Origin of the sequence: Chryseobacterium viscerum, assembly GCF_025949665.1 — a bacterium.
In the GTDB taxonomy this organism is placed as follows: Bacteria; Bacteroidota; Bacteroidia; order Flavobacteriales; family Weeksellaceae; genus Chryseobacterium; species Chryseobacterium viscerum_A.
This window is the reverse complement of the sequence record NZ_JAPDFT010000001.1, coordinates 2249191-2710563: the sequence shown is the minus strand read 5'-3', so window position 1 is coordinate 2710563 and position 461373 is coordinate 2249191. Positions and strand designations below refer to the sequence as shown.

Here is a 461373-nt window from a genome sequence, read left to right as displayed (position 1 = left end):
ACTCCGGCAGGTTTCAAACTGATGGAAAGAGCACCGGGAGTTTCAGTAGAAGATATTATAAAAGCCACAGAAGCAGATCTGATCATTGAAGGAGAAATTCCTGAAATGCAGTTCTAATCTTATTACAATAAATAATTTCGGCCTCACAAAGTGAGTCCGAAAATTTTTATAAGCGACATAGGAAATCGCAGCGTCAAAAAAATAACTCCTGTGAACGTTAAGAAAATTCTATTGTCCGAAGCACGAGACTAGTTACGAACCGATTCAACAATAATGAATTCGCGCAAGTTTAGAATTTTTAGAGAACAGGATTTATTTTTAGCGGAGAGATCCCGGTCTTGAATTTTTGTTTCTTTTGTTTGACTCCGTCGAATCTTCGATTTCAAGACAAAAGAAATTTAAAGCCTAACCAAAAAGCTGCCTCATCAATGAAACAGCTTTTATATTTTAACAGTTAGTTGTTAATCTAACTTCTTATTTTATTTCCCATCCTGCGCCCCAAACACCTTCTGCAAAATGCTCGTTGTTCTCATTGCAGGTGTATTTCTGATGCCGCTTTCTTTATCGGCTACCATTTTGAATACACCGTTGATGGTTTCTGTAGTAACATATTCGTTAAGATCTGTGGTTACAGACTGTCCTGTAAAAGTATTGTATTTTGAAATCAGATTTTTCCAAAGTGTATCAGCACCTACTTTTCCTAATGATGCTTTTACTTTAGGCTGAAAAGCACTGAACAGCTGAGATTGGGTTTTTCCCTGAAGATAACTTGTTGCTGCGTTGTTACTGCCCAATAAAATATTCTTGGCATCCGTAATGGTCATAGAAGTAATAGCATTGGTGAAAATAGGAGCAGCTTCTGTTACGGCATCTTCAGCAGCTCTGTTTAATAATTTTACGCCTTCATCAGCAAGACTTCCCATACCGATAGAACGTAACGTGGTATCGATCTTTCTTAATTTTTCAGGCATTAAAATTTTTACTGCTTCATTTTTGAAAAAACCATCTGTAATAGCCAGTTTTTTGACTCCATCCGTTACTCCCATGCTTAAGGCTTCTTTTAATCCTGAAGAAATCTGGGTGGAGGTAAGGTTTCCAAGATTGGCAGAAGATTTAGTATTTTGACTGGAAGTTGTTGTTGCAGTAGTGGTTTTAGTCCCGTTATTTTTTACAGGAACATTCAGGTCTACGCCTGTTTTATCTTTAACGGTAGATTTTATGATATCTAAAAGTTGTGCCTGTGTAGACATTGAGAATAATAATCCGGCTATAAGAAAAAAGTTTTTTTTCATCGTATTTTTTTACAAATTTAAATCTTTTAATTTTTTTAAGTCGTTTAAGTTGATCAAAAAATAAACCATAGTGTACAGAATATAATAGAACAATATCTAAGAAAATAATTTGGCAAACTGTAAATTGTCCACTCACAAGAATTTAAACAATTGAAAATGTCTAAATTTTGTTTTAAAAAGACTCCAGGAGTTTTGAAAATTAATTATCTTAGCTCAAACCTTAATTCCATCCAATGATACGGACTTTTTTAGTATTTTTTGTATTGATTTCAAACGTAATTTTTGCTCAAAATAAATTGAATATAATTCCTTACCCTCAAAAAGTTCAACTTTCACAGGGAGAGTTTGTAATCCCTAAAACTTTTGTATTAAGTGGTGATCTCCCGAAAGAGGAGACAGAAAATTTCAAAAAACAAATAGGCTCTCACTTAGAATTTCAATATGCTCAGAAGGGTGGCGGGATTCATTTAACGAATTCGATAATTCCTCCCGCTTCAAAAGCAGAAACTGAGCAGAAGAAAGAATACTATTCAATAGAAATCTCTCCAAAGCAAATTCATATTAAGTCTTATACTAAACAAGGATATTTTCTGGCTCTTCAAACTTTAATTCAGATTATTGAACAGTATAAAGATGGTAAGAAAATTCCAGCAATGACAATTGAAGATCAGCCAAAATTTGCTTGGCGTGGAATGCACCTGGATGTGTGCCGTCATTTTTTCACGGTGGAAGAGGTGAAGCAGTATATCGACTATCTGGCGATGTATAAACTGAATACTTTTCACTGGCATTTAACAGATGATCAGGGATGGAGAATTGAAATTAAAAAATATCCAAAACTGACTCAGATAGGTTCAAAACGTAAAGAATCCATGATCGGGGCTTATGTTGACAATACATTTGACGGAAAGCCTTACGGACCTTATTTTTATACTCAGGAACAAATAAAAGAGGTGGTAAAATATGCTCAGGACAGACATATCACAGTAGTTCCGGAAATCGAAATGCCGGGGCATGCTTTAGCCGCATTATCTGCATATCCTGAGTTGGCCTGTACAAAAGGGCCTTTTGAACCTGCTACAAAATGGGGTGTTTTTGATGATGTTTTCTGCCCGAAAGATGAAACATTTACATTCCTGGAGAATGTTTTGGATGAAGTGATCAAGTTATTCCCATCCCAATACATTCATATTGGCGGTGACGAGTGTCCGAAGACGAGATGGAAAGAATGTGCACACTGTCAGGAATTGATTAAGAAAAACAATTTAAAAGATGAGCATGGCTTACAAAGCTATTTTATTCATAGAATTGAAAAATACGTCAACAGCAAAGGCCGAAAAATTATTGGCTGGGACGAAATTTTGGAAGGAGGATTGGCCCCTAATGCCGCTGTAATGAGCTGGACTGGTGTAAACGGTGGTATTGAAGCAGCAAAATCAAAACACTTTGCCGTAATGACTCCCGGAGCATACTGTTATTTTGACCATTATCAGGGAGATCCGCAGTCTGAGCCTAATGCTTTTGGTGGTTTTACTCCTTTAGACAAAGTATATTCTTACAATCCTATTCCTTCCGAACTGACTTCCGAACAGGCCAAATATATCATGGGAGTTCAGGCTAACTTATGGACAGAATATATTTTAGACTTTAAACAGGTGCAATATATGATCTTCCCAAGATTAATGGCACTTTCTGAAGTAGGTTGGGGAACATCAGACCCTAAAAATTATAAAGAATTTGAAAACAGGGTGATCAATCAGTTTAAAGTTCTGGATAAGATGAAGGTGAACTATGCAAAAAGCATTTATAATATCACCGGAAAAGTAATTCCCTCAAATAATGGGATTGCTTATGAACTGTCTACCTCACAGAACTCAAACGGAATCAGATATACTTTAGACGGAACAGATCCTTCGATCAACTCTAAAACTTATGAGAAAATGGTTCAGATTCCTAATTCTTTAACGATAAAATCAGCTTATTTTGAAGATGGCCAGCTGAAAAGTGCTGTTTCTACCCAGCAATTTACCATTTCAAAAACTACTGGGAAAAGCATAAGTCTTGAACAGCAGCCAAGTGAAAATTATTCTTTTGGAGGTGCTTTTACTTTGGTAGATGGTATTATCGGAAATGTAAAACAGCTTGGTAAAACATGGCTTGGCTTCCAGGGTAAAGATGTTGTGGCAACCATAGATTTTGGTCAGAAAACAGCTTTTTCAGAAGTTTATTTCAATATTCTAGAAAATAAAGGAAGCTGGATTCACCTTGCAAAATCTGCGAAAATTTTCGTTTCTGATGATAATAAGAATTTTAAAATGATCAAGGAAATTGCGGCTGCAGAAATTCAAAATACCAAAGGAAAAATCAGATTGAATGTGGGAACACAGAATGCAAAATACCTGAAAGTAAGCATTGAAAATGCTGGAATCATTCCGGCAGGAAATCCTGGAGCAGATTCAAAGGCATGGCTGTTTGTAGATGAAATTGGCGTAAATTAGCCTTATTAGTTGCAATATTATCAGACTTATGTACAAATCAATTTCCTTCATTTTATTGTTTTTTTTTATGTTTTCATGTAAGCCTGAGAATGTAAAAGCAAAAGAATTTAAAATAGGAAAAGTTAGTTTTAATTATCCTTCTGATTGGAAATTAATAGAACCAAAGATGATTGATTCTTATAGTGCATATTTAACTAATAATGAAGATACTATATTTATAAATTATGGAAGATATAATCATAAAATTTACAAAAATAAATTAAGTGAAAATTTAAGGGAACAAATTGAAATAAATGGGAGAGAAGCAGTCATTGAAATTCCAAATTTTAAACAAGGATTTTATAATATTTATGTTCCAAAATTAGATTCATTAGATGGAGTTATTATATCGTCATCTTTATTAAAAGATAGGGAAAAAGTTGCTACAATATTATCTGGTTTTAAAATAGACAATATTGGCAATTCAAATATTTTAGATAAGAAGAATTTCTCAAACAAAAACAAAGAAACTGGATTAACTAATTATGAATACAATTGTCTAAGCTGTCACTCTGAAAATAATCGAGTTATTGGGAGGTCATTAGATAAAGCTTTTATAAATTCCAAGAGCAGTGAATGGCTGACAAACTATCTATACTCAGATAAAAAAAGTTATTATACTGATATTAAATGCTTTCAATTTGATAAAAAAGATTCGATATTAGTAAATCAAATGGTAAATTACCTAAAACATAAATAATTTAGAATTAAAATTATGCAGAACAATACCATACTTTCTTCCGAATTTTCATCACCGGACCTGGTAGAAAAGCTGTATCAATATGGTACAACCAAAAACTACCATGAAGGAGATATCATATTAGATGAAAATGCTTCCATCCGTTCTATTCCTATTGTGATGAAAGGAATGCTGAAGGTCATCAGGACTGAAGAAGACGGGCGTGAAATTTTACTGTACTACATCAAAGCGGGAGAGAGCTGTATCATGTCTTTTCTTGGTGGAATGCATAACGAAAAAAGCATCGTAAAAGCCGAGATTGAGGAAGATGCTGAAATCCTTTTTCTTCCTGTAGACAAAGTGTCTTTATTTATCAAGGAACACCCGGAATGGTTAGACTATATTTTCAGATTATATCATAAAAGATTTGAAGAACTATTGGATATCATCAATGCCATTGCTTTCAAAAAAATAGATGAAAGACTGTTGAATCTGCTTCAGAAAAAATCTGAACTTACCCATTCTGAAACCATCAACACAACTCATGAACAGCTTGCGAATGAATTGGGAACGGCAAGAGTAGTAGTTTCCAGACTTCTCAAGCAACTGGAAGAAGACGGAAAACTAAAGCTTGGCAGAAACAAAATTACCCTCCTGAAAACCCTCAATCCATAATATTTACCTCAATTTCATAAAAGGTAGACATATTCCTCTTCTCTGGAGGGGTGGCAAAAAATCAGAGAATTTTTGACAGGGTGGTCAACCTATCATTTGCAAACCAAAGGAAAACCAACCTCGGATAATTTCCTTGTGCCCTTTGTGAACATGTTAGTGTTCATTCGTGTTAAATCTTCCCTTATGTAACAAAAGTAGCTGTAGACTTTCATTCACTTTCCCATTTTTGCATCAGAATTATTTGAATAGTGAAATGGAAATTATAGGGTATGCAGCAGCAGTTTTAATCGGGGTGTCACTCGGTCTGATCGGAGGTGGCGGAAGTATTCTCACCGTTCCCGTTCTGGTTTATCTCTTTGGAGTTGATGTCTTTCTGGCAACGGAATATTCCCTTTTTATAGTGGGAGTAAGCAGTTTGGTGGGATCAATGTCATATTTTAAAAAAGGTTTGGTCGATTTTAAAATGGCGTTGATATTCGGAATTCCTTCTGTGGTTTCCATCTTTCTGACCAGAATATATCTTCTCCCTTTCATTCCGGAAGAGGTAATTAAAATACAGAACTTTACCATCACCAGAGACATTTTTTTATTATTGATTTTTGCTGGACTGATGATTCTGGCTTCTTATAAAATGATAAAAAGCAATGTTTCAGAAAGGACTACAGATAAGAATAATGCTTTGCTGGCAGCTGGGCAGGGGGTTATTGTAGGTGTTCTAACCGGATTGGTAGGTGCAGGAGGTGGTTTTATGATTATTCCGGCATTGGTCAATCTTTTAAAAATTCCAATGAAGATGGCGATTGGAACTTCTTTAGTCATTATTTCCTTGAATTCTTTGATAGGCTTCTTCTCTTCTGTAAATCACGTAAAAATAGAATGGGGGCTATTGATTTCTATTGCCACAATTGCCATTGCAGGAATTATAATAGGTTTACAATTATCAAAAAAGGTAGATGGCAAAAAGCTGAAACCTGCATTCGGATGGTTTATCCTGATCATGGGTATTTATATTATCACCAAAGAAATATTCTTTTAAATTTCTTGTGTAACAAAAGTAGCTGTAGAGGGAAAAAGAAAGCAGGAGATTTGTATCCGATAACAATATCAAAAAATAAATAATATGAAAATAGAACAGATTTATACAGGATGCCTGGCACAGGGAGCTTACTATATCACTTCAGCCGGAGAAGCGGCCATCATTGATCCTTTAAGGGAAACACAACCTTATATCAACAGATTAGAAGAAGATGGAGTACAGTTGAAATACATTTTTGAGACCCATTTTCATGCTGATTTTGTCAGCGGGCATCTTGATTTAAGCCATAAAACAGGTGCCCCGGTTGTGTATGGACCGACCGCAAATCCTGAGTTTGAAGCTATTATTGCAGAAAATGAGCAGATATTTGAAATAGGTGATATTAAAATTAAAGTTCTTCATACACCTGGGCACACTCTTGAGAGCTCATGCTATCTCCTGATTGATGAAAATGGCGTTGAAAAAGCACTTTTTAGCGGTGATACTTTATTCCTTGGAGATGTAGGCCGTCCGGATCTGGCACAGAAGGGAACGAATATGACTCAGGAAGAACTGGCAGGACTTTTATACGACAGTTTATACCATAAAATCTTGCCTTTACATGATGATATTATTGTATATCCTGCTCATGGAGCCGGCTCTGCCTGTGGTAAAAATATGCAGAAAGAAACGGTAGATACCCTGGGAAATCAGAAAAGTACGAATTATGCTTTGAATCAAAAAGACAGACAGAGTTTTATAAAAGAAGTAACAGATGGACTTTTACCTCCTCCTGCTTATTTTGGAATGAATGTGATGATGAATAAAAAAGGATACAGCAGCTTTGATGAAGTGCTTTCACAGGGACTACATGCACTGTCTCCGGAACAGTTTGAGGAAATTGCTGAAGCTTCAGGAGCTTTAATTTTAGATGTAAGAAACAACAGTGAATTTGCCAAAGGTTTTATCCCCCAATCAATAAATATAGGTCTGGACGGTGATTTTGCCCCTTGGGTGGGTGCTTTAATTGCTGATGTGAACCAATCTATTCTTCTGGTAACGGAAAAAGGAACTGAAGAAGAAGCTGTAACAAGATTAAGCAGAGTAGGATTTGATCATATTTTAGGGTTTTTGGATGGTGGTTTTAAAGCCTGGGAAAAGAGCGGAAAAGAAACAGACATTGTTAACCGTATTTCTGCAGAGCAGTTTGAAACCGAAATCAAAGAAAAAGAAGCAGAAATCATTGATATAAGAAAAGAAAGTGAATATAATGCAGAACATATTCATGAAGCCTACAGCATGCCTTTAGCATATATTAATGAATGGATTAATCGTTTACAGCCGGAAGAACACTTTTATATGCATTGCGGAAGCGGATACAGAAGCACCATGGCCGCAAGCATCCTTCAGGCAAGAGGTTACAGGAATTTTACAGAAATTGAAGGAGGATTTAAAGCCATTGCATCCACAACAAATATTCCTACAAGTGATTTTGTGTGTCAGACTAAAATTTTAAATAAATTAGATTAAAAAAAGAAGAAATGTTGGAGATTATAAAAGAACCGTGGCCATGGTATATTGCAGGTCCATTAATTGGTCTTACCGTTCCTGCTTTATTAGTGATGGGGAATAAATCCTTTGGAATCAGTTCCTCGCTTAGGCATATCTGCGCAGCCTGTATACCTGCCAATGTAAACTTTTTCAAATACGACTGGAAAAAAGAAGCCTGGAATTTATTTTTTGTCCTGGGAATTTTCTTCGGTGGAATGATTGCTGCCAATTTTTTGCTTAATCCAAATGCAATAACAGTAAATCCCAGTCTGAAAGCCGAACTGGCAGGCTACGGAATCACAGATTACAGTAATCTGGTTCCGGGACAGCTGATGAACTTTGAAAGCCTGTTGACCTGGAGAGGGTTTATCACAATGGTTGTTGGAGGTTTTTTAGTAGGTTTTGGAACAAGATACGCAGGAGGATGTACCAGCGGGCATGCAATCATGGGGCTTTCCAATTTGCAGTGGCCTTCTTTAGTGGCAACAATCTGCTTTATGATAGGTGGCTTTTTAATGGCCAATCTTATTCTGCCAGTGATCCTTTCCCTGTAAGTTTAATTTTTAAAATGAATCTGAAATAATGATAAAAGAAAAAGAAAAAGAACAGAACATACATCAGCAGGATACTGTTTGTGTGAATGAAAATACGGTTACTCATCAATGGTATCATAACCTGAAGTACCTTGCTGCAGGAGTTATATTCGGGATTATATTTGTGAAAGCAGAAGTGATCAGCTGGTTCAGAATACAGGAAATGTTCCGTCTGCAGTCTTTCCATATGTACGGAATCATCGGAAGTGCTGTATTGGTAGGAATGATTTCTGTGTGGCTGATCAAAAAATTCAAGATCAAAACAATATATGGTGAACCCATTACACTTACCCCTAAGAAGTTCAACAAAGGTCAGATTTACGGAGGATTGATATTTGGTTTTGGCTGGGCCATTACCGGAGCTTGTCCAGGACCTCTTTTTGCCCAGATCGGAACAGGTGCTTTGGCAGTATCTGTTACGCTGCTGAGTGCTGTTGCCGGAACATGGGTATATGGATATTTCAGAGACAAATTACCTCATTAATACCTTAAAAAAAGACTGTAGAAAATAATCTGCAGTCTTTTAAGTATAAAATTATGAATAAATGAAGTTCTCTGCGCCTAGAGCCATATAAAGATTAATACGCTCTATTCTGTACTGAAGTTCCAGACTGATAAGGTTCATTTCATTTTTCAGGAGATCCCTCTGTTTACGGATCAGTACAAAGCTGTTGTTGGTACCTACCTTTATTTGTTTCTCGGTGAGGGTAATATTATTCTTCAGTTCATTGACAGCGTTAGTAGTGTACGTAATCTGCTTTTCAATGGAACGGAGATTGGCTAAAGAAGATTCCACTTCGTTCAAGGCATTCAGAACAGCTTTTGAATATTCTTCAACAACCTGTTTCTGCTGAGAATTTTTTATCTCCACATTCTTTTTTAGTTTTCCGCTGTTGAATAACGGTGAAACTAATCCACCGCCTACTTTTAATAGTGGATTGGAAAATAAAGAATTAATAGATTCCACATTACTTCCGGCAGAGCCAAGAGAAGAACTGATGCTCAATGAAGGAAGTCTTGCCGCTTTTGCCTGCTGTACTTCATAAAAAGCCTTTTCAATCTGAAAATGACTCGCCTGTATATCTGATCTGTTTTCTAAAAGTTCAAGAGGAAAAGATTCCGGAATACTATTCCCTGCAGGACTGAAAAAATTCTGAGTCGCCAGTTTCCCTTCCGGATACTTTCCGGTGAGCAGTTCCAGAGATCTTCTGGATTGTGTATTCGCATTTTTTACCTTTTCAAGATAACCCTGCAGGGAAATAATCTCTGCTGTTATATTGGAGATATCCAGAGCATTTGCCGTTCCAACTTTCTTTTGAATGACATACAACTTTTCCAGGTCTTTAGACTTCTGAATATAACTTTCAATCTTATCTTCCTGAATATTTCCTGCGATATTCAGAAAATAAGCCTTAGCAATCATCCCTGCGACAGATTGATGCAGTAAGGTGTTCTGGTGTTTAGCAGAAAAATAATTGCTGGTGCTTGCCATCTGTGAAGATTTATTTTTCCCCCAAAGATCAATCTCCCAGTTAGCTTTTAACGCAAGACGCTGAATCTGGGTATTGCTGACTAAATTATTGGAAGTATTGGCTACTGCGCTTACACTGGGATAAAGATCACTTCCTGCAATTTCCATCGCCAGTTCAACCTGATTCAGTTTTTCCTTGGCAATAATGAGATCAGCATTAAAAAGCATCCCTTCATTAATCAGGGTTTCCAGTTGAGGTGTTTTAAGATCATTGATCCAGTCATAGGAAATTGATCTTGCATTTGCTTTTCTGTCGAAGATCCATTCATCCGGGATTTCTATGTGGGAAGCGATTTCACTCTTTTCTTTAAGCTGGTCTATATTTTCCTTTGTGGGCTCTTTATAACCGATGCATGAACTTAAACTTACGGAAAGTACACCCAATAAAATTAATTTCTTGTACATGTTAATGAAGTTTAGGAATCAGATAGTTGACTTTACTGTTGACACGCACCATTACTTTTCGGATGAGATGAAGCGGTTTGATATGGTCAGAATAAATGACAGCTGTTCCTCTTGCTCCAACAGTAAGCTGTTTCTGGCTGTCTTCCAATACAAACTTGGCAATAAGTTTCCCATCTGTTTCCGGCAATTGTCTGGCTGTGTCTGGAAGTCCGGCCGTAGAACCGTTTCCTCCCAGCATTCCTCCTGCATTATTCATGATTCCCTGGCTGGTAGCATCTATTACATATTCAAGTTTTGCTTTCACTACTTTTCCCGGTTCCGTTTTAAGAGCCAGCTCCACTTCATCACCGTTTTTTACTGTTTCCAGTTCGTTTTGGGCAAAAAAACCAATCACAGACTGTTGCTTCTGAATCAGGACGAATGCAGATTTAAAAGGTGCCATGATAGCTCCTTCATTCAGCTGAACATTAGGAATTACACCATCAGTAGGAGCCAGAACAACTGTTTGTGATAGATTCCATTTCGCCTGGTCCAATTTTGCCTGAATTTCAGATACTGAAGAATTTTCTCCACCATAAGATGCATTGGACTTCGTTTCCAAAGATTGCTGCTGTGATTGTGCAGCACTGATTCTGGACTGCAGATCCTGTACATTGGTGACTGCCTGCTCAAGATCAAACTTATTGGCTGCTCCTGCTTCCACCAATTCTTTATACTGAGCGGTTCTTTTATTAGCCAGTTCCAACTGTGACTGTAAACCTGCAATATTTTTTCTGGAAGCTGAGATGTCTGTATCATAAGAACTTACAGTAGCTTTCATATTGCTTAGCTTAGCCTCCAGAGACTTTATTTCCTGTATGTAAGGCTCTCTGTCCAGTACAAATAAGGTATCTCCTTTCTTTACTTCCTGATTGGTGCTGACATATACTTTTTTCACTTTCCCCAAAACCTGAGTGGTAATATCCACACTTCTGTTTCCTACCTTTACATCAGAAGTAATAGGGCAGTAGTAATTTAAGCTTAATATCAAAGCAATAGATCCGAAGATAGGTAATGAATAGACAACAACCTGTGTGGTGAACGTCCAGGGGATCAGTTTTAATTTTTTAATAAGAAGCCAGCATATTCCGGCATATATTGCAACTAGTAATTCCAGCATGTTTTTTTAATTTTCGATTGTTTTAAATTCTTCTTCAGTAAGGTTCGTGTTATCTGTTTCTTTGTCAGGAACATTTTGGTTGCCATAATCATAGTTAGCCCAGATTAAAGCAACCGGCCATAAAAGGCCTCCAAAAACAAGGGAAAGGAGGCACATACTTTTTATGGCGTTCAGTTGAGGGTGTTTCTTTTTTTCTGCTACTTTTTCCGGGTAAATATGAACTTTCCAGAAAAGATAGATTCCTGCAATAGGTAAAACCAATAAGATTAACCATGATGCGGCGTTAGCTATATTGTCTTCCAAATTGCCTGTTGATGCCTGAACAAAATTGCATGAAAATAACAGGCAAAGAAGTAAGGATGTTCTTTGCATAAAATAATTGTATAAGGTAATAATGAAGTGTAAACAAGGTTGTAACCGGCCGTCAGTATAGACCCGCATGGTTACTATAAATCTTAAGAAAGATTAAAGATGATTCAATAATAAGGTGCTTTTTTAGATGATATTTTTCTCATTTTGCTTTTAATTGTTGGTGTAACAGTATTTTCAGTAAGCAAAAATAGGATGAACAAAGTGAGAAAAAGTATTCCTAAGTTATTTTTTTCTTTCGTTCCTTTTTTTATGGATACGGGCTGTCATCCTTGAAAGTGAGTTCGGAGTAATGCCCAGAAAATTGGCAATATACTTTCTGTTGGCATTCTGTGAAGTAAAAGGACGGGTTTCCAGAAATTCCTCATATCGGGAATGCGGAGAAGTGGAGCAAAACTGTTCTGTACGTACTTTTAATATACTGATGATTTGTTTTAAAGATTTGAGATATACATTATAAATACCTCTGTTCTGAAATGCAGCTTCTTCAAATTCATTTTTATTGAACAGGAAAATCTGACTTTCCAGTACGGCTTCTATAGTATATTTTCCTTCATTTTCATTAGCATAAGACTCCGGTCTTTCCATAATGGCAGCCTCCTTTTCGGATGGGAGAAAAAGATTGCTTTCAACCCCGTTTTCATCATCAAAGAAAAATCTTAATAATCCATGGGAAAGAATAAATAATTGATTGAAAGACTTACCAGGTTCTGCCAGCTTCTCTTTTCTTCGGAGCAGTTTCGGAGTGCTGATATTGACCAAAATAGCAATTTCCTCATCAGAGAGTTCCTGAAAGAAAGAGATATTTCTGAAAGTTTTGAATGAGTGCATCACAGCAGTAAAGATAAATAAAAATAATACACGGATATTCATTGAGCCGCCATGAGGATTTCATAGAAGTTTTTTTTAGATTTGTGGGTATTATACAATTTGAGATACCATGAACAATAACCGAAGAAGTTTTATTAAAAAACTGGGAATTGCAACAGCAGCACTTGCCGTAAACCCATTGGATTTAATGGCTGCTGAATTACCCGAACCCACTGCTAAAGCTGTCAACAAACCGATTGTCCTTTCTACCTGGAATTTCGGATTAAAAGCTAACGAAGAAGCATGGACAATCCTCGGAAAAGGAGGAAAAGCTTTGGATGCTGTTGAAAAAGGAGTTCGTCTTGTAGAATTAGATCCTAAAGAAAGAAGTGTAGGGTATGGTGGCCGTCCGGACAGAGATGGGAGAGTAACGCTGGATGCCTGTATCATGGATGAAAATTATAATATTGGTTCAGTAGCATGTCTGGAACATGTGAAAAACCCGATTTCTGTTGCCAGAGCTGTAATGGAAAAAACACCCCACGTGATGCTGGTAGGTGACGGAGCATTGCAGTTTGCCCTTTCACAAGGGTTTAAAAAAGAAAATCTTCTCACTCCCGAATCCGAAAAAGAATGGAAAGAATGGTTAAAAACCAGCCAGTATAAACCCATTGCCAATATTGAAAATCACGATACCATAGGAATGATTGCGCTGGATGCACAGGGAAACCTTTCCGGTGCCTGTACTACCAGTGGAATGGCTTTTAAAATGCATGGAAGAGTAGGAGATTCCCCGATTATCGGAGCAGGCCTGTTTGTAGATAATGAAGTAGGAGCAGCTACAGCTACAGGTCATGGTGAAGAAGTGATAAGAACGGTAGGAACCCATCTTGTAGTTGAACTCATGAGACAAGGCAGAAATCCTCAAGAAGCCTGTAAAGAAGCTGTAGAGAGAATTGTAAAAATCAATCAGAGAAGAAATAAAAACCTTAAAGATATTCAGGTAGGCTTTATTGCGATCAATAAACAGGGAGAATATGGATCTTACTGTATTCAGGACGGATTCAACTTTGCGGTATATGACCAGAAAGGAAACCGCCTTGAAAAACCGGAATTTGCTTTGAAATAAGTATATAATAGAAGCAACATTGTAAAAGTGCAGAGTTATATATAAATTTTATCGGAGATAAAATCCTTGTACCTTAAAGAAGTGCCAGAAGAAAAATCTTTGCGCCTTTGCATTATTCCAACAACGAAAATTAAAAATTCAATAGAAATGGGCTTTAGCCCATTTAAACAAATCAATGAAACCTATTGGCTTTAGCCAAAACATAAAATATGAAAAGAACGATTATCGCTTCTTTATTTCTCATTATCGCATGCAAGGAAGAAAAGAAGGAGATTAAAACACAGCAGATACAAGAAAAAGTAGTTTTGCATAATGAGTCCAATGAAGCTGAAGAAGCCCAAAAATGGCTGAAGACAAGCATCGTTGATTATTTTAAAGCTGATATCGGAAATGAAGAAAAGAATATGCAGAAGATCACAACCAAAGATTATTTCGATTATAAAACGGATGCAACTAATGTAGATCTGGATGTAGACGGAAGCCTTACTGAAAAAGAATTCCAGGATAAATGGAAATCGAAATTTGATACCAGTAAAGCAGGAATTGGAGTTGGTTTTCTGATCTCAGCACAGGATTGGGATAAAATTGAAGTCGGAAGCTGTGAATTAAAATCTTCCTCAAAAGATGAATATATCTTTAATGTAGTGTTGACTGATAATAGTTTTAAAGCTCAATATCCGTCAGTGATAAAAGTAATAAAAGAAAACGGTTCATTTCTGATTGCAGATGTTTTGCAGGATGAGCCAAAATAGAATTAAACAGATACATACAATGTCAAAAATAGAAATAGCTTGTTTTAATCCTGAATCAGCAATGATTGCTTTTGAAAACGGAGCGGATAGAATAGAATTATGCGACGGTCTCAGTGAAGGTGGAACAACCCCGGATTTTGAAACCATGAAAAGGCTTCGTGAAAAAATGAATATCCCGATTTTTGTAATGATCCGCCCAAGAGGAGGAGATTTTACCTACTCGGATTCAGAATTTGAACAGATGAAAAAAGATTTGGTTCATCTGAAATCATTACAAGCAGACGGTTTTGTATTCGGTATTCTCGATGATAATGATGAGGTGAATATAGAACAGAATAAAGCTTTAGTTGAATTAGCTGCACCACTTCCATGTACTTTCCATCGTGCTTTTGACCGTGCTGCAAGTCTTGAAGAATCTTTAGAAAAAGTAATTGAATGTGGTTTTACAACCATCCTTACTTCCGGCCAGAAACCCAATGTATCAGAAGGAAAAGAAAACCTTAAGAAATTAGTTGAGCTCTCTGATGGAAGAATAGAAATTCTTGTTGGAGGTGGACTTCGCTCATCCAATATTGAAGGAATAAGAGCCGTTACCAGTGCAGGTTACTTCCATTCTTCGGCCATTACTGATGGTGGTGCTTTTGCGAACCCCGCTGAAGTGATTGCATTGAAGAGTAAATAATATAGCTGTTTATTAAATGCAAAGTTTAAAAAATAAACTGTATTATATTTTGAGAGAGCAAAGAGTTGCGGCAATGCCGCTGATTAAGCTTATGAAAAAACAGTTAGCTTCATCCGATCGATTTTCAATCCATTCTGTCTTAGCTTCCTTAAAATAAAGCATAATAGTAATAAATACTTTGCGTTTAAATAACATAATTAAAAAATACACAAATGAATGACCGAAAACGAATTATCATACAAAATAATAGGAGCTGCTATAGAAGTACATAAGAACTTAGGAGTTGGCCTTTTAGAAAATGCATATGAAGCAGCTTTAGCTTATGAATTAAAGATGCAGGGGCTTAATGTTAAGCAGCAGTTATCCTTACCTTTAAGGTATAAAGAAGTATTTATAGAACATGCATACAGAATTGATTTGATTGTAGAAGATAAAGTTATTGTAGAAGTGAAATCTGTATTAGAGCTACATTCTATTTTTCATTCACAAGTATTGACGTATCTGAAACAGACTAATATAAAATTAGGATTACTTATTAATTTTAATAATGAACTTATTAAATATGGAATCCATAGAATTGTAAACAAATTTATTGATGAATAGAACGATCCTTTTTGCTTTCCTTTTCACGCAGAATATCCTTTCTGCACAGTTTTCCCAAAGAAATTTGTCTTCTGAGAGCTGGCAGTTCAAAAATTCAAAAGATCATAGCTGGCTTCCTGCGAAAGTACCGGGAACAGTTCATCTGGATTTAATAGATAACAAGATTATTCCTGATCCTTTTAAAGATGAAAATGAAAAGAAAGTACAGTGGATAGAAAATGAAGATTGGGATTATCAGACAGCATTTACTGTTTCTTTCCAGGAATTAAAGAACGATAATATTGATTTGGTTTTTAACGGATTGGATACATTTTCAGAAATTTATCTTAATGGTAAGCTCTTAAAGAAAACAGATAATATGTTCAGGAAGTGGAATATTCCTGTGAAAGAGTATCTGAAATCGGGAAATAATACATTGCAGATTAAGTTTACATCTGCGGTAAATACGGGAAAGGAATTAGCGAAAAAAGTTCCGTTTACAATGCCGGAATCACCAAGAAGTTTTGTGAGAAAAGCACAATATCAGTTTGGCTGGGATTGGGGACCGAGACTCGTGACAGCAGGAATATGGAAAGACGTTCAGTTAGAATTCTGGAATAATGCCAAAATTATTACCGTTAAAGACATTCAGAACAGATCTGATAATTTACATTTTGATGTAGAGATTGATGCACAAAATGCCGGAGATTATACCTTGGATCTTAATAAAACCCACCAAAAGATAACTTTAAAAAAAGGAATCAATACAATTACGGTACCTTATAATACAAGTGGGATGAAGCTTTGGCAGCCTAACGGACGTGGTGAAGCCAATCTTTATGATTTTGAAATAAAGCTTTTAAAAGGTCAGAAAAATATTGATGGTAAAAATATCAGAATAGGATTAAGAACGGTCGAATTAGTTCAGGAAAAAGATGAAAAAGGGAAATCATTCTACTTTAAAGTCAATGGGCAACCATTGTATATCAAAGGAACCAACTGGATTCCGGGAGATAGCTTTTCACCCAGAATGACCAAGGAAAAATACCAGAAACTGATCAGAGATACTAAAGATGCCAATATGAATATGATTCGTATCTGGGGCGGTGGTATTTACGAAGATGACGAATTTTACAGGGCCTGTGATGAAAACGGAATCTTAGTATGGCAGGATTTTATGTTTGCAGGAAGCTTTTATCCGGCAGATGAAGCGTTTTTAAACAATGTAAAAGAAGAAGTGAAAGATCAGGTCAATAGACTTCAGAATCATCCGTCAATTGCCTTGTGGTGCGGGAATAATGAAATTGATGAAGCTATTGTCAACTGGGGATATCAGAAACAGTTCAAATATTCAGAAAATGATTCGCTGCAGGTTTGGAAAGACTATAAAAAGTTGTTTCATGATGTGATTCCCAATGCATTGGCAGAAAATCTGAAATCAGATAAAAATATATATTGGCCAAGTTCTCCGTCTATCGGCTGGGGACATAAGGAAAGTCTTACAGAAGGAGATTCTCATTATTGGGGAGTTTGGTGGGGTGAGCAGCCCTTTGAAATTTACAATGAAAAAGTAGGACGTTTCATGTCTGAATATGGTTTTCAGGGTACACCCAGCCTTCAAACTACAAAATCAATGTTTTCTGGAACTCCGGACTTAAATCTGCAAAGCTCAACAATCAAGGCACATGAAAAGCATGCCCGAGGTTGGGATATCATTAATGAATATCTGAAACGTGATTATAAAGTCCCTGTAGATTTTGTACAGTATAATTATGTTTCACAGCTGTTGCAGGCAAGAGGAATGCAGATCGCTATCGAAGCTCACCGTCGCGCAAAACCTTATAATATGGGAACGCTATATTGGCAGCTTAACGACTGCTGGCCCGTAGTTTCATGGTCGTCTATTGATTATCTCGGAAACTGGAAAGCCTTCCATTACCAGGCAAAAAGAAGTTTTGAACCTGTATTGGTATCAGTTGCAGAGACCGAAAAAAGTTATGACGTTTATCTGATCAGTGATTTATTGAAGGAATTTAAAACAGACATAAAGTTTGAATTAATTGATTTTAAAGGAAAAACACTTTGGAAAGCGAATCAATCAGATGATATTAGAGCTGATGTAAGTAAGAAAATTCGAAATATCAGTAAGTCAGAACTTGCTCAATTTGATTTGTCCGGAGCAGTTTTAAAGGTCAGTGCTGAAAAGGATACAAAATTTGAAAAACTTTTCTTTTTTAATAAACCTAAAGAATTAAAACTTTCAAAACCTGAGATTAAAATCAGAAAAGTATCCCCAACTGAAATTGAAATATCAACAGATGTCCTGGCAAAAGATGTCTATCTGATTGGAGATGCTCATTTCAGTGATAATTTCTTTGATCTGTTACCGGGAACTTCAAAAAGAATTATCCTTTCAAAACCTTTGGAAAAAATTGAAGTAATAAGTCTTTGGGATGTAATGAAAGATTAAAATATCTTCTGAAAAACTCTATCAGGTAGTCAAACCATGTCAAGGTTCATAAGCCTCTGAGATGCTGTGAAAGTTTAAAAGTAGAAGATTTAAGAATAAAAAACCATTTTATTTCAATATCAGCTTAATTAGAAATCTTACCAAAAAAAATATAAATTTTACCCTTCCAACTCAAAAATCAGCCTTAAATTTGCATTATATTTCTTTATAATTATGGTAAATTTTGTTCTGATTGCAGTTTGCATTATTGCAGGAATGATATTCAAAGCAACAAAATCTATCCACCCCGATGCCCACAAAGGTATCAACACCTGGATTCTTTATCTTGCTCTTCCGGCAGTTTCATTTAAATACCTGCCTAAAGTAAAATGGACAACAGAGATGCTGTTCCCGATTGCAGCCACATTTTTAATTTCTGTGTTCTGTTTCTTCTTTATGATGTTTTACAGCAAGAGCAGGGGATATTCAAGGCGTTCCAGAAGTACTTTAGAGCTGGCAAGCGGTTACAGCAATACTTCATTCATAGGATTTCCTTTAATCAGTGCCTTTTATGGAGAAGGACTTCTGAGTATTGCCATTATTTGTGACCAAACGATGTTTTTTGCACTTTCTACACTCGGGATTATTGCTGCTGTGAAAGGAGGAAGCAGATCAGGAAAAGTGAGTGCAATGTTTATTTTAAAAAGACTTGTCACGTTTCCACCATTAATTGGCTGTATCTCTGCTTTGGTATTGTCACAGTTCATTGATTTTACGGTTGCAGAACCTTTCTTTGATAAACTGGCGGCTACAGTAAGTCCATTAGCTTTGTTTTCCGTTGGATTACAGCTGAAATTCAACGGATGGAAAAAACTGATTCCACAGATGTCGATGTCAATGCTTTATAAACTTATTCTGGCACCGGCAATTGTTCTGGGAATGGCTCTGCTATTTGGAATAAAAGGAGATGTGGCTAAAATTACTGTATTTGAAGCAGCAATGCCTACATTGGTTACCTCAAGTATTATCGCAGAACAGTTCAGACTGAATACAAAACTGACCAACCTGATCATTGGAGTCAGTATTATTGTAGGGTTTTTTACTTCCGCATTTTGGTATGAGATGACAGAATACTTTTTTAGTTATCCATAAATTCTTTCTTCGATACTTTCGAATTTGTGCTGTTCTTTTATCCACACGCTTTGTCATTCCGTAGGAATCCAGCCTCTCATACCATTGTTTTTGATCAATAAAATTCTGGACATTAAAAAATATCTGATTGTTTAGATTCCTACGGAATGGACAAAAGAGGAAGTAAAAACATACAACAGCCTTAGTTTCTAGTTCTGTTAAAGATCACGAAAGAATCTCCACAAAGTTGCAGTTCTCTGAAGAAAAATTTAATTTTACACTTTAAATATTTCCCTTGCAATACGCTCAAATTGTTTTACCACTGAACCTCAAAGGATCTTTCACTTATAAAGTTCCCGAAGAAATGATGTCCGAAATTCAGCCCGGAATGCGTGTTCTGGTACCGTTTGGAGGAAAGAAAATCTATACAGGAATAGTATTTGAGCTTCATGACAATGCACCGGAAAACTTTGCAGCTAAGGAAGTCATCAGCATGCTGGATGATCAACCTATTCTTCCTGAAGAACAAATCAGTTTCTGGAACTGGCTTTCCGGGTACTATCTGTGTAGCCTTGGTGAAATTTACAGGTTTTCATTTCCTTCTTCTTTGAAACTGGAAAGTGAGACCTATTTAAAATTAAAACCAGGGGCGGTGGTTGATTTTGAAAACCTGGATGTCAATGAAATGTACCTTATTCAGGCGTTGGAAGTACGGCAGCTGATCAACCTGACAGATATTGAGGCTTTTATTCCTAAAAAAGACATCATCAAGACCATCAACTCATTGATTGATCTTCAGTATATTGAGATTGACGAAAAAATCGCTGAAAAATATAAGGCTAAAGAAGTAGCATATGTAAGAATTAATGATGAGGTTTTAGCCAATCAGAACCTTACAGATATTCTTTTAAAACTAAACAGAGCTCAAAAGCAGAAAGATCTGTTCCTCCTTATTTTAGAAAAACAAACCGAAAATCCTGATGCTCCTATCAAAAAGTCTGAACTGTTTGAGGATGGTTATTTCGGAAGTTCCCATTTCAAGCCTTTGGCAGACAAAGGTCTTGTAGAGGAATATTATATGCAGAAAGACAGAATTGAAAGCTATGAAGGGGAGATTGAAGAGCTGGAAGAACTTTCAGAACAGCAGAAAATTGCTAAATCTGAGATTGATGAAGCTTTTGAAGAAGGGAAAAATGTCCTGCTTCATGGGGTAACTTCATCAGGAAAAACACATATTTATTTAGAAAAAATTGAAGAATGTGTCAAAGAAGGAAAAAATGTTTTGTTTTTACTTCCTGAAATTTCCCTGACCAAACAAATTACGCAGAGATTAGAAAAAAAATACGGACGGCAACTAGGATTTTATCACCAGAAACTGACTGATTTTGAAAGGGTAGAAGTTTGGAGAAGAATCAAACAGAATGATATCCGTATTCTGATAGGAACCCGTAATGCTTTGTTTTTGCCTTATCAGAACCTTGGACTTATTGTTGTTGATGAGGAGCATGATTCAGCGTACAGACCAAGAGAAGTTTCTCCTTATTTTAACGCTAAAGATGCAGCATTGGTTTTAGGTGGATTTTATAATGCAGGTGTGATTTTAGGATCAGCAACTCCTTCTGTTGAAAGTTACTACAGAGCCCGAAAAGATAAAATGAAATATATTTTCCTGAATGAGAGATTCGGGAATGTGAATCTGCCGGAATATGAACTGATCAATTTCAAAGAAGCCCTGGAATCTAAAAAGGTTTCCGGAAATTTCTCCCTGAAACTCGTTGAAGAGATTAAGAAAACGGTGGATGAAAAAAAACAGGCTATTGTTCTGCACAACCGTCGTGGCTATTCCAATGTAATAGAATGTGAGAGCTGTGGTTATGTCAATTACTGTTCCAATTGTGATGTGGTGATGACCTATCACAAAGCAGCTAATGAAATGAAGTGCCACTATTGCGGGCAAAGAGCTTCAAAACCGAAGACCTGTCCAAAATGTAATTCCGAAAAGCTGAACGAAAGAGGAGTCGGAGTAGAGCAGATTCATGAGGAAGTTTCCAAGCTGTTCCCTGAAAATGAGGTGGACAGAATGGATGTGGATTCTATGCGTAAGAAATTTGCCTACGAAAAGCTGTATGAAAAGATTGAAGACGGAGAAACAGACATTATCGTTGGAACTCAGATGATTTCCAAAGGACTGGATTTTGATCATATTGAACTTGTTACAATTCCAAAAGCAGATTCCTTATTATATGTACAGGATTTCAGAGCAGAAGAAAGAGCCTATCAGCTGATTACACAGGTTTCAGGAAGAGCCGGAAGGGTTTCAGGAAAAGGGAAAATCCTCATTCAGACCTTTAATCCTGATCATTCTGTATTTCAGCTGATCAAGATGAATAATCCTGCAAAGATCTATAAATATATCCTTACTGAACGTCAGAAATTCCATTATCCGCCGTTTACGAAACTCATTATGATTGAAATGAAACACAGAAAGGAAGATAAAGTAGACCGTGCTTCTCAGTTTCTGGGTTCCATTTTAAGAAAATATCTTCCGGAAGATTGTGTTTTAGGTCCTGAAAGAGCTCAGATTGCAAGGCTGAATAATCTATATCAGTTTCAGATTATGCTTAAGCTTCCCCGTGGGAAAAACTATGAGAAATTCAAAAATCTGGTTTTAGTAAGTTTAAAAGAATTTGATGAAATCACTGCGTATCAAAGCATTAAAAAAGATGTTTTTGTGGATTTTTAACAATTTTTAACAAACTTTACACTCTTTTATAGGGTGGCGGTGGCTCGTTATATAACAATAATTTCTACTTTTGGACGTTGATTAAGTGTTTGGCTCTTTTCTTGAATGATTTAACCTGTCATTTTTTATAGAGTCAAAACTATAGAACAAAAAGAAGATAGATGGTAAATTTCAGAAAATATATTTCAAGTGCGGCGGTGTTGGCTTCTGGTCTTTTCCTGGCTCAATCTACCGTTTCTACCGTTCTTTATTCTCAGAATTATGACAGTCAGAAAAGCAGCTTAAACCTGCCTTCACCCGTTAGTACGATGGTGGAGAAAACTGTGTTGTCAGCAAAAGAACTTGTAGACATTAACGTAAACACAATGATGGCGGATCCTGTGCTGAAAAATGCAAGCTGGGGATTCGTAGTGTACGATCCGAAAACGAAGAAAGTAATTTCTTCGTACAATGAAAATACCCCTTTAGTACCTGCTTCTACTACAAAGCTGCTTACAACGGAAACAGCATTAAACCTGCTGGGTGAAAACTACCGTTGGATGACTCAGCTGGAGTACTCAGGAACTATAGATGAAAATGGAGTTTTAAATGGAAATCTTTATGTGATAGGAAGCGGTGACCCTTCTTTGGGAACCAACAAAGCAGGTGCTTCATCTTATAGAGATATTATTTCAGATTTCGTAGGCGGAGTTTCAAGAGAGGGAATCAAAAAGGTAAATGGTGATATTATCATTCAGACAGCGCTTTTCAAAGGTAATATTTCAGTGCTTCCGGAAAATGTTGTATGGTTGGAAAACAATAATTATTACCTGCCTGCAGGAAGTACCCGGGATATTAACCCAGCTAACGAAAAACTGATTGTTAAAAAAGGAAGCTTTTCTACAGATAAGAAATTTTTCTACGTTTCTCCTTACAATCATCAGATGGTATATGCTGATAAATATGAAGGAAACGGAGCTTTAACAACAAAACTTCCTGATGCTCCGGCTTATCTTGCCAATTCTTTCAGAACTACATTGGTAAAAAGCGGAATCCCTGTTACCGGAAAAGTAAGTCCGAAAATGACAGATTCAGCTCCGGAAGGCAGAAAAATGCTTTCAGCTTATAAATCTCCAACCTTAAGTGACATTATTTATTATACTAATCAGCACAGTGATAATTCATTGGCAGAAGCTTTATTAAGAACAGTAGGTTATCAGAAAATGGGTGACCAGACTTCAGAATCAGGAAGAATTGTAGTGACCAATCACCTGAAGGATGCTGGTTTTGATATGAATGGTCTTACTTATATGGATGGAAGCGGGCTTTCAAGAAGCAATAATGTAACGCCTATTTCTCAGGCGAAATTTCTAACCTCTTTGATGGATCAGAAATACTATAGATCTTATCTGACTTCTTTACCGATCGGAGGACAATCCGGAACTTTAAAAAGAATGTTCATCGGAGGAGGTAACGGACAGGTTTTTGCTAAAACAGGAACTTTAAATAAAGTAAAAACATTAGCAGGCTATCTGAAAACAAATTCCGGAAAAACATTAGTGTTTTCTTTAATGGTGAACAATTATTCCGGATCTGTAGATATGGTGAAAAAGAGAATGGAGAAAATTCTTGAACCTGCACTGGATCTTTAAAAATTTTTTATTTTATATATTATAACAGCCTTTTAATCATTGATTAAAAGGCTTTTTTTATATTTGATTAAATTTTTCTAAACATGACAAAATTGTACCTGTTGGTGTTGGGATTTTTATTATCTCAACAATTTTATGGCCAGAAGCATGGGCAAAATACCGATATGAAAGGGTTGATCGAAAAAGAGAAACAATCCTTTACTCAGAAAATGAATATTGGGAATACGAACCCCAATACACTGAATTATGACTTACAGTACCAGAGAATGGATGTCAGCCTGGATCCTGCGGTGTATAATATTTCAGGATCTGTAACTTCTCACTTTAAACCTAATCAAAGTATGGGAAGTATTTATTTTGATCTTTCCAATTCTTTAACGGTTTCTCAGGTAAAATACCATGGGACTAATATCACAAGTTTTCAGCAGCTTCCTTCAAAAGAACTGAAAATTGATTTTCCTGCTTCTATTCCTGCCAATACATTAGATTCTCTTACCATCTATTATGCAGGGGCGCCATCTACAAGTAATGATGCTTTTAAAACGGCACTTCAGAGCGGAACTCCGGTGCTTTCTACTTTGAATGAGCCCTACGGTGCACAGGACTGGTTTCCTACAAAACAAAGCTTAAATGATAAAATTGAAAGATTTGATTTCAAAATTACAACACCCTCTAATTACAGTGTTGCAGCCAACGGAAAACTGATGTCCGAAACTTTTCCTACGGGATCAACGAAGCTTACTTTCTGGAGAACGATGTATCCTACACCGGCTTATCTGATTGCGTTATCTATTACTAACTTTGTTAAACTTACCGATACAATAGGAAACCCACCTTTTCCTTTTGTGAATTATATTTATCCATCCACGAATTCAAATGCCACCAGTATAGCAAATATTAACTGGACAAAGCAGGTTATGAATACTTTTGAGACCTATTTTGGGGCTTATCCTTTCCGTAATGAAAAATATGGTCATATGGAATTTATGTATGGTGGAGGGATGGAACATCAGACGATGTCTTCTATGGGAGGCTGGAGCAAACAGCTTATTGCTCATGAGCTTACCCACCAGTGGTTTGGTGATAAAGTAACTTGTGGAGCTTGGAACGATATCTGGCTGAATGAAGGTTTTGCAACTTTTGGAGAGCACCTTGCCAATGAAAAACTACTGATGACCAGTACCGAATTCCTGAATTATCTGCAAGGTCAGTCCAACTACATTACAGCAAGTACAACAGGAAGTGTATATGTACCAGATTCCGGACTTTCCAGCATCAACAGAATATTTGATAGCAGATTATCTTATTCCAAAGGAGGATATGTATTGAGAATGCTGAAGTGGATTTTAGGGGATGCTGCTTTTTATCAGGCACTCAAAGACTATCACGCAAGACCGAATCTGGCATACAGCTATACACGTACTGCTGATTTTAATGCTTCATTGCTTCAGTCTACCGGAACAGATTTTACGGAATTTTTCAATGACTGGGTGTATGGAGAAGGATATCCTACTTATACTATAAAATGGATGCAGGGCGGTAATCAGGCTTTATTTAAAGTTTCTCAGACACAAAGCAGTTCTAACGTAACCTTTTTCGAAATGCCTTTACCGATAAAAGTAACCGGAACTTCAGGACAAACTGCTTATCTGGTCCTTAACAATACTTCAAATAACCAAAGTTTTTTAGAATCTGTACCATTTCCCATTGCAAGTGTTCAGTTCAATTATGAGTACCAGATTCTGGAGAAAAACTCTACCGTTACTCAGGATAATACCTTAAGTGTTTCTTCTGTTGAGAAGGAAAGCTTTGGACTCTATCCGAACCCTGCAAAAAATGAAATTAATCTGAAAGGAATAAACAGAGCTGAGGATTTTACGATTCATGCTGTAGACGGAAAACTGGTAGGAAAAGGAACTTATCAGCCAGGTAAAGCGATTGGGATTTCAGAATTGGTTCCGGGAACTTACTTTATTACGATTGATGAAAAAAGCATCAAATTTATCAAGCATTAAATTAATTAATGATCGGGAAGTATGACTAAATACTTTGCTTATCATTGACAATAAAATAATAAGAAGCTTTCAGATCTGAAAGCTTCTTTCTTTTCTGGCTGCTTTAGCTCCTCTTTTCCTGGCGATCTTTACTTTGTATTCAAACCATTTTTCTTTGAAGAGTTTGCGCATGAGATTATCAAAATGTCTGGTGATAACTAAGTTTTTAAATCCTCGCCATTTTTCAAGCGGGCTTGATGGAAGTGCCCTCACAGAGATGGAATAGCCTTCCGTATCATACTGAATATAATGCCACCACCCGGAAGGAATATAAAGTGTTTCACCAGGATGGATGGCTGCTTCATAACCGTTTAAATAGCGCAGAGCCGGATATTTTCTGTAATCCGGATTTTTAATCTGGGCCAGACTGTGAAAATTGTATGGAAGCTTATACATTAAATCGGATTGTTCCCACGGGAAGAGCCAAATTCTTTTGATTCCCTGAAACTGGGTTATAAAAACATGCGACATATCAATGTCAATATGATTTCTGGTTACGGAACCTTCACCACCAAAAAACATAAAAGGCAGCCATTTCAGTATTTTACCACTTGTAACATCATTGTAGATAATATCATTCTTAAGTTCGGGTTTTATTTTTAATAAATTAAATAAGAAAAGGCGGTGTTCTGTAGGAGCAGACTGTATAAGGTTGAGATATTCTGAAAATGTGCTTTGGGCTATAGGATCACTTGCCACTCTGTCAAGGGAATCAAGTTCACTGCCATAAATATTTACCTTATGATCTCCTGCAATTTCTTTGAAATATTCATAATTCCATTTTTTGAAGGCAGGACTTTCCGGATGTATAAAATCTTCAATAATAATTGGAACTCTCGGCTTCATATGGTCTTTAATAAAGGTTTCTGTACTGTTTGTCTTTATTTTTTGTACCGGCTTTAATCTCATTCTTTCAAATTTTAAACAAATATAAATATTATCCTACTAAATTTATAGACTAATAGTGTTAAAACTCGAAACTGAATTGATTTTTTAGAATTAAACGTATAAAAGGTTTTATTTTACTGCCTTTTTAGTAAATTAGCACATCTAAAAAATTACTAAAAATGATCTCTGAAAAATACCTTCAACATTTACAGAATGAACTTCAGAATATTGAGAATGACGGACTTTACAAAAGAGAAAGAATCATCACGTCTCAGCAAAGTGCAGAAATAGAAGCTAACGGAAAAAAGCTTTTGAACTTCTGTGCAAATAATTATCTGGGATTATCCAACAATCCGGAAGTGATGAAAGCGTCTCAGGAAATGATTCAATCTCATGGATATGGGATGTCATCGGTACGTTTCATTTGCGGAACACAAGATATTCACAAGGATTTGGAGAAAAAAATCGCTGAATTTTTAGGTCTTGAAGATACTATCCTTTATGCTGCAGCATTTGATGCAAACGGTGGTGTTTTTGAACCATTGTTTACTGAAGAGGATGCTATTATTTCAGATGAACTGAATCATGCTTCGATCATTGACGGTGTTCGTCTTTGTAAAGCAGCGAGATACAGATATAAAAACAATAATATGGAGGATCTGGAAGCTCAGCTGATTGCAGCTTCTGAAAAGAACCACCGTTTCAAAATTATTGTAACAGACGGAGTGTTCTCAATGGACGGTATTGTGGCTGACTTAAAAGGAGTGTGTGACCTTGCTGACAAATATGACGCTTTGGTAATGGTAGATGATTCTCACGCAACAGGTTTCATTGGGAAAACGGGTCGTGGAACCCATGAAGCTAATGAAGTAATGGGTAGAGTAGATATCATCACTTCTACATTAGGAAAAGCTTTAGGGGGAGCCTTAGGAGGTTTTACTTCCGGTAAAAAAGAAATTATTGATATGCTGAGACAGCGTTCAAGACCTTATTTATTCTCCAACTCTTTAGCACCTGGAATCGTAGGAGCTGCTTTGAAAGTATTGGATATGATTTCTGATAATACTTCTCTTCGTGATCAGGTAATGGAAAATGCAGAATATTTCAGAACAGAAATGAAAGCGAAAGGCTTTGATATTCCTGACGGAGATGCTGCTATTGTTCCGGTAATGCTTTATGACGCGCCTCTTTCTCAGAAAATGGCTGAAAAACTTATGGATGAAGGTATTTACGTAATCGGGTTCTTCTATCCTGTAGTACCAAAAGGAAAAGCGAGAATCAGAGTACAGCTATCTGCTGCTCATACCAAAGAACATTTGGATAAAGCGATTGCTGCTTTTGAAAAAGTTGGAAAAGAATTAGGAGTGATCTCTTAATTGTTGAATTGGTTACAACAATGAAAATATAATGTTCGGCTCGGGCAGCTTTGCTGCCCCGAGCCGAACTATTTTTTATAGAAACCCATTTTACTTATATTTTCCTGATCAAAATAAATTTATTTTTAACAATTATATAATAAGCTTATCTTTGTGCCTGATTAAAATTGAGATGTTTTTAAAGTCCAAATATCAAGTTCTATTTTCGAAGCCAAAGAAATCTGTGCTATATAAAATTGAAGAGAGTATATTTAAAAGCTTCCCTGATTATAATGGCAAGAAATTTAAAGGAGAAGTAACTGGTAACGGATTTGAAGTAAAAGTAATGGGAAATGAATACTTGTCTTTTATAGGAAAATTTGTTTCAGGAAAAAATAATGAAGAAATTCTTGAAGTATCTATAGGAGTTAAATATTTTGATGTACTTATTCTTGTTTTTCTTTTGGGGATTTTTATTCCTTTTTATACAGATGAAAATTCTGGAACTACGTACGGAATTATATTTGTCTGTCTGGGGCTAGCCACTTTTATGGGATATTCGTATTATAATAATTCAAAGAATATGAAAAAGATTTTTTTTGATGTATTGAAGAATTTAGACCAGGATTGTAAAATTATTTCTATCAATAAATTTATTTATTAAAAATGCTTTATACAATAATCAAAGCGCTGCACATTATTTTTATGGTAAGCTACTTTGCGGGAATTTTTTATCTCGTGAGGATTTTCGTTTACTATAAGGATACTGATGAATTTTCTGAAGAGAAAAAGAGAATTCTGAGAGAGCAGTACACCTTTATGGCCAGAAGACTGTGGAATATTATCACCGTTCCTGCGGGGGTAATCATGGCAGTATGCGGATTGGTCATGATCTTTTTAAATCCGGGGCTGATGAAAATGCCGTGGTTTCATTTAAAACTTACCTTCCTGATCGGACTTGCTATTTACCATTACTGGTGCTGGAAAAAAGTGCTTCATTTGAAGGCGTTGAATGGAAATACACTGCCAACTGCCAATATCAAACTGAGACAGGCCAATGAAATTGCTACATTTATTCTGTTTCTGGTGGTATTTACCGTTATTTTAAAATCGATGGTGATCGAATACTGGTGGCAATTAATTGCAGGATTTTTCGTTCTTGTATTTCTGATCATGATGACAGTAAAACTGGTTAATAAAAATAAAAAAAACAAATAATTGTGGAGTAGGGCGTATGTCTGAGAATATGCCTTCTTTTTACATCTTACAAAAAAACTATGATTGCAATTTTAAAGAAAGAACTTTGGAGTTACTTTGGAAACTGGAGCGCATGGGTAATCATTGCCGCTTTCAGCTTGATAGCCACTCTTTTCCTGTTCTTTTTCGACAACGATTCTAATATTTTTGAAATCGGAATGGCCTCGCTTCAGAGCTATTTCGTATTGGTTCCATGGCTGCTGATGTTTATTATTCCGGCCCTTTCTATGAAAACTTTTGCGGAAGAACAGCAGACCGGAACATTAAACTGGCTTTTTTCACAACCCTTAAAAGTTTCAGAACTGGTGACCGGAAAATTCCTTTCTGTATGGATTGTTGGAATTTTATGCCTTATTCCTTCACTGATTTACCTTTATACAGTATATGTGCTTGGAGTTCCTGCAGGAAATATAGACCTTGGAATGACCTTGGGGAGTTACCTTGGGTTGATTATTTTAATTGCGGCATTTGCTGCGGTGGGAATTTTGGCTTCTTCATTGTCACAGAACCAGATTATGGCTTATCTGCTGGGTGTTTTCATGTGCTTTATCATGTATTTCGGAATCGAGCAGCTGGCGAGTTATAAACTGTTGGGAGGAGCAGATTTTATCCTTCAGAATATAGGTTTCTATCAGCATTTCTTAGGTTTTACAAGAGGCCTTATTGATTTTAAAGATATCGCTTATTTTGTCCTTGTTATAGGAGCTTCATTAGTATTGTCCAATCATTTTATAAACAAAAAGAAGTAGAATTATGAAGAAGATCAATGCTAAATCTCCACTGGGAATATTCTTATTTGCAATTGTTCCTTTAGTAATTATCCTGACGTATTCAGGAATCAGATTAGACTTAACAAAAGAAAAAAGATATACTCTTTCTGATAACACCATCAAAGTACTGGAGTCCGTTAAAAAGCCTCTGACTGTTGAAGTGTATCTGGAAGGAGATTTTCCGGCAAGTTTCAAACAGCTTCAGAGCGAGACGAAATTCATGCTGGAAGAATTCAGAAAAGTTAATCCGAAGATCGATTTTAAATTTATCGATCCGATAAAAACAAAAATGTCCCAGGACACCCTGATGGCAATGGGAATGCAGCCGTCTATCCTTCCGGATGTAAAAGATGGAAAGATTTCACAGATTACGCTTTTCCCATACGCTGTTATCAAATATGGAAATGATGGAGCTTCTATACCTTTAGTAGTTCAACAAGCAGGAATTGATGCCGATCAGCAGCTGACAAGATCTATTGAAGGATTGGAGTATAACCTTGTTTCCAACATTAAAAATATTGCAGCAGCAAAGAGAAAGAAAATCGGAATTCTGATCAATCATGATGAATTGAACCCGGATGAATTCCAGGGATTTGTGCAGCTTGCAATGGAAAATTATGATGCAGGACCTATTATTCCTAAAAATCAGACTGAGCTTTCATTGGAAGATATTCCTTTATTAAAGCAAATGAGTGCTTTGGTGATTGCAAAACCAAGAAAAGCCTTTACAGATAACGAAAAAGTAATTCTTGACCAATACATCATGAACGGAGGAAAAACCCTTTGGATGATTGATGCGGTAAATGCTGAAATGGATACCTTAACAAGATCCAAAAAAGTAATGCCCTTCCCGGTAGACATCAATATGACAGACTTCTTTTTCAATTATGGCTTGAGAATTAATCCTGCTTTGGTAAAAGACGTTAAAAAGTTTGCCCTGTTAAGACTGGTTACGGGAGAGGTGAGTGGAAATCCACAATACACAAGCTTACCTTGGCCTTATTATCCGCTTGGAATTGCTGAAAATAATAATCCGGTTACAAAAAATATCAACCCTGTAAAATTTGAATTCCCGACTTCTATTGATACTTTAGGAGGAAGAAAAAACATCAAAACAAAGGTTCTTTTTGAATCCAGTGAAAGAACTCTATTGAAACAGGTTCCGAACTATGTAGACCTGAAAGAAATTGCAAGCGTAGACAGTCTTGGACAAATGGAAAAACCAAGTACGCCAAAGATCTTTGCTGTGGCATTGGAAGGAAAGTTTAATTCTGCCTATGCATCCAGAATTGAAAGAAAATCGTATCCTGGTTTCAAAACTTCAAGCCCTGAAAACAAAATGATCGTCATTGCAGACGGTGATGTGGGAAGAAATAAAGTGATCAAAGGAAAACCGCTTCCACTGGGTGTAGATCTGCTGACGAACGAGCAGTTTGGAAACGAGCAGTTCCTTAGAAATGCTTTAGATTATTTGTTGGATGACAGCAACTTGATGGAGCTGAGAAACAGAAATATTGAAGAGAGACTTCTTGACAGACAACGAATTACTGAAGAGAAATCTACATGGCAGTGGGTGAATTTACTGCTTCCGCTGGTAATTATCGGCCTTATCGGAGGATTGTTCTTCTGGTTGAGGAAAAAGAAATTTGGATAAAAAAATAAAGAGAGAGGTTGATGTACTTCTCTCTTTTTATGTACAATTGTTAACTTTTCCTTACTTCATATTCTTTAATACTAAGTTTTCTACCTTTAAAAAATATTTTAGTTTTCTCGCTCATAACTTTTTCTAAGGCCTCTTTTTTTTCAAATTCTATTATAGCAAAACCACGTGGTTTATTGGAATTATAGCCTTTAGGGATGCTTACTGAGGAAACTTCACCATATTTTGAAAATAAAGTTTCTAATTCTTTTTCAGTACTTTGGAAAGGGATATTATTAATAAATAATTTTGCATAATCTGAATCATCAAATAAACTTAGATCAGTTTTTGTTTGTTTTTGAGGAAGTTTATTAAATGATATTCCCAAGTTATTATTTGGTATTGAGATCTTAAATCTAGGTATTGATTTTCTATCTTTTATTCTAGTTTTACGTACAATAGCTAAGGCTTGTGTTTTTGAAACTTCACTCGAAAGAATCCCTTTTTGTTTTAGGGATTCTAAAAGTTGTCTGTAAACATCTGTATCAACGATTCCAACACTATCCCAAATTAGTTTTGGAGATATTAGCTCTCCTTTTGCTCCTAATCTAACTATAGTTCTTTCTTCTCTACTTAAATCAACATCAATAAAATTTTCCAACCAAATTTTCTCCTCATTTGTATAAACAAGTTTTTGACTTAATGTAACTAAGAAAGATTTATCTTTTGATTCTAAAATAGGGGCAGCTAAATCGTTACTTTCCATTAAGTCAAAAATTCTTCTAAATCCTTCGCCTAATTCTCTCATGTATCCAATTTCTCTTAATACTCTTGCTACGTAAGTATTTCGTGATTGATGTATTCCTGTCCTTTCTTGGATATCTTTTATTTTAACTGAAGATAATAGTAAACCTGGTGATTTAATATCAAGTCTGTCATCAAAAACAAAAATTTCAATTCCTCTTCCTTCGATACTATAATCTCTATGAGCAATAGCATTTATTAATGCTTCACGACATGCTAATTCAGGATATACAATTTGTGATTTAAATATTGCATCAGTTGAAAATTTAGTCTCTGTTAAATAAGGCCTTAGTAAATCCCAAGCTCCTTCAACTAGTCTCAATATATTATCACTTATTTCCTCATCTTTTAAAACATTAAAATCTTTACCACTTTTTAATTCTATTCCTTTTACTTTTATTACTCTAACTTGTAATCTTGGGTGCCATTTTTGTGGATTTTTTGAAAATAGTAACAGTGCTGCTCTACGTAGTCTTAACTTAGTTCCATCAAATTCAGCTAAATCTAGATGTTGCAAAAACTTCTCAGCAGAAATTGTTTTTGAAAATTCTTTAGCAGCAAAACTTAATAATGTTGAATCTAAATCATTTATATCTGCACCATCTAAAAATTCTCTATCATATTCTCTAGATTGCTTTTCATTACGTTCTATCTGAATAGATTCTGGAGAAATAGGTATAGATTCTAAATCCCTCCTTTTTAAGCATTTGCCATCAGATGTTATATAAACATAATCTGTCCCCTTTGGTAAAATAAAATATGCTATTTTTTTACCATTATAATTAATTATTTGCGATTTAATTGTTGGTAATGGAGTGGTATCAAGTACATATGATTTAGGAGAGTTAATTAAAACATTCAATAAATCTTCTGAATATTCTAATCCAGTAACAGTACCATCGTCTTCAACACCTACTAGTAGTTCTCCTCCATCTGCATTAGCAAATGCAACTAGAGTTTTAGATATGTCTTGGCAAACATCTTTAATGGGTCTTTGTGTTTTCTGATTTGCCGGACCTTGAAATGCGCTTTTAAATTCTCTGAAATGACTTTCACCCATTTCAATTGCAATTTCAATTCTTTCTGTAAGTTTCAATAAATCCATTAGTTAATTTAGTTTTTACTAATATAAGTTTTATTCTTGTATAAATATGTTAAAAATTAATAAGTGAAAAGAAGTAATTATATTTTTCTATTTGATCTGTTGAATAAGTAGTAGTATCTTATAGAGCTCAGAGAGGACATTGAAGAAAGACTTCTTGACAGACAAAGAATTACCGAAGAGAAATCCACATGGCAGTGGCTGAGCTTACTGCTTCCATTGGCGATTATCGGTCTTATCGGAGGATTGTTCTTCTGGCTGAGGAAAAAGAAATTTGGATAAAAAATAAAAAGTCCGGAAGAAAATATCTTCCGGACTTTTTTATATCTGGTTTATAGTTTCAATTGATATTTCTCCAGTACATTCCAGATCCCATAAAAAGCATCATTCCCTTTCTTATCAGAGAAATTGGTGTTAAAGATCATAATCCTTCCCAGATTATTTTTAGGATCAAAAAACAGCATAGACATTACTCCCGGATCACCTCCTGTGTGGCCAATATATCCTGTATAACCAAAGCCGATGAAGATTCCTGTATTATAAGATTCGCTATAAGGATTTTTATCATTTCGTTCCGTAAAATTGGAAGCTGTAAGCTGGGGAGTAAAATATTCTTTATAGTTTTTCTGAGTCAGAATTGTTCCTTTGCCATTGTAACCTTTGATGAGTTCGGTTAAATACTTACTCAGATCGTTGATATTTGTAATAAAACCACCATCAGGATACGTTGCAGATTGATAATAGGGAAGAGGAGTATTAGGGTTTTCATACAGCCTGGAAAATTTCGAGAACTTTATTTCTTCAAATGACCAGCCTGAATCTTTCATCTGTAAAGGCTTCAGAATATATTCTTTTGTGAAACTATTAAAGGATTGTTCGGTAGCTTTTTCAATAATAAAAGCAGCCAGAGCAGTTCCTACATTTGAATATTTATAGATTGATCCCGGTTTGTGGGTGGAGAAACTGTTTTTATTCCATTTTCCGTTTTCTGCCAGTACATTTTCTAAAAATACAGACATTGAAATTATTGAATCTGCAGGATTGAATATCTGCTCATCGTCGAAATTGAGCTTTATACTATTCAGGTTCTGATCAGATTTCAGGAAATAATTTTTAGATAAATAAAATTCATTGTCCAGAATAGATGAAGTATGAGTTGCAAGTTGACGAATGGTAATCGGTGTTTGAGGAAAATTAGGATTAGTTATTTTAAAGGGAACATATTTTTGAACAGGATCATCTAGATTCAATTTTCCCAGTTCCTGAGCTTTAAGAAGAGCAATTCCAACAAATGTTTTGGAAACGGATGCAATATTCTGTATCGTATTTTCAGTATACAATTTTTTTGCTTCTACATCTGAAAAACCAAATCCCTTTTGGTATAATGTAGACTTTTTATTTACAATAGAAACTGCAAACCCGTTGAATAAGCCTTGCTGGTATATTTTGTTGATATCTGCATCCACAGAATCTCTGACATCATGATTAGAATGACGAACTTCTTTCATAGAGTGGCATGATATCAATATCCATGAAATTACCATTAATAATAAAATCCTTCCCATATGTTTTTAGTAATAAGACACTTGATAAGGTTATTTTGTTACAAATAGAAGTATTTAAAAAAGAGACTGCCCCAATCCTGGAACAGTCTTTATTTTTATTTTTTCTGAGATTCGATTTGTAAAATACTGATAGCAATCTCCAAAATAATTTGTAAGATCACTAAATTCTGGTTTCAGTTATAAAAAGTTGAGTTCACATCTATATTCAATAATATTTAAGGTTATAGTTTTTAATAGCATAGATTATTGCTGGTAAGCTTCTTTTGGGAGCAAAGCAGCAGTTTTATAATAGCTGATATCACTAGGTATCTGTGCCTGAAGATCCTGAAAAGTATCATAATCATATTGAACCCAGTTTTCTTCATGGTCGGGATCAGGAGTCTTATCTATAGCCAGTTCCAGTTTTCCGTCTTCCTGGTAGCTGCATTCTATAGCTGCATATTTTTCACCGCTTTCGTCCTGTGTATACCAACATTTCACGGTTCTTTCGAGCTGGGGTTCATAAGTTTCGTTATCGATGACCTGTGAACAGATAAAGTTTTCAGGATCGTCCGCTTTGAAAACGGTTTTAGAAATTAAGGGTAGCTCATCTACGGATAAGGAATAGAGTTTATTGGTGGAAATAATAAATCCATCGCCTGTTTCTTTTTTTTCAATATCAAAAAAGTCAGATTTTTCCTTAAGATAATCTACTACCTGCGTTTCGTCTTCTTCGTCACTTAGAAAATAATTGATGTTGTAAACACTGTCTTCATTGATGAATTCAATTTCTTTTAGGAAATCGGAACCTTCCTCATAATAATACAGATGATATTCGTTTAGCTTCACAGCTTTACTTTTGGAGATAATTTCTCCAAAAATGTTTTTGTACACTTTTCTCATTTTTAATCATGTTATTTAGTTTCATCTATTAGTTTAAGTGGTGCTACAAAGATAAGTTTTCTTTTTTATCTAAGCTTGAAGCGTAAAACAGTATTTATTTCGTAAGTATTCTATATATCCTTTATAAAATCCTCATATTCATAGTAAAACCTTTCGAAACCATCCATTTTGTCCACAAAAAACTCAAAAATTTCTTGCCATGTATTTTTGTTGAAAATAGAAACACCATGTTTTTCTATCCATATTCTACTGATAATCTTACCGTTATCAAGAGTAAAGTATTCTTCTTTTTGAAAATCTCCGGTGAAATCTTTTAAAATATCTTCCAATGACCAGATCTTTTCGTAATAAGCATTTCGGAAAATTTCGTCTTTCATTTCGATATCCAGAGAAACTTCTGTTTTTTTATTGTCGGCAGAAAATTTAAATGCCATATCCTTGATTTTGGTATCATAAAGAATCCATTTTCTGGGAAATGATCTTCCAAAAGCTGTCCAAAATTCCTTTTTTAACTGCTGTGCTTCTTGTTTGCTGAACATATGGCAAACATAATGATTTAATAGGAGAAAGGCAAAAATGTGGTACTGAAACCGTAAAATTACGGATAAGCCGTCTAAGCAGAAATACGTAAAGACAGACTTTAAATTTGCAATTTATCTTTCCGCTTTATCTGTCTTTTTCAAATGTTAAACAATTTTCTTATTTTTGCTGTAATGCTTTCAAAAAAATCTCAATATGCGTTTAAGGCACTTTCATATCTTGTAGAAAAAAGAAATGAAGGTCCAATTCTTATTTCTGAAATTGCGGAACACAAAAAGATTCCTTTAAAGTTTTTGGAAAATATTCTGCTTGAACTGAAAAAAGCGGAAATTCTTGATAGTAAAAAGGGAAAAGGCGGAGGATATTTTCTGAAGGAAAAACCTGAAAATGTTAAACTGGCCAAAATCATTCGTCTTGTAAACGGACCTATTGCTATGCTTCCTTGTGTAAGTCTGAATTTTTATGAAAAATGTGACGACTGCAATGAAGACCACTGCGGACTTCATGATGTACTGATAGAAGTTCGGGATGCTTCACTGAATATCCTGGAGAAAAAAACTTTAATGGATCTGGTCGACTGACCTGATCCTTTTTTTTGAATTATTAGTCTACTTATTTTGTAGAATAAATATTTTTATCAGATATTTGCAATACTTCAAAGGAAGAAATTATGATTTCAAAAGAAGAAGAACACCGATTACAAAAGCTTACACCTTTCAATACAACAGTGAATACAGCTGCTGCATTCACCTTATCTGAAAAAAAATCTATTTGCAGAAATGCGATTGGCAGACAATTGTTAAATGTCTTTATTCTCGATGATTTTGATAATGAAGTAGTATACTCTAAAATGATTCTGTGATATGGTGATTTCAAGAAAAATTCAGGTAAGGCTTAATGTCCTTTTTGTGACAGCTGTCATTATATCTATTGCTGTTTTTTCAATGTATGAACTGGGATATCTGGATGAACTCCTGAACATTTTAGCAAAAGATAATTACATTTTTTACTGGATGCTTCTGGTAGGAGTTTTTGCAGAAATTGTAGCAGGATCAATGGGAATGGGGTATGGTGTGATCTGTACCACCACACTCATGCTTCTGAATATTCCGCCGCATATTGTGAGTGCAAGTATCCATTCGGCAGAAAGTTTTACGACGGCTGCTGGAAGTCTCAGCCATATCAGATTGAAAAATGTAAGTAAAAGTTTAGTGAAGAAACTTGCAGTACCAGCAGTTATTGGGGCCATTATTGGTGCGATAAGTCTTACTTACCTTGGAGAATATTATGCTAAGATCACCAAAACGCTGATTGCTTTTTATACTTTATATCTAGGGATTCAGATTTTATCGAATGCTTTTAAAGAAAAACAAAATAAAGCATTGAAAAGAAGAACCAATCTTACCAGGCTGGGAGTGATAGGAGGTTTTATAGACTCTTTTGCAGGCGGAGGCTGGGGCCCTCTGGTAACTGGAACCTTGATTAAAAATGCGTTTACTCCAAGATTTGCTGTAGGAAGCTCTACCGTAGCCAAATTTATTCTCACCATAACAGCTGCTGTTACCTTTTTCTTTACTCTGGGAATTCAGCATTGGAATATCATTCTCGGCCTTTTGATAGGCGGAATTATTACGGCACCTTTTTCAGCGATGCTTACTGCAAAACTTCCTGTGAAGAAAATGTTTGTGATTATCGGAATATTGGTGATTGTGATGAGCTCTATAACTATTTATAAATCAGTTTTTAATTAAAAATTATGCATTGTATTGAAAAATAAAGGGTCTAAAAAGATATTCGGTTTTGAAAATATTTTACTTTTACATCACTAAATATTAGAACATGAATTTACATATCATTGCACTTTTTAAGTTTAATGAAAATTATCTGATGGATGCCGTAGAGCTGTTTCAGAACCTTGTGAAAGAAACAAGAAAAGAAGAGGGCTGTCTGCAGTATGACCTTATTGAAGATAAAGATAATAAAGGAACTTTTTTCCTGATTGAGCTTTGGGAAAGTGTAGAACATCACAACAGACATAATGGCCAGGACCACCTTTTGGATTTCCGTAAAGATGCTTCCAAAATCATGGAGAGCTCAGCAGAGGTTTATAAAGGGTTTAAAATATATTAATGCTATAGAAGAATTTAAAAATTTAAAGATTGAAAGATTTAATGGATAGTGCATAAACTATTCGTTTCATGAATCTTTAAGTTCACTCATAGCTGGAAAAATAAAAGGCGGTTTCAATACTCTGAAACCGCCTTTTTATTAGAAAAAATAGAAAGTATTAAAATAAAATATTTATTTTACGATAAGCTTTTTCGTTTCCGAATGGCCTCCGTAAGTAATTTTTACAAGGTAATTTCCTGATGTAAGTGTAGAAAGATTCAAATCTTGTTTGTAGAATCCTGCCTGGTTGGTAAGTTCAGCAGAGTATACCTTTTTACCGGTAAGATCATAAACTTCTACATTTCCTTTGTTGCTTGCCTTTTCTTTAACATCAAAAAGAACAGTTACTTTTTTATCAGCTGTTGCCGGGTTAGGATAGATTCCAAAAGATGCCTTTTTTCCAACTTCAGTAATACCTAATGTTTCAGTAATCTTCTTGTATTTGAAATACATATTTCCTGTAGTTGCACCGCCGTTTGTGGTGAAGTACATTCTGTAGTAATCATTTCCTTTTTTGACGTAGTATACAACATCACTTTTAACGGTTCCGATCCCTTTCCAGGAGTGTCCTACAGTAGTAATAGCTGATGAGAAGCTTGCTGTGGCAGGAATTGTATAAGCTGTTGTAGCCTGAGTTTCCGGCTGCACCATGGCCACTTTGATATTTGGGCTCTGGATTGCTCCTGAAAGCGGATACATCTGTACACCCATATAGAATGTGTAATATTTAGTAAATATGAAATCCCATGCAGTTCTGGACGGCTCCAGACTAGGAACTTTTGCTCCTGTATCAAATGAGAAATAATTGAAATAAGAATCATCCGTTCCGTTAGCGATTGTTCTGGTTTCTGTAGCTCCCCATGAAGTACCATTCCATTTTGAATATTTAAAAGTATATCCTGCAAAAGCATCTTCAATGGCAAATTTGATGTATGTTCCTGAAGGGTATTTTAAAACAAAAATAGCTTTTCCCTGAATATGGTGATTGATTGGGTTATAAACTCCCCATCCTGTTGAAGGGATATTAGGGTTTGGTGATGTTACAGGCCCTTGTTCAAAAGCTCCCTGGCTCCAGTCAGTTGTCTGGTCCGGGTTATAAAGAGGAGCTCCCCATGAAGATTCGTTGCTGATGCTGATGTTGTCCCAGTCAGCTAAATTGGTTGAGGCAGTGAATACTTCGATATCTTTTGCATCATTTATTCTTGATCCGAATGCGTAGTTTGAATTTCTATAAAAAGCAACATCCCAGGTATTGGCAGGCTGAGAAACCATATTACCATCTGCAAGGTTTACGAACACTCTGTTTTGGTATCCGCTCCCCATTGTCATATTTACCTGTGAGTATCCCTGTGCGTCAGTTTGTGCCAAAACAGTCTGCTGAACAGACATTGCCAATACTGAAGCCAATAATAGTTTTGTTTTCATAACTTATTTTTTAAATCCTTATTTAGAATGATTCCACAAAAATATATAATTATTTTTAATGATTCTAAATAAAAACATGATTTTTATCGTGTTTTTATTTTAATCATCTATTGGCTAAGGGAAAATAAGAGCATAAAAAAGCCGGAAGGAGACATCCCGCCGGCTTTAAAAAAGGCAAATAATAGTCTAATAAACCTTATTTTTTAATGAATTTTGATTGGATCAGTTTCCCTTCCGCAGTTTCAATATTCATGTAATATACTCCAGTCTGAAGAGTACTGATGTCGAATTTTTGTCCGTTGGGTTTTCCTTCTGCTGCTTTTTGTCCTGCAGCAGAGTAAATAAGTACATTTTTAAGGCCTTTTTTTGATATAAATTCCAATGCTGTTTGATCAGAGTTTAAGGCAAATCTGATGTTTTCTGTTACTTTATTGTGATCATTTACTCCTAAAGAAGCTGTAGTATTATAGACTACATTATCAACCTGAATTGCAACGTGTGTAGCAGTAGGAGTGAATTTAAATACAATATATGAACCTGTGGATGCCGGAATATTTACGCTGATATTCTGAACCGTACCAATAACCGATACATTGATAGGGTTTCCTACAGGAACAAAAGTTGACATATCCGCCGGATTGGATGCTACTCCTATCTGGATACTTCCCGGACCGGGAGATGGAGATACCAAAGTAGTATCAAAAGTTAAGGTTTTATTTCCGGTTGGAGTTTCAACCTGTGGAGAAATCAGGTAAGAAGAACCTGTTGCATTATTTCCTGCATATGACTGAACGAATCTGTTGGAATCTCCTGCTACAATCATTCTTGGAGGTACAGGAGGAAACTCGCCGGTTATTGGTGCAACGATGGCAGACCATCCAAACTGAGGGAAAGTAGTATTCCCCGCTGTAAAATTATTGAAATTTTCATTGATGTTAGATACCTGAGCATTCGCTGTTAAGGCTGTAAACATCAGAGTTCCTAAAAGTAATTTTAATTTCATGAGATTATTTTTATTTAGAATTATTCCACAAAAATATATATTTATTTTTAATGAGTCTAAATAAAGTTTTATATTTGTCGAAAATTTGTGCCCTTATGAAGAAGAAAGTGCTTTCCGTTCTATCATTATCCGTAGCCATATGGATGAATGCGCAAGAAAAGGATTCTCTTAATCAAAAGAAAATTGAAGAAGTTGTTATTACAGGACAGTACATGCAGCAGTCTATTAACAAATCCATATATAAGGTTGATGTCATTGATGCAGAACAGATTAAAAATATGGCAGCCACTAATGTTGCCGAGGTTTTAAATCAAAGTCTTAACATACAGATCACTCCGGATACCCGTTCAGGAAATTCCACCGCCAATATCATGGGACTTAATGGAGATTATGTGAAAATTCTTATAGATAATATTCCGGTAGTAGGAGATACAGGACTGGGAAGCAATATTGACCTTACCAAAATTACCTTAAGCAATATCGAAAGAATTGAAATTGTAAAAGGAAGTATGGGTGTAGAATATGGAAATGGTGCTGTTGCCGGGGTAATCAATATTATTACAAAGAAAACCAGTACAAAAAAAGTAAGTGTAAGAGGCTCCGTACAGGAAGAAACAGTGATAGACAATTACGATCTTAAGAAAAGAGGGAACGGAAGACATATTCAGAACCTGAATATAGATTATAATATCAGCAACGAATGGTTTGCAAGCATCAATTTCAACCATAATCAGTTTATGGGATATGAAGGAGAAAGCAAAGGCTACAAATATTTCGGACAGGATAACCAGAGAGGGTATGAGTGGAACCCGAAAGATCAGTATGATGCCTCAGCATTGTTAAGGTATACAAAAAATAAAACAACATTTTTCTACAAACTGTCCTATCTTAATGAGAATTTTAACTTCTACAACCCGGAAGTAAGCCGGAACCCGCTTAATGACGGAATGGGTGGAGTATCTTATGAAAGTAGAGACAGAAAGTACAATACTGACCGCTGGGTGCACCAGTTCAATATACAGACCAATCTGGGACATATCCGATACATGGGAGACTTCTCGTATCAGAATCAGGACAGAAAATATTATGACTACAATTACGATATTCCAAACAGAGCGATAAAGAGCCGTCAGGACGAAAAATCTTACTATAAAACAGATGTTATCTATTCAAGAGGAATGTTCAGTAATTTTCTGGATAGTAAAGTTTTTGATTTCCAGCTGGGTTATGAACTGGATTACACTAATGGTTATGCTGCTTTGATCGCCGGAGACTTCTTTGGTGAAGCAGTAAAAAGAAAGATATTCACCTATTCCAATTTCCTTTCTGCAGAATGGAACGTTTCAGACAGATTTTCTTTAAGACCGGGAGTAAGACTTTCCCTTAGTGAGAACTTTAACAATCAGTACAACTACTCTTTATCAGCAAGATATAAAACTTCCGAGAATTCAAATCTTAGAGCCATCGTGGGATCTGCAAACCGTTTTCCTAAATATGATGAGCTGTACACCTATTTTGTAAATCTTAACCATGATGTACAGGGAAATCCGGATTTAAATCCTGAAAAAGGGTTCTCAGCAGGACTTTTCTGGAATCAGAATTTTTCTGTAGATAATGGCTGGAAAATCGCTTACGGAGTGGATGCATTATATCTGGATGTGCGTGACAGAATTGAAATGGTAGTGGTAAAACAACCTTCTACCTACAAATACATGAACCTTAATACCTATAAAAACCTATTGTTCTCAGCCAACGTAGATGTCAGAAAAGATCAGTTTGCCCTGTCTTTAAGAGGTTCTGTAAACGGTACGTCGGTATCAATGAATGAATTAACATCTTCTTCTCCTACAGATTTCCAGTATTTGGTACAGGCAGGAGCTTCAGCAACCTATAAACTTAAAAATACTGATACCAATTTTGCTCTTTACTACAAATTCACAGGTCCGGACAGAATTTATGTATCTGACGGAACAGGTGGTTTCCGTCTGGGAAAAGTAGACAGCTTCCATATGATGGATTTTATTGTAAGCCAGCCTTTCTGGAATAAGCATTTTGAAATTTCTGCCGGGGTAAAAAATATATTTGATGTAACAAGATTAAACTCTACAGCAGTTGCCGGCTCAGCCCATACAGCAGCGAATGGGTTTGTTAATTTATACTATGGCAGAAGCTATTTTGCCCGATTAATGTTTCAATTTTAAATAAGTTACTGTTATGAAGTATTTAAAAATATTATCTGTTCTTTCCATCATGGCTGCCACACAGTCTTGCCTCTCTGCAGATGAAGACCCGGTTCCGGTTCCTCCTATGACCGGATCAGAAGTGAATGTAAAAATCGGTGGCCCTACAGAACCTAATCAGGTTTGGATTGATCTGAGTGATTACACCAATCCGGCTGTTAACAGCAGAACAGATTGGGATCTTGGTTTTTATACAGGAGATGAATTTCGTGTAATTATGAACGGATCTCTTGCCATGACGGTTATTAAAATACCAGATGCTACCGATATCAGTAAAGTAAAAGATACTGATACAGCAAGCTTGAAAGAAATAGCTCAGGTGGGAACATTTGATGCTGCCAATATGAAATATATTGACAATCCTAACGGTAATTTTCTGACTCAGACTTCAGGAATTGATGCTATCAAAGAAAATGACGCTGATAATCCTGTTTATCTGATCAATCTTGGAAGGGAAATACCTTCAGCAGCCAATATCGGGGCAGGTTCCGTTTCATTGTCCGGTGATCCGAGAGGGTGGAAAAAAATTCAGATTCTAAGAGTTCAGAATGGATATAAAATCCGTTATGCTGATGTGAATGCAACAGGAGCTGATATCAAAGAATATATCATTACTAAAGATACAGAACACAACTTTTCGTTCTTCAACCTGAAAACAGGAACTCCGGTAAAAATTCAACCTAAGAAGAAAAAATGGGACATCGCGTTCACAACATTTACCAATGAAGTATTCATGGGACCTACAACCAGTGCAGGAAGCTACTTCTACGCAGATTTTGTAACTACTAATACATTGAATGGAGTAGGTGCTTACCAGGTAAGCGTTACAGGAAATCTGGATCAGGCTTACACTGCATTTAAACTGAAAGACGTTGAGCCTGCCAAATTTGTTTTTAATGATCATAGAGCCATTGGAGATAAGTGGAGAACTACTACCGGTACAGCAACCAATCCGGTTCCTTTTGTGTATTCAGACCGCTTCTTTGTGTTGAAAGACGCTGAAGGTTTCTACTTTAAACTGAGATTCAACAAAATGAAAGACGAAAACGGAAACCGTGGTTACACCAATTTTGAATTTGAACCTTTATAAATAATCAAATAATAGTATATCATGAAAAAATTCATCCTTGCAGCTTCTGTACTTGTAGCAGTATATTCCTGCAAAAAAGCAGAAGCATCAACGAAAGAAAATACAACAGAAGCTACTTCTGAAGCACCAAAAACCAACAATAAAATAGTAACATTAAACGGTGGAATTACTGAAATCGTAGCTGCTTTAGGCCATGAAAAAGAAATTGTAGGAACGGATGTTACCAGTACCTATCCCGCATCTTTAAAAGCTACGGCTAAAGATTTAGGGCACATGAGATCAATGACGATTGAGCCCATCATGGCTGTTAATCCTACTTTGATTCTGGCTTCTGATAAAGATATCAATCCGGAATTAATGGGGAAAATCAAATCTTCAGGAATTCAAACCGAAGTTTTCAAACAGGAATATACAGTAGAAGGTACTAAAAAACTTATTGAACAAGTAGCAAAAGCGATCGGAAATACAGATTATCAGAAACTAAATGATAAAATTGATGCTGACTTAAAGCAAGTACAGCCCATTGCTAAAAAACCAAAAGTATTGTTCATCTATGCAAGAGGAAATATGCTGATGGTAAGTGGTAAGAATACGCCAATGGCTTCATTGATCGCTCTTGCAGGAGGAGAAAATGCTGTAACTGATTTTGAAGACTTCAAACCATTGACACCTGAAGCCGTTGTAAAAGCGAATCCTGATGTACTGTTCTTCTTTGAAACAGGCCTGCAGGGAGCAGGAGGAAATGAAGGAGCTCTTAAAATGCCGGGCGTTTCCCAAACCAATGCCGGGAAAAATAAAAAGATCATAGCAATGGACGGAGGTTTAGTATCAGGTTTCGGACCGAGACTAGGAGAAGCAGCAGTAGGATTAAACAAACTTTTAATTGAAAACACAAAGTAAACTATACTTTTATCTTATTATAAGTGCCATATTGTTGGGTATTCTGGCAGTGGTGGCACTTTATATCGGCGTTTATGATTTTAACGGGGTATCACCGTTCACGGTTTTAAGCAAGTTTATTGAAGGAGATCCGGATCTGTCGCTAAGTGATAAATATGTCATCTGGGAAGTAAGAACTTCCAGAATTATCATGGCCATTCTGGTGGGGAGTATGCTTGCCGTTTCAGGAACCACATTGCAGGGACTTTTTAAAAATCCATTGGCAACTGGTGAAGCAATTGGTTTAACGTCGGGAGCAACATTATTGGCTGCATTTGCTATTGTTTTGGGAGGGCATTTTAAGCAGTATCTTCCTGAAATTGTACAGTTTTCCCTGGTAGGGATTTCGGCTTTTTTAGGAGCTTTGCTGGCGATGATGCTGGTGTACAGAATTTCTACAAGTGCAGGAAAAACAAATGTGGTGATGATGCTTTTAAGTGGTGTTGCCATTACCTCCATAGGGTTTTCAATTACAGGATTCCTTATTTATATTTCAAAAGATGAACAGTTGAGAGACCTTTCATTCTGGAATATGGGAAGTCTGGCTGCTGCCACATGGACAAAAAATATCGTTTTAACAGTAGTTATGGTCATTTCTTATGCAATTTTACTTCCTAAAGGAAAGGCGTTGAATGCCATGATGTTGGGAGAAAGAGATGCTCAGCATTTGGGAATCAATGTAGAAAAACTGAAAAAACAGATTGTTGTTATCACTTCATTAATGATAGGTACATGCGTTGCATTTTCAGGAACAATTGGTTTTGTAGGTCTTATTGTACCTTATATTTTAAGACTTTTATTTAAATCAAACTACGTGTTCATTTTGCCGTTGTCAGCAGTTATGGGAAGTATTTTGCTTCTGATTGCCGATACCATCAGCAGAAGTATTGTGGCACCGTCAGAACTGCCTATCGGTATCTTAACCTCTTTGATCGGAGGGCCTATTTTTATTGCTATTTTAATTAAATTTAAAAAATCACTCTAATGATAAAAGCACATCAAATTAATTATCTGCACAAGAATTTTAAAATTCTTGACAGTGTTGATGTCTCTTTAGGGTATGGCGAGTTTTTAGCAATCGTTGGACCGAATGGAGCAGGGAAGTCAAGTCTTTTAAGTGTTTTGGCAAATGAAGTAAAAGAAGGAAAAACTAATATTGTATTCAAAGAAAAATCTATTGCAGACTGGGCAGTAAAAGAGCTGTCTCAGCATAAAGCCAAGTTTTCGCAGCACAATTCCAATGAAATTCCTTTACAGGTAAAAGATGTAGTCATGATGGGAAGATATCCTTATTTTGACGCTCAGCCCGGTAAAGAAGATCTGGAGGCCATGAATAATATGATGTATGAAACAGATATTTTTCATCTGAAAGACAGAGATTACAACACCCTGTCCGGAGGAGAAAAGCAACGGGTACATCTTTCAAGAGTAATGGCACAATTACAGAACGAGATTACCCATAAGCTGGTTTTTCTGGATGAACCATTAAACAATTTGGATATAAAACATCAGTACAAGGCGTTGGAAATTATCAAAAATTTTACGAAAAAAGCCAACAGCGCCATTGTTGTTTTACATGATCTGAACCTTGCCGCACAATTTGCAGACAAGATTTTATTGATGAAATCAGGAAAAGTTTCCGCCTTTGGAACTCCACAAGAAGTTTTTACGGCAGAAAACATCAGCAAAGCCTATAATTTTCCCTGTACCATCTGCGGACACCCCATTACGAATAACCCAATGATCATTTTTGGATAACTATGGAAAAAGAAGAACTTAAAATCCTTGCACAGAATCTTGCCAATCCTCAGGGCGGAAAAGGTATTGAGATTGGTGAGATGATGAATGCTACAAACATCAGCATGACGCTAGAAAGTATCAGAACCCTTGTAATGGAAGACGATCAGCATATCCTTGAAATAGGACACGGCAATGCCGGGCACCTGAAAAGTATCATGAGTCTTGCTAAAAACCTCAGATATACTGGGATTGATATTTCTGAAACCATGCATAATGAGGCCAAAAGACTCAATAAAGAATTTGAAAGACAGGCAGAATTCGTCTTGTATGAAGGTAAGAAGCTTCCTTTTCAGGACAGAACTTTCGATAAAATATTTACAGTCAATACCGTTTATTTCTGGGAAAATCCGGTAGAATTTTTAAATGAGATCTACAGGGTTTTAAAAGATGACGGAACATTCGTTCTTACATTCGGGCAAAGAGATTTCATGGAGAAACTTCCGTTCACAGAATATGATTTCACCCTGTACAGCAACAATGAAATGGAAGAACTGATTTCCAAAAGCCATTTTAAAAGAATGAAAATTTCCGAAAAAGAAGAAGAAATAAAAAGTAAAACAGGAGAAGAAACAATACAAAGAATTTATACAATTTTAACCATAAAAAAATAAAATAATGAGCACATTAGTTAATGATTTAAAGGAAAAATGGGAGGCTCTGAAAGCAGAAAACCCACACATAAGAATAAGAAATGCCGCTGCACAGTTAGGGGTAAGTGAAGCAGAATTATTATTGACCAGTGTAGGAGAAGAGGTAACTGTTTTAAACGCAGATTTCCCGGGAATTCTTACAGAAGCTGAGCAATTGGGAAAAGTAATGGCTCTTACCCGTAATGATGAATGTGTTCACGAAAGAAAAGGAACTTACCTGAATGGAGATTTCAGCAGCCCGCACGCACAGCTTTTTGTTGGAGAAGACATTGATCTTAGAATTTTCCTTAACCACTGGAAGTTTGCTTTTGCAGTAGTGGAAGGAGATAAGAAGAGTCTTCAGTTTTTTGGAAAAGATGGTCTGGCATTGCACAAGATCTATCTGACAAAAAACAGTAACGAAGAAGCTTTCGATGCATTGGTTGGGAAGTTCAAAGCAGAAGATCAGAATCAGGCTTTTGTATTTGAAGCGGCGGCTCCAAAACAGGCTGAAAAAGCAGATACTGAAATAGATGTGGAAGGCTTCAAAAAAGCCTGGACAGAATTGAAAGATACTCATGATTTCTTCATGATGACAAGAAAATATGGTGTAAGCAGAACACAGGCACTAAGATTAGCTCCGGAAGGATTTGCTAAGAAAATTGATAATGCTAAAGTGGTCAACATCCTTGAGGATGCTTCTGAAAAAAATACACCGATCATGGTTTTCGTTGGAAACAGAGGAATTATTCAGATTCATACAGGGAACGTGAAGAAAACACTTTGGCACCAGCAATGGTTCAACGTAATGGATCCTGATTTCAACTTACACCTTGATGTAACGAAAATTGCAGAAGCATGGATCGTTAAAAAACCAACTGAAGACGGAGAAGTAACAGCTATCGAGGTATTCAACAAAGAAGGAGACTTTATCGTTCAGTTCTTTGGAAAAAGGAAACCTGGAATTCCTGAGCTTCAGGAGTGGAAGGACCTTGTAGCAGGATTAGAAAAATAATAATTAGATGATTTTGAATGAGACCGTTTTGTTTGTAAAATTCAAAGCGGTCTTTTTTATGACAAGTGATCTGCAGTGCCGGAATATTTGTGTAATTTGTGATTAAATATAAAATAAAATGAAAAATATTTTCATAACGATACTGCTTGCCGGTTTCTGTTCTCTGAAGGCACAGGACTTTAAAGCTTATCAGTTTTATGATAAGAAAGGAAAGGAAGTAAAAACGGAAAAACTGGTGAAAGAACTGGCAGATTATGATGTGGTCTTTTTTGGTGAAAACCATAACAGTTCTATCAATCATTGGCTTCAGCTTAAAATTACAGAAGCTCTGTTTGCAAAGAAGAACGGGCAGCTTATTTTAGGAGCTGAAATGTTTGAAAGAGACAATCAGACTCAACTGGATCAATATTTAAACGGAAAATTTGATGCTAAAACATTCAAGGACTCTGCCCGTTTATGGAACAATTATGCAACAGACTACAAACCTTTGGTAGATTTTGCTAAAAACAAAAAATTGAATTTTATTGCTACCAATATCCCAAGGAAATATGCTTCCCAAACCGCTAAAGAAGGTCTTGAATCCCTGAATAAATTAAGTGAAAAAGAGAAAACTTATATTGCTCAGTTACCTATAAAAGTTACGTTAGATACTCCGGGATACCCGGAGATGAAAGCGATGATGGGGGATCATGCAGAAGGAACAAAAGTGATGAATTTTATTTCAGCCCAGGCAACGAAAGATGCTACCATGGCAGAATCTATTCTGAAAAACTTCCAGGCCGGAAAAACCTTTATCCATTATAACGGAAACTATCACAGTAAAGAATTTGGAGGGATCTATTGGTATATCAAACAGAAAAATCCTAATCTGAAAATGGCAGTGATTTCTGTTTTTGAATCAGAAGATCCCGAATTGAAAGTTCCCTCAAAAGACTATATCCCAACAGATTTTAATCTGATTATTCCGGGAGACATGACGAAGACTTTTTAAATTTTTAAGTGGTTAAGAAAAAATATTCAATAGGAACGGGTTTTAGCCCGTTCATTTTTTTATCAAAATTCCACCGGCTTTAGCCAAAACATATTTATTGATTTACTTTAACCGTCATTTTTATTCCACAATATTTACCTTTGTACAACATTCAAAAAAACATGAAAAAATTACCCATTCTGCTGATCTTTTTTATTGGACTGATCAATGCCCAGAAACTTACTTCTAATGAAATTTCGGTAATCAATCAAGGTGATACAAATACCGCATTGCCAATCTATCAGACTACAGATACCAATCAGCATAAAACATTGCTGAATATTTCTTCAGAAATTGATCCTCTGGATCCGAATACAGCTGTTCTGGTAAAAAGAATGAAAGAGTCTCTTCTTTCAACAGACGGTGGAGTAGGAATTGCAGCGCCTCAGGTGGGTATCAATAGAAAGATCATTTGGGTACAGCGTTTTGACAAAGAAGGAACCCCGCTGGAATACTTCATCAATCCGGTCATTGTATGGCATTCCGATCTACAGAATCTTGGCCCTGAAGGAGACCTCTCTATTCCGGATTTCAGGGATCAGTTTTACAGAAGTAAGGTGATCCAGCTGGAGTATGTGGATTTGAAAGGCCAGAAATATTCAGAAATTGTAGAAGGATTTACAGCCGTTATTTTTCAGCATGAGATCGATCACCTTTTCGGTATTCTGATTTCCGATAAAAAAGAAAAAGAGAAAAATGATTCTTATAAAAAAGTAGATGCTTATCAGAAAAGTGATGTAAATAAAGACAGAAGGTGATGATGAATTATAAATTATAAATTATGAATTATGAATGATGACGAACTGTTACTAAAAATATCCTCAATCATCTGTGTCCATTTGCAAAATCCGTGGGAAAATTAAAAATAAAAAAAGGAGCTGTTTCCATGGAAACAGCTCCTTTCATTATAACTATGCTTAAAAAAATTGGATTAATCGTTGTTGGTTACTGAAAGCTTCACCTCCATATTATTTCTGGTTGCATTAGAATAAGGACAGATCTGGTGTGCCTTTTCTGTTAATTCCTGAGCTTCTTCAATAGAAACTCCAGGGATGTTCACATCCAGTTCTGCTGCCAATCCGAAACCTCCATTTTCAATTTGGCCAATGCTCACCTGTGCAGTAACTGTTGTTTCTCCGGTTTTCACTTTAGAAAGACTGATTACTCTGTTCAAAGCGCTGTCGAAACAAGCTGAATATCCGGCTGCAAAAAGCATTTCAGGATTCGCAAAATCATCATTGGCTCCTCCCAGTGCTTTTGGCATTCTTACTTCAAGATCTAAAACTCCGTTCTCACTTTTTACATGTCCGTTTCTGCCTCCTTGAGCAGTTACTTGAGTGGTATATAGCGTTTTCATTTATTTTTCTATTTTGTTTAATATTTTTAGTACTGTGTCTTTAAGATGCAGCAGTTCTTCCGGCTGTATACCCAGTCTTTCCTGAATTTTTCCCGGAATTTCACATGCTCTTTGCTGAAGCTTTTTCCCAGCTTCATCTAAAAATACTTCAACCACTCTTTCGTCCTCTTTTTTTCTTTTTCTGATAATAAATCCTTTAGACTCCAGTCTTTTAAGAAGAGGTGTCAAAGTACCGCTGTCCAGAAACAGTTTTTCTCCAATGTGGGTTACTGTAAGCCCGTCACCTTCCCATAATACCATCATAACAAGGTACTGTGGATACGTTATGTCCAGTTCATCGAGGAAAGGACGGTAAAGTCCTGTAATCTCTTTGGCAATCACATACAGCGGAAAGCAAATCTGGTTTTCTAGTTTGGGGGTTTTCGGATTTTCCATAAGTTTGAGTACGAAAGATTCGATGAAGGTATTACTTTTTTATGATAAATTCATCCATTGGAATTCTGACTTTTTTCATAGAAGAAAGCCAGTCATTAGCTTCGTCACGGTATCCAAGATATAAAAGACTAACACTTTTTAATCCTAGTTCTTTTAATCCCAGTACTTCATCCACTACAGCATTGCTGAATCCTTCTGCCGGAGTACTGTCGATTTTAAGTTCTGCTGCCTGTGCCAGAGCGATTCCTAAGGCAATATAAGTCTGACGGGCAGTATGCGCAAAATGTTCCTCAGGGGTCTGTGCGCCATACATTTCTTTGATTTTATCAGTATAGCTTCCGAAACGGCCTCTTGGAAGGTCTCTTACATCGGTATGATAATCATAAACTTTGTCAATTTTTTCATTAGAATAGCTGTCCCATGCTGCAAATACCAAAACGTGAGAAGAATCTCTCATTACTTCAGGGTTTAAAGCGCCTGCTACCATTTTTTCTTTCAGTTCCTGATTTTCTACCACAATGATTCGGAATGGTTGTAATCCGGATGAAGTAGGAGCCAGTCTTGCTGATTCTAAAATAGTATTAAGGTCTTTCTGTGAAATTTTTTTGTTCGGGTCATAAGCTTTTACAGCATGTCTCCAGTTTAGATTTTCTATTAATGACATTTTTCTTTTTGTTTTAAATTAAACTACTTGACGGTTATTGAACTTCCTGTTTTTGATATTGAAGTAAAATAACAGTACAAATGTATAAACAATTTAATTGTGTGCAATTTAATTTTGAAAGATTTTATTTATGAGAATTATTGATAAACTAAAATAGGGAAGAAAATAAAAATTTCTTTTATCCATTTCCGCATGATTCGGATTTTTTAAGACTGTCTCTATTCCAATCTTTGCAGGAGAAATTTAAACTAAAAACAATGCAGAGATTTAAAAACAAAACCGCTTTAATTACCGGGGGAACCAATGGAATGGGTTTGGCCACTGCTCAGAAATTTATCGAAGAAGGAGGCTCAGCCATTATCACAGGAAGAAGTGAAGAGACGGTGAACATTGCCCTGGAAAAACTTGGAGAAAATGCTTTTGGAATTGTTTCCAATGCAGGAAATATAAAAGATCTGATGAATCTTCAGCAGGAAGTCAGAAAACATACTGAACATATTGATCTTGTCTTTGCCAATGCCGGATACGGAAAATTTGCTCCTGTAGAATATGTGGATGAAAACCAATTTGACGATCTTTTTAATCTACTGGTAAAAGGTCCGTTTTTTACAGTACAGCAATTATTGCCATTGATGAAAAGGGGAAGCTCTGTTATTTTTAATACTTCTGTAGCGACAGAGATTGCAATGCCTAATTTTTCGGTGTATTCTGCGGCCAAATCAGCAGTGCAGTCTTTCATTAAAACGTTTGCAGTAGAGCTTACAGAGCACGGTATCCGTGTCAACGGAGTGAGTCCGGGACATATTAAAACCAATATTTTTAATAATACAGGATTAACCGGAGAACAGATTGAAAGTGCCATTGAGGATATTATTCCTACGATTCCTTTTAAAAGACAGGGAGAACCATCAGAAATAGCCAATGTAGTTCTGTTTCTTGCTTCAGAAGATGCTTCCTATATTCATGGAGCTGAAGTAAAAGTAGATGCCGGAATTTCTGTGATCAGATAATGACAGACTATTTCAGAGAGATTAAAGATTATTTGACCTCTTTGATTTCTTTGATGATATTGGTTTTATTTTCAATACCAATATTATAAGTCTTGCTTTTCTTAAAGCTTTGAGTTGCCTTTTCTATAAGAGTCTTGTAATCAGGTGATTTTTTTGAAATATAAAATACCTGAGCACTGATCCCTATGGCGACACGTACCACTTCATTCGGCTTGTCCGGATCTTCAATGATATTTGAAATAGTGGCATTATTATACCAGGTTAAATTCTGTGAACTGGAATTACCGGAACAGGATGTAATCATAATAAAAAGTAATAATAGATAGGACCAGGCTTTCATAAGGAAAAGTATTAAGTAAAAAGCTCCTGCAATGTATCAAAATAAATGCAGGAGCTCTATATAAATTAGTTAAAATCCACAGCTTCCTACGCTAGGTGCAGGAGAAGGAGAACATCCGGAAAGGGATGAGAATATGTTTAATACACAATTGGTATTTACGTAGTTGTTATCATACAGTAAAGAACCTGATGGACTTCTGTAGTAAACGTTTCCTGCTGTATTGGCAAAAGAAGATACAGACGCAGATCCACAGCTTGTGTTTGTACATGCAGCTCTCCATGCCGTATCGGTTACCGGTCCGCTGGAGAATAATGATGGATCAATGATTCTTTTCTCAACAATTCCGGAAGCATTTTTAAAGCTTACCAATATCGCTACATGATATACCCATGATACGCAGCATGTTCCTGTAGATGCTCTCAGGTTACCATACACGAATTGTTTTTCACAATCATATCCTGCATTCAATAGTATTTGTCTCATCTTGTGAGCTCTTGCGTAGCAGCCATCCACAGGGTATCTGAATGTGATACAAGGGGAAGAAGCTGTAGAAGTTCCGCAAGCCTGATTTTTAATTTGGGTAAACAGACTGTTTAACGTTGCAAGATTAGGAATAACACTGACTGCTTTTTTGCTGTCACCTCTCTCTTCTTTATTGAATACAGACTTGAAATAACGGATGTCATCAGCTGTTGCTTTGTCTACTTTTGCGATTTCGTTAGAATTGGCCTTCAGGAAAATATGAACGGGAGTTTCGTTTTCTACAGCATCCTGGATCATGGAGATAAATCCCGCATTTTCCTTAGTATCTTTAATGAGATACGGCTGAGCCGAAACCATAAATGAAACTTTAAACTTTCCATCTTCTTTTTCAATCCCTACCGGGACAGTTTTGCCGAAATCTTTCATTGCAATTTCGTTTGACTCTTTAGCTACTAGATTAGGATCCTGATTGGCATTGGAATCTGAACAGGCATTGAATGACAGCATCGTCACGAATACCATCATGGATAACAGAAATTTTTTCATAGTTTTTATATTTTGGTGTTAATTTGTAGTGAACTTTATAATGATGATAGTTCACTATTTTGTGATATTAAAAGTAATAAAAATTAAAATATATGCAAGGCTTTTTTTCAAAAAAACACATAATTATGTTATATTTTTAATTTTATGATATTGAAAACGATTAAAACCTAATGATTGTGATGGTGAATTGAGGAAAATAGATATTTTTGATTTTGCATTATGGATTCCTCCGGAATGGACAACGCAAACAATGGTATGTACTAAAACATTAGTATTTTAAGTAGATTATCCATCTATATTGTCCATTCCGCAGGAATCTAAACTTTTATTTTATCCTCATTTATTATCACAAGCTTTCTGTGTCTGGATTCCTGTGGAATGACAAACGTTGTGGATAGTCTAAGCGAATAAAAATAAAATCATCATAAAACTAAAAAACCAGTTTCAATACCTGAAACTGGTTTTTATGATCATTATATATTAATCTGTACCGATTATTTATAAATCAGTTCTGCCTGGAAAACGTCTGCAAAATGTTTTCTGATTTTTGCTTTCAGTTCTTCCATTTCTTCAGGAGTAAGTTCTCTTTCAAGTTCTCTTTTCAGGGAGGTAACCTGCTTGTCTTTAATACCACATGGAATAATGTATTCAAAATAACGCATATCCGTATTTACATTCAATGCAAAACCATGAAGGGTAACCCATCGTGAAGCTTTCACACCCATAGCACACATTTTTCTGGCATAAGGTTTTCCAACATCCAGCCATACTCCTGTTTCTCCCGGAGAGCGTTCTCCCTTAATGCCATACTCGGCAATGGTTCTGATAATCACTTCTTCCAGATTCCTCATATATAAATGAATGTCTGTAAAAAAGTTTTCAAGATCCAGAATAGGATAGCCTACAACCTGCCCGTAACCATGATACGTAATATCTCCGCCACGGTTTACCTTTACGAAAGTGGCATCAATTTCTTTTAATTTATCAATACCGGCAAGCATATTTTCTTCATGTCCGCTTTTTCCTAAAGTATACACATGAGGATGCTCTACAAAAAGAAGGTGGTTGGGAGTAGTAATATGTTGTTCCACAGGAAGATCCCTGTTTTTTATTTTGGTATCAATGATGTTTTTCATCAGCTGCTCCTGATAATCCCAGGCTGGCTGATATTCTCTGATCCCTAAATCTTCAAATTCTACTGATTTATTTTGATTTGTATTCATTTCAATTTTTGATATACAAATTTAGTGAATTTTAGGCTTTGATGGAATGGATAAAATCTATAGCACTTTTCTTCCAGTCTCTATCCTGAAGCAGAATATTCACAAAGGCTGTTCCTATGATACCGCCATCCGCTTTTTCTGTTACATTTTCAAAATCCTCTTTCGATTTAATTCCGAATCCGATCATCACAGGATTTTTAAGCGGAAGAGATGCTATTCTGGAAAGGTAGCTCTCATTTTTTAAAACTGCATTTTCATTCCCCGTTGTGGAGGAAGAACTTACCGCATACAGGAAGCCTGAACTTAAAGAATCCAGATACACCATCCTTTCATCAGACGTTTCCGGAGTGACCAGAAAGGTGAAATTAAGATTATACTGCTTTAAGACAGACTGATAATTTTTCTCAAACTCAATAGGAGGGAGGTCGGGAAGAATCAATCCTGAAACACCACTTTCAGAACATGCTGCACAGAATTTTTCAAACCCGAAACTCAGTACAGGGTTGATATAACCCATCAGAATAATCGGAATTCTGATTTCATTTTTGATGGCTTTTAATTGTGATAACAGTTTTTCAATGGTCATTCCGTTTTGTAAAGCCAGTTCATGAGCTTTCTGAATTACCGGCCCGTCTGCCACAGGATCAGAATAAGGCATTCCGATTTCGATCATATCTGCCCCGGAATCCTGAATCAGTTGTATAATATCAGCGGTGTTTTCCAACTGCGGAATTCCTGCTGTGAAGTATATATTTAGTTTTTTCATTTTTTTTATTGTATTGATGTATTCATGTAAAATGTATTTATGATCAGGTTTTATCTGTTAAAGTCATTTTACATTAATACTTTTTACATTTTACAAATTCTTCAGATACGTTTCCATATCCTTATCTCCACGTCCGCTCAGGCAAATAACAACAACATCGTTTTCTCCAAATTTCTTCTTGTCCAGAACAGCCAGAGCATGAGAACTTTCCAATGCCGGAATAATGCCTTCCAGTTTGGTTAATTCAAAAGCACATTTTAAAGCTTCATCGTCATTAATGCTAAAAAATTCTGCTCTTTTTTCTTTAAATAAATGGGCATGAAAAGGCCCGATTCCCGGATAATCCAGTCCTGCGGAGATAGAATGAGGCTCTATCACCTGGCCGTCTTCCGTCTGCATTACAAGACTTTTACTTCCGTGAAGTACACCCAGAGTTCCTAGAAATGTAGTAGCCGCAGATTTTCCGGAATCTACTCCCAGACCGCCGGCTTCAGCAGCAATGATTTTTACTTCTTTTTCTTCTACAAAATGATAGAAAGTTCCTGCTGCATTGCTTCCTCCGCCTACACAGGCAATCACATAATCCGGGTTTTCTCTACCGATTTTTTCCTTAAGCTGTTCTTTAATTTCTTTTGAAATGATGCTCTGAAATCTCGCTACAAGATCCGGAAAAGGATGAGGTCCTACCACACTTCCGATTACATAATGAGTTGTCAGAGGATTGTTGATCCAGTCTCTTAATGCTTCATTCACGGCATCTTTAAGGGTTTTTGATCCTGAAGTGGCTGGTACAACTTCTGCACCCAGCATTTTCATTCTTGCAACATTCGGAGCTTGTCTCTGGATGTCAATTTCTCCCATATAGACGATGCATTCCAAACCAAGCAAAGCACATGCTGTAGCAGTAGCGACACCATGTTGTCCGGCTCCGGTTTCAGCAATAATTCTGGTTTTTCCAAGGCGTTTTGCCAATAGAACCTGTCCCAGAGCATTATTGATCTTATGAGCTCCGGTATGGTTGAGGTCTTCGCGTTTTAAATAAATCTGAGTCTGGTATTTCTGACTTAGGTTTTTAGCAAAATATAGCGGTGTGGCACGGCCCACATAGTTTTTCAGCAAATCCTGATATTCAGCCTGAAAATCGTCAGATTCTATAATTTCAAGATAGTTTTTTTGTAATTCTTCTACATTAGGATAGAGCATTTCGGGTATAAAAGCACCTCCAAACTCTCCATAATATCCGTTTTCATCGGGGTTTTTATAATTCATTTTTTTATTCTTTAGTAATTAAATAAGCATTATTCTGTGCGCTTAGCTGATTGAGCAGTTCTTTTGTTTCCTGTGAAGCATTAAAAATCAAAATATCATCATCTTCAGAATTCACCCATTCAGAACCGATACTTTCTTTGATCATTTTGGCTTTGTCATGAAGAATTTCAATTGAACACTTTTCATAAAAAAGACGGAGATTCGAATGACAAAATCCAATAGTGTCCTTATTTCTCTGAATCGCATTTTCCTTGAAATTACGGACTAAAGCAGTTCCATACCCTTTCTTTTTATGAGTGGAAACAAGTCCTACAGCTTCAGCAAAGGAGTAGCTGGTTCCAGCTATTTTTAACGTAAAATCAAAATTTACACGGATAACTGCTAGTATATTTTCATCTGTATCCAGCATAAAATGAAATTCCGAATCTTTGAAAAAAGTCCGGAAATAGGCAGACTTCATGGTATTCCAGGCAGAGATATCCCAAAGCAGCAAGATATGTTCGATCTCTTTTTCCGTTAAATCCTTAGTTTCTTTTATCTGATATTTCATGGGTTTAAACTATTAATAAATGTAAGATGATAATCGTATTGTTGTTTGGTAATCAGTTTTTTATAATGTAATAATTCTATTTTATGCATTAAATCAATTAAGGTTGCTTTATCTATTTTGGATTGGTACATGGTAATTGCAATTTCCAGGTTGTCAATCAGATAATAAGAATCAGAGTCTTCATACAGCAGAAATATTTTAGCATAAATCAATCCTAAGTCATATTTGATAACTGATCTTACATGGTTTTCCAGAAATTTATCTGAAATAACAACAAGATAGTAGCTGTTCCATAAACTGATTCTTTCAAAAAAATACTGGATATCACTTTCCTGAAAATCTTTAATAATATCAATGAACTCAGACAATAATCCGCCAACTTCCCAATGCTCTATATTGCCATCATTCTGAGCAACAAAATGGTACAGAGCCTGTATTTTTTCATTCCCGAATTTAGGAGGAAATAAGGTTTTATAAAATGTCTTTTTTAGCAAGTGTATGTTCATCATTGTGTTTTTTTAGTTGTTATATCTTTTACTGATATAGGTTTTTAAATTTTTTTATACGGCCAATATCCTTATTTCCAGGTTCCGTTTCAAATTTTGAATTGATATCTAAAACAAAAGGCTGCTGTTGCAAAGCCTTGATATTTCCGATGTTTTCTTCTGAAATACCACCACTTAAAAAGTAGGGCAGTGGAATCTTAAGATCGTTCAGCAAAGTCCAGTCAAACTGTTTTCCCGTTCCACCGAATGCTTTCCCGTCTGTATCAAACAGGTAGTAGGTGATAGGCTGTAGGTTGCAGGTTGCAGGCTGCTGACTGAAGGTTTGTAGTATTTTATTTTTGGTTTCTGAATCATTGTTGCCTATTCTTATCACTTTAATGATCTTGACTTCGGGATCCAGTTTTTGTCTTAATTCAGCAATGAAACGATCACTTTCGTCGCCATGAAGCTGTACAAAATTTAATCCTGCTTTTTGAACAATCTGTAGAATGATGTCTGCTTTTTCATTTACGAAAACCCCGGTTTTCCCTTGATGATCAATAGCAGATATCTCTTCCAGGCTCAGATGATGCAAAACATATCTCGGTGATTTTTCATAGAAGATAAAACCAAGGAAATCTACATTCATGGCCATCAGCTCTTGAATCTGGTTCAATTGTGTTAAACCGCATACTTTGAGTTTAGGAGTGCTGGAAGGTTGCTGGTTCATGATCAGATATTATTGATAGATTAAATTTGTACTGAGAAATTTTCAAATGCTTTAGCCGGATTCGTATTCTTCATGAAATATTCTCCCATCAGGAAGCCGTCAAATCCTTTTTCTTTTAAAAACTGAAAATCTTCAAGATTGTAAATACCACTTTCTGCTACAGATAAAACTTCTTTTGGAAGCAGGTTTTTCAATTGAACAGAGTGCTGCAGATCCACTTTGAAATCCTTAAGGTTTCTGTTGTTGATTCCCACAAGGTCAATTTTTGAATTACAATGTTTCAGTTCATCTTCCGTATGGATTTCCAGTAAAACTTCCATATCCAGTTCATGGGCAAGTGCTGTGAATTCCTCTACCTGAGCAGGTGAAAGGCAGGAAGCGATCAGTAAAATGACATCAGCCCCGATACTTTTAGCTTCATAGAATTGGTATTCATCAATCATGAAATCTTTACGGAGAATCGGAATTTTAATATCATTTCTTACGCTTAGAATATCATTTAAATTTCCTCCAAAAAAATCATAATCAGTAAGGATAGAAATTCCGCTGGCTCCAAAACTTTCATAAGCTGAAACCACTTCTAAGGGCTCTGCGCTATTGTTGATAATCCCTTTGGAAGGAGATTGTCTTTTAAATTCAGCAATGATCCCGTTTTTATTTTTGATGGATTCTTTCAGAGAATATGTAGGCCTTTCAAAAAAGGCTGTGCTTTTTAATCGGTCAAGAGATATACGTAATTTTGCTCCTGCAACTTCCTCTTTTTTTCGTTCAATAATTTTATCAAGTATGGTCATTTTTTTGTGTCTAAATTGAATCAATGGTGAATTTTAATTAATCAAAAGATTAAAACTGTTCAATGCTTTTCCACTTTGCAGACTTTCCTTAGCCAGTAGAAGACAATCATCATACGTTCCGAATTGATGAGTGTTATAAAGAGCTACCGAAGCATTTGCCAAAATCACGGAATTTTGTTGTTCCGTACCTTTTCCTTCCAGAATATTCATAAATATTTTTGCCGTTTCCCGGATGGAGGTTCCGGCCTTAATTTCTTCCAGCGTTACCGGTTTGAAACCTAAATCTTCTGCAGAATAGATTTCTTCCCCGTTTTTTGTAATGATCTTGCTGTCGTCGGTAAGACTTATTTCATCATATCCGTCAAGACCATGTACCAGGATAAACTCACGTTCTTCTTTTTGCAGCAGATACTGGTAAATTCTTGCAATTTCCAGATTGTACACTCCAATCATTGAATACCTTGGTTTTGCAGGATTAACCAATGGCCCCAAAAGATTAAAAAATGTTCTTAGTCCCAAAGATTTTCTCAATAATCCAACCGATTGCAGCGCGGGATGAAAATAAGGAGCATGTAAAAAGCAGATGTTTGCTCTTTCAAGATCTTCATTCAATTGTTCTGAATTATTTTTGAACTGATATCCCAGTTCTTCCAGCACATTGGATGAGCCCGTGGTAGTGGAAGCTCCATAATTTCCATGTTTGGTTACCTTCTGTCCGGCTCCGGCCACCACAAAGCTTGCTAATGTTGATATATTGATGGTATCTTTTCCATCACCTCCTGTTCCCACAATGTCAATGGCATTACTTGCATCTATGTGTGCAGGAACAGCCATCTGAAGCAGAGCCTCTCTGAAGCCTTCCACTTCCTTCAGGGTAATATTTCTCATCAGGAACACACTGATAAAGGCTGTAACCTCTGCGGCATTGAATTTATTCTGTGCAATCTCAATCATGGTAGCTTTAGCTTCTGATTTTGATAACGTATTATGATTGAACAGATATTGCAGTATTTCTTTCATTTGTGGAGTTTTTATTGTTGTTGAAGGGATCTCTAAGGTTTTCATGACAATAGAAAATTTTTAATGATTACTTCTCCTTCAGGTGTTAAAATACTTTCTGGGTGAAACTGTACTCCATGTACATCATAGGTTTTGTGCTGTAAAGCCATGATCATACCGTCTTTATCTACAGCTGTGATTTCCAGTTCTTCCGGGAAACCTTCTGGATTTACTGCCCAGCTGTGGTACCTGCCCACTTCCAGTCCTGAGCTTAGATCTTTGAATAATTTTGTATTCTCTTTTACCAGTTCAGTGGTCGTTGCTACTCCGTGGAAGATCTCAGTCAGGTTAATAAGATTTCCCCCGAAAGCTTCAGCGATAGCTTGCTGTCCGAGACATACTCCGAGAATACTTTTCGTAGGAGCATACTCTTTAATAAGGTCTAATAAAATACCTGCTTCTTCAGGAATCCCAGGTCCTGGAGAGAGAATGATTTTGTCATATTTTCCAATCTCTTCCAAAGTAATTTCATCATTTCTTACCACATCCACTCTTTGATTCAGAATTCTTTCGATAATCTGGACGAGGTTGTAAGTGAAGCTGTCATAGTTGTCAAAAACGAGAACTTTAAGTGGCTGCTGAGTGTTTATATTGTTGTTCATTTCTTTTTTTTGTTAGGTTGTTACTAGTTGCTAGTTGCTAGTTGCTAGTTGCTGGTTGTTGGGACTTGTTTTATTTTTCAACTATTTTTTCTGCTTTTTCAACTGCTTTTTTAAGAGCATTCAGCTTGTTATTAACTTCCTGCAGTTCATTTTCCGGAACTGATTTTGCCACAATACCGGCACCCGCCTGGTAAAAAAGTGTATTGTTTTTACTTAGGAAAGTTCTGATCATAATAGCCTGGTTGCAGGTGCCATTCAAACCGATCATTCCTATACAGCCGCCATAATATCCGCGGGAATCTTTTTCATATTGGTTGATCAGCTGGAGAGCTCTATGCTTCGGTGCACCGCTTAGTGTTCCCTGGGGAAAGGTTGCAGATACCATTTCAAGAGGATTGATATCAGTGGAAACATCCGCTGTCACTTCACTTACCATATGAATAACATGAGAGAACAGCTGGATTTCTTTAAGTTTGGTAACCGTTACATTTTTTCCGAGCTTTCCCAGATCATTTCTTGCCAGGTCAACCAGCATGGTATGTTCTGCATTCTCTTTGGGATCAGCCTTTAATTCTTCAATAGCTTGAAGATCAGCTTCAAAGTTTCCTGTTCTTTTGGATGTTCCGGCAATCGGGTGAATAATGGCTTTATTGTCTTTTATAATTAACTGGCTTTCAGGACTTGATCCGAATAATTTGTAATTTCCGTAATCAAAATAGAATAAGTAAGGAGAAGGATTGATATTTCTTAAAGCACGGTATACATTGAATTCATCACCTTTGAATTTTTGTTCAAATCTTCTGCTCAGAACCAGCTGGAAGACATCTCCGCGCATACAGTGCTTTTGGGCTGTTTTTACCAGTTCAATATAATCTTCATTTGTAATATTAGATGTTTCCTCGCTTATTTTTTTAAAAGGATATACCGGAGTATTCTGGTTTTTAATAAGGTTTTCCAACAGATGAAACTCAGATTTTACGCCATCAACAGAGTTTTCAATAATATACATTTCATCATTGAAATGGTTGATTGCAATCACATATTGGTATAATCTGTATCTCAGAATAGGGATTTCAACTTCCTTGCTTTGTGCTTTAAGATTGATGTTTTCGAAAAACTGTACCGCTTCAAAGCTTGTATAGCCAAAAAGACTCTGAGCCGTTTGTTCTATCGGGTCGTTGGTTTCTTCACATATAAAAATTGTCCGGAATTCTTCAAAAATATCTGTGATATTGCGTTCCATCATCAATTGCTTTACAGGAGCAGAAGCAGGAAGCTTGATTTCATATTCGTTGAGGTTTTTCACTTCAATTCCTGCAATGGCATTCACTGCAATGAAGGAAAAGTTATTATCTATACTTTTTGAATCCGAGCTTTCCAGAAGAATGGTATCACGGAATTTATCCCTGATTTTAAGGTAAATATTCATGGGAGTATGAAGGTCTCCCAGTGTTTTTTTCGAAACAGTTTTTATTTTAATGGTGTCAGTATGCATTTTGTTTTTTTGTAAGATTAAAGAATAAAAAAAGGCTTCAACGGTATCCGTCAAAGCCTATATATTGTTTTTTGATTATTTCTGCTGTATGATTAGCAACATGACAATACCTTCAGACCCGACGAAGAGTTTGAAAGCCACCACCAAATATTGTTGCTCATTTTAAACATGGGACAAATTTAGAAATTTTTTTAATACAAAAACTAAAAAAAACTAAAAATTAAAAAAACTTAATATAAGAATCTCCTATTTAAGCTCCTTAAGCTCAAGTTGTAATTCTTTGATTTTTTCTTTGTAAGTCTCATCATCATAATGTTTTACATACTCTTCCAATGCCGCGATATATTCTTCAATGAATTCCTTATTGGTTCTGTCTGCTTCATATTTGATTTTTGCAGAATTGACAGGAGCCAATTTTGAATATTTAAGATTAGCCTGTCCTTCATCAGACTGGTTATAGAGAATCACTATGTTTTTTTCATAGCCCGGAATGTATTTTACGGGAAAAGAAACCTCTGTTTGCGGGATTCTGATTGCATTTTCAATCGGATAGATAGAAGCAGTTGTAGTAGAGAAAAATGTTGAAATATATTTCCCGTCCTGTTTCTTTACAATAGCTTCATAATCATGAATATACATTTCATTTAGGGTAGAATTGGTTTCTACATCAGACGTGATAATAGCGGTACTTTCTACTCCGTATTTGTTTAAAAACCATGCGTTTATAAATTGTCCCCCAAACCCATTTAATATAGCCAGAGGAATAATAGGGATCAGAAACCACACTTTTTTAGTCAGATAAGAAAGAAGTCCAAAGAACACAAACAGCAGGGCCACAGTGTAAAAACCGTGATGGCTGGTGAAAAACAGAATTTTTGAAATTAAAATCATAACAGGATTATCTTTTAATATAAAATCTGATTAAACTTATCAAAAAAATATAAAAGGGACAACGTTTATTTATTATAGCCTATTTATATTAAATTCAACATCATACCCGCAAAGATTTTGACTCGGTGATCTAGCGGGCAGGACGTTAAAAATATCTAATGTACCGGTTCGGAAAGTGGAATGTCAGGAGTTCCGCTGTAGAAAACAATCAGTGTTGCTCCTTTATCTCCGGTTTTTCCTCTGTGGGCAATGTTGACCATTTCAGGTAACGCCTGGCCTTTCCTTACCCACTGTGTTTTGCCATCTTCTTTTCTTTCGATCTGTATTTCTCCTTTTTCCACATAAGCTGCATTAATGACAGGATGCTTATGCCAGTCCAGAGCTTTGTTGGGAGGGACAGCAATTTTCAGAACTGATATTTCAGGCTGTGTTGTAGGATAAGCAGGATACACAGTTCCATCCCAGGACTTTGTCGTTTTTAAAAGCGTTACTGATTCAATTTTATCAGAATATTCTGATTGTGGCTCGTTTGATGAATTATCACAGGAAAGGAGCAGGGAAGAGTGTACAGCAAAGAAAGCTATACCCAATAGATTTTTTTTAGTCATAAACTTTTCAATTAATAGATTGTTTTGGTTCGGATCATCCGTGATACAAAAATAACAAGCTGTTTTTTAATTTCCCTAGTGTTTGAATTATTTTTTTATGGATCTGATTGCAATTAAACCTTAAAAAAATATTTATCAAAGAAAACATTTGTCATAAGTTTAAAACTTTATTTTTTATATTTTTGCTTCCAAATTAGAAAAAAATGAAAAAAGTATTAGCAATCGCATTTATCGGAGGTTTATTATTAGCAAGCTGCAAAAAAAAGCCAGATCATTCTTTACAGGATAGCAACACTATGCTTGAAGAACCGGAAGCAACTACTGTTGTAGATTCTACAGCTAAAACAGCTGCTCCTGCTGCTGCAACTCCTGCTACAACTGCTCCTGAAGCTGCTAAAACAGATTCTACAGCGAAGAAATAATGAAAAAAATACTTTTGGCAGGAACACTCGGTCTTTTGATCATTTCCTGTTCTAAAAAAGAAAATACAGCAGAAGTGGCTCCTTCTTCTGAGACAGCTGTTTCAGAACCGGCTAAATCTAATCTTTCTGGTGATCAGATCATGGAAACCTTGGATTGCTCAGGATGCCACTCTGTAAATGAGAGAATGATAGGACCTTCTTATAAGGAAATTGCAGGAAAGTATTCTGAAAAGGATACCGAATTGCTGGCTTCCAAGATTATAGAAGGCGGTAGTGGGGTATGGGGAAGTGTGCCTATGGCAGCCCATCCACAGGTATCTAAAGAAGATGCCAAAAAAATGGTGGAATATATTTTAAGCCAGAAGAAATAAAATATGTCTGCTGAAAAATCCAGTCTGCACACAAGAAATCTGCATCGCAATCCCTATGATTTTGATCAGCTTATTTCTTGTGTGCCTGAACTGAAACACTATGTTTTCATTAATGCTTATCAGACGGTAACCATCAATTTCAGCATTCCAAAAGCGGTGAAACTGCTCAACAAAGCCTTACTCTTACATTTTTATCATATTAAAGGCTGGGATATTCCGGATACCAATCTTTGTCCGCCCATTCCCGGACGTGCAGATTATGTACATTATATTGCCGATCTTTTAGCCGAACAGCTTGATGAAATTCCGGCAGGAAATTCTGTAAAAGGCCTGGATATAGGAACAGGAGCCAATCTTGTTTATCCTTTAATCAGTCACAAATCTTATGGCTGGACCATGCTGGGAACAGATATCAATCAGAATTCTTTGACCAATGCCCAGCATATTTTAGATCAAAATCCAGATCTTTCATCTGTTATTCAGTTGAAAAGGCAGCCCGATGCTGAGCACATCTTTAAAAATATTATGGGTCCTGAAGACAGATTTACTTTTACTATGTGCAATCCTCCTTTTCATGATTCTGAGGAAGCTGCATTGAAAGGGAATATCAGAAAAATAAAAAATCTTAAAATATCAAACTCCCAACAGCCTTTGCTTAATTTTGGCGGCCAACAGTCGGAACTTTGGTGTGAAGGAGGTGAACTGGCTTTTATCACTAAGATGATTAATGAAAGTGCATTATTTTCATCACAGGTTCTTTGGTTTACCTGCCTGGTTTCCAAAAAAGACAATCTCAATAAGCTGACTCATTTTCTAAAGAAAGTAAAAGCAATAGAAGTGAAAACTATTGATATGGCTCAGGGACAAAAGGTTAGCAGAATGCTGGCGTGGACGTTTATTCCTCAGAAGGAGAGGAGAAGGTGGTTTGTTTAAAGTTTAAGGTTGCTGGTTGCTTTTTTTTTGTTGCTGGTTTTATTAGGTTATCATTATCTTGATTCTCCATCAAAATTCACTATGGACATCACCCCGGATCGCGAATCTCAGCACCTCGTTTTCCGCCTCTCAACACCATTCCCCTTTACATTTTGAAATTTCTGAAAAAATCAATTGACGGTCAACTCAAAAATGCCTAAATTTGTACGCTTTTAGAAAAATAAGAAATGCAATTATCAGAACAAGAAATCATTAGAAGAGAAAAGCTGAATAAGCTTACTGAAATGGGGATTAATGCGTTCCCTGCGGATGAGTATACCATTACAGATACTACAGAATCTATAAAACAGGACTTTTCTGAAAGTAAACAGGTAAAGATCGCTGGTAGATTGATGTCCCGCAGAATTCAGGGAAAGGCTTCTTTCGCAGAATTGCAGGATTCTAAAGGAAAAATTCAGGTTTACTTCAACAGAGACGAGATTTGTCCGGGTGAAGATAAAGAGCTCTATAATGAAGTATACAAACACCTTTTGGATATCGGTGATATTATCGGTATCGAAGGAGAATTATTTACAACTCAGGTAGGAGAGAAGACTGTTTTAGTAAAGAACTTTACACTTCTTACAAAGGCTTTACGTCCTCTTCCTCAGGCTAAAACTGACGAAAATGGTGTTGTACACGACGGCTTTACAGATCCGGAACTAAGATACAGACAGCGTTATGTAGATTTAACGGTAAATCCACAGGTTAAAGAAATTTTCGTGAAAAGAACAAAATTGTTCAATGCCATGAGAACATTCTTTAATGATGCAGGATATTTTGAAGTGGAAACTCCAATCTTACAGTCAATCCCTGGTGGTGCTGCAGCAAAACCATTCATTACGCATCACAATGCGTTGGATATTCCATTATATTTAAGAATTGCCAACGAATTATATCTGAAAAGATTGATCGTAGGTGGTTTTGACGGAGTATATGAGTTCTCAAAAAACTTCAGAAATGAAGGGATGGACAGAACGCATAATCCTGAGTTTACCGCTATGGAAATCTATGTAGCGTACAAAGATTACAACTGGATGATGGATTTCACTGAGAAATTACTGGAATTCTGTGCCACTCAGGTAAATGGAAATTCAGAATCTACTTTCGGTGAGCACACTATCAATTGGAAAGCTCCTTATCCAAGAGTTTCCATGACGGAAGCGATCCTGAAATATACAGGGTTTGATATCACAGGAAAAACGGAGAAAGAATTATATGATTTTGCCAAATCTATCGGTATTGAGGTGAATGAAACGATGGGTAAAGGAAAATTAATTGATGAGATCTTCGGTGAAAAATGTGAAGGAAACTTCATTCAGCCAACTTTCATTACAGATTATCCGATCGAAATGTCTCCGCTTACAAAGAAACACAGAAGCAAAGAAGGCTTAACAGAGCGTTTTGAATTAATGGTGTGCGGTAAAGAAATCGCCAATGCGTATTCAGAGCTTAATGATCCTATCGATCAGAGAGAGCGTTTTGAAGCACAGATGACTTTATCTGAAAGAGGAGATGACGAAGCAATGTTCATCGATCAGGACTTCTTAAGAGCATTGGAATATGGTATGCCGCCAACTTCAGGGTTAGGAATCGGTATGGACAGATTAATTATGTTCTTGACGAATAATGCGTCTATCCAGGAAGTATTATTCTTCCCTCAGATGAGACCGGAAAAAGCGGTTCCACAGATTGAACTGGGAGAAGATGAAAAGGTTATCCTTGAAATTCTTAACTCTCAGGAAGAAGCAATGTCTTTAGCTGAAGTAAAAGAAAGAAGCCAGTTATCTGGTAAAAAATGGGATAAAGCTTCCAAAACTCTTACAAAGAACAATATTGTGAAAGTAGAGAAAATTGACGAGAATCTTTTGATGAAACTAGCTTAAGATTTCTCAGAAAATATAAATATAAAAGGTACAGAGCTATTCTGTACCTTTTTCTTTTTTCCATTTCCGAAGTTGTGTTCTGAAGTTTTTAAATGGAGCCACAGTATTAATATGAATCCATTTCCAAACTGGCCACTGAGCGGGAGTTGTAGCCCATTTTCTCTGTCCGGGAGAGAATAATGTTTCATCATCAAGGCTTTCTATCCAGTTCATAATTTCATTAACCTGATTTCGCAGCAGTTCTCTCTGCTGTTGTAAACTATAAGAGTCATACTGATCATAAAAAGATTGGTATAGTCCTTTCAGATTATTCCATTTATACTCAGACGTAGGAGTTTTTACATCAATTCCTTTGCTTTCATCAGATTCCCATTGTAAAAGCAGATGTGTCCAGCCCAATTGATAGGAAATATTTTGTGATGGAGTTTTGTCAATTCCCGGTAGTAGAAGATCCTTTTCCTCTTCTTTTATAGTATCAAATTCCTGATCATACAGCAGATATCTTTTCTTGAGTTCCTCAATGAGCTCTGTTTTATCCTTATAGCTCTGCATATTTCATCTATTTTCTCAGTTTACTGAAAGAAGCCATCAGATAAAATAAAAACGGAAGAATAAATAAGGAGCCCAACATCAAAGCCCAGCCCAATGCTGCAATGGTTTTTTCGGGAGCCATATGTTCCAGTAATGAAAGATGTTGTCCGTTTCCTAATAAAATAATATTCGGATTATGCTGATACGTTGCGGCCACTAAAATCATAACCATCTGGAATCCTGCCAATGCACGTACAGGAAGTAGTTTTTGACGGTTCAGAGCTCTTAAAATAAGTAATAAGGCAATGGTTGCAAAAGCAATAGCCATAATACCCAAAGGTTTGGAAAATACCCACATCAAAAGAGGAATATCTGAAATATAAGCAGTCACAAACACTAATATTCCTGTAATCACAACAAAAATCATTGTCTGCTTGGACTTTCTTATCATCAGTAAAAGGTCCACTTTATCACGGGTTTCTCTTAATGAAAAGATAGAAGCAAGATAGGCACACAATGCAACAGTGAATAGTCCCACAGAAACCCCAAACCAGTTCAGCCAGCTAAAAATATATAAATCTACAAAACTTACCGCATCAGGATTGATAGAGTGGGAAACCGTTGCAGCAGCTATTAATCCTAAAAAGAACGGCGTTAACAGACTTGCATAGTAGAAAATCTGGGTGTATAAAACCTGCCAGTTATCTTTCACAGCATCATAGTGTCTGAAGGTAAATGCGGTTCCTCTTGCAATAATACCCACAAGCATCAATACCAAAGGAATATGAAGATAGGTAGACATGGTGGTATAAATTTCAGGAAATCCTACAAAGAGAATTACAATGGCAATAATCAGCCACATATGATTTGCTTCCCATACAGGAGCAATTGACTCATACATGATTTCATGAGTCTTGTGTCTGGCTTTTTTATTGGTGAAAAGTTCTACAATACCAGCTCCGAAATCAGCTCCTCCCAAAATAATATAAAGACAGATAGAAAGCCAGAGAAAACCTATTACAACGTAGATCATGATTTTTTGTTTTTATCGTTAAATTGAGAATCAGTAGGATCATAAAGTTTCGGTACCATTTGGATCTGTCTCTTTAAAAGGAAAACAAGAATCAATGATAATGATATGAAAATAGCAGTAAAGAAATAGAATGAATACTGTATTCCAGGCATGGGGGTTACCGCATCTATAGTTCTCATTACTCCATAAATGATCCATGGTTGTCTTCCTACTTCGGTCACTGTCCATCCTGCTTCCAGAGCAATATACCCAAAAGGGGTTGCTATTAAGAAGGTTTTTAACAGCCAGTGCTTACTCAGCCATTCTTTTCTGAAGAAAAAAGAATATAAATAAACGATTCCAATACCAATCATTACCACCCCGAAAAAGATCATAATCTGAAAGGCATAGTGAACAACTGCAACCGGTGGCCATTCATCTCTTGGGAAATCTTTAAGACCCTTTACTTCAGCATTGAAATCATTACTCACCAGAAAACTTAAAACCTTTGGAATTTTCACAGCATATTTCACTTCTTCTTTTTCTTCATCAGGAATTCCTCCGACAATAAAAGAAGCCCCTTTTTCAGTTTCAAAATGAGCTTCCATAGCCGCCAGTTTAATAGGCTGTCGTTCTGCTACTGATTTTGCCGCAATATCACCACTTAAAGGTGCTCCGAATGCTCCGATAAGGGCAAAACCTACCGCAATTCTAAACGCTTTGGTATGAAATTCAATATTTCTTTTCCGCATGATCATAAAGGCATGAACTCCGGCTACCGCAAATCCTGTCGCACAAAATGCAGCAACCGTCATGTGAAGAGCCTGGGGGAACCACGCATCATTGAACATCGCTTTGATCGGATCTATATTAATATACTGTCCATTGATATAATCAAAACCTGTTGGAGAATTCATCCATGAGTTGGCAGCTACTACAAGAATTCCGGAAGCCAGTCCGCTTACGCCAACCAGAAATCCACAAAACCAGTGAAACCATTTGTTGAATCTTTCCCAGCCATATAAAAAAAATCCGATGGCAATAGCCTCAATGAAAAAGGCTGTTCCTTCAAGTGAAAACGGCATTCCGAAAATAGGACCGGCATGTTTCATAAAACCGGGCCATAAAAGCCCCAGTTCAAAAGAAAGCATTGTTCCTGAAACGGCTCCTGTAGCAAAAAGGATAGCTACCCCTTTGCTCCATGCTTTTGTTAATCCTTTATATACTTCATTATTGGTCTTTAGGTATTTCCAATGGGCAAAAGCCATCAGAAAAGGCATCACCATACCCACACAGGAGAATATGATATGAAAGCCCAGAGAGAGTGCCATCTGAGCGCGTGCTGCTATAAAATCATCCATAATATCAACTTTTCAGTAAATAAATTTACGCATAAATTATTGATGTTGAATATGATTTACGACAGTTGGTATTTCACCAATAGATTTTAATTTTGATTCTTTGACCTGGTATCCTATTCCTTATGTTTTCAATAAGAAAACTCTACATTTTTTTGACACTTTTTAACTTTCATACCTCGAAAAAAATCACGATATTTGTAAGTCTTTGCATATAGCAAGATTTTTAATATTTAATATGAGTCAAAAACAATATACAGCTAGTAGTATTCAGGCATTGGAAGGAATGGAGCACGTTCGTATGCGTCCTTCAATGTACATTGGTGACGTAGGAACAAGAGGTCTTCACCATTTGGTTTATGAAGTAGTAGATAACTCTATTGACGAGGCATTGGCAGGATACTGCGACACGATCTTCGTTAGCATCAAGGAAGGAAACGGAATTGAAGTAAGTGATAATGGTAGAGGTATCCCGGTTGATTTCCACGAAAAAGAGCAGAAATCAGCCCTTGAAGTTGTAATGACAAAAATTGGAGCCGGTGGTAAGTTTGATAAAGACTCTTACAAAGTTTCAGGAGGTCTTCACGGAGTTGGGGTATCATGTGTGAATGCACTTTCCAACGAAATGGTAACTACTGTTTACAGAGACGGAAATGTTTATCAACAGATTTATTCTAAAGGAAAAGCACAGACTCAGGTTGAAGAGATCGGACATAGTGAGAAAAGAGGGACAAAGCAGTTTTTCCAGCCGGATGATACCATTTTTACGGAACTGATTTACAACTATGATACATTAGCAAGCCGTTTAAGAGAACTTTCTTACCTTAATAAAGGAATTACGATTACGCTTACTGATGAAAGAGAACAATTGGAAGATGGTTCTTTCCGCTCAGAAATTTTTCATTCTGAAGGAGGATTGAAAGAATTTGTTGCTTATATCGATGGTAGCCGTGAATCTATCATGGAGCACGTGATTTTCATGGAAGGTGAAAGAGACGATATTCCTGTTGAAGTGGCGATGCGTTATAATACGTCATTCAACGAAAATCTTCACTCTTATGTTAACAATATTAATACCCACGAAGGAGGTACTCACCTTGCAGGTTTCAGAAGAGCTTTAACAAGAACTTTAAAGAAATATGCAGATGAATTGGGGCTTCCGGCAAAAGAAAAAGTAGAAATTACGGGTGATGACTTCCGTGAAGGATTAACAGCAGTAATTTCTGTAAAAGTAATGGAACCTCAGTTTGAAGGGCAGACCAAAACAAAATTAGGAAACTCTGAAGTTTCTGGTGCTGTTGATAAGATTGTAGGGGAAATGCTTACGAACTTCCTGGAAGAGAACCCTAATGAAGCGAAGATAATCGTTCAAAAAGTTGTTTTAGCTGCCAAGGCAAGACAAGCTGCGAAAAAAGCCCGTGAAATGGTTCAGAGAAAATCTCCAATGGGAGGTTCTGGTCTTCCCGGGAAACTTTCTGACTGTTCATCCAAAGACCCGGCTGAATCCGAACTTTTCCTTGTAGAGGGAGATTCCGCAGGTGGAACGGCTAAACAGGGAAGAGACAGACACTTTCAGGCTATTCTTCCTCTGAGAGGTAAGATTTTGAACGTAGAGAAATCTATGCTTCATAAAGTATATGACAACGAGGAAATCAGAAACATCTATACCGCTCTTGGAGTTTCTGTAGGTACGGAAGAAGATAGCAAAGCATTGAACATGGCTAAGCTAAGATATCATAAGATCGTGATTATGACCGATGCTGATATTGATGGATCTCACATTTCTACACTTATTCTTACCTTCTTCTTCAGATATATGAAGGAACTTATTGAGAACGGGTATATCTATATTGCTCAGCCGCCTTTATACCTTTTAAAGAGAGGTAATAAAAAAGTGTATGCGTACAATGAAAAAGAACGTGAAGAGTTTACATTAGAGATGTCTCCGGATGGGAAAGGAGTAGAAGTGCAACGTTACAAAGGTCTTGGGGAAATGAACCCTGAACAGCTTTGGGAAACAACCCTGAATCCTGAACACAGAATTCTGAAGCAGGTAACCATTGATAATGCAGTGGAAGCAGACAGTGTTTTCTCAATGTTAATGGGAGATGAAGTTCCACCGAGAAGAGAGTTTATCGAGAAAAATGCGAAATATGCAAAAATTGATGCATAACGTTTTTTAAAATATAATAAAAAAAGCTTCTAATTATTTAGAAGCTTTTTTTATATTTGGATAAACCAAAAAAACAATAATATGCTAACTCTTTTACAAACAGACCCTTATAATGGGACAGATGCAGTATCTGGTGCAGCCGCTGCAGGATTAGGGATCGGAACAATGTTCATCAGCTTACTATGTTATATTTTCTATGGATATTGCATGTACAAAATCTTTCAGAAAGCAGGAAGACAAGATGCCTGGGCTGCTTTTATCCCAATTTATAATTTAATAGTGTTGCTGGAAATCGTGAAGAAACCCATATGGTGGATCATTCTTTTCTGTATTCCATTGGTAAATATCTATGCGTGCTGGGTTGTATATGACAGACTAGCCAAAGGTTTCTCCAAAGAGACTCCTCTGTATACCATTCTGATTCTCTTTTTGGGATTTATCTTTATTCCTGTATTGGCACTTGGAAGTGATCAGTACGATAGTAAGTTGATCCCAAATGATTAAAAACAAAATTAAAAAAAATAAAAGACTTCAGAGATGAGGTCTTTTTTTATGAATAGTTCTTTATATTGTAGAATTAATTGTACTACTGTTTGTTATTAATTCTACAGCTTTTGAATTATATAAATCATAATTTATTTTAAATTTGAAACGCAGACAATATGAAGTTTACCACTTCATGCACAGAATAAATATCTAGAATAAGTATAAATATTCTGTTTTAACTTTTCAGAATTTAAAAATGAAAAGTTGATAATGTGTTCATATCCTTATAAGTACATCTAAAAAAGTACTTTTAAAGTATTAGGTTTAAGGCTTCACAATGTTGGAGCCTTTTATATTTTTTTTAACAGTTATTAAGATTTTCTTATTTTTGCTTAATTTTAATAACTATGATGAAAATATTAGTTCTTGGGGCCTTCTCTACAGCCTCATTATATTTTGCACAAAGCTATCCTGCTTCTGCAATTCCTGAGAATTCCAAAAAATAATAACATTCCATGAAAATTAATACTAAAATTGCTGTAGCAGTGAGTTGTCTTGTGTTTAATGTATTTTTTACACAACATAAATTCCTCTCTCCACCTGTCTTTGATGAAGCTGATCTTAAGAAAACTAACTCACTGATAGAAAAAGATGCTCCTGCTGAGATTCTCTACAATAGTGTTCGATATAATATCATGAATGATAATTCTTTGGAGAAAGAATGGTATTCAAAAATTAAAATCTATGATAAAAAGCGTTCCGAAGATTGGCTTAATATAAGCATCCCTCTTCTTACCGATGAATCTCTGAGTAAGTTTGAAGTCAGAATATATAATTTATCCGATAATAAAGTCGAAAAAATCTTAATTGATAAAAAAGAGCAATTAAAAGAGAATTTTACAAAAGGAATAAATATTTATAAGCTTGCCTTACCTAATATTTCAGACGGATCTGTGATAGAATACAGCTATAAAGTGACAAGTAAGAATATATCCAATCCTGTATATTTTCTGGAGTACAATATTCCCGTTGTTTATCAGGAATATAATTTGGAATACCCAGACGAGCCTATTACTTATTCTTTCAACAGTACAGGAAACGTTATCAAACCAAAATATCATGTCTCCACTACTGAGGATCGTTTAGGAGCTTTGTATAATGTTTTCAGATTCGGATATTCGGATATGAAATCTATGCAGAAGGAAAAATATGTAAAAGATTTGGATAGATTCAGGGGGAAAATTAAACCTGAACTTAAAAGATTTTCAACCAAATATTTTACTTATAGTGAGTTTAAAGATTGGAACAGTCTTGCAGACAAGCTTTATAACTTTGATGATTTTGGAAGTTTTTTAAAAGGGAATGTGAAAGATGTTCTTCCTGAGAATATTAAGACATATTATGATCCTTTAGGAAGAGCAGATAGAATTTTCAATTTTGTCAAAGAAAATTATAAGTGGAACGAGAAGACGGGAATAATGGCTTCCCAAAACTTAAGACAACTTATAAAAACAAAATCTGGAAATAGTGCAGATATTAATCTTCTTTTGATTATGCTTTTAAGAGATGCCGGAATTGAAGCTAATCCTCTTTTGATTTCTACAGTTGATAATGGTATTTTAAATATTATTTCGCCTAATATTAATAATTTGAATTTTGTATTAACATCAGTTAAAATTAATAATCAGATTTATTTTTATGATGCGACTTCCTTTAATTCTAAGGTGAATATGTTACCGGAGAGGGATTGGAATGATTTCGGAATTTTGCTGGAAGGAAAAAAAGGAACCTCTCTTTCATTCTCCAATACTAATATAAGTAAAAAAGAGATGTCTATTAAAGCCGGCATAGACCTGCAAAACTCTTTAGTGAAAGGAATATTCACACAAAAGGATAGCGGGATGTATGCAATAAACTCTTATGATGAATTTGATATAAGTAAGGATAAATATAAACAAACGTTTCCTTTGCAATATAATATAGATGGGAAAAATGTGGAACCAAAGCTCTTGGCCAATGGTGATTTTGAGACTCAGATGACATTTTCCGATACGAATTTGATGGATGTAATTGGAGACAAAATAGTGATCAACCCAATCATGTTTTTAAATGCTGAAAAAGAATTGTTTGATCAGTCCCACGAAAGAAAACATCAAATTGATTTTATTTCAGCTTTTAATAAAGAAAAAAGAATAGAATTGGAAATTCCTGAAAATTATAAAGTTTTGAGCCTTCCAAAAGATAAAAAGATGGCTACAGATGACCAGGAAATATCTTTTTTATACAAGGTTGAAACGCAAGGTAACAAAATAATAATAACTTCAAAAATGGGGGTTGCCAGCCAAAATTATCCTAAAGAATACTACCCGTTTTTTAAACAAATCTGGAAAACAATCTCTGAAACGGAAAATCAGGTGATTAGTTTAGTAAAAAAATAAGATAAAAATTTTAATAATTTATTTAAAATTAACAGTAATGATGAAATTTTTAATTTTAGGGGCTTTGTCTACAGCCTCATTATATTTTGCACAAAGCTATCCTGCTTCTGCAATTCCTGAGAATTTAAAGAAAAATGCAAATGTTGTTATACGAAAAGATTTTACAACGGCTCAGATAAATAAAATTGATCAGATAAAATACCAGTATAATACGGTTACTACAGTTTTAAACAAAGACGGAAATGATCAGGCTGCAGCCTATATTCCTTATGATAAGTCAAGACGTATTTCAAATGTAAAAGTGATTATTTACGATGAAGCCGGAAAAAAGATTAAAAGTGTTTCAAAGTCTGATTTTCAGGATATAGCAAATAACCCTCAAGGAATTTTTTATTCAGATAACAGAGTTTTAGTATATTCTTATACACCGGCTCAATATCCTTATACGGTTGACTTTTCTTATGAGACTGACGATGAAAATACAGTTTTCATTCCTGATTTTGTACCCTTTACTTCTATCAAAACATCCCTGGAAGAAGCACAGTTTAAAATCATTAATACTTCAGGGATTGAACTGCGTACCAAGATCTATCCGTCAAAATACAACTATGCTTCCGTTGTAGAAAGTGGCAGCGCAAATGATAAAACGTATTCATACAAAAACGTACCTGCTATAGATGATGCTTTTATGATTCCGCAGCCCATTAAAATATTACCTGCAGTAAACTTTGCCCTGGCAAAATTCAGTTTGGCAGGAAAGCAGGGAACTTTGAATAACTGGACAGATTTCGGAACCTGGATTTATAATGATCTTCTGGTACCTGTTTCAGCTTCTACCTCTGCTATCAAGGCTGAAGTGGCCTCTTTACAACTGCAGGGATCTGTAGAAGATAAGGTGAAGAAAATTTATCAGTACATGCAGAACAAAAGCCGTTATATTGCTGTGGCATTAGGAATAGGTGGCTGGCAGCCTATGATGCCGGATGAGGTTCAGAAAAAAGGTTATGGAGACTGTAAGGGACTTACAAATTATATGAAAGTCCTTCTGAATGAGGCAGGGATTCCTTCCAATTATTGTATCATTACCTCGGGCCGTTCACAGGTTTCCTTTGATCCTGAATTTCCTTCTATGGGTGGAAACCATGTTATTCTGATGGTTCCGACTGAAAAAGGAAATATCTGGCTTGAAAATACTTCTCAGCAGATCGCTTTTAACCATTTAAGCTACAGTACAACTGATAGAAATGCGCTGGCCGTGACCCCAAAAGGAATCGAACTTATCAATACGCCGGTGTATAAAGCCGAGCAGAACAAAGAGAAGCAGGTATTGAGAGTTAATCTTAACGAGGATAACAGTATTACCGGAACAGGGAACTTTTACTATACAGGAAATCAGTATGATTATAATTTAAGGTTCGCAAATCTAAATCCAAAAGAGAAAAATGATGCGGTAAAAGCCAACTTTGACATTTTGAACTTTGAAAAAGTGGAAATGAAAAACTTCAACAACGACAGAGATAATGCTGTTATTACCTATGATCTTGATTTTAAAACGAATAATTTCTCTAAAAAAGCAGGAAACAGCCTTTTATTCAGATCTGTACCCATTTTTTCTGATGTTATTTATAAAACAGACGAGAACCGTGAACTTCCTTTTGAAGTCAATATGTCCTTTGAAGATGAATATGAAATTGCTTTTATTCTTCCTATGGGCTATAAAGTTGATGAAACTCCGGATAATTCAAACATCACTTCTGAATTCGGGTCCTACAAGCTAAGCTTTGTTAAAAGTGATAATCAGATAAAAGTGACAAGAAAAATGCAGATCAATAAAGGTCTGTACCCAAAAGAAAAATACAATGATTACATCAGTTTCAGAAAGAAAATTCTGAACATGGATAATTCAAAAATTTTAATAACAAAAATATAACCATGAAAAAACTAATAGTATTGGTCCTTTGCTCTGCCAATACCATAATGATTAATGCTCAGAAAAAATACGAATTTCTGAATCCTCCGAAATTTAATGATGCAGATTTGTCTAAGCCAAAATCGTTACTGGATGAAAATGCTCCTGCAGAAATTCTGTATAAATCCGCTTACTTTATGGTGGATGCAAATACAGGGAATCTGCACAAAAGATATTATTACAGAGTTAAGATTTATGATAAAGATAAGGCTGAAGACTGGCTGAATCTTGAAATCCCTATTTATAATGTTGGAACGAACAGAGAATCACTGGGTAAATTCAAGGCTTTTACATACAATCTTGAAAACGGAAACACAGTTCCGGTGAAAGTGGAAAAAAGTTCACAATATAGAAGTAAGGAGAATAAATATGTTACTCTGACAAAATTTGCTTTTCCAAGTGTGAAAAATGGATCAGTTTTAGAATATCAGTATGAAATTATATCTCCGTTCCGGTTTATGATTCCAGAGGTATTGATAGAATCTGACACTCCTTCACTGAACACAGAATATGTTTTTGATACACCTATTAATATGTCATATAATGTAAACTATACCGGAGGGATTTCACCTAAATACAGGGAAATGGAGGAAAGGAACCTGTATGGTGCCCAGTATAAAACCTTCAGATTTGCTTATGAAAACCTAAAAGGCTTTAAAACTGAAAAGTTTGTAAGAAATGACAGAAACTTCAGGACGAAAATCAGTGCAGAGTTGAACTCTACTAATTTTGGTGAGCTTAAACTCTATTCATCATCATGGGATCAGATTGGGAAAAGACTTTATGAAAGCGATGATTTTGGAGGAGAGCTGAAGCGAACAAAACTGGCAAAAGAAAACATGCCGGCAGGAGTTTCAGAAATGAAAACCGATCTCGAAAAGGCAAATGCTATTTTTTCTTACGTCCAGAAGACTTTTACCTGGAATAAAGATAAAGGGATTTATACAGAAGATGGTATCAAAAAATTGTTGGAAACCAAAGTAGGGAATGCAGCAGAAATCAACCTTTTTCTGGTAATGATGCTTCGCGAGGCGGGCCTTAAAGCTGATCCGTTGGTAATTTCTACCGTGGAAAATGGATTGATTAATTTGGTGTCGCCCAATATTTCCAACATGAATTTTGTATTGGCTTCAATTAATATTGATAACCAGCTGCATATTTATGATGCTACCTCAAAACAATCTTCTCTGGATGAAATACCTCTTAAAAACTGGAATCAATATGGAATTTTGGTCACTAAGGAAAAGACTCTGCAGATTCAAATGGCGAATATAAAATCCAGCAATACTTTCCTTACCGTGAATGGTAAGATCAATGATGACGGGAGTATTTCCGGAACTTATTCAGACAGAGATACGGGTGCCTATGCGATGTATGTGAAAGACAGCTATGATGACAACGCAGAAAAATATAAAAAGCAATATAAAGAAAACTTTTCTATGGACTTTACGGATATTGATTCAAAAGTTTTGGAAAATGGAGATTTTGAAAGCAGTATGAAATTCTCTTCAATGAACCTTATTGATAGAGTAGGAAAGAAAATGATCATCAATCCAATGTTGTTTTTAAATAAAAATTCCAATGAATTTGATCAGACGGAAGTAAGACAATATCCCATTGATTTTGGATCGCCTATCACCAAAGTGAAAAAAGTTATTCTCGAAATTCCTGAAGGATATGTAATTGAGGAAATGCCTAAAGAAAAAAGAATCGTTACAGAAGATAAAGAAATAGCATATACCTATTCTGTAGAACAAAAAGGAAATAAACTGGAAGTAACTACCACAACAAAAGTCAGCAGTTCAGATTATCCGAAAGAATATTACCCTGCATTTAAACAAATCTGGGGAGTAGCTTCTAAGTTTGAAAATCAGGTAATAAGCCTTGTTAAGAAGTAATATTTAAGAGTTTTTAAGCAAAACTTACAAAAAAAATAAAGTTTTTTCAAAAACCATTCATCTTTTGAATGGTTTTTGTATTTGATATCAAAAATCAGAATTATGAAAAATACGATTGCTGTTATAGCATTATCTTCTTTCCTTGCAGTGACGGCCTGTAAAAAAAATGAAAAGACAGGGCCGGCAGAAAAAACAGAAAATAAAACCGCTGAAGGATTTGTGGTAGACTCTGTGAAAGTGAATGATTCTACAAAGATTACAGATTCTTTAAAAGTGAGTTATACTTCAAAACTGTTGGTTTTTCCTTCATTAAAAGATAAAAAGCTATTAGACAGCATCTATTTCCAGAATGAAAAAATCAAAGACTTTTCCAAAGCAGGGCTTCAGGCTTATCTTGATAAAGAAAAGAATGATTATTTCAATTCTATAAAAAATGATAATAAAGATTGGGTTTCAGATGTTACTTATGCCCAGAATTGGTATTCAAGCTCACATATGAATTTGATTTCCAATACCAACAATTATATGCATATTCAGTATGTAAGAAGCGGATACGAAGGCGGAGCCCATGACAACTATGGTTTTTCAGAAAGAGTTTTTGATCTTAAAAACAGTAAAAAATTAGAACTGAAAGATATTACTTCAATGCCTAAAAATAAAATTGAAGCTATTCTGATGAAAAATATCGATAAAATCAACAGTGGAACAATGGATGGTGATGGAGAAGTAAAAAACTCAGAAATGCTGCTGGTTGAGAAAATTCCGGCATCCGATAACTTCTATTTTGATGATAAAAACCTGTATTTCCATTACAGTCCCTATGAAATTGCCGCTTTTGCAGCCGGAGATATTACAATTCCTGTTTCATGGGAAGACCTGAAAGGAACTTTAAATGCTGAATTTAAAGAAAGAATGAAAATTAAGTAAATTAATGCTTCCAGATCAGGAAGCATTTTTTAATTTTGCGGTAATGGAAAAAGTAGCTTTTATTATCAACCCTTTTTCGGCCAAAAAAAACTATCAGCCGTTTTTGAACGAACTTAAAACAAAGGTAAACAACCCGTTGTATTATGTATCAGAATCTATTCCCGGAACAGATGAGTTTATCCAGGCCCATTTTGAAGAAGTGGATATTTTTGTGGCCATTGGAGGGGATGGAACCATTTCTACAGTAGCCAAAAATCTGATTAATACAGAAAAAATTCTGGCTATTTTTCCGGCGGGTTCAGGAAACGGATTTTCTAATGAAACCCAGTTCAGCAAAAATCTGGATGAACTTTTAGAAAAAATAAAAATCAAAAATTCCCGAAAGATTGATACTTTTACGGTGAACGACAGGTTGTCTATCAATGTTTCAGGAACAGGATTTGACGGTAAAGTTGTTAAGGAATTTGAAAAAACAAGCCGTGGATTCAAAAACTATATCAAAGTTTCCCTGAAAACCTTCTTCAACTACAAACCCATCAAAGTAAAGTTTTTTGATGAAGAATACCAACAGTACAATGGGCGTTATCTGATGATGAATATTGCCAATACCCGTCAGTTTGGCAACAACGCTTACATTGCTCCGAAAGCAAGCAAAAGTGATGGCCTGGTAGATATGGTTTTGGTGAAAAAATTTCCTCTGACCTATTCTGCGCTGTTTGCTTTCAGAATGTTCACCAAAAGACTGAAAGATGATGAATATGTCACTTATCTTCCGGTTTCCGAAATATCATTTAAAGTCAATACCAAAAACTGGCACCTGGACGGTGAATTCAATAAGATCAAATCACCGGTTCATGTGAAAGTACAGCCAGCGAGTTTGAGTATTTTGGTTTAAGGGTACGGGTTTCGAGCATACGAGTTGCTGGTTGTTTGGCTACGAGTTAATTTTGTTTTGAGGGTTCGGGTTGCGAGTTGCTGGTTTCTTTTGTTTCGAGTTTACTAGTTGCTGGTTACACACAACCTTAAACTTTGAACTTTAAACTTTGAACCTTGAACCTTGAATTCTCCCTAATCCCTGCAACCTACAATCTGCCACCTGTTTACACTTCCAGCTTTTTCTCAACTTCGGCCGGGTGATCCAGACAATATTGAAGCTGTTTTTTATCAAGCTGTTTTTCCCAGTTGGCAACCACTACAGTCGCTACAGAATTCCCAATTACATTCGTCAGCGCTCTGCATTCACTCATAAATTTATCTATTCCGAGGATTAATGTCATTCCGGCAATTGGAATTTCCGGAACTACTGCCAGGGTTGCTGCCAGTGTTACAAATCCTGCACCTGTAACTCCTGCTGCACCTTTTGAACTCAACATTGCTACAAGAAGAAGCATCAGCTGTTTTTCAATGGGAAGATGAATGTTTAATGCCTGTGCTATAAACAGAGAGGCAAGGGTCATATAAATATTGGTTCCATCAAGATTGAAAGAATATCCTGTGGGAACTACAAGGCCTACAATGGCGCGTGAACAACCCGCTTTTTCAAGCTTTTCCATAATTCCTGGAAGAGCAGATTCTGATGAGCTGGTTCCCAAAACAAGAAGAAGTTCTTCTTTAAGATAAAAAAGAAGTTTAAAAATATTAAATCCGTTATACCATGCCACAGCTCCTAATACCAAAACAACAAATAGTATAGAGGTAATATAGAAGGTACCTACCAGAAATATAAGATTCAGTACAGAATGAAGCCCATACTTTCCAATAGTAAATGCCATTGCTCCAAAAGCTCCTATCGGGGCCAGTTTCATAAGCATATGAACGATTTTAAATACCGGAGTTGACAGATCCTGTAAAAAATCAGTTACTTTCTGACTTTTTTCTTTTGTTAAAACCAAAGCTACTCCCATTAAAATAGCAACCAGCAGAACCTGAAGAATATTATCACCCACCAAAGGACTGAATAAAGTCTCAGGAATAATATTCATAATGAAACCCGTAAGTGTTGATTCATGAGCTTTTGCCTGGTATTGTGAAACATCACCCGAAAGAGTAGAAGGATCTATATTTAAACCATGACCCGGCTGTAAAATATTTCCTATCAGTAATCCAATGATAAGTGCAAGAGTTGAAAATGTGAAAAAATAGATCATTGCTTTAATAGCAATTCTGCCTACCTTTTTCAAATCGGTCATATGGGCGATTCCTAAAGTAAGGGTAATAAAAATTACCGGAGCAATAATCATTTTGACTAATTTGATGAACCCATCTCCAAGAGGTTTCATTTTCTCTCCTAATTCAGGATAAAATTTTCCAAGAAGAATACCGGCAACAATGGCTATAATCACTTGGAAATAAAGCTGATTGTGTATTTTTTTTGCTTTCAAAGAACAGTCGTTTTGTTTTTTTAAGGGCGAAAATTAAGAAAATTTATCTGAAAACATGACAAAAGTCATTGGAAAGATCTGGGGCAGTGGGTTGATGAATAAAAAACTCCGGCTTCATTCGTAAAAAGGCAAAAGCCTTTTAGAATGAAGCCGGAGCTGTATTATAATATAGGTATAGGATATTATTCCACTGCAACAGAGTCATCTCCGCGGCCGTCTGCTACTGCATGGATGCTTCCGTTTTCATCAAGAACAATCATTTCTGTTTTTCCGATATATTTCGTCTTTTCAATGATGTAATTCTTGCTTTTCAGTTCAGAAATTGTGCTTTCAGGAAAGTTGTTTTCTACTGTAATGGTTTCCGGAAGCCACTGGTGATGAAATTTTGGTGTATTCACAGACATATTGGCATTCAGTTTAAAATCCACAACATTCACAATAGACTGATATACTGAAGTAGGGATTGTAGTTCCTCCAGGAGTTCCTACCACCATATAAGGTTTCCCATTTTTAAGGAGAATAGTTGGAGTCATGGAAGAAAGCATTCTCTTGTTAGGCTGGATAGAATTGGCTTCTCCGCCCACTGCCCCGAACATGTTTGGTACACCTGGTTTGATAGAAAAATCGTCCATTTCGTTATTTAAAAAGAATCCGGCTCCCGAAACTAAAACTTTGCTTCCATAGTAACCATTAAGGGTTGTTGTTACAGAAGCAGCATTTCCATCCTTATCCAATACGGAAATATGAGTAGTCTGCATAGATTCCTGAGGCTGTGCTATGATTTTGCCAACTTCTGCACTTGGTGTAGCTTTATCAAAACTAAAACTCTTCCATCTTCCTTTCAGATAGTCGTCAGAGATAAGGTAAGAAGTTTTATCCTGAATAAAATCCGGGTCACCCATATATTCTGCTCTGTCTGCAAAGGCTCTTCTTTCCGCTTCAGTCATGATCTGGACAGCTTTTGTAGAGTTTTGCTGATATTTTTCGAGGTTTTCAAAACTTGCCATTCTTAGCATCTGAGCCAGAAGAACTCCACCGCTTGATGGCAGGGGCATGGTTACCACATTGTTTCCTTTGTATTCAAATTCAAGGGCTTTTCTTTCCGCAACCTTATAGTTCTTAAGATCTTCCAGCGTGATGATTCCGTTACCTCTTTTCATTTCAGCCACCAAAAGATCAGCGGTTTTTCCTTCATAAAAGCCTTTTGCTCCCAATTTCTGAATCAATTTCAAGGTTTCGGCCAGGTCTTTTTGAATCAGCAGATCTCCGGCTTTCCAAGGAGCATCTTTTACAAAAATGATTGAAGATTTATTATGTTTCTGGAATTTTTCCCTTTGGTTATTCAGCATTTCTGCTTCCTTATCTGTAATGGCAAATCCTTTTTCGGCAAGATCAATGGCGGGCTGAATAATCTTTTCCATAGGTAGTTTGCAGTATTTCAGGGTAGCAAAAAAACCTGCCACACTTCCAGGAATACCTACTGCCAGCCTTCCGTTTTGGGAAAGATCTGTATCTGCTTTTCCTTTTTTATCAATGTACATGTCTCTGGAGGCTTTTTTCGGTGCAGTTTCCCTGTAGTCTAATGTAAATTTTTCCCCGTTATTTTTTACACCTACTAAAAATCCACCACCACCAATGTTTCCTGCCTGAGGATACACCACAGCAAGGGCATATTGTGTGGCTGTAACAGCGTCATAGGCATTTCCACCCATCTTTAAGATTTTGGCTCCAGCTTCACTGGCTAATGGATGTGCAGATACTACAACACCTTTATTTTTTACCTGTGCTTCCTTGATGATATTGAAATTGGTAAACTGAGCCCAGCTAAGCGGACTGGCCAGCAAAATCGAAGCAATTAAAATCTTCTTCATATGATTGTTTTTTCTTTGAAACAAAATTATTGAATTTTAAGTTAATCATGAGGTATGATCAATGCATTTGATATTTTCTATTGTTTAAGGAGAATTTTACCTGTTTGAATTGAATATATCCGTATTCATTATTAGAGGAGTGTTTTTAAATACACCTTTTTTATTATGGTTGGCATGTTTTTTTTACTTTTGTACAATTCTAAAAAAATCTGAAAAATGGAATCCTATACGGAAAGAATACTGATTACAGGTGCCTTGGGACAAATTGGTACCGAACTTACGAACAGACTTGTTGAAATCCACGGAGCGGAGAACGTTGTTGCTTCAGGATTGGACAGATGGCAGGAAGGAATTACTTCTGCCGGACACTATGAAAGAATGGATGTTACCAATACACAATTGGTAAGACAGGTGATTCATGATTACGAGATTACTACAGTGTATCACTTGGCATCGCTTTTATCCGGGACTTCGGAAAAGCAGCCTATTTTTGCATGGAAACTGAATCTTGAGCCACTGCTTCATTTTTGTGAAATGGCGAAAGAAGGGCTTCTTAAAAAGATCTTCTGGCCAAGTTCTATTGCTGTATTTGGAAAAGGAATTCCAAAACATGATGTAGGACAGGATGTAGTGTTGAACCCAACAACTGTTTACGGGATCTCAAAAATGGCAGGGGAGAAGTGGTGTGAATACTATTTCGATAAATATGGTGTAGATGTAAGAAGTATCAGATATCCCGGATTGATCTCATGGAAAACTCCGGCAGGTGGTGGAACTACTGACTATGCTGTTGAGATTTTCTATAAGGCAATTGAAGATGGAAAATATACAAGCTTCATTTCCGAAGATACAGGAATGCCGATGTTGTATATGGATGATGCCATCAATGCAACCTTGAAATTAATGGACGCTCCTAAAGAAAGTTTATCTGTTCGTTCTTCCTATAATTTGGGTGGAATGTCATTTACTCCGAAAGAACTGGCGGCAGAAATCAAGAAAGAAATTCCGGATTTTGCTATCGACTATAACCCGGATTTCAGACAGGCAATTGCTGATTCATGGCCGGCTTCTATTGATGATTCTGTAGCTAAAAAAGACTGGGGTCTGACTTATGATTTCGGAATTTCTGAAATGACAAAGGACATGATCAAGAATCTGAAAGTAAAATTAAGCAAGGATTAATAATATAAAGTAATGCTTTAATTAATAATTGTTTTAACGTCTGATTTTTAATATTTTATAGAATTTATATAAATTTTAATTTAAATGGTATTGTTAACTTTTAACATCACTTGTATTGAAGCTGAAGTAAAAAATGGCTCTCAAATTACTGATGATGAACGATTGAAAATTATAGAAAATAATACCAGAGCAATTCTTAGGATTTTAGATATTCATGATATCAAATCAAGTTTTTTCGTAGAGGTTTCTCTTGTCGGAAGACTTCAAAATTTAATAAAAGCAATTTCATCCAAAGGGCATGAAATTGCTTTTTATAATAAAGACTCCAATCCTGAAGAAATTGAAAATGCCAAAAAGGATATTCAGGATCTGCTGGAAAAACAGATCAGGGGAATCCGTCAGAAAGATGTGAAAGTTTCACAGGAAGTTTTGAAACTGATGGAATTTAATTATGTCTCGAACATTGATAATGCTAATATTCTTTTTCCTTTCAAAAGGCTTAAAAGAGATACAGAAATTACAGAAGAGGACGGGCTGAGTATTGTTCCTGAAAGCATCTCTCCTTACAGCCAATTGCCCTATAATGATTTTGTGTTTCAGATCCTGCCGATGAAGTATTATCAGAATATGGTTCTGGAAACATTGCAGAATGAGGAATTTGTTCTGATTTATCTGAACACATGGCAGTTTACAGACTTTAAGAAATACCGTTTTGATATTCCTTTTTACCGAAGCTTATTTTCGGGCAAAAAAATGGAGGACAAATTAGATGCCCTCCTTACTTTTCTTAATGACCGGGAAATGGCTACTTCCCGTATGAAAGATTATATTTTTTAGGTTGCAGGTTGCAGGGATTAGGGAGAATTCAAGGTTCAAAGTTTAAGGTTCAAGGTTCAAAGTTTAAGGTTGTGTGTAGCCAGCAACAAAAAATTAGTAACAAAAAGAAACCAACAACTTAAAACCCAAAACAAAATTAACTCGCAACCAAACAACCAGCAACTAATAACTAGCATCCCGAACCCCGCACTTCTAGCTCAGTTCAAAAAGTGTAATCTCCGGCAATACACCCACTCTTCCCGGATATCCCAGTACACCAAACCCTCTGTTTACGTACAATAGTTTCCCTTCGCTTTCATATAAATCGGCCCATTTTGGGTATCGGTATTGAACCGGTGACCATTTTACATTTTTAAGATCTAATCCAAACTGCATCCCATGCGTATGTCCTGAAAGGGTCAGGTGGATGTTTGAAGGGTGCTTTTTTACCACATAATCAAAGTGGGTGGGGTCATGGCTCATTAAGATCTTTGTGGCGGATTCCGGTACTCCTTGTAAGGCATCGTCTATTTTTCCGAATTGAGGGAATGGTTTTAATCCCCAGTTCTCAACGCCAAGAATATATAACTTTTCTCCGTTTCTTTCGATAACTCTGTGTTCGTTTCTCAGCATATCAAAACCAGCCTGTTTTTCATAACCGATCAAAGTATCAAGATTTTCTTTTTTAGCTGCTGGTGATGCCCAGGTTACGTAATCTCCGTAATCGTGGTTTCCTAATACCGCAAACTTGCCATCTTTAGCCTGGATTTTTGAAAATAAAGGAATGAAAGGTTTGAACTCATCAGCAACGTTGTTCACCATATCTCCGGTAAATAATACCAGATCAGGTTTCTGCTCGTTGATCAGGTCAATCGCATGCTGCAATTTACCAGGATCGGAGAAACTTCCGCTGTGAACATCTGAAATCTGAATGATTTTGTATCCTTTGAAACTTTTCGGAAGATTGTTGAATTTTACTCTTACCCTTCTTACGGTGTGACGGTATTTGCCAAAAGTAATCCCATCTATGAAAAGAGCGGAAAGAACACCTCCCATTCCCAGGCCTACAATACTCAGGAATTTCCTTCTTTCCGGGAAGAAATTTTCCGTAGACTGGGTAAAGCCGATCAGGTATCCTCCGGTTCTGATGATATCATCAATTAATAGAAACAGAACTACGAAGATTTTAGGAAGGATGAATATCAAAAATAAAGAGATCATGATCTGAGCTCTTACCGTACTTCTGTCTGATCTTTGGAAGTGAGTGACTTCGTAAGCGAAAATTCCATACACGGCTAGAGAGAGTACCCAATATCCGATTCTTATCCATGAATTATCAGTGAGTGTTCTGATAGCCTGATAAATATAAACTTCCAAAAACAGGAAGATTCCCGCAATGATTAAAAAATTCTTTTGCATGTTCTGATCAAAAAAGCACAAAGAATAACTTCCCTGTGCTTTTATATTTTTTTTATTTATTAAATATTTATTTAAGGAAATCTGTAAACGATAGCATTAATGTTCATTCCGGCACCTACCGAAGTCATCACAACGTTACCTTTTTCTTTAAACGATTGACCTGCCATTTTTCCTTTAATTATTAAATCATACATGGTAGGAATTGTTGCTACAGAAGTATTTCCAAGATCCTGAATTGTCATAGGAGAGATCGCATGATCGTATTCTTTCACATCATAAAGCCTGTGAAGTCTTTCAATCATGGCGTAATCCATTTTAGCATTAGCCTGGTGAATTAAGATTTTGTCTATATCTTCAATAGAAAGGCCTGCATCTGTAATGGTGTCCTTGATGGCATCCGGTACATTTTTAAGAGCGTATTCGTAAATTTTTCTTCCTAACATTCTTACATAAAGGCGCTTTTGGTCTACTTCTTTATTGATGGAAGGTTGATTTTCAAGGTAGTTTAATTCCGGTCCGTTGTCACAAATTGTGTTGTGGGCAATAATTCCTACATTCTCTTCGTCTGTTGCCTTTACAACTACTGCTCCGGCACCGTCAGCAAAGATCATTCTGTTTCTGTCATGCGGGTCTGTTACTCTGCTTAAAGTTTCAGCGCCTATGACAAGAATGGTTTTGGCAACCTTAGCTTTAATTAAATTATCAGACAAAATCATAGCTTCTACCCACCCAGGACATCCGAAAACCATATCATACGTTACGCATTTTCTGTTTTTGATCCCAAGCTTATTCTTTACTCTAGCTGCCATTGTAGGCATAAAATCAGCATATCCGTTTTCAGTAACTTCTCCGAAATTGCTTGCATAAATGATATAATCCAATTCCTCACCGTCTACTTTTGCATCCTCAAGGGCAATTTTTGCAGCTTCATAACCGATTTGTGAGTTGGAAAGATCATCCTCAATGAATCTCCTGTTTTCGATTTCTGTAATCTCTACAAATTTCGCAATGGTCTCTTCCACAGGCTTTTCAATCTTTACTCCGTCTTCAGTATAGAACTCGGAATTCATGAAGTAATCTCTACCAATAACTCTGTTCGGAATATAAGATCCAGAGCCAATAATGATCGTATTCGGCATTCGTTTATATGATTTTTTTAAAGATGCAAAGTTAATAATTAATATTAATAACGGAGAATTAAAAATATTATTAAATTTGCAAAAATTGTACTTTACAATCTATGAAAAACAACTCGTCCTTAAAAGGCTTACTTATTGCAGCTGTGGCGTTTATCGTTGCCTTTGGGATCTACTTCCTTTTTTTAGCCAAGAAGAATTATTATGTTGTAGATAATCCTACCCCGAATACGTATTACTTTAAGATCAATAACGGATCTGAAGGAATCATCTCTGCCGGGCAGTATGTGCATGTAGATTTGAATAAAGGGAAAAACTCTATTCAGGTTTTTGATCAGAACAAAAAGATGCTGTATGATTCAGCATTTGAGGTGAATAAACTTCGTGGTCTGATTAATATTACACACCAGGATTACTATGTAAATGATCAGTACTACGGATACAATCTTAAGAAAGATTCGTTGCTGGCGAACCTTGATAAAACCGTTATTGACGGAAAGGATTATTACGGAGGAGCAAAGCGCTTCAATAAGCTTTACACAGAAGATTTTTATTACAATGTGGATGAAGATTATGATAAAGTGATTAAGAATATCCAGAAAGTGGAATCACGATCTAAAATCTTCAGAAAGCAGGATTACCTAAATTATTATAAAGAATATTACAAGTTTTAAGTTTTGACAAAAGATATCACCAAAGTTACTCCCTACAATTCAGAGGCTACAAAAAAAAGCCAAGTAGAGGATATGTTCGACAATATTGCACCGAAGTACGACCTTCTGAACCGTGTTTTATCCATGAAAATTGACATTCTGTGGAGAAATAAACTGGTAAAATGGATGAAAAATGATAATCCGCAGGAAGTGCTGGATGTGGCTACAGGAACGGGAGATCTGGCAATAACCATTGAAAAAGGAACCGGTTCTAAAGTAGTTGGATTAGATTTATCACAACAAATGCTGAATGTTGGCGTTATTAAAATAAAAAAACTTAAATTAGACGGCAAAATTTCCATGCAAAAAGGGGATGCAGAAAATTTACCTTTCGAGGACAATAGATTTGATGCTGTTTCCGTTGCATTTGGAGTAAGGAATTTTGAGAATCTTACCAAAGGTTTAGCAGAGTTAAGAAGAGTAGTTAAAGATAACAAAAGTGTTTATATACTGGAGTTTTCAAAGGTTGAGGGTTTCATGGGGCCATTTTATATGTTTTATTTCAAAAATATATTGCCTGCCATTGGCAGATTGGTTTCTAAGGATAATAGGGCGTATACATACCTTCCGGATTCTGTAAATGCTTTTCCTTTCGGGGAGAAGATGAAGCAAATTCTTTTAGATACGGGATTTAAGAAAGTAGAATATAAAAAATTAAGTTTAGGTATAGCCACAATTTATAAAGCAACAAAGTAACCTATGAATAAATTTCTATTAAAAGCACTGGTTTTAACCTCAGTAAATGTTGCCGTTTTTGCAAACGCGCAATTCAGAACCCGAAACAGAATGGATAAGTTGGAAGATTTCGACGAACAGAAATTCAGTTGGGGGTTTTATTTGAACGGGAACAGACTGGATTACCGCATTGTTTTGCATCCAAAGTACGGGATGAATGATAATGAAAACCTTGTTACATCCAAGGAAAGCTATAGTTTCGGTGCCGGGCTTATTGCAAAATGGAGACTGAATGATTATCTTGATGTAAGGGTAGAACCAGGTTTACAGTTTGCTCAAAGACAGTTGACTTTTAATACTCAATCCAATGACATTTATGCAGGTGGTTCCTTAACCAATCCTCCTTTTATGCCATTCCCTTTACAGGAAAAGGATAAAGTAAGAGAAATTAAATCTACACTAATTGACATTCCAGTAATGTTGGAACTTCACGGACAAAGATGGTACAATTCAAGACCTTACGTTGCGGCGGGGGTAAACTATGTTGTTAACCTTCAGTCTAACTCAACTTCCACAGATGATAACATGCAGGGGATCTACAGATCAACTACCCATAACTTTGCATGGTCTGCAGAAATGGGAATTCAGTTTTATTTCAACAAATTTAAACTGACTCCTGCCATCAGAGGAACATTCTTCATGAACAATGAGAAAGTGGCAGATAATGCTACTACACCTCCTTACTGGGCATCTGCTATTTCTACATTACAGACAAGAGCCGTAATGTTTGTTCTGAAATTTGAATAAAAAATATCTCATTGAAAAATAGACCGGAGGTGCATTAGCACCTCCTTTTTTGTTGTTATATCAAAATATAGAGTGTTTTATTTTTGTTAGTGTTATTATTTTTTTATTTTTGCTTTTAGTTAGAATATACAAACCTGAAATGCTTCAAGATTTAGAAAACAATTTTTCAGAATTAGAGAGAAAGATTTCGACTCTGCAAAAGAACTATAAAAATCTTACGGAAAATTTAAAAGAATTAAATATTGAGCATGAAGAGTTGAAGAAGAAATATGATGAGGAAAGAAGAAAGAATCAGGTATTAGCAGAAGAACAAAAAAATATAAAACTTTATTCAGCAATATCAGGAAATCCTGAACACAATAGATTAATGAAAAACCATATCAACAGATTGGTGAAAGAAATTGATTTCTGTATTGCTCAGCTTCAAAACAGTGGATTATAATGGAGGTAAGGAGAATAACCGTCAACATTGCAGGAAGAGTGTATCCGCTGAACGTACCGGCAGCAGAGGAAGAAACTTTGCGTAAAGTAGGGAAGCAGATCGAGAATATGATTAAAGATTTTGAACAGAACTTCGATGTAAGAGATAAACAGGATGCTTTAGCTATGTGTGCCCTGAAACTGGGAACCAATGCAGAAGTAGTTTCTCTGAACTACGAAAAAAATATTAATTCTACCAACGAAAGGTTAACGCAGATTAATCAGTCGTTGAATGAAATCGGGAAATAGATTTTTTTTCCTGAAAAATTACTGCCTACAATAATTCTAACACATTAAAGGTAAACTCAACGCTAAACAATTACCGAACAAATGTCCATCGAATGGCGTGCCGGATTTCCGGATTACAGACAGTGGAAATCAGTTCAAATCGTGTTGATTAGGAGTTTACTCTCAATCTCTGGATTATTGTGGGCTTTTTTTATTTAACAAGGATATGAATACAATTAAAACTCAATATAAATTATGATAGAAGTTATAGTCGGTGTTGTTTGTTTAGTAATCGGGGCTGTAGTGGGAATGTTTTTCTCAAAAAGCTCTCTGAATACTAAGGCAAAATTCATCATAGATGATGCTAAGAAAAACGCCGAAAACCTTATAGAAAAAGCTAATGTACAAGCTGAATCCATAAAGAAAGAAAAGAACCTTCAGGCAAAAGAAAAATTCCTGGAACTGAAATCTCAGCATGATGCAGACATTCAGTCCCGCGAAAAGAAAATGCAGGAAGTTGAAAAGAGAACGAAAGACAAGGAGCATAAGCTGAATGATGAACTTAGCAAGACTGGGAAACTTGAAAAAGATCTGGACAAGCAGATTGCAGACTATGCTAAGAAAACCGAAATCCTTGAAAGAAAACAGCAGGAATTAGATACAGCTAACGCTAAGAAAGTAGAAATACTTGAAAAAATCTCTAATTATACAGCTGATGAAGCTAAAGCAGAATTGGTAGAAACCATGAGAGCAGAAGCAAAAACAAGAGCACAGGCACACGTTCAGAGCATCATGGAAGAAGCTCAGATGAATGCCAAAAACGAAGCGAGAAAAATCGTTATCCAAACGATTCAGAGAATCGGAACTGAACAGGCCATCGAAAACTCAGTATCAGTTTTCAATATCGAGTCTGATGAAGTAAAAGGTAGAATTATCGGTAGAGAAGGTAGAAATATCCGTGCTTTAGAAGCCGTAACAGGAGTAGAAATTATTGTTGATGATACTCCGGAAGCAATTCTTCTTTCATGTTTTGATCCTGTAAGAAGGGAGATTGCAAGACTATCCCTTCACAGATTGGTTACCGATGGTAGAATTCACCCGGCAAGAATCGAAGAAGTAGTTGAAAAAACTAGAAAACAAATTGAGGAGGAAATCATTGAAGTAGGTAAGAGAACTATCATTGATTTAGGAATTCACGGATTACACCCTGAATTAATCAAAATCGTTGGTAGAATGAAATACCGTTCTTCTTACGGACAAAACTTGCTACAGCACTCAAGAGAAGTAGCAAACATTGCTGCAACTATGGCTGCTGAGTTAGGATTAAACGTAAAATTAGCAAAAAGAGCAGGTCTTTTACATGATATCGGTAAAGTTCCTGAGCAGGAATCAGAATTACCACACGCGCTTTTAGGAATGCAGTGGGCTGAGAAATACGGTGAAAACCCTGAAGTAGTAAACGCTATCGGAGCTCACCACGACGAAATTGAAATGAAATCGTTATTATCTCCGATCATCCAGGTTGCCGATGCAATCTCAGGAGCAAGACCGGGAGCAAGAAGACAGGTATTGGAATCTTATATCCAGAGATTGAAAGATCTTGAATCTGCTGCACTAAGCTTTGATGGAGTATCCAGTGCTTATGCAATTCAGGCTGGTAGAGAGCTAAGAGTAATGGTAGAGAGCGGAAAAGTGAACGATGAAGTAGCTTCTCAGCTTTCTTACGATATTTCTGAGAAGATTCAGAATGAGCTGACTTATCCGGGACAGGTAAAAGTAACAGTAATCAGAGAAACGAGAGCTGTGAATATTGCCAGATAATAATCAGAAAAAGATATTTGATAAAAACCTTTCAAGAAATTGAAAGGTTTTTTATTTTTATCAAAACTTAAAAATGCAAGAACTGTCCATGTCTTCAAAACTGAAGTACATTTTCTCAATTCCCGTTATTATTTCTGCTTTAGGCTATTTTGTAGATATTTATGATCTCCTTTTATTCGGAATCGTTAGAATACCAAGTTTAAAAGCTCTGGGACTTAATCCGGATGCTGACGGAACCTTTATTCTGAATTGTCAGATGGTGGGACTTCTCATCGGAGGTGTTTTCTGGGGTATTTTCGGAGATAAAAAAGGAAGGCTTTCCGTACTCTTCGGATCTATTTTAGTGTATTCCTTAGCTAATATCGCTTGTGGTTTCCTTCCTTATTTTCCAAAAGAACATTTATTATACCAATATGCCGGTTTGAGGTTCATTGCAGGTATTGGTCTGGCCGGAGAGCTTGGAGCGGGAATTACGCTGGTTTCTGAAAGCCTGCCGAAGAGTTTAAGAGCAATCGGGACCTCGGTTGTTGCCGGTTTTGGATTAATGGGAGCTGTAGTGGCTCAGCTTACAGTAGAACTGGCTGGTGGCTGGAATATTTCTTATATTATCGGTGGGATTATGGGAATTATGTTATTGATACTGAGAATAAGTGTATCCGAATCCGGAATTTATAAGAATATTGAGCACAAAAACGTTTCAAAAGGAAATTTTCTATCCTTTTTTACCAATAAAAACAGATTGACAAGGTATTTAAAATGCATTGCTGTAGGATTGCCTACATGGTATTGTATAGGGATTCTGGCTGTTTTAGCCAATCAGTTTGCTCCTGAATTAGGAATTAAAGAGATCAACCCTGGAAAAGCAATTATGTGGGCGTATGTAGGGATTTCTGTCGGTGATTTATTAAGTGGATTTATTTCCCATGCTTTAAAATCCCGTAAAATGGCTATCTTCTATATGCTGATCTTTACCCTGATCGGAGTGGCGATTATGCTTTTTGGCAATACCAATACAGAAACAAAATACTATTTGTTTTGTGTATGGCTTGGCTTCGGGACAGGATATTGGGCTATGTTTGTGACACTGGCAGCAGAACAGTTCGGGACCAATATCAGAAATACAGCAACGACAACCGTTCCCAATATGGTAAGAGGATTGGTGCCGGTTATGATTTTTGCTTTTGACTCCCTTAAAGGTCATTTTCCAGTTGTAGAAAGCGCAGCCATAGTGGGAGTGGTGGTATTTGGGCTTGCATTTTATTCCTCACTTACCATTTCGGAAACCCACGACAGAGACCTGGAATTTACGGAATAATTTAAACTGTTTAAATAATAGGGCTGTGCTATTCCTTATTTTGAATATAATAATCACATTATAATCAATAAATTATTAATTTTTGCATTAATTTTTGTTGCGTGTAATTAATATTTGTTTAACTTTGGAAGGTAACTAAAAACTATATTGTTTAATCAAACTAAATCTCATGAACATTATGAAAAACGCTAAAAAATTAAGAAAGCAAGACCTTAAAAACATCGCTGGAGGAATAAGCGGAAACCCTGATTTATCTCTTTGCGGATGCAGCTGCTCAGGAGCAGTAACAGGACCATGGTATTGCGTACAGTATATAGGTTGTCCACAGGTGTATACTTGTGGTGAAGCCGCAATCTAAAGAAAATTATTTCAATACGAAATAAACATTTCCACATTTAATATGCAGAACCCTTTTGATATCAAAAGGGTTCTGCTCATTTTAATGAATAATGTAAAGAAGGCTGCCAATACTTATGGTAATCCAAAGGAGCACAGCGGTTAGTAAAGGTTTTAATCCTATTGATTTCAGGGTTTGAAGAGAAAGAGTAGAGCCAATGAAAAACAGGGTCAGATTCAGTCCGGATTTTGCTAAAACAGTTATTGAAGTACTGAAACGGTCAAGAAACGGGAAATACGTATTCAGAAGAATGGCTATGATGAAATAACCAATGAACCACGGTATTTTTATTTTGGAATCTTTACTTTTAAAAATGAACATCGTAATCAATGAAACCGGAATGATCCATAGGGCACGGGCCAGTTTTACAGTCGTGGCAATTTTCAAAGCCTCATCCCCATATTTACTGGCGGCCCCCACCACAGAACTTGTATCATGAATTCCCACTGCACACCAAAGTCCAAACTGTTCCTGTGAAAGATTCAGCAAATGCCCTATGGCAGGGTATACAAACAATGCAATAGAATTTAATGTAAAAACAATAGCCAGTGCAAGTGAAATCTGTTTCGTACTCGGTTTGATAATAGGAGACACTGCAGCAATGGCACTCCCTCCACAAATAGCTGTTCCTGCAGAAAGAAGATAAGATAAAGGTCTTTCCAGTTTAAATACTTTTCCCAGGAAATATCCCAATACCATTACTGTAACAATACTTACCACCGTTAACATCAATCCTGTTTTTCCGGCATGAAGAGCTTCATCCAATTTTAACCCGAATCCCAGACCGACAATTGAAATCTGCAGTAGCAAATGAATATAGTGATGAAGGTGTTTCTCAAATGGATTTCCTATAAAAACAGCCAGGGCAAATCCCAAAGCCAGAGCAATTGGTGAAGATATAAGCGGAGTAAGGCAGAGAACGGCCAATACAATAAAAAATACTTTCCGGGTCATTTCATTTTGGATGAAATCTTTCATAATGCGAACTTTTAAAATCTGCATCAAAATTCCGGAAAATAGTATTACAAAGTAAATTGTATTTTGTTATATTGGATAACTAAAAGTTATAATTAAATGTAAAATGTATTTTGGATAATCAACCACAGCAGTCAGATCATTAATACTCTTTACATTAATACTTTGTACATCAAATCTCCTACTCTGCAAATCTCAAAAAAAGCTGAATCAGTTCAGATTGTTCTCCTTTAGGCAGAATAAAATGAAAATCTCTTTCAATGCTGAAGCTTTTAATGTCAATGACAGCCAGTACATTGTTTTTAAGTTCATTCAGGATGGTGCTGATGGATAGAAATGCCATACAATCTGAGTGAAGAAGATAGTTTTTGATACTTTCACTGCTTCCCAGCTGCATGACGGTATTCAATTCATGAATGTTGATTTCTTTCTCTCTAAGTCTGTTTTGTATAAACTCAAGAGTTCCGGAGCCCTGTTCTCTGAAAATCAAATCCAAATGATAGAGATCTTTTAAGTTTAAAGTTTTATGAGCAAGAGGATGATCTGATTTTGCTGCCAAAACAATTTCATCAGGCTTAAAAGTCCTGTATTCAAAATAAGAAGACTGTGATTCTCCTTCAATGATACCCAGATCTATTTTTTCTTCTTTTAAAAGAGTTGAGATCGTTTCCGTATTTCCAGTAAGAAGCTCAATTTTAATATCTTTATAATAAGAATTGAATTTAGCTAAAATTTCAGGTAAAATATACTGTGCAACGGTTGTACTGGCTCCGATAATCAGTTTTCCTTTATGCTGCTGATTGATCTGGCTGATCTCAAATTCGATGTCACGATAGATACCTCTAATCTTTTCTGCATGTTCATACAGAATTTTTCCACTCTGAGTCAGCTGAATAGAAGTTCCTTTACGGTCAAATAGCTTGGCGCCTATCTGAGTTTCAATTTCTTTAATATGCTTGGTAACAGCGGGTTGTGAAATATGAAGCTCTTCTGAAGCTTTAGTGAAACTTAATCGGGAAGCCACTGTATGGAAAACTTTTAATCTGTAATCGAACATGCGGTAAAATTACGAATTATAGTTGGAAATGGAGAAAGGGTATTGGTGGGTTTGAGAGTGGGAGGGTGATGGGATTCGAGGTTCTGGGTTCGTGGGTTGGGATACGAGTTGGTAGTTGTTTGTTTATTTATTTTGTTGCTGGATGCTGTTTTTTTTGTTGCTGGTTACTCAGAACCTTAAACTTTATATCTCGAATCCCGCAACTCGCAACACCTCATAAAAAATCCGAAACAGACTTATCCTGCTGGCTTTCAAATCTTCTGTTTTTTGCTTCTCCAATTTTCTGTTTGGTATAAATACTGTTGTGCCCTGAAAGAAGATAAGATACAACACAGGCAATAGCGACATACACACCGCATTCTGCTCCAAATAATTCAATTCCCATCAACATACAGGCTAAAGGAGTATTGGTGGCTCCTGCAAATACCGCAACAAATCCCATTCCTGCTAATAATCCGAACGGCAAAGGAATAAAGAGAGACAAAGCGCTGCCTAATGTAGCTCCGATAAAGAATAAGGGAGTGACTTCTCCACCTTTGAATCCAGCTGAAAGTGTAACAATCGTAAAAATCATTTTTAAAGCAAAATCATACAAAGGAAGCTGCTTCTCAAAAGATTCTACAATCACGGGAATTCCCAATCCGATATATCGGGTCGTCCCCATCGCAAAAACAGCTAAGGCAATGATAACTCCACCTGCTACAGGACGAAGCGGAGGATATGTAATTTTTGATTTGAAAACGGAACCCATCCAGTGGATAGTTTTACTGAAAGCTGCGGCACAGATTCCGAAGACGATTCCTGCCAGAATGCTGTAGAGAATTGGTAAAAACTCAAGTTTTGGGATGAAATCAATATGATAATGGGTATGTTTTACATTCCATAGATTGGTAGCCCAGTCCGCCAGAATTGCAGAAGCAAATGCAGGAAAAATGGCATTATAACGAATTCTTCCGATCAGAAAAACCTCAAGACCAAATACTGCTCCTGCCAGTGGAGTCCCAAAAACAGAACCAAATCCGGCAGCAATAGCAGCGATAATTAATATTTTTCTTTCATTTCTGTCAAGCTTAAAAGGTTTTGTAAACTGATCAGCAATAGCACCTGCCATTTGAAGAGCTGTTCCTTCACGGCCTGCAGAGCCTCCGAAGAAATGGGTTACCATCGTTCCGAGATAAACAAAAGGTGCCATTTTAAACGGAATAATTCCTTTGGGCTCATGAATGGTATCAATCAACAGGTTGTTTCCTGCTTCAATATCTTTTCCGAAATAATAGTAGATAAGTCCTATCAGGAATCCAGCTGCCGGAAGCAGTGCGATCAGCCAGAGATGATTTTCCCTGAAATTCGTTGCCCATTCCAATGATTGCAAAAATCCTGCTGAAGCGCTTCCTACCAAAGCACCAACAATAATACTGATGAGCAGCCATTTGAAAATATAAAGCAGAGCCGGAAATTTTCTGAAGAAAAAATGAGTGTGAAAAACTGCTTTTTTACCAAGTGTTCTTTGACTTTTTGACATAATAATCCTGATTAGTTATTTGTTAATAATCTTTTAATCAGGCGTCATCAGCTTTTGTAAAGCGGTTGGGTAAGGAAGAACACCATTTCCTTTGATACTGCAAATATAAAAAGAATTTGTTTTTCAAAAAGAAAAATAAATACAAATCTAATATTGAACTTTAATTTGTTTTGTGCTGTTTATGGAAACATCTGTGGCTTTTGTGTTGAAATTTTATTCTTTATAATGAACCGCCTTATCGATCTCTAGTGGATTATTGTATTTTCTTATCACTTCCTGCATGTTTTTGGTTTGGGTGTTCAGCTCATCCACGGTGTGAATTTCTTTTCCATTGATATTAATTTTAAGATCATTGTTAGCTTTGTTGAAATTGTTTCTTTCAAAAGCAAAAGGATCATTATAAAACTCCATGATCAGTTTATACTTCTGCTTTTCATTGATAGAAATAGCTTTATTTCCGAAATTGGATTCAAGAAAATCATCTGTAGGGTAAACTTGTGTTAGTTCCTGACTTTTGATAAGGTGATAAATGAAATTTTTCTTTGTGTCAGACAGTTCAAAGATTAAACCTGGTAATCCGCGGAATTTAAAAGGTCCTTCATTAAAAGGAATATCTTTACAGAACCATGCGGTCCAGTTTCTTCCTCCGAATCGGGTAGTTGCCTTTTGTAAAGTGTAATTTTCTACTTTTTTGGTTTCATTGGAAATGGTCCAGTTTACTTTATCTGTGGTTTTAAAAGAATAATATCCGTTTTTGATATTGATGAAATTTTCGTTATCAAAAGAATTGATTTTTCTTTTCACTACCTGCCCTGACATGTCGGTATGGCTGTTATTCGTCCCGAATTTTTTATTTAAAGAATCTGTTGTGATCAGATTTCTTCCGTAAAACTTAACCTCTTTTGGGGTAATATCCAGAATCATATTCAGTTTTTCATAAGTGGTTTCTGTAGAATCCATCTTATATTGCAGTTCATAAATAAACCGATGCGTCTGAGCCTGGACCAAAGCTAAAATAAGCAATGCCATTAAGGTGGAAATACGTTTCATATAATGTGGTTGGTTGTTTTTTTGTGCTGGTTGCTGGTTGTTCTTTGTTGCTAGTTGTTGTGTTTTGTGGTTCGAGTTACGAGTTATATTCGTTGCGGGTTATGAGTTTCGAGTTGCAAGTTATATACCCACAACATTAAACCCTCAAACCCTCAAATACTCCGACTCTCAAACTCCCGAACCTCGCATCCCTTACAAAAAAGGTTTCATCTCATCCTCAATCTGCGTTCTCAGTTCCATCAGGCGTCTTGCATACATTTCCAGTTGCTTTTCTTCGTTTGTTTCTGGTGTCCACTTGGGTACAGGCAGTTTTTTGCCATTTTCATCTACGGCAACAAAAACGATGATACAGTGAGTTTTTTTCTCAAAATTTGGCTGTTTCAGGTTTCTTGAAAAGACATTGATGGCGATATGCATGCTTGAAGTTCCTGTATAAATTACCTGAGCATCTACTTTTACTACTTCCCCGATTTTGATGGGGTCATAAAAACGGATTCCGCCTACATAAACGGTGACAGAGTAATTACCACTCCAGGTAGTTGCACATGCATAACCGGCCTGGTCAATCCATTTCATAACACTTCCTCCATGTACATTTCCTCCGTAATTAACATCTGAAGGCTCTGAAATAAACTGAAAAGTAATAGGCTTGTTCTGCATCTTTATAAAATTTGAATAAAGTTATTTAATAATTTCCAAAGTTTTAGATTAAATCCTACTTTTGAAAGACGAAACTTTCAATGAAAGGGAATTTTAACAAATAACAGATTTAGAAATCGTAATGAAGAAAGTATTTTATCTCAACACCTGTGATACCTGTAGAAAAATTTTAGCCCAATTTGATCTTACAGACTGGGAACTTCGCGAAATCAAAAAAGAGCCGATTACCAAAGAAGAGCTGGCTGAAATGCATAAAAAAACAAAATCATACGAAGCGTTGTTCAGTAAAAAATCTACTCAGATCAAATTGAGAGGTCTGGATGTGAAATCTTTGACCGAGAAAGATTTTAAAGAACTATTGCTAGATCACTATACCTTCCTGAAAAGACCAGTATTTATTACTGATAAAGAGATTTTCGTAGGAAATGATAAGAAAAATGTTGAAGAGCTGCAGAAGTTCTTTAGAGTAAATTAACTCGTAAGATTTTAAATAGTTAATCTGTCCTGCTCAGTAATGATACTCCTCATTATTGAGCAGGACATTTTTTATTCTAATTGAAATGTTATTAATTCGTAAGTGATTGATTATTATTTAGTTTTTGGTTTTAATTTTTATATTTGTAATCACCAAAATTTACAATATGAAAACAAACTTTTCAAAAACAAAGAATCTGAACAGATCAGCCTTAAAGGAAATTAACGGTGGATTAATACCTCCTCTTGCCAACTGCTTTACTTTATGCGGACCCGCAGGTGGAGTGATTTCCAATACACCGGGAGTAGGCGATGCCTGTAGTCCCGATAGAAAAGTCTGCTGTATCTGTAATTAAATGTAAAAAAGAGGCTGTAATTTTATTTACAGCCTCTCTTATTAATAATATCTTATTGAACAATTATACAAAAGGAGCTTTTACCACTTTTGCAGGAATGTTCTTGTTTCTTACCTGAATAAAGATTTCAGATCCTAATTTGAAATGAGGCTTGTCTACATAAGCAAGACCTAAACCAATCTTTTTCATTGGAGACTGTGTTCCCGAAGTTACTTTTCCAATCACATTTCCTTCAGCATCTACTACAGGATAATCATGTCTTGGAACCCCTTTGTCAGTAAGCTCAAAACCAACTAATTTTCTTGTAACCCCTTCTTCTTTCTGTTTTGCGAAAGTATCTTTAGAAACGAAGTCTTTATCAAACTTAGTAATCCATCCTAAACCAGCTTCAATAGGAGAAGTAGTATCATCAATATCATTTCCGTAAAGACAGAATCCTTTTTCTAATCTTAAAGTGTCTCTGGCAGCTAATCCACAAGGAATGATTCCTTCTTCTTTACCGGCATCCATTACTGCATCCCAAAGTTTTTCAGCACTTTCGTTATTGAAATAAATCTCAAAACCACCGCTTCCTGTGTATCCGGTGTTTGAAATAATCACATTATTTTCTCCTGCAACACTTCCCACTGTGAAATGGTAGTAAGGAATTTCTGAAAGATTTACCTCTGTAAGCTTTTGAAGGATTTCAGTAGCTTTAGGCCCCTGAACTGCCAATAATGACATCTCATCAGAAGCATTGGTCATTTTAGCTCCGAAAGTATTGTATTTTGAAATATGATTCCAGTCTTTGTCAATGTTGGATGCATTTACAACCACGAAATATTTGTCATCTTCCATTTTGTAAACGATAAGGTCATCTACAATTCCTCCGTTTTCGTTCGGAAGGCAAGAGTACTGAGCTTTTCCGTTTTCAAGTGCATCTACATTATTGGTAGTTACAAACTGTAAAAGGTCTTTTGAACCCGGCCCTTCGATGAAAAACTGTCCCATGTGGGAAACATCAAATAATCCTGCTTTTTCTCTTACTGCAAAGTGCTCTTCTGTAACCCCTGAATATTGAACAGGCATTTCAAAACCTGCGAAAGGTACGATCTTAGCTCCCAAAGAAACATGTTTGTCGTACAAGGCTGTTTTCTTCATATTTAATTCTTATTTCTTTATTTTAAAACTGTTAAAAGTCTCATTAAATTGGGTCATGTAGTTTCCGTTCCAGAATTTCTGGCCACAGTTGATGGAAACCAAATATAAATTTTTGTCTTTTTGAAAAACTTTGGTGATCCAGAACAGCTTCTCTTTTTCATCAAAGTGTTCATAGAGATATTCTGTATATCCTTTTTGGCTTCTTTTATCTTTTACTTTGGACTCTTGGTCTTGTGAATGATAAAGTGCCAGGATGAATTTTTTAACTTCATCTTTTGAAAGTGCTAAATCATGGTATTCAGAAATCGTAATAGCACCGATCTGGCTGGTAGGAAAAATATTGATGATCTCACTGTCATTCGTAGATCTCCAGCCATCAGGAACCTGAATAGAGTAGTTGGAATTTTCATATACTTTTGCTTTTTGGGCAAAAAACAGACTTCCTGTTACAATTGCAGAAAACAACAATATTCTTTTCATCATTAAAAATGGTGTTTATATTCTTCGAGGATGATTTTGAACCATTCTGTAAAGTTTTCAGGATGTTCTGAGATTTCTTTATCCAGATTTTCCGGGGAAATGAACCTTACATCTTTCACTTCTTCTTTATTTAGATTGAAATCAGCTTCATGATTTCCCACAAATACATGATCCAGTTCGTGCTCCCAAAGGCCGCCACCTACATCTGCTTTATAAATAAAATTGAATTTTTCCGAAAGTTCTGCCTCAATTCCGAGTTCTTCCTTTAATCTGCGTATTGCTCCTTCCTTATAAGTTTCCCCATGTCTTGGGTGAGAACACACTGCATTGGTCCATTGATTGGGAGAATGGTATTTTCCTGAAGCTCTTTTCTGAAGGAGCATCTCTCCTTTACTGTTGAACAGAAATACAGAAAAAGCACGGTGTAGCAGGCCATTGATGTGAGCCTGCTGTTTTTCCATCAGCCCTAAAACTTCATCTTCAGGATTTACTAAAACTACAAATTCTTCCATTCCTACAAATGTAAGAGTAATAAATGTATTTTGGAAATTTTTAGATAAACATCATGCTTTTTGTAATAATGTTGAGAAGGCCGTGAATGTTGATCAGTAAATCTGCAAATTCACTTTGTCTTTTTTGTAGATTCTTATTATATTACTCATAAAAAGAAATATCAAAACGAAAAATTTTAACTATTTGTAATGAAATGACTAATAAAATATTAATATTATTCATTAAATAATAGTTTTTATGGTATATTTTTAACATAAACTAAGATTAACGTGCCTGATAGTTGTAAAAACGCTAACTTTGTTACTTAATATTTAGTAATGGAATTAGAATACATTGAACACATTAGTCCTATTCTAAAGGATGGCGTAAAAAATTACTTAATAGATATCGACGGAACCATTACAGATGATGTTCCCAACGAAGAACCGGAAAGAATGGTTACCTGCGAACCTTATCCTGATGCATTGGAAACTGTCAACAGATGGTATGATGAAGGGCATCAGATCTGCTTTTTTACTTCAAGAACCGAAAATCTGAAACAAATCACCATAGACTGGCTGGATAAGCATGGTTTCAAATACCACAGCGTACTTTGCGGAAAACCAAGAGGGGGAAATTATCACTGGATAGACAATCACCTGGTAAGAGCTACAAGATACAAAGGAAGATTTACGGATTTGGTAGAAAAGCAAGTGACCATTGAAGTATTCAAAGAAGACGGCGAATAAAAATATAATTCAAAGATTTAAAGATTAAATGTGAACCGGTTCCTTTAATTTTTAAATCTTTCATTTTTTAATATACTTGATATTTTATGAAAGTTTTAGCAAACGACGGCCTGGATCAATCTGGAATAGACGCATTGACAGAAAAAGGCTTTGAAGTGATTACTACAAAAGTTCCACAGGAATTTTTGGTAGATTATATTAACGAGCACAAAATCCGTACTCTATTGGTGAGAAGTGCTACACAGGTAAGAAAAGATATTATTGACGGCTGCCCATCTATAGATATTATTGGAAGAGGTGGAGTAGGTATGGATAATATTGATGTGGATTATGCAAGAGAAAAGGGGATCCACGTGATCAATACTCCTTCTGCTTCTTCGGAATCGGTGGCTGAACTTGTTTTTGCTCATTTATTTTCCGGAGCAAGATTTCTTCAGGATTCCAACAGAAAAATGCCTCTGGTAGGTGATACTGAATTCGGAAGTCTTAAAAAAGCATATGCTGCCGGTATTGAACTGAGAGGAAAGACAATTGGTATCGTAGGAATGGGAAGAATCGGGCAGGAAGTGGCCAGAATTGCTTTAGGTCTTGGGATGAGAGTGGTTGCAGCTGATAATAATGTAGGAAAAGCAAGCATTAAAGTAAAGTTTTACAACAACCAGTTTATCAATGTTGATATAGAAACAGAACCATTACAGGAGGTTTTAAAACATTCAGACTTTATTACACTCCATGTTCCGGCTCAGAAAGACGGCTATATGATTGGCAAGAATGAATTTGAAATAATGAAAGACGGAGTAGCTGTTGTCAACTGTTCCAGAGGAGGAGTTATTGATGAAGCAGCTTTAATTCAGGCATTGGATTCCGGTAAAGTAAGATTTGCTGGATTGGATGTTTTCATTAATGAGCCAACACCTTCTAAAGATATCCTTAATCACCCTAAAATCTCTCTTACCCCTCACACGGGAGCTTCTACTCTTGAAGCACAGGACAGAATAGGACTTTCCCTGGCTGAACAGATTTCGAGTATTTTACAGATTCAATAGTCTGGAATGATATAGCAAAAGATAAAAAGCACCTCCATGGAGGTGCTTTTATTTTGTAGACTGTTATCAGGTTTACTGATTATATATTTTTGCTTTTCAACAAATCTCTGATCTCTGTCAGTAATTTTTGATCTTCTGTAGGTCCTGCAGGAGCCGGAGCTTCTTTTTTGTTGACTTTATTGGCGAATTTAATGATCCAGAAAAGAACCATAGCAATACAAAGGAAACTGATTACGGCTGAAATAAAATTTCCGTAAGCAACACCATTCCATGAAAGTTTTGCAATGTTTTCTGCACCGGCGGCTTTCAATGCCGGGTTGAGTATCAGAGGGGTAATGACATCTTCCACTAAAGACGAAACAATTTTACCAAAAGCTGCACCAATGATCACACCGACAGCCAGATCGAGAACATTCCCCTTAAAGGCAAATTCTTTAAATTCTTTTACAAATCCCATAATTTATATTTTTTTAATTAGTATATACACAAAAATATAATTTAAAAATGTAAAAAACACTAATTTCTATAGTTTTTTATTCCCAAAATATTGAATTTTATGATGAATTCTTAGAATTTGTTTTAATGAATATTTCAGCTTTTTACAGATACTTTACTTCATTAATGAGGTCTCATTATTTTTGTTATTGACGTGGCATCATAATGAAAAATCTTTTGTAATTTGCTTAAAAGTTTGTTTTACCTATGAAAATTTTTACTGCAGAACAGATACGCGACTGGGATCAGTTTACGATTTCCCACGAGCCGGTTTCATCCATACAATTGATGGAAAGGGCTTCGATGGCAGCGGCGCATTGGATTTCGGAACATTGTAAAAATCATAAAAAGCTGGCTGTATTTTGTGGTAACGGAAATAATGGAGGAGATGGATTGGCAGTAGCAAGAATACTGTATCTGAAAGGTTTTGATGTAGATGTATTTGTAGGTGATTCCAAACGGAAATTTTCGGAAGACGCTTTGGTGAACCTGAAAAGGCTTCGTGATATATCAGGAATTTCGGTCAGAAAATTTGATCAGATTGAACACTATAATTTTGATGATAAAACAATCATTATTGATGCTCTCTTCGGAACAGGTTTATCCAGACCGTTGGAAGGTGAGTACAAAGAACTTGTTGAGCAATTGAACGCCAGAAAAAATATTAAAATATCCGTTGATATTCCGTCCGGATTGCCTGCTGATGAAATCTTTGATAACGCTCCCATTATTCTGAAATCTGATTATACCCTGACTTTTCAATGCTGGAAAAGAGCTTTTCTCCATCCTGAAACAGGAAAATATACCGGAAAAGTAGAAGTGCTGGATATTGATTTAAGCAATACCTATGCTGATACAACCAACGTGGAATACTTTGTTATTGATGATCAGCTGATAGAATCTATATTCAAGCCCAGACACGAGTTCTCTCATAAAGGAAGCTATGGGAAGGCCATTATCATAGGAGGAAGTTATGGGAAAATAGGAGCTGCTGTTCTTGCTACACAATCCGCCTTAAAAACAGGAGCTGGTCTGACATTCACTCTGGCACCGGAATGTGGATATGAGATACTGCAGACCTCATGTCCGGAAGCCATGTTTATAGCGGGAGGAAAACAGTTTGTAACAAACTTTGAGGTTGATAAAGACTTTACCTGTGGCATAGGACCCGGACTGGGAACTCATTCAGATACTGAAAAAAGTTTTCTGGGTTTTCTTAAAAACTATACAATTCCACTCATTCTTGATGCCGATGCATTAAATATTATTTCAAAAGATCCGGAAAATCTGGAATTAATACCCAAAAAATCAATCCTAACTCCTCATCCGAAAGAGTTTGAAAGACTTTTCGGAAGTACAGAAAATTCTTTTAAAAGACTTGAATTAGCCAGAGAAAAAGCAAAAGAACATAATATTTATATTGTATTGAAAGATCATCATACACAAGTCATAACTCCGGAGGGAAATGTATTTTACAATATAACTGGGAATGCAGGTCTTGCAAAAGGTGGCAGTGGAGATATCCTTACCGGAATTCTGACTTCCCTTTCAGCACAAGGATATTCTGAAGAAGAAACCTGTATTTTAGGAGTGTGGCTTCACGGAAGATCTGCCGATCTTGCTTCAGAAAGGCATTCAAAAGAATCTATGCTCCCTACGGATGTTATTGGTGAATTCGGAAATGTTTTTGAGGAGCTGAACAGGAAAGTTGCAAGGAGTTTGTAATAGAACAAATAATGGCTCTTTAAAATAGAATTAAAAGAAAAAGGCAAATCTGTAGTGATACAAATTTGCCTCTTTTATCTTAAAACCGGAGTTTTTCAATTTCCCGTATGTGCTTACGCTTTTTCAATGTATTCAGGTTTCTCGTTTTCTTCCGGAGTGATCTTAAATTTCTTAGAAACGATCATGATAACAACTCCTGCAATCATAAACGGAATAGAAAGTACCTGGCCTGTATTCAGGCCGCCAATCTGGATGAATTCGTCACCTTGCGGCTCTTTAAGGAACTCAACAAAGAATCTGATGGCCCAGAGAATGATAAAGAACAAACCGAACAACCATCCCTGCTGATATTTTTTATCTGTCTTTCTGTAAAGTATCCATAATAAAATGAAAAGAAGAACGTATCCTACAGCTTCAAATAGCTGACTTGGATAACGGGGCACAGTAAGACCATATTCACTGCTTTGCTGTGGGAAAAGCAAGGCAAAAGGAGAATTTGGATCTGCAGGTTTACCTACGATTTCAGAATTGAAAAAGTTCCCCATTCTTACAAAAGCACCTCCTAAAGCTACTACAATACCTAATCTGTCATAAACCCAGAATGGATTTTTTCTGATGACTTTAAATGAATAATAAAGGGTGGTGAAAATCAAAGCGATAGTAGCACCGTGGCTCGCCAGTCCTGAAAATCCGGTGAATTTTAATCCATTCTTTGTACTGATTGGTAAAAATACACTCCAGAAATCCTCTTTAAACAATTCAGGCTGATAAAAAATAACATGTCCTAATCTTGCCCCAAGGATTGTCCCAATTAATGTCCATGTGAAAAGAGGTTCAAGATATCTTTGGTTAATATTGTCAATCTTAAAAATTCTGGTCATTAAAACATATCCGAAACCAAATGCAAATACAAACATCAAACTATAAAAGTGAAGGGTAAATGATCCGATATGAAGTCCTTTTGAAGGGTCCCATATTTTAAATGGAGTTTCAAGTTCTACTTTATCAGAATCTGTGATAGGTTTTGCAGATTTTACTGCATATTTGAACGTTGTAACATTTTCTTGAGTAGCAGGAGTATTGATCAGCTTAAAGTTTTTATCAAAAAACTGGTATTTGGAATCTTTGAATCTTGCTAATGCTGAAGCTGCATAATTATAATAAGAAGGTTCAAGGCTTGATCCATTCAGAATAACCACAACATTATTATTAATGGCTCTGTCCGGAAAAGCTGTCAGGTCTCCCATTTCTGTAGTAGAATAGATTTTCACGGGAACGTTGCTTCCGTTGATATCTAAAGTTCCGTCAGATAAACCTCCAGGGTATTCCTGTGCAAAAAGAAGCTGCGTTGTGAACGCCAACAGCACAAGATAAATTCTGAAAAAAATAGTATTCATTTTTCTATTGATTTAATAGTTTGATTATTGACATTTATGTTTGGGTGGAACGGGATCATAACCGCTGCCTCCCCATGGCTGGCACCTTAAAATCCTTTTAAATCCCAGCCAGAAACCTTTAAAGATCCCATGAACCCGGAGAGACTCAATCATATAATGAGAACAGGTAGGTTCGTAGCGGCAGTTTTTGGGAAGTAAGGGCGAGATGAACCATTGGTAAAATTTTATCAAAATTACCAGCGGAAATGTAATGATTTTATTGAATGTAAGTTTCAAAACAATGCAAAAATAGGGTAAAAAAATGAAAATTAGTTTAATTTTGTTATAAGTTTCGGAGATCAAAAATCCGGAACATTGATCTTAAAAAATAGAATTACTTTGAATCAAAATATTCCATTAGCTGAAAAATTAAGACCCAAAACCCTGAATGATGTATTGGGACAGGAACACCTTACCGGCGATAAAGGAACAATCAGAAAAATGATTGAAAATAATACCCTGAATTCGCTGATTCTTTGGGGGCCTCCAGGAACCGGGAAAACAACATTGGCTGAAATTATTTCAGAACAGTCAGGAAGGAAATTCTATAAACTTTCTGCGGTTTCTTCCGGAGTAAAAGATGTTCGTGATGTCATTGATGATGCTAAAAAACAGAATCTGTTTTCAGGAAAATCACCCATCTTATTTATTGATGAGATTCATCGCTTCAATAAATCTCAGCAGGATTCATTGCTGCATGCAGTAGAAAAAGGCTGGATTGTTCTGATAGGAGCGACTACGGAGAACCCAAGCTTTGAAGTAGTTTCAGCTTTGCTTTCAAGAAGTCAGGTCTATATTTTAAAAGCCCTGAGTTATGAAAAACTGGAGGAATTGATTGATATTGCTTCTGAAAGATATAATAAAGATGAAGGAACTGATTTTAAAATCCTTGAAAAAGAAGCCTTCATTCAATATTCGGGCGGTGATGCCAGAAAGTTAATCAATTCTGTAGAGTTGGTTTTGAATCAATATAAAAATTCAAACACAACAGAAATCATCAATACTGATGTTCTTGAAGTTCTTCAGGAAACAATGGCGCTGTATGATAAAAACGGTGAGCAGCATTATGATATTATTTCAGCTTTTATCAAGTCAATGCGTGGTGGTGATCCCAATGGAGCGGTGTATTGGCTGGCAAGAATGATTGCCGGGGGAGAAGATATTAAATTTATTGCCCGTAGAATGCTCATTCTGGCTGCTGAGGATGTGGGACTGGCTAATCCGAATGCGCTGGTGGTTGCCAACAATTGTTTTCAGGCGATCAATGTGATCGGAAATCCGGAAGCGAGAATTATATTAAGTGAAACAGCCGTATATCTTGCGGTTTCTCCTAAAAGCAATTCTGCTTATATGGCCATTAATGAAGCGCTGGCTTTAGTGAAGCAAACCGGAAATCTGCCGGTACCGCTTCATTTGAGAAATGCTCCTACAAAACTGATGAAAGACCTGGACTATGGAAAAGAATATAAATATGCACATTCTTATGAAGGGAATTTTGTAGAACAGGACTTTCTTCCTGAAGAAATCAGGAATGTGAAATTGTATGAACCCGGAAATAATGCTACGGAAAAGAAGATTTATGAGGAACTAAAGAAAAAATGGAACAATAAATATTAAAAATAAAGAAGGATGCTGAAAAACGGCATCCTTCTTTTATTGTATTCAATAATTTATTCGGTAGTGTAAATAAATAATGTTTTCTTACCGTTGTAATCTTTTGTTTCCGCTCTTTTCTTGATCTCAGGATAAATCATTGTGCTGGTATCTGTAAATTCATAGCCTTCAATAAATACCGGATTGTCTGCCGGAAGATTATATTGTGCATTGAAGTTGGATAATGACATTCTGTCAAATATATTTTCTCCGTTTTTGAATTTGTATTCAGTCACCCCTTTTGTAAAAACAGAACTGTATTTTTTTAAACTTTGGGGAAGGCTTGCCGGAGTATTGTATACTTTAGAAACCTGCAATACGTTCTTTTTCGCATTGAACAATTCTACTGTTCCGATAGCGTTGTCAGCAACTGCAAACCTTACAGCAGGATTTTTTTGCTGTGCAAATAAAGTAGCAGAAGATAGTATTAAAAAAGAATAGAGTAATTTTTTCATAATCAGAATATGTAACTGTTAAAAACGTGATAAATATAGTTATTTTTTATAAAATGTGAATGAAATCTTAGATTGTTTTACATTTTAATTATAATAAAAACTTTTATCTTGATTATCAGTCTGTGGTTTCCTCACTTTTATCTTTTTTATCCATCATATTTCTGATGATGTTTTTCAGACGTTGGAAAGCGAAAGAACTTAATAACAAGATAATTCCGAGAGCAATAAAGGCGCTGATCCTGGAAATATTATCCATTTGCCATACATCATAACTGTAGAGTTTTAAAACCATGAGCCCTACCAATACAAAACCAATCTTGCTGTATTCCTGAATATCCTTTTTCAAACCTGTATAAATAAAAATACTGGCAAGAATGGTCCATACAATAGGAAGGTAAAGAATATTGAAGTGTTCGCTTGCTTCATAAGAATGAGGAATATCATCAGAAGCCATTAAAACATAGGAATGATGAAGTTCACAGCTTGCACAAATAATAAATGCCAAAGACATTATCCAGTAAGAAATCTGGCGTTTATGAAACTGCGATGAAGAGATAATCCTGAAACATATATATATAAAAGGAATCAACTGAAGCAAATGAAGTAAATAAAAACTTAAATGCAGTCTTTTTGTTAAAATATCAGGGACAATTGATGAGACTGAAACAGATAGGTTAACAGTTGCCAGGATAAAAAACAGATAAATCAGAGCGGTCTGAATATCACTTATGATATGAAGTTGCTTTCTGATAAGTAATAATATAAAGATATAATAAATAGTAAATAATAATCCTACACCAGCAATTGCTGTCCATGGCATGTCTGAAATGTGGTAGGTGATCTCAAGAAGAAAAGTGATATAAATAACCCCATAACTTACTACCGTAATAAGATCCTCAAAAAAGTTATTGGTTTTTTCGTTTGATTCCTGTTTTGTATTTCTTAATAAATATAAATTGGCAATAATAGAAGCGATAGTAAATGAACTGGTGATAAACGGAGGGTTGAAGATGATATTAAAGTCGCTGGTTCCAAAATATTCTGTCCAGGTTACAATCTGAGCGATCATGACCATTGGAAATAAAAGATAGAAAAAGGTTTTGAAAATGCTATGACCTGTTTTTTTCCAGATGAAAAGCAGCAGGGTGGTTTCTATTGCCCAGATACTGGTAATAAGGTGGGTTTTAAACTGAATGGCTACAGCTGTAGTGATAAGGCTGGTAACAAGTCCTGCAAATACAGAATAAGCAACTCCGAAGTTTTTTCGTCCATGCTCTCTAAAGAGCAGAATGGAATTGACTGCTGCGAAAATAAGTGGAAAAATAATTGGAGGTTCATAGGCTAAAGTATCAAAAATATAGAGGAGTCCAAGAATACTCGAAAAATTAGCAAAAGCAAGTATTAGAATATCAGATGTTGAAAGTATGTTTTTCCTGATGTAATCATGCAGGGCAAAAAGATAGAAAATCACATAACTTATCATGTAAAAAGTAATGCTTAAGAGTTCCGTGCTCTCATTTGTCCAATAAAAAAGATAAGCGGTTGTGAAAATATAGGCAGTCCATCCAACACTTTTCCAGTGTTGAAGAAAAGAGACTACAAGCATTCCAACATTTAAAAGAGTGAGATAAATAAAAAGAAAATGGTAGTTACTTTGCCCTGTGCTGATCATCAAAGGAGCGCTGAAGCCTCCTATTAATGAGAAAATAATTAAGACTTCACTTTTATAATAATAGGATAAAATAATAGATGCTGCCGTAATCAGTACGGTGATTACAAAAGATGTATTCTGTGTAAAAAGATGATATTCCCGGAAGGCAATCGTGGCGGTGAAATACAATACGGCAATTCCACCTCCGGTTATAATAGATGCAAATACTGTATAGTTCTTTCTAAGGAAATGTCCTATAATGATGATTCCAGCTCCGGTACAAAAACCAATTCCTGCTCTTGCTGTTTCTCCAATCCAGTTTTTATCAATAGCATACTTCACAAAATAACCGATTCCGAGAACAAGAGTAAAAATACCAATGATGGTAAGTGCATTTTGTTTTAGGAAATCAAAAACAGGAGTTAGCCAGTCTTTTTGAACTGATGGTGGGATTTCTTTATTTTCTTCCCTGTATTTTACTTCTTCAGGAACAATTTGATGAGGTTGTACTTGCTGAGGAACAATAGTTTCTTCTGTTGAAGTTTTTTTATGGATTACTTCAGATTGAGCCGGGGCCTTATTGATTTTGTAATTAAGGTCGGTGATTTCCTTTTCAAGTCTTCTGATTTTGGTATTCAGATTGTTGAAAATGATGAAGATTACTATAAATATGATGACAGCAACAAGTTCATTCATTTCATTAGTTTTATCAAATATAAAGAAATGTTTGAAAAGCTATTTAAAAAAATTAACCCATCACAGTATAAGTGGTGGGTTAAATGGTATAGATAACTAACAATATGTTTTACTAGTTTGATATTTTGTAAATGGAGAAAGATGTAGTACTCGTTGATAATAGCGATAAGCTGATACCTGGATCAATAAATCCAAAGTTTACTCTATCACCTGCCTGGAAAGAATATAGAGCATTAATATAACTGTCCGAGATAGTTAAGCTAGCCACAATAAGATTGACACCACTGAAAATACGGGAGTCTATTAATGTAGTAACGCCGGCTCCGGCTCCTCTTGTTCTGGTGATTCCAATACCGGTACCACCACTTAATAAAGAAGCTTGAAGTCCTGTTCCAAAACGGAATGAATATGATACAGCATATATTCCATCTGATGGTATTGTATAAGCTGAAGTGGCATCATTGAATAAAGCTGCACTACCTATGGTTCTTTCGGCTGCTAGAAAATTAACAGGTTTGAAATCTCCCAATACACCTACAGTAAGGAGACTGATGCCGGTGCTTTTTTTTGCAGAATATACGGTAGTGTTAGTTCCTGAAGCGGCTATTAATAATGCTGGGTCTACTGTGTAAACCTGAGTGCTTCCCTGGTTAATTGCTAAAACCTGATAGCCAGGTAATGCTGTAGCTGCGGGTGTATCTCTAACTTTCAGTGTTCCATTAACATCTAAAGTTGCAGATGGAGTAGCTGTATTGATTCCAACTTGTGAAAATAAAGGTAAGGTTGCGCATGCTAACATTAAGCTGTAAAGTTTAGTTTTCATGATCAAGATTTTTAATTAGTTGCTAAGCAAATATACAATAAAAATTACACTCACCATTGTGAAATTTATAATTTTAATATTAATATGGTGTAATATATTTAAACATATGTTTATATTTTATATAATATTACTACATAATTTAATTACGAGTTATTATATTTATCTTGTAATTAATCGTCTGTTTATAAGGTGTTTAAGGAAAATTATTTCTCCCCAATGTGTGGGTTATTTTTATGGTAAAAGGAAGGTGCTGGACGCCGGATATTTTTTTATAAAAATTGTGTTTTTTTCGGTTTTTAGTCGGTTTAAAAGCAAAAACACTGCTTTAATAGCAGTGTTTTTAGTGTGTTTATTGACTTTTTTCTAGCTTTCTAAGAGGAATTCTTTATAGTTTCCAAGAAAATCAACATTAGCATTGATAGATTCAAGCTCTTTGAGTGCATTTCCATGTAAGACTTCTTCCCAGGGTCCTTCTACGTTGATAAAGAAGAAATAATTGCCCAGTCCGGTCTTTAATGTTCTGGATTCAATTTTACTGAGGTTCATCTTCCGCCATGCAAAAACCGATAAGACCTGATGTAATCCACCCGGATGATCTTCCGGAAGAGTTATCAGCATTCCTGCTTTTTCTCCCAAAGTTTCCAGGTTATTATTTTGGTATGTATCCTGTTGCTTAGAGATAATGATAAACCGGGTATGATTCTGTTCGAAATCCTGAATATTACGGTTGATAATTTTCAGCCCATATAAATTGGCGGCAAACTGGTTGGCCACTGCAGCAATAGCGGTCTCCCTGTTCTCTGAAACAAATTTTGCAGCTGCTGCCGTAGAAGAAAAGTCCTGCTTTGGAATCTCCTTATAATGGGTGTCCAGAAAATGGAAGCTCTGAGCCAGCGCTTGTGGATGTGAATATATTCTTTCAATATTCTCAATAGAGTTTTCCGGGTGAATCATCAGGTGATGAGCAATAGGCATTACCGCTTCTGCCTCAATTTTAATAGACGGGGTTTTATATAAATAGTCCAGCGTCATAGAAACTGTTCCCTCAATAGAGTTTTCCAAAGGTACAACAGCCTTTACTGCTTCTCCGTTTTCAACAACATTAAAACAATCCAGAATACTGGCCTGTGGTAATAACTCTTCATCAGGAAACAGCTGCGCTGCGGCAAGCTGGGTGAAACTGGCATGAGGTCCCAAAAATGCAATCTTCATAATATAATATATAAGGGATGATTAAAATAAAGGTACAAAGGTGCGAATTAATTCATAAATAAGATTCAAAGTTCGATGTTTAAAGTTTAATGTTGTGGAGTTGTTTTGTTTTGGGTTCTGTGGTGCGGGTTATTGTTGCTGGTTTATTTTGTTGCTTGTTGCTTGTTGTTTGGTTGCTGGTTTATTTAGTTGGTTGATAGTTGGAGATAAATATTTTGGCTTCATTAAAAAATTCACTCTTCACTTGCGAAGCAAAATTCACTATTGACCTTTACAAACTTTGATCACTACTTCACAGAAAATTTACCTAATCCCTGCAACCTAATCCCTATTACCTGATCTCCTCCCAATTCTTCTCTATCATTTCCATCAGAAAATCGGGACACTTGATGATCTTATTGGTTTTCGCATCCAGAAAGAATAGAGTAGTGGAAGCTTCTGTTATTTTAATATGCTCTTCATTGTAAATTTCATATTCAAATTCGATCCTTACTCCAGGTATTTTTTTAACATAAGTATGAATTTCTAATTTTTGATCATATAAAGCTGGTCGGATATACTTAATTTTATAGTCCGAAACAGGGAGCCAAATTCCTTGGTTTTCAATTTCATCGTATGAAATTCCTATGCTTCTGAAGAGCTCAACTCTCCCCACTTCGAAGTACGTTGCATAGTTGCCGTAGTATACGTATTTCATAGGATCTGTTTCTGCGTAACGTACTCGTATTGAGTGTGTTGTGTGTATCATTTTAGGTGCTAAATTATACATACAAATATATTTTTAAATAATCAATACCTGCAATATTTTTTTTTGAAAAGAAAAAATTGGACCTTTGTCTTCCTTCTAAACACAGTACAAACAAAGAATAATCGGGGCATAAAAAATGGATGACAATTTAATGATGATATGGCAGAAATGCCTTCAGTTTATGCGTGATAACCTGAACGCAGCTGAAGACAATTCTGACCTGAAAAAACTTGAAAAATCTTTCGATATGTTATTCGATAAGGTTCAGCCGCTTTCATTAGTAGCAAACAACCTTACGTTGATCGTACCGAGTGATTTTTACAAGGAATATATAGAGGATAATTATCTGTCCTTACTTTCTGCTGCCCTGAAGAAAAATATTGGAAAAGGAGTGAAATTATGGTATTCTGTGATGGAAAACAGACCAAAAGGTGAAGAAAAACCAGTTACCATGAACATCAAGGGACAAAGCGTTCCTACTCCAAAAACACAGGAAACAATGCCACAAGGATTCTCTGCTAATATTGTGAACCCTTTTGTAGTTCCTGGAATTAGAAAAGTAAATATAGACTCTAACCTGAAACCAGACTATTCATTTGATAGTTATGTAGAAGGAGAAAGTAATAAATTTGCAGCCACTGTAGCCAGATCTATTGCCAAAAGACCTGGAGCAACAGCCTTCAACCCGTTATTCTTATATGGAGGTTACGGAGTTGGAAAAACCCACTTAGGACAAGCTGTAGGCCTTGAAGTAAAAAACCAGTTTCCAGATAAAGTAGTTCTTTATTTGTCTTCTGAAAAGTTTATCCAGCAGTTTATCTCTGCTGCCAAAGCACACAAGCAGACAGAATTTGCAAATTTCTACCAAATGGTGGATGTACTGATTATTGATGATATTCAGTTCTTATCCGGAAAATCAGCAACACAGGATAGTTTCTTCCATATTTTTGATCATCTGCATCAGAATGGAAAACAGATTATCCTTACATCAGATAAAGCTCCTGCCGATATTATGGATATTCAGGACAGAATTGTTTCCCGTTTCAAATGGGGGCTTTCTGCAGAAATCAAATCTCCGGATCTATCCACAAGAAGACAAATCATTGAAGATAAACTAAGCAGAGACGGAATTGTTCTCCCTGGAGATATGCTTGATTTCCTTGCTGTGGAAACGAAAACCAATGTAAGAGAACTTATCGGAGTAATTAACTCTGTAATCGCTTACTCTACAGTATACAAAAGAGATCTTAGTCTTGAATTGCTTAAGGAGACTATCAACAGGATTGCCGCCAACCAGAAAAAGATCATCAACATTCCTTACATCCAGGAAGTAGTATGTGATTATTTTGGAATCAAAAAAGAACAATTGCTGTCAAAAACAAGAAAAAGAGAGATTGCATTGCCAAGACAGCTTGCTATGTACTTCTCTAAAGAATTCACCAATTCTACATTTACTAAAATTGGCGAAGAAATGGGAGGTAAAGACCACTCTACAGTAATGTATGCATGTGATACTATCAAAGATGTATCGAAAATTGACAAAGAAATCAAGAAGTACGTAAAAGACCTTACAGAAAGAATCAAGCAATAGTATTGCTGAACAAAAATAAATTGAAATGAAGGATAGTTTTATTCTTCATTTTTTATTTAGTTTTGTTGGGACAAAAGACTCTTTTTTAAATAAACAGAATATGAAAATATTAATGGTTTGTCTGGGGAATATATGCAGAAGTCCGCTGGCAGAGGGGATTATGAAAGCAAAAGTACCGGAAAATTTTGTGATAGACTCAGCAGGAACCATTTCAATGCATGAAGGAGAGCATCCAGACAAAAGAGCCATTAAAACTGCCGCTAACCATAATATTGATATCTCAGAACAGAGATCAAGACCTATTACCAGAAAAGATTTTGAAACCTTTGATAAGATCTACTGCATGGATATTGATGTATTTGAAGACGTGGTTTCTAAAACCAGGAATGAAGAAGAACGACAGAAAGTATCTTTGTTTCTGGAAGTATTGGGAGATCATAAAAATGCTGAAGTTCCGGACCCTTATTGGGGAGATATGAGCGATTTTGAAAAGGTCTTTCAGCTTCTGGATAGAGGATGTAATGCTATTAAGAACCAAATATCAAAATGATAAGCATGAAAATACAAAATATTTCCCGCAACCATAACTTAACGAAAGAACTAAAAAAATAATACAATGCTTTTTTTACTCCCTGCTTACTTATCAGAAAATACTTCTATCAACCACTTTTCACCTGTTTTGAAGGATTATATCATGCAGACAGACTATTTCTTTGTGGAAAATGAAAAAACAGCAAGAAAGGTTGTTAAATTTTTTGCTCCTGGAAAAAAACAGGCTGATCTGAAGTTATTTTTATTAGATAAATACACAGAAAACGCAGATATCAAAGAAGCTCAAGAACTGATGCTGAAAGGGCAGGACTTCGGATTGCTGTCAGAAGCAGGATTGCCTTGTATTGCAGATCCCGGAAACCTGATTGTGAAATGGTGTCATGAGAAAAACATCAGAGTAATCCCTATTTCAGGACCTTCATCCATTATACTTGCTTTGATTTCCAGCGGATTCAATGGACAGGAATTTACCTTCCATGGTTATCTTCCTATTGATAAAGGAGAGAAAAAGAAACACATCACGAATCTTGAAAACCTTGTTCAGAAAACAGGATATTCACAGATTTTCATGGAAACCCCATATAGAAACAATCAGCTTTTTGAAGATTTGTGCAAGTTTTTATCACCTAATACCAAATTGTGTATTGCTGCCAATATCAATGATCCGGAGCATGAATTCATTAAGACAAAATCTATAAAAGACTGGCAGAAGCAGAAGCCGGAACTTCATAAAATACCTGCAGTGTTTGTGCTTGGGAAATAGTAATATATGGTAAAATAAAAATGATAGTAAAAAGCTGCTTGTAACGGATCATTTTGTCTTTTTACAATGTAACCTTTCGCTTAGAAAATATTTAACAGCCCTTAACATGGCTATTGCATTATTATTGTTTTTAACAGCTTACTGGAAACAGTATAAATTGTTGATAATGCAGTAAAAATCCGGGCATCGAAGATGCCCGGATTTTTAATAAGTTAATTTTGAATCTTTTTCTTTGATTTCCATTTCCTCCAAAGAACGATAATAACAGGAATGAGCAAGAAGAACGGCCATAATGAAACCATTCCCAACAGAAAACTTACAAAACTGTTCCAACCCTCAGTCAAAGAATCTACAAACCGGCTTCCAAATCCAATTTTTGAGGTAGTTGAGCTTCTTACTTTTTCTTTATATAAGTTTAAATTCAGAGTACTGTAATTTACACGGTCATCAATAAAACGAAGACTGCCTTCAGCAATGTCGATCTCATCTTCCAGCTCACGGATATTTTCCTGGATTTCTAACATATCCTTCGTGGTAGCAGCCTTTTTAAGCATATCACGGTATTTTTCAAGATATATTTTTTTGTTGGCAAGCTTTATGGCTATATCGGTATATTCTTCTGTGACGTCATTAGATGAAATGTTTTTAGACAAAACGGTTCCTACACCATCTGAAAAAGAATTAATTAATGCATCAAAATTTTTATGGGGTACACGGATAATCAAAGTAAGGTTATCATCCATATCCGTATTCTGGAACTCTTCTTTCTGGATGTAAGCATTGTTTTTCTTGATGATCTCATTGACCTGATTCTGAGTTTTTTTAATATCACCTACCTGAATCTTCATATCTCCTTTTTTGATGATTTTTTTGGAGATCGTATCTGTTTTCTTTGATTTATAAGCTTCTTTGTTTGTTCCATTTTCATCAGGAAGAAGTTTTTCGGAAACAGAAAATGATGGAGGTATAGGTGCTGCTGCTGCAGAAGGTGCTTTATCTTCGGTCAGAACTTCCATCAGGTCGGCTTTCACTTCCTGTTTTTCACCACCAGATTTGCTGCAGTTGATCAGGATAAGACCTGATAATAGAAAAATAATTTTTTTCATGGGTTAATTAGTTTTTCATGGATATAATCAAAAAGCGTGCTTAAAAGTGACTATGTTTCAGATTTATTTAAAATTTTTAAACAAAAGATCAAAATACATATTGAAAAGCAAAAAAATGAAGAGAACGAACTCAAAATAGGTCCTGAAAATTGTTGAAACAGTAAATTATTTCTATTTTTAATTCATGAAAAAAAGTCTTTTAGCATTTGTGTTTTCTCCATTTTTGATGTATGCCCAGGAAGTTCCGAAACTTACAGACGAGATGGCGATGAAATTATCTGATAAACCACTTCATTGTATCAATCAGGAATATCCGAATAAAACGGCCCATATCATCAACAATGCAGGAGAAGTTCCTTTGACTCCCAAAGATCTTCACCCTAGTTTTTATGGCTGTTTCGACTGGCATAGCTCTGTTCATGGACATTGGATGCTGACAAGACTTTTAAAAACAAAACCAAATCTGTCTAATGCCAAAGACATTGAAAAAATTCTGGATGAATCATTTCAGAAAGAAAAGCTGCAGACAGAAGCAGATTATTTTACAAAATATCAGTTAACCGGAACTTTTGAAAGAACCTATGGTTGGGCGTGGATCTTAAAGCTCGATGAAGAGCTGACAAACTGGGATCATCCGAAAGCTAAAATATGGCACAAAAACCTGAAACCGTTAACCGACCAGATTCTGAAGTCCTGGAAAACATATCTTCCCAAACAAACCTATCCCAACAGAACTGGAGTTCACCCTAATACGGCATTTGCAATGTCTTTTGCCATAGACTGGGCTAGGGCAAATAAAGATAAGGAGTTTGAAAACCAGCTGATGGAAAAGGCTAAATACTTCTTTTTAAAAGAACAGAAAACACCTGCTTATCTTGAGCCTGACGGATCAGATTTCTTTTCGCCAAGTCTTGAAATTGCAGATCTTATGCGCAGAGTTCTTCCTCAAAAAGAATTTGTACAGTGGCTGAATGCTTTCTACGAAAAAAGAAGCCTGGAAAATGTTGAAAAAATTCCTGTGGTAAGTGATCTAAGCGATTATCAGACCGTTCACCTTGTGGGATTATCCTTTTCAAAAGCATGGTGTATGAAAGGAATTTCAAACGCACTTCCCGCCAGCCATCCACTGAAAAAAGAATTCAGGAAAACGGCAGATGTATTTCTAAATAATGGGTTGCCACTGCTTTTCCAAGGAAATTATGGTGGAGACCACTGGCTGGCAAGTTTTGCCGTGTATGCTTTGGAAGATTAATATTTGATTCCGATTTTTTTCAGAATAAAGCCTAATAACCAGATAGGTCCTATCAGAAGAAACTTAAGATCTTTGAGAAAAGTAGGCTTTTGTCCTTCTATTTTATGGCCTATCAACTGGAAAATCCAGGTGATAATGAATACAGAAAAATAAACCATCCATGATTGCCTTCCGAAACTGATATTGGTCAGATAGATAAAATGCTCCATGACAAGCATTATTATGATCATTATAAGTGAGATCAAAAAAGACAGTCTTATATAGAACAGGGTGATCAGAATAATCATAATAAGGCTTATGATACTGACACATCCAAAATAAGAAGCACAGAAATGAGGGGAGGGAATCAGGGAAGCAAAGCCTAGAATTGACCAGAAAATTAAAGGCACACAAATCCAGCGAATGAACTTGTTGGCCGCATTTCTATGGCTTTTACTGTATTCGGCAAATAATAGATCAACCTTTCTCATACTGAAGGGAAATTGGATTGATGCTAAAATAATAAAATTTTGTAATCACTGGTAAGATTGCTTACATTTGCCTTATGTCTGCCCTAGAAAAATTTGGAGTTGATATTTTCACGGAACGTAATATTTTCGAGCGAATAGCTGTGGGTAAACCGTTTCGTCCCGATAACCCAGCTTTTATATTTATTAAATCAGGAACTATAAAACTTCGCCAGCATTTCAGTGATCTGGAAGTTTCTGCTAATATGTTTATGGTAACTGATCCACAGACCATTTATGAAGTGGTGGGAGTGACTGATGATTTTCAGTCGAGGATGGTTTCCTATAAAAGAGAATTTATTTCAGCTTTGTCATTGAAATTTAACCGCCTCATTACCTATCGTTATTTCAGGCAGCAGATGAATAAGGGGGTTCCTTTTCCCGAGGACGAAATGGAAGTCGTCTGGAAAAGCGTCAATTTCCTGAAGTATATCCTGGATTCTGAAACAGAAATGCTTTACAAGAAAGAAATGGTAGAGCATCTTTTCTCTGTTTTCTGCTATCAGATGGCAGGAATCATTTCCAAAGAGGATAACAGTTCTATGAATCAGATGTCCAGACAGGAAGAAATTGTATTTGTATTTCTTACTGATATTGCAGAACATCATCTTACACAAAGAACCGTTGAGTTTTATGCCGAACGGCAGTCAATTACAACCAGACATCTGTCTTCTGTGGTAAAGACCATTACAGGAAAGTCTGCAAGCCAAATCATCGCTTTAATTGTGATCAATGAAGCAAAAGTACTCTTAAACTCCTCCAATAAACCGGTTTCAGAGGTTTCCTCTATTCTCGGATTCAGTGATCAATACTCGTTTTCTCACTTTTTTAAGAAGCATCTGGAAGTAAGCCCCTCCCAGTACAGGCATCAGTTTGAAAATTAAAATCTTACATTTGAACATCTTTTTCCAAAAATCAAACATTTGATTGATTTTGTTATTGACCTAACTTTGCATCTGTAAAACAAGGTAAAATGACAAAGAAAATAAAAACAGCACTATCTGTACTGATAGCAGCTTTTCCTGCGCTGTTTTTTTCCCAACAGATCAAGCAGATGACCGCAGGTGAGGTGGCGGAACTCGCTGTTCAAAATCACCAGCAGCTCAAGGTTTCTGCACAGAACATTGGTATTGCAAAACAAAATACAAATGTTGTTAAGCTTCAGAAACTTCCTACGATCACGGCTTCTACAAGCCAGTTTTATTTAGGAGATGCGGTAGCTATCGATAAAGACTTTTCAAACTCTACCAATGTTCCAATGCCGCATTACGGAAGTTCGTACGCGGTGCAGGCAACACAGTTAATCTTCAAAGGAGGATTGGTGAATAAATCTATTGAAATGGCGGGGCTTCGTGAGCAGCTTTCGGAACTGGATTTAGAGAAAAATAAGCAGGATGTGAAGTTTTTAGTGATTTCCAACTATCTGGATGTCTATAAAATTATCAATCAGGAAGAGGTATTTCAGAATAATAAAAAACTGGCTCAGGAACGTCTTAAAAACATTCAGAAATTCTACCAGCAGGGAATGGTAACCCGAAATGAAGTGATTCGTGGAGAATTGGCCATTAAGAACCTGGATCAGGGAATTCTTACTCTTACCAACAATAAGAAAATTCTTAATTATAACCTGAATATTGCTTTAGGGTTATCTTCTGACACGGAGATCGTTCCTACAGAAAGTTTAGAGAATAAAGAATCCGGAATAGGCATGGAGTATTATACAGATCTTGCCCATGAAAGCAATCCATTATTGAAATCAGCTCAAAAAAATATTGCGGTAGCAGATAAGAATATTGAGATTATCAAAACGGATAATGCACCTACATTAGCTGGATTTGGAGGATATACACTCCAAAGACCTATTACGACAAGAAATCCTGTTTTGGATATGTACTCAGGAGGCTGGCAGACCGGGGTTTCTTTGAGTTATAATATAGACATGCTTTATAAAACAAAAGAAAAAGTAAAATTAGGTGAGCTGCAAAAGAATCAGGCGAATGATGCCATGACTCTGGTACAGCAGAATGTAGATATGGGAGTGAATGCAGCCTATACAAAATATCAGGAAGCAATTCAGCAGGCGAATATTCTGAATGACTCCAAAAGACTGGCGGAAGAAAACTACAAGATTACGGAGGCCAAATATCTGAATCAATTGGCTGTGCAGGCAGAAATGATTGATGCTCAGAACCAGAAACTACAGTCAGAACTTGATTATGCCAATGCAGAAATCAATGTTTTGTATCAGTACTACAACCTTTTGAAATCTACAGGAACACTTTAATTTTAAAACTGACAATCAACACAATGGAAAACAAGGAACAAACTACCCAAAATACAACACCAACTCCGGCAGCATCTGCTGCAGAAAACAAGAAAAAGAAAAATAAAACCAATAAAATCAGAGCTATTATTTCTAATATCATTGTTTTTCTGGTGATCGGTTTCGGATTATTCTGGTTAATACGTGAATATTTCCATATCGGAAGCAAAACCTATACGGAAGCGGCACAGGTGGAAGAATTTATTAATCCTATCAATACAAGGGTTTCTGCATACATCAAAGAAATTAAGTTCATTGAACATCAGCGTGTAAAGAAAGGAGACACATTGGTAATCCTTGATGAACGTGAAATTCTTACCCAATTGGGACAGGCAGAAGCTGCTTATCAGAATGCAATGGCGCAAAAAACAGCAACAAGTTCTTCTGTGAATACGGTTTCCAACAATATCAACGTGATGCAGTCTAATATTGCGGGAGCAAAAGCCAGATTGTGGAATGCTGAGCAGAATTTAAACCGATATAAAAATCTTTTATCAGCCGAAGCGGTTACAAGACAGCAATATGATCAGGTGAAGACAGAATATGATGCGCAAAAGGCCGCTTATGAAACTTTAGTGAATCAAAAACAATCTGCAAACCTTTCCACTACAGAAGTGAAAAGCAGATTGGGGATTAATGATGCTGAAATTAAAAGAACAAAATCTGCCTTGGATATGGCGAGAATCAATCTTTCGTATACGGTTATTACAGCGCCTTATGATGGAGTAATGGGAAGAAGAACAATTTCTGAAGGGCAGTTGATCCAGCCAGGACAACAGGTTGCAACTATCGTTCTGAACGGGCAGAAATGGGTAACTGCTAATTTCCTGGAAAGCCAGATGCCAAATATCAAAGTAGGAGAAAAAATTTCCATGACAGCTGATGCTTTAGGAGGGAAAAAATTCGAAGGAGTCGTAACAGCGGTTTCTGCAGCTACGGGATCAAGATATTCAAGTGTACCAACAGATAATTCTACCGGAAACTTCATTAAAGTACAGCAGAGAATTCCTGTAAGAATAGAATTTACGGCTTCCAATAAAAAAGAAGATCTGGATAAACTGAGCGCCGGAATGAATATGAATGTGAATATCGGTCAGTAATTTAAAGATTTAATCATTGAAAGATTAAAAGATTGGAAAAATATAGAAGTTAAGCGGAAAACTTTCAGCCACTAATTTCTAGTTTCTAACCTCTAATTTCTAAATTCATCATGTACAACAAAGGATTATATAGCGATTGGGTACCGAAACCCGTACAGCTGCTGCTGATTGTATTACTGCTTGCCGTGGTAATGCCCATCGGTGGAGTGTATACCGGAAATATCAGTTCTCTGGTAAGCGGTACCGGTGCCATGACAGAATATTTTATGTGGGCTAACTATGCAACTACCATTGGGATGGGAGCCTGTATGCCTGTTGTTCTCAGAATCAAAATGAGATTCAAAGTAAGGGATAAGATGGTTTTACTTCTGGTGCTTTTAGGATTGCTCAGTTATGTAAACGGAACTACTTTACAGCCAATGATCTTCATATTTACTTCTTTAGTGATAGGCTTTATGAAAATGATGGTCACCATAGAACTGTTTCTGCCACTGATGGTCATGATTGGAAACCGGGGAATGTTTTACGGAGCATTCTATACCTTCGTTCTTGTAATGAATCAGGTGGCTACTTATTATGCGGCTGAATTTGCTCTTATCTACAACTGGCAGCAGTTTTATGTGTTCACGGCGGTTTTATGCTTTACACTTGCATTAATACACTGGATTTTTATGCATAATAAATATTTTGCATTAAAAGTTCCCCTGCATTATATTGATTGGCTAAGTATTTTACTTTTCATTTCAACTTTCATGTTTTCGGCGTATGTGTATTCATTTGGGAGACAGCAGGACTGGTTCAATTCTAAGAATATTATATATGGAAGTATTGCTGCTTTTGTGAGTTTTGCACTGCTTTCTATCCGTCAGCTAACTTTAAAGCGACCGTACCTTTCATTCAAAATTTTTACAAAAAATAATGTACAGCACGGTTTATTCATGCTGTTTTGGCTGGGAATGTTTTTAGGAACAGCTTCTATTCAGAATACTTTTGCGGTGGGAGTTTTGGGCTATGATCAGGTGACCAATACCAGACTGAGTTTACTGATGATTCCCGGGATTATCCTGGCCGGAGTCATTGCCATTTTCTGGTTCAAAAAAGAAAAGCCTTTGAAAATGTATATTTTTTCCGGATTTTCTGCAATGATTGGATATGCCATTATTATGTACTTTTCTATGGTATTGGAATTCAATTATGATAACTGGTATCTGCCTATGTTTCTAAAGGGGTACGGAATGTGTTCACTGTTTATCTCCGTATGGTTTTATACGCTGGATAAGCTTGAAATGGATGAAATGCTGGCAGCCATCGGGCTTGTATTGGTTTGGAGAACTTTTCTTGCCGTAGGAATTTTTTCAACACTCTATTCATGGTTTCAGTACCGTTTTCAGGTTACAGCAATTGGTGATCTTGCTGTTTATATGGATGGAATGACCGTTACTCCTCAGAATGTAGCAGCCAATATGAAAGCCATTCAGCTCAATGCCATTATCATAGCCACCAAGAAGATATTCGGATATATTATTTTAGTTGGATTTGGAGTGCTGATTTATGTTGCTACCCATCATTTCGGAGCAAAACGTTTCCAGTATTTCAGGTTTATAAGAGTTTTGGGAGGTAAATCCGTTATCGCAAGAAGACGACTCCGTGAAAGAAGAAAACTGTTAGAAGAAATAAAAGATGCAGCAGGGCCTGCAATATAAAAAATACCTTGTTTTTCACTAGTAAAATCCTGGTCCTTCGTTGGGCTGGGATTTTACGTTTTTTAATGGGGAAGCTGGACGCTGGAAGAGGGAAGTAATGAAAGACGGTTTATAGCTGTTGTTTTATTTAAAATCTTTACTTCAAAAGAAGTTATTATAACTTTCCACTCCCTTCTTCCTTTTTCCATTTTTTTTTAAAAAAGGAAAAATCTCATACATTGTTATTTTTATTCTTTCTAAATAAGAATTATCTTTGTGAAATTATAAAACTTTGAAGTAGAAAGAATGAAAAAGCAGTATGCGTTCATAGGTCTTTTGGTTTCGGGATTGATGATTTCCCAGACCGTGAAAGATTCTATTGCCTCTAAAGGTATTGAAGATGTGGTGATCGTAGCCTCCAGAAAACCTACAAAAATCTCTGAAGTTCCGGGAACGGTTTGGGTCGTACAGAAAGAAAAGATTCAGGAACAGGCTAAAAGTGGAGTTCCTATCAAAGAAATGTTATCGATTCTGATACCTTCTATGGATATCGGTCCGCAGGGAAGAACCAATTACGGACAGAATATGAGAGGACGTTCAGCGCTTGTAATGATCGATGGAGTTTCCCTGAACAGTATCCGTGCCATAAGCCGTCAGCTGGATGCAATAGATCCTTTTAATATCGAAAGAATTGAAGTACTTTCTGGAGCAAGCTCAATTTATGGAGGTAATGCTACCGGTGGAATCATTAATATTATTACAAAAACACCTTCTAAAAAAGGAATCAGCGGCGAAACTGAATTGGGGGTACGTACAGGATTTATGGGAAAAGATGACCATGATTTCCGTGCCGCTCAGTCTATTGCTGCAAAAGGAGATAAGTTCTTTGGAAGACTGGGAGTGGCTTATCAGCAGAATGGTGGAGTATATGGAGCAGATCAGAAACAGCTTTTTACAGATATTACACAAACTGACCTTCAGTATAATCAATCAATAGATATCCTTGCGACAGGAGGATATCAGTTTAACAATAAACATAAAATAACAGCCTCTGTTCAGTATTACAATTCTAAATTTAATGGAGACAGAAGTTTATTTTTAGGTGAAAATCTAAGTGCATTTACTACAAAAAATGCTTCATTACTCGAAATGAGAGATGGTTTCTCATCCGATAAAAATGTAGGAACAGAGCGTTATATGGCAACCGTAGCTTATAATGGCAACGGAATTTTAGGCGGACAGGATTTGTATGTACAATTGGCTACCCGTGGTGAAAAATTAGGATTCTATCCATTCCCGGGAAATGTTACTTTACAGACAGGAAAAATACCTTATATGTCCTCTTCACAGCAGGATACCTATTATTCGGGGATTAAAGCTTTATTATCAAAATCATGGCGAGGATTGAATGTTACCTATGGAGCAGACTTTGATTTTGAGAAATTTGAAGGAACACAATCCGTTTATGATATTGCCAAAACAATGTCCAGCGGAGGTTTGGTGAATGAAACAAAATACAGTCTGGGAAGATACCCAACCAATCACTCACAGAGCTACGCAGGATATGTTCAGGCAAAGTACAATGTTTTCCCAAAATTACAATTGAATGCCGGAATCCGTTATCAGCACATCAACGTAAAAATGGATGATTTTGTAGGTTCAGAACAGCAGACACAGATTGCTATGGGTTATGGAAGTTCAGCATCGGCAATTCCCGGAGGTGAAAGTTCTTATAATGTGACCCTAGCCAATGCCGGATTGTTGTACAAATTCAATGAGCAGCATCAGGTTTGGGGAACTTTTTCCCAGGGAGCAAGCTTAGCAGATCCTGCTAAATTTTACGGAATCGGACAGTATAAATTGGTAGGAACAAACTGGGATGTAGTATCCAGTATCAATGTGAAAGAACAGCCTCTTCAGGCTATCAAAACCAATCAGTTTGAGGTAGGGTACCGTGTCAACAGAGGTGGTTTAAGAGCTCAGATTGCCGGATTTTTGAGTAATTCAGACAAAACCGTTGCTGTAGATAAGAAGACTTTCCAGATTCTTGTGAATGATCTGAAATTAAGAAATATGGGAATTGAAGCTGAGGTTTCTTATTCGTTAAATAATGGCGTTTATTTTGGGGCAAGCGGACTTTTGATTAAATCTGAGGTAGATAACAAAGGAGAATGGCAGAAACAGGAGATTTACAATGCTTCTCCTTCAAAATTGGTAACCTATATCGGATATAATATTCAAAACTGGTCATTCAGATTCCAGTCTTTGCAGAATTTCAAACAGAAAGACGAGCTTAATAATGTGGTGGAAGGCTATAATACTTCAGATCTGATGATAGGATACAGATTCCATTTTGGAAAATTCAATTTAGGAATCCAGAATCTATTCAATACAGACTATCAGACGATATGGAGCAAGCGTTCTCAGGTACTGTATTCTACTTACGGACTTCCGGAACTGTTTAATTATAAAGGAAGAGGAAGAACATTTAATCTGTCTTATACTTTTGAATTTTAAAAATAAGATGAAGGTAAAAATGCCTTGATCTGAAAACATATTGTATTTCAAATCCGGTTTCTGAATTAATCGGAAACCGGATTTTAACTTAAAAAAAATCAGTTATGGCAAAAATTTCAACAGGGCAGATCGTTGCCGAAGTTACCAGAAAAGAATACATTACTGACCATTTTATCAGAGTGTATTTGTACTCACCAGAAGTTCAGTTGTTCAAAAATACGATGGTGGGAGACAATAATAAAATTGCCGTTCCTCCGGCAGGACTGAATGAGATTCATTTTCCGACATTGGACGAAAATCATCAGTGGGTGTATCCGTTAAAAGAAGTGGCTCCGGCCATCAGAACCTATACCCACAGAGGAATTGATCTGAAAAAAAATGAATTAATCATCGATTTTGTAGATCATGGAGACGGCGGTCCGGCTTCTAAATGGGTGAGAGAAGCTGAAGCAGGTTCAAAACTGGGAGTGATGATGCGTTTGGAAGGTAAGGAGTTGTACCCTGCTGCAGATTGGTATTTGTTGGTAGGAGATGCTACGGCCATTCCGGTGATCAGTGCTATTTTGGAAACGCTTCCTGAAACGGCAAGAGGTACATGCATTATTGAAGTTCATGGAAAAGAAGACGAGCAGCTGCTTGAAACGAAAGCCCAAATTGATTTTAAATGGTTACACAATGCGCAGCCTCAGATCAGCAGTGAAATTTCAAATGCTGTAAAAAGTATTGATCTTCCTGAGACTACAAAATTTGGCTATGTTGCATGTGAATTCTCAAGCGTGAAAGAAATCCGTACTTATCTGAGAAAAGAAAAAAACTGGACCCCTCAGGAATTATATGCTTATTCTTACTGGAAAGCAGGTGTAGCAGAAAATGAGTCGCAGGCAGATAGACATAAGGAGAAGGATTCGATGGAGTAGATGGTGGGGGAGTTTGAGAGTTTGAGAGTTTGAGAGTGGGAGAGTTTAAGGTTTAAGGTTTAAAGTTGTAGATATGCCACATCTCGAAACCCGTACCTCGCAACCGCAGCATTCAACCAACTAAATAAACCAGCAACCAGCAACAATAACTCGCAACAAAAACCAACAACAAAATAACTCGCAACTATCACCCCGAACCCGTATCTTTGCACCCATGAAAGATTTAATGGGCAGAGCGATCTGGGATTATTACCATAATGACAATCCTGAAGATCTGCAGACTGAAACGTCAATTTCTGAGCTGGATGAACTTCCGGTGGATTATTTATTCAGAGATTTTGAAGACATGAATGATATTGAGCAGAAAGCACTGCAATTATCCGAAGGAAAAATTCTGGACATTGGAGCAGGTGCTGGTTCTCATTCTTTATATCTTCAAAATGAAAGAAACCTTGAGGTGACCGCATTGGATATTTCCCCAAAATCAATTGAGGTTTGCAAGCTGAGAGGCATTGAAAAAGCAGTTTGTGAAAATATGCTTGACTTTTCAGGAGAAACTTTTGATACCATTTTATTACTGATGAACGGTACCGGAGTTTTTGAAAGCCTTGCGAAAATTGATACCTACCTTCAGAAGCTGCAGACTTTACTGAACGATGGCGGACAGGTTCTGATTGACAGTACAGATATTCTTTATATGTTCGACCGTGATAAAGATGGCGGAGTATATATTCCGGCTGGTGGATATTACGGAGAACTGGAGTATGTAGTGCATTATAAAGGAGAATCTGAGGAACCGATTACCTGGCTGTATCTTGACTTCAATACCTTGAAGAATGCAGCCAAAAACAATGGCTTCAAAATAGAAAGAGTTTTGAAAGATGAGGATTCTTACTTAGCAAAACTGACTAAGAAATAATTGACAACAAGTCATTGCGAACTGAAAACGATGCAATCTCATAAATTCATATATTGTCATTCTGTACACCGGGATGACTTTTTTTTGTACTATTTCTAGCCCCGATAGAAACGGTTACCCCACAGCATGCGGTTGGCTCTTTGGCCAGGCGCGAGGAGTAAAAGTGGATAGCGGGAATAAGCTCCTTATTACTGTTTGAATAGATGGACGGCCTTTGCCAACGGATAGTAAGAGAACCATTCCTGGGAATAAAAATACATCAGAACCGCGGTTCCGGCACATAAAACAACAGGAAGAATATAAGATTCTGCACGGTAAGGAAGTTTTTTTGGAGTTGCTAGAACACTGATGACAAGTAAACCTAAAGCTCCTATTGAAATAACTCCAATTTCGGGACTGTATCTGGAAGTTGTACCAAAGTCAAAATGGGAAAGCAGAACATACTTCTGAAATATAAAAAACAGCAATCCAAATACAAGTGTAAGGAAGGCAGGGAAGTATTTTTTGAGTTTGATTAGATTAAAACACAGTAAAATTGCTCCGGGAATCGTACTGAAAAAAACACTGGTGACCAAAATTGTCATCCGTGAATAAAGCCTTATGGCCTCAGGATCTTCTGTGATATGATCTTTCCAGACCTCTACTTCTTCTGCACGTTTTGCCTCCTCAATTTCTTTTTTATGCTGGATCAATTGCTGAACAGCCATTTTTTCCTGTTCGCTGAAAATACGTCCTCTTTCTTCCAGAATTTCAAATGCGACCTGAACAGCTTCAGGAACAAAGCGGTTGCCTTCCTTTAAATATCCTTCCAATTCCTGATTGGAAAGTTTTCGTAAAACATTTTTACTGACCATAAGCTGTATATAAAAGAAAGGCTGCTTCTTGTGAAACAGCCTGTTATCTTTATAAGGATTTTAATTATCCGATTTCAATACCGTTCTCAACATTGCTGTCGTCCGGTGTTACGAAAGATAATTTTCCGTCTGGTTTTGTTGTTAATAATAACATTCCCTGAGATTCAATTCCTCTGATTTTTCTTGGAGCAAGGTTCAGAAGGATCATTACTTGCTTCCCGATTACTTCTTCAGGAGTGAAACTTTCTGCAATCCCGGAAACAACAGTTCTTACATCTACTCCTGTATCTACAGTAAGTTTTAATAATTTATCTGCTTTTTCTACTTTTTCAGCTTCTAAAATGGTTGCTGTTCTAAGGTCTATTTTAGTAAAGTCATCAAATGTGATCTCTTCTTTCATAGGGTTTGCGTTAGGATTTGTTTTTTTATTGTTTTGTTTTGTGTTTTCAAGCTTTTGGATCTGAGCTTCAATGACATCATCTTCAATTTTTGAGAAAAGAAGAGATGATTCGTTGATTTTACGGCCTGTTTCGATTAATACTGATTGATTCTCAATAGAACTCCAGTCTTTCTTTTCAACATTGAACATGTTCAATAGTTTTTCAGAGCTGAAAGGCATGAAAGGTTCACATAACTGAGCTAAAGCAACAGCAATTTGTGCTCCAACGAATAAAGATTGAGCTGCTTTTTCCGGGTTATCTTTAATGGTTTTCCAAGGTTCTTCTGTCTGAAGGTACTGGTTTCCAAAACGGGCAAGATTCATTAATGCAGTCAATGAATTTCTAAACTCATAATTTTCAAGGAATCCTGAGATTTCTTTTGCAGATTTACTTATTTCCTGCAGTTCAGGACTGTTTACATCTCCTTGTGGAACAACACCATCATAATATTTATGGATAAGAACGGCAACTCTGTTGATGAAGTTTCCGAAGATACCTACCAACTCAGAATTATTCTTAGTCTGGAAATCCTTCCATGTAAAGTTGTTATCCTTTGTTTCCGGAGCAGATGAAAGAAGAGCATATCTTAAAACATCCTGCTGTCCAGGGAAGTCTTCCACATATTCATGAGCCCATACTGCCCAGTTTCTTGATGTTGAGATCTTATCGTTCTCAAGGTTCAGGAATTCAAAAGCAGGAACATTTTTAGGCATAATATAATCTCCGTGCGCTTTCATCATCGAAGGGAAAATAATACAGTGGAATACAATATTATCCTTTCCGATAAAATGTACCAGATCACTGTCTGGACTCTGCCAGTAGTCTTTCCAGTCTTTTCCGTTTTTCTCTGCCCATTCTTTGGTGAAAGAAATATAGCCGATAGGAGCATCAAACCATACGTATAATACTTTCCCTTCCGCATTTGGAAGTGGAACCGGAACACCCCAGTTAAGGTCTCTGGTCATCGCACGAGGCTTAAGGCCGTCATTTAACCATGATTTTACCTGTCCGTATACATTAGGTTTCCAGTCATCTTTATGGCCCTCAATGATCCACTCGTTTAAAAAGTCTTCGTATTCGTTTAATGGCAGATACCAGTTTTTTGTTTCTTTAAGGATAGGAACATTTCCGCTAAGCATTGATTTCGGATTGATCAGCTCAGAAGGAGAAAGGGTAGAACCACATTTTTCACACTGGTCTCCATAAGCATTTTCGTTTCCACAGTTAGGACATGTTCCTACAATATAACGGTCAGCAAGGAATTCTCCTGCCTGCTCATCAAAATACTGTTCAGAAATTTCTTCTGTAAATTTTCCTTTCTCGTATAAAACCTTGAAGAAATCCTGGCTGGTTTCGTAATGGTTTTTAGACGTTGTTCTTGAATATTCATCAAATGAAATTCCCAGATCAGCAAAAGATTTTTTAATGATCCCGTGATATTTGTCAACGATATCCTGAGGAGTTACTCCTTCTTTTTTAGCTCTTATGGTAATAGGAATTCCGTGCTCATCCGAACCACAGATAAACGCTACATCTTTTCCTAATCTTCTCTGAAATCTTGCGTAAACATCCGCAGGAATATAAACACCTGCCAAATGTCCTATATGAACCGGCCCGTTTGCATAAGGCAAAGCTGCCGTAATCATCTTTCTGTTTGACATTTATAGTAAAGTTTTAACTGCAAAGATAAGGAATATCTGTTGAATACCGCTATTGGTGGTGTTATTATGCTGCAGAAAGCAAATTTTGAAGATTGAATATGAATTTAAGTTAAACGGTTGTTTAACTAAATATTAAATTAATTCAAATGTTATGCAATGCATAAGACGGTGCAAATTATTGAAATTTAAAAAACTAACTAAAAAGTGTTTCGTAATATACATAATTTTAACTAAAATTATATTAAAATTACGATAATTCTATTTTTTTTTTAAATTGCGAGTCTGGCTACAAGCCGAATTAAGACTGAAAAAACGAAACTATAAAAAAATATGATTGTGAATAATTTTACAACAGTATTGAAAATTGCACCTGCTTTTTTATTGGCCAGTACAATAATGCATGCGCAGAAAAAAGACTCTGTTCCTCAGGAGAAGAAAATTGAGGAAGTTGTATTAATCGGATATGGAAAGCAGAAAAAATCTGATCTTACCGGTTCTATAACTTCTGTTACGGCAAAAGACTTCAACGGAGGGGCAACTTCTGCAGGACAGTTGATCCAGGGGAAAACTCCAGGGGTACAGATTACCAATAACAGTGGAGCTCCGGGCTCCGGGACCAAGATCAGGATCAGGGGAACATCTTCTTTAAGTGGTGAAAACTCTCCTTTGATTGTAATTGATGGAGTTCCCCAGGACTTTGTAGGAATGAATGGTGTTTCTGATCCTTTATCATTAATTAACCCGAATGATATTGAAACATTTGATATTCTTAAGGATGCTTCGGCTACTGCTATCTATGGTAACAGAGCTTCTAACGGGGTTATCCTTATTACTACCAAGAAAGGAACGGCAGGAAAGTTTAAGTTGAATTTTTCAACGGTAACTTCAGTTTCTACTAAAATGGGAAAGGTAGATGTGTTAAATGCTCAGGAGTTTAGGGATTTTGTTAATACTTATGCACCTGCCGGTTATAAAACTAAACTTGGAAATGCTGATACCGACTGGCAAGATCAAATTTACCAGGCAGCATGGGGTACAGATAATAATGTTGCCCTTTCAGGAGGTATTAAAGGTCTTCCATACCGCTTATCATTAGGGTATAATGAGCAGAACGGTATTGTAAAATCAAATTCTTTCCGCAGAACTTCTGTAGGATTGAACTTAAATCCTAAATTCTTAGATAACCATTTATCCGTAAATGTGAATGCAAAAGGAACATTTACCGATAATAGATTTGTAGATGGTGGAGTAATTAAAGCGGCTACTTATTTTGACCCTACACAACCAGTATATTCAGGAAACTCTAATTACGGAGGATATTATGAATGGCTGGATTCCGGATCTGCAACAGGATATAATGTAAATGCCAACTCCAATCCGCTTGGACTGATCAATGGAGTAAGAGATGTGTCTTCTGTCCTAAGAGGATTGGGAAATATTCAGTTAGATTATAAGTTTCACTTTCTTCCGGACCTTCATTTCAATGTGAACGCCGGATACGATTATACAAAAAGTGATGGACACAAATTTAAAGACGCCCGTCTGAGACCAGGTTTTGAAGATAAGGGAAGCTCTAATTTCTATTCTATGGAAAAGAAAAACAAGCTTTTGGAAACCTATTTTAATTATGTAAAAAACATCAGTGCTATTAATACTGGTGTGGATATTACTGCAGGGTATTCTTATCAGGATTTCAATATTTATCTTCCAGGTGCTATCACTTATAGAGGAACAGGAATTAACTCGCAGGATTTAGACTTCAAAACTCGAAATACACTGATTTCATTTTATGGAAGAGCTATTTTTACCATAGCTAATAAATATGTTATTTCAGGATCGGTTCGTAAAGATGGTTCTTCCAGATTTTTCAACGGAACCAGAGATAATGTATGGGGAGTTTTCCCTGGAGTTTCCTTAGCATGGAAGCTTAATGAAGAAAATTTCATCAAAAATATATCCTCAATCAGCACATTAAAACTAAGAGCTGGATGGGGTAAAACAGGTCAACAGGAATTACCTGCGCTTAACGGTAATAAACCTAATAATTATCCTGCTTTTGCAGCATACAACCCAAGTTATCAGGGAGCGGGCTATCAGTTTGGAAATGAATTCTATTTTATGTTCAGACCCGCCAACTATAACCCGAATCTTACCTGGGAAACAACTACTACGAAGAACTTAGGATTAGATTTTGGTTTTAATAAAAACAGAATCACAGGATCAATAGATGTCTTCAGAAAAGATACCAAAGATCTTCTTGTATATGCTGATGAACCTGCAGGAGGTCTAAGTAATGCGAGCTGGCAGAACGTGGGTGATATGAAAAATGAAGGGATTGAAGGAAGTATTACAGTAATTCCGGTTAAAAACCAAAATACAACCTGGGAAGTAAGCTTTAATGCTACTCATTACAAGCCGGTCATCACGAAGCTTAAAGACAGAGCGGATGAATCATTTAATATGGAAGTAGGAGGTATTGAAGGAGGTTCTGGAAACAGAATTCAGGCTCATGCAGTAGGATATGCACCTAACTCATTCTGGGTATACCAACAGGTATATGATACTAATGGAAAGCCTGTGGATGGAGCTTTTGTAGACAGAAATGGTGATGGTGTGATCAGTACAAAAGATATGTATTATTACAAATCTACAACACCTGATGCAATTTTAGGTTTCTCTACTAAAGTATCTCATAAAAACTGGGATTTTGCGTTAAGCGCAAGAGCAGTATTAGGAAACTATGTATATAATAATGCTGCTTCAAATAGTTCACTGCAATCTGCATCTACCAACGAATATCTTCAGAATGTATTCACTACGGCACCTCAGTATAAGTTTGCCGTTCCTCAATACAAATCTGATATTTATGTTGAGAATGCTTCATTCCTGAGACTGGATAATATCAATGTAGGATACAATTTCGGAGAAATTTTCACTAAAGGAAGTAATCTGAAAGTATATGCAATGGCGCAGAATGTTTTTGTGATCACTAAATATTCAGGAGTAGATCCTGAAGTTTTCGGTGGAATAGATAATGGTTACTACCAAATGCCTAAGATTTATTCTTTAGGTTTTAACTTCCAATTTTAAATAAGAATTCAATGAAACTAAATAGAATTAAACTTAAAAATATAGTATTGCCTCTTTCAGCAGTATTTTTATTGACAACAGCTTCTTGTGTGAAAGATCTTGAAAGAGAGCCCATCACAGATGTTACTTCAGCCAGTATATATAAGGATTTTGCCAACTATAAAAATGTGCTGGCAAAACTTTACGGAGGACTTGCTATGGGAGGTCAGATCAGTGGAGACGGTGATCAGCCGGATAGTGATATTAACGGCATCAATGGTGGTTTTTCTCAATATACCAGATTGATGTACACCCTGAACGTGGTTACCACCGATGAAGCTGTGATTGGCTGGAATGACGGAAATCTTCATACGCTTCACAAAATGAGCTGGGATGCATCTAATGAATTCATCGCTGCAATGTACTATAGAGTATATACAGAAATTGCTTTTTGTAATGAATTTCTGAGAAATGTAACAGATGAAAAATTGGCTTCCAATAATATTACCGGGGATAATCTTGCTCAGGCTAAATTAATGAGAGCTGAAGCACGTTTCCTGAGAGCGCAGTCGTATTATCATGCGATCGATATGTTCGGAAATGTTCCTTTTGTAGATGAATCCTACTTGCCGGGCTCTGTCAATCCACCACAAAGAATAGAAAGAAAAGCATTATTTAATTTTATTGAGTCCGAATTGCTTGCTGTAGCAGGTGAATTGAAAGACCCTAAAACCAATGAATACGGAAGAGCAGATAAAGCTGCTGTATGGTCATTATTGGCAAAATTATATTTGAATGCAGAAGTATATACCGGAACACAGAGAAATACAGACTGTATCACTTATTGTAATAAAGTGATTGCAGCAGGGTATTCTTTAAAACCAAAATACGATGATCTGTTCCTTGCAGATAATAATATTAATAACCCGGAGCAAATTTTAAGTGTAAATTTTGACGGAATCAATACGCAGACCAACGGAGGTACTACTTATCTAGTTCATGCCGCAATAGGTGGTGATATGAAAGCTGCTGATTTTGGAGTGAATGGCGGATGGAGTGGTTTAAGAACTACAAAAGCATTTGTAGGCTTATTCCCTACTAATGGAAGTGACAAAAGAGGAAGGTTCTTTACTTCAGGGCAAAATTTAGAAATTAATGATTTAGGTTCATTTACTGATGGTTATGCTTTTATCAAGTTTAAAAATGTGAAAAGTAACGGATCTGTTGGAGCGCACACCAACTGGGTTGAGGCAGATATTCCTTTATACCGTTTAGCAGACATCTATCTGATGTATGCAGAAGCTGTATTGAGAGGAGGTACTGGTGGAAGCCAGGCTACAGCAATCGGTTATATTAATCAGCTGAGAGAACGTGCGTATGGAAATACAAGTGGAAATGTATCTTCAATCAATCTCAACTTTATTCTAGATGAGAGGGGAAGAGAACTATCTTGGGAAATGACCAGAAGAAGTGATCTTATCCGTTTCAACAAGTTTACTACAGGAGATTATCTATGGCCATGGAAAGGAAATGTGAAAGATGGTAAAGCTGTAGAGAGCTACAGAAACCTTTTCCCTATTCCTGCTAAAGATATCGTAGCCAACCCTAATCTGATTCAAAATCCTGGGTATTAATTTAAAAACGTTTGAAATGAAAAATCTATTCAAAATATTGGCAGCTGTTTTTATCGGAATTTTAATGGTTTCCTGTGAGAAAGATGAAGATAAGGCAGTTCTTGAAGTAACCAAAAACCCTACTTTAACAGGAGATGTAGCCACATTAGTTTTGCTTAAAGCTAATGAAAATGATAAAGCAGTAAAATTTACTTGGACAAATCCCACATTTAATCTTGCTGTTGTTAATAGTAACACTCTTGAGTTTGCAAAAGCAGGAACCAGTTTCGCAAATGCTAAAAGTGCGGATTTAACAGCAAATGATCTGTCCAAAACTTATACTGTTAAAGATTTAAATAAAATTATTCTTGATGCAGGATTTCTTCCGGGGGTTGCAGCAAATATTGAAGTAAGAATGAAAGCTTCAGTAGGAAATGCTGCATCTTATTCCAACGTAATTCCAATGAGTATTACCCCGTATCTAACAGAATATCCTTCTTTTTATATTGTGGGAGAGGCATCTGCTGTTGGATGGAATGCAGGAGCTGCTCAGGTATTATATAAAAATGAAAATATTTCTACAATCTATACCTATCTGGAAAATGGGAAAGCATTCAGATTTTTAGGACAGAAAGACTGGAGTCCTTTGAACTATAGTTTAGATACAGCAGGAATGCAGGATGCTAATAAATATTTCAAAACATGGTCTTCCAATCTGGTAGCTGCAGCACCTGAAAATATGCAGTTTACAGGAGCTTCAGGAATGTACAAGATTACAATTGATTCTGATCTTGCCAAAAAAACAATAGATGTGGTTCCTTCCGCAATCAATAACTGGAACCCTGCTAATCTGTATATGGTAGGTACGATCAACGGATGGAATGCTGCAGGAGCTATAGCTATGACCAATTTAGGCGGAGGTAAATTTGAGCATACCATTATACTTTCTGCAGGTTCTCAATTTAAATTCCTGGGTCAGCAGAGCTGGGGAGATCTTGACTGGGGAAATATCTCTGGAGATGGAAACTCAGGCCTTATAGCTCCTAAAGGAAGCAATGGAAATATTAAAGTTGATGGTACTGGAGGAAGCTATAAAATTTCTGTAGATCTGAAATTAGGGACTTATAAAATAGAAGCATTATAATAATTAAAGAATAATAAATGGGTAAAGTGCTGTTACAGCGGCACTTTATCTATTTTTAAGTTAATAAATAGTCATTATGAAGAAAATTACAGTTGGAGCGCTTTTGCTCTCAATGATGTTTACAGGTGTGAAAGCCCAATCTTTAAAATCTCCGGACGGGAAGTTTGAAATGAGCTTTCAGCTGAAAGAAGGAGTACCTTACTATAACCTGAAATATAATGGTACAGTAGTAGTTGAAGATTCTAAATTGGGATTGAGATTATTTAAAGACACAGCCATAAAATTCGCTTCTGAGATTGCCAAACCAGAAGATGCAAAATACGATCTGAACAACGGTTTTGCAAAGACAGATGAAAAAAGAGACTCCAAAAATGAAACCTGGCAGCCGGTTTTAGGAGAAAAGAAAAACTATATCAATAACTACAATGAGCTGGCAGTTACCCTGAACCAGGCTTCTACAGACAGAAGTATTGTGGTGAAGTTCAGATTGTTTAACGATGGTCTGGGATTCCGATATGAATTTCCACAACAGAAAAACCTTAATTATTTCGTCATCAGAGAAGAAGATTCTGAAATTGATTTTCCTACTGATATGAAAGCATGGTGGATAGTTGCAGATTATGACTCTCAGGAATACCAGTATCAGGAAACAAAAGTATCTGAAATTCCTGCAAAATGGGATAAAGCATACGATGCGAACGCTTCACAGTCATTGGTGAAAAATGCAGTTCAGTCTCCTTTAATGCTTAAAAAAGAAGGAAAAGAACCATTGTATATCAACGTTGCTGAGGCTGCTGTATTAGATTATCCGGCTTCCCATCTGGAAGTGGATGCACAGAATTATAAGTTCAAAACGCATTTAACGGCTGACAGACAAGGGGCAAAAGGATACATTCAGACTCCGTCGGTTACGCCTTGGAGAACAATTATTGTAGCTCCGAAAGCAGAACAGGTAATGGATTCTAAAATGATCTTCAACCTTAATGAGCCTACAAAATATACTGATACTTCTTACATTCACCCTACAAAATACATGGGAGTTTGGTGGGAAATGATCATTGGGAAATCTCAGTGGGCGTACTCTACAGCTGAAAATGTTCATTTAGGTAAAACAGATTTTGCAAAATTAACTCCAAACGGAAAACATGCAGCCAATAATACAAAAGTTAAAGAATATATTGACTTTGCTGCAGAAAACGGATTCCAGGGATTATTGATCGAAGGATGGAATATCGGTTGGGAAGACTGGTTCGGACACTCAAAAGAATATGTTTTTGATTTCATTACCCCTTACCCGGATTTCGATATCAAAATGTTGAATGAATATGCCCATTCAAAAGGAATAAAGCTGATTATGCACCATGAAACTTCAGGTTCTGCAACGAACTACGAAAGATGGGCAGACAAAGCATTCCAAACGATGAATAAATATGGCTATGATGCTGTGAAAACAGGATATGTAGGAGATATTATTCCTAGAGGAGAACATCACTACTCTCAATGGACAATTAACCATTATTATAGAATTGCAGAAAAAGCAAACGACTATAAAATTATGGTCAATTCTCATGAATCTGTAAGACCTACAGGAGAAAGCCGTACCTACCCGAACTATATTTCTGCTGAAGCAGCACGTGGAACAGAATATGAAGCATTCGGAGGAAACAAGCCTGATCACCAGACGGTCCTTCCGTTTACAAGATGGATGGGTGGTTCTATGGATTATACGCCGGGTATTTTCCAGACAAAGTTAGATTATTATTTCCCTGGAGATAACCGTTTCGTAAAAACTACGCTGGTAAAACAGCTGGCTCTTTATGTAACAATGTATATGCCGCTTCAGATGGCTGCGGATCTTCCTGAAAACTACAAAAAGCATATGGATGCATTCCAGTTTATCAAGGATGTAGCAGCAGACTGGGATGATACAAAAATCTTATCTGCAGAACCTGGTGATTATGTAATTACAGCAAGAAAAGCAAAAGGTACTGAAAACTGGTTTGTAGGAGGTATTACTGATGAAAACAAACGTGAGTATACTGTAGACTTCTCATTCCTGGATAAAGGAAAGAAATATGAAGCAACGATCTATGAAGATGGAAAAGATGCTGATTATATAGATAATCCTCAAAGCTATAATATCTACAAGAAAGAGATTACAGGCAAATCAAAAATTAATTTTAAAATGGCAAGAAGCGGCGGTTTCGCAATTTCTATCAAGCCTGTAAAATAATTTTAAAGAGACACTAAGGTGCCCCGGTTCATCGGTTTTTCGATGTCCGGGGTATTTTTTGACAGATTATTTATCCCCTGCTGGCTGGTTCAGTTGTGAGTATTGATAGTCAGTATCAGGTGTCTGCTCCTTTAAGGATGCATTTTCGTTTTTTATTTTTTCCTTGTGTTTATATTCCCTCTGATATTGTTTTACCGTTTTTCCGGTTCCATCATGTCTCCATCCCGGTGAATAAAAAAGATACTTTATACGGTCTTTGAAAGAAAGTCCGGGCTGTCTGATATCTTTTCCTATTCTTCTCCATTCATAGAAAAGCATTGTTGCAGGATCTTTGGACTTTATTTTTGGATAGACACCATACTTCACAGGCACCTCTGGATCTTCTTTTTCAAAAGTTCCGAAAATCTTATCCCAGATAATCAGCCCCATTCCCATATTACGGTCAAGATATTTGATGTTGCAGGCATGATGTACCCTGTGATGAGAAGGGGTAACCAGAATATATTCTAAAAATCCCATACTTTTAATAGACTGTGTATGTACAAAGGTTCCGTAGATCTGTATCGCAGAATACGCTACCAGGATATGCCATGGATGAAAGCCCATAAACGCTAACGGAGAAAAAAACAAATACCTGTACAATGGCTGAAATACAGGACTTCTGAATCCTGTGCTGATGTTGAAATAATCAGAATTGTGATGCGTAATATGTACGGCCCAGAAGACACGTGAATGATGATCTACATAATGATGAACATAATAAGCGAAGTCCTGAGCGAGAAATACAGCAATCCAATACCAGATTCCCTCTTGCCAGTCGAAGATGCGGTGATGATAAAAAAACATCATGACAAATAAAGAGAAGCCTTTCATGATGATATCTAATCCATAGTTGAGCAATGCAAAAAGGACATTAGTTGCTACATCTTTGGTTTCGTAAATTTTTTCTTTATTGAAGTGACTGTAGGCCATTTCTGCGAAAATAATTACCGCAAAAACAGGGATAGTCCATGTGTAAACAACATCCGGACCCTCAGCGTGGAACATACTACTGAAATCAAACATTTTTTCTGTAAAACTAAAGATAAAAAGGGGGATAAATTAACTTTTAAGATGAATTTTTTATGAAAAATTTAAGTTTTTTCTATATAAGTTAAAAAATGAATGCCAAATTTTGAAAAATTGTAGGTATGAGGATGAAAAAAAGAGGACATTCTGCTATATTTTGAATGTCTATATGAAAATTAAATGCTAAATTGAACACTAATATGAAGACAATATTTGCCGCATTAGCCCTTTCAATAGCTTCTGCAGCCTTTTCCCAAAAAGTACTGGAAAGAATAGAACCGGCCTTCTGGTGGAAAGGAATGAAAAACCCTGAACTTCAGATTCTTGTGTACGGAAAAGACGTTGCCCATAACGAGGTTGTACTTTCGGATGGAATACAGATCAAAGACATCCGGAAAGTTGATAATCCGAATTACGTTTTTATTACCGTAAATACCAATGAAATAAATGTTCCGAAGTTTACTATTACTATTAAAAAAGGACGTAAAAACCTGAGTTCTTATGCATATGAACTGAAGCAAAGGAATCCCGGATCTGCCAACCGCGAATCTTTTACCTCAAAAGATGTCATGTACCTGATCATGCCAGACCGCTTTGCCAATGGTAATGAGAAAAATGATTCAGAACCGGAACTTACAGAAAAAGCAGATCGAAGTCTGCCTAATGGAAGACATGGCGGAGATCTTAGCGGTATCATCAAGCATCTTGACTATATTCAGAATCTGGGAGCAACAGCAGTCTGGCTGACGCCAGTAAATGAAGACAATGAAAAAGTATATTCCTATCACGGATATGCCCAGACAGACCTGTATAAAATTGATGGCCGCTACGGAACCAATGAAGACTACAAAACTTTATCCAAAGAACTGAATAAACGGAATATGATGCTGGTGATGGATTATGTGACCAACCACTGGGGCGGCTCACACTGGATGATCAAAGACCTTCCTTCAAAAGACTGGATACACTGGTTTGATGAAGGAGAAAAAGGATTTAAACGTTCCAATTATAAAACGACAACGCAATTTGATACCAATGCTTCAGATATTGATAAAAAATATGCACTGGACGGATGGTTTGATACTACCATGCCGGATATTAATCAAAAAAATCCATTGGTTCTGAAATATCTGATTCAAAATGCAATCTGGTGGATAGAATATGCAGAATTGGGAGGATTCCGGGTAGATACCTATCCTTACAATGATAAAGAGGGTATGGCAAAATGGGCTAAGGCAATTACCGATGAATATCCAAAATTCAATATCGTAGGAGAAACCTGGCTTTATACAGCAGCACAAATTGCAGCCTGGCAGAAAAATTCTAAAATAGGAGAGATAGAAGGATACAATTCAAATTTACCCTCGGTAATGGATTTTATGCTGTTTGAAAATATGCCTAAAGCTCTTAAAGAAAAAGAAGGTTGGGATAAAGGGATGATCCGCATTTACGATTCCTTTACCAGCGATTTTCTTTATCCGGATATCAATAACCTTTTGGTTTTCTTTGAAAATCATGATACAGAAAGATGGAATGAAATCTTTAATGCAAATCCTGATGCTTACAAAATAGGACTTGCTTTGATCTCAACCGTAAGAGGAATTCCTCAGATCTATTACGGATCAGAAATAGGAATGAAAGGAGATAAGACGAAGGGAGGTGATGCAGATATCCGAAGAGATTTTCCGGGAGGCTGGAAATCTGACTCTCAGAATGCTTTCAATCCATCTGCTCAGACTCCGGAGCAAAAGGAATTTTTCCAGTTTACTCAAAAACTTCTGAACTGGAGAAAGGGCAAAGATGTGATTCATAACGGGAAAACTAAAAATTTCGTTCCTCAAGATGGCGTTTTTGTGTATTTCAGATACAATGAAAAAGAAAGAGTAATGGTGGTCATCAACAATAATGAAAAAGATCAGACGTTAGACTTGAAACGGTTTGCCGAATCACTTAATGGGTTTACAAAAGGAAAAGAAGTAATTTCAGGAAAAGAAATTTCATTACAAAACAGTATGAATATTCCTGCTAAAACACCATTAATCATTGAACTTGAAAAATAATTAATACATATGAAAAAACTAACGACTGCTTATACATTAATCCTCTTTGTACTGGGATTTTCTTTATTCAGCGCTCAGTCAAAAAATACATTTGAAAAAGAAAAATCGGAAATCAGTACAATGTTGGATGCATTCAACGTAGCTGCTGCAAAGGCAGATTACACAGGCTATTTTAATTTCTTTGCAGATGAATCTACCTTTATTGGAACAGATGCTACCGAAATATGGAATAAAAAAGAATTCATGGTATGGGCTAAACCTCATTTTGACAAGAAAAAAACCTGGAATTTTAAAGCGCTGAAAAGAAATATTTACTTCAGCAAAGATGGGAAATTGGCGTGGTTCGATGAACTATTGGATACCCAGATGAAAATATGCAGAGGTTCCGGAGTGGTAGAAAAAATCAACGGAAGTTGGAAGGTAAAACAATACGTTCTTTCTGTGACGGTTCCTAATGAGGTAGTGGATAAAGTGGTGATAGAAAAAGCACCTATCGAGGATGCATTAATCCAAAAACTGAAGTCATAATGGCAGAAATGTTGGGGAGATATAATACGGGACCGTTTGGAAAAAGAAAAAAGCCAGACTTATCCATGCTTCAGATTATTAACATGAGTATGGGATTCCTTGGAATTCAAATGGCGTTCGGATTACAAAATGGAAATGCAAGCCGTATTTTAGGTAATTTAGGAGCGGATGTTCACGAATTATCCTGGTTCTGGCTGGTTGCTCCTGTTACAGGTTTGATTGTTCAGCCTATTATCGGCCACATGGGAGACAATACCTGGAGCCCGTTGGGAAGAAGAAAACCTTACTTTTTAATTGGAGCCGTTTTGTGTGCTATAGGGCTTGTGCTTCTTCCGAATGCAGCTTCTGTGACTCAGATGTTCGCTGCCAATGCTCTTTTATTAGCTGTAATATTCCTTGCCATGATGGATGCTTCTGTAAACATCGCAATGGAGCCTTTCCGGGCATTGGTAGGAGATATGCTCCCGAAACATCAGGGCACAATAGGATTTTCAGTACAGACAATTCTGATTGGAATCGGGGCTGTATTGGGCTCTTATTTGCCGGATTGGTTAACAAAAATGGGAATTTCCAATGAAGCCCCGGCAGGGTTTGTAGCAGATAATGTGATTTATTCTTTTTATATAGGAGCAGGTTTGCTTATCATATCAATTCTTTACACTATAATGACAACCAGGGAATACTCTCCACAGGAGTTTGCTGATTTTGAAGATGGAAAAGAAGTTGAGAGGCAGGAATCTAAGTTTTCAGATATTTTCAAAGACTTTGCAGCAATTCCTGTACAGATGAAAAAGCTGGGAATTGTTCAGTTTTTTTCATGGTTTGCTTTATTTACCATGTGGGTTTTTACCACCAGCGCATTAGCTACCCATCATTTTGGACTTTCTCCGGAAGATACCCATTCCAAAGCATTTAATGATGCCGGGGACTTAACCGGAAAGCTTTTCGGAATGTATAATTTATGGGCAATCCCATTTGCTTTTTTATTGACACCTATCGCGAAACTGATTGGTAAAAAACAGACTCATGCTTTGGCTTTGCTATGTGGAGGTTTGGGACTTGTTTCAATGTATTTCATTAAAGATATCAACAATTTATGGATCTCCATGATCGGGTTAGGTTTTGCCTGGGCAAGTATTCTGGCAATGCCTTATGCGATGCTTATTGAAGTAATTCCACAGAGAAAAATGGGAGTTTATATGGGAATATTCAATTTCTTTATTGTTATTCCTCAGATCATCAATGGATTATTCGGAGGTCCTGTTGTAAGCGGTGTTTTCGGAAAACAGGCGATGGATTATGTTGTGGTAGGAGGTGTTTGCATGCTGATAGGAGCTGTAGTGACCATGATTTTTGTTAAATCAGAAGATGAAACCCCTAAGGAAATTGAAGAGGAGATCAAACAGGTGCATTTTTAACTAGAAACTAGAAGTTAGAAGTTGCGTAGAAAACTTTAATTTAAAACTGAAATAGTATAAACATATTCAATAGGAGCGGGCTTTAGCCCGCTTTCTCTTTTAGCTCCTATCAGCTGGCTTTAGCCAAAACTTAAATTGATTAATATTCAGAATCTATTAGTTTCCCGCAGATCTCCCAGATGACATATCATCTGTTCAATCTTCAGAAGAAAAAATATCCTGTATAAAATTTTATTGCAGATAAAATCCTTGCGCCTTAAAAAACATATTGAAAGTAAAGAAATCGCATCTTTGCGTAATCCAACCTAGCCGATATTTTCACTTTCTCAACTTTTTTACTTCCCCAATTTCCTTTCTTAACCTACATCAACTTTTAAAATACCCGCATACCGTACATTTGTACTATAAATAATCACAGAAAATGAAAACAGTATATCATAAAGCAGATTCAAGAGGCCACGCCAATCACGGATGGTTAAATTCTTACCATACATTCAGTTTTGCCAACTATCAGAACAGAGACAGAACCAACTTTGGTGTTTTAAGAGTATTGAACGATGACACCGTTTCTCAGGGAATGGGTTTCGGAACACATCCTCACAGGGATATGGAAATTATATCTATTCCTTTGGAGGGGGATTTGGAACATAAAGACTCAATGGGAACTACAGCGGTAATCAGAAAAGGAGAAATTCAGGTGATGAGTGCCGGAACTGGTGTTAAGCACAGTGAGTATAACAAAAATAAAGATGAAGAGGTAAAGTTTCTACAGATCTGGGTTTTTCCAAGAGAACTGGATGTTGAACCACGATATGATCAGAAAAGTATCAAAGAAGGTGAAAAAATCAATGGATTCCAACAGATTTTATCTCCCAATAAAAATGATGACGGAGTTTGGATTCATCAGGATGCATGGTTCAACCTGGCCAACTTTAAAAAAGGAAATGGTAAAAATTATATGCTCAACAAAAAAGGAAATGGAGTCTATGCATTCGTTTTAAAAGGAAGTGCAAAAATAGGAGACCGTGTCCTGAATGAAAGAGACGGATTAGGAATCTGGGATACTCAGAGCTTTAATATAGAAGCCGTGGAAGACACCGAAGTATTATTAATGGAAGTACCAATGGAACTGCCATCTTATCTTAAATAAAAAACTAAATTTGTAATCTTAAAAATAAACCCCACATATGAAAATTTTAGCAATAGCAGGAAGTAACTCCGAAGCTTCAATGAACAAACAGTTGGTAGCCTATGCATCAACATTATTTGAAAATGCAGAAGTAGAAGTAATAGATCTGAATCCTTTTGAAATGCCAATCTATAAGCATGAAAGAGAATTGGCTGGTGGTGTTCCTCAGGAAGCTCATGATTTTGCAGCAAAAATTGATGGCGCAAATTTATTATTGGTTTCTTTAGGAGAGCATAACGGAACATATTCTACAGCATTCAAAAATGTATTCGACTGGGTGTCCAGAATCAAAGACAGAACAGTTTGGAATGAAGTGCCAATGCTATTGATGTCTACATCTCCAGGAGGCAGAGGTGGAGCTGGAGTTTTGGAAGCAGCATCGAAGCGTTTTCCTTTCCATGGAGGAAATGTGGTGGAAACTTTCTCTCTTCCTTTCTTTAATGATAATTTTGATAAAGCAGGTCAAAAGATATCTAATGAAGAGAAAGACAGTGAGTTAAAAGAAAAAATAAAGAAGATTGCAGCCATTGAAACAATCCTTGAAAAATAGAATTTGAATTTGTATTTACATAAAAACCACTCAAAATGAGTGGTTTTTTATATTAAGAGCTATTTATAATGAGTTTGAATAGGTTAACTATCCATTAATCCAACTTCTTTTAATTTTTGCAAAAGATTATTAAAATCTGTAACCAAAGTTGTTATATCTGTGGCTGATGAATTCATTTGATTCATCTTTTTTTTATTGATTTTATCTACTTTAATTGGACGAATACTACCATCTGTGACAATCCAGCTTTGTCCCGTTTCTGAATATAAGATATCTCCTGTCATAGCTCCTGCTGTTCTGTTTTCTATGAGATTTGATGGAGGTGTTGTTGTTATTTTATATCTGCCATTAGGAAGATTTCTTGATATATAACTTGAAATACTCTCGCCTTTTTCAAAACTTAATATTTCGTTCAATGATATAAACTTAAAGTCAAATTCATTTTGATTTACATTATATTTACCTAATTCTATCTTTAAGTATTTTGTCTGGGGTGCATATTGCTCAAATTCTAAAATCGCAATTTGATTTGTGAAACCCGTTGAGCCTTCTGTGGTTAAAGGAAAACGAAATGCACTACCCACTATATTTTGAAACTGGGTGTCTATACCTGCTACCGGTTTGGTTATCGTAATTAACTGTTGGTTGGAATCATATAGCTCTATTCGGAAACATCTGGCGATATTGCTTATTGTACCAAAATAATTGGCATTGCCGTTAAGCATAAACAGATATTTAGAGGTGGCATTTACAGGTATCAGTTTAGATTTTATAGTAGTAGAGTGATTAGCAATATTCCTATTACCTATTCTTGTGTAATCTTTATTAACTCTATCTATCACAAGTGAAGTTGCCGTACCGAAAACCCATGACCGTACCGACTCGGAATAATCAAAATCTATCAAATAGGGATCAGGAATTAAATTAGGTCCAAATCTCAGATTCAGATCTAAATTTCCCATAGGTATATTGACTACCTCTTGATTTGTTATTTTCTTTATTTGTGATCCAATTATTTCACAGTCTGCCCCATCGTACATCAACCAATCTATTTGGCAGCCGATAATAGTCATATTTTGTACAGGATTTGCGGATAATGTATTTACTAATAAATTAATTCTTCGATAGACACCACCCTGTAATTGAATGTTTTGATTTATTTCTATCGAATTGGGCTCAATATTCAAATACATCCCATTATCAATGGTATTTACAGGATTAACAATTTTGATATTATTACAGTTATCTACAATTGAAAAATCAGATTGACCGTTATTACCGAAAAAACAATTGTCAACTGTCAGATCATTTGTGTTTTTTGCATACAATCCCCATGAATTACCATTTGTTTGATTTTTAAAATTAAAAAAACCGCATCTTCTTAGATAAATACGATTTCTGGACTCTGTAGTGGCACGTTGAGAATCCAGTTCTGTTTCTAAAGAATAAAAGTTGATATTTTCAATGTAAGCGTCATCCCAGAACTGAACCATTGTGGGAGTACTATTCTTTTTAAGATAAAAATTAACAGTCCCTTTTCCTATGATGTTGATTTTCATTTTGTTAATAGCGTATCCGGTTCTGAAAATGTTAACCGAATAGTTACCACTGTCAAAAACCAGATCTAAATTATGATCTATAGCATAATTTCTTACCTTGTCAAATAAAGCTTGTTGAGTATTAAAATTATTATAGTTTGGAGCTGTTGAGACTGGAAACAGAGAGAAGTCTTTTGAATTAAATTGTTGATTTTCAAAAATAGCAATCCAACTTCCACCTGTACCATTAATAATACTTCCGCCATTATCAATTGCTGTACTATATGTCCATTTATATATTAAATGTCCTTTATCGCCTGGAATATAATAGCCTAACAATAAAATAGATTCCCCTTCTGATTGCCCATTCGTATTTCTTAATTCTGAAATACTGTCAATTGTTTTTAACATATACATATTTTAATAATTTAAGTAAGCCAAAAATAAGATTTAGCTTATATAATCAACTATCTGAATGTTTATTTTTTCTTTGTATAAAAGGAATATCAGGAAGAATATACTACAGTTTATTATTTATCAAATACTTAATAAGTCTTAATTTAACGATAATTTTGTGGCTCAATTTAATTATTAAGGAGATATAATTTTTTTCAATGATAGCTTTAATGAAGTTGTTTTAATAGAAATATAACATGTATAAAAACAGTGAGTTAAAAGAAAAAATAAAGAAGATTGCAGCCATTGAAACAATCCTTGAAAAATAGAATTTGAATATTCATTTAAAATTACTATTTTTGCAAAAAGAAAAGAGATGAAAATTCAGACCTCCTATAAACAATGTTTTTCTCATAAAGGGAAAATTGTGGGCTCTGAAATTCTGAGATAAAATAACGGCCGATAATCTGAAAAGATTGTCGGCTTTTTTGTTTTCTAAAATCGAGTATAAAAGTAATTGAAATATTAAAAGATAAGAAGACGCAAGACGTCAGATACAAGATAAAAATCATCTGAAATCTGAGATCTGAAATCCTATATCTAAAAATCTAAGCAGACATGAGCAACACTTACAAATCAGCAGGAGTAGACAAAGAAGAAGGATACAAAACGGTTGACAAGATCAAAAAAGCGGTCGGTGAAACCCACAATTCCAATGTACTGAACCACTTGGGAAGTTTTGGTGCTTTCTATGAGATCGGTGGATACAAAAATCCGGTTCTTGTATCAGGAACAGATGGAGTAGGAACAAAGCTGAAAGTAGCTTTAGATACCAGAAAATATGATTCTATCGGGGTAGATTGCTTCGCAATGTGTGCCAATGATATTCTTTGTCACGGAGCAAAACCTTTATTCTTCCTGGATTATCTGGCTTGTGGAAAGCTTGATTCAGAAATCGCAGCAGAAATTGTTTTAGGAATGGTAGCCGCTTGTAAAGATAACAACTGTGCGCTGATTGGGGGAGAAACTGCTGAAATGCCGGGAATGTACCAGCCTGGAGATTATGATGTTGCAGGATTCTGCGTAGGAATCGTAGAAAAAGATCAGATTATTGATGGTTCTACAATCAAAGCAGGTAACAAAATTATTGCATTACCAAGCTCAGGATTCCACTCAAACGGATTCTCTTTAGTAAGAAAAGTATTCCCGAACTTTGAAGAAGAATTTGAAGGAAAACCTTTATATGAAACCCTTTTAGTTCCTACGAGACTATACTACAAAGATATTCACAAAGTATTGGAAGAAGTAAAAGTAAGTGGAATTGCTCACATTACCGGAGGCGGACTTTATGAAAACGTTCCAAGAATTATTCCTGAAGGACTTTGTGCTTCTATTGACGGTTCTAAAGTGAGAATCCCTAGCGTAATGCTTGAGCTTGAAAAGAGAGGAGGAGTAACACGTGAGGAAATGTACGGAACATTCAATATGGGGGTAGGTATGGTAATCGTTGTAGATGCTGAACATACTGAAAAAGTATTACACCTTTTAGATGACGCTTACGAAATCGGAGAAATCACAGAGGGAGCAGAGAAAATCAATTTATCACTATAAATGTAGTAACGTGAAAAGTATTTCTGATTTTTAAGTCATTAATACATGAATACTTTTTACATTTTACAAAAATATGAAGAACATCGTTGTACTCGTATCTGGTTCAGGAACCAATCTGCAGAGAATCATTGATACCATTGATGCTGGAGAAATCCAGAATGCAAAAGTATCTTTGGTAGTAGCTGACAGAGAATGTTTCGGACTGGAAAGAGCAAAGAATCATAATATAGAAAACATACTCATTCCAAGAGGAAAGAATTTCAGCAGTGAGTTGGCTAAAGTAATCCCTGAAAATACCGATCTGATTGTCTTGGCAGGATTTTTATCCATCTTAAAATCTGAATTCTGTGAAAACTGGAATGGTAAAATAATCAATATTCATCCAGCTTTGCTTCCGAAATTCGGAGGGAAAGGAATGTGGGGAATGAACGTTCACAATGCAGTTATTGAAGCCAAAGAAGTAGAGAGTGGGGCGACTGTACATTTTGTGACACCAGGCATTGATGAGGGAGAAGCTATTCTTCAGAAATCTTTTGAAGTAACAGCTGACGATACTCCTGAAACCCTGGCTCAGAAAGTTCACCAGATTGAATATGAAATATTTCCGATAGCGATCAATAAGGTCCTGGGAAATTAATAAATATAACAATGTACTAGTGTAACAGTTTACCAATATTAAAGGTATTGTTACATTGCTAGATTGTTACATTGATAAAAAAAATCTAAGTAAAATAAAAGTAAATTCGGAGGTGAAAGACCCGGATACAGTTTGAAATAGCTGTAAAAAGTAAAAAATTGAAAGTAAAATGAGTAAAAAGAGAGTTTTAATCAGTGTTTCTGACAAAAGTGGATTAATAGAATTCGCGCAGTTTTTGGAGGCCCAGAATTATGAGTTGATCTCTACAGGAGGAACGTTCAAACATTTGAAAGACGCTGGTTTAAATCCTATTCAGATCGATGAGGTAACCAATTTCCCTGAAATGCTGGACGGAAGAGTGAAAACTTTACATCCGAAAGTTCACGGTGGATTGCTGGCTGTTCGTAACAATGAAGAGCACATGAAAACCGTTCAGGAACACGGAATTGATCTGATTGACATGGTGATCGTAAATCTTTACCCTTTCTTTGAAAATGTAAACAAAGACATTTCTTTACATGAAAAAGTAGAGTTTATCGATATCGGAGGTCCTTCAATGCTTCGTTCTGCAGCTAAAAACTTTGATTCTGTAACAGTAATCACAGATGTAGAAGATTATGCAGCAGTGAAAATTGAAATGGAGCAAAACGGTGATACTTATATCGAAACCCGTAAAAAACTTGCAGGAAAAGTATTCAATCTTACCTCTGCGTATGATGCAGCTATTTCAAGAATGCTTTTAGATGAAGAATATCCTACTTATCTTAATGCTTCTTATAAAAAAGTGGCTGACTTAAGATACGGAGAAAACCCTCACCAGACAGCAGCTTACTATGTTTCCACTTTCGAGAATGGAGCAATGAAAGACTTTGAACAGCTTGGAGGGAAAGAGCTTTCTTTCAACAATCTTCGTGATATGGACCTTTGCTGGAAAGTAGTCACTGAGTTCAAAGAAGAAATGGCTTGTTGTGCTGTAAAACACTCTACACCTTGTGGTGTTGCGATCGGAACTTCAGCTTTGGAAACGTACCAGAAAACTTTCGAATGTGATCCTGTTTCTATCTTTGGCGGAATTGTTGCAATGAACTATAAAATAGATGCAGCAACGGCGGAAGAGTTGAACAAAACATTCCTTGAGATTGTAATGGCTCCTGAATTTGATGAAGAAGCTCTTGAAATTTTAAGAAAAAAGAAAAACCTGAGAATTATCAAAATCGTAAACCCTGTTTCTGATAAGCAGACCTGGGTGAAGGTAGATGGCGGTATTCTTGTTCAGGATAATGATACTCACTTCTCAGACGATATCAAAGTAGTTACAGAAGTACAGCCAACAGAAGAGCAGAAAAAAGCTTTACTTTTCTCTCAGAGAGTGGTAAAATATGTGAAGTCTAATGCAATCGTAGTTTCCAACGGAATTCAGGCATTCGGTATCGGTGGCGGACAGGTAAACAGAATCTGGGCGACTCAGCAGGCTATCGAAAGAGCAAAAGAAAAATTCTCCGGAGATTTGGTATTGGCTTCAGATGCATTTTTCCCTTTCCGTGATGTGGTAGATTTCTGCGCTCAGGAAGGTATCAAAGCGATTATTCAGCCAGGTGGAAGTGTAAAAGATCAGGATAGCGTAGAGGCTGCAAATGAGCACGGTATCCCAATGATGTTTACAGGTGTTAGACACTTTTTCCACTAATTAAAATAGAATTAAAAAATAATTAGGGATTGTATTTTTAGCATTCAAAATTATATATTTGTAAAATAAGACTAGATAATAATATAAAGTATGAGAATATTAATCATAGGTGAAGGCGGTAGAGAATCTGCTTTAGCGGCAAAGCTTCAGAATGACTCAAGAATTTCTAAAATGTTTTTTGCCAACGGGAATGCTACTACCGATGTAATAGGGAAAAATGTTCATTTATCGGAAATCAAAGAACTTAGAGATTTCGCCATTAAAGAAAAGATTGATCTTACGATCGTAGGTCCGGAAGCTCCTCTTGTAGCGGGTATCAAGGATGAATTTAAAAAACACGATCTTAAAGTTTTCGGTCCTACTCAGAAAGTAGCAAGCCTTGAAGGAAGTAAAGCTTTCTCTAAGAAATTTATGCAGACCTATGATATCAAAACAGCTAAGGCGGTAGTATTTGATTCATACAACGATGCTAAAGAATATGTGCAGACACAGCAATATCCTTTGGTGATCAAAGCCAGTGGTTTAGCAGGTGGAAAAGGTGTTGTTATTTGTGACAACCTTGAAGAAGCTGAAGCTACCATCCATGACTTCATGATCAGAAGAATCTATGGAGATGCAGGAATCCGTTTAGTTATTGAAGAATATTTACAAGGTTTTGAAGCGTCTATTATTGCTTTCTCTAACGGGGATAAATTATTCCCATGTGTAGCAGCAAAAGACTATAAAAAAGCCGGAAATGGAGATACCGGACCTAATACAGGAGGTATGGGTTCTATAGCACCAAGCCCGGAATTTACTCAGGAGCACTATGCAGATTTTGAGAAAAATATCTTAGAGCCTACCATTACAGGGCTTAAAGCAGAAGGTTTCGGATTCAAAGGAATCATTTTCTTCGGATTGATGGTTACAAAAAACGGAGCTTACCTTCTTGAATACAACATGAGATTCGGAGATCCTGAAACTCAGGTATTGATGGCACTTATGGAAAACAATCTTCTTGATGTAATCCAGGACTGTATGGAAGGAAAAGACATTGAACTTAAATTTAAAGACGAAAAAGCAGTTTGTCTTGTAATGTGTTCAGGAGGTTATCCAAGAAATATCGAAACAGGTTTCGAAATTACAGGAGAAGATAAACTGAAACATAGCAAACTTTTATACGCAGGAGCTATCAGCAAAGGAGACAAAGTAGTTTCCAACGGTGGTAGAGTTCTGAACATTGTAGCTACAGGTGCTACTTTTGAAGATGCCCGCAAAAAGGTTTATGAAGACGCAAGTCATGTACATTTCGATTACGGCTTCTATAGAGACGACATCGGAAAGTTTTAATAAAAATCACGAAAAAAGATTTGGAGCCATTCCAAGTCTTTTTTTGTAAAGCAGTTAATATTAAAAATAAGAGTTCAGATACTAGATTCCAGGCTTCAGACCAAAATCTGAAATCTGATGTCTGAAATCTGATATCTTTCAAACAAATCAATTATCAACAATGAACAACGGTATTATTATTTTAGATTTCGGATCCCAGTACAACCAGCTTATCGGAAGAAGAATCCGTGAGATGGGGGTATATTCTGAGATCTTACCTTACAATACACCATTACAAGATATTTTAGCAAAACAGCCAAAAGGAATCATCCTTTCCGGTGGACCAAGCTCTGTAAATGCAGAAAATGCCCACCTGGTTGAAAAAGAATTATACGAGCAGGGAGTTCCTGTATTGGGAATCTGCTACGGAATGCAGATGACAGCTCACCTTTTAGGAGGAAAAGTAAACAAAGGAGAAAAAGGAGAATACGGTAAAGCAAACCTTGAGATCGTTAAAGAAAGCTCTTTATTGAAAGGAGTTACTCAGAACTCTGTAGTTTGGATGAGCCACTTTGACGAAGTAGGAGAATTGCCTGCAGGTTTTGAATTGAACGCAAAATCAGGAGTAATTGCTTCTATTGCTAACGAAGAAAGTAAAATCTACTGTGTTCAGTTTCACCCGGAAGTGTCTCATACAGAAGAAGGAGGGAAAATGCTTGAAAACTTTGTTTTCGGAATCTGTAATTCAGAGAAAAACTGGAAACTGACCAACTATATTGAAAAAACAGTTGAGGAAATCCGTGAGAAAGTAGGAGACAACAAAGTAATCCTTGGACTTTCCGGAGGGGTAGACTCTTCTGTAGCGGCTGTTTTGATTCACAAAGCAATCGGTGATCAATTGACTTGTATCTTCGTAGATACGGGATTATTGAGAAAGGATGAAGGCAAAAAAGTAATGGATCAGTATGGAGAGCATTTCCATATGAACATTAAAATGGTGGATGCTCAGGATAGATTCCTTACAAAATTAGCCGGAGTAGACGATCCTGAAGCGAAGAGAAAAATCATCGGAAACGAATTTATCCACGTATTTGACGAAGAATCTCACAAAATTGAAGGAGCTAAATTCCTTGCACAAGGTACTATTTACCCTGACGTTATCGAAAGCCAGTCTGTAAACGGGCCATCTGCAGTAATCAAGTCTCACCACAACGTGGGAGGACTTCCTGAAGATATGGAATTTGAATTATTGGAGCCATTAAGAGAGCTTTTCAAAGACGAAGTAAGAAGAGTTGGAGAAGAATTAGGAATTCCTCATCACATGGTATACAGACACCCTTTCCCAGGTCCTGGACTTGGAATTAGAGTATTGGGAGCTGTAGATGCTAAGAAAGTAAGAATCCTTCAGGAAGCTGATGATATCTTCATCGAAGAATTATACAAAAATGACCTTTACGAAAAAGTATCTCAGGCATTCGTAGTTCTTCTTCCTGTAAAATCTGTAGGAGTAATGGGAGACGAAAGAACTTATGAATACACCGCTGTAGTTCGTTCTGCCAATACCATCGACTTTATGACAGCAACTTGGAGCAGACTTCCTTACGAGTTCTTGGATACTGTTTCAAGCAGAATAATCAACGAAGTAAGAGGAATCAACAGAGTAGCTTACGATATTTCAAGCAAACCACCTGCAACTATTGAGTGGGAATAATTTTTGACTTGAATTTTACATATAAATCCTGCCCTTTTGGGTGGGATTTTTTTGTTAAGATTGATAATCTGAGAAAATTGTAGAATAATCTTCACTGAAAAAGAACATTCTAGCCATTCCATCATATCTTGCAATGACAAACTTGATATTTTCATGAGATTGCTGTTTTATAAGGCAGAAGTCATCATGAATTTTTTGTGTCAGCTTCTTTACATCTTCAGTTTTTGCGATCTCATTTCTAAATCTATATAAACTAATTAAATCATCTATTGGCAAGGTATGATCAGTAAATGAAATTTCAAAATTTCCCATTTCTGTATCATATTCCCGAATTTTTTGCTCAATCAGCTCTTCCATAATTTATAATATGAATGTTGTCTATTTAGAGAAATTTATTAAAACTGTTTTAATGAAGAAATGATCAGTAAAATATTTAAAGCAATTAACAAGCAATATACCAGTTTGAAAAGTATATGCTTATGGAAAATAAGATAGTTTAAAAATATTGATCCAGCCATATACACATAAACAAAAGTTTTCACTTCTTGAGTATTGAGTTCAGATGCAGAAAACAAGTTGAAATTATGTAAAAGATTAATAATTGAGGCAGGATAAAAAAATCTTAAAATAAAAATAATTGAGGCACTTATGAGTAACGTTACTGCGTATGGTTTCATTTATAAATAAAAGATAGAGATAAATTGGTTATCGTTTTAAACAGTATTTGTTTAATATTTTCACTAAATTTAAGTAAAATTACATCAAATGCAAATAGAAACAAGAAACCTGACTCTTCAGGATTATGATGAACTGGCGGAAACGATGAAAAGAGCCTACCCGCAGATGTCGGAATCCATTTGGTCCAAAAAAAGTATTGATAAGCTTACAAAAATGTTCCCTAATGGACAGATTTGTATTACGGTAGACGGCAAGCTGGCTGCTGTAGCGCTTTCCATTATAGTCAATTATGAAGAATTCGGGGATGATCATACCTATAGCGATATTACAGGAAATTATACATTCAATACCCATTCTTCCACAGGAAATGTACTATATGGAATTGAAGTTTTTGTAGATCCTGAGTTTCGTGAACTGCGTTTGGGAAGAAGACTGTATGATGCCCGGAAAGAGCTTTGTGAGCACTTGAACCTGAAATCCATTGTGCTGGGCGGCAGAATCCCGAATTATCACAAATACAGCCACGAGTTTTCTCCAAGAGAATATATCAGAAAAGTAAGAGATAAAGAGATTTATGATCCGGTATTGTCTTTTCAGCTTTCCAATAATTTTCTTCCGATAAGAATCCTGAAAAAATATCTTCCTGAAGATGAAGCTTCGAGAGAAAATGCAGTTCTTTTACAATGGAACAATATCTATTACAGCAGAAAACCAAATACGATGCAGGACAGCATTATCCGCCTTGGATTAGTTCAATGGCAGATGAGGCACTTCAAAGATATAGAAGCTTTTTATGAACAGGTGGAGTTTTTCGTAAACGTAATGGGAGATTATAAATCAGACTTTGTTCTTTTCCCTGAACTCTTTAATACCCCTTTACTGGCGCCCTTCAATAACCTTTCTGAAAGGGACAGTATGATAGAGCTGGCCAAACTTACTGAAGAGATCAAAAATAAAATTTCAGACCTGGCGATCAGTTATAATGTGAATATTATTTCCGGAAGTATGCCTGTTTTTGATAATGACAATAATGATCTGTATAATGTAAGTTATCTTTTACACCGTGACGGCCGTATGGATGAATACCGGAAAATTCACATTACTCCGAATGAAAAGAGATATTATGGAATGAAAGGTGGAAATGAAATCAAAGTTTTTGATACCGACTGTGGTAAAATAGGTCTCGTGATCTGCTATGATGTAGAATTCCCGGAATTACCAAGAATTTTGGCTGATCAGGGGATGAAAATCCTGTTTGTTCCTTATCTGACAGATACTCAGAATGCTTATATGAGGGTACGCCACTGTGCTGCTGCAAGAGCTATAGAAAATGAATGTTATGTAGCCATTGCCGGCTGTGTAGGAAATCTTCCGAAGGTAAACAATATGGATATCCAGTTTGGACAGGCTGCTGTATTTACTCCTTCAGATTTTGCTTTCCCATCCAACGCAGTAAAAGGAGAAGCAACTCCCAATACAGAAATGACACTGATTGTGGATGTAGACTTGAACTTATTGAAAGATCTCCATCATAACGGCTCTGTCCAGGTAATGAAAGACCGTCGGAAAGATCTGTATGAAACCTATCTTAAATAAAGATGATCTATGTCAAAAGGTATTCAGATAGATTTTTATATCAATAGAAGCGGGCTTTAGCCCGCTTATTATGTATTTATCTGTAATAAAGGCTTTAGCCAATACTTATGATCTGTTGCCGTTTGACATTGTTTAAAGTTGTAGCCATGCTATAAAAAAGACTGTCCGGAAAGACAATCTTTTTTTATTTTACCTAAAATTTTCTTTGAGTGTACAGATTACATGTACTGAGGACATACTACAGCAGGGCAGATCAGTTTTGGACATCTTGGTCTTCCGTCTGTAGGGCAGCATTGATTGGAGCAGTTTCCGATAATGATTCCGCTTCCTGCAATCCCTTTTAATTGCTCTCTTGAAAGTTTGTTGTTACGTAAATTTTTCATGTTGTAATACTTTTGGTTTGTTTTATTTGTACGTTGTAAATATATTAATTTTTATGATATATGATGGTTTTTGTTATTATTAATGAAATTTATTCTTTAAAACATTGATTATGTGTTGTTGTTTTTAACTTTGCGGATTGGTATTGTTGTCAATAATTCTTTTCATAAAGGAACAATTTTTGGAGTAAATTGCACCTACTATTATACACTATGTTTGACAAGCAGCAAAGAAAACTGAAAAGATCCGCAAGACTGATTTCCGTATTGAGTAAATATGGATTCAAAGATATGCTGGCAAGGATGAATGGAGGAAATAAGCAGGAAGACACTCCCAATTCAGATGAGATTATTTCAAAAGGAACCGTTTACGAAAGAATAAGGCTCGCTCTCGAAGAGCTTGGGCCCACCTTTGTGAAGCTTGGTCAGACATTCAGTAACCGGGAAGACCTATTGCCGCCGGAACTGATTCAGGAGCTGCAGAAACTTCAGGACAAAGTGGAAACAGTAGATATGGATGTAGAAGAAGCACTGGAGAGCGAATTCAATATTTCCGTGAAAGATTATTTTCTTGAAATTCAGAAAGAACCTTTGGCTACAGCTTCCATTGCTCAGGTGTATAAAGCTGTTTTGAAAGATGGCAGTCCTGTGATTTTAAAATTGAGAAAACCAGATGTACAGTCTGTTATTGAAGATGATTTACTGCTTATCAAAGATATTGAAAAACTGATTTCTGCCTATTCAGAAATAGGAGAGAAGCTTAATATGAAGCAGGCCATTTCCACTTTTGAAAAATCATTACTGGAAGAAGTTTCTCTGATTAATGAAAGAAATAATATACTGCAGTTCCGTCTCAATTTTAAGAATAATAAAGAAACGTATGTTCCTAAAGTCTACGAAGAATTCTGCAACAACAATATTCTTTGTATGGAATTCATTGATGGAATAAAGGTTACAGATAAAACAGTACTTCTGTCAAATAATATAGACCCTGTAAATGTTTCCGAAGCAGGTTTAAGGCTGTTTGTATCACAGATCTTAGACTATGGATTCTTCCATGCAGATCCTCACGCCGGCAATATTTTAGTAAAAAAAGATGGTAAAATCGTTTTCATAGATTTTGGGGCGGTAGGAAAAATTCAGCCTAATGATAAAGAAATTCTTGAAAATCTTATTGTAAGTTTTGTCGCTAAAAATTCGCATAAAATAGTCCGGTCACTCAAAAAAATGGCCATAAGCTATGAAATTCCTGATGAAAGACGGTTTGAAAATGACGTAGATGATATTCTGAATTTTGTTCACAGCTCATCATTACAGGATATCAATGTGCAGGTGATTATCAACAAGATGAAGGATATTTTAAAGGACAATAGGCTTTATATGCCAGATTATTTCTATCTTTTATTCAAAGGAATCAGCCTGATAGAAGGAGTTGGAAGGAGCATCAACCCTGATTTGGATATTGTAAAAAGTCTTCACCCTTACACAAAGAAAATTTTTACCAAGAAAATCAGCCCTAAAAATCTTTTAAAAACAGGAATGGACAGGATGATGAATTTCACAGATAATGTGGATGAAATCCCGAAAGAGCTTCGTTCCGTACTCCAAAAGCTGGATGAAAATAAGTTTACTATTTCCAGTGAGATTAAAAATATAGATAAAACCAACCAACTGATCAAATCCAGTGTAGTCAATTTGATTTTGGCTATGATTTTAGGCGCGAATATAATTGCAACAGCCATTGTTTTTAGTTCAGAATCCGGTCCGAGAATAGGTGAGTTGTCTTTGGTAGCAGTCTTAGGATTTGTTTTTTCAATTATTCTGGTGTTAATACTTTTACTGAGAGTTACAAGAAAGTGATGCACGAAATAAAAATAGAAAAATTGCAATTTTTCCATTCCGAACTATAAATCCCGAATTCCGGAACCCGAATTAAAAAAACAAAAACCATAATGAGAACACTTGTTATAACAGCAATTACCTTTTTCAGTTCATACTGTACTGCACAGCAAGGAAATGAAGAGAATCTTCAAGGAGATTTTGATGGGAACGGAACCAAAGAATATGCTTATACAAAAGTAAGCGATTGTGGTGACGAATGTGAAGGAAAGTGTGAAACGACGATTTATTTCAGTGATAAAAACATACAACCTATAACGATTACCCCTGCGAACCAAGGGAGTCTGTATAATCTGGGAGACCTTAATGGTGACGGCAAAGAAGAGATTGGTTTTTATCCCAATTGGTGTACCAGCTGCTGGCATCCGTTCTATGTATATACTTTAAGTAAAACGGGCTGGAAACCATTATTACCGCCTATTTCAACTCATTGCAATCAGTGGGAAGAAGATAAATTCCCTATCAAAAAAGACCCGAAAAAGAAAGGGTACGTTATTGTTACCTCCAGTAAATGGGAAGATGATGATATTAAAATTAAGGTCAATAGTGTAAAAGTGAATTAGATGGTTAGACTATTGCTGGTTGTTTTTGTTGCTGGTTTAACGTATTGTATAAATGAAATTGTGTTAATCAAATATAGTCAGGTAATCATTTCCTAATAACTAGTTCCTGCAAGCTGCTGCCTAATATCTGCAGCCTCTAATTTTTAACTTGTAATTAAATACCTATCTTTGCAAAATGGAAAAACTCACTTTTGCAGATTTTGACCTTCCGGTTAAAATTCTTGATGTTTTGGCGGATTTGGAATTATTTGAACCTACACCTATTCAGGAGAAGAGCTTAAAACCTATTCTTTCAGGAAGAGATGTAATGGGAATTGCACAGACAGGAACCGGGAAAACATTAGCTTATCTTTTGCCCGTTCTGAAAACATGGAAATACAGCAAGACAGGAAATCCAACTGTTTTAGTGCTTGTGCCTACAAGAGAATTGGTGGTACAGGTAACCGAAATCCTTGAGAAACTGACAGAAAATATTACTGCAAGAGTAATCGGAATATACGGTGGGAAAAATATCAATACTCAAAAACTATTGTTCAATGATGGTTGTGATATTTTGGTAGGAACACCGGGAAGAGTGATGGATCTTTCCATAGACAACGCCATTTCTCTTAAAGAAGTTCAGAAATTGGTCATTGATGAATTTGATGAGATGCTTAATTTAGGTTTCAGACCGCAGCTTACTCATATTTTTGAAATGATGAAAGCGAAGAGACAAAACATTCTTTTCTCTGCAACCATGACGGAAGCGGTAGATGAAATGCTAGATGTATACTTTGCAAGTCCGATTGAAATTTCATTAGCAAAATCCGGAACACCACTTGAAAAAATTGAACAGACTGCTTATAAAGTAGAAAACTTCAATACTAAAATCAACTTACTTGAACATTTACTGAAGAATGATACAGATATGTCCAAGGTCTTGATTTTTAATAATAATAAAAGACATGCCGACATGCTCTTTACTAAAATTGATGAGCTTTTCCCTGGACAGTTTGATGTGATTCACTCTAATAAATCTCAGAACTACAGACTTAAGGCTATGAAAAGCTTTGAGAATGAAGAAGTCAGAGGTTTGATTACTACGGATGTAATGGCAAGAGGTCTTGATATCTCAAATGTCACACATGTTATCAACTTTGAAACACCGGATATTCCTGAACAGTATATCCACAGAATTGGTAGAACAGGTAGAGCAGACAAAGAAGGAAAAGCGGTTACTTTTGTAACTAAAAAAGAAGAACCTTTGATTCTTGATATTGAGCTATTGATGGATAAAGAATTGAAATTTAATGAATTCCCGGAAGGAGTTAAAATCAATCCTAAAAAGATTGCTTCTGAAGAAGATCAGGTTATTATGAAAAACCCTGCACAGGTAAAACTGAATGATGGAGGAGGAGCTTTTCATGATAAAAAAGCTAAAAACACAAAAGAAAATTGGGGTGGCCCTTCCAAAAGAAAAGCACCTAAGAAGTTTGGAGCCAACAGGGCCCAACAGAAAGCAATATCAAAATCGAAAAGAAAGAAATAAAATAAAAACGATTCCCATATCAGGAATCGTTTTTTATTTTTAATCAAATTGGATATTGTTATTTTTTAAAATTTCTTTAAACTTCTCTGCTTTGCCCTCCTCTTTCATACTCTTGTAAATATAGCCTATCATTTTTTCAGCATCCGACCGGTAAGGTGATTTTTGTTCGGAATAAATCCTGTATGCTTTACAAATATTATCAAGACCTTTCTCGTTATTCTTCAGATGAGTAAAGTAGACTTGCCCCATTCCATAATAAACTTCCGGATCACCGGGATATACTTTGTCAAAATCATTATAGGCATCAATAGCTTTCTGATATTCCTTTTTATAAACATACGTGATTGCTATATTCTGTAAAGGCATTTTACCTGTTGGATCAGCAGCCAATGATTGTTTATAAGCATTAAGAGCTTTATCATATTCTCCAATTCTTCTGTAACATATTCCCAGATTATCCCATGCATAAATGAATTTTGGATCAATCTTTACCGCTTGTTCATAATTTTGAATAGCTTCTTTCCAGTTTTCCTGTTTGGATGCGTCAATGGCCTTCTGATAGAAATCAAGTGCGGTTTTATTTTTTGAGAACTTGTCATAACTGGTTTCTGAAGTAGTGGTAGCTCTTTTTACACTTTCGCAGTTTTGCATCAGATATCGCTCAAGTTCATTATAGCTGTCCTTATATTGTTGTGAATCCTTATTCGTGTTAAAAGTTAGATTGATCTGTTTTTTCCCGTTTACTTTAGGGGCATTTTCAGATTGTTTTTCTGCTCCTTTCAAAAGGGTAGATATTTGAAGAGCTCCGGTGTATTTGTCAATACATTCATGAACATCTTTTATAATATCTTCCTTCTTCCTGTTAGACAGGGAAATAGAGTCAGCACATTTACAGGCGTTTTCTGAGAGTTCCTGAAGAACTGTTTTTTCATTCGATTTCTCCTGAGAAAATGAAAGAGAATACAATAAAACAGAAAATAAAATGGTTATTGGTTTTTTTATCATGGGTTGTAGTTTATTTCAGGTAAGGAGTGATCACCTTTGTCCAGATTTTATATCCTTCTGGTTTAAAATGAAGCATATCTTCCACAAAAATATCTTTTCTTACATTTCCATTAGCATCTTCCATTGCTTTAGTCACGTCAATGTATTCAGCATTGGGTTCTTTTTTCATAAATGCAGCAATCTTTTTGTTGGCAATTTTCATCTGAGGCCAGATCACTTCTCTGCTTGGAGAGTACTTGATAGAAATATAATCAACTTCAATATTGGGAAATCTTTCACGTATTTTTTTATAAAAAGCTTTATATCTGTTAACCACTACTTTTGCTTTTAGCTGATGGTTGTCTGCAAAATCATTTTCACCACAGTAAATAATGATCTGTTTAGGCTGATATGGAGCTAAAAGATCCTCCGAAAAATCATTAAGGTCTGTAAGTCTGGATCCTCCGAATCCTCTGTTGATAATTTTTTTATCAGGAAAATAATCTGCTATATCAGTCCATTTTGTGAATGATGAGCTTCCCAGAAATAGAATAGCATCCTTGGGTGGCGGATTTTGCTGATCTTGTTTTTTGAATTCCTGAATGTCCTGCCAGAACATTGGTTTTTTTTCCTGAGAAAAGGTAATAGCAAAGTACAGCAATAGAAATGCTGATAGAATCTTCTTCATTATATTCAGTTTTAAATTAGATATAAAAGTAATAAAAAACTCCCGATTAACGGGAGCTTTATGATTTATCTTTTGTAAGTAACGTAAGTAACTTCAGGAATTTTGTCTCCATCCAGATCAAAATTTCCAAACTGCTGGGCAAGCCTAAGTTCTTTGCCTGTTAAGACATCCACTCTGTAATTTGCCGATGCTTCTTCATCACCAAGCTTAATTCCCAAGACTTTTGAGTCAGCATCATAAGTGTATCTTCCTTCACTTTTTTGATCCATTTGACAGTCTGCACCTACTCCTGTATATGCTGTATAGCTTACGTAATAATCTGTTCTGAAGAAAAGAGTGTTTTTAGTTGCACATCCAGTGTTTGGATAGCTTTGAAGCACTGTTTTATTATCTTTTCCGGAAATTATTTCCCTTTTAACTTCCTTCCAATCTCCCTTCATGATATCCATTTCATATGCATCAAGATTGTCATCTTTACAAGAAGTAAGCGCCAGGGCAGAAAAGGCAAATAAAAGTAGCTGTTTTTTCATTTTCACAAATTTAAGAATATGCTAAAATATAAATAAATTTGAAATATCTATAATGAAATAATGATTTTTTAAACGAATGTTTGTAAATTGAATAATTTTGAAAGTGGAATCAGTATTTTCAATCGTATAAAACTGCTAAAACTTAAGAAATTGATTAAAGAGCATACAACACCATACCTGTGAATATCATCAAAATCAAAAGAAGCGGGCTAAACCCGCTTCCCATATAAATTAATTGCTACTCCGGCTTCAATCAAAATTTTAAAGACTCAGTATAATCTTAAACTTTAAATCTTAAATTTTGAACTTTGAATTTCTAGTAGCTCATCTCTACAATCTTATAAGCGTCCTGCGGAGTTAGTTTTTTATACTCTCCAAGACCTAGCCATTTTCTGTCTGTAAAGGCTTTTTCAACCTTTTCAGCTGTTCCTTTAAAATCTTCTGTATATTCAGAAAGTTTGGTTTTGATATGAAGGCTGTGGAAGAATTCTTCCATTTTTTTGATTCCCAGTTCTGCTTTTTCTTCTACACTTCCGTCTTTTATTCCCCAGACTCTCTCTGCATATTGAGCCAGTTTTCCTTTTTTATCATCAAAGTTGTAACGATAGTGGGATGGAGCAATGATTGCCAGCGTTCTAGCATGATCAATACCGAAATAAGCAGTCAGTTCATGTCCCATCGCGTGTACTGCCCAGTCTGTAATGACTCCTTTCTGGATCAGTCCGTTCAGGGCCATTGTACAGCACCACATAAAGTTTCCGGCAGCATCATAGTTGAAATCATCAGCCAATACTTTAGGAGCGGTTTCCTGAAGACTGATCAGGATACTTTCTGCAATTCTTTCCTGAAGGTCGGCAGAAGAAGGAGCTGTCATATATTGTTCCAATACGTGGGTATAGGCATCTGTAATCCCGTTCACAATTTGATTTTTTGGAATGGATCTGATTACTTCCGGATCCAATACAGAAAACTGTGGGAAAAGCCCTGGTCCTCCTGAAGACAATTTTTCATTCGTTTCTCTTCTTGAGATGACATACCCTGAATTCATTTCTGAACCGGTTGCAGGCAGCGTTAAAATACTTCCGAACGGCATTCCTTCTCCTTCAAAAGTTCTTACCGAATTTCTCAGAATATCCCATGGTTCTCCAGCATAATTAGCTGCCGCAGAGATAAACTTCGTTCCGTCAATCACAGATCCGCCACCAACAGCGAGAAGATAATTGACATTGTTTTCTTTAATAAAGCTTAAGGCATGGATTAAGACTTCATATTCCGGATTGGCAGGAACTCCGCCAAATTCATACACTTCATGATCTTTCAAAGCCTCTTTTACCTGGTCGTAAACACCATTGTTTTTGATGCTTCCGCCCCCGTAAATCATTAATATTCTGGCGTCTTTAGGTATTTCTTTGGAAATTTTAGCAATTTCACCTTTTCCGAAAAGTATTTTTGTTGGATTCTTAAACTCGAAATTAAGCATTGTTCTAAATTTATTTTACCCAAATTTACGGAATGAAAAAGGAAAATTGAGTTAACGAACTTTTAAAATTGCTATTATTATATTTTATGAAAGCTATTACCGTTAAAGGTTCTGAAACCATGAATTATATTTCCCTTTGAAGTCTATTAAGCCTCAGATGAAAGATAGGCTTTAGCTCTTTTGATAAAATTTTCCTTATCCTTTTTAATCTCCTCCAGCAATTTTTTCCGGTCATCAGGAATAGTAAGGTATTGGTCTCCCCAAAGATTGATTTCAACAATCACCGGAATAAGATCGATGCCTTTTTGAGTCAGAAAATAGAGAATTTTCAATTTGCTGTCCGGATGGTCTTTTTTATCAATAATCCCATTGTCCAGAAGATTTTGAAGCCTGGAAGCAAGAATATTGGTGGCAATTTTTTCATCTGCCTTGAGGAAGTCGCCATACGTACATTCCTTTTTCAGCATAAGGTCTCTTATGATTAGCAGGGACCATTTATCACCCCACATTTCCAGAGAGCAACTGATCGGGCAGTCTGATCTTTTTTTACTCATATTGTTAATTTTAAAATAACACTTGCAAATTGAAAGTGTTTGTTTTAATTTTGCTTTTATTTTGCAAGTAAATTTAATCATAAAAACTTAATAAATCAAATGGATTATTATGACATTGCCGTAATTGGCTCCGGACCTGGTGGATATGTAGCAGCGATAAGAAGCGCACAGCTTGGATATAAAACAGTAATTATAGAGAAGTATGATACACTGGGAGGAACATGCACCAATGTGGGCTGTATTCCGACTAAAGCTTTATTGGACAGTACCCACCATTATACAGAAGCACAGCATAAATTCAACGAACATGGCATCAGACTGGATAAGATAGAGCTTGACTTTTCCCAAATGTACAGGAGAAAGGCAGACGTAGTCTCCAAAAATACCGGAGGTCTCGATTTTTTAATGAATAAAAATAAAATTGTCCGGTTGAAAGGAACTGCAGGTTTTGTTGATAATTCTACTGTGAAAATCGTCAACGGATCTGAAATAAAAGAAATTACGGTGCAGCATTATATCATTGCCACAGGTTCAAAACCATCAAGTATTTCCGGAGTGGAAATTGATAAGAAAAGAATCATTACCTCTACGGAAGCACTGTCTCTAACAGAAAAACCTGAATCTATGGTGATTATTGGTGGTGGAGTCATTGGAGTAGAAATGGCTTCTATTTTCAACCGGATTGGGACCAAAGTCACCATTCTGGAATATGCCGATCACCTGATTGCTTCAATGGACCATGAATTGGGAAAAAGCCTTCATAAAATCCTTAAAAAAGAAGGAATTGATATCCATCTTAACCAGGCTGTTTATAAAACTGAAAACAAAGGTTCTTCAGCCCAGGTCTTTTTTAAAGATAAAAACGGAACAGAAGGAGAGCTGGAAGCAGAGTATATTTTGGTTGCTGTGGGTAGAAGTCCTTACGTAAAAGGTCTCGGTCTTGAAAATACAGACGTAAAGCTTGACGAGAGAGGGTTTATTAAAGTGGATGAAAATAACCGTACATCAGCTTCCAATATCTATGCAATTGGAGATGTGATTGGCGGGGCAATGCTGGCTCATAAAGCTGAAGAAGAAGGTGTCTTTGTAGCAGAAACCATTAACGGACAAAAGCGCCACATTCATTACAACCGGATTCCTTCTGTAGTGTATACATGGCCTGAAGTAGCTTCAGTAGGATATACCGAAGAATACCTGAAAAAAAATAATATAGCTTACAACGTTGGAAAATTCCCGTTTTCTGCCAGCGCTAGGGCCCGGGCCTCCATGGATATGGAAGGTTTTGCAAAAGTTCTGGTAGATCCGAAATACGGAGAAGTGCTGGGAGTTCACATCATTGGGGCCAGAGCTGCCGATCTGATTGCTCAGGGTGTTATTGCTCAGGAATATGAAGTAACGGCAGAAGATATGTTCCGTATTTCCTATGCCCATCCCACCTATTCTGAAACTTTAAAGGAAGCTTATCTGATGGCATCCGGACAGGGAGCGATTAATATATAAACGAATATATTAGAAATTAAACCATTAAGAGTTGCGAAGAAAATAAGAATAATTAAGCTTCATCGTTGATGGAGAAATAAGGCATATCGTTGAAAAAGCTTTAGCTATTTCCCTTAACTGCTCTTATCATCTTAAAAATCTTAATGGTTTAAAATATGAAATTATCAATTTTATCGCAGATAAAATCCTTGCGCCTTAAAATATGAAGCATAGGAAACTATTTTGCGTCTTAGCGTTTACCAAAAAAATAATTATAAAGAAGTGCAGTTCTCATCCTTTGCATACATACCATTACTTTTCGCTTCCAACTTTCCGGTTTTTCTATTGATTTTAACCAAAAAAGACTCTTTCACAACCGGACAGCCCTTAGACTGCATAAGGTACATAGAAATATGACGGTCCTCAATTTTATAAGCGCCCGTAAAACGGTTACTCGTATCAACTGAATAACCATAGGTCTTTGCCAGCAAAATAGCTTCCGGAAGATTATCTACCGTTCCGATAAAATCTCTTAACTGCTGTTCATTGGAAAAATAAACAGATCTTTCATTTTTGCATGCAAGAATGTATGAAAAACAGTTGTTGCCTATACATTTCTGGAAAAAGCCTCTTTCTGGAAATGGTTCATTGATGGTCATAAAATCGGGAGCCTGGCTTTCATAGATCACTGCTTTTTCATAATCAGTATCATTGCTGAGTACCCGCCAGTAGGCATAGTCCTTGTCAGGAACAATGAAGGGGTAGAGATAATCTACCGTATCAAGGATATCAGGGATTTTTTTATAATCATCAGGAACCTTGATCTGGCCAAAAAGCAGATTGGAAAGGATCAGGGAAAAAGCGATGATGATTTTCATAGAGAAGGTGTTTTTCAGTGCGAATTTAAAGAGAATTATTCCAATACAATTTTATAATATCCTTTTTCATCAGTTACTTCAATATCTATCCCTGTAAAAGTCAGTTTATTGATTTGATATCCATCGCAAGCTCCTTTAAATTCTGAGGACTCTATTGAAAGATCAAGGTTTTTAATATTGGAATAAAATTTATAATTTTTTGTTCCATTATAGGCGCCTACATTTTCTACAATAACCTTGTTGTCGGATGTTTTGGTTAATTGTACATTAACATTGTTTTCATCCAGAATTGAATAGGTAGTCAATGCCCCGTTGGCAATAAGATTTTCGTTGTTGGAATTTACAAACTCAAAAACTATTGGCAGAGGAGGATTATAACAGTCTTTTTCACAAGAGATGAACAATAATGTTATGAGTAAAAAAGTAAATATTTTTTTCATGGATTATGGATGTTGTAAGAATGAAATTAATTATTGATGTCCGATAATCAAATTTATAAAAACTTCATTGGATATCCCACCATAATTTTTCCATTAGTAATTTTCTTAAGCTTAGATTCCATCATTTTTTTGGTCAGAGGTTTCAGATGGTCTGTATATAGAATTCCAAGAGTATGATCATATTCATGCTGAATGATTCTGGCAGTTAATCCTGTAAAAGTTTTAGTATGTTTTGTGAAACTCTGATCCAGATACTCAATAGTAATTTCCCAGGGTCTTTTTACCTTTTGAGATAGCCCGGGAATACTCAGGCAGCCTTCATAATCTTCCCAGGTTTCTTCTGAACTGTGGATGATTTTGGCATTGATAAAAGTTTCTTTAATACCTTTATCATCTTTCCCGAAATATAAAATCTGATCCTCTGTATCCAGGTTTTTATAAGTGATCTGGCTGTCAACTACGAAAAGTTGTAATATTTTTCCAATTTGGGGAGAGGCAAGGCCGCAGCCATTGGCATTTTCCATCGTAATCCACATATTCGTTACAAGTTCCCGTATTTCCGGAGTGTTTTCCTTGATCTGTAAACATTTTTGTTTTAAAATAGTATTGCCGTAAGCCAGAATAGATAAATTCATTGTTGCATTTTCCTGCAAAGTTCTGCAGAAGAGAAAAGATATACAATGAACCTATGTTAATTAATGTGTCTGCGGATTCGGCTTAAAGCCTGTGGTGTAATTCCGATATATGAAGCGATATATTTTAAGGGAACACGCTTGATCATTTCCGGCTGTTCGGTAAATAATTTCAGATAACGTTCTTTTGCTGAAAGCTTTAGCAGAGAAAGTTCTCTCTTGCTTTTAGCCAGAAACAGTTTTTCAGAAGCAAAACGTCCCAAATGGTTACCCACATTGGTCTGGCTGTAAATTTTCTGAAGATCATCATAAGAAATCTGCCATACTACAGTTTCTGTCAAAGCCTGCATTTCATATTCAGAAGGAGTTTGCGTAAGAAAAGAGTCATACGCACAGCTGAATTCTTTTTCAAAACTGAAGCTGAAAGTATAACCATATTCATCATCAGGAATATAAAATCTTACCAATCCCGATTCAATAAAAGATAAGTGATTTTCCGTATGACCCTGCTGGGTAATGATCTCATTTTTAGTAAAAACCTTTCTGTGAAAATGTCCTGCTATAAATGCCCATTCCGATTCCTGCAGTTTGACGATCTGTTCGTAATATTCTCTGATGTAGCCCATTGGGTTGAATTATCCTGCAAAGGTAGCGAAATCCTGCTAAAGCTTCAGAATTTGCTTTTAAACAAAAAGAATACTGAAAAGAATTAGTCGAGCATATGTTCCACAAACGGAACAATTCTATTATTCTCAATTTTCCCTTTGATATAAACCGAATCACCATTCTTGAAAATATATTCATTGACAAGAAGATTGTTTAGCCCTTCAGGCTCAAAAAAAGACTGAATCCAGAGATGCTGATCTTTCAATAAAGAAATTTTTTGAGTCCCCCTGGGTTTATAATCTTGCAGATAGTAAGGCGTTTTATCGCTGGTAGTATAAGTTTCGTAAACAAAAGGCATGTTTCTTTGATCGGGATTTTTTATGATACACCTATTAAAATCAATAGGATATAGTTGCCCATTGATTAAAAGTTGAGCCCCTTTGGGATAGCCTGCTGCCATAACGTAATCGAATTTTTCGTAAATTTCTTTATATCGTTTGTTTCGTTTGACGGTGCCCACACGCAGCAGATAGAATGCCGCATCTTTTCCTGATAGAGGAGCTGAGATTGTTTGGTCTGTATAAACAGTGCATTTAAGAACCGGTAATGAGTGGATGACATCTACCTGCTTATTATACTCATCAACTCTTTCCTGCATTGATTCCATACTGCCAAAAGCAAAAGAGCTAAAAGTTATTGCTGAAAAAACAAAGACCAGCATAAACACTCCAAATATGATTAAAATAGTTTTCAGTCCCTTTTTGTCAAGCTGGGTTCCGTTAGTTTTAATATTCACATTGGCGTTAAAATTGAATTTGATCATGGTTCGTTTAAATAGTTTTCAAAACTAAGTAATTACTGAATAAAAATTAATATAGTTTTTGCTTTTAATCCTTTAATTTTTTGTCATTTGTCAACCCAACTCATTCCAAAATCACTTACATTTGTTATTATGATACACGACCAACGCGCAGAAAAATTCAGGCAGATCGTGGAAAATAAGTTCCAGATCTACAATTCATTATTTATGAGCCTACCTTATGATAAAATGACGAATATAGGAATGCTGCTTCCGTTTCTTTACGAGGAAAGCAGAACCGGCTATGAAGCAGGAAAAACTCCCGAAAACATCGTCGAAGAATTTTTTAAAAACCATACCGATCTTCAGACCGAGGAGCAGAAACTCGAACTGCTTTTCAAGATCATTCAGTATATAGAAAGACAGGTAGTTTTGTTTGATAGTATTGAAGATGCTGCTTTTCCGAATCTTCACTCTGAAAGTGACAGTGGTACCGTAACCAATCTTTTTGAACGCTCTTTTCAGGACCATAAAATTGAAAAAGTACGCGAAAAATTAAAAGATTTCAGTGTAAAGGTTGTATTTACCGCGCACCCTACTCAGTTTTATCCAAGTTCAGTACAAAGGATTATTCAGGACTTAAGAGGAGCTATTACCAGTGACTCTGTTACGCAGATTGATATGCTTCTGCAGCAGCTGGGGAAGACCCCATTTGTAAACAAAGAAAAACCTACCCCTATAGATGAAGCATTGAGTATCATTTCATACCTGAGATATGTGTATTATGATACCATTGGCGAATTGTTTACGAAGATTAAAAAGACTTTCGGAAACGGGTATTTTCACCTTCATGAAGATATTATCCAGCTTGGATTCTGGCCGGGAGGAGATAGAGACGGAAATCCTTTTGTGACAGCAGATGTAACGAAAAGAGTAGCGGAAGAACTTCGTTCAGCCATTCTTAAGTCCTATTACAGCCATTTGAAATTCATCAGAAGAAGATTGAGTTTTAGAGGAGTTTCAGAAGTTTTAACCCAATTAAGTGAAGAGCTGTATGCTGCTATTTTTGATGGAAGAAATATTACAGCTGAAGATATTTTAAAGAAAACTGCAGAAGCAGAAAAAATATTAGTGAATGAGCATAATTCCTTGTTTTTAGATCTTCTGGCTAACTTCAGAGATCGTGTAATGATCTTCGGAACTCACTTTGCAACGTTGGATATCCGTCAGGACAGCAGGATTCATCAGAAAGTGATTGATGAGGTTTTTTCAAAAGTATATGGAAGTGGAGATGCAGATAATGAGCATAAATTCAATCAGTTGATTCAGATTTCAGAAACAGTAAACGCTGAAGATTTTGAAGACATTGTGAAAGATACATTGTTAACGGTTTCACAGGTTACGGACATTCAGAATCTGAACGGATTAAGAGGAATGAACCGTTATATTATTTCCAATTCCGATGCAGTGAAAGATGTGATGAATGTTTATGCATTCTTTAAGATTTGCGGGTATAAAGACGAAGATATCAATATGGATATCGTTCCGCTTTTTGAAACGATGGAAGGTCTTGCCAACGCTGAGAATGTGATGAATGAACTGTATCACAATCCTGTGTATAAAAAGCACCTGGAAAAAAGAGGAAACCAGCAGACCATTATGCTTGGATTTTCTGATGGAACCAAAGATGGTGGATATTTAAAAGCCAACTGGGAAATTTATAAAGCAAAAGAAGTATTGACTAAGCTTTCCGAGCAGAATAACATCAAAGTTGTTTTCTTCGATGGCAGAGGAGGACCGCCAGCCAGAGGAGGAGGAAAAACCCACGATTTCTACGCTTCTCAGGGAAAAACTATTGCCAATAATAAGATTGAACTTACAATCCAGGGCCAGACCATTACCAGTATTTTTGGAAATAAAGAGCAGGCAAAATACAACTTTGAACAGCTTCTGACGGCCGGAGTGGAAAATGATGTATTCAAAAATGCAAAAAAAGAGCTTACCGAAAAGGAAAGAGCTTTGATTATCGAATTGGCAGATATCAGCTATGGAAAATATTCAGATTTAAAAGCCCATCCTATGTTTGTTCCATACCTTCAAGAGATGAGTACCCTTGAATATTACGGGAAAACAAATATCGGAAGTCGCCCCTCAAAAAGAGGAAACGGAAGTGAACTGAAGTTTGAAGATCTGAGGGCTATTCCGTTTGTAGGCTCATGGTCACAATTGAAACAGAATGTTCCTGGTTTCTTTGGTTTTGGATATGCCATGCAAAAGATGAAAGAACAGGGAAGATTTGAAGAAGTAAGGGAACTGTATAAAGGTTCTGATTTCTTTAAAACTTTAGTATTGAACTCCATGATGAGTATGAACAAGTCCTATTTTCCTTTGACTTATTATATTAAAAGCAATCTGAAGTTTGGTGCATTCTGGAATATTCTTTTTGATGAATATGAGCTTTCAAGAGAAATCATGCTGGAACTCACTGGTTTCAAAATGCTTCAGGAAGAAGATCCTTTGTCAAGAAAATCGGTGAAGATCCGTGAAAAGATTGTACTTCCGTTATTAAGCATTCAACAATATGCCCTGATGAAAATACAGAAAGGAGAAGGAAATAAAGAAGCTTATGAAAAGCTGGTAACACGTTCTTTATTCGGGAATATTAATGCAAGCAGAAACTCTGCATAAGCCATTTTATATCATTTTTTGTACAAATTGCACAGCAATATATCAATAGGAATGGGCTTTAGCCCATTCTTTTTTTATTAAACCAATCCATCGGCTTTAGCCAAAACATATTGTATGCTGTGTTAGAAGAATATCTCCCGCAGATTACGCAGATCACACAGATGTTTATGTTGTAATAAATCTGCTCAATCTAGGTAATTTGCGAGAGACAAAAAAATTATTCCTTTAAGAATTTCTCATAGTAAACTTTGTCCTTCATCTGAATTTTCAGATAATAAGTTCCTTTTGCAAAATCCTCCACTTTTATAGATTTCTGATGGTCACTTTTTCTGATTAGTCTTCCAAGGTTATCATAAATTTCCAAAGACAGAACTTCCTGCTCTGATGCTATATTCAGGATGTTTTTAACAGGATTTGGGAATATAGAAAATTGTTCTTTTTTTACTATTTCAGATGTATTCAGAACGAGATTATACAAACTTCCGAAATTAAGAATACCATATCCTGTCTGATCTGAATGGGCAGGATAAAGTGAAGCAGTTTGTCTTAGCTTTGTTCTCATCTGTTCCCTGTTCATCGTTGGAAATGCCTGAATAAGACATGCCACACCACCGGCAGCAATAGGAGTGGCAATAGATGTCCCGTTCACAACTGTAGTAGCATTATCATACACTGTGATTGTAGCGGTTCCCTGAGTACTTCCGTCAGGTTTTACCACTCCAAGTGAGTTTGGCCCGAAAGAAGAAAATCCGGATGCATTTCCGGCCGAATCTACAGATCCGATAGAAAATACTTTAGCATTGTCAGACGGTGTCATCAGATAATGCCATGGCTGAAGTCCGGAATTTCCGGCAGCAGCAAGAACAAAAATTCCTTTTTCAGCAGCAATACCTGCTCCCCGGGCGATGAAAGAAGTACTTCCGTTCATATTTGCATACGTATAATTGTAACGGCTCTCATCAAAAACATTATATCCCAGTGATGAGGTTATGATTTCCACCCCTTTTCTGTCTGCTTCCTCAGCAGCTTCAATCCAGTATAGTTCTTCTTCAGGAACTTCTACATTGGCATTTTCACTTCGGTAGAGATAGAAATCGGCATCGGGAGCAGCGCCAACAAATATGTTTTCCAGATACCCGCCAATAGCTCCTAAAACAACAGAACCATGAGGACTGAGTGCTGTATTATAAATATCTCCGGTTTTGGTAACAAAATCATAGGCTGCTTTGATATGGTTACCGTTCCATAATCTTGAAAAAGCAGTTCCCGTATTCACCGTTGGGAATCCGGCATCAATGACTGCTATGGAAATCCCTGTTCCGGTATAACCTGCCAGGTGAAGCGGGCGGATATTGACCTGATCAATTTGGCCGGCACCAGAACCGTAATTAAAGGTGGTGAGTGTTTTATTGACATTGGCCTCGTCTTTCCATTTTACAGGTAATGTTTTTACAGTAGTTGAACTGTTTCTTGCAAAACTTTCAACGGATAAAACAAAAGACTGAGCCTGCAGCAGTGTTTTTTGAGCAGGAGTAGCATTCACGGCAGCTCCGTTAAGCCATTTTGAATAATCTGTAACGGTAAATCCTAAATTTTGAAGATTCTGAAGATAAGACTGTTCAATAGGGGCATCCTGATCGTTGAGAGGAATTCCCAACGCTGTACGCCTGTTGAGTGATTTCTGGCTGAGTTCAGAAAGCGGATTTGCATAAAACGCAGCTTTATTGGGCTTATCCGTAAAGAAAACAAACACAAGTTCTGTTTGGGCGGATACATTAAGATAACCCGTTAGGAAACAAAAGAGTAAAAGTTTTTTCATAAGATTATTTTGTATAAAGATAAAAACAAAATCAATAAAATTTTTGATAGGATATTAAATTCCTTATTTTTACAGAAATATTTGTTATATGAAAAAAATTCAGATGGTTGACTTGCAAAGTCAGTATTACAAAATAAAGAATGATGTAGACAATGCCGTTTTGAATGTAATGGACTCTGCAGCGTTTATTAACGGACCTGAAGTAAAGTCTTTCCAGAATGAATTGGAGTCTTATTTAGAAGTAAAACATGTGATTCCATGTGCCAATGGTACAGATGCATTACAGATTGCCTTAATGGCTTTGGATCTGAAAGAAGGAGATGAGATCATCACAGCTGATTTTACTTTTGCGGCAACGGTAGAAGTAATTCACCTGCTTAAGCTAAAATCTGTATTGGTAGATGTAGATTATGATACATTTACTATTTCTACAGAACAGATTAAAAAAGCCATTACGCCGAGAACAAAAGCGATCATTCCGGTACATATTTTCGGACAGTGTGCCAATATGGAAGAAATTTTGAAAATTGCTGAAGAGCACAATCTATATGTTATTGAAGACAACGCTCAGGCAATCGGTTCAGAATATACATTCTCTGACGGAACTGTAAAACAGGCAGGAACAATGTCTACAGTAGGAACAACTTCTTTCTTCCCTTCAAAAAACCTTGGATGCTACGGAGATGGTGGGGCTATTTTTACCAATAACGATGAATTAGCACACCGTTTGAGAGGAATTGTAAACCATGGAATGTACGAAAGATATTACCATGATGAGGTAGGAGTAAACTCCCGTCTGGATAGTATTCAGGCTGCAGTTTTAAGAAAAAAACTTCCTCACCTTGATTCTTACAACGAAGCAAGAAAAAGAGCAGCTGATTTTTACGATGAAGCATTTGAAGGAAATCCAAATATTCTGACTCCAAAAAGAGCTGAAAATTCTACCCACGTATTCCACCAGTATACTTTAAGAATTCTGAACGGAAAACGTAACGAACTTCAGAAGTTTTTAACGGAAAAAGAAATCCCGGCAATGATCTATTACCCGGTAGCACTAAGAAAGCAGAAAGCGTACTTCCAGGAAAGTAATGATGCAGACTTTGTGAATACAGATAAGCTGTTGGATCAGGTAATTTCTTTACCAATGCATACAGAATTAGACGAAGAGCAACTGAAGTATATTACGGATGCTGTTCTTGAGTTTATGAAATAGATATGCTTCACGAAGAAAGAATATTAAAGCATAAGTTCGCTTATTTTTTTACAATTATTTTCGTTCTTGTTTGGATTATTTATTATGGAGCAGTAGTTATTAATATTCTGCTTAAAGGATACAGAGTAAAAGATGAATATACTGGATTTGAAATACCCTATTATTCATTAACATTTATAATATTTACATTATTAATTATGACCTTTATAAGTATTTTTAAAGAATCAAAAAGAATGTTCTTGTATCTTAATATCTCTATGTTTTTAATAATGATTGCAGGGTTGGTTACTTTTTATGCTAAGTTGGGAGAGACTTCAGCAAAGTCTATTTATTCACTTTTAGTAACAATAGCAGTATTGGTTATCGGACCCGCAATTTTAATTAATTATTTAAAACATAATCCGGCAAAAAGCGAAATAGAAAATATAGGAAAACACGAAGATTAAAAAATAAAAATGGCAATACTTGTTACGGGAGGACTTGGATATATTGGTTCTCATACGGTGGTAGAACTTATCAATAGCGGCTTTGAAGTAGTTATTGTAGATGATTTGTCCAATACGGAAAGATTTATTTTAAAAAATATAGAAGAAATTACAGGTAAAAAGCCGGCTTTTTATCCTTTTGATCTAAGAAGGAAAGAACTTCTTACTCAGGTTTTTGATGCTCATCAGATTGATGGCTGTATCAATTTTGCTGCTTCTAAAGCGGTAGGAGAGAGCCAGATAAAACCTGTGGACTATTACGAGAATAATTTGTTCTCATTAATCAATATTCTTCAGGAATTTAAGACAAGAGAAATCTCTAACTTTATTTTCAGTTCATCCTGCACAGTATACGGACAGGCAGATGTAATGCCGATTGATGAAAATACCCCTCTGAAAGTACCTGAAAGTGTGTATGGGAAGACAAAACAAATGGGAGAACAGATCCTGATTGATTTTGCAAATGCCTATCAACGTAAAATTTCGTTATTAAGATATTTTAACCCGATTGGAGCACATCCTTCTGCAAAACTTGGAGAACTACCAATAGGAATTCCTAATAACCTGGTACCTTATGTGATGCAGACAGCTTCAGGAGTACGTGAGAAACTGAATGTCTGGGGAGATGATTATGCTACAGAGGACGGAACAGCCGTTCGTGATTATATTTATGTTGTTGACCTGGCAAAAGCACACGTTGCAGCATTAAAGAAACTGATGGAAGACTCTTCGGCTGAAGCTGTGATTGATACCTATAACCTGGGAACAGGAAAAGGTTCATCTGTACTGGAAGTGGTGAAAGCATTTGAAAAGGCTAATAATGTAGAAGTACCTTATCAGATTTGCGCCAGAAGAGAAGGGGATATCACTATTGCGTATGCCAACGCTGAAAAGGCTGAAAAAGAACTCAACTGGAAGTCTGAAACGTCTCTGGAAGAATCTTTAAGAACGGTTTGGGAATGGCAGAAATATCTGAATACAAGAAACGTATAGTTTCAATGGTTGTGAATTTTTCCTGACCATATGAAAGAATAATTAAAGAACGAATTATATAAACAAATTACAAAACGTCTTCCTGAATCTTCTGTCTTTTATCCTTATTTAAAAGAACATTTATTTCAGTGAAGTTTTTAATTCAAAATTAATATGAAGACACAGAGAATAGGGATTACATTTTCCTCCTTTGACTTATTACACGCTGGGCATATCAAAATGCTTGAAGAAGCTAAAACGGTATGTGACTATTTAATCGTTGGGCTACAGATTGATCCTTCCCACGATCGTCCCAACAAGAATAAGCCAAGCCAGACTATCGTTGAAAGGTATATTCAGCTGAAAGCAGTAAATGCTGTGGATGAGATCATTCCTTATTATACGGAAGAAGATCTGCTGGATATTTTAAAATCATTTGTGATTGATGTAAGGATCATTGGGGATGATTATATGGACAAAGACTTTACAGGGAAGAAATACTGTGAAGAAAAAGGAATTGAGATCTTTTACAACAAAAGAGACCATAGGTTTTCCACCAGTGATCTGAGAAGAAGAATCTATGAAGCTGAAAAAGAAAAAGATTCAAAAGCTGAGCCTGTAAAATAAATTTCCAGGCAAAGTATATCAAAGATTATAAATAAAAAACAGTTGTAAACAAGAGCTTTACAGCTGTTTTTTAATTTTACCGGAAGCCGCCGGAAATTACTTTTTTTAACTATATTTTCTATTTAAAATCTTTGTCAACAAGGTTTAGAAAGTCAAAAAACATTTCTTTCCAATGGCTTATTTGGGTTCCGTCTTCTTTTATTTCTTCAAAATTATGATTGCAGTTCAGATAAACTTTGCTTTTCAGATTTGTTTTTCTGTGACGGATGAATTCTGCGGTAATTAAATCACTCGTTTCTACCGGAACCTTATCATCATGACTTCCAATGGTGACTAAAACCGGGATTTTTAACTTTAATAGATTTTCTATTGGAGGTTCGTTGATAGCAGTATTCCATTTGTAAGTGTCGCCGTTGAAATAGTCTTTTACAGAATCTGGATTTTGATAAACCTGTTTGTATCCCCTCATCAATTCGTCAATTTTATCCTGAGCCTGGCTGGCACTTAGTTTCGATTCCTGCATTTGTCTTCTGATAAAGAGTATATCGTTAAATATCTGAGAGGTTGCATTCCCTGCTGAAAAACAAATGTGGGTGATGTTTTTGTTGAGAGTAGCCAGCTTTGCTACCACGTCACTGCCTTCCGAGTGCCCGAGTACAGCAATTGCTTTTGCATTGGGGTAGATTCTTTTCTTTATGAAATTAATCACTTTATTGGCTACTTCAGCTCTGTCCAGTACATTATTTCTAAGTGTGAATGCTGGGGAGGGTGTGTAATTATTTAAAGTTTTTGTGTAATAAGGAAGTCCGACTTTTTGTATATAAACAAATGCATAGTCTTTTGGAAACTCCGCCATTAATTTTTTTGGATAATTATTAAAACAGCAAGGTTCTGTATCATCACCATTGACGATGGGTAAATCACCGCTGCCCTGCAGATAAAGAAAAACTTTTTCCTTAGGTAAAGTATCTGATGTATGGATATAAAAACGGATTGTATCTCCTTTATCCGGAATAATGTATTCTTTTAATTTTTGTTTGTCAGGAGTCTGTGCCCATGTAAAGATGGGAAAAAAGAGTAGGATTAACTGGATTCTTTGAATTGGTTTCATCGCTTATTTTTAGCAATGAAGATATGATTTTATGGATTACGATTTTACATATCAATACCAAAGAAAAAACATTAATAAAAAATCCCGAAAAGTACTTTCCGGGATTTTTGTTGTATTACATCGGACCGCCTTGCTGGTCGTCTCCGGCAGCATTGGAATTGATATCCTTTTTCTTTTTAGGCTGATCTATTTTTTCACCCTGCTTAAATCTATAGGTTAAAGAAATAGAAAACTGTCTTGGCTGCCACTGCATATAGTTTCTTCGTGTATAATCCTCATTGAAACTTAATACTTCTCTGCTTCTCGTATTGAAGATATCCTGAATATTGAAGGAAATTGTTCCGTCTCCTTTCCAGATCGTTTTGGAAGCACCAAGGTTCAGAGCATACATATCCTGAGTATTTTGGTTGGCAGATTTCTGAGCTCCTCTATAGAATCCCTGTAACTGTACACTTAATGTTTTATCCAGTTTAAATGTTGTGTTAAGACGTGCTCTGGTAGAGAAACCATCTCCGGTAAAATCCATACTGCGGGTTTGCTTCTGCTTATTCTTATCAAGAGCATTATAATAAGCAATTCCTTTCGTTTTATATCCGAACATATCTAAGCTACCCATTATTTTTAACCATGCAAAAGGATCGTACGTAAAGTTAAGATCCAAACCATAACGGTCGTCATTTCCAAGGTTGATAGGTTTTGTATAGAATACGCCCAGATTTTCATCAGGTCTGTAGACTAACATTTTAGTATCGTCAGTAGCGTGCCTGTAGTATAAGGTAGGGTTAATAGTAAACTTTTTTCTTGTAATATTATATCCTACTTCAAATGAATCTACATATGATGGGTTAAGATCTATATTTCCTTCAAAAATATTCTGGCTGTTGCTGTAATTTGGGAAGGGAACCATGAAGAAAGATCTTGGTCTGTCTATTCTACGGGAATAATTAACTAAAATCTGATTGTTTTTAGATACATCATAGCTTAAGAATACACTCGGAAATAAATTGTTGTAGTTCTTTGTTTTATTTAATTGCGGATCATTAGGGTTTTGATTGATGTAATTAATCTTTACATTGGAAAGTTCATCCCTCAAACCAAGCTGATAAGCAAATTTTTCTCCGATTTTACTTTTAAACTGTAAATAGAAGGCATTGAAGATCTCTCTGTAATCTGTATCGTTATTATAGTTCGGGATATAAGGATTATTGGAAGTGCTGCTTACAAAATTATTATAAGTATTATCATTTACATCCAATCTGTATCCTGCTTCAATCTTAGACTTTTCTCCTATTGGCAATTCGTAATCTGCTTTCCCGATAACCGTTTTGCTTACAGAATGTCTTCTGGTAATATCCTGTATATCCGGAACCAGGTCATTGGTTTCAAGAATGTCTGCATTATTGTTACTTCTGTTTCTCTGTAAACTTAATGATACAGATAAATTCTGACCATTATCATCAAATTTGTGATCTACACCTATATCTCCCTGGAATGCAAGGTTATTAAATATCGTTTTAGATTCTCTTTGTCCGTAAGGGTTTAATAATTGCCATGTTCCGGCAACCCCATTTGGATCTGATGAATCTTTGAAAAATCTGTGAAAACTGTCATAAGTCTGCAGAAGTTCATTTCCGTCTCCTTCAAAAGTTCTCACCAATCCTGTTACGTTGATCGATGTTTTGTCAGACAGATCATATACAAAACCTGCACTTACATTATAATTTTTGTTATATGTTTTGCTGGTGGAGTTTTGCAGCTGATGCTCAAGAACATCATTAGGCTGCGTATTAGGAAGGATCTTAGGAAAAGTAATATTGTGATAAGTAGTTTCCGAATTATTTTTAGTTTTGTTTTCCGTGTAGCCGCCGCCTCCGTTTACAAACCAGGTCCAGTTATTTTTTCTCCAGCTCAGATTGGTGTTAAGTGATGTTCTCGGGAAATATCCTAAAGACCCTACAACACTACCGTTAAATCCGATTTTTTTGTTCTTTTTAAGGATGATATTCAGAATACCGGAAGTTCCGCTTGCTTCAAATTTAGAAGAAGGGTTGGTAATCACTTCAATTCTTTCAATCTGATCTGCCGGGATACTTTGTAAAGCATTGGCACCATCATCTATTCCTAGAAGGGCAGAAGGCTTTCCGTTGATCAGAAACTTTACATTGGTACTTCCTCTCATAGAAACCGTTCCATCCGTATCTACAGAAACTGAAGGAACATTGGTCAATACATCCTGAAGACTTCCTCCTTTGCTTACAATATCCTGTGAAGGATCATATGTTTTCTTATCAAGCTCTACTTTATAAGGTTTGGCTGCTGAAGCAGTGATCACAACACCCTGGATTTCTTTTGTTTTTCCATCAATGGTAGTAGTCGCTTCAGGCTCTAAAGATAACGCCCCGATATTACCTGCTATTGCAATATTTTTACTGATTACATTTTTTTTGTAATCAATAGCTTCTACCGTGATATCATAATCTCCCGGCACAAGCTCAAGTTTATACTGTCCCTTTTCATCGGTCAGTACAGCATCACTTAATGCTTTATTCACTTTATTACTGAAAGTTACAGAGGCATAAGGAACCGGTTGGTTTTTTTTGTTGACAATAGTCCCTGAAACTCCAGCCTTCTCCTGTGCAAAAGCCATCGCCGCCGCTGAAAGTACTAACGTAAGTCCTAAAGTTTTTCTGGTGAAAATATTGACAATTTCTGTCTTATTCTTCATAGGTTATTTTTTTGTATAAAATCGTGAAAGTATAACCCCTAACATTTTGAATATCCATATCAATTTGATCTTCAAAATATTATGATTGTTTATTATTTTTCTAGCTGTATAAATTTTTAGGTGCTTTCTAAACTTATTTTATATTTTTTGAGTTGAGCCAGTCCTGGTAGGCCTTTGCATTCACAGCATGTTCTTCAGCACTTGCCGTAAACTTATGGTATCCAAATCTTGCCGGATCAGCACACATAAATATATAATTGTTGTTTTCAGCATTTAAAACAGCATCAATCGAATTCTTATCCACTACACAGATCGGTCCCGGAGGAATACCTGCATTTGCATAAGTGTTGTAAGGTGATGGTGTAGACAAATGCTTATATAATACTCTTTTAATAGATTCTTTAAAATTAGTCTGCTTATTGATTGCATAAATCACAGTAGGGTCAGACTGAAGTTTCATCCCTTTTCTGTAACGGTTTAAATATAATCCGGCAATCGTTTTCATCTCATCTTTTTTTCCTCCGGATTCTTTATAAACAATAGAAGCCAATGCATAGATCTGATCTCTTGTAAGGCCAGACTGTTGCTCTTTGTTTTTTCTTTCACTCGTCCAGAAATCATTATACTGATTTTCAAACTTTGCAAAAAATTCTCTTGGGCTTACAGTCCAGAAGAAATTATAAGTATCAATGAAGAAATATTTTTTTAAATCCTCAACATTTTTATAGCCTTTCTCCTGTGCCACAGCATCCAGATCATTGATAAAATGTAACGAATCAATTTCTGTTTTTTTGGTCACCTTACCGATCATCTGATACATATCTCCAAAATCCCCGATTCTGTAAGAGTTTGCTGTTTGGTTACCTGCTTTGATCATATTGACAAGGTTCTTATTTCCTGTTCCGCTCTGGATATGATAACGTCCTGCTTTAAAATTAGCATCAAGACCTTTCTCTTTAGCTACAGCTTCAAAAGATTCCCTGTCTTTAATATAAGGAGCAATAGAGTCGAGGATCTGTTTAAAACCTGCTCTATGAGGAATCAGAACATAGCCGTCTTTTTCTACGTTATTTCCTAAATATTTATTATAAAATCTCAAACCAAAAAATCCTGCAGCTACAAAAACCAGCAGAATGATAATGAGAATAGCTTTTTTCATTCTTATAAATGTTGATTAAAAGTTTTTTGTTTTTAAAGAAGATCTGTTTTACCTCTAAAAACTTGCTTTGCAGGACCTTCCAGCCAAATGTTCTGGAATGTATCTCCGCTTTTTTCAGCATGTACTTTAAGATTTCCGCCTAAAGTTTTAACTTTTACAGAGGTTAGATTATGTTTTTGAAGAAAAGTTAAAGCAGAAGCTGTAACTCCTGTTCCGCAACTGTAAGTTTCGTCCTCAACGCCTCGTTCATAGGTTCTTACAAAAATCTCATCATCAGAAATTTTTTCTACAAAGTTTACATTGATTCCTTTTTCTTTATAGTTTTCCGAATTTCTGATCCCGTTTCCTTCAGCATACACATTATAGTCCGGAAGATTTTCTACATATTTTACATAATGTGGAGATCCTGTATTCAGAACAAAGTCATTCCCATCTTGTGAAATGGTGTCCACATTAATCATTTTCAATTTAATAATCCCGTTATGGATTTCAGCTTCATGCTCTCCGTCTGTTGCAATAAATTTGCATTTATCTTCAAAGATGTCAAGGAAAAAAGCAAAAGCGACAAGACATCTTCCTCCGTTTCCACACATGGTACTTTCTCCTCCGTCAGAATTGTAGTACACCATTTTGAAGTCATAGTTTGGATCGTTTTCCAGCAGAATAAGACCATCCGCACCTATCCCAAAACGTCTGTCACATAGTTTTTCAATAATACCTTTGTCTTTAGTAAATTGCAGATCACGGTTGTCTACCATTACGAAATCATTCCCTGTTCCCTGATATTTATAAAATTCCATATTTTTTTGTTAAATGAAGAAGCAAAATTAATATATTTAAAATGAAAAACGAACAGTGTTAACTGTTCGTTTTCTTATTTATAATCGTTTTATCTAAAGCCGCCTCCGCCGCTCTGCTGTCTGCTTGAACTAGTGCTTTGGCTGCTTGAGCTGTTTCTGAATCCACCACCGGAAGATTCTGATCTGACGCTGTTTTGACTACCACTGTTTTGGTTTCTGAACCCACTGTTATTTTGGGTACCTTGGCTATTCTGGTTACCACTGCTTTGGTTTCTGAATCCGCTGTTGTTTTGGTTTCCCTGGTTGTTCTGATAACCATTATTCTGGTTTCTGAATCCACTGTTACTATTGGAGTTTCTATTATTATTGAAGCCTCCGTTATTATTGTATGAACCGTTACTATTCGTTGTACGTGTATTCTGGAATCCGTTTTGAGGTCTTGAAGAAGAAGAAGATCTTCTTTCTACATAGACTTTTCTTCTGGAGTTATTATAACTGTCATAGTAATAAGGAATTCCATTATCATAGTAGTAATTAACATTATTTCTGTAATAATAGCCGTCATTACCATAATATCCGCCGCTTCCGTAATATCCGGAAGGTGCATAGTAATACCCGTTGTTATAATAAGGATCACCATATCCATAACCACCATTATTGCTTCCGTATCCGTCGGTATATGCTAAACAAGATGTTAGACTGGTAATAGCAAAAATACTGACTGCTATTTTAAATAAATTTTTCATGACTTTATTGTACTTTTTTTTCTTTAAAACTTTTTTTCCAATTAAGGTATCCTAAGATAGCCATTATAGTAAATACCAAATATTGAACCGAAGTGATTCCAAGTCCCTTAAAAATCATCATAGGGATACAGATAATATCTCCGATAATCCAGAAAATCCAGTTCTCAATGCGCTGTTTGGCCATAAACCACATTCCTACTAAAAATATTGAAGTTGTAAAAATATCCATCCAATTTGCCCAGTCCAGATGATACAATCCTAAACTGGTTCCTTCCATAGAAAACTGATTATCAATATAAGGTTTATAATAATAAATAAGAGTAACAAGTGCCAGACTTAGTATGAAAAGAATACTTGCATATATCCATTCTTTTCGGGTAGCCCATGTAACTTCTACATGAACATGATCTTCAGAATTTCTTGCCCACAGAACCCAGCCATAAATACTCATGACGGTATAATAGACATTAATCATGCAGTCTCCTAGCAGCCCGGCATTGAAAAGGAGGTATACATAAATTAGGGTTGAAATAATGCCGGTAGGGTATACCCATATATTTTTCTTAATGGAAAAAAATACGCTCAGTATTCCGAAAACAGCACCTGATGCTTCTAACGTAATTTGTAAAGAATCATAGCTTTCATAAGGCTTTACAAAAAGATCATATAAATTCATGTAATCAAAAATAAGCAAAAAAATAGACTTTTTAAAATGGATTATATAATATGTTGTTCAGGTTTTTAAGGGCTTTAATGTAAAATAAATAAGGAAAGTTTAACGATAAACGTGGGAGTTCCTAAATTTTTTATATTTTCGTAAATCCTTAATAAATAAAAAAACATGTCGAAAATTTGGGTTAAAAAGCCACTAAGTGCCTATGAGGCAGATATGAAGAAAAGTGAGCTGAAGAAAGTCCTTGGAAAATGGAGTTTAACAGCAATTGGAGTGGGTGCTATCATTGGTGGTGGAATCTTTGTTCTTACCGGAACAGGAGCCTATTATCACGCAGGACCAGCACTTGCCATTTCCTTCATCATAGCAGGTATTGCCTGCGTTTTTGCTGCATTATGCTATGCAGAATTTGCATCCATTATTCCTGTAGAAGGTTCAGCTTATGCCTATGCATACGGAACGGTAGGAGAAATTTTTGCATGGGCCATGGGGTGGTGTCTCATCCTCGAATATGCCATGGCGAGTATGGCAGTTTCCGTGAGTTGGTCCGGATATTTTAACAAATTTTTGAAAATCTTTAATATTCATTTACCGGCCTATCTTACATCAGATCCTGCCAGTTATACAGGAGATGGTTTTTCAATGAACCTGCCGGCATTTATTCTTGTTCTTTTAATTACTGCATTATTGGTAAAAGGTACTAAAGAAGCAGCAGGGGCTAATAACCTGATTGTTTTGATGAAAACTTCTGCCGTTATCTTTGTAATTATTGCAGGAGTCTATATTATTTTTTCTAATACTGATCTTTACAACGCTGTAGATGGTGTTAAAAACTGGAAACCTTTTATTCCGGATCAGGTACAGATCAAAAATTCTGAAGGAGATTTGGTTTCTGCCTATGGGATTAAAGGAATTATTTCCGGAGCAGCAGCTATTTTCTTTGCTTATATTGGCTTTGATGCTGTTTCTACACAGGCTGGAGAAGCTATTAATCCTAAAAAAGATGTTCCTTTTGCAATTATTGCCTCATTATTGGTGTGTACAGCGCTTTACATTTGTGTATCGTTGGTATTAACGGGTATGATGCATTATACAGACTTTAATCCGGAAGGAAAATATCCTGATGCCATTAAAGCCCCTGTAGCTTATGCTTTTGAAATTGCAGGGAAACACTGGGCTAGTAATGTAGTAACAATCGCTGCTACTGTAGGATTAATTTCCGTAGTAATGGTAATGATGATGGGGCAGTCAAGAATTTTCATCGGGATGGCAAAAGACGGATTGATTCCCGGATTCTTCGGTCAGCTTCATCCAAAAACAAAAACACCTTACAAAGGAATTATCTTGTTAGGAATTGTAGTGGCACTGATCGCAGCATTTACGCCAATTTCAACATTGGCAGATATGACAAGTTTCGGAACCCTGTTTGCATTTACACTGGTTTGTATTGCCGTTTGGGTGATGAGAAAAAAAGAACCTAATTTAATCAGACCTTTCAAAGTTCCGGCTTACAAAATAGTGGTAGCATTGGGAGTATTTATCAATATTTATTTGATATTTAACTTAAGTGCCCATGCATTGGAACTTTCTGCCGTATGGTTGTTCTTAGGAGGTTTAGTCTATTTCCTTTATGGAAAATCAAATAGTAAACTTAATAATCCTGAAAAATATCAGGACGCAGAATAATAACAATATAAACCGCTTCGGCGGTTTTTTTTATCTTCCTATAATTCTATAATATGAAAAATATTTTTTCCATTTTATGTTTGTCTATCGGGTTTACAGCGTTTTCCCAGCAAGTGGAAAGCTTTGAAACCGTTCTTAATGATAAAATCAGTATCAGAGCTCTTGAATTATACAACAACAAGGTCTGGTATAGCGGTACAGATTCCAAATTCGGGTTTGTAGATCTAAAAGATTTTAAAAATCAGAAACAGATCAAACTATCTGAAGAGAAACTTCAATTCAGAACATTAGCTCAGGACAAAACTTCTTTCTACGCCATCAATATTGAAAGCCCCGGACGTTTTTTTAAAATAGATAAAAAAGATCTGAAATCACAGGTTGTTTTTAAAGATACAGCAAAAACTGCTTTTTATGATGCTCTGCATTTTGTTAACGATAAAATAGCCTATACTTTCAGCGATGCAGATAAAGATCAGATGCTGAAGCTGGCCATATACAAAGAGGGTAAATGGAGTATGTTTAAAAATAATGTAAAATTAAACGAGGGTGAGGCTGCATTTGCCGCCAGTAATACTAATATTTCATCATCTAAAAAATACCTTTGGATAGCGACAGGAGGAAAAGCTTCACGAATTTTAAGAATGAATCTGAAAGATGAAAAGTTTGAAATTTTCAATACACCAGTTGTACAGGGAGAATCTTCTCAGGGAATGTATTCTATTGATTTTTTTGACGATCATTTCGGGATTGCAGCAGGAGGGGATTATACAAAGCAGGATGCCAATATCAATAATATTGCAACCACTAATGATGGCGGAGAAACCTGGCAGATTCAGGCTTCAGGACAGAATGCAGGATATACAACCTGTGTAAAAATTAAGCCCGGATCAAAAGGAAAAGAAATCATTGCAGTAGGAGACAAGCACATCAGTTATTCTTCAGATTTTGGAAAGACATGGAAAAAAATTTCTGATGAAAAAGGTTTCTTCGTCTGCCAATGGATAGATGGTAATCATGTGGCGCTTGCAGGGAATAGCAGAATTGCAGTAATGAAATTAAAATTTTAAATATAAGATATAGAATTTATCACTATCTGCCAAAAGGCTGATCATACGTATTTAGACTCATTATAAAATAGAACCTAATATAATTCATAGGTTAAAATTCATAACTAATGGTTAATTTTGTAAGATGAAATTTAATGGTGTTAAATTTCATACCCTTATAAAATTTTAATTTTCAAGATGAACTCTTTAATAGATAAGTATAATATTCCCGGACCGCGTTACACTTCTTATCCTACCGTTCCATATTGGGATGAATCAACATTTTCACCGGAAAAATGGAAGGAAACTGTAATCAGGTCTTTTCATGAGAGTAATGCAGAGGAGGGGATTTCTATTTATATCCATTTGCCTTTCTGTGAGGCTTTGTGTACCTTCTGTGCATGTCATAAACGTATTACCAAACAGCACAGTGTTGAAGTGCCTTATCTGGAAAGTGTTTTGAAAGAGTGGAAACTTTATCTGGACCTTTTCAACGAAAAACCTAAACTGAAAGAATTACACTTAGGGGGTGGTACTCCTACGTTTTTCTCTCCTGAGAACTTAAAAACATTATTGGAAGGAATTTTTTCAACAGTAGACATTGCGGAACATCCGGAATTTTCTTTTGAAGGACATCCTAACAATACAACGAAAGAACATCTTCAGACTTTATATGACCTTGGCTTCAGAAGAGTAAGCTTTGGAGTTCAGGATTATGATCCTAAAGTTCAGAAAGCAATCAACAGAATCCAGCCCTTTGAAAATGTGAAAAATGTTACAGAATGGGCAAAGGAAATCGGGTACAGAGGAATCAGCCATGATCTTGTGTTTGGACTTCCACATCAGAACTGGGAAGCGATGGAGCATACGATCAGAAAAACAATGGAACTGAAGCCGGACAGACTTGCTTTCTATTCTTATGCACATGTTCCATGGGTGAAAGGAGTTGGACAGAGAGGCTTTGATGAAAATGATCTTCCAAGCGGAGAAGAAAAACGCCGTTTGTATGAAGATGGTAAAAGACTGCTTCAGGATTTAGGATATATCGAGGTTGGAATGGATCATTTCTCTCTTGAGCATGACGATCTGTATCAGTCTTTGATTCATAAAAAACTTCACAGAAATTTCATGGGATATACTTCAAGCAAAACCCAACTGATGGTAGGACTTGGTATGTCTGCTATTTCAGATTCATGGTATGCTTTTGCCCAGAATGTAAAAACCGTGGAAGAATATCAGAAAATGGTTGAAGAAGGTGAAATTCCTGTTGTAAAAGGACATGTTCTGAGTGAAGAAGATCTGACTGTAAGAAGACATATTCTGAATCTGATGTGCCAGCTTGAAACAACTTTTGATATCAATAATTCTTTCCCTGAGCTTGAAAACGCTTTGGAAATGCTGGAAGAAATGGAAAATGACGGATTGGTGGAGATCAATGGAACTGAAGTGAAAATTACAGAAGCCGGAAGAGCTTTCACAAGAAATGTAGCTATGGTTTTTGACCTGAGAATGATGAGAAATAAACCCGAAACAAGGATTTTCTCCATGACAATATAAAACAAAAGCGGTTCAGATCTGAACCGCTTTTTTATTGCTTTAAAATTTTAGTTGAGGTATTTTATTGCCCTTACGACTTGTAGTTCGATCACTGTCATACTGAGCATAAACTGAAAGTTTACAAACGTAGTTTAAGAATCGTTCTACTTGATAATTAATTTCTGACTGTAAGACTTCATCTCTCCGGATTTCAGATTGATATAGTAAACGCCGGCAGGTATTCCTGAAATATTAATACCTTTTTCATTAGAGATCTGGTCTGCTTCCAGTACTTTTCTTCCTTCTGCACTGATAATTTCCAGGATTGCTTTTTTATCTGTAACGCCATCAATGAAAATTTCTTTTGAAGCAGGATTAGGATAAACTTTTATGGTTCCTAGAGTATTTTCCTGAGTACCTAAAGTTCCTGTGGATATTTTAAAGACTTTTCCACTGTTCACAGCGGCCACATACAGCCCTTTCTGATAATCTTCCCCGAAAGTAGAAAAATTATTTCCCGAATAAGGACTCGTCCATGTGATGGTATTATTGCTATCCAGAATTCCGATCTGGGTAGAACAGTAGTCTGCAAAGAAATATTTTCCCTGAAGTGACGGATATTGAGTTCCTCTGTAAACATAACCACCCGTGATAGAGCATTTTCCACCTGAATGATTATATACCGCAACGGGAAATGTCATTGTAGACTGTGCGGGACATCCTGCTGTATTGTACGTGTTGTTTCCTTCATAGCAGCGCCATCCATAGTTTAAGCCGGCTTGTGTAATAGGAATTTTATTGATTTCTTCTATCGCCCCCTGACCTACATCTGCAATCATCGCATTTCCTGTAGTCAGGTCAAAGGAAAATTTCCAGGCATTTCTTAGGCCATACGCCCATATTTCATCAGCACCATCTGTGGTTCCTGCAAAAGGATTATCGGGTGGAATATTATAGGGGCCGGTAGCATCTACATCTATTCTCAGCATTTTTCCAAGCAAAGAATTTTTGTTTTGGGCATTATTATTCGGATCTCCGCCGCTTCCTCCGTCTCCGGTAATGATCCATAGTTTTCCGTCAGGAGCAAAATGAATGCTTCCTCCATTGTGATTGTCGAATGGTTTGGGAATGTTTAAAAGGATTTTTTCAGAAGCAGGATCAGCTACATTAGAATCAGTTGAGCTGACACTGTATCTTGCAACGATGATATTGCCCGCCGGATTGTTGTAGTACACAAAAAAATACCCGTTGGAAGAGTATTGTGGGTGAAATGCAAGTCCAAGAAGACCTCTTTCTCCACCAAAAATAATTTTTGAACCGATATCCAGAAAATAGGTGGTATTAATTGTCCCGTTGGGTTGAATAATTTTTATAATTCCGTTCTGTTGAACAACAAAAAGCCGGCTGTCATTGGCGTTCGTAATCTCTACCGGGCTGGTGAGTCCCGTGGCAAATTCTTCCAAATTAATGCTTTGAGAATTAGCAATTAAGGAAGAAAAGATACTCATGGTAAAAAGTAATTTTTTCATAATATTTTGATAGTTAAGGTGTTGATATAATGAATGAAAATTTTGTACCAATCGAATTTTGAAGACTTCATTATGATACTATGAAAAAATTGTTAAATCTTAAATAGAAATCGGAATACCAATATATCTGAAAATAAACCATTTCTGTTGTTAAAAATTCATAAAATACAAGAAAATCATTATATTTGCCGACTTAATTTAACGTAGTTATAACAAAATGCAAGGAAAAGGACTTATTACAATTGTCGCTATTGTACTAGGGTTGATTTGCTTAAACGAGCTATTACCAACATGGTACGCCAGCAAAATTGAAAAGCAGGCGACTGCTATTGCAGGAGACAATCCGGAGAAGTATCAAAAAGAAATCGCAAGACTTTCTAAGGATACTTTGAATTTAGGATTCACAAAACTTTATTACACTAAAGCCAAAGACAAAGAAATGAAACTTGGTCTTGACTTGAAAGGAGGGATCAACGTTCTTTTGGAGATCAACCAGAGAGACCTTGTGAATGATTTAACGAATTATTCTACAAATCCTGTTCTTATTGAGGCTTTAAACAAAACTGATGAAGCACAGAAGAATTCTACAAAAGCTTACATCGATAATTTCTTCGAGCAGTTCGATGTAGTTAACAAAGCTAAAGGTACCAATCTTAAGTTGGCAGATCCGGAAATTTTCGGAAATACAACACTTACTGAAGTGAAGTACAACACTCCTGATGAGCAGGTGAAAAGCATTGTTAAAAGAAAAATTGATGCATCTGTAGGAACAGCTTTTGAGGTAATCAGAACGAGAATTGATAAAATGGGTGCTGTGCAGCCAAACGTTCAGAGAGTACCTGGAACAGCTAGAATTTCTGTAGAAATGCCTGGTATGAAGGACATCGATAAAGTGAAAAAAATGCTTCAGACTTCTGCAAAACTTCAGTTCTGGGAAGTACAGCAGGTTCCTGAGATTGCACCTTATTTCCAGACCTTGACAACTATGGTTGCTGCAAAAGGAGATTCTATGGGAGTGGCAAAGAATGTGAACTTCATGAGCCTTTTACAGCTTGACAAATTAAGAACGAATGGTGTTGCTAACGTAAAATTATCCGATACTGCTGTTGTAAATAAAATTTTAAACAGCAAAGTAGGGCAGTCTTTACGTCCGGCTAACATTAAATATACACAGTTTATGTGGGGTTACAAACCTGAAGCAACAGATACTGAAAGCTTAGTATTGTATGCAATCAGAGGTAATATCAACCAAAAAGCTCCGGTAGACGGTGCCGTAGAAACTGCAAACATCAGCTATGATGAGCTGAGCAGAGTAGTAGTTGATATGCAGATGGACTCTAAGGGGGCAAAAGACTGGAAAACATTAACAGAGAAAAATGTTGGTAAGCCGGTTGCTGTAACGCTTGACGGTAGAGTTTATACTGCACCAAACGTTGTAAATGCAATTCCGAACGGTAGAACTCAGATCTCTGGTAACTTCTCTCAGGAAGAGGCTAAAGAATTGGTAGACGTTTTAGGAGCAGGTAAATTGCCTGCAGGTGCAAAAGTAGTTCAGGCTACGGTTGTAGGTCCTTCATTAGGACAAGAGTCTATTGATGCTGGTGTTTTGTCATTTGGTATCGCATTCTTAGTAATTATTGCTTATATCATTTTCTACTATGGTGGAGCTGGTGTATATGCGGTAATTGCAATGATAATCAACTTATTCTACATTTTCGGAATTATGGATTCCGTGGATGCTACACTTACGCTTCCTGGTATCGCAGGTATTGTACTTACAATGGCCATGGCGGTAGATACGAACGTAATTATCTATGAAAGAACTAAAGAAGAACTTTTCGCAGGAAAAAGTATTCTTGAAGCATACAAAGACGGTTTCAAACATGCATTAAATGCAATTGTTGATGGTCACTTAACGACATTATTAACGGCAGGTGTGCTATTCCTTTTTGGAACAGGGCCAATCAAAGGTTTTGCATTAACATTAGGAATCGGTATCTTGATGACATTCTTTACTTCAGTATTGATTTCAAGAGTAATGATTTTCTCTAGATTGAATAAAGGAAAACACCTTTCTGTTTGGACAGGTGCTACCAAAAATCTTTTCAGAAATACTTGGATTGATTTTATTGGAAAAAGAAAATATGCTTACATCATTTCCGGTATTTTAACTGTTGTTTGTATCGCATCTATTGCAATCCACGGATTCAAATATGGTATCGACTTTACAGGAGGTAGAAACTATGTGGTAAGATTTGATAAGGCTGTAAATGCGGAAGATGTTGAGGCTAAATTGGTGAAAATGTTCCAGACTGAGGATGGTAAAAACTCTTCTGTAGAGGCTAAAACTTTCGGTAACGACAAGCAGCTTAAGATTTCTACAGATTACCTTATCGAGGATGAATCTCTGAAAGCTGACCAAACTGTTGAGCAGAAGTTGTATGAGGGATTAAAATCCAGCTTACCTGCAAACATGACGTTAAAAGATTTCAAATCTGCAGATAAAGACCATTCAGGAATTATTTCTTCCGAGAAAGTAGGACCTACTGTTGCAGACGATATCAAGACTCACGGTATTCTTGCTGTGGTTGCAGCATTAGCAGGTATTTTCATCTATATCCTTGTAAGATTTAGAAAATGGCAGTTCTCTCTTGGTGCTGTTGCAGCGTTATTCCACGATGCTGTTATCATTTTGGGAGCTTATTCATTACTTCATAAGTTTATGCCATTCAACATGGAGATCAATCAGGATTTCGTTGCTGCAATCCTTACTGTATTAGGTTACTCAATCAATGATACAGTAATTATCTTCGACAGAATTAGAGAATATCTGAGAGAGAAAAAATCTTTAACATTAGCTGGTCTGTTTGATGACTCTATCTCAAGTACATTGGGTAGAACATTCAACACCTCATTTACAACGATTCTTGTTATCCTTGCGATTTTCATTTTCGGTGGTGATAACCTGAGAGGATTTATGTTTGCTATGTTAATTGGTATTGGATTCGGTACATATTCATCTATCTTTATTGCGTCTGCAATTGCTTATGACTTCCTTAAAACAGGAAAAGAAGAAGAGGTACATGGAAAAACCACTTCTACAAAAGAAGAACTTGCTTCAAAGTAATACAAACTACAATAAATTAGTAAAGACCGTTTCGAAAGAAACGGTCTTTTTTTTATCCTTCCAGATGTTTCTACGTTTTGAAGAACTTATCTTTTAATGGCAAATAATACATCTCTATATGCTATTTTGTATATTTTAATAGTAAATGAATGATTTTTTATTGAATTTGTGATTATTTTATTTTTTTTATATGAGTAATTATTTATTTGTGTTTTTGTAATTTGATTTTCATGATTATTTTTATGAATTTAATTTTTTATAAATTAATGTAAAGTGGAGTTATGTATAATAAGTCAAATTTAAGAGATTAATTTATTTGCGTGTAATCATTGAATAATAAAGGATTTTTGTGAGTTTCTAACAAAATAATTGTTTTGGTTAAAAATTATTAAAAAATAAGAGTTTTATGTGGTAAATTATTTTATATTTACTGAAAACAAAACAAAAATGAAAGTCGAAAAATTATTCGTTGCTGCAGCATTATGTGTTGCCAGTTTCCTTTACGCGCAGGTAGGCATTAGTACCTCAAACCCTGACAAAAGTTCTGCACTAGATGTTACCGGTACCAATAAAGGTGTATTGATCCCTAGGATTTCCGATCTCACAACAATAGCTACTCCAGCTAATGGTTTGCTGGTTTATGATCTCAAAAGACAGGCCTTGACACAGAATGTCGGGACACCTGCCAGTCCAAACTGGATCCCGATCAGCGGGAATATTGTTAAATTCTTTTACATGCCTTCCATCAGTATAGATACTTCTACGTTAGGTACAGGAAGAACAAAAGACTTATTCCAGCTTTATAAGGCTCAGTTTTCTACCCCAAAAGTTTCCAGTACGGGAGCACCGGGTGGAATCCCTTTCTTTGCAAATGCATCGGATCTGTATTATTACGTGACTGATTTTGACAGTACGGTTTTAAGCAATGTAAGCATTGATGCCAATGGTATACTTCGCTATGATGTAATAGGATCGGCTACTGCCTGTTCTTTCGTAAATATTGTATTTGTAATCAAATAATTTAAGAGGCATACAGCCATTATGATCATCCTTGTTCAGGGATGAATATCCTGTGTATAATTAATTTAAAAATTATTGATGATGAAAACAAATTCAATATTACGATATATGCTTATAGCATTTTGTCTTTTTGCATCCGGTAAAATGACAGCTCAAGAGATGGTAACACTTCCCAACGGGGGATGCGGAAGGCTATTGGATACAAATACATCCAGTTCAAGTGATGGTGGTATTCTTTGTTTCAGATTGGGAAAAGAAGCCGCTAATCCTAACAATATGACTGATACTGATGTCAATTCATTCGCCTCTTTAAAGCCGGGTACAGGTGCTGGTCTTTTCTGTAGTATGTACGTAGGCGTAGGAACCAATGGATCAGATTTTCAGGCTAATAAACCTGTGTATATTGATTTTGCTTCAGATGGTTTCAATTTTAATCCTAGTTTTAATGGGGGAAATTTTGTGTTCTACAATAATGGACAGGAAATCTATCGTACAGGTATCAATGGACATTTCTTCTTTGATTTTGGTGATAATCAGGGGCGCCGGATCATTAAAGTAATTCCCACGGCAGCATGGGATGAAATAAGGCTGGATTTTGGAGAAGCTATAGGGGTCGGATTCTCATTCAGCCAGATGAGAGTGTATAACATTCTTTCAGAGTATTATCTTGCTCCTATGACTTATCTGTCTCAACCTTCTGATAAAACTGTGGCCGTCGGTGGATCAACAACAATGACTGCAGTGATCAATAATACTCCTACAGATGAAACTCCGGATAATATTACTTACCAGTGGCAGGTTCTTAACGGAAGTACGTGGACTAATCTGACGAATGGTACCAACTACAGTAACGTTACTTCATCCACTCTTACTATCAGCAACGTTCCTGTAGGATTTAATAATAATCAATACCGTGTAGTAGCCAATTCCAGCTTCCATACATGTTCTTTCCAGGCAATTTCTACCGTAGGAAGACTTTTTGTAAACTCTGTAAATGACCCTGGAGCTATTGCCGCGGATCAGACCTTATGTATGGACGTCAGTAATGATCCGGCTGCGTTCACCCAGACTACGGCTGCGCAGGTAAGCGGTTCAGCAGAATATCAATGGCAAAGCTCGGTGGATAATGTAACTTTTACAAATATTACCAATGCAACATCTGCTGCTTATGATGCACCACCAGTTACACAAACTACTTATTACCGAAGAGGCGTGAGATCTGTACTGAATGGGAATACAACGGCCTATCTGTATGGTAATGTGGTTAAAGTGACTTTAAAACAAAGCTGCCTGATCAAATGTATTATCACCAACAGAGTGCTTTATACAAAGCTGAATAGCAATTAGCAAAATGATTTCTAATTAATTATGAGAGCCTGTTTCAACAATAAGTCTGAAGCAGGTTTTTTTATGTATGTTGTGCATTTTATTTTACTATTTCATATTATGCTTATTTAATACGCTATAATTTAGAATCATTATTTTCCAGATTTGATTAATTTTGCACCATCATGGAAAATTCAAAGAAAAAAGCGGCTATAGGCTTCATATTTATTACTTTACTGATAGATATTACGGGATGGGGAATCATCATTCCCGTTGTTCCCAAATTAATTGAGGAACTCATTCACGCAGATATTAGTGAGGCTGCAAAATATGGTGGCTGGCTTGGATTTGCCTATGCATTTACACAATTTATATTTTCTCCGCTTGTTGGAAACCTGAGTGATAAATATGGGCGCAGACCTATAATCCTGATCTCTCTTTTCGGATTTGCCGTGGATTATATTTTTCTTGCACTGGCTCCTACAATCTGGTGGCTGTTTCTGGGAAGAATTATTGCCGGGATAACGGGCGCAAGTGTCACCACTGCCAGTGCCTATATTGCAGATATTTCCACTGATGAAGACAGAGCCAAGAATTTTGGACTGATAGGAGCTGCTTTTGGGCTCGGATTTATTATAGGTCCGGTCCTGGGTGGGGTACTTGGCCATTATGGTGCCAGAGTTCCTTTCTATGCAGCTGCGGGCTTATGTCTGCTTAACTTCCTGTATGGATATTTCATTCTTCCTGAAAGTTTGGATAAAGATAAAAGAAGAGCGTTTGACTGGAAACGTGCTAACCCTATAGGTTCATTTAAATTTTTAGGTAAACACCCTGAAATTTCCGGACTTATCCTTTCCTTAATATTGATTTATATTGCAGGACATGCTGTACAGAGTAACTGGAGCTTCTTTACGATGTATAAGTTCAACTGGACAGAAAGAATGGTGGGGATTTCATTAGGGGTAGTAGGATTACTGGTTGGTCTTGTGCAAGGTGGGCTTATCAGATGGACTACCCCAAGGCTTGGTGAGCAGAAAAGTATTTATTATGGGTTGGCTTTCTATGCAGTAGGAATGTTGCTGTTTGCTTTTGCCTCTGAAGGATGGATGATGTTTGTGTTTTTGGTTCCCTATTGTTTAGGTGGAATCTGCGGCCCGGCTTTACAGTCTGTCATCACGAAAAGTGTGCCTTCCAATGAGCAGGGTGAACTTCAGGGAGCATTAACGAGTTTAATGAGTGCAACATCTATTATTGGACCTCCAATGATGACGAATTTATTTTACTTTTTCACACATGATGAAGCGCCATTTAAGTTTTCCGGTGCACCTTTCTTTTTAGCATTTATTTTAATGGCTGTCAGTGTAGTGATTACCTATTCTGCTTTTCAGAAAAAAAATAAAAATTTAGCTGATGTAACTTCAGAAAAAGATTTTCGGAAACAATAGATTTGTTCTATTCCGAACATATATGCCGTTCCGGGTTCAATCTATTCAATAATTTTACAGTAGTAGTTTTTCTGCTTTTTAAAACAAAAAACAAATTATGAATACATTTAACCTGGAAAAGTATTTCGAACGAATTCATTTCTCCGGAACTCCGGAAATGAGCATGGAGGTATTGAAAACAATACATCGGCTTCATCCCAAACACATTCCTTTTGAGAATATCGACCCTTATACAGGAACAGTACCTTCTCTGGATCTGGATGATGTTTTTAAAAAACTGGTTACAGAATTGAGAGGCGGGTATTGCTATGAACAGAATTTACTTTTAAGGGAAGTACTTTCCAGATTGGGATTTCATGTTGAATTACAATTGGGGAGGGTAGTGTGGAAAAGAGAAGAAAACAGCAGTGCTGCTAAAAGTCACTTGATGCTGATTGTCGATGTAGAAGGACAAAAATATCTAGTAGATTGCGGTTTTGGAACGACTACACTTACCGCACCTTTATTGTTGAATAACCAAGAACCGCAGCAAACACCCAACGGACTCTTTAAGATTTCACAAAAAGAAGGAGTATATTTTCTTTGGATCTGGAAAGAAAAATGGCTGCCAATTTATCGTTTTACATTAGAGGTGGTAGAACATGTAGACCTTGAAATTTCCAACTGGTATTTGTCTACATATCCAGAATCCAATTTTAAGAAAAATCTGGTGCTTTCTAAAGTAGATGAAGAAGCCCGGTATACTTTCAGTCAAAATACACTGAATATAAGATATGAAAATGGCGGAAAAGAATCTGTTTTGATTACTAATAATGAAGAGTTGTTTGACATGCTGAAGAATACTTTCGGACTGAAAGAAAATGCAGTAGAAATATTGAAATCAAAACCTGGAAACTGATACCTTCAAATACAGTCTTGCTATAAAATACAAACGGGAAGCTCAGCAGGCTCCCCGTTTTTTTGAAATCTGATTTTTATGAAAATTATGGATAAAGGGATTTTGTCCCATTACTTACAATATTACTGCCCAATCCTGAGAATGATACCGAGAAATTGCTGCTGTTAAAACTTAAAGAACCTGTAGGAGTACAAAGTCCCAGCGCATAACGACATTGTCCGTAAGCTCCTGTTCTCTTGGTAATCTTACTCTCACTTTTCGCTTTTCCTAAACTGATATATCCCCAATCGCTTACATCTGCATTGGAAACTGTAGAACCGGAATAATAAATTGTAATCTGATATCCGGCTTCACCTCTCTTGGAACCCCATAGCCAGCTTGCTGTCCACCATTGTTTATACCAGCTAGAAACTACTTTTGCTGCCTGATTGTTGTTGGAAGCTTCCATATTTCCACGCGGATCCATCATAATAAGACCTCCGAAAATATTGTCCCAGATAATCCCTGAATCTTTGTAGAAACACAATGTAGTAAATTTTCCGTTTTTGCTGTTCCATGTTACTTCCATAACGTTTGTACCGGACTTTACTTCTTCAGTGACAGCCTCTTTCAATCCCTGCTGGGCTGTGGTGAGATCATCTCCGCTGTATAAATCTCCAATTTTTCCAATCTTTACTGAAGACGGATCCATGATATTCCCTGTTGCAATAAACTGGTCTTTATCAGTGATCAGGCTTTTGGAAAGGTCAATGCCTTTTTGGGTTGAAATTTTTCCCAATACTTTCACTTCCGCAATCTGCAGGTCATTGTTCAGATAGGTTTCAAGGTTTTTTCCTGATTCATTCAGTTGAAGCTGTACTGATTCAGGAACAATTTGAGAGGAAAGAGGAGTGATCTCTTTTTTTAGATCAGCAGCGGTTATTTTTGCCTGAACTGTTTCCTGCTGATTCATTTCGTTGTTTTCATTCTGGCAGCTGTTGAATGCCAATACCGATAATACGGCGAAAACTTTAAAAGTAGTCAATAGTTTTTTCATAAAATATTTATTTGGTTGTGCATTATAAATATACTGAATTGTTATGTAATTCTCATTGTTTTGAATTAATTATTTGTTAATTGATAAATTTTAGGGATTACATGATAGGTAGCAGATAGAAGGTATCAGGGATTAGGGATTAGGGATTAGGGATTAGGGAAAATACCCTGTAAAATATTGGTGAAGGTTTATTGAGGTTAATAGTGAATTTGCTTCGCAAGTGAATGGTGAATGTTGGTGGAGAGATAAGATTAAAGATAATGACAGCCGAAATGAAACTAGCAACCACCAACAAAAAACCTTAAACCTTGAACCTTGAATCAAGATAATGACAACTGAAATAAAACCATCAACAAAAAGCAACTAGCAACAAAAAGAAACCAACAACCAGAAACAAAAGCAACCCTGAACTCAAAACTCTGAAATTTTACAAAATCTTAAAATTTGTTTAAATTTTTAGTTTGCCATCCATAAATGCAATAATCTTTCGTAATTTTACGCCATGGAATTAAGCATTGGAGAAATGGCACTCATTGCCATTGCAATCGTTGTATTATTCGGACCGGATAAACTGCCTCAGATTGCGCGTGACTTAGGTGCAGGCGTTAGAAAAATGCGTGGAGCAGTAGAAGATATCAAAACTGAAATCATGAAGGAGACAGATAATCCTGTTTCTGAAATAAAGCGTGAGATTGAAAAGGTAAAAGATGCTGCCAAAGATTTCAACCCGATGAAGGATATTGAAAAAGATATTCTTACAGAACCTGGTACTCTTGCTTCTAATGAACCTCCAAAGCCGAAGCCGGCTGATGATGAGACTTATGAAGGACCTGTAAGCAGATAATCATGGAGGAGATCATTCAGGAAGATAAAAAGGTATTCCTTTACCTTAATAATTTGGGCGACTCATCTTTCGACCAGTTTTGGATGCTGATTTCCAGTACCTGGATCTGGGTACCTCTTTATATTATTTTTCTTTATTTTTTATACAAAAATTATCAACTAAGAACTTTAGTTTTTATTCTTATATTTATTGGGCTTGGAGCTGTAGTTTCTGATCAGCTTGCCAATATTTTCAAATATGGGGTAGCGAGGTTAAGACCATGCCATGACCCTACTTTGGAACATCATATGAGAATTGTGAAATGTGGCGGACAGTTTGGGTTTTATTCTGCTCATGCTTCCAATACCTTCTTTTTGGCAACTTATTTAGGTATTTTACTGAAAAAGAAGATTAAATGGTTTCCTTATGCTATATTTGCATGGGCTCTGGTTGTTTCTTACAGCCGAATCTATTTAGGAGTGCATTTCCCAATTGATATTTTGGTGGGGGCGTTTGTTGGAACTTTATTGGGAGTGATATTTGGTGCGCTCGCCAAAAAAGTGATCAATAAACAAACTATAACCTCATGAAAAAAACTTTATTATTAGTAACTTCCCTTTGTTTTTCTCTTAATTTCTATGCTCAGGATAAAAAACTGGCAGAGGACTGTTTTAATAAAGCTGATTATAAGTGTGCCGAAGAGCAATACTTAAAACTGGCAGAAAAAGAACAGATTCAAAAATTTCAGTCGGAATATTATGATTATCTCGGAACAGCTCAAAGAAGGCTGGGGAAGACCATTCAGGCTTTTAAATCCTACGATTCTGCCTTAAAAGCAAATCCTATGTCAGTTTCCGTTTATGTAAACCTGTCGTCGCTTTACAGCCAGAAAGGGAATAAAGCAAAAGCATTGGAATATGTAGAAAAAGGATTGAAAGTGAATCCAGAAACGCCGGATTTATATCTTACTCGTTCCAAAATCTATGACAGCCAGGGAAAAAAGGATCTAGCCATCAAAGATCTTAATCAGATTCTGGCTTTTGCACCCGATAATATTTTTGCCAAAACAGGATTAGCCAATCTGAAAAAGAATAATGGTGATCTGGACGGAGCTTTAAAAGATTACAATACACTTATTTCTGAAAAACCAGAATCATTGCTTTACAACGGCCGTGCTGATGTGTATTTTAAAATGAAGAAATATAAAGAAGCACTTACCGATGCCAATAAAGCTATTTCCATAGATCCGAAATTTGCACAATCTTATGTGAGCAAAGCCATGATTCTACTAGATACTTCCAAACTTAAAGAAGCCTGCACAAATCTGGATAAAGCGGTTGCTTTGGGCTATGAAAAAGCATTACTGACAGATTCCTATGCTAAATGCGGCAAAAAATAAACTGAAATTCAGAACCCTGATTATTTAAATAAATCCCAATTAAAATACTAAACCAGATTTAACTGTTTTAAAAAACGAATAAAGAAAAAGAGAGATGTTGAATATTGTTCTTGTAGAACCCGAAATACCGAATAACACAGGAAATATCGGAAGATTATGTGTAGGAACCGAAAGCAGATTACACCTGGTTCACCCATTTGGATTTGTAATTAATGATAAAAACCTGAAGCGTTCCGGACTGGATTACTGGGTACATCTCGATGTTTCTGAATATGCAAATGTTGAAGAATGGATTCAACAGATCCCTGATAGGTCCCGTGTTTTTATGATGAGTTCACGTGCTGAAAAATCATATCTGGAAACCGATTTTCAGGATGGGGATTGGTTGGTGTTCGGAAAAGAGAGTGTAGGCCTGAGCAAAGAGATTCTGGACCGTTTTGAAAATCATCTTACAATTCCTATGTCAAAACTGATCAGGAGCTTTAATATTGCCAATTCCGTTGCTTTTGTAGTGGGTGAGGCAAAAAGGCAGATTGGACTGAAATAGAGATAAGTTAGCTCAAAAGTCAAATTATTTGGCTTTTTTCATTCTGAATACAGACTGAAAGTCTGCGAACGTAGTTCAGAAATGTAGCGAAGAATCTCAGAAATTGTATTGGTGAGATTCTTCCTTCGTCAGAATGACATTCATGAGAGCCTCTTTTCTTTTAATCGTTATGATAAGGCTTACCCTGTAAAATCTGATCAGCACGGTAAAGCTGTTCTACAATAAACAGACGGATCATCTGGTGGGTAAAGGTCATTTTGGATAAAGACATTTTTTCATTTGCCCTGCCGTAAATCTCTTCAGAAAAGCCATAAGCGCCCCCAATCAGGATATGTACTTTTTTTACAGAAGAATTCATCCAGGTATCAATTTTCTGCGAAAATTCACGGCTGGTAAACTGTTTCCCTTTTTCATCAAGAATCACTACCAGATCGTTTTTGTCGATATGATTTAAAAACAATTTGGCTTCTTCCTTTTTAAGAAGATCAGGAGATAGGTTTTTAGCATTTTTAACATCCGGGATTTCAGTGATTTCAAAATTCCAGTGTTTAGGTAAACGGTTGAGATAATAATTAATTAAAGACGTAATTTCTTTATCGTCTGTTTTACCGATACAAAGTAAACTGATTCGCATTGTAAGAAGTTTCAGAGAGCAAAGATAGGGCTTCGGGGAGTAAAGTTCAAAGTTTTGGGTGGAATGTTGCAGGTTGTTTAAAGTTCAAGATTCAAGGTTTAAGGTTTTTTGTTGCTAGTTGCTGGTTTCTTTTTGTTACTGGTTCTATTACCTCTTGAATCTTGTCTCTCTATCAAAAAATTCACCATTCACTTGCGAAGCAAGATTCACTATTGACTTCATAGACATGTATTACTATTTCACAGAATATTTTCCCTAATCCCTAATCCCTGCTACCTAATTCCTACCACCTATCACCTTCTATCTTTTCCTTATTTAATTTAATTCCCCTACATTTGTATAAAGACAAACAGATCGATGAGTGTAAAGGTTCCCAGATTTATTTTGAAGATTCAAGAGTTTTTTGACAGCATCCATATTCCTGTTTTGGGAATATCGCTTTGGCAGATGTTTCAGATCTATATTTCGGGGATTTTCAAAGGGAAAATAGGAAGAAAAGCGGCCGCTATTTCTTGGAGTTTTACCATAAGTTTGTTTCCGTTTATCCTTTTTTTGCTTTCCGTTTTGCCTTATATGCCGCATTATGATAAACTGCAGTTCTATATTTTTGATGTACTGATGCATAATGTTTTTCCTTCAAATATGGAAGGAGATGTAAGGGGATATATAGAAAGCAATATTATCCCCAATATGAGAGGGATCAGTAACCTGACCATTGTTCTGGCCCTTATTTTTGCCACGAATGGTACATTTTCCCTGATCAATGGTTTTAATGAAAATACAGATGAAAAACTGAGTGATGTAAAGGAATTTATTCTTTCATTTTTTATCACAATAGGCTTTATCACCATTGTTTTTTTAGCTCTTTTCGGGGTATATTATGTGGAGGTTGTAATGAAGCTTTTTACACCGGCTTATGATATTTCCTGGTTGGTGGATAACCTTTCCAGTATTATTGGATTTGTCTCTTTTCCTCTTTTTTACTTTATCCTTCTGACTTTATTTTACTGGTTGGGAACCGTGAAAATTACACGATTCCGTCAGGCGGTTCCGGGGGCTATTTTAACCACGATACTCTTCGTCGTTACTACTTACATCTTTGCTATTTATGTAAAGGATATTGCCCGGTATAACGTTCTTTACGGATCCATCGGAAGTATGATTCTGCTGATGGTTTGGGTGAATGTAAATGTATATCTGCTTTTATTCGGAAATGAACTGAATATGGCCATCAGAAAGCTCAGAATTGAAAAACTGCTGTCTGATGAAATTCAGAGAGAAACCATACACTATCATACCCAGATTACGGAACCTGACTTCGATGGTGATGAAGAGCATAAGAGAAAACTGGAAACCCGAAAGAAAGATTAATTCTCTTCCAGTTCAGGATTTTCTTTTGAACTTATACTTAATATGGTAAATCCTGCAATAGCAGCTATAAAGGAAGCAATCAAAATAGCAAATTTTGCTTCATCCTGAATAGGAATTTCTCCTTTAAAGGAAAGCAGTGCAATAAAAATGGACATGGTAAATCCAATTCCGGCCAGCAGACCTACGCCAATCATTTGAAGCCAGTTACTGTTTTGAGGCAGAGAACTAAGTTTTAATTTGATAGCAATCAGTGAAAACAGATTGATACCAATCAGCTTACCCAATACCAAACCGCAAATAATTCCCAATCCTAATGTACTTGTAACGCCGGCAACCATTTCACTGGAAAAAGTAATATTGGTATTCGTCAAAGCAAATATAGGCATGATCAGAAAGCTTACCGGAATGTGAAGCTGATGCTCCAGCTTTTCCAATGGTGATATTTCTACATTGGAAGCGTTGGTAGGTATTGAAAATGCAAGTAACACACCTGCTATGGTAGCATGAATTCCGGAGTGATGAAGGAAATACCATAAAAACAGTCCCGGAATAATATAAAAGATAGTTTTGGTGACTTTTAAAAAATTTAAAATAAACAGCAGGGCAGTTACTCCAAAAGACAATAGGAGATAGCTCCAGTGAATTTGGTCAGTATAGAAAATTGCAATCACAAGAATAGCTCCAAGATCATCTACAATAGCCAATGCCGCTAAAAATATTTTAATAGAATTGGGAATCTTTTTCCCCAGCATCGAAATAATCGCCAGTGAAAAAGCAATATCTGTAGCCATAGGAATTCCCCAGCCATTGCTATATTCTGTTCCGGTATTGAAAATACTGTAAATCGCTGCCGGAACAAGCATTCCGCCTACAGCAGCAAAAATGGGAAGCGAAGCATTTTTAAAGGATGAAAGTTCACCTTCTACAAGTTCCCGTTTTATTTCAAGGCCTACCAGAAGGAAGAATACTGCCATCAATCCGTCATTGATCCAGATGCTGACAGGGTATTCCAGTCCAAAAAGATGGATGCCCACTTCCTTGTCTAAAAAATGCTGGAAGTTTTCTGCAGCTGATGAATTGGCAATAAGCAATGAGACCAATACACAGAAAATAAGAATAATTCCTGAAGACTGGCTGTTTTTGAAAAATTTTTTAAAATATAGAGATAAATTCATGTTTATGATTGTAGTCGTCTCACTCTTGAAACACCATTAATATTTTTAAGTTTTTTGAAGGTTTCTTCCAGTTGTCCTTTATTTTTAACTTCGAGAATGATATTTCCTGTGAAAACTCCATTATTGGATTCAATAGAGAGACTTTTCATGTCCATTCCCATACTTCCGCTTATGACTGTAGTGATATCATTAATCATACCCATTCTGTCAAGTCCTTCAATTTCAATTTTCACTCTGTTTTTAAAGCTTTCAGCATTTACCCATTTGGCAGGAATGACGCGGTAGTCATATTGTGCTCTTAGATTGATGGCATTTGGGCAGGTATCACTGTGAACTTTAATTCCGTCTGAAATGGTGATGAATCCGAAAATTTTGTCTCCTGGAATCACTGTACAACATTTTGCATAAGTATAGTTCAGCTTCTCTTCGTCCTTTCCAAAGACAATCATGTCAAGGTTTTCCTCTTTCGGCTCCTCGAAATGCTGATTTTTATTAGGTGATTTTCTGAATCTTGATAGTAAATTATTAAATACGTTTTTGCTTTCAATGTATTTTCTCAAGCTGCTGACATCGAGTTCGTTGCTTTGAAATTTAAGAAAAAGCTCTTGAGACGATTTTAAATTAAAGAATTTCTGAAGTTTATTAATCTCTTCATCATTGAAATTGATTTTTGCATGACGCAGTTTTCTTTGCAGAATTTCTTTTCCTTCCTCTACCAGTTGATTTTTCTGAGAGTTCAGATAACTTTTGATTTTGGATTTGGCTTTTGAAGTTACTACAAATTCCAGCCAGTCAGATTTTGGTTTCTGATTCTGTGAAGAAAGAATATCCACCTGATCCCCATTTTGAAGAATATAGGAAATAGGAACCAGTTTCCCATTGATTTTAGCTCCCAAACATTTCATCCCTAAGTCGGAATGGACTGAGAAGGCAAAATCCAGGGCAGTAGCATTGGTTGGGAGAATTTTAATTTCTCCTTTCGGGGTAAATACAAATACCTCTTTGGAGTATAAATTAAGCTTAATATTATCCAAGAGCTCTGAAGTAGAAAGGTTCTGCTGCTGTTCCAGTACTTCACGGATTTCGGTTACCCATTTTTCAAAGTTTCTGTCATCAGAACTCTGTTTGTAGCCTTCTTTGTATTTGTAATGGGCAGCAACACCTTTTTCAGCGATTTCATCCATGCGCTCAGAACGGATCTGAACCTCAATCCATTTTCTATCCGGACCTAAAACCGTTAAGTGTAAGCTTTCGTATCCTGTAGAACGGGGCTGTGTAATCCAGTCACGCATTCTTGACGGGTTACTGTGGTATACATCTGTAACGATAGAATAGATTTTCCATGCAAGAAATTTTTCATTTTTTGCATCCGATTTATAGATAATCCTGATAGCATAGTTATCAAAAACTTCTTCAAAGGAAACTCCCTGCTTCAGCATTTTTCTGTAAATAGAGGAAATAGCTTTTGCGCGGCCTTTAATTTTAAAGTTTAAGCCTTCTTCGCCAAGTCTTGCCGATACTTCTTTGGTAAACTCGTTAATATATCGCTCACGGTTTTCCTTGGCAAGTTCCAATTTTTCCGTGATCTCATTATATACTTCAGGACTATTATATTTTAAGGAAAGATCCTCCAGCTCAGATTTAATGTTGTATAATCCAAGACGGTGGGCCATCGGAGCATAGATATAAACCGTTTCTGATGCGATTTTTTTCTGTTTGTCCGGAGCCATACTTTCCAGAGTCCTCATATTATGAAGGCGGTCGGCAATTTTGATCAGAATAACTCTGAAATCCTCGGATAAAGTCAATAGCAGTTTCCTGTAATTTTCAGACTGTACAGAGATATTCTGGTGGTTCATGATGGAAATCTTAGTCAGTCCATTCACGATACTGGCGATCTTTTCTCCAAAGATTTTTTTCAGATCTTCGTAAGTATAATCGGAATCTTCAATTACGTCATGCAAAAGGGCACATGCAATAGAAGTAGCTCCCAAACCAATCTCTGTCGCTACAATTTTAGCAACAGCAATAGGGTGGTAGATGTAAGGCTCTCCGGATTTTCTCCTTTGATCCTTGTGGGCATCCAATGCAATGTCGAATGCCTTTCGGATGAGCTTATTATTCTCCTCATCCAACGTTCTGTATGTGTTAGAAATCAGGTCCTTATATCTTGCAAGGATCTCTTTATTCTCTTGTTCTAAATCGTAACTCATTTGTGCACATGCCTATAAGAAGACGAAAATACGAAATTTTTTAGTTTTTTCAAACATAAAAGATCCGCAGAATACACTGCGGATCTCCGGCTATTAGATTTTATATCGATTAGAATTTCACTTCAGAGTTCATGCCGTCACTTGACGTTTTAATCTTAATTTCGGGACTGCTGTGGATTTCAGCTCTGTTTCTTGCATCAATATACCTTTTGATGGTGTCATAATTGGTTTCATTGATGTTCATGTTTTCAAATAAATATGATTTCAATGCTGCATTCTGAACAAATGCATTTCGTGCAAGATCTATCTGGTTAAGATCATTTACGGTAACGCTTGCCAAATATTGGGAATTACCGGAACCATCATTAAGGTATACAATGTAATCTGAAGTTCCGAATCCTGAGTTTTCCAGATCACTTTCCAGTTTTTTGTAGTCGCTGTGATGACCAAATACTCCAGCTAATATATGTGACATAGTTAATTGGTTTTAAAGTTCTCATTAAAGTTAGTAATAATTTTCTGATTATCATTGCGTTTAAGGCAATATAATTTGTTAATTAATATTTCATTTTCAATAGAGTGAAGCAATATTTAAGAATAATTATTGAACAGGTGTTTAATTTTAACAATTGAATAATACTAGGTTTGATAGAATCATAACAGTGATATTGTATATGTAATCACAAATTTTCAATATTTTTTTGAATTTCCTTATTCTATTTTTTGCTACTTCCTACTATTACTCTAATATCATCAAGATTATATGGATCATCATGGTTATTAGGGAAAGAAGATCTTTCTATAAAGTGGGAATGTTTTATTATTTTCAAAATGCATTTCATATCATGTGAATTCGCATAGTTGTGATCAATCCAGCTTAGCGAAGAAGAACTATTATACCACAAGAAAGCCCCGGAAAATAACTTCCGGGGCTTTCATTGGTTAAAAAATTAGATAAATTTAAATTCTTTCGTTTTTGATCTCCTCTACAATTTCAGGGTTTAAAAGAGTACTGATATCTCCGAAATTACTGAAGTCACCTTCTGCAATTTTTCTAAGAATTCTACGCATGATCTTTCCAGAACGTGTTTTTGGAAGTCCGGAAACAAACTGTATCTTATCCAGTTTGGCAATCGGCCCGATCTGATCAGCAATAAGCTGATTGATTTCTTTCTTCAGATTTTCCTTATCACGTCCTTCTCCGGTTTCTTTAAGTGTTACATAACCGTACAATGCATTTCCTTTGATATCATGAGGATAACCTACAATAGCAGACTCCGCAACGGCAGGGTGTTGGTTGATACTGTCTTCGATAGGAGCAGTTCCCAGATTATGTCCGGAAACAATGATTACATCATCTACACGGCCAGTAATTCTGTAATAACCTACTTCGTCTCTTAATGCACCGTCTCCAGTGAAATATTTCCCTGGGAAAGCTGTAAAATAGGTTTCTTTATATCGTTGATGGTCCCCCCAGATGGTTCTTGCGATTCCCGGCCATGGAAAACGGATACAAAGATTTCCGGTCACTTGATTTCCTGTAATTTCATTTCGTTTATCATCCATCAAAACAGGTTGTACGCCTGGCAGTGGGAGAGTGGCATAAGTAGGTTTCGTTGGGGTTACAAAAGGAAGCGGTGAAATCATAATTCCTCCTGTTTCTGTCTGCCACCAGGTATCTACGATCGGGCATTTTTTCTTTCCTACATGGTCGTTGAACCAATGCCATGCTTCATCGTTGATAGGTTCACCTACAGAACCAATGACTTTCAAAGAGCTAAGGTCATGTTTATCTACCCATTCCGCGCTTTCTTTCGCTAAAGAACGGATGGCAGTAGGAGCTGTATAAAACTGAGTGATTTTATGTTTTTCAATCACTTCCCAGAAACGATCCGGTTCAGGATAGGTAGGTACTCCTTCAAAAATTACGGTGGTGGCCCCATTCAATAGTGGTCCGTAAAGGATATAAGAGTGTCCTGTGATCCAGCCTATATCTGCCGTACACCAATAAATATCATTTTCCTTATAATTAAATACATTTTTGAAAGTGTAAGCGGTATACACCATATAACCCGCACAGGTATGAAGCATTCCTTTGGGTTTTCCTGTAGATCCGGAAGTATATAAAATGAAAAGCGGATCTTCAGAATCCATAATTACCGTAACGAAATCAGGGGATGCTTTTTCATATAAATCAGCCATCCAGTAATCTCTTACTTCTTTCATTGTAATTTCGTTGTGGGTTCTCTTTACAACAAGAACTTTCTCAACAGTCGGCGTTTTTTCCAGTGCATCATCCACAATGGTTTTAAGATCCAGAACTTTATTTCCTCTATAGCTTCCATCCGACGTGATCACCATTTTGGCTTCACAATCATTTACCCTCGAAGCTACTGCGGAAGCCGAGAATCCTGCAAAAATCACAGAATGCACTGCTCCCAGTTTTGCACAGGCAAGCATTGTAATAGCCAATTCAGGAATCATGGGAAGGTAAATACAGACTCTGTCTCCCTTTTCAATACCCATATCACGTAAAACATTAGCTGTTTTATTAACGCGTGTATAGAGTTCGTTGTAAGAAATATGCTGTGCTTCCTCCTTCGGATCGTTGGGTTCCCAAATAATAGCTGTTTTTTCTCCTCTTATGGTAAGATGTCTGTCTATACAGTTTTTGGTAATATTGAGTTTTGCGTTTTTGAACCAGGTGATCTTCGCTTCATTCATATCGTACTTAACAACCTTGCTCCATCTTTGGTACCACACGAAGTTTTGATCTGCTACCTTATCCCAGAATTTTTTAGGATTTTTGATAGACTTTTTGTAATCTTCAAAATACTGTGGTAAATCTTCTATTAAGTAATTTCTCATATCCCTTTCGTTTTTTGAAATTTGAATTTATTTTATTTTAAATTTATGTTTAATTTCTGGCTTATGCCTTGTATTCCTTGATTTTTTCCTGAATTTCATCAATGATTTTTTCGTCGTCAATCGTTGAAGGAACCTGGAAATCTTTTCCGTCGAGTAAAGTTCTGATCAGTTTTCTTAAAATCTTTCCGGATCGTGTTTTAGGTAATCGTTTGACAACCATAGCATTTTTCAGAAAAGCTACAGCTCCTATTTTGTTGCGGATCATCTGGATAATATCTTTTTCAATGTCTTCTTCAGAAATAACGGAACCGTTTTTCAAAACAACAACAGCAAAAGGCACCTGTCCTTTTAAATCATCATCAATACCTACCACAGCGCATTCTGCGACATCCGGATGTGAAGAAACAATTTCCTCCATTTCAGAAGTGGAAAGTCTGTGCCCCGCAACGTTGATTACATCATCCACCCTTCCCGTGATAAAAATATAACCGTCTTCATCTTGTATCGCACCGTCTCCTGAGAAATAGTAGCCTTTGTATTGAGACAGGTAACTGTTTTCAAAACGGTCATAGTCTTTCCATATTCCAAGCATGGCCCCGGGTGGGAGAGGAAGTTTGATTACAAGATAGCCTTCGTGATGAGGATCGAGTTCCAGTCCGTTTTCATCAAAAATTTTAATATCATATCCCGGAACAGGTTTTCCTGCGGAGGCTCTTTTAATTTGATAGTTTTCATTATGAGTCAGTAATCCAAGCATAGGCCATCCGGATTCTGTCTGCCACCAATGGTCTATGGCCGGAACTCCAATATGTTCTGCAAACCAGTCCAGAGTAGCAACATCACATCTTTCACCAGCCAGAAACTGCTTTTTGAAATGGGTTAAATCATATTTTTTCACCAGTTCTCCGTTCGGGTCTTCTTTTTTAATTGCCCTGATAGCGGTAGGTGCAGTAAACATGACCGAAACTTTATATTCTGAAATGATTCTCCAAAATGTTCCTGCATCAGGAGTCATGATAGGCTTTCCTTCAAAAATAATAGTTGTATTTCTGTTGATTAATGGTCCATACACGGAAAAACTATGTCCAACTGCCCATCCGAAGTCTGAAGCTGCCCAATACGTTTCTCCCGGTTCTACACCATAAACATAAGTCATTGAGAATTGTAAGGCGGTGGCGTAACCTCCGGTATCACGAACAATGCCTTTGGGTTTTCCGGTAGTTCCAGATGTGTAAAGAAGATAAAGCGGGTGAGTAGATTCTACAGAAACACAATCTGCCGGAGCTGATTTTTCTGCCAATTCTTCATAATCAATCAGTCCTTCGAACATTTCATCCTTATTATCGACCAGCTTTCTGTTGTACACGATGATATTGTCTACTTTATCTTGTGCCAGTTCAATCGCTTTTTCTACCAACGGCAGGTAGGGAATTCTTTTGGCAATTTCCACACCGGCTGTAGCAGTAATTAAAACTTTAGGTTTACAGTCATCAATTCTCACAACAAGTTCATGTGGAGCAAAGCCTCCAAAGACCACATTATGAATAACTCCGATTCTCGCACATGCAAGCATAGCAAAAAGAGTCTGAGGAATCATTGGCATATAGATAACCGCTGTGTCTCCTTTTTTTAAACCTAAAGAAGCCAGTCCTCCAGCGAATTTTGAAATTTCCTCTTTCGCCTGGTTGAAAGTATAGGTCTTCTTCTGATTGGTGACAGGTGAATCATAGACAATAGCGACCTGATCTCCGAAACCATCTTCGACGTGTTTATCAATACATAAGTAACACATATTGAGCTTTCCATCGGAAAACCATTGTGGGTAATTATTTTCGTCGTTAGAAAGAATCTGAGTAGGAAAATCAAACCACTTTATTTGTCCGGCCTGTTCTTTCCAAAAATTTTCTTTGTTTTCTATACTTTGTTTAAATAAAATATCGGTATCCATATCAATAATCTTGTGTTTGATTTTTTTTGCGAGCCAAAGGCGGAGCAATCTCTTAATGATCTTAATTCTACATGTTAAAACATTTCCTCAATCTGCTGCATCAGTTTTTTAATCGAATAGGGCTTAGTTACGTAAGCATCAGCGCCCATTTCCAGTCCTCTTTCAATATCTCTTGGATTGTTTTTGGCACTTAGAAAAATCACTTTGGTGTCTTTCAGTTTTTCATCCTGTTTAATGAGGTCTAGGGTACTGTACCCATCAAGATTAGGCATCATAATATCAAGAAGGATCACGTCCGGAACCATTGTTTTAAGAAATTCAAGGACTTCTGTTCCGTCACGGGCAATATAGACATCGTATCCGTTTTTCTTAAAGCTGTATTCTAACGACATTAATATTTTGTGTTCGTCATCCGCAATGATTATCTTTCTCATAAGAAGGTTTTAATGGTGTTCAACTTCATCTGTAATCTCTTTTTTAGTTTTCGGGAATGCTTATGGTGAAAGTTACGCCCAGTCCGCTGTTTTCTGCTTTTATACTTCCTCCGTGTGCCTGTACAATTTTTTTGGAAATGGCCAGTCCCAGTCCGCTTCCTGTAGGCTTTAAAATATTTTGGTTTTTCGACTGATAAAACTTGTCAAAAATCATTTCCAGATCCTCTTCCGGAATGTGTTTTCCGGTATTGAATATGGTGATGGTGAGCTGATTGTCTTTTTTTAATAATTTGGTCTGGATTGTTCCCTGTTCTTCTGTGAATTTTAAAGCATTTCCCCAGATATTCTGAAACAGCTGAATCATTCTCGCTTCATCATATTCAAATATAAAATGATTCAGGAGATTAACTTCACTTAAATGAATATTTTTCTGCTGTATCAGGTGTAGAAGTGGATTTAGTGCTTTTTTATAAGTTTCAATAATATTATTTTCCTGAATATGTAATGAGATTTCACCATGCTGTAATTTGTCCAGATAAAGAATATCGTTGATGATTTCACTCAATCTGTCAGATTCTGTAACGATGTTGTTTAAAAATTCCTGTTTGATGTCAAAAGGAATATCGTCATCATCGGCTAAAATTTCTCCGGCAGAGCGAATGGCGGTGATGGGAGTTCTCAATTCGTGGGCGACAGAGTCCAGAAAGTCGTCTTTTTGACGGTCTTTGACAATCAGACTTTCGTTGGCGGTTCGTAGATCATCCGAAAGTTTCTGCAGTTCCTCAGATTGCTCGGTAAGTTTTTTATTTAAACTGATGTTTTCTTTTGATTCTTCAAGGATGTTTAAAACCTCTTTTAAAGATATTTTATCTTCTTTGGTTACCCCTTCGATCAATATTTTTGCTGAAGCCGTACCAATTCTTCCTGCTAAAAGATTTTCTGAGAATTTGATAAATCTTGAGTCAGCTGTTTCCGTTTTGGAATCTATGTTATATTTTAAATTAAAAATTCGGAGTGCCTGCTCTGTTTTATTTTTGCCTAAAAAACGTTCAAGAATATTCTGTATGTCTGAAATATAGGCTGTTCCACGCCAGATAAAAGCATTTTCATGATTTTGAATATACTTGTCTATATCTACATAAAGTTCTGCAAAGTTTCTTTCACGGTAGTTTCCTTTAGAGCTTACGGAAATAATGGTAAACAGGCTTATATTTACGAGCATCGACCAGAAAAAGATTTGCGGAATTCTTCCCAGATAAGGAATGGTGAAAAAGCCGAAAGCGTCATACATATCCCTGATTACCCCTTTGAACTCCTGGTTGTACGAAAAATAATACTGCGGAATAATCAGCCCGAAATAACAGATCACTAATCCGGCTAAAAGTCCTGTAACAACACCTTTGTAACTTCCTCTTCTCCAGAATAAGGCTCCGAAAAATGCAGGAGCAAGTTGTGCAATCACCACAAATGAAATCAATCCTACAGAATCCAGTGAGGTTTTCAGAATGAAATACTTATAGAAGGCAAAGGCCATAATAATCAGTGCAAAAATGCTGAATTTTCTGATATTGGTAATACTTCTTGTATTTTTTTCTTCACTTTCAGATTTCAATTTTCCAAGCAATCCATATGGAATGATGAGGTTGTTGGAAAGCATAATCGAGAGAGTGATGGCAGAGATAATGATCATGGAAATGCATGAGCTCAATCCACCAAGAAAAACAAGCACTGTGATTAAGGTATTATCAAAATGCTGTGGGATCAGAATAGAGTAGAACTCAGGATTTACTTTCTGTCCGTCAAAAATCAACCTTCCTCCCCAGGCAATCGGGAAAATAAAAACAGTAAAAATCAAAAGATAAAGCGGGAAAAACCAGATGGCTGTTCTGATGTGCTTCTCCTGTCTGTTCTCAACAATTGCGGTGTGGAACTGTCTGGGTAAAATGCAGATCGCCGTAGCGGAAATCATACATAAAATCATCCAATTCAGAGCACCTTCAATCCCGTTGAATGTGTTTTTTTCTTTAAAATCTTCAAACTTACTGGCTTTCTCATAAATATCTGAGAATCCATCGAAGGCATAATAAATCACAAAAAGTCCGAGAATAATAATAAAGAACAGTTTTAAAAAGCTTTCCAGAGCAATGGCAGAAATAATTCCCAGACGTTTTTCAGAGGCGTCCACATATCGGGTTCCGTAATAAGAGGAAAATAAGGCAATTAAAACCACCACAAAAGTTGCATTATCGGTCAGAATATCTTTGGACATCGGAGTTTCCGTCACTAAGTGGAAGGTTTCCGAAATGGCTTTGATTTGCAGTCCAATATATGGTACGATTGCCAGAAGACAGACTATGGTAATGATAGCACTCAGACTTCTGCTGTTACCATATCTCAAAGAAATAAAATCAGCAAGACTGCTTATTTTATTAACCCTTGAAATCCTTACAATCCGGGTATTGATATAGATCCATGCCGGAATAATCATAATAGGGCCAATGTAAATCGGCAGGTAGTTTAATCCGCTTGTAGCTGCCACACCAATACTTCCATAATACGTCCAGGCGGTACAATATACTGCAAGAGACAAAGCGTAGATGTAAGGATTGTTGATCCATATCTTACTCCTTTTCTTCTCTGCCAGATAAGCAACTAAGAAAAGAAGAGCGAGGTAAAACAGAACGACAAAAAACAACGCAAAACTACTCATCATGCCTTTTTACAATTACAAAAGAAATCACAATGGAAATCATCCAGACTGTAAACAGGTAGATAAGCATCATAGGATAACCTAAAACTTCCTTTTCACTGTTGAAAAGTAATGAAATAGGAATGCTGAAAGCAATCATAAGTCCTACGCTCAGTATGATAAGTTTTTGCTCATGTCTCTTTTTCATAATTATCTTAGTTCTTTACTGAAGCATACTGCTTCTTCACGTCCGGTGTAAATTCCATAATTTTCAATAACCTTATATCCCTTTTTCAGATAAAACTTCACTGCATTATCATTTTTTTTACGGGTTTCCAGGTAAATGTATTTGTAGTCAAATTGTTTTGCTGCTATTTCTAATGCTGAGAGAATCTTTCCGCCTAGTCCCATGTTTTTTTCCAGAGAAAACATGCGTTTAACTTCACATATCTCCGGTGAGAGAGGGCGAAAACCTCCGCAGGCAATAGCTTTTTCATCACTTACAGCAATTAAAAACAAAGCTTTCTCCTGAGTAAAGTCGTCAAGGTTTGCGCTTTTGCTTCCACTCTCACCAGAGACTGTAATAAGAGAAGTATTTAATCTGTGGATTAGATCAATAACCCTTTTATCTTCGGAGGGGATGGGAATTGCTTTAATTGTGATGTCCATTTTTTTATTTTCTAATAATTGATAACAGATAATTGATGAATGTGACATTCATCAATTATCTGTTTTATATTGATTTTAAATTTTATCGTCAGAATATTCTCCTTTTAAGGCATAGTAACCGAAAATGACCATTCCGCCCGAGATAATCGGCATCAATACAAAGAGAATGATGATGCCGAAAACAAGGTCTTCCTGTTTTCCGGATGTTATTTTCGGGATTCCCAATACTGTAATTCCGAAATAACCTACAATTACTGCAATTGCAATCCAGACAATGCCTAATATTTTTTTTAGTCCGTTCATTTTAGTAGTTTTAAAATTAATAAAAATTTGAGTGATTCAGTACCTAATCGTGAAGATTATTGTTCTTATTTTTAAGATAAAATAATCCGATGATCAAACATACTGCGGCAACTCCAATTGGATACCAAAGTCCTTCCAGATACCATGTCGCATGTCCCGCTTCTTTTCCGGTGGTTACCAGATAAGTTGCTACTGCCGGAAGAAGTCCTCCGAATACTCCGTTTCCGATGTGATAAGGTAATGACATTGAGGTATAACGAATTCTCACAGGGAACATTTCAACAAGGAAAGCTGCGATAGGTCCATATACCATGGTTACAAATATCACCTGGATGAATACAAGAAAGACCAGATACCACTTGGTATTATCACTTAACTTTAAACTTTGAGAAACTTTGGCTTCTTCCGGTTTGCCGTCTTTCATAACAGCTCCAGCAGGTGACCAGTGCACGATACTGTCTTTTTTGATTAAAGTTCCGTCTGTATAAAGAGTTTCTTTGTGAAAAGTGACCAGACTGTCTGTCGCAATATCACTATGGATTTTTGCAGTTCTTTTTTCTGTAATTCCATTCGCTGCAATCGTTTTATTTTCAAGGTTTACACTTTTGAACATACTGTCGTAAATAGGTCTGTAAGCTAAAATAGCAACCAGCATTCCGGTCATCATTACAGCTTTTCGCCCTATTTTATCAGACAGCCATCCGAAGAATACAAAGAATGGAGTTCCTAAAAATAAAGCGGTAGCCATCAATGAATCCACCTGTGCAGACTCTACGTTCATTACCTTTTGCAGGAAACTCATAGCGTAGAACTGACCCGTATACCAGATTACCCCTTGTCCCATTGCAGCTCCGAATAAGGCCAATAACACAAACTTGAAATTGTATTTATTTCCAAAGCTTTCTTTTAAAGGATTTTTGGATGTTTTTCCCTCGCTTTTAGCCTTAGCAAAAAGTGGAGATTCTTTCATGTTTTTTCTGATGATATAAGAAACGGCTACCATTAAAATGGAAATCCAGAAAGGGACTCTCCATCCCCAATTGTCAAATTCTTCTGCAGAAAGGGTTGATTTTGTGATTAGAATAACGATCAGTGAAATGAAAAGTCCGGCTGTTGCGGTAGTCTGAATCCATGAAGTCCAGTAACCTCTTCGGTGAGGCTGTGCATATTCTGCAACATAAGTAGCAGCGCCTCCGTATTCGCCTCCCAGAGCAAGACCCTGAAGCAATCTTAAAATTAAAACTAAAACCGGGGCCATAAATCCAATGGTTTTATAACTTGGAATACACCCGATCAGGAAAGTAGAAAATCCCATGATCAGTAAAGTAACAAGGAAAGTGTATTTTCTTCCGATGATATCTCCCAATCTTCCGAAAAATAAAGCTCCGAAAGGTCTTACAACAAATCCGGCAGCAAATGTGGCCAGGGTGGATAAAAATGCAGCGGTAGGATTATCAGCAGGGAAAAATTTGGTTGCTAAAACTATAGCTAAACTTCCGAAGATGTAGAAGTCATACCATTCTATCAGTGTTCCGAGTGATGACGCGGTGATCACGCTCCAGATGGTGCGGTTTTTCTGCCTGTCAGTCATATTTTCGTAGCTTTCGTGATGATTTTCGCTCATATAGATTAGTTTTTGATATTAGTGGAATAGGATATTAATTTGATTTTTTTGAACCGTTAAGGACTTTATGATTAAGTTCACTGCTTTGGGGTTATTTCAATCATTCTGAATGAAATGTAATGAAGAATCTCATGTGTGTCTGGCTGTTAGTAAGATTCTTCCTCCGTCAGAATGACAAGAGTCAAATTATTTGAATTTTGGGAACGTATCCTTAATTCATCTTACAATCTTTATTTTTCTTAATAGTTTAAATTTTACAAGTAGATTTGAAACTGTACAATAAATTCCCCTTTAGAAGAAGGACTTTCGGTAGGACTTGTATAAACAGGTCGTGTTGAATATTGAGTAGTGATTTTCGCATGATGTCCGTCTATAAACCAATTGGCTCCTACATCAAACTGTGAGGAAGATTTATCGAAAGCCTCAAAACTTTTGTGAGTATAGGCTGCAAAAGGCTGTATTCTGATTTTTGGCTTTTCTGCTTGACTTGGTAATAGCAAACCTGCCTGTGCATAGATAATATTACCTGTCCCGATGGTTGGTTGCAGGTTTCCTGGTCCTGCGATGGCTTTATTTCCGATGAAATTGGGATCTGAAGCTGCGATATTCATTGTTCCCAGATTTCTTACATAGTTTGGCCCGAAATTGTAGTTATAATATCCTGCATAAGCAGAAACGGCCATTTTGTTTTTCGCTTCTCCCAAAGGAATATCTGCAAAAGTATCTACTGCAAAAAGAGTAATGTCATGCTTCTCAATGTTTGAGTTTACAGAAGTTCTTGTTCCGTCTGCCTGATGATAGAAACCGGCTCCTATATTGAAGACTTTCTTTGTTCCCAGATAAGATCCCACTTTGTATGGAAGCGTGTTTGATTCCTCATCAAGGAACTGATATTCCACATATCCCGCTTTTGAAAAACTGGGATTTCCATTGTTGTCTACTGCAACAGCTTTTGAAGGATCTGTTACATTTACAGGGATAAGATCTGTTGCAAAAGGTTTGTTTAAACTGAAACGATATTCCAGTTTACCGTATTTACCTTTCGCAAACATTCCCAGCTGCCTCGCAAATTGGTCCGAGTTATCAATCAAAGGCCATGAAAAAACGGGAGAATCTAATGTGAGAAAATTAAGTGTAGAAGCCATCGTCATGCGGGAAAGTCCCATGTAGTAATGAAGTCCTGCTCCTAAAGATAAACTGAATTTTCCCGCTTCTCCAGGTAAAATAACTGCATATTCGTTCCAGGCATCATGAAAAAATAACTGGGTTTTCTTTCCGTTTCCGTAACCTCCTGTACCGGAAGTACCTGTGGCTCCACCATTGATGAAGGTTTGGTTGTTGATTCCGAAATGAAGGAGGATCATGTATCTTTTAGAGACTTGTGCATAGGCTAAAGCGCGTAATCGCCTGTTTCCTATACTCCAGGAGTTGTCTGTGGGCTCACTGCCTACCATACTTCCGGGATTCATAGAGGTGTTTCTCAGCCAAAGCTGGTCCCATAAAATAAATCGGACGAATTTATCACCATCCGGGTTGAGGTTTATTTTTAAGCCATTGCCATAATCAGGAGAACCTTGTGAGTATACAGAACTGCTGATTAAAGCTAATCCAATGAATGTGAGTAATTTCTTCATAAATTATCAATTTTTGGCGTTGTTTTTTGTGAATGCCAAATTGTAATTAATAATTTATTTATGAAAATTTAATATATATTAGTGGTAATAGTATATATATGATGTGAATAATATGTCAAATGTATTATTTATCAGTCTATTATCTCTTAGTCTAATGCACTCATTTTTCTACTTATTTCTTAAATCTTTCCCACTTGATCAACATATACTTATCAGCAAACTGAGTAATAATAATCCCCGAATTTTTAATGTTTTCTTCCTGAGCAATATACTCAATGAGCTCGTTCTGCTTTAATATTTTATAAACAGGATGGAATTCGGAGTGGGGAGGTCTTGTAATATTGTATTTTTTAATCCAAGAGCTTATCGTAACGTGCGAAACTCCGATAATCCTTTCAATTTCGCGGTAGCTGAGTCCTTCCAGATACAGCTGAAGTGCCTTGGTGACATAATAATCATCAATCTGTTTTCCCAGTTTTTTAACGGTGAAATAATATTTGCAGTCTTTACAGTGGAAGCGTTGTTTTTCATTGATAATGCCGCTTTTTACTACTTTGGTACTGTTGCATTTAGGACACGTATTTTCCATAACTATATTATTTTAGCAAATATATAATAAATTAGCAAATGTATATTTTTCTATAAAGATAATTTTACCTGTATAAATTTTTAAAACAAAAAAAATATCTTTTTTATTTGGATTTAAAAGAAATTATATTTTAAATTTGCCAAAAAAATTAGATAAATAAATGGAAATAGAAATTTCCTCATGCGAACATCTAATGTATGTGAGTGAAATACAGCAGGAAATGTACGATTCTGCACAGCGCAGAGGAACGGGAATCGCAAAACGTTCCATAGAATATTTGAGTAAGAAGATTTCAGAAGGCAATGCTGTGATAGCTACTGAAAACGGTGAATGGGTAGGTTTCTGTTATATAGAGACCTGGTCACATGGGAAGTTTGTGGCCAATTCGGGACTGATTGTGTCACCGAAATTCAGGAACGGGGGAGTAGCAACTCAGATCAAGCAGAGAGTTTTCCAATTATCTAGAGATAAATATCCGGATGCGAAAGTATTTGGACTAACAACAGGTTTGGCAGTGATGAAAATCAATAGCGATTTAGGCTATAAACCGGTTATCTATTCTGAACTGACTCAGGATGAGGAATTCTGGAACGGCTGCAAGAACTGTGTGAATTATGAGATTTTAATGATGAAGGAACGCAAAAACTGTCTGTGTACAGCCATGTTATTTGTTCCTGAAAACGATAAAAAAAAAGATGAGGTAGTGCGTAATCTGCCTGAAACTAAATATAATGAAATGAGCCAAACCGATTTTGGGTATTCTGCACAAAATTCCGTTGGTGAGTTCCATTCGATAATTAATAAAATTAAAAGAAGTCCAGATGAAAAAGAAAGTCATCTTAGCGTTTAGCGGAGGTTTAGATACTTCCTACTGTGCTAAATATCTTAGTGAAACACTAGGATATGATGTATATGCAGTTACTGTAAATACCGGAGGTTTTTCAAAAGAAGAGGAAAAAGAATTGGAAAGAAAAGCTTTAAACCTTGGAGTAAAAGAATACAGGTGTGTAGACGCTCAGGAAGATTATTATAATTCATGTGTGAAATATTTGATTTTCGGGAATGTACTGAAAAATAATACGTATCCTCTTTCTGTAAGTGCTGAACGTACTATTCAGGCGCAGGAAATTGCAAAATATGCGATTGAAGTAAAAGCAGATGCTATTGCTCACGGAAGTACAGGAGCTGGAAACGATCAGGTTCGTTTTGACTTGATTTTCCAGGTGATGTGTCCGAATATTGAAATCATTACACCAATTCGCGATATGGCTTTATCTCGTGAAGAAGAAATTGAGTTTTTGAAAGGACACGGTTATGAAATGGAATTCCAGAAAGCTCAATATTCTGTCAATAAAGGACTTTGGGGAACATCAGTAGGAGGAAAGGAAACTTTAACTTCAAGAAATTATCTTCCGGAAGAAGCTTTTCCGTCTCAAATCAAAGAAACTAAGCCTTCAGAACTGGAGATCGAGTTTAAAAGCGGAGAAGTAGTAGCAGTAAACGGAGAAAGCTTTGAACATTCAGTATATGCTATTCAAAAAATAGAAACATTGGCTTCAGCATATGGAATCGGTCGTGATATTCACGTTGGTGATACGATTGTAGGGATTAAAGGACGAGTAGGATTTGAAGCTGCTGCAGCATCGGTAATCATCAAAGCCCATCATTTATTAGAAAAGCATACCCTTTCAAAATATCAGCAAATGATGAAATCCCAGTTGTCAGATTGGTATGGAAACTGGCTTCACGAGGCACTTTTCTTAGATCCTGTGATGAGAAATATTGAGTCTTTCTTAGTGGATTCTCAGAAAACAGTAAGTGGAAAAGTATTTGTCACCCTTCATCCTTACAGATTTATTCTTAATGGAATTGAATCTGATCATGATCTGATGTCTGATAAATTCGGAAGTTATGGAGAAGCTAACAGAGCATGGACCGGAGATGATGTGAAAGGTTATACAAAGATTGTAAGTAATTCTTTAAATATATACCACCAGATTAACCAAAATATCAACTAGTTCCGAAGGGACGATTTAATGAAAGGCAGAACAAAATTCTGTCAGAATCAAAATGAAGAAAACAGTAGGAATCATTGGTGCCAACGGTTATACAGGAAGTGAGCTGATACGCTTACTGGCTTTTCATCCCCATGTGACATTGAGTTTTTTATATAGTCGTTCGAATTCGGGAACAAGAATTTCGGATCTGTACCCGGATTTAACGACAGTTTGTGAAATGGTTTTGACAGATAAACCTGAAGACGTAGATATTCTTTTTCTGTGCCTTCCCCATAAAGAAAGTCAAAACTGGCTAACTCAAAATCCTGTTAAAGATGAAACGTTGGTTATAGATCTTGGAAATGATTTCCGTTTAGAAGGAAATTTCGGAAACAGAGATTTTATCTACGGATTACCGGAAATCAATAAAAAACAACTGGCAGGTGCAAAAAGTATTGCGAACCCGGGATGTTTTGCAACAGCCATTCAATTGGCCTTATTGCCATTAGCAGAAAAAGGAGCATTAAGTGAAGTTTTTACCACAGGGATTACAGGTTCTACAGGAGCCGGACAGTCTTTGCAGGCTACCACTCATTTTACCTGGAGAAATGATAATGTCTCAGCATATAAAACATTAGCTCATCAGCATGTAGATGAGATTTTGCAGCAGCTGGTTTTATTTAATAATAAAGAAATAAACCTGAATTTTGTTCCATGGAGAGGAGATTTTGCAAGAGGAATTTTTACAAGTTCCACCATGAAGACTGATTGGGAGCTGGAGGAAATAGAACAATGGTATCAGGATTTTTATGCAGAGGAGCCTTTCGTTACAGTCAGTAGCAGGGCAATTGATTTAAAGCAGGTTGTCAATACCAATCGCTGTGTGATTCAGATTGAAAAGAGTGGAAATGTTGTCGTTATTCACTCAGCGATTGACAATTTGTTAAAAGGTGCTTCAGGACAGGCCGTTCAGAATATGAATCTGGCGATGAACTGGGAAGAAAATGCAGGATTGAACCTGAAACCGATAGCATTCTAATTTATTAATAAGGTAGAAGGTTGCAGATGATAGGTTGCAGTAGTGCGAAGAATAACTTTTAGACCTGCAAGCTTTCAGCCATCAACCATCAAACTAACAACTAGCAACAAAAATGAATTTATTCAACGTATATCCATTATTCAACATAAATCCGGTAAAAGCTCAGGGATCTTTTCTTTGGGATGATAAAGGAGAGCAATATCTTGATTTTTACGGAGGTCATGCTGTGATTTCTATTGGTCATAATCATCCACATTATCAAAACAAGCTAAAGGATCAGCTGGAAAAAATATCTTTCTATTCCAACTCTGTTCAGAATGAATTACAGGTTGAACTGGCGGAAAAGCTGGGGAAACTTTCAGGATATGAGGATTATAATCTTTTCTTATGTAATTCCGGAGCTGAGGCGAATGAAAATGCATTGAAGCTGGCTTCTTTTCATAACGGAAAAAGCAAAGTGCTTTATTTTTCGGGTTCATTCCACGGAAGAACTTCTGCAGCGGTTTCGGTAACTGATAATCCGAAGATTGTTGCTCCGGTTAACTTCTCTGAAAGATTTATCAAATCAGAATGGAACGATTTGCAGCAGCTTGAAGAGACCTTTGAAAAATTTGGAAGTGAAATTTCTTCCGTTATCATCGAAGGAATTCAGGGAGTAGGAGGAATTATGATTCCAACACCGGAATTTTTATCTAAAATCAAAGAACTGTGCAAAAAATATGACGCTGTTCTTATTTTGGATGAAGTTCAGTCCGGATATGGAAGAAGCGGATATTTCTTTGCCCACCAGGAATTTGGAGTAGAAGCAGATATTATTACTACAGCTAAAGGAATGGGGAACGGATTTCCTGTGGGGGGAGTTTTGATCCATCCTAAATTCCAGGCAAGCAACGGTTTGCTGGGAACTACATTCGGAGGGAATCATTTGGCTTGTGCAGCTTCAATTGCTGTTCTGGATGTTATGAAAGATGAAAACCTTATCGAAAACGCTCAACAGATGGGCGAATATATTGAAAATGAAATTAAAGATTTACCACATATTAAATCCATCCGAAGGAAAGGATTGATGATCGGAATAGAACTCGATAGAGACTGTTCGGAAGTAAGGAAAAGCTTATTGTTCGATCATCATATTTTCACAGGAAACTCGAATGATAAAACAGTATTAAGGATTCTTCCGGCACTCAATATCAAAAAAGAGGAAACAGATATTTTCATCAATGCTTTGAAAGCAGTGCTTGGGAATATTTAAAAGGCAATATGGCGAAATAGCAAAAAGGTTAAAAAGCTTTAACGCAACGTTTGTTATTCTGAATGTAACGAAGAGAAATGAAGAATCTCTTAAAATATAACAATGCAAGATTCTTCCTTCGTCAGAATGACAAAAACAAACGTCAATTGCTGAGTGAAACGCCCTTGCGAACGAAAAAAGCATCAATGAAAAGCGTTGCGCCCTTGCGTTAAAACTCTCAAAAATGTGTAAACAAAATCTTTAAAATTAATTAAAATGAAAAATTTTACCTCTGTAAGTGATGTAGAAAACTTACAGGAAATCATAAAAAAAGCTTTACAGATAAAAGCAGACCCGCTTACTGAAACAGAAAAAGGAAAGGGGAAAACAATTGGACTTGTATTTTTAAATTCAAGCCTGAGAACCCGTCTGAGCAGTCAGATAGCAGCTCAAAATCTAGGGTTGAATGTATTGACACTAAATGCAGCACAGGAAGCCTGGAATCTTGAATTTGCTGACGGAGCTGTGATGAACGGTGATACTGTAGAACATATCAAAGATGCAATTGAGGTTTTAAACCAATATTGCGACATCATTGCAGTACGTTGTTTTGCAGGAATGAAGAGTAAAGAAGACGATGTGAATGAAAGTATCTTAAGTCAGTTTGAAAAACATGCAAAAGTTCCTGTCATTTCATTAGAATCAGCTACTCGCCACCCGCTGCAAAGTTTGGCAGACTGTATCACCATTACAGAAAACTGGAAAAAAGATTATAAACCTAAAGTGGTACTGACCTGGGCACCGCACATCAAGCCTATTGCCCATGCTGTTGGGAATTCTTTCGCAGAATGGATGCAGGAAATGGATGTGGAATTGGTAATTACCAATCCCGAAGGGTATGATTTAGATAAAAACTTCACAAAAGATGTAACAGTAATTCATGATCAGGATGAAGCGTTGAAAAATGCGGATTTTGTTTATGTAAAAAACTGGTCTTCTTTTGATGATTATGCAGCAATGCCTGAAGTAAAAGGCGACTGGATGCTTACCAATGAAAAATTAGCACATACCAATGACGCAAAAGTAATGCACTGTCTTCCGGTGCGTCGTAATGTGGAATTGAGTGATGAAGTTATGGATGGAGATCATTCTATCATCTACCAGCAGGCAAAAAACCGAATTTTCTCAGCACAAGCTGTATTCAGTGAAATTTTAGATGAATTAAAAGCTTAAAATAATCCTTGTCAAGGTTCAAAACCTTAACAAGGATGAAAAAGGATCCCAAAAAGTTGACAAATGAAAGAAAAGTTATACATCATAAAAATTGGAGGAGCTTTAATTGATGATGAAGAATTATTAACCCAATTCTTAGAACAATTTTCTGAAATCCAGGAAAAGAAAATTCTTGTACACGGTGGTGGAAAATTGGCTACAACACTTGCTGATAAACTGGGGATTGAGCAGAAAATGATCAACGGAAGGAGGATTACAGATAAAGAGACATTGGATATTGTAACGATGGTGTATGCGGGAGGAATCAATAAAAATATTGTTGAGAAACTGCAGCATAAAAAATGCAATGCTATAGGATTTTCTGGGGCTGATGGAAACTTAATTAAGGCTAAAAAAAGAGAACATCCTGAAATTGATTTCGGATTTGTAGGGGATATCAGTAAGAAAAGTGTGAATAGGAAGCTGGTTTCAAAGCTCATGAAACTCAATCTTGTTCCGGTGTTTTCAGCGATTACCCACGATAGAAAAGGAAATCTTTTCAATACCAATGCAGATACTATTGCTTCTGTGATGGCGCAGGCTCTTTCGGAGAAATATGAAGTTGAATTGTTATACTGTTTTGATAAAGAAGGAGTCTTAGAAGATGTCAATGATCCTGAATCAGTCATTAAAAGTGTAACTGAGGAAGATTTCACCACATTAAAAGAAGAAGGAAAGCTTCACAAAGGGATTTTACCCAAACTTGAAAATGCTCTTGGAGCCATAAAAAATAATGTAGATAAAGTGTTTCTGATCAAAGAAACAGAATTGAAAAACCATATAGAAAATCATCATGCAGGAACTGAAATCTGTTTATAATAAAGAAGAGCTATTGAATAATGCGGTCGGATTGCTTAAAAATTTGATTGAGATTCCTTCATTTAGTAAAGATGAGTTTAATACTTCGGTGGAAATTGAGAATTTTTTCAAAAAGCACCAGATTCCTACCAAACGTTTTAAAAACAATATCTGGTCGGTAAATAAACATTTTGATGTTTTTAAGCCTTCCATTTTACTGAATACACATCATGATACAGTAAAGCCTAATAAAGCTTATACGCTGGATCCGTTCATTCCTATTGAAAAGGATGGAAAACTGTTCGGATTGGGAAGTAATGATGCAGGTGCTTCTTTGGTTTCTATGGCACAGGTTTTTTTACATTTTTATAATAAAGAAGATTTAAAATATAATTTAGTTATTGCTTTGACGGCAGAGGAGGAGATCTCAGGATTTGATGGGATAGAAGCCTTGTTTCCGCAGCTACCCAACGTAGAACTCGCCATTGTAGGAGAACCCACGCAGATGAATCTGGCGATTGCAGAAAAAGGACTTCTTGTGATAGATGGAGAAATGAAAGGTACTCCTTCTCATGCCGCTCATCCTAATGATGATAATTCTATTGTAAAATGTATGCAGGATCTGCAGAATATCCTTGACTTTAAATTTCCAAAGGTTTCAGAATACCTGGGAGAAGTTAAGGTTACTTTATCCGGAATTCATGCAGGTGTACAGCATAACGTTGTTCCGGAATCATGCTGTTTCACACTGGATGTAAGAGTGACAGATGAATATTCTAATCAGGAAGCATTCGATATTATTCAGTCTCAGATGAAATCTACATTAACGGCAAGATCGTTCAGGCTAAATTCTTCAAAGATCGAAATGGATCATCCATTCGTAAAAGCAGGAATTGAAATTGGAAGGACAACTTACGGTTCACCTACCTCTTCAGACCAGGCGATTATTCCATGTACATCCGTGAAACTGGGACCTGGAGACAGTAGGCGCTCTCACACAGCAGATGAATTTATCTATATCCAGGAAATAGAAGAAGGAATAGAAATCTACATCAGAATTTTAGAAAAAGTGTTATAAATAATGGAAGATGGGTGTAGGAAGAGGAAAGTTATTAGCTTCCAGCCTCCAGCCTCAGGCTTCCAGCTCAATATATGTTTTGACTCCGCCCGGCAGGCATTGAAGTTTAGTTTTTAATAAGATTTATGCAAAAAGAAAATTAGAAATGAAAGCTTTACATAAGGAAATGTTTTTTTATAGTTAATAGTAATAAGGATTGCCTTGCTGGGCATGTCAAAACCCATCAGTATTTTAAATCAGAATATTATGAAAAAAATATGGCAGAAGGATGACCTTGCCACCAATATATTAGTCAATAACTTTACAGTCGGTAAAGATCTTGACTTTGATGAACGTTTAGCGAAATATGATGTGAAAGGTTCTATGGCACATTGCAAAATGCTGGCAGAAACCGGAATTATCACTCAGGAAGAATCAGAACAGATGTTATTTGTTTTGAATACTATTTTAAATAAAATTGAAGAAGGTAGTTTTGAAATTGATAAAGATGCTGAGGATATCCATTCTCAGGTAGAAGCCATTCTCATTGAAGAATTAGGAGATACAGGAAAGAAAATCCATACGGCAAGATCCCGGAATGATCAGGTTTTACTGGATATAAAATTGTACTTACTGGATGAAATCCGTGAGATCACTGCTCTTACTGATGAGTTTTTCCAGATTTTAATTCAATTGGCAGATCAGCATAAAAATGTTCTGCTTCCGGGATATACCCATTTGCAGATTGCAATGCCTTCATCATTCGGATTGTGGTTCGGAGCTTATGCAGAAGCGCTTTTAGACGATGTGGAAATGCTGTTTTCGGTAAAGAATATCATCAATAAAAATCCATTAGGATCAGCAGCTGGTTATGGTTCATCTTTCCCGATCAATCGTGAAAGTACCACTTATAATCTGGGCTTCCAGTCGATGAATTATAACTCGGTGTATGCTCAGATGACCCGTGGAAAGTCAGAAAAAATGTTATCAATGGCAATGGCAACTTTAGCTGGAACACTTGGGAAGTTTGCTTATGATGTTTGCTTGTATCTGAGTCAGAATTTTGATTTTATCAGCTTTCCAAAGGAATTTACTACAGGAAGCAGTATTATGCCTCATAAAAAGAATCCGGATATCTTTGAGCTGGTTCGTGCACGATGCAACAGAATTCAGTCACTTCCGAACGAATTGATTCTTTTGACAAACAATCTGCCTTCCGGATATCACAGAGATGTACAGCTTACGAAAGAAATACTTTTTCCGGCAATAGATTCTTTAAAAGAATGTCTGGAAATTCTAAGTTATACTTTACCGAATATTAAGGTAAAAGACGGAATTCTGGAAGATGAAAAGTACAAATATCTGTTCAGTGTAGAAAAGATTAATGAAGAAGTGAAAAATGGAAGTTCATTCCGTGATGCTTATGTGAAAGTAGGACAGGAGATCGAAAACAATGAGTTTGAATTTGAATCTGGAAATCTTGAACATACCCATCAGGGAAGTATCGGCAATCTTTGTCTGGATAAAATAGAATATCAGTTCAATAAGCTGAAAAATAAATTATTGGGTTAGAATCTAAGCCATTAAGGTCATTAAAAACTTAGGCAAAAATCAGTGGAAATTCTAAAATTATTTTAGCCTGCTGTCTTTTCGTTGTGAAAGCCTTAATCTTAAATCTTATCTGCTTAAGTGATCTTAATGGTTTGATTTTACTCTGCTCTTTGAATTTGATGATTGATAAATTGAACCATTAAGGAATATAAAGGTTTTAAGGTAAGTTAAGAAGATACCTATTTTTTAGCTGCAATGTTTTAAAATTCGCTTGCGAATTATTTAATTATTCTTCACCTCTTAAAATCTCTTAATGGTTTAAAATAGAAGGATTATTCCAGATCAATTTTAAACTTGGTAGATTTTTTTACCTCATGAAGTACAATGGAGCTATGGTATTGTCCAATGTTGGGAAGATTTGAAATTACACTCACCGCAAACTCATTATAAGAATTGATGTCTTTTGCGATAATTTTCAGCATATAATCATATTCTCCGGAAAGGCTGGTGATTTCCTGAACTTCATCGTATTTGGAAATATTGTCCTCAAAGGTCTCCAATACTTTTTTGGATTGTTCCTTAAGACGTACATTACAATAAACGATAATATTAAGTCCCAGTTTTTCACGGTTTAAAAGACCAACGTATTTTTCAATGATCCCATGTTTCTCCAATTGTTTGATTCGCTCATACGTAGGAGTAAAGGTAAGACCTATCTTTTCGGAAATTTCTTTTACCGATAATGTAGAGTCTTCCTGAATAATACTGAGAATCATTTTGTCTTTTAAATCCATAGAATAAGGTTGTGTGTTAACAAAAATATTAATTTTAAATGAGAATAAGGAAAGACTGAAGTTTTTAATTTATTTTAAACATAATTTTTGTAGGTTCATAAAATTGTTGTATCTTTGCACCTAATGAATAAAAAAGCATTTATATCATTAGATTTACCGGGCGAAAGCGCCCTTTACGATATTTATTGTTATTAAGCGAAGATAGTTGTCTTCGCTTTTTTTATGCCCAAAAATTAGAATTATGTTTACGATTACAGAACTAAGCACCGAGAGAATCAACAGTATACTGACAGAAGCAATGGCTTTTGCAAATGGTAAAACTGCTAAAATTGAAGGAGAAGTTTTTTGCTCAAACCTTTTCTTCGAAGACAGTACAAGAACGAAAACAAGTTTTGATCTTGCAGAAAGAAAACTGGGACTTCAGGTAGTTCCTTTTGATGCATCACACAGTTCAGTAAACAAAGGTGAGAGTCTTTATGACACCGTAAAGACGATTGAAAGTATAGGAGTAAATCTTGTGGTGATCCGTGATAAGAAAGACAGATACTTCGAGGAACTGAAAAATATTAAAATTCCGGTAATCAACGGAGGAGACGGTACAGGAAACCATCCTTCACAATGTATGCTGGATCTGATGACCATCTACCAGGAATTTGGAAAGTTCGAAGGACTGAAGGTAGGAATTGTAGGAGATGTAAAGCACAGCCGCGTTGCCAACTCAAATGCAGAAGCATTAAGAAGGTTAGGAGCTAAAGTATACTTCTCAGGGCCGGAACAGTGGTTTGACGAAGGAGCTCTGATCAACGGAACGTATATGTCAGTAGATGAGCTGATTGCGGAAGTGGATGTTCTGATGTTATTAAGAATCCAACATGAAAGACATGATGATGCAATGAGCTTCACTGCCTCAGAATATCACAGAAGATATGGACTGACTAAAGAAAGAGAACAAGCCATGAAAAAAGAAGCAATCATCATGCATCCGGCTCCGATTAACAGAGGAGTGGAGATAGATTCAGATCTTGTAGAATGTGAAAGATCAAGAGTCTTCAAACAAATGCAGAATGGGGTATTCGCAAGAATGGCCATTTTAAAAGAAGCGCTGGAAGAAAAAGGGTTTACCTTTAAATAAGTTGTAAAAAGTAAAATGTGAAAAGTATTCATGAATACATTAGTACATGAATACATTGTACAAGAAAAAAATAATAGAAAATCTAATTTTTAAAAATGAAGAAAAAATTAATACTGGAGTCCGGTGAAGTGTTTCATGGAGAAGGTTTCGGAGCAGAGTTGGAAACTGCAGGGGAAGTAGTTTTCAATACCGGAATGACCGGATATCAGGAATTGATTTCTGACCCGTCGTATTGTGGTCAGATAGTTTGTATGACCTATCCGCTTATCGGAAATTATGGTATTAACCGTGATGATTATGAAAGTATTGAGCCGGCCATCAAAGGGCTTATCGTCAAAGAACTTTGCGATCTTCCTTCCAATTTCCGTACTCAGATTACTTTAGATGAATTATTTAAAAAGAAAAACCTTTCAGGAATTTCAGGAATTGATACAAGAAGACTGACAAGAATTCTTCGTAACTCCGGAGTGGTGAAAGGAAAAATTGTAAATGCTGATGCCGATGAAAATGCAGTAGCTGCAGAACTGAAATCAACAAATTTCCCAACTAATCAGGTAGAAGAGGTTTCTACAAAAACACCTTATGCTAACCCTAACAGAGGTTTCAAAGTGGTACTGGTAGACTTCGGTGCAAAACTGGGAATTATCAGAGAGTTATCTCAAAGAAACTGTGATATTATTGTGGTTTCTCATGATACTACAGCAGAAGAAATCCTATTGATGAATCCGGACGGAATTATGCTGTCAAACGGTCCTGGTGACCCGGAAGATGTACCACACGCATTGGATATGATCAGAGGATTATTAGGAAAAGTTCCAATCTTCGGAATCTGTTTAGGACACCAGTTAATTGGTCTTGCTTGTGGAGCAAAAACTTTCAAACTGAAATTCGGACACAGAGGAGGAAACCACCCGGTATTGGATCTGGAGAAAAATACAGTTGCCATTACTTCTCAAAACCATGGATATGCGGTAGATCAGGAAAGCTTAAAAGGAACAGACCTTATCGAAACTCATATTGCATTAAACGACAGAACCAACGAAGGATTAAAACACAAAATCCACCCTTGTTTCTCTGTTCAGTATCACCCTGAAGCGAGCCCTGGCCCGGAAGATGCAAACTACCTGTTTGATGAGTTCATTCAAATGATGGAGGACTTTAAAAAGTAACACGACTATCTGTCATTCTGAAAGAAGCGAAAGCGGAGTGAAGAATCTCAACAATAAAGTTAGATTCCTCGATTCCTCGGAATGACAAAATACAATCGTAAGTCTTATAAAAGTAAAAATACGAAGTTTAAGAATTTTGATTCTTGACTCTAATAAAAAAAGAAAAATGGCAAAACGTACAGATATAAAAACAATTTTAGTAATCGGTTCAGGACCTATCATCATTGGTCAGGCAGCTGAATTTGATTACGCAGGAACGCAGGCTTGTCTGTCTTTGAAAGAAGAAGGTTACAAGGTAATTTTGATCAACTCAAACCCTGCAACAATTATGACAGATGTGGAAATCGCTGATAAAGTATATATTGAGCCGATTTCATTACAGTTTGTAAGCCACATCATCAGAAAAGAGCGTCCTGACGCATTATTACCAACACTGGGAGGTCAGACGGGGCTTAACATGGCGGTGGAATTGGAAAAATCAGGAATTCTTGAAGAATGCAAAGTGGAAGTACTGGGAACGAAACTTTCTGCAATCAACAGAGCAGAAGACAGAGACCTTTTCCGTGAGTTGATGAGAGAATTGAACGAGCCGGTACCGGAATCTGATATCGTAAATACGGTAGAAGGGGCACTTGCTTTCGCAGATGAAATCGGTTATCCTGTAATTGTTCGCCCTGCCTTTACAATGGGAGGAACAGGTGGAGGTATTGCTTCCACAGAAGTTGAATTGAAAGAAATTGCCGAATTAGGACTAAAGCATAGCCCGGTTACCCAATGTTTGATTGAAAAATCAATTGCTGGTTTCAAAGAAATAGAATATGAAGTAATGCGTGATGCAAACGACAATGCCATTGTGGTTTGTAACATGGAAAATATTGATCCGGTAGGAGTTCATACAGGAGACTCTATTGTAGTAGCGCCTTCTCAGACGCTTTCAGACAGAGAGTATCAATTGCTGAGAAATGCTTCATTAAAGATCATCAGAGCTTTAGGAATTGAAGGAGGATGTAACGTACAGTTAGCTTTAGATCCGCATTCATTCGAATATTATATCATCGAAGTAAACCCGAGAGTTTCCCGTTCATCAGCTTTAGCAAGTAAGGCAACAGGATACCCGATTGCAAAAATTGCTGCAAAAATTGCTGTAGGATTAACGCTTGATGAGATCATGAATCCGGTAACAGGAAAAACATATGCATGTTTTGAGCCGGCTCTTGATTATGTGGTAACAAAATTCCCAAGATTCCCATTCGATAAATTTGAAACTGCAGACAGAAGACTTTCTACTCAGATGAAAGCAACTGGTGAAGTAATGGCTATCGGAAGAAACCTTGAAGAATCTTTACAGAAAGCCATCCGTTCATTAGAAACAGGAATCAAACATTTAGGATTAAAAACAAAACAAGCTGAGGCACTTACTGCTGAGGAAATCGAAAGAAGAATCAGAGTATGTGATGATGAGAGATTATTCATCATCGGAGATGCTTTAAGAAGAGGATATGATTGGGAACAGATTGTAGAATGGAGTAAAATTGACAAATTCTTCATCTGGAAACTGAAAAAGCTTGTTGACTTCGAGAAAGTAATCGCTGCCAACAAATTTGATAAAGAAACATTAATTGAAGCTAAGAGATTAGGTTTCGCAGATATCAACATTGCAGTTCTTTGGGATGTAAAAGAGCGTGAGATTTTCAACTTTAGAAAAGAAAACGGAATAATGCCGGTTTTCAAAATGGTAGATACTTGTGCTGCTGAATTTGAAAGTGAAACCCCTTATTTCTACGGAACTTACGAAGAAGAGAACGAAAGTGTTGTTTCAGACAAAGAAAAGATCATCGTACTTGGTTCAGGACCTATCAGAATCGGACAGGGAGTTGAGTTTGACTACGCTACTGTTCACTCAGTATGGGCGATCAAAGAAATGGGTTATGAAGCGATTATCATCAACAACAACCCTGAAACTGTTTCTACAGACTTCTCCATCTCAGATAAACTATACTTCGAGCCGCTTACAGAAGAAGATGTAATGAACATCATCGAGCTTGAAAAACCTAAAGGAGTAGTAGTACAGTTCGGAGGACAGACCGCAATCAACCTTGCAGATAAATTAGCCTCTCACGGAGTACAGATCTTAGGAACTTCACTGGAAGATCTTGACAGAGCTGAAAACAGAGATAAATTTGAAAAAGCACTTCAGGAGCTGGGTATTCCTCAACCAAAAGGAAGAACTTCAACTTCGAAAGAAGAAGCTATAAAAATTGCTAACGAGATCGGTTACCCGGTATTGGTACGTCCAAGCTACGTTCTTGGAGGTAGAGCAATGGAAATTGTATACGCAGAAGCAGAGCTGGCTCACTACATGGAAAATGCGGTGGAAGCAAGCCCGGAACACCCTGTATTGGTTGACAAGTACATGGTAGGAAAGGAGATTGAGGTAGATGCCATCTGCGACGGTGAAACTGTAGTGATTCCTGGAATTATGGAGCATATTGAAAGAGCAGGAGTTCACTCCGGAGATTCAATCGCAGTATATCCACCACAGAATATCTCTCAGAGCGAGATTGACACTTTGGTAGACTATACACAAAGGCTGGCAAAAGGATTGAAGGTTATTGGATTAATGAACATCCAGTACGTCCTTTTTGAAGGAAATGTATATGTGATCGAAGTAAACCCTCGTTCTTCAAGAACAGTTCCTTTCTTATCTAAAATTACAGAAGTTCCAATGGCAAACCTTGCAACAAAGGCAATCCTGGGACAAAAACTGAAAGATTTAGGATATAAAAACGGATTGGTTCCAAACAAAGAAGGAGTATTTGTAAAAGTACCGGTATTCTCTTTCTCTAAACTAACGAAAGTTGATATCTCTCTAGGCCCTGAAATGAAGTCTACAGGAGAAGTTATGGGGAAAGATACGACCCTTGAAAAAGCACTTTATAAAGGATTGGTAGCAGCTGGAAGAAAAGTTCCTATGCACGGTTCTATCCTTTTCACAGTAGCAGATAAGCACAAAGAGGAGGCAGCAGCGCTTGCAGCAAGATTCCATGAAGTAGGATTCAGAATCTGGGCTACGGAAGGGACAGCGAAGTTCTTCGGAGAAAAAGGAATTCCTTGCAAAATCGGATACAAAATAGGAGAAGAAAGTGTAAATCTTATTGACCTGATCCAGAAAGGAAAAGTTCAGTATGTTGTGAATACCACTACAAAAGGTAAACAGGCTGAAAGAGACGGATTCCAGATCAGAAGAATGAGCGTGGAAAACGGTGTTCCTTGTTTGACTTCAATGGATACAGTAGAAGCGATCTTAAAAGTAATCGAAAGCATGAGCTTCAAAATGGAGACGATGTAATTTCGAGCTATAATAAATATTGTAAACCTCATAGATTTCAAAAATCTATGAGGTTTTATTTTATGCAAGAATACTGTCCTTAATGATAATTTGAAAGCAATTAAGATAATTGCAAATAGTTATTAACCTTTTTTATTATACCAGCTTAAAAATTGCATTATTTTTACCGAATTATTTATAAATTAGAGCGTTAAAATTCAGGCTGTTATTATTATTTAAAATAACTAATAAAAACTCCACCAAACCAAAATATAACCATGGCAGAATATTACGCAAAATCAAGCAATTCTTTATCTTTTGAAGTTACAAGAGAAGAAAAATTAATTGGAAAACTTACTTATACAAGCTGGTTTAAATTTAATGCGGCCATTGAAATTGCAGGTGGACAAACCTATCAGATAGAGCCAAAAGGTTTTTGGGGAACCACTATTGAGCTGAAAGATCATGAAAGAGTACTTCTGAAATTCAGAATGAACTGGAATGGGGAAATTGTGGTTCAGACCTATTTTGATGGGATTAAAAATGGCTATCTTTTTAAACACAGAGGTATTTTTAAAGAATCATTTGTCCTTACAGATCAGGAAGGGGTTGAGCTGATGATTATAAAACCCCATCTTAAATGGACTTCCCTGAATTATGAATACCAGATTACTACATCTGATGCTTTTGAAACCTTTCCGGAAAACGAGATTGTTTTAATTAATGCTCTGCACTGCGCCAATTATTATATGTCGATGATAGCATCTGCCGTGATTTAAAAGATAATTTTAAACCTTAACAGAAATGTCATTCTGACGCAGGAAGAGTCTCATTAATGATTTATAAGTTGTTATTAATAAGATAAATATTTTTAACTACTTATCCAAAGCCTTTGAAACTGCCAGACTATCTTCCAGCAGTCTGTAGCGAGTAATTTTATTATTTTGAATATGCATCTGAATACAAAATAAAGACTCTACAATATTACCTGTTGCAAGCATTTTTGTTGCAAATTCTCCCGTAATAACAGCATTTTCAGCATCATTGAAAATATGGTCTATTTTAGCATAAACGGGTTCTGTATTTTTCCATAATAGTTCAAAAAAATCGGATACTTCTTGTTTATTATTTCTGATGCCTAGCCAGGGCGCTTGTTGTTCATTCCCAGGTATATACCAGTCTACTGTATCAGAAAACAGGTTTGTTAATTCTGCCAGATTTCTTTCCGAAAGAAACTGAAGAAATTGCTGCGTGGTTTCTTGGATGTTGTTGCTCATTGTAATTTATAATCAAGAATAGGATTTATATAAAGGTCTTAAGATAAGGAAAATATAAATCCTAATTACCAGAAATACAATTTTTCAGAAGAGATAATCAATAGTTGTATCATTATAGATTTTAATAAACTCTTTATTGATGAGCTATTTAATAAAGTAAGTTTTATGATTTGTATCATGTTTTTATTTAGAATTAATAAAAATAAGATAATTTTGCCAAACTAACTTAATTATAAACATGAAAAAAACAATTATTTCTGCAGCTCTATTAGCCGTAACAATGCTGAGTGCCCAGGAGACGGATACGATTAAAGTGGCTGAGATCCAGTCCGTATCACTTCAGGGAACCCACAATTACAGAACGAAAAAATCTGAATCAATTGCAAGACTTCCTCTGGAAAACCTTGAAAATCCTACCGTTTACAACTTTGTTCCCAAAGAAATCATCAGTGAAATGGGTGCAATGGATTTCAACACAGCGATGGCTTCTGCTCCCGGTGTAGTAGTAAGCAACAGTGTTAATGACAGTGGAAATGATATTTTTATGAGGGGTTTCAGTTCCAATGCAAGTTTCAGAAACGGACTGGTCCAAAATCCAAGAGTACAGTCCGAGATCGCTAATATCGAGAGAGTAGAAGTAATTAAGGGACCATCCGGAACCTTATTTGGAGGAACACTAGCCAATTATGGAGGTGTTGTAAATATTGTGACTAAAAAACCACAGGAAAACTTCGGGGGAATTATCAATTATACCACCGGAAGCTGGGGAATGAACAGAATTACAGCAGATGTGAATACTCCATTGAATAAAGAAAAAACAGCATTAGCTCGATTCAATGTTGCAGCATATTCTCAGGATTCTTTCCAGGATGCGGGTTATAACAAAGGATTGTTTTTCTCAGGAAGTGTTTTGTACAAAGTAAGCGACAAAACCACAGTAACACTTGATACCGAGTTCCACGCTCCGGATAAAACATTGAATGCTTATGTAAGAAACTCAGAAAAACTGACTTTACATTCAATGAAGGACCTGGAAGTAGCCTATAAAAGAGCCTTTACAAGTAATGATATCGGTTCCAAAAGAACCAATTTTGTGACGATGGCAGAGGTTACTCATAAATTCAATGACCAATGGACCTCAAGAACATCTTACCAAAGAGGGGAAGCGAATGAAAACGAATCTATCTTTTTAGTGCTTAGATATCTTAATAATAATCAGGTAGAAAGAATGATCCGCCCTTTCGACAGCTTTAAAGTGACCACAGATAATATCCAGCAGAATTTCACAGGAGATTTTAAAATAGGAGGCCTAAGAAACCGCCTCGTTGTGGGAATAGATTATTTCCAGCAAAGAACAAAATATCAATTCCCATACTATGAAGCCAACGGATACAGCAATGTTTTCATGCCTTATGACAAAGTGAATCTCGACAGCTCTTCAGCGTGGGATCCTATCTCAAGAAACAAATTCATGAACAAAGAAAGAAAATCCACAGAATCTGATATCACAACATTCAGAACCATCAGTGGTTATATTTCTAACGTTTTGAATATCACAGATAATTTGCTGGTAATGGCCAGTTTGAGAGTTGATAGCTATAAAAATGATGATACGGTTGTAAACGGTGTAGAAATTTCTACGAAAAACGGTTATCCGGAAAATAAGGTTACAGGGTACAGTCAGACCCAGTTTTCACCAAAATTCGGATTGGTTTATGAAATTATAAAAGATCAGATCTCATTCTTCGCCAATTATGTGAATGGATTTAAAAACTATGCTCCATCACTGAATGAAGTCGGTGTTTTAACAAAATGGGATCCGGAACAGGGAAATCAGATTGAAACAGGTTTTAAAGTAGATCTTTTCCATAAAAAATTACTGACAACGGTGAGCTATTATACTATTAATGTTAAAAACAGACTGGTTGCAGATCCGGGTGGGATTGGAAGTATTCAGGATGGTAATATCAAAAGTCAGGGATTGGAAATAAGCATTATTGCCAACCCTTTCAGAGGATGGAATATCGTTGCCGGATATGGATATAATGATAATAAATATGATGACCGAAGCAAAGACAGCGGAAAAAGAATCGCCTGGACTCCAAAACATGTAGCTAATCTATGGACAAGCTACAAAATTATGGATGGTGCTTATGAAGGACTTGGTTTCGGAGCCGGATTTAATTTTGTAGACCAAACTTACATCAACATTGTGAACCATTTTCTTGCTCCATCTTATACAACAGTAGGCGCCACTATTTTCTATGACAAGAAAAAATACAGAATCGGTCTGAAAATGAATAATGCTTTGAATGAAAACTATTGGAACTTCTACGGACAGCCACAAAAGCCAAGAGAAATCCTTGCCAATTTTGCCTTCAAATTTTAATGATTAAAAAACAAAAAATAATCTCAACGAAAATATAAGGATGAAAACCGCAAAGGTGCAAAGCTTTGATTTATAATACATACCTATTTCTGATGTCTTCAAATATGCTAAAGTAAATGGCAGCAGGAATAACTCTTTTCACTTTACAAACATGCCGTTATAAATTTTCTTGCGCCTTTGCATTTTCTGCAATTACATTCTTGAGTAGATGAAAACGATATGGAGAATAAAAAAACTAATCCTAAAAAAAAGCAAGGGAAATCCCTTACCAAAAGGATCACTGGCTGGCTGCATCTCTGGCTCGGACTGGTTTCCGGAATCATTGTGCTTACCGTTACACTTTCGGGGACTGTATTTGTCTTTTGTGATGAAATCATAGACCTGTGTGGCGGAAATGCTAAATACGTTCAGGCGCCGGCTCATGCTGAAAAAATGACACCTGAAGAATTGCTTGCCCGGTTTCATCAACAGGTTCCGGACAGAAAAGCATTCTATTTTGATACTTATAAAGAAGGAGACAGGAGCTTTAGAGTAGCATCGGCAACGAAGCCGCCTAAAGATAAAAACGCAGATAAAGCAGAAAAATCAAAGAAGAAAGGTCGTGGCCCAAGAGGAGTATTTGCCTATCATTATCTTGATCCTTACACCGGCAAAGTCATAGGTTCTACAAAAAGCTACGAGTTTTTCTATGTTGTAGCACATATTCATGCCCAGTTGCTGGCAGGGAAGTTCGGAAAAACCGTTGTCGGAATTGCGTCAATCATCTTTTTTGTCCAGCTCATCAGCGGATTGATTCTTTGGTGGCCTAAAAAATGGAACAAAACAACGAGAACAACAGCTTTTAAAATCAAATCAGGAACAAAATGGCGTAGGAAAAACTACGATTTTCACAATGTTTTTGGGTTTTATTCATTACTTCCGGCAATATTTATTACCATTACAGGACTGATTATGGCCTATGAAGTTTTAACAAATCTTACCCAGCAGGCTTTCGGTGGGGCTGTGGATGCCCATACCATTACAGAAAAATATGAGCCGAAATTTGATTCTGAGAAAAAAGCTTTGTCATATACTGATTTTGTAGACAGAAAATTCAAAGAGTTTCCCGATGCTAAGCAGTTCAGAATGAGTATTCCAAGAAATGATTCAGCAACAGTCTATCATGTGGTTGCAGCTCAGTTTATTGGCTTAAAAAGCCTTGTCAACGGGAAAAGTATAGAAACGAACAAATACACAGGAAAAGAAATTGATTATCCTAAAGAAGTTCAGATGCATGAAGTGATTGAACATATGAATTTTGATCTTCACGTAGGATACTGGGGCGGAATGTTCGGGAAAATATTCACCTTCATCATCGGAATAATCTGTACCAGTCTCCCGATCACCGGATTTCTGATCTGGTGGGGACGAAGAAACAAATCACCCAAAAAGAATAAAGAAATTAAAAATATTCATCAACACAGAAAAGATTCACACCATGAACAATTTGTTTAAAATTATATTCCTCCCATTATTTTTTCTCTTCACATTGGGAAAAACTCAGGAAAAACTGACGATAGGAGAGAAACAAAACCTATTTTCAAAAGTTTTAAATGAAAACAGGGAAATCTGGGTTCACCTGCCTAAAACTTATAACGATAATACAATCAGCCCTGCAAAATATCCGGTGATCTATCTCTTAGACGGAGAAATCAATTTTGAATATTATACAGGATTAATGGATTTCATTGCCAGAACTCCGTATGCCGATATTCCGGAATGTATTGTAGTAGGAATTAAAAATACAGAAAGAACAAGAGATCTTACTCCTACAAAATCTGAAAAGAAAAGTCCCGTAAATCCTGCTCTTACTCTTTTTGCAGACAGCGGAGGAGGTGAAAATTTTGTGAAATTCATGCAGGAGGAACTTAAGCCGTTCATCAGTAAAGGCTACAGAACTCAGGACTATTCTGTGTTGGTAGGGCATTCTTTCGGAGGATTGTTTGCCATCAATACATTTCTTTTACATCCTGATTATTTCAACGCCTATGTTGCTAATGATCCAAGTTTATGGTGGGATAACAAAATCACGATTTCAAGAGCAAAAGACTATTTAGAAAAGAATAAAAAGTTTCCTGCAAAGAAATCCTTATATGTTTCTCAGGCAGATAATGAAGAACAGCAGAAAAACTGGAATTCTGATATGACGCAGGCCATTGAAGAATTTAAAGGGATCATAGACAAAAATGGATCTCTGAATTATAAACATAGTTTTTTCACAGGAGAAACCCACGGAACTGTTTCCTATCCCGGAAATTACGAGGCTTTAAAATTCGTATTTAAAGGCTTCAGAACAGATATAAAACAGTTATCCAAAAATCCAAAACTGCTGGAAGAAGATTATAAAAAGTTTTCCGAAAAAATGGGAGCAGATTTTACTCCTTCAGAAACTTATCTGAATGTAGTGATCAAATTCATGAAGAGCAATAGTTTTAAAGAATCCGAAACTTATTTTATGAATCTGAAAAACAAATATTATTCTAAGAAATAGTACCCAAAAAAGCAAATCCGTTCATCAACAGATTTGCTTTTTTTATATATCTTAATTCTAAATTAAGTTTTGGCTAAAGCCAATGGAATGTTGATGAAAAGTAAAAACGGGCTAAAGCCCGTTCCTATTGATTGTTTTTCTCGCAGATTTTGTTGGTTGAGTAGATTTATTCTAAAAGCCTATCCACCCAGTTTGTCATTCCGTAGGAATCTAAATACTGTATTTAGCCATGGAAAAGAATTAAGGCATTTTTGGGATTGGAATTGACTTTTATGGATTAGAGTGTTGATATTAAGAGTATAGATTCCTACGGAATGGACAACTAAGTGTATAATTGATTATTCCGGTAGAAACCTAAATAGATTCTTTTTAAGAGCCCTTTGTTAATGCCTGTTATCACAATTGATCGGAAAATCCTTCTCTTTATTATCTAAAAAGCTAATGGAAGGACAGCCAAAAGACTGGGCAATAAACCCAAAAATAACAGGAGGTTTTCCTTTAAAAAGATGACCTGTCCATTGGGAAGCATTGACTTCATCGGCATCTATTCCATAAAGAGGTCTGAATTCTCCACCATCACTTCCTGCAAGACTAAATGTCTTCTCAGCAATCTTTTCTTTACGATCATTGGTAATGACTAATTTACGTTCTACAGTATTTCCTTCTTCAAGATAATCCTGCAGATAATAGGTCATATTTTCATACTGTGCCTGATAAGTCTTTCCCTGAATCAATTTTGAATGGGTAAAGTATTTTTTTGGAATATCTGTGCCTGCTTTTTGCCATTTTACAGCTTTCATTTTATTTTCCACAAAAGGGTTTTTATTCCCAAAATAGGCGATGGCATTATCGTATTTATCATAGTCTGTTATTTTTTGATGAGTCTCCACCTGAAAACCAAGCATGTAAGAGTCCGGATCTACCTCTTCACTGTCAGACATATAAGGACTTAAATAAGCAACTGCTTTTAATTGGCTGACAGGCTTTTTTTGAAGCGTATTAGACTGATAATTATAAATATACAGGGAATCATTTTCCGTGAGATGAATTCCATTAAGCAGTTTCTTTCTGCTGGGAGCATCCAGTTCAAAATGCTGTAGTTCTTCAAAAGACATCTGCTTCTGATCTTTAATGATATCCGCAGGAATAGGCTGAGCACCTTTATAAATATCCGAAACAGAAATGAAAATATCCACATCAGAATCTTTTTCTGCTGATGAAATGGTAGACAGGCTGAAAATATTAAAATTGGTGTAATCTATTTTCTCTTCAGTTTTTGTAAGTTTTATAGAATCATTTGTGGTTTTTGTTTCTGTGGTAGCTGTTTTCTTCTCTTCTTTCTGACAGCTCACAATAACGAGTTGAAAACATAAAAGTGCAGCAGCAGTTTTGATCTTCATTCTCTTTCTTAATAGCAGGGTATTTATCATATTTTAATTCATTTTGTAATAAGGCTCTGAAAAGTATTTGCTGGGTTTTATATAAGCCATCTTTCTCTCAGCATCAAAGATCCATATGAATCTGCGGAGCATATCGGCACCGAGATAACTGACATTTTGTGTTTTAAGTTCTCCTGAGAAAAAACCTACGGAAATATCTTTAAATGTATTATTTCCCAACTTAAAAAAAGGGAGAACGGCCTGTTTGGTAGTTAAAGTTTTTCCTTCCGAATTTTTCAGCGTTTTCTCTCCGGTTACCTTTAGTTTTTTATCCAGATGTTTTTCTTCAGCGAATTTGTTGCTGTAAAGAATTGCTCCTGAAAATCCGGATTGCAGTACAAAATAAGCTTCCTGCTGTTGGTCATCAATGATATTATCTCCGGCAAGGTAAAACCCGTCATGGTCTAAAATGATATTGATCGGCTGATACCCTTTCAGATCTGGAATTTTATCGTATATCACAAATCGGTTGTTGTCATAATCAATTTGAAATGCTTTCCCGCCAAAAATTCCTGTTCCTATCTTTCCGTCAGCTTCATGTCCGGTTAATTGATTATCAAAAAAGCGCACATTTTTCTGAGTGATTTTCCCAATTTCTATGGTATTATGGTCACTGACTTCGTCTTTGTTAAAAACAATATGATCCGCTTTCCGCTTTCGTTCGGGGGAAATTGAACAATCCTTCATTGCAATCTGAAACATCAGATCCAGTGAATCTTTTTTGTTGACAAAGGTTTTCACAATGATATTATTGTGTTTTGTAATCCGGAAGGGGATGGTCTGCTGTGCTTTCATACCATAAAATCCGGCAGAAAGCAGTATGAAAAGTACTGTTCTTTTGAGCATTATCAGTGATTAGTGTTTTAAAACTTTAAAATTACCTATTATCTTTGGAAAAGCAAATAATAAAATGAAATGGTTGAACAATTGCTTCAAAGCGGTATCTATTGGGAGAAGAAAGAATTCAAAAGAAATGAGTTCCTGAAGATTTCGGACAGTACTGATACCTCTATTTATTTTATTGAAAACGGCAGTGTCCGGATCTTTATGATGGATGAAAATGAAGAAAGGATTATTCGTTTCGGATACACCGGAAATATTATTGTCAGTCTGGATTCCTTTTTATCGGGAAAACCTTCAGATCTTTATATTCAGGCGATTAAGAAAACAACAGTAAGAATAGCTTCAAAAAAGGATTTTTATGAGTTTATACAATCCAGTGAAGAACATTTGAAATTTTGGATGGATATTCTGGAAGATCTGGTATTGCAGCAGCTCGAAAGGGAAAAAGATTTACTCATCAATGCTCCGGGAGAACGTTTTGAGAGGGTTTTAAAACGAAGTCCGAGGCTGTTTCAGGAAGTTCCCAATAAATACATTGCCAATTATCTGAGGATGTCGCCGGAAACTTTATCAAGGCTTAAAAAATCTTGAGTTCAGTCAAGATTTAAGAATGATCTGTTCAGGATATTTGCATAAAAAACGTAATGAAAATTTCAACCTTAGCATTATTAAATGAATTAAAGGACAGAACCAGCCAGCATTTAGAATATGCACAAACCCTCACCCTAAAAACAGAAGAAGAGCTGAACTTCAGAACTTCACAGGATAGCTGGAGTACATTGGAATGTCTGGAACATCTCAATCGCTACGGAAATTTTTATATTCCTGAAATCAGCCGCAATATTTCTTCTGCCGGGAAGTCTCCCCAACCTTATTTTAAGCCTGGAATTCTTGGGAACTATTTTGCAAAAAGTATGCTTCCCAAAGAGAAACTGAATAAGATGAAAACGCTTAAAACAATGAATCCTATCCACAGCAAATTGAATAAAGATGTAGTAGATACATTCATAAAACAGCAGGAAAGAATGCTTGAATTATTGGAAGCAGCACAGGATGTTGATCTGGAAAAAATAAAAACGAGTATAAGTATTTCAAAGCTGATCAAGCTTAAGCTGGGAGATACTTTCCGTTTTGTTATTTACCACAATCTAAGACATATTGGGCAGATAAAAAGAATTTTACCCCATTAAAAAGAAGCTATGATTTCCAAAAAAGCTTAATTTTAAACTAATGGAAATTATACATCAAAAAAATATATCAACCCCACTGGGAGAAATGATTGCCTGTGCCGTAGATCAGGGAATCTGTCTGCTGGAATTCACAGACCGGAAGAATATTGAAAAACAACTGAAGGCTTTATCAAAGGTTTTGAAAGCTGAAATTGTAGTGAAAGAACATCCTCATTTCAGACAGCTGGAAGAAGAACTGAAAGAATATTTTGAAGGAAAAAGAAGTCATTTTGAAGTTCCATTGTTTACTACAGGAACAGAGTTTCAGGAAAAAGTCTGGCAGCTTCTCCGTGAAATTCCGATGGGACAAATAAGAACGTATAAGCAGCAGTCAGAAATATTGGGAAATCCAAAGGCGATACGTGCCGTAGGAACAGCCAACGGAATTAATAAAATTGCCATTCTAATCCCCTGTCATCGGGTGATAGGTTCAAACGGAGAGTTGGTGGGTTATGCCGGTGGTATCTGGAGAAAACAAAAGCTGCTGGAGCTTGAAAAAGCTATTTTATTTTAAAGCTGAAGTTCCAATTCAGAAAATTATTGAAAAAAATAGATGTTCATTTTTCGGTTGTAAAACACGCTGCAATCTTTCTAATTTTGAATAAAAAAATTATGATCAGTTTTAAACAGTTACATCATGATGAAGAACCATTACTATTGGGTAATGTATGGAATGTAGAAAGTGCAAAAGTATACAAAAAAATGGGGTATAAAGCATTGGCAACCTCAAGTTCGGCAGTAGCACTTAGCTTAGGATATGAGGACGGAGAACAGATGACTTTTGAAGAATATTTTTATATGATTAAAAGGATCAAAGCTTCTGTTTCAATTCCTTTATCTGTAGATCTGGAATCCGGATATGGTCATGAAACTGATACCGTAGTGTCCAACATCATGAAGTTGATAGAAACAGGAGTATCCGGAATTAATATTGAAGATACATCCGTTATTGACGGAACCCGAAAGTTGACAGACAGAAACGTTTTTAATGAAAAACTGAAAGATATTTTTATAAAACTGGGTGAAAGCAGAGATAAAGTCTTTATCAATGTACGCACGGATCCCTTTTTATTGAATATCGAAAACGCGCTGGAAGAAACTCTGGAGAGGATAAAATTGTTTGAAGCGCTTAATGCTGATGGCGTTTTTATTCCTGGAATGACTTCTGAAAATGATATCAGGACCATTACAGAAGCTACTTCTCTTCCTGTGAATGTAATGTGTCTTCCTGATTTACCAGATTTTGATAAGCTTAAAAAACTAGACGTCAAAAGAATTACTTCAGGTGCTTTTATGTATAGACATATCTACAGAGAGCTTGAAAAAGCAAGTCAGAAGATTACAAATGAAAGAAGTTTTTCACCATTGTTTATTTAATCATGGAACTCACAGAAAAAATAATGTACGAGGCATCTTATACTAAAGATGTTTCATTTGAAGGGATATTCTGGATGGGCGTAAAAACCACGGGAATATTTTGCAGACCTACCTGTACAGCACGGAAGCCTAAATTTGAAAATGTAGAATTTTTTTCCAATACCAAAGATGCGATGCTAAAAGGCTATCGTCCCTGTAAAGTATGCAGACCCCTGGAAAATCTCAACGCAACACCACCGCATATTAAGGAATTACTGAAGGAAATTACCAATGATCCTACATTGAAGCTTAAAGATTATGATCTTGTAAAAAGAGGATTGGAGCCTGCAACAGTCCGCAGATGGTTTCTGAAACATCATGGAATAACTTTTCATGCTTTCCAGAGAATGTCAAAACTTAATACAGCATTTAAAAAACTCCAGCAGGGAGAATCGGTTACAGATGTAGCATTTGATACGGGGTATGACAGTCTGAGTGGTTTTAATGAGAGTTTTAAAAATATTTTTGGGGTATCTCCTAAAAATAATACGACGGAAAAGATCATTGATCTGAAGAGGATAGAAACTATGCTGGGAACCATGATAGCATGTGCCGATGAGCACGGGATCTGCCTTCTGGAATTTTCTGACAGAAAAGCGCTTCCCACAGAGCTGAAAAGTATCTCGGAACATTGTAAAGCTAATATTATTCAGGGAGAAAATCCACATTTTGATACTCTGGAAAAAGAGCTGAAAGAGTACTTTGAAGGAAAAAGAACCGAATTTACCGTTCCTCTTTCTCCGGTAGGAACCGCTTTTCAGAAAGAAGTCTGGAATATTTTACAGAAAATTCCTTACGGAGCAACAAGAAGCTATCAGGAACAGGCTGATATTCTGGGAAATCCTAAATCTGTAAGAGCAGTAGCTAATGCCAATGGCCTGAATAAGATATCCATTATAATACCTTGTCACCGTGTGATTGGAAGTAATGGACAGTTAACGGGGTATGGCGGAGGAATCTGGAGAAAACAAAAATTACTGGAATTGGAAAAGGCTATTTTGTTTTAGTATTTTTTTTAATATTTTTTCATTCAATCCAGCTGATAAAAGGAAAACTGATTAAAAAGAAGTAAAATCTTCAATGACTTGATATTGATTTTAAAAAAGGATTTGGCCGGAATAATATGTTAATAGAAAAATATCGGTAAAACAAAAATTAACGAAGTTTGGGAAAGATATTTCGTTCTGAATTTTGTAATTTTAAGCAAAAATTTACACGTGAAAAAGTTATTAGCAGCAGTTTGCATTTCAGTTTCAGCATTCAGTTTTGCCCAGGATTATTCTGTGCCGGCAGCAAGCCCGCGTCAGAAAGTGGAGCAGCAGTTTTCAATGTCCAAGATCTCTATCGACTACGGAAGACCAGGAGTGAAAGGGCGTAAGATTTTCGGAGAATTGGTTCCTTATGGTCAGGTTTGGAGAGCTGGAGCGAACTCGTCTACAAAAATTACTTTCGGACAGGCCGTTAATTTCGGTGGGAAAATGGTGCCTGCAGGAACTTATGGATTATTCATTGTTCCTACAGAAAAAGAATGGAAAGTGATTCTGAATAAAGATTTCCAACAGTGGGGAGCTTATACTTATGATCCTAAACAGGATGTAGTAGACGTTACCGTACCAGTAAATAAACTGACAGACAAACAGGAGTGGTTTGAAATCACCCTGAATCCTACAGACGAGAACACAGGAAACCTGGTAATCAAATGGGATATGGCTCAGGCAGAAGTTCCTTTGAAGCCATCAAAATTAGACACTGTGATTAAGATTTCTGACAAATTGAAAGAAATCAAGAAAATAGAATCAGATTCTACTAAAAAGAGCTAAACAATGAATTTTTCTGTTCAGCCTGTTTTAGAGAATGAAGAATTTCAATTAATTCCCTTGCAGCAAGGGGATTTTGAATCTTTATATGAAGTAGCTTCCGATCCCAAAGTCTGGGAACAACACCCAAGCAAAGACCGTTATAAGAAAGAGGTTTTTGAAAACTTTTTTACTGGAGCTATGGAGAGTAAAGGTGCTTTCAAAATTATTGAGAAAGCCTCCGGAGATGTATTGGGAAGCAGCCGTTATTATGATTTTGATGAAGAAGACAATCATATTTTCATCGGGTATACTTTCTATGGAACAAAATCATGGGGAAAAGGAATCAATCCTCAGGTTAAAAAACTGATGCTTGATTATATCTTCCAGTTTGTAGATAAGGTTCATTTTCATATCGGAAAAGAAAATTTTCGTTCACAGACAGCATTGGAAAGACTTGGAGGGAAAAAAATTGCTGAAGAAGAAGTTGCTTATTTTGCAGAGCCTACAAGAACCAATTTTGTATATGAAATCACAAAAGAAGCCTGGGTATGAAAAAATATAAAATTCAACAGTCACCATTTGTAGTCCCTACTACAGACGGAAAATTGATAGAAGAACATTGGGGAAACTCTACCGGAAATTCTAATGTTTCTATTGCTCATATGGTGGCACCTCCGGAATGGAGCGAGCCACACCAGACACCTGAATTTGATGAATTTACGTATATTATTTCAGGAAAAAAACAATTTGAAATTGATGGTGAGACTGTTACTCTGGAAAAAGGCCAGAGTATTCTTATTGAAAAAGGAGCAAGAATCCGCTACAGGAATCCATTTTCAGAACCTTGCGAATACCTTGCTATCTGTCTGCCAGCATTTTCTATGGAGCTGGTCAACAGGGAAGAGGAAGGAGTAGATTAAGGAAATTTTTAAAAAATAGAAAAGGCAAATCCATAGATTTGCCTTTTTTTATTGGATGTTAAATTAGAGTTATTTTTTTGAGATGCCCATGAATTCTATATTTTATTAAAGTTTTTTCAAAATTGATATTAATTGTTTTAAATTATTTTGTAAGTTCGCGGACTTAAAAAAATGAACTAATTAAATACATGAAAAACAAATTATCAATTGTGCTGTCACTAGGTATCGTACTTTCTACTACTTCATGCGCAACTATTTTTACAGGAACTCAGGATTCAATAGCTTTTTCTTCAAGCCCTGAAGGCGCAAAAGTATTTCACAAAGGAATAGAAAAATGTACAACACCTTGTACAACTAAAATCCCAAGAGCCTTGGGTAAGCAGATGGTGGCATTTGAAAAAGAAGGATTTGAGAAGAAAGAAGTGAAGCTGACAAAAAACTTTAATGCAGTAACTTTACTTAATATTATTCTGGGTGGTGCAATAGGAGTTGGTATCGATGCTGCAACAGGTTCTCTTACCAAATATTCTCCAAAAAAATATGACGTTGAACTGCAAGCTAAACCATAATTAAGCTAAAAATATAAAAGTAAAAAGGCAAATTCATTAATTCACGAATTTGCCTTTTTTATGCTTATTTCAAAATCTCTTTCAGGAACATCAGAGTGTGGTTCCATGCTCTTTTGGCCATGGTTTCATTATAATCCGGAGATTTGGGATCTGTGAAGGTATGTTTAGAATGGGCATACGTGATAATCTGCCAGTCGGCATTTCCTTCATTCATCTCTTTGATGAGGTTATTGTAATCATCTGGAGTTACTCCTCTGTCATCAGCTGGGTTTTCTACCAGGATCTTAGCAGTTAATGCTTCATTTTTTCGGCTCTGATCTCTTCCCAGACTTCCATGGATAGAAACCACTCCTGCAACTGGCAGATGTCCTCTGGCTGATTCTAATGCTCCGGTACCGCCAAAACAATAGCCAATAACAGCTGTTTTGTCAGAAATTGCTCCGTTTTTCTTCAGCTGTTCCAAAGCCAGAGAAATTCTTTTCTGGTATTCATTATAATTCTGTTTGTAGTATCCTGAACTTTTAGCAGCAGATTCATTGTCTGCAGGAATTTTTCCTTCACCATAAATATCAGCGATAAAGGCAATATAACCTTGTTTTTCTAGTTCAAGAGCTGCTGTTTTAGCTTCTTCATCAATCCCTTTCCAGGCTGGGAGAATAAGAACTCCGGGCAGTTTCTTTCCCGCATTGGAGGTAATTAAACCATTCAGTTTCTGTACTCCGTCCTGATAGGAAACAGTTTTAAGTTTCTGACTGAATAGGGTGCCTGAAGCCATGATCATTGTAGTTAATAAGATGGAACGTATCATAATTAATTATTTGTGAATTAGTGATTGTAAAACAGATTAAAATTAAGAAAATATTTAAATGAGTTAAACGTCAATTCCAAATTTCTTCAATTCCTTTGCTAAATCGGTATCAGGAAAAACCTGAATGGTAATGAAACCCAGAGACTGTGCTACTTCAATATTCTTCGGATTATCATCAATGAAAACCGATTCGTCAGCCTTGATATTGTATCTTTCTAATAGAACATGCCAAATTTCAGGATCAGGTTTTATAAGCTTTTCGGTTCCTGAAACTACAATTTTGCCCTCGAATATCTGGAAGAAATCATAGTTTTCCAATGCATAAGGGAAGGTTTCTTCAGACCAGTTAGTGAGTCCGAACAGGTGATAATCCGTGTTTTTCAGTTTTCTCAGCACTTCTACATTTTGTGGGATCTCACTTTTCAGCATAACGGTCCAGTTGTCGTAGAAAGCCCGGATTTCTTTTTCCCATTCAGGAAACTTTTTTACCTGGATTTCTGTTCCTTCTGCAAGACTTCTTCCTCTGTCCTGTTCTACATTCCATTCATCCTGGGCGATATTTTGCAGGAAGTATTCCATTTTTTCGTTATCGTTAAAATAATCTTTGAAAAAATATCTCGGATTCCAATCCATCAGTACCCCTCCGAAATCGAAAATAATGTTCTTGATTTTCATATTAATTGATATTGCTGTGAATCACCCCGTCAAAAAAATGAATTTTCGCCACTTTTTACGTTTTCAGTGGTAATAATTTATGAAAACGGAGTGTTTTGTGTTTTTACTTATTGTATATTTAGTCTTAAATCAGGCTTTATTTATTCTGGTCTGTAAAACTGATACTGTCCGTCTTTATAATACGCATTGATATGCTGAAGTCCATTGGTCAGGATGATTTCCCTGGCTCCGATAATTGAGTTATATCTGGCTGTCTGTTCGAATGTTTTTTCCGTTAATTTGATCTGCGGTGCTTTGCATTCTATCAGAATTATAGGTTCTGTTTTCTCGGTCACCAGGAGGTCAATACGTTTGGTCAGTCCATTCAGAACAATCTTTTTTTCGGTGATCAGGGCTGAGGTGGAATAGGATTTTACAGTAAGGTAATAATGTATCCAATGCTGCCTTACCCATTCCTCAGGAGTGAGCAGAAGATAAGTTTTACGAACCAAATCATAAATAAAAAACTTATCTTTGTCTTTCTTGAATTTAAAATCAAAAGTTTCCTGAAAATTCAGTTTTGGAAGTTCCATTAATAAGATGAAAGAATTAGATTTAATCCTCAAAAATATTAAAAATAAAGAAGTTTTACCTATTTATTTTTTCCACGGAGAAGAAGCCTACTTTATTGATGTTGCTGTGAAAGCCCTTGAACATAACTTTTTGGAAGAAGATGAAAAAGCTTTCAACCAAACGGTTACCTACGGAAAAGATACTTCTTATCAGGAAGTCCTTTCTCTGGCAAGACAGTTTCCGATGATGGGAGATAAGCAGGTGATTATAGTGAAAGAAGCTCAGGATTTACGATTCAATGAAGAAGAAAACAGAATTTTAGAATCTTATGTAGAAAACCCTGTTCCTTCTACAGTATTGGTTTTTGCACACAAGCACAAGAAACTGGACAGCCGGAAAAAGGCTGCTAAAGCTTTAGATAAAGCCAAAGCACTTTTTCTGAGCGAATCTGTAAAGGAAAGCAATCTTCCTAAATGGATTTCAGATGAATGTACAAAACTTAAGATCAATACTGCGCCCAATATTTCTCATCTTCTGGCAGAATATCTTGGTAACGACCTGTCAAGAATTGTCAATGAACTCAACAAATTAAAGATCATTCTTAAAGAAGGAGAAATCCTTGACGGTACCATTGTTGAAAATCATATAGGAATCAGTAAAGAATACAATATTTTTGAACTTCAAAAGGCTTTAGGAACCAAAAACGCCAATGCAGCCTTTAAAATTGCCCATTTTATGGGAAAGAATCCGAAGAACAATCCTTTTGTAATGATGCTGGCAAGCCTTTACAATTACTTTTCAAACGTTATTATCTACCAAACGATGGCTGGGCAGCCTCCACAGGCAATTGCATCCCAGATGGGGGTAAATCCTTACTTCATCAAAGATTATGCGGAAAGTGCCAGACTTTATCCTTTAAAACATGCCACAAGAGTCATTTCTATTTTACGGGAATTCGATATGAAAGGAAAGGGGCTTGGAGCTGTGAATATGGGGGAAGCGGAACTGATCAGAGAACTCGTATATAAGATCATCAATGTAGATAAGATTAAGATGAAGGTGTGAGGCGAGGTGACGAGATGCGGGGTATGCTAATTACGGGAAATGAAAACAGAAGTTTTTAATTTTTGTTACCCGAATCAAATAACTCGAATCGCGAACCCCGAACCCCACAAAAGTTACCATCGAAATTCAACATATCAGATATTGACAAGTATCATTAAAATAACTTTAAAAAGACGGTAAAAATTCCGAAATTAGCAGTCTTAATTCAAATTAAATCTTTTCGAACAAAGTAAATTATGGAGCAAAACATTTTAGATTGTGTGATCGTTGGATCTGGGCCTTCTGGCTTTACCGCTGCTATCTATGCAGCAAGAGCAGACTTGAAACCTGAATTGTATACAGGTTTGGAGCCGGGCGGACAATTAACCACCACCACAGAAGTTGACAACTTTCCAGGGTATCCAGCCGGGATTACAGGTCCTGAAATGATGATGGATCTGCAAAAACAGGCAGAAAGATTTGATACCAAAGTTCATTATGAAATGATCACTAAAGCTGAATTTTCTAAAGAAGTAGGCGGTGTTCACAAATTATATGCGGGAAACAAAGAGATCCTGGCAAAAACAGTAATCATCTCTACAGGAGCTACAGCAAAATATTTAGGTCTTGATGATGAGAAAAAATATGCAGGAGGCGGAGTTTCTGCTTGTGCTACATGTGATGGATTCTTTTACAGAGGAAAAGATGTAGTAGTAGTAGGAGCAGGAGATACAGCAGCTGAAGAGGCTACTTACCTTGCAAAACTATGTAAGAAAGTAACGCTATTGGTAAGAAAAGACGTTTTCAGAGCTTCAAAAGCAATGGTTCACAGAGTGGAAAATACTCCGAATATTGAAGTGAAATTCCACCATGAATTAATCGGGATTGAAGGAGAAAACAGCTTAGTAGAAAGAGCTGTGATCATCAACAACCAGACTCAGGAGAAATCTACAGTAGATGTTGAAGGAATCTTTATTGCAATTGGTCACAAACCGAATACTGATATCTTCGCAGGTCAGATAGATCTTGATGAGAATGGATATATCTTAACAGAGAAAGGTTCTTCAAGAACAAATCTTCCGGGAGTATTTGCAGCCGGAGATGTTCAGGATCATATCTACAGACAGGCTATTACAGCTGCAGGAAGCGGGTGTATGTCTGCAATGGATGCAGAAAAATACTTAGCTGAATTACATTAATACTATTCAATTTATACAATACAAAGCGTACCCGATGGGTGCGCTTTTTTCGTTTGTTTTTGTTGGAGAATCGCAAAGGGGCAAAGTTTTTCTATCCATTATGTATAATTTTAAGGCGTAAGAAAATCAAAGATTTTTAGCGAGAGATATAATAAGTATCCCGCAGATCAAGAAGATTACGCAGATTTTCCACTATCATCTGCGCAATCTGCAAAATCAGCGTGAGACATTTTACAGTATACAATTTTATCGGAGATAAAATACTTGCGCTTTATAAACGGTCTTTTTACTATTACTTGCGCCTTTGCGTTTTCCCAACATCTTCCATCAAACTTCAAGAAAAATCGTGAGAAAGCTAATGAAAACATTGATATATTTGTGAAATTGCAAAACGACTCGGAATTGCATGTAAGAAACTATAAACTGAACAAAAACGAATAAAAAATGAAAAGAGTAACCGCCATTGGAGGCATCTTCTTTAAGTGTAAAGACCCGGAACAAGTAAATGAATGGTATAAAACCCACCTGGGATTACCAACCAGCCCATACGGAGCCAAATTCGACTGGAAGGAAGCGGAGTCTGAAAAGAAAGGATATACACTATGGAGTCCTTTTAAAGAGTCTACCCAATATTTTGAACCTTCATCCAAAGAATTTATGATCAATTACCATGTAGAAAATATTGAAACACTGGTAGAAGAGCTAAAGAAAGAAGGAGTAACCGTCCTGGATGAGGTGGCTACTTACGAGTATGGAAAATTTGTACACATCCTTGATCCGGAAGGAAACAAGATCGAATTGTTTGAACCGGCAGGGGAATAAAAAGCAGAGAATGCTGTGATTGAAAATCCGGTACTAATAAATACACGTAAAGCTTGTCATTCAGAGCGGGACAAAGTGAAGCGTGGAATCTAAATGTTTTAATAAGTTTAGATTCCTGCGGAATGATAAACGTTATGGATAAACAATCATTCAATTGTGTCATTCCATAGGAATCCAGCTGGCTTTAAACACAAAAATGCTGTTCTGACTCATACCCCAACTGAAGACGTAATTATTCCCATCCTCTGGAGGGGTGGCGAAAATTCAAAGAATTTTTGACGGAGTGGTTTTCCGACACATCTTCCATATTGTTTTTCCGGCGAAAGAAGAATCTCACACATCCAAAAGATTCTTCCTTCGTCAGAATGACAGTTGTACTATATTGTTATAATTCTTAATCCAAAATATAGATCTTTTTCTCTTTAAGGTTGAATCCCAGTTTTTTACCCAGCCAGTTGATACTCGTCTTACCTTCATAAATAAGACCTTCCACAAAAGCAACTTTAGGCTTTTCAACACTAGCAAAAGGAGTAGAAACAGAGCCAATATTACCTGTATAAAACTTGGTGGTCAGATCAGGGTTGAATTCACTTTTCTTTTCTATCATTTGCAGGGTTTCTTTTTTGATGTCGAGCGTATTCATCAGGCGTTCACTCAGCCAAAAAGAATCTTTACCAGAGCCGGAATCCAGGAGAACATTAATCTTGTATTTATTGTTTAATAGCACATAAGTAGTAATATCCATGGATTGGTCTGCGTTGGTAGACAGCTGAATATCCATTACTTTTTTAGCATTCAGTTTTTCTTTAGGAAAGATAAGTTCATTGGTAGTATAATCGATGATAAATTCTGTGTCATAAAGCATGGGCAGGGAAATCAAACCATCTATTCCTTTGATTTCCATATCATGAGTGGAGTACCAGGTATCTTTAAACTTTTTACCATTAAAAATAATCTCTTTTGATTTGAAAAGGGGAATAGTCATTTTTTCACCGGTAGCCCGGAAAGCCGTCAGATAATTATAAGTCTCTTTTGGGCCGAGCTCTTTGGGGAAATTTCCCAGAAAAAGATTGATTCCTCCTCCGGTATCAAAGATAAAATTTCCTTTTTTGCCATCCACTTCGGCACCTACTACGAGGTGGCCGGAAGGAAGTACAGACATGGGCATTTTCTGGGCAAAAGCCATAGAGGAGAAAGCCATAGAGGCGGTAACCACCGTGTTTTTAATAAAAGATTGAGTAAACATTTGAAAAATAGTGTTATTAGTTTTTAATATTGGCATGAATTCTTACAAATATAAATTATAAAATGTAAAATCGGGAACTGGAAATCAGATAGTTTTATTATTCATGATTTGTTATAATATTTTTGAATCATTTCTAAAAGGCTTTCTGTTCATGGTAATAAATGGCTCATACTTAAAGGAAAATTCCTACATTTAGCAACTAATCAAAAAAGAATATGGAAACAAAAGTCATCAAAATAACGCATGTTACCGGGACCTACATCATTGAGGCTCCTCATGGAAAACTTAATGAACTGAAAAGCCAGCTGGACAAATGCCTGAACGATGAGCAGGGGGCTATTGTGGTAAAGGGAGAAGATGGAGATCAGTTTGTATATCCATCAGGCCTTTTAAAAAACAGTTTCATAGCAATTGTAGACAAAGAATAGATGACGTTTCAGGAAAAATAATTCCCTTGATTTCTAGTCTATTATTAAGTTTTGTTAAAATTTGTGTGGGAAAAGTTTTGCAGAAATTAAAAATCGTTCTATATTTGCACCACTGAAAACAACGGTATAGCCGGAGTTTAGGGAGAGTTGGCAGAGTGGTCGATTGCGGCAGTCTTGAAAACTGTTGACTGTAACAGGTCCGGGGGTTCGAATCCCTCACTCTCCGCAAAAACAGCCTTGAATCATTTGATTCAAGGCTGTTTTATTATGTATTCATGGCATGTTAACTTTATTCGATGGGATTGATTAAGTATTTATACTTATTTTAGTGGTCAAATAGAATATGAAAGTTCTATTTAAAAACTAAAGACAATGCATAAGGACGGTTTTCCCATCCTCAATAGACAATAACCGCAAAGAATTCAACCATGAAGCAAACTCTTCTGATAATTTTATTTTCCGTGTGCGCATTGAATATAAAAGGGCAAAAGCAGATGATTTCCCATGACAGTATCGCTGTTTATTTTAATGAGCTGAAAGCAGCTTCAAAGAAGAATATCCAGCTTTGGAATAAAGATTTATATGGTCCTGTCATTTTAATAGATCCGAAAACCAGAGAATTATATGCCAATGAGCCGGATACAGAAGGAATTCTGAAACGTAATGGAAATATATACTCCGGAATTCTGCCTGCGAAGATTAATATTGCCAATACTGCTGTCAATTGGGCAGGCAAAAGATGGGCGATGATCATGCTTCCCCTCACTTCCAACAGAAACAACAGAATCAATCTGCTGGCACATGAATCATTCCACAGCATTCAACCTTCATTGGGGTTTACGCTTAACAATGTAGAAAATAATCACCTTGATCAGAAAGAGGGAAGGGTTTATCTCCGGCTGGAACTTGAAGCACTGAAACAGGCTGTCCGGTCAACTTCAGAAAAAGAATTACAGAAACATCTTACCAATGCACTTACTTTCAGAAAATATAGAAATATACTTTATAAAGATTCGGGGAACACAGAAAACTTATTGGAGCTGAATGAAGGAATGGCTGAGTTTACGGGAATCATTGTAAGTGGAAGAAATAATGAACAGACAAAATCTTTTCTTTTGAGCGGGATAGATGATTTTATGAAGAATCCTACATTTGTGCGTTCATTCGCTTATCATACGACTCCTGTTTACGGATATCTGCTCTATCAGAGAGACCCAAACTGGAACAAAAAAATTAATGCAAAAACTGATCTTACAGATTATTTCATCAAAGGTTTTAACATCAGGATTCCAGCTGTTCAGCAAAAGGCAGTTGAAAAATTATCCGGAGATTATAATGGTAAGGCAATTATGAAAGAAGAAGCTGAGAGAGAAGAAAAAACTAAGAAACTGATTGCGGAATATAAACTGAAATTCATCCAGCGGCCCCATTTTGAAATCAAATTTGAGAAAATGAATGTTTCTTTTGATCCCAGAAATATTGTGCCGCTGGAAGATAAAGGGACGGTATATCCTAATATCAGGGTTACAGATTTATGGGGTATTCTGACTGTTGAAAACGGAGCATTAATGAGTCCTAATTGGGATAAAATTTCAATATCAAATCCTGTGAAAACAGAGAATAAAAAGATATCGGGAGATGGCTGGACTCTCGAATTGGCTGACCATTATGCCATAGTAAAGGATGAAAGCAACGGAAATTATAAATTAATTAAAAACTGATATCATTCAGATAAAAAAGCATCACTGTTTCGGTGATGCTTTTTTTTCCAGTTTATTGGTTTTTTATTCATGATACCATTTTCTTTTCAATAATAACCCTGCCTTTACCAGAAGTATTAATACCGGAACTTCTACCAGTGGTCCAATCACTCCTACAAATGCTTGTGGTGAGTGAATTCCGAATACTGAAATTGCCACTGCAATAGCCAGTTCAAAATTGTTTCCGGTAGCTGTAAAGGCAATAGATGCATTTTTATCATATGGAATTTTTAACGCTTTATTGATCATGAAGCTCACGAAAAACATAAGAATAAAATAGATAATCAGTGGTACAGCTACCTTAACTACATCCATGGGTAATTCCAATATTTGGGAGCCTTTTAAGCTAAACATCAGTACGATTGTGAATAACAAGGCATACAGCGTAACGGGTGATATTTGAGGAATAAATTTTCTGTTGTACCATTCTGTACCTTTAGATTGTATCAGAAAATAACGGCTGAGAAAACCTGCCAGGAAAGGGATTCCCAGATAAATCAGGACACTTTCTGTAATATCTTTCATAGAAACATTTACATTAAAACTGGCCAGCCCCAGTTGATTGGGAAGTACATTGATAAACAGCCAAACCATAAAACTATAAGTAAATACCTGAAAGATACTGTTTAAAGCAACCAGCAGGGCTGCATATTCCCGGTTTCCTTTGGCCAGATCATTCCAGACGATGACCATAGCAATACATCTTGCCAGCCCGATAAGAATCAAACCTACCATATAATCGGGCTCATTCCTTAAAAAGAGGATCGCGAGACCAAACATCAGAACCGGACCGATGATCCAGTTGAGAAATAAAGAAACACCGATGGCTTTTTTATCTTTAAATACCAATGGCAGAAGAGAGTAATCAACCTTTGCTAACGGAGGATACATCATAAGGATGAGTCCAATTGCTAATGGAATATTAGTAGTCCCTATAGACTGAGAATTGATAATAATAGGAATAGCCGGGAAAAAGTGTCCTAAAGCAATCCCTATACCCATGGCCAGGAAGATCCATAAGGTAAGATAGCGGTCAAGAAATTTTAATCTGGGCTGCATGATTATTTTTTGATTTTAGAAAAAACATAAAACATTTCTTCTGCAATTTGTAAACTTCTTTCTCTATATACTGCCGTTTGTTCCGGAGTATTGTCTGAAATTTTAGGATCTTCAAATGTGATCGGAATTCTTTTTTCTGCACCGGGAATAAACGGGCATCCGCCATCTGCCTGCGAACAGGTCATAATTGCTGCGAATCCTGAAACAGGATTGAAAGAACTGTCATATTTTTTGGAAAAACCTATAACAGGCAGGCTATTATCATTATACTTGATAGCATACACCGGATTTTCTGTTTCTGAAATATTGAAGACTGTAAAACCCTGCTCAGCTAAGGTTTCTGCTATTTTGGGGAATAATGCTGTTGTTTCAGTTCCTCCGGAATAGCAATGAACTCCCGGAATCGTAAAGAAAGTAGCCGCTGTCTGTGCCCAAATCTGAGCCAGATGACTGCGGCGTGAATTGTGGGTGCAGATAAAATTCAGATTGATTTCTTCTCCATCATTTACTTTTTGCTGGATGAAACTGATCAATGGTTCCATGATCTCTTTTCTATTGGTATCTATATTTTCCCATTTCAGAGATTGAACCGTATTTAATAATTCTTGATACATGAGATTTTAATAAAATTAATTAGCAGCATCCTGATCCCGGAGTGCAGGCTGATGCTGGTTTTGCAGATAGTTCAGAAAGATTTTTCTTTTGTTTTTCGGAAGGAATTCCACAGGCTTCCTGGGCAAGACAGGCCGTTGTCTTATTTTTCAGGACGAAATTTTTACCGTTAAATTCCAGATCATATTTACCGATGGTCTCTCCCTGATATTCTACTTCAATTTCTGAATCTTCTATTCCCAGTTTTTCTTCAGAAAGTTGAATGATGTGAAGCAGTTTCCCCGGTTTCAGGCGGTGTTCATAATCATCAGCATCCCATAGCTGGAAGTTGACTGCTTTCTCATTTCGGATTACGCCGCCGCAATCAATGAATTTTTTTACAATCTGTCCCACTTCTGTTACATGGAAATGTTCAGGAACAAAAGTGCCGTTTTCCAATTGAAATTCTACATTTCCCAGTGTTGGAAGAATTTCTTTGATTTCTGATAGTTTCATTAGATTTAAATTTATTAGTGTTATATTGCAATATTACGATATTTGTTTTCAAAAAAAATGCCTTAACAGCATTGTTTTATCGTGACATCCTGATTAAAAAACAGGTTAAACTCGTTTTGAAATTGTTTCCAGATGCTTTCATTAATACAGTAGCATACAGACTTTCCTTCAATTGAACCTTTGATGATTCCAATATTCTTCAGTTCTTTTAAATGCTGAGAAATGGTAGCCTGAGCCAATCCGAGTTCTTCAACAAGATCATTGCAGATGCACGCTTTCTGATTGATAATATACTGTAAAATGGCTATTCTTGCCGGATGTCCCAAAACTTTAAGAAGTGAAGCCAGTTTATTTTGTTCTTCAGTATAGATTTCGGTTTTAGTAACTCCCATTGTTTTATTTTTATATTGCAATATTACGATGTTAAATTAATATAAACATAAAAAAAATTAATTAATTTCAATGATCGTGTTTTAAGTGATTGATTTTCAGTTGTTTAAATTTATTTAATGAATAATACTATCGAAAATAAAAAAGATGAAACAGAGATATGCTTCATCTTTTGATTTGTTTTTATGGTAAACTGATCTTTTTGCCCTGTTCCGGGAAAATATAATTTACTTTCAGGGGATTGTTTTTCAACAGTTCTTTTTTAATCAGTTCGGGGTTATCACCCGTTGGTTTTCTATGGGTAACTACAATGTTGAGTCCCTCAAGGCTGTTTTGTCCGGTTTTTTCTTTCAGCTTACTTAGTTCCTCAATCAGCAGGTTAGGAGTAAGGTGTCCGAACAGCAGATGTTCAGGCTGGCTGTTTGGGAAAGAAACTTCAATTAATATGGTATTTAACTGTCTTTTTTTAACAAGTGGAGTTATAGTGTTCCAAAGGTTATCAAGACGGTCAGATTTTTCTATACGGTCAGCACCTGTATCACCCAGATAAAGAAGGTAATGATCATCTCTTCTTACCAATGCTGCGCTGCTTTTATAGGGATTTACATGGCTCAGTTCATATCCGGTTATGAAAAATGGCGTTTTGGGTGCCGGGATTTCATGTCCTTCCTGAAGCTCATTATAATGGTATTTCCCAAGGATAGGTTTTTGTCCCTGATCAGCAAAATTGATCCAGGTATCTGTGATAAAGTAATGATTCTGCAAAATCTGAATGACCGGAGCTATAGCGAAAATATCCTTTTTAGAATCTGCCGGGGAATTGATGATAAGCCCGGATAAATGGTCCAAATGACCATGTGATACAAAATATCCTTTTATCTGATCCTTAAGAATTGTTTCTGCGGATCCGTCAAGGCTTTTCAGTTGAATAGCTTTTCGTATTCCGGCATTTACCGTACCGGCATCAAGGCAAAGAAATGCATTGTCTTTCGGAGCACCTACCAGATAGGCAGATAAATTATCTTCCTGCTCACCACCATAGATCCCTAAGGGAATAACATCAAAATTTTGTGCATGGCAAACAATATTCAGAAGAAGGGCCAATAAAGAAACTGCTGTTTTTTTCATAATACTTAAACTGGAAACCATCCTTTACAAGATGGGCAGGGCAAATTTACGCTATTTTTTGGCGACAGCCTTTTAGTTGTATTAACAAATAGAGCTTAACGAGGTTAAATATTTAAAAATCTGGCTAAACAATACTTTAGGTTATAGATGAATAAAGCCTGCAGAACAATCAGCAGGCTTTTATGTATTGGGAAAATTGTTTTATTGTGGCTGCTGCTGCGTTACACAGTGTATCATTCCACCATTGGCAAATAAGTTACGGCAGTCTATTCCAACAACCTGTTTACCGGGATACAGCTGTTGGATAATATTGTTGGCAACGGCATCATTCGGATCATTATAATTAGGTACCAATACGCGGTTGTTTGCGATATAATAATTGATGTAAGAAGCACGGCCTACATTTTTTCCGTAAGTGGTTATCACATCATTTCTGGTTAATGGAACTTTTACAAACTGGTAAGGAGAGCCATTTTTTGTGGTGGCATCATATAATTTATCAATGTCGCTGTCAGGAACCTGCCAGTAGTTAAGATCATCAGGATTCATCGTAATAATAGTAGACGAATTTGCGAACCGGGCAAAACCGTCAATGTGCATATCGGTGATATCAAGACCTGCTTTTCCATTCAGCCAGATAAATTTGGTCACGCCTAAATTTTTAGTAAATATGGCTTCTGCCTGCTGCTGGGTCATCCCCGGATTTCTATTGTTATTAAGGATGGAACTTTTACATGCCATCAATACTCCGTTTCCATCAATTTCCACACTTCCGCCTTCATTGATCATCACCGAATTAAGATTGATTTTTGGGATATTGGTATCTGCTGCTATTTTGGAAGGAATTGCATTGCATCTGCTGTAATCGGCTTTGTTACCCCATCCGTTAAATCCCCAGTCCTGAATAAATAACTGGCCATTTTGATCCTTTACATAAATAGGACCGTTATCTCTAACCCAGAAATCATCTGTCTGATAAAGTCTGAAATTGATATTGGTAAGAGGAACTCCGGCACTGTTTAACAACTCTGTAATACGGTTTTTTTCGATGTTGTCATAAGCAATAATATGAACTTTTTCACTCTGTACCAGTTCTTTGGTCATTGCTATCCAGGTTGCATCCAGCCGGTTGCGGTAGGTGGTTCCATATTGGTACTGATGTGGCCATTGAAGCCAGGTTCCTTCATGTGTTGCAGATTCTTCCGGCATCTTGTAAACAACAGTGCCGGGATTTGTTGTATCTGGAGGTTCTGGTAATTCTGTCTGAGAGCATGAAAGTAAAAGAGCTGGTAATAACCTGAACATGATTTTCTTTTTTTGCATAATTTATCTTTTTTACAGGGCAAAATTAGATGGATAAAAATTTGAAAACTTGTCCCAAATTGACAATTTACTTCAAAGGCAGTAAAATATAAGTCAGCTGTTCTTCCTGATGATTTTCCTGTTCCGCATGTCTTTCGTATTTTTCTATGATAGGAGAGTGTGAAAATTCAAGGCCAGAATTAAAAATCCAGCGGGAATAGATTTTAGTGTACGTTTCATCTATTGTTTCATAGCTGCCTGTATGGGCAAAGCGGGCATATTTACCTCCAAATATTATTTTTGAGGGTAATTTTTTGTTTGCAGACTGAACGGAAGCACAAGAGTCATACCGGCAGTTAATTTCAGTTTTAATTAATGGTTCATCTGCTATTACACCAAAATATTCTGTTCCGGAATCGGGAAACTCATTTTTCATGAATTTTTCCCACAGTACTTCAATTTCTTCATTGTTATAATAGGTTTTAATGCTCTGATAGTACACCTGAATTGGTTTAAGATAGACAATTTCCGGCTCCAGCAGTTCGTCAGAAGTTATCGGAATGATCTTGTCTTCGCACAAAAGTTTTTCTTTACTTAATCTTGCTGCTTTTGGAGAAACCCCGAAATGCTGTTTAAAAGCTTTGGAAAAAGAAGCGATATTGGCAAAACCTACTTCAATAGCAATTGTAGTGAGATTTTCCTGAGTATAAAGAATCCGCTTATAAGCATTTTCTACCTTTAGTCTTTGCTGAAAGGTACCTATTGTTTCTCCACAGCTGTACTTAAAAATACGCTGGATATTCCGGTAAGAATAATGTGAGATATCTTCCAGTTCCTTTACAGAAACAGGCCGGTCATAATTCTTTTCCATAAAATTGATAACTCTGTAAATAGAATTCAGGTTGTCTTCCATAAGCTTTGAAATTTTCAGAAATAGACAGCATGAAATAAATTACAAATAAAAGAAATAAAAAAATGTCTCGGCAATATTGTACTTTAGCTTTCGGTAAAAATAAATTTCAGAATAATAATTTTTGCCATTTTAAAAACCTAAAACTAACCCAAAAAACTTGAAATAAACTATGGAAAAAGATTTATCTGGATTAACAGATCAGGAACTTTTAGAGAAAAAAAGAACAATTGAAGACAGAAATACTATAAATGCTGTAATCCTGGGAGTATTGGCTGGTATTGCTATTTATAGTACGATAGCCAATGGTCTGGGCTTAATGACCTTTTTACCCATCATTTTTGCTTTTTTTGCAGCTAACAGCTGGAATAAAGATAAGAAAGCATTGAAAAGGGAAATAGAATCCCGAAATATGAAATAATGGAGAATTTTGACAGAAGAACAGAAACCGGTGCAGTAGCCTATTTCCGTGACTGTATAAAAAACGGAGATACCAGAGGAGCATTAAGTTGTTTTCACCCTGAAGCAGTCTATATAGACAGAGATGGGAGAGAGCTGAGAGGACTTAAGCAGATAGAGCTTGCAATGAATGAGATTTGCAGACTAAAACTGGATATACAAGGCGAAACTCCATATGTAACCGTTGTGAATGATCTAGCGATGTGGATTGATCAGTGGGAAATGACGGGAACAGCCCCTGACGGGCATTTAATACACATGACAGGCCATACTTCCTGTATTATGAAAAAAAATGAAGACGGAGAATGGCTGTGGCTGGTAGACAATCCTTTTGGTTCTGCCGTACTTAAAGGCAGCAATATGGTATAAACTTTAAAGTAACATAGCGTATTTCAATATAATAAGAACCCTTCAGATCTGATCTGAAGGGTTCTTATTATCTATTGGATATTAATGAATCTAGTTTCGTAGAAACTCACCAATACCCGGTGAATCAAAAGTAAAAGTATTTTGATTTTCAGACTTATCAATTTTATTGCTGATGGTTAATGCCCAAAGAATTAATTCTTTACAGAAATTCTGATCTTCCGGGCTGAATCCGGAAGCGTTTTCTTCCACTACGGCTGCCAGAGGAGCTATTTTATCAAGCTTAGAATAAAACTCTTCATCACTATCATTGTAATAAAGTTCTAAATGGTTTTTGTTAAACCATCTGATCAGGTCAGTGTATGGAGTTTTGATCCCTTCTTTTTCCAGTTTGGAAATACGTGGGAAAATACTTTCAAATTGGGTCATAACCGCTTTGTCAATCAATATTTTGGCGACATAATCTGCGCCTTCCTGTTCTCCTTCATAAACCAGTTCAATTTTTCCTGTGATGGATGGGATAATTGACATAAAATCAAGCAGGCGGACGGTGGTTCGCTCAACCCCGGATTCAATCAGACGCAGTTTGGCTGCTGCAATTAAATTCTCCATAGCACTGATGGTAAGACGGGCGCTGACACCGCTTTTTGCATCTACATATTCACTGATACGGGCTGCAAAAGCAACTTCCTCCAAAAGATCCTTTGCCAGATCAGGAACTAGTATCTGTGCTTTATCTTCAGCGGAAATCAATGCTTCCTGTTCTGTGATCTGTCGGGCAAGAGCAATTGTTTTTGGATAATGGGTGAAAATCTGGGACCCGATTCTGTCTTTCAGCGGAGTTACAATACTTCCTCTGTTGGTATAATCCTCCGGATTGGCTGTGAAAACAAACTGAATATCAAGAGGCATTCTCAATTGAAAACCACGGATCTGAATATCACCCTCCTGCAAAATATTAAACAGGGAAACCTGGATACGTGCCTGTAAATCCGGTAATTCATTTAAAACGAAAATAGAACGGTTAGCACGCGGAATCATTCCGTAATGTAAAACACGTTCGTCGGAATAGGGAAGTTTTAAAGTAGCTGCTTTAATGGGGTCTATGTCACCAATTAAATCAGCAACATTCACATCCGGAGTTGCCAGTTTTTCGTAGAAACGGTGAGAGCGGTGTACCCATGAAATCGGAGTTTCGTCACCCAGTTCTGCAATGAGATCTTTGGCAAATTTTGAAATCGGATGAAACGGGCTGTCATTGATTTCTGATCCTTTTACAATAGGCATGTATTCATCCAGTAGATTGACCATGCTTCTTGCAATTCTTGTTTTTGCCTGTCCGCGTAAACCTAATAAATTGATGTGGTGGCCGGCAAGAATGGCTTTTTTCAATTGGGGAACCACAGTGTCTTCGTAGCCCCAAAGTCCTTCAAATACAGGCTCTTTAGCTTTAATCCTGGCAATCAGGTTCGTCTGAATTTCCTCATTAATCGTTTTATGGGTATAGCCGGAGTCTTTTAATTCTTTGAATGTAATATCGTTTTTCATTTTCTTATACTGCTAATTATCTGGTAAGATTTTATTTTTAATGCTTTGATGAAGTTTGAAATCCAACCTCTATATTCTTCTTATTCTGTTTTTTTCGTAATCCTCGAAAATCATCTGGCCTAAACCTGATAGCCCTGTCAGAAATGCTTTCCCTTTGTTCTGAGCGGTAAACTCTTCTACAAACTGACGCAGATAGGGATCCTGGGCAATCATAAAAGTAGTAATGGGAATTTTCAATTTTCTGGCCTGTGCTGCTCTGTTGAGACATTGGTTAACAATCTTTTCATCCAGGCCAAAACTGTTCATATAAAACTCTCCGCTTGGCAATTGAATACAGCTCGGTTTTCCGTCGGTGATCATAAAAATCTGTTTGTTGGTATTTCTTTTTCTGCGGAGAATATCCATTGCCAGCTCCAGACCAGCCACTGTATTGGTATGGTAAGGGCCTACTTTTAAATAGGGAAGGTCTTTGATCTTAATGGGCCATGCTTCATTTCCAAAGACGATGATATCAATGGAATCTTTGGGGTATTTCCGTTTAATCAGTTCCACGAGTGCCATGGCAACCTTTTTTGCAGGAGTAATACGATCTTCACCATATAAGATCATAGAGTGGCTGATGTCGATCATAAGGACGGTACTCATCTGTGCCTTATGTTTGGTTTCTTCTACAATAAGATCGTCTTCTGTAAGACGAAGGTCTGAAATTCCGTTATTGATCTGTGCATTTTTTAAGCTTTCAGTCATGTTTACGGCTGCTAAGTCGTCTCCATATTGGAAAGAACGGTTTTCACCATCACGTTCGTCACCAATTCCTGTTTTGGTAGTGCGGTGATTTCCTGCTCCATTTTTCTTCAGTTTTCCAAAAATCTGATCTAATGCATACTCACGAAGGGCTGCTTCCAGTTTTGGAGTTAATATATTTTTGCCTTTTCCACTTCCGGTATTGCCTTCTTCAGGGTCTTCCTCTTTGATATAACCTCTTTTTTTCAAATCTTCTTCAAAATCCTGAAGGGTATATTCCTCGTCAAAAATATCATATTCCTTGTCAAGCATATCAAGCCATTCAAAGGCTTCCTCAATATCTCCGGAGGTATGGGTGAGCAAATCTTTGAAAACATCAAAGACCCTGTCAAAATGCGATAATTCCTCCGGCACATGTTTGCTGAATATAAAGCCTTTCTGAGGATTAAAATTTTTATCTGTCATAAGATGATGAATCTGTTTTGCTGTTATTTGCTTTTGAATATTTTAGTTTATTATAAAATGAAACGGTTAGAAATATTCTGTATTCTTTTACTTTGTTTCAAACTGAAAAGTTAGGAAAATATCACCTCAAGATTCCTTCTGAGAAATAGAAAAAACTAATGATGGTGATATGGAATTAGTATATAACAGCTAATATTTTAACCAGAACCGAGATAATGAATATTTATATAAAAAATGCACAAATAAAAAGATTTGTGCATTGTAGTATGATGAGAAGAAAATGGGTTCTATGACTGTATAGCAATCATCGTTGCTGTCATTTTTGCAATAAGTTTTTCCTCTTTTTGATCATAGACATAGCCTTCGCAAATGGTAAGTGTTTTTCCTGCCTGCAGAACTTTTCCAATGGCAACAAGCTGATCTGTATTGGCAGGTTTCATAAAATTAACCTTGAATTCCACTGTAAGGACATTGGCATTTTCAGGCATAGTTGTTAAAGCTGCATATCCGCAGGCACTGTCAACAATTGTTGTTAGAACTCCGGCATGAAAAAATCCGTTGTGCTGTGTAAAGTTTTCAGAAAATCTGCAGGTAATTTTTACCTGTCCCTGTTGAACTTCTTCTAATTGGGCACCAATTGTTTTCATGATTCCTTGCCTGTTAAAGCTTTGTTGTATTCTATCGTACATAATAATTGGTTTTATTCATGAAATTTTAGTCCATCCAAAGCCTTATCTACCTTTTTATTTTCGCCATACACGATAATACCAACCAGATCCAGTTCATCAGCACGATGTTTTGCTATTTCAAGAACATTCTCTTCACCTGACCGGGTTTCAAAAAGCTGCCGGGTATAAATTCCAATGGCCAGATCACGGTCTTTTGAGCGGCGGAATGCTCTTTGAATTTTTTCTGTAGTTTCTGCTTTGTAAACAAGGGTAGGATGCTTTATAAAGGGTAAAAACGTTTCCTGATCTGCGGTTATGAATTTTTCCCCGTGAGTTTCCGGGAACTCAATAGCAATACTTCCTGCCAGAAAAGAGGCAACATTAAGTTTTTGCCATGGTAACAGGTCATCTTTTATAACGATGGCTACTTTTTTATCATACATATTTTAATCGTTTACATTTAATTCCATTTGAATATTACAGCGCTGATAAGGAGTTGATCGTCCGGATACTTTCTTAAAACCCAGTTTGTAATACAGATTGATAGCAGGTTTCAATATGGTATTGCTTTCTAGATATATTTTTGATGCTCCGGATTCTTTTGCGGTTTTGATGATCGCTTGTCCCAGAAGCCAGCCTATATTCTTTCCCTGTGCTTTTGGGGAAACAGCCATTTTTGCCAGTTCAAAATCATAATCCGGATCTTCCATTTTGATGAGAGCACATACTCCCAGCGGCTCTTCATTGTATAAAGCGACAAGAATTTTTCCTCCCTTATTTAAAATATATTCTTCCGGATTGTCCAGGGCTTTATAGTCTGCTTCTTCCATTTCAAAATAAGTGAAAATCCATTCTTCATTGAGTGCTTTGAATGCGGATTGGTATTTCGGATCATATTCAACGATCTTTACATTTTTGCTTTCACGGGCCTTTTTCTGTTCTTTTACCCTTGCGAGCAAAGACTTCTGTTCAAAAAGGTGCTCCCATTCTGCAAGTGCTTCCCAGAGATTGTGTGTGGCTTCGCTAATCATTTCATCAATAGCATGGTCAATATCTGTACACTGAACTTTTATTTTGGCAGAAAACTCTTTTCCCTTTTCAGCCAGTGCAGCAATATTTCTCCTTTTATCCTGGGACTTCTGGTTATCCTTCACCAATCCCGCTGTAGTCATTTCTTTGATGATTTTGGTTACAGAAGGTTGAGAATGTCCTATTTCTTCTGCAATCTCGGTTATTGTTTTTGAACCTTCTTCGGAAAGAACAAAAAATACCGGAAACCATTTCGGTGAAAAATCAACATCATACATTTCATAGATCTTCGCCGCTTCTTCTGTAATATTGGAAGCCATAAACCGCAATCTGCTGCCTAATGCAATTTTTCCTGTTTTTTCAAATAAATCCATAAATATAATTGATTATATAACTAGTTATGCAAATGTAATAAATTAATTAATACTCCAACAAATATTTTGATTTAAAAAAAATATTAAATGAATTAAGATGCTTACATTGAGTGTGTTATATGGAATTCTGATTTTTGATTAATAGAAACAAAAAGCTCCGAAAAAGTCCGGAGCTTTATTTACATCATCATCTTATTATATATTCAGGATTACCATCCTAAATAATATTCAGGATCCAGCCAGTACGGCCAGTCTAATTTAAAATGGGTCTGAAGCATTTTTTCAGCTTCACAGAAAGCACCTTCCACCCAGCCCTGCTGATCAGAGTAAGCTTCCCCGATAATGTGGATTTGCTCATCTGCCAATGGCTTTCTCATGTAAGGCATGACATCTTTCACAGAGAAACCTGCTTTCCATGCATGGTATCCTGCACCATATGGATCATCTGTCCAGTCTCTGAAATAAGTTACATAAGGCTGTGGTATATCTATACCGTGTAATTCTTTCAGCTGGTTCATCAATTCATTCACCATGAATTCTGTAGCCTGAACATCATCAAACTTATGCAATTCTTCCAGTGATGCAGATCTGGCAGCTCTTACTTTAAACAAAACTTTGTCATCAGAAAGTGCTTTCCAGAATGTTTCCGTTTCCATATCTCCGTAGCTTCCCAACAGCATAGAATTTTTAGTTTCTTCATCAGTACCGAAATAATAACATTGTCTCATAGGCAAGTCTGTAATAGAGTGCCCGGAATAAATATCAAGATCTCTCCACCATGGACCTTCAAAGCCCATAAGGATTTTAAATGCAGGCTCCATGATGATAGAGCGGATGTTTTTATTCAGTTTCTGATGTCTGTTAGCGTCAAAAAAGAAGTTATTCTGATCCAGAAGTTCAAGTGATTTTCTTGGCATACCCAATACTATTGAATTGGCGTACACTTTCCATGTTTTGTTACTTTGGATATTCAGGAACGTGAGTTCGTATTTATGAGTGGCTGTTAAATTATGGTCTTTGGTGAAAGTAATCAGTTTGTTTTCAGACCAGATGCGGGCTCCCTCGTATTCCATATAAGTGTTAGCTACTGCATAGGCAATGCTGTCATATCCTTCCTCAATGGTTTTGTAGGTGGTGTCGGCAGAAAAATCTCCTACCATATATGGAAATGCCTCAGCAGAATTCCAGTTGATAGTATTGGAATAATACCCTCCGGCATTGGCTAAGAATTCATACCCTTCCTGAGAAACCTGATCCTTTATTAAGTTCCAGAAACCAATATCATTTACCAGACGTTTGTCATAAGGGGAACCGGGAAAATTGTAGATCATTCTTGGTTTTATAGCATCCCAGTCCCGGCTGGTCAGTTTAAATGTATAATCATATCCGTTAGGGTCTGCAATGATCAGTTCTTTATAGGTTTCAGCCACCCATGCATCTGCCATTAGAACATTGTAAATGATTTTATTAAATAGCTGATCAGAACTGAACCCTTCATCCCCTTCATTCAGATAATAGCGGGTAATCAGTTTGTTGTCATGTTTTTGTTCTTCTGTCCAGGCATTCTGTTTGAAACGCTCTTTTCTGATGTACATCAGGAGTTTTTCAGGTTCTCCCATGTGGAATGGGATAGGAGTCATCTTATCTTTCAGAACAGGGGTTCTTTTGCTTAAGTCCTGTTCTTTCAATGGGTACCCTTCTATCAATGTGGTTACAATTTCCTGAGAAGTCAGATAACGCATTCCTCCCAGCTCACCCCAGAAGTTCATTCCCGGCATAACTACGGATTCCAGTCTTCCGCCTAATCTGTCACTCATATCGAAAATCTGGACTTCATGACCTTTATATTTATTGTCTGCCACCAAACGAAAAGCAGTGTACAGTCCGGAAGTTCCGGCACCAATAATGGCTACTTCTACTTTCAGGTCGGGCTGCATTCCCGGATACAGCGGTGTATCTTTGTTTACGTTTTCTCTGTTCATGGTTTTATAATTTTTTAAAGTGCTAAGAAATATTTATATCCTAATCGGAAAGGGGTAATGTCAAAATCAGTATGTCCGTCTAGTGCTAGATCAGACATGATTTTACCTAAAAAGGGTGTGAATTTTGCAGCCCATCCTGTGGCATATACTACAATGTTTTTATGGTTGGGTACATAAGAAGGTGCAAAATCAATCAGTAATTCTTTATTGGGAATTGTGCTTAAAGCGATAAGACATGTTGAGGTATATTCCGGTGCAATGCTCAGCCCGGTCATATGGTTTTGTATCCATTGGGAAGTATAGGCGAGTTCCTTCGGGTTTGGAATCAATGTTCTGTCGCTTGGTTCCTCCAAAGGGTTGATGACAAAATCCGGTGCTACGCGGATGTATTCCGGATGATCCCATTCAACGGAAGGAAAACCGTAAAACTGATTGCCGTTATCTCCCGTTGCATTCTGGAACACAAACCAGGTTGGATATTGTATCGTAGGATCGGTCTTTTTAAAATAAGCAGAGGACATATTCCAGTAGGTAGCTTCTATTTTAAAATCCAGTAAGTTGATCACACTGTTGATGTAAGGCCCGGGAATAATGGCCAGCTTTTTGGCAATATATATTCCGTTGGGAGTGGTAAGCTCAAAAAGTTCACCATTTTGTTTGATCTCAAGTACGGGAGAATCTTCTCTGAGCTCTACGGTTTTTTCTTTCTGACAAAGGCTTAGAAGCGTTTCAATAGTTGCTTTAAAATTAATGCTGGCTCCATCAGGTTGAAATAGACCTACATAATTATCCGGCAGGTTTTTGAAATGATACTGCTCTTCAATTTCTTTTGAAGTTAAGTTGGTATAAGGAACTCCTAAGGCTTCTAAAGCTTTCTCTGCCTCAGCAATGTTTCCTTCGGTAGAATGTACTTCAGGATCTCCAAACCAGAGTGTGCCTACTTTATCAAGCAATGGGGTACCGGTCTTTTTTTGGAGCTCATCCCAGTAAGGTTGAGAGTCCAAAGCCATTTGTACCATATATTCATCCGGATAGGGGATCCGGAACTGGCGGGAAACTCCTGCAGAGCTGCCCAGCTGATTCACAAAAGTATATTGTTCCAATACCAAAGTCTTAGCCTGGCGCTGACCGAGATGATAGGCTGTTGCAAGACCTATTGCTCCTCCGCCAATGACGATTACGTCGTAGTTTTCAGTAATCATAGGTTATTTGTTTTTATTTTTTATAGTCGTATTGTAGAAATAGAGAAAAGTAAAGACAGCAATAAGTAGAAATGTATCATCATTGCTGGTCTTCAATACTCTCCGAATTTCATTCATACAATGGATGAAGTGTAGAGACGAATTTTCCGGTACATCTGAATATCATGGTTTTCCATGGAATATTATCACTATTAATAAGCATTTCAAAGTAACAAAGAAGAGGATATATGTTCTTAGAGTGTAAATTACCAATTGTGGTATTGAGTAGAAATACTGAATGGCCGGAAAGTTTGTTAGACAGAGGAAGAATGGTTCTTTAAAATGATCAAATACAGGAGTGAAAAGTTGTTTTTTTCATTCTCTATTTGATTAGATATTATTCAGTAGATATAATAAAATAAGCAGATGCAGAATATTTTACAGAGCATCAACTTTTGCAATTGATCTAAAAAAATAGATTTACGTAAATAAAACTAAATGTTTACAAAGCATTTTAATAGTAAAAAAAAATAAATTCTGTGAGTTTTATCAAATATTCATTATTATAAGAAGACAAAAATTACTTTAACTTTGCGAATCAGATGATATACTGTTATTATGAAATTGTTGAAAATAATAGTATATTGTTGAGGGCTAATATCTAATGGACTTATGTAGTCAGGAAATTAATTTAACTGATAAACAAATATGAAATATAAATTCTTAAATTTTAAATTGAGAAAACTTGTTCATTACTCATTGATCCTTTGTATTTTACTGATACAGGTCATTATCGCCATATTTTTTTATAACGAATTTGTCAACGGTAAGAAGCTGAAGTTTATTAAAGACCAGCTGGAGCAGAGCCGTGCATTGGGAGGATTGACGGATAACTCCAGGAAAGATTTTCTGGATGCCCAGGAACATCTTCAGAAATATATGGCTACTCAGAATAATAAAGAGCTGCAGTTATATTTTCAATCGTTGAGAAAACTTAAAATCAATTTTGATAAGATTGGTGAATATGAAAATACAAGTCCGAGGTTGAAAAAGAATCTGGCAGCTCACAGTCAGGATACCTTAAAGACTGCAAAACTGAAAACATTGATAGATTCTGTATACCAGACTTCCCTGAATCCACCATCAAAAATTGAGGATAAGCAGTACGAACCTGCCAAATATAAAAATGATTTTGAAGATTTCAAGATTCAAACCCGAACCTATGCAGACACTGTTAAAAAGAAAGGTTTTTTTGGCCGTTTAAAAGATGCTGTAACAGGTAAAGTGGATGTTCAGAAAGAAAGTACGGTAATCACGATGACCAACAACAAAACGCTGGATCTTTCTCAGGTTAAATCTAAAATGGACAACACAATAAAGTCTATGGATAAGCATTATGCTGCTGAAGTAAAGAAAGTACAGATGCTTGCTGCCCAAAAACAGAAAATCAACCTGCAGTTTTACAGCAATTTCAGTAAACTTCTGGTGTATAGTAACGGCTTAATAGAAGTCTACGAAAATGCCATCAAAGATTTTAAAACCGAACTGGAAAAAGAATATAACGAGCAGAGCTCCAATAATAACAGAATTAGGACATATCTGGTATTGGGATTGATGATTCTTATGTTTATTGTATCCATTCTGATCATGTATTTTACAAGAATGGCGTTTGTTTATGAACAAAAACTAGATGCTGCTAATAAAGAGATTAAAAAGAACCTTAATTTTAAAAACAGAATTCTGGGAATGCTGAGCCACGATCTGAGATCCCCGTTAAAAATTATTAATATTTTTATAGATAAGATCCACAGAACTACAGAGGACGAAACAATAAAGGATTATCTTAAATCTATCAAGTTTACGAATAGCACCCTGCTGCTGCAATCTAACCAGATCCTGGAATACACTAAAAATGAGAATGCTGAAAAAGAACTTATAAAATCGGTTTTCAACCTTAAAGATGAGATCAGTTCTATTGTGAAGGTAATTACTCCATATCTGGAAACCAGAAACAACAGGTTTGTGGTAACAGACAGGATTCCTGAAGAAGTACAGGTATATTCGGATAATATCAGAATCAACCAGATTTTTATGAATATTCTGGGGAATGCCAACAAGTTTACAGAAAACGGACAGATTGATCTCGTTATGGCCACTGAACCTATAGGAGAAAATCAAATTTCCCTGATTACAACGGTAGGAGATACCGGAGTAGGAATATCAGAATCTGATCTTGGTAAAATTTTTGATCCTTACTATCAGGGAATGGTATCTGATGAAGTAGATAATCTGGGGGCGGGACTTGGTCTTAATCTTGTAAAGGAAATCGTAGAGCTTTTTGATGGTGATATATCAGTAGAAAGTAAACTGCACAAAGGAACGAAAGTGACATTCAGGATCAATTTAAATATTAATAATAATGGAAACACCAATTCAAAATAAAGAAATTATATTCCTGCTGGCAGACGACCACAGCATTGTGCGCCAGGGAATGGAAATTGTTATCAGTGATATTGTTCCCAACGCTAAAGTTTATCAGACTTCATCATTACATCAGGTATTGGAGCTGATAGAATCCAAAGGAATTGAAATGGCTATCATTGATGCTCATTTCCCGGACGGAAACAGTCTGCATATTCTGCCTCAGATGAAAAGTATAAATCCTGATCTTAAAGTTTTGATTTTTACAGGACTTGAAGAAGATCTGCATGGCCTTAAATTTATTAAAGCGGGTGCTAACGGATATCTGAGCAAACTGAGTGAAGAGGAAGAGGTAAGAGAAGCGATCACAACTTTTATAGAGAAGGGAGAATATTTTTCTGATCTTTTGAGGAATTTATTGGTACAGCTTGTTTACAATCCGGATCTGATAAGCCCTCTCAACAGTTTGACCAAACGGGAACTGCAGATTGCAGAACTTTATGCTGAAGGATATGGAAACCTGGAAATTTCAAACAGCTTGAATATCAAACAGAATACAGTAAGTACAATTAAAAAAAATATCTTTGAAAAACTAAAGATAGAAAATATGGTTGAACTGGTGGACCTCATTAAAACACACCACAAATTATAGCAGTCTGTAGGATATTCTTCACTTTTTATTATCAGAGAATTTGTTTTATCGATAAATATCTATAAGTAAATCGAGATGTATCGATGGGGTTTATAGAGGATTTTATTTTGTAATGTTGTTCCTTTGTACTGTGAAATTTAAGTAATGAAAAAGTAAATGAGAAAGCTTATTCGGATTTTAAATTTCATACACAAAAAACAACAAATGATTATAACTATACAATTAATAAACGATAGTTATAAAAACACAAATGATGAAATTAATAAACACTGATGAAATTAAATGTGGTGATGAATAACCTTAAACGGGCTTCTTAAAAAGCCAAATGAAAAAAACACAAATACATATAAAGAGGTTCAGTTGACAGGTTACAATTACAAAACAAAAAAGAAGGCACACAGCCTTCTTTCTTGTTTTTTATCATTTGATAAACTGCTGCTGCAATCTATATCTTAGCTTTGTACCAAAAAGATGACAGGAGAAAAAGATTTGGCCGTTCTGCTTCAGAATATGGAACCGGTATTAAATACAGGAGAATATGTGTTTGGCGCCGTTGAAAACCTTAGTGAGATACCGGATATAGAAAAGGTTTTATTTTTCTTTCGGGAAGCTGAGGCGGTTACCATAGTTTTAAGAAGAGAAGTTGCAGATGAATGGAGTATCACTTACAGTTATATTGCTTCATGGATTACTCTTAATATTCATTCTTCTCTGGAGGCTGTAGGGCTCACAGCAGCCTTTGCAAATGCCCTGAAACATGAAAATATCAGCTGTAATGTAGTTGCTGCTTATTTTCACGATCATATTTTTATTGCAAAAGAAGATGCTGAAAAAGCAATGAAAACACTCAATGCCTTGAAAACGGCTTAGGGGGTAAAAATTGTCTTTACACTTTCCACTTGTAATTTTCACCTTCAAAAATGTCTAATTGAATTCCTAAAATGTCCTGTTGATAAAGCTTTTGAGTGTTCTGCCTGTTTGTGTGTTTTATGTTTGCACCATAATCAAACAAAAATAAACTACAATGAAAACAATCAGAAAAATTTCAGCCGTTAGCCTATTATGCTTAACTCTTTTTACCGTAGCAACAGTGTCCTGCACTGAAGAAAATGAACCTCCCACGGTACAGGAGGTACAAAACAGAAACCACCAAACTGCCAAAACCCAATTTATAAACGTTAAAGGAAATGCCATTGCATACCGCGTTTTAGGAAAAGAAGATGGAATTCCATTGGTGCTTCTGCCGGGCTTGGGTGGTTCAATGGATGACTGGGATCCTGCAGTGACAGATGGACTGGCAAAAAAATATAAAGTCATTATCTTCGACAATAAAGGAGTGGCTTCTTCCAAAGGAATTACTCCAAATACCGTTCAGGCAATGGCCGATGATGCAGTCGATTTTATCAATGCGCTGAATTTAAATAAAGTGAATATCATGGGGTTTTCCATGGGTGGTTTTATTACTCAGAGAATAGTGCTGACGCATCCCTCATTGATTAATAAAGTGATTTTAACCGGAACAGGGCCTCAGGGTGCAATCGGATTATCTAACTTACCTAATATTGTTGCAGGAACAGCGGGGTTAAGTCCTGAAGCTTCCTTCCTGAAATTCGGATTTACAGAGTCGGCTCAGAGTACAGCAGAAGGAAAAGCAGCTTTTGCAAGAATTCAGCTTCGTACAGCAGACAGAGATCTTCCATTAAATGATAATGCTTCAAATTCACAATTTACCGCTGTATTGAGCTGGGCTCAACCCAATGCTGATGCTCTTACGGAAATACAAAAGATCAAAAATCCGGTATTGATTGTTCATGGTGAAAATGACCTTCCTGTGTCTGTTCAGAATGCTAAAAATATGGCTCAGAACCTAGATCATGCAGAATTGGTGATTTTTCCGGATTCAGGACATGCCTCTTTCTATCAATACCATGATACCTTTGTAGCGAAAGCAATTGAGTTCCTTGGGAAATAGATTTAATTTTTAAAACTCATATGAAAAACAACTCGTTGTGTGTACAGCGAGTTGTTTTTTATTGATGAAAGACTTAGTTGAATTTTTTCACAGCTTCCACGCTCACCGGAGTAAAAAAGTTAATCATGTTTCCATCCGGATCACAGAATAGAAGAGATCTGTTTCCCCAGGGCATTGTTGTAGGTTCCTGGATAATTTCAGAGGCTATACTTTTTATTCTTTCATATTCTTCATCTACATTTTTAACCATAAATTCAATAATGGTTGATTTTGTTCCTGTGAATTCTGTAAGACCTTCCGAAAACATCTGCATCGTTCGGGTACTTCCTATGGCAATGGTTATGGAATCTGCTGAAAGTTCTGCAAAATCTTCAGTATACCATCTGGCAGTTGCTCCCATGGTTTGTTCGTAAAATTCTACTGCTGCTTTGATGTCTTTGCTGATGAGTCTTAATGAGGTAAGTTTCATAAGGTATTTTTTTGTTTAAACTAATTTTAAACAAAGGTAACAGGTGGTTATGACAACAGGTTGTCAGTAGAAAATTAAAGCTTTTAAGCTAAATTATTTTACTAATAAAAATTAGCAATATGAATTAACCGCTTAAAGTCAATAATCTGTATTTTTCGTCCTTCAGATCTGATGAGTTTTTCCTGTTTAAAATCATTGATGATGCGGGCTAATGTTTCTCTGGCTGTTCCTACCATATTCGCTAGATCTATACGGGAAAGGGAAATGAATACTTCCTGATCAGGTTCATCATTGGATTTGTACTTATCATGGAGAATAAGCAAACTCAAAGCAGCCCTTTCTCTGACTGTTCGATGAGACAAAACAGCAATAAGATTGGCCATGACACTGAATTCATGACTTAAAGATTTCAGAAGCAGCCTTGAAAGTACTGAAGACTGGCTGAGGATATCCAGAAAACTGTCTTTTGAAATAAAGGAGATAACAGAATTTTCCAGTGTTGAGGTAGTGTCTCCATAAGATTCATTACTCAGAATGGCAGAATAACCGAAAAATTCACCGGAACTGTAAATGTAAATAATCTGCTCCCTTCCGTCATTATCAACTTTGTATTTCTTTATTTTTCCTTCATTGAGGTAGTAAACGCCATTGGGTTTTGTTCCGTCCGTAAATATAGGCTCATTTTTACGATAGTTCCGGGTTTTCATTGCTTCTGTGAGCAGGTTCTTATCATATTCAGGGAGCTCATCAAAAAGATACTGATTATTGAAAATAAATTTTGAGATCATAATTTTTCTATACAGATTAGTGAATAAACGCTCCGTTTTTTAACTTAAATCACATTTTAAACTGATGCAGATCACCAGGTTTTTTTCCTAAACGAATTACTTTTACAAAAGTAATAAAATTGATTTTGAATTAAGAAACAGAAGACTTCAGAAAGCTGTAGAGAAGCTGTTTTTACTTTCTATAAGGTCTGTAATTTATTACTTAGAATACATAAAAAGGGATATAGTAACTCTATAAAGAACACTGGATAAATATTTAAGCGGACATGTTTTTCACAGCTTTACGCTGACATTTCTAAATTATTTTTTTTTTTACTTATTTATTTTATCCAGTTGTTTTTTTGATAATAATATCCAGCTTTTATAGAGATTTAAAATGTTCAGACACAAAGGGAAAAACAGAACCTATTTTCACAATCTTAAACTGGCATCAGCACTTTCATTCGTTGCCGGAATAGTGAATATTGTAGGTGTTTTGTCTGTTAAAGTGCTTACAACCAATATAACAGGACACTTTGCTTTCTTTTCTGAAGAGATTCTTCTGGATCATTACAGCGAAGCACTTACTTATTTTCTGTTTATTATCTGTTTTCTCGGTGGAGCTTTTTGTTCCAGCTTCCTGGTTGAATTTTCATCAGGACACAGGACAGTTCGTCCGCATCTCATCCCTTTAATAACCGAAATCTTAATATTAGGATTTGTAGGAATGTCAGGCTATGATGAATTAAAAATTTCGGTATCTTCTCATGCAATTGCAGGACTTTTGCTGTTTGCAATGGGAGTTCAGAATTCATTGGTGACAAGAGTATCTCAGTCTGTAGTGAGAACTACTCATCTTACGGGATTATTTACTGATCTGGGAATAGAATTTTCAAAGCTGTTTTTTAAAGAAAGGAAAAATGAACAGCGGCAGCTTAAAAAGAATATTACCCTGAAACTGGTGATTATTGCCTGCTTTTTTTCAGGATGTATCATTGGTGGTTTTGGTTACAGCATGATTCAGTTAAAAACACTGATTGTTATTGCAGGATTATTGTTCTGTGTAATCCGGTATGATAAACTGCTGTACAGATATTATTCCTTAAAAAGAAAATTGAGATAAAGCGGAATAAAAAAGGATATTCCGTTGATTGGAATATCCTTTTTAAAATTTATGGAGTGACAGGCTGGATCACAAAAGTTTCCGTATCTGTTGTATGGGCGGAAAAATAGCCCAAAGCCCCATTGTTGATATTACTTGGTGGATTGGCTGGAGTAGTACCTCCGCCATTACCTCCGGAAATCTGAAGCAAAGCACTATAATAAGTGAATATATTGTTATCAATAGACTGCATTTCTACATGGATTTTATCCCCCACAATCACTTCATGATCTCTGCCTTTGTTATCGTCATTAGGTAGAATCAGAGGTTGCTGGTTAAGCATTCCGTTATTTACATTGTCTGAAAAGGTATTCATGTATTTTTTAGGAAGATCATTGATCGTAAAACTAAAAAGATAACGGTTCCCAAGCGGCATAGGATCTGTAAAGATTGGTAAGAGAGTATATGTAATTTTATCACCAAATTTGAACGAGCTCTGTTCAAGTCCATCAAAATGAACATTTTCAGGCATTCTGCTCTGAGCGGTATACTGCTTTCCTTCCGCCTGTACTTTCAATGTGTAAGTTCTTCCGGGCTGTCCTACAAAAGCGGTTGTCTGATACATTCCGTTTCCTGTATACTGAAGGGTTTCAGTCTGACCCATATCATCACTTAAAATAACCTGAGCTCCGGTTACAGCCGGATACTGGTTAGGTTCTGAGAAACTTACTGATTTTGTGATTTTTACCGTATAAGGTCCTGATTGATTCGTTACATTCCCTTCAATGACAATATTTCCGCTCTGATCATTCAGATCCAGATCGATCTCTTTTTCACAAGAGGTTAGTGCAAAAAGAGATAATATGATATAAAAAGTATTTTTCATGATTTAGAATTTGAAGTTATAAGTGATATTGGGTACCCAGCGGAACAAAGAAGTCTGCATCGCACGTGTTGTTCCGGGACGGTCAGGATTGTCTTCGAAATTGATGGTATAGGCATTCTCTCTGCCGTACAGGTTATAAATACCGAACGTCCATGAACCGCGGAATCGCTTATTGGAAACTGGTTCATAAGTAGCACTCAGGTCCATTCTGTGATAGGCAGGCATTCTGTCAGCATTTCTGTTGCTGTACTGGAATATGGTTTGACCGTTCAGCTCATATTTTCCGGTAGGGAAGGTAACGGCGTTTCCTGTGCTGTAAACAAACAATCCTGAGAAGCTCCATTTTGGATTAAGCTGGTAAGTGGCAACAATGGATAGATCGTGGGTTTTATCCATTCTGGCATTGTACCATTCATTATTATTAATTCCGTTGATCTTTCTTTCCGTTTTAGAAAGGGTATAGGAAATCCATCCTGTAAGTTTTCCGCTTTTCTTTTTAGCAATAAGTTCAAGACCATAAGCTCTTCCTTTTCCGAACAACAGTTCACTTTCTACATCAGATCCGGCATCAAATCCAATCTGAGCCCCGTTTTTGAAGTCGATCTGATTTTTCATGGATTTGTAATAAACTTCAGCATTCAACTCATAATTATTGTTGTTGAAATTCCTGCTGTAGCCCACACTGATCTGGTCTGCAATTTCAGGTTTTACCGTATAGCTGCTTCCTATCCACTGGTCAGTAGGGTTTCCGCTGTTGCTGTTGCTCAAAAGGTGAAGATTCTGCGTGTTGCGTGAATAGCCTCCTTTCACACTGCTTACTTCATTGATTCGGTAGTTTGCGCTAATTCTTGGTTCAGGATTCACATACGTTTTTCCGAATTTTCCTTTCTCTAAGAATTCACTGTCGGTAAGTACCCCGTTTTCATACGTATTGAATGTATCTCCTCCCAATACACTGAACATGGCAAGTCTTACCCCGTAATTGATGGTTAACTTTTCCGTTGCTTTAAAATCATCGTTGATGTAAACCGCATTTTCCCATGAATATCTCGGATTTCTTGGAAAGCTGCTCACCGTAGTACCAGAAGCACTGCTTGGAGTAAGAGTATGATAAATAGACTGGAGGCCGAAACGTACAGAATGCTTGTTCCCGGCAAACCAGGTGAAATCCTGCTTAAGATTCCAGTCACGTATTTTTGAATTTAAATCAAATACAGTATCATCGTTTTTCAGACTGATTTTATAATCATAATTACTGTAGATAAATGAAGTATTGGAGAATAACTTACTACTGATAATGCTGTTCCATCTCAAAGTAGCTGTTGTATTTCCCCAGTCTGTATTGAAGGTGTCTCCCAATCCCAGAACATCTCTTCCAAAGTATCCTGAAAGATAAATACGGTTATTTTCATTGATCTGATAATTGGCTTTCAGGTTGAGATCATAAAAATATAACTTGTTGTCTTTATAATCTTTGTTGGTTTTAAGAAACAAATCGGCATAAGTTCTTCTTCCTGAAACAATGAATGATGATTTTTCCTTCTGAATAGGACCTTCTACACTCAGCCTGCTGCTGATCAGACCGATTCCACCATTCAGGTTGTAGTCCTTATTATTTCCGTCTTTCATTTTGACATCCAGTACAGACGAAAGCCGGCCTCCGTACTGTGCAGGACTGTTTCCTTTGATGATACTGGCATCTTTCAGAGCATCACTGTTGAAGGTGCTGAAAAACCCAAGAAGGTGGGACGCGTTATAAACCGGGGCTTCATCCAGTAATATAAGATTCTGGTCGGTAGCGCCGCCTCTTACACTGAATCCGCTGCTTCCCTCACCGTTACTTTTGATACCCGGTAAAAGCTGTATGGTTTTCATCACATCCTTTTCCCCAAAAAGAACAGGGAGCTTTTCAATACTTTTTATATTCAACGTTTCTGCTCCCATTTGAGCAGAGGTTAAATTTTTATCCTTTTTAACAGCAGTCACAACTACTTCGTCAATGGCCTTTGTTGTCTCTTCCTGAGGCAGAAGAGGCAGATCAAGTTTCATATTCTGATCTACTGTAATCTGTTGTTCAAAATCTTTATATCCCGGATTGGAAATAATGATGGTATAATTGCCTGCAGGCAGGGAAAGAGAATAAAATCCATATTCATTGGCTGCAACGTTGATGGAAGGATCTTCACTTACTTTTACCGATACTCCGATTAACAGCTCACCGTTTTTTTTGTCTTTCACAGTTCCACTTACAGAATAGGTTTGTTGGGCTATTGCCAGGGTACTGAAACAGAGCGCTGCGGTGGCAGCGGTAATTTTTAAAAAGGATGTTTGCATTAGTTTATTTTAAAGTAGTAGATCTCTTGTATAGGAATTAATGTTTTGATGATGTACGATTAGTTAGATGAATAGGAGATTTGTTACATGTAACAAATTAATTATGAAATAAATCCACTGAAAAAGGATGTTTTTGAAAATGGTAAAAGCAAGAATAAAATAAGACTGTTACATAAAAAATAATATTATGTATTGTATATTGATTTATTAACTGTTTTTTAGTCAATTATGTTAAAAAATAAATTATTAACGATTGTTGTGTGAACTTTATTGCTGGTTATTATAAAAATTATAGACCTAAGTATTTAAAGAGCTTTCATTGCCTGCCTGCGATGTAAAGACTTTTTTGACTTAAAAAACTTCTTCAGAACCTTTGATCAGAATTTTAATCTTATCTTGGCTAAGAATTAAGAGGAAAGAGCATGGAAAATGTAAGAACGTGATCAGGAAAAATGGTTCCACTGCAATACTGACAATATTGTTCATTATCGTATTGGTGAATAAAGATGCAAAAGCATGGCTGATGAGACAGGTGGCTTCCACGGGAATTCTCAATTCCAGTATATCAGAATCAAAAAAGAATCAGAATGCTTCAGCAAGGGTTTCCTATGCCGGATTTATGCTGAAAAGTGAAGGTGGAACCATCATTAATACTTCTGATTTACAAAATAAAGTAGTCTTCATTAATTTTTGGGCTTCATGGTGTCCTCCCTGCAGAGCAGAATTTCCCTCTGTTCAGAAGCTGTATGATCAGTATAAAAATAATCCGGACATTGTATTTCTTACCGTAAATCTTGATGATAACACAGCTCTTGGAAAATCTTATTTAAAGGAAAAAGGCTTTACAGTTCCTTTTCTGGTGCCGGCTGGCAATATTCCGGGTGTACTTTACAGTGGGTCATTGCCTACAACGGTAGTGCTGGATAAAAAAGGTGACATCCGCCTGCATCATAAGGGGCTGGCAGATTACAGTAAAGACTCCTTTTACAAACAGATCGATGAACTATTGAAACAAAAGCCTTAATTTATACCTTAAAAAATAGAATATGCTGCATCAGCTGAGGTCTCATATCGAAAAAATACTACCCCTTAATGATGATGAGTTTGAATTGATATCATCCTGTTTTATCTATAAAAAATATAAAAAACATCAGTTTTTAGTACAGGAAGGAGAATCAGTTCCTTACAATTATTTTGTCCTGAAAGGTCTTTTGAAACTGGTTTATTCTGATGAAACCGGAAAAGAGCATATTATCGGCTTTGCCATGGAAGATTGGTGGGAAACAGATTTTCCTGCTTACTATCAGCAAACTTTGGCAACCATGTCTTTGGAATGCCTTGAAGATACAGAAGTATTGTGCCTTCAGTTAGATGACTACAAAAAGCTCTGTACCCAACTGCCAAAACTGGAACATTTTTTTCTGGAAAAAGCATACATGGGATTTATTACCGCTCAGCAACGAACTATTTCCATGATGACAACCGGAATAAAAGAACGGTATGACCAGCTTTTGAAAAAATATCCTTCTTTAGTTCAACGGGTACCGAAATCTCTTTTAGCAGCTTATTTAGGCGTTTCCAGGGAAACTTTAAGCCGTCTTCCACTGTAAAACCGTGATGGAGCTCACACAATAATTGTGATCAGAATCACAGAGATTTACTGTAGTTGTTCTGCAATTTTGTACAGTAAAATATAACAAATTCGTACAATGGAAAAAAGAACGGTTAACCCATGGAAATGGCAGGATGAGAGAAGCTATTCTCAGGCTGTAGAGGTAAAAAATGTTGAATGTACTTTATACTGCTCAGGACAGGCGGCTATTGATCCTGATGGAACATCCAGTGATAAGGATATGAAATCGCAGCTGGAACAGGCTATTGCCAACCTGGAAGAAGTGATCACTACAGCAGGGTATGAATGCAGCGGTATTGTAAGATTAAATATCTATACAACTTCTACGGAAGAACTCTGGCCTTATTTTCCCATTCTTCAGGAATGGATTGGCAGACATAAAATTCAGCAGGCCGTAACGATGCTTGAAGTAACAGGCTTGTTTGAAACTTTAAAAGTGGAACTTGAAGCTACAGTTGTAAAATAAATGAGAAACCAGGCTTAAAAAAATAAACCTCCAAAATATAATCTGGAGGTTTTTTCCTAAATTTATCCTATACCAATTACTATATCCAAAGATCTTATGAATATTCAACTTTTTTCAAAAAATGCTTTAGTAGGTGGAGCTACCCAGGGAATAGGCGCAGGAATTGCCATAGAGCTGGCAAAATGCGGGGCCAATGTTACCGTTATGGCCCGTAATGAAACAAAACTTAAAGCCTTCGTTTCTTCACTGCCGGTAATTAATCCGGAACAGAAACATGAATATCTGGTGGCTGACTTTTCAGACTTTGAAGAGTATAAGAAAATTATAACAGGATATTTTAATGACCATTCGGTTGATATTTTGGTAAACAATACAAACGGTCCGGAACCAGGTTTGGCACTCGATAAAACGCCGGATGATTATCAGAAAGCGTTTGATCTTCTTTTTAAAACGGTTTGCGAAACAACGTTATTGGCTTTACCTCATATGATCCAACAGAAAAAAGGCCGTATTATCAATGTTTCTTCTTTATCAGTTAAGGAACCCATCGGAAATCTGGCGCTGTCAAATTCTATCCGTTCTGCGGTAATTGCATGGGCAAAAACCCTTTCGAATGAAATTGCACAACATAATATCACCGTAAATAATGTTCTGACAGGATATTTTGACACCGAACGAATCCAAAAACTTGTTACCCATGAGGCTCAGCAAAGCGGTGCTCCGGCGGAAGAAATAAAAAAGACAAGAGAAAATAAGATTCCCATGAAAAGATTCGGGCAGCCGGAAGAATATGGACATCTTGTTGCCTTCCTTGCATCAGAATATGCCGGATATCTCACCGGAACCAGTATTCCTCTGGACGGAGGGCTAAATAATACCTATTAGATGTAATAAACCCTTTCCCCCAGTTGTCATATCAATATTGAAAATATTATATGAAAAACTGGTCTTTTAAAAAGTGGAACACCGTGCTGGGATGGTTCCTTTTTGCTATTGCACTTATCACTTATCTTTCAACAATGGAGCATTCCCTGAGTTTTTGGGACTGTGGGGAGTATATTTCTTCTGCAGTAAAACTTGAGGTGACCCATGCTCCGGGAGCTGCCTTATTCCAGATTATGGGAGCCGTGGCGAGTATTTTTGCTCTGGGAAATGGTGAAAATTATTCCATTGTGATCAATGCTATGTCAGCTTTGTTCAGTGCACTTACCATTCTATTTCTGTTCTGGACAATTACCCATTTTTTAAGATGGATTTTACACAAAAAATTTGAAGAGATTACCAGATCTCAGGAAATTTCAATCCTGTTTGCCGGGGTTATCGGGGCTTTATGTTTTACGTTTTCAGATACATTCTGGTTTTCAGCCGTAGAAGGGGAGGTATATGCAATGGCTTCTCTGTTTATCGCATTGTTGGTCTGGCTGATCACCAAATGGGAGAATGAATCTAAAGCTGCTGACAGCGAGAGATGGATCATTCTTATTTTCTTTATAATAGGACTTTCTGTGGGCGTGCATATGATGTGTATGCTTGCAATTCCGGCCATATGTCTGGTATACTACGCCCGAAACTATAATTTTTCCTGGAAGAGCTTCATGACTGCCAATCTGATTACATTAGGAATTCTTGCATTTGTATTCAAGATTATCTTTCCTTTGGTCATGACAATGTTTGGTAAACTTGAGATTTTCTTTGTGAACGGGTTGGGACTTCCATTCCATTCAGGGACAATTGTGGCGTTTGTTCTTATGACGGCATTCAGTTATTTCTTGATTAAATATGCAAGAAATACAAAAAGAAAAGTGTATCAGACCATCGTTTTATCCCTTGTGTATATGATGATTGGTTTCTCTTGCTGGCTGGTGATTCCCATCAGGGCAAATGCCAATCCGCCGATGAACCTTAATGATCCGGATACTGCAATAGGAATGAGAGATTATTATAACAGGGTACAATATGGTGACTGGCCTACAATTTACGGACAGAACTACACCGCATTTCTTGACAAAAATGGATTGGAAAAAGATGAGGACGGAAGCTATAAAAAAGATGTGACAGGAGATATTTATGAAAAAGATGAAAAAACAGGTACCTACAGAAAAACCGGGGAACAGTTCAATTATGTGTTTAATAAATCACATGTCAGTTTCATGCCGCGGATGTTCAATCAAGATAAAGAGATTATTGCAAATTATATTACCTTGTATGGCGCTCCTGATTTTACCTTCAATTATGATAATGAAGACGTGGCAGACAATCCGGAGGCCAAAAGAATTTTTGATGAACTGAGAGCAAAATATGAAGGAGACTCCATCACAGCAGAAGATTACCTGAAAGTAAAACCTTATGATCTTATCAAGGTACAACGTCCATCTTTTGCTCAGAATATGGATTATTTCATCTCTTTCCAAAACGGATACTATTTTGTCCGGTATCTGATGTGGAATTTCGTAGGAAGACAGAACGATCTTGAGGGACATATGGAGAATACCAATGGTAACTGGATCTCAGGATTTTCTTTTATTGATAATGCATTGTTGGGTGATCAGGATCATATGCCGGCTAAATTTAAAAATGAAAGTACCGTTAAGTTTTTCTTTCTTCCATTGATCTTAGGACTTATCGGTTTCTTTTTTCAGCTGAACAGGGACTTCGGGAGATTTTATGCTATTCTTTCGCTGTTTGTGCTGACAAGTATGGGAATTGTCTTCTATACCGGAGTAAAACCATTTGAAGTGAGGGAAAGAGATTATGCGATGGTAGGTTCTTTCTATGCCTTTGCCATCTGGATCGGCCTGGGAGCAGGAGCAGTACTTTGGCTGATTCAGTCTAAACTTCAATCTAATGCGGCTCATATTATTCTGGGAGTAGTATTGTTGGGAATTCCTTTTATGATGGGATTCCAGAATTATACTTCGCATGACCGCAGTAAAAAGACCGCAGCCCGTGATTATGCTTATTCATTTTTACGTTCGCTGCCTAAAGAAGATATTATTTTTATTTATGGTGATAATGATACTTTTCCCGTATGGGCAATCCAGGAGACGGAAAGATTCAGAGATGATGTGAAAACAGTCAACTTTACTCTTTTAGCTACTCCATGGAATATAGATCAGGTGAAAAGAAGAACATACAATGCAAGGGGAATTCCGGGTGAATTAACGCATGAAGAATATAGAGATGGGGTAAATGATCAGGTATATCTGATGAAAAAAGAGGATTGGGAAGGTTTTTTCCAAATGTTGAAAGAACAGGGAGCGCCAGACACTGCTTTCCGGGAATTCAGAAAATATCTGACTCAGGATTCATTGACCCTGAAGGATGCTATAAGATTCCTTCGACTTAAATCATCTGAAAAAGATGAATTGCTGAAGATGTATTTCGGGGAAAAGCAATATGAAAAATACAATATTCTCCCGGTAAGTAAATTTATCCTTCCCGTAAATAAGCAAAATGCTGTGAAATCAGGGATCATCAATAAGGCTGATCTTTCCAAAGCGGTAGATCAGATTATAATCAATTATGAAGCGAATACTCTTTACAAAAGCAATCTGATGATGTTGGATATGCTGGCCAATTTCGACTGGAAGCGTCCTATAAATTTCTCATCAGGTGGAATGTATGAAAGTGAGAATATTTTTTATCTTGATGAATATCTGCAGTTTGATGGATTCAGTTACAGATTGGTTCCTATTCATACGCCTCAGAGTCCGGATGGGGATAAAGGAAGGGTAGATGCCAATTCACTTTATCAGGTGGTGAAAAACTTCAGATGGGGGAATTTTAAAGACCTCAGTGTTTATTATAATGAAACGGCAACTTCCAATATTTTAGGCTACAGAATGTCAGTAAGCAGGGCTGTATCTGCACTTGTGGTCAGCGGGCAGAAAGCTAAGGCACTAGAGCTGTTGGATCTTGCGGCAAAAGAAATTCCTGTTGAAAAATACAATGACCCAAGATCATTAAGTTCAATGGTAACCGGATATATTGTTGCAGGGCAGGAGCAGAAAGGTCTTCAGCTGGCAGAAACCCTTAAGAAAGGGATATTTGAAGAATATGATTATTATCAAAATCTTTCTCCGGCATTTAAAGCAGCAGCAAGAAAACAGATGAGGTCAAAACCAATGGAATATGCGTTAGTGGTTTCTGCAGTTATAGAAGCCTACAAAACGTTGGGACAGAATGAAAAAGCATATGCCTATCTTTTGCAGTCAATAGAGCCAATTGATAAGAAATTCAGTGTTTTTATAAAAGGACTGCAGCAAATGGGAAAAGAAAAAGCGATTAAAGAATCGGAAAATATCCGCCAAATTGCTCCTTTTTACCAGTATTTATTCAATGTCATGGAGCCTTTTGATTCTGCTTATTCCAGAAAAAAGGAAATTGAAATTACCAATGCTATGATGAAAGCAACACAATAAATTATAAATAGAAAAAGCCTTTAAATTCAGTATTTAAAGGCTTTTTTAATATCAATAAAATAAACTCAGACTTATTTTCAGAATTCATCTTCATAATTGCCCTTCTCATCTGTATGAATATCATTCAGCTCATTGCTATTTTCTCCTGAAATGCTTCTTCAGATGACAATCATCATTTAGTTTAAGATTCAATGGCAAATTCTTTCTCCAGTCGGATCGCTTTTGGGAAAAGGATATTATTCTCAAGATGAATATGTTTATGTAAGTCATTTTCAAAATCCTGAAGCATGGCAAATGCTACCTTATAGGTGTTACAGGCATCAGAAGGGGGAAGATATTCATCTGTGATTTCGGCAATTCTTCTGAAGCGGTCACCTTCCACTGTATGTTCGTGTTCCATCATATGAACAGGATTTTCTACGGTTCCAAAATGAGGCTGGGAAAGTGTACTGCCAGATATTTTGGCTTTTACCATATTTTTTACAAACGGGAACAGGATCAGTTCTTCTTTCTTCATATGGGCTGCAAGATCGTGAGCAGATTCATTGAATAATGCATTAATTTCAAACAACTCCGGATGTCTGTCTCCGTGAACTTTACATAATTTATCAAGGAAAGCTTGCAGAACAGGTTTTTTTTCTTCTACATAACGGTGATGGGTTTTCTCAATATAATCTGTCAGCAAATCTAAGGGCCAGCTGTTGAAATCTATTGTGGATCCTTCATTCTTCGGAAGCGCTTCCAATTCTTCATAAACCTTTTCAGGAGCAAGTTTCTTATTGCTGCATGCCTCTTCAATGGTTCTTCCGCCTTTACAGCAGAAATCAATTCCATGTCTTTTAAAAATTGCGGCTGTTCTGAAATCTTCAGCAACCATATTTCCTATAAAGTCTGTTCTTGTATCCATAATATAATACTTTTTTGTCTTTTTATTATTTAAAATTTTTTAATTACTTTTTGAGAGATAAAATATATTTTACCATCTGTTTTGCATTCTCCTTACTTAATCCTGTGTGAGGTGTCATCGGAATTTCTCCCCAATTGCCTTTACCTCCGTCAATTATTTTTTGTGCCAGCATATCAAGATCTTTATCCGTATACTTTGCTGCAACTTCATGATAAGAAGGGCCTATTAATTTAGAATCTATTTTATGGCAGGTAAGACAATCTGTTCCTTCTATTAATTTCAATCCTTCATGTTTTGATTTATCAGCGGAAGAGGAAACTTCAGGAACTGCTTCAACTGGCTGTGGTTGGGCAACCTGTTGTGCAGAATATGGTTCAGGCTGTGGGATAGGAGTTGTTTCCGTTTTGGAACAGGAGAATAAGAGCGTGGTTAAGGTCAATACGCTTATGGTATTTAGAAGGAGTGTTCTCATAATGAATAGTGTTTGTTATTGAACTGTATTTCTTTTGAATTGTAAAATGATGGCTGCTATGAGCATTAATGCTTTTGTGGTTTCGGCATAAATAAAATAGTCGTGCAATGGAGTAGGAGATAATGCGTTTCCTGATGAAAGCAGGTCTACACGAGAATCAAGTACCGGCAGCAGCCAGAATTGTTCTAAAGCAAGTATAGAAATTAGAACAGTAAGAATTATAAAGTCCGTTTTTGTATAATTTCTTCGGCTCATAAGCATCAGCACAAGAATTATAAAAATAAATCCCCATTGTATTTTTGAAGATATTCCAAACATGAGTTTTCCTAATCCTAATGCGGTAGTAAGGGTGATGCCCTGAACCTGAAACTTTAATGGGGTCTCCAGAAAGCTGATAGTCATAAACATCCCGGTCATCAGACAGAGAAAGAGTAGTACCAAAGGATTTTTGAGAAATAGTTTCATTGTAAATTATTTAATATATAAAGATCTTTTTATCTTTTATTTGGTCAAATTTTTTTAGACCTTCAGATGAGTAAGCTGTAAGTCCAGATTGTCAACAAACATTTGAATTTTTGAGGTTTCAAGCATGATTCGCAGATCCTGTCGGATGCTTTTGAACTGATCATGAAGCGGGCATGGATGTGTTTCTGAACATTGATCAAGTCCAAGTCCGCAACCGATGAAAAGCTTATCCCCGTCAATTTCTCTTACAATATCAGCAATGGAAGTGTTCAGATTTTTCTGATCCATATAAAAACCTCCGTTTGGACCTTTGGCAGATTGTACAAATCCTTTTCTGCTCAGGTCCTGTAAAATTTTGGCGATAAAGTGTTCCGGTGAATGGATGCTCTTTGAAATATCTTTAATCCCGACCCTGCTGTCATTTTTAGACTGTTGGGCAATGTAGATCAAAGCTCTTAAGGCATATTCACAGGTTTTTGAAAACATTTTTCTGAGTTTTATAAGGCAAAGATAGAAAGATATTTTTAATAAAAGATAAATTTATCTTTTATTTTTTTTTAAACTGATGAAGGTCATATCTAAAACAGATTATCCAATGGAATTTTGAGTTGTTTTATTGCTTTTCCTCAGATCTGAAGGCCTGGACTGGGTAAATTCACGAAAAGTATCACTAAAGGCACTAATGGAGCTGTAGCCTACATCATCAGCAATTTCATTGATAGGCTTGTCCGTATTTAACAATAATTCAATGGCTTTGATGATTCTTAACGTTTTCAGATATTGAAGAAAAGAAATATCCATATCTGATTTGAAAAGCCGGGACATAGAACGTTCACTCAAGCCGAATCTGCTGCTTACATTGGTCAAAGTAAGTTTTTCCCCGATATTCCATTCCAGATAAGATACAATTCTCATCATCTGTTTGTTGTGTGTAGCAGGAAGAATAATAGGTAATGGCTGTTGATGAGTTTTTGGCAGGATTTTTTTTAAAGCTACCAGAAATTCAAAGTTTTCGTCTTTCGCAGTTACGTGTTTTTCATCCCAGATTTCAGTATACTTAATCATCTGGATCAGAAGTTCTGATGCCGGATATATTCCCAGTCTGCTGTAGAAAGGATCTGAGAGATCATCATGAGCATAGAAATAAAGAGAGCGCAGAACTGTTGCCGTATGTCCGATCTCTAAAATATGTTCCATTCCCTGCGGAATCCAGAAGAAATGCCGGGCCGGAACCACATATGTTCTGTTGTTGATTGTAATATAGGCAATACCGCCTTCTACATAGCTCAGCTGTCCTTTTGTATGCTTGTGGAAGGGAATTAGTTTTTCCGATTTTTCGTGCATAACAAATACACTTTTGTCGTCCTTATCAATATCAGGAAGTGCAGCAATTAATCCCATAAAAAAATAAAAGTACCAATGAAAATGCAAATATAATGATTTGGCCGGAATCATGTAAAAGTTGACTATTTTAGATAAATAAAATTTCCGGATTGCCAATAAATTTGCAGTGCAATAATTCAAAAATTCAAATGAAAATTTATGTCGCCGGATTGCTGATACTGGGAATTTCCTATACAATATCAGCTCAGACTGGCAACCCAACAAAGGATACTCTACGACTCTCCTTAAAAGATGCATGGCAGAGAGCTGAAGAGAACAGCCGTCACATCAGAATTAATACCATCAACCTGGACATAGCGGAAGCTGAAGTAAAAGATGCAAAAAGAGAACGGCTTCCGGAAATAGAAGTTAAAGGTTCTGCCGAAAAAGCGTCTAACATTCCCATCTATGAAAACGGAATTTTTTCCAAACCGACCCAGCATGAAGTCATTCATACGCTTTACCGAGCCGGAGCAGATTTTTATCTGAATATTTATAATGGAAACAAACTGAATCTTAAGATTAAAGAAAATCAGACTCTTCAGAAAATTAAGGATATCCAGAAAGAACAGTCTGTTTCTGATATTCATTACAAAACGGCAGCGCTTTATCTTGAACTTCAGAAAACTTTAATTTTCAGAAACCTTATACAGCAGGATATTGCTGATCAGAAAACACAGCTTAAAGAAATTCAGGCCCTTTATAAAAACGGGGTCGTTTTAAAAAGCGATGTTTTAAGAATTGAGCTTGAACTGTCAAAGCGGAAGATGGCTTTGGTGACTATAGAAAATGATATTCTCATCGCGATGCAGAAATTGAATATTATTCTTGGAATTCCGGATGAGCAGACTGTTATTCCTGAAGCACCGTTTAATCAATGGAATGAAAGCACAACTTACAATGAGTACCTGAAACTGGCAATGGATCATTCTTTCAATTATCATGTCTCTGAACAACAGACAGAACTGAGCAAGATCAAACTGAAGCAGGTAAAAGCCAATGTAAGACCTAAAATTGGGATGTATGGTGAATTCTATTATGCCAATCCGCAGATTTTTCTTTATCCCTACAATCCTTATTGGTATTCATTGGGAATAGTAGGAGTTAAAGCTTCGTTTTCCATTTCATCCCTTTATCACAATACTCACAAAGTGAAAGCGGCCCAACTGGAATTTGAAAAGGAAGAAGAAGCACACAAGGATACAGAGGATAAAGTAAGACAACAGGTAAAAGAAGCCTATCTGAGGTATCAGGAAGCCCTTGAGCAGATAAAAGTAGCGGAAGCCAATGTCACCCAGGCCAAAGAGAATGCACGCATCATTAAGAATACTTACTTCAGCCAGACTTCTCTTATTACAGAACTGCTGGATGCTGATATACAGCTTCTTCAGACAAAATTTGAACTGGAAGCAGCAAAAATTATGGCACAGAACAATTATTATTTACTACAAAACATTACAGGCGTTTTATAATACAATGAAAAAAAAATATACTCCCACAGATAGGCTGATCACAAAGATCACAGGATGGATTTCAGTCTTAATTGTTGCCGCACTTGCCATATGGGGCGGTTTTACTTTAAAGAATTACTATGCCTATGAACAGACCAATGATGCACAGGTTCAGGAATATGTGAATCCTATTATTTCAAGAGCAGGAGGATTCATTGTAGCCGTGAAATTTGAAGAAAACCAGGAAGTGAAAAAAGGGGATACGCTTCTGATTATAGATAACCGTGAATATGTTCTTCAGGAAAAGCAGACTCAGGCTGCCCTTCAGAAAGCCCATGCCCAATTGAAAGTATTGGAAAGTACTACAGGTACTACAGAAAAAGAAGCTGCAGCAGCGATGGCTCAGGTGGACGCCAATAAGGCAAAAGTTTGGAAACAGCAACTTGATTATAACAGATACAAAAAATTGTATGACGAAGAATCTGCTACTAAACAGCGGCTTGAAGATGTAAAAGCAACGTTGGATGTCAATGAAAGTGATTACCAATCTTCCCAGGATAATTATGCTGCTTCAATGTCTAAAATAAATGATATCCGGGCGGAAAAAACGGTTGTTATCGCAGAAATTGCCAGATTGGAAGCATTGCTGGACCGTCATCAATTAGATGTAAGCTATACCGCAGTCACCGCAGCTTATGATGGAAGAATGGGAAGAAGAACCGTTGAAGTAGGGCAGATGATTGATGCCGGAGAAACGCTGGCGTTTATCGTCAATAATGAAACAGATAAATGGGTGGTTGCGAATTATAAAGAAACGCAGATCAGGGATATGCATATCGGGGATCATGTGAAAATTGTAGCAGATTCTTATCCTGACAGGGAATTTAAGGGAACAATTATCTCACTTTCTCCTGCAACAGGTTCTAGTTTTTCATTACTTCCTCCGGATAATTCCACCGGGAATTACGTGAAAATCGTACAGCGTATCCCTGTGAGAATAAGATTGGACGGTAAAAGAAGAGAAATTGATGTTCTGAAAGTAGGAATGAACGTGAATGTATATGCCAATAAAAAACATTCTAATGGCTAAAAGACAAATGCCCTTTTTCAAAAGATGGGCACCGGAATGGCTGATCAAGATCATTCTCTTTTGGATGACTCTTCCGGGAATCATTATATTTTTTCTTCCTTTGGCCAATGTGAATGCCGCAGCGGGATATTATGGGAGTGAACCTGCGGATATTCAATTTTCTGTAGCATTGTTTTATGCAGGATATGTAGGATTTTACAGTCTGGAAAGAAGGTTTTTCAGCTTTCTTGCTGCAAAGGAATACTTTCTTCTGTTTACCACGCTACAGATTTTGGCCTGTCTGGTATGTTATTTTACCCGTGAAATTTATATCCTGTTTCCTGTGCGATTCATACAGGGAATGCTATTTGCAGGAAACGTGAATCTGTCACTGACTCTCATTTTTACGAGACTGAGCAGTGAAAGAGGAAGGGAAATTAGTTTTTCAGTATTCTTCGGAATTCTGATCTGTGCTCTGCCGTTCAATAATCTGATCACTGCAGATCTTATTGATTCATATAATTTTAATATTGTCTATAAAACTGCTATATTCTCTTACCTGCCTGGGCTTATTTTCCTCACTCTTGCCATGAGCAATTACAGAACTCATGCTAGATTTCATCTGTATAAACTCGACTGGCAAAGCTTTGGACTTTTCAGTACTCTACTTGTACTGATAGGATATATTACCATTTTTGGACAGGAATATTACTGGCTGGAAGATAATCGGATTCTTGGAAGTGTCATAGGAATTGTTGTTTTAGGAGGAATATCCATTTTCCGCCAGCAGGCCATTAAAAGACCTTATATTGATCTGCGGATTTTTAAATACAGAAACTTCAAAGTAGGTCTGCTGATCCTTTTTGTGATGTATATCTGCCGGTTTGCATCAGGAATTGTCAACAATTATTTTGCATCAGAACTGCATTTGGATCCGTTTCATATTTCCTATATAAATATTTTTAACCTTGCAGGATTGGTTTTTGGAGTTATTATCGCCTGTTGTATGGTTTTGCAAAAGAAAAATATACGGTACATCTGGAGTTTTGGATTTTTAATGCTGTTGATCTTTCATGGATTAATGTATTACTCTTTTGATGTGCAGGCTGATGAGTTTAATTATTATATTCCGTTGTTCCTTCAGGGATTGGGCGTAGGTTTGATTATGGTTCCAACGATTATTTTTATTATCTCGTCAGTTCCTGCTATTATTGGTCCTTCAGCGGCGGCTACAGCTCTGGCTGTCCGATATCTGGGGTTTTGCATCAGTATAGCGCTGATCAATTTTTTTGAATTGTTTGAAAAAAGCCGCCATTATAATGCTTTTCAGGATCATTTAAGTGCTATAGATCCGGCAGTCAAAAATTTTCTTCATCAGCAAACCGCTAAGCTTATTTCCAGAGGGATGCCTGAAGGGAAGGCTGCAAAAGCTGCCAACAAGCTGCTGATAGGAAGAATGAATGTTCAGGATCATGTCCGTTTTGCTATGGATTATTATGAAATGATGGTTTGGCTTCTGGCAGCATCATTGTTACTAATTCTTCTTTTTCCCTATCTGAACCGTACAGCTCTTTATTTGAAATCCCGAAGACTGTCGCCGGCTTAGATGGAATTTTAATTTTTAATATTTGGAAAAGTATAGCTTGTTAAGCTAATTTTATAGTTGAGTGCTGAGGCTGTCTTATAAGGCAGTCTCTTTTTAATTACTAACGGAATTCAAAATTTTTATATTCAAAAAGCTCTTTCATTGGCAAATCCTATTATTCCTAAGATTTTTATTGAAAAAAAATAATTAACGTAATTAATTTATAAACAGGTGTTTGACTTTTTGGCTATAAATTTTATTGTAAAAAAGCCCGGAAAAATTTGGAATTAAAGACTGTTTTTCTATCTTTGCAGTCCCTTAAACAAAGGGATTTACTTAAAAAAGTAAGTGGCCGACTCGGTAGCTCAGCTGGTAGAGCAATACACTTTTAATGTATGGGTCCTGGGTTCGAATCCCAGCCGGGTCACTTGTTGGGACAAATCTAAAAAAGATAGATTTGTCCCATTTTTTTTACCATTTAATTTGTTGGTATCCTGATAGATAAGTTCGACTGCTGAATTCATTCTTAGAGTTCGATGTCGTGTTCCGTCAAAAACCAAAAAATCAGGGAATATCGAACTTATGATATGTCTTTTTTCTTCTATATTCCCCTTCTGATAGCGTATGTCAAGATTAGCAATCTTTTTTAGCCCAGACTTAAATAGGTCTTTGATTTCGGTGTTTACAGAAGATAAATTATTCAATCTTACTTCTAATTGTTCAATTTTTTCAGTGGTATATTTTTTCAGAAAAATATACTCATCAGCTTCAATACCACCATCAATCTTTTGGATAAGAGCTTTCCTTTTACGATTGTTTAATTCTGCAATTTGATTTAATATATTCGTTCTTTCTGCGTTTTGAGTTTTCGTTTGTGCATTAAAATCTTCAGTGAATGCTTCTATAAAAACATCAATCATTCCTTTTTTAGGTATTAAGGATTTAAGTTGTTTGAGAAAAACATCATTAGCAATTTCTGCTTTAAATCGGACACCACATGAGCTTGAACAGTGATAATAGTTGTAATAGACTCCCATCTTTCCTTTTGATGCACTTCCGGTGAGCATTTTACCACATTTATTACATTTCAAGAATCCTCGTAGAGGTAGGTTGTCAATTGAAACTACCTTTGGCTTGATTTTTCTCTTCCTTCCATCAAGTATTTGCTGAACTTCATTGAACATACTTTCGGTTATGAGTGGTTCATGCTGTCCCAAAACAAAATGTGCTTTTTCATCTTTATGAGCCGGGATAAATATTTTTCCGCAATACAGCGGGTTTCTTAAAGCGACCCAAAAATTATTTTTACTGAATCTGTATTTGCCATCTGTTCTAAAGCGCAGCATTTTCCATATTTGTTCAGTATTGTAATTGTTCAGAATAATCTGTTCAAAGGCCCATTTTAATAAAGGTCCTTCGACTTCATGTATACCGATATATTTCTTATTATCTTCTGTTATTTTATTGCTATAGCCTAAAGGTGCTGTCCCCATATATCGGCCTTCTTTTTTAGCACGTCTCATTCCGTAAAAAGTGTTCAGTGATCTACGATCATTTTCTACTTCAGGAGTGGCAAGATAAAAAGCGAGCATTATCTTGTTTTCTGGAATGTCAAAATCAAGGGGTTGTTCAATGGCTTCGGGCTCTACGCTAAAGGAGCGTAGCAGATTGATCATTTGGTATGCATCACCAGCATTACGGCTAAACCTATCCCATTTTGTGAATAGTAATAGTGAAGCAGTTGTATTCTTTTTTATTTTCCGTAGTGCTACTAAGTACTTTTGCCACTCAGGTCTATTAAAGGTTTTAGCTGAATAATCTTCAATGTAAACATTCCTTATTGTGATACCTTTGATTACACAGTACTTTCTCAAACGATCTTCCTGATTTCGTTGAGAGTATCCTTTATCTGCTTGTTCATCTGTAGATACACGTATATATAAGTCAGCTTGTCTCATAACATCAGCATTATTGTTTGGGATTCATAAAATCCAAATCACGTCCACTAAGATGCTGATTTACTGCAATATTAGCAATTGCCTTAATAAAGCTGAGTATTGCCTTAGCCTCTTCGATATTTACAATTGTTCCTTTTTCTTTCAGGACTTTAACTACTTTTTCAGGAGTTAGTTCTGTTACCTCTTCTCTTTTCATCTTACCTCCATTTACCCTTAAATTATAGAATAAAGGTTTTAAAATTACAAGATGATTTTGTTTGTCCGTAGGAGGTCTTATTTGGCAATTGTATATAATCGAATTTTAAATTCATGTTAAGAAGGAACAAAGGATAAAAACTCCTTCTATAAATGAATATGAATTTTTGTTAGCCCCAACGGATGATTTCTCGAATTTTTTTAAAGAAGATTTATTGAAAATAGAAAGTATATATGAATTATCTTTAGTCATGACCTATTGATATGTACACATTGTTTTTTACGGATTCTTTGTAATTGCTTGATATATAGTTCAACAGGATGGAGCAGGATGCTCAATATTGGTTTTGTGGATAGATTAGTTAATACAAAATTAATATTTATGAAAAATAAATCTTTACTGTTTAAATCATCTCTTAAATCTTTATTGTTTTGTGGATTAGCATTATCCACTGTTGATTTGAGTGCTCAGACATTAGCATTTCCTGAAGCAACCGGTTTTGGAAGATATACTACAGGAGCAAGAGGGGTAGCAAATCCTCAGATCTATCTGGTTACCAATTTAAATGACAGCGGCCCGGGTTCATTCCGTGACGCGGTAAGTCAGCCGGGTCGGTTTGTTATATTTAAAGTGGGAGGTATTGTTAACTTACAATCAATTGTTGCTGTGGCGGCTAATACTACAATTGCCGGACAAACCGCTCCCGGAGAAGGAATTGTATTTTTGGGACCCAGAGTATCATTTACAGGAGCCAATAATACGATTGCGAGATATCTTCGTATCCGTTATGGCGGGACATCTCAAAATCAGGATGCATCAGGAATAGCCAACGGGGCCAATATCATTTTAGATCATATGACTTTTACATGGGGTACAGATGAAGTATTCTCGGTTAACTGGGATAACAACGGCACAAGTCCCGATAATATAACGATTCAGAATTCTATTATAGGACAAGGAATGCACCGTCATAATCATTCTGCGGGAGGATTAATGCAGCCTCCACCAGGGGGGAAGATCAGCTTAATCGGGAATTTATATATCTGTAATAAAACCCGTAATAATAAAATAAAAGGAATCAACGAGTTTGTAAATAATGTAGTTTACAACTGGGGTAATTATGGAAATACCTATGGCCACACCCAATCCGGGGAGGCATACATCATGGGAGGAGATTCGGCAGGAAGCTCTTTTGCCAATATTATTAACAATTATTTTATCGGAGGTCCCAATACGAGCAATACGGTTACCACACCTTTTAGCGTAGGAAATGCCAATTTCAATTTATATGGTTCCGGTAATTATTTTGACAATAATAAAAATGGTGTATTAGATGGAGCTGCAGTTCCTCAAAGCTTAGTGGGTTACCCTGTCGGAGATCCGGCCGCCATAATGGCTACTCCGTATGATTATCCGATGAAAACCCCTGCATTAACTGCTCAGGAGGCATACAGTAATATTGTTACAAGTGTGGGAGCATCATATCCAAGACGTGATCAGGTAGATGGTCTAATGATTTCAGATTTAATGTCGAAAGGTACAACAGCTACTTATGTGTATGTACAAACTGATTTAACAGCCCAATTTGGTTTTACTAATGGTGGTGCAGGGCACGTTTACGGTGCGCCGGCTCCTCTGGATACGGACAATGACGGGATGCCTGATGCATGGGAAACGGCCAATGGACTAAATCCAAATGTCTTCGATGCTTTGGCAGTAAGCACAACACATGCTCCGTATTTGAATATTGAGGTTTATATCAATAGTTTACCCAATACAGTTCCTCCGGATTTCATTATTCCGCCTACAAATGTGAATTTTACCAATACAATCACAACTACAGGAACTTCACCTTCAAGCTCTTTAACTGTTAATTGGAACGATAATGCGACAAATGAAACTCATTATATTGTAGAACGTTCTTCCGATGGTACGAATTTTACTGTCATTGCAACCTTGGGGGCGAATGCAACAAGTTATAATGAAATCGGTTTAACGCCTGATACTCAATATTATTACAGAGTTAAAGCAACAAATGCAACAGAATCTTCAGTTTACACATCAGATACATCAGTAACCACACCACCAATCCCGTCAGCTCCGGCAAAAGCAAATAACCCGATTCCTTCAACTGGCAATAATAATGTTGAGTTGAACGGTGGAAACCTGCTTTTAAAATGGAATGGAAGTCCAAATACAACAATGTATACAGTTTATTTTGGAACAGATCCTTCAAATTTAAGCAGTATTGCAACTGTACCTTATTCTACTGCACCCGCATACCAGTTTAATAATTTAAATCCGGCAATAAATTACCATTGGAGAATTGATGCGTCCAATACTCTTGGCACTGCTGTGGGAGATGTATGGAATTTCCGTGCACTGACTCCGGGTATTGTCGGCAACTGGCCATTTGCGGAAGCTCCTTCCGCTGGTGAGCAAATTGCAGACATAACGTCTTTTGCTAATCATGGAGTATTAGATACAGCTTATGACAATGCCAATGTAAGAATACCGGGAAAAGAAAACAACGCCCTTGATCTGGCAACGTCGTCCGGTAATATGTACATCGCCAGTATTCCTCATCAGAATCATATTTTATTTGATAATCATTCGTTTACTGTTTCATTTTGGATGAAGACACCAATCAGTATGATACCATCGTCTTCATCTGCAAGTCTTTATATATTATGTAAAGGTTCTTTCACTAAAAATACGGCAACAGGAGCCACAGGGAAACGTTTTAATATAGAAATTAAAGGAGGCCAGCTGCGATATGCTATTGATGATGACATTACGAAAAAAGAAATCACATCACCTATTGCCAATTATTTTACTGGTAACTGGGTACATGTTGTGATTCAGAGGGATATTGCCGCACATAAAATGAGAATTTTCACCAATGGCGCTTTAATCACTGAAGGAGATGAAACTTCAGTTACGGGTATTGGTGAAGCAAGTGATCTGATCATCGGGAATATAGGTGAGCTTGAGTTTTTGTCAACCGCCAATGCTCCGGCTCCCTATAAAGGAGCATTCGACGAACTTAAGTTGTACAATTATGCTTTATCTCCAACAGAAATATATACTTTATACAATCAGGACGTGTTGGGTAATGATGAATTCAGCATCAGCAAAAATGTTGGAACAGTATATCCGAATCCTGCAAAAGACCAGATTTTCATTACGCTTCCAGAATATAAAAAATCCAGTTTAACAGCAACAATTATTGATCTGACAGGAAAAATCGTTGTCAAAGAAAAGATTAATGCTGATGGAAACGGAGTCTTTACATTAAATATTGCAGACAAAAAAGCCTCAGGAAACTATATTCTTAATGTTTCAGGAGAAGATTTGAATAGTAATTTTAAAATTATTATTAAATAAAAGGAATTACCAAAGTTTAATTTCATTCCTATTCAAAAAGTGTCCTTTCAAATTATTTTGAAAGGATTTTCTTTAATTATAAATGGTATTTCAAATATTTTTCTAAATCAACCTGTTAGATTTAAAATTTGATTATTTTTTTGATGTTCATAAGAAACTTATCATTATTTTTGATTTTTACAACTCAATTGAATAATTATGTTCAGATCAAAATTTTTAATTTTCGGATTTACTTGTGCAATCGTTTGCGCTAGTTCTTTTCTGAAAGCACAAAATTCTATTCAGGTAAAAAATACATTGAATTTTTCAAGAAATGAAGTCGTTTCAATACCTGTTTCTCAATTAGCTCCTTTTCTAAGTAGAAACAGTGAATCTGACCTCAGGATAAAAGATAGTGGTAAAAACATTCTGCCCATCCAATGGATCGACTATGATGGAGACGGAAAAAATGACGAATTGCTTTTTCAGGTGAATATTGAAGCTAAAAAAGCAAATACTTATACCATTATTGCAGATGCTACAATTCCAATTCCTGAAAGCAAAACTTCAACATATTCAAGATTAGTTCCTGAAAGAGCAGACGATTATGCGTGGGAAAATAATAAAATAGCATTCCGTGTTTATGGCCCGAAAGGTCAGAAAGAAGCACTGGAAGGGATAAAAGGAAGCACGCTATCCAGTGGAGTTGATATCTGGCTGAAAAGAACAGATAAGCCAGTGATCAACAAATGGTATAAAGGCTATCAGACAGATCCGTTGTACTATCACAAAGATACGAGAGGCGAGGGGTATGATCCTTACCAGGTTGGAGACAGCCGCGGAACAGGTGGAATCGGGATTTGGGTTAATGAAAAGCTTCAGGTGTCACAAAATTTTGTAAGTTCTAAAACCATTGCGGAAGGTCCTTTAAGAACGGTTTTTGAATTAACCTACAATCCGTGGAGTGAATTCGGAGTAAAAGAAACAAAACGAATTTCTCTTGATCTGGACTCCAATTTTTCAAAGTTTGAATCCAATTTCCAGGCTGAAAAGCAGGTTCCGAATTATACAATCGGAATTACTTTACATAAAAACGAAGGTGAAACAAAACTGAACGACAAAAGCGGATATTATTTGCACTGGGAAAAAATTGATGATGCTTTTGTAGGTGAAGGAGTTGTAGTGGATCCTGAAATTGTTGAAAAATCTGTTGCCCTTAAATCCGAAACTCCGGACCAGAGCAACCTGTTAGTTGTGACAAAACCTCAAAATAAGCTGATTTATTATGCCGGATTTGCATGGCAGAAAAGCGGGCAGATTCAGACACAAAAAGATTGGGAAGCTCTATTGCAAAAACAATCTCAGATAATTGCAAACCCATTAATGATTAAAGTCGAATAATAATGAAATTAAAACTTTCAGCAGCTGTCTTTTCCTTAACAACAGCCGTTCTTTCTGCTCAGATTAAAGATACTTTAGCCGAAAAAATGCTTGTATATCAGCTTCCCATTGGCGGGTGGGGCAAGCAGCTGGACGATAAATCTGTAGTGAATTATAATTTGCCGCTCGATAAGGATCTTTTGAAAAAGATAAAGGCAACGGGTGACGATCATGCAACCATTGATAATAACGCGACGTCAAGGGAAATTAACGCCTTAATAAAAGCATATTCCACCACAAAAAATCCTGAATATCTGAAATCTGCAGAGAAAGGAATTGGTTATCTTCTTTTAATGCAGTATAAAAATGGAGGTTTCCCACAATATTATCCTAATTCCGGATTGTACAGAAAGCAGGTGACCTACAATGACAATGCGATGATTAACGCTTTGAAGGTTTTGTATAATGTGGCGGAAGGGAAAAATGATTTTGATGCTGTTGATTCTAAATTAAAGGAAAAATCAAAAATAGCCGTACAAAAAGGAATTGAATGCATCTTGAAAACTCAGGTTTTACAAAAAGAAACCCCAACAATCTGGGGCGATCAGTACAACGAAATCACGCTTCGGCCAGATAAAGCAAGAACTTTTGAACCGATTTCTCTGGCAACAGGAGAATCTGTAGGAATTATAAGATTTTTAATGCTGCAACCCGTAACTCCGGAAGTTGAAAAATCGATAAAATCTGCTGTAAAATGGTTTAAGCAAAATAAAATTAAAGGCTACAGCTACAATGTTTCAATAGTAAACGGAAAAGCTGTCCGGACTTTGGCAGAGGATAAAAATTCTGTAATCTGGGCAAGATTTTATGATATTAATAATAACAAACCTCTTTTCGGTGACCGTGACGGAAGCGTAAAATACAACTATAACGAGGTTTCTGAAGAAAGAAGAAACGGCTACAGCTGGTTTGGAGATTTTGCCGATAAGCTGATCAATAAAGAATATCCAAAATGGCTTGAGAAAAATAAAATTTCTGAATAACAATTTTAGATTATAAAAAAGACTGAGAATTTCTCAGTCTTTCTTGTTCTAATTTATTGACTAAAAATTATAATGAATTACAGATATTTCCTGTTAATGTTGCTCCTGCATTGGCTGTTACGTCAGACTTTACAGAAGATAAGGACAGCATCGGGATTGTATAAGGAGGAGTAAATGCAGTACCGCTTCCTGCTGTGTTTCCGGTAACATTGGTAAATGTATTGTTGGAAGTAACCGTAACTGCTGTGTAACCACTCATCAGGTTAATAGGTTCTTTTACATTCTCAAAAACGTTTCCATCGACACGGATATTCGCCTGAACTCCTGCTGCAATACATTTGTTGCTTACAGAACTGTTGAAATAGCTGTTAACAATATGTATTTTACCAAATCTCACTCTCGGCATACGCTCTCTGCATCCCGGAGCCCACCAGCAGCGAACGAATGTTACATTCAGTTTTCCTGCATCTGCTGTTGCCCCGTCACCTGATCCGATAAGGTTGGAGAATCTGTGGTCGTCTGTTCCGCCTGAACCGCCAGGTTTCGGAGCTTTCAGATAATGAAATTTCGTATAAGAAACTGTAACGAAGTCGGATTTGTTTTTAATGTCAAAATTCCCGTCTACACCGTCTCTGAATTCACAATGATCGATCCATACATTTCTGCAGTCATCTAAAATGGCATTGTCCCAGCCATCTGTATCATAAGCTCCCGGACCTTCGAAAATCAGGTTTCTGATCACGATATTGTTGCATCGTTTAATATTGATAATTCCTGATCCGCTTGCAGTCTGATCCGTAGAAACCAATTTAGCACCGCTTGTCCCATAAAGTGTTTTTCCTGTTTGATCCTGTAGCGATAAACGAGTTGTAATAGTGATGGTTCCTGTCACTTTAATGACTTTTACTGCTGTGTTTTCGATCGCAGCTTTTAATTGTGCATAGGTGGCCACGGTAGTTTCAGCGGCTGTTCCTCCACCGGTTGTTCCCCCGTTTTGAGAAGCCCATCCCGGGGCTACACAATTTGCTAAAGGAACTACGGCATTGGCAACGAGTTTGTTTCCGAGACTAAGTTCGTTTGGGTTTTCCGCTAAATCTGTTTTAATGTCTTCCTGCCCGCAACCAGTCAGGGCAAAGGTAGAGCTTAGAGCTACCATAAGAAAGGCAGCTTTAAATGTTGTTTTCATAGTAATGATTTATGTTATTTGATTCGGTTGTAAAATTATATATTTTATATTTAAATGTTTTATATTTTAATATATTAATATTTATATAATTATAATATTATTAAATTTACTTATTCAATCGGTTGCATTTTGTTATTAATTAAAAATTATTTAATCAATTGGTGTTTGTAAATAAAACTCCCGCAGATTTCAGAATTAAACAGGTTATTTACTGTGAATTCTAAAATCTGCGGGAGATTTTCTGCTTACTATTTATTACCTATTATTTTGATTCAAAAATATACGTTTGTCCTTTTTCAGTATCAAAATCAAAAATTTGTGTTTCAGGAATTGAGTAACCTTTTAATTCCGCTTTATCTGAAACTAATGGCATTTTAATAGCATTCACCTGGTAATACAGATTCGGATTTTCTCCTTTTGCTGAGGTTAAACCGGTCTTTGATTTAAACTGAATATCTTTCGCAACTCTGATTCTCGCATTTCCTCCCAGAAAAGATTTTATAACCAGTTTCTTTAGTTTAGAATTCTTCCATTCCATATCGATTTCAAAACCGCCTCTTGCTTTTAACCCTTTCACAGAACCATTAGGTAAAGCATCAGGTAGGGCGGGCAAAATATAAATATATCCATCATAACTTTGCAGTAATAGTTCTGCAATTCCTGAAGTACATCCAAAATTTCCATCAATTTGGAACGGAGGATGCGCATCCAGAAGATTCGGATAAGTTCCTCCCGACTGACCTTTTGTTTCCATAGGTGCGGGAATCAGCTGATCAGAGATTAATTTAAAAGCTCTGTTTCCGTCCAGTAATCTTGCCCACCAGTTTACTTTCCAGCCCATCGACCAGCCTGTGGATTTGTCACCGCGATACGTCAGCGAATTTTTTGCAGCTTCTGTTAAATCAGGATTTCTGAAAGGAGAGATTTGTCCCGACGGAAAAAGTCCGTACAAATGCGAAATATGTCTGTGTTTATCATTGGTTCTGTCCATATCTGTAAGCCACTCCTGCAGTTGGGTGTGTTGCCCGATCTGCATGGGCGGAAGCTTATTTAAAGCTGATTTTACTTCATCCGAAAGGCCTTTATCTTCATTTAGAATTTTTGAAGCATGAATAAAATTATTAAAAACATCAAAAACCAATTGGTTATCCATTGTTGTTCCTGCCGTAATTCCCACACTTTTCATATAGGTATTTTCAGGGGACATAGAAGGGGAAACTACCAGATATTTTTTCGAAGGATCCTGTTGCAGGACATCGAGATAAAATAAGGCACAACCTTTCAGAGCAGCATAATGTTTTTTCAAAAACTGCTGATCTCCGGTGTATAGATAATGATTCCAGATGTGCTGAGTCAGCCATGCTCCGCCCATCGGCCACATTCCGTAAAACCCGCCGTCTACAATTCCGGTGATTCGCCACAAATCTGTATTGTGATGCATATTCCAGCCTCTGGCATGGTACATTTCCTTCGCAGATTCCTGTCCTGTCACCGATAAATCCTGAATCATATCGAATAAAGGTTCGTGCATTTCACTGAGGTTTGTATTTTCAGCAGGCCAGTAATTCATTTCTGTATTGATGTTCACGGTGTATTTGCTGTCCCAGGCAGGATGCAGCTGATCATTCCAGATTCCCTGAAGATTGGCTGGCTGGGTTCCCTGTTGTGAAGAAGATAGTAAAAGATAGCGTCCGAACTGGAAATATAACGCGACCAGATCAGGATCTTTTGAGCTTCCAAATTCTTTAATTCGAATGTCAGTGTTTTTTTTCGTCTGTTCGGTAGTTCCTAAATCTAATTTTACACGCTTGAAAAATTTCTGATACTTTTCAATGTGTGCTTTTAGTTCAGCATCATATTTCTGATGCAAAGCAGATTGTATATATTCTGAAACTCTTACATCCGGATTTCCGGAAATATCATTATACTTTTTAAAATTCGTAGCAATGGAAATATAAATGATCACTTCATCTGCTCCGGAAATTTCAAGCTGATCTTTTGTTGAGGTCAATTTTCCACCTTTTAAAACCGGAAAAGCCACTGTTTTAAAATTAATTTTTCCAATTTTATTATCGGAAGAACCGCTTGTTCCGTTAATCACCAATTGGTTTTTCTCTGTAAAAATTGATTTTTTCAAGTGTGGAGTGGAAGCATGAATAGAAAAATTCAGACTTCCTTTTTTGCCGGAAGATAATTTAATCATAATCACATTATGCGCAAAAGATGAGAAAATCTCACGTCTGAAAGTCACTCCATTTACTTCATAGGAAACACTACTGACTGCCTTTTCAATATCTAACGTCCGGGTATAATTTTTAAAATTTTCATGACCTTTAAAATCCAGAAACAGATCGCCCATCGTCTGATAAGGCATTCCGTAATTCAAATCTTTTGGAGCGGCTCTTGGATAGGTTGTATTGGATAGTTTTTGAGCTTTTTCAAACTGACCTTCATTCAACAGTTTTCTGATTTTCTGGATACTGTCGAATGTGTTTTTCGAAACATTATTCCCCGGTTCTCCCGCCCAGATTGTTTCTTCATTAAGTTGAAGATGCTCCTGCGAAGCCCCGCCAAAAATCATAGCACCTAATTTTCCGTTTCCAATTGGTAAAGCCTCGTTCCAGTTTTCTCCAGGCCTGTTATAAATCAGTTTTAAATTTTGCTGTGCCTGAACTGAAACTGAAATTACCGTTCCAAAAGCCAGTAAAAAGATTTTATGTTGAATGATTTTGAACATTTTTATATTTTGTTAAAGTGATTTGATTTGTTGGGAAAAATGCAAGGGGTAAAGGTTTTCAATTATAATAATGCTTTAAGGCACAAGAAAATCAAAGATTTTCAGTAAGTTTTTTATAATAATCAATTTTATCAAAGATAAAATCCTTGCGCCTTAAAACGTAATAACCTAAATAATTTTTTACGCCCTTGCGTTTTTCCAATATATTTTAATTACCCATTACTTATTACTTATTGATTATGGCTTTAAGCCAGTCTGAGCAAAGTTTTTTCCAGTTATCCGTCAGTTCAGATTTATTCGTAATTCCGATTTTATGTTCACCTTCAGCGAAAATAAACATTGCACCTTTTACTTTGTTTTTAATCATTTCCTGATAGTATAAAATACTGTTCATGACAGGAACTGTTTTATCATTTTGAGCATGAAATAAAATCGTGGGTGGAGTTTTTTCCGTTACCCGGTTTTGCATTGAATATTCTTTGATTTTTTCAGGAGAAGCATTTTCACCCAGAAGGCTATTGCGGCTTCCGACATGGGCAAATTCTCCTAAATCAATAACCGGAGAAATCAAAATTGCAAAATTGGGAATAGTTGGAATTGAAGTCCAGTCTCCTTTTAATTCCGTATAATCTGTAGGAATATTACTCACAGATGCAGCCAGATGTCCGCCTGCGGAAGTTCCGATAACGCCAATCTGTTCTGGTGAAATGCCGTACTGCCCAGCGTTTTTTCTAAGATATTTTATAGCTGCCTGAATGTCCTGTAACGGGGCAATTTCTTTTTGTTTCAAGTCTGGAGAAGTCGGCAACCGGTAATTTAAAACAAAGGCCGAAATTCCTTGAGTATTGAACCATTTTGCGATCTGGTAACCGCCTAAATCATAAGTAAGTTTATAATATCCTCCACCGGGAATGACGATTACAGCCATCTGTTTCCTATCTTCCCTTGGAGGTAGAAAAGCAAAAAGTTCGGTCTCTTTTATCTGTATGATTCTTCCGTCTTTTTCTTCCGTTTTCAATGGTAATCCTTTGGAGTTCGGCATCTGACCTTTCGGCCAGACCCTAATTTTCTCCTGTGCAGATAATTGAAGAGTTAGGGAAATTAATAAGAGGAACGCAATTTTTTTCATAGCAAAATAATTTAGCGAAATGCTTTTCTAAATCTTGAAGATTTGATTTTTTAATCTTTCAGGAAATCTTCTCTAAAAGGAGCGAAAGCATCAATTAATTGTCCTGCTTCCAGACATTTTACTCCATGGAAAATATTCGGCTGCGCGAAAAATCCGTCACCTTGCTGTAAGATCTTTGTTTCACCATCAACCATCACTTCAAACTTTCCTGAAGCAACATAGGTGATCTGAGAATGAAAATGCTGGTGTAAAGCTCCAATGGCATCTTTTTCAAACTTTACAATCACCATCATTACCTGAGAATTATACCCCACAAACTGTCTGGAAACTCCTGCTCCTAAATCTTCCCACTCTGAATTACCATCGAAGAAGGGTTCTTTTCTGAATTTCATTTTTTATGTTTTTGATTTTTTAACTAATTTTTTTTACGCTTAGTTTGTCATTTGGACGAAGGAGAAATCTATCTGAACTTCATTCGTAAGTCTTCAACTTGTGTTTTTGAATGACAAACTGATTTTTTAATTATCAGGATTGAAGAACTATTTAATATATTTCTCTAACCCGATTTTTAAACTCTTCAAATTCTTCAGTGCTAATTTTGCAACTGATTCTGCGCCTAAGGTTGATAAATGAGTATCATCGTCTTTTCCTTTTGGATAGTAAGGATTTTCTCTTTCTTTATAATGCAGATGAAGTTTTTTTGAATTTTCAGGACCGTAAGAAATTTCCAGTTGTTCTGTCAGTAACTGCATATCTACAAACGGAACTTTCAGATCATTGGCCACCATTCTTACTACTAAAGGATATTCTTTATGGGTATCAATCAAAACTCCGTTTTCATTGAAATTTCTTCTTACAATAGAAGTCATCAGAATGGGGGTTGCTCCTTTTGCTCTGGCTTCATTTACATACCTTTCCAGGTTGGCTCTATATTGTGTATATGGATTGGTGAATTTCGTAGAATCTTTTAATTTCTGGTCGTTATGTCCAAACTGAATAATGACAAAATCTCCTTTTTTCAGCTGTTTTTCCACTTTATCCCATCTGCCTTCAGTCCGAAAGCTTTTTGAACTTCTGCCATTCATCGCATGATTCTGAATTTCAATTCCTGTTAAAAATTGTGGCAAAACCTGTCCCCAGCCATGTTCTGGATTTTTATCCGGATTTTCTTTGTTGGCCATAGTAGAATCACCGATGAGGAATAGGGTTGGTTTTTGTGCGAATGTTATTATTGATAAAAATAATAATAGTAAGGTTAGCTTTTTATTCATTTTTAAATTCATTTAATTAAACTTAAAAATGCTTTGACTTTGCTCAGTATAACACGGGTAAACATTACGTCATTTAAGCGAATATTAAAACAGTTGGTATTAGCGATGTCATGCTGAGCGAAGTCGAAGCATCTCAATTATTTATTTGGATTCCATCCATCAAAAATTTTTTCAAGGGTATAATTTTTCAAATCCTTTTTCGTCACCTGATGCGACCAGCTTACTCGTTTGGAGATATCTCCTCCTTCGCCTTTGCTGCCGGATTCTGCATAATAAGCGGTCCTTTCTTTATCAGGAAACATTTTGTCGCCTTTCCATGGATTCCAGCCTTCGGGAAGGATGTGTTTTCCCATTTCAGTGTTAATGAAAACAGTTCTGGCGTAAGGTCTCCAGGGTCTTCCCAAATAAACTTTTGTGATGCCTTCTTTTGCACTTAATTTACAGTCGAAAAAAACAAAACCATACGGTCTGCCGGCTTCTGTAGCGGCTGCGGTAATATAAGAATCGGCCAAACTTTTAATGGTGCAGTTCTTAAAAACAACGGTTGCCTGTCCAAAAATGAAATCAGTTGTTCCTTCAATATAGCAGTTTTCAAAATATTGCCTGCTATGGTTGGTTGCGGAATAAATGGTGTCCTGACAGCCCAGAATATTTGAGTTTTTTATCACAAAATGGTCTCCTTCCACATGGAGAGAAACCGCCTGTCCTTCATTGCACGAAGAATTTTGAATTGTCAGATTACTGATTTTAATATCGTCACCCATTACCAGTAAAGTATAGGAATTGAAGGTTGTCATTTTTTCATTAAAAGCATCCGGTTTCCCTGAAAAATCATTATTGCTGATAATGGTACTGCCTTTATTTTCGCCTTCTAAGGTAATTTTATGTTTTGAAGAGGGAATAGTCACTTTTTCATTATAGATTCCGGATTTAATGAAAACGAAAGCTTCTGCAGGCCCTAAATCTCTGATAGAATTTATGGCTTTCTGAATGGATGTGAAATCTCCGCTTCCGTCTTTGGCTACGGTAATTTTTATGTAAGGATCATTTCCCGCAAAGAGAAAATTTGCCGTCGATATGAACAGAATTAAAAATAACTTTTTCATAAACTGGATTATTGTTTTTTAATGCAAAGATTTTTATGAAACCTCATAATTTTTAGAAAGCAAAGGCGAATAAAATTTACTTCGTGAAGCTGTGACGATAACTTTACTAAATCACTTCGTTGATTCATCCTTGCTCGCTAAATATTCATTAATATTAAATTAAATCTTTGCGTTTAAAATCATAATTAATACTATTTCAAAACTTTATTTAAAAAGTCAATTGTTAAATTCAAAGTTTCTGTAAACCAAGGTTCTGCCGACCAGAAAGAGTGCGGAGTATCTTTGATTTCATGAAATTCTGTCGGAATATTATAACTCTTTAATTTTTTCATCATATCGTCTCTTCCTGCATGAAAACGGGGTTGAGAGCTATTAATGAAAAGGGTAGGAGGTGTATTTTTATCCACATATTCGAGAGGTGAAGCTTCTTTCCAGATTTTTGGATTGTCTTTTTGTGGATACCCCAGCCAATAGGCATCGTAAGTTCCTTCTTTTCCGGATTCTTCATGAACAAAAGAAACTACGCCATCTACATTGACGATAGCCTGTAATTTAATATTTTTCCTGACTCCGACTAAAGTAGCGATCTGAGCTCCGGCAGATTCACCCAAAACCGCCATTTTCTTTTTGTTTAATGAATATGTTGAATGGTTTTTCTTTAACCATTGTATACCTGTTTCAATGTCTTCAACTCCGGCAGGGTATTTCGCGACATCAGCCAACCGGTATCCGATAGCAATCACAACGTATCCGTTTGAAGCCAGTTCCATCGCCATAAATTTTTCATTTTCCTTACTTCCGGAGATCCAGCCACCGCCATGTACCATTGCAATTCCCGGATATTTTTTTGACTGATCGAGAGGATAGTATACATCGGCTTTTAAAGAAATTCCGTTGATATTGGCATATTCTACATCGTTATCTATTTTGATATTTTGCGGTACAGGTCTGTCAATGGGTGTGATAAAAGGATATTTTTTCTTAAACTTTTCAAAAGTGCCTTCGTTGGTGTAAGGAGTGGCATTCGGTCTCTTTACCTGTCCAAATGCCATTGTCCCTACAAAAAAAATAGAAATATAAGTATGTTTTTTGCTAAAATTCATGTTATCAAATTTTAAAATTTTGAACCATTAAGAATATTAAAGGAGTTAAGTTTAATTAAGAAAATCATTTTGATTTTAAGTATTATTCAAACCAAAGCTCAGCTTAATATTCTTAAAGACTTAATCAATCTTAATGGTTTTATCTTATCCTTGATGCATTTTATTTAACTGCGTTTTTTGCCACATCTTTTCCGATGGAAAGTGAATTTTTATCGGATGTCACTTCTTTAGGAACCAATACTGCTCCTGTTTTGCTTCCTAACACTTTCACAACAGGCTTACTGGCAGATTCAAACTTCACTGTTGAAAGGTTGATGTTTTTACTGTTGTAAATGGTTGCTCCCGTTCCTTCTGAATATTTCAGTTTTACATTTTTCAATTGAATTCCGTCTGCGTCTACGATGGTTAATGCTTTTCTGGTATTAAACTGTGAATCTTCAATGACTATATTTTTAAGATTCATTTCTGCTAAACCGAATAACGTAATGGCTTCATCAGAATTGACGGCATTGATATTTTTAAAGAAAATATTTCTGAAAACAGGTGTTTCTTCTGTTACCGGATACACTTTTTCCGGCGCTTTGTTGCCTTCCTTCTTTTGGCCATCCTCTAACACAGGAGAGGCTCCTTCATAGAACATATTGAAACCAATGGTCTGTGTCGGAATATTAATCATGTCAATATTTTTAATATAAATGTTTTCAACAATTCCGCCTCTCCCGCGGGTTGTTTTAAAACGAAGACCGATATCTGTTCCGATGAAGGTACAGTCGGAAACATGGATGTTCCTTGCTCCGCCGGACATTTCACTCCCGATAACAAAACCTCCGTGACCGTGGTATACGACATTGTTTTTGACAATTACATTTTCAGTGGGTATTCCTCTTTTTCTGCCATCCAGATCTTTTCCTGATTTTATACAGATGGCATCGTCACCCACATCAAAAGTATTATCGTAAATCAAAACATTTTTACATGATTCGAGATCTACACCGTCCCCATTTTGTGAAAACCATGGATTTCTAACCGTAAGATTTCTTAAAATAACGTTGGTACACATCAATGGATGAAGATTCCATGCCGGGGAATTCTGGAAGGTAGGTCCGTCTAACAACACTTTATCACAACCGACTAAACTTACCATTACCGGACGAAGAAAATCTTTAACTGTCGTTAATTCATCTTTAGAAATTTTATCGGGGACATTGAAACTAGAACTGCTTTCAAATCCTTTTTTATAACTTTCTGAAGGGAACCATGTTTTTCCGTCTGCAGATAATAATCCGCCAGATTTCACTATATTTTTCCATTCAGATTCTGAAACTTTGCTTTTTTTGATGGCTCTCCACGCATCACCGCTTCCATCAATTACCCCTTTTCCTGTGATGGCAATATTGGTTGCATTTTTCGCGGAAATAGGAGACTGGCAGCGAATGGTGTTTAATCCTTCAAAACTTACGTCGACCAAAGGATAATCTGCTTTATCTTTACTGAAAATGATGAAAGCACCTTCTTCCACGTGAAGGTTGATATTGCTTTTCAACTCAATGGGACCCGTTAACCACATTCCGCGGGGAATAACCAATTTTCCACCGCCTTTTGTACTAAGGTCTTCAATTGCTTTTTTGAAAGCTTCCGTATTTTTTACATTTCCGCCTGCAATGCCACCATATTGTGTGATAGAAACGGTGTTGGCTGCAAATGAAGTTTCTGCCACCTGAGGCATTTTAAACTCAATGTTTTTATAAATATCCAGGTTCTGAGCATATGTTTGTCCTGAAAATATCATGACTGCAGCTAAACCGATAATTGTAAGAGACTTCTTCATTTTATTTTTTCTGAGTTTTAATTACTTTTTTAAATTCCTGGTAAACAATGGAGGCCATTGCTTTTGCGCCTTCCGGCTGAAAATGGGTATTGTCTTTTTGACCCTTCGGATAGGCTTCATATACATTCTCAGGGAGATTCATGAAATAGTGATTCGTTGTAAAGTCCTGTCCTTTCTTTGTAAAATATTCCATGGATAATTTGTTTAAATCGATGTAAGGAACATTCATTTCTTTAGCAATTTCAATGGGTGCCTGAGCATATTCTCCGTGTACATTTTCCAGTTTGCCGTTTTTCCATGGATAATTTCTGGCAACGGGTGTTAAGATGATAGGATTTGCACCTTTTTGTTTTGTCTGCGTTACAAATAATCTTAAAAATTCTTTATATCCTTCAATGTTTATATACCGCTCTGTATGCTTTTCAGAACCGTCATTATGACCAAACTGCATAATGACGTAATCGTTCGGCTGCAAATGTTCATACACATATCTCCATCTTCCTTCCTGAAAAAATGTTCTGGTACTTCTTCCGCCATGCGCTCTGTCAATAACAGCAACAGAATCTGTTGTAATTGCGGGTTTCAGAAAAGCCAGACTGTCTTTTGTAAAATAGGGCTGAAAAACCTGTCCCCATCCGGTAATCGGGTAGCGGACTTTCATATAATCTTTTCCCGGTTCGTAATCTCCGGTATAATCTGCCATTGTGGAATCTCCGATAAGATAAATATGGGTGACCTTTTTATTGTGTTTTGCCATTGTCTTTTGGACGTTGTTTTGTGATTGACAGGCAGACAACAGCAAAACGACGAATAAAAATGAAACTATACTATATCTTTTTTTTGTCATTGATTTTAATGAATTAGGCTCTAATTTTATCAAACCTAACAGGTTTTAAAAACCTGTTAGGTTTCTATATTGTTAAATGAAATTAATTTTTAGTAATTCTGAACCAGGCAAAATCTGCATAGCCACCACGATTTGCTTTTTGTGTGCTTACAGAATACAGGCCGACTTTTGCCCCAATCCATTTTCCGGGTTTCGCCTGGAATACATCGCCCACTGGGGTGAAATTTTTTCCGTTTTCACTGTAGCTGAACTGGCATAGGCCGTTCGGCTCACTTACATTTACTTTTAAATAGACTTCGTTTCCTTTTAATTTTGTTTCAAACAGAACCTTCTCTTCACCTCCTTTATCTGCTTTTTCGGCTCTTCTTAACTGAATATAAAATCCATCGGGTTTATTGGTAATCACAATTGACTCATGATCTAATCCCATTACTAATAAACCTGCAGTTTTGCCTTCTTTAGCATCTTCGGGAGTTAATTTTACTTTGGTAGAAGCTGCAAAATTCGGGGCAGGGAATTTTTGGGTTAACAGATTCGGAACATTCCATAGATTTTTTTCACCTTCAGGAACTTTTATTGAAAATAATCTTAAAAATTTCTGTCCGGGAAGTTTAGAAGACCACACGATATTTTCGTTGGCGCTCCATTGCCATTGAATTCCCAATTTCGCTTTATCAAATTCATCTGTTTCAGGAGGAGTAGCAACAGGGTAGGATTTTCCCACGTTTGGTTTTTTATAGGTTAAAACCGGTTCTCCGATTCCGTTTTTATTATTATCGATCCCGATAACAGGCCAGTCTTTTTCCCACTTCATTGGTTGTAAGTGAACGATTCTTCCGCCCGTATCCACATCCTGAAAATGATAGAACCAATCTTCCCCAGAAGGTGTATCTACCCAAGCACCCTGATGCGGTCCGTTGATTTTTGTTGATCCCTGTTCCAGCACTACTTTTTCTTCGTAGGGTCCGTCAATATTTTTTGATCTTAATACCAATTGCCAACCGGTTGCTACACCACCTGCAGGAGCAAAAATGTAGTAATAACCGTTTTTTTTATACATTTTCGGACCTTCCACTGTTGGATGTGCATCGTGGCCATCGAAAATGTGAACTCCTTTATCGAGGACTTTTGTTCCTTCGGGATTCATTTTGTTAAGAGTCAGAATACTTTTCACCCCGGCGCGGCTTCCTGCCCAACCATGCACTAAATAAGCATTTCCATCCTCATCCCAAAACGGACAAGAGTCGATTAAACCTTTTCCTTCCATTACCAAAATAGGCTTCTCCCAGGTTCCTATCGGATCTTTAGTTTTCACCATGTAAATTCCGAAATCGGGATCGCCCCAATAGATGTAAAATTCACCTTTGTGAAATCTGATACTGGGTGCCCAAACTCCGTCACCTCTTTTGGGTGTGGAAAAATGGTTGTTTGGAAGTACATCAGGAAGTGCATAATTCACCAGTTTCCAGTTGACCATATCTTTTGAATGAAGAATGGGCAGCCCTGGAGCTTCATTGAAACTTGAAGCGGTCATATAATAATCTTCACCAATGCGAATAGCGTCCGGATCAGAATAATCAGCGTATAAAACCGGATTTCTGTAACTTTTTCCCTGATCGGCAGTCCAGACTTCGGAAACGTAGTTTTTCTCCTGTGCGGTGAGGTATGTTGAAGCAACTGAAAATAATGTGATTGCTGCTATATTTAAAATTTTTGTCTTCATAAAATCAGATTCATTATTTAGGTAATAGGAATCAGGTTGTGGTTCTTGATTTATTTTTCAAATTCTAAACTTGCCAAAATGAATGGTCCTGTTCCTTTTCCGTCATTTGAACGGACTTCTTCGTTTACATAATATTCGTAAGAACCGTCTCTGTAAGGTTTTCCTCCTAATCCGGCAACGGCACAGCATTTATTTAAATTAACCACGCCGTTTTCATCAACCGTGATTAAATTTTTGATAATTCCGTCGTAACCTTTTTTTGCAGCAGCTTTGTATGATTTTGGAAGATAACCCTCGTTAACCGATTTAATGATCGTATAAACGAACATAGCTGATGCTGTTGCTTCTTCATAATTACCTTTTTCCAAAGGCTTGTCTAGGATCTGGTACCAAAGACCGGATTTTTTATCCTGAACTTTAATGACTGCATCTGCGTAAGATTGTAAGTAAGAAATTAATCTTGCTCTTCCCGGATGGTCTTTGGGTAAATAATCCAATACATCCACCATGGCCATTCCGTACCAGCCCATCGCTCTTCCCCAGAAATTTGGGGAAAGTCCGGTTTCTTTATTGGCCCAGGCTTCTTTTTTACTCTCATCCCAGGCATGATAAAGAAGTCCTGATTTTTTGTCTAAAAGATTTTTCTGAACGGAATCAAATTGGAAAACAATATCGTCATATGCTTTCTGAGCATCTGCATTTTTGATAAAATCTTTCGTATAGTGCGTGTAGAAAGGCATTCCCATATAAAGGCCATCCAGCCAAACCTGGTAAGGATAGATTTTTTTATGCCAGAAAGATCCTTCATCGGTTCTTGGCTGCCCATCGATTTGTGAACGTAAAGTTTGAAGTGCCTTCAGGTATTTCTCTTTTTTCTCTTTTTCATACAGGTAAAGAAGAACATTTCCGCTGTTGAGCATGTCAATATTATATTTAGAAAGGTCGTAGGTAAGGATTGTACCATCTTCTTTAATCAGGTCTTCACCAAAACCGCTGATATAGTCGTAATATTCTTTTTTGCCTGTTTTTGCATATACTTTTTCTGCACCGTCCAAAACTATTGCTGACGGATAGGTCCATTTCGGACTTTTACTGAAATCAAGCATCCACGCTTTTGGGAATCTATGCATTTCAGAAAGCAGCATTCTTTCTGACCATTTCAAATTGGAAGGAATTATTTTTCCTGATTTTGAAGTTTCTGTTGAAGTTTTTGCTGCGGTTACATTTTTCGTTTGAGCACAAGCGAGGAACATTCCTGAACCTAGAATGACCACCGCATATGCTTTTATTGTATTATTAATGAAATTCATGATCCTAAACTTTAAAGTTGATTATTTTTATCTAAAATTTCCAGTTTTTTATCTAAATCCTGATAAAATGCTTCTTCTGTTACCAAACCGTTTGGTTCCCATGACCAGGCTCCCAAAAAGTAATAAGAGACATTCTTTGTTTTCTTGAAAACTACAGTATGCGTTGATTTTATTTTTACATATTTATCAAAACTTTCGAGAGAATAGAAGATAGCCATGCCCAGATTATCATCTTTTTTCGTTTCGGTTTGATTGCCGTAAGAAGCAATGTAGCCCCATTTCTTATTTTTACTGATTCCCTGTTTTAACGGGATATTTTTAAAAGCAACAATTCCTGTACATAATCCTGAAATGGTATTGCTTAAGTTTAAATCTACTTTTACAAACCTATCTCTGTTGAAAATCGTCAGTTTTGACTGTAAATCGATGGGATTTCCCCAGGTTTTCCAGCCTTTATAATCGATAGATGCGTAAGACTGGTCTTTTTCATTAACAACTTTTACGGCTGTATTTTTTACAATTTTAAAAGTTTCAACAAAATCATTTTGTTCATCATATCTTCCATAAGAACCGATGCCGATTGTACGTCCGGATTTCAAAATGTCCTGTCCCCAGAAGGCATCGTGATGATAGGATTCAAAGCCGTCTTGTCCGACTTCAGGTAAAACCAAAGTGTTTACTTTTTTACCGAAAATATCCGTAGCGTTTCTCCAGTCCAGATATAATCTGTAGCCGATCTGGTTGTTTTCCAGTCCGATACCTTCATATCGGATATAGTAAGAATGATCGGTATGAGATTCAGGAAGAGTGATTTCCTGAACATTTTTGAAAGTTCCTCCAATGTACTGATTATCTTCCCATTTTCCTCCTTCTTTTACGGAAAGTTCCGCATAGGAAAAGGGAGCTTTTGGATTTTTCTTAATTTTTTCAATTACAGAAGTCTGAGCCAGAGAAAATGCTGAGCTCAAAAATGCTCCTGCTATTAATATCTTAAACAAGTTGAATTTCATAATATCTCTTTTTTAGATAACTGGTTTTTTAAACTAAAAGTTTTCATGGTTATTGGTATTGTCTTTCGGTTATTTTTTTAACCAGATCGTTAAAATATACTTCAATATTATCGTAGTTTTTATCCAAATTCCGTTCGTTGGAATTGGCAACTTTTGGATTTAATTTATTCTTAATTTCCCATTCATCAGGCATTCCGTCGTTGTCTGAATCGGGTAGGGGTTTTCCTCTTTTTAAATCCGGAAATCCGCCGACATCTTTTTGAGAATCTATGATTCCGCTGGAACTTCCTTTTGAACCGCTGTAAGTGAAGCTTCCGTTTTTTACATCTTTTAAAACATGTAAATCCACAGCATCCCTTACTAAACTGGCACCGCCGATCTGTAAAATTTTATCATAAGCTGCTTTTGCAGGATCAGTTTTTACATTATTCTGAATATCATGAGGCTTGTTGATTTTTATTTCATTTTTATCTTTTTCCATCAGGTTATAAGAAGGTTTCATCTGTGCGAAAACTCCTTGTGCCCAATTGTCTTTTGTTACTTCTGCATTTCCTTCAATCACATTTCCGCTGATGTAATATTTCCCCCAGATATTGTAAACTTCTGTCTCTGGTTTTTCATTTTTATCAATGGCAACAATTCTCTGTCTGGTCATGGTTGCAGGTCCAGGTTTGTAGTAATTATTAACCATATTTACGTTCATTCCTTCACCACCGTAGATATTGTTGTGTCCCCAGTTGTAGATCACATTATTTCTGAAATCGGTAAGATCGGTCAGGGCAAATTCACTTCCCGCATATTCTCCCAATCTCGGGTTTCTGCTGTCGTGATGAGCATAGAGATTATGGTGAAAACTTGCAAATTTTCCTCCTGCAATTCCGCCATATCCGTGAGCGCCTTTCCGGTGAGCAGAATTTCTTAAACTTTCTGCGATCACGCACCATTGAAGCGTGGTGTTTTCATTCACATAAATGGATACTGTTTCATCTGTTGACCAGCTCATAGAGCAATGATCAATGATTAGATTTTTGACAAATCTTGCCCCTAACGCATCGCCTTCAAAATTTTTCTGATCGCCCATTCTGAATCGCATGTAACGTATAACCACATTGTCTGCGCCTATGAAAGTTTCGTAATTGGCAACTGTAATTCCATCTCCGGGAGCGGTTTGTCCGGCAACGGTAACATCGCCTTCCTTTATCTTTAAAGGGGATTCCAGATAAATGGTTCCGCCGGTTTTAAACACAATATATCTCGGACCTTTTTGGTCTAAAGCATATCTTAAAGTGCCTTCTGAGCCATCATCTGTTAGTTTTGTTACGAAATAAACCCTTCCGCCGCGGCCACCTGTTGTATATCTTCCGAAACCTTCTGCTCCCGGAAAACTCAAGACTTCCTGAGCATTGGTCAACATTGCAATACCACATAAGGTCCCTATCGTGAACATTTTTTTGAAGTGCTTTTCAAGATTGAAAATTTTTTGGTGTTTTGGATTTGGATTAGGTTTATTTCAAACTTTTTTTGATGTTCCAACGGTCGTTTCCTTTTAAAATAATTTCTGTAGTGTACTTTTTTCTTTCTCCTTTTGTTAATTGATGTGACCACGGAACTCTTTTGGAAATATGGGCTCCGCTTCCTTTTGAGTTGAATTCTGCGTAGAAAGTGGTCTTTTCTGCATCAGGTTTGCTCCAGTTGTGCCATCCTTCAGGTTTTATGGTAGAATTGATTTCGCAATCAATGTAAACGGTTTTTGCAAAAGGTCTCCAGGGTCTTCCTAAATACACTGAGTTTTCTTTGGCATTTCCGATGATTTTTGAATTGATAAAAACAAATCCGAACTCGTTTTCCTGTGGGGTAGAAGCGGCTGTAACGTAGCTTGCCGTTTCTTTAGAATAAATGGTGCAGTTTTCAAAAACGGCAGTTCCGGCTCCGAAAATATAATCGGTTGTACCTTCGATATAGCAGTTTTTAAAGTAATTTCTTGATGGTTTTGTCTTGTCAGTGGAATCCTGAGCTCCTTTTAAGTACAATGTATCCTGATTTCCTAAGAATCTGCAGTTTTCAAAAGCGATTCTGTCTCCTGAAGTCAGTACGGCAACGGCCTGCCCAACTTTTCCTGAGCTGTTTTCAAATGAAATGTTTTTCGCTGTGAAATCATTTGAATAAATAAAAATAGTAGAAGAACCTGTGGTTCCGATATCTTTTCCTTCTGCATTCTTTTTTGAAGCAAAATCATCATACGTAATGTTGGTGTTTTGAGGGTTTTCTCCTTCTAACACAATGGGACCTTTTGTTTCAGGAATGGTAATTTTTTCTTTGTAAACTCCGGGTTTAATTAAAATTTTTGTCCTTATAGAAGAATCATTTTCAATGGCATCAATGGCTTGTTGTATGGTGGTAAAGCTGCCTTTTCCGTCTTTTGAAACCACGATCGTTTTATCGGCAGTTTTAAAAGAAAGAAGGCTTAACAATAGTATCGAAAGTATTGAAATGAAGTTAAAATTTATATTAATGAGAGGAGCTTTCATAAAGGTTTAATTTGATTTAAAATACAGACTTAGCCAAGGCCAAGCCTGTATTCTCAACTTAATATGAATGTATTTTTAATTTCTAGTAGCCGTAATCTTGTGTAAGGTTATAATTGGACATAATGATATCACTGTAAATAGGCAATAATTCTCTTTTGTTGGGCTGGAAATATTGCGCAAAACCTTTTACAGGATCGCTGATATATGTTGGTAACACTGCGGCTCTCCACGCTATTTTAGTATATCCTGCTGGAGTTGCATCCTGAGAAGGCAGATAAAATACCTGGGATTTATCTCCTCCTGTAAAGAAAATATCGATATCATTAATATTTTGCTGTGCCGTTTTTGTAGGGTCGTAAACTGATTTCTTATAATAAAGATTCAATGGTACGTTAGCATACTGACCTGTTCCGTTGGCAAAAGCCGTTAACTTTTGTCTTGTTTCCGTAATTTTAGCATCTAATAAATTCCAGCGGATCAAGTCATATTTTCTGATCCCTTCACAACCCAGTTCCAATAATCTTTCCTGAACAAGATAATTGAAGAACCCATTTTTATCGGTAGGAATTGTTCCAACTTGTCCTAAATTTCCTGTGTAAGCCCTGTTTCTTACCGCTTTTACCGCATTGATGGCATCTGAAGAAGGCGCTCCGTGAAGTTCATTATCTGCTTCAGCAAACATTAATAATACATCTGAAAAACGCAGTAAAGGCCAGTCAACAGCAAGATTTTGAGAAGGTCCTGTTACATTGGTCCATGACTTTCTGTATTTAGAATCTGTGAAAGAAATGGCATTTACGAGTTCAGCCTGATTAGAATTATTCACTTTGAAAATTCCAACGTTCATATCTCTTCTCAAGTCATATTTACTGAATTCGTAGAAATAAGTCGGAAGGGCATTGATTCCTCCTCCGCCTTTCCAGCTGGAGTTGTCATCATGCTTTAAGCCATTATAGTAACCGATTTTACTGTCTGTTCTTGCGTTTCCTCCGAATGCTCCTACACAGAAAATGATTTCGTTGGTGGTGTCTTGCGAGTTTGAATGTAAAGCTTTGAAAACTTGCTCGTAGCTTGGGTTTAAGCTATGTTCACCAGTATGATTCATGATGTCTTTACATTCATCAAGAGCAATTTGATAATAGGTTTGAGGATTGGTTCCCTTCACCATCTGCTGTGGATTTCTTCTTAAAGAATATCCTGCTCTTGCTAGTGCGATTCTTGCTCTTAATCCTTTTACAAAACCTTTGGAAATTCTGGCATTGGTCGTGCTTCCTTCGGATCTCCACGGAACTAAGGTTGCAGCCTGGGCAAGATCAGCAATCATTTTTTCGTAAATAACGTCCCTGTCAGTTTTCGCTAAATAAAGATTGTCATAATCTGCAGATGGTTTGTCTTGAAAAGGTATATCACCCCAGTTTCTGATCAGTTCATAATAAAACTGAGCTCTTAATGTTAAAGCTTCTCCAAGGTATCTGTCCATTAATTTTTTATCAGCGTCAGAACCTGTCTTGTAAACAGGAGACAGCGGAATGTTTTTAATGCAAAGATTGGCTCTTTCAATTCCTGAATATAATTTTAAGAAAGGCTTATTTAATTCTGTATTGGTAGGGCAGGCACCAAATGTTGCGAGACCTCTTCTGTCATTACAGTTGTAATCTCCCGAAGTTCTGAAATCATCACTTGAATGCGGATATATTAATGCTAATCTCTGCCCGTATCCGTCATCACCTGCAAGCTGGCTGTAAACTCCCACTAAAGCGGTAAATGTGTCGGATACACTATCGAATTGCTGAGCTTCTGCAACACTTGAATAGTTTTCAGGTTCAAGATAATCACTACATGAATGGATGGTGGTAAGAGATAGAATGCAACTTATTATAATTATTGTTTTTTTCATGTTAATTTTCAATTAAAAGGTTAAATCAATACCTGTTAAAATAAATCTGCTTCTAGGATATGCAGCGTAATCAACTCCCGGAGTTAAAGGGTTTCTTCTTGTACTGGCTTCAGGATCATATCCTTTGTAACCTGTGATGGTAAATAAATTATTTATCGTAGCATACAGTCTGAAATTTTTGATACCAAGCATTTCCAGTGAGTTTTTTGGCAGGGTATATCCTATTGTAACATTATTCAGTCTTAAGAAAGATCCGTCTTCGATGGCGTAAGAATGAAGGATGTAATTTCCTTGTGGCGGTGTCCACATGGTTGTGTTTGCATTTAGCGCTGCCAAAGCAGTAGGATCTGTAACTTTTACCCCCTGATCATTGAACCATCTCCATCTGTCTGCAACATCGGCAGACATGTTGTTGTCTCTGTATAAATATTGAGTGGTAAACTCGATTTTATTGGCATTATACACTTTGTTTCCGATAGAGAAATTAAAGAATAAACTCATATCCCAGTTTCTGTATCTGAAAGTCTGGCTGAAACCTCCGAAGAATTTTGGCTGTGCATTTCCAAGTTCGGTCTGGTCGGCTGCGGTAATTTGTCCATCACCGTTCAGGTCTCTCAATTTAAGATCTCCCGGCTGGATTGGTTTTGAACCGTTAGCTACAGAACTGCTGCTTGGAACTCCGTTTTTTAATGTATAAGCCTGAGTGGTCGGGTTGAAATCGAAATCACTGATCTCATAGCGTCCTTCAGTTACGTATCCATAATAAGTTCCTACAGGATTTCCCACTTTAGCAATGAAGTCATACAAACTGTTTACCCATCCTGAAGCCACCAGATAATAATCATTTCCTCCCGAAACATTCGCCCCCAGGCTTTTAATAATATTTTTGTTGGTAGAAATGTTGAAATCTGTTTTCCATGTAAAGTTTTCTTTATTGACAATAAGTCCTCCCAGTGTAAATTCCAGACCTTTGTTCTGTGTTTTTCCTGAGTTTTGATACTGATACTCATATCCTGACGTCTGAGGAATTTTTGCTAAGACCAATAAATCTTTTGTATCAGTAATATATCCATCAATGCTACCATATAATCTTCCGTTAAAAAAACCGAAGTCGAGTCCTAAGTTTTTAGATACGGTAGCTTCCCATGTTACGTTTTTGTTTGCCAAAGTATTTCCTGTAGTAGCTCCCGGAGTTACACCGCTTCCGAAGGTATATCCATAGTCGGTGGAAGTCGTGAAGAAAGTATCATAAAGGTAGGCCGGAATTCTGTTGTTTCCTGCAAGACCATACCCGAAACGTAATTTAAGCTCCTCCAGCCATTCTTTATTTTTAAGGAAATTTTCTTCTTTAAGTTTCCATGCTACAGAAACTGCAGGAAAAGTTCCCCATCTATTTCCTACTCCGAAGACATTGGATGCATCTGCTCTTATAGAGGCTGTTATGATATATTTATTATTAAAAATATAGTTTGCTCTACCAAAAAAAGAAAGAAGTCTGTCCGGAGGTAATGCACCGGTTTTGGGAGCATCCTGAATCATCCCTGAAGGTGGAGTTGCAGATTGGATATTAGCAAAAGCCTCATTAGGTGTAATAGATACTGGTAGCCATTTGGTGTATGTACTTGAGGTTTCTCCGTCAGTCTGTACAGTTTCTTCTCCCAATAATAAGTCTAATTTATGACTTCCAAATTTTTGGGTATAATTTAAAGTGTTGGTATTGGTAATTCTTCTGGTCTGGTTTCTCGTTAACTGTACAATCGGCTGATTGTTATTCGATCTTGCGTCACTGGTAACGGTGCCCCAGAACTGATTAATAAAATTATCTTTCTGAACATATCCTACAACACTTCTGAAAGTTAAGTTTTTGGTAATGTTATAATTCAAATATGCATTTAACAATAAATCATTTGTTCTTGCTTCTTTTACTTCGTTATCATTTAAAATTAAAGGATTTACAAGATTCGTTAATGTGGCGTAGTTAGGATCAAAATCATCAATAGGAACAGTGCTGCCTCCTTCGAAAGGTTGATATCTTACAGCGTTTCTTAATCTGTTGGTACCCTGAGATCCACTTGCAGAAGTTCCTGCTCCTGAAATCAGCTGACGGCTGTATCGGACATTAAATCCAACCTTCAGTTTTTTTGAAATATCATAATCATATTTGAAATTAGCCATGCTTCTTCTGAAGCCGGAGGAGAGCATAATCCCATCTTCTTCCACATGATTTAAAGTCAATGAAAAAGCAGATTTATCGGAACCGCCTGTTAAGCTTAAATTATGAGTGAAGTTGAATGCTTCTTTTCCGAAAAGCTCATCCTGCCAGTCTCTTTTCTTTATATTTCTGTATTTCTCAGCAAGCTCATTGAAACTACCATATCGGGTTGTAAATGCTGTAATGTCATCGGCAATACCATTTTTATTGTAAAGCTCATACTGATACATTACAAATTCATAAGGGTCAAGAACAGGAATCGTGTTTGTGATTTTTCTTACCCCTGTGTAACCGCTGTAATTGATTTGAGCACTGGTTTTTTTGCGGCCGCCTTTTGTGGTGATCAACACAACACCGTTGGCACCTCGCGATCCGTAAATAGAGGTAGAAGCAGCATCTTTTAAAACTTCAATAGATTCAATCTCTTTAGGAGAAATGATTGACAGAGCGTTATCCATCTGGATTCCGTCTACAATATAGAGAGGAGCATTACTTTGTGTAATAGAAGTACCGCCCCTTACCTTAATTTCAACTTCAGCGCCAGGCGAACCTTCACTGGCCGTGATCTGAACACCGGCAACTCTTCCCTGAATTGCCTCTGCCGCACTGTTTACAGGCATATCTTTTACTTCGTCAGCCTTTACAGAGCCAACAGCATTGGTAACATCTTTTTTTGAAACTTTAGAATAACCAACCAAAACCACTTCATCAATGTTTTTTTCAGTTTCCTTTTTAGTTTCTTTTTCTTGAGCCGTAGCAAGGACAGGAAGTAGAAAGACAGTTAAATATAACCACTTTATTGAATGTACTCTTTTATCCATTTTGTATCCTTATAGTTTTAATTTTTGGTTGAAAGTTTTTTTCAATCGTTTTGTTTTGTGTGGATTTGTAAAGTATTCTACTGATTTTTAGCGGCAAATATTTTCTGAAAGATTATACACATTTTAGAGTGCAATCGATTGCGTAAATTTTCATGATAAATATCCTGGCTTCTAAACTAATATTATTTTTTAATACACAAAGAAAAAAATATTATTTTTTCATTAATTTGATTGTTGAAAGATAAATGAATTTGCAAAATAATGGACAGTTGTAATGTTATAAATCGCTGTAAATTAATTGTTTGTTAATTTAATCTTAGCTTGGGATATTGATCCGAAAGAAATCAAATTTCTTTATTCTTTATTAATTTAAAGCTTAAATTTTACTTAAAATTTATCCTTTTTTGCACCTGAAAATTTCCCAAAATGACAGTCAAGAATATTTTTTTATAATATTTCTGATTTTTATCATCTTTTCAGATCAATATTTTTAATCAAATTTTATACTTTATATTAATTTTTCTTATTGTATACAATATATATAGTTGTTTTTGTTTATTATTATCAAATCAATATCTTAATTTTGCTATATTGTTTTGGCATAGTTTTATATTTAAAACGCTGTTTAAACATTAAATTTGGTTAATATTATCCATGCAATTTCCTAGATATTTTCCCATTTTTCATATTGTTTTTAAAATTAATAGGCTGTAAATTAGTTATTTATGGATTTGAATTAATTTTTTGTTAACTAATTAAAGAATAATTATATATTTATCCCACAAGTATTTCTATCAGATTTTAGTGTAATTTTATGCAATCGATTACACAATGTTTAACAGGTTTTGATAAAACCGCAAAAGAAAAGTATAAAGTAGTATGTCACAATCAGAATTTCGTTACGCCCATCATCCCGAAGATGTAAAAAAGTATACCACTGAAGATCTTAGGAGGGAGTTTCTAATCAATGATTTATTTAATGAAGATAAGATAAAATTAGTCTATTCTATGTATGACAGGCTGATTGTAGGAGGTATTATGCCTTTAGCACAGGCTTTGAAGCTGGAACCTACGGACGATTTGAAAGCCCAGCATTTTCTTGACAGAAGAGAGTTGGGAATCATCAACGTTGGTGGTGCCGGAAAAGTAACAGTAGACGGTGACGTATATGAGCTAGGAAACAAAGAAGCTTTATACATCGGGAAAGGAGCTAAAGAAGTAGTTTTTGAAAAATCAGGTGATGCACAACCTTATTTTTATATCAATTCAGCGCCCGCACATCATACTTATCCAACTAAAAAAATCACGAAAAGTGAAGCCGAAATTGTAGAATTGGGTGAAGAGAAATATGCCAACAAGCGTACGATCAATAAACTGATTGTAAATTCTGTACTGGAAACCTGCCAACTTCAAATGGGAATGACGGAACTTCACCCTGGAAGCGTTTGGAATACAATGCCTGCGCATACTCACACCAGAAGAATGGAAGCCTATTTCTATTTTGATCTGGAAGAAGGGCAGACAGTAAGCCACTTCATGGGACAACCTGATGAAACGCGTCATATTTTTATGACCAACAGACAGGCGGTATTGTCTCCGGAATGGTCTATCCACTCAGGAGTCGGAACTTCCAATTATACTTTTATCTGGGGTATGGCCGGAGAAAATATGGACTACGGTGATATGGACGGTATCAAAACTAACGAACTAAAGTAATTTTTCCAATGAATTTATTTGATTTATCCGGTAAAGTAGCAGTCGTTACAGGCGGTACTCACGGATTAGGAATGGCAATGGCAGAAGGTCTTGCCGCTGCAGGTGCTGAACTGGCGATCACAGGTACAACACCGTCAAAATTAGAAGAAGCTTTAAACTACTATCATTCAAAAGGGTATAAAGCATCCGGTTATCTTTTTGATGTGACAGACGAGCTGGAAGCCGCTCAGAAAGTAGCTTTAATGGAAGCTGCCCATGGAAAAATTGACATCCTTGTCAACAATGCAGGAATTATCAAACGTATTCCGGCAATCGACATGGAAGTGGAAGACTTTAGAAAAGTAATCGATGTAGACCTTACAGGACCTTTTATCATGTCGAAATTAGTTGGCAAATACATGATCAAAAGAAGATCCGGTAAGATCATCAACATCTGCTCGATGATGAGTGAACTGGGACGTGACAATGTAGTAGCCTATGCTTCTGCAAAAGGCGGCCTTAAAATGCTTACCAAAAATCTGGCGACAGAATGGGCAAAACACAATATTCAGGTAAACGGAATCGGTCCCGGATATTTTGCGACTTCTCAGACAGAACCAATCCGGGTAGATGGACATCCTTTTAATGACTTTATCATCAGCAGAACTCCGGAAGGAAGATGGGGAAATCCGGAAGATCTTGCAGGAACAGCTATTTTCTTAGCTTCTGACGCAAGCAGATTCATCAACGGACAGATCATCTACGTGGATGGAGGTATTTTGGCAACCATCGGGAAGCCTGCTAATGAGTAACAACAGAATCAGATTAGAATGAAACCTTTTATTACAGATAACTTTTTATTACAAAATAAGTACGCAGAAGAATTATACTTCAGATACGCGGAAAAACAACCCATCATTGATTATCATAATCATTTGATTCCTAAAGATATTGCGGAAGACACTGTTTTCGATAACATCTCAAAGGTTTGGATTGCAGGTGACCATTACAAATGGAGAGCCATGCGTACCATGGGAGTGAACGAAAAATTCATCACAGGGGACGCTTCAGATAAAGAAAAATTTGAGGCATGGGCAAAAACAGTTCCGTATACATTGAGAAATCCTTTGTACCACTGGACACATCTGGAATTAAAAAGATATTTCGAAATTGATGAATTGTTAAATGCAGACAACGCATCGGAAATCTACGAAAATATCACCGCTCAGCTTCATACTCCTGAAAAATCAACAAGAGGCTTATTAAAAATGATGAATGTTGAATCTCTGTGCACTACGGAAGATCCTACAGATCTATTGAATTATCACCAGGATCTAGCAAAAAGCGATTTCACCATTAAAGTAAGTACTGCTTTCCGTCCTGATAAAGCAATTTTAATTGAAAATCACAACTTTGCGGATTATATTTCAAGATTAGGCGAATCTGCCGGAATTGAAATTAATTCCTATCATACTTTATGTGATGCTTTAATCAAAAGAATTGAATACTTCCATGAAAACGGCTGCAGATTGTGCGACCACGGATTAAATAATATTTCTTTTGAAGAAGCTTCACAAGCGGAAGTAAACGCAATTTTTAATGATAAAATTTCAGGAAAAGTAATTGCTGAAAAGCAGGTGAATCAATTCAAAACTGCCATTTTATTATTTTTAGGAGAAGCGTACCACAAATATGGTTGGGTTCAGCAGTTTCATCTTGGAGCATTGAGAAATAATAATGAAAGAATGCACAGAATTCTTGGTCCTGATACGGGATGGGATTCTATAGGTGACTTCGTTCAGGCTGAAACCCTGTCTAAATTACTGAATACATTAGACGGAAAAGATAAGTTAACAAAAACCATTTTATACAATTTAAATCCTGCTGACAATGAGATTTTTGCGACAATGATTGGGAATTTCAATGATGGAAGCATCAAAGGAAAAGTACAGTTCGGATCAGGATGGTGGTTTCTTGATCAGAAAGACGGTATGATCAAGCAGATGAATGCCCTTTCAAACATGGGGTTGATCAGCTGTTTCGTTGGAATGCTGACAGATTCCAGGAGTTTTCTTTCTTTCCCGAGACACGAATATTTCAGAAGAGTATTGTGTAATCTTTTCGGAGAAGAAATGAAAAACGGTGAATTACCTGATGATATCGAACTGATTGGTAAGACCATTTCAGATATTTGTTATCATAACGCAAAAAATTATTTTGATTTTTAAATTTCAAATTAAATAAAAATCTCTCGCAGATTGAGCTGATTATACCGTTTTTTTAACATAATAATCTCAATTTGCAAGAGGTAAAAATAGATTTAAATCATTAAATAAATTGAAAAGATTAAGCTGAATTAATAAAAAGTCAAATTAATTCTACATAATCTCTTCAATAAATCTTAATGATTTAAAAAAATTAAAGGTTGATTAAAAAAATGAGCAGCAAAATAGTCACATTCGGGGAAGTCATCATGCGACTTTCACCACCCGGAAATAGAACCATGAAGCAAAGCCATGAAATGGAATTCTTTTTCGGCGGAACGGAGCTTAATGTAGCATCTTCATTGGCAACAATGGGTTGTGGTGTAAGACATATCAGCAGCGTTTCTGATGATTTTGTAGGTGAATCGGCCATTTCCTTCATTAAAAGTTTTGGGATTGACACCGCATTTATCAACAAAAATGAACATCCTTTAGGTTTGTACTTTTTAGAAGTAGGCTCATCAGTTCGTGCCAGCAGAATTGCTTACAATAGACTGAACGGTTCTTTTGCCAATAGTAAGCCTGAACAGATTGACTGGAAAAAAGCCCTTGAAGGCTGCCAGTATTTCCATTGGACAGGCATAAGCCCAGGAATTTCCGAAGCCGCTTATAAAAGCCTGAAAGAAGGTTTACAAACAGCCCGTGAATTGGGAATCGAAATTACAACCGATCCTGCTTACCGTTCAAACCTTTGGAAATACGGTAAAAACGGAAACGAAGTTTTGAAAGAACTGATTTCTTATTCAACGATTTTTATCGGTGGAGTGAATGAAATTAATGAAATTCTCGGAACTCAGTTTCCCTCAGATAAAGAAGGCTTTATTGAAGCATGTAAAGAATTAAAACAGCAAATTCCTTCTATTCATAAAATTTTCGACAAAATAAGAATTGGTGTTACAGCAAGTTCTCAACAAACACAGGGAAGAGCTTTAGTTGGCGATAACTATTTTGAAACTGAATTGTTGGAAGTTAATCCTGTGGTCGATAGAATTGGGACAGGAGATGCTTTTGCAGCAGGTTTGATCTATGGGTTAATCAATTTTGATGACGAAAAAGCATTGAAATTCGCTAATGCAGCCTGTGCGATAAAACATACCATATTAGGGGACATCAATTACAGTAGTGTCGAAGATATTCTGGAAGTCATGAACGGAGGTTCAGGCGGAAGAATAAAAAGATAGCTGACTTTTGGCAATTGGCTTGTTGATAAAACTAAAAAAATGTAGACTTCGCTGAGTGAAACGCCTTTGCGAACTTGAAAATATACATCAAGCACTAAAAAGAAAATCTTTGCGCCCTTCGCATTAAAAACAAAAGATTAAGATAAAATTTTGAAGGGACAGCATACTAAAGGATGGATAAAACCCCTTCAATGATTATTTTCAACAAAGTAATTCAACAAAATGACAAAAATTCAATTGGTTACAAATACGATCATCAACCAAGGGGTTTTGCCTCTATACTATAATGCTGATGAAACAGTAACTCTGGAAATACTGAGATCACTTTACAAAGCAGGAGTTCGTGCAGTGGAATATACAAGCCGTGGTGATGCTGCGTTAAGTAATTTTACAAAAATGGTAGAAATCCGTAATGCAGAAATGCCGGAAATGCTGTTGGGAATTGGCACAATAAAAAATATAAAACAAACTGAAGAATACTATAAAGTAGGAGCAGATTTCTTTATCAGTCCGGGTTTCGTAGCTGAGGTTGCAGAATTTTTGATTCCGAAAGATCTGTTGTACAGTCCGGGTTGTATGACGCCGACTGAAATTATCGAAGCTGAAAATGCTGGCGTTACTTTCATTAAACTATTCCCCGGGAACGCATTAGGAACCGGATTTATGAGTGCGATCAAAGATGTTTTCCCCAATCTGAAATTTATGCCGACGGGTGGAGTAGATACCACTAAAGAAAGCATCGAAAGCTGGTTTAAAGCCGGTGTTTCAGCAGTAGGAATGGGAAGCAAATTGGTAAGCAAAGAATTAATGCTTGCTAAAGACTATACAACTATAGAAAATGAAACGGTAAAAGTGCTGGAAATTATTCAGACTTTAAAATAATAATGAGTAAGAAAACTGGAAACACCTTGTGATCCTGGCTGAGTGAAACATCTTAAAAACATTCAAACAAAACTAATTCTAAAATTAATATGAGTTCAGTTAAGTCTCTTAAACCGAGCAACTTCAGATGGACGATATGCTTTTTGCTGTTCATTGCAACAACAATCAATTATCTTGATCGTCAGGTTTTATCTTTGACGTGGAAAGATTTTATCGCACCGGAATTTCACTGGAACAATAATGATTATGGAAATATCACGGCATTATTCTCTATTTTCTATGCAGTAGGAATGCTTTTCGCTGGAAAATTTGTCGATTGGATGGATACTAAAAAAGGTTTCCTGTGGGCAATCGGAATCTGGTCTGTCGGTGCAGTTTTACATGCATTTTGCGGAATTGCAACTTCAGGAATTCTTACCGGAAACTGGTTGGCAGGCTTTCACGGATCTAAAGAATTGATTTCTACAGTTTCCAATACCTCTGCCATCATCAGTACGAGTGTAACGCTATTTATTTTTGCACGTTTCGTATTGGCTATTGGTGAAGCAGGAAATTTCCCGGCAGCAATTAAAACTACAGCGGAATATTTCCCTAAAAAAGACAGAGCTTTAGCAACAAGTATTTTCAATGCAGGAGCAACGGTTGGGGCTTTGGCAGCACCGGTTACCATTCCTTTTATTGCAAAAGCCATGGGATGGGAATGGGCATTTATCATCATTGGAGCGTTGGGATTTGTATGGATGGGATTATGGATTTTCTACTACAAAAAACCTCACGAACATCATAAAGTTAACGAGCATGAATTAACCTATATTCAGCAGGATCAGGAAGACTTTGCTGCTGAAGAAAATACTGTGAAGGCAGAAGAAAAAAAGTTCACTTTCAAAGAATGTTTCAGTTACAGACAGACCTGGGCTTTTGTCTTTGGAAAATTTATGACAGACGGCGTTTGGTGGTTCTTTTTATTCTGGACTCCGGCTTATTTAAGCTCCGTTTACAAAATGGATTCTACACAAAGTGCATTACCATTATTCGTTCTTTATATGATTACTTTATTGTCAATCATCGGCGGTTGGCTTCCAAAATATTTTGTGGAAAAGAAAGGCATGAATGCTTACTCAGGAAGAATGAAAGCAATGCTGATTTTCGCATTTTTTCCTTTGTTGGCCCTTTTAGCACAACCTTTAGGTTCGTTAACGTATTGGATTCCGGTTTTAATTATCGGAATTGCAGGAGCAGCACATCAGGCCTGGTCGGCAAATATTTTTTCGACAGTAGGCGATATGTTTCCGAAAAAAGCTATTGCAACCATTACCGGAATTGGCGGAATGGCGGGTGGAATTGGTTCATTCATTATTAATAAATCTTCAGGCGTATTGTTCGATCATGCTCATAAAGCCTGGTCCACGGTTGACGGAATTCCTTTATTGGAAAAATACCCTCAATACATCAACGAAAGATTACCCGACGGATTTTTTGAGCAGTTGGAAAAATCAGGATCAGTAGTTGTAGACGGAATCGACAAGGGCTACATGATCATATTTTCAGCCTGTGCCGTAGCATATCTTATCGCATGGACAGTAATGAAAATATTGGTTCCAAAATATAAAGTGATAAGTCAGTAGAAAAAAAATCTTGGTTAAAATTAGCGTTCTTCGCTGAGTGAAACGCCTTTGAAGCTTAAAAAGTATACAGCATGTTAGCAAAAAAAACTTGCGGACTTTGCATTAAAAATTTTATAGAATTAAAAATATCATTTAATTCAAATTAGAAAGATGGAAAATCAGACAAAACAAAAATTAAATCGTGAATTAAACAATTCTCAGGAAAAACTTCCTATTAAAATAATACAGTTTGGAGGCGGAAATTTTATGAGAGGATTCACAGATTATGTCATTGATAAATTAAATAAAGAAGCGGGATTCAATGCCGGAATTGTAAACGTTCAGCCAACAGCGGGCGGCTCAGTTCATAAATTGGAAGAACAGGGTAATCTATACACGCTTTTCTCAAGGGGAATTAAAAAAGGGGAAATTATTGATACAAAACAGGTAATTTCTGCGATTCAGAAGTCGATTAATCCTTATACAAATTATGATGAATTCTTAGCGTTGGCGAAAGAAGAGGAATTAGAATTTATCTTCTCAAACACAACAGAAACAGGAATTTCTTATGACGAATCAGAAAATAATTACATTGGTCCGCACAAGAATTTTCCTGCAAAACTAACGGTTTTATTACACGAGAGATTCAAACATTTCAACGGAGCTGCAGGTAAAGGCGTGAGAATTATTCCTTGCGAATTGATTGAAGACAATGCGTTTGTATTGAGAGATATGATCCTGAAGTATGCCCGACTTTGGAATTTAGATCCTGATTTTGCACAATGGATTAATCAAAGTAATTACTTCCATAATACATTGGTCGACAGGATTGTTCCGGGGTATCCGAAAGATGACGCAGAATCATACGAAGATCAGTTGGATTATGAAGATCAGATGATGGTTGTTTCTGAAACATTCTTACTTTGGGTAATTCAGGATGCCGGAAATGTAAAAGAGAGAATTCCTTTCGATAAAATTAATGAACAGATTTTGGTGGTTGATGATATTCAGCCGTACCGTTTGAGAAAAGTGAGAATCCTTAATGGCGGTCATACCTTAATGTTGGCTCCGGCAATTTTATCAGGAAAGGAAACGGTAAAAGAATCTATTGACGATGCATTTATCGGGAAGTTTTTAAGGGAAACCATTTTTAATGAAGTAAATCCGACGTTAGGTCTTGATGAAACGGAACTGAAAGATTTTGCAGAAGAAGTTTTTGACAGATTCAGAAATCCTTTTATTAAGCATTATCAGGCGAGCATTGCACTGTATTTTGTTTCTAAATTTAAAGTAAGAATCCTTCCGAGTTTGCTGGGTTACGTTGAAATTAATCAAAAATTACCACTAAATCTGGTATTCTCTTTGGCAAGCTTAATCAGATTCTATCAGGGAAATTTTGGTGAAAAATCTTTGCCAATTAATGATGAAGAATCCATTGTTGCTCAATTCAAAGAAATCTGGACAAACGGAGATTATGGGAAAGTTGCAGAATTATCATTAAGCGAAACCACTTTCTGGGATATAGACCTTACTCAGGTTGGCGGACTGAAAGATGCAGTAGCAAAAGCTTTGTGGGAAATAGACCACAACGATGTAGAAATTGCGTATCACAACTTTATACAATTTTATTCTTAGGAAAAATGCAAAAGAAAGTATTAAAAGTAAATCCCAAGGATAATGTAGCGGTGGCACTGGTAGATCTGGCGCGGGGAGAAACGGTTACTTTGGGTGAACTTACTTATGAAATTATAAAAGACACGAAGGCGAAACATAAATTCGTGACCGAAGATATTACCGTAGGTGATTCTATTATCATGTACGGAGTTTTGGTGGGAAAAGCCAGCCAGCCGATCCGGAAAGGAGAGGTGATTACCACTGAAAACGTAAAACATCAAAGCGCAAAAGTAGGAGGTAAAACAGAAACCACTACCTGGACCGCTCCCAATGTTGATAAATGGAAAGATAAAACATTTATGGGCTATCACCGCGACGACGGACAGGTGGGAACAGAAAATGTCTGGTTATTTTTTCCGCTGGTTTTTTGTGAAAACAGAAATGTTGAGATTTTAAAGGATGTTTTTGAAAAAGAACTGTTGTTTGAAAAAGTGACAAAACATCAGTTATTGTTAAGATCATTAATCAATAATTCTGAAACGGAAGCTGCTGTTGAAGAAGAGCAGGATTCAAGAATATTTAAAAATATTGTAGTTAAATTCATTACACACCAGGGAGGTTGTGGCGGAATTCGTCAGGATGCCGAGGCATTGGGAAGATTGCTGGCAGGATATGTTAACAATCCGAATGTAGCCGGAGCAACCGTTTTAAGCTTGGGTTGTCAGAATTTACAGGTTCAGATCTTTAAAGATGCCTTGGAAAAAATCAGTCCGGATAATAAAAAGCCAATCATCGTTTACGAACAGCAAAAGTCCGGAACGGTAGATGAAATGTTAAGCGGAATTATTAAAGATTCTTATGAAGCCATCAAACACGCTAATGAAATAGAAAGAAAACCAGCATCCCTTTCTAAACTTGTTTTAGGGTTGGAATGCGGTGGTTCAGACGGTTTCTCAGGTATTTCTGCAAACCCGGTTTTAGGACAACTGTCAGATTTAATGGCTGGAATCGGAGGTTCAACTATTCTTTCAGAATTCCCGGAGTTATGTGGAGTGGAGCAGGAGCTTGTCAACCGTTGCGTAAAGGAAGAAGATGCAGAAAGATTTTTACAATTGATGAAAGATTTTGAAAATTCAGTTGTTGCTGCAGGATCTGGCTTTGATATGAATCCGTCACCGGGGAATATTAAAGATGGCCTAATAACAGATGCCATGAAATCTGCAGGAGCAGCTAAAAAAGGAGGTTCATCGCCAATAAATGATGTACTCGATTTTACAGAATACATCAAAGAACCGGGCTTAAATTTATTGTGTACACCTGGAAATGACGTGGAATGTACTACAGCTTTAGTGGGCTCAGGTTCCAATGTTGTTTTATTCACAACAGGTCTGGGGACTCCTACAGGAAATCCTGTGGTTCCCGTAGTGAAAATTTCATCAAATACATCGTTATCAGAAAGAATGCCGGATATCATCGATTTCAATACAGGAGACGTGATTACAGGGGAAAAGTCAATAGACGAAAAAGCAGAAGAATTGTTAGAATTTATCATAGAAGTTGCCAGCGGACAGGTAAAAACCAAAGCGGCAATTCTCAATCAGAACGATTTTATCCCTTGGAGACGGGGCGTAAGTTTATAGTTCTTGTTTTTATATATAAATTATTAGATTTGAAAATGCTTTCAACAGGATGTGGGAAGCATTTTCTTTTGGAGTAAATTAAGTTTAAACACAAATGAAACAAATATTTTCACGAACAAACATAATGTTTTTAATCATTAGGAGCGGACTTTTGTCCGCTTAAGAATATACAATCCGATTGGCTTTGCCCAAAACTTAAGAATGCTGAGATTACTTTAGAATGGCAAACTGAGACATTAACGACATAGGAAAATAGAGCGTTAAGAAAAATTAAAAATTAATCCGTTAAAAAATTCCCACTGTTCGATGCACGAGACAATTTTTGAACCGAAGAACAGATAGCAAATTCGCGCAAGTTTGGGAACTTTAGGATTAAGTTTTAATTTTTAGCGGCAGTTTCCAGGTCTTGAATTTTTGTTTCTTTTGTTTGACTATGTCGAATCGTTGATTTCAAGACAAAAGAAAATCACTTCCTTTTTGAAGACTTCCTGATATAAAGCTGTGGTGCCAAAACCACTTTTTTCTCAATAGAAACCCCGGAATTATTCTCTTTCACGCTTTCAATAAAAACCTGTCCTGCCATTTTCCCCATCGTCAGGGGAGTCTGATCTACAGAACTTATCGGAAGCTCCATAAATTGTGTAAAAGGTTCATTAGAAAAGCCAATAACAGCAACTTCCTGTGGGATTTTGATTTTACGTTTTTTCAGTTCCTGGCAAGCACCTAACGCAGCAAAATCACTGGATGAAAAGATGGCATCCGGAACAGATTTTTTATCCCAAAGTTTTTTAACCGCATCAATTCCTTCATCGATTGAACTTCCTGTTGTGATAATATTTTCTTCTTTTATGCTTAAATTATGGTCCATTAAAGCCTGTTTGTAACCTTTCAGACGGTTCTCATAAATTTCCAGATTTAAGTCTCCGGAGAAATGGCAAATATTTCGGTACCCTTCATTAATCAGATGTTCAGTCGCCATATAACCACCGCGATAATCATCAATAGTTACTGTACTTATTCCTGAAATATCCTTTTTACGGTCAAAAAATATAATAGGAGTATTGGTGGAACTCAGAATATTCTGAATATGTTCGGTATCAATAGTCGTTTTGGAAACAGACATGAAAATCCCATCAACCTGAGCATTAAGCAAAGTATTTAAGTGTCTTTTTTCAATATTTACATCTTCATGGCTCTGGCAGATAATTACATGATAACCATGTGGAGAAAGCTCTTCTTCAATTCCACGGATTACGGATGAAAAGAAATTGGTATTAATATAAGGCACAATAATTCCTACGTTTTTTGTTTCCCCGCTTTTCAGAGCTTTGGCAAGGTTATTTTGTTTGTAGTTCATTTCTTTGGCCGTTTTCTTTACCAAATCTTTCGTTGCCTGGCTTATTCTCGGATGGTCGTTCAATGCTCTGGAAACAGTTGCCACACTTACGTTAAGCTTTTTCGAGATGTCATATATTGTGGCATTTTTCTTATTCATACATGCTTTTTCTGAAGTTTTGGGTATGTCTGGGATAACATACATTATAGTCGTAAATTTAATCAAATTATGTCTATCAAAAAGGAAATATTGAGATTTTATACAAGATTAAGAGTGATTAAAATCAGATTAAGCCTAAAAAATATTGAATTGGCTAATTTTTATTGAGATAGGGTTGAGTTTTTATCTAAAATAAAAACCGAATTCGCTGGAATCAAGCTTATTAACAACAAAAATTTGATTTAATGATAAAAAAGATCGGTTGGTTTAACCAAAGGACACCGAAAACCGATGTCCCCATGGCTAACTATTGATCTAAAAAATAATTAACTTTTCCAAAGTTTTTCAATTTCCTCCAAAGATTTCCCTTTAGTTTCCGGAACCATTTTCCATACAAAAAACAGTGATAAAACACTCATCACTCCGTAAAAACCATAAGTAAAAGCTCCGCTAAACTCCATCATAAAAGGATAGGTGGAGGAGATCAGGTAATTGGCGGCCCATTGAGCTGCAACTGCAACTGCAATCGCTGCCCCCCTGATTTTATTAGGAAAAAGTTCTGAGATCAAAACCCAACAAATCGGTCCCCAGGACATCATAAAAGATGCGGTATAGATGATGATGAAAACCAAAGTTGCAATTCCGATAATATGCAAATAAGAGAAAATGGCAATGGCAAACATTCCCATTGCCATTCCTATGGAACCTACGATCAGTAATGGTTTTCTTCCCCATTTATCAACCGTGAAAATAGCAACCACTGTAAAGATAACGTTAACCAATCCCATAACAACAGTTTGCAGCATTGAAGCATCTTTATGAACACCCATGCTCTCAAAAATCCTCGGAGCATAGTATAAAGCTACATTAATTCCCACAAACTGCTGAAAAACAGAAAGTAAAATTCCAATAATAATAACTGTTTTCCCGAATGTAAAAAGCTCACTTTTATGTTGAGCAACAGTTCCCTTAATTTCCTGAAAAATTTCATGTCCTCTAAGCTGCCCATTAATTTTTGTTAAAATTTTAAGCGCTTCATCATCTTTTTTAGTTAAGGTTAAATATCGGGGAGTTTCCGGAACAAAAAACAGTAAAATCCCGAATAAGGCAGCCGGAATTGTCAGGGATAAAAACATATAACGCCAGCCGATATCGTTGATCCATTCTACTGATTTTCCGTAGGCAATACCCCAGTTGACAAAATATACTACCAGCATCCCAAAAATTATGGCAAACTGATTTAGAGAAACCAATCTTCCACGAACTTCAGCAGGGGCTATTTCTCCAATATACATCGGGCAAACCGCGGAAGCAAGACCAACACCAATTCCTCCAATAATTCTATAAAAGTTAAAAGCCAGCAAAACACCCAATGATTGTTCACCCTGCTTAAAAAATAAAAATTCAGGATAAGCAGCTCCCAAGGCACTGATGAAAAATAAAAATGCAGCTACCATCAGTGATTTTTTCCTTCCTAATCTGGTTGAAAAATATCCGGAAACAACCCCTCCGATGACACACCCTATCAATGCACTGGAAATAGTGGCTCCATGAGCCAATGAACTCAGTCCCAATGGGATAATTAAATATTCCTGAATGGACTTTTCTGCCCCCGAAATAACGGCTGTATCATATCCGAACAAAAGCCCTCCCAAAGTGGCAACCAATGTAAGCATGGTGACATATACCATGTTGATTTCTGCCTTTGTTCCTGAAGAATATTTCGTGCCCGAATCTATTATTTGCATAGTCTCATATAGTTTTAGTTGTTAAAAATTAGATACTTTGTTAACGGCATTTGTATTATAAATACTGATTAATCAGACTTTCCAGATATTCCTGTTTACCACTTTCCCTGCCTACTTCTCCAAGCCCTTCCGCATGGGAAGCCAGGTCAGTAAGAGATAATTTCCCCTCTTCAAAATCTTTACCTTTTCCGTTATTGAAAGAAGCATATCTGTCAGCTCTGATCTCAGAATATTTTGATTTTTCTAAAATAGCATCTGCAGCCAGGAAAGCTCTTGCAAAATTGTCCATTCCGCTGATATGAGCGATGAAAATATCTTCCAGGTCTGTTGAGTTTCTTCTGATTTTAGCATCAAAATTTACACCTCCACCCTGAAAACCTCCTGCCTGAATAATTACCAGCATTGCCTGCGTCATTTCATATAAATCAACAGGAAACTGGTCTGTATCCCAGCCATTTTGATAATCTCCACGGTTGGCGTCAATACTTCCTAAAACGTTGTTGTCGGCCGCTACTTGTAATTCATGTTCAAAAGTATGCTGGGCTAAAGTTGCGTGATTGACCTCAAGGTTAAGCTTGAAATCATCCAGTAAATCATATTGACGAAGAAAGTTTAAGCAGGTTGCCGCATCAAAGTCATACTGATGTTTCGTAGGCTCCATTGGTTTTGGCTCAATAAAGAAAGTCCCTTTGAACCCTTGTGAACGTGCATAATCTTTTGCTATGTGTAGAAACTTTGCCATATGTTCAAGTTCACGTTTCATGTTGGTGTTCAGTAAAGACATGTATCCTTCACGGCCACCCCAGAAAACATAATTTTCTCCGCCTAGCTTAATCGTTGCATCTAAGGCATTTTTAATCTGTCCTCCGGCATAAGCCAATACGTCAAAGGATGGATTTGTAGCTGCGCCATTCATAAATCGGGGATTGGAGAAACAGTTTGAAGTTCCCCAAAGTAATTTTACTTCGGAAGCTGCCTGTTTTTCTTTGGCATAATCGGTTATAAATTCTATTCTTTTGGTTGATTCTTTAAAATTATCCGCCTCATCAATTAAATCATAATCGTGGAAACAGTAGTAAGGCACACCTAGTTTTGTGAAAAATTCGAAAGCCGCATCCATTTTTTCTGTTGCTCTTTGCTTAACATCTGTTGCGTTTAACCATTCAAAATGCTGTGTTCCCACTCCAAAAGGATCTCCACCCGTTGCACAGAATGTATGCCAGTAAGCTGTTGCAAATTTGAAATATTCTTTCATCGTTTTCCCTCGAATCACTTTATTTTCGTTATAAAATTTGAAAGCCAGAGGATTGTCAGATTCTTTTCCTTCAAATTGAATTTTTCCAATTCCTTTGAAATACTCTTTGTTGCCCATTGTAATTGCCATATATTTTAGTTTTAGTTAGATGATAACATTTATGCAATCGATTGCATAAATGTGTTTGAAAATTTCTTAATGATTTAGATTTTGCAATAGTTTTAATTTCCATTTTTCGTAACTATCCTTGTACTGGTTATAGTTCTTATTATCAGGATAATAGCTTTTTAAAATGTCTTTGTCAGTCAGGATCTCATTTTGCGATTTGAATGCTCCGGATCCCATGGCTGCGGCTCTTGCTGCACCCGTAGAACCTGTGGAATCTATAATTCTTATTTCAGTATCCAAAATAGTAGTGATGGTCTGCGTGAATAAAGAAGAGCGGAATAAATTGTCACCGCCTGCTTTTATAATACCTTTCTGAAGCCCGTCGGACATTAAAATATCCGTTCCGTAAACAAAAGAAAAGGCAATACCTTCTAATCCCGCCCGGAAAAGATGCTCGCTTTTATGACGGTTAAAATTCAGGTTAAAAACAGACGAGCCAATATCTTTATTATGCAGTACTCTCTCTGCTCCGTTTCCGAAGGGCAGGACAATAACTCCATCGGAACCGATCGGTATTTTTGAAGCTAAATCATTAATTTCATGATAGCTGTGTCTTTTTTGATCCACCTGATGTCGAAGCCAGCTGTACTGAATTCCCGCACCATTGAGGCAAAGCATTTTCCCGATTCTCGGCTGTTCCTTTGTGTGGTTAATGTGGGCAAAATTGTTAATTCTTACAGATTCCTTTGATTTAATATTGTCAGTCACACCATAAACAACTCCGGAAGTTCCGCCTGTTGCGGCAATCTCTCCGAGATTCATTACATTGAGGGAAAGTGCGTTATTGGGTTGGTCTCCGGCTCGGTAATAAACAGGAATTCCCTCGGGAAGACCACTTTCTTCTGCTCCCTGTTTTGAAACATAGCATTGTTCAGTGAAATTTTCCACAATATTAGAGACAAAGGATTCCTCAATTCCCAGGTGTTCCAACATTGTTTTTGAAACTCTATGCTTTTCAAAATCCCAAAGTATACCTTCTGAAAGCCCTGTAACAGAAGTTGTTGCTTCGCCACTAAGCTTAAATGCAATGAAATCTCCCGGAAGCATAAATTTCCAGATCTTGTCATAGATCTCGGGGGTATTTTCCTGTACCCATTTCAGTTTGGAAGCGGTGAAATTTCCCGGAGAATTAAGCAGTTCTTTCATGCATTCTTTTTCTCCGATCTCACTAAAAATCCGGTCGCCAATTTCAACAGCCCGGCTGTCACACCATATAATTGAAGGACAAAGTACTTGTTTGTCTTTTCCAATCAATACTAATCCATGCATTTGATAGGAGATACCAATTCCTTTAATCTCATTTTTGTGGATTTTGCTCTCTGCAATTATTTTTTGTGTGAGAATCCGGAGATTTTGCCACCATTCATCGGGGTTTTGTTCTGCCCAGCCTGCTTTTGGGGAATCTATTGACATTTCATGTTCCGGGTATTTGGCATGGGCAACTAATTTTCCCTGATCATCTACGATGGAAGCCTTTATCGATGAGCTTCCTACATCATAACCTATAAACTTCATTAATTATTAATAATTGTAATGCTTTAAATGTAATAATTTTATGTATTATACCGAAGATTTTTATAAATATGTTAATTTTTAATATTATTGAATATTAAATTATTGTTATTCAGTATTTTAACTTTAATTAATTATTTTTTAAATGCTTTAATTCCAATTAAATTAAATAAATTGAGTAATTAACTTTAACTAAAAAAGGCTTTAATTATCCAATATTGAGCAATCGATTGCGCAAATTAATGATTAATTTATATTTTGGTAGATGTTAACCAAGGATAAATCATCGCAAATTAATCAACATGAAAGAGCAGGATACCGTCAAATTCTAAAATGTATACTTTTATGAAAATGAAATGAAAGAATAATTTCGTTATAGAGTTGAAGATTATTTGTTGATTTTTTTGTAAAAACAAACCGAATAAATTTTATTTAAATGATATTCCTTTATTTTGCCATTCTTTTGAATACTGAATTTTATTAATGAAAAATCAGATTCTACAATAAAAAATAAATTATGAAATCTCAAAATACATCAAGCTTTTTATTATCCCTGCTGATGCTTTTATTGTTTTCATCAGGCATAAAAAGCCAGGATAAATTTCCCGACGGCACCATAATTCAAAGATGGTTTAAAGAAAACAAACCTACAGACATCAGTAAATTAGGTAAAAAATATATTCTTACCGATAATGGAGTGAAAAACGACAGTACGATTCTTCAGACAAAACAGGTTCAGCAGGTCATTGATCTTGCAGCTAAAAATGGCGGTGGGGTAATTATTGTACCCAAAGGAACATTCCTGATCAGTTCGGTATTTTTCAAACAAGGAACACATTTACATTTGGAGAACGGTGCGAAATTAAAAGGAAGCGATGATATCAGTGATTTTCCGGTTGTGGAAACAAGAATGGAAGGGCAGACTATAAAATATTTTCCTGCAATAATCAATGCAGATGGGTTAAATGGTTTTACTATTTCGGGAAAAGGAACACTTGACGGAAACGGATTGCGCTTTTGGAAAGCATTCTGGAAAAGACGTCAGTGGAATCCTAAGTGTACCAATATGGACGAAATGAGACCCAGAATCATCTATGTTTCAAATTCTAAAAATGTTCAGGTTGAAGGGATTACCGTAAAAAACTCTCCTTTCTGGAGTACACATTATTATAAAAGTGAATTTGTAAAATTGTTAAACCTGACAATTCTTGCACCAAAAGAACCGGTAAAAGCACCAAGTACAGATGCCGTTGATATTGATGCCTGCACGAATTTCCTGATTAAAAATTGCTATATGTCGGTGAACGACGACGCCATTGCATTAAAAGGTGGAAAAGGTCCGAAAGCAGATAAAACTCCTGAAAATGGTGAAAACAGAAATATCATCATCGAAGATAACAACTTTGGGTTTTGTCACAGTGTTCTTACTTGCGGCAGCGAATCAATCCACAATTATAACGTAATTCTGCGCAACTCAAAGGTGAAAGATGCTTCCAGACTGCTCCACCTTAAAATGAGACCGGATACTCCTCAGCATTACGAATATATTACCGTTGAAAATATCACGGGCAATGTCAAAACTTTCTTGTATGTGAAAGGTTGGAGCCAGTTTTTCGATTTGAAAGGAGAGGAAAAGCCTAAAAAATCTTTAGCGAATGATATTCTGATTAAAAATATTGATATCAGTTGTGAAACGGCATTCGATGTTGAAAAATCAGACTTGTATGATCTGATAGATTTCACGTTGGATAACCTGAAAATAAAGGCTTTAAAACCAAAAGAGGAGAATTTGGGGGCTATTAAAAATTTAAAAAAAATTAAAGTAAATGTTACTCAGGTTGCCTCGCTAGACCAGTCTTATGACAAGAAAGATGATTCCGACATTGCTGCAAAATGAGTTTTTTGTCTAAAATATTCGGCGTGGTATGCTTATGCTCCCAATTATTGCATTCTCAATTTAGATTGGGACGGTTTCTGAGCATACAAGCGAATAGGATTTTTGGATTAATGGTGGAGTCAATATTTTTAATGGAGTGATTATGAAAAGTTGGATAAGAATTATAACCATTTTTATTTGTTCATCGATGTTTACCCAGCAAACCAATTTTAAATTTGATTTTGGCGGAAGCAGAGTTCAGGATGGTTTTATTCCCATCACGGAACATTCTGAATTCGACAGAAAAGCAGGCTATGGATTCATGGATATTTCCGGCTTAAAATCAATCGACAGAGGAGGAAATGCTTTGACGGGAGATTATATTACCAGCGACAGACCTTTCTATTTTTCGGTGGTACTTCCGGAAGGGAATTATGATATTAAGTTAAATTTAGGTGATTCTAAAGGAACTTCTCAAACAACAGCTCGTGTAGAAAACCGTCGTCTGATGCTGGACGAAGTAAAAACAAAAGAAGGTGAAATAGTTGAAAAACTTATTACAGTTCATATTAAAGACAGCATTCTCCGTAATCAGGATGGAGTTGAAATTGGAATTGTAAAATTAAAACCAAGAGAAAGAAAATATTTACATTGGGACAACTTATTGACGATTGAATTTAACAGTAAAGCCCCAAAAATTTGTGCAATAACCATTCAGTCTAACAAAACGGCAAAAACAATTTACCTGACAGGGGATTCCACGGTTGTAGATGCACAGTACGAACCCTGGGCCTCGTGGGGACAAATGCTACCGTGTTTTTTTGTTCCGGAAGAAGTTGTTGTTGCGAATTACGCCGAAAGCGGAGAAACTTTGAAAGCTTTTGAAGACCGCCATCGGATTGATAAAATCTGGAACAAAATAAAGCCTGGAGATTATCTGTTCATCCAGTTTGGGCATAATGATCAGAAGTATGGCAACAGCACAAAATCTGGTTATAGAAAAAGATTACAGGAATGGAGTAATAAAGCAAAACAATTGGGAGCGATTCCTGTTTTAGTTACATCAATGAATCGAAGAGTTTTTGATAAGAATAATAAGATTGTCAATACTCTTGATGATTTTCCTGATGCGATGCGGGAAATTAGCAAAGAAGAAAATGTATATTTAATCGACCTGAATGCAATGAGTAAAACGCTTTTTGAAGCGTTGGGACCGGAAAATTCTAAAAAAGCATTTGTCTATTATCCTGCAAATTCTTATCCCAATCAGAAGGATGCTTTGGCAGATGATACTCACTTTAATACGTATGGCGCTTATGAACTGGCAAAATGTGTCATAAAAAGTATTGTCGATCAGAAGCTGCCTTTGACTAAGTTTATTTCTAAAAAATATAAAGGTTTTGACTTAAATCAACCTGATCCTTTTGAAAAATTCCATTGGCCGGAATGTATCTTCATGGAATCTTTAAAACCGGATGGAAACTAAAAAGTAAGAAAATGAATATTCAATCTATAGTAAAGGCAGGCATATTTTGTTTTGCGTTTGGGAATCTTCCTGCACAAAATCCGTGGCCAAAAACCACTGAAACGGCAAAGCCGTGGACACGATGGTGGTGGATGGGAAATGCTGTCAGCGAAAAAGGATTGGATAAAGAATTGACAACACTTAATAAAGCAGGTTTCGGTGGCATAGAAATCGTTCCCATTTATGGAGCAAAAGGTTTTGAAAATCAGTACATCAATTATCTTTCTCCGGAGTGGATGAAAATGCTTCAATTCACTACATGCAAAGCAAAAAGTTTGAACATGGGAGTTGATATGGCTGTAGGAACAGGCTGGCCAATCGGTGGTTCGCAGGTTGACAAAGAAGATGCCGCTACAAAAATGATTGTTCAGACATACACAATTTCATCAGGCGAAAAATTTTCAGAGCAAATCATTCTGAATGATGAAAAACAGAAGAATTTAGAAACAATAAAATTAGATATTGTAACGGCTTACAATGAGAAAAATGAAGCAGTTGTTTTAACTGATAAAATAGCAAATGACGGCTCTCTCAACTGGAAGCCGGATTCCGGGAAATGGACGATTTATGCTGTTTTTACAGGCAAAACTTTACAAAAAGTAAAACGTGCAGCTCCAGGTGGTGAAGGGTATACACTAGATCATTTTTCACCTGATGCAACGAAAGATTATCTTAAAACTTTCGATAAAGCTTTTGGAAACTCAAACTATGGAATCCGTTCTTTTTTCAATGACAGTTATGAGGTTTATAATGCTGACTGGACCCCTGATTTTAAAAGTGAATTTAAAAAAAGGAGAGGATATGATTTGAGTCCATACATTAAATATCTTGTCAGTAACGAAGAAAACGAGATGACGGGTAGAATTAAGTCAGATTACAGGGAAACCCTGAGCGAATTGATTTTGAGCAATTTTACTAAGGATTTTACAAACTGGGCTCATTCCAAAAATTCCAAAAATACCAACCAGGCCCACGGATCGCCAGGAAATTTACTGGACTTGTATGCTGCAGTCGATATTCCGGAGTCTGAGACTTTTGGAAGTACGGTTTTTGATATTCCGGGGCTGAGAAGAGAGCGTACAGATGTGCAAAAATCTGATCAACCGGATATTAATATGCTGAAATTTGCTTCATCGGCTGCCAATGTTAGAGGTAAACAATTAATTTCAAATGAAACTTTTACATGGCTTACAGAGCATTTTAAAACCTCCTGGTCGCAAGCAAAACCCGAAGTGGAGCAGGTTTTTCTATCTGGAATCAATCACGTTTTTTATCATGGTACAACATATACACCGGCCGATGTTCCTTTTCCGGGATGGCTTTTTTACGCTTCGGTTAATTTTGTTCCGGAAAACAGTTTGTGGCCACATTTAATGGGATTAAATTCTTATGTTGCCCGTACTCAAAGTGTTTTGCAGAGCGGGAAATCTGATAATGAACTGTTGATATACTGGCCAATTTATGACCAATGGGCTAATCCGAATGGAAAAGATATCGCGTTTAAAGTTCATAACGTGGAAAAATGGCTGCAGCCAACTCCAATGTATAAGAATTTAACGAAGCTAAGCAAAATGGGCTATGCTCTTGATATGATTTCTGACAAGATGATTGGCGAATCCAAATCGGAAAACCAGAAAATTCAGACTGCAAAAGAAGGATCTTCTTACCGGGTTTTAATTATTCCTGAATTAACTTATTTGCCGGAAACTACGATACATTATATTCTCAAATTAGCTCAAAATGGCGCTTCGGTTATTTTTCAAAATGAGCCAAAAGATATTCCCGGAAATTTTGAAGTTGAAAAAAGAAGAGCAGAACTGAAATCATTGTGGGCTCAGATCGAGTTTCAGGATCACGGAGAAAATATAAAAACTGCGAGTTTCGGAAAAGGAAAAATTGTGTTAAGTGCTGATATTGAAAAAGGCTTGGAATATTTAAAAATACAAAAAGAACAATTAACGGAAACCGGATTGAGGTTTGTGAGGAGACAGTTTGACGGTGGAAAATACTATTTCATTGTTAATCATACTGCAAAGGACATTAATCAGTTTATTCCTTTAAACTATACAGGAAAGCAAGCCGTGATCATGAATCCGGAAAACGGAGATTTCGGAGTTGCGGAAATACAAAACAATTCTGTAAGAATTCAACTGAAATCCGGACAATCTTTATTTTTTAAAAATAGTGAATCTGTTGATCATTCCATTGCAAAATGGAATTATATTGAAAAAATAGATTCCCCTATCAGTTTAAATCAAGCATGGCAGCTGACTTTCAAAGAAGGCGGTCCCGAACGTCCAAAATCAAGGATTCTAAAAAATCCGGAACCCTGGACGAACTTTTCAGAAGATTCTGCAACACAGAGCTTTTCAGGAACCGGTGTTTATACAACAACATTAGTTTTGAAGAATAAAAAAGCAGACGATTATCTTTTAAAATTCGATAAACTATATGAAAGTGCAAAAGTAATTGTTAACGGTCAGGAAGCTGGGATTGTCTGGAGTATTCCTTTTGAAATCAACATTGGGAAATATCTGAAAAAAGGGAAAAATACCATTCAGATTGAAGTCTGCAATTTGATGGCAAATAGAATCCGTTACATGGATCAGAATAAAATTCAATGGCGTAATTATCATGAAATTAATTTTGTAAATATTGATTATAAAGCTTTTGATGCCTCTGGATGGAAAATTCAGCCTTCCGGATTGGATGGACAAATTCAGTTATTTCCATTATATTTTTCAAAATAGAATTCATATAAAGAAAAGTATATCAAAATAAATTGCGCAATCGATTGAATTATATATTAATGTAATAGTTCAGAATTATGAATATAAAATATAACTTTATTGTACTGATCATTTTTTTTTCACAGCTCCTTTCAGCACAAAGGCAAATGGAGTATTTAAAAAGAGGAATTGTTGCAGTACCTTCAGAAACAGGAATTTTTGTGAGCTGGCGTTTACTGGGTACAGAACCTCAGAATATTCAGTTTGATCTATATCGTATTGAAAATAATAAAAGCAAAAAGCTGAACGAAAAACCATTGCTTAACGAAACCAGTTTTTTAGATACAACGGCAGACAAAACAAAGAATTACACTTATTTCGTAAGATCCAATACCCAGGAACGGGAGATTGATCAGGATTCTGCGAAGTATGCTGCTAATCAAAAACCTTATTTTTCAATTCCTTTAAGAACTCCGGTGGGATATACGCCCAACGATGCTTCTGTTGCCGATCTTGACGGAGATGGTGAATATGAAATTATCCTTCATCAGACGGGGCAATCCAAAGACAACAGTCAGAAAGGCTTTACAGATGAACCCATTATTCAGGCTTATAAACTGAACGGAAAATTCTTGTGGGAAATTAACTTAGGAAAAAATATCAGGGAAGGGGCGCATTACACACAATTTTTAGTGTATGATTTAGACCAGGACGGCAAAGCAGAAGTCGTTATGAAGACGGCAGATGGAAGCAGAGATGGTAAAGGAAAATTCATCGGGGATCCTTCCAAAGATTACCGGAATGAAAACGGGTTTATCCTTTCCGGTCCTGAATATTTGACTGTTTTTAATGGTGAAACAGGCGAAGAAATTAATACCGTTCATTATATTGTTCCGAGATTTCAGGGCAGCTTGAATCCGACTCCGGAACAGCTTACCGAAACCTGGGGCGATGCGAAAGGAAATAGGGTAGACCGGTTTTTGGGTGCAGTTGCTTATCTGGATGGCAAAACACCCAGCATTATTATGTCGAGAGGTTATTATACCCGAACGGCAATCGCTGCCTGGGATTATAAGGATAAAAAACTCAGTTTACGATGGCTTTTTGATACGGAAAGTTCAAAAGAAAATAAAAAATACCGTGGTCAGGGAAATCATAACCTGAGCATTGCCGATGTAGATAATGATGGAAAAGATGAAATTATTTTTGGTGCAATGACGGTTGATAATAACGGAAAAGTCTTGAACAGCACGGGCTTTGGTCACGGTGATGCACTGCACGTTGGTGATCTGGATCCTTCCTCTCCGGGATTGGAAATTTTTGATATTCAGGAAAGATTTGATGATGCGGGTGCCCATTTCAGAGCAGGTGCAACGGGTAAGGTTTTATGGAAACTACCTTCTTTGATTTATAGTAAACAGGGCAAATTTCAAGGACCGGGAAGAGGACTGTCCTTAAATATTGATCCCCGCTATCAAGGTTCAGAATCGTGGGCTTCAGGAGCTGGTGTGAAAGGTATTTACGATACTAAAGGAAGAAAAATAAGTGATAAAAATCCTGCCTGTAATATGGGAATTTATTGGGATGGGGATTTTTTAAGCGAAATTTTAGACGGAACTTCTGTGTCAAAATGGGATTGGAATAAAGAAAAGTCCAATCTCATTTTTGATGCTAAGGATTTTCAGTGCGAATCTAACAATGGCACTAAGAAAAATCCTTCTCTGGTTGCCGATTTATTTGGAGACTGGCGGGAAGAGCTGATTTACAGAACATCAGATAATCAGGAGCTTCGGGTTTTCAGTTCTACCATTCCTACGAAGCACCGTTTGTATACGATGATGCATAATCCGCAATACCGATTGAGTATTGTTTGGCAAAATGTAGGCTACAACCAGCCTCCTCATACTGATTATTATTTGGATGAATCTGTTTCAAAAGCTCCATTGCCAAATATTTATACAGTTAAACCTTAAATCAACCTTAATCCTTTAATTATCTAAAATAAAATAATTATGAAGCAAGTACTAATGAGAGGCGTTTTTTTTGCGTCGATGTTTGGAGTTTTATATTCCTGCTCAGTTCAGAAACAAACGGTGGCAAAAAACGTTAATCTTCCGGATAAAAAAGAAGTTTTGGACGTTTCACGCAGGGCAAATCAATATTTCATGAACAAATGGCCGGACGCGGGAAAGGAAGTTGTCGGAAAAAAAGTATGGCCAAGTAATTTGTGGACACGGGCTGTTTACTATGAAGGACTGATGGCTCTGTATAAAATAGATCCTAAAAAAGAGTATTACGATTACGCCATCGACTGGTCTCAAAAACACAATTGGGACATGATGCGCGGTACCTATACCCGTAATGCAGACAACCAGGCTTGCGGACAAACGTATCTGGATCTTTATGAAATTGACGGCAAAAAAAATCCGGAAAGAATAAAATTTGTCAAAGCTTCTATGGACAGTATGATTGCCTCTAAAAAATCAGATGACTGGTGGTGGATTGATGCGCTCCAAATGGGAATGCCGATTTTTACAAAGCTGGGCAGAATTACAGGTGAACAAAAATATTTCGATAAAAATTATGAGATGTATGCCTTTACGAAATATAAGCATGGAGGAAATGGTTTATATAACCCAAAAGACAAACTTTGGTGGCGGGATAAAAGCTTCGTTCCCCCTTATAAAGAACCCAATGGCGAAGATTGCTACTGGAGCCGCGGAAACGGTTGGGTAGTTGCAGCTTTAGCGCGTACACTGGAAGATACCCCGGAATCTGATCCGCATTATAAGGAATATTTACAGGATTATAAAGATCTGTTATCAGCTTTGCTACCCATTCAGAGGGAAGATGGCTTTTGGAATGTAAGTCTGCATGATCCTGGCAATTTCGGAGGTAAAGAAATGACGGGAACCGCTCTCTTTGTGTATGGAATGGCCTATGGGCTTAATAAAGGATTGATTGATAAAAAGACATATTTACCCGTTCTCGTAAAAGCCTGGAGCGCAATTGTAAAAGATTCTGTTCAGCCGAACGGATTTTTAGGCTGGGTTCAGGGAACAGGAAAAGAACCTAAAGACGGTCAGCCGCTTGCCATTGATAAGCAGCCTGATTTTGAAGATTATGGTTTAGGTTGTCTGTTGCTTGCTGCAAGTGAAGTGTATCAATTAAAATAAACGAATATTCAAAATAGTTAATTTTCACTGAGTGAATGTATCGATTTAGAAAGCAGGAGCGTTAAGAAACTAATATTACAACATGACACTACAAGATGCGCAATCGATTTCATAGTATTAATTTTCAAATTCAATCCATAAGATAAATTATGAATGCATTATTAGGAGTTTTTTTTCACTTCTTAGGAGGTTTTTCTTCAGGCAGCTTTTATTTACCCTATAAAAAAGTAAAAGGCTGGTCCTGGGAAACCTATTGGTTAATTGGAGGCGTCTTTTCCTGGATCATTGTGCCGCCTCTTGCGGCATTTCTTACCATTCCCGGTTTTTGGGAAATCATTCAGAATGAAAGCTCTTCCATATTGGGGCTGACGTTTTTGTTTGGTGCTTTGTGGGGAATTGGCGGTTTTACTTATGGTTTGGGCGTTAGATATCTTGGAGTAGCACTTGGAAGCAGCATTATTTTGGGGCTTTGTATGGTGTTTGGATCACTCGTTCCTTCCATTTATTATGAATTTTCTCCACAAACAGGAAAAGACAATATCGGTTTGCTGTTTTCCAGCCAATGGGGACAGTTTGTTTTGCTGGGACTTCTGGTTTGTGTCATCGGAATCATCATTAGTGGAAAAGCAGGAATGATGAAAGAAAAAGAGTTACAAACCGATTCAACAGATCCTCATGGTCTAGAAGTAAAAACGGAATATAAATTCGGGTTGGGATTAATCGTTTCTATCATATCCGGTGTTTTAAGTGCATGTTTTAACTTCGGACTGGAAGCAGGAAAGCCAATGGCAATCGCAGCCAATGAAGCCTGGAAAATAGCTAACCCGGATCAGGGAGAATTCCTTTTTCAAAATAATGTAACCTACATTGTTGTGCTTTGGGGTGGTATGGCAGTCAATCTGATCGGGTGTTTGTACTTAGCTGTTAAAAATAAATCTTATACCGATTATACCAAAAGAAACGTACCGGTGGTGCGTAACTTGATTTTCTGTGCACTTGCCGGAACTATGTGGTTTTTACAGTTCTTCTTTTATGGTATGGGCGAAAGTAAAATGGGAAATGGCGCCAGCTCATGGATTTTACACATGGCCTTTATCATTTTTATTGCCAATTTATGGGGAATTATCATCAATGAATGGAAAGGAGTTTCCAAAAAAACAATTATAACCATTTCTGGCGGAATGATTGTAATGTTTGTTTCTATTTTGATTGTAGGATACGGAAATTCTTTACGATAAAATTCATTTCACATTCATCCATTCATATAGTTTCAGAGTTAGAATTTTAGCTCTTTTAAAGGCACTGAAAAATCAGTGTCTTTTATTAAAAATAGAGGGATTTTTAATTCGCGGTTTAGTTAAGTATTTTATAAAATAATTAGTGATTTACAATTGTTTTGTTGTTTATTTTAAAATATAACTTAAATATCGTGGCTGATTGTGGTAAATCGTTAATATTTAAATACAGGATATTGCAGGATGCCCGGATTTTTGTAACGGTGTATTTTGGTAACATAAAAATTAACATATGTCTTTAATAGTTAAACATAAAAATATAAAGCGAATCGTCTTTCCGGCATTTATGCTTTCAACAAGTTTTGTCTGGGGGCAAAAGACGGTAAATGATTCTGTGAAAAACACAAAAGATATTGAGGAAGTGGTTGTTATCGGTTATGGTAAAGTTAAAAAGTCAGACTTAACAGGATCTGTTTCTTCAGTTTCTGCAAAAGATTTGGCAGCTACACCGGCAATGAATGCTTTACAGGCGCTGCAGGGAAGAGCATCAGGTCTGAATATCGTAACAGCAGGTGGTGCTCCGGGTGCCAATGCCAACGTTACGATCAGAGGTGGTTCCTCCATAACTCAAAGTTCCGATCCGCTGTATATTGTAGACGGGTTCCAATTGGATAACGCTTTGAATGTGATTAATCCCAATGATATTGAAAGTATCGATGTACTGAAAGGTGCTTCTGCCATTGCCATTTACGGAGCTCGTGGTTCCAACGGTATTATTGTTATTAAAACTAAAAGTGGGAAGAAAGGAAAAACGACTATCACCTACAATACTTTCATGTCATTTGATATGCTTTCAAAGAAACTGGATATGCTCTCCAATGTGGAACAATATGTAAAGTATCAGTACGAATTGGGAGTTCTTCAGTCTAAACCATCAGCGTGGAGTAATGTTTTTGATAATAATCTGGGAACCGATGCACCGGGATTCTATTCCGGAGCCAATCAGAGAATTGCCAATCGCTACGGATCTGCTTCTGCATTAGATTGGCAGGAAAAAATGCTGGGAGGAACGGGATTAACTCAGAACCACAACGTAAACGTTTCTGTAGGAAATAATAAGACACAGGCATTCATCAGTTATAATTACAATAAACAGGATGGTTTGCTTCAAAACTATAGTGAGACAAGGAATTCATTACGTGCCAATATCAATTCAGAATTGTATAAAGGGGTAAGAGTAGATTTCAATACCATGTTTACGAACAATTCTGTAAACGGTGGAGGAGCTTATTCAGGAATGAAAAAAATTCTTCTTCAGCCTATTACCGGTGGTACATTATTTACCCAGGATCATTTGTTCAACACTCAGACTTTCCCGGATTTTTCAGCGCTGGACTCTGGTTTCGATACAGAAAACCCATACATAGAAACCCAGGCTTCAACTTCAAACAAGCGTACCAGAACATTCGTAGCCAATGCAGGTATCGAATTTGACTTTCTGAAAAACTTCACATGGAGAACTGCCGGACAATATAGCTGGATAAACAGCAAATCAACATCATTTTCAGATCAAAACTCCCGTGCGTTCCTCACAGATCCTGTAAACACAGGGATCAATGGCAATATCGCCAATGCAGAAACATTCCGTTATCAGATCACGAATACTTTGAATTATAATAAAAGGTTGGGTGAAAAACATAAACTAAATGCTTTAATAGGGAACGAAATCTGGTATGAAGAATCCGAGGGAAGCAGCATGAAACTTACAAAATTCCCATATCCTAATTTCGGACTGGATGATATTGCCAACGCAACGGTTGCCGATAAAAATACAGATAGATCAAGCAACAGCTTACTTTCCTATTTTGCCCGGGTAAATTATAATTATGATAATCGCTATTTAATTACAGGAACAATACGTGCGGATGGTTCTTCAAAATTTGCAGAAGGATCCCGCTGGGGGTATTTTCCATCTGTAGCAGGTGCATGGCGTGTTTCTCAGGAAAATTTCTGGCAGGGTCATAAGATTGATAAAATCGTTAATGATTTTAAATTAAGAATTGAATATGGAGTAACAGGTAACAATGGTGTCTCCAATAACTTATGGAGAACCAATGTTTTGCTTACAGATTATCCAATAAACAATACTCAGGGATATCCGGCATACGTTACCAGTACAAACTGGGGAAATCGTGATCTTCAGTGGGAAGAGCTGAGAACTACCAATATTGGTGTAGATCTGGCGTTTTTCAATAGCAGAATTAAATTGACTTCCGAATGGTATCATAATAACGTAAGCAAAATGCTTTTCGAAAGTGTACTTCCCGTTTCTTCAGGATATTCGAGACAGTACCAGAATATCGGTTCTATGAGAAACAGAGGGATGGAATTCACATTAAATACGGTGAATGTAAAATCCGGAAACTTCAGATGGACGACAGATCTTAATATCTCTTTTAACAAATCTAAAGTTCTTTCTCTTGAGAACGGACAACTGAATAAAACATTCAGTGTAGGAGGCAGCAGAACGGGAATGGTGACCTACTATGCAACGGTAGGAGAAGAACTGGGAGATATGTACGGGTATATTTATCAGGGAGTTTACACTACGGATGACTTTACCCAAAATTCGGACGGATCTTTAACCTTAAAGCCGGGCGTTGTAAAACCTGCAACCGGAACTCCTAAACCGGGCGATATGAAATTTGCTGCTGATAATGAATCAGGAGATCAGTTTACAAGAAAAATGCAGAAGATCGGAAACGGTACTCCGGACTTTATCGGAGGAATCAGTAATAATTTCTCTTACAAAGGTTTTGACCTGGCTGTATTTATGAAATTTAGCGTTGGAAATGATATTTATAATGCCACTAAACAAAGCTTAAGCCCATATGCGATGTTCCAGAATGTTCCTTCAGAATTCGGGAATAATTATTATCATCTGATTGATCCTAATACGGGGCTGGCAACAACCAATTTAGTAAGATTAAAAGAACTGAATCCAAACGAAGACTCAAGCCTTTGGAGTTTAAGCAATACAAACACTTCAAATATTGCCTACCCATCATCATACTATGTAGAAGACGGTTCTTATCTGAGAATTGCCCAGGTGACATTAGGATATTCTTTTCCTAAAGAATTTTTGAATAAAGTAATGTTGTCCAATGCCCGCATCTATTTTACTGTTAACAATTTAGCAACAATTACAGGGTATTCAGGTTATGACCCTGAAGTTTCTGCAGCAAGCGGGGTGACTGTTACACCTGGGTACGACAGTTCTACGTATCCCCGTTCGAGAAGCTATGTTCTTGGCCTTAATTTAACTTTTTAATGATGTAATATTTAAAATCATGAAATATATATATAATACTCCCATGTTTCTAAGAAAATTAGTCATTCTTCCCTCAATTTTCGTTGCTGTTTTAGCGATGAATTCATGCAGTGACGATTTTCTGGATCAACCCGCTTACAATTCATTGGATACAGAATCCGTATTTAAAAATATAGATACTGCAGAAATGTTTGTTCTGGGTTGTTACAGAGGTATAGTTCCAACAGAAATGTATTATCAGTTAGGAGCCGGAGACACAGTAACCCATTCTTCAGAAGATGGCTCTACCAATAATTCCAAATATAATATTGCCAACTATCAATATGATGCATATACCCCCAATACGGTAACAGGAATTTACTCTGCGATGTATACCGTTATTGAAAGAACAAATATTGCAGTCAGCGGATTAAGCAAAATGGAAGCAAGCCCAAAACGTGATGCTTTATTAGCTGAAGTTAAGGCCATCCGTGCATTTTGTTATTATAATTTAATTCGTGTTTACGGAGACGTTCCTTCAGTTTTTAAACCTTTGGATGAGATGGATCCGAATGACCCGAATACATTGTATCCAAAACGTACTTCAAGAGACGAAATTTATGATCATATCATTGCTGATCTTCAGGAATCCGTAGTCAACGTTCCAGGTTTTGGACAAAGTGGATATGCAACAACAGAACGTTTAACAAAACATGCAGTGAATGCCCTATTGGCAAGAATTGCTCTTTACGCAGCAGGATATTCCCTTCGTTGGGATCTGAATACCGGAAGTGGAGCCATGATGTCGCGCCGTAGTGATAACAGCAGAATTCAGGAGTTGTATCAGATTGCGGATAATGCCTGTGCGGCTATTATTAACGGAGGAAGCAATTCTTTGGTTCAGGCTCAGGGCGGTAAAAGTGGTTTTGAAGCCTTGTGGTTCAATTTCTGCCAAAGGAAATTTTCAGTCACAAACTCTGAGATTCTTTGGCAGGTTGCAGAATACGGGGCAAATACAAACTCAGCTTTCGGAGTCTACGCTAATGAAGGGTCTCGTGGAGGAACGTATGGATCTAGAAAGGCATTGCAATTCATTCTTCCTAGTTATTATTTGTCTTTTAATCAGGGAGATACACGTAGGGACGTTTCTTGTACTTCTTACAGTGTATATTTCTTAAACAATGGTAATGCAAGTGACACCTGGGTGAATGCCGGAACTACATATTCATGTATCCTGTCAGGTAAATTCAGAATGGGATGGTGTATTGCGCCCCAGGCTGCAGACGCCCGTAATTTAAATATTCCTGTTTTAAGATATGCAGATGTTTTATTAATGTATGCAGAAACTCAGAACTATCTAAACGGCGGACCTACCGCTGCAGGAACCACTGCTTTAATGCAGGTAAGAAACCGTGCAGGAATTGGTTCTGTACCTGCTCCGTCTGGTCAGCAGGCATTTGAAGCCGCTATTGTTCAGGAACGTAAATGGGAATTTGCAGGAGAGTTTAATCTTCGTACAGACTTGATTCGTATGAATCGTTTGGCAAGCGAAATTGATGCAACAAAACAAGCGATGAAAAACCTTTCAAACAAAACGGGAGCCTATGCAAATACACCTGTTTACAGACTTTATAAGCTGGAAAAAAATGCACAGATTTATGGTGATCCGTTTTTAGCATTAAAATATATTGATATTACGAACCCTGCAGAAATTGCAGTAATTACTAATGTTCCCACAAGTTCTGCAGGCTTTGAGAATTATCAGACCGCATTACGAGATATTGCAGTAGCACACGGACAAACCACTACAACAGATGATAAATGGTATCCTGCGAATATGTTCCAGGCTTATAACAGTACATTTAACAGCAATGCAAAAAGGACAGCCGGATTTATCGGAGCTGCTGCAGGCCAGCTTCAGATCGGTAGTATCATCTATACCAAACCAACCGGTTCAGCTGAAAACGGAGGAACGTATCCAAACTGGATAGAAGGTGGAGGAGACGGCCTTTTCTATGGATTTGTACCGAATAAAACAGAATTGCTGCCTTTTGCAGCACAGGCGGCAGGTCATCCGTTAGTTGATAATCCAAATCTGTCTCAGCTTCCCGGATATTAATCAAATTAACCTCAAAGTATATTTTAAACCAATCTTTTTAATCACAAAATAGTAATTATAAATATCCTCAGCCGGATTGTTTTATAAAGATAAATTGACTGACAAGAATTTAAACATTAATTTATCTTTAAATACAGTATTTACCAGTATAGTACGGGATGCTGTAAAAAATATTACAGTCTAATTTTGGATAGAAATTCAGAAATATAAGTAAACCAATGGAAAAAGTAAAAACATTCAAATACGTAGACTATTTATGGGATGAAAGCAAAGCAGCATCTTTCGGAAATGATCAGGTGGCTTTATTTTTATACCGCTCAAACATATTAGGGGCAGATTTAAGAATTACCAATTACGGAGGAGGTAATACAAGCTGCAAAACCATCGAAAAAGATCCCTTAACTAACGAAGATGTTGAGGTGATGTGGGTGAAAGGCTCGGGTGGTGACATCGGAACACTAACAAGAAAAGGGATTGCCGGATTATACACAGAAAGATTAAGAAACCTGAAAAATGTGTACCAGGGATTAGCAGATGAGGATAGAATGGTGGGCTTATTCAATCACTGTATTTTTGATCTGGACAGTAAAGCACCTTCCATTGATACACCTTTACATGGTTTACTTCCATTCAAACACATCGACCACCTTCATCCGGATGCTTTAATTGCGGTAGCTGCCGCAAAAGACAGCGAAAAAATTACAAAAGAAATCTGGGGTGATACAATGGGCTGGGTTCCATGGCAGCGTCCGGGTTTCGACTTAGGATTACAATTGGAAAAATGTTTAAATGATAATCCCGGAATCAGAGGAATTGTTTTAGGAAGCCACGGATTATTTACCTGGGGTGATACTTCTTATGAATGTTACATCAACAGCTTGGAAGTTATCGAAATGGCTTCTGAATATATTGCTGGAAAAATCGAAGAAAAAGGACAGGTTTTCGGTGGTCAAAAAGTAGAATCTCTTCAAGCTGATGAGCGCAAGAATAAAGCAGCTCAGTTGATGCCGTTGTTACGTGGTCTGGCTTCTTCCGAAAGCAGAATGATAGGTCACTTTACAGACAGTGATGTGGTTCTGGAATATATAAACAGTAATGATTTGGAGCGTTTAGCACCACTTGGAACTTCCTGTCCGGATCACTTTTTAAGAACTAAGATTCAACCATTAGTTTTAACTCTAGATAAAAATGAAGATTTAAGTGATTCTAAAGCTATTTTAGAAAAATTAACTCCTCTTTTCCAACAATACAGACAAGAGTACAAAGCATATTACGAAAACTGTAAACACCCGAACAGCCCTGCGATGCGTGATCCGAATCCCGTGATTATCATTTATCCGGGAGTAGGAATGTTCAGTTTCTCAAAAGATAAACAGACTACCCGTGTAGCTAGCGAATTTTACGTCAATGCAATCAACGTAATGCGTGGAGCAGAGGCTATTTCAGAATATACCTCATTACCAAGACAGGAAGCTTTTGATATTGAATATTGGCTGCTTGAAGAAGCGAAACTGCAAAGAATGCCTAAAGAAAAGCCATTGTCAAGAAAAATTGCTGTTGTTACAGGAGCTGGAGGTGGAATAGGGCAGGCTATTGCTGACAAAATGATTCAGGAAGGTGCAGTCGTTGTTTTTACAGACCTGAATAAGGAAGCTTTAGATTCTGTTACAGAAAAATACAGCAAGGATCAGGCTGTAGCAGTTACTTGTGACGTAACCAATGAAGAGGCTATTGCTAATGCTTTTAAAGACACAGTTTTAGCGTTCGGTGGAGTAGATATCATTGTTCATTCTGCTGGCTTGGCGATTTCCAAATCCTTGGAAGATACCACTACAAAAGACTGGGATTTATTGGAAAATGTTTTGGTGAAAGGTCAGTTTTTGATGGTTAAAAATGGGGTGGAGATCATGAAAAAGCAAGGCTTGGGAGGAGATATCATTAATATTGCAAGTAAAAACGGATTGGTTGCCGGCCCAAATAACGTGGCATATGGAACTGCAAAAGCTGCTCAACAGCATATGACAAGATTATTGGCAGCAGAGTTGGCAACAGATAAAATCCGAGTAAATGTTGTAAATCCTGACGGGGTAATTGTAGGGAGTAAAATCTGGGAAGGATCCTGGGCAGAAGGCCGTGCAAAAGCAAACGGAATTTCTGTTGAAGAACTGCCTGCATTTTACGCAAAGAGAAATTTATTAAACGAAATTATCCTTCCTGAAGATATTGCAAACGGAGTTTTTGCATGCGTTGCTATTTTAGATAAAACCACAGGAAACATCATCAATGTAGATGGAGGGATGGCAAATGCTTTCCCAAGATAACAGATTAAAAACAGTACCCACAAAAGCGTTTTTTGACACTTAAGTTTATTAAGTTAACTATAAAAATGTAAAAAAGAGCACCTAAGTTTTTTGAAAATCTTTGATTTTCTTCTTATATGGACTTTTTATTTTCATTGATTTAAACTTTTTAAAAGCTTAAGTGTTCTAAAGTGTTTAAAAATAAAAAGCTTTTGTATCTATAAATCAATTCAAAAAATCAAAGCATGATTATAGGAAAAGATATCATTGAACAATATAACAAAACAGAAATTGAAAACTTTACGACAGATTTCGATTTTCTACAAAATAAATTAACAAAATCAGGAGCTAATGTTGCTGAGATTGTCAACAAAATTGCTGATTTCCAGGTGGCTATTCCGAGCTGGGCTTTAGGAGCGGGAGGAACCCGTTTTGGAAGATTTTCTTATGGTGGTGAGCCTTCTTCTTTAGAGCAAAAATTAGATGATGTAGGTTTAATTCATACTTTAACACATTCTGCAGGAGCTGTTTCATTACACATTCCATGGGATATTCCAACTGATGTGAAGGCCATTAAAGAAGTAGCTGCATCTCACGGACTTGTTTTAGATGCCATGAATTCTAATACATTCCAGGATCAGGCAGGCGCTAAACACTCTTATAAATTCGGTTCTTTGAACGCTGTGAACGAAGATTCAAGAGCCTATGCCGTAGAACACAACAAAGAAGTGATCAGGATAGGAAAAGAATTAGATTCAAAAAGCTTAACGGTTTGGCTGGCGGACGGAGCAAGTTTTCCGGGACAATTGAATTTTCAGACAGCATTGTCAAACACAGAGAAAAGTTTAAAAGAAATCTATGCAGAAATGCCTGAAGACTGGAAACTTTTCATTGAATACAAGCCTTACGAACCGAATTTTTATTCAACAACCATTCAGGATTGGGGAACTTCGTTTATGTTGGCAAATGCTTGTGGTGAGAGAGCTTATACGTTGGTAGATTTAGGCCATCATCTACCGAATACCAATATTGAGCAGATTGTTGCAACCTTGATGTACAAAGGAAAATTAGGAGGTTTCCACTTCAACGATAGCAAATATGGGGATGATGACTTAACGGTAGGTTCCATTAAGCCTTATGCTTTATTCTTGATTTTCAATGAATTGGTATACGGAATGGAAAATAATCCTCAAAACCCTTATCCGGCCTGGATGATCGATGCAAGCCATAATATTAAAGATCCGTTGGAAGATTTATTACAGTCTCTGGAAGCTATCCTAATTGCTTATGCACAGGCACTTTTGGTTGATCAGAAAGCATTAAAAACAGCTCAGCTGAATAATGATGTCGTTGGTGCGCAGGATATTTTGCAAAACGCCTACAGAACAGATGTTCGTCCATTATTAAGAGCTGCAAGATTGCAGAAAGGTGCTGCTTTAGATCCGATCGCAGCTTACAGGAGTTTAAAGGTGAGAGAAAATTTAATTATTGAAAGAGGCCTAGAAACCAAAGCAACGGGATTATAAAACCCTTTTTTAAAATTGATAATTTCAACTTTTGAGTGCAATCGAAAATTTTTATTATATGTATCCTTATATTTTTATCATTAAGGTTGAAAGTGTTTGGAGGTAGGATCTTGCTTTTTGCTGCTTAAGAAATAAGTGGATTTTTTCTTAATTCATCGTATCATCTGAACACTCCTTAATGGTGTTTCAATAACTAAATTTAAAATTATTGAAACACGAATCAAATATCACAAATCAGCATTGTGACATTTGTGAAGATAGTAGCGTCACTTGTGTTAAAACAAAAAAAATAAATTGCTTTGCCGCTTCGTTGTTGCAATGACAAAAAATAAAAATTCATCCCAGAAATGTCTAAAAAAAAGGTAACCATTGTATTTGATATTGGAAAGACCAATAAAAAGTTCTTTTTATTCGATAAGAATTATAAAGAAGTTGTCCGGGAATATACAGAATTACCACTCATTACTGATGAAGATAATTATCCTGCGGAAGACCTTTCAGCCTTGCAGCATTGGATAAAAGATAATTTTAATGCCATTCTTGATCATGAAGAATATGAAGTAAAAGCCATCAATTTTTCCACATATGGAGCAAGTTTTGTGCATCTGGATCAGAAAGGAAATGTTCTGACTCCATTGTACAATTACACCAAACCGATGGATGAGGAAATTCTTGATTTATTTTATGAAAAGCATGGAAGCAAACAGAAAATTGCCCGTGAAACAGCATCACCCCAGGCTGGAATGCTTAATTCAGGTCTGCAATTATTCTGGCTGAAATATAAGCATCCGGAAATATTCAGAAAAATCCGTCACAGCCTTCATTTACCTCAATATTTATCGTATTTGTTTACCGGAATTTGTGTGTCGGAATTTACTTCAATAGGCTGTCACACCAATTTGTGGGATTACGACAAAGCTGACTATCACGACTGGGTGTATGAAGAAGAAATAGACGCTTTATTACCACCAATTGTACCGACTTCTGCGAGTATCAATACTTCTTACAGAAATAAAAAAATTAAAATCGGTGTTGGGATTCACGACAGTTCTTCAGCGTTATTACCTTATATTTTAAGCAAAAAAGAACCGTTTTTACTTCTCTCAACGGGAACCTGGAGTATTTCGTTAAATCCTTTTAATGATGAAAGCCTAATTGATGAAGATATAGAAAATAATTGTCTGAATTACATGCGAATTGATGGGAAACGTGTAAAAGCATCCCGTCTTTTCATGGGAAATGAATACAAAATCCAGGTTGAAAAACTATGTGCTTATTACGGAAAAGAATATGGTTTCCACAGAGAAGTGCAGTTTGATCAGGGTTTGTATTTGCGCTTAATGAAAAATAAAAATATCTATTTTCGCTTTGAAGGAATTATTTTAAAACGAAAAATGATCAGTGAAACAGATTTAAAATCATTCACTACTTTTGAAGAAGCATATCATCAATTAATGATAGAACTGATGGATTTACAGATTCATACCATCAAAAATGCAATCGGAAATTCAGATATCGAAAACATTTATATCGATGGCGGATTCACTGATAATGAAGTATTTATGAAGCTTATGTCTCATCATTTTCAGCATTACAATGTGATGTCTACACATTCTCCGCTGGGTTCTGCATTGGGAGCTTCCATGGTGATTTCGAACAAAAAAATAGACGAAACTTTTTTACAGCAGCATTATCAGATGAAAGTGCTTCAACCGTTAATTCTTAATTTATAAAACATGGCATTTCCATTTGATACCCGTTACGCTTCGCTTGAACTTTTAATCGAAAAGGCAAAAAAAAGAATGCCCCGTTTCGCTTTCGAATACCTGGATGGCGGTTGCAATGAAAACATAAACCGGGACAGAAATACGAGCGAACTAAGAGAAGTTCTTCTTCGTCCACGTTATCTGAATAATTACAGTGAAACCAACATGGAAACTGAATTGTTTGGAGTAAAATATTCTGCGCCTTTCGGAATTTCTCCCGTTGGGTTACAGGGACTGATGTGGCCCAATGCTCCCGAAATTTTGGCAAAAGCTGCTTTTAAACATAATATTCCCTTCATATTAAGTACAGTTACAACAAGCAGTCTTGAAAGAATTTCCGAATTAACAGAGGGAAAAGCCTGGTATCAATTATACCATCCGAAAGAAGAATGGCTGCGCGATGATATTCTCGACCGTTGTGAAGCTTCCGGATACGATGTACTTGTTGTTTTGGCTGATGTTCCGACTTTTGGATACAGAGCAAAAGAAATAAGAAATGGCTTATCAATGCCGCCTCAAATTAATTTCCGAAATGTTTCCCAGGCTTTGGTAAAGCCGCAATGGTGTTTAGAGATGCTGAAACATGGTGTTCCGAGTTTTGCAACGATGAATAAGTATATGGATAAAAATATGAATGTGAAACAGCTAGGACAGTTTATGAATTCTACCTTTTCCGGCAGATTGAATTCAGACAGAATCAAGGCGATTCGTGACAAATGGAAAGGAAAATTAGTCATTAAAGGTGTCGCTTCAGACGAAGATGTCGCAGAAGCAGTTCGTTTAGGTTTCGACGGAATGATTATTTCCAATCATGGCGGAAGACAGCTTGATGCGGGTGAATCTACGATTGCTGTAGTGAAAGAAATCAGCGAAAAATATAAAGGTCAGATCAAAATTATGATGGACAGTGGTGTAAGAACCGGCCCGGATGTTGCCCGCGCTTTAAGTTGTGGTGCTGAATTTACCTTTATGGGAAGGACTTTCATGTATGCAATAGGAGCTTTAGGTGACAAAGGCGGTGACCATATTATTGAAATGCTTAAAATGCAGTTCAGACAGGTGATGGAACAGGTTTGCTGTGAAAAACCGGAAGATTTGCAAAACTTCAGAGTGAAATAAAATCTTTAAGGTTATATTAATATTCAATTGGAACGGGCTTTAGCCCGTTTTTCATTGTAACAGATTCTTATTGACTTTAGTCAAAATGTAAAATTCTGTTTGCGGATTCCAAAATATTTTTAAACGAAGATTTAAAATAGTAAAATGCATTATTTAAGGAAGCAAAGTATTGCAACAAAGTTGCTGATGAAGTTAGCTTTATTAGAATCAATTTATTGATTCCATTCTTTGCTCACTTACATAGGCAGTATGATAAATAAAACTTTGAGTTAAAAAAATGACCACTTCAAAATAAAAATTCGCAAAGACAGCTTTGCGAATTTTTTTATGATAATTTGAAAATTTATTTGTTCTTTTCAGCATTCACCGCCTTAACCGCCTGTCTCGCCAATAGCTTCCAGTCATTTTTTACTTTTACCCAAACCAATAAGATATCCAGCGTCACATCTCCTGGTGCTTTTCCGGCATCAGCAGTCGTTGCATAAAAATGATGACGGACAATGGCTGTATTACCAACAATACTTACTGTTTGATTGGTAATATTAATCGTTACAAAATCAGACTTTTTGCTGGCCAGTTTTTCTACAAATTCCCTGGCATCATCAATATGGCCTCCTGAATGTCCGTAAGTTAATTCCGGCAGGATTAAAGATTCTAAATCAGATTTTTCTCCGCTTATCATCGCTAATCTGAACTTTTCGGCAACAGCATTTACAGCCTCCTTATCACTTATTTTCTGTGCTGAAATACTTATTGCCATCATAAAACCAATGGCAAAAATTAATTTTTTAATCATAATTGAATAATATATTTTGATAGTATTTAAAAGTGTTTTTATTCTAAATTCGAAAGTATAATTCGTGTAATCGATTGCATAACTATTTATAAAGAATCTCTCTGAATAAACTTAAAGACGTTATTCACAGATTCTTTTTTATTTTTCAGAATCATATAGGCAGCAGATTCTCCCATAGCTTTAAAATCTGTAGTAATTACCGTAATTCCCAGTAGTTCTTTAAGAGGCGTTTCATTATAGGAAATAATTCCGATGTCTTTGCCTAGTTCAAGGTTTTTCTGTCGGATTTGCTTAACCAGGTTCACCAGATCCCGTTCCCGAATCGTGATGAAAATATCTTTATCCTGCAATTCCATATCGGGATAAATTTCGTCAAGAATTTCATAATCCAGTGTAAAATCTTTACAAAACTTCTCAAAACCCCGTACAATACGGAAAGGGTAGGGATGAATGGATTTGTCGGGATACACTAAAATTATCTTCTCGTATTTCTTTATTTTGTCTAAACCTTCCTTTAAAGCATTATAAATATCATGCTCGAAATCCTGAAAAATAGAGCCGTATTCTCCGGAAATATTAGGCTTGGTATTGTCTAACAACAGCAACTTGTTTTTCGGGATCTGTTCAATCATATCTAAAACCTGCTGTGTTGAGCTGGTATGTTTAGACTGTTCGTCACGGAAATGGGGCATAATCACGTAATAGTCAAATCCGCCAAGATTCTTTTTTAAAGAATTAATGAAAAGTGTTTCGTCACAGTGGTAAATATACATCTCAATATTGCCTTTGGTACCGATTGCATTGACGAAATAATTATAAATCATCATTTTATAAGTACTCGGTTTGTTGATCAGGAAGAAAATATTGATCACATCATTTTTATTAATCCGTGAAATATAATATCCTTTTCCTTTTACAGATTCGATGATTTGTCTTTTCCGGAGTTCTTTATACGCTTTTTCTACCGTATCTCTTGAAAGAAAGCACGACTCGCTGAGTTCATTTATAGAAGGGATTTTCTCACCAATCTTAATCTCTCCGCTATCAATTCCATTGAGAATAGAATCTACAATCTGTTTATATTTAGGAACTCTGGAATGCTCATTGATTATTATTTCAAATGTTTCTGCCATGATGTTAAAGTAGGAGATGTTTATTTCAGTTTAAAGAATAATTTAAAGGTTAACGAACGGGCTAAGGCAAGTTACAAATATTTATAATATTAATTGTAATTGCAATGGTTTTACTATAAATTATAACGGAAAAATAGAATTTTAGTATACAAAGTTAAATACAATATGCAAAAAACTTAATAATATACCTTGACATGGTAATTAGAAAAGTAAAAGAAACAAAGAAGGAATTGAGAATTAAATTGTAGTGCTTGTAATTTCAAAGACAAAAGAGGTAGAAGTTTCAAACTTTCCTCCCTGTGTTGCTCCAAACAGGAATTTAGGGGTTATACCGTCTTTGTCCATTAAAATCATGGGACGTTCTAATCTTCCGAATCGTTTTAAATGACTGGATGGTACAGGTTCCTTAATATAACTTTTCATATCAAGGTAAGCAATTTTCGGTTTGGACCAGTTAAGGCCATCCCTGGAAGTTAAATGTAAACCGTATTCATGGTTAAAGAACCCCATATCACGGGCTACTATATGAAATTTTCCATGTTGTTTCCAGATAAAAGCATCTTCCAGCTGGGCATTGTCAGGCTGTAATGAAAAATCGATGACTGGATTTTTCTTCATTTTCTCGTAAGGACCTGAAGGGTGATCAGCCTTTGCCAGTCCGTATTTTCGGTTTCCTCTTACCGGACCTTTCTGGTTTTCATATTCTTCGGTGTTCCAGGATTTATAAAAAAGCCAGAATTTTCCATCATTTCCTTTTATAAAAGCAGGATTGGTAGTACAATGGTCGTCCCATGCGCCTTTTTCTCCGGGAAGTAGCAGAGGTTTTTGCGGCCTTGCCCAATCTCCGTCAAGACTTTTTGAAGTGGCAAGCCCTATTCTTTTGGTATTTGTTTTTCCGTTTTGGTTACCCATGTAGAAAAGATAATACTCATCTTTTACTTTGGTAATTAAAGGATTATGACAGGTCGTGGCATCCCAGAATTCGCCGCCTCTAGGGGTAAGAATAATTTGTTTATGCTTGAATTCATCATAGGGAGAATCTGCTTCTGCACGGCAGATTTCAGAACCGTTGAGCCAGCCGCCCATCCCTTTTTCTTTTTTCCATCTTGAATAAAAAAGATGAACCTTACCGTCTTCGCCCCAGATTGGAGAATTACACCAAATGTAATAGTTCTCCAATGAAAAGGTACGCCCAATTGGTTTTAAACCGAAATAAGGTTTGTCGGAAGATGAACCTGTAAATGACAACCCCAGAACCCCAGCTGTGATCCCAAGGGCTGAAGTCTGTAAAAAGTCTCTGCGTGTAAAGTGTCTGGGTTTGTCCATCTCATCTGATTTACGGCTAATTTAGTTTAAACATATCAACAGACTGTCCTGTACTTTCGGTGAACTGTTTAGCCGGAATTTATCAGCCTTTGGATTTGAAAAAATTAAAACTAGTGCATAAAAAAAGCCCACCCTAAGGCAGACTCTAACTACTACTACTATATGAATATGAAATTTAAGGCATCTTTTTAAAACCTTCCGCTTTTATTTTCCATGAACCGTCTTTTGGAAAACCCGGAAATTTACCTTTGGAACTGTCCCAGCCTTCGAGCATCATGGCAACAGTCGTTAAAACACCTCCGTTTCCGGGAAGATAAATACGAAGACGTTTATCCTGAAAATTATGACCGTTTTTAAGATAGGTATTAGTCTGAATATTCATAAAAAGTGCATCCAGAGCTTTATTTGGAAGCCCCAGTCTTGCGGCGTTCATGGCCGTCATCGGGAAATCCCAACCCCAGGTGTGTTCCCAGTTCCATCTTTCCCAAACAATGTCCAGTGTGTTTTTCATAATTTTTTTATCCAGTTTCGGGGATTCAGGAACCATTCCTAATGCTCCCAGAACAGCCGGATGATCAGTCATCCATTTCGGAAAAGTGAAAGAATCTTTTGCAGATTCGGTTGATAAATAAACGCCATCCTGAATAGGAAGCGGGGCTAGTTTTGCAATAACCTCATCCCATTTTTTATCTCTAGGCTGCCCCAATCTTTCCTTCCATTGTTGAGCAACTTTCAGTGCCCAATCCCAATAAGCCACTTCATAAGTCGGGTTGTACGTATTCTTTGCAGGGAAAACTTCCTGTGCGGGAATAACGCCTTTTCCTAGATTGTAACGGTTTTTCTCTTTATCATAATGAGCATAATCTGCCATAAATTCGGCTGTTGCAAAAATAAGGTCTTTATATTTTTTCAAAACTTTTTTGTCCTGTTTATCGCGGTACAGAAGTTCGGTCATATAGATGATGTGCGGTTGTTCCCAGATCAGGAATGCAGCCACAGAAGATGGGCTTTCATTTCCTTCATTATCAGACATTTTAATCCACCTTACGCCTTTGTAGCCTTGTCTTTCTGCTAATTTTTTTGCTTTTTCAAAAGTCCTGAAATAATAATCCAGTTGTTTTTCTAAAATCTCAGGTCTTCCCCATAAAGCGTAGTGAACACCATGCCACCAATGCATCTCTGTATGTGGTTTTCCGTACCAGCTGTTGAAGGTTAATCCTGTTTCCTGTGGCGGGTTGCTTCCTCCGCATTGTACTTTTGTTAAATATTCTGACAGAACAACCCTGCGTTCCAATTCGTTGGCTCTGGGGTCTGTACTTCCTTCAAAGTCAACTGCTGCACCGCTTTTCCAGAAAAGTTCCCATCCCAAAGCGCTTTCTTTTTCTGCATCAGCAAATAATGTTTTCCTGCTTTTCGGATTTTTAGCTGAAAACTCAACACTTAATTCTATTTTTTTGCTTTTTGAAGATGGTTCTAATACAAAATAATGTTTCCCTGCTTCTCGTAATTTCCCTTCTGTAAAATAAAACTGGGTATAATAATCTGCACTCTGCAACTGATGATGAATGATACCCTGCGTTGATTGTGAAGAAACAATTCTTGTCGTATGATCGTTTTCATTGCCATAAAAAGCAGCGTCATCCAAAAACTGTCCGGTAGGAGAAGGATAGCGTGCGAAAACTTTTAACCTGTTTTGAGCAATCAGATCAGACTCAATTTTAACTCCGATTTTATCAGAGTTCTGAAAAGAAGCCGTCCAGACTTTTACAGGAATTCCGTCCAGTGAGAATTCACTTGTTATAATTCCTGTCCAAAGATCAATTTTTTGATGAATGTTGGTAAGGTCTGAAATTTTTGCTTTCTGACCATCTTTTTTAAGTAGTTCAATACCGATATTTCCTAATTGCAGACGATGTTTGTTGACTCTGAAATACTCAACGGCTCCTTTATTTCGTTCAGGCTCTTTAAGTTGCACACTGTACATTGCTTTACGTCCTTCATTGTTGAAATCGTATGCTTTTAATGTTTCCTCAAATGTATAATCTTTAGTATTTGGAAAACTGTTCCAGCCCCATTCTGACTGGGTTCCCAAGGAAACTCCATTTTTGTAATATTCAGGAAACGACTGCATTCCGGTAATATCGGCTGTGTAGGCAAATTTTCCGTTTCCAACCGTTAAAGTAGAAAGGGTATCGGCTTTTATGTTGACCACATTGTGACGCTGCACTACTTTCTTCCGGTCTATTTTCTGAGCAGTTAATGAAGAAAAGCTTATCAGAAAAAATCCAAGATATACTGCTAATTTTTTACTCATATTTTTTATTTAAGAATAGTGGCACTCATCAGTCCGATAACTATATCGTTGCTCACTGCTGTTAATTTTATTGATTTTAATTCTCTGTTTGGGTCAATCGGAAGATCCAGAATGGTTGCGGCACCGCCTTCAACAGCCCGGCTGCTTACTCCTTTAATTTCTGAATATTTTGTTAAACTTCCTCCTTTGTACAATTCCCCGGTTTTCAGCTGAACCCGGTACGGAATTTTATCGTCCGGAATTTCAAAAGCAAAATTATCATCAAACAAATCCTGCTCTATAGGCCACCAGTTTATGGGATTTTTTAGTTCTAATGCCGTAACCGAACCATCTGAATATTGAATTGTAATCGTTCCATTGATAATTTGTGACTGCATCGGATTGGTAGAACCTGCCATCAGAAAATAGATTTTCTTTCCTTTTCCCGTAACAGGAATTTCAACCGATTTAGGAAAATTATCCCATTGACTTGTAAAGACAATATTTTTCGCTTCGTTATTAATTAAAAAAGGAATTCCTAAGAACTCTAGTTTCCCGTCTTTTCGTTTTTTCATCAATCCGCTGTCATCAATTTGAGTTGTGGTCAGCGGGTAACACCAGTTTCCGATTCCTTGCCACGGAAGCTGTAGAGTAGGGACATGGAGTCGTGGTGAAAGATATTTTTGATTGAAAATTTCAGTTACTCTCTCATTATATTCTGAGGCTAATGAAACGGGATTGAATGCGCCTTTATTTTCAATTTCCCAATCTGTTATTTCTACATTTTGCCTGATTCCATTGTATTCAAGCTGAATAAAGTTGGTTCCCCTGCTTAAAACATTTGCTGGAATTTCAATTGAAGTATTTTGATTTTTTTGAATTGAAAAACTTGTACTTAAATTATTAATACTCAATTTTCCATTGATTATATTGAATGATTTAGACTGAATTTGTAGTTTTTTATTCGCCCATTTTGTTTCCAAAGGAAATCGGATGTCAACATTTATAGGTTGCCACCAAGTTGTTCCGTTTTGCTCGACTTGCACGAAAAAAGTTCCTTTTCTTTCCTTTTGGTTTAATTCAAACTTGTGGTTGGCCAACCCGTCTTCTCCCTTTGGTTGAGTCCACTCCTCCTGAAGAGGGGAATTTTTTATTAATCCCTGAGGATCATAAATATTTTTGATTTTCTTTTTTGTATCAAAATTCAATTGAAAATTTTCGGAAATATAAGTGATGTAATCTGTTTTTTCTGTTTTTAATTCATCTCCCGAATACGTAATTTCAACGGTGAACTCTTTCCCTTTCTCTGTTTCTAACCTTACAAAAGGTTGTAAAATAGAATTTGGATATATTTCAAATTGCACTTTTTTACCATTTACCGTTACTGATTTTATTTTGGAATGATTCACAGGGATCGATACATCAAGCGAAACTGCATGGGTATAATTTGATTTAAACCAATAACTCGTTTTTTTTGAAATTTGGTTAAATTTAAATTCCCAATCCTTAAGCTTTAGTTCTGCAAAATTCCAGTCTTTGGGAAACCCTGGTTTTATAGTGATTTTATTTTCTAATAATTTGGGGTAGATTCCGAAAAGACCTTCCGTTAAAGTTCTTGCAGCCACACCAATTGGATCGGCAAAATCACGGTACAATTCCCCGCGAAAAGCATCATAGTGAGATAATTGCTCAAAATTTCCCGGACTGATTCCGTAGTACATACTTTCGGCCAGATTGCCTTTCCAAAGTCGATAGGCTTCATCATTTCTTCCCGCCTGCCAATATGCCAAAGCTGTTTGTAAATTCTCTGCCAGCGCTACATTATTAATTGACCAATCATAAGGCTGCCAGCTGGTGGTGGAAAGGGTGTAATAATCTTTATTAATTTCTCCTTTTACTGTTATAGGAATCTTCGGAATATGATTGTTGATGTACTGTGTGTTTTGATAATCCTCAAATTCATTTAAAATATAAGCATCCGAAACATGATAAATAGACCATATTCCGGGCTTATCGTGAAGTACCTGATTCCCCAAAGCGTCTTTATATTCAGAAAAATACCCTTTGTTTTTAATCCAAAGCTCGTTTTTCATAGCTTTTAAAATGGATTCAGCTTCTTTTTCATACGGAATAGGATCTTCGCCAATGATTTTGGCCAGTTTTGCCATTTCACGGTTAGCTCTGTAATTATAGGCAGAAGTGTGGGTTACTTTTCCACCAGAATACTGCAAAGCATCGCTCGCCCAAATGGCAGCATACGCATCATAAAGATTGCCCCGTTTGAAGTTTCGTTTTTCCCAATCAATGTGACGGACCATTGTAGGCCACATTTTTTTTAAAAAAATTACATCTCCCGTGTAGTTGAAATGAGAAAACATCTGATCAAAGAAAACCAGATTCATATCATAATGATGAGGTTTTGAATGGTCATTGGGATTTCTGGAAATATATCCGCTTGAGAATACCGAAGTTCCCATTTCTTCTTTGTGTCTTGTCAGATGCAAAAGTGTGTCCATTTCAACGGGTGCCGAATCGGGTTTTAAAACCTGAGAATTGGAATAGCTTTCAAAGTGTTCTTTTGCCCGATCATGCCAACTGAGAACATCGGCGGCGTAAGCTCCTCGCCAGGCATTTAGCCTCATCCTCCAGGCAACTGCGCCATGAAGAAATGTTGGACTTTCCCAAATGCCATCTGCGGCAACGGCAAGGGTAGCTCCGAAGCTATTTAAATCCGAATCCGGAGTTTTCAACTGAATCCGGCTGATTAATGATAAACGGGATCGTTCAGCTTCATTAAAAATGCCTGCAAGTCGTTTGTCTGAAATATTCTGATCTGATTTTCCTTTTTTAATCTGAATATAAACCGGATTTTTTTGCGCTGAATATGCTGCGTAAATGATCGGAGATTTTTCTGTTTTATTTTGTGTAAAATCAGATAATTTTTCCAACGTTTTCGCCTCTGTCAATTGTAATGAATTGGCGTTCGAAAAACTTCCGCTGATGAACTGGTTTTCTTTTTTCTTGTTTAAATAAGTAAGCTCAAATTGGTTTTTATTAATTTGAAACTGATTATTTTCACAATATTCCGGAAGCAAGTAAAAACCTGATTCCGGGTCTGCACCGATGTCGCCATTTCTGCTGAATGTTTTTCCGCTTGCTCCACCATAAACAGCATAAATCTTTGATGAAGGATCTACATTTATTGTCTCCATTTTTAAGATCAAACCTTCTTCTTCAGATTGTGCTAAAACCGTTATTTTTAAATTTCCATTTCCAAGAATATGATCTTTAATGGTATATAACATCATTCCCGGACGATAACGGGTTTCAATGATATCGGCCTGAATTAATTTTTTAATTGAATTTCCTTTATGAATAACAAACTGAAGATTACCACCCATTCCGGGAAGATACAACGCAAACTCCGGCAAATCTCCGGCTTCTACTCTTGAGGCGAGGTTGTTACCATACAAAGCACGGTTGAAGCGGTATTTCCCGTTAACCAGCAAAAAATCACCTTTGTCTTCTTTGTAATGCAGCGCTCTTTCATTTTTCTGCCAATGTCTGGATTGGGAAAAAGAGTTTGAAAAGGCACATAAAACAATAAGCCCTGCTAAAATGGATGTTCTTCGCATTTTATTTATTTAAATCAGTTAGTGGATCTCCGTTAACAGTTACGTTTTTCAAGGTGACATTCTTTAAGAAATCAACTTTATAAGGAATTTCAACACCGTTAATTTTAGCATTCACCATCGTAAAATCTGTTACCGGAGAAGATTCGTAGGCATCAGAAAGGACGGCATATTTTCCACCTTTTTCAACAGTTAGGTTTTCCACCCAAATGTTTCTGATCGTAGGGATGAAGTTGCCTGGTTTTTCATAGTGCATATTGAAACGCACTGCAGCTTCTTTATAAGCGCCTACTTTTGTATTGTAGAAGAATACATTTTCGATAATTCCGCCCCGGCTTGAGCTTGTTTTAATACGAAGTGCCCTGTCAAGGTTTTTACTATCCATCACATTTTCTATGGCGTAAATATTTTTTGCTCCGCCTGCAATTTCGCTTCCGATCACTACGCCGCCGTGTCCGTCTTTCATTTCACAGTTTTCGATGATGTGATTTTCTGCCGGTTTCCCCATACCTCTTCCGTCTTCATCTCTTCCAGATTTTATGGCAATGCAATCGTCTCCCGTATCGAAATATGAATCTTTAATCCACACATTTTTACAGGCTTCAGGATCAAAGCCATCATTATTAGGACCGTGGCTGATTACTTTTACTCTTTCAATCAAAACATTTTCACACAATACAGGATTAAGGTTCCACATCGGAGAATTTTTCACAAAAACATCTGCCATATAGAAATTTTTACTCTTGTAAGGCTGAACGAAATTAGGCCTTAAATAATATCCATCACCGAATATTCTTTCTCTCGGATCTTGCTTTTGAGCCATGTATTCATGCAGTTTTGCGCGGGCAGGATTTTGTCTTCCGGGGCGGGATTCGTTCCAACCGTATTTTTTTGCACCACACCAAAACCACCAATGGTCGTTATCAGAGTTTCCATCCAATGTTCCTTTTCCTGTTATAGCTATATTTTCTTCTTCGTAGGCATAGATTAACGACGAGTAATTCATACATTCCATTCCTTCCCATCGTGTGAAAACAATAGGGTAGTCGTTGCTGTCCTGGCTAAACAGGATCGTTGCACCTTCACTAACATGCAGATTCACATTGCTTTTTAAGTAAATAGCTCCTGTCAAAAAGATACCTTTTGGAACAACAACTCTCCCTCCGCCTTCTGCATTGCATTTTTCGATGGCTTTTTTAAAGGCTTCCGTATTTTTTGTTTTTCCGTCACCATAAGCACCAAAATCAGTAATGAGATAATCTTTTTTTCTGAAGATGGGCTTTACAATTTCTTTTTTTAATCTATTGATTTCCTGTAAAGGCTGTTCAGAGGAAGTCCAGGGTCTGTATTGCCCCGAAACGGAAGCTGATATGATTAATGCGAAAAGTATTAAAGCGTATTTTTTCATAATGTCAGAAAGATATTAGTTTAAGAAAGAACATCAATATTAAAAATCTCTTTCTTTATCGCAATCTAAAACAATTATGATTAAGAATTATCCTGCACTGTCTGTATAAAATTAATGGAATTAAATACTTGAATGTACTAAAATAAAAAAATAAAGTATCACTTATCAGTCAGTATCTTCCCTGGAGTTGCTAACTTTGTTAGGACACACTATTTATACTCTTTAACTTTAAGAGTATGAAAAGATCAGAAAAAATTACAGTTTAGAGTTTAAGATTGGGCCGGTATCTTTAAGTGAGCAGCGAGGCAATGTATCCTCGGTAGCCGAAGAATTGTGGATCTGTAAAGAAAGTCTAGTCAATTGGCGAAAACTTCACAAAGAAGGTAAACTTAGCAAGGAAAAACAAATATCCTCTGATCCGATAAGGGAAGAGTTATTGAGACTTCGCAAGGAACTAGAAGAAACAAAGCTTGAACGTGACATCTTAAAAAAGGTGGTAGGCATCTTCTCCAAGAGAGACGATCATGATAGCTTGATTTTCCATTCAGACAGTGGGATACAGTATGCGTGTACAGAATTTATATCAATAGTCGGAAGAAACATTACCCGAAGCATGAGCGGAAAAGGAAACTGTTATGATAATGCTGTAGCGGACAGCTTTTTCAAAACTCTGAAGACTGAGCTTGCCTATCAAAATAAATATGAAACTAGAGATCATGCTAAAAACTCTGTGTTCGAATATATAGAAACATTTTACAACACTCACAGAAGACATTCGGCTTTAGGAAATTTAACCATAAAAGAGTATCAAAATTTAATGTCTAATCAATCTAAAAATATAGCATAAAGAGTATATAAATTTTGTCTCAAAAATAGTTGCAAGTTCAATAGCGAAGTTATACAAATCATAAAACTTTAGGTACCATGAAAACACAGAAGAACTAGTGAGTTGAGATTCAATATGTTAAAAATCCCTTGATATTAATTACCAAGGGATTTTTAGTCTTATAGTTTAAAGTTTATTCTGTCCTATTTCTTTCATAGGTTGTATTTTTACTTGGTTTGGTTTTCGCTTTTCCTATTTTATATGAAAAGCCTACTGTTAAGTACCGATTGTCCGTGTAGTTATTTATTGTATTATCATAGCCATTATAGTAATACATTCCCTTATCTCTTTGTTGTCTAAACAAGTCACTAAAAGTTAAATTGAATTGCATTTGTTTCTGTAAAAGTAAAATCTTTACACCTCCAGCTAAATTTGCTACATTTCCAAGATAAGAGTTAATGGAATTAGTCGGCAGACTATGGAGATAAGACAGGTTTAGGAAAACAGTCTTAGACTTATTGAGATAATAATTATTATCAATATAATAATAAAAAATAACTCCATTTCTAGGAACGAATGCATCATTTAGAATATTTACTTTTGAATAGGAAATATTGGTCATAATACTTGATTCCAGATTCTTAATTTTATTGAAGCTATATCTTATATTGATACCAGTGGTGGTAAGGTTGAAGAAGTTTTCAAAATAATCAACCTGATTATCACCATCAAGTTTAGTAATGTTACTAAACATATTCCTGTTTTCAGTTCTAAATAGTAATATGTTAAGATTCTTCAATGAATAGTTTAATTCTAAACTGTTGGTGAAGAATGATTGTAAATTTGGATTGCCGGTTTGATAATAATTATCAGAATAATAGACCCTAAAAGGATCTAAGTATCTAAAATTAGGTCTATTCACTCTTCTTGAATAAGAAAACGAAATTCTACTGTTCTTGCCTAAATCGTAGTCAGCAAAAATGGACGGAAAAAAACTATTTTTATTTGTCTTGTTAGTGTTCTGTGTTATTACATTAAAGAATTCATTCTGATAGTTTTCATATCTTAATCCTGCTTTTAAAGTGATTTTCTCAGATAATTTTCCAGATGCCGAGAAATACATGGCATAGATTGATTCTTCGAAGTTTGTATTTCTATAGCTCTGGTTGAAAAAATAATTTTGTTCATTTTTTACAAAGGTGGCCTTTGCACCTGTCAACAATTCAATCTTATTTTTTAAAGGGAGTGTAAAATCTATTTGTGGAGATAAGATGCGATAATTAAATTCATTATTATTGTTTACAAGATCACTATTTGAGCTTTGTAAGATGTCATTATTGTTAAAAAAAGAGGTTGCTGAAATTTCGACTTTCTTACCAAGTGAATCCAATTTATATGTTCCATATAAGTTGATGGTTGTATTAAAGGCCTTTTTTTTATTGTCAATAGTTGATTGGTTGTTGCCAGAATTATAAAATAGGTTTGTACTATTATTTTCAACAGTTATATCACGCAAATCAAAGTCCAGACCAACTTCCAGTTTCTTTGAAATGGCATAGTTCATTCCTGTATAAAAACTTAAGCCAGAGTTTTGATTATTCTGTTCAATGTCTGATTCATTGAATCTTTTTCCATTTTTTTGTATAAGAGAGTAACTTGTATTAATTCTTCGTTGATCTGTATAATTTAGTCTTGATGTTATTTGAAGTGAATTCTTATTGTAGGATAAGTTCAAACCATTTAAAAATCCTTCACCTTTTCTTTTAGTGTAAGATGATGAGTATCCAATACTGAACAGATTACTAAGATCCTTTTTGGTTATGATATTGATGACACCAACAGAACCTTCTGCATCAAAATTAGAAGAAGGGTTTGTAATCACTTCAATTTTTGATATTGAATTTGATGGTATTGTTTTTAAATAATTAATCAAATCCGTTCCTTCTATGTAAGTTCTTTTATTATTTATTAATAGCAATAGCTTACCTCTGTTAAGAATATTGATTCCTTGTTCACTGACTTGGACCATGGGTACTTTTGAAAGGACTTCAACGGCATCAAACCCATTGGAATACATGCTTTCATTGACATTGAAAATTATTTTGTCCAATTTTCTTTCAATTACCTTATTGTTTTTTTCGACTACGATTTCGGCAATATGGTAAGAGTGTCCATTTAGCATAACATTTTTTATTGTCTTTTCATGTACAATATCAATAGGTTCCGAATAAAGTAAGCTTTTATTACTAAAGATTTTCAGATAGTAATTTCCAGTCTTGATATTATTAATATTATAATAACCCATTTTGTCGGCATTGACCGTATAATTATCAGATTTGTTAGTAATAGATACTTTAATATCCTTTAATTGGCTTTTATCATCTTTTGAAACTATTCCCGAAATAGATTGAGCATTTAAAAAGGCTGTAGAAGTAAGGAAAAATAAGGATATAGGTAAGTTATTTATCTTCATATTTAATTATAGCATAAATATTAATTGTGATAAAGAATACATTCACAGAAACATGCAGCCAATAAGGCATTGAGTTGAATATTCCTCCGCATGAGCATCCGTCATATAAAGAAAAGTTGTTTACAGCAATTAAGTAAATTGTAAAAGATACCATTAGAAAGAGAGAGAAGTATAATCCTTTAATGAACTTATTTGGGATTAATAAAGCAATTGCAATGATTTCAGATAGGGGAATCAAGTATAGTAAAATTTCCTTATAATTATAAATTAGTTTTGATTTACTAAGTGTTTGTTCAAAAATATCTCTATCAACTATTTTATGATAACAAGTATAAACATAGAGTAGGATGAGGAGATATCTTATTATTTCAATTGGTGTTATTCTATTTGATTTCATAGATATTTAATTTGTCTTTCCCTAAGAGGTATAGTTGGTTTTCTCGTACGGTGATTTCTCTTGGACGTATTGTCTTATCTTCTATGTGATAACTATATAAATATTTCTTTTTCTCAATATCATAAACGTCAATGTAATATTTATCTTTTGTATCCCAAACACCTGATTCGTTGGTTAAAATGTATAGATTTTCATTTGATATATCTGCATAAATATTTGGATATAGATTATTAGGATCTACCATTAGCTCACCATTTTTCATCTTGGTAAGATTGAACTCTTTTTGTTGAGATATTAGTTTTAATTTATCAATGAAGTGAAAGTTAGAATCGAAGAAAAATACCTCATTTGCAGCATAAGGTATAAGGGCAATTTTATCACCAACCTGTTTAAGCACTCCATCGTATAATACTCCGGTGTTTTTGCTGAAGTTGTCAAAGGCTTTATTCTGAATTTGTTTTAGGTTGCCATTAGTTAAATTATACTCATAAAACTTCATAATCAGGTCACTACCCCAGGAAGTAAATAGAAAAAAATCATTTGTTAATACTCCTCTGGCAATTGGAATATTTAGTTGATGTGTCTTTTTTAGAGTCCCGTTATTGTAAAATATTAGAAGTTGTTTTTTAGCATTATTTACTACAAGGAATTCGTTCTCATCTGTTCTAAAATAATTTCCAATTATTAAGTTGTTATTTAGAGATGTATATTTTTCAATTTTACTTTTGTCTTTATTAAATTGATAAATGTTTCCTTGGTTTTCTTTAGTCCAAGAGATAAAAAATAATGAATCATTCACTATCTTTAAGATATCATATTGGTTTCCCAACTCTTGTTGCTTTATCGTTTGGATTGATTTTTTTAGAATTCTTTCAGTATCAAGTTTAACCTTAGTCTTATTAGTAATTGATGTGAATAAAAAGACTGTAATAATTATTACGGATACAACCAATATTGATAGTATATTTTTTAGCTTTTTCATATCTAAAAAGAGGCTTTTTCCTAGATTGAAAAAAGCCTCTCATTTTCTTTAAGAGTTATTAAAAGTGCATTACTCCAGGACTTGAAGCACATACACGGCTTCCTCCACCACATCCACCATCACCTGGTTCCATTGTGTCTTCATCTTTAAAACTTGATGCTAGTCCCATAACTCCTAGTACACCTAGGATAAAAAGAATTCTTCTCATGATTATTGTTATATTTAAATTATTAAACAGGTCAAAGATATGCCTATTTATGGTACTTAGCAAGTGTTTTTGCTTGTGTTAAATCTGCTGTTGGTGAATAAATAATAGTAAATTTTTATTTTTTTTGTGGTATCAATATATTATTTTAAGATGAAGTGTGTTTTTTGTCTTAATAATTGTATATGAGTTAATTTAATTTATTTTAAAAATATTTTCAAATCATGCGCAGAAGGCTTTAAACACTGGTGTTTGGACCAATATTTTACAATTTAATCACTATTTTATTCTTTTGTTTTGCTTTTTTATTGCTAAAAAATAAATTTAGATGGTATGTTTGTCAAGACATGGTCTTGGAAAAATAATTAAAAAACCTTCATCATTATTTTGCATAATAAACCGGTAAAAAGGCAACCAAGTTGTAACGGTCAGCCTTCCTAGTCCCTGCCAAAAGACTACAGCATAAACGGTTTCCTCCCTAAAGGTGCCCTCCATTTATTCCGTTTCCTTTTGTCTTTCACTTTACCCGTAACAATGATCTGCTTTCTTTTTTCCGGTTTTTCTTTTGAAAAATATCAGCAAGGCGAGAGCCTTAATAGGAAGAGGGAATTAATTACTAAGCAGGTACGGGAAAATAAAGGCTCCGCCGTACACGGAGCAAAACAAATGAAGTTTAATATTATCAACGAAATTAAATTAACCTATTCAAGGGAGGGAAATGCTGAAAAATTAATAACTAATTCAAATGATGCCGTTGAGGTGTTCAGAGCACATTTTGATAGTGGTGAAATTGATTATAGGGAATCATTTTATGCACTGTATTTGAATCATGCCCATAAGGTTCTGGGAATAAAAAGAATTTCTGAATCAGGAATTTCCTCAACTTTGGTAGACATTAGAATTATTATGCAGGCCGCGCTTTTATGTAATGCATCATCTCTTATTGTTGCGCATAATCATCCATCAGGAAATTTAAAACCATCATGCGAAGACGTAAAAATGACCAATAAAATAAAGGATGCATCTGAGTTTTTAAATATACAACTGCTTGACCATTGTATTTTAACTTCTACGGAATATCTATCATTTGCTGATGAAGGATTATGTATGCCAAAGAAATGCTGACCAATGATCCTCTTTGGCGAAAATATGCTATTGATGATATTTCCAGAGAATGCGGTTTCTCCAATAGATCAAATTTTTCAAAATTGTTTCTGGAAATGACTGCGATGAGCCCTGTTGAATTTGCCCGGAAAATCGAACAGGGGGTTGAATAATAAGTTGATAATATAAGGGTTAAAGAGATGGCTGATTTATTTTTTGTACTTTTTATGTAAAAAATATGGAAACCCAGTTGTTTTTTAAAAAGTGTGAGAAATTACTAGCCCTGCTGGATAAAAAATTGGATAGGATTGAGTTTGAAAATAGTGTAGACAGGATAGGATGCTGCGAAAAATCTCTGATGGAAATTGATATTGCGATTAGAGATATAAAATCAATGGTAGTTGTCCTCGAGTTTTCAGCAGCAGGAGATGAAATCTATTTCTTTAAAGAACTCAAGCCTCTTTTTATTTCCCGATTTATTTATTATTCAAGACTGTTATCCATTGAGGCGGCAAAACCGAATGCAGGACAATTAAGTATTAAAGAGTACTATCATTGTGAACTGGAGGTGATAAAAGATTTTTATCAGGAGCATATTGACTTTTATGAGTATTACAGGAGAAAAGCGGCATTTCTGGATCACAAATATTTTGTCCGCAGCCAATTTGACCTTAAAACAAAGCTTGAATCGGGATTGTATAACTATGATGAAAAGTTCGCCACTTCCCATGACCATTTAGTTGCCCAGATTCTGGCTAACGACCGACTGGAAAAATATCTTTTGAAATCTATAAGCGATGCCGAAGGATATGTTTTTGAAAAGATAAATGATCAGTCTCCATTGGATTGGTCTTCTTCAAAGTCCGGATTGGTTGAACTTTTATATGCCCTTCATCAAACACGTTGCTTTAACGGTGGAAATATTGAATTCAGTGAGGTAATACGCTTTACTGAAAGATCGCTGAATGTCAGTTTGGGGAATTTTTACAAAACCCTCCATGAAATCAAGAACCGTAAAATAAACAGAACCAAATTTCTTCAGCTTTTAAATGATAATCTAAATCAGGCATTTTTGGATTCAGACCGCTGAATTTGGCTTCTATTATTTTTTAGCATAAAATCTTTCGGTAGTTACGAATTCCTACCGAAGGAATTTCTATGTAAAGCCTAAACTTTGTTCTACTCATAAAAAACAAATATCATGAATATTGACAGAATAGAATTTATGGCTTGGATGGGGAGAATTATGACTCGTTTTGATATCCTTCATGAAAAAATAAGCACAAAACAAAATGAACTGTCTTCTATTGATGGTGAGCAGTTACTGGATAACCAGGACGTACTTCAGATGCTTAAAATCAGTTCACGGTCATTACAGCGTTACCGGTCAGACAAAAAACTACCTTATTACACGATAAGCGGTAAATTATATTATAAGCTTTCCGATGTGCATCAGCTGATCAGAAACAGTTTTAATAAATCTTCCGGATATTATTAGGATAGTCTGTAATATATATAACATTGATTTGATATCGACATTTTATGGCATCTTGCTGCCACATTCAATAGCCTATAGTGTCTGTGAAAATATTTGCGAAAACCGATTAAATAATCTTAAAAAACGATAATATGAAAAAAAATAAGATTTTAATCTCTACATATACAGAGGATATACAAATGAGTGATTTTTGTTCAGTATATTTTGATACCCCAGATGAAGCTTTGTCATTCCTACATTTATTCTATGAAAGTTTATCTAGTGAACGAGCAATGGTTATTAAACTAGGTTATGAGGATCCACTAATTTATCAATATACAGATGGTTTCCCATTTGAAGAAGTAGAAATTGAATTGAAAAATAGACCTTCAGAATATTTTTAGTGTGGGAAACTTTTCTCTTACAGCTGGAAATACTTATCGATTGGAAGCCTCCTTTTTTAACAGTTATAATATCACAAATTAATATGCAGCGTTTTCTTACCAATGGTATAATGAGACAGATAATATATCAGCCTCTACCCAAAATGTTCCAAGAACAACTGTATTTCAAAATAATTACAATGACTTTACCGGGATTCAGCCATATTTGCTGGCATTTATAACACCAAATAAAAATATTCAGGTTATCTATATGCTTTCGTAAGGTAGAAGGGAGTAATCAAACCGATACGTTGAAGAATAGTTATATGCAGGTACAACAGATTAATCCCTGTGCTGATTAATAATATTTTCAGCCTTATTAACAATTACGAAGACTCATGCGGTTTTATATCTATTTATTTTTAGAAAGATCTGGCAGGCTGTTTGATAGTATATCTATAAAACACAGATAATGAGATTAAAATGATGGAATACAAAACCATAAAAGGTATAATCACCTGTAACCTGTCAATGGTGGAGAAGCCCTTCCTATTAGGCTCTAAAAGATACTCAAATCCTTCTTTATAAAAACAAAAACCTCAATTGAACTTGAAATTTTTTGATGTGAAGATGTAAATAAATATAAGCTCAAGTAGCTATTAGAATATTTGAAATGAATATACACTTCTTTTAAGAAGATACTATAAACAAAATTTTGGAAATAAATATGTATTTGAAAGTCAAAAATAAGCTGAAAAATTATAATCTTATAGGGAAAAAGAGAAATGAAGTACGCTACGCTATGGAAGGGGGGCCTGATCATTATACAAAAGAAATTTGGTGCTATGTATTGGAGAATTCGTGGCTTAAGAAAACCCTGCTGTTTATTGAGTTTGAAGAAGAGAAAGCATCGCATTTGTCTTCAAGGGTGATGTATATAAACCCTTTGTCAAAATCAACTTCAACATATATAGATAGACAGTTTTTAAATAAAGTGCATATAAAAAATATGGAAGTAATCGATAAATGATGGATCTGAAAATCGATCAATTGACTTTCTTTCTCTTGATATGCAATGTGAGTTGTTAAAGAAAGGCTTCTGCTTCACCAGAATTAATTAAAGATCAACACTAGATGGATTAATGTTACAAGACGGAATGAATCATTAAAAAAGGCTGTCCAAAGACAGCCTAATAAAACAAAAAGAATGTGAGTAAATTGTTGTGGTTCTAACTCTTCACCCTTATTCCAAGACCAAATTTTGGGTTGCTCGTCTTTTGACCTTTTGCATCATGATAATAAATTTGATAGGTTTCAAAAACAGCTTTCTCCTTTGGAATTTTTGCATATGCATTATCTCCAGAGTTGTTAACCAGCTTCAGAAAATCATATGCCTTGATTGATTGGGCAGAGTCAAATGTCTGTTTATCAACAGAAGGCTTCTGAAGAATATAATGGACAACAGTATTGCCTTTTAAAAATAACAGCATCGCTGTATTATCACTTTCCCAACTGTAGTCGTAGTTTTGTGGAATTTTAATGCTAAGTGCTTGCTCAGTCATTTCTTTAGGGTTTATTGCCATTTGTACGACTAATGTATCCCAGTCGAAACAATTTACTTCATCTCGAACGTTTATTATTTCACCTACTTTATTATTGGTATTAATTTTAGGAGAAAGTTTTTGTTCAAGCTTTGTTAAGCATTCCGTGTTGGTCTGTGCATGGCAGGAAAATGTAAGAGATGCTAATAGTATTAGAATCAAAAAATTTAGCCTTTTTATTCTCATTTTATGGATGGGTTTGTATTTGTCCGCTTGCTACTGCTGCATTAAAGTCATTGATAAACTGTTGCATGTTGTTATCAGGATTTCCGTGCTGTGAAAACCAATTGAACCCCCAATCATTATTATGCAGATCCATTGTATTATCGTTTCCTGGATTTACGGTTTCATGCAGGGTGTGAAATTCTTTAGCCTTATCCAACCCGATATCTGCGGCATCCATTGCTGACCACATCGCATGTCTTAATGCATCATAGACATTGTCAACCTGTCCTTTTCCATATTGAGCTGCCAAGGCTGCGTTATGGCGCATCTTATCACGATCTGCTCCTGATGTATTTAAAAGTAGCCACAGGACTTCTCTGGCTGTAGGAGTTTCTAGAATTCCATCTGCCTCACTTGGATTGCTACCATCTGGATCACCACCTCCATCGGGAGGAAACGGGTCATCGCCATCACCCCCATAAGGAGGATCATCGTCATCCCATGTTGGAGGATTACCATCATCGTTCCCGCCAGGATCATTTCCTCCGCCATCATCTCCTCCAGGGACAGTAATAATGACTTCCGGAATTTCATGCTCGCTCTGTCCGCCTTCAAGACCTCCCTTGAATGCGTACAATTCATTTTCTGTCAACAGTTCCAATGTACTGTTGAGCTCGAGTACTTTCGAGTTTCTCATGTATTTAAATTTTAAAAAAGGTTATTAGTTTTGGTTCATAAGCCGGCCCTTGCCGTCAGTCTGGATAGGGGCAATAATACTATCAATGCAGTTTTCTTTTTTGCGGTGAGACCATGAGAAAACTTTAATATATTTGTCCCAGTTTTTATACATTTTTTGTAGAATTGATTCATGATTATGGGGAACAAGGATAGGAGCCTTATAAAGTTCATAAGCCTTTCCCGGAAAGTAATCGGCCATTGGTACCTCATACCCGTCTGAAGTCATATATGAACTTTCTTCTTTGTGAAAAAGCAACCAGATGTCCACAAATGGAAATGTGTAATCATAACCTTCCTTGTATTCACCATCTTTATAGAAAAATTTGTAATACTCAGATCCTGTTTTATGCCAGATACGCTTTGTATATTTGATGATATTGTCATTTTCCACTGCACGCAGTAGAAGCTGAATTTCATTCTCATCTATGCATAAGTCTATATCATCATCCCATGGCATAATATCATCATGTCTTATGATCCCCAGAAGCGTTCCTGCATGAGCAAAAAGACTCAAATTGAGTTCCTTTGCTTTTTCACCCAGGTATTTGAGTATTTCTACTGCCTGCTCCTTATGTCTTTCTTCCCATAGATTAATCTTTTTTATTTTCTCAATAAAAAACGCTCCTCTGCTTTTGTAGATAGGGCAGTTTTCCTCATCATAGTCAAACCAGCCGGTGTCAATCACAAGTGTTTTTAAAGAGTTGTTAAAAGAACACTCCAGTATTTCTTCATCGATTGGCTGTTTAATACTTTTTAAGCAGTCCATCGATGTGATTTTTTCTCCATTGATAACGTAGATATAACTGCCCCAATAATAGCCCAGTCTGCTGGGGAATATCTCGTTTCTGGAGATGGTATTCCCTTGCAATTTATTATATGGAATGATTAAATCCCATTCATTTGGAAGTGAATCGATGTCTTTACGCAGTTCTTCATATTTATGCTTAAGTTTAACATCATTTTCAATAATAATGCAGGGTATTGTTATGTCATTCTTTAAAATATACTCCCAAATAAAAATGTGGGCTGCGTAATTCTGAATGTCTGTCGGAGATATCTCAAATCCATATTTATTTTTGTGGAAATTTTGATCATTGGATAATACCGTTATATTGGAACTGATTTCAACTGTCTCATTGCCGGCAGTGGAGTATATGGCTCCTTCTTTAATTTGAAATATCATGTATTAGTTTTGTTTTTTGTAAGGCTTTTGCAGTAAGGTAATCGATGGGTAGTGTTATTTTTATGTTTTCCTCATTGCCTTCAATAAGTTTTATACTATGTCCGTGATGTTCAACTACTGTAGCATCATCAAAAAAAAATGATTGATAAGGGGTCTGATAAGCTCTTTTTATAATTTCAGACTTGAAGACCTGGGGTGTTTGAACAACCTTAAAATCGCTGCGGTTCATGCTCTGGTTATTGTCACCATCTGTCATTCTTATAGTAGGAATCATGGCTATAACGGGAACAACAGCATCATGTTTAATTACCTCTGAGAAAGCGCTTTCAATTACCGTTTCGCTTACGAATGGTCTGACACCATCGTGAATTCCGATATAGCATTCATGATCGGTAATGGTGTCAATTGCATTCTTTACAGAGTGAAACCTTTCCCTGCCTCCGATAACAATTTTAATGGACTTGAGATAATAGTATTGCTGGCATAAATCATCCCAAATTTCCAAATGAGAGTTATTAAGAACCAGGATTATGTCAAAAATAAGAGTGGGATGGTTTAAGAAGGTATCGATGGTATGGATTAGAATTGGTTTACCATCAAGGGGAAGGAACTGCTTTGCGTTTTCAGCGCCCATTCTGTTACCCTCACCAGCTGCTACAATTATAATATATTTCTTCGTTCTCATCAACCGTTTCATTTACTGATGTCAAAACTAGAACATAAAAATTGCACGGGTGTGAATGGATTGTGAACATTCTATTAATTGTTGAGTTACGGTTTTTTTTATATTCTTAGAGGTTATTATTTTGCAAAAAAAACTAATGATCAAAAGCTTTCCGCACGAAAGGCAGTATGATAAAATGGATTGTGGTCCAACATGTCTGAGGATAATAGCCAAACATTACGGAAGATATTATTCGTTACAATTTCTGAGGGATTTATGCAGCATAACAAAGGAAGGAGTCTCTCTTGCTGACCTTATATATGCCTGCGAAAAAATCGGAATCAAGTCTCATGCAGTGCGTTGTACTTTTCTGGAATTAAAATCACAGGTTCATCTACCCGCAATTCTTCACTGGGGTGAAAGTCATTTTGTGGTTATCTATCGAATTAAAGGAGATAAGATTTATATATCGGATCCGGCAAGGGGGAAGGTAGTATATCAACTGGTTGAATTTCAAAGCAAATGGAAAAAAAACAATGAAAAAGGGATTGCGCTTTTAATTGAACCTGCCCATAATTTTAAAACTGTCCATATTGAAGAAGTCATTGAGCAGAAGAATACGCTGTTCGATTTCCTCAGGTATTTTTCAAACTACAAAAAAATACTGTTTTTATTACTTTTAGTAATGACTATAATTACGGGACTGAATTTATTTCTGCCGTTTATCTCCAGATCTGTAATCGATATCGGAGTGAACAAAAGGGATTTACAGTTTATTAAGATGATCTTGATCGCTAATCTGGCGCTTATTATCTGTTCTTTTTTTTCAACGATTATACGGGACTGGATCATCCTGCAGGTTTCAAACAGAGTAAGTGTTAATATTATATCAGATTATCTATCGAAGCTTTTAAAACTGCCTTTCAGTTTTTTTGAGAATAAACATCCGGGAGATATCCTGCAGCGAGCCCATGACCATGAAAGAATAAGAAGTTTTATCATGGGGAATTCTTTGAATATTATTTTTTCCCTTTTATCATTTTCTGCTTTCATTTTTGTTCTTGTGATTTACAGCATTCCGGTTTTCCTTATTTTCATAGCGGGTACTGCAATTTATCTTACCTATATATTTCTTTTTTTTAAAGCTCGGAAACAGGTTGATATGAATTATTTTGCTTTAATGGGTAAGGACCAGGGATTCTGGATTGAAACGATTAATAACATTCAGGAAATTAAGATCAATAACTATGAAGTTTCCAGAAAATTGAAATGGGACGAAATACAAGCCAAAATCTTTAAACAGAATCTGCAGATGCAATCCATTACGAATAGGCAGAACGTGGGAGCGCAGGTTATTGATAATCTTAAAAATGTATCAATTACTTTTTATTGTGCAGTGCTGGTGATTAATGCTAAAATGACCCTTGGAGAGCTTTTATCCATTCAAATGATACTGGGAATGTTGAATGGTCCCATTCAGCAACTGGTTCAGTTTTTTCTGGGTTTCCAGATGGCGAAATTAAGCTTTAGCCGAATTCGCGAGATCAAGAGTTTGCCCGAAGAAGATAATTATGAAAATAACAGCTTTACGCTGCCTTCCTCGGGAACCTTAAAGTTTTCAAATGTGTACTTTCAGTATTCTGCTCGCCAGCCATACGTATTACAGAATCTAAACTTTGTTGTCCCAGAAGGAAAGACTACTGCTTTTGTGGGAGACAGCGGTAGTGGTAAATCTACAATACTAAAGCTTTTGCTGCGATTGTATGAGCCTTCTGCCGGTGATATTACAGTGGGTGAGATGAATTATAAAAATATAAGCATTTCTAACTGGAGAGATCAGTGTGGAAGTGTTTTCCAGAACGGTAAGATATTTAATGATACTGTATTAAATAATATTGTCCTCAATACAAATAATATTGATTATAAACTGCTAAAAGATGTCGTTGCTATTGCCAATATGACACAAGAGATTGAGAACATGCCTTTGGGATACAAAACGAAAATCGGTGAAAATGGAAGGGGAATAAGTGGCGGACAAAAGCAGAGAATCCTTATCGCAAGAGCTTTATACCGAAATCCGAAATATATCTTTCTGGATGAGGCGACCAATGCACTTGACTCAATCAATGAAAAAAATATTGTTCATTCCCTTTCCGGGGTATTCGTTAATAAAACGGTTGTAATTGTTGCCCATCGTTTAAGTACCATTATGAATGCAGATCAGATTATCGTAATGAAAGACGGTAGGATTATAGAAAGAGGAAATCACATGACCCTTATGAATCAAAAGGGACATTATTATAAGCTTTTTGAAAGTCAAATAAATGTTTTAAATGGAGCCGAGAAATTACATACAGAGACCACCACAGCCTAATTCGGAAGAAATTACTTTTCTAGTTTCACGAATACCGAGTAATGTTAGTATACGGATTTTTGTTCTGATCAGTTTACTTCTATTAGTACTTATCATCGCCTTATTTGCGATAAAATATCCAGATTCTTATAAAGGATCTGTCACGATCGTTGCAGATAATCCATCCATATCTCTTGTGGCCAATCATCAGGGACCGGTAGTTATTTTGAAAAAAGATCACGATGCTGTTAATAAAGGCGATATTGTAGCTTATATTGAAAATGAAGCATCTTTTCAGGAAATGTTAGCGCTGGAAAAAACAATGCTAAATTTTAATGCGGATACAGATTTTGCTTCATTTTACCATTCCCTTCCTAAAATTGTTCATGTTGGTGAGATCAATAACAACTATTTTACTTTCCTTAATGCCTTACAGCAATATGTTCTTTTTTCTAAGAACGACCTTTATGACAAACAGCAAAAGCTGTTAGACAATCTTGCAAGTAAACAGGAGAAGCAGCTGTACTTACAGAAAGATAGGGTTAAACTGATCAACAAGAATGATAAATTGGGGTACAATAAGCTTACAAGAGATTCCCTACTTAGAGATGCCCAGATAATTAGCCAGCAGCAATTTGAAGATACAGAGCAAAACTATCTCAGCGCGCTACAATACAATAATACGACTAAACAGGAGATTCATAAACTGGACCAGGAAATTCTGAGTACAAAAAATAAAAGCACAGAGGCACGGATCCTGAAAACGGAAAAAGAGGAAAAACTTATCTCCGACTTGTACAATAGCTATAATGACCTAATTAATAAAATTAGGGCTTGGAAAAGAGCTTTTTTGATTATTGCTCCCGTTGGTGGAAAGGTGCAATTTTTAAGCTTTCTGAAAAATAATCAATATATAAATCATCAGGATCCCATCTTTGCGATTGTTCCAGCATCCAATAAAGTCAATGGCCAGATGCTTATCTCAGATTTCGGATTGGGTAAAATTAAACAAAGCCAGGATGTACTGATAAGACTCAACAATTTTCCTCATGAAGAATACGGAGTCATAAAAGCCAAGGTGATAAAAGTTTCATTTTTGGGAAATACTGTCAAAACGGTAAACGGTGATGAAAAGAAGTATATGGTTGATTTGGCGATCACAGCTGCGGGTGATATGATTCTTTCTGATGGAGTAGTTGGAGAAGGAGAAATTTTGACTGATAACAAAAGACTTTATGAAAGGGTTCTGGAAAAAGTTATTCTGAACTTCTAATGATGATAAATGATTAAAATGAATCTGCCATCAGTTTGTACAATATTCTATTAATGATTAATCAATTTCTATGAATTCATCATGTATGGTATGGCAGAAGATATTCCTTTTAGGCAAGTAGAAAATAGAACCTATCCCTTGCTTGCCCATTATCTGAGTTTCAGGAAATACTCAATCGGTATGTGGCCTTATGGTGACTTGATAGATCCGGCCACTGAGTCCCCACTACCTGTTCATCTCTACAATCATCCTTCTTTAAAGTAATTAAAATGTTATGTGTCAAGAGTACATAATCGTCTCAAATCCTCTAGCAGAGAGTTCGAGTTTTGTACCAGTGAGGTCACTTGTAAAATGGATTGCTCAATGAAGCAATCCATTTTTATTTGAATGATATTTCTATTTCATTTTATGCTATTTGAAATTCAAATGATATAATCCGAAATAGAGCATGAAATTTTTGTCTCTGATACTGTAAAAGTTAGCGTAATTCGGGTTGTAAAATGCCTTGAAAGTATTGTAAATAAAGAAAAACTTTCTATCTTTGCAGTCCCTTAAACAAAGGGATTTACTTAAAAAAGTAAGTGGCCGACTCGGTAGCTCAGCTGGTAGAGCAATACACTTTTAATGTATGGGTCCTGGGTTCGAATCCCAGCCGGGTCACCAAAACCTGTTCAGGTTTTAAACAGTTAAAAAGGCGCATTTTTATGCGCCTTTTCTATTTAATATCATTAATGCTGCGACAGGTTTATGGATTATATATAATCTATGAGCATAGCAGTATTTTATTTATTGCTCAATGGTTCTGAAGCAATAAGCGGAGGAAGACAGGAACAATAAATTTTTCATCATTGAAATTTAATAATAAAAAAATTTACTTAGGAACATATCTCATCCTGATTTCTTCAGGAGAAATAGGAGATATTTCCTGAAATCCTATTTTCCGGTATAGATTGTAAGCCTTATCATTTCCGGGAATAACCTCTAGAAAGATTTCAATACCATTAAATTTTTGAAGGACTTCGGTAATAACAGATTCAATCAATCCCTGGCCAATATTTTTTCCTTGAAACTCTCTTTTTACATACATCTGATAAATACTTCCGGTATTGTTTTCATTTTTAATAAAAGTACAGATACCCACAAGTTCCTGCTGAGCAAAAGCTCCACATACAAATCTTTCCGGTGTTTGTTCTTCAATATCGTTTTCTATCCGAAATTTTTCAATACTAAGAGCTTCCTGATAGGTTGCTCCAAAAGATTCAGGGAATTTTTCCAGACTTTCCAGGCGGATAGCCCTGTAAATTTTACTTTCTTCAGGGATAAGTTTTCTATAATTAATATCTGTCATAGTCATTAGATTAATCATTTTCATTAATATCCGGATACAAATATGTAGATTATTTTGAACTTCTTTTTGGTATGGCCGGTTGAATTTCAACAATTATATTAAAATTTTTAAAACTAAACGATGCATTTGTAACAAATTTCATTTCAGTTAGTCTTATTATAAACAAAAGCAGTCATTTTTTTGATCGGAAAAGGTTATATATTCATCCGGAAAGTTAAAAAAATGTTTGTTTAAGGGGGAATTTTGATACTTTATTTAAATTTTACATTTTTGCAAAATTAACTGCTTATTCCATCATAAGCATGATAAATTATGTATATTTATAACACTTATTGGGGAATAATAATAAAAATAACAGTAGGAATTTATTAACATGTTTCAAAGGAACATGCGTAGGTAGACATAGGGAAAAGTGGTACTGATGGAAAGAATTAATCTGATCATTCTTAAGAATAAAAAAATACATTCAAAGGAAATAAAAAAGATAATAGCCTGTACAATCTGCATAGGGTTATTTTTATGTATGCTTTCGTGCAGCCATGATTCTCAGGATAAAGAAAGAGAAAACTTTGATGTTTCTTTATTAAACCAGACTTCAGACCTTCAGTTGTCAGGGGAGTATGAAGCTCTTGTCCGGCTGAATATAAAATACCTGAAAAAGGCTGCGAAAATGAAGTATAAAGCCGGAAAAGGCCTTTGTTACCTGAATATGGCTGGGGTGAATGTCTCAGCAGGAAATTATGATAAAGCCCGCTTTTTTTTCAACAAAGCAGAGAAAGATTTGAAAAACTCTGAGAATAATTATCATAAAGCAACATTCTATAATGACTACAGCCTGTATTATTCTCATCTTAAAATAAATGATAAGGCTATTGAATGTAATAATAAAGCATTTTACTATTTAAAACAGGCTGCAAAAACTAGTCTTGCCCGAAAACTTCTTCCGAGACTGTACGTGAACAAAGGAATTTACTATGCCTGGAAAGGGTGGTTCGGAACTTCTTTAAAATGTTTTACCAAAGCGAATGTACTTGAAAACTCCGCCTATAGTAATTGTATGGTCGCCCAATACTATTTATTTGTTCACAAGCCTGATTCTGCAGGAATATATATTGAGCGGGCTGATGAGAAAATGCTAAGCCAAAAGACAACTGATGTAGAATCCCTCTGGGTTTATTATACCATGGGTTACTACTATAATGAAGTCAATAACAGTGAGCAGGCTGAGAAAGCACTTAGAAAAGCATTGGACATCAATATTAAAACAAGACGTACTTATTCTTCACATATAAAAGAGGTTTATATGGCACTGGCAGAACTGTATAAGAAAAAGAATGACGGCGGGAAAGCTTATTTCTATCTGAAAAAGTATATGGAAGAAGAAGGTAGATTTGATGCCGCAAGATTTACCGCAATGAATAAAGCAACCGAGGATTTTATTTCTGAAGTAAAACAGGAGTCGGACTGGCATAAAAATGATCTCCCACTATTCATTGCCTTATCTATTGCTGTTCTTACCTTTTCAGGAGTATATGTCCGGAAAATAATTAATAAGTTAAAGCTGAAGAAAAACTCTTTAAAAGAAGAGACAGATGAACTAAAAAACCATGTGGAGACTAAGCAGCTGGAAGAAGTAATAGAGCTTGCCAAACGAAATGATTCTTCTTTTTTATTAAAATTCAAAGAACTATATCCTGATTTTATAAAATCACTTCTGAAAATCAATCCTGACCTTGAAAACTCAGAACTGGCTTTCTGTGCCATGCTGAGACTTCGTTTTTCTGCTAAAGAAATTGCAGACTATACTTTTGTACAGCACAGATCTGTACAGCAGAAAAAATACAGAATAAGAAAAAGACTGAATATTCCCGGAGAAACAGATACTTATGACTTTTTTGAAAACTTAACATAATAAGAATATTTCTTCACAATAAAAGATGCCGGATTCTGTTTTATAAAAAATTTTATTGTTGATCTCGCCAGAAGTATCATTAAAAAAATAGAAGAGAATGCATTCTGAGAGATCATTATTAAATCATAATTTATACAGAAATTTAGCTTAAATAAAGAAACATATGATACGTATTTTTCTTATTGTTTTACTTATTATTTTAGTTTCTTGCCATTCTCATTCAAAGAAAGAGGCTGAAAAGAAATTTGATATTTCTTTGCTGAAGCAGAATGAGAAATTCAGAGTGGCCGGAGAATATGACTCTCTGATCAATCTCAATAAAAGGTATTACAAATTAGCCGATAAAATAAATTATGCGGATGGAAAAGCACTATGCTACATCAATCTGGCTGAACTTAATATTTCATTAGAAAATTTTCAGAAATCTCAGATTCTTTTTGATAATGCAAAAGAAATTCTGGATCATTCAGAAGATAATTTACATAAGGCCAGATTTTATAATGTTTATGGCCGGTTCAATATAGAACTCCGAAGGGTTGACAAAGCTTTTCAATATAATAATGAAGCGATGAGCCTGATACAGAAAAGCAGTCAATCTGAGCTTAAAAATGATCTTCTTTTCAGTATCTATTTCAGACAGGCTATTTATTTTATCCAAAAAAAGAATTACGAAAAAGCACTCGAATATTTTCACAGGGCAAAAAAAATGGATAATACAGGTCTTACCGATTGTGCTATAGGGGATTATGTTTATATGCATAAGAATAAAGACTCTGCATACAAATATGTAACTACTGCTTATAATAAAGCTATTATAAGAGGAAAAGAAGATGGAATTGCCTTGTATGCCAATACGATTATGGGAGAATATTTTCTTACCAACAAACAATATGATAAGGCAGAAGAGACACTTAAGAAAGCCTTGAAGATCAATGAAAAAACCAAACGCATCTATGCCTATTACGGCAAGTACATCTATAATGATCTCAGAATGTTGTATGAGCGCAGAGGAGATAAAGAAAAAGCATACCTTTATTTGAAAGCATATACAGACGCTTATTATAAAACCAACACATCTTTACTGGCTACAATTAATCAGGATATGGAATCTTTTATTACGGGAGCTCGCCAGGATGAAGCCCATCATAAAAGTAAAATATACTGGATTATCTTTCTGTCATTGGCAGGTCTTTCTCTGCTGGGATTGTATGCCTGGAGAATTATCAGTGCTTTGGGAAAAAGAAAAGAGGTACTCACTATAGAAGCCGAAAATCTGAAAATCAGGATGAATGACAATAAACAGGAAGAGATCATAGAACTTGGTAAAAAGAATGATCCTGAATTTCTGAATCGGTTTAAAGAAGCTTATCCTGAATTTATAGATCGACTTTTAACGATCAATCCCGGTCTTGAAAGCTCTGAATTAATTTTTTGTGCGATGCTGAAACTTCATTTTACCTCCAAAGAAATTGCAAATTATACTTTGGTTCAGCACAGAAGTGTTCAGCAGAAAAAATACAGAATAAGAAAGAAACTGAATATTCCCGGAGAAACAGATATTTATCATTTCTTTGATACTTTGAAATAATTCCAAAAAAAAACTGTCTGATTCATCATGTCAGACAGTACTCGAAATATTCTCTTTTCACCACTTGGAATTTTTTTGTGGTCTCTTGTTCAAATATGAAAATTTTTAACGAAAACAAGAAAAAAAGCTATACTACACAAATACTACATCATATATTTTGGTTTTTAATTGATTGATAATTAGTTAATTATGTTTCCTGTTGAATTTGTAGATATATTTTAAAAAAAAGACTAAACAATTTTAAGCAAGCCTTTTTTTTCGCTTTTGTTTTTAAATAATAAACTCTTTTAAGATGTTTTTTAGTCTGATTTTCAATGTTTTTTTCCATCAGTATTTTGATAAGAACACTCAAATAATTTTATCTTTTCAAAACCTTTAAAGATTAATAAATAATTATGGTTAAAATATAAATTACTGATATTTAATTATTTATAACAGTGTTGTATCTATGTAGTATTACCTTTTTTTGTTTTTTATTCAAAAAATATAAGCTTTGTGAAGAGTTTTATTATGAATGTCATATGATATATTTTGTTTTATTGAATTTATGGTAATAGTTGATAGTGTTTTTAAAAAACCAATTCAGAATAATCCTTTCAATAAAAATTGCAATGTATTCTCCCAAAATTACTTTAAATAGTTATATGAAAAAAAGAATTTTATTAGTTTGCGCGTTAGCGTCTTGTTTTACGGTTTTCAATGCTCAGAGATGGGAATCTGTCTCTCAAAAAACCTCACAGATAAGAAAAGGAGTAGATGTACAGCATTCTTACAGAGTGGATCTGAAGTCTCTTAGAGAGATGCTGAAAAATGCTGAAGAAACGGGAAAAAATGCACGCCCTGTCATTGTTTCCTTACCAACAGTAGAAGGAAAGATTGAAAGGTTTGCTGTCTATAGCAATCCAGTAATGGATAAATCACTTGTAGACAAATATCAGCTAGGATCTTATGTGGGAGTTGGTGTAGATGATTCTTCTAAATATTTAAGATTCAGTACTTCTCCAACGGATATGCAGTCTATGATTATTAAAGATGGTGTATTTCAGTTTATAGAACCGATAAGTGCCGATAAACAGACTTATGGAGTATTTTATAAAACAAAGAATGAAGGAGAGCATGGTTTTAAATGTGATACAGGAGAACATGATTTTAAGGATATTAATAAGTTGGTAGCGAATGGTAAAAAAATGCTTTCCGGAGTTGGAATTACGAGCAGACCCACCAATACGAAATACAGAAATTTTAGAATGGCATTGTCCGTTACCGGAGAATACAGCCAGTACCAATTAACAGCAGCAGGTACTCCTGCTAATGCCACGGATGATGTAAAAAAAGGAGTTGTTTTGGCAGCAATGAACAATACAATGACCCGCATAAATGGTGTTTTTGAACGTGATTTTGGTGCTCATTTAACAGTTCAGAACCTTCCTCAGCTTATTTATCTTGATGCTGCATCTGATCCTTATACAAATAATTTAAACCTTCAACTACAACAGACGCTTACTTCTGAAGTAGGAAATGCTAACTATGATATTGGGCATGTTCTTAATCAAAATGCAGAAAGAAGCGGAAATGCAGGAGGAATTGGAATTGTTTGTACAGATCCTGCAAATAATACAGATATAAAAAAAGGTTCTGCTTTCACACAAGGGCCTATCCCGGTAGGTGAAGTTTTTGACTTTACCGCAGCACATGAAATGGGACATCAGCTGGGTGCTAACCACACATTTTCAAATACTTCTGCTACAGATGCAAATCAGGGAGCGAATGTAGAACCAGGAGGCGGAACAACCATTATGGGATATGCAGGGATTACCTACGATAATGTGCAGGCTAATGCAGATGGATATTTTCATTACAAGTCAATTGATCAGGTGCTGACTAATTTAGAGAACAAACCTAACTGTGGAACATCTCAAAATATTACTAATAATACAGCTCCGGCAATTAATCCATTGTCAGCTTATAGCATTCCTAAAGGAACGGCTTATTATCTTGAAGCTTCTGCTACAGATGCTGAAAATGATTCTGTAAACTATACCTGGGAACAGAATGACAGTACAGATGAGTTTTCTACGATCTCAGGAGATAGCGGATGGGGATATAATCCTAAAGGTACCTTAACAAGATCAGTTCCTGGTACACCAGCCGGAAGAAGATATTTTCCTAAGTTGGAGACTGTGATGAGCGGAACACTTACAGATAAGCAAGGATGGGAAACTGTATCGTATATTCCAAGAACATTGAATTATGCAGTAACGGTAAGAGATCTGAACGCTCAGCGCCCAATGGTTTCAACTTCTACAACTACAGTGACAGTTGGGAATGATGGGCCTTTCAAATTCAATGGGCTTACTACATCCTCTGTATTATATAATGATGCTGTAAATACAATCTATTGGGACGTTGCCAATACGAATGCAGCACCTTATAATACAACAAGTGTGAAAATAGATTATACTACAGATAATGGTACAACCTGGACAAATCTTATTGCAGCAACTCCTAACACCGGAAGCTATAGCGCACAAATGCCGGGTAATCTAAGTGGGGCTGTAAAGCTAAGAGTTTCAGCTGTAGGTAATGTATTTTACGCAGTATCTCCTTCAATTACTATTGGTAGTGCCCCTACATCTAATACATCTGCTCCTACAGGTATTGCGGCTATTGATACTGAAATTTTCAAAACAACTGCACGAGTGTCATGGAACAGTGTTCCGGGAGCTACTTATTCTGTTAATTACAGAAAGACAGGAACAGCAAACTGGTCTAATGCGGTTAGCCAGGCTAATTCTGTAGTTCTGAATAATTTAGAAGATGAAACCAATTATGAGGTTCAGGTTGCTGCGGTAGTTAACTCTGTTGCCGGGACTTTTTCTAATAATTATACATTTAAAACGAAAGGATTAAAGACTGGAGTAGATTATTGTATATTAAACTCAGGATCACCTTACTTAGGGGCAATTTTGAAAGTTGCAGTTGCTAATATTAATTATACTGATCTTACAGCAAGATCTTATAAAGATTTAAGTGAGGATCCAAGCAAGATTGTTAATTTGACACAAGGTAATACCTATACAATTTCACCAAACATAGGGAATTTATTACAAGACGGTATGCCGGTAAATTTATCTGTATGGATTGATTACAATAGAAATGGAACTTTCGAAACATCAGAAAGAGTTGCTCAGGCATCCGGGACGTCCCCTAAAGGGAATGTTGGAATGGGTAATATTAACTTTACAGTTCCATCAACTAGCTATGCCGGAGATAAGTTGTTACGAATGAGAATTATTGGTAAATATTCAACGACAGCTTTGGCTAATGTATGTGGTGAACTGGCAAGCGGTGCAGGTGGTATTATGGATCTTCCCGTGAAAATTACAGCCAATACGCTCGCTGTGAGAGAAGCAGCGGAAACCAAATCTTCAGACATAACTATTTACCCTAATCCTGCAGATACATTTGTAGAAGTGAAAAACCTTAAAGGTAAAGCAGATTACAAAATCTACAGCGCAGATGGAAGATTAGTTCAGGAAGGTAAAATTGAAGGTAAGATCAACGTTGCTTCTTTGGTAAAAGGAATGTATGTGATCACTATAAAAGATGACAAGAATACTTATAATACTAAGTTAATCAAGAAATAACACAAATGAATCTCCGCATCAGGATCTAAAACGCGGAGAGAAAAAAGGTTTATTAAACCTAAAAAGGCTGTCTCTGGTTGAGGCAGCCTTTTGTTTATGATGAAGTCAGGTGACCATTAAAGAAGTCGAGCATGGTTGCTAATGACTTTTCAGAATGCATCCGTTCTCCGTTTTCAAGGGATTCCTGCGTGGAAATGGCTGCTCTTTTGCGCATATGATGTTCATAGCCGGAAATGGCGTCCTGTAATGTGCTGTAATTATTACTTGTTAAATATTCGCTCAGTTCAAGGGCATCCAGCATAGCCATATTAGCACCTTCTCCTGCAAATGGAGGCATTACGTGTGCGGCGTCACCAATAAGTGTTAGATTAGGTTGTGCTTCCCAGGTCTGATCTGAAGGCATAGAGTAGATCAACCGTGGTATAAACGGAGTTACAGCATTTTCAAACAATTCATCCCAGATAGGGCTCCACCCGGAATATTCTGTTTTGAACCATTTCAGTACCTGTGAATGATCAGAAAAATCAAGACCACTGTCAGCGGGCCAGTTTTCATCCGCTTTAAAGCTTGCATAAAATCCAAGATCTCCGTTACCTTTCTGGCCAAGCAGAATATTTTTGGTATTTCCGAATGCCATTATTTTTCCACCCTTAATGATGGCATCAATCTGAGGTGCTTTTTCTTTTGAAACACTGCCTTCCAGCATGATGATTCCGGAGTAAATTGGTTTAATATCAGTAAGATATGGCCGTATTTTAGAATTGGCTCCATCACTGGCAATAACAAGGTCTGCATATTCTGAAGTACCGTTTTTAAAATGCAGAAGCCATCCTTCATTTTGACGTTCCATCGTGAGAAAATGACTGTCCCAGACTACGGTTTCAGGATGTAATGATTCTAAAAGCATATTCCTTAGAGGTCCACGGTCTATTTCAGGGCGGAAATGTTCATGTCCAAAATCTTCTTCAGGTTTTGTTTCATGGTCATTAAAAAATATTTCTGCCTTTTCATTCATTATCAGCATCCTGTCTGCTCCGGGGCGGAAGGTCTTTTTAAATTCCTCCAGTAGTTCTGCTTTGCGTATGGCTGCCAGCCCCGAATCTTCATGCATATCAAGAGGTGAGCCCTGTACCCGTGCATTTTTATTGAAATCTCTTTCATATACTTTTACGTCTGCACCTTTCAACTGTAAAAGTCTTGCCAGTGTAAGTCCTGCGGGACCGCCGCCAACGATTGCTATTGATTTATTGTCTATCAGCATTGTTAATTTAAATTTTACAATGCAAATTTATTTTCCTTTCAACACTGATAATAGTACAAATCGGTCGTTTTTATTTTTAGATAATTCTTTAGGAGCAACTCCTGAAAATTTCTTCACTTCCTTGATGAAATGATTCTGATCGGTATAATTGAGTTCAGGAAAGAGCCTTCCTTGTGCTATATGTTCCAATGACGCTCTGAAACGCAAGATAGTAGAGTAGGCTTTTAATGACAAACCAAGTTGTTTGGTAAAATAGCGGTTGATCTGCCTGCTGCTCCAGCCTGTTTTTTCAGAAAGTTCTTGTACACTCATTTCACCTTTTGAGGTATAAACCAATTCAAAAAGCCACTGTTTTCTTTCATCAATCTTTTGAGGAAGCAGTTCTTTTATTTTTTGAGTTGCTTTTGTGCTGCAATGGTTAAAATCCTTTATATCATCAGCTTTAAAATTCCAGAAATCAGGAGAAAGTTCTTTTCCGATATTCAATAAATCTGCGATGGAAGTATTCAGAATATATTCAACAGCAAGTGGTTTAAAGCTGACGATAAATGCAGTTGTATGGGGAGCTATGTACCTTTGTTCAGGATAAGTTTCCAGTCCGAGAAGGGTAATATGAAAAGGTTCTGAAGCTGATTGTGAGAAAAATAAATCAATTCTTCCATCAGGAATAATCACGACTTCTTTAGCTTCATCTGAAAGGTTCTGAAAAGTTCCCAGATTTTCAACGAAATCTGCGATCTCTTTATCAGGTTCGATGAAATTATAAATGAAGCCATTGTCCATAATGATTTCCTTTTGCAGGCTATTTTTTGCTGAAGAAAAAGTACAAAATTTGTTATAAACTACCAAGATATTCTTTATTGTACAGGATTGATTAAAACAAACATTAAGGTTTTCAGTACAATAATAACCGATTACTTTTATTTAAAGATAAAAATGTAAAAGCTTATTGGATAATATTCTAGAATTAAAAGCTTTTGCGCTTTACTTCAAGGTTTTTAAATACTATTTTTGTTACAGATAGTTTTTAAAACTAAATGTATAATAGCTCTTATTCTCATGGACAAATCATCAATTAACACTTACTTTCATTCTTTATTCAGTATCAAAGCTGAGGTGGTTGAAAAAATTACTGAAAAATTCAGCCATTTTGAGTTAAAAGCCAATACTGTTTTGCTGGATAAAGATGCCATCAGTACCAATACATACTTTCTGGAGAAAGGTTATGTCCGGTCGTATATATTGAATGAGGATAATGAGGAGATAACCACCAATATTTATACAGCCCCCTGTTTTGTTAATGATTTTCTGTCTTTTTTCAAACAACAGCCTACCAAAGAAATATACCAGACCGTGACTGAATGTGTTTTCTGGGAAACAGGATTGGAAAATGTACAGCATAACTTCCATAATATTCCTGAATTCAGAGAGTTTAGCAGACTTCTTTTTGTCCTGAATTACTATAATATTCACGACAGACTGATAGAAATGGCCAGTCAGAAGGCTTCTACAAGATATTTTAATCTGATGAAGAAAGATCCGGATATTTTTCAGCATGTTCCTTTGAAGATAATTGCTTCTTATCTGGGGATCAAAGACAGTTCACTGAGCCGGATCAGAAGAGATATTCATAAAATTTAATTTCTTTTCATTTGTCAAGTGATATTTCAGAAATCATCACTGATCTTTGCTAAAAAATAATTTCATGAACAAAAAGCATATTGTCGTTGTAGGATTAGGTGGAGTAGGTGGTTACTTTGGTTTTAAAATAAATCAGGCCAATGAAGCTTCCGGAAAATATACTGTTTCTTTTGTTGCCCGCGGAGAAACCTATGAAAAAGTAAAAGAAAACGGATTGACTCTGCTGTCTCCCGAACATTCCAATAGCCAAACGCATCCTGATGCTGTTGAAGAAAATATCAGTGATATTCAAAATCCTGATCTGGTGCTGATTTGTGTAAAAGAATATGATCTTGAAAATGTATGTAAGCAGCTGCTGCCAGTCATCAATAAAGACACGATATTGCTTCCTATGATGAACGGTGCAGATATCTATGACAGAATACGTAAAATAATTCCTGAGCATACGGTTCTCCCAACCTGCATCTATGTAGCTTCTCATATTAAAGAAAGAGGAACTGTAGAGCATAAAGGAAAAGCCGGAAAAATGATTGTGGGAAGAGATCATCAGCATTTCTCTACATCGGTAGAATGGATTACAGAGCTGTTGAATGAAAGTAAAATTGATTTTGATTTTAAAGACAATTCATTATCGGATATCTGGACGAAATTTATTTTCATTGCCAGTTTCGGATTGGTAACAGCTAAGCATAATTCATCTATCGGGGCGGTATGCACAAATGAGCAGCAAAAATATGAAGCCACCGAAATTATGAAAGAAATAAAGCAGATTGCAGTTCAAAAAGGAATTTTCCTTCAGGACGATATCATCGATGAAACTTTTGAAAAAGCATCTACATTTCCTTTTGAAACCCCGACTTCTTTACAGCTGGATATTCATTCAGGAAAGAAAGAGAATGAGCTGGAATTATTTGCAGGAGCTGTTTTAAAATATGGGGCAGAACTTGGTATTGAAACTCCTTTTACTCAAAAAATCTACACGGAGATTAAAGAAAAATAGATTTGGGCTAAAGCCGAATGAAAAAGAAGGATAAAAAGGCGGGTTAAAACCCGCCTCTATTGAAAATTAAATATAAAAGATAGAAATTTCTTAAGAATTCCCGGATTCCATTCACAGTTGATCACATTGCAGAGTTCTAATCACAAAATAAAACTGATGCACGCTAGTGTCAACTTTTAAGCATTGTGCATGAACTTCTGCCGGTCTAATAATATTTCATCCGTTTCGCGGTGATCAGGATCATCTATACAACAATCTACCGGACATACAGCCTTGCACTGGGGTTCTTCATGAAACCCCTTACATTCCGTACATTTTCCGGATACGATATAGTAAACTTCGTCTGAAACAGCTTCATTATAAGTATCAGCATCAGCTTCCGTACCGTCTGGGAATGTTATATGACCTGAAAGTTTTGTTTTGTCTTTCCAGCGCCAGTCGATGGCTCCTTCGTAAATGGCCGAATTGGGACATTCAGGTTCACAGGCCCCGCAATTGATACATGCATCCGTTATTTTTATAGCCATATTATGTATGTTTAGAAGGTTTTAAAAAGGGATTTCTTTAACGTTGAATGGTTCGGAAATCCCTGCTAAACTTAATTACAGCAGTTCAACACTGTTCTTTGAAAATAAGCAGCATAAAGCGTGCTAATTTTTATTTTTAAATCATTAATCTTCAGTAATTTCTGCCTTAAGCCTATCAATATGAGCTGTAAACTGAATCTGGCAGGTTAATCTGCTGGGCTTATTAAATCTGAAGAATTCAGGCTTTCTATTTTTCTTGAGGTTGCAATACTGATAAGTTTATCAAACTTACCGGAATAGAGTTCCGAAATTTCAGTTGAATGTTCCGGATCAAATAATGATGATCTCACAATAGGAACACTGAATGGTAATGGCCATGCTCTTAGTGACTTGGCGATAGAGTCCATGGTATTGATTCCCTGCATGGCCTGAAGACCATCTGCCCAGCATACCAGTCCGACAGTTTTATCCGTGAGGTAAGGTTCGTATCTGTTGGCAGTCACTTCAAGCCAGTCCAGACAGTTTTTCATCACGCCCGGAATACTGCCATGGTAAAGCGGAGCCAGCCAGATATGCAGCTCAGCATCGGTAAACATCTGGGTCATGCGCTCTACAGCCAAAGGAGTTTTGGTAAGTGTAATATCAAATAGCGGAATACCGGAATCAGCGAGAGTAAAAATATCAGTATGAATTCCCCGTATTTTCAGACGTTCTGAAAAATAGTTGGAAATCAGTCCGGAAGTAGATTGTGTTCTTCTTTCCAGAGATCCGTTGAATATGATTGCTTTCATTTTTTATTGTTTAAAAATTACTTTGGGTAATCCTATCTCACCATACATCAGTGTTTTTACCAAAGGTTTCAGAAGTCCTGCAGCTAATAAATAGAGCGCGGGATCATGATTGGTACTTGCACGAACGACTACTTTCTGATTTCTGTAATGTTTCAGGTCCGCATAGATGAGACGGCGTTTCCAAAGATCGAGCAGAACAGTTTCTGCATTGTTCAAATCGGCATAAGAAGCATAAGGAGATAGTTTTTCCATGATTAGCATATAGGCCCAGGGCGGGATAATGGCATCTGTAGAACAGATGATTCCTACTGCTTTTTCGTTATAGACAGAAAAATCCACCGCAGCAATTGATTCTTTAAACTCTTTCTCCTTGACAATCATTCCCATGAAGAGATGATCTTTGATATCCAGTTCCACAATTTCCGTTGTGGGTTTGTAATCTGAAAGATCAAGGGCAATAATACCTGAAGCTTTTGCTTTATTGATAAAATTTTCCTCAGTCATAGTTTATTTACATTAAGTGTTAATTATCTTACTTTTGATAAAGCCTCTTCATATTTTTTCTCAACAGCAGACCAATTCAGCACAGACCAGAAAGAATCCAGATAATCTGCCCTTTTATTCTGATAATTCAGATAATATGCATGTTCCCACACATCTATCCCAAGAATAGGGAAGCCTCTGTTTGTTGAAAGAACATCCATCATCGGATTATCCTGATTAGGAGTAGAACTGATAGCCAGTGATCCGTTGAATTTTACAAAAAGCCATACCCATCCTGAACCGAACTGAGATAAGCCTGTTTTTTTCATTTCTGCTTTAAGGTTCTCAAGGCTTCCAAAAGTTGCAATGACAGCATCATTAAGGGTACCTTCAGGATTAAGTTTAGGTTGTGGAGAAAGAATTTCCCAGAATAAAGAGTGGTTATAATGTCCCCCGCCATTATTTCTTACAGCAGGGCTGTATTCACTTACTCTTTGCAGTAAAGAATCAAGATCGGGATTGGTTTCATTGGTTTGTGACAGTGCAGTATTCAGATTATCTACATATGCCTGATGATGTTTCTGATGGTGAATTGTCATTGTTTCTTTATCTATAAAAGGCTCCAAAGTATCATAAGCATAAGGTAACTGAGGTAATGTAAATGGGTTCATCGTATTTATTTTTTTGATTATTATAGGACAAAGGTAAAAATTTATTTAAATAAAACAACATTTTGGTTGTTTTATTGATTGCGTTGCTTTAAAAGATAACAGTTTGTAAATGTTTGATTTAGTTACTTTTTTTGGAGATTATAGAAAATGACTATATTTGTTGTTGAAAAATAAAACAACCTAAATATTGTCAAATGAAGAAGCCGGCAGCGGATCGCATTCTGATGTTTTTAAAGATGAGAGGTGAGGTTACATCACTTCTTATTGCTGAAGAATTGTCGATTACGAAAGAAGGGGCAAGAAAACATTTACTGAATCTTGCTCAGGAGGGATTGATCCGGTCTTCAGTGAAGAGCGAAGGCGTGGGGCGTCCATCTACTTATTATACCCTTACAGAAAAAGGATTGGCTCAGTTTCCTGATACCCATGCAGATATAACTGTCCAGATTCTGAAATCAGTGAAAAATCTTTTGGGTGAAAATGCATTGGAGTTATTAATCAGTGACCGTGAGAAGAGTACTCATGAACGATACGAAAAAGTACTTTCTAAGGCAAAATCTTTGGAACAGCGCCTCGAATCCCTAGCAAAAATACGGAGTGAAGAAGGATATATGGCAGAATGGAAAAAAGAAGGAAAAGATTATTTTCTGATCGAAAATCATTGCCCGATATGTGCTGCCGCAACAGAATGTCAAGGGTTTTGTCGCGCCGAGCTATCTAATTTCCAATCACTAATAGGAAAGGATCATAAGGTTGAAAGAGTAGATCATATTATTTCCGGCGGACAGCGCTGTGTTTATAAAATCAGCCATTAATTCATCATTTATAACTTATAATTATCATTCAAAAGATGGCTTTAAAAGCAGTAATATTTGATATGGACGGTGTGCTGATAGATTCAGAAAAATTCTGGACTCAGGCAGAGCTTGATGTATTTTCATCTTATGGAGTGCAGGTCACGGAGGATCTTGCAGCACAAACCAAATACATGACCACTCAGGAAGTGACAGAATTCTGGTATGAAAGATTTCCATGGGAAAATTTTGATGCATCTGATTTAGAAAATAAGGTGGTTACAAGAGTGATAGAAATGATAAAGAACCAAGACTGTACAATGTCTGGAGTGCAGGAGTTTATTAAAAATCTTAAGAATAAAGAATACAAGATAGGACTGGCAACTAATGCTCCTTTGCGTGTAGCTAATGCTGTTCTTGAAAAGCTTCAGGTTAGTGATTTATTTGACACTGTTCACTCATCAGAGTTTGAAACTCATGGAAAACCTCATCCAGCTGTTTATCTTACTTCTGCAAAAAAATTGGGTGTTTCTCCTGAACACTGTATTGCTATTGAAGACAGCCACTCAGGATTAAAAGCGGCGAAAGGAGCTGGAATGCAGACTATAATTTTCACCAATAATGACGAAAGCATAAATTCAAACCTTGCCGATTTTAAAATCCTGGATTTTAATACAGCTTTTTTACCGGTGTTTGGTGAGTAGCGAATAGTGAATAGTGAATCCGCTTCGCTGTGAACTTTAATATATGCTACAAAAATTGACGATTGACTGCGTAGCAAATTGATCATTGACACAACCCCAACCCCGCAACCCGCATCTCAATACCTCGTCAACACCTCCATCAACAAAAGAATAGAAACCAGTTTTTTAGACGACTGATATTCAGGATTCAGTTGTTCGCGGATTTCCCCCAAAGCTTTGCTTAATTTATTACTTACTGTCTTATTGCTTACTCCTAATGCTTCTGCGGTTTCATTAACGGACATATTTTTCCGGATTCTCATATCATATACCTGTTGCTCCGTTGAAGGAAGCTGGGCAACCACTTCATCAATCATTAATAATAAACTATTGATTTCATTTTCCTCAAGGATCTCAAAATACTCTGTATCCGATATCTCAAATTCATTAGGGATGTCAAACTCATCAATGCTCAGCGTGGGAGGGGCTTTTTTATAATTGTTATAAAAGTCAAGGATGCGATAATGAAGATGGCGGAGAAGGTAGCCTTTTGCACTTTCGGAGTCATCAGTTTGTATCGTATCTGTATTCTCAAGGATCTTTATCCATAGGTTCTGAAGGATTTCCTCAGCAATTTCTTTATCCCGCGTGCGCACAAAAACAAAGCTATATAGACTATCCCAGTATCGGTCATACAGCAGCATAAATGCAGGACGGTCGCCTGATTTTATTTTCTTTAATAATGTATAGTCTGTTGGGCTCATATTGTGTTACAAAATTACCTAAAGGAAAATTAACTTTTTGTGAACTTTGGGGATGGTAAGATTAAATATTTCTGAAAAAAGAGGGTTAAACAAGATGTTAATGTTTAGTAAATGTGAAAAACAACGAAAATTATTAACAATTTGGTTGTAATGTGAATATAACATTAACAATACCCTGGGGAAGTTTTTCATTTTCACGGTCTTATAGATAGAAGTATCTGTGAATACTATGAAAGACTTTATGAAAAAACATTTAACATATAAAAATATTGAAGCCTTTGTTTTCAGACTTTGGGAACGGGAAGTTTCTGATAACCCAATTTCTGAAAAGGAAAATGAACTTTTAACAAAATGGAGAATCCAGACTGAAAAAGATCTGGATACTGTTCATAGAAAAGAATCCAGAGAAAGGGTATTATCCGGACTGGAGCATTATTTTTCTCAAACAGATATTATTTCTATACATTCTGCAAAAAGGTTGAAAACAAACCTATATAAAATGGCAGCAGTTATTATTCTGCTTTTGTCGCTGGGAGGTATTTTCACCTATACCATGTTCATTAAGCCCGATGTTTATCTTGCAAAATCAGAAAACCGTATTGTTCATCTTGAAGATGGATCTGTAGTTACTCTTTTACCAGGCGCTGAACTCACTGTTGATAAATCATTTCCTGCCTCTACCAGGGTTGTGAATTTAAAAGGAGATGCCATTTTTTCCGTGGCTAAGTCAAAAGTACATCCTTTTGTAGTGCGTGCTGATGGTTTCAGTACTAAAGTATTGGGAACAGTATTTAAAATCTCACAGTCCGGAAAGAAAAAAGCGGTTGATCTTTATGAAGGAAAGGTGGCTGTATCCTCTCCCGGAGTTCCGGTTTCTTTCCTTAAGCCTAATCAGAAATGGACAAATTTCGGGATTGCACATACTACAGCGATCATTTCAATAAGTCCGGTGAAAAATGCGGCCAGGAAAATTTCTGCAATACTGTCTTTAAGCTTTAATGATGTTCCTTTAAAAGAAGTGGTAGTTGTTCTTGAGAGTAACTATAACACAAAAGTATTATATCCTAAAGATGCTGAAGACAAGAAGATCACTGCTGACTTTACCGGAGGAACAGTAGGAGAAAATATTGAATCACTGGCCTTCATCCTTGGATTGGAAGTACAGAAAAAAGAAAACACCTATATCCTGAAAAAATAAAACACTACTAAAAATTAAATAATCATAATCAAGAGAACACTTTAAGTATGAAAAGTTTGAAATGTGGGATTACCATAGCAGCCTTATTTTTTACTGTAGCCGCAGAAGCACAGGAGTTGGTTCAGAAAGTAACATTTTCTGTACCTGCCAACAGACCGTTGATTGAAGTTTTGGAGGAATTTGCCGGAAAAACGGGAATGAGGCTGGCTTATTCCAAGGTAGATATTAAAGAGCTGAAGGTAAAAGGAGTGAAATGTGAAAATACATCCGTTAATGGCTGTCTGAAAGATATTACCAATGGACTTCCCGTTGTGTACCGTCTGCATGGTGATCTTATTTCAATAAAATATGAAAGTTCTAACATCTCTGTACCGGGAAACGGACGTATTTCCGGTAAAATAGTGGATGAGGTAGGAAATCCCATTACCGGAGCAGAAATTAATATTACCCAGAAAACCGTAGTAACAGATAATAACGGAGATTTTACAATAGATCTTCCCTCAGGAACTTATAATCTGACGATAAAAGCTCCAAAATACAATACACTGAGAGTTGAAAAACTATCCGTTATTAATAAAGAAACGAACTCCGTATCATTTGCCCTGAACAAGGCTTCTGATAAAATTACAGATATTAAAGAAGTCGTGATTACTGCAGCGCGTAAAGCAGATACCCAGGCAGGGCTTCTTGCTCAACAGAAAAAAGCGGCACAGATGAGTGACGGTATTTCAGCAGAACAGATTTCTAAAACACCGGACAGCGACGTAGGAGGGACTCTGAAAAGAGTAACGGGAATTACCACTATAGATAATAAATATGTAGTAGTACGATCTATGGGTGAACGATGGAATACCGCAGCCATGGACGGAATTAATCTCCCGAGTACAGAAGCCTATAATCAGAATTTCTCATTTGATATCATTCCTACTGCCATGGTGGAGAGTGTCGTGGTGAGTAAATCTGCAACACCCGATATGAATGCCAGCTTTGCAGGAGGTTATGTGGAAGTGAGAACCAAAGATATTCCCAACGAAAATTTTACAACTGTAACCATGGGAACTTCTTATAACGATCAGTCAGCATTTAAAGAATTCCTGACACGCAAGCGGGGAAAGTATGATTATTTCGGATATGATGACGGGACAAGGGATTTTCCCAAAGGTCTTGAAGCGGTAAACTGGACGGATCCGAAATTTTTTGAACAGTCCAGACAATTTACCAATGACAATTTCAGTACCTATAAAACCAGAGGTGACATGGGATCCAACATTCAACTGGCATTAGGAAGGACATACGCACTCAAAAACAACAATAAATGGGGATTTGCCGGAGCATTTGTCATCAGAAATGAACAGAATAAACTGGATATAGACCATACGGGAAGAGGAAACTGGCTGGATACCACAGGAATGCCGGATGCAAACGGGCAGATTCCGTTTTACAACTTCAAAAACAGTGGAGCTTCCTATAACTATAATTCTACGTTGGCAGGGATGCTTAATTTCGGGTTACAATTAGGTAAAAACAGAATTTCATTCCGGAATTCCTATACCCATATTTTTGACAATACTTTGACGAGAGTAACCGGATGGAATGAATACTCAACCGGGAGCGGAATGGCTGCCAATGCAGAATTAGCCTATAATTATTTCTACCACGGAATTATCCCCAATAATGATCCGGCTCAGATCAAAAATTTAGACAAACCTTATACCGATAATACCAACTATCCGATTTTTCAGACCCTTTTACAAAATAAAATCGAAGGAAATCATAAAATAGGAAATACAGAAATCAGCTGGTTTGGGGCGCGTACAGGAGTTTCTTCCGATACCAAAGATTATACACAGTATATTACCCGGTATGACTTTATCGGAAATGAAATCTTAACCTTTCATAAGATCTACAATTCCGGAGCCGATTTTTACAGAGGATACATTGAAAACAGAGAAACAGATTACAACTATGGAGCTTCTGTAAAATGGGATATGGATGCCGGAAATTTTAAGAACACTATTAAAACCGGATATGCCGGAGCTATAAAAAACAATACCAACCAACAGCAGAAGTTTTTTCTTCGTGTTGACGAAAACCGGGACGTTCCGAATAGCGAGAAGAACTATTTGACGATGTATGGTTCACTTGCTGACTGGTTTAATGGTACCCATTATGTTCCGGGTGGTATTGGTTGGGAAACCAAAGCATTGTACAAAAATGACAAATATGAAGGAGAAGTCAATCAGCATGCTGTGTATCTCATGTTCGACAACCGTTGGAAGAATAAATTGAGACTTGTCTGGGGGCTGCGTGCAGAATATTTTAAATATGATATGATTTCCCAGCAGCTGGATGCTTCCGACTCCAAATACATCACGAGAACAGCTATAGATGATAAGCCATGGCAGTGGATGCCTTCCGTGAATTTTACGTACAGTCCTACCAATAAGATCAACCTGAGGCTTGCTTACAATAAATCTGTCATCCGTCCTCAATTTAATGAAAGAACAGGACTTCCGTATTTTGATCCTATTGCCAATGGTTTGATTTACAATACGGAATTGAGCTCATCAGTGATTAATAATTATGATTTTAAGTTTGAATGGTTTCCAGGACTCGGTGAGATATTTTCAGCAGGATTGTATTACAAAAATATTGACAGACCTATTGAGCGTGAAGGCCATATTTCCAGTGAAGGAAACCTTTTCCTATACAATGGAAATTCAAAAAATGCAAAGCTGATAGGAGTAGAGGCGGAGATAAGAAAAAGTTTAGGCTTTATTGCTGACGGAACTTTTATGGAAAAGCTTTTCATAAGCGGAAACTTTACCTATAACCATACCAAAGTAGTGGCTTTTAAAGATCTGTATAAAACAGGTGATAATGATGAAACCTATGAAGTGAAACGTCCGCTTTACGGCCAGACTCCTTATGCCTACAATCTTGGATTGGTCTATGACGGAAACCGGTTAGGGATGAGTTTTTTGTATAACGCAAAAGGAGACCAGTACATCACGGTAGGATATGCGTACAAAGGAGAAGAAATCCAGCGGCCTTATGCAGTGGCAGATGCTCAGATCTCTTATAAATTCCTTCGTAACAGAAATTTTGAAGTAAAATTTAATGTAAGAAATCTCTTCAACAGGGTAAAAGAATATTATAACAATTTCAATTCTTATCTGGCTGCAAAAGATGGAGGGGGAAGTAATGTGGGAACAGAAAGGGAAGGCTGGGAACTTCTTCCGGGAGCAACAGACAGGTATGATAAAAATATTGACAAGATTATGTTCCGGGCTTACAGCGGAAGAATGTTCAGCCTAAGCGTGAATTATACTTTTTAAAAAATAAGTGCACCAAACACTATAATTATAAAAAAGAGCTCAAGATAGCATCGTACAGGTTTCGGTAACCTGATCAAAAACTGGAAAAATACTGATGAAGCGCACAGCAGTACCGGTTCAGAAAAAAACCGAGCGTTAATGGCTTTTCCCAGGTATTAACGGTTTCTACGGGAACTTCCCCAATGCAGCTCCTCCTGCAGTGACGGATGAATTCTAAAAACCAAATCGAAGGAATAGAGAGGCAGATATTCCTGAATATTAAAAAACTGATCTGGTATAAAATAACACGACCGGATTTATTAAAAATTATAACAATGAAAAGACTAACTCTAATTGCAGTGGCAGCATTATCTCTTACAGCTTGTCAAAACGATCAACTGGCGGATTCATCATCTCCATTTGAAATGAAATCTACTTCTGCTGAGTACCTTACAGCTTCGGCTCTTCCGGTAACCAGCGTAAGCGGTGATATTACTTCAAATACAACATGGAGCGGTGTAGTTGAATTAGACGGAGTTGTAACGGTAAAAAATGGTGCTACACTAACAATCCAGCCGGGTACATTCATTAAAGCTAAGCCAAATACAAGCAATACTGCTACAGGAGTTTTGGTAATTGCTAAAACAGGAAAAATTAATGCAGCAGGTACTGAAGCTCAGCCAATCATTTTCACAAGCTACAAATTGCTGGATGGAAATGAAGATACAACTGCTGCTCCTGGTGATTTCGGAGGAGTTATCATGTTAGGAGATGCACCTACCAACACTCCGTTCACAAAAACAATTGAAGGACTATCTGGTCCGGATTTCTATTACGGGGGTACTAATGCTTCTCACAACGGTGGAACATTGAAGTATGTACGTATTGAGTTTGCAGGATTCGATCTTTTAGCTCCGAACTCAGGAAACGAAATCAATGGTCTTACTTTAGGAGGAGTAGGAAACGGAACTACTTTGGATCATATTCAGGTATCTTTCGGGAAAGATGACTCTTTTGAATTCTTCGGTGGTACTGTAAACGCTTCAAACCTTGTTTCTTTCGCTGCGGATGATGATAACTTCGATTTCGATAACGGATATACAGGAACTATTACTTGTGCTCTTGCTTTGGCAGATTACAACTCTACACACAGTCTTAGCGGATCAAGCCCGGATTCTAACGGTATCGAGCTTGATAACAATGCAGACGGTTCTTCTACATCATTGTTAACTCATCCGGTTATCAACAACCTTACGATCATTGGTTCTAAGAACTCTACTAAAGGTGCTTTGTATGAAAACGGAATCCACATCAGAAGACATGGTAGATTAACATTAAATAATGCTGTAGTTACAGGTTACCCTGTGGGAATCAAAGTAGAAGGTACAGGTTCTGAACTTTCTTCAGCTTCAGCATACAACACAATCCAGATCCACGGATTTACGACTTCAGTTACAGGTACTGGAACAGCAGGAATTCCTGCAGCTAACCTTGCGACTGGTACTCCTGCATCTCTATGGGGTATGAGCCAGCCTTTCTTCAACGAAGGTGGTTGGAATGTATCTCCAAGAAACTGTGGAAACTTCCAGGGACTTTGGACAAAATACAATTTCTCTATTGTAGAATAATAAAAACTTTAAAAAAAGCAGGGAACAGCACATGCTGATTCCTTGCTTTTACTTCAAAAACCTTAATAATCAGCATTATGAAAAAAATAATTTTATCATCTGTTCTGTTTTTATCTCATCTGGCTGCAGCACAGTCTCTGGTATGGGGAAATTCTTTTGATACTCCTGCTGACCTTCAGGGATGGACTTTCCATGATTTGAACAATAATGGCAACGGATGGGTACAGGGGCAGAACATCTATCACAACGGAATATCCCTGGCGTATGGAACTACAGGCGTTCTTCGTCACTCTACCAGCTTGGTTCCAACTGGAAGTGCTACGGGATTTGGTACAGAAAATGACTGGATTATTTCTCCTCAGATTGATCTTACAAATACTGCAGGAACTGTTACTCTGGCCGCTTATATCGGAAGACAGAGATCTACTCATACCATTGTTGCCAGAGAGCTTTTTATCTATGTAAGCACGCCGCAGAAAGAAGTTCCTGAGTTATCAGACTTCCAGGCAATGACGGTAGATGCAAATGGAAATGACGTTCAGAGTATCTACAAAATACAGGTAGGTGACTCAGCCAATCCTTTTCCGGCTGATCTTACCCAGTTTGTAGAATCCCTTGTAGATCTTTCTGCTTTTGCAGGGAAGAAAATCTATATCGGAATGTGGTCAAACAGAAAAACAAGCGGAAATAACGTTCAGAATATCAATATCGATGAAATGGGGATCTACACTACTTCATTTTTGGGAACTAAGGATGTAAAAAGAAACAAAATTGTAACACAAATAGCAGAAAATCCGGTAAAAGAATCTTTACAGCTGCAGCTTAATCCGGCATTGAAAGAGAATATGACGGTGGTAACCCTTTATAATGCAGCAGGACAAAAAGTACTTACCGCTCAGTATTCCAAAGCGATTAATACAGCAGGTCTTACACCTGGAGCTTATATAGCAGAAATCACAGACGGAAAGACTACGGAAAGATTGAAGTTTATTAAAAAATAACTCTTCTTCCTTTAGAAACTGATTCCAGAAACACCATGAATTTTTTATATAAAAAGAATGGATAGTATTTGATAAAGGCTATCCAGAACATATCCAACTAGTTTTTTTATAATTATATATTGCCCTGCTTTGGGTAGGGCAATATTTTTAAGTTTTACAATGAAATAATTGAAGAAAGATGAATAGAATCTTCGCATTACTACTATTATTTACTGCACTGTTTTCATGCACAGACAGCAACACGATGGAGTTGTATGATAAAGTACAGAAACCCGGAGAGGTTAATATCAAAGGATTTTCCAAGCCTGATATCCTTCAGCTGAGATTCAACGGAGCACCTGTATCCATTGACGGAAAAACCTCCTATACCAATAAAATAGAAACCCAGCTTCAGTTTGTCCTGGATCAGGGAGAAACCAATAAGCTGTCTGTATATAATAATGAAACAGGAACTGAAATTGCAAAATACAATATTACTTATGACAATATAAATGATTTTAAAACCTTATACTTTTTCAATCTTCCGGGGATTTATCTGCAGACTTATGCTGTAAAACCTCAGGTTAATCTTGGGAAAGTGGGGTTTGAATTTATTTTCCCAAATCTTGGCGAACTTTCAGGGACTTCTCTGGAAAATGTAAAAGGTGTTCTGAAAAGAGAAAACGGAGTAGTGCTCGCAGAATTTGACAATATCGGGAAAGACAACTTTACCGCAGTGAAAATTTATAGTTTTTTCAGTTCTACAGCTCCGGTATATCTGGAATTGTATAAACCGGGAACTACAGAACCTTATGCAGGATCTAAAATGATTCAGGTGAAATTGAAACAGCACACAGGAGCAAACATGATTGTTCTTCAGGAAAAAATAGAAAATGGAGAATGGGTAGTAAAAGGAGATATTGATGTCGCAGAATATCTGTAATTGAGTATGAAAAACTTTTTAAAACTTCAATGCATTGCCATCGTAGTCTTTCTCATTTCGTGTACGAATAATAATGACGAAAGCGCACCTGTTTTTCCGGAAGGGAGTACAGAATCTGTGAATCTCTGGGTTCAGGACAGCATGAAACGGTATTATTACTGGGCAGATCAGATGCCTGCGAAACCTGATTACAGGCTTCCTGTAAAGGATTTTTTTAAGAGCCTTCTGTCTTCTCAGGACCGTTTTTCTTTCATGGTGAATACTGAAGATTCTTCCAGCTATCCACGTTCTATAAGGAATATGTACGGCTTTGATTACACCGTTGTTAAGCTTGCCAGCAATCAGGTTGTTACCATCATTAAGCTGGTTCTTCAAAATTCTCCGGCCTTTAATGCAGGTCTGGAAAGGGGAATGATTATTACCAAAATCAATGGAAAAGTTATTACCGCAGCAAATGCTGAATCAATGGCCTCATCCATTAAAGACCAGACCGTTGTAGATCTTACCGTAGGGAAATGGCAGAACGGAACGGTTGCTGATGAAAAAAATATTACCGTTTACTATGGCTTCTCTTTTGAACAACCCATTTTATCTAAAGTTTTCGAGAAAAACGGTAAAAAAGCAGGATATCTGTATATCTATGATTTCCCGGACGGAATGACACAAACGCTGAATCAAAAATTTACAGAATTTAAGGCTGCCGGAGTACAGGAACTGATTCTGGATCTCCGCTACAATTATGGAGGTTCGGTATCATCTGCTGCTGCACTTTGCTCACTGATTCCTTCAGGGTTATCATCTGGCTCACCATTCATCATTTTTAAAGGAAATAAAAACGGGGGGGAAGTAAAAAGAACATTTGCACAGCAAATTGCCTATGATCCTAAAGCTCTTGATTTTGCCACTTTACGTGCTAATGCTTTGGGATTACAGAAAGTATTTATTCTCACATCGAACAGTACAGCATCTGCTGCGGAAATTGTCATCAACAATCTGAAGCCGTATATGCAGGTTATTCAGATCGGAGATACTACGTTAGGTAAAGATATGGCCGGATTTGTAGTGGAAGACAAGCGGAAACCAAGAAAAATTTCCTGGCAGATTCATCCGGTAATTTATAAAGTATTCAATGCCAATGGAGCCGGAGAATACAGCAATGGAATTTCTCCACAGGTCATTGTCAACGAATATGCCGGGCTGCCGCTATTACCTTTGGGTGATCCTAATGAAACTCTTATTTCTTCAGCCCTTAACGGAGGGTATTTCAAATCCGCAGGTCAGGAAAAGAATGGAGAGGCTAAGATTTTATTTCAGAGTGATGTCCCTCCAATGGTGACAGGGAAGTAATTTTGAATGAAAGGATGAAAAAGCAAAAGAGCCAATTTGCTGAATTTTAATAATGAAAAATAAAAAATAAGATATAGAATAGTAAAAGTAAAACCTATAAAAATTTCTTCGCCATTTTGCGACTTAACTTTTTGCCAGTTTACTTTCAATCTATTCAGTAAATCAATAAAATCAAAAAATCATGCAGGGAATAGAACCGAAACTTCACATGAACCTGACCAGCCGCATTGAATACTACCGTCTGCTGATAGAAGCTGCAGAAGATCCCGAAAGCCAGCCTTCGGATGTGGCTACACAGATTTCAGAACTGGGTCATCTGTATGAAGAATATCTGCTTAATAAAAAGAATCTTGAGAACAGCATCAAAAACTATCGGCAGTATCATAATAATTTACGGAAAAACCTTACCGTAAGACTTCGGGAGCTCAGAAGAAAGGCAAGACAGAAATAGTGTCTGAAATTGACTTTATCAGCTGATTTTACTGTGAAATTCATACCTTTATGACTTCAAGTTGAAGGATAACAGGTTTATGAATTTTAATCAAACAGAATTTTTCGGTTATTTGCATCTGTTCTGGCAGTTTTCCTGGCCGCAGTGGATGATATTCAGCCTTATCATTAACAGTTTTCTGTACCTGTTTTCTATAGGTTTATATGTTTTTATTGAAAAGACCTGTCGTAAAAGTCAGCTGCAGGAAAAAAATCATCCTGTTACAAGATCCGATTTCTACCTCAGCCTTTTTACCATAATCTGTAACAGCTTTGTCATGTTGCTGGGAGCATTATTATGGAAAAACAGATGGATTGTTCTTGGAGAAAATCAATCGGGAGTTGAGATAGCAGCTGAAGTCATTGCCTTGCTTCTTCTGATGGATCTGCTGATGTATTTCTTTCATTATGGAGCTCATCTGCCTTTTATCTATAAAATTCTGCACAGAAAACATCACGAGCATGTAAGTACCAATTTTCTGAGCCTTTTTGTTCTGCACCCTTTTGAAACTATAGGATTTGGTTTGATGATGCTTGCTTTACTCATCGGTTATGATTTCTCAGTCATTTCCATTTCCATTTATCTTTTGCTCAATCTCATCTGGGGAACCATAGGACACCTGAACAGAGAATTTTTTCCGGCTTCTTTTGACCACTTCTTCGTGGGAACCACAAGGTTTCATAATGTGCATCATCTGGATGAAAGCAAAAATTTTGGATTCTATACTTCTATTTGGGACAGGGTATTTGGGACCTATAAGTAGAAGAAAGGTATTACAATTTTACATGATTCAGGACTTTGTTTAGCAGATAATTAAAATTTTCCAATTCTTTAGCAGTCAGTATGGAAGCTGTCTGTCCGGTAATGTTTTTACGGAAAGTTTCTGAATTTTCTATGATAAACCTTCCCTTATCCGTTACTGAAAGATTGTATTTTCTATGATCTGTTTCTTCCTGTTTCTTAATAATTAAATCATTACTGATCAGAAATTTAAGTTGCTTGGAGATAGCTGCCTGGCTGATATTAAATGCTGTTGAGATTTCCCTTCCTGTGGCTGTTTCTTTTCTTAGAATAAATTCAATGATATTATAATGTGCCGCTGTAACTCCATTAATATTTCCCCGGTTCATATGAGCCAGAATAAGACATTGGAAATTAGTAAATGTGTTAAAAAACTCTTTTTCAGTGTGTTTCATGATAAATATACTTAACTTAGTTAATTATTAACAAAGTTAAGTATTTTAAATATGGAAAATATAGAAATTACCAATGCCCGGCAAAATAATCTCAGAAATATTTACATAAAAATTCCAAAATATAAGATTGTGGTGTTTACGGGAGTATCAGGATCCGGGAAATCTTCATTGGTTTTTGAAACCATTGGAGCAGAAGCTCAAAGGCAGATTAATGAAACCCAGAACAGTTTTATCAGAAACCGTCTGCAGCATTATGGCCTGCCTGATGTAGATAAAATTGAAAATTTGAATGTTCCTATCATTATCAATCAGAAGCGGTTAGGAGGAAATGCCAGGTCTACGGTGGGAACAGCGGCTGATGTGTCTGCTTCTTTAAGACTATTATTTTCGAGAATGGGAGAGCCCTTTGTAGGCTATTCTAACGTTTTTTCATTTAATCATCCGCAGGGAATGTGCCCGGAATGTGAAGGACTGGGCTTTGTTCAGACCTTGGACGTGAATGCTTTAATTGATCGTGAAAAATCCTTACATGAAGGCGCAGTCCGGTTTCCGACCTTTCAGCCGGGTGGATGGCGTTTAACAAGATATACCTTGTCCGGATATTTTGATAATGATAAAAAACTGAAAGATTTTACCGAAAAAGAATGGGAGATTTTGCTGCATGCACCAGAGCATAAACCTAAACATCCCCATAAAGACTGGGGAAAAACCGTAAAATATGAAGGGATTGTTCCAAGAATAGAAAAAGCGTTCCTGAAAAAAGATTCCAAAGAAAATATCACAAGAAAAGATGCCCTGAAGAATATTGTGATCACAAAAACCTGCCCTTTATGTCAGGGAAAACGGTTGAATGAAAAAATCCTGTCCTGTAAGATCGAAGGAAAAAGTATTGCAGACTGTATGGCTCTTTCCGTGGACGAACTGCTTGAGTTTATTACTTCGCTGGATTCAAGACAATATGAAGTCGTCATCAAAGAACTTTCAGCAAAACTTCAGAATATAATGACCATCGGATTGCAGTATCTGACTCTTGACAGGAGTACCAACACCCTTTCCGGGGGAGAATCTCAGCGTATAAAAATGGTACGGAGTCTGGGAAACAATCTGATAGATCTTTTGTACATTTTTGATGAACCCAGTATTGGTCTTCATCCCAAAGATCTGCAAAATATTATCACCATCATACAGCAGATCAGGGATAAAGGAAATTCTGTCTTAATTGTAGAGCATGATCCCGACCTGATAAAAATGGCAGACCATATTATTGATATAGGCCCGGGCTCAGGAAGAAACGGGGGAAAAGTGGTATATGAAGGAACATTTAAAAACTTAAAGAGTTCAGCCGGCAAAACAGGTTCTTATTTTGCAAGGAAACCGTTTATAAAACAAAAATTCAGAAAATCTGATGGATACCTGGAAATTAGAAATGCCAACAGGTATAATCTTAACAATGTGACTGTAAATATTCCGACCGGAGTAATGACAGTTGTAACAGGAGTTGCAGGATCTGGCAAAAGCACTCTGATTAATCGTATTCTGCCGGAGCTTTATCCTGATGTGACCATTATTGATCAATCTTTGTTTGCTGCAAGCGTCCGCTCTAATCTGCTTACTTATCTGGGGATATCAGATATTGTGCGAAAGCTTTTTGCACAATCTAATCATGTTTCAGACAAACTGTTCAGCAGAAATAGTGAAGGAGCCTGTAAAAACTGCAAAGGATTGGGAACAGAAAGAATTGATCTTGCTTTTATGGATGATATTGAACAGCCTTGTGAAGTTTGCGGAGGTTCGGGATTTGATCCTGATGTATTGCAATATATCTACAACGAAAAAACAATTGTGCAGGTTATGAATCTGACAGTCTCTGAGGCTATTTCTTTTTTTAAGGAAGAAACGGTTCTTAAAAACTTTGATCTGCTGATACAGCTGGGGCTCGATTATCTGACTTTGGGGCAAAGGCTGGATAGCTTTTCCGGAGGTGAAAGACAGCGCCTTAAACTCACAAAAGAGCTGAAGAACACCAATCAGATTATTGTTCTTGATGAACCGAGTACAGGGCTGCATCCAAGTGATACACAAAAATTACTGACTTTTTTTAATAACCTTGTAGAGCAGAATAATACACTGATTGTCATAGAACATAATCTTGATATTATTTCACAGGCAGACTGGATTATTGATATGGGGCCGGGAGCAGGAAAGTTTGGTGGGAAAGTATTGTTTGAAGGTATTCCACAGGAGCTATTGAAAAACAAAATATCATTCACTGCAGAATTTCTGAAGAAACATATTCAGTAAAAAGTTTAGCGTACATTATTATTTAAAACGCAAAGATTAAATGTAATTAATTCATATGAGGAGGCAAAGTATAGCAGTAAAACTGCTTAAAAAGCTTATGGATAAGCACTAGCTTCATCAGTCGATTGCAAATCGGCTTTTTCTTAGCTCCCTTAAAATAGTACGTAATGCAAAACAGCCTTTGCGTTGAAGAATTCTAAAGTCCTGTTAAGTTATTAAGAACAATGAAGAGTATTAGGTTGAACTCAGCTCATGAGATTGCTTCACCTTTGGTTCGCAATGACAGTATAGCCCAACTTAATACTCTTAAAACCTTATCAACCTTAATGGTTTAAATGTTAATTTTTATTTACCAGTTTTCACTGCTGATTTAATGGCTTTTTCAACTATTCTCCAATCGTAAAAGTGAAATACTCTGCCATTACTCATCGCAACGAAGACACCTTTAGGAAATTTGGGACCTAAATTAACATTCGTCACTTCAGAACCATCACTTTCCAGCGTAGAAACAGGAATTTCTGCAATTCTTCCTTTTGACTGGTCTTCTCTTAGATAGACGTTGAATGTGTCATTCTGCTGATTTGAAACAAGAATATATCCCTGTCCTTTAGCAGTAGGATAGATTGAAATTCCTTCCACATCAGATTTGAAATCACCTTTCCCGAAAACAGATAATTCCTCATTTCCCTTTTCCGGATCTGCATAATATTTGTGAACTCCGAACTGCTCATCAGAATAATAGATATAGCTCATTTCATCGTCTACAGCAATGCTTTCAATCTCTTTCAGTCCGCTGTATTTTCCGAATTTACGAACAACTTCTCCTGTGATGAATCCGTTCTTTTCAGTCAGTTTATACTGCCAAAGGTAGCCGTCAGCAGGACCGGATTTTCTTCCGACAATAACAAAGATTTCTTCTGTCTGTGGATTTTTATATAAAGAAATTCCCATCGGGCCGCGTTCAGATTCTCCATCAAATACAGAGATTTCTCCAATTTCTTTCAGCTCAGGAAGTGTATATAATTTTACCTTGTTGGTTTCTCTTTCCGTTACGGCAGCGATATCTGTTTTTTTACCGTTTAGCATAAAACCATATTCCAGATCAACGTTATTGGGACGTTTCAATCCTAAAACTTTATGGGTGATCTTTCCGTTAAGGTCAAAGGCGTACAAACCTCCATCAGTATCTTTATCAGTTCCAATGATAATACTTTTTGATGCATCCTGTGGATTAATCCATATGGCGGGATCATCCGTATCATGAACTACTGTTTCTGTAATAACAGCCGGTTTTAATTTTTCTATTACTTCTTTCTGCCCTGTACAGTTGATCACCAAAGGAAGGACCGAAAGAGCCAATATATAATGTATGTTTTTCATGTGTATTTTAAAAATCAAATTTCACTCCCATCGTAAACCTTGGTCTGTAATATTCAGCCTGAGCTGTTCTACTCTGGATTCCCTGGTAGTATCTTAACGGCTGATTGGTCAGATTATTGGCTTCTGCGAAAACTCTGAGCTGGCTTGTAATCTTGTAAGAAGCATTGGCATCAAGGAAAAACTGTTTGTCATAATAACGGTCGTCAAAAGCTTTTCCTCCCAGTTCATCAATATAATGAGACGCATAGTTCATAGAAACTCTGGCTGAAAAACGTTTATTTTCCCACGAAAGAGATCCGTTGAACATATGTGGAGCTGCTCCGGGAAACCCTACATCTGTTCTTTCAATACCTTCTTCATTGGTGATTCCTTTTGCTTTGGATTTGGTGTAAGTATAGTTCACATACACTCCAAGTCCCTTCCAGAAAGCGCCGGGAATAAAATCAAGCTGTCTTTGCAAAGCCACTTCAAAACCATAAATATCTACATTATCACCATTACGCTGCTGGGTAAACTTCCAGTTGCTTTCTCCCGCGGGAATTGGATTTGACTGTCCTGCAAAATCATTCGCGAAATCATTTGCAGTATAATTTCTTTTGGAATAGGTATAAATAAAATCGTTCAGGTTTTTATAAAAAACTCCTCCGGAAAGAATCCCTACAGACTTAAAGTACTTTTCCGCCATAAAATCAAAATTATACGCATAGGTTGCTTTTAAGTTTGGATTTCCGGCTGCAACAATCTCGTCTTCTGAAATCACGTTAAGGTAAGGAACCAGTGAATAATAATTCGGACGGGCAAGGGCTGTGGTAAATGCTGCACGAAGCACAAGATCCTGCATCGGAATATATTTGAAAGAAATATTCGGAAGTACGTTCGTATAGGTATTGGTATTATTGATTTGTCCTACCAGATCTTTTTCATTCATTACATAGTTTCCGGTGTAATCAATGTTAGTTGTTTCAATACGCGCCCCAACGATCATTGATAATTTATCATTGAAATCCTGATCCCAACGGATATAACCTGCATAGATCTGCTCCTTTGCGTTGTAATTGCTGGAAAGATATTTCTCCGGCTTTAATTTACCATTAAACAAAGTTGGATTGAATAAATCCAGCCCTCCAAGGAAAGATGGATCAACGAATGTTCCCGGAACATAATTTCCAGGCTGGAAGTTTTGGCCGTCAAGGTTTATCGTAGGTACGGATAAGAGGCTTCCCATAGTGTTGACCGGAGTAAAGGAATAAAAATCATTTTCTCTTTCTTTTTTCTTCAGACGCATACGGAAACCGGTACGAAGACGTCCTTTCTGGCCATCAATTACTGAAAATGGAAATCGTACATTCACTTTTGCTCCCAGTTCCTTTTCCTGTGTAAAGTTGTTGGCATCCGAAAGATCACTCAATTTATAACTGCCTAAATTATCTGCAGCAAGGAGGTTGAACATTGGTTTCTCAGGATTGCTAAGATCAGGAGAGAAATTCATTTTGCTGTTTTCAAACTCTATATAACGCTGGTGAGGCTTATCTTCACTTGCTATTGCATAGTTGACGGACCAGTCAAGATCTATCTTGGAGCCTAATAAATGTTCTCCTCTTAAAGCATAGTTCTGAACTTTCTGTTTTTCCAGACGGGTGTTGTCATTATCAGCATCACCACCTTTATTCTGTCTTGTGATACTTCCTTTCCAGTCTGTAATTTCTGTTTCATCGGCGTTATAGACTGGTTTTATTTTATATCCTAAAGCCAGTCTTGTTTCTTTATCATTCCTGAAATTATACATTGCAGAAGCATAGATCTTGTTTTTGGAATTGAATTCATAATCCATATTGAGATCAAAGCTGTGCCTGATACGGTGTTCATTATAGTAACGTACACCCATTTTACTTACATAAACTGTTTGGGCCAGATCGTTTGCCTGGCTCCATACAGGTTCTATATTATCCGAACCGAAATTGTTGTTGTTATAGGAAAAACTGAATACAGCACCTAATTTTTTGTCTAAAAATCGGTTTCCATACACAAATCCGGCTGTGTAATTTCCTTTTTCACGGATAGGGTTGTATCCTCCGGCAACGGTTGCAGAAATCCTTTGTCCGTTCGGAGAAGCTCTGGTAATAAGGTTTACAGAACCTCCAATGGCATCGGCATCCATATCAGGCGTCAGGGTTTTATTGACTTCTATGGTGGAAATCATATCAGAAGGAATCAGGTCCATCTGGACGTTACGGTTATCACCTTCAGCAGAAGGAATTCTGTCACCATTCAGCGTAACAGAGTTTAGATTGGGAGCCAGTCCTCTGATAATAAGATTTCTGGCTTCTCCCTGATCATTCTGTATGGTAACTCCCGGAACACGCTTCAAAGCATCTCCTATATTGGCATCAGGAAAACGCCCGATCTGATCAGAAGAAATCACATTGGTAATATTGGCGTTATTTTTTTGCTTGTTTAAAGCTCTTGCCTGATTTTTTAAAGTAGCTCCTGACACTACAATCGCAGCAATTGACGTTTCTTTTTTGTCGAAAACGATATTCTGACGGGTGTTTTTCTCAGACTCCACTGTTACATTATATTCATGGATGCCATAACCAAGATAATCAATTTTCATGGTATAGCTTCCCGGGGGAACATTCAGAAATACAAAGCTTCCGTGTTCATCTGAGGTCGTATAGATATTTCCCGGAGTCAGAGAGATTTTGGCTCCCGGCAGAGCTATTTTTGAATCGTCGTTGATGTTTCCGGAAAGAGAACCGCTCTGTGCATAGAAAAAAATAGAGGCACAAAATAAAACAGATGTAAAAATTTTTTTCACTTTTCTTATTTTAAGATAAAAATCACAACAAAATTAAACGTCTGTTTGGGGAAAGTGTTGAAGAGAAAATTAAGGTTTTCTTAAGAATTGTTAATATAGAAAGATAAAAGATCTTGTTGTTAAAATTCAATAGGGGTGGGCTTTAGCCCGCCTTACAAATTGTAAATAATTCTATTGGCTTTAGCCCAAACCTGGAATTTTCGTTTATTGGGGAATACTCAATAGATCCTGCACAATAATTTTAGACTTTTCGATTAATTCATTTGATCTGTAAAGCTGGCTGGTGAGTATCGAACTTTCAAAAAGAAGGTATATATGGGCTGATGCAATATCGTTTTGGATATCTTCATTGAAGCACTCCCTCAGCTTGTTTTTATGATAACGGATTACCTTGTGAATCTCTTCTTTATCAGCAGGAATTTCAGATAAAATATTCAGAAAGCTGCATCCTCTGAAGTCTTCTCTTTCATTCATATCAACCAGAAAATCGAACGACTTCAGGATTTTTTCCTGTACTGTTTTTGCTTCTGATGTAAACTGTTCAAGCTCAGAAGCCCAGTAGTCATATCTTTTATTGAGAAACTCAATACAAAGCTCATCTTTAGATCTGAAATGCTGATAAAAACTTGCCTTTGATACATTTGCCTCTTCAATGATCTGATTGATGCCCGTATTGTTGTAGCCTTGTTTATGGAACAGAACCATGGCAGTGCTTAGTATTCTTTCTCGTGGTCGGGGCATAATATAAGATTTTTGCAAATTTAGAAAAATATGGACAGACTTGTATGTTGATGTATGATAGATTGATTTTAAATAAATCCTCTTGCGTAATAAATCTGAACAACAAAAAATAGTACCGTGAAAAACCAAACAATATAAGGATGATAACTAAAATTATTTTTCAGAATATAATGCAGCGCTTTGAAAAGCTTAAAGACACCAATAATTCCAACGATAATAAAAACCAGAAAGACCAGAAAGACCAGATAATCTCTTGTCCCATAGTCACTCACCTTGCCAAGATGATCCAGATAAGCCTCTACATTCAGGGTTTGTCCTAAAAACATTACTGAACTGATTAATATAAAAAATGGAGTAGAGGTATACACAGTGGTATAAATAAAAGAAAACAGCAAAGTCCGGAAAGTGGCTGTATTTATTTTTTCCTTTTTGTACCATAATAAAGCAACGCTGAAGAGTACTGCAGTAATATTATTCATCAGAAATATAAACAGGGCTTTCTCTACCATACTTAATCCCTTGATCTTTGAAATAATATTGTGTTCACCACCGTAATCCATTAAAAGTACAGAGATAATAACAGAGGTATAAACGGAAAGCTTAATGGGAGAAAGATAATCCTGAAAACGTTCCGTCTCTTCTTTCTCCATCTCGTGTACAGAAAGATCATAGCAGCGGCGGGGATCCTGAAATAATTTGAAAATGGTAACCGGAACCAATAATATTTCAATAATAATCTGCAGACATAGTTTCTCAAAACTATCGATCAACTTTTCAAACATATACACGGGTATTAGGGAACGTATATGCAATTTAATTAAATTTTAGACGATATTTCAAAAATAGAGCCTGCAAATAAAAAAGAGTGGATGATTGTACTTAAATCATCCACTCTTTTATAACGTAAAAACAATCCTTATTATTTAGGAAGTCCTTTTCTTAATGCATTATTAGCTATTTCTACTGCTTTTCTTTCTTTCCAGTCCATATACCTTTTTTTGTATCGTCCTTTCATGAAGTTATCAAAATTACGCTGAACAGCAAGATTCCAAAGAGAATGTGCTTTTACAGCCCAGCTTTTGTCCCATGCACGCAGGGAAATAGAGAAAGATCCATCCAGGTATTTCATCCAGTGCCACCAGCCGGTAGGCATGAATAAAGTATCTCCGTGTTCCAGGTAGCATTCGATTCCTTCAATACCATCCAATGCCGGAAATTTTTCAAAATCAGGATTGGCAATATCATAATCTTCCAGTGCGTAAGTAGCATATGGAAGTTTATAAAGTCTGGATTTCCATTTGTACTCAAACAAAAGAACATGTTTTCTTCCATTGAAATGGGTATGGAAAATATGAGGCATGTCTATGTCATAGTGAAGGAAGGTCACAGAACCTTTCCCACCGAAAAACATACTCGGATATTTATCTAAAAATCCACCCATCAGATTCTTTGGCGGAACATAATCATCCAAAAGTTTTGGTGCAAATTTTATAGGATCAAAGAAAAAGATTCTCAGATCAGTAGGCTCCCTCTGAATAAGGTCTACGTAATCACGAAATTGCATTTTCGTCGTTGGAGTATTGATGGGAGCGGCAGGATCTGCTTTGGAACTGTCGTAAAGGGGAACTTCAACGTCGCCTACCACTTCTTTCATGTACTCCATCGTCCATTTTTGGTAGGCAGGCCATTTTCTAGCCATATTTCTGATTACCACTGGCTTACATGGCTTTAGATATTTTTCACGGAAATCTTCTTGTGAAATATCATCTACAATATCAATTGGTTTAAGGATTATTCCCATTTGTTCAAATTATTAAGCTAAAGTATTAAATATTTGCGACAATAAAATGGAAAGAATTAAAATTATTTGGAATTGATATAAATAAATGAAAAAATACAGATTCTGACTTCTTTTTGGTGGAGTTATTATGCCGGTTTCATGGTTTCTAAAGTCTTAAAATGTACTGTGTTTATACCATACAATGAGATTTGCAAAATATAATAATTGTGTGTATCATTGTGCTATTAAAAATAGCCATGAAACGTTTTACAATCATTATTTTCTCACTTGTATTTGCAAGTGCTTTTTCACAGAAACAAACCAAAATTTTTACTTTAGATATTGATAATTTTTGGGTGGCTTATGACAGCATTCAAAACACAAACGATCATTCCAGAAAACTGGATCTGATTAAGAAATTGTATACTGATAAAGCAACAAAAGGCTTAAAAGCATTTATGAACGCAAGAGATTATAATGACAGTCTTTATGTAAAACTTATTGACAAGTATCCTAAATTCTGGAATACCATCAGGCCAAATACGTTGACAATTAAGGCCAAGACCAATGAATTTGAAGCCAGCGTTGACAGGCTGAAGCAGATTTACCCTGAGCTAAAAGATGCCGAAATGTATTTTACTATTGGCGGGCTGAATTCCGGAGGAACAGTGAGCGGAAACATGGTGTTGGTAGGAGCTGAGCTTGCCACAGGGCTTCCTTCTACAGATGTTTCAGAATTCAAAGATGAATGGCTGAAAGGTGTTTTTGCAATGCAGTCTCTGGATAATATCGTCTCTTTAAATGTTCATGAATATATCCATACCCAACAGATCGGAGACCGTAGAAGAGTTCTAAGCCAATCTATAAAAGAAGGTGCCTGTGATCTGATTGCCGAACTAGTCATGAATAAACCTCTGGAAAGAAAATATCTTTCTTATGGAGCGGCTCATACAGCTGAAATCAAAGAGTTATTTAAAAAAGAAATGTTCACCGGTAATTTTACGAACTGGCTTTATAACGGAAGACAAAAAGGAGAAAGTGCAGATTTAGGATATTACGTAGGATATGTGATTTGCAAATCATATTATCAGAATGCTAAAGATAAAAAGCAGGCAGTTAAAGATATTATTGAGCTGAATTATGACAATGATAAAGCTGTAGAAAATTTCCTTACCCAATCAAAGTTTTTCAAAGAAAAAACGAGTGATTTGATTAAGGAATACCGTAAGATGTCGCCGGATGTTGTAAAAATAGATCCGGCAAATGGTTCTGTAGAGGTAAGTCCAGATGTAAAAGAAATACGAATCACTTTTTCAAAAGAAATGATGCCAGGATACTATTCTTTCAACCTTTCTGATAAAGGAAAAGAATATATGCCGATCACCAAAGTTATTGGAATGGAAAATACTGATAAAACTTTGGTTTTGGGAGTAGATCTTAAGCCTGGTAAAGAATATGAATTTGTCCTCACGGATAAAAGTTTCAGGTCCAAAGAAGGCTATTCTCTCAAAAATGAGGAACTTGTTATAAAATTTAAAACGGGGAACAAATAATCTGATTCTTTACTAAAATCGTCAATCTTCAGTTAGCTCCATTGAAAAAAATATTACATCATTTTAAATTCAGATTCTATCAAAGTTTCAGGCTTTTAAATCTGAACCCGAGAGCAGGCGTTCCTGTTCTGATTGTTCTGGGAGTTCTGATCGTCATGAAACTACCTGAAAGCTGCTATTATCCACCCTTATTTTTCCTACTGGTATTGCTGTTTCATTACGAAAGAAAAGACATTCCTTTTCTTAAAAAAGCCTTTGTCAAAAGCTGGCGGTGGATCATTGTACTGGAAGCCGCATTGATCTACAGTATTCTCCTTTGCGGAAATATTCATTATACATTGGAGAAAACCGCGTTGTTTTCATTGCCAATGTTTGTCTTACTGGCTTTTATCACGCCAAGAAGCCAACCTTTGATGACATTCCGGTGGAACTTTATTCCGGATGATTTATTTGAATGGAAAAGCTTTCTGAGAAAAAATACCTTGCTCGCAGTACTGGGGTTTGTTATTTTATGGGGTTCAGCTTACCATTTTGTGACTCTGATTCTTGCGGGAGTTTTTGCATTGGATTATATCTCACATCTTTACGAACCTAACGAAAACAAAGAAATGCTGGAAATGTATTTCAAAAAATATACTTTAAAAGAAAAACTCAGAAGAAATTCTCTGCTTTTCAATGCTTTGCTGCTGCCAACCTACTGTCTGTTTCTGATTCTGCATCCTGCCGAAAGTGTATACATACTTTATTATTTTGTTTTTATGAACCTGTATTATATGCTGATTCTAACCAGAAAATATAAGCAGTATTATTATAAAGAAAAGAGTAATTACTACAATATGGGTGTTTTTATTGAGTATACAATATGCAGTATGATCATTATTCCGGCGGTATTCCTATTGAAAAATAATATAAAAGAAGCTTCTCAAAATATTAAAACATATGTTGGAGATTAAAAATATACATGTTCATTTTAAAAATCAGAATGTTTTAAATCATCTGAATCTATCCATAGAAGAAGGCTGCATATTGGGACTGCTTGGCAAAAATGGGGCAGGAAAGACCACTCTGTTTGAATCCTTGTACCAAAGTATACCATTCTCAGGTGAGATCAGCTGGAAGAATGAACGGTTGAAAAGGGAAATGATTTCTTACCTGGAAACCGAAAACTATTTTTACCCTTATATTACGGGAGAAGAATATCTTGCCTATTTTACCTCAAAAAAAGAAACTGAAATCAAAGAAATCATTGAAAGATTTAATCTTCCTCTGAAAAAATATGTGCAGTATTATTCCAGCGGGATGAAGAAAAAACTGGCTCTTATCGGGATGCTGATGCTGGATAAGCCTATTAATATTCTTGATGAACCATTCAATGGAGTAGATTTTGAAGGGGTTCATATTCTTTATGACATTATCAGACAGTTGAAATCTGAAAAGAAGGTAGTCATTGTGAGTTCCCATATTATCGAAACCCTTTTTCATACCTGTGATAAAATTGCCCTTTTGCAAGATGGAAAAATTGAAAAAATCTACGATAAAGAAGAATTCAGCCTATTGAATGCTCTTAAATTCTAGGTGTAAAATTTAGCATTATTTAACAATCAAAATTAAAACTGTTCAGCAATTTTTTTACTAAATTGTCATTTCAAACTAATAACTTATTTATTATGAAAAATCTAAAGAAAATCGCAAGACAGAGTTTAAAAACAATCACAGGAGGTCGTCCGCCTGCAGAGAGTGAGTGTATAGCATGTGGCTGTCCTACATCAACATGTTATTACAGAAATGGAAATGGTGGTGGCGGTGGATGTGCTGACATCAGATGCGCATAAAAACTTTATAAACAGACCTTCCGTTATTCGGAAGGTCTTATTTTTTCTGTATTAATTTTAGTATCTGTATATTTCCTTACACCTATAGCTCCAGTTTCTGTGTTTTTGGTTCCGGAAAGATCTGGTGCCAGTACATAAAGATCTGTTCATTTTTATTATTTTTTCTGCAAATTTGCAGAATAGACTTTCAGAAAATTATATACTTATCTTTTTGAAAGTGTAATTAAAAAACGATTTTATGCCTGAATTTTTCCACGATAAAAGACTCTATTATACACCTATTGAATTTGCATTAAGTCATATCGGAGGAACCTGGAAAATGCCTGTTCTATGGAGATTGCAGGAAAAACCTCTTCGTTTCAGTGAGCTTAAAAAGGATATTCCTCATATTACAGACAAAATGCTGACCAGCCAGCTGCGCGAACTGGAGGCCAAGGACATGATCCATCGTGAAGTATTTCCCGTAGTGCCGCCGAAAGTAGAGTACAGCCTTACAGAGAAAGGGAAAAAAGCCATTCCGGTTATTGAAACCATTATGCAGTTTGGCTACGATCTGATCAAAGATGAAGGAATTGTCTTTCCGCCTAAAGAATGAAAAGGTGTATTGTCTTTTTTTATACCTTCACATAAAATCTATTCTATAGTATGAAGCTGAAATTAGGAATCTTAGACCAGTCACCTGTAACAATGGGAGGCAGTGCGGCCTCTGCATTGGAAAACAGTATCAATCTTGCTTTATTGGCTGAAGAAACAGGTTTTCATAGTATTATGTATTCCGAACACCATGGAGTAGAAGCTTATGGCAGCTCCAGCCCTGAACTTTTAGCAGCAGTTATATTAAGTAAAACCAACCGTATCAAAATAGGAACCGCCGGAATTATGATGCGGAACTATTCTGCCTATAAAATTGCGGAATGGACCAAAATGCTGTCTACCCTATATCCTGAGCGCTTTATTCTCGGATTGGGAAAAGCTCCCGGAGGATTAAAAGATGCTGTAATGGCACTCAATAATCATAAACCGGTAGTTTTATCAAATATGGAAACGAAACTGGAAGAGATCATTCAATTGATCAGAGATGAGGAAAGTATTTATGACGGACTTATTGCACAACCCACTCATGTACAATTTATTCCTGAAATTATGTGGCTGGGATCAGGAATGACTTCAGCAAAAGAAGCTGCTAAACATGGGACAGGATATTCTTTCGCCGCTTTTATGAACAGTGAAAACGGAATGGAAAATACAGAAGCTTATCTGAGAGAATTTGACGACATTCAATATTTTTCCCAGCCTTCTTTGCAGGTAGCAGTGGCAGCATCAGTAGCAGATACTATTGATACAGCAAGAAGGAATGCTTATGGAATGGCCTATCAGTTTTTACAATCCCGGCAATTAGTCAGTCCTAATGCTGTTCTTTCTCCTGAAGCTATAGAGCAAAAGATTTTGGGAACTAAAGATGAAGATGAGTTTTTCACCTTTTTAGAAAGAATTATCATAGAAACGCCACAATCTGTGGAGCATAGATTGCAACAGGTTGCAGAAAAATACAATACGGATAATCTTCTGATATTATGCAATATGTACCAGGAAGAAGATCGCGTTCATACTTATAAAAGTATCATTAAAAATAATAATTAAGCCCCATAGAAAACCTGAGATTTTGTTATAAACGGGGCTGTCTTTAAAAATAATTCAAACCGATGAAGCAGGATATTTCAAAATTACATATCATTACGGGTGGTCCAGGAGCCGGAAAAACAACGCTGTTGAACGTATTAAACAAATATGGTTTGACAACAGTTCCTGAAGAGGGCAGGAGAATTATTACAGAACAGGTTGAGTCCGGAGGAGAAGCGCTTCCCTGGCTGAACAAAGAACTTTTTGCTAATCTGATGTTTGAAGAATCCGTAAAAACCTATTTGGAAATGGATCATGTGACCCATATGAAACCTGTTTTCTTTGACCGCGGAATATGGGATACGCTGGGTTATATGAGGCTTGAAAATATTCCTGTTCCGGAATTATTGATAACAAAAGCCAGAGAAATGGTTTATAATAACAATGTTTTCATTCTTCCTCCATGGAAAGAGATTTATGAAAATGACCAGGAAAGAAAACAAACCATTGAAAAAGCCATCCTCACTTTTGAGTGTATGAAAGAAATTTATCAGGAATTTGGCTTCAATATCATTGAGGTACCGAAAGTTACCGTAGAAAAAAGGGCCAGTTTTATCCTTGACAGAGTTCTGACATAAATCTAAAACTAACAGGCTCAGTTGAGGTATATGCTGTATCACCAATCAATTATCATTAATAATATGGACAATTTCTCATTTGAAAAAGAACTGATTGAACTTGCTGATAAAGATCTGACTGTAAGAGGGGAGCTGCTTGCTGCCGGAAAACTGTCCGGAGGTTACCATCCTGAAATGGAAAAGGTTCATAAAGCCAATGCACAGCGGCTTCGGGAAATTATAGCCGAAATCGGATTCCCAACTCTGTCAAAAGTCGGTGAAAAGGGAAGCAATGCTGCATGGCTGATTATCCAGCACGCTATTGGTGAGCCTGAATTTATGAAAGAATGCTGTACCATGATGGAAGAAAACAGCCATGATATTAATCCAATACATAAAGCTTATTTATATGACCGGATTCAGTTCTTTCAGAGCAAACCTCAAAAATACGGAACACAGCTTACCGCTGAAGGAATAGTGTATCCCGTAGAAAACAAAGAAACCTTAAACAAAGAACGCGAAAAAGTAAATCTTCCGGCACTGGCACTGGCAGAAATTAACAAAATTCCAGAACCTGAAAACATTCCGGAAATAGATGACCAAAATATTGAATATACGATTTGGAGAAGAAAAGTGGGCTGGATTTAAAGAATAGAAAATGGATACTAAAAACCAGACATGGAAGTTTCTTATGCCATTAATTCTTAATTTTTATTATTAACCGCTTATTTTTCTCATTATCATTTCCAAAGGCCCCTGCTTGAATTTTCTCCCCCAGAATTTACTGAAGTAAATACTCAAAACAAAGAATCCTATTGAATACAGGAGAATACCAAGTGGAGATACCCAAGCTTTATGACTCATTAAATCTGAATAATTTCTACCCTGTAATAAAGCAAATACAACCATTCCGAGGCTGAGATGAGATACATAGTGAGTAAGCGTCATTTGTCCGGCCCTGGCAAGGTCTGCGGTCCACTCTTTTTCAGAAATATACTGACTGATAAACATAAAACCTGCAATAAGCATCATTCCAAAACCTATAGTATTCAGGATAAAAGGTAATACTGGAGGAATATAATCTGCATTGATGAATTCACGCGTTTCCGTGCTGACATCCATGAAGGTGCTTGCATAACGGAATCCCTCTACCATAAGATATAATATCAGTCCAATGCAGAAGATCTTTTGCTGAGTCTGCTTAAGTGCCCAGTCCAGTCTTCCAAGATATAGCCCGACAGCAAAATAAGCAAACCATGGCAGTATAGAATTCCAGCCGTTGTAAAATGTATTTCTGAGAAATCCGGAAACGGTATAGAAATCTGTGTATTCAAAGGTGGAAAAATTCCATCCTGTTTCGAATGGGATAATCAGTAACAGCAGATGAAATAAAACAATGGCAATGGCTGCTGTTATCAGATAATATTTTTTATCTATGAATATCAGTAATGCACCTATACTCATATAACCGCCGTAGAAATGAAGAATATCAGCCGGCCACCAGAGACAAAACAGCATTCCGAATAGAAAAAGAAAGGCCGCTCTTTTGAGAATTGTATTACGAAGTCTTTTTCTGTCTTCCGAAGTATATTCCTGAAGACGATTGGTCATCAGCGCTACTCCCATACCAGCAAGAATTACAAATACCGTACTGGAATGTCCGCTGAAAAGAACCAACAGTTTTCCAAGAGTGGAATGATCATCATGATTTCCGAAGACCATATTGAAGTTCACGATAAACATTCCGAAAATAGCATAAGCCCGTGCCAGATCGAATCCGATGATTCTTTTTTTCATACTGAAGAATTATTTTCAGCAAAAGTCAAGAATAGGATCGGGCATTCCTTTGACAAAAGTCAAAAAATAAAAAGGAGTGGGGCACAGGAAGATAAAAGTAACAGAAAATCCCTTGAAATGATAGTGTTTTATTAAAAATTAAATAAAGAAAATCTCTTTTTAAAACTCCCATCTTCCTGCCTCCATCTTACTTATCCACCTTCAAAACTTCACGCACTTCAATGTTCCCCCCGATTTTAAAAATAGGATTTCCTTTAGCCATTTCTACTGCTTCATCAATAGATTCTGCCCTTACAATAATATATCCGCTGATGAATTCTTTGATCTCAGTATAAGGTCCATCCGTTATAATATTATCCGGTTTGACTGTTTTAGCAGCTCCGGGAGCAGGTAAAAGAGTATTTCCTTTATCCACCAGCTTATTTTGAGCAGCAATGCTTCCCAGCCAATTCATACGTTCACGGATCTGTTCCGGGGAAGGTTTAAAATCAGAAATATCTTTAAGTCTGAAAATTAATGCAAATTCTTTCATAGTCAGATTATTTTTTATGTAATAGAATGACGAATGGGAAGTCAAAATGGGGACAGAACTCTTATTTTATTATCACCTAAATTCTGGCTCTTATTCTGCTCAGGGTTTCCAGCGAAACCCCCAGATAAGAAGCAATATGTGTCAGTTTCAGATGATAAAAATACTCCGGAGATTTTTTCAAAAGACTTTCATAACGTTCTCTTGCACTCATTGTATGGAAATCAAAAAGCCTGTCCTCCAGCCAAATGGTGTACAATTCAGTTAATAATATATCATATTCCATCAGTTGCGGAAAGTCTTTTTTTGCAGTTTCGAATGCTGTATAATCAACGGTTTCAATAGTTACATCTGTCAGACATTCGATCACTTCTTTGCTTGGTTTTTGGTAGAGATAACTTTTAAAAGAAAGCGCAATATCATCCTGAAAGAAAAATTCAGTTGTTATTTCCTTTTTATCAGAGAAGAAAAATTTACGGGCAACTCCTTTAATGATTAGAAAACTTTTTCTGCATATCTCATTTTGCTGCAGCAGGATTTCTCCTTTTCGAACTTGCTTTACCGTTGTAATTTTGTCAAGAGCATCAATAGTTTCCTTGCTGAAACGGGATACAAGTGCCTGAATTTTTTCAATGTGTTCCGTCATGTTGGAATTTTATATTTCAAACTTATCCAATTTTAGCGTAACAGCAAAAATTCAGGTTAGCCGATTGAAATACCTTTTATTTTTTAGGGTAATAACTTATTTTAATCTTGTAATAAAGGTCTGGGATCAAACAAAACTTTTAAGGTATGAATCTTTCCATCTTTAATCTGATACCATCCGGAAGCTTCTACCGCTTTTTCTCCCATGTCAATAGTATACCAGAAACATACATCTTCACCAGATGTAAAAGCTTTCAGAATTTTATATTTAAACTTCATCTGCTTCATATCTTTGATGTAAACTGAAGCATTATCCCTTTTTCCCAATACTCCGATAAATTTAAAATCAGGATCAAGACAGCTTTCTGCCTTCTCAAAATTTTCTTCATTTAAATATTGAATGAATTGTTCTGCTGTATTTTGCGTTGTTTTGTCCATAAAAATTGTTTTTATTGTTGAATACAAAATTAGCGCTTCATTGGATGTCCCACTTGTGACTATAATCACAAAATGATTTGAATTTTCTATTACTTTAAAATAGTAATTCTGCCTTTTGCATATGCAATCTGATCTTTTTCTTTTTCCTGATCCGGACGGTTTTTAAGATACATCTGATAGTAGGTGGCTGCATTCTTTGGCTGTTTCAGATTCAGATCATAAAGAAGTCCTAAACGGTAATAAATAATATTGCTAGTACCAAAGGTTAATCCTCTTTTATAAGCTGTTACAGCATCATTATACTGGTTTTTGGATTCATAAATACCTGCCAATGCAGCATAATACAGCGTGGTGTGATCTGAAATAGCTTCATCAATAGTCTTCTGTGCATAGATGGCAGCATTGTTATAATCTTTCAGTTCCCGATAGCTTAAGGCCATGAAATATAATGTACCTTCGTTTTGTACTCCCATATCTTCCAGCATTTTATAAAGACTGATGCATTTCTGATAATCCTTTACATAAAAATAAGCTTGTCCCATATCATTCATTACATTCGCATCAGCATGGTTTTTCAGGAGTTTTTCACCAATTTCAATTACTTCCGGATACTTGGCGAGTTGATTGGCAACAGGTAATAGGGTCTGTTGTAAAGTGAAATTTCCAGTATCAGAAGCAATGGCTGTTTTCAAAACATCATATGCAGGCTGGTATTGTTTCAGACCACTGTAAGTCAGAGAAAGATCATAAGCTACATCAGGATCAGTAGAATTCAGAGAGCTCGCTTTTTTGAGGTAGTTCAGTTTGGTTTCAGGAGTATCAGCATAGGCCGCGAGCTGTTTATAAGCATTGAAGTTAAGACTATCCAACTGAATGATCTGTTGAAGATAAGCCTTGGCATTGGTTGCATTGCCCCGTCTGGAATTGATGCTGGCCAGACTAAATAGAGTAGGCAGGCTGTTCGGTTGTATGGTATTGATCTTTATATAATTTTTCTCTGCTTCCGGAAGTTTTCCGGCCATCATATTGCAGTAGGCTATTTGTGAAAGAGCTTTTACATCCTGTGTATCTCCGGGATATATGCTTTGAAGGTATTTGGCAGCATCGGCATAGCGTTGTGTCTCATAATATTCAAGCAGCTTTTCAGTGTCAATTTTTGCAGACTGAGCAGTGATATTGTTAAGGCCTAATAGTATAATGCACAAGCAAATTCCTATTTTCATCATGGTTATTTTTTATCTAAAATATTGGATATTTAATAAGCTTCCAAATTTTACGATCACATATTGGGGATTTTTTTAAATTTTTATGAATAATTTATAATAAAATCAAAACTTCTCCCATTAGATTTCTTATATTCATCCTGCAAAAGCAGATAAGCCAAATCCCAATAAATATGGAAATAAAAACGGTACAGTCATTTATCAATTATTATGAGAAAATAAGGGAAAGAACCAACCGCATTATTGCAGTTGTTCCGCCTGAACATATAGATTACTCCTATAAACCCGGGAAGTTTACCATTGGTGATCAGATAAGACATATTGCCACCATAGAACGGTATATGTATGGAGAAACGATTAAAGGCAAGAAAAGTGCTTATCCGGGATGTGGAAAAGAACTGGCTGACGGGTATGAAGATACCGTGAAGTTTTTCAATGAAATGCACAGACAAACGTTAGGAATTATCAATGGTCTTTCTGATGAAGATCTTACCCGCAAATGCCTGACTCCGGCCAACAGTGAAATCTCTGTCTGGAAATGGCTCCGCGCCATGATAGAACATGAGATTCATCACAGGGCAGAATTATACATCTATCTCAATCTTCTTGATGTAAAAACACCACAGATCTACGGATTTTCTGCCGAAGAAGTTCAGGAACTGAGCGTGAAACTATAGGATAAAAGGAGTGTGGGAAGAATTTCAACCCATTAGGGTTAATTTGTATATTAGCCCATTCAAAAAATAATAATGGCCAGACCTTTTATCATTCCTCTAATACTGTTTCTAAACAGTGCCTATGCACAAACTCATTCAGATCTGAAACCCGGAGACACCTTAAAGTATTCTCCCCAATCTCATAAACCCTCCTGGATCTCAGTACAGTCTGCAGATGCCAATCTCGGTATTGCGCTGTTTATGGATGGAAAAAAAGTAAAAGAACAGGATGATTCCAGAGGAATAAAAAGTGTTGAAAGATTCTACTTTACCCCGGAAAAAGGGAAAAAATATGAACTGAAAATCTGGGCTAAATCCTATACTGAAAAAAGTAAAACAGCCAAAGTTTCCATTACAGAATCCAAAAATGTACCTGTTATTAATGGTCAGTTCACTACTGATCAGTTTGTAGAAGACCTTAGAACATTCCGTTCTATAAGGGAAAAAGCAAATTCCGGACTGTATGTGTACAGAACAAAAAAACAAATTGACAGTATTTACCAACAGGCCGAGGAAGAAGCGAGAAACAGTAAAAATATTTTTGATTTTTATAAAGTAATTGCAAAGGTTACCGGATTTGAAGGAAGCTGTCATAACTATACAGACCTTCCCAACCATGCTTCTTATTATCTCACACAAAAACCGGAATATTTACCCATTACACTCAAGAATATTGACGGTCGTCTGCTTCAGGATTCAAAAGACAATGTATTGCCTCTTGGTGCTGAAATTCTTTCCATCAACGGAGTTCCTGCAAAAGAGATGATCAGCCGCTTTTCCCAATATTATTTTTCTGACGGATATTCTATACCTTACAAAGAAACAACAGGCTTTGAAAGAGGAATGCTGGATAAATTTTATATAGAATTTGGAACCCACAAAAACTATGTTATCAACTATAAATGGAGCGGGATCGTAAAAGAGATATCACTGCCGGGAATATCGTTGGAGAACTTTAAAAAACTTCAGGATTCAAGATATTCGCTTGCATTTGACAAAAAACTGCTTTCTGAAAAATACAGTCTGAATAAAGAAGGAGATGGAATCTACCGCTTATCTTTGAGAGGTTTTGATTTTGCAACCGGGAAAGACGATCCTGCCTATAAAAAATTCAGTACTTTTCTTGACCAGATGATGGACACCCTGGAACGCGAAAAAACAGAAAACCTGATCATAGATCTCAGAGGAAATACCGGAGGTACAGGAGCTCTTTATGAAAAAGTATTTTCTTATCTTACACAAAGACCTTTCCGTGACAGCCATTATGCCTATACAAAATTCAATGAAGTTCCTATGGAAGAAAAACTGGTGATTACACCTCTTTTTCTATCGAATGGAGTAACAGATAAAACCGGTTTGAACGCTTACCTGAAATCATTATATCCTAAAGCCGTTCAGGGGAAATACTATTGGGCAGATGATAAAAATCCTTCTATAATGCCTAATGACAAAACTTTTAAAGGGCAACTTTATTTATTAGTAGATCAGCGTGTTGCTTCGGCAGCCTCCCATCTGGCTTCTCTGATTAAGTCCTATACCAATGCCATTGTGATCGGAAAAGAAACAGTAGGAGGATATTATGAACATAACGGTCATCTTCCGCTGGTATATGAACTTCCCAATACCGGTATCCAGACAGGATTCTCTATTGTGCATGTTATTCAGGACGCACAGAATCTTCCCGACCAGAAAATAGGTCAGGGAATTATTCCTCACATTCAGGTACAACAGACCAATCAGGAATTCCTGGATCAGACGGATGTTTATCTGAAAAAAGTATCAGAACTCCGGAAACCGTAAAAATGATTTTATTTATTGTATTAAATTTAAAACCAGCTGTAAATAATGAATTTGCGGCTGGTTTTTTTATTGTTGAAATTCAGTTTTATTTTAGTTTATTTCTATCATAAGTGATAAATTTATTGTTTTTATTTATTAAAAATTGTTAAATATTCATCTGATAAAGAGATATTTATTTTATTTTTTTAATCATTTGTTTTGGAATTATGGATGAAAAGTCGTAGAACTACTACAAAATTTCAGATTAGTTACTGAAAATTTTTTGAATAGAGATTAGCGTTTTATCTTTGTAATACCACCAATCCAATTACAAAAAAATAATAATGATTAAAATTTGCCAATCATCACCATAAACCCAGGAGAAATCCTTGAATTCAGCAGGGGAATAAAGTAGATATAATACGCTGCTTTACCTTTTTTTACTTATTACATTATACCCTGTTTTGATCCCAATATCCGGATTTTATTCCTTAGAATAGAACACGGATAACGAAAATATATCTGATCTTTTTGACTCAGGTAGATTTTAGCCTTAAAAAATTTGACATCCAATCAATCAAAATATTATAACTATGTTTCAGGACGATCATTCACCCAAAATGCCTGTTTCCAAAGATAAAATTCCAGCTGCAGACAATCTGAAAGAGTCTCTTAAAGATCAGGCAGTAAGTAAAGCTGCCCAGAAAGTACAGGAAAAATCGAGTGGATCTATAAAAAAAGCTACTGAAAAGATGGTTCAGGCGCAAGCTTACACCGGAATGGTTCAAAGCGGTTCCCAAATGTTTATGAATCAGGTTAAACAACCTAATCCACCCACATTGGTAGAAGACAAAGTATGGTCAAAACAGCCTACTTCTGGAATCTATAATGCCAATACAATCCCCGGCAATCAGGTAGCAGGAATCAACCGTGTGATAAAACTTGAAATTGTAATTGATGGAAAAGTAATCAAACATTTCAAACATTTTCAGCTAAAACAAAGTGCTGTAAAGCATCACGAGTTCGATCTTATGCTGGCTCACGATACTCTGGGAAGCTCGGAAAACCATAATCTGGAAGAAGCTCAGAACTTTCTGGGAAAAAGAATTACAGTGATTTTCAGATACAAAGACGTTGAAGACGGTCCTGAAAGAAACTTTGTAGGAGTCATTACCGAAGTAGGGTTCAGTCAGGAAAAAGGAAGTCTGGGAAATATTGTTCTTACAGGTTCAAGTCCTACTGTTCTTTTAGATGCAGCTCCTCACATTCAGAGTTTTGGCGGAGCACAGGAGATAAGCCTGAACAGTATTGCAGATCAGGTGATTAAAGAAGGCCTAGGACAAAATTCCTTTGATTTCAGGGTAGATGCCGCACACGGAAACATTTCGTACAGCTCACAATATGAAGAAACCCATTACAATTATCTGGCAAGAATAGCAGAAGCATATGGAGAACAGTTTTATTATGATGGTGAAGTCCTGCATTTCGGGAAACTTCCACCTCAGGAAAAACCCGTGAAACTCACTTACGGAAGCAGTGTGAGTGACGTAAAAATCAAAATGAAAGCCCAGCACGTAAATCCCTCATTTTATGGATATAACAGTAGTAAAAATGAGAAATTAACTGCAGGGAATTCTAAGATTACCCATACTTCAGATATTGCTAAAAGGGCTTATGAAATATCAGAAAAAACTTTTACAACTCCTTCATTGAGAGTAGCTCCGATAAAAGCAGTGTCTTTTATGGACGTAGAAAACTCTCAGAAAGGAACAGCAGGAAGTAAAGCTTCAGAAGTATTTGTTATTTCAGGTGTTACTACAGTGCCATTCCTGTATCCGGGTTGTATTGCTGATATTGAAATGCGGAAAGCAGAAAGCAGTGAAACAACGTACTTCACCAAACTGATGATTATAGATATGTATCACGAGGTGGATGCAAGAGGATATTATACCGGAACATTTGAGGCAATAGCTTCTGACACAGGATTTATTCCACGACCTGAGTTCCATACTCCGAAAGCAGATGCACAATTTGCTAAAGTAATTTCTAATACAGACCCCTTAAATCAAGGAAGAGTTAAAGTTCAGTTCGACTGGCAGAACGGCTCTACCACTACAGAATACATCCGGGTGATGACTCCCGATGGTGGCGGAAGCGAAAAAGTAAGTAAAAACCGTGGCTTTATGGCGATTCCGGAAGAGGGTGATCAGGTAGTAGTCAACTTTGCCCATCAGCATCCTGACCGTCCTTTTGTGATGGGAGGAATGTTTCATGGTGGAGTTGGCGGCGGCGGCGGAACCGGAAATAATATTAAAAGCTTAAGCAGTAAAAGCGGACATACCATGAGCTTGGATGATGGCGGAGGAATTACCGTGAGAGATAAAGACCAAAATTCCGTTTTTCTGGATGGTGCAGGAAATATAAGCATAGACAGTAAGATTTCTATTACGCTTACTTGTGGAAGCAGTTCTATTTATATGGATAAAGATGGAAATATTCAGATTAAAGGAAAAGAAATATTTGTACAGGGGATTAATATCGGAGTCGGAGGAACCTCTAGTATCGGCGTTGGAGTAGGTCCTGAAGATGGTGATCCTACTTCCGGAGTCGGAATCAAGTCTGATACCCTGGATATTGGAACCAAAACCCTTTCCATGAGAGGGGATACCGAAGCCAATCTCAGCAGTGGAGGAAAAATAAATGTAGGCGGCGGAAGTGAAACAAATATTGTAAGTGGAACTGTAAAACTGAATTAAAAGCAGATGAATCCAGTAGATTTGGAGTTGGTTAAGTTAAAAAGACAATGGCAGAAAGTCGTTTCAAAGAACGAAGAAAAACCTATGCTGATCTGTATAGGAGAAAAACATGAAACCGATCTTTTTGACGGATTTATCAAATCAAAACTCTCCGAAGATGAAGAAGGGGATGATATTTTTTTACTCCATTACCAGGAATTTAACGGGATGAAATCCTTTGGACAGACTTTACTGGATGAATGGACCGAATTCTATGAAATGCTGAAGAAAAGTGAAGAGAATATTCCGGATTGGGACTTCAAAGATCCGGAAAAAGCTTTTAAAACTGATGCCTACAAAGCATTTTATCCTTTGCTGGAATTAAAGAAAAACTTCCCCAATATTAAGGATTCAAAAATCTACCTTTATATTGCTCCGCTCAGGATCAATGATACGGAAGAGCTCTCTCTATGGGTGAAAGAATGGTGCAGGATGTGTGAAATATCAGAACATAAAGACATTAAACTGGTCTGGGCAGAACACCATACCTATAGAACACTATCACAGATTCCATCAGCACACAGTTTCAGAGTAGAAGTGGATATTCATCAGTTAATGCAGAATACTGCAGCACATACTAACCGGAAGAAAAACAGTCCGGATACTGATTTTCAGCAGCAGATTCTTATAGCGAGTAATCATTTAAGTAAAGAAAGATTCAAAGAAGCGGAACATGCCTTGAAAACAGCAGTGAAGCTGGCTAAAGAACAAAAGAATAAACAGGGAGAAATCTCTGCCTATTTTATGCTTACCCAGGCGTATACAGCAGACAGAAAAAAAGACAGAGCAGAAGATACTTACCGGATCATATTTGAAGAAGTAGAACCAGATTCACCTCTGGCAGTTCAGATGTATATGAATTACGGAAGCCATCTGCTAGGAAATTCCAAAAAATCAAAGGCAGAAAAAATATTTGAAAAAGCTGCAGAAACAGCACAAAAGATTGGTGAATATGCAATGGCTATTGAATGTTACAGAATCATTGGAACATTAAATGATACTGTGCTGACAAGAGATAAAATGATAAGGTATTTTGAAAAATGCCTCGACATAGCAAAGTTAATGGATCCTTCGGTACGGGAACAGAGCAGCCTGCGGTTTGTAGCCTCAATGTTGATTCTCAAATACGAAGGAGATCATGATAAAAAAACAAAACTGGACAATGAAATGAAGACTTATTTTGGTGATGACTGGAGGGTAAGTGTAGAAAAACCAAAAGCAGGGTAATCTCAAATTAAAAGAATCATGGCAGATCTGAATAAAAAGACAGTAAATCCCATAAAGGTTGCAAAACCGGATATGAACCCGGACCGCTCCCTGAAGGTGAACGCAGACGTTACTTCAGTGAGCTGGGACAAAACCAAGCAGGGGTGGAAGAACGGAATGAAAAATAATGTTGATTCCCTGAATCCTGTTTCTATGGTTAAATCCTTAGCTGGAGGAGACGATGCTCAACCTGCGAAAAGTAGTGGCGGCGGAGGTGGAGACAGCGCTGTGACTGCCGAAAAAGCAGCTCCAGAAAGTAAAGTGAAGCTGATCAAAGTGAATACTCCGGCAATGCCTTCCACTGCCATTCAGCACACGAGTAAGCATTTTGATATTGTGCTGGCCATTGATATCCACTGGACACTGATCCCGCCGCCGCCTTCATTTATGCTGATTCCACTGCCATTACCGCATCCTTTTATCGGGATTGTTTTTGACATCATGGATTACATTACCATCACCATCCCGATTCCACAGTTTGCAAGAAATCTGATGCCCTCACTGCCGGAAAGTATTCCGATGGGAGGTTCAATATACGTTCACGGAAGACACAAAGCAACTACCACCACAAGTGTAATGGGAGTAGTGATTCCGTTCAGGCATATCACATCACTTATTCCGGTATACATTATCCCTTTTCCTCAGGAAGCCCCACACGAAGGAGAAGTGTATTATGGTTCGCAGACCGTTTTGGCACAGGGAAGTAAAATGAGTGGAAACCAGCCGCAGCAGGTTCTTACCTGTATGGGATTCCCTTTCGGAATGACGATGCTGCCTGCAATGCCGGATAAACCAAAGAAAAACCCACTGGCATATTTTGCCTTCTATAATAACTTTTCAAGCATGTATATTCAGATCAATACGGGAGGGCCTGTATTGGTGGGAGGAGCTTTTGTTCCCCATGTCTATACGCCCGGAGAAATGCTGATGCGTCTTGCCGGGATGTTTTTAATGAGAAGCCTGACCAAGAAAATAGGAAAACTGGGAGCTAATGGTTTAAAAAAGCTGAACAACAGTGTTCTTAAAAAAGCTCCTTTCAATAAATTTAAATTGGCCAATGCCTTATCCAAAAAATTATGCCATTACGGCCTTGAACCTGTGAATTTTGCAACCGGTGCTATGGTTTTTGAATGGGAAGATTTTATTATTCAGGGCAGTACACCTTTAACCTGGAAAAATATTTGGCACAGCGACCGGCCTTATGATTTTGGACCTCTTGGAAATGGCATTTTCAATACTCATGATCTGTTTATTCTTCCTGAAGAAAACAATAAGTTTGCCGGTTGGATGCATCCTGACGAAAATATTGCCATGTTGATTCCCGCACCTGAAATTGGTGAAGAAATGACCTATTTCAGAGATCAGAAAATATGGCAGTACAGACCAAGCAGCAGTATTTGGGTGATCCGCAAAGGAACCGATATTTATACCTATAAACGTTTCCATCATCTTACAGAAGGAACAATTTATAAGGTGATTCGTATTGAATATGGAGATGGCACGATCAGAGAATATGAATATGAAGACCGGAATATTGTCCTGAAAAGTATAAAAGATGTAAAAAGTGGATTCAGTATTGAAACGGTTATCCATCCTGAGTATAAAAAAGTAACAGAAGTTTATTATTGTTATAAAAAGCAGAGAGATCTACAGGTTAGGTATGATTATGATGAGCGTGGTAATCTTGTTCATGTCTGGGACATTCACAAAAAAGCAATTGTCTTTGAGTATGATGGAAAAAATCAGGTTGTAAAAAGAACCAACCGAAACGGAATGAGTTATCAGTGGGAATATGATGCAGAAGGAAGAGTAACCCACACCAAAGGAGTAGATGGATATATGGAAGGAAAACTTCATTACCATGATGAGGAAGGCTTTACAGAAGTTATCTATCCAAAGCAAAACAATAAAACAGAGGAATATCATTACGATGAAAATTTTTTGGTTTACAAAAAAGTAGATGGAGAGGGTGGAGAAACATGGTACGATTTTACAGTGCACAACGAACTAAAGATGCTGGGAACGCCTGAAGGACGTGTCCAGGGGTATACCTATGATGAAATGGGAAATATTAAAATTTTCCATACCCCGGATGGAGAAGAATACCATTATCAGTACAATGAATTCGGACAGGTAATTGCCCGTTTCTCCCCTTCGGGAGCTTCGGAAACATGGATCTATGATGAAGAGGGAAAACTGATCAGCTATACCGATCCTGCCGAAGAAAGTGTATACTATGAGTATGCAGACGGTGGCAGAGTTCCTGAAAGCAGCAGTAGCGAAGAGATTGTTACCTATTATCAATATAACCAGAGAGGGCAGCTTATTCAACTCACCAACACTGCCGGAGCCGAACAGTACTGGAAATATGATGAATATGGAAGATTGCTGGTATTCAGTCCGCAACCTTTGAACAGAACCCTCTGGGACAGAGATAAAATGGGAAGAGTGGTTGAGGTGAACGAGCAGGGACAATTCCCATTAAAACTCCGCTATGATGCCTATGATCTTCCTGTGTATGCTACCGATGGGCGTGCAGAATGGTTGATGAGTTATACCCCAATGGGAAGTTTGAAACGCCAGGTTCGTAGGAATTCACTGACGCATAAAAAAGAGGAAACCTTAGTTTTTGGATATGATGCCTATGAAAACCTGATGAGCATTACCAATGAAAAAGGAGAAATTTATCAGTTTGAAAGAAACTATAATAACGAAATCACAGGGGAAACAGGGTTTGACGGTCAGAAAAAGTTCTTTGTAAGAGGTAAAGACGGTCTGGTTACCCAAACCAGAACTCCCCACGGAAAAGATATTTTTTATGAATATGATCTGGGCGGAAGATTAACACAGACCCATTATCCCGACGGAACCTGGGAAGCCTATCAGTATGATTCCTCAGGATTATTGGTTAAAGCAGATAATGAAAACAGCAGTGTAGCTTTTCAGAGAAATAAATTAGGACAGATCACCAGTGAAAAACAGGGTGCACATACCATTCAATATGAATATGACACTCAGGCAAATCTGATCGGTTTGAAAAGTAGCTTAGGAGCCGAAGTAGACTATTCTTATAATGATCTGGGACAGCTTAAAACGGTAACTGCCGCTACTGCGGAAGTGTTTGCACCCTGGCAGATGAATCTTGAGATCAGCCGGAACGGGCAGATGCATTCCCGTGAAATGACCGGCGGGGTAGAAAGCACCTTTGAATTTGACCATATTGGAATGCCGGTAAGTCAGAAAGTAACCGTGAATAAAACCAATACCACTTTCCATAAAGATTATGACTGGGGAGCTGGAAGCCGTTTGCTGCATACGCTGGACAGGGTGACGGGAGGAAGAACAAGGTTCGATTACGATGCTTTCGGAAGCCTTGTCGCTGCAGAATATTCCAACGGGGAGGTACAGTATAAAAATCCGGATGCTACAGGATGCTTATATGAAAGTGCCCGGCAGACTGACCGCGTCTACGACAAAGGAGGAAAGCTGATGCGCGATAAAAACTGGTTTTACCATTATGATGAAGAAGGAAATTTATTGTTAAAAAGTAAACGGCCAATCAACAATGCCAGGCCGGAATATAAAGAAGAACAAGAGAATACACATCCTTATTATAAAACCATTGCTTCAGATTGGCTGAACAGCCCAAAATTGCCGAATGGAGCTGATTTACCCAATGTAACTGAAGACTTTCCAACAGAAATCCAAAACCCGGAATGGTCCTCCGGAGACTGGGCGTATTCCTGGAATGCTAACGGAATGCTGGCCAATGTAAAACGCCCTGACGGCAAAGATGTAAGCTTTGAGTATGATGCTCTCGGAAGAAGAACCTCAAAAATTGGCCTAAAGAAAATAACTCGTTATATTTGGGATGGTAATGTTCTCCTACATGAATGGAGCTATGATGCTGAAGAAGTTCCTGTAACGGTTGTAGATGATGACGGAAATGTCATTGTGGAAAAAGAACCTGTGGAGAATGTTGTGACCTGGGTGTATGAAAGAGGAAGTCATGTACCGAGCGCGAAAATAGAAAATGGTAGGAAAGCCTCTATTATTTCAGATTATATAGGCAGACCAGTACAAGCTTATGATGAAGACGGAAGTTTAATCTGGAATGCAGAGTACGATATTTTTGGAAAGTTTAGAGTCCTTAAAGAAAGCGAATATTTCATTCCATTCAGACAGCTTGGGCAGTATGAGGATGTAGAAACAGCAGGTCTTTATTATAATCGTTTTAGATATTATGATAGTGAATCGGGAATTTATATAAGCAAAGATCCGATAGGATTATTAGGAAATAACCCTACAGCTTATGGGTATGTGAGAGATATAAATGCATGGATTGATGTTTTTGGATTACATGAAGTGATAGGATCTCTTGATGGAGTTCCCGTAACAACGCCTAGAGGAGGCTATTCTTGGTATAGTACTCCTGGTTCATCGAAAGCTCCTTTTAATGGATTTGGAGCTAGAGGACATAGTGAAGCAAAATTATTAGAACATTTGGAAAATACAAAAGGAGGAAGTTTAAAAGGAACTAATTTGGAAATAATATCAATGGGACAAATGACAAAAGGAGGGAAAGGACAACTATCAACTTTACCTCCTTGTGATAGATGTTTAAAGGGACTTGAAGCTTTTGCAAATAAACATGAAATGGATATCTCCTACAAATGGGAAGGTGGAGAAGTTACATTTAAAGGATATAAATAATACATAATGAACATAAATTACATAAAAGAGAAACTAAATTACATTCAGGCCAACCCAGAAAAGTTAAATACAATAATACCAAAAGAGTTTTTTCTTAATCCTGTTATTGCTGAATCAGAAGTTTTTTCTATTGAGAGCAATCAGAAGATTAGGTTTCCTGAAGATTACAGAGATTTCATTACCAAAATAGGGAATGGTTGTATTGGACCAGATTATGGACTCTTATCATTACAGGAATCAATGATTGACTTTAAACTTAAAACAAAGCCTGTGATTAATTTGTCAATACCTTTCCCTTATTCTGAAAGCTGGAATGAAGACTGGATTTTTGATATTGATTGGGATGGTGGAGAGCGACCGGATGAAAATCAGTTAAACCCATATATGGATACAGTCCATATAAATGGATGTTTGCAGATTTGCCATATTGGACATGGTTGTACTTATCTTTTGGTTGTAAATGGACGTGAATATGGAAATATTTGGACTGATGATAGAGCTGATTATGGTGGAATAAATCCTTTACTGGATGACAATGGTTTGAGAATGTCTTTTGAAGGTTGGTATACCAATTGGCTGGAAGAGGTTATTGAGTAACAGGAAAATAGCTTAAGTGAATTTGAGATGATCATTTGCCCCTAAAATGAAAGAAACTTTTATAGAAATAGTAAAATTACTAATGACAGAGCTTGAAGAATATGGTTTTTTTCTTAGGGGAAAAGATGCATTTATAAGAAAAAATAAAGATTTTAATAGAGAAGATAAAATTGTTCTAAAAATAGATTCATAATTTTCGTATTAAATGGCGAGTAAAATAAGTAGTCCGGCAATAAAAAACAAACTATGGGAATTAATGATTTAAAAGAAGCAATCAAGCCGTTTTTTTGGGTTGAACATTCAAACAGCTTTTCAGTGTGTTTAGATGCTGGAGGGTATAAACAGAAAATATTTGATAGCCGTGCTGATGAAGGTTTTGAAGGAAATGGTTATGATTGGGCTTCGTTGGCGGATGTTTTTATTAAAGAACAAAAAGCAGAACTCATTGATATCATCCATTTTGATCCTGAAGCAGGAATGTTTTGTGCTTACTCTTCCGATTCAGAAAAGTTGAAAGATTTTATTTTAAACTTTAAAAAAGCATGTGAAGATGAAATTTTAATGAAAGATTTGTTTTCACGGGCCGAACTGGACTGATCAAAACATTAAAAAACAATCTGAACATGTGATAACATGGTAAACAGATAAAACTTAATCCAAATCCAATCCAAATATATATGAAGAAAATATTCTCAGAACTTAAAGGTTTTGTGGTGTTCAGCCCGCAGCTTTTAGCAAACTACCTGCAGGAAAATCATCTTCCGGGTACTAATATTTTAAAATATTTCGTAGAAAATGAACATGGAGATGAAATAACAAAATCAGGAATTGCAATCCCTATAATAGGCGTAGAAGAAGACCATTATGCATTCCGGGTCTCTGTGAATGATGAAAAGATTTTGAATGATGATGAGGTAGAGGTGGAGTCCAGAGGCTGGATATTTCAGACCGCTAATAATGAAGTAAAAGTGGTTGGTATTGGCTATTTAAAAGACATTACTTCCATCAATGATGAAAACAGCATTACTTTATCCTTAGAAAATGGATGGTATTCTTTGAAAATACGGGGAGGAAATAAAAATGGTGAAAGATTATTTGAACTGAATATGCAGAAACAGGACATGCATCCGGCTTTTAGCGGAGATGTTACTACCGAATATTATTACGGTTAAAAATATGCATTAAAAAATATCGATGAAGGCTGAATACCTTTGTTAAAGGGTAAATAATTGAAGTTGAGTTGTTAATGATTCTGATTTAACAGCCTGGAAAAATAGAATTTTGTTGAAAGACATAGAAATATAAATTTTCTTCAAAAAATATTTTGTCAGTAATAAAAAACTTTATATATTTGCACCACTGAAAACAACGGTATAACCGGAGTTGAAGGAGAGTTGGCAGAGTGGTCGATTGCGGCAGTCTTGAAAACTGTTGACTGTAACAGGTCCGGGGGTTCGAATCCCTCACTCTCCGCAGACTATTAAATTAAATAGTACAAAAGCTGTAAAATATTTTACAGCTTTTTTTGTTTTTATGTAGGTATTCAAAGTGCTAAATAATCATAATCTGAAAATGATCTATTTACTACCTGACAAAAGATTAACCTGACCATTTTCTTTTTTTGAAAATATCCGAATAGTAGTAATACTAAAATCCTTTAAGAATCTTAAACTTATAAAATATCTATTGATATATCGAAAT

Annotated in this window: 398 protein-coding genes, 4 tRNA genes, 2 pseudogenes and 1 riboswitch (1 of these 405 only partly in view); of the genes and pseudogenes, 225 read left to right on the top strand and 179 right to left on the bottom strand. The window is 36.4% G+C overall.

From position 1 onward, the window contains the following. On the top strand, positions 1 to 117 hold the 3' portion of the coding sequence (locus tag OL225_RS12295) for a CoA transferase subunit B (RefSeq protein ID WP_264518447.1). Its footprint begins 537 nt before the window's first position; the window shows 117 of its 654 coding nt (coding positions 538–654); its start codon lies beyond the left edge, outside the window; its stop codon occupies positions 115 to 117. A 362-nt stretch (positions 118 to 479) separates the two neighbouring features. Here OL225_RS12295 and OL225_RS12290 read toward each other — a convergent pair whose 3' ends face one another. Next, positions 480 to 1292, bottom strand: a complete 813-nt coding sequence (locus OL225_RS12290) for a DUF4197 domain-containing protein (RefSeq protein WP_264518446.1) — start codon at positions 1290 to 1292, stop codon at positions 480 to 482. A gap of 233 nt (positions 1293 to 1525) precedes the next feature. On the opposite strand from OL225_RS12290, the gene OL225_RS12285 reads away from it, so the two are divergent. From OL225_RS12285 to OL225_RS12255, 7 genes are all read left to right on the top strand, one after another. After that, a complete protein-coding gene (locus tag OL225_RS12285; RefSeq protein ID WP_264518445.1) occupies positions 1526 to 3790 on the top strand; it encodes a glycoside hydrolase family 20 protein in 2265 nt (754 codons plus the stop codon). 28 nt (positions 3791 to 3818) lie between these two features. After that, positions 3819 to 4529 (top strand): hypothetical protein, encoded by a 711-nt coding sequence (locus tag OL225_RS12280; protein WP_264518444.1) that lies wholly within the window; start codon positions 3819 to 3821, stop codon positions 4527 to 4529. 15 nt (positions 4530 to 4544) lie between these two features. Then, on the top strand, positions 4545 to 5183 hold the full coding sequence (locus OL225_RS12275) for a Crp/Fnr family transcriptional regulator (RefSeq protein WP_264518443.1): 639 nt from the start codon (positions 4545 to 4547) through the stop codon (positions 5181 to 5183). Between the two features lie 253 nt (positions 5184 to 5436). Beyond that, positions 5437 to 6219 (top strand): sulfite exporter TauE/SafE family protein, encoded by a 783-nt coding sequence (locus tag OL225_RS12270; protein ID WP_264518442.1) that lies wholly within the window; start codon positions 5437 to 5439, stop codon positions 6217 to 6219. Positions 6220 to 6303: 84 nt separating this feature from the next. Continuing rightward, positions 6304 to 7728, top strand: coding sequence for an MBL fold metallo-hydrolase (locus OL225_RS12265; RefSeq protein ID WP_264518441.1), 1425 nt, complete (start codon positions 6304 to 6306; stop codon positions 7726 to 7728). An 11-nt stretch (positions 7729 to 7739) separates the two neighbouring features. Then, complete coding sequence (locus OL225_RS12260; RefSeq protein ID WP_264518440.1) at positions 7740 to 8303, top strand: YeeE/YedE family protein; 564 nt, start codon at positions 7740 to 7742, stop codon at positions 8301 to 8303. Between the two features lie 28 nt (positions 8304 to 8331). Then, entirely contained in the window at positions 8332 to 8826 is a 495-nt protein-coding gene (locus OL225_RS12255; RefSeq protein ID WP_264518439.1) for a YeeE/YedE family protein, read from the top strand. Positions 8827 to 8877: 51 nt separating this feature from the next. Here the strand turns inward: OL225_RS12255 and OL225_RS12250 are convergent, their stop codons facing one another. The 4 genes from OL225_RS12250 to OL225_RS12235 form a co-directional block, all read right to left on the bottom strand. Then, complete coding sequence (locus OL225_RS12250; protein WP_264518438.1) at positions 8878 to 10278, bottom strand: TolC family protein; 1401 nt, start codon at positions 10276 to 10278, stop codon at positions 8878 to 8880. A gap of 1 nt (position 10279) precedes the next feature. Beyond that, entirely contained in the window at positions 10280 to 11437 is a 1158-nt protein-coding gene (locus OL225_RS12245) for an HlyD family secretion protein (RefSeq protein ID WP_264518437.1), read from the bottom strand. Positions 11438 to 11443: 6 nt separating this feature from the next. Next, on the bottom strand, positions 11444 to 11740 hold the full coding sequence (locus OL225_RS12240; protein WP_264518436.1) for a DUF3302 domain-containing protein: 297 nt from the start codon (positions 11738 to 11740) through the stop codon (positions 11444 to 11446). 291 nt (positions 11741 to 12031) lie between these two features. Then, entirely contained in the window at positions 12032 to 12679 is a 648-nt protein-coding gene (locus OL225_RS12235; RefSeq protein ID WP_264518435.1) for a Crp/Fnr family transcriptional regulator, read from the bottom strand. A gap of 67 nt (positions 12680 to 12746) precedes the next feature. Here OL225_RS12235 and OL225_RS12230 point away from each other — a divergent pair, with 67 nt between their 5' ends. The 9 genes from OL225_RS12230 (at position 12747) to OL225_RS12190 (ending at position 25730) form a co-directional block, all read left to right on the top strand. Continuing rightward, positions 12747 to 13745: an isoaspartyl peptidase/L-asparaginase family protein gene (locus OL225_RS12230; RefSeq protein WP_223600366.1), complete on the top strand. Its 999-nt coding sequence runs from the start codon at positions 12747 to 12749 to the stop codon at positions 13743 to 13745. Between the two features lie 209 nt (positions 13746 to 13954). Further along, on the top strand, positions 13955 to 14497 hold the full coding sequence (locus tag OL225_RS12225) for a hypothetical protein (RefSeq protein ID WP_264518434.1): 543 nt from the start codon (positions 13955 to 13957) through the stop codon (positions 14495 to 14497). A 19-nt stretch (positions 14498 to 14516) separates the two neighbouring features. Beyond that, positions 14517 to 15179, top strand: a complete 663-nt coding sequence (locus tag OL225_RS12220; protein WP_264518433.1) for a copper homeostasis protein CutC — start codon at positions 14517 to 14519, stop codon at positions 15177 to 15179. Between the two features lie 216 nt (positions 15180 to 15395). Then, positions 15396 to 15782: a GxxExxY protein gene (locus OL225_RS12215; protein ID WP_047376930.1), complete on the top strand. Its 387-nt coding sequence runs from the start codon at positions 15396 to 15398 to the stop codon at positions 15780 to 15782. Further along, a complete protein-coding gene (locus OL225_RS12210; protein ID WP_264518432.1) occupies positions 15775 to 18231 on the top strand; it encodes a beta-mannosidase in 2457 nt (818 codons plus the stop codon). Before OL225_RS12215 ends, OL225_RS12210 begins: the two co-directional genes overlap by 8 nt. 213 nt (positions 18232 to 18444) lie before the next feature. Then, positions 18445 to 19362 (top strand): AEC family transporter, encoded by a 918-nt coding sequence (locus OL225_RS12205; RefSeq protein ID WP_264518431.1) that lies wholly within the window; start codon positions 18445 to 18447, stop codon positions 19360 to 19362. A 274-nt stretch (positions 19363 to 19636) separates the two neighbouring features. After that, on the top strand, positions 19637 to 22084 hold the full coding sequence (priA, locus tag OL225_RS12200) for a primosomal protein N' (RefSeq protein WP_264518430.1): 2448 nt from the start codon (positions 19637 to 19639) through the stop codon (positions 22082 to 22084). Positions 22085 to 22245: 161 nt separating this feature from the next. After that, positions 22246 to 23715: a D-alanyl-D-alanine carboxypeptidase/D-alanyl-D-alanine-endopeptidase gene (gene dacB / locus OL225_RS12195; protein ID WP_047376926.1), complete on the top strand. Its 1470-nt coding sequence runs from the start codon at positions 22246 to 22248 to the stop codon at positions 23713 to 23715. A gap of 83 nt (positions 23716 to 23798) precedes the next feature. Continuing rightward, on the top strand, positions 23799 to 25730 hold the full coding sequence (locus tag OL225_RS12190) for a M1 family aminopeptidase (protein ID WP_264518429.1): 1932 nt from the start codon (positions 23799 to 23801) through the stop codon (positions 25728 to 25730). A gap of 69 nt (positions 25731 to 25799) precedes the next feature. Here OL225_RS12190 and OL225_RS12185 read toward each other — a convergent pair whose 3' ends face one another. Beyond that, complete coding sequence (locus OL225_RS12185) at positions 25800 to 26678, bottom strand: cupin-like domain-containing protein (RefSeq protein ID WP_264518428.1); 879 nt, start codon at positions 26676 to 26678, stop codon at positions 25800 to 25802. A 158-nt stretch (positions 26679 to 26836) separates the two neighbouring features. Here OL225_RS12185 and kbl point away from each other — a divergent pair, with 158 nt between their 5' ends. The 5 genes from kbl to gldG all read left to right on the top strand — a co-directional run bounded on the left by kbl (position 26837) and on the right by gldG (position 31693). Continuing rightward, entirely contained in the window at positions 26837 to 28033 is a 1197-nt protein-coding gene (gene kbl / locus OL225_RS12180; RefSeq protein WP_264518427.1) for a glycine C-acetyltransferase, read from the top strand. A gap of 223 nt (positions 28034 to 28256) precedes the next feature. Beyond that, on the top strand, positions 28257 to 28676 hold the full coding sequence (locus tag OL225_RS12175) for a hypothetical protein (RefSeq protein WP_156118400.1): 420 nt from the start codon (positions 28257 to 28259) through the stop codon (positions 28674 to 28676). Positions 28677 to 28678: 2 nt separating this feature from the next. Next, positions 28679 to 29230 carry a CopD family protein gene (locus tag OL225_RS12170; protein WP_047376921.1) on the top strand — a complete coding sequence of 184 codons (552 nt, stop codon included), beginning with the start codon at positions 28679 to 28681 and terminating at the stop codon, positions 29228 to 29230. Positions 29231 to 29289: 59 nt separating this feature from the next. Beyond that, positions 29290 to 30018: an ABC transporter permease gene (locus OL225_RS12165; RefSeq protein WP_264518426.1), complete on the top strand. Its 729-nt coding sequence runs from the start codon at positions 29290 to 29292 to the stop codon at positions 30016 to 30018. A 4-nt stretch (positions 30019 to 30022) separates the two neighbouring features. Beyond that, positions 30023 to 31693, top strand: a complete 1671-nt coding sequence (gene gldG / locus OL225_RS12160; RefSeq protein WP_264518425.1) for a gliding motility-associated ABC transporter substrate-binding protein GldG — start codon at positions 30023 to 30025, stop codon at positions 31691 to 31693. Positions 31694 to 31742: 49 nt separating this feature from the next. Here the strand turns inward: gldG and OL225_RS12155 are convergent, their stop codons facing one another. The 4 genes from OL225_RS12155 to OL225_RS12140 form a co-directional block, all read right to left on the bottom strand. Further along, the gene (locus OL225_RS12155; RefSeq protein WP_047376918.1) at positions 31743 to 33587 is read right to left on the bottom strand and encodes an ATP-binding protein; all 1845 of its coding nucleotides are present in this window, start codon (positions 33585 to 33587) and stop codon (positions 31743 to 31745) included. 329 nt (positions 33588 to 33916) lie between these two features. After that, a complete protein-coding gene (locus tag OL225_RS12150) occupies positions 33917 to 35149 on the bottom strand; it encodes a serine hydrolase domain-containing protein (protein ID WP_264518424.1) in 1233 nt (410 codons plus the stop codon). A 243-nt stretch (positions 35150 to 35392) separates the two neighbouring features. Next, on the bottom strand, positions 35393 to 36031 hold the full coding sequence (locus OL225_RS12145; RefSeq protein WP_047376915.1) for a hypothetical protein: 639 nt from the start codon (positions 36029 to 36031) through the stop codon (positions 35393 to 35395). 110 nt (positions 36032 to 36141) lie between these two features. After that, positions 36142 to 36570 carry a DUF4268 domain-containing protein gene (locus tag OL225_RS12140; protein ID WP_264518423.1) on the bottom strand — a complete coding sequence of 143 codons (429 nt, stop codon included), beginning with the start codon at positions 36568 to 36570 and terminating at the stop codon, positions 36142 to 36144. A 174-nt stretch (positions 36571 to 36744) separates the two neighbouring features. Here OL225_RS12140 and OL225_RS12135 point away from each other — a divergent pair, with 174 nt between their 5' ends. The 4 genes from OL225_RS12135 (at position 36745) to OL225_RS12120 (ending at position 38701) form a co-directional block, all read left to right on the top strand. Continuing rightward, complete coding sequence (locus tag OL225_RS12135) at positions 36745 to 37152, top strand: RrF2 family transcriptional regulator (protein WP_047376986.1); 408 nt, start codon at positions 36745 to 36747, stop codon at positions 37150 to 37152. 89 nt (positions 37153 to 37241) lie between these two features. Then, positions 37242 to 37433 (top strand): hypothetical protein, encoded by a 192-nt coding sequence (locus tag OL225_RS12130; RefSeq protein ID WP_264518422.1) that lies wholly within the window; start codon positions 37242 to 37244, stop codon positions 37431 to 37433. A gap of 1 nt (position 37434) precedes the next feature. Next, a complete protein-coding gene (locus tag OL225_RS12125; RefSeq protein ID WP_264518421.1) occupies positions 37435 to 38322 on the top strand; it encodes a sulfite exporter TauE/SafE family protein in 888 nt (295 codons plus the stop codon). An 88-nt stretch (positions 38323 to 38410) separates the two neighbouring features. Next, entirely contained in the window at positions 38411 to 38701 is a 291-nt protein-coding gene (locus OL225_RS12120) for a putative quinol monooxygenase (protein ID WP_047376912.1), read from the top strand. 171 nt (positions 38702 to 38872) lie between these two features. Here the strand turns inward: OL225_RS12120 and OL225_RS12115 are convergent, their stop codons facing one another. Next, the gene (locus tag OL225_RS12115; protein ID WP_047376911.1) at positions 38873 to 40165 is read right to left on the bottom strand and encodes a T9SS type A sorting domain-containing protein; all 1293 of its coding nucleotides are present in this window, start codon (positions 40163 to 40165) and stop codon (positions 38873 to 38875) included. Between the two features lie 196 nt (positions 40166 to 40361). Continuing rightward, positions 40362 to 41168 (bottom strand): T9SS-dependent choice-of-anchor J family protein, encoded by an 807-nt coding sequence (locus OL225_RS12110; protein WP_264518420.1) that lies wholly within the window; start codon positions 41166 to 41168, stop codon positions 40362 to 40364. Between the two features lie 95 nt (positions 41169 to 41263). Between OL225_RS12110 and OL225_RS12105 the strand changes: the two genes are divergently transcribed. The 9 genes from OL225_RS12105 to OL225_RS12065 all read left to right on the top strand — a co-directional run bounded on the left by OL225_RS12105 (position 41264) and on the right by OL225_RS12065 (position 50669). After that, positions 41264 to 43369 (top strand): TonB-dependent receptor plug domain-containing protein, encoded by a 2106-nt coding sequence (locus OL225_RS12105; protein WP_264518419.1) that lies wholly within the window; start codon positions 41264 to 41266, stop codon positions 43367 to 43369. 13 nt (positions 43370 to 43382) lie between these two features. Further along, complete coding sequence (locus tag OL225_RS12100) at positions 43383 to 44498, top strand: HmuY family protein (RefSeq protein WP_264518418.1); 1116 nt, start codon at positions 43383 to 43385, stop codon at positions 44496 to 44498. Between the two features lie 21 nt (positions 44499 to 44519). Continuing rightward, positions 44520 to 45398, top strand: a complete 879-nt coding sequence (locus OL225_RS12095; RefSeq protein ID WP_047376907.1) for a heme/hemin ABC transporter substrate-binding protein — start codon at positions 44520 to 44522, stop codon at positions 45396 to 45398. Then, entirely contained in the window at positions 45382 to 46422 is a 1041-nt protein-coding gene (locus tag OL225_RS12090) for a FecCD family ABC transporter permease (protein ID WP_047376906.1), read from the top strand. The genes OL225_RS12095 and OL225_RS12090 overlap by 17 nt, the downstream gene beginning before the upstream one ends. Then, positions 46422 to 47195, top strand: coding sequence for a heme ABC transporter ATP-binding protein (locus OL225_RS12085; RefSeq protein ID WP_047376905.1), 774 nt, complete (start codon positions 46422 to 46424; stop codon positions 47193 to 47195). The genes OL225_RS12090 and OL225_RS12085 overlap by 1 nt, the downstream gene beginning before the upstream one ends. Before the next feature lie 2 nt (positions 47196 to 47197). Further along, entirely contained in the window at positions 47198 to 47848 is a 651-nt protein-coding gene (locus OL225_RS12080; protein WP_264518417.1) for a class I SAM-dependent methyltransferase, read from the top strand. 4 nt (positions 47849 to 47852) lie between these two features. Beyond that, a complete protein-coding gene (locus OL225_RS12075; RefSeq protein WP_264518416.1) occupies positions 47853 to 48881 on the top strand; it encodes a hemin-degrading factor in 1029 nt (342 codons plus the stop codon). Positions 48882 to 48999: 118 nt separating this feature from the next. Continuing rightward, entirely contained in the window at positions 49000 to 49872 is an 873-nt protein-coding gene (locus OL225_RS12070) for a ChaN family lipoprotein (protein ID WP_264518415.1), read from the top strand. A 161-nt stretch (positions 49873 to 50033) separates the two neighbouring features. Further along, positions 50034 to 50669, top strand: a complete 636-nt coding sequence (locus tag OL225_RS12065) for a peptide deformylase (RefSeq protein WP_264518414.1) — start codon at positions 50034 to 50036, stop codon at positions 50667 to 50669. Positions 50670 to 50842: 173 nt separating this feature from the next. Here OL225_RS12065 and OL225_RS12060 read toward each other — a convergent pair whose 3' ends face one another. The 3 genes from OL225_RS12060 to OL225_RS12050 are packed head-to-tail and all read right to left on the bottom strand — an operon-like array spanning position 50843 to position 52367. Continuing rightward, the gene (locus tag OL225_RS12060) at positions 50843 to 51268 is read right to left on the bottom strand and encodes an organic hydroperoxide resistance protein (RefSeq protein ID WP_047376901.1); all 426 of its coding nucleotides are present in this window, start codon (positions 51266 to 51268) and stop codon (positions 50843 to 50845) included. Beyond that, positions 51269 to 51703 carry a MarR family winged helix-turn-helix transcriptional regulator gene (locus OL225_RS12055; protein WP_255814474.1) on the bottom strand — a complete coding sequence of 145 codons (435 nt, stop codon included), beginning with the start codon at positions 51701 to 51703 and terminating at the stop codon, positions 51269 to 51271. Positions 51704 to 51734: 31 nt separating this feature from the next. Beyond that, positions 51735 to 52367, bottom strand: a complete 633-nt coding sequence (locus OL225_RS12050) for an NAD(P)H-dependent oxidoreductase (RefSeq protein ID WP_264518413.1) — start codon at positions 52365 to 52367, stop codon at positions 51735 to 51737. Between the two features lie 257 nt (positions 52368 to 52624). Between OL225_RS12050 and OL225_RS12045 the strand changes: the two genes are divergently transcribed. Continuing rightward, positions 52625 to 53377, top strand: coding sequence for an SDR family oxidoreductase (locus OL225_RS12045; protein WP_264518412.1), 753 nt, complete (start codon positions 52625 to 52627; stop codon positions 53375 to 53377). A gap of 28 nt (positions 53378 to 53405) precedes the next feature. Here OL225_RS12045 and OL225_RS12040 read toward each other — a convergent pair whose 3' ends face one another. From OL225_RS12040 to OL225_RS11975, 14 genes are all read right to left on the bottom strand, one after another. Beyond that, positions 53406 to 53681 carry a hypothetical protein gene (locus OL225_RS12040; protein WP_264518411.1) on the bottom strand — a complete coding sequence of 92 codons (276 nt, stop codon included), beginning with the start codon at positions 53679 to 53681 and terminating at the stop codon, positions 53406 to 53408. A 105-nt stretch (positions 53682 to 53786) separates the two neighbouring features. Then, positions 53787 to 54746 carry a protein-glutamine glutaminase gene (locus tag OL225_RS12035; protein WP_264518410.1) on the bottom strand — a complete coding sequence of 320 codons (960 nt, stop codon included), beginning with the start codon at positions 54744 to 54746 and terminating at the stop codon, positions 53787 to 53789. Positions 54747 to 55240: 494 nt separating this feature from the next. After that, on the bottom strand, positions 55241 to 55969 hold the full coding sequence (gene lipB, locus OL225_RS12030; protein ID WP_264518409.1) for a lipoyl(octanoyl) transferase LipB: 729 nt from the start codon (positions 55967 to 55969) through the stop codon (positions 55241 to 55243). Positions 55970 to 56000: 31 nt separating this feature from the next. Continuing rightward, positions 56001 to 56735, bottom strand: a complete 735-nt coding sequence (trpA, locus tag OL225_RS12025) for a tryptophan synthase subunit alpha (RefSeq protein ID WP_264518408.1) — start codon at positions 56733 to 56735, stop codon at positions 56001 to 56003. A 90-nt stretch (positions 56736 to 56825) separates the two neighbouring features. Next, positions 56826 to 58004: a tryptophan synthase subunit beta gene (gene trpB / locus OL225_RS12020; RefSeq protein ID WP_264518407.1), complete on the bottom strand. Its 1179-nt coding sequence runs from the start codon at positions 58002 to 58004 to the stop codon at positions 56826 to 56828. Positions 58005 to 58008: 4 nt separating this feature from the next. Beyond that, complete coding sequence (locus OL225_RS12015) at positions 58009 to 58554, bottom strand: GNAT family N-acetyltransferase (RefSeq protein WP_264518406.1); 546 nt, start codon at positions 58552 to 58554, stop codon at positions 58009 to 58011. Then, positions 58551 to 59063: a hypothetical protein gene (locus tag OL225_RS12010; protein ID WP_264518405.1), complete on the bottom strand. Its 513-nt coding sequence runs from the start codon at positions 59061 to 59063 to the stop codon at positions 58551 to 58553. Before OL225_RS12010 ends, OL225_RS12015 begins: the two co-directional genes overlap by 4 nt. Before the next feature lie 25 nt (positions 59064 to 59088). Further along, the gene (locus OL225_RS12005; RefSeq protein WP_264518404.1) at positions 59089 to 59769 is read right to left on the bottom strand and encodes a phosphoribosylanthranilate isomerase; all 681 of its coding nucleotides are present in this window, start codon (positions 59767 to 59769) and stop codon (positions 59089 to 59091) included. A 20-nt stretch (positions 59770 to 59789) separates the two neighbouring features. Beyond that, positions 59790 to 60563: an indole-3-glycerol phosphate synthase TrpC gene (gene trpC, locus OL225_RS12000; protein WP_264518403.1), complete on the bottom strand. Its 774-nt coding sequence runs from the start codon at positions 60561 to 60563 to the stop codon at positions 59790 to 59792. A 33-nt stretch (positions 60564 to 60596) separates the two neighbouring features. After that, positions 60597 to 61583, bottom strand: a complete 987-nt coding sequence (gene trpD / locus OL225_RS11995; protein ID WP_264518700.1) for an anthranilate phosphoribosyltransferase — start codon at positions 61581 to 61583, stop codon at positions 60597 to 60599. Positions 61584 to 61624: 41 nt separating this feature from the next. Further along, positions 61625 to 62224 carry an anthranilate synthase component II gene (locus OL225_RS11990; RefSeq protein ID WP_264518402.1) on the bottom strand — a complete coding sequence of 200 codons (600 nt, stop codon included), beginning with the start codon at positions 62222 to 62224 and terminating at the stop codon, positions 61625 to 61627. Positions 62225 to 62294: 70 nt separating this feature from the next. Next, positions 62295 to 63719, bottom strand: coding sequence for an anthranilate synthase component I family protein (locus OL225_RS11985; RefSeq protein WP_264518401.1), 1425 nt, complete (start codon positions 63717 to 63719; stop codon positions 62295 to 62297). A 246-nt stretch (positions 63720 to 63965) separates the two neighbouring features. Continuing rightward, a complete protein-coding gene (locus OL225_RS11980) occupies positions 63966 to 64610 on the bottom strand; it encodes a plasminogen receptor (KT) (protein WP_264518400.1) in 645 nt (214 codons plus the stop codon). A gap of 155 nt (positions 64611 to 64765) precedes the next feature. Further along, entirely contained in the window at positions 64766 to 65218 is a 453-nt protein-coding gene (locus OL225_RS11975) for a cupin domain-containing protein (RefSeq protein ID WP_264518399.1), read from the bottom strand. Positions 65219 to 65421: 203 nt separating this feature from the next. Between OL225_RS11975 and OL225_RS11970 the strand changes: the two genes are divergently transcribed. The 4 genes from OL225_RS11970 to lysS all read left to right on the top strand — a co-directional run bounded on the left by OL225_RS11970 (position 65422) and on the right by lysS (position 68869). Continuing rightward, positions 65422 to 65640 (top strand): hypothetical protein, encoded by a 219-nt coding sequence (locus tag OL225_RS11970; RefSeq protein ID WP_264518398.1) that lies wholly within the window; start codon positions 65422 to 65424, stop codon positions 65638 to 65640. Beyond that, positions 65640 to 66011: a c-type cytochrome gene (locus tag OL225_RS11965; protein ID WP_264518397.1), complete on the top strand. Its 372-nt coding sequence runs from the start codon at positions 65640 to 65642 to the stop codon at positions 66009 to 66011. Before OL225_RS11970 ends, OL225_RS11965 begins: the two co-directional genes overlap by 1 nt. A gap of 3 nt (positions 66012 to 66014) precedes the next feature. Continuing rightward, a complete protein-coding gene (gene rlmF / locus OL225_RS11960; RefSeq protein ID WP_264518396.1) occupies positions 66015 to 66944 on the top strand; it encodes a 23S rRNA (adenine(1618)-N(6))-methyltransferase RlmF in 930 nt (309 codons plus the stop codon). Positions 66945 to 67171: 227 nt separating this feature from the next. Continuing rightward, positions 67172 to 68869 (top strand): lysine--tRNA ligase, encoded by a 1698-nt coding sequence (gene lysS / locus OL225_RS11955; RefSeq protein ID WP_264518395.1) that lies wholly within the window; start codon positions 67172 to 67174, stop codon positions 68867 to 68869. Positions 68870 to 68905: 36 nt separating this feature from the next. Here the strand turns inward: lysS and OL225_RS11950 are convergent, their stop codons facing one another. The 3 genes from OL225_RS11950 to OL225_RS11940 are packed head-to-tail and all read right to left on the bottom strand — an operon-like array spanning position 68906 to position 71773. Then, complete coding sequence (locus OL225_RS11950; protein WP_264518394.1) at positions 68906 to 69421, bottom strand: ClbS/DfsB family four-helix bundle protein; 516 nt, start codon at positions 69419 to 69421, stop codon at positions 68906 to 68908. Between the two features lie 7 nt (positions 69422 to 69428). Then, positions 69429 to 70433 (bottom strand): cytochrome d ubiquinol oxidase subunit II, encoded by a 1005-nt coding sequence (locus OL225_RS11945; protein ID WP_047376879.1) that lies wholly within the window; start codon positions 70431 to 70433, stop codon positions 69429 to 69431. Then, a complete protein-coding gene (locus OL225_RS11940; RefSeq protein ID WP_047376878.1) occupies positions 70430 to 71773 on the bottom strand; it encodes a cytochrome ubiquinol oxidase subunit I in 1344 nt (447 codons plus the stop codon). Before OL225_RS11940 ends, OL225_RS11945 begins: the two co-directional genes overlap by 4 nt. A 235-nt stretch (positions 71774 to 72008) precedes the next feature. On the opposite strand from OL225_RS11940, the gene gyrB reads away from it, so the two are divergent. From gyrB to OL225_RS11905, 7 genes are all read left to right on the top strand, one after another. Further along, complete coding sequence (gyrB, locus tag OL225_RS11935) at positions 72009 to 73943, top strand: DNA topoisomerase (ATP-hydrolyzing) subunit B (RefSeq protein WP_047376877.1); 1935 nt, start codon at positions 72009 to 72011, stop codon at positions 73941 to 73943. Positions 73944 to 74024: 81 nt separating this feature from the next. Then, positions 74025 to 74447 (top strand): DUF5684 domain-containing protein, encoded by a 423-nt coding sequence (locus tag OL225_RS11930; protein ID WP_047376876.1) that lies wholly within the window; start codon positions 74025 to 74027, stop codon positions 74445 to 74447. A 497-nt stretch (positions 74448 to 74944) separates the two neighbouring features. Continuing rightward, positions 74945 to 76867, top strand: coding sequence for a DUF3857 domain-containing protein (locus OL225_RS11925; protein ID WP_264518393.1), 1923 nt, complete (start codon positions 74945 to 74947; stop codon positions 76865 to 76867). Positions 76868 to 76904: 37 nt separating this feature from the next. After that, complete coding sequence (locus OL225_RS11920; protein ID WP_264518392.1) at positions 76905 to 78797, top strand: DUF3857 domain-containing protein; 1893 nt, start codon at positions 76905 to 76907, stop codon at positions 78795 to 78797. A gap of 2 nt (positions 78798 to 78799) precedes the next feature. Then, positions 78800 to 80734 carry a DUF3857 domain-containing protein gene (locus OL225_RS11915; RefSeq protein ID WP_047376873.1) on the top strand — a complete coding sequence of 645 codons (1935 nt, stop codon included), beginning with the start codon at positions 78800 to 78802 and terminating at the stop codon, positions 80732 to 80734. 102 nt (positions 80735 to 80836) lie between these two features. After that, positions 80837 to 81661 (top strand): RsiV family protein, encoded by an 825-nt coding sequence (locus OL225_RS11910; protein WP_264518391.1) that lies wholly within the window; start codon positions 80837 to 80839, stop codon positions 81659 to 81661. Between the two features lie 4 nt (positions 81662 to 81665). Then, on the top strand, positions 81666 to 82556 hold the full coding sequence (locus tag OL225_RS11905) for a diacylglycerol/lipid kinase family protein (RefSeq protein WP_413541848.1): 891 nt from the start codon (positions 81666 to 81668) through the stop codon (positions 82554 to 82556). Between the two features lie 205 nt (positions 82557 to 82761). On the opposite strand, the gene OL225_RS11900 is transcribed toward OL225_RS11905, so the two are convergent. Beyond that, positions 82762 to 84042 carry a dicarboxylate/amino acid:cation symporter gene (locus OL225_RS11900; protein WP_264518390.1) on the bottom strand — a complete coding sequence of 427 codons (1281 nt, stop codon included), beginning with the start codon at positions 84040 to 84042 and terminating at the stop codon, positions 82762 to 82764. A gap of 182 nt (positions 84043 to 84224) precedes the next feature. Further along, complete coding sequence (gene ggt, locus OL225_RS11895; protein WP_264518389.1) at positions 84225 to 85913, bottom strand: gamma-glutamyltransferase; 1689 nt, start codon at positions 85911 to 85913, stop codon at positions 84225 to 84227. Positions 85914 to 86129: 216 nt separating this feature from the next. On the opposite strand from ggt, the gene OL225_RS11890 reads away from it, so the two are divergent. Continuing rightward, entirely contained in the window at positions 86130 to 87095 is a 966-nt protein-coding gene (locus OL225_RS11890) for an NAD-dependent epimerase/dehydratase family protein (protein WP_047376869.1), read from the top strand. Positions 87096 to 87179: 84 nt separating this feature from the next. Next, positions 87180 to 87932 carry a polysaccharide deacetylase gene (locus OL225_RS11885; protein WP_264518388.1) on the top strand — a complete coding sequence of 251 codons (753 nt, stop codon included), beginning with the start codon at positions 87180 to 87182 and terminating at the stop codon, positions 87930 to 87932. Between the two features lie 192 nt (positions 87933 to 88124). Here the strand turns inward: OL225_RS11885 and OL225_RS11880 are convergent, their stop codons facing one another. Further along, positions 88125 to 89330: a metallophosphoesterase gene (locus OL225_RS11880; protein ID WP_264518387.1), complete on the bottom strand. Its 1206-nt coding sequence runs from the start codon at positions 89328 to 89330 to the stop codon at positions 88125 to 88127. 71 nt (positions 89331 to 89401) lie between these two features. Continuing rightward, on the bottom strand, positions 89402 to 90469 hold the full coding sequence (locus OL225_RS11875; protein WP_047376866.1) for a 3-oxoacyl-ACP synthase III family protein: 1068 nt from the start codon (positions 90467 to 90469) through the stop codon (positions 89402 to 89404). A gap of 101 nt (positions 90470 to 90570) precedes the next feature. On the opposite strand from OL225_RS11875, the gene OL225_RS11870 reads away from it, so the two are divergent. From OL225_RS11870 to OL225_RS11835, 8 genes are all read left to right on the top strand, one after another. Beyond that, complete coding sequence (locus tag OL225_RS11870) at positions 90571 to 91140, top strand: hypothetical protein (protein ID WP_047376865.1); 570 nt, start codon at positions 90571 to 90573, stop codon at positions 91138 to 91140. 3 nt (positions 91141 to 91143) lie between these two features. Further along, positions 91144 to 91875, top strand: coding sequence for a bifunctional demethylmenaquinone methyltransferase/2-methoxy-6-polyprenyl-1,4-benzoquinol methylase UbiE (gene ubiE, locus OL225_RS11865; protein WP_034695974.1), 732 nt, complete (start codon positions 91144 to 91146; stop codon positions 91873 to 91875). Positions 91876 to 91878: 3 nt separating this feature from the next. After that, on the top strand, positions 91879 to 92661 hold the full coding sequence (locus OL225_RS11860; RefSeq protein WP_047376864.1) for a porin family protein: 783 nt from the start codon (positions 91879 to 91881) through the stop codon (positions 92659 to 92661). A gap of 139 nt (positions 92662 to 92800) precedes the next feature. Further along, positions 92801 to 93103 carry a hypothetical protein gene (locus OL225_RS11855; protein ID WP_047376863.1) on the top strand — a complete coding sequence of 101 codons (303 nt, stop codon included), beginning with the start codon at positions 92801 to 92803 and terminating at the stop codon, positions 93101 to 93103. Beyond that, positions 93103 to 93390: a cell division protein ZapA gene (locus tag OL225_RS11850; protein ID WP_034695967.1), complete on the top strand. Its 288-nt coding sequence runs from the start codon at positions 93103 to 93105 to the stop codon at positions 93388 to 93390. Before OL225_RS11855 ends, OL225_RS11850 begins: the two co-directional genes overlap by 1 nt. A 234-nt stretch (positions 93391 to 93624) precedes the next feature. Beyond that, positions 93625 to 95190 carry a ribonuclease Y gene (gene rny, locus OL225_RS11845; protein ID WP_047376862.1) on the top strand — a complete coding sequence of 522 codons (1566 nt, stop codon included), beginning with the start codon at positions 93625 to 93627 and terminating at the stop codon, positions 95188 to 95190. Between the two features lie 73 nt (positions 95191 to 95263). Then, a complete protein-coding gene (locus OL225_RS11840; protein ID WP_047376861.1) occupies positions 95264 to 96505 on the top strand; it encodes an MFS transporter in 1242 nt (413 codons plus the stop codon). Between the two features lie 169 nt (positions 96506 to 96674). Continuing rightward, positions 96675 to 96863: a hypothetical protein gene (locus tag OL225_RS11835; protein WP_047376860.1), complete on the top strand. Its 189-nt coding sequence runs from the start codon at positions 96675 to 96677 to the stop codon at positions 96861 to 96863. An 81-nt stretch (positions 96864 to 96944) separates the two neighbouring features. Here the strand turns inward: OL225_RS11835 and OL225_RS11830 are convergent, their stop codons facing one another. The 5 genes from OL225_RS11830 to OL225_RS11810 all read right to left on the bottom strand — a co-directional run bounded on the left by OL225_RS11830 (position 96945) and on the right by OL225_RS11810 (position 102166). Continuing rightward, a complete protein-coding gene (locus OL225_RS11830) occupies positions 96945 to 97880 on the bottom strand; it encodes a YeiH family protein (RefSeq protein WP_156118397.1) in 936 nt (311 codons plus the stop codon). 178 nt (positions 97881 to 98058) lie between these two features. Then, on the bottom strand, positions 98059 to 98934 hold the full coding sequence (locus OL225_RS11825; protein ID WP_264518386.1) for a LysR family transcriptional regulator: 876 nt from the start codon (positions 98932 to 98934) through the stop codon (positions 98059 to 98061). A 214-nt stretch (positions 98935 to 99148) separates the two neighbouring features. Continuing rightward, positions 99149 to 100456, bottom strand: coding sequence for a voltage-gated chloride channel family protein (locus OL225_RS11820; RefSeq protein ID WP_264518385.1), 1308 nt, complete (start codon positions 100454 to 100456; stop codon positions 99149 to 99151). A gap of 31 nt (positions 100457 to 100487) precedes the next feature. Continuing rightward, a riboswitch (Fluoride riboswitch) is annotated at positions 100488 to 100555 on the bottom strand. A gap of 114 nt (positions 100556 to 100669) precedes the next feature. Continuing rightward, on the bottom strand, positions 100670 to 101506 hold the full coding sequence (locus tag OL225_RS11815; protein WP_264518384.1) for a GLPGLI family protein: 837 nt from the start codon (positions 101504 to 101506) through the stop codon (positions 100670 to 100672). 192 nt (positions 101507 to 101698) lie between these two features. Beyond that, the gene (locus OL225_RS11810) at positions 101699 to 102166 is read right to left on the bottom strand and encodes an acyl-CoA thioesterase (RefSeq protein ID WP_047376857.1); all 468 of its coding nucleotides are present in this window, start codon (positions 102164 to 102166) and stop codon (positions 101699 to 101701) included. A gap of 121 nt (positions 102167 to 102287) precedes the next feature. Between OL225_RS11810 and OL225_RS11805 the strand changes: the two genes are divergently transcribed. Together OL225_RS11805 and OL225_RS11800 are read left to right on the top strand one after the other, a co-directional pair. Further along, entirely contained in the window at positions 102288 to 102641 is a 354-nt protein-coding gene (locus OL225_RS11805) for an arsenate reductase family protein (RefSeq protein ID WP_047376856.1), read from the top strand. 166 nt (positions 102642 to 102807) lie between these two features. Further along, positions 102808 to 102996 carry a hypothetical protein gene (locus tag OL225_RS11800; RefSeq protein WP_047376855.1) on the top strand — a complete coding sequence of 63 codons (189 nt, stop codon included), beginning with the start codon at positions 102808 to 102810 and terminating at the stop codon, positions 102994 to 102996. A 63-nt stretch (positions 102997 to 103059) separates the two neighbouring features. Here the strand turns inward: OL225_RS11800 and gcvT are convergent, their stop codons facing one another. From gcvT to idi, 3 genes are read right to left on the bottom strand one after another with little or no spacing between them, the layout of a single operon-like run. After that, the gene (gene gcvT / locus OL225_RS11795; RefSeq protein WP_047376854.1) at positions 103060 to 104136 is read right to left on the bottom strand and encodes a glycine cleavage system aminomethyltransferase GcvT; all 1077 of its coding nucleotides are present in this window, start codon (positions 104134 to 104136) and stop codon (positions 103060 to 103062) included. A gap of 9 nt (positions 104137 to 104145) precedes the next feature. Continuing rightward, entirely contained in the window at positions 104146 to 104619 is a 474-nt protein-coding gene (locus tag OL225_RS11790) for a hypothetical protein (RefSeq protein WP_047376853.1), read from the bottom strand. Next, positions 104619 to 105128, bottom strand: coding sequence for an isopentenyl-diphosphate Delta-isomerase (gene idi / locus OL225_RS11785; RefSeq protein WP_264518383.1), 510 nt, complete (start codon positions 105126 to 105128; stop codon positions 104619 to 104621). Before idi ends, OL225_RS11790 begins: the two co-directional genes overlap by 1 nt. Positions 105129 to 105446: 318 nt before the next feature. Between idi and OL225_RS11780 the strand changes: the two genes are divergently transcribed. Both OL225_RS11780 and OL225_RS11775 read left to right on the top strand, forming a co-directional pair. Next, positions 105447 to 105857 (top strand): phosphoheptose isomerase, encoded by a 411-nt coding sequence (locus OL225_RS11780; RefSeq protein WP_047376850.1) that lies wholly within the window; start codon positions 105447 to 105449, stop codon positions 105855 to 105857. Between the two features lie 86 nt (positions 105858 to 105943). Next, positions 105944 to 106903: a D-2-hydroxyacid dehydrogenase gene (locus OL225_RS11775; protein WP_047376849.1), complete on the top strand. Its 960-nt coding sequence runs from the start codon at positions 105944 to 105946 to the stop codon at positions 106901 to 106903. Positions 106904 to 106982: 79 nt separating this feature from the next. Here OL225_RS11775 and mscL read toward each other — a convergent pair whose 3' ends face one another. Continuing rightward, entirely contained in the window at positions 106983 to 107360 is a 378-nt protein-coding gene (gene mscL, locus OL225_RS11770) for a large conductance mechanosensitive channel protein MscL (protein ID WP_047376847.1), read from the bottom strand. Positions 107361 to 107605: 245 nt separating this feature from the next. On the opposite strand from mscL, the gene OL225_RS11765 reads away from it, so the two are divergent. Continuing rightward, complete coding sequence (locus tag OL225_RS11765; protein ID WP_264518382.1) at positions 107606 to 109123, top strand: NAD(P)H-hydrate dehydratase; 1518 nt, start codon at positions 107606 to 107608, stop codon at positions 109121 to 109123. A 113-nt stretch (positions 109124 to 109236) separates the two neighbouring features. Here the strand turns inward: OL225_RS11765 and lgt are convergent, their stop codons facing one another. After that, positions 109237 to 110100 (bottom strand): prolipoprotein diacylglyceryl transferase, encoded by an 864-nt coding sequence (gene lgt / locus OL225_RS11760; protein ID WP_047376979.1) that lies wholly within the window; start codon positions 110098 to 110100, stop codon positions 109237 to 109239. 444 nt (positions 110101 to 110544) lie between these two features. Further along, positions 110545 to 110796 (bottom strand): membrane protein insertion efficiency factor YidD, encoded by a 252-nt coding sequence (gene yidD, locus OL225_RS11755; RefSeq protein WP_264518381.1) that lies wholly within the window; start codon positions 110794 to 110796, stop codon positions 110545 to 110547. 102 nt (positions 110797 to 110898) lie between these two features. Between yidD and OL225_RS11750 the strand changes: the two genes are divergently transcribed. Continuing rightward, complete coding sequence (locus OL225_RS11750) at positions 110899 to 112176, top strand: replication-associated recombination protein A (protein WP_264518380.1); 1278 nt, start codon at positions 110899 to 110901, stop codon at positions 112174 to 112176. A gap of 53 nt (positions 112177 to 112229) precedes the next feature. On the opposite strand, the gene OL225_RS11745 is transcribed toward OL225_RS11750, so the two are convergent. The 5 genes from OL225_RS11745 to OL225_RS11725 all read right to left on the bottom strand — a co-directional run bounded on the left by OL225_RS11745 (position 112230) and on the right by OL225_RS11725 (position 117797). After that, complete coding sequence (locus tag OL225_RS11745) at positions 112230 to 112667, bottom strand: hypothetical protein (RefSeq protein ID WP_047376845.1); 438 nt, start codon at positions 112665 to 112667, stop codon at positions 112230 to 112232. A 115-nt stretch (positions 112668 to 112782) separates the two neighbouring features. Beyond that, positions 112783 to 115014, bottom strand: coding sequence for a DUF2339 domain-containing protein (locus tag OL225_RS11740; RefSeq protein WP_264518379.1), 2232 nt, complete (start codon positions 115012 to 115014; stop codon positions 112783 to 112785). A 112-nt stretch (positions 115015 to 115126) separates the two neighbouring features. Further along, complete coding sequence (locus OL225_RS11735; RefSeq protein ID WP_047376843.1) at positions 115127 to 115837, bottom strand: hypothetical protein; 711 nt, start codon at positions 115835 to 115837, stop codon at positions 115127 to 115129. 363 nt (positions 115838 to 116200) lie between these two features. Then, positions 116201 to 117049 carry a prephenate dehydratase gene (gene pheA / locus OL225_RS11730; RefSeq protein WP_264518378.1) on the bottom strand — a complete coding sequence of 283 codons (849 nt, stop codon included), beginning with the start codon at positions 117047 to 117049 and terminating at the stop codon, positions 116201 to 116203. 331 nt (positions 117050 to 117380) lie between these two features. Then, entirely contained in the window at positions 117381 to 117797 is a 417-nt protein-coding gene (locus tag OL225_RS11725) for an acyl-CoA thioesterase (RefSeq protein ID WP_047376977.1), read from the bottom strand. A gap of 136 nt (positions 117798 to 117933) precedes the next feature. Between OL225_RS11725 and dnaA the strand changes: the two genes are divergently transcribed. The 3 genes from dnaA to OL225_RS11710 all read left to right on the top strand — a co-directional run bounded on the left by dnaA (position 117934) and on the right by OL225_RS11710 (position 120703). Next, positions 117934 to 119388: a chromosomal replication initiator protein DnaA gene (gene dnaA / locus OL225_RS11720; RefSeq protein ID WP_047376841.1), complete on the top strand. Its 1455-nt coding sequence runs from the start codon at positions 117934 to 117936 to the stop codon at positions 119386 to 119388. A gap of 100 nt (positions 119389 to 119488) precedes the next feature. Continuing rightward, on the top strand, positions 119489 to 119938 hold the full coding sequence (locus OL225_RS11715) for a low molecular weight protein-tyrosine-phosphatase (protein WP_264518377.1): 450 nt from the start codon (positions 119489 to 119491) through the stop codon (positions 119936 to 119938). Positions 119939 to 120004: 66 nt separating this feature from the next. Then, positions 120005 to 120703, top strand: a complete 699-nt coding sequence (locus tag OL225_RS11710) for an SAM-dependent methyltransferase (protein ID WP_264518376.1) — start codon at positions 120005 to 120007, stop codon at positions 120701 to 120703. Between the two features lie 212 nt (positions 120704 to 120915). Here the strand turns inward: OL225_RS11710 and OL225_RS11705 are convergent, their stop codons facing one another. Further along, positions 120916 to 121809, bottom strand: coding sequence for a DUF4349 domain-containing protein (locus tag OL225_RS11705; RefSeq protein WP_264518375.1), 894 nt, complete (start codon positions 121807 to 121809; stop codon positions 120916 to 120918). Between the two features lie 184 nt (positions 121810 to 121993). On the opposite strand from OL225_RS11705, the gene OL225_RS11700 reads away from it, so the two are divergent. Next, positions 121994 to 123061 carry a DUF2891 domain-containing protein gene (locus tag OL225_RS11700; protein WP_264518374.1) on the top strand — a complete coding sequence of 356 codons (1068 nt, stop codon included), beginning with the start codon at positions 121994 to 121996 and terminating at the stop codon, positions 123059 to 123061. Here OL225_RS11700 and OL225_RS11695 read toward each other — a convergent pair. Further along, the gene (locus OL225_RS11695; RefSeq protein WP_264518373.1) at positions 123058 to 123531 is read right to left on the bottom strand and encodes a DUF962 domain-containing protein; all 474 of its coding nucleotides are present in this window, start codon (positions 123529 to 123531) and stop codon (positions 123058 to 123060) included. The two genes, OL225_RS11700 and OL225_RS11695, sit on opposite strands and share 4 nt — an antisense overlap. A gap of 74 nt (positions 123532 to 123605) precedes the next feature. On the opposite strand from OL225_RS11695, the gene OL225_RS11690 reads away from it, so the two are divergent. The 4 genes from OL225_RS11690 to OL225_RS11675 all read left to right on the top strand — a co-directional run bounded on the left by OL225_RS11690 (position 123606) and on the right by OL225_RS11675 (position 128693). Further along, positions 123606 to 124451: a helix-turn-helix domain-containing protein gene (locus tag OL225_RS11690; protein ID WP_047376834.1), complete on the top strand. Its 846-nt coding sequence runs from the start codon at positions 123606 to 123608 to the stop codon at positions 124449 to 124451. A gap of 89 nt (positions 124452 to 124540) precedes the next feature. Next, the gene (locus OL225_RS11685) at positions 124541 to 125851 is read left to right on the top strand and encodes a TolC family protein (RefSeq protein WP_264518372.1); all 1311 of its coding nucleotides are present in this window, start codon (positions 124541 to 124543) and stop codon (positions 125849 to 125851) included. A 23-nt stretch (positions 125852 to 125874) separates the two neighbouring features. Continuing rightward, complete coding sequence (locus tag OL225_RS11680; protein ID WP_264518371.1) at positions 125875 to 126990, top strand: HlyD family secretion protein; 1116 nt, start codon at positions 125875 to 125877, stop codon at positions 126988 to 126990. Positions 126991 to 127100: 110 nt separating this feature from the next. Next, on the top strand, positions 127101 to 128693 hold the full coding sequence (locus OL225_RS11675) for an MFS transporter (RefSeq protein WP_264518370.1): 1593 nt from the start codon (positions 127101 to 127103) through the stop codon (positions 128691 to 128693). Between the two features lie 62 nt (positions 128694 to 128755). Here OL225_RS11675 and OL225_RS11670 read toward each other — a convergent pair whose 3' ends face one another. Continuing rightward, positions 128756 to 128881, bottom strand: a complete 126-nt coding sequence (locus OL225_RS11670; protein ID WP_264518369.1) for a hypothetical protein — start codon at positions 128879 to 128881, stop codon at positions 128756 to 128758. A 97-nt stretch (positions 128882 to 128978) separates the two neighbouring features. Here OL225_RS11670 and OL225_RS11665 point away from each other — a divergent pair, with 97 nt between their 5' ends. From OL225_RS11665 to OL225_RS11655, 3 genes are all read left to right on the top strand, one after another. After that, positions 128979 to 131189, top strand: coding sequence for a TonB-dependent receptor (locus tag OL225_RS11665; protein WP_264518368.1), 2211 nt, complete (start codon positions 128979 to 128981; stop codon positions 131187 to 131189). A gap of 104 nt (positions 131190 to 131293) precedes the next feature. Next, positions 131294 to 132106 (top strand): siderophore-interacting protein, encoded by an 813-nt coding sequence (locus tag OL225_RS11660; RefSeq protein WP_264518367.1) that lies wholly within the window; start codon positions 131294 to 131296, stop codon positions 132104 to 132106. 214 nt (positions 132107 to 132320) lie between these two features. Next, complete coding sequence (locus tag OL225_RS11655; protein ID WP_264518366.1) at positions 132321 to 133025, top strand: class I SAM-dependent methyltransferase; 705 nt, start codon at positions 132321 to 132323, stop codon at positions 133023 to 133025. A gap of 188 nt (positions 133026 to 133213) precedes the next feature. Here OL225_RS11655 and OL225_RS11650 read toward each other — a convergent pair whose 3' ends face one another. Together OL225_RS11650 and metG are read right to left on the bottom strand one after the other, a co-directional pair. Continuing rightward, positions 133214 to 133879 (bottom strand): hypothetical protein, encoded by a 666-nt coding sequence (locus tag OL225_RS11650; RefSeq protein ID WP_264518365.1) that lies wholly within the window; start codon positions 133877 to 133879, stop codon positions 133214 to 133216. 64 nt (positions 133880 to 133943) lie between these two features. Beyond that, positions 133944 to 135980, bottom strand: coding sequence for a methionine--tRNA ligase (metG, locus tag OL225_RS11645; protein ID WP_264518364.1), 2037 nt, complete (start codon positions 135978 to 135980; stop codon positions 133944 to 133946). Positions 135981 to 136316: 336 nt separating this feature from the next. On the opposite strand from metG, the gene OL225_RS11640 reads away from it, so the two are divergent. From OL225_RS11640 to OL225_RS11625, 4 genes are all read left to right on the top strand, one after another. Next, positions 136317 to 139070, top strand: a complete 2754-nt coding sequence (locus tag OL225_RS11640; protein WP_047376975.1) for a SusC/RagA family TonB-linked outer membrane protein — start codon at positions 136317 to 136319, stop codon at positions 139068 to 139070. Between the two features lie 11 nt (positions 139071 to 139081). Next, a complete protein-coding gene (locus OL225_RS11635; RefSeq protein WP_264518363.1) occupies positions 139082 to 140683 on the top strand; it encodes a RagB/SusD family nutrient uptake outer membrane protein in 1602 nt (533 codons plus the stop codon). Between the two features lie 16 nt (positions 140684 to 140699). Further along, positions 140700 to 141806, top strand: coding sequence for a SusE domain-containing protein (locus OL225_RS11630; RefSeq protein WP_264518362.1), 1107 nt, complete (start codon positions 140700 to 140702; stop codon positions 141804 to 141806). A gap of 76 nt (positions 141807 to 141882) precedes the next feature. Continuing rightward, entirely contained in the window at positions 141883 to 144039 is a 2157-nt protein-coding gene (locus OL225_RS11625; RefSeq protein WP_264518361.1) for a glycoside hydrolase family 97 protein, read from the top strand. A 66-nt stretch (positions 144040 to 144105) separates the two neighbouring features. Here the strand turns inward: OL225_RS11625 and OL225_RS11620 are convergent, their stop codons facing one another. Then, complete coding sequence (locus OL225_RS11620) at positions 144106 to 145104, bottom strand: sterol desaturase family protein (RefSeq protein WP_264518360.1); 999 nt, start codon at positions 145102 to 145104, stop codon at positions 144106 to 144108. A gap of 203 nt (positions 145105 to 145307) precedes the next feature. Here OL225_RS11620 and OL225_RS11615 point away from each other — a divergent pair, with 203 nt between their 5' ends. The 5 genes from OL225_RS11615 (at position 145308) to OL225_RS11595 (ending at position 150852) form a co-directional block, all read left to right on the top strand. Next, positions 145308 to 147167, top strand: coding sequence for a glycoside hydrolase family 13 protein (locus OL225_RS11615; protein WP_264518359.1), 1860 nt, complete (start codon positions 145308 to 145310; stop codon positions 147165 to 147167). Positions 147168 to 147176: 9 nt separating this feature from the next. After that, positions 147177 to 147695, top strand: a complete 519-nt coding sequence (locus OL225_RS11610; RefSeq protein ID WP_264518358.1) for a nuclear transport factor 2 family protein — start codon at positions 147177 to 147179, stop codon at positions 147693 to 147695. Next, a complete protein-coding gene (locus OL225_RS11605; protein ID WP_264518357.1) occupies positions 147695 to 149113 on the top strand; it encodes an MFS transporter in 1419 nt (472 codons plus the stop codon). Before OL225_RS11610 ends, OL225_RS11605 begins: the two co-directional genes overlap by 1 nt. A 421-nt stretch (positions 149114 to 149534) precedes the next feature. Next, positions 149535 to 150263, top strand: coding sequence for a pirin family protein (locus OL225_RS11600; RefSeq protein WP_047376820.1), 729 nt, complete (start codon positions 149535 to 149537; stop codon positions 150261 to 150263). A gap of 37 nt (positions 150264 to 150300) precedes the next feature. Beyond that, complete coding sequence (locus OL225_RS11595) at positions 150301 to 150852, top strand: NADPH-dependent FMN reductase (RefSeq protein ID WP_047376819.1); 552 nt, start codon at positions 150301 to 150303, stop codon at positions 150850 to 150852. Positions 150853 to 150935: 83 nt separating this feature from the next. On the opposite strand, the gene OL225_RS11590 is transcribed toward OL225_RS11595, so the two are convergent. Then, positions 150936 to 152801 (bottom strand): hypothetical protein, encoded by a 1866-nt coding sequence (locus OL225_RS11590; RefSeq protein WP_264518356.1) that lies wholly within the window; start codon positions 152799 to 152801, stop codon positions 150936 to 150938. A 603-nt stretch (positions 152802 to 153404) separates the two neighbouring features. Between OL225_RS11590 and purM the strand changes: the two genes are divergently transcribed. From purM to guaA, 5 genes are all read left to right on the top strand, one after another. Next, on the top strand, positions 153405 to 154397 hold the full coding sequence (gene purM / locus OL225_RS11585) for a phosphoribosylformylglycinamidine cyclo-ligase (RefSeq protein ID WP_264518355.1): 993 nt from the start codon (positions 153405 to 153407) through the stop codon (positions 154395 to 154397). A gap of 73 nt (positions 154398 to 154470) precedes the next feature. Further along, positions 154471 to 155034, top strand: a complete 564-nt coding sequence (gene purN, locus OL225_RS11580) for a phosphoribosylglycinamide formyltransferase (RefSeq protein WP_264518354.1) — start codon at positions 154471 to 154473, stop codon at positions 155032 to 155034. Positions 155035 to 155203: 169 nt separating this feature from the next. After that, positions 155204 to 156721 carry a bifunctional phosphoribosylaminoimidazolecarboxamide formyltransferase/IMP cyclohydrolase gene (gene purH, locus OL225_RS11575; RefSeq protein WP_264518353.1) on the top strand — a complete coding sequence of 506 codons (1518 nt, stop codon included), beginning with the start codon at positions 155204 to 155206 and terminating at the stop codon, positions 156719 to 156721. A 90-nt stretch (positions 156722 to 156811) separates the two neighbouring features. Further along, on the top strand, positions 156812 to 158050 hold the full coding sequence (gene purD, locus OL225_RS11570; protein WP_047376814.1) for a phosphoribosylamine--glycine ligase: 1239 nt from the start codon (positions 156812 to 156814) through the stop codon (positions 158048 to 158050). 160 nt (positions 158051 to 158210) lie between these two features. Continuing rightward, positions 158211 to 159740 (top strand): glutamine-hydrolyzing GMP synthase, encoded by a 1530-nt coding sequence (guaA, locus tag OL225_RS11565; RefSeq protein ID WP_264518352.1) that lies wholly within the window; start codon positions 158211 to 158213, stop codon positions 159738 to 159740. A 54-nt stretch (positions 159741 to 159794) separates the two neighbouring features. Here the strand turns inward: guaA and OL225_RS11560 are convergent, their stop codons facing one another. Further along, positions 159795 to 160097, bottom strand: a complete 303-nt coding sequence (locus OL225_RS11560; protein WP_264518351.1) for a hypothetical protein — start codon at positions 160095 to 160097, stop codon at positions 159795 to 159797. Between the two features lie 408 nt (positions 160098 to 160505). On the opposite strand from OL225_RS11560, the gene OL225_RS11555 reads away from it, so the two are divergent. Beyond that, positions 160506 to 162014 (top strand): bifunctional GNAT family N-acetyltransferase/carbon-nitrogen hydrolase family protein, encoded by a 1509-nt coding sequence (locus OL225_RS11555; protein WP_047376810.1) that lies wholly within the window; start codon positions 160506 to 160508, stop codon positions 162012 to 162014. A 218-nt stretch (positions 162015 to 162232) separates the two neighbouring features. On the opposite strand, the gene OL225_RS11550 is transcribed toward OL225_RS11555, so the two are convergent. Further along, positions 162233 to 162397: a hypothetical protein gene (locus tag OL225_RS11550; protein ID WP_167510741.1), complete on the bottom strand. Its 165-nt coding sequence runs from the start codon at positions 162395 to 162397 to the stop codon at positions 162233 to 162235. A gap of 210 nt (positions 162398 to 162607) precedes the next feature. On the opposite strand from OL225_RS11550, the gene OL225_RS11545 reads away from it, so the two are divergent. From OL225_RS11545 to OL225_RS11535, 3 genes are all read left to right on the top strand, one after another. Further along, positions 162608 to 164254 (top strand): ABC1 kinase family protein, encoded by a 1647-nt coding sequence (locus OL225_RS11545; RefSeq protein ID WP_264518350.1) that lies wholly within the window; start codon positions 162608 to 162610, stop codon positions 164252 to 164254. 92 nt (positions 164255 to 164346) lie between these two features. Further along, entirely contained in the window at positions 164347 to 164856 is a 510-nt protein-coding gene (locus tag OL225_RS11540) for a hypothetical protein (protein WP_047376808.1), read from the top strand. A 175-nt stretch (positions 164857 to 165031) separates the two neighbouring features. Beyond that, positions 165032 to 166384, top strand: coding sequence for a DEAD/DEAH box helicase (locus OL225_RS11535; protein WP_047376807.1), 1353 nt, complete (start codon positions 165032 to 165034; stop codon positions 166382 to 166384). A gap of 39 nt (positions 166385 to 166423) precedes the next feature. Here the strand turns inward: OL225_RS11535 and OL225_RS11530 are convergent, their stop codons facing one another. The 5 genes from OL225_RS11530 to OL225_RS11510 all read right to left on the bottom strand — a co-directional run bounded on the left by OL225_RS11530 (position 166424) and on the right by OL225_RS11510 (position 170620). After that, complete coding sequence (locus OL225_RS11530) at positions 166424 to 167389, bottom strand: tetratricopeptide repeat protein (protein WP_264518349.1); 966 nt, start codon at positions 167387 to 167389, stop codon at positions 166424 to 166426. Positions 167390 to 167399: 10 nt separating this feature from the next. Then, positions 167400 to 168056: a GDSL-type esterase/lipase family protein gene (locus tag OL225_RS11525; protein WP_264518348.1), complete on the bottom strand. Its 657-nt coding sequence runs from the start codon at positions 168054 to 168056 to the stop codon at positions 167400 to 167402. A 65-nt stretch (positions 168057 to 168121) separates the two neighbouring features. Further along, a complete protein-coding gene (locus OL225_RS11520) occupies positions 168122 to 168586 on the bottom strand; it encodes a lipocalin family protein (RefSeq protein ID WP_047376804.1) in 465 nt (154 codons plus the stop codon). Positions 168587 to 168902: 316 nt separating this feature from the next. After that, positions 168903 to 170066, bottom strand: coding sequence for an iron-containing alcohol dehydrogenase (locus OL225_RS11515; RefSeq protein WP_264518347.1), 1164 nt, complete (start codon positions 170064 to 170066; stop codon positions 168903 to 168905). Between the two features lie 146 nt (positions 170067 to 170212). Further along, positions 170213 to 170620 carry a winged helix-turn-helix transcriptional regulator gene (locus OL225_RS11510; protein WP_047376802.1) on the bottom strand — a complete coding sequence of 136 codons (408 nt, stop codon included), beginning with the start codon at positions 170618 to 170620 and terminating at the stop codon, positions 170213 to 170215. Between the two features lie 99 nt (positions 170621 to 170719). On the opposite strand from OL225_RS11510, the gene lpdA reads away from it, so the two are divergent. After that, the gene (gene lpdA / locus OL225_RS11505) at positions 170720 to 172120 is read left to right on the top strand and encodes a dihydrolipoyl dehydrogenase (RefSeq protein ID WP_264518346.1); all 1401 of its coding nucleotides are present in this window, start codon (positions 170720 to 170722) and stop codon (positions 172118 to 172120) included. A 251-nt stretch (positions 172121 to 172371) separates the two neighbouring features. Here lpdA and OL225_RS11500 read toward each other — a convergent pair whose 3' ends face one another. The 5 genes from OL225_RS11500 to OL225_RS11480 all read right to left on the bottom strand — a co-directional run bounded on the left by OL225_RS11500 (position 172372) and on the right by OL225_RS11480 (position 175478). Beyond that, on the bottom strand, positions 172372 to 172977 hold the full coding sequence (locus OL225_RS11500) for a hypothetical protein (protein ID WP_047376800.1): 606 nt from the start codon (positions 172975 to 172977) through the stop codon (positions 172372 to 172374). Between the two features lie 35 nt (positions 172978 to 173012). Then, complete coding sequence (locus OL225_RS11495; protein WP_264518345.1) at positions 173013 to 173417, bottom strand: hypothetical protein; 405 nt, start codon at positions 173415 to 173417, stop codon at positions 173013 to 173015. A 53-nt stretch (positions 173418 to 173470) separates the two neighbouring features. After that, a complete protein-coding gene (def, locus tag OL225_RS11490; RefSeq protein ID WP_264518344.1) occupies positions 173471 to 174052 on the bottom strand; it encodes a peptide deformylase in 582 nt (193 codons plus the stop codon). Between the two features lie 56 nt (positions 174053 to 174108). Continuing rightward, on the bottom strand, positions 174109 to 174675 hold the full coding sequence (locus OL225_RS11485; RefSeq protein ID WP_047376797.1) for a Crp/Fnr family transcriptional regulator: 567 nt from the start codon (positions 174673 to 174675) through the stop codon (positions 174109 to 174111). A gap of 83 nt (positions 174676 to 174758) precedes the next feature. Beyond that, positions 174759 to 175478, bottom strand: coding sequence for a hypothetical protein (locus tag OL225_RS11480; protein ID WP_264518343.1), 720 nt, complete (start codon positions 175476 to 175478; stop codon positions 174759 to 174761). A gap of 129 nt (positions 175479 to 175607) precedes the next feature. Between OL225_RS11480 and OL225_RS11475 the strand changes: the two genes are divergently transcribed. Next, complete coding sequence (locus tag OL225_RS11475) at positions 175608 to 178142, top strand: phosphoenolpyruvate carboxylase (RefSeq protein WP_264518342.1); 2535 nt, start codon at positions 175608 to 175610, stop codon at positions 178140 to 178142. 217 nt (positions 178143 to 178359) lie between these two features. Here OL225_RS11475 and OL225_RS11470 read toward each other — a convergent pair whose 3' ends face one another. Then, entirely contained in the window at positions 178360 to 179961 is a 1602-nt protein-coding gene (locus tag OL225_RS11470; protein ID WP_264518341.1) for a S8/S53 family peptidase, read from the bottom strand. A gap of 88 nt (positions 179962 to 180049) precedes the next feature. Between OL225_RS11470 and OL225_RS11465 the strand changes: the two genes are divergently transcribed. The 4 genes from OL225_RS11465 to OL225_RS11450 all read left to right on the top strand — a co-directional run bounded on the left by OL225_RS11465 (position 180050) and on the right by OL225_RS11450 (position 183258). Then, positions 180050 to 181174 carry a DegT/DnrJ/EryC1/StrS family aminotransferase gene (locus OL225_RS11465; protein WP_047423358.1) on the top strand — a complete coding sequence of 375 codons (1125 nt, stop codon included), beginning with the start codon at positions 180050 to 180052 and terminating at the stop codon, positions 181172 to 181174. Between the two features lie 2 nt (positions 181175 to 181176). After that, a complete protein-coding gene (locus OL225_RS11460) occupies positions 181177 to 181620 on the top strand; it encodes a hypothetical protein (protein WP_264518340.1) in 444 nt (147 codons plus the stop codon). A 9-nt stretch (positions 181621 to 181629) separates the two neighbouring features. Further along, positions 181630 to 182652 (top strand): UDP-glucose 4-epimerase GalE, encoded by a 1023-nt coding sequence (gene galE / locus OL225_RS11455; RefSeq protein ID WP_264518339.1) that lies wholly within the window; start codon positions 181630 to 181632, stop codon positions 182650 to 182652. A gap of 153 nt (positions 182653 to 182805) precedes the next feature. Further along, the gene (locus OL225_RS11450; protein WP_047423355.1) at positions 182806 to 183258 is read left to right on the top strand and encodes an adenylyltransferase/cytidyltransferase family protein; all 453 of its coding nucleotides are present in this window, start codon (positions 182806 to 182808) and stop codon (positions 183256 to 183258) included. A 118-nt stretch (positions 183259 to 183376) separates the two neighbouring features. Here OL225_RS11450 and OL225_RS11445 read toward each other — a convergent pair whose 3' ends face one another. From OL225_RS11445 to pnuC, 6 genes are all read right to left on the bottom strand, one after another. Next, positions 183377 to 184369, bottom strand: coding sequence for an alpha/beta fold hydrolase (locus tag OL225_RS11445; protein ID WP_264518338.1), 993 nt, complete (start codon positions 184367 to 184369; stop codon positions 183377 to 183379). A 115-nt stretch (positions 184370 to 184484) separates the two neighbouring features. Next, positions 184485 to 187094 carry a TonB-dependent receptor domain-containing protein gene (locus OL225_RS11440; RefSeq protein ID WP_264518337.1) on the bottom strand — a complete coding sequence of 870 codons (2610 nt, stop codon included), beginning with the start codon at positions 187092 to 187094 and terminating at the stop codon, positions 184485 to 184487. Between the two features lie 133 nt (positions 187095 to 187227). Next, positions 187228 to 188253: an endolytic transglycosylase MltG gene (gene mltG, locus OL225_RS11435; RefSeq protein WP_264518336.1), complete on the bottom strand. Its 1026-nt coding sequence runs from the start codon at positions 188251 to 188253 to the stop codon at positions 187228 to 187230. Positions 188254 to 188285: 32 nt separating this feature from the next. Next, complete coding sequence (gene dapF / locus OL225_RS11430; RefSeq protein WP_264518335.1) at positions 188286 to 189053, bottom strand: diaminopimelate epimerase; 768 nt, start codon at positions 189051 to 189053, stop codon at positions 188286 to 188288. An 89-nt stretch (positions 189054 to 189142) separates the two neighbouring features. Beyond that, on the bottom strand, positions 189143 to 189799 hold the full coding sequence (locus OL225_RS11425) for a hypothetical protein (RefSeq protein ID WP_264518334.1): 657 nt from the start codon (positions 189797 to 189799) through the stop codon (positions 189143 to 189145). A 4-nt stretch (positions 189800 to 189803) separates the two neighbouring features. After that, positions 189804 to 190475 carry a nicotinamide riboside transporter PnuC gene (gene pnuC, locus OL225_RS11420; RefSeq protein ID WP_264518333.1) on the bottom strand — a complete coding sequence of 224 codons (672 nt, stop codon included), beginning with the start codon at positions 190473 to 190475 and terminating at the stop codon, positions 189804 to 189806. A 165-nt stretch (positions 190476 to 190640) separates the two neighbouring features. Here pnuC and OL225_RS11415 point away from each other — a divergent pair, with 165 nt between their 5' ends. From OL225_RS11415 to hemN, 3 genes are all read left to right on the top strand, one after another. Continuing rightward, positions 190641 to 192158 carry an amino acid permease gene (locus OL225_RS11415; protein ID WP_047376783.1) on the top strand — a complete coding sequence of 506 codons (1518 nt, stop codon included), beginning with the start codon at positions 190641 to 190643 and terminating at the stop codon, positions 192156 to 192158. A gap of 53 nt (positions 192159 to 192211) precedes the next feature. Further along, on the top strand, positions 192212 to 193225 hold the full coding sequence (locus tag OL225_RS11410) for a WD40/YVTN/BNR-like repeat-containing protein (protein ID WP_047376782.1): 1014 nt from the start codon (positions 192212 to 192214) through the stop codon (positions 193223 to 193225). A 177-nt stretch (positions 193226 to 193402) separates the two neighbouring features. Next, complete coding sequence (gene hemN / locus OL225_RS11405) at positions 193403 to 194761, top strand: oxygen-independent coproporphyrinogen III oxidase (protein WP_264518332.1); 1359 nt, start codon at positions 193403 to 193405, stop codon at positions 194759 to 194761. Positions 194762 to 194904: 143 nt separating this feature from the next. On the opposite strand, the gene OL225_RS11400 is transcribed toward hemN, so the two are convergent. Then, positions 194905 to 196269, bottom strand: coding sequence for a PQQ-dependent sugar dehydrogenase (locus OL225_RS11400; protein WP_264518331.1), 1365 nt, complete (start codon positions 196267 to 196269; stop codon positions 194905 to 194907). A 217-nt stretch (positions 196270 to 196486) separates the two neighbouring features. On the opposite strand from OL225_RS11400, the gene secD reads away from it, so the two are divergent. The 5 genes from secD (at position 196487) to OL225_RS11375 (ending at position 204085) form a co-directional block, all read left to right on the top strand. Continuing rightward, positions 196487 to 199396 (top strand): protein translocase subunit SecD, encoded by a 2910-nt coding sequence (secD, locus tag OL225_RS11395; protein WP_264518330.1) that lies wholly within the window; start codon positions 196487 to 196489, stop codon positions 199394 to 199396. A 447-nt stretch (positions 199397 to 199843) separates the two neighbouring features. Next, positions 199844 to 200416, top strand: coding sequence for a hypothetical protein (locus OL225_RS11390; RefSeq protein WP_264518329.1), 573 nt, complete (start codon positions 199844 to 199846; stop codon positions 200414 to 200416). Between the two features lie 108 nt (positions 200417 to 200524). After that, positions 200525 to 201763: a hypothetical protein gene (locus OL225_RS11385; protein ID WP_264518328.1), complete on the top strand. Its 1239-nt coding sequence runs from the start codon at positions 200525 to 200527 to the stop codon at positions 201761 to 201763. Positions 201764 to 201927: 164 nt separating this feature from the next. After that, positions 201928 to 203187, top strand: a complete 1260-nt coding sequence (locus OL225_RS11380; protein ID WP_047376776.1) for a TCR/Tet family MFS transporter — start codon at positions 201928 to 201930, stop codon at positions 203185 to 203187. A 97-nt stretch (positions 203188 to 203284) separates the two neighbouring features. Continuing rightward, positions 203285 to 204085 (top strand): arylamine N-acetyltransferase family protein, encoded by an 801-nt coding sequence (locus OL225_RS11375; protein WP_264518327.1) that lies wholly within the window; start codon positions 203285 to 203287, stop codon positions 204083 to 204085. Between the two features lie 85 nt (positions 204086 to 204170). Here the strand turns inward: OL225_RS11375 and OL225_RS11370 are convergent, their stop codons facing one another. Next, positions 204171 to 205121: a hypothetical protein gene (locus tag OL225_RS11370; RefSeq protein ID WP_264518326.1), complete on the bottom strand. Its 951-nt coding sequence runs from the start codon at positions 205119 to 205121 to the stop codon at positions 204171 to 204173. Positions 205122 to 205623: 502 nt separating this feature from the next. Here OL225_RS11370 and OL225_RS11365 point away from each other — a divergent pair. The 4 genes from OL225_RS11365 (at position 205624) to OL225_RS11350 (ending at position 207890) form a co-directional block, all read left to right on the top strand. Then, the gene (locus tag OL225_RS11365; RefSeq protein ID WP_047376773.1) at positions 205624 to 205965 is read left to right on the top strand and encodes a twin-arginine translocase TatA/TatE family subunit; all 342 of its coding nucleotides are present in this window, start codon (positions 205624 to 205626) and stop codon (positions 205963 to 205965) included. Positions 205966 to 205967: 2 nt separating this feature from the next. Next, positions 205968 to 206534 (top strand): phosphatase PAP2 family protein, encoded by a 567-nt coding sequence (locus tag OL225_RS11360; RefSeq protein ID WP_047376772.1) that lies wholly within the window; start codon positions 205968 to 205970, stop codon positions 206532 to 206534. Continuing rightward, positions 206531 to 207343, top strand: a complete 813-nt coding sequence (locus OL225_RS11355) for a tetratricopeptide repeat protein (RefSeq protein WP_264518325.1) — start codon at positions 206531 to 206533, stop codon at positions 207341 to 207343. The genes OL225_RS11360 and OL225_RS11355 overlap by 4 nt, the downstream gene beginning before the upstream one ends. Positions 207344 to 207437: 94 nt before the next feature. After that, complete coding sequence (locus OL225_RS11350) at positions 207438 to 207890, top strand: tRNA (cytidine(34)-2'-O)-methyltransferase (protein ID WP_264518324.1); 453 nt, start codon at positions 207438 to 207440, stop codon at positions 207888 to 207890. A gap of 160 nt (positions 207891 to 208050) precedes the next feature. Here the strand turns inward: OL225_RS11350 and OL225_RS11345 are convergent, their stop codons facing one another. Further along, a complete protein-coding gene (locus OL225_RS11345) occupies positions 208051 to 208524 on the bottom strand; it encodes a 23S rRNA (pseudouridine(1915)-N(3))-methyltransferase RlmH (RefSeq protein ID WP_264518323.1) in 474 nt (157 codons plus the stop codon). 357 nt (positions 208525 to 208881) lie between these two features. Between OL225_RS11345 and OL225_RS11340 the strand changes: the two genes are divergently transcribed. Further along, a complete protein-coding gene (locus OL225_RS11340) occupies positions 208882 to 209895 on the top strand; it encodes a YihY/virulence factor BrkB family protein (RefSeq protein WP_047376768.1) in 1014 nt (337 codons plus the stop codon). On the opposite strand, the gene nhaA is transcribed toward OL225_RS11340, so the two are convergent. The 13 genes from nhaA to OL225_RS11275 form a co-directional block, all read right to left on the bottom strand. After that, a complete protein-coding gene (gene nhaA, locus OL225_RS11335) occupies positions 209892 to 211070 on the bottom strand; it encodes a Na+/H+ antiporter NhaA (RefSeq protein WP_264518322.1) in 1179 nt (392 codons plus the stop codon). The two genes, OL225_RS11340 and nhaA, sit on opposite strands and share 4 nt — an antisense overlap. 2 nt (positions 211071 to 211072) lie before the next feature. Beyond that, positions 211073 to 213283 carry a RelA/SpoT family protein gene (locus OL225_RS11330; protein ID WP_047376766.1) on the bottom strand — a complete coding sequence of 737 codons (2211 nt, stop codon included), beginning with the start codon at positions 213281 to 213283 and terminating at the stop codon, positions 211073 to 211075. A 109-nt stretch (positions 213284 to 213392) separates the two neighbouring features. After that, positions 213393 to 213758 (bottom strand): hypothetical protein, encoded by a 366-nt coding sequence (locus OL225_RS11325; RefSeq protein ID WP_047376765.1) that lies wholly within the window; start codon positions 213756 to 213758, stop codon positions 213393 to 213395. 485 nt (positions 213759 to 214243) lie between these two features. Next, complete coding sequence (acs, locus tag OL225_RS11320; protein ID WP_264518321.1) at positions 214244 to 216151, bottom strand: acetate--CoA ligase; 1908 nt, start codon at positions 216149 to 216151, stop codon at positions 214244 to 214246. 61 nt (positions 216152 to 216212) lie between these two features. Then, entirely contained in the window at positions 216213 to 218099 is a 1887-nt protein-coding gene (locus tag OL225_RS11315; protein ID WP_264518320.1) for an AMP-binding protein, read from the bottom strand. Positions 218100 to 218173: 74 nt separating this feature from the next. Further along, positions 218174 to 218533, bottom strand: coding sequence for a response regulator transcription factor (locus OL225_RS11310; protein WP_264518319.1), 360 nt, complete (start codon positions 218531 to 218533; stop codon positions 218174 to 218176). Positions 218534 to 218576: 43 nt separating this feature from the next. After that, positions 218577 to 221246 (bottom strand): ATP-binding protein, encoded by a 2670-nt coding sequence (locus OL225_RS11305; protein WP_319800578.1) that lies wholly within the window; start codon positions 221244 to 221246, stop codon positions 218577 to 218579. Continuing rightward, entirely contained in the window at positions 221236 to 221430 is a 195-nt protein-coding gene (locus OL225_RS11300) for a hypothetical protein (protein WP_047376760.1), read from the bottom strand. Before OL225_RS11300 ends, OL225_RS11305 begins: the two co-directional genes overlap by 11 nt. A gap of 2 nt (positions 221431 to 221432) precedes the next feature. Beyond that, positions 221433 to 221891, bottom strand: coding sequence for a GNAT family N-acetyltransferase (locus tag OL225_RS11295; protein WP_052184674.1), 459 nt, complete (start codon positions 221889 to 221891; stop codon positions 221433 to 221435). A 75-nt stretch (positions 221892 to 221966) separates the two neighbouring features. Next, a complete protein-coding gene (locus OL225_RS11290; RefSeq protein WP_264518318.1) occupies positions 221967 to 222194 on the bottom strand; it encodes a DUF6814 family protein in 228 nt (75 codons plus the stop codon). A gap of 43 nt (positions 222195 to 222237) precedes the next feature. Next, complete coding sequence (locus OL225_RS11285; RefSeq protein ID WP_264518317.1) at positions 222238 to 223818, bottom strand: MFS transporter; 1581 nt, start codon at positions 223816 to 223818, stop codon at positions 222238 to 222240. A gap of 254 nt (positions 223819 to 224072) precedes the next feature. Continuing rightward, a complete protein-coding gene (locus tag OL225_RS11280) occupies positions 224073 to 225452 on the bottom strand; it encodes a porin (protein WP_264518316.1) in 1380 nt (459 codons plus the stop codon). A 172-nt stretch (positions 225453 to 225624) separates the two neighbouring features. After that, a complete protein-coding gene (locus OL225_RS11275) occupies positions 225625 to 226041 on the bottom strand; it encodes a helix-turn-helix domain-containing protein (protein ID WP_047376757.1) in 417 nt (138 codons plus the stop codon). Between the two features lie 160 nt (positions 226042 to 226201). On the opposite strand from OL225_RS11275, the gene OL225_RS11270 reads away from it, so the two are divergent. From OL225_RS11270 to argH, 8 genes are all read left to right on the top strand, one after another. Next, positions 226202 to 226891: a GNAT family N-acetyltransferase gene (locus OL225_RS11270; RefSeq protein ID WP_264518315.1), complete on the top strand. Its 690-nt coding sequence runs from the start codon at positions 226202 to 226204 to the stop codon at positions 226889 to 226891. Then, positions 226863 to 228059 (top strand): argininosuccinate synthase, encoded by a 1197-nt coding sequence (locus tag OL225_RS11265; protein WP_047376755.1) that lies wholly within the window; start codon positions 226863 to 226865, stop codon positions 228057 to 228059. The genes OL225_RS11270 and OL225_RS11265 overlap by 29 nt, the downstream gene beginning before the upstream one ends. A 52-nt stretch (positions 228060 to 228111) precedes the next feature. Next, positions 228112 to 229077 (top strand): N-acetyl-gamma-glutamyl-phosphate reductase, encoded by a 966-nt coding sequence (argC, locus tag OL225_RS11260; RefSeq protein WP_264518314.1) that lies wholly within the window; start codon positions 228112 to 228114, stop codon positions 229075 to 229077. Between the two features lie 112 nt (positions 229078 to 229189). Next, on the top strand, positions 229190 to 230329 hold the full coding sequence (locus tag OL225_RS11255; RefSeq protein WP_264518313.1) for an aspartate aminotransferase family protein: 1140 nt from the start codon (positions 229190 to 229192) through the stop codon (positions 230327 to 230329). A gap of 255 nt (positions 230330 to 230584) precedes the next feature. Further along, on the top strand, positions 230585 to 231541 hold the full coding sequence (locus OL225_RS11250; RefSeq protein WP_264518312.1) for an N-acetylornithine carbamoyltransferase: 957 nt from the start codon (positions 230585 to 230587) through the stop codon (positions 231539 to 231541). Positions 231542 to 231604: 63 nt separating this feature from the next. Further along, complete coding sequence (gene argB / locus OL225_RS11245; RefSeq protein WP_105701627.1) at positions 231605 to 232399, top strand: acetylglutamate kinase; 795 nt, start codon at positions 231605 to 231607, stop codon at positions 232397 to 232399. Further along, positions 232374 to 233456, top strand: a complete 1083-nt coding sequence (locus OL225_RS11240) for a M20 family metallo-hydrolase (RefSeq protein ID WP_105701628.1) — start codon at positions 232374 to 232376, stop codon at positions 233454 to 233456. The genes argB and OL225_RS11240 overlap by 26 nt, the downstream gene beginning before the upstream one ends. 246 nt (positions 233457 to 233702) lie before the next feature. Continuing rightward, positions 233703 to 235007 carry an argininosuccinate lyase gene (argH, locus tag OL225_RS11235; protein WP_105701672.1) on the top strand — a complete coding sequence of 435 codons (1305 nt, stop codon included), beginning with the start codon at positions 233703 to 233705 and terminating at the stop codon, positions 235005 to 235007. A 311-nt stretch (positions 235008 to 235318) separates the two neighbouring features. On the opposite strand, the gene OL225_RS11230 is transcribed toward argH, so the two are convergent. Further along, a complete protein-coding gene (locus OL225_RS11230) occupies positions 235319 to 235780 on the bottom strand; it encodes an Lrp/AsnC family transcriptional regulator (protein WP_105701629.1) in 462 nt (153 codons plus the stop codon). Between the two features lie 241 nt (positions 235781 to 236021). On the opposite strand from OL225_RS11230, the gene OL225_RS11225 reads away from it, so the two are divergent. From OL225_RS11225 to OL225_RS11210, 4 genes are all read left to right on the top strand, one after another. Then, complete coding sequence (locus OL225_RS11225; RefSeq protein WP_319800577.1) at positions 236022 to 236912, top strand: aspartate carbamoyltransferase catalytic subunit; 891 nt, start codon at positions 236022 to 236024, stop codon at positions 236910 to 236912. A 95-nt stretch (positions 236913 to 237007) separates the two neighbouring features. Beyond that, positions 237008 to 238081 (top strand): carbamoyl phosphate synthase small subunit, encoded by a 1074-nt coding sequence (locus OL225_RS11220; RefSeq protein ID WP_047376747.1) that lies wholly within the window; start codon positions 237008 to 237010, stop codon positions 238079 to 238081. 166 nt (positions 238082 to 238247) lie between these two features. After that, positions 238248 to 241430 (top strand): carbamoyl-phosphate synthase large subunit, encoded by a 3183-nt coding sequence (gene carB, locus OL225_RS11215; protein WP_047376746.1) that lies wholly within the window; start codon positions 238248 to 238250, stop codon positions 241428 to 241430. Positions 241431 to 241687: 257 nt separating this feature from the next. Then, the gene (locus tag OL225_RS11210) at positions 241688 to 242188 is read left to right on the top strand and encodes a hypothetical protein (protein ID WP_047376745.1); all 501 of its coding nucleotides are present in this window, start codon (positions 241688 to 241690) and stop codon (positions 242186 to 242188) included. A 96-nt stretch (positions 242189 to 242284) separates the two neighbouring features. Here OL225_RS11210 and OL225_RS11205 read toward each other — a convergent pair whose 3' ends face one another. After that, entirely contained in the window at positions 242285 to 242686 is a 402-nt protein-coding gene (locus OL225_RS11205; protein ID WP_264518311.1) for a nuclear transport factor 2 family protein, read from the bottom strand. A gap of 238 nt (positions 242687 to 242924) precedes the next feature. Between OL225_RS11205 and OL225_RS11200 the strand changes: the two genes are divergently transcribed. The 3 genes from OL225_RS11200 to OL225_RS11190 all read left to right on the top strand — a co-directional run bounded on the left by OL225_RS11200 (position 242925) and on the right by OL225_RS11190 (position 247605). Then, the gene (locus tag OL225_RS11200) at positions 242925 to 245075 is read left to right on the top strand and encodes a TonB-dependent siderophore receptor (RefSeq protein WP_264518310.1); all 2151 of its coding nucleotides are present in this window, start codon (positions 242925 to 242927) and stop codon (positions 245073 to 245075) included. Positions 245076 to 245294: 219 nt separating this feature from the next. Next, positions 245295 to 246569, top strand: a complete 1275-nt coding sequence (locus tag OL225_RS11195; RefSeq protein WP_264518309.1) for a PepSY-associated TM helix domain-containing protein — start codon at positions 245295 to 245297, stop codon at positions 246567 to 246569. Next, on the top strand, positions 246553 to 247605 hold the full coding sequence (locus tag OL225_RS11190) for an alpha/beta hydrolase (protein ID WP_264518308.1): 1053 nt from the start codon (positions 246553 to 246555) through the stop codon (positions 247603 to 247605). The genes OL225_RS11195 and OL225_RS11190 overlap by 17 nt, the downstream gene beginning before the upstream one ends. A 383-nt stretch (positions 247606 to 247988) precedes the next feature. Here OL225_RS11190 and OL225_RS11185 read toward each other — a convergent pair whose 3' ends face one another. Further along, positions 247989 to 249035 (bottom strand): hypothetical protein, encoded by a 1047-nt coding sequence (locus OL225_RS11185; protein ID WP_264518307.1) that lies wholly within the window; start codon positions 249033 to 249035, stop codon positions 247989 to 247991. 3 nt (positions 249036 to 249038) lie between these two features. Further along, positions 249039 to 249890: a hypothetical protein gene (locus tag OL225_RS11180; protein ID WP_264518306.1), complete on the bottom strand. Its 852-nt coding sequence runs from the start codon at positions 249888 to 249890 to the stop codon at positions 249039 to 249041. 69 nt (positions 249891 to 249959) lie between these two features. Here OL225_RS11180 and OL225_RS11175 point away from each other — a divergent pair, with 69 nt between their 5' ends. The 9 genes from OL225_RS11175 (at position 249960) to OL225_RS11130 (ending at position 255820) form a co-directional block, all read left to right on the top strand. Next, positions 249960 to 250478: a Crp/Fnr family transcriptional regulator gene (locus tag OL225_RS11175; RefSeq protein ID WP_264518305.1), complete on the top strand. Its 519-nt coding sequence runs from the start codon at positions 249960 to 249962 to the stop codon at positions 250476 to 250478. Between the two features lie 53 nt (positions 250479 to 250531). Continuing rightward, positions 250532 to 251077 (top strand): DinB family protein, encoded by a 546-nt coding sequence (locus tag OL225_RS11170; protein ID WP_264518304.1) that lies wholly within the window; start codon positions 250532 to 250534, stop codon positions 251075 to 251077. Positions 251078 to 251117: 40 nt separating this feature from the next. Then, entirely contained in the window at positions 251118 to 251630 is a 513-nt protein-coding gene (locus OL225_RS11165) for a methylated-DNA--[protein]-cysteine S-methyltransferase (RefSeq protein ID WP_264518303.1), read from the top strand. Positions 251631 to 251728: 98 nt separating this feature from the next. Next, on the top strand, positions 251729 to 252493 hold the full coding sequence (locus OL225_RS11160) for an isocitrate lyase/PEP mutase family protein (RefSeq protein WP_264518302.1): 765 nt from the start codon (positions 251729 to 251731) through the stop codon (positions 252491 to 252493). A 2-nt stretch (positions 252494 to 252495) separates the two neighbouring features. After that, a complete protein-coding gene (locus OL225_RS22025; RefSeq protein ID WP_047376736.1) occupies positions 252496 to 253539 on the top strand; it encodes a bifunctional transcriptional activator/DNA repair enzyme AdaA in 1044 nt (347 codons plus the stop codon). 210 nt (positions 253540 to 253749) lie between these two features. Then, the gene (locus OL225_RS11145; protein ID WP_047376735.1) at positions 253750 to 254352 is read left to right on the top strand and encodes a DUF2911 domain-containing protein; all 603 of its coding nucleotides are present in this window, start codon (positions 253750 to 253752) and stop codon (positions 254350 to 254352) included. 3 nt (positions 254353 to 254355) lie between these two features. Next, complete coding sequence (locus tag OL225_RS11140; protein WP_047376734.1) at positions 254356 to 254883, top strand: GNAT family N-acetyltransferase; 528 nt, start codon at positions 254356 to 254358, stop codon at positions 254881 to 254883. Beyond that, positions 254880 to 255251 carry a cupin domain-containing protein gene (locus OL225_RS11135; RefSeq protein ID WP_264518301.1) on the top strand — a complete coding sequence of 124 codons (372 nt, stop codon included), beginning with the start codon at positions 254880 to 254882 and terminating at the stop codon, positions 255249 to 255251. Before OL225_RS11140 ends, OL225_RS11135 begins: the two co-directional genes overlap by 4 nt. A 188-nt stretch (positions 255252 to 255439) precedes the next feature. Further along, on the top strand, positions 255440 to 255820 hold the full coding sequence (locus OL225_RS11130) for a PEGA domain-containing protein (RefSeq protein WP_264518300.1): 381 nt from the start codon (positions 255440 to 255442) through the stop codon (positions 255818 to 255820). Positions 255821 to 255884: 64 nt separating this feature from the next. Here OL225_RS11130 and OL225_RS11125 read toward each other — a convergent pair whose 3' ends face one another. From OL225_RS11125 to OL225_RS11115, 3 genes are all read right to left on the bottom strand, one after another. After that, on the bottom strand, positions 255885 to 256628 hold the full coding sequence (locus OL225_RS11125; protein ID WP_264518299.1) for a dienelactone hydrolase family protein: 744 nt from the start codon (positions 256626 to 256628) through the stop codon (positions 255885 to 255887). A gap of 63 nt (positions 256629 to 256691) precedes the next feature. Continuing rightward, the gene (locus tag OL225_RS11120; protein WP_264518298.1) at positions 256692 to 257303 is read right to left on the bottom strand and encodes an HAD family hydrolase; all 612 of its coding nucleotides are present in this window, start codon (positions 257301 to 257303) and stop codon (positions 256692 to 256694) included. A gap of 140 nt (positions 257304 to 257443) precedes the next feature. Continuing rightward, complete coding sequence (locus tag OL225_RS11115) at positions 257444 to 257875, bottom strand: type I restriction enzyme HsdR N-terminal domain-containing protein (RefSeq protein ID WP_264518297.1); 432 nt, start codon at positions 257873 to 257875, stop codon at positions 257444 to 257446. 7 nt (positions 257876 to 257882) lie between these two features. Here OL225_RS11115 and holA point away from each other — a divergent pair, with 7 nt between their 5' ends. The 3 genes from holA (at position 257883) to OL225_RS11100 (ending at position 260920) form a co-directional block, all read left to right on the top strand. Then, entirely contained in the window at positions 257883 to 258920 is a 1038-nt protein-coding gene (gene holA / locus OL225_RS11110) for a DNA polymerase III subunit delta (RefSeq protein ID WP_264518296.1), read from the top strand. A 236-nt stretch (positions 258921 to 259156) separates the two neighbouring features. Next, the gene (gene trxB / locus OL225_RS11105; RefSeq protein ID WP_264518295.1) at positions 259157 to 260098 is read left to right on the top strand and encodes a thioredoxin-disulfide reductase; all 942 of its coding nucleotides are present in this window, start codon (positions 259157 to 259159) and stop codon (positions 260096 to 260098) included. Between the two features lie 444 nt (positions 260099 to 260542). Next, positions 260543 to 260920 (top strand): VOC family protein, encoded by a 378-nt coding sequence (locus OL225_RS11100; RefSeq protein ID WP_047376726.1) that lies wholly within the window; start codon positions 260543 to 260545, stop codon positions 260918 to 260920. Between the two features lie 394 nt (positions 260921 to 261314). Here OL225_RS11100 and OL225_RS11095 read toward each other — a convergent pair whose 3' ends face one another. Continuing rightward, positions 261315 to 262166: a hypothetical protein gene (locus OL225_RS11095; RefSeq protein ID WP_047376725.1), complete on the bottom strand. Its 852-nt coding sequence runs from the start codon at positions 262164 to 262166 to the stop codon at positions 261315 to 261317. A gap of 215 nt (positions 262167 to 262381) precedes the next feature. Here OL225_RS11095 and OL225_RS11090 point away from each other — a divergent pair, with 215 nt between their 5' ends. From OL225_RS11090 to OL225_RS11080, 3 genes are all read left to right on the top strand, one after another. Continuing rightward, positions 262382 to 262594 (top strand): hypothetical protein, encoded by a 213-nt coding sequence (locus OL225_RS11090; protein ID WP_047376724.1) that lies wholly within the window; start codon positions 262382 to 262384, stop codon positions 262592 to 262594. 141 nt (positions 262595 to 262735) lie between these two features. Continuing rightward, positions 262736 to 262820 (top strand) — tRNA-Ser (locus tag OL225_RS11085). 202 nt (positions 262821 to 263022) lie between these two features. Further along, entirely contained in the window at positions 263023 to 264315 is a 1293-nt protein-coding gene (locus OL225_RS11080; protein WP_264518294.1) for a hypothetical protein, read from the top strand. A gap of 63 nt (positions 264316 to 264378) precedes the next feature. Here the strand turns inward: OL225_RS11080 and arsB are convergent, their stop codons facing one another. From arsB to OL225_RS11045, 7 genes are all read right to left on the bottom strand, one after another. Continuing rightward, the gene (gene arsB / locus OL225_RS11075) at positions 264379 to 265413 is read right to left on the bottom strand and encodes an ACR3 family arsenite efflux transporter (RefSeq protein WP_264518293.1); all 1035 of its coding nucleotides are present in this window, start codon (positions 265411 to 265413) and stop codon (positions 264379 to 264381) included. A gap of 2 nt (positions 265414 to 265415) precedes the next feature. Continuing rightward, positions 265416 to 266027: a low molecular weight phosphatase family protein gene (locus OL225_RS11070; RefSeq protein WP_264518292.1), complete on the bottom strand. Its 612-nt coding sequence runs from the start codon at positions 266025 to 266027 to the stop codon at positions 265416 to 265418. 19 nt (positions 266028 to 266046) lie between these two features. Continuing rightward, positions 266047 to 266520, bottom strand: a complete 474-nt coding sequence (locus OL225_RS11065; RefSeq protein WP_264518291.1) for a DUF6428 family protein — start codon at positions 266518 to 266520, stop codon at positions 266047 to 266049. 62 nt (positions 266521 to 266582) lie between these two features. Then, positions 266583 to 266912 carry an ArsR/SmtB family transcription factor gene (locus OL225_RS11060; protein ID WP_255814804.1) on the bottom strand — a complete coding sequence of 110 codons (330 nt, stop codon included), beginning with the start codon at positions 266910 to 266912 and terminating at the stop codon, positions 266583 to 266585. Between the two features lie 181 nt (positions 266913 to 267093). After that, positions 267094 to 268038 (bottom strand): MBL fold metallo-hydrolase, encoded by a 945-nt coding sequence (locus OL225_RS11055; RefSeq protein WP_264518290.1) that lies wholly within the window; start codon positions 268036 to 268038, stop codon positions 267094 to 267096. A 201-nt stretch (positions 268039 to 268239) separates the two neighbouring features. Beyond that, complete coding sequence (locus tag OL225_RS11050) at positions 268240 to 269361, bottom strand: agmatine/peptidylarginine deiminase (RefSeq protein ID WP_047375643.1); 1122 nt, start codon at positions 269359 to 269361, stop codon at positions 268240 to 268242. Between the two features lie 67 nt (positions 269362 to 269428). Then, positions 269429 to 270253 (bottom strand): AraC family transcriptional regulator, encoded by an 825-nt coding sequence (locus tag OL225_RS11045; protein WP_264518289.1) that lies wholly within the window; start codon positions 270251 to 270253, stop codon positions 269429 to 269431. A 169-nt stretch (positions 270254 to 270422) separates the two neighbouring features. Here OL225_RS11045 and OL225_RS11040 point away from each other — a divergent pair, with 169 nt between their 5' ends. Together OL225_RS11040 and OL225_RS11035 are read left to right on the top strand one after the other, a co-directional pair. After that, a complete protein-coding gene (locus tag OL225_RS11040; RefSeq protein ID WP_264518288.1) occupies positions 270423 to 270671 on the top strand; it encodes an FUSC family protein in 249 nt (82 codons plus the stop codon). After that, positions 270671 to 271078 (top strand): YybH family protein, encoded by a 408-nt coding sequence (locus OL225_RS11035; RefSeq protein WP_047375637.1) that lies wholly within the window; start codon positions 270671 to 270673, stop codon positions 271076 to 271078. The genes OL225_RS11040 and OL225_RS11035 overlap by 1 nt, the downstream gene beginning before the upstream one ends. A 90-nt stretch (positions 271079 to 271168) precedes the next feature. Here OL225_RS11035 and OL225_RS11030 read toward each other — a convergent pair whose 3' ends face one another. From OL225_RS11030 to OL225_RS11000, 7 genes are all read right to left on the bottom strand, one after another. Next, on the bottom strand, positions 271169 to 272623 hold the full coding sequence (locus tag OL225_RS11030; RefSeq protein ID WP_264518287.1) for a sigma 54-interacting transcriptional regulator: 1455 nt from the start codon (positions 272621 to 272623) through the stop codon (positions 271169 to 271171). 69 nt (positions 272624 to 272692) lie between these two features. Next, positions 272693 to 273832, bottom strand: coding sequence for a vWA domain-containing protein (locus OL225_RS11025; protein WP_264518286.1), 1140 nt, complete (start codon positions 273830 to 273832; stop codon positions 272693 to 272695). A 287-nt stretch (positions 273833 to 274119) separates the two neighbouring features. Then, on the bottom strand, positions 274120 to 274521 hold the full coding sequence (locus OL225_RS11020; protein ID WP_264518285.1) for a PaaI family thioesterase: 402 nt from the start codon (positions 274519 to 274521) through the stop codon (positions 274120 to 274122). An 11-nt stretch (positions 274522 to 274532) separates the two neighbouring features. Then, positions 274533 to 274943: a DUF2000 domain-containing protein gene (locus tag OL225_RS11015; RefSeq protein ID WP_264518284.1), complete on the bottom strand. Its 411-nt coding sequence runs from the start codon at positions 274941 to 274943 to the stop codon at positions 274533 to 274535. A 3-nt stretch (positions 274944 to 274946) separates the two neighbouring features. Continuing rightward, on the bottom strand, positions 274947 to 275903 hold the full coding sequence (locus OL225_RS11010; protein ID WP_264518283.1) for a helix-turn-helix domain-containing GNAT family N-acetyltransferase: 957 nt from the start codon (positions 275901 to 275903) through the stop codon (positions 274947 to 274949). A gap of 209 nt (positions 275904 to 276112) precedes the next feature. Further along, the gene (locus OL225_RS11005) at positions 276113 to 277885 is read right to left on the bottom strand and encodes a flavin monoamine oxidase family protein (protein ID WP_264518282.1); all 1773 of its coding nucleotides are present in this window, start codon (positions 277883 to 277885) and stop codon (positions 276113 to 276115) included. A gap of 14 nt (positions 277886 to 277899) precedes the next feature. Continuing rightward, the gene (locus tag OL225_RS11000) at positions 277900 to 279087 is read right to left on the bottom strand and encodes an FAD-dependent oxidoreductase (RefSeq protein ID WP_264518281.1); all 1188 of its coding nucleotides are present in this window, start codon (positions 279085 to 279087) and stop codon (positions 277900 to 277902) included. A 714-nt stretch (positions 279088 to 279801) separates the two neighbouring features. Between OL225_RS11000 and OL225_RS10995 the strand changes: the two genes are divergently transcribed. The 4 genes from OL225_RS10995 to OL225_RS10980 all read left to right on the top strand — a co-directional run bounded on the left by OL225_RS10995 (position 279802) and on the right by OL225_RS10980 (position 284111). Next, positions 279802 to 281508 (top strand): sensor histidine kinase, encoded by a 1707-nt coding sequence (locus tag OL225_RS10995; protein ID WP_264518280.1) that lies wholly within the window; start codon positions 279802 to 279804, stop codon positions 281506 to 281508. Then, positions 281486 to 282139, top strand: coding sequence for a response regulator transcription factor (locus OL225_RS10990; RefSeq protein WP_185097813.1), 654 nt, complete (start codon positions 281486 to 281488; stop codon positions 282137 to 282139). The genes OL225_RS10995 and OL225_RS10990 overlap by 23 nt, the downstream gene beginning before the upstream one ends. 471 nt (positions 282140 to 282610) lie before the next feature. Next, positions 282611 to 283009 carry an ACT domain-containing protein gene (locus OL225_RS10985; protein ID WP_264518279.1) on the top strand — a complete coding sequence of 133 codons (399 nt, stop codon included), beginning with the start codon at positions 282611 to 282613 and terminating at the stop codon, positions 283007 to 283009. A 154-nt stretch (positions 283010 to 283163) separates the two neighbouring features. Beyond that, positions 283164 to 284111 (top strand): alpha/beta fold hydrolase, encoded by a 948-nt coding sequence (locus OL225_RS10980; protein WP_264518278.1) that lies wholly within the window; start codon positions 283164 to 283166, stop codon positions 284109 to 284111. A gap of 73 nt (positions 284112 to 284184) precedes the next feature. On the opposite strand, the gene OL225_RS10975 is transcribed toward OL225_RS10980, so the two are convergent. Both OL225_RS10975 and OL225_RS10970 read right to left on the bottom strand, forming a co-directional pair. Further along, positions 284185 to 284580 (bottom strand): VOC family protein, encoded by a 396-nt coding sequence (locus tag OL225_RS10975; protein WP_264518277.1) that lies wholly within the window; start codon positions 284578 to 284580, stop codon positions 284185 to 284187. Between the two features lie 101 nt (positions 284581 to 284681). Further along, positions 284682 to 285368, bottom strand: coding sequence for a Crp/Fnr family transcriptional regulator (locus OL225_RS10970; protein ID WP_264518276.1), 687 nt, complete (start codon positions 285366 to 285368; stop codon positions 284682 to 284684). A 376-nt stretch (positions 285369 to 285744) separates the two neighbouring features. On the opposite strand from OL225_RS10970, the gene OL225_RS10965 reads away from it, so the two are divergent. Beyond that, positions 285745 to 286470 carry a YoaK family protein gene (locus OL225_RS10965; protein ID WP_264518275.1) on the top strand — a complete coding sequence of 242 codons (726 nt, stop codon included), beginning with the start codon at positions 285745 to 285747 and terminating at the stop codon, positions 286468 to 286470. 49 nt (positions 286471 to 286519) lie between these two features. Here the strand turns inward: OL225_RS10965 and OL225_RS10960 are convergent, their stop codons facing one another. After that, positions 286520 to 287335, bottom strand: coding sequence for a DUF4249 domain-containing protein (locus tag OL225_RS10960; RefSeq protein WP_264518274.1), 816 nt, complete (start codon positions 287333 to 287335; stop codon positions 286520 to 286522). Positions 287336 to 287338: 3 nt separating this feature from the next. Next, positions 287339 to 289669 (bottom strand): TonB-dependent receptor, encoded by a 2331-nt coding sequence (locus OL225_RS10955; RefSeq protein ID WP_264518273.1) that lies wholly within the window; start codon positions 289667 to 289669, stop codon positions 287339 to 287341. Between the two features lie 439 nt (positions 289670 to 290108). Here OL225_RS10955 and OL225_RS10950 point away from each other — a divergent pair, with 439 nt between their 5' ends. The 5 genes from OL225_RS10950 to OL225_RS10930 all read left to right on the top strand — a co-directional run bounded on the left by OL225_RS10950 (position 290109) and on the right by OL225_RS10930 (position 296189). Next, complete coding sequence (locus OL225_RS10950) at positions 290109 to 290693, top strand: TlpA family protein disulfide reductase (RefSeq protein ID WP_264518272.1); 585 nt, start codon at positions 290109 to 290111, stop codon at positions 290691 to 290693. A gap of 22 nt (positions 290694 to 290715) precedes the next feature. Further along, complete coding sequence (locus tag OL225_RS10945; protein ID WP_047375605.1) at positions 290716 to 291279, top strand: Crp/Fnr family transcriptional regulator; 564 nt, start codon at positions 290716 to 290718, stop codon at positions 291277 to 291279. A 99-nt stretch (positions 291280 to 291378) separates the two neighbouring features. Further along, positions 291379 to 291768 (top strand): RidA family protein, encoded by a 390-nt coding sequence (locus OL225_RS10940; protein WP_264518271.1) that lies wholly within the window; start codon positions 291379 to 291381, stop codon positions 291766 to 291768. Between the two features lie 96 nt (positions 291769 to 291864). Then, positions 291865 to 292653 carry an SDR family oxidoreductase gene (locus OL225_RS10935; RefSeq protein WP_264518270.1) on the top strand — a complete coding sequence of 263 codons (789 nt, stop codon included), beginning with the start codon at positions 291865 to 291867 and terminating at the stop codon, positions 292651 to 292653. 50 nt (positions 292654 to 292703) lie between these two features. Next, positions 292704 to 296189 (top strand): DUF2723 domain-containing protein, encoded by a 3486-nt coding sequence (locus OL225_RS10930; protein ID WP_264518269.1) that lies wholly within the window; start codon positions 292704 to 292706, stop codon positions 296187 to 296189. 181 nt (positions 296190 to 296370) lie between these two features. On the opposite strand, the gene ric is transcribed toward OL225_RS10930, so the two are convergent. The 5 genes from ric to OL225_RS10905 all read right to left on the bottom strand — a co-directional run bounded on the left by ric (position 296371) and on the right by OL225_RS10905 (position 299434). After that, positions 296371 to 297096 (bottom strand): iron-sulfur cluster repair di-iron protein, encoded by a 726-nt coding sequence (ric, locus tag OL225_RS10925; RefSeq protein WP_264518268.1) that lies wholly within the window; start codon positions 297094 to 297096, stop codon positions 296371 to 296373. Positions 297097 to 297139: 43 nt separating this feature from the next. Beyond that, complete coding sequence (locus OL225_RS10920; RefSeq protein WP_047375595.1) at positions 297140 to 297568, bottom strand: c-type cytochrome; 429 nt, start codon at positions 297566 to 297568, stop codon at positions 297140 to 297142. A 15-nt stretch (positions 297569 to 297583) separates the two neighbouring features. Then, positions 297584 to 298033: a hypothetical protein gene (locus OL225_RS10915; RefSeq protein WP_264518267.1), complete on the bottom strand. Its 450-nt coding sequence runs from the start codon at positions 298031 to 298033 to the stop codon at positions 297584 to 297586. 54 nt (positions 298034 to 298087) lie between these two features. Beyond that, positions 298088 to 298519, bottom strand: coding sequence for an RrF2 family transcriptional regulator (locus tag OL225_RS10910; protein WP_047375590.1), 432 nt, complete (start codon positions 298517 to 298519; stop codon positions 298088 to 298090). Positions 298520 to 298621: 102 nt separating this feature from the next. Next, complete coding sequence (locus OL225_RS10905; protein WP_047375588.1) at positions 298622 to 299434, bottom strand: helix-turn-helix transcriptional regulator; 813 nt, start codon at positions 299432 to 299434, stop codon at positions 298622 to 298624. A 131-nt stretch (positions 299435 to 299565) separates the two neighbouring features. Here OL225_RS10905 and OL225_RS10900 point away from each other — a divergent pair, with 131 nt between their 5' ends. The 4 genes from OL225_RS10900 to OL225_RS10885 all read left to right on the top strand — a co-directional run bounded on the left by OL225_RS10900 (position 299566) and on the right by OL225_RS10885 (position 303948). Further along, positions 299566 to 300888: a TolC family protein gene (locus OL225_RS10900; protein ID WP_264518266.1), complete on the top strand. Its 1323-nt coding sequence runs from the start codon at positions 299566 to 299568 to the stop codon at positions 300886 to 300888. 4 nt (positions 300889 to 300892) lie between these two features. After that, on the top strand, positions 300893 to 301957 hold the full coding sequence (locus OL225_RS10895; RefSeq protein WP_264518265.1) for an HlyD family secretion protein: 1065 nt from the start codon (positions 300893 to 300895) through the stop codon (positions 301955 to 301957). Continuing rightward, positions 301950 to 303542 carry a beta-carotene 15,15'-monooxygenase gene (locus OL225_RS10890; protein ID WP_264518264.1) on the top strand — a complete coding sequence of 531 codons (1593 nt, stop codon included), beginning with the start codon at positions 301950 to 301952 and terminating at the stop codon, positions 303540 to 303542. Before OL225_RS10895 ends, OL225_RS10890 begins: the two co-directional genes overlap by 8 nt. 333 nt (positions 303543 to 303875) lie before the next feature. Beyond that, positions 303876 to 303948 (top strand) — tRNA-Lys (locus OL225_RS10885). A 733-nt stretch (positions 303949 to 304681) separates the two neighbouring features. On the opposite strand, the pseudogene OL225_RS10880 reads toward OL225_RS10885, so the two are convergent. Further along, positions 304682 to 305479: pseudogene (locus OL225_RS10880) on the bottom strand (recombinase family protein); the annotation flags it as partial. 10 nt (positions 305480 to 305489) lie between these two features. Continuing rightward, positions 305490 to 305675, bottom strand: a complete 186-nt coding sequence (locus tag OL225_RS10875; RefSeq protein WP_264518263.1) for a hypothetical protein — start codon at positions 305673 to 305675, stop codon at positions 305490 to 305492. Between the two features lie 381 nt (positions 305676 to 306056). On the opposite strand from OL225_RS10875, the gene OL225_RS10870 reads away from it, so the two are divergent. The 3 genes from OL225_RS10870 (at position 306057) to pelA (ending at position 311464) form a co-directional block, all read left to right on the top strand. After that, positions 306057 to 309062: a LamG-like jellyroll fold domain-containing protein gene (locus tag OL225_RS10870; protein WP_264518262.1), complete on the top strand. Its 3006-nt coding sequence runs from the start codon at positions 306057 to 306059 to the stop codon at positions 309060 to 309062. Between the two features lie 198 nt (positions 309063 to 309260). After that, on the top strand, positions 309261 to 310442 hold the full coding sequence (locus OL225_RS10865) for a DUF4861 domain-containing protein (protein WP_264518261.1): 1182 nt from the start codon (positions 309261 to 309263) through the stop codon (positions 310440 to 310442). Positions 310443 to 310444: 2 nt separating this feature from the next. Continuing rightward, positions 310445 to 311464 (top strand): pectate lyase, encoded by a 1020-nt coding sequence (pelA, locus tag OL225_RS10860; RefSeq protein ID WP_264518260.1) that lies wholly within the window; start codon positions 310445 to 310447, stop codon positions 311462 to 311464. 67 nt (positions 311465 to 311531) lie between these two features. On the opposite strand, the gene OL225_RS10855 is transcribed toward pelA, so the two are convergent. The 16 genes from OL225_RS10855 to OL225_RS10780 form a co-directional block, all read right to left on the bottom strand. Then, on the bottom strand, positions 311532 to 312650 hold the full coding sequence (locus OL225_RS10855) for a polysaccharide lyase family 1 protein (protein ID WP_264518259.1): 1119 nt from the start codon (positions 312648 to 312650) through the stop codon (positions 311532 to 311534). Positions 312651 to 312912: 262 nt separating this feature from the next. After that, a complete protein-coding gene (locus OL225_RS10850; RefSeq protein WP_264518258.1) occupies positions 312913 to 315387 on the bottom strand; it encodes a glycoside hydrolase family 95 protein in 2475 nt (824 codons plus the stop codon). Positions 315388 to 315613: 226 nt separating this feature from the next. Continuing rightward, positions 315614 to 316516, bottom strand: coding sequence for an alpha/beta hydrolase (locus OL225_RS10845; RefSeq protein WP_264518257.1), 903 nt, complete (start codon positions 316514 to 316516; stop codon positions 315614 to 315616). A gap of 50 nt (positions 316517 to 316566) precedes the next feature. Then, the gene (locus OL225_RS10840) at positions 316567 to 316908 is read right to left on the bottom strand and encodes a cupin domain-containing protein (protein ID WP_213278808.1); all 342 of its coding nucleotides are present in this window, start codon (positions 316906 to 316908) and stop codon (positions 316567 to 316569) included. A 147-nt stretch (positions 316909 to 317055) separates the two neighbouring features. Further along, the gene (locus tag OL225_RS10835) at positions 317056 to 317787 is read right to left on the bottom strand and encodes a rhamnogalacturonan acetylesterase (protein ID WP_213278809.1); all 732 of its coding nucleotides are present in this window, start codon (positions 317785 to 317787) and stop codon (positions 317056 to 317058) included. A gap of 137 nt (positions 317788 to 317924) precedes the next feature. After that, positions 317925 to 318893 (bottom strand): pectinesterase family protein, encoded by a 969-nt coding sequence (locus OL225_RS10830; RefSeq protein ID WP_264518256.1) that lies wholly within the window; start codon positions 318891 to 318893, stop codon positions 317925 to 317927. 191 nt (positions 318894 to 319084) lie between these two features. Continuing rightward, on the bottom strand, positions 319085 to 319996 hold the full coding sequence (locus tag OL225_RS10825) for an alpha/beta hydrolase (RefSeq protein ID WP_264518255.1): 912 nt from the start codon (positions 319994 to 319996) through the stop codon (positions 319085 to 319087). Positions 319997 to 320156: 160 nt separating this feature from the next. Next, positions 320157 to 321824: a glycoside hydrolase family 28 protein gene (locus tag OL225_RS10820; protein ID WP_264518254.1), complete on the bottom strand. Its 1668-nt coding sequence runs from the start codon at positions 321822 to 321824 to the stop codon at positions 320157 to 320159. A gap of 1 nt (position 321825) precedes the next feature. Further along, positions 321826 to 322581: a rhamnogalacturonan acetylesterase gene (locus OL225_RS10815; protein WP_264518253.1), complete on the bottom strand. Its 756-nt coding sequence runs from the start codon at positions 322579 to 322581 to the stop codon at positions 321826 to 321828. 172 nt (positions 322582 to 322753) lie between these two features. After that, positions 322754 to 324394, bottom strand: a complete 1641-nt coding sequence (locus OL225_RS10810) for a glycoside hydrolase 43 family protein (RefSeq protein ID WP_264518252.1) — start codon at positions 324392 to 324394, stop codon at positions 322754 to 322756. Positions 324395 to 324444: 50 nt separating this feature from the next. Further along, positions 324445 to 325704, bottom strand: coding sequence for a glycoside hydrolase family 105 protein (locus OL225_RS10805; protein WP_213278815.1), 1260 nt, complete (start codon positions 325702 to 325704; stop codon positions 324445 to 324447). A gap of 11 nt (positions 325705 to 325715) precedes the next feature. Next, on the bottom strand, positions 325716 to 326714 hold the full coding sequence (locus OL225_RS10800) for a DUF4861 family protein (RefSeq protein WP_213278816.1): 999 nt from the start codon (positions 326712 to 326714) through the stop codon (positions 325716 to 325718). 49 nt (positions 326715 to 326763) lie between these two features. Continuing rightward, positions 326764 to 328161 (bottom strand): polysaccharide lyase family 1 protein, encoded by a 1398-nt coding sequence (locus OL225_RS10795; RefSeq protein WP_264518251.1) that lies wholly within the window; start codon positions 328159 to 328161, stop codon positions 326764 to 326766. 58 nt (positions 328162 to 328219) lie between these two features. Continuing rightward, the gene (locus OL225_RS10790) at positions 328220 to 329242 is read right to left on the bottom strand and encodes a pectinesterase family protein (RefSeq protein WP_264518250.1); all 1023 of its coding nucleotides are present in this window, start codon (positions 329240 to 329242) and stop codon (positions 328220 to 328222) included. Positions 329243 to 329324: 82 nt separating this feature from the next. Beyond that, a complete protein-coding gene (locus OL225_RS10785) occupies positions 329325 to 331139 on the bottom strand; it encodes a RagB/SusD family nutrient uptake outer membrane protein (protein WP_213278819.1) in 1815 nt (604 codons plus the stop codon). Positions 331140 to 331151: 12 nt separating this feature from the next. Beyond that, positions 331152 to 334172: a SusC/RagA family TonB-linked outer membrane protein gene (locus tag OL225_RS10780; protein WP_264518249.1), complete on the bottom strand. Its 3021-nt coding sequence runs from the start codon at positions 334170 to 334172 to the stop codon at positions 331152 to 331154. Positions 334173 to 335051: 879 nt separating this feature from the next. Here OL225_RS10780 and kduI point away from each other — a divergent pair. The 8 genes from kduI (at position 335052) to OL225_RS10740 (ending at position 345052) form a co-directional block, all read left to right on the top strand. Continuing rightward, positions 335052 to 335888, top strand: a complete 837-nt coding sequence (gene kduI / locus OL225_RS10775; protein WP_213278821.1) for a 5-dehydro-4-deoxy-D-glucuronate isomerase — start codon at positions 335052 to 335054, stop codon at positions 335886 to 335888. 8 nt (positions 335889 to 335896) lie between these two features. Further along, positions 335897 to 336679: a gluconate 5-dehydrogenase gene (locus OL225_RS10770; protein ID WP_264518248.1), complete on the top strand. Its 783-nt coding sequence runs from the start codon at positions 335897 to 335899 to the stop codon at positions 336677 to 336679. Between the two features lie 18 nt (positions 336680 to 336697). Then, a complete protein-coding gene (gene uxaC, locus OL225_RS10765; RefSeq protein WP_213278823.1) occupies positions 336698 to 338095 on the top strand; it encodes a glucuronate isomerase in 1398 nt (465 codons plus the stop codon). A gap of 209 nt (positions 338096 to 338304) precedes the next feature. Beyond that, on the top strand, positions 338305 to 339312 hold the full coding sequence (locus tag OL225_RS10760) for a sugar kinase (protein WP_213278824.1): 1008 nt from the start codon (positions 338305 to 338307) through the stop codon (positions 339310 to 339312). Positions 339313 to 339534: 222 nt separating this feature from the next. Then, entirely contained in the window at positions 339535 to 340194 is a 660-nt protein-coding gene (locus tag OL225_RS10755; RefSeq protein ID WP_264518247.1) for a bifunctional 4-hydroxy-2-oxoglutarate aldolase/2-dehydro-3-deoxy-phosphogluconate aldolase, read from the top strand. An 89-nt stretch (positions 340195 to 340283) separates the two neighbouring features. Further along, positions 340284 to 341819: an MFS transporter gene (locus OL225_RS10750; RefSeq protein ID WP_213278826.1), complete on the top strand. Its 1536-nt coding sequence runs from the start codon at positions 340284 to 340286 to the stop codon at positions 341817 to 341819. 150 nt (positions 341820 to 341969) lie between these two features. After that, positions 341970 to 343433: a tagaturonate reductase gene (locus OL225_RS10745; protein ID WP_213278827.1), complete on the top strand. Its 1464-nt coding sequence runs from the start codon at positions 341970 to 341972 to the stop codon at positions 343431 to 343433. 5 nt (positions 343434 to 343438) lie between these two features. Next, positions 343439 to 345052, top strand: coding sequence for a UxaA family hydrolase (locus OL225_RS10740; protein WP_213278828.1), 1614 nt, complete (start codon positions 343439 to 343441; stop codon positions 345050 to 345052). A 466-nt stretch (positions 345053 to 345518) separates the two neighbouring features. On the opposite strand, the gene OL225_RS10735 is transcribed toward OL225_RS10740, so the two are convergent. The 4 genes from OL225_RS10735 to OL225_RS10720 all read right to left on the bottom strand — a co-directional run bounded on the left by OL225_RS10735 (position 345519) and on the right by OL225_RS10720 (position 351233). Continuing rightward, on the bottom strand, positions 345519 to 346547 hold the full coding sequence (locus OL225_RS10735) for a LacI family DNA-binding transcriptional regulator (RefSeq protein WP_213278829.1): 1029 nt from the start codon (positions 346545 to 346547) through the stop codon (positions 345519 to 345521). A gap of 326 nt (positions 346548 to 346873) precedes the next feature. After that, a complete protein-coding gene (gene xylE, locus OL225_RS10730) occupies positions 346874 to 348295 on the bottom strand; it encodes a D-xylose transporter XylE (protein WP_264518246.1) in 1422 nt (473 codons plus the stop codon). A gap of 55 nt (positions 348296 to 348350) precedes the next feature. Then, positions 348351 to 349679 carry a xylose isomerase gene (xylA, locus tag OL225_RS10725; protein WP_264518245.1) on the bottom strand — a complete coding sequence of 443 codons (1329 nt, stop codon included), beginning with the start codon at positions 349677 to 349679 and terminating at the stop codon, positions 348351 to 348353. A gap of 66 nt (positions 349680 to 349745) precedes the next feature. After that, positions 349746 to 351233, bottom strand: coding sequence for a xylulokinase (locus OL225_RS10720; RefSeq protein ID WP_264518244.1), 1488 nt, complete (start codon positions 351231 to 351233; stop codon positions 349746 to 349748). A 514-nt stretch (positions 351234 to 351747) separates the two neighbouring features. On the opposite strand from OL225_RS10720, the gene OL225_RS10715 reads away from it, so the two are divergent. The 12 genes from OL225_RS10715 to OL225_RS10660 all read left to right on the top strand — a co-directional run bounded on the left by OL225_RS10715 (position 351748) and on the right by OL225_RS10660 (position 373911). Beyond that, positions 351748 to 353127, top strand: a complete 1380-nt coding sequence (locus OL225_RS10715; protein WP_264518243.1) for a glycoside hydrolase family 28 protein — start codon at positions 351748 to 351750, stop codon at positions 353125 to 353127. A gap of 142 nt (positions 353128 to 353269) precedes the next feature. After that, the gene (locus OL225_RS10710; protein ID WP_264518242.1) at positions 353270 to 354592 is read left to right on the top strand and encodes a rhamnogalacturonan acetylesterase; all 1323 of its coding nucleotides are present in this window, start codon (positions 353270 to 353272) and stop codon (positions 354590 to 354592) included. An 11-nt stretch (positions 354593 to 354603) separates the two neighbouring features. Beyond that, complete coding sequence (locus OL225_RS10705; RefSeq protein WP_264518241.1) at positions 354604 to 357381, top strand: glycosyl hydrolase; 2778 nt, start codon at positions 354604 to 354606, stop codon at positions 357379 to 357381. A gap of 146 nt (positions 357382 to 357527) precedes the next feature. Then, entirely contained in the window at positions 357528 to 359333 is a 1806-nt protein-coding gene (locus OL225_RS10700; RefSeq protein ID WP_264518240.1) for a rhamnogalacturonan lyase, read from the top strand. Between the two features lie 39 nt (positions 359334 to 359372). After that, a complete protein-coding gene (locus OL225_RS10695) occupies positions 359373 to 360536 on the top strand; it encodes a glycoside hydrolase family 88 protein (protein WP_264518239.1) in 1164 nt (387 codons plus the stop codon). 149 nt (positions 360537 to 360685) lie between these two features. Then, positions 360686 to 361774, top strand: coding sequence for an L-rhamnose/proton symporter RhaT (gene rhaT / locus OL225_RS10690; RefSeq protein WP_264518238.1), 1089 nt, complete (start codon positions 360686 to 360688; stop codon positions 361772 to 361774). 289 nt (positions 361775 to 362063) lie between these two features. Continuing rightward, positions 362064 to 365102: a SusC/RagA family TonB-linked outer membrane protein gene (locus tag OL225_RS10685; protein WP_264518237.1), complete on the top strand. Its 3039-nt coding sequence runs from the start codon at positions 362064 to 362066 to the stop codon at positions 365100 to 365102. A gap of 19 nt (positions 365103 to 365121) precedes the next feature. Next, positions 365122 to 367200 carry a RagB/SusD family nutrient uptake outer membrane protein gene (locus OL225_RS10680; protein ID WP_264518236.1) on the top strand — a complete coding sequence of 693 codons (2079 nt, stop codon included), beginning with the start codon at positions 365122 to 365124 and terminating at the stop codon, positions 367198 to 367200. 218 nt (positions 367201 to 367418) lie between these two features. After that, the gene (locus tag OL225_RS10675) at positions 367419 to 369521 is read left to right on the top strand and encodes a bifunctional aldolase/short-chain dehydrogenase (RefSeq protein ID WP_264518235.1); all 2103 of its coding nucleotides are present in this window, start codon (positions 367419 to 367421) and stop codon (positions 369519 to 369521) included. A 224-nt stretch (positions 369522 to 369745) separates the two neighbouring features. Further along, positions 369746 to 371026, top strand: coding sequence for a TIM barrel protein (locus OL225_RS10670; RefSeq protein ID WP_264518234.1), 1281 nt, complete (start codon positions 369746 to 369748; stop codon positions 371024 to 371026). A 347-nt stretch (positions 371027 to 371373) separates the two neighbouring features. After that, positions 371374 to 372759: an FGGY-family carbohydrate kinase gene (locus tag OL225_RS10665; RefSeq protein WP_264518233.1), complete on the top strand. Its 1386-nt coding sequence runs from the start codon at positions 371374 to 371376 to the stop codon at positions 372757 to 372759. A 3-nt stretch (positions 372760 to 372762) separates the two neighbouring features. Next, positions 372763 to 373911 (top strand): alpha-hydroxy acid oxidase, encoded by a 1149-nt coding sequence (locus tag OL225_RS10660; RefSeq protein ID WP_264518232.1) that lies wholly within the window; start codon positions 372763 to 372765, stop codon positions 373909 to 373911. A 343-nt stretch (positions 373912 to 374254) separates the two neighbouring features. On the opposite strand, the gene OL225_RS10655 is transcribed toward OL225_RS10660, so the two are convergent. The 6 genes from OL225_RS10655 to OL225_RS10630 form a co-directional block, all read right to left on the bottom strand. Then, a complete protein-coding gene (locus OL225_RS10655) occupies positions 374255 to 374707 on the bottom strand; it encodes a nuclear transport factor 2 family protein (RefSeq protein WP_264518231.1) in 453 nt (150 codons plus the stop codon). Positions 374708 to 374793: 86 nt separating this feature from the next. After that, positions 374794 to 375840, bottom strand: coding sequence for a winged helix-turn-helix domain-containing protein (locus OL225_RS10650; protein ID WP_213278846.1), 1047 nt, complete (start codon positions 375838 to 375840; stop codon positions 374794 to 374796). 237 nt (positions 375841 to 376077) lie between these two features. Then, positions 376078 to 377166: a twin-arginine translocation signal domain-containing protein gene (locus tag OL225_RS10645; RefSeq protein WP_264518230.1), complete on the bottom strand. Its 1089-nt coding sequence runs from the start codon at positions 377164 to 377166 to the stop codon at positions 376078 to 376080. Between the two features lie 175 nt (positions 377167 to 377341). Next, positions 377342 to 379480, bottom strand: a complete 2139-nt coding sequence (locus OL225_RS10640) for a hypothetical protein (RefSeq protein WP_264518229.1) — start codon at positions 379478 to 379480, stop codon at positions 377342 to 377344. A gap of 5 nt (positions 379481 to 379485) precedes the next feature. Then, positions 379486 to 383094 (bottom strand): DUF4450 domain-containing protein, encoded by a 3609-nt coding sequence (locus OL225_RS10635; protein ID WP_264518228.1) that lies wholly within the window; start codon positions 383092 to 383094, stop codon positions 379486 to 379488. A gap of 1 nt (position 383095) precedes the next feature. Beyond that, a complete protein-coding gene (locus OL225_RS10630) occupies positions 383096 to 384499 on the bottom strand; it encodes a glycoside hydrolase family 28 protein (RefSeq protein WP_264518227.1) in 1404 nt (467 codons plus the stop codon). 244 nt (positions 384500 to 384743) lie between these two features. On the opposite strand from OL225_RS10630, the pseudogene OL225_RS22060 reads away from it, so the two are divergent. Both OL225_RS22060 and OL225_RS10625 read left to right on the top strand, forming a co-directional pair. Continuing rightward, a pseudogene (locus OL225_RS22060) lies at positions 384744 to 384944 on the top strand (transposase); the annotation flags it as partial. 48 nt (positions 384945 to 384992) lie between these two features. Then, positions 384993 to 385346, top strand: coding sequence for an IS3 family transposase (locus tag OL225_RS10625; RefSeq protein WP_264518226.1), 354 nt, complete (start codon positions 384993 to 384995; stop codon positions 385344 to 385346). A 172-nt stretch (positions 385347 to 385518) separates the two neighbouring features. On the opposite strand, the gene OL225_RS10620 is transcribed toward OL225_RS10625, so the two are convergent. From OL225_RS10620 to OL225_RS10610, 3 genes are read right to left on the bottom strand one after another with little or no spacing between them, the layout of a single operon-like run. Beyond that, positions 385519 to 387798, bottom strand: coding sequence for a TonB-dependent receptor domain-containing protein (locus OL225_RS10620; protein WP_264518225.1), 2280 nt, complete (start codon positions 387796 to 387798; stop codon positions 385519 to 385521). Then, positions 387785 to 388195 (bottom strand): MauE/DoxX family redox-associated membrane protein, encoded by a 411-nt coding sequence (locus OL225_RS10615; RefSeq protein ID WP_264518224.1) that lies wholly within the window; start codon positions 388193 to 388195, stop codon positions 387785 to 387787. Before OL225_RS10615 ends, OL225_RS10620 begins: the two co-directional genes overlap by 14 nt. After that, the gene (locus tag OL225_RS10610; protein WP_264518223.1) at positions 388182 to 389177 is read right to left on the bottom strand and encodes a hypothetical protein; all 996 of its coding nucleotides are present in this window, start codon (positions 389175 to 389177) and stop codon (positions 388182 to 388184) included. Before OL225_RS10610 ends, OL225_RS10615 begins: the two co-directional genes overlap by 14 nt. Positions 389178 to 389916: 739 nt before the next feature. Between OL225_RS10610 and OL225_RS10605 the strand changes: the two genes are divergently transcribed. The 6 genes from OL225_RS10605 (at position 389917) to OL225_RS10580 (ending at position 393376) form a co-directional block, all read left to right on the top strand. Then, the gene (locus tag OL225_RS10605; protein ID WP_264518222.1) at positions 389917 to 390507 is read left to right on the top strand and encodes a JAB domain-containing protein; all 591 of its coding nucleotides are present in this window, start codon (positions 389917 to 389919) and stop codon (positions 390505 to 390507) included. Next, a complete protein-coding gene (locus tag OL225_RS10600) occupies positions 390486 to 390659 on the top strand; it encodes a helix-turn-helix domain-containing protein (RefSeq protein ID WP_264518221.1) in 174 nt (57 codons plus the stop codon). The genes OL225_RS10605 and OL225_RS10600 overlap by 22 nt, the downstream gene beginning before the upstream one ends. A 65-nt stretch (positions 390660 to 390724) precedes the next feature. After that, positions 390725 to 391576 (top strand): RteC domain-containing protein, encoded by an 852-nt coding sequence (locus OL225_RS10595; protein ID WP_264518220.1) that lies wholly within the window; start codon positions 390725 to 390727, stop codon positions 391574 to 391576. A 111-nt stretch (positions 391577 to 391687) separates the two neighbouring features. Next, a complete protein-coding gene (locus OL225_RS10590; protein WP_264518219.1) occupies positions 391688 to 391984 on the top strand; it encodes a helix-turn-helix domain-containing protein in 297 nt (98 codons plus the stop codon). Between the two features lie 131 nt (positions 391985 to 392115). Then, complete coding sequence (locus tag OL225_RS10585; protein ID WP_264518218.1) at positions 392116 to 392367, top strand: hypothetical protein; 252 nt, start codon at positions 392116 to 392118, stop codon at positions 392365 to 392367. A 706-nt stretch (positions 392368 to 393073) separates the two neighbouring features. After that, positions 393074 to 393376 carry a hypothetical protein gene (locus OL225_RS10580; protein WP_264518217.1) on the top strand — a complete coding sequence of 101 codons (303 nt, stop codon included), beginning with the start codon at positions 393074 to 393076 and terminating at the stop codon, positions 393374 to 393376. A gap of 199 nt (positions 393377 to 393575) precedes the next feature. Here the strand turns inward: OL225_RS10580 and OL225_RS10575 are convergent, their stop codons facing one another. Genes OL225_RS10575 through OL225_RS10560 form a run of 4 tightly spaced genes read right to left on the bottom strand, consistent with a single transcriptional unit; the run spans position 393576 to position 396718 of the window. Continuing rightward, positions 393576 to 394109, bottom strand: coding sequence for a hypothetical protein (locus OL225_RS10575; RefSeq protein ID WP_264518216.1), 534 nt, complete (start codon positions 394107 to 394109; stop codon positions 393576 to 393578). Between the two features lie 25 nt (positions 394110 to 394134). Then, entirely contained in the window at positions 394135 to 394809 is a 675-nt protein-coding gene (locus tag OL225_RS10570; RefSeq protein WP_120231216.1) for a DUF6973 domain-containing protein, read from the bottom strand. Positions 394810 to 394833: 24 nt separating this feature from the next. Next, complete coding sequence (locus tag OL225_RS10565) at positions 394834 to 396033, bottom strand: LicD family protein (RefSeq protein WP_264518215.1); 1200 nt, start codon at positions 396031 to 396033, stop codon at positions 394834 to 394836. After that, a complete protein-coding gene (locus tag OL225_RS10560; RefSeq protein ID WP_264518214.1) occupies positions 396017 to 396718 on the bottom strand; it encodes a 2-C-methyl-D-erythritol 4-phosphate cytidylyltransferase in 702 nt (233 codons plus the stop codon). Before OL225_RS10560 ends, OL225_RS10565 begins: the two co-directional genes overlap by 17 nt. A gap of 136 nt (positions 396719 to 396854) precedes the next feature. Here OL225_RS10560 and OL225_RS10555 point away from each other — a divergent pair, with 136 nt between their 5' ends. The 3 genes from OL225_RS10555 (at position 396855) to OL225_RS10545 (ending at position 400986) form a co-directional block, all read left to right on the top strand. Then, positions 396855 to 399071, top strand: a complete 2217-nt coding sequence (locus OL225_RS10555; RefSeq protein ID WP_264518213.1) for a peptidase domain-containing ABC transporter — start codon at positions 396855 to 396857, stop codon at positions 399069 to 399071. Then, positions 399031 to 400323, top strand: coding sequence for an HlyD family efflux transporter periplasmic adaptor subunit (locus OL225_RS10550; protein WP_264518212.1), 1293 nt, complete (start codon positions 399031 to 399033; stop codon positions 400321 to 400323). Before OL225_RS10555 ends, OL225_RS10550 begins: the two co-directional genes overlap by 41 nt. Before the next feature lie 587 nt (positions 400324 to 400910). After that, a tRNA-Lys gene (locus OL225_RS10545) sits at positions 400911 to 400986 on the top strand. 208 nt (positions 400987 to 401194) lie between these two features. Here the strand turns inward: OL225_RS10545 and OL225_RS10540 are convergent. Further along, positions 401195 to 401671 (bottom strand): GNAT family N-acetyltransferase, encoded by a 477-nt coding sequence (locus tag OL225_RS10540; RefSeq protein ID WP_264518211.1) that lies wholly within the window; start codon positions 401669 to 401671, stop codon positions 401195 to 401197. A gap of 421 nt (positions 401672 to 402092) precedes the next feature. On the opposite strand from OL225_RS10540, the gene OL225_RS10535 reads away from it, so the two are divergent. From OL225_RS10535 to OL225_RS10525, 3 genes are all read left to right on the top strand, one after another. Beyond that, the gene (locus OL225_RS10535; RefSeq protein ID WP_264518210.1) at positions 402093 to 403583 is read left to right on the top strand and encodes a tetratricopeptide repeat protein; all 1491 of its coding nucleotides are present in this window, start codon (positions 402093 to 402095) and stop codon (positions 403581 to 403583) included. Between the two features lie 163 nt (positions 403584 to 403746). After that, positions 403747 to 405171 carry a tetratricopeptide repeat protein gene (locus OL225_RS10530; protein WP_264518209.1) on the top strand — a complete coding sequence of 475 codons (1425 nt, stop codon included), beginning with the start codon at positions 403747 to 403749 and terminating at the stop codon, positions 405169 to 405171. Between the two features lie 644 nt (positions 405172 to 405815). Further along, positions 405816 to 408818, top strand: a complete 3003-nt coding sequence (locus OL225_RS10525) for a reprolysin-like metallopeptidase (RefSeq protein ID WP_264518208.1) — start codon at positions 405816 to 405818, stop codon at positions 408816 to 408818. Between the two features lie 94 nt (positions 408819 to 408912). On the opposite strand, the gene OL225_RS10520 is transcribed toward OL225_RS10525, so the two are convergent. Both OL225_RS10520 and OL225_RS10515 read right to left on the bottom strand, forming a co-directional pair. Then, on the bottom strand, positions 408913 to 410079 hold the full coding sequence (locus OL225_RS10520; protein WP_264518207.1) for an FAD-dependent oxidoreductase: 1167 nt from the start codon (positions 410077 to 410079) through the stop codon (positions 408913 to 408915). A gap of 27 nt (positions 410080 to 410106) precedes the next feature. Next, entirely contained in the window at positions 410107 to 410862 is a 756-nt protein-coding gene (locus tag OL225_RS10515) for a helix-turn-helix domain-containing protein (RefSeq protein WP_264518206.1), read from the bottom strand. A 276-nt stretch (positions 410863 to 411138) separates the two neighbouring features. Here OL225_RS10515 and OL225_RS10510 point away from each other — a divergent pair, with 276 nt between their 5' ends. Then, complete coding sequence (locus OL225_RS10510) at positions 411139 to 411720, top strand: Crp/Fnr family transcriptional regulator (RefSeq protein WP_047375561.1); 582 nt, start codon at positions 411139 to 411141, stop codon at positions 411718 to 411720. 64 nt (positions 411721 to 411784) lie between these two features. Further along, a complete protein-coding gene (locus tag OL225_RS10505) occupies positions 411785 to 412720 on the top strand; it encodes a ketopantoate reductase family protein (RefSeq protein ID WP_264518205.1) in 936 nt (311 codons plus the stop codon). Between the two features lie 176 nt (positions 412721 to 412896). Here the strand turns inward: OL225_RS10505 and OL225_RS10500 are convergent, their stop codons facing one another. The 4 genes from OL225_RS10500 to OL225_RS10485 form a co-directional block, all read right to left on the bottom strand. Beyond that, positions 412897 to 413247, bottom strand: coding sequence for a 4Fe-4S dicluster domain-containing protein (locus OL225_RS10500; RefSeq protein ID WP_264518204.1), 351 nt, complete (start codon positions 413245 to 413247; stop codon positions 412897 to 412899). A gap of 206 nt (positions 413248 to 413453) precedes the next feature. Then, positions 413454 to 414038, bottom strand: coding sequence for an NADPH-dependent FMN reductase (locus tag OL225_RS10495; protein WP_264518203.1), 585 nt, complete (start codon positions 414036 to 414038; stop codon positions 413454 to 413456). Positions 414039 to 414041: 3 nt separating this feature from the next. After that, positions 414042 to 414542 (bottom strand): DUF2480 family protein, encoded by a 501-nt coding sequence (locus tag OL225_RS10490; protein ID WP_047375552.1) that lies wholly within the window; start codon positions 414540 to 414542, stop codon positions 414042 to 414044. Between the two features lie 23 nt (positions 414543 to 414565). Then, positions 414566 to 415192: a superoxide dismutase gene (locus OL225_RS10485; protein WP_264518202.1), complete on the bottom strand. Its 627-nt coding sequence runs from the start codon at positions 415190 to 415192 to the stop codon at positions 414566 to 414568. A gap of 194 nt (positions 415193 to 415386) precedes the next feature. On the opposite strand from OL225_RS10485, the gene OL225_RS10480 reads away from it, so the two are divergent. Both OL225_RS10480 and hxpB read left to right on the top strand, forming a co-directional pair. Beyond that, positions 415387 to 416007 carry a helix-turn-helix transcriptional regulator gene (locus OL225_RS10480; protein WP_264518201.1) on the top strand — a complete coding sequence of 207 codons (621 nt, stop codon included), beginning with the start codon at positions 415387 to 415389 and terminating at the stop codon, positions 416005 to 416007. Positions 416008 to 416042: 35 nt separating this feature from the next. Beyond that, entirely contained in the window at positions 416043 to 416690 is a 648-nt protein-coding gene (gene hxpB / locus OL225_RS10475) for a hexitol phosphatase HxpB (protein WP_264518200.1), read from the top strand. Between the two features lie 116 nt (positions 416691 to 416806). On the opposite strand, the gene OL225_RS10470 is transcribed toward hxpB, so the two are convergent. Then, positions 416807 to 417433 carry an RNA polymerase sigma factor gene (locus OL225_RS10470; RefSeq protein WP_264518199.1) on the bottom strand — a complete coding sequence of 209 codons (627 nt, stop codon included), beginning with the start codon at positions 417431 to 417433 and terminating at the stop codon, positions 416807 to 416809. 241 nt (positions 417434 to 417674) lie between these two features. On the opposite strand from OL225_RS10470, the gene OL225_RS10465 reads away from it, so the two are divergent. The 8 genes from OL225_RS10465 to OL225_RS10430 all read left to right on the top strand — a co-directional run bounded on the left by OL225_RS10465 (position 417675) and on the right by OL225_RS10430 (position 428099). Continuing rightward, positions 417675 to 418631 carry a FecR family protein gene (locus OL225_RS10465; protein WP_264518198.1) on the top strand — a complete coding sequence of 319 codons (957 nt, stop codon included), beginning with the start codon at positions 417675 to 417677 and terminating at the stop codon, positions 418629 to 418631. Positions 418632 to 418678: 47 nt separating this feature from the next. Further along, entirely contained in the window at positions 418679 to 421969 is a 3291-nt protein-coding gene (locus tag OL225_RS10460; RefSeq protein ID WP_264518197.1) for a TonB-dependent receptor, read from the top strand. A 314-nt stretch (positions 421970 to 422283) separates the two neighbouring features. After that, a complete protein-coding gene (locus tag OL225_RS10455) occupies positions 422284 to 423576 on the top strand; it encodes a hypothetical protein (RefSeq protein WP_047375841.1) in 1293 nt (430 codons plus the stop codon). 77 nt (positions 423577 to 423653) lie between these two features. Next, positions 423654 to 424577, top strand: coding sequence for a T9SS-dependent choice-of-anchor J family protein (locus tag OL225_RS10450; RefSeq protein ID WP_047375537.1), 924 nt, complete (start codon positions 423654 to 423656; stop codon positions 424575 to 424577). A gap of 178 nt (positions 424578 to 424755) precedes the next feature. Then, positions 424756 to 425499, top strand: coding sequence for a hypothetical protein (locus OL225_RS10445; RefSeq protein WP_264518196.1), 744 nt, complete (start codon positions 424756 to 424758; stop codon positions 425497 to 425499). 6 nt (positions 425500 to 425505) lie between these two features. Next, positions 425506 to 426846, top strand: coding sequence for a S41 family peptidase (locus tag OL225_RS10440; RefSeq protein ID WP_264518195.1), 1341 nt, complete (start codon positions 425506 to 425508; stop codon positions 426844 to 426846). Positions 426847 to 427027: 181 nt separating this feature from the next. Continuing rightward, positions 427028 to 427297, top strand: coding sequence for a hypothetical protein (locus tag OL225_RS10435; RefSeq protein WP_047375532.1), 270 nt, complete (start codon positions 427028 to 427030; stop codon positions 427295 to 427297). 79 nt (positions 427298 to 427376) lie between these two features. Continuing rightward, positions 427377 to 428099 (top strand): sterol desaturase family protein, encoded by a 723-nt coding sequence (locus OL225_RS10430; protein WP_264518194.1) that lies wholly within the window; start codon positions 427377 to 427379, stop codon positions 428097 to 428099. Between the two features lie 10 nt (positions 428100 to 428109). On the opposite strand, the gene OL225_RS10425 is transcribed toward OL225_RS10430, so the two are convergent. Beyond that, complete coding sequence (locus OL225_RS10425; protein WP_047375530.1) at positions 428110 to 428532, bottom strand: MarR family winged helix-turn-helix transcriptional regulator; 423 nt, start codon at positions 428530 to 428532, stop codon at positions 428110 to 428112. A gap of 51 nt (positions 428533 to 428583) precedes the next feature. On the opposite strand from OL225_RS10425, the gene OL225_RS10420 reads away from it, so the two are divergent. Then, entirely contained in the window at positions 428584 to 430833 is a 2250-nt protein-coding gene (locus OL225_RS10420) for an excinuclease ABC subunit UvrA (RefSeq protein WP_264518193.1), read from the top strand. A gap of 345 nt (positions 430834 to 431178) precedes the next feature. Here OL225_RS10420 and OL225_RS10415 read toward each other — a convergent pair whose 3' ends face one another. The 5 genes from OL225_RS10415 to OL225_RS10395 all read right to left on the bottom strand — a co-directional run bounded on the left by OL225_RS10415 (position 431179) and on the right by OL225_RS10395 (position 437573). Beyond that, complete coding sequence (locus OL225_RS10415; RefSeq protein WP_264518192.1) at positions 431179 to 432213, bottom strand: phytase; 1035 nt, start codon at positions 432211 to 432213, stop codon at positions 431179 to 431181. 7 nt (positions 432214 to 432220) lie between these two features. Then, positions 432221 to 435031 carry a TonB-dependent receptor gene (locus OL225_RS10410; RefSeq protein ID WP_264518191.1) on the bottom strand — a complete coding sequence of 937 codons (2811 nt, stop codon included), beginning with the start codon at positions 435029 to 435031 and terminating at the stop codon, positions 432221 to 432223. Between the two features lie 204 nt (positions 435032 to 435235). Beyond that, entirely contained in the window at positions 435236 to 435772 is a 537-nt protein-coding gene (locus OL225_RS10405) for a TetR/AcrR family transcriptional regulator (RefSeq protein WP_047375524.1), read from the bottom strand. Positions 435773 to 435840: 68 nt separating this feature from the next. Beyond that, on the bottom strand, positions 435841 to 436554 hold the full coding sequence (locus OL225_RS10400; RefSeq protein WP_264518190.1) for a hypothetical protein: 714 nt from the start codon (positions 436552 to 436554) through the stop codon (positions 435841 to 435843). Positions 436555 to 436691: 137 nt separating this feature from the next. Beyond that, positions 436692 to 437573 (bottom strand): cupin-like domain-containing protein, encoded by an 882-nt coding sequence (locus OL225_RS10395; protein WP_047375519.1) that lies wholly within the window; start codon positions 437571 to 437573, stop codon positions 436692 to 436694. Positions 437574 to 437809: 236 nt separating this feature from the next. Here OL225_RS10395 and OL225_RS10390 point away from each other — a divergent pair, with 236 nt between their 5' ends. The 8 genes from OL225_RS10390 (at position 437810) to OL225_RS10355 (ending at position 443822) form a co-directional block, all read left to right on the top strand. Beyond that, positions 437810 to 439105, top strand: coding sequence for an Ig-like domain-containing protein (locus tag OL225_RS10390; protein ID WP_264518189.1), 1296 nt, complete (start codon positions 437810 to 437812; stop codon positions 439103 to 439105). 41 nt (positions 439106 to 439146) lie between these two features. After that, entirely contained in the window at positions 439147 to 440058 is a 912-nt protein-coding gene (locus tag OL225_RS10385; RefSeq protein WP_264518188.1) for a hypothetical protein, read from the top strand. Beyond that, positions 440045 to 440680, top strand: coding sequence for an ATP-binding cassette domain-containing protein (locus tag OL225_RS10380; protein WP_047375511.1), 636 nt, complete (start codon positions 440045 to 440047; stop codon positions 440678 to 440680). The genes OL225_RS10385 and OL225_RS10380 overlap by 14 nt, the downstream gene beginning before the upstream one ends. 92 nt (positions 440681 to 440772) lie before the next feature. Next, positions 440773 to 440937, top strand: coding sequence for a bacteriocin-like protein (locus OL225_RS10375; RefSeq protein ID WP_156118363.1), 165 nt, complete (start codon positions 440773 to 440775; stop codon positions 440935 to 440937). Between the two features lie 238 nt (positions 440938 to 441175). Then, complete coding sequence (locus OL225_RS10370) at positions 441176 to 441532, top strand: winged helix-turn-helix transcriptional regulator (protein WP_264518187.1); 357 nt, start codon at positions 441176 to 441178, stop codon at positions 441530 to 441532. Positions 441533 to 441582: 50 nt separating this feature from the next. Further along, positions 441583 to 442578 carry an MsnO8 family LLM class oxidoreductase gene (locus OL225_RS10365; protein WP_264518186.1) on the top strand — a complete coding sequence of 332 codons (996 nt, stop codon included), beginning with the start codon at positions 441583 to 441585 and terminating at the stop codon, positions 442576 to 442578. A gap of 62 nt (positions 442579 to 442640) precedes the next feature. Next, the gene (locus OL225_RS10360) at positions 442641 to 443195 is read left to right on the top strand and encodes an AAA family ATPase (protein WP_264518185.1); all 555 of its coding nucleotides are present in this window, start codon (positions 442641 to 442643) and stop codon (positions 443193 to 443195) included. 63 nt (positions 443196 to 443258) lie between these two features. Beyond that, on the top strand, positions 443259 to 443822 hold the full coding sequence (locus OL225_RS10355) for a DUF6624 domain-containing protein (RefSeq protein WP_264518184.1): 564 nt from the start codon (positions 443259 to 443261) through the stop codon (positions 443820 to 443822). Positions 443823 to 443891: 69 nt separating this feature from the next. Here the strand turns inward: OL225_RS10355 and OL225_RS10350 are convergent, their stop codons facing one another. The 5 genes from OL225_RS10350 to OL225_RS10330 form a co-directional block, all read right to left on the bottom strand. Next, positions 443892 to 444971 carry a DUF418 domain-containing protein gene (locus OL225_RS10350; RefSeq protein WP_047375502.1) on the bottom strand — a complete coding sequence of 360 codons (1080 nt, stop codon included), beginning with the start codon at positions 444969 to 444971 and terminating at the stop codon, positions 443892 to 443894. A 187-nt stretch (positions 444972 to 445158) separates the two neighbouring features. Continuing rightward, positions 445159 to 445503 (bottom strand): YciI family protein, encoded by a 345-nt coding sequence (locus OL225_RS10345; protein ID WP_047375499.1) that lies wholly within the window; start codon positions 445501 to 445503, stop codon positions 445159 to 445161. 76 nt (positions 445504 to 445579) lie between these two features. Then, positions 445580 to 446146 carry a Crp/Fnr family transcriptional regulator gene (locus OL225_RS10340; RefSeq protein WP_264518183.1) on the bottom strand — a complete coding sequence of 189 codons (567 nt, stop codon included), beginning with the start codon at positions 446144 to 446146 and terminating at the stop codon, positions 445580 to 445582. A 101-nt stretch (positions 446147 to 446247) separates the two neighbouring features. Continuing rightward, a complete protein-coding gene (locus OL225_RS10335) occupies positions 446248 to 446583 on the bottom strand; it encodes a nuclear transport factor 2 family protein (RefSeq protein WP_264518182.1) in 336 nt (111 codons plus the stop codon). An 89-nt stretch (positions 446584 to 446672) separates the two neighbouring features. Further along, positions 446673 to 447809 carry a tetratricopeptide repeat protein gene (locus OL225_RS10330; protein ID WP_264518181.1) on the bottom strand — a complete coding sequence of 379 codons (1137 nt, stop codon included), beginning with the start codon at positions 447807 to 447809 and terminating at the stop codon, positions 446673 to 446675. Between the two features lie 170 nt (positions 447810 to 447979). Between OL225_RS10330 and OL225_RS10325 the strand changes: the two genes are divergently transcribed. From OL225_RS10325 to OL225_RS10280, 10 genes are all read left to right on the top strand, one after another. After that, positions 447980 to 448483 carry a DinB family protein gene (locus tag OL225_RS10325; protein WP_264518180.1) on the top strand — a complete coding sequence of 168 codons (504 nt, stop codon included), beginning with the start codon at positions 447980 to 447982 and terminating at the stop codon, positions 448481 to 448483. A gap of 72 nt (positions 448484 to 448555) precedes the next feature. Beyond that, positions 448556 to 450322, top strand: coding sequence for a S41 family peptidase (locus tag OL225_RS10320; protein ID WP_264518179.1), 1767 nt, complete (start codon positions 448556 to 448558; stop codon positions 450320 to 450322). A gap of 572 nt (positions 450323 to 450894) precedes the next feature. Further along, positions 450895 to 453057: a type VI secretion system Vgr family protein gene (locus OL225_RS10315; RefSeq protein ID WP_047375485.1), complete on the top strand. Its 2163-nt coding sequence runs from the start codon at positions 450895 to 450897 to the stop codon at positions 453055 to 453057. A 6-nt stretch (positions 453058 to 453063) separates the two neighbouring features. After that, positions 453064 to 454323, top strand: a complete 1260-nt coding sequence (locus tag OL225_RS10310; protein ID WP_264518178.1) for a tetratricopeptide repeat protein — start codon at positions 453064 to 453066, stop codon at positions 454321 to 454323. Positions 454324 to 454341: 18 nt separating this feature from the next. Then, positions 454342 to 459075, top strand: a complete 4734-nt coding sequence (locus tag OL225_RS10305) for an RHS repeat-associated core domain-containing protein (RefSeq protein ID WP_264518177.1) — start codon at positions 454342 to 454344, stop codon at positions 459073 to 459075. Positions 459076 to 459081: 6 nt separating this feature from the next. Continuing rightward, a complete protein-coding gene (locus OL225_RS10300; protein ID WP_264518176.1) occupies positions 459082 to 459672 on the top strand; it encodes an SMI1/KNR4 family protein in 591 nt (196 codons plus the stop codon). Between the two features lie 46 nt (positions 459673 to 459718). Further along, complete coding sequence (locus OL225_RS10295) at positions 459719 to 459865, top strand: hypothetical protein (RefSeq protein ID WP_156118361.1); 147 nt, start codon at positions 459719 to 459721, stop codon at positions 459863 to 459865. A 53-nt stretch (positions 459866 to 459918) separates the two neighbouring features. Further along, entirely contained in the window at positions 459919 to 460269 is a 351-nt protein-coding gene (locus OL225_RS10290) for an immunity 51 family protein (protein WP_264518175.1), read from the top strand. A gap of 80 nt (positions 460270 to 460349) precedes the next feature. Beyond that, a complete protein-coding gene (locus OL225_RS10285) occupies positions 460350 to 460844 on the top strand; it encodes a hypothetical protein (RefSeq protein WP_264518174.1) in 495 nt (164 codons plus the stop codon). A 216-nt stretch (positions 460845 to 461060) separates the two neighbouring features. After that, positions 461061 to 461145: transfer RNA gene (locus tag OL225_RS10280), tRNA-Ser, on the top strand. The last annotated feature ends 228 nt before the right edge of the window (positions 461146 to 461373 follow it).

What these genes read in the sequence shown, in the direction of transcription:
- OL225_RS10680 (WP_264518236.1), top strand. Translation starts at nt 365,122, where the DNA reads ATGAAATATATATATAATACTCCCATGTTTCTAAGAAAATTAGTCATT.
- OL225_RS11130 (WP_264518300.1), top strand. Translation starts at nt 255,440, where the DNA reads ATGAAAAACAAATTATCAATTGTGCTGTCACTAGGTATCGTACTTTCT.
- OL225_RS11450 (WP_047423355.1), top strand. Translation starts at nt 182,806, where the DNA reads ATGAAGACACAGAGAATAGGGATTACATTTTCCTCCTTTGACTTATTA.
- OL225_RS10780 (WP_264518249.1), bottom strand. Translation starts at nt 334,172, where the DNA reads ATGGATAAAAGAGTACATTCAATAAAGTGGTTATATTTAACTGTCTTT.
- OL225_RS11920 (WP_264518392.1), top strand. Translation starts at nt 76,905, where the DNA reads ATGATGAAATTTTTAATTTTAGGGGCTTTGTCTACAGCCTCATTATAT.
- OL225_RS11820 (WP_264518385.1), bottom strand. Translation starts at nt 100,456, where the DNA reads ATGTCAAAAAGTCAAAGAACACTTGGTAAAAAAGCAGTTTTTCACACT.
- OL225_RS12285 (WP_264518445.1), top strand. Translation starts at nt 1,526, where the DNA reads ATGATACGGACTTTTTTAGTATTTTTTGTATTGATTTCAAACGTAATT.
- OL225_RS11835 (WP_047376860.1), top strand. Translation starts at nt 96,675, where the DNA reads ATGAACATTATGAAAAACGCTAAAAAATTAAGAAAGCAAGACCTTAAA.
- OL225_RS11620 (WP_264518360.1), bottom strand. Translation starts at nt 145,104, where the DNA reads ATGTTTGATTTCAGTAGTATGTTCCACGCTGAGGGTCCGGATGTTGTT.
- OL225_RS11540 (WP_047376808.1), top strand. Translation starts at nt 164,347, where the DNA reads ATGAGAACACTTGTTATAACAGCAATTACCTTTTTCAGTTCATACTGT.
- OL225_RS10550 (WP_264518212.1), top strand. Translation starts at nt 399,031, where the DNA reads ATGGAGCCGAGAAATTACATACAGAGACCACCACAGCCTAATTCGGAA.
- OL225_RS11030 (WP_264518287.1), bottom strand. Translation starts at nt 272,623, where the DNA reads ATGAAAAACGATATTACATTCAAAGAATTAAAAGACTCCGGCTATACC.
- mscL (WP_047376847.1), bottom strand. Translation starts at nt 107,360, where the DNA reads ATGGGATTTGTAAAAGAATTTAAAGAATTTGCCTTTAAGGGGAATGTT.
- OL225_RS10530 (WP_264518209.1), top strand. Translation starts at nt 403,747, where the DNA reads ATGATACGTATTTTTCTTATTGTTTTACTTATTATTTTAGTTTCTTGC.
- OL225_RS11465 (WP_047423358.1), top strand. Translation starts at nt 180,050, where the DNA reads ATGAAAAAAATTCAGATGGTTGACTTGCAAAGTCAGTATTACAAAATA.
- OL225_RS12210 (WP_264518432.1), top strand. Translation starts at nt 15,775, where the DNA reads ATGAATAGAACGATCCTTTTTGCTTTCCTTTTCACGCAGAATATCCTT.
- OL225_RS11660 (WP_264518367.1), top strand. Translation starts at nt 131,294, where the DNA reads ATGGCAAAAATTTCAACAGGGCAGATCGTTGCCGAAGTTACCAGAAAA.
- OL225_RS10560 (WP_264518214.1), bottom strand. Translation starts at nt 396,718, where the DNA reads ATGAGAACGAAGAAATATATTATAATTGTAGCAGCTGGTGAGGGTAAC.
- OL225_RS11800 (WP_047376855.1), top strand. Translation starts at nt 102,808, where the DNA reads ATGAAAACAAACTTTTCAAAAACAAAGAATCTGAACAGATCAGCCTTA.
- OL225_RS11560 (WP_264518351.1), bottom strand. Translation starts at nt 160,097, where the DNA reads ATGGAAGAGCTGATTGAGCAAAAAATTCGGGAATATGATACAGAAATG.
- OL225_RS10985 (WP_264518279.1), top strand. Translation starts at nt 282,611, where the DNA reads ATGACAGGAGAAAAAGATTTGGCCGTTCTGCTTCAGAATATGGAACCG.
- OL225_RS11065 (WP_264518291.1), bottom strand. Translation starts at nt 266,520, where the DNA reads ATGAAACTATCAGAAATCAAAGAAATTCTTCCAACACTGGGAAATGTA.
- OL225_RS11005 (WP_264518282.1), bottom strand. Translation starts at nt 277,885, where the DNA reads ATGAACAGAGAAAACGTAAACAAAGATACACCGCTGTATCCGGGAATG.
- OL225_RS10955 (WP_264518273.1), bottom strand. Translation starts at nt 289,669, where the DNA reads ATGCAAACATCCTTTTTAAAAATTACCGCTGCCACCGCAGCGCTCTGT.
- rhaT (WP_264518238.1), top strand. Translation starts at nt 360,686, where the DNA reads ATGAATGCATTATTAGGAGTTTTTTTTCACTTCTTAGGAGGTTTTTCT.
- OL225_RS10405 (WP_047375524.1), bottom strand. Translation starts at nt 435,772, where the DNA reads ATGCCCCGACCACGAGAAAGAATACTAAGCACTGCCATGGTTCTGTTC.
- OL225_RS11855 (WP_047376863.1), top strand. Translation starts at nt 92,801, where the DNA reads ATGCTTCAAGATTTAGAAAACAATTTTTCAGAATTAGAGAGAAAGATT.
- rny (WP_047376862.1), top strand. Translation starts at nt 93,625, where the DNA reads ATGATAGAAGTTATAGTCGGTGTTGTTTGTTTAGTAATCGGGGCTGTA.
- OL225_RS10830 (WP_264518256.1), bottom strand. Translation starts at nt 318,893, where the DNA reads ATGAAAAAGTTATTTTTAATTCTGTTCATATCGACGGCAAATTTTCTC.
- OL225_RS11170 (WP_264518304.1), top strand. Translation starts at nt 250,532, where the DNA reads ATGAAAATTTCAACCTTAGCATTATTAAATGAATTAAAGGACAGAACC.
- galE (WP_264518339.1), top strand. Translation starts at nt 181,630, where the DNA reads ATGGCAATACTTGTTACGGGAGGACTTGGATATATTGGTTCTCATACG.
- OL225_RS11415 (WP_047376783.1), top strand. Translation starts at nt 190,641, where the DNA reads ATGTCGAAAATTTGGGTTAAAAAGCCACTAAGTGCCTATGAGGCAGAT.
- OL225_RS11600 (WP_047376820.1), top strand. Translation starts at nt 149,535, where the DNA reads ATGAAAACAGTATATCATAAAGCAGATTCAAGAGGCCACGCCAATCAC.
- OL225_RS10445 (WP_264518196.1), top strand. Translation starts at nt 424,756, where the DNA reads ATGAATAGAATCTTCGCATTACTACTATTATTTACTGCACTGTTTTCA.
- OL225_RS10845 (WP_264518257.1), bottom strand. Translation starts at nt 316,516, where the DNA reads ATGAAAAAAATTGCGTTCCTCTTATTAATTTCCCTAACTCTTCAATTA.
- OL225_RS12275 (WP_264518443.1), top strand. Translation starts at nt 4,545, where the DNA reads ATGCAGAACAATACCATACTTTCTTCCGAATTTTCATCACCGGACCTG.
- gcvT (WP_047376854.1), bottom strand. Translation starts at nt 104,136, where the DNA reads ATGAAGAAAACAGCCTTGTACGACAAACATGTTTCTTTGGGAGCTAAG.
- hemN (WP_264518332.1), top strand. Translation starts at nt 193,403, where the DNA reads ATGAACTCTTTAATAGATAAGTATAATATTCCCGGACCGCGTTACACT.
- OL225_RS11050 (WP_047375643.1), bottom strand. Translation starts at nt 269,361, where the DNA reads ATGCAAAAAAAGAAAATCATGTTCAGGTTATTACCAGCTCTTTTACTT.
- OL225_RS10615 (WP_264518224.1), bottom strand. Translation starts at nt 388,195, where the DNA reads ATGAAATCAAATAGAATAACACCAATTGAAATAATAAGATATCTCCTC.
- OL225_RS10450 (WP_047375537.1), top strand. Translation starts at nt 423,654, where the DNA reads ATGAAAAAAATAATTTTATCATCTGTTCTGTTTTTATCTCATCTGGCT.
- OL225_RS10345 (WP_047375499.1), bottom strand. Translation starts at nt 445,503, where the DNA reads ATGAAAGAATTTGCATTAATTTTCAGACTTAAAGATATTTCTGATTTT.
- OL225_RS10555 (WP_264518213.1), top strand. Translation starts at nt 396,855, where the DNA reads ATGATCAAAAGCTTTCCGCACGAAAGGCAGTATGATAAAATGGATTGT.
- OL225_RS11250 (WP_264518312.1), top strand. Translation starts at nt 230,585, where the DNA reads ATGAAAAATTTTACCTCTGTAAGTGATGTAGAAAACTTACAGGAAATC.
- arsB (WP_264518293.1), bottom strand. Translation starts at nt 265,413, where the DNA reads ATGCAGCCCAGATTAAAATTTCTTGACCGCTATCTTACCTTATGGATC.
- OL225_RS12045 (WP_264518412.1), top strand. Translation starts at nt 52,625, where the DNA reads ATGCAGAGATTTAAAAACAAAACCGCTTTAATTACCGGGGGAACCAAT.
- OL225_RS10970 (WP_264518276.1), bottom strand. Translation starts at nt 285,368, where the DNA reads ATGATCTCAAAATTTATTTTCAATAATCAGTATCTTTTTGATGAGCTC.
- OL225_RS12100 (WP_264518418.1), top strand. Translation starts at nt 43,383, where the DNA reads ATGAAGTATTTAAAAATATTATCTGTTCTTTCCATCATGGCTGCCACA.
- OL225_RS11550 (WP_167510741.1), bottom strand. Translation starts at nt 162,397, where the DNA reads ATGAAAAATTTACGTAACAACAAACTTTCAAGAGAGCAATTAAAAGGG.
- OL225_RS12265 (WP_264518441.1), top strand. Translation starts at nt 6,304, where the DNA reads ATGAAAATAGAACAGATTTATACAGGATGCCTGGCACAGGGAGCTTAC.
- OL225_RS11885 (WP_264518388.1), top strand. Translation starts at nt 87,180, where the DNA reads ATGGTATTGTTAACTTTTAACATCACTTGTATTGAAGCTGAAGTAAAA.
- OL225_RS10795 (WP_264518251.1), bottom strand. Translation starts at nt 328,161, where the DNA reads ATGTTCACGATAGGGACCTTATGTGGTATTGCAATGTTGACCAATGCT.
- trpC (WP_264518403.1), bottom strand. Translation starts at nt 60,563, where the DNA reads ATGACCATACTTGATAAAATTATTGAACGAAAAAAAGAGGAAGTTGCA.
- OL225_RS10735 (WP_213278829.1), bottom strand. Translation starts at nt 346,547, where the DNA reads ATGAATAAGAAAAATGCCACAATATATGACATCTCGAAAAAGCTTAAC.
- OL225_RS11285 (WP_264518317.1), bottom strand. Translation starts at nt 223,818, where the DNA reads ATGAGCGAAAATCATCACGAAAGCTACGAAAATATGACTGACAGGCAG.
- OL225_RS11340 (WP_047376768.1), top strand. Translation starts at nt 208,882, where the DNA reads ATGAGTGTAAAGGTTCCCAGATTTATTTTGAAGATTCAAGAGTTTTTT.
- OL225_RS11985 (WP_264518401.1), bottom strand. Translation starts at nt 63,719, where the DNA reads ATGCATACTGACACCATTAAAATAAAAACTGTTTCGAAAAAAACACTG.
- OL225_RS11180 (WP_264518306.1), bottom strand. Translation starts at nt 249,890, where the DNA reads ATGCTCAAAAGAACAGTACTTTTCATACTGCTTTCTGCCGGATTTTAT.
- OL225_RS12055 (WP_255814474.1), bottom strand. Translation starts at nt 51,703, where the DNA reads ATGGAAAATCCGAAAACCCCCAAACTAGAAAACCAGATTTGCTTTCCG.
- OL225_RS11780 (WP_047376850.1), top strand. Translation starts at nt 105,447, where the DNA reads ATGGAATTAGAATACATTGAACACATTAGTCCTATTCTAAAGGATGGC.
- OL225_RS10870 (WP_264518262.1), top strand. Translation starts at nt 306,057, where the DNA reads ATGAAAAATAAATCTTTACTGTTTAAATCATCTCTTAAATCTTTATTG.
- OL225_RS11070 (WP_264518292.1), bottom strand. Translation starts at nt 266,027, where the DNA reads ATGTATCAAGAATTATTAAATACGGTTCAATCTCTGAAATGGGAAAAT.
- OL225_RS11625 (WP_264518361.1), top strand. Translation starts at nt 141,883, where the DNA reads ATGAAGAAAATTACAGTTGGAGCGCTTTTGCTCTCAATGATGTTTACA.
- OL225_RS11140 (WP_047376734.1), top strand. Translation starts at nt 254,356, where the DNA reads ATGAATTTTTCTGTTCAGCCTGTTTTAGAGAATGAAGAATTTCAATTA.
- OL225_RS11665 (WP_264518368.1), top strand. Translation starts at nt 128,979, where the DNA reads ATGAAAAAGCAGTATGCGTTCATAGGTCTTTTGGTTTCGGGATTGATG.
- OL225_RS10875 (WP_264518263.1), bottom strand. Translation starts at nt 305,675, where the DNA reads ATGAAAAGAGAAGAGGTAACAGAACTAACTCCTGAAAAAGTAGTTAAA.
- OL225_RS11115 (WP_264518297.1), bottom strand. Translation starts at nt 257,875, where the DNA reads ATGGAACTTCCAAAACTGAATTTTCAGGAAACTTTTGATTTTAAATTC.
- OL225_RS10590 (WP_264518219.1), top strand. Translation starts at nt 391,688, where the DNA reads ATGAATATTGACAGAATAGAATTTATGGCTTGGATGGGGAGAATTATG.
- trpA (WP_264518408.1), bottom strand. Translation starts at nt 56,735, where the DNA reads ATGAAAAAACTAAATATATACTTCACAGCAGGAATTCCGCAGTTGGAA.
- OL225_RS11440 (WP_264518337.1), bottom strand. Translation starts at nt 187,094, where the DNA reads ATGAAGAATAAGACAGAAATTGTCAATATTTTCACCAGAAAAACTTTA.
- OL225_RS11630 (WP_264518362.1), top strand. Translation starts at nt 140,700, where the DNA reads ATGAAAAATCTATTCAAAATATTGGCAGCTGTTTTTATCGGAATTTTA.
- OL225_RS10990 (WP_185097813.1), top strand. Translation starts at nt 281,486, where the DNA reads ATGGAAACACCAATTCAAAATAAAGAAATTATATTCCTGCTGGCAGAC.
- OL225_RS10940 (WP_264518271.1), top strand. Translation starts at nt 291,379, where the DNA reads ATGGAAAAAAGAACGGTTAACCCATGGAAATGGCAGGATGAGAGAAGC.
- OL225_RS11025 (WP_264518286.1), bottom strand. Translation starts at nt 273,832, where the DNA reads ATGACAGATAAAAATTTTAATCCTCAGAAAGGCTTTATATTCAGCAAA.
- secD (WP_264518330.1), top strand. Translation starts at nt 196,487, where the DNA reads ATGCAAGGAAAAGGACTTATTACAATTGTCGCTATTGTACTAGGGTTG.
- OL225_RS11470 (WP_264518341.1), bottom strand. Translation starts at nt 179,961, where the DNA reads ATGAAAAAACTTTTACTCTTTTGTTTCCTAACGGGTTATCTTAATGTA.
- OL225_RS11815 (WP_264518384.1), bottom strand. Translation starts at nt 101,506, where the DNA reads ATGAAACGTATTTCCACCTTAATGGCATTGCTTATTTTAGCTTTGGTC.
- OL225_RS10485 (WP_264518202.1), bottom strand. Translation starts at nt 415,192, where the DNA reads ATGAACCCATTTACATTACCTCAGTTACCTTATGCTTATGATACTTTG.
- OL225_RS10465 (WP_264518198.1), top strand. Translation starts at nt 417,675, where the DNA reads ATGAAAAAACATTTAACATATAAAAATATTGAAGCCTTTGTTTTCAGA.
- OL225_RS10650 (WP_213278846.1), bottom strand. Translation starts at nt 375,840, where the DNA reads ATGGCAGAAACATTTGAAATAATAATCAATGAGCATTCCAGAGTTCCT.
- OL225_RS10375 (WP_156118363.1), top strand. Translation starts at nt 440,773, where the DNA reads ATGAAAAATCTAAAGAAAATCGCAAGACAGAGTTTAAAAACAATCACA.
- OL225_RS12070 (WP_264518415.1), top strand. Translation starts at nt 49,000, where the DNA reads ATGAAAAATATTTTCATAACGATACTGCTTGCCGGTTTCTGTTCTCTG.
- OL225_RS10430 (WP_264518194.1), top strand. Translation starts at nt 427,377, where the DNA reads ATGAATTTTAATCAAACAGAATTTTTCGGTTATTTGCATCTGTTCTGG.
- OL225_RS12290 (WP_264518446.1), bottom strand. Translation starts at nt 1,292, where the DNA reads ATGAAAAAAAACTTTTTTCTTATAGCCGGATTATTATTCTCAATGTCT.
- OL225_RS10510 (WP_047375561.1), top strand. Translation starts at nt 411,139, where the DNA reads ATGGACAAATCATCAATTAACACTTACTTTCATTCTTTATTCAGTATC.
- OL225_RS11825 (WP_264518386.1), bottom strand. Translation starts at nt 98,934, where the DNA reads ATGTTCGATTACAGATTAAAAGTTTTCCATACAGTGGCTTCCCGATTA.
- OL225_RS11965 (WP_264518397.1), top strand. Translation starts at nt 65,640, where the DNA reads ATGAAAAAAATACTTTTGGCAGGAACACTCGGTCTTTTGATCATTTCC.
- OL225_RS10645 (WP_264518230.1), bottom strand. Translation starts at nt 377,166, where the DNA reads ATGGACAAACCCAGACACTTTACACGCAGAGACTTTTTACAGACTTCA.
- OL225_RS12085 (WP_047376905.1), top strand. Translation starts at nt 46,422, where the DNA reads ATGATAAAAGCACATCAAATTAATTATCTGCACAAGAATTTTAAAATT.
- OL225_RS11045 (WP_264518289.1), bottom strand. Translation starts at nt 270,253, where the DNA reads ATGGAAGACAACCTGAATTCTATTTACAGAGTTATCAATTTTATGGAA.
- OL225_RS11475 (WP_264518342.1), top strand. Translation starts at nt 175,608, where the DNA reads ATGATACACGACCAACGCGCAGAAAAATTCAGGCAGATCGTGGAAAAT.
- OL225_RS12115 (WP_047376911.1), bottom strand. Translation starts at nt 40,165, where the DNA reads ATGAAAACAAAACTATTATTGGCTTCAGTATTGGCAATGTCTGTTCAG.
- OL225_RS11275 (WP_047376757.1), bottom strand. Translation starts at nt 226,041, where the DNA reads ATGGAAAATACGTGTCCTAAATGCAACAGTACCAAAGTAGTAAAAAGC.
- OL225_RS11925 (WP_264518393.1), top strand. Translation starts at nt 74,945, where the DNA reads ATGAAAATTAATACTAAAATTGCTGTAGCAGTGAGTTGTCTTGTGTTT.
- holA (WP_264518296.1), top strand. Translation starts at nt 257,883, where the DNA reads ATGAAAGAATTAGATTTAATCCTCAAAAATATTAAAAATAAAGAAGTT.
- gldG (WP_264518425.1), top strand. Translation starts at nt 30,023, where the DNA reads ATGAAGAAGATCAATGCTAAATCTCCACTGGGAATATTCTTATTTGCA.
- trxB (WP_264518295.1), top strand. Translation starts at nt 259,157, where the DNA reads ATGGAGCAAAACATTTTAGATTGTGTGATCGTTGGATCTGGGCCTTCT.
- OL225_RS11485 (WP_047376797.1), bottom strand. Translation starts at nt 174,675, where the DNA reads ATGGGCTACATCAGAGAATATTACGAACAGATCGTCAAACTGCAGGAA.
- mltG (WP_264518336.1), bottom strand. Translation starts at nt 188,253, where the DNA reads ATGAAAAAAGCTATTCTCATTATCATTCTGCTGGTTTTTGTAGCTGCA.
- hxpB (WP_264518200.1), top strand. Translation starts at nt 416,043, where the DNA reads ATGGCTTTAAAAGCAGTAATATTTGATATGGACGGTGTGCTGATAGAT.
- pelA (WP_264518260.1), top strand. Translation starts at nt 310,445, where the DNA reads ATGAAATTAAAACTTTCAGCAGCTGTCTTTTCCTTAACAACAGCCGTT.
- OL225_RS10810 (WP_264518252.1), bottom strand. Translation starts at nt 324,394, where the DNA reads ATGAAGACAAAAATTTTAAATATAGCAGCAATCACATTATTTTCAGTT.
- OL225_RS11690 (WP_047376834.1), top strand. Translation starts at nt 123,606, where the DNA reads ATGTCTGCCCTAGAAAAATTTGGAGTTGATATTTTCACGGAACGTAAT.
- OL225_RS11445 (WP_264518338.1), bottom strand. Translation starts at nt 184,369, where the DNA reads ATGAAACCAATTCAAAGAATCCAGTTAATCCTACTCTTTTTTCCCATC.
- OL225_RS10945 (WP_047375605.1), top strand. Translation starts at nt 290,716, where the DNA reads ATGCTGCATCAGCTGAGGTCTCATATCGAAAAAATACTACCCCTTAAT.
- OL225_RS10815 (WP_264518253.1), bottom strand. Translation starts at nt 322,581, where the DNA reads ATGGCAAAACACAATAAAAAGGTCACCCATATTTATCTTATCGGAGAT.
- OL225_RS10435 (WP_047375532.1), top strand. Translation starts at nt 427,028, where the DNA reads ATGCAGGGAATAGAACCGAAACTTCACATGAACCTGACCAGCCGCATT.
- OL225_RS12105 (WP_264518419.1), top strand. Translation starts at nt 41,264, where the DNA reads ATGAAGAAGAAAGTGCTTTCCGTTCTATCATTATCCGTAGCCATATGG.
- nhaA (WP_264518322.1), bottom strand. Translation starts at nt 211,070, where the DNA reads ATGAATTTATCTCTATATTTTAAAAAATTTTTCAAAAACAGCCAGTCT.
- OL225_RS11035 (WP_047375637.1), top strand. Translation starts at nt 270,671, where the DNA reads ATGGAGAATTTTGACAGAAGAACAGAAACCGGTGCAGTAGCCTATTTC.
- OL225_RS10790 (WP_264518250.1), bottom strand. Translation starts at nt 329,242, where the DNA reads ATGAAAGCTCCTCTCATTAATATAAATTTTAACTTCATTTCAATACTT.
- OL225_RS10890 (WP_264518264.1), top strand. Translation starts at nt 301,950, where the DNA reads ATGGCTAAAAGACAAATGCCCTTTTTCAAAAGATGGGCACCGGAATGG.
- kbl (WP_264518427.1), top strand. Translation starts at nt 26,837, where the DNA reads ATGATCTCTGAAAAATACCTTCAACATTTACAGAATGAACTTCAGAAT.
- OL225_RS11135 (WP_264518301.1), top strand. Translation starts at nt 254,880, where the DNA reads ATGAAAAAATATAAAATTCAACAGTCACCATTTGTAGTCCCTACTACA.
- purD (WP_047376814.1), top strand. Translation starts at nt 156,812, where the DNA reads ATGAGAATATTAATCATAGGTGAAGGCGGTAGAGAATCTGCTTTAGCG.
- OL225_RS12080 (WP_264518417.1), top strand. Translation starts at nt 47,198, where the DNA reads ATGGAAAAAGAAGAACTTAAAATCCTTGCACAGAATCTTGCCAATCCT.
- metG (WP_264518364.1), bottom strand. Translation starts at nt 135,980, where the DNA reads ATGTCAAACAGAAAGATGATTACGGCAGCTTTGCCTTATGCAAACGGG.
- OL225_RS12155 (WP_047376918.1), bottom strand. Translation starts at nt 33,587, where the DNA reads ATGGATTTATTGAAACTTACAGAAAGAATTGAAATTGCAATTGAAATG.
- OL225_RS10415 (WP_264518192.1), bottom strand. Translation starts at nt 432,213, where the DNA reads ATGAAAAACATACATTATATATTGGCTCTTTCGGTCCTTCCTTTGGTG.
- OL225_RS11020 (WP_264518285.1), bottom strand. Translation starts at nt 274,521, where the DNA reads ATGTACGATAGAATACAACAAAGCTTTAACAGGCAAGGAATCATGAAA.
- OL225_RS11830 (WP_156118397.1), bottom strand. Translation starts at nt 97,880, where the DNA reads ATGAAAGATTTCATCCAAAATGAAATGACCCGGAAAGTATTTTTTATT.
- OL225_RS12190 (WP_264518429.1), top strand. Translation starts at nt 23,799, where the DNA reads ATGACAAAATTGTACCTGTTGGTGTTGGGATTTTTATTATCTCAACAA.
- OL225_RS11390 (WP_264518329.1), top strand. Translation starts at nt 199,844, where the DNA reads ATGAAAGTCGAAAAATTATTCGTTGCTGCAGCATTATGTGTTGCCAGT.
- OL225_RS12280 (WP_264518444.1), top strand. Translation starts at nt 3,819, where the DNA reads ATGTACAAATCAATTTCCTTCATTTTATTGTTTTTTTTTATGTTTTCA.
- OL225_RS11125 (WP_264518299.1), bottom strand. Translation starts at nt 256,628, where the DNA reads ATGATACGTTCCATCTTATTAACTACAATGATCATGGCTTCAGGCACC.
- OL225_RS10325 (WP_264518180.1), top strand. Translation starts at nt 447,980, where the DNA reads ATGGAAATAAAAACGGTACAGTCATTTATCAATTATTATGAGAAAATA.
- OL225_RS10895 (WP_264518265.1), top strand. Translation starts at nt 300,893, where the DNA reads ATGAAAAAAAAATATACTCCCACAGATAGGCTGATCACAAAGATCACA.
- OL225_RS11290 (WP_264518318.1), bottom strand. Translation starts at nt 222,194, where the DNA reads ATGAACGGACTAAAAAAAATATTAGGCATTGTCTGGATTGCAATTGCA.
- OL225_RS11765 (WP_264518382.1), top strand. Translation starts at nt 107,606, where the DNA reads ATGAAAATTTTTACTGCAGAACAGATACGCGACTGGGATCAGTTTACG.
- OL225_RS12135 (WP_047376986.1), top strand. Translation starts at nt 36,745, where the DNA reads ATGCTTTCAAAAAAATCTCAATATGCGTTTAAGGCACTTTCATATCTT.
- OL225_RS10585 (WP_264518218.1), top strand. Translation starts at nt 392,116, where the DNA reads ATGAAAAAAAATAAGATTTTAATCTCTACATATACAGAGGATATACAA.
- OL225_RS11095 (WP_047376725.1), bottom strand. Translation starts at nt 262,166, where the DNA reads ATGTTTACTCAATCTTTTATTAAAAACACGGTGGTTACCGCCTCTATG.
- OL225_RS11080 (WP_264518294.1), top strand. Translation starts at nt 263,023, where the DNA reads ATGAAGCAAACTCTTCTGATAATTTTATTTTCCGTGTGCGCATTGAAT.
- OL225_RS11710 (WP_264518376.1), top strand. Translation starts at nt 120,005, where the DNA reads ATGCTTTTTTTACTCCCTGCTTACTTATCAGAAAATACTTCTATCAAC.
- OL225_RS10980 (WP_264518278.1), top strand. Translation starts at nt 283,164, where the DNA reads ATGAAAACAATCAGAAAAATTTCAGCCGTTAGCCTATTATGCTTAACT.
- OL225_RS11605 (WP_264518357.1), top strand. Translation starts at nt 147,695, where the DNA reads ATGGCAGAAATGTTGGGGAGATATAATACGGGACCGTTTGGAAAAAGA.
- OL225_RS12250 (WP_264518438.1), bottom strand. Translation starts at nt 10,278, where the DNA reads ATGTACAAGAAATTAATTTTATTGGGTGTACTTTCCGTAAGTTTAAGT.
- OL225_RS11530 (WP_264518349.1), bottom strand. Translation starts at nt 167,389, where the DNA reads ATGATAAAAAAACCAATAACCATTTTATTTTCTGTTTTATTGTATTCT.
- OL225_RS11255 (WP_264518313.1), top strand. Translation starts at nt 229,190, where the DNA reads ATGAATTTATTCAACGTATATCCATTATTCAACATAAATCCGGTAAAA.
- OL225_RS11040 (WP_264518288.1), top strand. Translation starts at nt 270,423, where the DNA reads ATGGAAAAAGATTTATCTGGATTAACAGATCAGGAACTTTTAGAGAAA.
- OL225_RS12165 (WP_264518426.1), top strand. Translation starts at nt 29,290, where the DNA reads ATGATTGCAATTTTAAAGAAAGAACTTTGGAGTTACTTTGGAAACTGG.
- OL225_RS11185 (WP_264518307.1), bottom strand. Translation starts at nt 249,035, where the DNA reads ATGATAAATACCCTGCTATTAAGAAAGAGAATGAAGATCAAAACTGCT.
- OL225_RS11725 (WP_047376977.1), bottom strand. Translation starts at nt 117,797, where the DNA reads ATGATACACACAACACACTCAATACGAGTACGTTACGCAGAAACAGAT.
- OL225_RS11520 (WP_047376804.1), bottom strand. Translation starts at nt 168,586, where the DNA reads ATGAAAAAACAGCTACTTTTATTTGCCTTTTCTGCCCTGGCGCTTACT.
- OL225_RS10300 (WP_264518176.1), top strand. Translation starts at nt 459,082, where the DNA reads ATGAACATAAATTACATAAAAGAGAAACTAAATTACATTCAGGCCAAC.
- OL225_RS11100 (WP_047376726.1), top strand. Translation starts at nt 260,543, where the DNA reads ATGAAAAGAGTAACCGCCATTGGAGGCATCTTCTTTAAGTGTAAAGAC.
- lipB (WP_264518409.1), bottom strand. Translation starts at nt 55,969, where the DNA reads ATGAATACAAATCAAAATAAATCAGTAGAATTTGAAGATTTAGGGATC.
- argH (WP_105701672.1), top strand. Translation starts at nt 233,703, where the DNA reads ATGAAAAAAATATGGCAGAAGGATGACCTTGCCACCAATATATTAGTC.
- OL225_RS11635 (WP_264518363.1), top strand. Translation starts at nt 139,082, where the DNA reads ATGAAACTAAATAGAATTAAACTTAAAAATATAGTATTGCCTCTTTCA.
- OL225_RS12205 (WP_264518431.1), top strand. Translation starts at nt 18,445, where the DNA reads ATGGTAAATTTTGTTCTGATTGCAGTTTGCATTATTGCAGGAATGATA.
- OL225_RS11535 (WP_047376807.1), top strand. Translation starts at nt 165,032, where the DNA reads ATGGAAAAACTCACTTTTGCAGATTTTGACCTTCCGGTTAAAATTCTT.
- OL225_RS10290 (WP_264518175.1), top strand. Translation starts at nt 459,919, where the DNA reads ATGGGAATTAATGATTTAAAAGAAGCAATCAAGCCGTTTTTTTGGGTT.
- OL225_RS11225 (WP_319800577.1), top strand. Translation starts at nt 236,022, where the DNA reads ATGTTTACGATTACAGAACTAAGCACCGAGAGAATCAACAGTATACTG.
- OL225_RS10340 (WP_264518183.1), bottom strand. Translation starts at nt 446,146, where the DNA reads ATGACGGAACACATTGAAAAAATTCAGGCACTTGTATCCCGTTTCAGC.
- OL225_RS10480 (WP_264518201.1), top strand. Translation starts at nt 415,387, where the DNA reads ATGAAGAAGCCGGCAGCGGATCGCATTCTGATGTTTTTAAAGATGAGA.
- OL225_RS10350 (WP_047375502.1), bottom strand. Translation starts at nt 444,971, where the DNA reads ATGAAAAAAAGAATCATCGGATTCGATCTGGCACGGGCTTATGCTATT.
- OL225_RS10715 (WP_264518243.1), top strand. Translation starts at nt 351,748, where the DNA reads ATGAAATCTCAAAATACATCAAGCTTTTTATTATCCCTGCTGATGCTT.
- OL225_RS11205 (WP_264518311.1), bottom strand. Translation starts at nt 242,686, where the DNA reads ATGAGCAACAACATCCAAGAAACCACGCAGCAATTTCTTCAGTTTCTT.
- OL225_RS11165 (WP_264518303.1), top strand. Translation starts at nt 251,118, where the DNA reads ATGGAAATTATACATCAAAAAAATATATCAACCCCACTGGGAGAAATG.
- OL225_RS11010 (WP_264518283.1), bottom strand. Translation starts at nt 275,903, where the DNA reads ATGGATTTATTTGAAAAAACAGGAAAAATTGCATTAGGCAGCAGATTG.
- OL225_RS12245 (WP_264518437.1), bottom strand. Translation starts at nt 11,437, where the DNA reads ATGCTGGAATTACTAGTTGCAATATATGCCGGAATATGCTGGCTTCTT.
- trpB (WP_264518407.1), bottom strand. Translation starts at nt 58,004, where the DNA reads ATGAATTATAAAAACCCCGATGAAAACGGATATTATGGAGAGTTTGGA.
- ggt (WP_264518389.1), bottom strand. Translation starts at nt 85,913, where the DNA reads ATGAAGAAGATTTTAATTGCTTCGATTTTGCTGGCCAGTCCGCTTAGC.
- OL225_RS10495 (WP_264518203.1), bottom strand. Translation starts at nt 414,038, where the DNA reads ATGAAAGCAATCATATTCAACGGATCTCTGGAAAGAAGAACACAATCT.
- OL225_RS11860 (WP_047376864.1), top strand. Translation starts at nt 91,879, where the DNA reads ATGAATAAATTTCTATTAAAAGCACTGGTTTTAACCTCAGTAAATGTT.
- OL225_RS10425 (WP_047375530.1), bottom strand. Translation starts at nt 428,532, where the DNA reads ATGAAACACACTGAAAAAGAGTTTTTTAACACATTTACTAATTTCCAA.
- OL225_RS11365 (WP_047376773.1), top strand. Translation starts at nt 205,624, where the DNA reads ATGGAATTAAGCATTGGAGAAATGGCACTCATTGCCATTGCAATCGTT.
- OL225_RS10745 (WP_213278827.1), top strand. Translation starts at nt 341,970, where the DNA reads ATGGAAAATCAGACAAAACAAAAATTAAATCGTGAATTAAACAATTCT.
- OL225_RS11650 (WP_264518365.1), bottom strand. Translation starts at nt 133,879, where the DNA reads ATGGTCAGTAAAAATGTTTTACGAAAACTTTCCAATCAGGAATTGGAA.
- dapF (WP_264518335.1), bottom strand. Translation starts at nt 189,053, where the DNA reads ATGGAATTTTATAAATATCAGGGAACAGGGAATGATTTCGTAATGGTA.
- OL225_RS10360 (WP_264518185.1), top strand. Translation starts at nt 442,641, where the DNA reads ATGAAGCAGGATATTTCAAAATTACATATCATTACGGGTGGTCCAGGA.
- OL225_RS10900 (WP_264518266.1), top strand. Translation starts at nt 299,566, where the DNA reads ATGAAAATTTATGTCGCCGGATTGCTGATACTGGGAATTTCCTATACA.
- OL225_RS10835 (WP_213278809.1), bottom strand. Translation starts at nt 317,787, where the DNA reads ATGAATAAAAAGCTAACCTTACTATTATTATTTTTATCAATAATAACA.
- OL225_RS11515 (WP_264518347.1), bottom strand. Translation starts at nt 170,066, where the DNA reads ATGCTTAATTTCGAGTTTAAGAATCCAACAAAAATACTTTTCGGAAAA.
- OL225_RS10905 (WP_047375588.1), bottom strand. Translation starts at nt 299,434, where the DNA reads ATGGGATTAATTGCTGCACTTCCTGATATTGATAAGGACGACAAAAGT.
- OL225_RS11325 (WP_047376765.1), bottom strand. Translation starts at nt 213,758, where the DNA reads ATGTCACATATATTAGCTGGAGTATTTGGTCATCACAGCGACTACAAA.
- uxaC (WP_213278823.1), top strand. Translation starts at nt 336,698, where the DNA reads ATGAAACCTTTTATTACAGATAACTTTTTATTACAAAATAAGTACGCA.
- OL225_RS12145 (WP_047376915.1), bottom strand. Translation starts at nt 36,031, where the DNA reads ATGAGAAAAGTGTACAAAAACATTTTTGGAGAAATTATCTCCAAAAGT.
- OL225_RS11090 (WP_047376724.1), top strand. Translation starts at nt 262,382, where the DNA reads ATGGAAACAAAAGTCATCAAAATAACGCATGTTACCGGGACCTACATC.
- OL225_RS11610 (WP_264518358.1), top strand. Translation starts at nt 147,177, where the DNA reads ATGAAAAAACTAACGACTGCTTATACATTAATCCTCTTTGTACTGGGA.
- OL225_RS11680 (WP_264518371.1), top strand. Translation starts at nt 125,875, where the DNA reads ATGGAAAACAAGGAACAAACTACCCAAAATACAACACCAACTCCGGCA.
- OL225_RS10670 (WP_264518234.1), top strand. Translation starts at nt 369,746, where the DNA reads ATGATTATAGGAAAAGATATCATTGAACAATATAACAAAACAGAAATT.
- OL225_RS11345 (WP_264518323.1), bottom strand. Translation starts at nt 208,524, where the DNA reads ATGCGAATCAGTTTACTTTGTATCGGTAAAACAGACGATAAAGAAATT.
- OL225_RS10865 (WP_264518261.1), top strand. Translation starts at nt 309,261, where the DNA reads ATGTTCAGATCAAAATTTTTAATTTTCGGATTTACTTGTGCAATCGTT.
- OL225_RS11890 (WP_047376869.1), top strand. Translation starts at nt 86,130, where the DNA reads ATGGAATCCTATACGGAAAGAATACTGATTACAGGTGCCTTGGGACAA.
- OL225_RS10695 (WP_264518239.1), top strand. Translation starts at nt 359,373, where the DNA reads ATGAAGCAAGTACTAATGAGAGGCGTTTTTTTTGCGTCGATGTTTGGA.
- OL225_RS11160 (WP_264518302.1), top strand. Translation starts at nt 251,729, where the DNA reads ATGATCAGTTTTAAACAGTTACATCATGATGAAGAACCATTACTATTG.
- OL225_RS10395 (WP_047375519.1), bottom strand. Translation starts at nt 437,573, where the DNA reads ATGGGAATAATCCTTAAACCAATTGATATTGTAGATGATATTTCACAA.
- OL225_RS11670 (WP_264518369.1), bottom strand. Translation starts at nt 128,881, where the DNA reads ATGGAAAAAGGAAGAAGGGAGTGGAAAGTTATAATAACTTCTTTTGAA.
- OL225_RS10540 (WP_264518211.1), bottom strand. Translation starts at nt 401,671, where the DNA reads ATGACAGATATTAATTATAGAAAACTTATCCCTGAAGAAAGTAAAATT.
- OL225_RS10750 (WP_213278826.1), top strand. Translation starts at nt 340,284, where the DNA reads ATGAGTTCAGTTAAGTCTCTTAAACCGAGCAACTTCAGATGGACGATA.
- OL225_RS10470 (WP_264518199.1), bottom strand. Translation starts at nt 417,433, where the DNA reads ATGAGCCCAACAGACTATACATTATTAAAGAAAATAAAATCAGGCGAC.
- OL225_RS10770 (WP_264518248.1), top strand. Translation starts at nt 335,897, where the DNA reads ATGAATTTATTTGATTTATCCGGTAAAGTAGCAGTCGTTACAGGCGGT.
- OL225_RS11555 (WP_047376810.1), top strand. Translation starts at nt 160,506, where the DNA reads ATGCAAATAGAAACAAGAAACCTGACTCTTCAGGATTATGATGAACTG.
- OL225_RS10960 (WP_264518274.1), bottom strand. Translation starts at nt 287,335, where the DNA reads ATGAAAAATACTTTTTATATCATATTATCTCTTTTTGCACTAACCTCT.
- pnuC (WP_264518333.1), bottom strand. Translation starts at nt 190,475, where the DNA reads ATGAATTTATATGATCTTTTTGTAAAGCCTTATGAAAGCTATGATTCT.
- OL225_RS11350 (WP_264518324.1), top strand. Translation starts at nt 207,438, where the DNA reads ATGTTGAATATTGTTCTTGTAGAACCCGAAATACCGAATAACACAGGA.
- OL225_RS11385 (WP_264518328.1), top strand. Translation starts at nt 200,525, where the DNA reads ATGCTTATAGCATTTTGTCTTTTTGCATCCGGTAAAATGACAGCTCAA.
- OL225_RS11190 (WP_264518308.1), top strand. Translation starts at nt 246,553, where the DNA reads ATGAACAATTTGTTTAAAATTATATTCCTCCCATTATTTTTTCTCTTC.
- OL225_RS12005 (WP_264518404.1), bottom strand. Translation starts at nt 59,769, where the DNA reads ATGAACCAGCAACCTTCCAGCACTCCTAAACTCAAAGTATGCGGTTTA.
- OL225_RS10515 (WP_264518206.1), bottom strand. Translation starts at nt 410,862, where the DNA reads ATGGACAATGGCTTCATTTATAATTTCATCGAACCTGATAAAGAGATC.
- OL225_RS10285 (WP_264518174.1), top strand. Translation starts at nt 460,350, where the DNA reads ATGAAGAAAATATTCTCAGAACTTAAAGGTTTTGTGGTGTTCAGCCCG.
- OL225_RS10705 (WP_264518241.1), top strand. Translation starts at nt 354,604, where the DNA reads ATGAATATTCAATCTATAGTAAAGGCAGGCATATTTTGTTTTGCGTTT.
- OL225_RS10635 (WP_264518228.1), bottom strand. Translation starts at nt 383,094, where the DNA reads ATGCGAAGAACATCCATTTTAGCAGGGCTTATTGTTTTATGTGCCTTT.
- OL225_RS11715 (WP_264518377.1), top strand. Translation starts at nt 119,489, where the DNA reads ATGAAAATATTAATGGTTTGTCTGGGGAATATATGCAGAAGTCCGCTG.
- OL225_RS10920 (WP_047375595.1), bottom strand. Translation starts at nt 297,568, where the DNA reads ATGAGAACACTCCTTCTAAATACCATAAGCGTATTGACCTTAACCACG.
- OL225_RS12065 (WP_264518414.1), top strand. Translation starts at nt 50,034, where the DNA reads ATGAAAAAATTACCCATTCTGCTGATCTTTTTTATTGGACTGATCAAT.
- kduI (WP_213278821.1), top strand. Translation starts at nt 335,052, where the DNA reads ATGTCACAATCAGAATTTCGTTACGCCCATCATCCCGAAGATGTAAAA.
- OL225_RS12015 (WP_264518406.1), bottom strand. Translation starts at nt 58,554, where the DNA reads ATGAAATATCAGATAAAAGAAACTAAGGATTTAACGGAAAAAGAGATC.
- argC (WP_264518314.1), top strand. Translation starts at nt 228,112, where the DNA reads ATGAAGAAAACAGTAGGAATCATTGGTGCCAACGGTTATACAGGAAGT.
- OL225_RS10630 (WP_264518227.1), bottom strand. Translation starts at nt 384,499, where the DNA reads ATGAAAAAATACGCTTTAATACTTTTCGCATTAATCATATCAGCTTCC.
- purM (WP_264518355.1), top strand. Translation starts at nt 153,405, where the DNA reads ATGAGCAACACTTACAAATCAGCAGGAGTAGACAAAGAAGAAGGATAC.
- OL225_RS11310 (WP_264518319.1), bottom strand. Translation starts at nt 218,533, where the DNA reads ATGAGAAAGATAATCATTGCGGATGACGAACACAAAATATTAATGTCG.
- OL225_RS12185 (WP_264518428.1), bottom strand. Translation starts at nt 26,678, where the DNA reads ATGAGATTAAAGCCGGTACAAAAAATAAAGACAAACAGTACAGAAACC.
- OL225_RS10525 (WP_264518208.1), top strand. Translation starts at nt 405,816, where the DNA reads ATGAAAAAAAGAATTTTATTAGTTTGCGCGTTAGCGTCTTGTTTTACG.
- OL225_RS11905 (WP_413541848.1), top strand. Translation starts at nt 81,666, where the DNA reads ATGCTTCCAGATCAGGAAGCATTTTTTAATTTTGCGGTAATGGAAAAA.
- OL225_RS10320 (WP_264518179.1), top strand. Translation starts at nt 448,556, where the DNA reads ATGGCCAGACCTTTTATCATTCCTCTAATACTGTTTCTAAACAGTGCC.
- OL225_RS10825 (WP_264518255.1), bottom strand. Translation starts at nt 319,996, where the DNA reads ATGAATTTTAGCAAAAAACATACTTATATTTCTATTTTTTTTGTAGGG.
- OL225_RS11480 (WP_264518343.1), bottom strand. Translation starts at nt 175,478, where the DNA reads ATGATCAAATTCAATTTTAACGCCAATGTGAATATTAAAACTAACGGA.
- OL225_RS11910 (WP_264518391.1), top strand. Translation starts at nt 80,837, where the DNA reads ATGAAAAATACGATTGCTGTTATAGCATTATCTTCTTTCCTTGCAGTG.
- OL225_RS11175 (WP_264518305.1), top strand. Translation starts at nt 249,960, where the DNA reads ATGGTTGAACAATTGCTTCAAAGCGGTATCTATTGGGAGAAGAAAGAA.
- OL225_RS22025 (WP_047376736.1), top strand. Translation starts at nt 252,496, where the DNA reads ATGGAACTCACAGAAAAAATAATGTACGAGGCATCTTATACTAAAGAT.
- OL225_RS10965 (WP_264518275.1), top strand. Translation starts at nt 285,745, where the DNA reads ATGTTCAGACACAAAGGGAAAAACAGAACCTATTTTCACAATCTTAAA.
- OL225_RS11655 (WP_264518366.1), top strand. Translation starts at nt 132,321, where the DNA reads ATGAAAGATTTAATGGGCAGAGCGATCTGGGATTATTACCATAATGAC.
- lysS (WP_264518395.1), top strand. Translation starts at nt 67,172, where the DNA reads ATGCAATTATCAGAACAAGAAATCATTAGAAGAGAAAAGCTGAATAAG.
- OL225_RS11410 (WP_047376782.1), top strand. Translation starts at nt 192,212, where the DNA reads ATGAAAAATATTTTTTCCATTTTATGTTTGTCTATCGGGTTTACAGCG.
- OL225_RS11425 (WP_264518334.1), bottom strand. Translation starts at nt 189,799, where the DNA reads ATGAAAAATTTATTTAAAATAGCAGTCAGTATTTTTGCTATTACCAGT.
- OL225_RS12050 (WP_264518413.1), bottom strand. Translation starts at nt 52,367, where the DNA reads ATGTCATTAATAGAAAATCTAAACTGGAGACATGCTGTAAAAGCTTAT.
- OL225_RS11015 (WP_264518284.1), bottom strand. Translation starts at nt 274,943, where the DNA reads ATGTATGATAAAAAAGTAGCCATCGTTATAAAAGATGACCTGTTACCA.
- OL225_RS10805 (WP_213278815.1), bottom strand. Translation starts at nt 325,704, where the DNA reads ATGAATTTCATTAATAATACAATAAAAGCATATGCGGTGGTCATTCTA.
- OL225_RS11195 (WP_264518309.1), top strand. Translation starts at nt 245,295, where the DNA reads ATGGAGAATAAAAAAACTAATCCTAAAAAAAAGCAAGGGAAATCCCTT.
- dnaA (WP_047376841.1), top strand. Translation starts at nt 117,934, where the DNA reads ATGGATGACAATTTAATGATGATATGGCAGAAATGCCTTCAGTTTATG.
- OL225_RS10655 (WP_264518231.1), bottom strand. Translation starts at nt 374,707, where the DNA reads ATGATTAAAAAATTAATTTTTGCCATTGGTTTTATGATGGCAATAAGT.
- OL225_RS11950 (WP_264518394.1), bottom strand. Translation starts at nt 69,421, where the DNA reads ATGCAGAGCTATAAGGATAAAACAGAGCTCATTGAGGAACTCAAGAAA.
- OL225_RS12035 (WP_264518410.1), bottom strand. Translation starts at nt 54,746, where the DNA reads ATGAAAAAATTTCTGTTATCCATGATGGTATTCGTGACGATGCTGTCA.
- OL225_RS11300 (WP_047376760.1), bottom strand. Translation starts at nt 221,430, where the DNA reads ATGAAAAAGAGACATGAGCAAAAACTTATCATACTGAGCGTAGGACTT.
- OL225_RS10850 (WP_264518258.1), bottom strand. Translation starts at nt 315,387, where the DNA reads ATGTTCAAAATCATTCAACATAAAATCTTTTTACTGGCTTTTGGAACG.
- OL225_RS11945 (WP_047376879.1), bottom strand. Translation starts at nt 70,433, where the DNA reads ATGATCTACGTTGTAATAGGTTTTCTCTGGCTTTCTATCTGTCTTTAT.
- OL225_RS10580 (WP_264518217.1), top strand. Translation starts at nt 393,074, where the DNA reads ATGTATTTGAAAGTCAAAAATAAGCTGAAAAATTATAATCTTATAGGG.
- OL225_RS11685 (WP_264518372.1), top strand. Translation starts at nt 124,541, where the DNA reads ATGACAAAGAAAATAAAAACAGCACTATCTGTACTGATAGCAGCTTTT.
- OL225_RS11745 (WP_047376845.1), bottom strand. Translation starts at nt 112,667, where the DNA reads ATGAAAAAATTACTCTATTCTTTTTTAATACTATCTTCTGCTACTTTA.
- OL225_RS11875 (WP_047376866.1), bottom strand. Translation starts at nt 90,469, where the DNA reads ATGCCGAATACGATCATTATTGGCTCTGGATCTTATATTCCGAACAGA.
- purN (WP_264518354.1), top strand. Translation starts at nt 154,471, where the DNA reads ATGAAGAACATCGTTGTACTCGTATCTGGTTCAGGAACCAATCTGCAG.
- OL225_RS11230 (WP_105701629.1), bottom strand. Translation starts at nt 235,780, where the DNA reads ATGGATTTAAAAGACAAAATGATTCTCAGTATTATTCAGGAAGACTCT.
- OL225_RS10700 (WP_264518240.1), top strand. Translation starts at nt 357,528, where the DNA reads ATGGAGTATTTAAAAAGAGGAATTGTTGCAGTACCTTCAGAAACAGGA.
- gyrB (WP_047376877.1), top strand. Translation starts at nt 72,009, where the DNA reads ATGAGTCAAAAACAATATACAGCTAGTAGTATTCAGGCATTGGAAGGA.
- OL225_RS11355 (WP_264518325.1), top strand. Translation starts at nt 206,531, where the DNA reads ATGAAAAAAACTTTATTATTAGTAACTTCCCTTTGTTTTTCTCTTAAT.
- OL225_RS11370 (WP_264518326.1), bottom strand. Translation starts at nt 205,121, where the DNA reads ATGAAAAAACTATTGACTACTTTTAAAGTTTTCGCCGTATTATCGGTA.
- OL225_RS11970 (WP_264518398.1), top strand. Translation starts at nt 65,422, where the DNA reads ATGAAAAAAGTATTAGCAATCGCATTTATCGGAGGTTTATTATTAGCA.
- OL225_RS10935 (WP_264518270.1), top strand. Translation starts at nt 291,865, where the DNA reads ATGAATATTCAACTTTTTTCAAAAAATGCTTTAGTAGGTGGAGCTACC.
- def (WP_264518344.1), bottom strand. Translation starts at nt 174,052, where the DNA reads ATGAATTTATCTATTCTGGCTTACGGCAATACTATTTTAAAACAAAAA.
- trpD (WP_264518700.1), bottom strand. Translation starts at nt 61,583, where the DNA reads ATGAAAGAAATACTGCAATATCTGTTCAATCATAATACGTTATCAAAA.
- OL225_RS11510 (WP_047376802.1), bottom strand. Translation starts at nt 170,620, where the DNA reads ATGAGTAAAAAAAGATCAGACTGCCCGATCAGTTGCTCTCTGGAAATG.
- OL225_RS11790 (WP_047376853.1), bottom strand. Translation starts at nt 104,619, where the DNA reads ATGATGAAAAGAATATTGTTGTTTTCTGCAATTGTAACAGGAAGTCTG.
- OL225_RS11705 (WP_264518375.1), bottom strand. Translation starts at nt 121,809, where the DNA reads ATGAAAAAAATTATTTTTCTATTATCAGGTCTTATCCTGATCAACTGC.
- OL225_RS10315 (WP_047375485.1), top strand. Translation starts at nt 450,895, where the DNA reads ATGTTTCAGGACGATCATTCACCCAAAATGCCTGTTTCCAAAGATAAA.
- OL225_RS10840 (WP_213278808.1), bottom strand. Translation starts at nt 316,908, where the DNA reads ATGAAATTCAGAAAAGAACCCTTCTTCGATGGTAATTCAGAGTGGGAA.
- OL225_RS11120 (WP_264518298.1), bottom strand. Translation starts at nt 257,303, where the DNA reads ATGAAAATCAAGAACATTATTTTCGATTTCGGAGGGGTACTGATGGAT.
- OL225_RS11975 (WP_264518399.1), bottom strand. Translation starts at nt 65,218, where the DNA reads ATGACTAAAAAAAATCTATTGGGTATAGCTTTCTTTGCTGTACACTCT.
- OL225_RS11870 (WP_047376865.1), top strand. Translation starts at nt 90,571, where the DNA reads ATGAAAAACAACTCGTCCTTAAAAGGCTTACTTATTGCAGCTGTGGCG.
- OL225_RS12110 (WP_264518420.1), bottom strand. Translation starts at nt 41,168, where the DNA reads ATGAAATTAAAATTACTTTTAGGAACTCTGATGTTTACAGCCTTAACA.
- OL225_RS11915 (WP_047376873.1), top strand. Translation starts at nt 78,800, where the DNA reads ATGAAAAAACTAATAGTATTGGTCCTTTGCTCTGCCAATACCATAATG.
- OL225_RS11265 (WP_047376755.1), top strand. Translation starts at nt 226,863, where the DNA reads ATGAAAAAGAAAGTCATCTTAGCGTTTAGCGGAGGTTTAGATACTTCC.
- OL225_RS12170 (WP_047376921.1), top strand. Translation starts at nt 28,679, where the DNA reads ATGCTTTATACAATAATCAAAGCGCTGCACATTATTTTTATGGTAAGC.
- OL225_RS11990 (WP_264518402.1), bottom strand. Translation starts at nt 62,224, where the DNA reads ATGAACAACAATATAAACACTCAGCAGCCACTTAAAGTTCTCGTTTTT.
- OL225_RS10595 (WP_264518220.1), top strand. Translation starts at nt 390,725, where the DNA reads ATGGAAACCCAGTTGTTTTTTAAAAAGTGTGAGAAATTACTAGCCCTG.
- OL225_RS10820 (WP_264518254.1), bottom strand. Translation starts at nt 321,824, where the DNA reads ATGAAGAAGTCTCTTACAATTATCGGTTTAGCTGCAGTCATGATATTT.
- OL225_RS10565 (WP_264518215.1), bottom strand. Translation starts at nt 396,033, where the DNA reads ATGATATTTCAAATTAAAGAAGGAGCCATATACTCCACTGCCGGCAAT.
- OL225_RS12225 (WP_264518434.1), top strand. Translation starts at nt 13,955, where the DNA reads ATGAAAAGAACGATTATCGCTTCTTTATTTCTCATTATCGCATGCAAG.
- dacB (WP_047376926.1), top strand. Translation starts at nt 22,246, where the DNA reads ATGGTAAATTTCAGAAAATATATTTCAAGTGCGGCGGTGTTGGCTTCT.
- OL225_RS10600 (WP_264518221.1), top strand. Translation starts at nt 390,486, where the DNA reads ATGTATGCCAAAGAAATGCTGACCAATGATCCTCTTTGGCGAAAATAT.
- OL225_RS12150 (WP_264518424.1), bottom strand. Translation starts at nt 35,149, where the DNA reads ATGGGAAGGATTTTATTATTAATGGTAATTTCATGGATATTGATATCA.
- OL225_RS11595 (WP_047376819.1), top strand. Translation starts at nt 150,301, where the DNA reads ATGAAAATTTTAGCAATAGCAGGAAGTAACTCCGAAGCTTCAATGAAC.
- OL225_RS11930 (WP_047376876.1), top strand. Translation starts at nt 74,025, where the DNA reads ATGCTAACTCTTTTACAAACAGACCCTTATAATGGGACAGATGCAGTA.
- OL225_RS11240 (WP_105701628.1), top strand. Translation starts at nt 232,374, where the DNA reads ATGCAGGAACTGAAATCTGTTTATAATAAAGAAGAGCTATTGAATAAT.
- OL225_RS10620 (WP_264518225.1), bottom strand. Translation starts at nt 387,798, where the DNA reads ATGAAGATAAATAACTTACCTATATCCTTATTTTTCCTTACTTCTACA.
- OL225_RS11210 (WP_047376745.1), top strand. Translation starts at nt 241,688, where the DNA reads ATGGCAGAATATTACGCAAAATCAAGCAATTCTTTATCTTTTGAAGTT.
- OL225_RS11280 (WP_264518316.1), bottom strand. Translation starts at nt 225,452, where the DNA reads ATGAAGAAATTACTCACATTCATTGGATTAGCTTTAATCAGCAGTTCT.
- OL225_RS11295 (WP_052184674.1), bottom strand. Translation starts at nt 221,891, where the DNA reads ATGGACATCACAATTAAAGCAATTCCCATCCCCTCCGAAGATAAAAGG.
- OL225_RS10380 (WP_047375511.1), top strand. Translation starts at nt 440,045, where the DNA reads ATGTTGGAGATTAAAAATATACATGTTCATTTTAAAAATCAGAATGTT.
- OL225_RS12125 (WP_264518421.1), top strand. Translation starts at nt 37,435, where the DNA reads ATGGTGATTTCAAGAAAAATTCAGGTAAGGCTTAATGTCCTTTTTGTG.
- OL225_RS12230 (WP_223600366.1), top strand. Translation starts at nt 12,747, where the DNA reads ATGAACAATAACCGAAGAAGTTTTATTAAAAAACTGGGAATTGCAACA.
- OL225_RS11980 (WP_264518400.1), bottom strand. Translation starts at nt 64,610, where the DNA reads ATGATTTTAATTTCAAAAATTCTGTTTTTCACCAGCCATCACGGTTTT.
- OL225_RS11330 (WP_047376766.1), bottom strand. Translation starts at nt 213,283, where the DNA reads ATGAGTTACGATTTAGAACAAGAGAATAAAGAGATCCTTGCAAGATAT.
- OL225_RS10390 (WP_264518189.1), top strand. Translation starts at nt 437,810, where the DNA reads ATGAAACGTTTTACAATCATTATTTTCTCACTTGTATTTGCAAGTGCT.
- OL225_RS12120 (WP_047376912.1), top strand. Translation starts at nt 38,411, where the DNA reads ATGAATTTACATATCATTGCACTTTTTAAGTTTAATGAAAATTATCTG.
- OL225_RS11675 (WP_264518370.1), top strand. Translation starts at nt 127,101, where the DNA reads ATGTACAACAAAGGATTATATAGCGATTGGGTACCGAAACCCGTACAG.
- OL225_RS10910 (WP_047375590.1), bottom strand. Translation starts at nt 298,519, where the DNA reads ATGTTTTCAAAAACCTGTGAATATGCCTTAAGAGCTTTGATCTACATT.
- OL225_RS11940 (WP_047376878.1), bottom strand. Translation starts at nt 71,773, where the DNA reads ATGGATGATTTTATAGCAGCACGCGCTCAGATGGCACTCTCTCTGGGC.
- OL225_RS12215 (WP_047376930.1), top strand. Translation starts at nt 15,396, where the DNA reads ATGACCGAAAACGAATTATCATACAAAATAATAGGAGCTGCTATAGAA.
- OL225_RS10535 (WP_264518210.1), top strand. Translation starts at nt 402,093, where the DNA reads ATGGAAAGAATTAATCTGATCATTCTTAAGAATAAAAAAATACATTCA.
- OL225_RS10975 (WP_264518277.1), bottom strand. Translation starts at nt 284,580, where the DNA reads ATGAAACTTACCTCATTAAGACTCATCAGCAAAGACATCAAAGCAGCA.
- OL225_RS10685 (WP_264518237.1), top strand. Translation starts at nt 362,064, where the DNA reads ATGTCTTTAATAGTTAAACATAAAAATATAAAGCGAATCGTCTTTCCG.
- OL225_RS10440 (WP_264518195.1), top strand. Translation starts at nt 425,506, where the DNA reads ATGAAAAACTTTTTAAAACTTCAATGCATTGCCATCGTAGTCTTTCTC.
- OL225_RS10640 (WP_264518229.1), bottom strand. Translation starts at nt 379,480, where the DNA reads ATGAGTAAAAAATTAGCAGTATATCTTGGATTTTTTCTGATAAGCTTT.
- OL225_RS11360 (WP_047376772.1), top strand. Translation starts at nt 205,968, where the DNA reads ATGGAGGAGATCATTCAGGAAGATAAAAAGGTATTCCTTTACCTTAAT.
- OL225_RS10310 (WP_264518178.1), top strand. Translation starts at nt 453,064, where the DNA reads ATGAATCCAGTAGATTTGGAGTTGGTTAAGTTAAAAAGACAATGGCAG.
- OL225_RS10605 (WP_264518222.1), top strand. Translation starts at nt 389,917, where the DNA reads ATGATCTGCTTTCTTTTTTCCGGTTTTTCTTTTGAAAAATATCAGCAA.
- rlmF (WP_264518396.1), top strand. Translation starts at nt 66,015, where the DNA reads ATGTCTGCTGAAAAATCCAGTCTGCACACAAGAAATCTGCATCGCAAT.
- OL225_RS10505 (WP_264518205.1), top strand. Translation starts at nt 411,785, where the DNA reads ATGAACAAAAAGCATATTGTCGTTGTAGGATTAGGTGGAGTAGGTGGT.
- argB (WP_105701627.1), top strand. Translation starts at nt 231,605, where the DNA reads ATGAAAGAAAAGTTATACATCATAAAAATTGGAGGAGCTTTAATTGAT.
- OL225_RS11740 (WP_264518379.1), bottom strand. Translation starts at nt 115,014, where the DNA reads ATGAATGAACTTGTTGCTGTCATCATATTTATAGTAATCTTCATCATT.
- OL225_RS12060 (WP_047376901.1), bottom strand. Translation starts at nt 51,268, where the DNA reads ATGAAAACGCTATATACCACTCAAGTAACTGCTCAAGGAGGCAGAAAC.
- OL225_RS12140 (WP_264518423.1), bottom strand. Translation starts at nt 36,570, where the DNA reads ATGTTCAGCAAACAAGAAGCACAGCAGTTAAAAAAGGAATTTTGGACA.
- OL225_RS12040 (WP_264518411.1), bottom strand. Translation starts at nt 53,681, where the DNA reads ATGATTACATCCTGTTCCGGTAATTCCAGTTCACAGAATTTAACCTGG.
- purH (WP_264518353.1), top strand. Translation starts at nt 155,204, where the DNA reads ATGAGTAAAAAGAGAGTTTTAATCAGTGTTTCTGACAAAAGTGGATTA.
- OL225_RS10420 (WP_264518193.1), top strand. Translation starts at nt 428,584, where the DNA reads ATGGAAAATATAGAAATTACCAATGCCCGGCAAAATAATCTCAGAAAT.
- OL225_RS11805 (WP_047376856.1), top strand. Translation starts at nt 102,288, where the DNA reads ATGAAGAAAGTATTTTATCTCAACACCTGTGATACCTGTAGAAAAATT.
- OL225_RS10720 (WP_264518244.1), bottom strand. Translation starts at nt 351,233, where the DNA reads ATGAAGTTTATAGGTTATGATGTAGGAAGCTCATCGATAAAGGCTTCC.
- OL225_RS10335 (WP_264518182.1), bottom strand. Translation starts at nt 446,583, where the DNA reads ATGGACAAAACAACGCAAAATACAGCAGAACAATTCATTCAATATTTA.
- OL225_RS10400 (WP_264518190.1), bottom strand. Translation starts at nt 436,554, where the DNA reads ATGTTTGAAAAGTTGATCGATAGTTTTGAGAAACTATGTCTGCAGATT.
- OL225_RS11400 (WP_264518331.1), bottom strand. Translation starts at nt 196,269, where the DNA reads ATGAAAAAATTACTTTTTACCATGAGTATCTTTTCTTCCTTAATTGCT.
- OL225_RS11460 (WP_264518340.1), top strand. Translation starts at nt 181,177, where the DNA reads ATGCTTCACGAAGAAAGAATATTAAAGCATAAGTTCGCTTATTTTTTT.
- OL225_RS11380 (WP_047376776.1), top strand. Translation starts at nt 201,928, where the DNA reads ATGGAAAATTCAAAGAAAAAAGCGGCTATAGGCTTCATATTTATTACT.
- OL225_RS10785 (WP_213278819.1), bottom strand. Translation starts at nt 331,139, where the DNA reads ATGAAAAAAACAATAATTATAATAAGTTGCATTCTATCTCTTACCACC.
- OL225_RS10295 (WP_156118361.1), top strand. Translation starts at nt 459,719, where the DNA reads ATGAAAGAAACTTTTATAGAAATAGTAAAATTACTAATGACAGAGCTT.
- OL225_RS12220 (WP_264518433.1), top strand. Translation starts at nt 14,517, where the DNA reads ATGTCAAAAATAGAAATAGCTTGTTTTAATCCTGAATCAGCAATGATT.
- OL225_RS10455 (WP_047375841.1), top strand. Translation starts at nt 422,284, where the DNA reads ATGAAAAGACTAACTCTAATTGCAGTGGCAGCATTATCTCTTACAGCT.
- OL225_RS12235 (WP_264518435.1), bottom strand. Translation starts at nt 12,679, where the DNA reads ATGAATATCCGTGTATTATTTTTATTTATCTTTACTGCTGTGATGCAC.
- OL225_RS10760 (WP_213278824.1), top strand. Translation starts at nt 338,305, where the DNA reads ATGAGCAGCAAAATAGTCACATTCGGGGAAGTCATCATGCGACTTTCA.
- OL225_RS11810 (WP_047376857.1), bottom strand. Translation starts at nt 102,166, where the DNA reads ATGCAGAACAAGCCTATTACTTTTCAGTTTATTTCAGAGCCTTCAGAT.
- OL225_RS11055 (WP_264518290.1), bottom strand. Translation starts at nt 268,038, where the DNA reads ATGAAAAAAACAGCAGTTTCTTTATTGGCCCTTCTTCTGAATATTGTT.
- OL225_RS10490 (WP_047375552.1), bottom strand. Translation starts at nt 414,542, where the DNA reads ATGACTGAGGAAAATTTTATCAATAAAGCAAAAGCTTCAGGTATTATT.
- OL225_RS10660 (WP_264518232.1), top strand. Translation starts at nt 372,763, where the DNA reads ATGGCATTTCCATTTGATACCCGTTACGCTTCGCTTGAACTTTTAATC.
- OL225_RS11000 (WP_264518281.1), bottom strand. Translation starts at nt 279,087, where the DNA reads ATGATTACTGAAAACTACGACGTAATCGTCATTGGCGGAGGAGCAATA.
- OL225_RS11375 (WP_264518327.1), top strand. Translation starts at nt 203,285, where the DNA reads ATGAATACATTTAACCTGGAAAAGTATTTCGAACGAATTCATTTCTCC.
- OL225_RS11270 (WP_264518315.1), top strand. Translation starts at nt 226,202, where the DNA reads ATGGAAATAGAAATTTCCTCATGCGAACATCTAATGTATGTGAGTGAA.
- OL225_RS10675 (WP_264518235.1), top strand. Translation starts at nt 367,419, where the DNA reads ATGGAAAAAGTAAAAACATTCAAATACGTAGACTATTTATGGGATGAA.
- OL225_RS12255 (WP_264518439.1), top strand. Translation starts at nt 8,332, where the DNA reads ATGATAAAAGAAAAAGAAAAAGAACAGAACATACATCAGCAGGATACT.
- guaA (WP_264518352.1), top strand. Translation starts at nt 158,211, where the DNA reads ATGAACAACGGTATTATTATTTTAGATTTCGGATCCCAGTACAACCAG.
- OL225_RS10305 (WP_264518177.1), top strand. Translation starts at nt 454,342, where the DNA reads ATGGCAGATCTGAATAAAAAGACAGTAAATCCCATAAAGGTTGCAAAA.
- OL225_RS10915 (WP_264518267.1), bottom strand. Translation starts at nt 298,033, where the DNA reads ATGAAACTATTTCTCAAAAATCCTTTGGTACTACTCTTTCTCTGTCTG.
- OL225_RS12075 (WP_264518416.1), top strand. Translation starts at nt 47,853, where the DNA reads ATGAGCACATTAGTTAATGATTTAAAGGAAAAATGGGAGGCTCTGAAA.
- OL225_RS10665 (WP_264518233.1), top strand. Translation starts at nt 371,374, where the DNA reads ATGTCTAAAAAAAAGGTAACCATTGTATTTGATATTGGAAAGACCAAT.
- carB (WP_047376746.1), top strand. Translation starts at nt 238,248, where the DNA reads ATGGCAAAACGTACAGATATAAAAACAATTTTAGTAATCGGTTCAGGA.
- OL225_RS10570 (WP_120231216.1), bottom strand. Translation starts at nt 394,809, where the DNA reads ATGAGAAACTCGAAAGTACTCGAGCTCAACAGTACATTGGAACTGTTG.
- acs (WP_264518321.1), bottom strand. Translation starts at nt 216,151, where the DNA reads ATGAGAAATTACTTAATAGAAGATTTACCACAGTATTTTGAAGATTAC.
- OL225_RS11060 (WP_255814804.1), bottom strand. Translation starts at nt 266,912, where the DNA reads ATGGGAGTTACTAAAACCGAAATCTATACTGAAGAACAAAATAAACTG.
- OL225_RS11735 (WP_047376843.1), bottom strand. Translation starts at nt 115,837, where the DNA reads ATGAAAACTAAACTTTACAGCTTAATGTTAGCATGCGCAACCTTACCT.
- OL225_RS10330 (WP_264518181.1), bottom strand. Translation starts at nt 447,809, where the DNA reads ATGATGAAAATAGGAATTTGCTTGTGCATTATACTATTAGGCCTTAAC.
- OL225_RS10710 (WP_264518242.1), top strand. Translation starts at nt 353,270, where the DNA reads ATGAAAAGTTGGATAAGAATTATAACCATTTTTATTTGTTCATCGATG.
- OL225_RS10460 (WP_264518197.1), top strand. Translation starts at nt 418,679, where the DNA reads ATGAAAAGTTTGAAATGTGGGATTACCATAGCAGCCTTATTTTTTACT.
- OL225_RS10930 (WP_264518269.1), top strand. Translation starts at nt 292,704, where the DNA reads ATGAAAAACTGGTCTTTTAAAAAGTGGAACACCGTGCTGGGATGGTTC.
- OL225_RS10355 (WP_264518184.1), top strand. Translation starts at nt 443,259, where the DNA reads ATGGACAATTTCTCATTTGAAAAAGAACTGATTGAACTTGCTGATAAA.
- OL225_RS12130 (WP_264518422.1), top strand. Translation starts at nt 37,242, where the DNA reads ATGATTTCAAAAGAAGAAGAACACCGATTACAAAAGCTTACACCTTTC.
- OL225_RS11305 (WP_319800578.1), bottom strand. Translation starts at nt 221,246, where the DNA reads ATGATGAGTAGTTTTGCGTTGTTTTTTGTCGTTCTGTTTTACCTCGCT.
- OL225_RS11315 (WP_264518320.1), bottom strand. Translation starts at nt 218,099, where the DNA reads ATGGATACCGATATTTTATTTAAACAAAGTATAGAAAACAAAGAAAAT.
- idi (WP_264518383.1), bottom strand. Translation starts at nt 105,128, where the DNA reads ATGGAAGAATTTGTAGTTTTAGTAAATCCTGAAGATGAAGTTTTAGGG.
- OL225_RS10500 (WP_264518204.1), bottom strand. Translation starts at nt 413,247, where the DNA reads ATGGCTATAAAAATAACGGATGCATGTATCAATTGCGGGGCCTGTGAA.
- OL225_RS11500 (WP_047376800.1), bottom strand. Translation starts at nt 172,977, where the DNA reads ATGAAAATCATCATCGCTTTTTCCCTGATCCTTTCCAATCTGCTTTTT.
- OL225_RS10800 (WP_213278816.1), bottom strand. Translation starts at nt 326,714, where the DNA reads ATGAAATTCAACTTGTTTAAGATATTAATAGCAGGAGCATTTTTGAGC.
- OL225_RS10755 (WP_264518247.1), top strand. Translation starts at nt 339,535, where the DNA reads ATGACAAAAATTCAATTGGTTACAAATACGATCATCAACCAAGGGGTT.
- OL225_RS11525 (WP_264518348.1), bottom strand. Translation starts at nt 168,056, where the DNA reads ATGAAGAAGATTCTATCAGCATTTCTATTGCTGTACTTTGCTATTACC.
- OL225_RS12260 (WP_264518440.1), top strand. Translation starts at nt 7,740, where the DNA reads ATGTTGGAGATTATAAAAGAACCGTGGCCATGGTATATTGCAGGTCCA.
- OL225_RS10365 (WP_264518186.1), top strand. Translation starts at nt 441,583, where the DNA reads ATGAAGCTGAAATTAGGAATCTTAGACCAGTCACCTGTAACAATGGGA.
- OL225_RS11840 (WP_047376861.1), top strand. Translation starts at nt 95,264, where the DNA reads ATGCAAGAACTGTCCATGTCTTCAAAACTGAAGTACATTTTCTCAATT.
- OL225_RS11775 (WP_047376849.1), top strand. Translation starts at nt 105,944, where the DNA reads ATGAAAGTTTTAGCAAACGACGGCCTGGATCAATCTGGAATAGACGCA.
- ric (WP_264518268.1), bottom strand. Translation starts at nt 297,096, where the DNA reads ATGGATACAAGAACAGACTTTATAGGAAATATGGTTGCTGAAGATTTC.
- OL225_RS11590 (WP_264518356.1), bottom strand. Translation starts at nt 152,801, where the DNA reads ATGTTAAAAACAATTGACAGTATTTCAGAATTAAGAAATACGAATGGG.
- OL225_RS10740 (WP_213278828.1), top strand. Translation starts at nt 343,439, where the DNA reads ATGCAAAAGAAAGTATTAAAAGTAAATCCCAAGGATAATGTAGCGGTG.
- OL225_RS11695 (WP_264518373.1), bottom strand. Translation starts at nt 123,531, where the DNA reads ATGAGAAAGGTTGATCTATTATTTGCCGAATACAGTAAAAGCCATAGA.
- OL225_RS11495 (WP_264518345.1), bottom strand. Translation starts at nt 173,417, where the DNA reads ATGAAAAAAATATTTACTTTTTTACTCATAACATTATTGTTCATCTCT.
- OL225_RS10520 (WP_264518207.1), bottom strand. Translation starts at nt 410,079, where the DNA reads ATGCTGATAGACAATAAATCAATAGCAATCGTTGGCGGCGGTCCCGCA.
- OL225_RS12010 (WP_264518405.1), bottom strand. Translation starts at nt 59,063, where the DNA reads ATGATGAACATACACTTGCTAAAAAAGACATTTTATAAAACCTTATTT.
- OL225_RS11700 (WP_264518374.1), top strand. Translation starts at nt 121,994, where the DNA reads ATGAAAAAAAGTCTTTTAGCATTTGTGTTTTCTCCATTTTTGATGTAT.
- pheA (WP_264518378.1), bottom strand. Translation starts at nt 117,049, where the DNA reads ATGAAGATTGCATTTTTGGGACCTCATGCCAGTTTCACCCAGCTTGCC.
- OL225_RS10370 (WP_264518187.1), top strand. Translation starts at nt 441,176, where the DNA reads ATGCCTGAATTTTTCCACGATAAAAGACTCTATTATACACCTATTGAA.
- OL225_RS11880 (WP_264518387.1), bottom strand. Translation starts at nt 89,330, where the DNA reads ATGCAAAAGAATTTTTTAATCATTGCGGGAATCTTCCTGTTTTTGGAA.
- xylE (WP_264518246.1), bottom strand. Translation starts at nt 348,295, where the DNA reads ATGCAAATAATAGATTCGGGCACGAAATATTCTTCAGGAACAAAGGCA.
- OL225_RS10610 (WP_264518223.1), bottom strand. Translation starts at nt 389,177, where the DNA reads ATGAAAAAGCTAAAAAATATACTATCAATATTGGTTGTATCCGTAATA.
- OL225_RS11200 (WP_264518310.1), top strand. Translation starts at nt 242,925, where the DNA reads ATGAAAAAAACAATTATTTCTGCAGCTCTATTAGCCGTAACAATGCTG.
- OL225_RS11220 (WP_047376747.1), top strand. Translation starts at nt 237,008, where the DNA reads ATGAAGAAAAAATTAATACTGGAGTCCGGTGAAGTGTTTCATGGAGAA.
- xylA (WP_264518245.1), bottom strand. Translation starts at nt 349,679, where the DNA reads ATGGCAATTACAATGGGCAACAAAGAGTATTTCAAAGGAATTGGAAAA.
- OL225_RS10855 (WP_264518259.1), bottom strand. Translation starts at nt 312,650, where the DNA reads ATGAAAACAACATTTAAAGCTGCCTTTCTTATGGTAGCTCTAAGCTCT.
- OL225_RS12270 (WP_264518442.1), top strand. Translation starts at nt 5,437, where the DNA reads ATGGAAATTATAGGGTATGCAGCAGCAGTTTTAATCGGGGTGTCACTC.
- OL225_RS11850 (WP_034695967.1), top strand. Translation starts at nt 93,103, where the DNA reads ATGGAGGTAAGGAGAATAACCGTCAACATTGCAGGAAGAGTGTATCCG.
- OL225_RS11615 (WP_264518359.1), top strand. Translation starts at nt 145,308, where the DNA reads ATGAAGACAATATTTGCCGCATTAGCCCTTTCAATAGCTTCTGCAGCC.
- OL225_RS11545 (WP_264518350.1), top strand. Translation starts at nt 162,608, where the DNA reads ATGTTTGACAAGCAGCAAAGAAAACTGAAAAGATCCGCAAGACTGATT.
- OL225_RS12095 (WP_047376907.1), top strand. Translation starts at nt 44,520, where the DNA reads ATGAAAAAATTCATCCTTGCAGCTTCTGTACTTGTAGCAGTATATTCC.
- lpdA (WP_264518346.1), top strand. Translation starts at nt 170,720, where the DNA reads ATGGATTATTATGACATTGCCGTAATTGGCTCCGGACCTGGTGGATAT.